Below are 452,391 nucleotides of genomic sequence, written 5' to 3'. Positions count from 1 at the left end.
GATGTTCGGGGAAATCCTGGACGGCTCGTTCCAGTCACTCCGGCGCAACGCCAAGGCGATGCTCGGCGCGGGCCTCCTGGCACAATCCCTGTCAGCCATCCTCGCCGCGGTGCTCACTGGACTGCTCGCAACGTCGTCCGGGTCCATTGAGGCCTGGGCGGAAAGGGCCAGCAGCCGCGACGTCGCGTCGTTGGGGATTGGGCTGATGGTGACCTTTGCCGTGCTGTCCATCCTTTCCGTGTTCATGTCAGTGGTCCTCCAGGGTGCCATGGTGGTCCCTGTGGCCCGGTCCGTCCTGAACCGTCCCACCGGCTTCAGGCGCATGCTGTCGCTGGTGCGTCCGCGGATTGGAGCATTGGCCAGGCTCGCGGCGGTCCTGGTGGCGGCGGCGCTGGCTGCCACGGCGTTGTTCTTCGCCATCATCGTTCTCCTGTTCTCGAACGTCCGGGGTGCGGCGGCCCTGCTGGTCATCCCGCTGATGTTCGGTTTCGGCGCGGTGTTCCTCTGGGTGGCGATCAAGCTCATGGTGGCCCCTGCCGCCGTCGTCATCGAAGAAATCGGGGCCCTTGACGGTCTTAGGCGCTCGTGGGCCCTCACCCGGGCAAACTGGTGGCGCATCCTGGGCATCACCCTGGTGGTGGGCATCCTGGTCGCTGTCATCACCCAGGTAGTGCTGATCCCGGCAAGCCTGCTGCCCACCGTGCTGTCCGGCGTGGTCTCGCCCCATGGCGGCAACGGACAGGACGCAACGCTGACCGTAGCCGTCAGCATCATTACCACGGTGGTCGGTGCGTTGGTGGGCGCGGTGGGTTATGCGTTCCAGACGTCCGTGATGGCATTGCTCTACATGGACCTGCGCATGCGCAAGGACGGGTTGGATATCGCGCTGCTGCAGGACATGGAGACCGGCGCCGATCCTGACGGCATCCCGGGCCGGAAGGCCGTCGGCGCTGACCCCTACCCCTACCCCGGATACGGAACGGCGCCGGGGGCATGGCCCTATGGCCGCTGAACCGCCGGTGCTGCCCGGTGCCGACGAGGCACGGCGGTGGGCGGCAGAAGAATTGGCCAAACCTGAATACCGTGAGGCTGCCCCGTCCTGGCTGGACAGCCTCTGGCGGAACTTCCTGGACTGGCTGCAGTCCCTGGACGGCTCCCCGGGCGACGCTGCTCCGGTACCCAGCCCGGTCATTGCCCTCGTCATTGCCGCGATTATCGCAGCTGCGGTCATCCTTGCCCGTCCCCGGTTGAACGCCCGGGTCCGGCAGGCCAGGGACGTCTTCGAAAGGGAAACCGTTTTGACCGCCGCGGACTACCGGAACCGCGCTGAAACCGCAGCCGCAGCCGGACGGTGGGGGGACGCCGTCGTCGACCGTTTCCGGGCGGTGGTCCGCAGCGCCGAGAACCGGACCATTCTTGATACGCAGCCTGGCAGGACCGCCGATGAGGCCGCGAACGCCTTGTCAGTGCCGTTCGCCGGTGAAGCCGGGCGCCTTGCCCGGGCGGCGGCTACTTTCGATGGCATCCGTTACGGGAGCCGCGCAGCGGACAGCGCCGACTACCAGGACATGGTGGCTCTCGATGGCGCACTGGACGCCGCGAAGCCCGTCGCGGGCATGGTGCCGCTGCAGTGAGCGGGCCGACGACCACCGGAGCCGGGCCGGCGCAGGAAACACAGCAGTCCCCCGGCACTCCCACGGGGGACGGAAGCCTCCGCGCCGGAAGGTTCCTGGCCTGGCTGCGGCGGCACCGGGCCATCGCCGCAGCCGCGGCCATTGTGGCAGTTGCGCTCGCCCTGATCATCGGCACGCAGCTCGCCCCCAAGGGTGACACGCTCCGCCTCTCCGTCCACAACGCAGGGCCGGAAGGCGCCAGGGCACTGGGCGAAATCCTGGGACGGCACGGAGTCTCGGTCCATACCCCCGCCCGGTTCGACGCCGCGCTGGATGACCTGCGCTCCAGTTCCTCCGCCACCCTCCTCCTTTACGACCGGTATGGCGTCCTGGACGCACAGCAGCTGGCCGGCCTGGTGGCCGCTGCCGGCCGCGTGGTGGTGGTGGCCCCCAGGCTGGAAACCCTTTCCGCCCTCGACAGCGGCATCCACCAGGCCGGCGTCGTCCCCGATGCCTCTCCAGTCCTCGACCCCGGCTGCGCCCAGCCTGACGCCGAGGCAGCGGGACAGGTGACAGGCCGGGGAGGATTTGTCTACGACGGCGGCACCACCTGTTACCGCGCCGCAGGCACCGCCGGGATGCTTGCCGTCAGCGCGGATGGACGGTTGGCCGTCCTGGGCAGCACGGCTGTCCTGGGGAACGACAAACTGGACGAGCTGGGAAACGCCGCGCTGGCGGTCCGGACACTCGGCGCCTCGCGGGACCTCGTCTGGTACCTGCCGTCGATCGAAGACGCAACGGCGGACGGAGCCGGGAAAACCCTCGACGACCTCGCACCGGGCTGGGCCCGTTTCCTGGGACCCTGGCTGCTGGTGGTGGCGCTCGCCGCCATCATGTGGCGGGGACGCCGGCATGGTCCGCTTGTGTTCGAGCCGTTGCCGGTGGTGGTCAAGGCTGTTGAGACGGCAGAGGGACGGGCACGGCTCTACCAGGACTCGCGTGCGGTCGGGCAGGCCCGGGACAACCTGCGGGCCGGCCTGCTGGTGCGGCTCGCCGGGAAACTGCGCCTTGGCCCGGGCGCCACGGCCGAGGAAACGATTGCGGCGGCGGCCCGGCTGCTTGGCACGGATCCCGCCGGCGTCCGCACGTTGATTAACGAACACCCCACAACTGAAGCCCGGCTGGTGGCCTGGTCCCAGGCCCTGGACAAACTGGAGAAAGAGGTCATGACCCGATGAGTGAACAAAGCAGTGGCCCGGGAATCCTCAACCCCGTGGGCCCCAACAGCCCTGCGGACGACGACGGCGCCCGGCAGGCGTTGCTTGCTGTCCGGCGCGAGGTGGCAAAGGCAGTGGTGGGACAGGATGCCACCGTCACTGGCCTGCTGATTGCCCTGCTTTCGCAGGGCCACGTGCTGCTTGAGGGGGTACCGGGTGTAGCCAAGACCCTGCTGGTCCGGGCCCTTTCCTCCGCCTTAAGCCTGGATACCAAGCGGGTGCAGTTCACACCCGACCTCATGCCGGGCGACGTCACCGGCTCGCTGGTTTACGACTCCCACACGTCCGACTTCAGCTTCCGGGAAGGACCGGTCTTCACCAACCTCCTGCTGGCGGACGAGATCAACAGGACACCGCCAAAGACCCAGGCTTCGCTCCTGGAAGCCATGGAAGAGCGGCAGGTCTCCGTGGACGGGCTGTCCAGGCGGCTGCCGGCACCGTTCCTGGTGGCAGCCACACAGAACCCGGTGGAATACGAGGGCACCTATCCCCTCCCCGAGGCACAGCTGGACCGGTTCCTGCTGAAACTCACCATGCCCCTGCCCGGGCGCGGTGAGGAGATCGAGGTAATCCGACGCCATGCCGCCGGATTCGATCCCCGGGACCTGGCAGCAGCCGGCGTCCGGGCGGTGGCGGGCGTGGAAGACCTGGACCGGGCACGGGATGCAGTGGCCCGGGTAGCGGTGGAGCCGGAAATCATCGGCTACATCGTGGACCTGGTGCGTGCCACCAGGGCCGCCCCCTCCTTCCAGCTTGGGGTCTCACCGCGCGGCGCCACTGCCCTGCTTAACACTTCCAGGTCCTGGGCCTGGCTCTCGGGCCGTCCGTTCGTCACCCCGGACGACGTCAAGGCGCTGGCCCTGCCCTGCCTGCGGCACCGGGTGGCCTTACAGCCCGAAGCCCAGATGGACGGAGTCAGGGTGGACGACGTCCTGGGCAGCATCCTGGCCTCCGTCCCCGTTCCCCGCTGATGGCCGTCTCGGGGCGCTTCGTGGCGGTGGTGCTGCTGGGGCTGGTGCCGGTGCTGCTGTTCCCGGGATGGCCGGCCATTCTCACCACGACCGCCGTGCTCGTTGCCATGCTGGGTACCGACCTGCTGTTTGCCGGGTCCCCCGGGCGGGTGGCTGCGGTACGTGCGGAGCCGCAGAACGTCACCCTCAACAACGCGGTGGAGGCCGCCCTCACGCTCCACAACGGAGGTACCCGCCGGCTCCGGGGCTCGTTAAAGGACGGGTGGCAACCTTCCGCCGGGGCGCAGGACCCGGTCCAGGACATCGACGTCCCGGCCGGCGAAAGCAGGCGGTTCGCTGTCAGGCTCCGCCCGGCCCGGCGCGGAGACCTCAAGGCACCACACGTGACAATACGGTCCTATGGTCCGCTCGGCCTGGCAGCCCGACAGCTGACCATCGACTGCCCCGGCTCGGTGCGGGTACTGCCGCCCTTCCATTCGCGCCGGCACCTGCCCTCGAAGCTGCGGAAGCTCCGCGAACTCGATGGAAAGGCCGCCGTCCAGATCCGCGGAGCCGGCACCGAGTTCGACTCCCTGCGCGACTACGTCCGTGGCGATGACGTGCGGTCCATCGACTGGCGGGCCACGGCACGGCGTTCCTCCGTGGTGGTCCGCACGTGGCGTCCGGAACGGGACCGGCGGGTGGTCATGGTCCTGGATACGTCCCGCACGTCCGCGGCGAGGATCGCCGACGAAACGCGGCTGGACACCGGGATCGAGGCTGCGCTCCTCCTGGGCGTCCTTGCCGAACGTGGCGGCGACCGGGTGGATTTCCTGGCCTTTGACCGCAGGGCCCGGGCGCGTGCCGGTTCTGCGGGCCAGGGCAACATCCTGGGCCCGCTGGTCCAGGCCATGGCGCCCCTGGAAGCCGAGTTGATCGAGATGGACTGGCCGGCGGTGCCGGCGCAGGTCCGCGCCGTCTCCGCGCACCGGTCCCTGGTGGTACTGCTGACCTCGCTGGACAGCGGAGCACCCGAAGAAGGGCTTCTGCCTGTGGCGGAGCGGCTGGCGGGCCGGCACGCAGTGGTGGTGGCTGCCGTCCGCGACCCCCAGCTGGGGACCATGCTCCGGGAACGCAGCGACGCCACCGGTGTGTTCCGGGCGGCTGCCGCCGAGCGCGCACTCCTGCAGCGCGCGGCGGTTACCGCGGAACTGCGCCGCTACGGCGTCGAGGTGGTGGATGCGGAGCCCCATGACCTGCCGTCCCAGCTTGCGGACATGTACATCCGGCTCAAGGCTGCCGGTAGATTGTGAAACCGGAGGCAGACAGCGCCACCGCAGGCAACAGGAGGTCCACGTCATGAGCGTCCCCATTTACCGGCAGGCCCTGGGTCCGGAGTTTTCCCGGCTGCAGCCCGAGCTGCAGGAGTACTTCTCGCTGGCCCCGGGTTCCGGGCAGTACGGGGTAGGGGAAGGAACGTTCGAAGTCGTGGGGTGCCGCCAGCGGTGGCTTCGCCCTTTGCTGGGGCTGGCTGGGGGCGAGGAAGCCTTTTTCCCTGAATATGGTGAGAACATCCCGTTCCGGATCGAAAACCACGCCCACCAGGATCCGTTCGGCCGGTCCAGCCTCACAGCGCGCCGCGAAATCCGGTTTCCGGGTCGCACCAGGCTTTTCCAGGACACGACAAGCGTCACCAACCGGGGCGGCAGCCCCCAGCTGGTGGACTACGTGGGACGCTACCGGCGGCTAGTTACGGACCTGAACCTGAGCGTCACGGCCGGAGGCAGGCTGCGTGGCGTCTCGGAGGCGTCGAGGTTGTTCGCAGGCCCGCTTCGGGTGCCGCTTCCGGCTGCGCTGGACGCAAAGGCCTACGCCGAGCAGTGGTGGGATCCGGCCGAGGGCAGTAACGGGCGGCACCGCATCCAGGTAAAGGTCATCCAGCCGCAGATCGGCTTGGTCCTGGTGTACGCCGGGGCCTTCGACTACCGTCTGCGACCCTATGCCGGCGGCAGCTCCGCCCAAAGCTTCCTCCCCCGCTACGCCCAGCCGGACCGCTGGGAGAACAGGATCTAGCTACCCCAGCGCCCGCTGGTTCAGGCCGTCCGCCACCTGGGTGAGCCTGCCCAGGACGGCAGTGGCTTGTGCAGGTGTCTTTGCGGCCAGCCCTGCCGAAGGCGTTACCCGGACTGCGGCCAGCAGTGACGGTGGCAGTCCCAGCTGCCGCCACGGTCGCCAGATGGCCTCCACGACATCGCCAACCTTGGGCAGCGCCCCGACAGCGGGCACATCCAGGGCGCCGGCCCAGAATTGCTTGCCGGCTTCAACCGCTCCTGCCACCTGTTCCCACTGGCGGTTGGTCAGGGCCTTCAGCGGCAACGCGACGCCGTCGGCCCCGGATGTGAGCGCCAGCTCGATCGGAGCTTCGATTTCAGGGAACGACACCACAACTCCAGTGGCGCCTGCCGCGCGCAGCGCGTCCAGGACAAGGCGCCATGACTCACGTACTTCCGATGCTGCAACTGCCCGGAGGGTACGGTAACCGCTGGCCGTGGGGATTGTGCCGGCCAGCACGGCGGCAATGGCAGGTTCGTCCACCTGCACCACCAGCCGGGCGCCGGGAACGGCCGCTGCCACACGGGTGAGGTAACTGCCGACTCCGGCTGCCAGCGACGCTGCCAGATCCCGGCGGGCGCCGTAGTCCAGCAGTGCGCGTTCGCCGTTGTGCAGGTACAGGCCGGCGGCAAGGCTCAGCGGTCCCACCAGCTGAACCTTCAGTTCCTCCGGCGATACGTCTTCGGCGCCGGCGACGTCGGCCAGGACGTTCAGGTCGGTGGACAATGCCGATGCTGCCCGGCGCATGTCCTTGCCCGGGCGGTCCACGAGCCGCCAGCCGTGCGGCTGGACATCCACAGCGAGTTCTTCCAAGAGGGAGGCTGTGCGGCCCAGGGCGTCGGACCCGACACCGCGGTCCGGCAGTTCGGCCAGGAAGGGAAGGTGCGGGCTGCCAAGCTCGCCGCGGATGATGCGGGCGGCTTCGAGCGGGTCGTCACCCGGCCACGGGCCCAGGCCGGTGGCGGTGACTTCCCTGGCAGTAGCTTCTTCCTGAAGGGGCGCGGCCGGACCCCGGCTGCCCCCTGGTTCGTGCTGTTCCCGGCTCACGCCAGCGCGGAGGTCTGCGGCCGCTGGCCGGACGAGGCCTGATGGTCCTCTGCGATCGCCTCGTGGTGGCGGATCACCTCACCGATGATGAAGTTGAGGAACTTCTCCGCGAACGCCGGGTCAAGGTGGGCGTCCTCGGCAAGCCGGCGCAACCGGGCAATCTGGGCCGCTTCACGTCCGGGGTCACCGGCGGGGAGTCGGTGGGTCGCTTTCAGGAAGCCCACCTTTTGCGTGGCCTTGAAGCGCTCCGCGAGAAGGTAGACCAAGGTGGCATCAATGTTGTCAATGCTGGAGCGGATGGACAGCAGTTCAGCCATCACCGATTCGTCCACGTGGCCTGCAAGCGAGCTGGCGGAGGGATCAAAATCGTCGGCGCCAGGAGAGCTGGGGGTGTGCTGCGTCATGGCTCCAGTCTATGGGAGTGGAGGGAGCCGCCGCGGGTGTGAAGCGCCGGTGCCGGCCGTCAGCCGGTACCGGCGCTTCATGCTGTGGCAGACCCGGGGTCAGATGCCCAGGAGTGCCCGGTGTTCCTCGCGCCGTTTGGCCTGTTCAGCCGGGTCAGGCACGGGCAGGGAGGCGATCAGCCGCCGCGTGTAGTCATGTTGCGGGTTGCCCATGACCTGGCTGCCGATCCCCTGTTCCACCAGCTTGCCCTTGTACAGGACGCCGACCCAGGATGACAGGATGTCCACCACTGCCAGGTCGTGGCTGATGAACAGGCAGCCAAAGCCAAACTCCTCCTGGATGTCCCGGAACAGCTCCAGGACCTTCGCCTGGACCGATACGTCCAGGGCCGACGTCGGCTCATCAGCGATCAGCAGGCGCGGGTTCAGGCTCAGGGCACGCGCCAGCGATGCCCGCTGCCGCTGGCCGCCGGAGAGTTCGTGGGGGTAGCGTCCCGCGTACGACGCCGGCAACTGGACAGATTCCAGCAACTCACCGACGCGCTTGCGCGCCTGGGCCTCGCTAGGCCTCGTGTGGATGAGCATGGGCTCAGCGATGCAGTCCCCGATGGTCAGTTGGGGGTTGAAGGAAGCCGCCGGGTCCTGGAATACGAAACCGATATCCTTGCGCAGCGGCTTGAACGTGCGCTCCCGGAGGTTCAGCATCTCGTAGCCGAGCACCTTGAGGCTTCCGCCGGTGGTCCGGTTGAGCCCGGCGATGGCACGGCCGATCGTCGTCTTCCCGGACCCCGATTCCCCGACCAAGCCAAAGACCTCACCCCTGGACAGGGTGAAGCTGACGCCGTCCACGGCTTTGAAGGCCGGCGTCCCGAGCCGCCCGGGATACTCGATCACCAGGTTGTCGGCAGCAACCAACACTTCCTCATCCTGGTAGCGCCGCTCGGTGAGGCCTTCCGACGCCGAATTCCGGCCCAGGTGCGGCACTGCGGCAAGGAGGTTCCGGGTGTAGTCCTGCTTTGGTTCAGCAAAAAGCGTCTTCGCGGTGGCTTCCTCCACGATGTCGCCCTGGTACATCACCACCACGCGGTCCGCCAGGTCCGCCACCACGCCCATGTTGTGCGTGATCAGCACGATGGATGTGCCGTACTTGTCCCGCAGGTCCCGGAGGAGTTCCAGGATTTCCGCCTGCACGGTGACATCCAGGGCGGTGGTGGGTTCATCGGCCACAATGAGCCCCGGGTTCAAAGCCAGGGCTGCGGCGATCACCACGCGTTGCTTCTGGCCACCGGAAAACTGGTGCGGGTAGTAATTGACGCGGTGCCCGGGGTCCGGGATACCGACTTTGCCCAACGCCTCAATGGCACGGGCCTTGGCTTCCTTCGCCGATACCCGTCCCCCGCCGTTGGCGTTGGCGTGGGCGCGGATGCCCTCGGCGATCTGCCATCCCACGGTGAACACGGGGTTCAGGGCGGTGGATGGTTCCTGGAACACCATGGCTACGTCCCGGCCGCGGATCTGGCGCAGCCGGCCGGGGCTGAGGCTGATGACGTTGGCGCCGTTGATCAGCACCGCGCCGGAGCTCACCGCCGTTTCCGGAAGCAGGCCCAGGATGGTCTTGGCGGTGACGGTCTTTCCGGAACCGGATTCCCCCACGATGGCAACGACCTCGCCCGCTTTGACGTCGAGGCTGACATCCTTGACGGCGTATACATCGCCGCCGTCCGTAGCGAACGTGACCTTCAGGTGATCGATATCGAGGACTGTCTTCCGTTCCGGGTCCTGCCGGCCCGGCAAGGGATCACTGTTGACGGTCATTGTGCTCTCACTTCCAGTTCAATTGCCGCCTGCGCAGCGGAGGGACCACCGTCATCCTTGCGGCCTGACCGCTTGCGGCCGCGGAGCCGCGGATCGTTGAGGTCGTTGATGCTTTCGCCCACCAGTGTCAGCCCGAGGACTGTCCAGACGATGGCCAGGCCTGGGAACAGCCCTGTCCACCAGATGCCGGACGTAGTGTCGGCGAGCGCCTTGTTCAGGTCGAAGCCCCATTCCGCTGCCGAGCTGGGTTCGATGCCGAAGCCCAGGAAGCCCAGCCCGGCCAGGGTCAGGATGGCTTCGGAGGCGTTGAGGGTGAAGATCAGCGGCAGCGTACGGGTGGCGTTGCGGTAGATGTGGCGCGTCATGATGCGGACATTCGATGCGCCCACCACCTTGGCGGATTCGACGAAGGGTTCAGCCTTGAGCCGGATGGTCTCGGCGCGGATCACCCTGAAGTACTGCGGGATGAACACCACCGTGATGGAGATGGCGGCAGCCAGGATGCCGCCGAACAGGCTGGACTGCCCACCGCTGATGACGATGGCCATGACGATGGCAACCAGCAGTGACGGGAAGGCATAGATGGCGTCCGCCACGACCACCAGGACGCGGTCAAGCCATCCCCCGATGTAACCGCTCACCAGGCCAAGGATGACACCGGCGAAAATGGAGAGCACAACAGCCACGATGATGACCAGGAGAGCCGTCTGGGTTCCCCAGATGACCCGCGACAGGACGTCGTAGCCGCCCACCGTGGTACCCAGGAGGTGCTTGCCGCCGGGAGCCTGTTGGGTGGGGAAGCTGCCGTCGGCGTCCGACAGCTGCGCGAATCCGTAGGGTGCCAGCAGGGGCGCAGCCAGCGCGGTAACCAGGAAGATGCCGGTGAGGACGAGGCCCACCACCAGCATGAAGCGTTGGAGCCCGACGCTTTTGTTGAAGTGCGAAACAACCGGCAGCCGCCGGAACAGGCTCGCCCGCGGGTTGGTGACGGGTTCGAGAGTTGTGTTGGTGGACATTCCTAGTACCTCACGCGGGGGTCGATCAGCGCGGCGATGATGTCCACGATGAAGTTGGTGACGGCAACGATGACGGCCAGCAGCACCACAATGCCCTGGACGGCGACAAAGTCGCGCGCCGTGAGGTAGTTGGCCAGCTGGAAACCAAGGCCTTTCCATTCGAAGGTGGTCTCCGTCAGCACTGCTCCGCCGAGGAGGACAGCGATCTGCAGGCCCATGACCGTGATAATCGGGATGAGGGCGGGCTTGTAGGCGTGCTTGGTGACCAGCCGGAACTCGCTGACGCCGCGTGAGCGGCCGGCTTCCACGTAGTCCTTCCCGAGCGTGCCGATGACGTTGGTCCGGACCAGGCGCAGGAAGACCCCGGCGGTCAGGAATCCCAGTGCTACCGCCGGGAGGACCGCGTGGGACATGACGTCACCGAACGCGGCCATGTTGCCGCTGCGGAGGGCGTCCAGCCAGTAGATCCCGGTGGGGGCCCCGAGCGCGGTGAGGGACAGCTCGGTCCTGGTACCGGCGCGGCCGGCGACCGGAAGCCAGCCCAGCCACACGGAAAACACGAGCTTGAGCAGCATGCCGGCGAAGAAGACGGGGGTGGCGTAGAACAGGATAGCCAGGATCCGGAGCACCGCGTCCGGCAATTTGTCACGGCGGGAAGCCGCAACCATGCCCAGCGGGATGCCAACCAGCAGCGCCACGATGAGGGCGTTGATGGCCAGCTCAAGAGTTGCCGAGCCGTAGGTGGTCAGCATCTCGGTCACTTTACGGTTGTCCGAGAGGGTGGTGCCGAAGTTCCCGGTGACCAGTTGGCCCAGGTACTCAAAGTACTGCACCAGCAGGGGCCGGTCGTAGCCGGCGGCATGGATGCGTTCCTGCAGTTGGTCCGGAGGGAGCCGGCCGCCCATGGCGGCCGTGATGGGGTCGCCGGTGATCCGCATGAGGAAGAACACCATGGTGACGAGAATGAGGATGGTGGGGAAGATCAGCAGGAAGCGGACCAGGATGTACTGGCCCAGTCCACCGCCTGACTGCTTTTTCTTGGATGGAAGGAGAGCGTCGGCGTCACTGGGTGGCGCGTCAATCAAAGTTGTCATCGGTACCTGGATTCGTGGTGACCGGGAGCCAGCATTCCCCTCGGTGCTGGCTGGTGACGGGCGAAAGGCGGGACGCCGTTGCGGCGTCCCGCCTCTGGGCCGTCAGAGCCCGATGGGGGTGGAGTGCTTACTTGGACAGGACGCCAAGGCGGGTCTTGAAGGACGGATCAAGCGTCTTCTCGACACCCTTGACGTCCTTCCCTGCCACCAGCAGCTGCGAGCCCTGGAGCAGCGGCAACGTCGAGAGGTCCTTGGCAACAGCCGTCTGGACGTCACCAATCAGCTTCTGCCGTTCAGTCTTGTCCGGTGTGGTGAGCTGCTTCTGCACGAGGTCCGTGACAGTGGGGTTCTCGTAGTGGTTCTTCAGGAAGTTGCCCGGGATGAAGAACGGCGTGAGGTAGTTGTCCGCATCCGAGTAGTCCGGGAACCAGCCCAGCTGGTACACGGGGTAGGCGTCAGCGGTCCGGGCCTTGGAGTAGGTCACCCATTCGGTTGACTGCAGGTCGACCGTGAACAGGCCCGACTTCTCCAGCTGTTCCTTGACCATGGCGTACTCGTCACCGGAGGACTTGCCGTAGTGGTCCGGGTTGTACTGCAGCTTGATGTTCACCGGGCCGGTAACACCGGCATCGGACAGGGCCTTCTTGGCCTTGTCCAGGCTGGGCTTGCCGCTGCCGTCGCCGTACAGGTCCTTCATCGGCTGGGTTGCGCCTGGCAGGCCATCGGGGACAACGGAGTACGCCGGGACATAGGTGCCCTTGTAGACCTGGTCGGAGATGGCCTGGCGGTCCACAATGTCAGCCATGGCCTGGCGGACGGCGAGTGCCTTCGCCGGGTTGGCTTCGGGAGTCTTGGCTCCGAAAGGCATGGTGTCGAAGTTGAAGACGATGTAGCGCAATTCGCCGCCCGGGCCCTTGTAGACCTTGACCTTGGAATCCTTGTCCAGGTCTGCCGCGTCCGTTGCCGTCAGGCTGCGGCCGGCAACGTCGATGTTGCCGCCCTGGACATCCAGCTTGAGGTTGTTGGAGTCGGCGTAGTACTTGATGACCGCACTGTCATTGGCCGGCTTGCCCAGCAATCCGCTGTAATCCGCGTTCGCCTTGAGGCTGACCAGTTCGTTCTTCTTGTACGAATCAATGGTGTAGGGCCCGGCGAAGGGCTTGGCAGCAACGATGTCCTCGTCGCTCATCACCTTGTCGGCCGGGAAGACTTCCTCGTCGATGATGGGCCCGGTGTTGGTGCCCAGGACGCTCGGGAACACCTGGTCGTTGCCCGCCTTGAGGTTGAAGACCACCGTGGTGTCATCCTTGGCGTCAACAGACTTGAGGTTGGAGAGCAGTGACGCGGGCCCGTTGGGATCATTGATCTTGAGTACCCGGTCGTAGGAGAACTTCACGTCCGAGGCGGTCAGCGCGTGGCCGTTGGCAAACTTCAGGTTGGGCTTGAGCTTCACCGTGAATTCGGTGGGCGCGGTGAAGGACGCCGACTCCGCAATGTCCGGGCTGACCTCGGCAGAACCGGGCTTGGAGTTCATCAGGAACGGGTAGACCTGGTTCATGACCAGGAAGGAGCCTGCGTCGTAGGAACCGGCGGGGTCGAGGGTGACGACCTTGTCCGTCGTTCCGAAGGTGATGGCACCGCCGCCGCTGCCGCCGCTGGCCGTGCCACCGCCGCCGCCGCCCGATGGCCCGGTGCAGGCTGTCAGGGCCAGGGCGGAGATACCTGCCAGCGCGATGGCGCGGTGCAGGGCCGTTGTGCTCTTGATCATCTGTGAACTTCTTTCCGATGAGTACGCGCACGCCCGCGGTCACAGGTTGGTAGCCCCAGACGCCGGCGTGCAGTGCTGATTCCTAGATTGAATCAGAGAGTCAGCCCTCAGGACTGCCGTTTCTGTGAGTTCCAACACAAAATTTTCTTAAAAGTTACCCGGCAGGGTGCAACAGGCCCCGGCGAGACAGGAAACCCGGGCATGACAAAGCACCACCCCGGTCGGCTCGGGTGGTGCTGAAAAGGGTTGGGTTAGGGCGTTGCCCGCTGCAGGGACCGGGCGGCGTCGATGGTGGCCTGGCCCAGCACACGGCTGCCCTGGTACAGCACTACCGTCTGGCCCGGCGCCACGCCGCGCAGCGGGGTCACCAACCGGACAACCAGCTGGGTGCCGGCCTCGCCGGCCGCATTGGGTTCCATCCAAGCCGTGGCCGGGACCGGATCCCCATGTGCCCGCACCTGCGCGTAGCAGTCGAATTCGGCTCCGGACTCCACCTCGGCGATGGGAAGCCCGGCCCAGGAAACCTTGATGCCGCGGATCTCATCGATGGCCAGCAACGCCTCCGGACCCACCACCACTTTGTTTTCCTTGGGCCGGATTTCCAGGACGAAGCGGGGCTTGCCGTCTGCAGCCGGGGTTCCGAGCTTGAGCCCGCGCCGCTGGCCGACAGTGAAGGCGTTGGCCCCGGGGTGCTCCCCCACCTTGGCGCCGGTCTCATCCACAATGTCGCCGGTGGTCATCTCGATCTTTTCGGCAAGCCAGCCGGCGGTGTCGCCGTCGGGAATGAAACAGATATCGTGGCTGTCCGGCTTGTTGGCAACGGAGAGGCCCCGCCGCTCCGCCTCTGCCCGCACCTCGGCCTTCGACGGGGTGTCCGCCAGCGGGAACATGGAGTGCTTGAGCTGTTCGTGCGTCAGTACTCCCAGGACATAACTCTGGTCCTTGGCCCAGTCGGCCGCACGGTGCAGTTCCCGGTTGCCCTGGGCGTCCTCGATGACCTTGGCGTAGTGGCCGGTGCAGACGGCGTCGAACCCCAGGGCAATGGCCTTCTCCAGCAGGGCGGCGAACTTAATCCGTTCATTGCAGCGCATGCAGGGGTTCGGGGTCCGGCCGGCGGCGTATTCGTCAATGAAGTCCTGAACGACGTCTTCCTTGAAGCGCTCGGAGAAGTCCCATACGTAGTAGGGAATGCCCAGCACATCGCAGGCCCGCCAGGCATCCCGGGAGTCCTCGATGGTGCAGCAGCCGCGGCTGCCCGTGCGCAGGGTGCCCGGCATTCGCGAAAGGGCCAGGTGGACGCCGACGACGTCGTGCCCGGCTTCCACCGCGCGGGCGGCGGCAACAGCGGAGTCCACTCCGCCGCTCATGGCTGCTAGTACTCGCATGCTGGCTTTCTGTCGGGGGATGCTTGCTGTCCGGGGCCGTGCTGGACGCATCGGCGGCGGAAACGATCTTCGCCTATCCATTCTACGGCGGCAGGCAAATCAGCTGGTGGCGGCGTTCGCAGCCACGGGCCTTCAGGCGCCGCGGAGGGCCTGCCGCGCCTGGGTTCCCGCGGTCTGGATCGAGGATTCATGCCCGGCCATACCGGCCTGGCGTGCCCGTGCGTATGCTTCCGGGAGCGCTGCAAGGAGGGCGTCGACGTCGGCCTCCGTGGAAGCGTGACCGAGGCTGAACCGCTGGGCACCGCGGGCCGTCTCCTCGTCCAGGCCCATGGCCAGCAGCACATGCGACGGGCGGGGCACCCCGGCCGTGCAGGCCGAGCCCGTGGACGATTCGATGCCGGCCAGGTCGAGGAGGAACAGCAGCGAGTCCCCTTCGCAGCCCGGGAAGGTGAAGTGCGCATTGCCCGGAAGCCGATGGTCGCCGGAGGCCCCGCGAAGAACCGCCTCCGGGACCTGTTCGCGGACACCGTCGACCAGCCGGTCACGCAGGGCAGCGATCCGCGTCGCTTCAGCGGGCAACGCGGCTGCGACGGCTTCCGCGGCGGCAGCGAAAGCGGCGATGGAAGCGGTGTCGAGCGTGCCGGAGCGGACGTCGCGCTCCTGGCCGCCGCCGTGCTGCACCGGTGTCAGTTTGACGGCCCGCCCCAGCAGGAGCGCGCCGACCCCCACCGGACCGCCGATCTTGTGCCCGGAAATGGACATGGCATCCAGGCCCGAAGCCCTGAAGTTAAGCGGCACCGAACCGAACGCCTGGACCGCATCGGAATGAACCGGCACGCCGGCGGCGTGCGCCAGTTCCACGATGCGCCCGATCGGCTGGATGGTGCCCACCTCGTTGTTGGCCCACATGACGGTCGCCAGCGCCACGGTGCCGGGATCGCGGGACAGCTCGGCTTCGAGGACCTTGAGGTCCACAACGCCCTCCCCGTCCACGGGAAGCCACGCCACCTCGGCGCCTTCGTGGCGTTCCAGCCATTCCACGGTGTCCAGCACTGCATGGTGTTCGACGGCGGAGCAGAGGATGCGCCGGCGCTTCGGGTCTTCTGCCACCCGGGACCAGTACATGCCCTTCACGGCGAGGTTGTCCGCTTCGGTGCCTCCGGAGGTGAAGATGACCTCCGAGGGATGGGCACCTGCCGCTGCGGCGATGGCTTCCCGCGCGTCCTCGACGGCACGGCGCGCCCGGCGTCCGGAGCCGTGCAGCGACGACGGGTTGCCGGTCCGCGCCAGCTCACGCGTCAAAGCGGCGAGCGCGGCCGCCGAAAGGGGCGTGGTTGCGGCGTGGTCGAGGTAGGCGGGCATCCTCCGATTCTATCGCGGCCGATTGGGGTTCCTCCGGCGTGGAGCGGTCAGCCCGCGCCGGTGATCCGCGCGCAGCAGTGCCCTGCCACTGGGACAACACGCTCCTCGGTACCCCCGCAGCCCACCGCCGCACCGCGCAGGAAGGCGCCGTTCATGTCGCATACCACTGCCGCGTGGGCCCGTGAGAGCCGGTGGAAGGGGCAGTTCGGCAGCAGGTATCCTCCCTCCCCGTCCGGCTCGGGCTGGTAGCCCGCTTCCGCCAGGAACTCCTCCAGGCCGGTGGAACCTTCTGCCAGTTCCCGGCCTTTCCGGAACGCGACGGCGCGCAACGACTCCCCCACCGCCAGGCCTTGTGCCTGCGCACCCTCAATGGCTGCAGCCATCAACTCCCCGGCAAGGTCGTAGTTCCGGTCCGGCACAGAGGCTCCCACTTCACTTCCAACCGGCCGGTACATCTTGGCGGGACGTCCCGAACCCGGTCCCGTCCTGCCCGCGGGCTTGTGGAATTCCACGGCCAACAGGCCGTCCTGGACCAGCCTGTCCAGATGGAAGGAGACGGTGCTGCGCGCCATGCCCGCAGCTTCAGCCACTTCGTCGCGCCCCACAGGACGCGGCGAAGCGGCGACCAGCTCGAAAAGCTGCAGCCTCTTGGCATCGGTCAGCGACGCAACGGCCGCAATCCTGTCTGCCCAGGGAAGCCGGTACATGGCACCTCCAATTCCAAAGTCAAGATCTCTTGATTATAGACCTGAGAGTTTCTAAAATTGGCATACCTACTTTTAGAAGGAGAGCACCATGAAATCAGCATCCGCAATGCGGGCCCAGCATGCGCCAGCGACAATGCCGCCGGCACGGCAGGCGTTCCTGCTGCTGCGAACCGTGTTCACCGTCGCGCCGATCCTCTTCGGCCTGGACAAATTCACCAACATCCTCACGCACTGGACCATGTACCTGGCACCCCAGGCCACGGCCATCGTTCCGCTGCAGCCGCAGGCCTTCATGTACATCGTGGGAGTAGTGGAAGTCATCGCAGGCGTGGCAGTGGCGGTGCGCCCCAAGTACGGCTCGTTGATCGTGGCCGCATGGCTGGCCGGAATCATCGTCAACCTGCTCCTGCTGGGAAGTTTCTACGACGTTGCCCTGCGGGATTTTGGCTTGCTGGTCGGCGCCCTGGCTTTGAACCGGCTGTCAGTGGGGGCGGTCCGGACCGCCGCGTGATTCCGGCAGCATCGCCAGGCGAGCGGACACCGCAGCCCCATGGAACCGCCGCCGGCAGCTGAGCCCTCCAGCCGCCGGCGGTTTTCTGTTTCAGGACCTGGCGCGGCTCACGCGGCCGGAGGAACCAACGGCAGGTAGCGGACAACGTCCTGGCGGGCAGCGTCGAGGGTTGCCGCGTCCGGACAGGATACGGATAAGTAGGCCGATGAACCGGCAGTACCAAATAGGCGTGCCAGCACCTCCGTGGAGCGTCCGCCGGGAACGGCCTGCTCCAGCGCCAGTACTTCCACGCTCCGGCCGGGAGCCTCCGGCGTGCCGCCCCACTTCAAGGTTGACGTCTTGAGGTAGGAAGGCTGGATGCCCGCATCGAGGTACTGGAACAGGGCAACGGTGGACTCCCTGTCATCTCCACGGACCAGCGCGGCCTGGCCTGTGCTGGTCCGGGCGGCAACCATGCAGCCATCGGCCTTGGCGTATTGGCTGCCGCCGGCCACGTTGTCCTTCACCATCCTCCACCCGGGTGCGCCTTTGAGGTCATCGGAAATCCCCACGGCCGTCCCGGGAGCCAGGTCGCCGCCGGCAGCGAAAGGCATGTCGCGTGCTGCCACCGCGGCGGCATCATGGCCCGGTGTGATGGTGGGAGTGGCCAGGACGGGGGTACTGGCCGGAGCTGGGGTGACGGAGGGATCCCGGACATCCACGCTGCACCCGCCCAAAAGCAAGGCCCCCACGCAGCCAACGGCAAGGGGCACTCCCCCACGCCATCCCCTGCCGGCCCGCTCCGCCGTCGTCGGCATGTCCATCTCCACTCCGTTACATCCCCTGCGGCCCGTGTTCGCACCGCGCAGGCACGAGTCTAGACTCAGCCCTCCCGGGAACCCGCACGCCCGGCCTGTTCGTTGTCACCGCAGGCGGACCGTCCACGCTGGCTAGACTGGGCGGGCACTCCGCTTTCCGGCCGGGAATCGGAAAGCCGGGCACCAAGAGAAGGAAGATTGCTTGACTGAGAGCAGCAGCTCCCACTACCAGGTCCTTCGGGTGGCCGTCACCGCCACCGAGAAGGAGATCAAGGTGGCCTACCGGCGCGCGGCCAGGACGGCGCACCCGGACCACGGGGGTGATGCCGCAACCTTCCGCCGTGTAACCGCTGCCTATGAGACCCTGATCGATCCGCAGCGCAGGAAGGCCTACGACCGTTCCTATGGCGCGGGCACGGCGCGCGAGGGCTCGTCCGATGCCGGCGCCCACTTTGATGCGCCGGCGGCCGGCAGCCGGGCGTCCGCCACGGTCCGCAGGCCGGACAATGGCCGGAATACGGCGGGAGACCCGCCCGTCTACGTTCCGCCCTACGAAGGAAGCGACGTTCCACTCATCCCCCTGGCCCAGGCGCGGCAGCAGGTGCACGGGATGCCCCGGAAGCGGGGAATCTTCGGCGCGGAGGCCCGTATCCAGAGGGAAATGCGCACCGTGCAGCTGCTGACACGGCAGGTGCTTCCGGCCATCCCTGCGGCACGGCTGATCAACGGGCTGCAGTCACCGGCGGACAACAGCCACATCGACCATGCCATCCTTGCCGGCTACCGGCTGGCCCTGGTGAACTCGATGCTCCTGCCCAGGGGCGCCTACGCCTGGGACGGCCGGACCCTCAACGACGGTGGCCGCGCGGTCGCACCCCCGCAGCTTGCCCGGGTGGTCTGGGCCATGCAGGACATTTTTCCCGAGCTCAACGTCACTGGCTGGACGGTAGTGCACAGCCCCGACGGCAACCTCCACGAACCGGTTATCGACCATCACCGCCGCCCCGGCGGAGCGCTGGAGACCGTCCAGATCGTCAACGCGGCAGGCATGGTGCGCGGCCTGAAGGAATTCCTGGCGTCCGGGCCGGCCCCCAATACCGTGAACATCCCGGTCCTGGCCAGGCTGCTGCGCGGCATGCACTGAGGCCGGGTGGCTAGGATAGGGAGGTGTTCCGCATCCTTTTCCATGAACCAGAAATCCCCGGCAATACCGGCAATGCCATCCGTCTGGCCGCCATTACCGGCGCCGAACTGCACCTGGTGGAACCCTTGGGTTTTGACTTCTCCGACGCCAAGCTGCGCCGGGCCGGCCTCGACTACCATGACCTCGCCGTCGTCACCGTCCACAAGGGCATCGAGGACGCGTGGCAGCACCTGCAGCCCGAACGCGTCTACGCGTTCACGTCGGACGGCACCACCAGCTACACGGAAATTGCCTACCGTCCGGGAGATGTCCTGATGTTCGGGCGCGAATCGGTGGGCCTGCCGGCGGAGCTGAAAACGGATCCGCACGTAACCGCCACGGTGCGACTGCCCATGCTGCCGGCCCTCCGCTCCCTCAACCTCGCCAATGCCGCGTCGATTGCGGTGTACGAGGCCTGGCGCCAGCAGGGCTTCGCGGGCGCTAAAATCTAGGACTCCGTTCGGGGCCGGAGTCCCACGGCCGGGCTGGAATGAAAAACTCACCGGCCGCCCCATCCACCCTCCATGCGGCGCCGAATGACTTTTGAAGACATTCGAGCGGACCAAGGAGCGGCAGGTGACCCTACTGGAGGCACGTTCCAGGCCGAACAACCGTATCCGGCACGGCACTGCTGATGATCCGTCGCCCGGAGACTTATGCTTGGACGTAATGGAAACTCCCAACGCGCCGAACTCCGAAGGCTCCGCCGCGGTGACCGACCCACCGGCAGACCTCAGCCAACGCCTCTCGGCCCTTTTGGCAGGAATTGCCCGCGGGGAGCAGGCGGCTTTCGCCGAGTTCTACCAGCTCACGTCCCGCAGGGTCTTCGGCATGGCGCGCCGCGTCCTGATCGATCCTGAGCTGAGTGAAGACACTACCCAGGAGGTATTCCTGCAGGTCTGGCAAAACGCTGCGAAGTTCGATCCCCAGGCGGGGAGCCCCCTGTCCTGGCTGATGACCATCTCGCACCGCCGGGCCGTGGACAAGGTCAGGTCGTCGCAGTCCGCCACGGACAGGGAAGCCAGGTACGGTGCCAGCACGCAGGAAATCGACCACGACACCGTGTCCGACGAAGTGGGCAGCCGGCTGGAGGCCGAGGCCGTGGTCCGCTGCCTGGGAACGCTGACCGAAACACAGCAGGAGTCGGTGCGCCTGGCGTACTATGGCGGCCTCACCTACCGGGAAGTCGCCGAACGGCTCAATGCCGCAGTTCCCACCATCAAGTCCCGCATCCGCGATGGACTGATCCGTTTGAAGACCTGTCTGGGGGTGAGTTGAGTTGAGTGGAATGGATGAAACCCGTGATGGCCGTTCGCGTGCCTTCGGTGACACCGTGGCCATGGATCTTGCGTCCGGGCGCGCAGTGGACCTCGCTGAGCTCTATGCCCTCGATGCGGTGACGGAGCAGGAACGCCAGGCCATAGACAGCTATATCGCCACCGCCCCGGAGACCGAACGCCGGGACTTCCTTGAGCGTGTCCGGCAGTCCCGTGAGGCACTGGTCCGCACTTTCCGTGCGGAGGAGGACCCGCCGTCGGACCTCTTCCAGCGGATCATCGCCCAGCTCCCGGCCCAATCGCCGGGCCAGGACGGACTCTCCGGCGGAGACGCGCAGGCGCCGGCCGCAGGCGCGGCCCCGGCTCCGCAGCAGCGGCCGCTCGATGAGCTGGCGCAGGCCCGGAAGCGCCGGGAGCAACGCCGGGGCGGGTCCGGCACGCGCCGGTGGCTGGTGGGCGTGGCAGCGGCCGCAGCCATCGCCCTGGGCGGCGTAGGCGTGGGCGCGTACATGGCCGACCAGAACGATCCCGTCAACCAGGTGGCCAGGGCCAACGACCTGCGGGAGGCCTCCGTGAACGTGGTGGGCGGCGGCAAGGCAACCCTCCTGATCTCAGCGTCCGAAGACGCAGCAGTGGTGAAGATGAGCGGTGTACCCGCTCCTCCGGCCGGCAAGGTCTACCAGATGTGGCTGATACCCAAGGACGGCTCCGCTCCGGTGTCGCAGGGCCTGATGGACGAGCAGGCGCTGTCCAAGCCTGCCGTGGTCCAGGGCATTCACTCGGCGGCATCACTGGGCATCACTGTCGAGCCTGCAGGCGGATCCAAGGCACCGACACTGCCCACGGTGGCGGCGGCCCCGCTGGGCGCGTAGCGCCTTCATCAACGCAAAAGTGCCCCGCTCCTTTTCATCAAAGGAGCGGGGCACTTTTCGTGTGGTTTAGAAGCCCGCGATGGTGCCGGGCCCGTTGATTGCCACCACATGGAACGCCTCCGCGCTGCGCCCTTCTGGAAAGCCGGCCCTCGCGGCGTTCAGGTGCATGCCCCTGCGGACGGTGGCCTCCATGGCCTCCACGTCCGGGTGCTGGCTGACATGGACGTGGATGGCGGCGAGCTTGGCTTCCACCTGGCCGGTGACGTCGACGAAGTGGTTTTCCCGTTCCCCGGGGCCGGCGTAGAGCCACAGCCACGGCAGCTTGTACGCTTCCAGGCCTGCTTCTGCCAGTTCAGGGTAGGCAAAGGGGTTTTCGAGGGCAGGGTACACCGCGCGGGTTACCGCCTCCCCCACGGCCAGGTGGTCAGGATGGCTTTTTTGGATCCGTTCCCAGTTCCGTTCCGGGTGCATGGCAAGGACGACGTCGGGACGGATTTCGCGGATCAGCTGCACCACCCCTTTCATCACCTCGTGCGACGGTTCGAGGTACCCGTCCCGCTGGTGGAGGTAGTGGATGTCGGTGACGCCCACCAGTTCCGCGGCCCGACGCTGCTCGGCGTCGCGCATGGCGATGATGTCCGCGCGGTGGGCCGGATCGAAGCCGCCGGCGTCGCCGTCGGTCATGATGCAGTAGCTCACCTGCACGCCGGCCGCCGTCCACGCGGCGACGGTACCCGCAGCGCCGAAGTCGATGTCGTCAGGGTGGGCCGCAAAACAGAGCACCCGCCCAACCCGGTGGATATCCGGGTTGAACGGGCTCTGTGCCTGCTCGGAGGAGGCAGTCAACGATTTAGCCTTTTCGCTTCTTGATCTCGGCGGTGGCCTGCGGGAGGACATCGAACACGTCGCCGATGATCCCGAAATCGGCGATCTCGAAGACCGGGGATTCTGCATCCTTGTTAATCGCAACGATGACCTTGGAGGTCTGCATGCCGGCCTTCTGCTGGATGGCACCGGAGATGCCTGCCGAGATGTACAGCTGCGGGGAGACGGTCTTGCCGGTCTGTCCCACCTGGGCGTCGTGGCTGATCCAGCCGGCATCCGTGGCCGCACGCGATGCACCCACCGCAGCTCCCAAGGCATCAGCCAGTTCCTCGACGGGACCGAAGTCGCCGTCCATGCCGCGCCCGCCGGCCACCACGATGCGGGCATCGGTCAGGTCGGGACGGCCGCTGGCCACTTTCTGCTCGCGGGCGGTGATGCGGGCGGCAGCGGCTACTGCCGGGACCTCCACGGTTGCGGTTTCCGGGCTGGTGGCTGCGGGAGCCGGTTCCGGGGTGACGTTGTTGGCTTTGAGGGTCAGCACGGACACGGGCGTCGTGGCCTTGCAGGCGGTGGTGTAGGAGCCGGCCAGGACCGACTTGTGTGCGGTGCCGTCCGGGTCCACGGCGACGACGTCGGTGATGACGCCGGCGTTCAGGCGGATGCCCAGCCGTGCCGCAATCTCCTTGCCTTCCGGTGAGTTGTCAAGCAGCACAATGCCGGCGCCGGTGCTTTCGGCCGCGGCGGCCAGGTAGGCGGCTTTGGGCGCCACCAGGAAGTCGTCCAGGTTGTCCGTTGCCGGGCGCAGGATAGCCTCCACCCCGTACTCGGCGAACGTGGCGGCGGCGCCCTCGGACAGGTCTCCGTTGAGCGCCACGGTGCTCCCGCCCAGGGAACGAGCCAGGGTCAGCAGTTCGAGGCTGCTCTTCTTGAGCGAGGCGCCGGGGTGGTCGATGAATACAAGTACATTTGCCATGTCGTTGTCCCTCTTAGAGCAGCTTCTGGGCGGCCAGGAAGTCAACCAGCTTGATGCCGGCGTCGCCTTCGTCGGTGATGATGGTGCCCGCGGTCCTGGGCGGCCGCTGTTCCGCGCTGGCCACGGTGGTCCAGGAACCGGCGAAGCCCACCTGGGCGGGGTCCACGCCGATGTCGGCCAGGGACAGCGTGCTGATGCTCTTGCGCTTGGCGGCGATAATGCCCTTGAAGTTGGGGTACCGGGGTTCGTTGATCTGGTCCGTGACGGATACGACGGCGGGCAGCGGCGCCTCCACCGTTTCCGATGTGGTGTCTGCATCGCGGCGGGCAACCAGCCGGCCGCCGTCGACCTCCAGCGTGGAAGCGAACGTCACCTGCGGAAGCCCCAGCCGCTCGGCCAGCTGCGCCGGCACCAGCGAGGTCTCCCCGTCGGTGGAGGCCATGCCGGTGAGGACCAGGTCCACCCCGCCCAGGTGGCGGACGGCGGCGGCGAGCGCCAGCGAGGTGGCTGCGGCATCCGAGCCGGCCAGGGCATCGTCCGTGAGGTGCACGCCCTCGGTGGCACCCATCTGCAGGGACTTCTTGACCGCGTTGACAGCTCCGGCAGGGCCCATGCTGAGGGCGATGACCTGGTTGCCCGCCTTGCTTCCGCCCCGCGCTTCGGTGAGCTGGAGTGCGGCCTCGAGCGCGTACTCGTCAAGCTCGGAAAGAATGCTTTCGTCGCGGTCCGCGGTGTTCCCCTCCCCGTTGAGGTGGCGGTCGAACTGGGCGTCCGGTACATGTTTGACCAGGACTACGATCTTCAATGTCTCTTCCACTGTTTCTGCAGCAGCCTTCCATGCTTGTGGACAGCCAGCCGGGTGGGACTTGGCCGCGATATGCCCGGCAGGCGGGTAAACCCTAGCTAACCATATCGGCGGCTTCCCGCGCCCCCTTCCGTTAACGCCTGTGTCAGGCATTCTGCATGGGTGCAGGAACGACGGCGGCGCCCCCTTTGGTGGGGACGCCGCCGTCGTCATGGCTTGCGTTGGTGTTGACCTGCCTTAGCTGGCGGCCGCACCCAGCGTGACATCGAAGGTCTGCTCGCTTCCGCCGCGCTGCACGGTGATCTTCACCTTGGATCCCGCCGGCTGTTCGCGGACGGCCGCGGTCAGCTGGTTGGGCTCGCCGATGGTGAGGTCGTTGAACTTGGTGATCACGTCACCGGCTTTGATGCCGGCCTTCCCGGCCGGTGAGCTGCCGTCCACTGTGGCGACGTCGGCCCCCACCGAGAACTCGGAGTTTGCGCCGGAGGACGACTTGGCCTTGACGCTGACGCCCAGCTGGCCGTGGGAGGCCTTGCCCGTGTCAATGATTTCCTGGGCCACCCGCTTGGCGTTGTTGATGGGGATGCTGAACCCGACGCCGATATTGCCGCTTTGGGACGCTGACGTGCCGGACCCTGCGGAGGCGATGGCCACGTTCACGCCGATGATCTCGCCCTTGCTGTTCACCAGCGCGCCGCCGGAGTTACCGGGGTTGATGGCCGCATCAGTCTGGATCACGTTGATGGCGATGGATCCCTGGCCGGAGCTTTGCTGGCTCTGGCCGCCGCCCGGAGGGGCAAACTGGAAGCCCTGGTCACCGCCCTGGCTGTTGTCGCCGCCCTGCGGGGCCGCCGACGAAGCGACGCTGATGGTGCGGTTCAGGGTGGAGACGATGCCGTCCGTGACCGTACCTGTCAGGCCCAGCGGGGACCCGATGGCGATGGCCGTATCACCCACGTTGAGCTTGGAGGAGTCACCCAGGGTGGCTGGGGTGAGGCCTGAGGTGTCGTCCACCTTGATCACGGCGAGGTCGGACAGCGGGTCGGTGCCCACCAGCTTCGCGGGCAGGACCTTCCCGTCGCTGGTACGGATTTCCAGGGTGGCGTTCGCGGTCTGGCCGTCGAGGGTCACCACGTGCGTGTTGGTCAGGATGTGCCCCTGGTCGTCCAGGACAATGCCCGAACCGGTGCCCCCTGAGCTGCCGCTCGTGGCGCTGATGGTGACGACGCTGGGTGAGGCCTTCACGGCAGCTGCCGTAATGGCGTTCACGTCGTCCTTGTTGTTGACGATGACCGTACCGGGCTGGTTGCTGCTGCCCACGGTTGAGGCGCTGGAGCCGGTGTGTCCGAACAGTTCACCGGAGCCCACCGTTGCCACGCCGCCACCCACGAGGCCCGCTGCGAGGATGCTTGCCACGAGGGTACCTACGCCAAAGCTGGCCTTCCGGCGCGGCGCATCCTGGGGGTTGGGCGCCAGGCCGACGCTTCCGTTCTGCGTGCCATGGCCCGCCGCATGCATCGGCTGGCCGTTCTGGTGCTGCTGCTGGCCGTACTGTCCGGACTGGCCGTAGAAAGGCTGCCGCTGTGGGTAGACGGGCCGTGGGGCTCCGGGCAGCTCCTGGGTATGGTTGCCGTGCGCCTCCGGACGGTCGAGCCGTTCCGTGTTGTCCTGGGGTGCGGCGTTGTTCCGGGGTGCCGCGCCGTTGGGCCCGGCCGCCTGGCCGTACTGCTGGTCACCGGCGCCGTAGCCGCGGTCCTGGCCGTCGCGGGCAGCGCCGTTGCTCCCATACTGAGTGTTGGCCGGGCGGTTTCCGGGCTGCTGCGGGACCTGCTGCTGCCAAGGGGCCCGGCTGTTCCCCTGGTTGTCCTCCGGGACCGGTCCTGGGGTTTGATTCTCAGTCATGGGACTTCCTTTCATCCTCGTCTGCCATTAACTATGACCCGTCCCGCTGGAACAAGCTCGGATGTTTGCTGAGAGCTTCCTGAACGCCGGGCGGGCCCCCGCACTGTTTCGCTGGCGGCATATTCGGCCGCATGGACGGGCTGTGGGGTGCACCATAGAATCAAGATGAATTGCCACAGCGACCTGCGGCTTCACACCAAGCGTGGGGGCGCTGCTGGATTCGACGACTGATTCGTCCCGAATCGGTGTCAGGCGTGCTGAAGGGTTGCACATGCGGTCAAAGTTCAAACGTTTCCTTGCCGTGATCGGCCTTGCCGGGCTGCTGGCGGTTCCCGCCGGTGCTGCCTGGGCCGAAGACCCGGTAACCATTCCATCCGGAACCAACATCGTTGACAATGCCAATGTGCTCGGCAGCCGGAAGGGTGAGGTCCAGGATGCCATCCAGAAGCTGCTGAAGGACCACAAGTACAACCTTTACGTTGTCACGGTGAAGTCGTTCGAGAACCCTTCTGACCCCACGGCCTGGAGCCAGGCTGTGGCCACTGCCAAGGGCATGGGCAAGGCGGACGTCATCCTTGCCATCGCGACCGACCAGGGCAAGTACTATTTCTCCCCCAACTCCGCCAGCGCCATCTACTCCAAGCGCAGCAATATCACCCAGAATGCAGTGGTGGCCAACCTCGCCGGAGGCAAGAGGGACTTCGCCCAGGCTGCCATTGACACCGCTTCCGCCGTTGGCGACGCCGCCGGCGGGGGCAGCGGCAGTGTCTCCTCGGGCAGTGGTGCCGGCGCCGGCATCCTGGTGGGTGCAGGCGTGGTGGTCGCCGGTGGCGGCGCCTACCTGTACTACCGCAACCGCCGGAAGAAGGCCGCAGGCCAGGCGGCATCCAGCGGAAGCTACGGCCCGCAGGGCGCCGAGCTGGACCCGCTGGCATCGCTCAGCGTCGAGGAGCTGCGCCGCAAGAGCGGTTCCCTGCTGATCGAAGCGGATGACGCCATCAAGTCCAGCGAGCAGGAACTCGGCTTTGCCCAGGCGCAGTACGGGGATTCCGCCGTCGGAAACTTCACCAAGGCGTTGGACGAAGCCAAAGCCCACATGACGGAGTCCTTCAAGCTGCAGCAGCAGCTCGATGACCACATTCCGGATACGGAGGAGCAGCAACGGACCTGGCTGGGCGAGATCATCCGCCGCTCCGAGGCCGCCCTCGAATCCCTGCAGGAGCAGAAGGCCGACTTCGATTCCCTGCGCGAGCTGGAGAAGAACGCGCCCCAGGCACTTGCAGCCGTCAACGCCGGGGCCCGTGAGGCCGACGGCAGGATCTCCAGCGCCGAGAACTCCCTGCAGGAAATGCGCGCCAAGTATGCCGACAGCGCGCTGGCCCAGGTTTCGGACAACATCGTGCAGGCCAAGGAACGGCTGGCCTTCGTGCAGAACGCTTCCGAAACCGCCCAGCAGAAGCTCGGTGAAGGCGAAGGAAGCCTGGCCGCAGTGGCCGTCCGCGCGGCCGAGGAAAGCCTGCACCAAACCAACGTCCTGGTGGAAGCGATCTCCAAAGTGGCCGCCAACCTTGATGAAGCACGGAACGGAATCGAAGCGGCCGTCGTGGACACGTCCCAGGACCTGGCCCAGGCAAAGGCCATCATCCAGTCCGGAGCCCATCCGGAGCTGGCGGGTCCGGTAGCCGCGGTGGAGGCCGCACTGGCCCAGGTGAAGACCGAGATCCAGGGCGGACGGATCGACCCCATCGCAACCCTGCAGCGGGTCGAAACCGCCCACCAGTCCCTGGACCAGGCCCTTACGGGGATCCGCGACCAGCAGGACCAGGCGCGGCGTGCGCAGGCATCCCTTCAGCAGACCATCATGTCGGCACAGGCCCAGATCAGCGCCACCTCCGACTACATCACCGCCCGGCGCGGCGGCGTGGGCACCGAGGCGCGCACCCGGCTGGCCGAGTCCCAGCGGAACCTCGACTACGCGCTGTCCATCTCCCGCACCGATCCGGTGACCGCACTGACCTACGCGCAGCAGGCGCATGCCCTGGCAGCGCAGGCCGCACAGCTGGCGCAGGCCGATGTGGACCACTTCGACGGGTACGCCAACCAGGGCTTCGGCCGCGGCGGCATGTTCGGCGGCGGAGGCGGGGGCGGACTGGGAGGTGCCATCCTGGGCGGCATCCTGATCAACTCCATCCTCAACGGGGGCCACGGAGGCTGGGGCGGCGGCGGAGGCGGCGGCTGGGGTGACGGCGGCGGCGGTGGCGGCTGGGGCGGAGACTCCGGTGGATTCGGCGGCGGCGACTTCGGCGGCGGCGACTCCGGCAGTTTCTAGAGACTTCCGCCGGTCACGCCGGAAGATCCCGGCGGGCGGACAGACGCAGGACACCACTGTGCACCGGTTCCAGTGGTCAACACAGAGCAGGACGAAAGGCAAACACCATGGTTAAGCAGTCCATTTTCGGCCGGATCGCGCAGCTGGCAAAGGCGAACATCAACTCCTTGCTGGACAACGCCGAAGATCCGCAGAAGATGCTGGACCAGATGGTCCGCGACTACACCAACAACATCGCGGAAGCCGAGTCCGCCGTGGCGCAGACCATCGGCAACCTCCGGATGCTGGAAGACGACTACAACGAGGACGTCAAGAACGCCCACGACTGGGGAAACAAGGCACTTGCCGCCTCGCGCAAGGCAGACGAATTCCGTGCGGCCGGCGACGTCGCCGACGCCGAGAAGTTCGACAACCTGGCCAAGGTTGCGCTGCAGCGCCAGATGGCGGCCGAAAGCGAAGCCAAGGGTGCCGAGCCCAGCATCGCCTCCCAGCGGGAGGTGGTGGACAAGCTGAAGACCGGCCTTGAGCAGATGAAGAACAAGCTCAACCAGCTGACCAGCAAGCGCAACGAGCTCGTTGCCAGGTCCAAGACTGCAGCGGCGCAGTCCCAGGTCCATGACGCCATTAAGAGCATCGACATCATGGATCCCACCAGCGAGGTTGGCCGCTTCGAAGAAAAGATCCGCCGCGAGGAAGCCAAGGTCCGCGGGCAGCAGGAGCTGGCAGCCTCCAGCCTGGACGCCCAGTTCAACCAGCTTGAGGACCTGGGCGAGCAGACGGAAATCGAAGCCCGGCTGGCGGCCCTTAAGGCCGGAAACTCCAAGGGGGCCCTTGGCGCCGGGAGCCCCGCCTCGTCCGAATCCACCGTCGACGAGGCCGACTTCGACAAGCTTTAAGGTTCGGAGCAGGGCTGCGGCCGGATAGCACCAATGGCCGGGACGTAGTCCCGGCCATTGGTGCGTCCGCGGTGTGTAGCGTGGTGCCATGACTTCTTCCGATGGCACATCCCTGGTCTGGCTGCGCGACGACCTGCGGCTGGACGACAACCCGGCCTTGGCAGAGGCCGCCCGCCGGGGTGCACCGCTGACGGTGGCCTACATCCTTGACGAGGAATCCGACGGCGTGCGGCCCCTTGGCGGGGCTGCCCGCTGGTGGCTGCACCACTCCCTGGCCGCACTGGCCGCCGATCTGGAAAGCAAGGGATCCCGGCTGGTCCTCCGACGGGGTCCGGCCGCGGACGTCGTCAAGGACCTTGCCGCCCGGACGAAGGCAAGCCACCTCTTCTGGAACCGCCGTTACGGACAACCCGAACGGACTGTCGACGCCGGGCTCAAGGACTGGGCGGCCGGGAACGGGATCGAGGCCGCCAGCTACCAGGCGAACCTCCTCTTCGAGCCCTGGACAGTGAAGACGGGGGCGGGCGGGCCGTACAAGGTCTATTCGCCCTTCTGGCGGGCGTGCCTGGCATCCCAGGACATCCGTGACCCCTACGAGGCGCCGGATGCGCTGCCCGGCCCCGCGCCTGCCGGGAAGGGACTGCCCGGCAGTGACACGCTCAGCAGCTGGCAGCTCCTGCCCTCCAAACCCGACTGGAGCGCCGGGCTGGCCGCCACGTGGGTGCCCGGCGAAAAAGGGGCCCAGGAGCGGCTTGAGGACTTCCTTGACGGTCCCATCGAGGAATACGGCACAGGCCGGAACCTGCCCGGCACCGAGGGCACCAGCCGGCTCTCACCACATTTGCGCTTCGGTGAGGTGAGCCCGTTCCGCGTGTGGCGCGAGATTCGCCGCCGGCATCCCCGCAAGGTTCCTTCCGACGTCGGCACCTACCGGGCCGAACTGGGCTGGCGGGAATTCAACTGGCACCTGCTGTACCACAACCCCGACCTGGCGACCCGGAACTTCCGGCCCGCCTTCGACAACTTCCAGTGGGCCTCCCCCAGCCGGCAGGAGCTCGCCGCGTGGCAGCAGGGAAACACCGGCTACCCGCTGGTGGACGCCGGAATGCGGCAGCTGTGGCAGACAGGCTGGATGCACAACCGGGTGCGCATGGCCGCCGCGTCATTCCTGGTCAAGAACCTCCTGACCGACTGGAGGGTCGGGGAGGAATGGTTCTGGGACACCCTGGTGGATGCCGATGCCGCGAACAACCCCGCCAACTGGCAGTGGGTGGCCGGCTCGGGGGCGGATGCCTCGCCCTACTACCGGATCTTCAACCCGGTGACCCAAAGTAAGAAGTTCGACGCCGACGGCCGCTACCTGAGGGCGTTCATCCCCGAACTCCGGGAGCTCAAAGGCAAGCAGATCCACGAACCGTGGGCGGCGGACACCGATGGATACCCCCAGCCGCTCGTGGACCTGCCCGAGTCGCGGGAACGGGCCCTGGACGCCTACCAGAAGCTCAAGGACGCCTGACGCCGCCCTGGTGGCGCCGCTCCGTCAGCGGCTGACCTTGCCCATCAGGGACGCGATGGGCCTCAGGAAGACCGGCCGGGCCAGGAACCAGGCCGCCACCATGACCGCCACGGAGGCGAGGAATACCCAGAAGCCAAACCAGCCGTCGTCGTCGCGGACCCCGTACATGTGGTTCAGGTTCCGCAGTGCGCCCGTGGCGAGCACCAGGAAGACGTGGACCACGATGAAGGCAACAAAATAGATCATGACCGGGAAGTGGACGGCACGGGCCCATTCAATGGGGAACGCCTTGTTGAGGCCGGCTGCCTTCTTCGGCCAGGCTCCGGACATCCGCAGGCCCGTGATGAACGACAGCGGCGCTGCGATGAAGACGGTCACGAAGTATGCCAGCAGCTGCAGGGCGTTGTAGTTGATCCAGCCGTCCTCGGTGGGCCAATCCAGCGACGCGTACTGCAGCGCGGCTGACAGCGCGTTGGGGAAGACGTCCCAGCTGGTGGGGACGATGCGCATCCACTGGCCGCTGGCGAACAGCAGGACGGCGAACACGAGTCCGTTAAGGATCCAGAGCGCATCCAGGGTGAGGTGGAACCACAGCTCCAAGGTGATCTTGGTCGGAGCGTTCCTGGTGCGGATCAGGCCCTTGTTGTTCCGGGTCCAGTGACCGCTGGGGCGTGTGGTGGTCCGCACCTGCCACCCGGTACGGATGATCAGGAGCAGGAAGAACGCGTTGAGGAAGTGCTGCCACGCCAGCCAGGCCGGGAAGCCTACGGGCGCGTTGTCCGGCAGCTGGGATTGGCCCGGGTAGTCGGCGAGGAAGGATGCCACCGCCGGCAGCCCCACGATCAGCCTGGCGGCCAGGACCACCAGGACCAGCGCCACGAGGACGGCGGGAACCATCCAGTAAAGCCGGGACCGCTTACCCGTCGCGGAGCCGGGCTTCTTCGTGGGTGTGGCCATCGAACAACATACCTCTCAGGAATGACTGGGGGCTGCCCGCAGATCGCGGGACCCTTCGAAAGAGAATACTAGGAACTGGCCGTTTCCAAGGAAAAGGAAAGGCCCCGGCCGGCGTAACTGCCGGCTGGGGCCTTCATAAGTTGCGGGGACAGGATTTGAACCTGTGACCTCTGGGTTATGAGCCCAGCGAGCTACCGAACTGCTCCACCCCGCGTCGCATGATCAACACTACCCTACTTTGGCGGCGGCTCCGACCACAGTCCCGCAAACCACAGCCCCGCCGACCGTAGTCAGTGGAACACCCCTGCAACGGGAAAGCAAAAGGCCCGGACATTGTTTCCAATGTCCGGGCCTTTCCTCAGTTGCGGGGACAGGATTTGAACCTGTGACCTCTGGGTTATGAGCCCAGCGAGCTACCGAACTGCTCCACCCCGCGTCGCAGAATCTACTTTACCGGGAGGTGAACCGCAGGCCAAATCGTGGCGGCGTGACGTCCAACACGCCAACACGGCACCCGGTCCTTCAAGGACCGGGTGCCGTGGGGCCGTCGTCGTACTACTGCCCTGCCGACGGGGACGGCGAAGCAGAAGGCGACCCGGAGGGCGAGGGAGCCGGGCTGGCCTCCGGAGCGGTGGCCGGGATCTTGGCCTCGGCATCCATGGCCTTCTTCAGCGCAGCCGAAACCTTCTTCTGCGCGTCGCCGTATGCGGCGAAGTCACCCGCGGCCAGTGCCGTCTGGCCCGCCTGGATAGCGGAGTTTGCCTCGTCCAGCGCCGCCTTCAGCTGGGCCTTGGCATCCGCCTCCGCAGGGGTTGCAGGGGCTGACGGGCCGGCCGGTGTTTGCCCGTTGTTGGCGGAGTCTCCCGCGGCTGCTCCCGAATCACCGCCGAAGAGCTGCTTGAGGGCCGCGTCGAGGGTCGGCGCAAAGCCCACCTTGTCACCGAAGGCCACCAGCACGCGCTGCAGGGTGGGGTATGACGTCTCACCGGTCGACTTGAGGTAGACCGGCTGGACGTAGAGGATGCCGCCGCCCACCGGCAGGGTGAGCAGGTTGCCGTTCAGCACGTCGGACGCACCCTGCCGCAGCAGGTTAAGGGCCTGGGAAACGGTGGGGTCGGAGTTGAACTTGTTTTGCGCCTGTCCCGGGCCGGGCACCTGTGTTTCCGGCGGGATCTGGAGCAGCCGCAGCTTTCCATAGCCGTCAGCCTTCACGCCGGCCTGGTTGCCGGCATCCGAATCCGCGGCGAGGAACCCGTACAGGACGTTGCGGGCATTACCGTTCACGATCTGCGGGATGAAGGACGACGTCAGCTGGAACGCCGGCTTTTGTTGGTCCGGCATCTGCAGCGACATGTAGAACGGCGGCTGCTTGACGTCGGTGGACACGGTGGGGTCAGCCGGCGTGCTCCAGACGTCGTTGTTCTTGTAGAAGCTGGTGGGATCCGTGACGTGGTATTGCCCCAGCAGCTCCCGCTGGACCTTGAACAGGTCCTCCGGGTAGCGGACGTGGCTCATCAGCGCGCCGGACATCTCCGAGTACGGCTTCAGCGACGACGGGAAGACCTTCTGCCAAGCCTTGAGGACCGGGTCCGTGTCGTCCCAGGCGTAGAGGGTGACCGAGCCGTCGTAGGCGTCCACAGTGGCCTTGACCGAGTTGCGGATGTAGTTCACCGTGCTGTTGGGCAGGGCCACGGCGCGGCCGGAGCTGGTCTGCGAATCGGCGGTGGCATCCGACAACTGCTTCTGCTGCGAGTAGGGGAAGTACTGGCTGGTGGTGTAGCCGTCGACGATCCACTTCACCCGGCCGTCCACCAGCGCCGGGTAGGCGCCCCCGTCAACTGTCAGGTACGGGGCCACCTTCTGGACCCGCTCCCGCGGGCTCCGGTCGTAGAGGATCTGCGAATCCGCGTTCACGCCATCGGAGAGCAGCAGGTCCGAAGACTGGAACTTGATGGCGTAAAGGACCTTGTTGAAGAACGAGCCAACGTTCGGGCCGCCGTTGCCCTTGAACGTGTACTGGGTCTCGCCCTCCCCTTCCTTGCCGGAGGGGCGGTCCTGCTCGCGCGGCGTGGCGCCGTCGGGCGCGCCCACGATTGAATACTCGGGAGACGACTCGCCGAAGTAGATCCGCGGTTCATAGGTGGTGTCGTTGCCCAGCACGCCCGTGGAGGGAATGCCGGACTGGAGGAATTCGGGTTTGCCGTCAACGGTGAACTTGTTGCCCTTGGCCGCCACTACCCCGTACCCGTGGGTGTAGACCACGTGCTGGTTCAGCCAGCCCTGCTGGTTGGTGGCCACGTTCGTGGGGTTCAGTTCCCGCACCGCGATCACGGTGTCCTGGATCTTCCCGTCCACCTCGTAGCGGTCCACGTTCAGGGCCTTGGGGAACTGGTAGTACGGGCGGTACTGTTCCAGCTGCGCGAACGCATCGGAGATCAGGTTCGGGTCCAGGAGCCGGATGTTGGCCGTGGTCTGCGCGTCCGGCGCGAGCGCACCCGTGTTGGCGGTGTTGGTGGCGTCGTACCGGGTTTCCTGGATGCTGTCCAGGCCGTAGGCCTTGCGGGTGTTATCGATGTTGCGCTGGATGTACTGACTTTCCAGCGTCTGCTCTGAAGGCCGGACCTGGAACTGCTGGATGACCCACGGATAGACACCGCCGGCCAGGATGGAGGTGATGATCAGCATGGCCGTACCGATCACCGGCAGGCGCCAGCGGCCGATGACGGCGGCAACGATGAAGAGGATGGCTACCAGGGCGGCCGCGACGGCGAGGATGGCCTTGGTGGGGATGACTGCGTTGACATCGGTGTAGAGGGCGCCGGCCCAGCGGCCGCCGTTGCTCTGCACGGAAGAATAGCGGTCCAGCCAGAAGTTGACGCCGAGGAGCACCAGGAACGCGGCACCGGTAACAGCGATGTGGATCTGGGCCGCGCGGCTGGTGAACACGCCGCGCTCCATCAGCCGGATGCTGCCGTAGAGGTAGTGCGTGAGGATTCCGGCGATGCCTGCGATCACCACCACGCTGATCAGGAACCCGGTGACGAAGCCGAGGAAGGGCAGGGTCATCAGGTAAAAGCTGATGTCCATTTTGAACTGCGGATCGGTCTGGCCGAAGCCGACCTGGTTGAAGAAGAGCAGGACCTTCTGCCATTGGCTGGCGGCTGCGCTGCCCGCAAAGAGTCCGAAGAGGACCGGCAGGCCCACCATTACGATCCTGCGGACCGGCTCCAGCTGGGCCTGGTACCGGTTGAGGTTGTCCCGGACCTCAGAGTCCGGGGCGTAGACGGGCCGGGCGTTGTAGGCGATGCGGATGGAGAAGAACACCGCGGCGAACATGATGGCGAAGCCGGCCACAAAGGCGGCGATCTTGGCGAGGTTTTCGGTGATGAAAACCTGGATGAAGCCCAGTTGCCGGTACCAGAGGACGTCGGTCCAGACGTTGGCGAAGAAAATGAAGCCCACTACCACCAGGGCGACGACGATCAGGGTGGGCGTCAGGGCTCCCCGTCGCGATGGGGGCCTTCCTGTGGACGTGGTGCTGGCGGGACGGGACAAACTGGGTACCTCATAGCTGGTCGTCGAGACATTCGAAGCGTGCGAGCGACGTACGGTACCGGTCAAACGGCTGGTTTCGTCCGTCATCAGTGCCACGAGTGGCGGTAAAGCTTAGTTCCTGTCGAAACTGTTTGGGCCCAGTCTATGCATGGCGCAGGCGGGCTATTTGCCCGTGCATGCCGGGAGGGCGGATGTGTCCTGCCCGCTCGCGGCCACTTCCACGGCGTGCCGCGCCTCCCCGAGGTTCTCCACGCGCACCACCTGGAGGCCGGCCGGGATGTGGCCGGCGACCTCATCGCAGTTGCTGGCGGGCGCCAGGAACAGGGTGGCACCGGAGGACCGCGCACCCCGCATCTTTTGCCCGATGCCGCCAATGGGGCCTACCGTTCCGTCCGGCGAGATGGTGCCGGTGCCGGCGATGTGCTTCCCGCCGGTGAGGTCGCCCGGCGTAACCGTATCGATGATCCCCAGCGAGAACATCATGCCGGCGCTGGGGCCTCCCACCTTGTCCAGCGAGATCTGCACCTGGAACGGGAAGCTGAACAAGTACTTCAGCAAGACGCCGAGAATGAAGCGGCCCTGGCCGTTGTCCTTGGGCGTCACCTCGAGGGCGACAGGCTGGCCGGCGCGTTCCACCGTCACCGCGGCGGGGGCTCCCTTGCCCGCAGCCAGTTCATCCTGGATGACGGCGAGGGAGGTGATGTCCTTGCCGTTGATGGACTTGAGGATGTCCCCTTGCTGGATCTTTCCCGCTGATGCGGAGTCCTTGGACAGCCCGGCGGCCTGCAGCTGCTGGCCGAAGGGAATCTTGAGTTCGTTCAGGGCGGAGGCCACGGCGTTCTCCTGGGACGTGGCCATGGCCACGGCGCTCTGCTCCTGTGCCTCCTCCTTGGTGGTTCCCGTGGGATAGATCAGTTCCACCGGGTAGACGGCTTTGGAACTGTCCAGCCATGCGGAAAAAGCGTTGAGGATGCTTACCGAGCCGGTGGGGCCACCATCGACATACACCGTTGTCAGGTCCAGGTTCCCGGCTGCGGGATACGTTTCGTGACCGCTGATGTTGATCACGGGGCGCCCCTGGCTTTGCCCCAGCGTGTTGTAGGTGGGCCCGGGCGATTCGATGACGTACGGCACCGGAAGCGTGCCCACCGCTATTCCCAGCCCCAACGCAGCCAGCCCGGCAACCATCATGTTGGACAGCCGCCTGCGGGGCCGGCCGCCGTCGTCCTCCCCGGGGCCGTGCCCTGCACCTGCTGTGCCGTCGCTGGAGAACGGGGAAAGGTCTGGAACGTGGTCCTCGGAGGGGTGGCCGCCACGGGTTGTAGTCACCCACCAACAGTACGCGGTGAAGGCACGCCGGGGGTGCTTTGCCTAGAGCGAACGACGGCGGCGGGCGGCAGACAGCGGACCCCCACCGGGGTACCGTGAAGGTTGATCAACAGTCACACCATCGATCGGCGGGACCATGACCTCCAACCCACTCAATCCGTCCAACGGCGACGACACCCCCAAGGATCCGTTGACCGAAATGCTGCAGAACCTGATGGGCGGCAAGGGGATGGAAAACTTCGACCCCTCCGAGCTGGCCAAGGCTGCCGGCCTGCCGGACGACCCCAACCTTCTGGCCCAGATGTTCTCCCAGGTGCAGGCCATGATGAGCGCTCCCTCAGAGGGCCCCGTGAACTGGACGCTGGCCCACGACAACGCCCGGCGCGTGGCGGCCGGGAGCTCCGATCCGTCGGTTTCGGCGCAGCAGTCCCGGGAGGTGGACGAGGCCCTGCGCCTTGCCGAACTCTGGCTGGACCCGGTCACCGACCTGCCCGCCACCGGCCTGATCGGCAAAGCCTGGTCGCGTGCGGAGTGGGTGGAGGCCACCCTTGGCACCTGGAAACGGCTGACCGAACCCGTGGCCAACAGCATCGCCAACGCGCTCTCCTCCGCCATGACGGAGCAGATGCCAGAGGAGATGAAGTCCATGATGGGCGGCGCCTCCTCGATGCTGCAGAACATGGGCGGCGCGATCTTCGGCATGCAGCTGGGCCAGGCCATCGGCGCCCTGTCCAAGGACGTGGTCAGCTCCACCGATATCGGTGTCCCGCTGGCGGACTTGGAGATGGCGCTGCTGCCGGCAAACGTTGCGGCCTTCGGGGAGGGCCTGTCCCTGCCGGAGAACGACATCCGGCTGTTCCTGGCTGTCCGGGAAGCCGCCCACGCCCGGCTCTTCGTGCAGGTGCCCTGGCTGCGCGGACACCTGCTGGGCGCCATCGAGGCTTACGCCCGCGGCATCCACATCGACACCTCACGCATCGAGGAGCTGGCCCGCGACCTTGATCCAAGCAACCCCGAGGGCATCCAGGAAGCCCTCTCCCAGGGTGTCTTCATGCCCCAGCGGACCCCCGCGCAGGAACAGGCCCTGGAGAAACTTGAGACAGCGCTGGCCCTGGTGGAGGGCTGGGTGGACGAACTGACTGCGGCGGCCACCGAAAAGGTGCTGCCGTCGGCCGGTGCGCTGCGTGAAACCGTGCGGCGCCGCCGGGCAACCGGTGGCCCGGCGGAGCACGCCTTCGCTTCCCTGGTGGGGCTGGAGCTGCGGCCAAGGAGGCTGCGCGATGCCGCCACCTTGTGGGCCACGCTGAAGGACGAACGCGGCATCGAGGGCCGGGACGCCATCTGGCACCACCCCGACCTGCTGCCCACGGCCGAAGACCTGGACGATCCGAAGGGCTTCAGCTCACGCCGCAAGCTCGCCGAGGCCAGCGACAGCGAAGTCGATGACGCCCTGCAGAAACTGCTCAGTGGCGGGTTTGACGGTACCTCCGCCGAAGAAGGGGGCGGCCCGGACACCGCGGACGCTGCCAAGGATGCCGGGGATGCCGGCGGGACGGACGACGACGGCGAACCCGGCCACCCCAAAGCTGATACGTAACAGCAGATGAGCGCCCCGGGCGGGCCAGGATGTCCTGGCCCGCCCGGGCGTTTCCATGTCCGGTGTTGACCGGGATGGAGGCTAGTCGGCGTCCCCGCTGCCGGCTGTCCCGTCCTTGTCCAGGCCCCGGGCCGTGGCAAACGAAACACCCTCCAGGAACGCTTTGGCCCGGCCGGTTTCGGAGTATGCCTCCAGCAGCTTCCAGAATGCGGCATTGTGGGAGGCCACCAGGAGGTGCGCCAGTTCGTGCAGCAGCACGTAGTCGATGACCCACTGTGGCATGGGCCGCAGTTTGTCCGACAGCCGGATGGTTCCGTCAGCCGGCGTGGCGGAGCCCCACCGGGAGTTCTGGTTGCTGACCCAGCGCACGGAGGTGGGAACCGGCCGGCCGGCGAGGTACTGTGCCGACAGCCGTGCGGCGTGGGCGGCAAGAGCGTCGTCGCCCGCGGGCCGGCGGCGTCCGGCAGCAGCGCGCCGCTCCCCCTGCCTGTGCAGCTTCGCGAGCATGCGCTGCACCCACTCCCGCTCCTGGGCAGCTGTGAAGCGGGCCGGGATGGCGACTACCGCCGTTCCGTCCTCCCAAAAGGCTGCAACGGTCCGCGTCCGCCTGGCGGAGCGCCGTACCTCGACGGGGGAACCGTCGGAGGTGGTCAGCGGGGTACCCTGGCGTGTTCCGGGACCGGCTGCAGCACTCACAGGACAGAACTTTCGGCGAGGACCCGGAGGACGTCTTCCCCGTACTTTTCCAGCTTGGACGGCCCGACGCCTGCCAGGCCGGCCAGTTCCTCCAGGGAAGCTGGCCGGGCCTCGGCAATCGCCGTGAGGGTGGCATCGGTGAAGACGACGAACGCGGGGACGTCTGCGGATTGGGCGACGTCGCGGCGCCAGTTCCGCAGGGCGTCGAAGGTCTGTTCTTCATAGCTGGGCGGACACGCATTGCAGCGGCCCACCTTGCGCTCGGCCCCGGTGGCGAGCATGGTGCCGCATACCCGGCACACAGCGGGTGCGGCAGCCTTCCGGCGGGGCGGGGCACCTTTTCCGCGGACGCTTGAACTGGCCACCGAGTCAGGCCGCAGTCCGTCCAGGAACCGGGACGGCTTCCGGTTGGCGCGGCCGCCGGGAGTCCTTGCCGTGCTCCAGGAGAGGTAGAGGTGCTCCCGGGCGCGGGTGATGCCGACATAGAGCAGACGCCGTTCCTCATCCACGGATTCGGGTGAATCGGCAAAGGAAATCGGCATCAGGCCTTCGCTGAGCCCCACCAGGAAGACCGCGTCCCATTCCAGGCCCTTGGCTGCGTGGAGGGAGGCAAGGGTAACGCCCTGGACTGTCGGCGCGTGCTGGGCCAGGGAGCGTTCCTGGAGTTCGTTGACGAAGTCCGCCAGGCCGAACTGGGGCCCGCGGTTTTGGACGAGTTCGTCGGCGAGCGCCACCAGGGCCGCGAGGGATTCCCACCGCTCGCGCAGGGCCCCGCCACTGTGCGGAGCGGAATCCGTGTAGCCCAGGGAAGAGACGATGTCACGGACCAGCTGGCCCAGGGGTTCCGGCGCGTCGGTTTCAGAAACAGCCCGGGTGGCTGCGCGGAGCTGGAGGATGGCATCCCGGACCTCCTTGCGGGCGAAAAAGCGTTCGCCGCCCCGGAGCTGGTAGCCGATTCCTGCCGCCGCCAGCGCCTGTTCGTAGGCCTCGGACTGTCCGTTGGTGCGGAAAAGGACAGCTACCTCGCTCGCCGGGGTCCCGGCGTCGAGCAGTGCCTTGATCTTCTGGGCCACCGTGGCGGCCTCTGCCTCGTCATCCGTGCATTCGGTGAACTGGGGCACCGGGCCGGCCGGGCGCTGCGCCACGAGCTGAAGGGGGGCTGCCCAGGCGGCGTCGGCGGCGGGCCCGCCACTGCGACGTCCGGCCAGCAGGTCGTTGGCCAGTTTCACCACCTGCGGGGTGGAACGGTAGTCCCGGACGAGCTTGACCACGTTGGCCTGCGGATAACGTGCTTTGAAGTCCAACAGGTGCCTGGGCGATGCGCCGGTGAAGGAGTAGATGGTCTGGCTCGCATCGCCCACCACGCACAGTTCGTCACGGCCGCCCAGCCAGAGCTCCAGGAGCCGCTGCTGGAGCGGGGAAACGTCCTGGTACTCATCCACCACGAAGTGGCGGTACTGTTCCCGGACCGTGGCGGCGACCTTCTCGTCCTCCTGCAGGATGCCCACCGTGATCAGCAGGACGTCCTCGAAGTCGATCACGTTGCGGTCCGTCTTGACGTCCTCATACGACTGGAAAACGCGGGCCACGGCGGTGAGGTCGAATCCTCCGGGTGCGCCCCTCCCCTGGGCGTTTTCGAGGTAATTGGCCGGGGTCAACATGGAGACTTTGGCCCATTCGATCTCGGAGGCAAGATCCCGGATTGAAGCCCGGTCCGTGCTGAGCCGGAGCCGCCGGGCGGCCTCGGCAAGCAGCTGGGCTTTGTGGTCCAGCAAGTTCGGCAGGGTGCCGCCGACGGCCTGGGGCCAGAAGAACTGCAGCTGCCGCAGCGCCGCGGCGTGGAAGGTGCGGGCCTGCACGTTTCCGGCACCGAGATCGCGCAGGCGGCTGCGCATCTCCGCCGCCGCCCGGGCGGTGAACGTCACTGCGAGCAGGCGCTGCGGGCTGTACACGCCGGAATGCACGCCATAGGCAATGCGGTGGGTGATGGCACGGGTCTTTCCGGTCCCCGCGCCGGCCAGCACGCACAACGGGCCGCTCAGCGTACTGGCCACCTCACGCTGTTCCGCATCAAGCCCGTCAAGGATCCGGTCCTCCAGGGAGGCTGCTCCGTCAAAATGTTCTGTAGTCACTTCTGCTGCTTTATTTCTCGACTACCGCGTGCTGGAGTCTGGTGGATGGAATAACTTAGGCGCCGGCCAGGTCCTGGATCCGGCCGCCGTACCAGTGCTCAATCAGCGAGCGGGCAATGGAAAGCCTGCTGGAAATCGTGATCTCGCCACTAAGCACCGCTTCCTGAAGCTCCTCGCGGCTGAACCAGCGGGCCCTGGTGACCTCCACGCCGTCGGGCGTTGCCTGGGCGTCCTCGGTGACGGCGGTAAATCCAAGCATAAGGGAGGCCGGGAACGGCCACGACTGGGAGCCAAGATACTGGCAGCCCGTGACCCGGACGCCTACCTCTTCCTGGATCTCGCGGACCACGGCTTCCTCCAGGGACTCCCCCGGCTCCACGAACCCGGCCAGCGTGGAGTAGTTCCTTGCATCCACGGGCCCGCCGCCGCCAAGCAGCAGCCTGCCGTCCGGGCCGACGACGGTGACGATGATGGCGGGATCAGTGCGGGGATAGTGTTCAGAATTATCCGCCGGGCACCGGCGTACCCAGCCGCCGGCTTCAACATCCGTGGGCGTACCGCAGCGGGGACAATGCGTATGGGCTGCGTGCCAGTTGGCAATGGCGCTGGCTTCGACGAACAAGGCTGTGGAAGTGGTGGTCAGCCCCCCGGCGACCTCCCTGAATCCTGCCCAGGAGGCATCCGCGGGAATGCCGGCGGTGCCGGGCTCCGGAGGTGCAGGCAGGACGAACAGCAGCAGTTCGGTCCCGGCCGGGATGTCCGCGGCAGGCAGGGCGGATCCGAGGTACACCACCAGTTCCGGCGCTGATCCTGCCTCCTGGAGCCGGTCGAGGAGTTCCCTGGCCTTGACCAGGACCAGGTTGCTGCCACGCACCAATCCCTGGCGCCCTGAAAGTACTGCTGCCACCGCGTCCGTCCCCGCCAGCAGGTCATCGATCATCCCGGGCCTGATGCGTGCGGCAGACCCACGGTCCACCAGTGCCGGCCTCACCGGGAGCAGGGTGTCCACGAGGTGGTTCGCCGGCAGCGGTGCCGGCACAGCCTGGTGGACGGGTAGGGCGGACTCCGTGTGGCTCATGCTTCCACCGTACTGACTGCCACCGACATTTCACATTCAGGGCGGGGCGCCTTCGAACTGCGGGTCCCCCCTAATTCCAGCTATCTGGAGACTCGCCGCGGCCGGACCGCCGTCTGGGACGGCGCGCAATCTACCGTGGAACGGTGAGAAGAAAACCGATTGAACTGGCGGCGATTGCAACCGCGGCAGTCCCTGGACTGACCCCGACAGCTGTTAGCTCCGCGCCGGATGACCCCGCGGACTTCGACTCGGCCCTGCTCCTTGATTCGGAAGGCAAGCGCTGGCGGGTCCGGTCGCCGCGGCATGCCGAAGCCAGCGCACGGCTGGAAACGGAGTTCCTGGTGCTGCGCGCCTTCGCCCCCGCCGTCCGGGCGGAACTGCCGTTCCTGATGCCCACCGTGGCCGGCAGCGTCCGGCTGGGAAGCCTCACCACCTTCGTATACTCACACCTGTCCGGGAGCACACGAAGCGTCGAGGAACTGACGTCCGGACCGGCCGGCCTCGCCCGCGAAATCGGTTCCGCGCTGGCTGCGGTCCACGACCTCCCCCGGTCCCTGGTCAGCAACGCCGACCTGCCCAGCTACACCCCCAACGAGTTCCGCCAACGGAGGCTGAACGAACTGGACCAGGCAGCAACCACGGGCAAGATCCCGGCCGCACTGCTGCGCCGCTGGGAACATGCCATGGAAGACGTGTCCCTGTGGCGGTTCAACCCGTGCGTGGTCCACGGCGACCTGCACGAAGACAACCTGCTGGTCGAGTCGGGACGGGTTACCGCAGTAACCGGCTGGACCGACCTTCGCATCGGCGACCCGGCAGACGACTTCGCGTGGCTGGTGGCCTCCAACGAACAGGACTTCGTTGACGCTGTCCTGAAGTCCTACACGTCCAGCCGCCGCGACGTCCCCGACCAGCATCTGCTGCGCCGGGCCGCCCTGTCCGCCGAGTTTGCCCTGGCACAGTACTTGGTCAAGGGCCTGGCCGCCGGGGACCAGGACATGGTCCGCGAAGCCGAAGATATGCTGGAGAGCCTTGCCGGCGACATCGCCGAATTCGGCGGCCAGCCGATCAGCGTCGAACCGCTCCCCGCCAAGGACATCCCCGCCGGGAGCGCCGTGCCCGCACCGGCGCAGCCAGGAACCGGGGCAACCGCCCCCGCATCCCCCGGCGGCAGCTCTGCTGTCAGCCCTGCGGTGACCGTCGCCGCGGTACCCGCCGAACCTGCATCAAAGGACAAACCCGGTCCGCAGACGCCGCCTGCCATGGTGGCACAGCCCGCCGTGCTCGTGACCCCCATCCCCGTGGAGCCACCCCCGGCGGCGGTCGGCGGCGAGGAATCCCGGCCAGGCGAAATCAAGGATCCGGACGACACGTCCACGGCCGCCATCTCGGTCATCAACGCCAACCGGCGCTGACCGGAGCGGCCGGCCACGCCGGCACCACCAGGGTGCCCGCGCGGCCGGCCTCACGGTTTGGCAAGCGCAGCGGCGACGATACCTTCCAGCTCGGCCGCCGTCCCAAGGTCGTGCGGGCGCACCACGGCGTTGTCGGCGACGTAGAAGAATGCGGCCCGCACTTCTTCCAGCGGGACATCCTTGAGGCGTGCCCACGCGAGCCGGTAGACCGCCAGCTGTACCGACCGGATTTTCAGCTGCGCTGCGGACGGCCGGCGTCCGGTCTTCCAGTCCACCAGGTCCCAGCACCCGTCAGCGTCCTGGAACACGGCGTCAACCCGGCCGCGCACCACCACTTCCCCCACCCTGGTTTCCACGGGGACCTCCACGAAGGCCGGTGCCCGGTCAGCCCAGGGGGAAGCCTTGAAGGTGGCCACCATCTGGTCGAGATCGTAGGCAGCGTCGATGTGGTCGTCCGAGCCCGGCGCTTCACCGAGATCCAGCATCCCGGCCCGGCCGAAGTATTCCTCTACCCAGGCGTGGAAAGCCGTGCCCTTCCGGGCCGACATGCCGGGTTCGCGTGGTACCGGACGGCGCAGCCTGCCCAGGACCGCCTGGGGGTCGTCTCCGAGGTCAACCAATGTGGAAGCTGAGATGTGGGTGGGCAGGTGCACGTCATGGCCGCGCGACCTCCTTGCCCTGCGCTCGAGCAGCAGCGCAGCTTCGCGGGCCCAACCCGCCGCTGGCCCGGTAAGTCCGGGCATAGGACTGCCGTCCGTCCCTGGTCTGTTTCCCTGTGCTGTCCCCCCGCTCGGGTCGGCCGGAATATCATCGGTGCCGAGTATTCCGAGCACCCGCTGGGCCGCCGCTTCCGTGGCTGTCCTGCGCCCGCGGGCCAACCGCAGGCGCTCACCGGTCCGTGGGTCCACGGGTCCCTCCAGGGGATCGTAGGGCCAGCTGGCTTCTTCAGTTTCCAGCGTCAGCGGGCTCTGGAGCGGCAAAGCGGCCTCGTCGAGCGACAGCTTGTGAACCACTGCGCTTGATGGGCCGCCATCAGCCGGTTGCGCCAGGGCTTCGAGCTCCGCGAGGAACGGAGACATTTCGGCGCGTCCGGCCCGCGATCCGACCCATGCGGCACTCGACACCCACAGGACATGCTTGGCCCTGGTGTAGGCAACGTAAGCCAGCCGGCGTTCCTCGGATTCCCCGTGGGCCTGGACGCCGGCCTTATACTCCTTCTCGGCATCCAGCCAGCCTTTCTGGTCCGGCTGGTCGAGGTCCCACTGCGGCAGGTCCGCCCGGTCGCCGCGGAGGGGCCACGGCAGCGCGGCAGATCCGCTGCTCCAGCGCGAGTCCCGGTCGCTGGGAAACGCCCCCGCGTTCATGCCCGGGACAAACACAACGTCCCACTCAAGACCTTTGGAAGCGTGCACCGTCAGCAACTGGACCGCTTCGCGGTTTACGTCGCTGGCCGGTGCCTCCAGCCCGTTTTCTTCCGCCGACGCCGCCTCGAGCCAGGACAGGAAGGCCAGGATGTCCACCCGCTGGGAGGTGCGGAGGAAGCCGGCGGCCGCATCCTGGAAAGCATCGAGGTTGCGGCGCGCCTGGTGGATGCTGATTCCGGGCCGCGCCGCCACTTCGATATCCAGCAGCATGGCCCGTTCCACCTCCCCCAGGAGCGTCGTGAGGTCGTCCCCAAGGTAGCCGCGGAGTTGCCTCAACTCGAGCGACAATTTCGCCAGCCTGCTGCGGGCCCCCGCGCTGAGGGTGCGGCCATTCGATGAGGTCCACCCTTCCCGCGGCAGGAAATCAAGTGCCTCCACCAGGCTGGCGGCGTCGGTCAGGTCCCCTTCGAGGACCGGGGCATCCGCTTCGTCGGCGCCCTCGTCCTGGCCATCGGCTTCGAACCCCGGGGCCCTTCCCCGGCTCCGTGCGAGCTGGCTCGACCAGTCGCGCAAGGCCATGAGGTCGGCCGGGCCGATGCGCCACCGGGCTCCTGCTATCAGCCGCATGAGGGCATCGGAGCGGCCGGGATCGGCAAGGACGCGCAGGGTGGCGACCAGGTCCACGATCTCCGGGGTGTCCAGGAGCCCCCCGAGGCCCACGATTTCGTAGGGGATCCCCCTGGCTTCGAACTGGCGCCGGACCGGCTCCATCTGGGCGCGCCTGCGGCACAGCACGGCAAGCGCCGGGGGTTCGGCCGTGCCATCGGGATTCAGCTCGAAGTCAGTCCGCCGGTACCTCAGGACGTCGTCCGCCAGCGCAGCAGCTTCTTCAACATCGCTGGCGAAACGCCCCAGCACCACAGTTCCGTCCACTGCATGGGGACTCGGACGCAGTGGAGGAACTTCGGCAGCGGGTGTCCTGCTCCCGGCCGGTCCGCTGGAGGCCGCCGCCCGGCCCAATGACTGGGACATGACGTTGGCTGCTGCAAGGATGGAACGGCCATTACGCCAGGCCGTGGTCAGGTATGAAGTTGGGGCGGGCGCCCAGCCGCCTTCTTCCTCCGCCGCTCCGGTGCGCATCGGGAACTCGCGAACGAAGTGGAACAACTGCCCTGCCGAGGCACCCCGAAACCCGTAAATGGACTGGTTGGGGTCTCCGACCGCCGTCACGGCGTGGCCACCGCCGAACAGCCGGGAAAAGAGCACCAGCTGGGCATACGACGTGTCCTGGAACTCGTCGAGGAGAACCACCTTGTACCGTTGACGCTCCATCTGGGCCGCCAGCGGCACATCCTGCGCCACCTTGGCGGCAAGTGCCACCAGGTCGCCGAAATCGAGCGCCCCGCGCGCCCGTTTGGCCGCAGCGTATCGGCCCACCATGTCGGCAACGCTTGCCCTGGTCCGCAGCATTCCGCCAAGGTCGAGTGCTGCCTTTGGCGTGTTCTTCTTCTTATCGGCCAGGTAGGGCAGGGATTCGAACTCGGACAGGCGTGCCATCAGCCACGCCTCCACATTTTCGGGTTCCTGGAGGTGCTCTGCGCATTCCCCGGCCAGCTGGATCACGGCCTTCACCAGGGTGGATTTAGCGGCCCGGAAGTGCTGGTATTCGCCGTCGTACGCTTCAACCACTTCGCTGGCCAGCTGCCAGGCCTGCGCACCGCCGAGCAGCACAACGTCCCGCTCGACGCCAAGCCGCAGCCCGTAGTCGGACACGACGCCGCTGGCAAAGGAGTGGTAGGTGGACACCTTTGGCTCCAGGGCCTCGCTGCTGAGCAGGCCCGCCGGAAAGATTTCATGGGCGCTGTCCCTGGCAGCAATGCGTTGCAGCGCCAGGAGCTTTGACCGGATCCGGCTGGCGAGTTCCCCGGCTGCCTTGCGGGTGAAGGTCACGCCCAGGACTTCCTCGGGGGTGACCCAGCCGTTGGCCACAAGCCACACCACCCGGTCCGCCATGGTGGCGGTTTTCCCGGAGCCGGCGCCGGCAATGACCAGCCGCGGCGCCAAGGGGGACGAAATGATGGCGGATTGCTCAGGCGTGGGGGTGTTCTTCTCACCCAGCAGCGAGGAGAGTTCCTCGGGGCTGAAGCGCACGGCCGGAGCGGCGAGCGCGGCAGCCGCCCCCCCGCTCATTCGGTCACCTGCCGTCCCCGCACGCACAGCGGGCAAACCTCGGGGAGCCGGCAGCCGTGGCCGCCGTGACTGCCTTTGGCGGGGTCGTGGCGCGCGATGAATTCACTTCCGCCCATGACGGCGGCGGCCTCCTTGACCACGTCCATGGCCCAGTTCTCCTCAGGGTTGAGTGGTTCCTGCTGCTGGATGGCGGGGTTCTTCGCCCCGGTCCCAAGCTGCGCCAGCACGGCGCCGCCGGACAGTCCCTGCCCGCCCCCGGAGGCAGCGAACCCGCCGGCAAGGACAGCTGCCTGGTAGGCGCCCAGCTGCGGGTGGTGGGACAGTTCGTCCTTGCCGGGCTGCCTTTTTCCGGTCTTGAGGTCAACCACCACCAGCCGTCCTTCGCCATCGATTTCCAACCGGTCCACCTGGCCCCGCAGTACCGCTTCCCGCGGTGCAGCGTCATCCACCGCCACGGCGCCCAGGGCCACTTCAAAGTCCTGTTCGACGCCCAGCAGGCTGCGGCCCTCGCCCCTCATGGAGAGCACATAGTGGGCCAACTTCCGCACCATGGCTTCGGCGCGCTGGAAGTCCAGGCGCCCCTCCCAGTTGTCCTTCATGCCGAGCGCCGGCCACCGCCGCACCAGTTCAGCGACGTACTCGGATCCGGCGGCGTCCGGCATGTCCTGGGCGATTGCGTGCACCAGGGTCCCCAGGCTCCGGGCGAAGTCGGTGGCAGCCTCCCCTCCGGCTGCCTGGACGAACCAGTCCAACGGCGACTTCTGCACCGTCTCAACCTTTGACGGGGATACGGACACTGTTCCCCCGGGCGGGACCACCGCCTCCGCGGAGGTCAGCGGGGCGAGGCCCCACCAGCTGTCGGGGTGCGCTCCGGCCACGGGGGGTTCAGCCGCGGCGAGCTGGGCCAGGACCCTCGCCGCTTCCGCGGCCTGCGGCGTCCCGGCGTCGAGCTGGGCATGCTGCCGGAGCTCGGCAACCAGGGCCCGCAGCGTCATGGGCCGTTCCACTTGGGTGAAAGCCCGGCCGCCTTCGTCCGGTCCCAGCGGTGCAACAAAGTCCAGGAATGACGACGGCTGGTGGTCCTCTGACGAGACCGCGGTGCAGACCAGCAGTTCGCGTGCCCTGGACACGGCCGTGGAAAAACTGCGCAACTCGTCATAGCGGATATCCCGCAAACGGCTCAGGGGGTCACGCTGAAGGGCATACTCCGGGCTGTGCTCAACAGCATCCGCATACAGTGTGCTGCCGAGCAGCTCACCGCGGAGCCTCGTGTTGGGCCACACCCCTTCCTGCAGGCCCGCAATGATCACCACGGGCCATTCCCGGCCCGCCGCACTGGCCGGCGTCATCAGCTCCACAGCGTCCTCAAGCTGCGCGCGGGCGGCGAGGGTATCCATGGGAAGCTCCTGGTTCAGGAGGTACTCGAGGAACTGTTCGGGGCCGGCGCCGGGCATCTGGTCCACGTAGCGTTCGGCCGTATGGAAAAGAGCCATCATGGCGTCGAGGTCGCGGTCAGCCCGTGCCCCGTGCGGACCACCCGACAAGGCCGTCTGTGTCCAGGCAGCCGAAAGCCCGGTCGAGTCCCAAAGAGCCCACAGTACCGACTCGGCGTTGGCACCCGGCAGTCCGGCCGCCTCCCGCCCCGCGTGGATCATCCGCGCCGTGCGCCGTGCAGCGCGCCCTTCGATTCCCAACGCGCCCAGCGCGCCCGGCTCAAGCAGGGCCTGGACCAGCAGCGCATCACTGGCGCGGCCCCCGCCGCCCAGCAGTTCCTCGCGCCGCAGTGATTGCCGGAGCCTGCGCAGTTCGATGGAGGTTGCGCCGCCGATCCGTGATGTAAGCAGGGCTACTGCCGCTTCGGGTGTCAGGAGCTCCGGGTCCAGCGCAATGGCAAAGGCGTCCAGGAGCGGGCGTACGGCTACTTCGTCGCGGACCGCGGATTCCGCCACGGGCACCCGGACGGGAATCCCCTGGCCGGACAGGTAGCGCTGCAGTTCGCTGACCTGGCCGCCATTGCGCACAATGACAGCCATGTCTGCCAGGTCACGGTTGCGGTTTATGTGCTGGTCCAGGATCCGCTGGGCGACGTACCGCAGCTCGTGCACCGGTGTAGGAACCAGGTGGGCTTCCACGCTGCCGGGGTGGCCGGCCGGTGCGGGCTGCGTGAGCCGGCGCGCCAGCTGGCCCCCGGCCCGCTGCGAAATGCGGCCGGCGACGCTGCGCCAGGCCTCCGCCACCGCGGGCGAAAGTCCGTGCGCGTACCCCAGCGGACGCTCAAGGATGGTGTCCTGCGTGGCCAGCAGCCGGGGCAGTTCAGCCACAAGATCCGGCCGGGCTCCCCTGAATCCCTGGACCACCGTGTCCGGCGACGCCGTCACGTAGCAGTCCTTGCCTGCCGCAATATCGGCCAGCAACTCGAAGATGGCGGGGTTTGCTTCCTGGACATCGTCCACCAGGACCACCTGCAGCCTGGCGCGTTCGGCAGCCAGGAATTCCGGCGCGTCCTGGAAGATCTGCCGGGCTGCTGTGATGATTCCGGCGGGGTCGAAGGCCTCCGGCATCCGCAGGTCAAGAACGTCCCGGTATTCGGCATAAAGTGCGGCCGCGGCTTTCCAGTCCGGCCGGCCGCAGGCATCCGCCAACTGAGCAAGGTCTTCAGCCGTGCGGCCAGACTCGATAATGCGGTCAAAGAGTTGCCGCACCTCTTGGCGGAAGCCCCTGGTATCAAGGGCACCGTCAAGATCGCTGGGCCACGGCAGTTCCAGGCCCGGCAGCCGGTGGCCCTCGAGGAGTTCCTTGATGATGAGGTCCTGCTCCGGACCTGACAGCAGGCGGGGCGGCCTGGGCAGGGGTATGACGCCTTCAGCCTTGGCACGGCGGATCAGGTCGAATGCGTACGAGGCCCAGGTCCGGGCCGGCGTGGTGCTCAGGCTCCGGTCCAGCCGGGCAGTGAAACTGTCCCGCAGGAAATCGGCAGCAAGGCGGGTGGGCGCCAGGATCAGCATGCGTTCGGGGTCGACCCCGTCGCGGAAGACCCGCTGTACAGCGGCTTCAACGAGCACGGTGGTCTTACCCGTGCCCGGCGCGCCCGGAACCAGGACCGGTCCGGATCCCTGGGTAACGTCGACCGCTGCCTGCTGGTCCGGTGTAAGCCGAAGCAACCCGGACTGCATCCGCCGTGGCGGCAGAAGCCGAAGCGCGGGAGAGGCCGGCAGGGCCCCTCCGTCGGTGCTTCCAGGAGCGGGGAACCCAGGCTCCCGGCCTGCCTCCGGCTCCTGCCGGTGCGGGTCCCAGGGTCCGGTCAAAGGGATTGTTACGGTCACAAAACCATTCCATCATCAGGTACCGACAACCTGTGGAGCCGACGCTCCAGGTCCTCTGCAACTGCATCGATATTGTCAAAATCACTGTCGGTCGGTGCCCAGCGGGCGGCGGCCAGGTCCACCCGCCACCGCCCCTCGCCGGTTCGGAGGAAGGAATCATGGTCGCCCACCAGTGGAGTGCCTTCTTCGAGGTAGAGGAGCAAGGCCTCGGCTTCGTGCCCCGGGGGCGCGTGGCCGCTGGCCTTCAGGACCCGCCACCACGGGGCACCACCGCCGTGATGGCTCATCACGGACCCGACCTGGCGCGGTCCGCCCGAGCCCAGGAGCTCGGCAACGTCACCGTAGGATACGGCCGCCCCTGCCGGCACCAGCCTCACGACGGCCAGGACAGCTTGGACGTACTCATTCCGCATTGATCCAATCTAGCCGCAGTGGCGCTCCACGGAATTGTCGGTGGGCCCCCTTAGCGTTGAAGCATGAGTTCCTGGAACAACCTCCCCCGCGCAGCCTTCGATCTGGAAACCACGGGCCGTAATTCCCGCGCAGCGAGAATCGTCACGGCATCGATCACCGTGGTGGACCACCAGGGCGAGGTCATCAAGGAGCATGAGTGGCTGGCCGATCCGGGGGTAGAGATTCCGGCAGAGGCAAGTGACGTCCATGGGATCACCACCGAACAGGCCAGGCGTGAAGGGCGCCCCGCCCATGAGGTCACACGGGAGGTCGCTGCAGTGCTGCAGGAGCTGTTCGACTCCGGGACTCCGGTCATCGCTTTCAACGCCAGCTACGACTTCACGGTCCTTGCTGCCGAGTCCGCACGGTACGGGATCCCCCAGCTGTCCCGCTTCCCGGTCCTGGATCCGTACATCATGAACAAGCAGGTTGACCGCTACCGGAAGGGCAAGCGGACATTGACGGCATTGTGCGAGGAGTACGGTGTGGTCCTGGACAATGCCCACACCTCCGCGGCCGATGCCCTGGCTACCCTCAGGGTGCTGGACGCGATGGCGGGCAAGTTCCCCAAGCTGATGATGCCGGCCAGCCAGCTGCACCAGCTGCAGGTGGATTGGGCGGTGAGCCAGGCGGCCGACTTCCAGGAGTACCTCCGCAAGACGAAGCCGGCCGCCGTCATTGAGGGGGACTGGCCGGTGCTTCCTCCGCAGGACGCCATCACGGGTGGCTTCTAGACTGACACCCGTGCTCTTTTTTGGGAGGCATGTCACAGTCACGGCGGGTTAACAAACGCGGGGACACTGCAGGGGCATCCTTCGCCCACGGACCCGAAGTACCCTCCAGCTGGTTGCCACTGCGCTCCTTGCGCGGAATCATCTTCGGAAAAGCTGGCTAAATGCCCCGCGTTCTTCATCCAACTTGCGGTATTCACCCAGGTGAGACAATAAAGTTTTGCGGTCACCCCTGCCCCGGACTGCTGGACCAGCGCCGGGCAGGTGCCAGGCGCCACAGCGCTGCCTTGCGGCCCGGTCGACGTATGCCTCATATGAAAGTGACAACCTGATGAAAATCAAAGCGATGAAGTGGCTCACTACCGCTCCCGTTGCACTGGCCCTCGCGGTTTCCCTCGCAGCCTGCGGTGGCGGATCTTCCCAGCCCAGCGGCACCCCCACCGACGCCCTGAAGGGCAGCGACCAGCAGACGCTGGACAAGTACACCACGGCAGACGTCACGCCGATCGACAAGATCGACAAGACCAAGCTGGGCCTCATCACCGAAGGCACCCTGCGCGTGGGCACCCTCTCCGATGCCCCGCCCAACATCTTCATCGATCCCTCCGGCAAGTTCACCGGCTACGACAACGAACTGCTGCGCGCCATCGGCGACAAGCTGGGCCTCAAGGTTGAGTTCGCCTCCACCGACTTCTCCGCCCTGCTCTCCCAGGTGGCCAACAAGCAGTTCGACGTCGGGTCCTCCTCCATCTCCACCACGGACAAGCGCCGTGAGACGGTAGGTTTCACCAACGGCTACGACTTCGGCTACATGGCCGTCGTCACCAAGACCGATTCCAAGGTCAACGGCTTCGCCGACCTCAAGGACGGCGTGCGCATCGGCGTGGTCCAGGGCACCGTGCAGGACGACTACGTCACCAACACCCTCGGCCTCGAGCCGGTCCGGTTCCCGGATTACAACACGGTGTACGCCAACGTGAAGTCCGGCCAGGTGGACGCTTGGGTGGCACCCTCTCAGCAGGCCACCGGCCAGGTCAAGGACGGCGACAACACCAAGATCGCCGAAAAGGTTGTGAACACCCAGAACTTCACCGCGTATGCAGTGAACAAGGACAACAAGCCGCTGATTGATGCCCTGAACGCGGGCCTGGATGCCGTTATTGCTGACGGTACCTGGACCAAGCTCACCGCCCAGTGGTACACGGACCGGCCCACCGCCAAGGAGCAGACCCCGCAGGGCTGGAAGCCGGGCAGCAAAGCCGTCCAGGTTCCCGCGAAGTAACCCGGACGTTCCATGGATATCCTCAAACTGCTCTCCGATACGTTCCTTGACTGGAAGGCAATCGGCGCCGTCCTGCCCAAAATGTTCGCCGTCGGGCTTCCGAATACGCTCGTTTTGGCTGTTTCGTCCGGCGTCATCGGAACAGTACTTGGCATGCTGCTTGCCCTGATGGGGATCTCCCGGAACGCCGGGGCCCGCTGGGTCGCCCGCATCTACACCGATGTGCTCCGCGGTCTGCCGCCTATCCTCACCATCCTGGTGATTGGACTCGGGTTCGGGCCGATTGTCCGGCAGTGGACCGGATCCACCAGCCCGTACCCCATGGCAATTGCCGCGCTGTCCCTGATGTCGGCCGCCTACATCGGCGAGATCTTCCGCTCCGGCATCCAGAGCGTGGACAAGGGCCAACTCGAGGCCACCCGTGCCCTGGGCTTCGGTTACGGCCCGGCCATGCGCCTGGTAGTCGTACCCCAGGGCGTCCGGCGGGTGCTTCCGGCCTTGGTCAACCAGTTCATCGCCCTGATCAAGGAGTCCTCCCTGGTCTTCATGCTCGGGCTGCTGGCCAGCGAACGCGAGATCTTCCAGATCGGCAAGGACGCGGCGTCCACCAGCGGCAACTTGTCGCCCTACGTCGCTGCAGCGGTGTTCTACCTCGCCTTGACCGTTCCGCTGACCCACTTCGTGAACTGGATCGACCGGCGCCTGCGCACCGGCCGGCCCGAAAAGAAAGAACCGGACGAGGCCGCAGCCGTCGTCGGAAAGGGAGCCCAGGCATGAGCGAGTTCGCATCCGGAACACTGAGCGCCAAGAACATCCACCTTTCCTTCGGCAGCAACCACGTCCTGCGGGGCATCGACCTGCACGTTCCCCAGGGCACCACGGCGTCGGTCATTGGTCCGTCAGGTTCAGGCAAGTCCACCCTGCTGCGGGTCATGAACCGGCTGATCGAACCCGACCAGGGGGACATCCTGCTGGACGGCCGTTCAGTGCTGAAGGACAATCCCGATGAGCTCCGCCGGCGGATCGGCATGGTGTTCCAACAGTTCAACCTGTTCCCGCACAAGACCGTGGTGGAAAACGTCTCGCTGGCCCTGCAGAAGCTGCGCAAGCTGCCCAAGGACCAGGCCCGCGCCGAAGCCTTGGAGCAACTGGACCTGGTGGGCCTGAAGCACAAGGCGGAGTCCCGCCCGGCCAACCTCTCCGGCGGCCAGCAGCAGCGGGTGGCAATCGCCCGTGCGCTGGCCATGAAACCCGAGGTGATGTTCTTCGACGAGGCCACGTCCGCGCTGGACCCTGAACTGGTCAAGGGCGTGCTTGCACTGATGACGGACCTCGCCAAGGGCGGGATGACCATGGTGGTGGTCACCCACGAGATGGGTTTCTCCCGCAACGTCTCGGACGTGGTGACGTTCATGGACGCCGGCGTTGTCGTGGAGTCCGGGCCGCCCGAGCAGCTGTTCACCGAACCACGGACCGACCGGCTCAAGGGCTTCCTCTCGGACGTCCTGTAACGCCCATGGCAACAAAGAAATCCCCGGCTGCAGGCTGCGGCCGGGGATTTCTTTGTTAAGGGACGACGGCGGCGCTAGCCCTGGGCGGCCGCGGCTGCCTTCGCCGCGGCAGGCAGTGCGTCGTAGATCCGGTTCATGGCGTCGTCGTCGTGCGCGGCGGACAGGAACCAGGCCTCGAAGACCGACGGCGGCAGGTAGACCCCGGACTCCAGCATGGAGTGGAAGAACGGCGCATAGCGGAAGGCTTCCTGCGCCTGCGCGTCGGCGTAGTTGTGGACGCCGTTGGCCGAGGTTCCGAAGGCCACCGAGAAGAGGTTCCCGGCGAACTGGATGGAGTGGTCCACCCCTGCGCCGTCCAGCGCGTTGGAGAGGGCGGAGGACAGTTCCAGGGACCGGACGTCAATGAAGGAGTAGACGTCGCGGGTCGCGTGGGTCAGGGTCGCCACGCCGGCAGCCATAGCCACCGGGTTCCCGGACAGCGTGCCGGCCTGGTACACGGGGCCGGTGGGCGCCAGGTAGTCCATGACGTCGGCACGTCCGCCGAGGGCCGCCGTCGGCATCCCGCCGCCGATGACCTTGCCAAAGGTGAGCAGGTCAGGAGTCCATGGATCCTCGGCATCCGGCGCACCGCCGGTAAGGCCCCAGTAGCCGGAGTAGCCGGTGCGGAATCCGGTCAGGACCTCATCGACGATGAGGAGCGCGCCGTGTTCCCGCGTGATCTGCGAAAGTCCGCGGTTGAATCCCTCGCCGGGGGTCACGACGCCCATGTTCGCCGGCGCCGCTTCGGTGATGACGGCGGCGATGTTGGGGCCGTGGAGGGCGAAGGCTTCCTTGACGGCGGCGAGGTCGTTGTAGGGCAGCACCAGCGTCTCCGCCGCGGTTGCTTCCGTGACACCGGCGGAACCGGGCAGGGCAAGGGTTGCCAGCCCGGAGCCCGCCGCGGCCAGGAGCCCGTCGAGGTGGCCGTGGTAGCAGCCGGCGAACTTGATGATCAGGTTGCGGCCGGTGAACCCGCGGGCCAGCCGGACAGCGGTCATGGTGGCTTCGGTTCCGGTGGACACCATGCGGAGGCGTTCGACGGCGGGGACGCGCTCCTGGACGATCTCCGCCAGGTTTGCCTCGTCCGGCGTGGAGGCGCCAAAGGAGAGTCCCCGGTCAACGGCCGCATGTACGGCGTCCAGCACGGCCGGGTGGGCGTGTCCGAGCAGGGCAGGTCCCCAGGAGCAGACCAGGTCCACGTATTCCTTGCCGTCGGCATCCGTCAGGTACGGTCCCTTGGCGGAGACCATGAAGCGCGGGGTCCCGCCCACGGAGCCAAAGGCCCGCACCGGCGAGTTGACGCCGCCCGGCATCAGCTGGCGGGCGCGGTCGAAGAGTGCCTCATTGCGAGGATTGCTGGAAGTCATGGTTCCTATTCTCTCAGTAAGCCGGAAAGCTCAAGTAAGCCGCAGGGGCCGGGTTGGCAGGTCAGCCGGCGAGCAGCTCTGCCACGCGGGGCGCCACCGCCGTGCCCATCAGTTCGATCGAGCGCATCATGGCTGCGTGCGGCAGCGGGCCGTTGCTGTATTTGAGGTCAAAGCGGTCAACCCCCAGGTTCCGCTTCAGCCGGACGATTTTTTGGGCCACCGTCTCCGGTGATCCGACATAGAGCGCGCCTTCTGTGGAACAGAGTGCATCAAACTCACCGCGGCCGGCCGGACCCCAGCCGCGCTCGGCACCGAGCCTGTTCCGCAGTGCCAGCCAGTGGGGATAGAGCTCTTCCCGGGCCTGTTCGTCCGTGTCGGCAACATGGCCGGGCGAGTGGGTGGCCATCTGCTGCATCGGGTGCCCGTACTTGCCCATCGCCTCGCGGTAGAGGTCGGCCAGAGGCCGGAAGCCCCGCGGCTGGCCGCCGATGATCGCGAAGATGATGGGATACCCGTATTGGGCACACCGGAGGACTGATTCCGGGGTACCGCCCACACCGATCCAGGTGGGCAGCAGGTGGTGCTCCAGGGGCGGGTAGACGCTCAGTCCATGCAGGGCGGGACGCGTCCGGCCCTCCCAGTGCACGGGCTGCTGCGCCCGGACTTTGTCGAACAGCTCGAGTTTCTCCTCGAACAGGACTTCATAATCCGCCAGGTCCAGCCCGAACAGCGGGAAGGACTCGATGAACGATCCGCGCCCGAGCATCACTTCGGCCCGGCCGTTGGAGATGGCGTCCACGGTGGCAAAGCGCTGGAACACCCTGATGGGATCGTCCGAGCTCAGCACCGTCACCGCGGAACCCAGCCGGATGCGGGACGTGCGCGCCGCAGCGGCGGCCAGGAAGACCTCCGGCGCGGACACGGCGTAGTCCTTGCGGTGGTGCTCCCCCACGCCGAAGGCATGGAGGCCGACGGCGTCCGCCAGTTCCGCCTGTTCCAGCAGCTGGCGCAGGACCTGGGCATGCGGCTGCGGATTGCCGGCCGGGTCCGCGCCGATGTCGCCGAAGGTGTTCAGGCCAAGGAGGATGCGGTCCTCCCCCACGGGCGCGGTGGGAGCGGCGGACAGGTCGGTCACCGGGTTTCCTTCAGCCAGCCGGCAAGTTCGGTGGCCCAGTATGTGAGCACGGTGTGGGCTCCTGCGCGCCGGATGCCCAGTACGGATTCGGTGATGGCGGCACGGCGATCGATCCACCCGTTGGCAGCGGCGGCCTCGATCATCGCGTACTCGCCGGAAATCTGGTAGGCGGACACGGGCACCGGGCTCATGGCGGCAACATCGGCCACGATGTCCAGGTAGCTCATGGCCGGCTTGACCATGATGATGTCGGCGCCCTCGTCCAGGTCCAGCTCCACCTCGCGCAGCGCTTCGGTGCGGTTCCCGGCATCCATCTGGTAGGTTCGCCGGTCACCCTTGAGCTGGGAGTCCACCGCTTCGCGGAACGGGCCATAGAACGCGGATGCATACTTCGCGGCGTAGGCGATGACGGACGTGTTGACGTGGCCGGCCTCGTCCAGTGCTGCGCGGATGGCGGCGATCTGGCCGTCCATCATCCCGGAGGGGCCCAGCATGTGGGCGCCGGCTTCTGCCTGCGCCACTGCCATCCTGGCGTAGATCTCCACGGTGCGGTCGTTGTCCACGTATCCGTCGGCGTCGAGCACCCCGCAGTGGCCATGGTCGGTGAATTCGTCCAGGCAGACATCACTCATGATCACCAGGTCATCGCCTACTTCAGCGCGCACGTCGCGGATGGCCTTGTTGAGCACGCCGTCCGGATCAAGCCCTGCCGAGCCTTCGGGGTCGCGTGTTTCCGGGATGCCGAAGAGCATGATTCCGCCCAGTCCAAGTTCAACGGCCTCGGCGGCAGCCCGCTTCAGCGTGTCGGTGGTGTGCTGGACCACGCCCGGCATCGACGTGATGGGGTTGGGCTCAGTGAGTCCTTCCCTGATGAAGGCCGGAAGGATGAGTTCGGCCGGCGAAAGGCGCGTTTCGGCGGTCATCCGGCGCATGGCGGGGGTGGTGCGCAGGCGGCGGGGGCGTTGGGTGGGGAAAGTCATGGGTCCTGTCCTTCGCATTGGTTGTGAAGCTTTGGGGGGAAGCGTGCCTGCCACTGTCAGGGCGGGCCGAGTGAGTTGGCCACCGCCACTACCAGGCCGTCCGGGGTGGGCTCAGCCGCCACCGCCGCAACGTCCAGGCCCAGGGCAGAGGCCTGTTCCGCCGTCGACCGTCCTATGGCCACCAGCCGGCAGCCGCCCAGCGGTCCCAGCGCGGCGATCCGGCGCACGGCGCTCGGGGACGCCGCGATCACAGCGTGAAGGCGTCCTGCGGCGATGTCAGCGGCGGCGGTTTGCGGTGTCAGGAGGGAGTACGACGACGGCCGGGGACCGGCGCCGCCGTCCTCCGCCTGCATGGCAAGCCGCCGTTCCGCTGCCGCTGGATAGTCGACAGTGCGGTAGGCAGTCACGGCGGTAACAGTGCCGCCCGCAGCTGCCAGGCCCTCAGACAGGGTGCCGGCGGCGATGTCCGCCTGGGGCAGCAGGATCCTGCCCCCTCCCGGCCAGACGGCGAGCAGCCCGGCGGCCGATTGTTCTCCGGGCGGGGTCAGTTCCACTGTGAGGCCGCCGGCTTCGAGGAGCCGCCGCGTTGCGGGACCGACGGCCGCTATCCGTGTCCCTCGCGGCACCAGCTGGCCCAGGCGCAGGCCACGCTCCGCCGCTTTTTCCATCAGGACGTGGACGGTGGTGGCGCTGCTGACCACCAGCCAGTCAAAGGCCGCAGCTGCGAGGGCGTCACAGGCGACGTCCAGCGCGTGCTGGTCAGGTGCCCGTTCGAAGTCGATGAGCGGCAGCAGCACCGGTTCCGCACCGGCTCCTGCCAGCGCCTCCACCAGGGCAGCCGAACGTTCCGGGCTGCGGGTCACCAGGACCCGGACGCCGCCGAGCGGAGTCCGGGGCGCGGTGCCGCTGGAAGGCTGCGTCATCGCCAGGTCAGGACGCCTGCAGGTCGGCGATGTCGGCGGCGCCTGCGGCAAGGAGAAGCTCAGCCAGTTCGATGCCCAGCAGGGTTGCCCCCACTTCCGTCAGCCCGTCGGTGGCCCGCTTGTCCCGCACGGTGGCGGTGCCGTCCACGGCACACACCACCGCTTCCAGGTGCAGCAAGCTGCCCTTGCGGTAGGCGTAGGCCCCAACGGGCGCTGCGCAGCCAGCTTCGAGCCGGGCCAGCAGGGCCCGTTCGGCGGTGACTGCGAGGCGGGTGTCAGGATCATCCAGCGCGGCCAAGGCCTGGGCCAGGACTCCGCCCGGGCCTGTTTTCGCAGGGGCGTCCGCCGTCCGGCATTCGATGGCCAGCGATCCCTGCCCCGCTGCGGGCAGCATCACGTCGGTTTCCAAAAATTCGGATACCACGTCCAGCCGGCCGATCCGCTCCAGGCCGGCTGCCGCGAGCACCACGGCATCCAGGTCGCACGATTTTCCGGGCACCACCTGGTCGGTGGAGTTGCCGGGCAGCCCGGGCACCCGGCCCAGTCGGGTGTCGACGTTTCCGCGGATGTCCACGATGTCCAGGTCAGCGCGGGCGGCCCGCAACTGGGCTGCGCGCCGGGGCGAACCGGTGCCGATGCGGGCCCCGGCGGGCAGGTCTGCCAGCTTGAGGCCGTCGCGGGCGCACAGGACGTCGCGGACGTCCACGCGCCGCGGGGTGGCGGCAAGGCTAAGCCCTACCGCGGCCCCGGTTGGCAGGTCCTTGAGGGAGTGCACGGCAACATCGCACTCATCGCGCAGCAGTGCATCGCGCAGGGCAGCAACAAACACGCCAGTGCCGCCCATCTGGGACAGCGATCCCGTCAGGACATCGCCATCCGTGCGGACGTGCACCAGTTCCACCGGGAAACCTCCGACGGCGGCCAACTGGTCGGCGGTTTGCTGGGTCTGGGTAAGCGCCAGCTTGCTGGCGCGGGTTCCAATCCGGACCGTCACGGCTGGGCCGTTTCCCCGGAGGCGCCGGACGGGTACGGGTCGTGGCCGGTACCCACAGTCGTGTCAGCCCCTGCGATGGTGGGCTTTTCGCCGCGGAAGTTGGCGCAGCATCCGGGACGGCAGACGTCGTACCAGGGCCCAAGATCCGTCAGGGCGGGGCGGTCGCTGATGTTGTTGGCCACCGTCCGTTCGCAGATCAGGTCCACCAGGCCGTCGACGAACTTGCGGTGTGTCCCGGGGGTGGGGACGCGGGTGGCGGCCAGGCCCAGGTTGGCGCAGGTTTCCATCGCTTCGGTGTCCAGGTCCCAGACAACTTCCATGTGGTCGCTGACGAAGCCGAGGGGAACGATGACGATGCCCTTGACGCCCTGGCCGGCCAGTTCCTCGATGGCATCGTTGATGTCCGGTTCAAGCCACGGCACGTGCGGGGCCCCGGAACGGGACTGGTACACCAGGGACCACGGCGCGGTCAGCCCGGACCCGCCCTGGACCCGCTCGATGACGGCGGCGGCGTTGGCCAGGTGCTGGGCAACGTACGCGGAGCCTTCCTCGAACGCGCGCGGCTCCCCCTCGGACCGGCCCGCAGCCTCGGCGTCCCGGGTGGGGATGGAGTGGGTGGCGAACAGGATGTGGATGGGTGCATCCGGGGTGCCGGCTTCGGCAAGCTTGGCGCGGACCTCCGCCAGGCCGGCGGCGGTTCCTTCGACGAACGGCTCGACGAAACCGGGGTGGTCGAAGTACTGGCGGACCTTGTCCACTTCGAGTTTGCCGTCCAGGCCGGTTTCGGTCAGCGCCATGCCGATGTCCTCGCGGTACTGGCGGCAGCTGGAGTAGCAGGAGTAGGCACTTGTGGTGAGCATCAGCACGCGGCGGTGCCCGGCGTCGTACGCCTCCTGCAGGGTCTGCGGGATGTACGGGGCCCAGTTGCGGTTGCCCCACAGCACGGGAAGCTCGATGCCGCGGGCAGCCAGCTCGGCTTCCAGCGCAGCCTTCAGCTCGCGGTTCTGCTGGTTGATGGGGCTGATGCCGCCGTTGGCGCGGTAGTGGTGCGAGACTTCCTCGAGCCGCTCGTCCGGGATCCCCCGGCCACGGGTGACGTTGCGGAGGAACGGGATGACGTCCTCCTGGCCTTCCGGGCCGCCGAAGGAGGCCAGCAGCACGGCGTCATAGCTCTTGGGGGCCATGCGTCCGGCCTCGGTCACGGGGTTGACTGCTGTGGCGGCCTGCTGCTCCGGGCTCATGCGAGGACCTCGGCAACCTCGTCCGCGGAGATGCGGCGTCCGGTGTAGAACGGCACTTCCTCCCGCACATGGTTGCGCGCCTCGGTGGCGCGGAGGTGCCGCATCAGGTCCACGAGGTCCACCAGTTCCGGCGCTTCCAGGCCCAGGATCCACTCCCAGTCGCCCAGGGCGAAGGAGGACACCGTGTTGGAAATGACCTGCGGGAAGTCACGTCCCAGCAGTCCGTGGTCGCGGAGCATCTTGCCGCGCTCGGCGTCCGGCAGGATGTACCACTCGTAGGACCGGACGAACGGGTAGACGCACAGCCATTCCGCCGGTGCGACGCCGCGGGAGTAGGCGGGGGTGTGGTTCTTGGCGAATTCGGCTTCGCGGTGGACACCCATGGCAGACCAGACGATCTCCGTGCCGGCGAAGAGGGTGCTGCGGCGGATGTCGCGGATGGCCTGCTGCAGCGCCTCCGGCTTGGGTCCGTGGAGCCACACCATGACGTCGGCGTCGGCGCGCATGGCCGAGACGTCGTAGCTGCCCCGGTGCGTGACACCGGCGGCGGCGAGACGCTCCAGCAGCGCTTCGAAGTCGGCGGCGGCATCCGCACTGCGGACCACTGACTCCGACCGCTTGAATACCGTCCAGAGGGTAAAGAACTGCTCGGCTGATTCTTCGGTTTTAGTGACAGATTCGGCAGAAGTGTGGCTCATGGATACAAGTTTGCCCCTTCCCTGCCCCCAAGGCGAAACCGAAGAGTTCTACAACTCGTAGAAGTGATCAAAGTCACCTTCCGGAGCCCGGCAGGCCGGCGCCCACGCCGACCTAGGGGCGGCGCATACGCAGGAATACCAGCCCGGCCGCGGCACCCACGCCAACCAGTCCGGCACCCAGCCATACCATGGCATCGGGCACGCCGGGCAGTGGCCCGGTCGAAGATACTGCCTGTCCCGGTCCTTCCGGTGCTCCAGCGGCCTGCGGCGCCCGCGTGGGCTGGGACTGGCGCGCGTTGATGGACAGCGACGTTGGCAGGGCGGGCCCCGGCGTGGAAACCGGGGCGGCGGCCGGCCCGTTGTCCCCCACGCCTGCAGTGTCCCCGGTCCCGGTGGCGTCGGTCCCCACACCGCCGCCGGCGGACGCTCCGCCGGCCCCCGGCACGGTAGCCTGCGTCGCGGACAATGCGGAAGGCCCCTCCCCTGCTCCGGGCGCCGCTGCAGCGGACGTGGCAACGGCCGCCGGAGTGGAGGCTCCTGCCGCTGCCAAAGGACCGGTTCCCGGGGCGGCCGCCGGCCCGGACGCTGCGGGAGACCCGGCCCGTCCCGAACCCGGGGAAGCGGTCGGCGTGGATGCGGCTGTTGTCTGCGGTCCGGGTGCCAGGGGCGTCCCGGAGGCCGTCGGGGCCGGCGAGGGAGTGGAGGTCGAGCCTGCCGACAGGGAAGCGGAAATCGTGGGAAGCAGCGAACCGGGCAACGGGAGCAGCGTCGAAGTGGTCCGGGGTGCCGGGGTTGCCGTTGCGGCCTGTTCTCCGCTGCCCTGTCCTCCGTGCCAGGCCGCGCCTTGTGCCGCCGGCTTTGGCGGAGGCGGGACCGCGTCGTCGGCCAAGGACGCCTGGACGCCGGTGGAAAGAACCAGTACCGCTCCGACGGCCGCTGCTGCGGTGCCGCGCCGGAGTCCCCCATGGATACCGGTCCGGGACATTGAAAGCTCGGACCTGTGTTGAACCATAGTCATCGACCCTAACCAGAAGGCTTGGCCGATTGGAAACTGGACGTGACTCCGTGCGGGGTGCCGTGCGGGTGCCGCGGGGCTGGGTTCGGCCGGCTGACCAGCAGGAATGCTCAGGTGGCGGTGAGTTGGGCGATTTGCGTGCGTGTGTCGGCCACCACAGCGGCCAGGCCGTTCCCGGCTACCCATCCGCCCACGACGGCCATCCCGCCGGCAGCGCTGCAGGCCTGCCGGATTCCGGCGGCCCGGGCACGGTGCCCCACGGCGGCAAAAGGCAGGGCTCCGCGCCACCGCACCACGTCCCAGCCCCGTATGTCCTCCCCCGCGACGTGGACGTTCAACAGCTCGGAAGCGTCGCGCAGGGCTGCGGTGAGCAGCTCATCATCCGTTTGCGGGCCGGAGGCCTGCCCGGACGCTCCATCCACGCGGCCATAGGAAAGGCGCACGACGTGGCGTCCCGGCCCGGCGGCAGCAGCCAGCCAATCCCACTTTCCAGTAGCATGCGTGAGCGCCTTCGCTTCTATCCCCGGCGTCTGCGGGGCAACCAGGATCCCGGTTCCGCGCGGCCGCGCGTCCAGCTCCGGTTTGTCCAGGACCAGGGTGACCAGCTTGACGTCGGGCCCGGAGGCTGGCTTTTTTCCAGAGATTGCCGGGACGGCCTGTTCCAGCAGTTCGACGGCGGCCGGTCCCTCCACGGCCATGACCAGCAGTGCGGCATCGTAGGCCGCCCCGGCGGCGTCGACCCGCCAGCCCCCGGGGGTGCGGGAGACGGCCGTCGCGGCAGTGCCCGGCACAAGGACCACACCGCGGCGCAGGAGATCGGCCACCAGGGCGTCCACCAGGGTGTGCATGCCGCCTTCGAGCCCGGCGACGGCGGACCCGGCTTTTGCGGGCTGGCCGGGCTGCTGCGGCTGCCCGGGTGTGCCCGTACGGCGCCGCTGCGCCGAGACTGCGGCAGCGAGGGATCCGTGTTGCCGCAGCCCGGCGCGGAGGCCGGGAGCCACCATGTCGACGTCGAGCAGGCCGGGATCGGCGGAGTGGACGCCGCCCACTACCGGGGAGACCAGGCGTTCCAGCACCCGCGATCCCATTCGGGCCCGTACCAGCGCAGCGACGCTGGTGACGCCCGCGCCGGCCCCGACAGAGGCGGGCAGGAGCCGGTCCACGGAGGCGCGCAGCGAGCCGAGGATGCCCAGGGTGCGCCGCACCTCGGGGTCCCAGGGATTGGCGGGAATGCCCAGGACGCCGGTCCTGGGCAGCTCCCGTGGCCCGTCCGGAAGCTGCACCCAGGCGCCTCCGGGGCGCGGGGGAACGATCTTCCCGCCGAGCCCGAGTTCCGCGCAGAGCCGGGCGACGGCGTCGGACCTGGTGGCGAAGGACTCGGCGCCGCTGTCAAGGATGAGCCCGGCCACCGTGTGGCTGCCCACGCAGCCGCCCCATGCCGTCCCGGACTCCAGGACGGTCACCTCATGGCCGGCTGCTGAGAGTTCCCGGGCGGAGAGCAGCCCGGAGATCCCGCCGCCCACCACCAGCGCCTTGCCGGGTGTTGCCGGGGTGCCGCCCACGGTTTAGGCCGGAGAGATGGAGTGGATGAGCTCCACTACCCGGGTGAGGACGTCAGGGTCCGTCTCGGGCGGTACGCCATGCCCCAGGTTCAGGACGTGGCCGGGGGCTGCGGAGCCGGCGGCGATGACCTCGCGGACGTGCGCTTCAAGGATGTCCCAGGGAGCTGCAAGCAGCGCGGGGTCGATGTTTCCCTGCAGGGGTACTGTCCCGCCGAGGCGGCGGTTTGCTTCATCCAGCGGCAGCCGGTAGTCAACGCCCACCACGTCCACTCCCACGTCCCGCATGGCCACGAGGAGTTCGGACGTGCCGGTGCCGAAGTGGATGAGCGGGGCGCCCAGGTGGCGGACATGGTCCAGGGCACGGGCCGACGCCGGGGCAACGAATTTGGTGTAGTCGGCCAGTCCCAGGGAGCCCGCCCAGGAGTCGAAGAGCTGCGCGGCGGAGGCTCCGGCCTCCAGCTGCGCCTGGAGGAACATGCCCGAGGCGTCGGCGGCCCAGTTGGCCAGCGCGTTCCACGTCTCCGGGTCGGCGTGCATCATGGTCCGTGGGCCCAGGTGGTCGCGGGAAGGCTTTCCTTCCACCATGTAGGCGGCCAGGGTGAACGGTGCCCCGGCGAAACCGATCAGGGGTGTCTTGCCCAGTTCGGCCACCGTGAGGCGGACTGCTTCGCGGATGGGTTCCAGGGCCTCCCACGTCAGCTGCGGCAGGGCCGCGACATCGGCCGCAGTGCGCACGGGCTTATCAAGGACCGGCCCCACCCCGGGCACAATGTCCACGCCCACGCCGGCAAGCTTCAACGGGATGACAATGTCCGAAAAGAAGATCCCGGCGTCCACGTCATGCCGGCGGACGGGCTGGAGCGTGATCTCGGAGGCCAACTCCGGCCGGAGGCAGGAATCCAGCATGGCGATTCCCTCGCGCACCTTCAGGTATTCCGGCAGCGAGCGGCCGGCCTGCCGCATGAACCAAACGGGACGGCGGGACGGCTTGCCGCCGCGGTAGGCCGTGATCAGCGGGGAGTCTGCTGTGCGGCCGTCCATCAGTGGATGGTCTGCGGCGAGGGCGCCGGCAGCGGAGACGGCAGGGCTAGGAGTCATGCCTTTGATTGTGCCCAAAAAGAGCCGCAAAAGATAACGACAACCTGTCGCTGGAGTCCCGGAATTCCGGGAGGTGGCGGGGATCACGCAGCACTGTGGCGACTATCCTTTGCGATGGTTGTTCTACCCGGCAACGAAAAAGCTATGATTGGTCTGCTGTGGTTCTTTTCTCATTGGTGGCTACACACGCCGACATCGATCTTGAAACCGTTGCTCAGTTGAGCAACGGTTCCTCCGGGATTGCCGCTTCCGCTCTCACCGAATCACCCGCCGTCGCCGGCGCGGTGGTCCTGGCGACGTGCAACCGTTATGAGATCTACGGCGAGGCCGCGAATCCGAACGATGTTGAAGCAGCCCGGGCAGCCCTCGTCTCGCGGATCAGCGAGGCCAGCGGGCTGGCAGAACCCCTCGTGTCCCGCTCCTTCAGCACCCGCACCGGGCCCGAGGTGACCCAGCACCTTTTTGCCGTCAGCGCGGGGCTGGACTCCGCCGTCGTCGGTGAGCGCGAGATCGCCGGGCAGGTCCGCCGCGCCCTCATCACCGCACAGCACGACGGTACTGCCAGCGCCGGACTCGTCCGGCTGTTCCAGGCCGCGTCCAAAACCGCCAAGGACGTGGGCGCGCAGACTGCTTTGGGTTCGCGGGGCCTGTCCATCGTTTCGGTGGCCCTGGACCTGGCCACCGACCTTTCCGAAGACCCGGACTGGTCAACCAAGAAGGTTGTCCTGTTCGGAACCGGCGCGTACGCCGGCGCCACCATGGCCCTGCTGCGGGAGCGCGGCTGCACGGACATCTCCGTTTTCTCCTCCTCCGGCCGGGCCGAAGGGTTCGTGGCTTCCCGCGGCGGTTCGGCCCTGGACGTGGAGTCTCTGCGCCCGGCGGTGGCTGCCGCCGACGTCATGATCGGCTGCAGCGGCTCGGACACCCGGGTCGAGGCCGATGAACTGGCCCAGGTCCGCGCGGAGTCGCCGCAGCCGCTGATCGCCATCGACCTGGCGCTCACCCACGACTTCGATCCCGCCGTCGGCGAACTGGACGGCGTTGAACTGCTGACCCTGGAATCGGTGCGCCTGGCTGCCCCGCAGGAGCAGGCGGAATCCCTGACCCAGGCCAGCGGCATCGTCAAGGGCGCGGCCAAGGCCTTCGAACAGGAGCGCGAAGCCCGCTCCGTGGACTCCGCCATCGTGGCCCTGCGGCGCCACACCATGAACGTGCTGGACGCGGAGATGGAAAAGGTCCGTGCCCGCCACGGATGCACGGCCGCCGCTGAAGAAGTCGAGTTCGCGCTGCGCCGCATGGTCAAGCAGTTGCTGCACGTGCCCACCGTCCGCGCCCGCGAACTCGCGGCGAACGGCCAGCAGGACGACTACGTGGCGGCCCTGGAGGCACTGTACGGCATCACCGTCGAGCAGCCCGGCACCGCCCCTGCAGCGGCCGAGGCCGAGTGCCCCGTGGACCACAAGGGCCGCGAGACTGCCTGAGGTTCTCCCTCCCCGACGCCCCATCACCATTTGCCCCTAAATCGGAAACGCCCCATCACTTTCTTCAGGGAAGTGATGGGGCGTTTCTTAAAAAGCCGCCAAAGGTGATGGGGCGTCCGGGTCAGTAGACCGGCTTCTGGGGTTCGACGTCGCGCACCCAGGCCAGGATCCCGCCGTCGAGATGGCTGACCCGCTGGTAGCCGGCTTCCCGGGCGGCCGCCAGCACGTTCGCGGACCGTGTACCGGCCTTGCAGTGGAACACGATGTCCCGGTCCTGCGGAAGTTCCTCCCAGGCCTCGCCGGCCAGGATGCGTCCCTGCGGAATCAGTTTGGCTCCGTCGATCCGGACGATGTCGTACTCCCCCGATTCCCTGACGTCCACCAGTTCGAAGTCCTTGAGCCCGGCCTTGCGCGAGGCCAGCATGGTGGCGAGTTGGGTGGCGGTGACCGTGTGTTCGGTGTCCGACGCGGCGGCCGGGGCGATGCCGCAGAAGGCCTCGTAGTCGGTGAGTTCGGTAATGGGGTCGGCGGCCGGGTCCTTCGACACTCGGATTTCACGCCAACTGCCGCCCAGCGCGTCAAACAAGGCCACGCGGCCCAGCAAGGAGCGCCCGACGCCGGTGATCAGCTTCACCGCTTCGGTCACCATGAGCGATCCCACGGCGGCGCACAACATGCCAAAGACCCCGCCCTCGCCACAGGACGGGACGGAACCGGCAGGCGGGGCCTCCGGGTACAGGTCCCGGTAGGTGGGTCCGTGCTTCTCCCAGAACACGCTGACCTGGCCGTCGAAACGGAAGATGGAGCCCCACACGTAGGGCTTGCCCAGGATGGCGGCGGCATCGTTCACCAGGTAACGGGTGGCGAAGTTGTCGGCTCCGTCAAGAATGAGGTCGTACCCGCTGAACAGCTCCAGGGCATTGGATGAGTCCAGGCGCACATTGTGCAGCCGGACGTCCACCAGCGGATTCAGCTCGGCAATGGCATCGCGCGCCGATTCGATCTTGGGGCGGCCCACGTCGCTGACGCCGTGAATCACCTGGCGCTGCAGGTTGCTCAGGTCCACGACGTCGTCGTCGATGATTCCGATCGTTCCCACACCGGCCGCGGCGAGGTAGAGCAGCGCGGGTGCCCCCAGTCCGCCGGCGCCGATCACCAGCACCTTGGCGTTCTTGAGCCGCCGCTGCCCGAGGGCGCCGATCTCGGGAATGATCAGGTGCCGGGAGTATCGTTCGACCTCGGCGGGTGTCAGGTCGGCGGCCGGTTCCACCAGGGGATCCAGGGAGGGTGACGCAACATTTGCGGTGAAAGACGAAGCCATACTTCAATGTATGCCCCGGGATACCGCCGGGTCATATTACCCCGCAGTAAAGTGAAGGGTAACTGCAATGGAAAGAAGGACAACTGTGGTCCCTGAAGCACGGGCTGACCGTCCGACCTCCGCCGCACCCCAAACTCCCTCCCGCCCCGCAGGCCAGCGGTCCGCCCGGCTGCCCCGGGATGAGCGCCGCGCACAACTCCTCGCTGCGGCCCAGGAGGTGTTCGTAGCCAACGGCTACCACGGCGCTGCGATGGATGAGATTGCAGAAACCGCCCATGTGAGCAAACCGGTGTTGTACCAGCACTTTCCTTCCAAGCGCGACCTCTACCTCGCCCTGCTGGAAAGCCACTTGGCCTCACTGACCGAACTGATGCTGGGCGCCCTGAACTCCACCACGGACAACGATGAACGCGTCCAGGCAGTCATGCGCGCCTATTTCCACTTCATCGCCAATGACGACCAGGCCCACCGCCTGGTGTTCGAGTCCGACCTGATTAACGACCCCGATGTCAGTTCGCGGCTGGAAACGTTCAACCGGACCTTCGCCGACGCCATTGCCCGGGTCATTGGGGAGGACACCAAGCTGCCCCATCTGGAAGCGCAGCTCCTGGGCCGGGGCCTGGCCGGAATGGCGCAGGTCAGCGCCCGGTACTGGCTGGAAACGGACGGCAACCTGGACCTCGATGTGGCCAGCGACCTCATCTACCGTTTAGCTTGGCGCGGAATCTCTCGCTTCCCCAAAGAGTCCTAGACTACAAATAAGACAACACCTCGTAGAGAAACACGAGAACTTTCACAGGCTGGGAGGCCCCCTTGGAGATTAAGATCGGCGTTCAGAACGTTGGCCGCGAAATCGTGCTGGAATCAACCCAGGATGCGGAGACTGTGGCCAAGGTTGTTGGCGAAGCCATTAACGAGGGCAGCGAGCTGCGCCTGAAGGATGACAAGGGACGCCTGATCATTGTTCCGGGCAACGCGCTTGCCTACGTGGAAATCGGTGCCGAAGAGGTCCGCCGCGTAGGTTTCGGCCAGTTCTAGTCGCGGCCTGCTGCAGGCCTGCCGTTCTTCAAGGAGATCCATGCTTTCGCTGACCATCGTGGTGCTGGCAACCGTCGCGGCAGGCTTCGTCGTCTGGGCCAATGACAAGCGGCACTCCAAATACGGCGCGGCGTTGCCGGCCGGTGTTGCCGTGGGCGTCGCGGCGTTGGCCTGGATCATCCTGATGACCGCGGGCTTCGGCTACCTGCCGGGAACCACCTGGCTTCCCTGGGTCCTGCCGATGGTCCTGGGCGTCGCCGCGGCCATCGCCGCCGTCGTCTACCTGGGCCGCACCCGTGCCCGGCGCGATACGGAACGCCTGACTGTCATCCTGCGGCGCTGACCACCTGCAGGGCAGGACATACGCGTGTGGCCACCACCCGGCAGGGTGGTGGCCACACGCGTATGTCCCGGTGTCAAAGGAACTCCGCCCGGCCTTCCATCGCGGACGAGGCCAGGGCATGCTCCCGTCGCGGGATGCGCCCGGCTGCCCGGGCCATCCTGCCGGCGAGCACTGCATGCTTGAACGCCTCCCCCATGAGTGCGGGGTTCTGCGCCCGCGTCACGGCCGTGGCGAGCAGGACGGCGTCGCAGCCCAGCTCCATGGCCAGGGCCGCGTCCGATGCCGTGCCGATGCCGGCGTCCAGCACCACCGGCACCGAGGCACGGGACACGATGAGCTCGATGTTGTGCGGGTTCAGGATTCCCAGGCCGGTGCCGATCGGGGCTCCGAGCGGCATGACGGCGGTGGCGCCCAGGTTCTCCAGCCGCAGGGCAAGTACGGGGTCGTCGTTGGTGTAGGCGAAGACCTTGAACCCCCGGTTGACCAGCTGCTCCGTGGCGTCCACCAGTTCCACGGCATCGGGCAGCAGGGTCTGCTCATCGGCAATGACTTCCAGCTTCACCCAGTCGGTCTCCAGCGCCTCCCGGGCAAGCTCCGCCGTGAGGACGGCATCCCTGGCCGTGAAGCAGCCTGCAGTGTTGGGCAGCACGCGGATCCCGTGGTCCACCAACAGCTGGAACAGCGAGCCGGTTTCCGCGGTGGAGTACCGGCGCATGGCCACGGTGGTCAGGGCGGTGCCGGAGGCCAGGAGTGCAGCGCCCAGGCCGTCCAGGCTGGGTGCCCCGCCGGTGCCCATGATCAGCCGGGATCCGAGGGCGACGCCGTCAATCACCAGGGCGTCGGCGGCGCCGGGATTCCCGGCCGGGTTGATGGTGCTGGTTTCGGTCATGGTGTCAGCCTCCCTGTACTGCCGTGACAAGTTCAATGTCGTCGCCCTCGGCGAGCGCCGTGGCGAACCATTGGCTCCGCGGCACCACCTGGGCATTATGGGCGACGGCGACCCCCAGCTTCCCGCCGTCCGTCGCCTGGCCGTTGGGTGCCAGCGGGCGTCCGGTGACCTGGCTGACGAGCGTGGTGATGGAGGTGCCGTCCGCCACCGTGTGGGTGTTTCCGTTCAGGGTGATGTTCACGCTGTCTCCTTGATGTGGTGGTTTGTGCCGGCGGCGGCCGGACGCGAGAAGCGCTCCGGGCTGAAAGGCGCCCAGCGCGGGTCGGCATGCCCCTCCAGCAACCCGGCGCAGATGGCCGCGGCCGCGGGAGTGAGCAGCACCCCGTGCCGGAAGAACCCGGTGGCGATGATGAGTCCCGGGACGTGCCCGGCCTGATTGCCGGCGGATCCGTCGGCCGCCGGCACACGGCCCAGCAGCGGTGCATTGTCGGGGGTTCCGGGCCGGGCCCGGGCGGTGCACTCGAGCAGTTCCAGTTCGGCGACGGCGGGAACCAGCGCCTGGGCATCGCGCAGCAGCTGGTAGACGCCTCCGGCGCTCACGGCATCGGACAGGGCGTCCTCGCGCTGGGTGGCTCCGATGACCACGGTTCCGTCCTGCCGGGGAACGATGTAGACGGGGACGCCGTGCACCAGCCCGCGCACGGTGGACGTCACCAGGGGCTGGAGGTGAGGCGGAACGGCGAGGCGGAGGATGTCGCCGTGTACCGGGCGCAGGGGCAGGTCGAGGCCGCCGGGCAGGCCGCCAAGGTCCCCTGCCTGCAGGCCGTTGGCCACAATGGTCTCCGTTGCCAGGACGGTGCCGCCACCGGCAAGGGAGGTGCCGACGACGCTTCCGCCCTCCCACAGCAGTCCGCCAGCCCGGTCCGGCACGGCATACCCATCCACCGCCCCTGCCGCGGCCAGGCCAGGCTTCCCGCGGACGGCGCCGGCGAGGGCCCGCCGCAGGGCAGCCACCAGGCGGCGCGGATCTACCTGGTGGTCCGCGGGAGTGTCCAGGGCGCAGGCGATGGCGGGGCTGAGGAGCGGCTCGCGTTGGCGGGCTTCCCTCACCGTCAGGGGTTCCACGGCAAGTCCGTTGGCCTGCTGTACGGCGCGGAGGTCCATCAGGGCGCGGCGGTCCGCGGCGTCGGCACCCACGGCGAGTGTCGGCGTCGTCAGGTATCCGGAATCCGCGCCGGTGGCTCCTGCGATGCCTGCGGCGAAACCGGGCCAGCGGGAGGACGCGTCAAGCATCAGTTCCAGGAGGTCCTCCTCCTGGTAGTGCAGTTCGCTGACGGGGGCCAGCATCCCTGCGGCGGCCCAGCTTGCGCCGCTTCCGGGTGCGTCATCGATCAGGGCCACGGAGCGGCCGGAGCACTGCGCCTCCCAGGCGATGCCATGGCCCACCACCCCGCCGCCGATGACGGCGACGTCTGCGTGGACCGTGGAACGGGGAGCACCGGGCGGCCCGGCGCGATGGTCAACGGGGGTGCTCATATGGTTCCTTCCCTACGCCGGCATTAACCGGATCAGGTCAAGCGGTCGGCTCTGACGCCCTCTCAGCCCGGCGCTTTGTGACAGCTGCCGCGGGCTCCCGCAGTACCAGCCCAGTTTAGAGGAACTAGGCTTGCAGGCATGAATGTGTCCGCTTCCTCCCTGCCCCCGGGCCCCCACGCTCCAGCAATCCCGGCCGGCACGGCCGAAGTTGCCAACGCGGGCCACAACGATGCCCTGAAGGCAGCCCGCCTGTACCTGTGCACCGATGCGCGCGCTGCGCGCGGCGACTTTGCGGAGTTCGTGGACGCCGCGTTTGCCGGGGGCGTGGACATCATCCAGCTGCGCGACAAGACCATCGAGGCCGCCGAGGAACTGGACCTCCTGGCGGCCTTGAAGGAGACGGCGGTGCGGCACGGGAAACTCTGGGCCGTCAATGACCGCGCCGATATCGCCGTGCTGTCCGGGGCACCGGTGTTCCACATCGGCCAAAAGGACCTTCCGCTGGCTGCGGCGCGCACCCTGGTCAACGGCAACGCCGCCATCGGCCTCTCCAGCCACACCACGGGCCAGGTCGACGCGGCCCTCGCGGCAACCGGCGGCCCGTCCGGTCTGGACTATTTCTGCGTGGGGCCGGTGTGGGCCACACCCACCAAACCCGGCAGGGCCGCCGTCGGGCCTGAACTGGTGCAGTACGCCGCCGGCGCCTCCGGGCAGGCCGGGGATCCCGTCCCGTGGTTTGCCATCGGCGGCATCGACCACGGAAACGTCCGCGAGGTGGTGGAGGCCGGTGCCCGCCGCATCGTGGTGGTGCGCGCCATCACAGAGGCCCCCGACCCCGCAGCAGCCGCAGCCTCGCTCCTCGGCGCGCTGGACGGCTGAGCCTGCATAATCCCGGGACTTGGGGCTACGCTGAATTTTGTGTCACATCATCGGTTGGCCCCCAACGTCCATGACCACAGGAACGCCCTGGAAGAGGCGTTGGGCCTGCTGCGGACCGAGCTTGAGCTGCCGGGCCCGTACCCTGCCGACGCTGTGGAAGACGCCCGGGCCGCCGTCGCGGCGTTGAAGCTGCCTTCCTACGACCTGACCGCCGTCGAATTCGTCACCATCGATCCGGCATCCTCCACGGACCTGGACCAGGCAGTCTTCATCGAACCCGACGGCAACGGCTACCGCGTCCTGTACGCCATCGCCGACGTCCCTGCATTCGTTGCACCGGGTGGCCCGCTGGACGCCGAAACCCGGCGCCGCGGCCAGACGTTCTACGCCCCGGACGGGCGGATCCCGCTGCATCCGGAGGTGATCAGCGAGGGGGCCGGGAGCCTGCTCCCGGGCCAGGAGTGTTCGGCTTTCGTCTGGGACTTCACGCTCGACGGCGACGCGACGGTGCTGAGCGTGGGTGTCCGGCGGGCGCGGATCCGCAGCCGCGACAAGCTCAGCTACAAGGGCGCCCAGGCCGACCTCGACGCCGGGACCGCCCCTCCCGTCCTTCGGCTGCTCCGCGAGGTGGGACTGAAGCGGGTGGCACTGGAACGGGCGCGTGAAGGCGCCAGCCTGAACATGCCCGAGCAGGAAATCGTCCAGCTGCCGGACGGCGGCTACCGGATCGACGCCGTTCCGCAGCTTCCTGTCGAGGACTGGAACGCCCAGATTTCGTTGATGACCGGAATGGCCGCCGCGCAGCTCATGCTGGAGGGCAAAGTGGGCATCCTGCGCACCATGCCCGCCCCTGACGAACGGTCGCTGCGGCACTTCCGGCTGCAGACCGAGGTGCTCGGCAGGCCTTGGGACGGGCAGGTCAGCTACGGCGAATACCTGCGGTCGCTCGATCCCACCGACCCGCGCCAGTTGGCCATCATGCATTCGGCCGGGATGCTGTTCCGCGGCGCGTCCTACACCGCCTTCGATGGCACCGTCCCCGAGGACGGCATCCAGTCCGCCATCGGCGCCGCCTATGCCCACACCACAGCGCCGCTGCGCCGCCTGGTGGACCGGTTCGTGCTGGTCATCTGCGAGGCCCTGAGCAACGGCGGCGATGTTCCCGGCTGGGCGCGCGAAGCCCTGCCCCTGCTTCCGGGCATCATGGCGGGATCGGACCAGCTGGCGTCAAGGATGGAGCGCCTGGCCCTGGATACCGTGGAAGCGGCACTGCTGCTGAACCACATCGGGCAGGAGTTCGATGCGATCGTCATTTCCGGGTCGAAGCCGCAGAACGGGAACGGCAACGGGAATGGCAAGAACGGCAATGGAAACGGCAGTTCGGGAATTATCCAGGTTGCCGAACCGGCCGTGACCGCACGGTGCGCCGGCGAGCTGGAGTCCGGCACCAAGGTCCGGGTACGGCTGGTTTCCTCCGATATCACCACCCGGCAGATCCACTTCGAGCTCGTTTCCTGAGCGGCAGGCGGCTCCCAAGGCGGGCCGAAACCGTGTTTTTGAGCCCTTACGGCTAGACTGGAGGGGTAGAACTGGATGCCCGGTCGTTGATTTCCTTGATTTGAAACCAACAAGCCCGCCCCTACGCGATCTTGAGAAGTACCCGTTGGTCACCAGTGCCAACATTAGATAGCCCGCGATCGGCTTCCACTGGAATCGCTTGCGCGCCTGAGCGTGCTCCGGAGCGGCCAGCCTTGGCCGGCCCGTTGAGCAGGCAGCGCCATTGCCCAAATGAATAAGGAAACTCCCCTGTGAGTGAATTGCATACCCACCAGCTCCTCAGCGATGTGTCCGGCACGGAAACCATCGAGCCGGAAGAAACCATCATCTCGGACGAAAAGCCGCACGAGATCGCGGAGAAGTCCTTCGCCGACTACAACGTCCGCGCCGACATCGTCGAGTCCCTGGCCGACGCCGGCATTACCCACCCCTTCCCCATCCAGGCCATGACCCTGCCGGTGGCACTGGGCGGCCATGACATCATTGGCCAGGCCAAGACCGGTACCGGCAAGACCCTGGGCTTCGGCATTCCGGCGCTGCAGCGCGTGATCGGACAGGATGACCCGGGTTACGCCAAGCTGGCTGTGCCGGGGGCACCGCAGGCCCTGGTGATCGTCCCCACCCGCGAACTGGCCGTGCAAGTGGCCAGTGACCTGCAGACGGCGTCCCGCAAACGCAACGCCAGGATCACCACCATTTACGGTGGCCGGGCGTACGAGCCGCAGGTCGAGGCGCTCAAGCAGGGTGTTGAGGTAGTGGTTGGCACTCCCGGGCGCCTGATCGACCTGTACAAGCAAAAGCACCTGAGCCTGAAGAACGTCAAGCTCGTGGTCCTCGACGAGGCCGACGAAATGCTGGACCTCGGCTTCCTGCCGGACGTTGAGACCCTCATTGCCGGCACGCCTGCCGTCCGCCAGACCCTCCTGTTCTCGGCCACTATGCCCGGCCCCGTCATTGCCATGGCCCGCCGCTACATGACCCAGCCGACCCATATCCGTGCGGCGGATCCGGAGGACGAGGGCCTGACCAAGCGGGACATCCGCCAGCTCATTTACCGGGCACACAGCATGGACAAGACCGAGGTGGTGGCCCGCATCCTGCAGGCCCGTGGCCGCGGACGCACCATCATCTTCACCAAGACCAAGCGCACTGCTGCCAAGGTGGCCGAGGAACTGGTGGACCGCGGCTTCGCGGCCGCCGCCATCCACGGTGACCTGGGCCAGGGCGCCCGCGAGCAGGCATTGCGCGCGTTCCGCAACAACAAGGTTGACGTCCTGGTGGCCACGGACGTGGCTGCCCGCGGCATCGACGTCGATGACGTGACCCACGTGATCAATTACCAGTGCGTGGAAGACGAAAAGATCTACCTGCACCGGGTGGGCCGTACCGGCCGCGCCGGCAACAAGGGCACCGCCGTCACTTTCGTTGACTGGGACGACATGCCGCGCTGGGCACTGATCAACAAGGCCCTCGGCCTGAGCGTCCCGGAGCCCGTGGAAACCTACTCGTCCTCGCCGCACCTGTACATCGATCTTGATATTCCCGAGGGCACCAAGGGCCGCCTTCCCCGCGACAAGAGGACCCTTGCCGGTGTCGACGCCGAGGTACTCGAAGACCTGGGCGAAACCGGCAAGAAGAACAGCCGTGGCGGCCGCGACTCAGACCGGTCACGCGACCGTGACGGGCGGGGCCGCGGAAGGGCCGACTCCGGCAAGGGCGGCAGCCGCGAAGGCGGCCGCAGCAGCGACTCGGCTGGCCGCTCAGGCGAGCGCCGTCGTCGTACCTCGACTCCGGAGACCGCGCCTGCCGGCGAGGCCGCCGCACCCGCAGCCGACGGCGAAAAGCCGAACCGTGCCCGCCGTACCCGCACCCGCACCCGCCGCCGCAACGGCGAAGTGGTGGCCGGCGCGGACAACAGCAGCCAGCCCGGCACCTCCGAGGCCTAACCGCCCTGATGAGTGACACTGATTGGGCGCCGGACGGCGGCAGCCTGGTGGTGCACGCGGACAACGCGGCGTACCTCCCGACGCTGCCGGACGGCGCCTTCACGCTGATCTACGTGGACCCGCCCTTCAACACGGGCCGGCCGCAGCAGCGCCAGGAAACCCGGATGGTGGTGAACGCCGGCGGCAGCGGGGACCGGGTCGGCTTCAAGGGCCGTTCCTACGACACCATCAAGGGCGCCCTGCACCGCTACGATGACGCGTTCAGCGACTACTGGTCCTTCCTGGAACCCCGGCTCGTGGAGGCGTGGCGGCTGCTGGCCGACGACGGCACCCTGTACCTGCACCTGGATTACCGCGAGGTGCACTATGCCAAGGTGATGCTGGACGCCATCTTCGGCCGGGAATGCTTCCTGAATGAGATCATCTGGGCCTACGACTATGGCGCCAGGGCGAAGAACCGGTGGCCCACCAAGCACGACAACATCCTGGTGTACGTGAAGAACCCGGCGAAGTACCACTTCGACAGCGCCGAGGTGGACCGTGAACCCTACATGGCGCCGGGCCTGGTGACACCTGCCAAGCGGGAACTGGGCAAGCTGCCCACCGACGTCTGGTGGCACACCATCGTCTCTCCCACCGGCAAGGAGAAGACCGGCTACCCGACGCAGAAGCCGGAGGGCCTGGTCCGGCGCGTCGTCGCCGCTTCGTCCCGGCCCGGTGACTGGTGCCTGGACTTTTTTGCCGGCTCCGGCACCCTTGGCGCAGTTGCCGCCAAGCTCGGCCGGAAGTTCGTGTGCGTGGACCAGAACCAGCCGGCCATCGACATTATGGCCAAGCGGCTGGGTGCGCACGCCACGCTGACCTCATTCCTGCCGGCCGGCTAGCTGTCTTGCCCTAGGGCCGGACGACGGCAGCTCCCGTGCCCTGTTCCTCGATCCGCGCCAGCATGTCCGGGGCCGTGAGGTTTTCGCCGAGCAGGTTGGGCTTGCCGGTGCCGTGGTAGTCGGAGGAACCTGTGACCAAAAGGCCATGCCTGGCAGCGAGCCTGCGCAGGAAGTCCCGGCCCTCTTCCGGATTGTCCCGGTGGTCGATCTCCAGGCCGGCCAGGCCTGCGTCGATCATCTCCCGATAGGTCCGCTCCCCCACGATCCGCCCCCGGGCTGAGGCCACGGGATGGGCAAAGACGGGCACGCCGCCGGCGGCGCGGACAAGTTCGACGGCGGTGGCCGGGTCCGGTGCGTAGTGCGGGATGAAGTAGCGGGACCGGGAGGTGAGGATGGAGGCGAACGCCTCGGAACGGTCCTCGACCACGCCCGCGGCGACGAGGGCGTCGGCGATGTGCGGCCGGCCGAGGGTGGCGCCGGGCGCGACGTGGTGGATTACGTCGTCCCAGGTGAGCGGGTAGTCCTCGGCGAGGATGGTGACCATGCGTTCGGCGCGGGTCAGGCGGGAGTCCTTCGCCTTGGTGATTTCCTCGAGGAGCCCGGGATGGGTGGGGTCGTGCAGGTAGCACAGGAGGTGGACACTGATGCCTTCCTCGGTCCGGCAGGAGACTTCCATGCCCGGTACCAGGGCCACTCCGTACGTAGCCGCGGCGGCGGTGGCTTCCGCCCAGCCCGCGGTTGAATCATGGTCCGTCAGGGCCACCACGTCCAGTCCCGCGCGGGCAGCAGAGGCCATGACATCGGCCGGGGTCTCGGTGCCGTCGGAGACGTTGGAGTGGGCATGCAGGTCAATCCTCACTTATCCAGCGTAGTGGACTGGGGACAGGAGCCCGGGGAAGCCTGTTCGCTTAGCCGGGATGCTGGTGAGACGATGGTGCCGTGAACGATGCCGAAAACACCCAAAACTCTGCTTCCCAGCCGCTGCAGGACCGCGTCAACAACCGCTCCCAGCGGCCCAGTTCCAACGCCTTCAAAGCCTTTATGGCCAGCAACTGGGCGCCCTCCACCCCGGAACTCCCCCAGCGCGATGCCGTCGCCGCCTACGCCGCAACCCGGCGCAAGGCGATCTCGGCCCAGTTCAAGGGCGAACGGCTGGTCATCCCCGCGGGGCCGCTCAAGGTCCGCTCCAACGACTGCGACTACCGCTTCCGCCCGCACTCGGGCTTCGCGCACCTGACGGGACTCGGCCTGGACCACGAACCGGATGCAGTCCTGATCCTGGAACCGGTGGACGAAGGAACGGGCGACGACGGCACCCACCACCGCGCCACCCTGTACTTCCGGCCGCTGGCCGGCCGGGATACGGAACAGTTCTACGCGGACTCCCGCTCCGGCGAGTTCTGGATTGGGGCCCGCCCCACCCTCGAAGAGTTCGAGGCCAGGCTGGGTCTGGCCACCGCGCACATCGACCAGCTGGAAACGGCAATCACCAAGGATGTGGGCGCCCCGGAGATCGGCGGGATCTCCATCCGCCTGGTCCGCAAGGTTGACGAAAACATCGATGCACTGGTGGACACCGCCCGGTACAACACGGCCAAGGACCCCGAGAACCTGGACCTTGAGGTACTCGACGCCCTGGACGAGAAACTCAGCGAAGCCCTCTCCGAGTTGCGCCTGCTCAAGGACGAGTGGGAAATCGAGCAGATGAAGATCGCGGTGTCCGCCACGGTCGAAGGTTTCGAAGAGGTGGTCAAGGCCCTGCCCCGGGCCCTCACGCATGCCCGCGGCGAACGTGTGGTGGAGGGGGCCTTCTTCGCCCGCGCCCGCGAGGTGGGCAACGAACTGGGCTACGACACCATCGCGGCGTCCGGCAACAACGCCACCGTGCTGCACTGGACCCGCAACACGGGCCGGGTCCACGCCGGCGAGCTCCTGCTCCTGGACGCCGGCGTCGAGGCCGACTCGCTTTACACGGCGGACATCACCCGGACGCTCCCGGCCAGCGGCACCTTCAGCGACATCCAGCGCAAGGTCTACCAGGCGGTCCTCGACGCTGCCGATGCCGGATTCGCAGCCGCGCAGCCCGGGACAAAGTTCCGCGACATCCATACAGCGGCCACCACGGTCCTGGCTGAGCGCCTGTCCGAATGGGGGATCCTGCCTGTCAGCGTGGAGGAGGCAATCAGCCCCGAGGGCCAGCAGCACCGCCGCTGGATGCCGCACGGCACCAGCCACCACCTGGGGCTCGACGTCCACGACTGCGCCCAAGCCAAGCGTGAACTGTACCTCGACGGCGTCCTCACCGAGGGCATGGTGTTCACCATCGAGCCCGGCCTGTACTTCAAGAAGGAAGACCTTGCCCTCCCCGCGGAATACCGCGGCATCGGTGTCAGGATCGAGGACGACATCCTCATGACCGCCGACGGCCCCGTCAACCTCAGCGCCGCCCTGCCGCGGAATGCGGAGGATGTGGAGGACTGGATGGCCGGGATCTACCGCACCGAAGAAGCCTAGGAAGCTCCCAACAAAGAGCGGGGCCGCCGGATTCATTCCAGCGGCCCCGCTCTTTTCATCGGTTCCGATTTCCGTGCGGCGCCCGGACCAGTGGACCGGGACGCACCGGCGCGGCTATTGGCGGTGGTCACCCCGGTGCTGCTCGCCGTCCGCACCATAGGCGGCATCAGCCGGATGGTCGGTGCCGTCCTGCGGGTGGTCTCCTGCCCGGTGTTCTGTGGCGCCGCCCATCCCCGGCTGCCCGGCGGCCGGGTCCTGCGTAACGCGGACGCCGTACTGCGGGCGGCCGTCGGGCAGGTCCGGGTAGCGGACCGCGGAACGGGCCGGCTGCTGGGGGGCGTGCTGCGGGTCGCCGTACTGCTGGCCGCCGTCGAAGTGCTGCGCCGGCTGCTGGCCGCCGTGCTGCTGGCCGCTGTGCTGTTGGCTGCCGTCCTCCGGGTACCCGTGGCCTTCCTGTGTTGGTCCATTCTGGCCCGGGGACCTCTGGCCGTAAGGATCGTTCCAGCCTGCGGGGCGGGCCGGGCCCTGTCCCTGCTGCTGCCCCGGCTGCTGGTGCTGCTGCTGGTTGTAGTAGTCATGCTGGGCGTACGGGCCGTGGCCCGACGCCGCGTCCGAACGCGACATGGGCAGCTGCTGCAGGAGGCGCCGGGCCTCGTGGGCTGCCTCGGGGGCCACGATCACGTCATAGTTGGTGGCCACCACCTGGCTGGTGGAGGTGAAGTCCCGCTTACCGCGCTGCATGGCGTAGGTGACGATGCCGAAAAGCATGAAGAACGCCGCGCCCATCAGCACCGAGGTCATGATGGAGAAGTATCCGGGCGACGGCGCGAAGAAGGAGAGCATGACGCCGACGAAGAGGCCGAACCACATGCCGCTCAGGGCACCGGAGAGCGCCACCCGCGGATAGCTCAGGCGCCCCGTGACACGCTCCACCATCTTCAGTTCATTGCCCACGATGGACACCATCTGGACCGGGAACTGCTGGTCCGCCAGGTAGTCGACCGCCTTCTGGGCGTCGAGGTAAGAAGTGTAGGAGCCAACGGTGTCGCCGGTGGGAACAGCCCGGGCATCATCCGGTCCATTCGCGGCGCCGGGCTTGGGACCACCAAAAATGTTCGACATAATCCCATTCTTGCCCATGAAGGTGGGTGCCGCCTGTAAATTCAGCTAAAAGAGAGCAGACTCGGTAGCCTGTAGTGGTGAGCACAACACCTACCCGCGTCTTCGTGGCACGCCTCCTGGGCCTCGACGTCTTCGACCCGCTGGGCGACCGGCTGGGCCGGCTGCGCGACGTTGTTGTGCTGTCCCGGGGAACCCAGGGAGCCCCGCACGTGGTGGGCATTGTGGTGGAAGTTCCAGGCAAGAAGCGTGTCTTCGTGCCCATGACCCGCATCACCTCGATCGACCAGACGCAGATCATTTGCACGGGCCTGGTCAACCTGCGCCGGTTTGAACAGCGTGGGGCGGAAACCCTGGTGGTGGCCGAGATGTTCGACCGCCGGGTCACCCTCCGCGACGGCAGCGGCGACGCCACCATCGAAGACATCGCCATAGACCAGCACCGCTCCCGCGACTGGTTCGTCAGCAAGCTCTTTGTCCGGCGCGGCCACTCCCTGTCCCCCTTGAGCAGGCTGCGCCGCAACGAAACGCTGATCATCGACTGGGCGGATGCCCAGCAGGGGCCTCGCACCGAACCGCAGGCAGCCACCCAGTTCGTGGCCAACCACGAGGACCTCAAGCCCGCGGACTTCGCCGAGGCCCTGCAGGAAATGAGCGACAAGCGCCGCTTCGAGGTTGCCAGCGAACTGCAGGACGAACGGCTGGCCGACGTCCTCCAGGAACTTCCGGAGGACGACCAGGTGGAGATCCTCTCCGCCCTGGATGTCCAGCGCGCCGCGGACGTCCTGGAGGAGATGGACCCTGACGACGCCGCCGACCTCCTCGGTGAACTCCCTTCCGCCCAGGCCGAGGAACTGCTCCAGCTCATGGAGCCTGAAGGCGCCGAAGACGTCCGCCGCCTGCTTGAGTACGACGAGGACACCGCCGGCGGCCTGATGACCCCGGTGCCCGTCATCCTGCCGCCGGAGGCCACCGTCGCCGAAGCCCTGGCCCACGTCCGGCGCGAGGAGCTCTCCCCCGCCCTGGCGTCGTCGATCTTCATTGCCCGGCCGCCACTGGAAACGCCCACGGGCCGCTTCCTGGGCGTGGTGCACATCCAGCAGCTGCTGCGTTTCCCGCCGTTCGAGGCACTGGGAAACCTGGTGGACAAGAACCTCGAGCCGTTGTCCGACCAGGCCCACATCAGCGAAGTGGCGCGGACCTTGGCCACCTACAACCTCAACTCCCTCCCGGTGGTCAATGACTCCGGCCGGCTTGTGGGGGCGGTGACTGTTGATGACGTATTGGATCATTTGTTGCCGGACGACTGGCGCGCCCATGATGGCGAAGCCCCGATAAGAAAGCTCGGTGGCCGCATTGGCTGATAACAGCGCTCCGAAGAACACCAACCAGCGGAACCTGGCCAATGCAGAATCAAAAGGCAGTCTCGACACACCTTTGAGCGCCCGTCAGCGGATCCTGCCCAAGTTCTCCCCGGACCCGGACGCCTTCGGCCACGCCACCGAGGGCTTCGCCCGGTTCATGGGCACGCCGCAGTTCCTGGTCTACATGACCATCTTCTGCATCTTTTGGCTCGGCTGGAACACGTGGGCCCCCGCCGAATGGCAGTTCGACTCAAGGGACCTTGGCTTCACCCTGCTGACCCTGATGTTGTCGCTGCAGGCCTCCTACGCTGCACCACTGCTGCTGCTGGCGCAGAACCGGCAGGATGACCGTGACCGCGTCTCGCTGCAGCAGGACCGCCAGCGCGCCGAGCGGAACCTTTCCGATACGGAATACCTGACCCGGGAGCTGGCCTCCCTGCGGATCGCGCTGCGCGAGGTAGCCACCCGCGACTACGTCCGGGCCGAACTGCGTTCCCTCCTCGAAGACCTCCTTGAGGCACAGGAGGAACTGCGGACCCACGAGGACTCCGGGCCCGGCTCCCACGAATCCCCGCGGGACAAGGTCAAGGACAAACTGCGCGAACAGCGTGACCGGCAGCGCAACCCGCGCACGCAGCAGATCCCCCGGGTCAAACCGGGCCACTCTGCCCAATGACCACCAGGCCGCCCGCCACACGCCGACCCACCGCTGCCACCGCACGAAAGCCGAGGCTCCTGCCATGACCGCCCCCACCGACCCCGCAGCCGCCGGCCCCTCACCGCTGGTCCGGGCCGTCAACGACGCCCTGGCAACGGTCATCGATCCGGAACTCCGGCGCCCCATCACCGAACTGGGCATGGTGGACTCCGTCCAGGTGTCCGACGACGGCAGGGTCACCGTGGCAGTCCTGCTCACCATCGCGGGCTGCCCGCTGCGGGACACCATCACCGCGGACTCACAAAATGCCCTTTCCTCCGTACCCGGAGTGACCGCCGTCGACGTCCAGCTCAAGGTGATGGACCAGGCGCAACGGGACGCCCTCAAGGAAAAGCTGCGTGGCCCGGGCGGGCAGCGCAGGATTCCCTTCAACGAGCCGGATTCGTTGACCAAGGTCTATGCCGTGGCCAGCGGCAAGGGCGGCGTGGGCAAGTCCTCGGTAACGGTCAACCTGGCCACCGCCCTCGCCGCCCGGGGCCTGCGGGTGGGCATCGTGGACGCCGACGTCTATGGCTTCTCCGTTCCCGCCCTTCTGGGCATCACGCAGAAACCCACCCAGGTGGACGACATGATCCTTCCGCCCGTTGCCTACGGGGTCAAGGTCATCTCCATCGGCATGTTCGTCACCGGCAACCAGCCGGTGGCATGGCGCGGACCCATGCTGCACCGGGCCTTGGAGCAGTTCCTCACGGACGTCTACTTCGGAGACCTGGACGCCCTGTTCCTGGACCTCCCGCCGGGTACCGGCGACATCGCCATCTCCGTGGCCCAGTTGCTCCCAAAGGCCGAAATCCTGGTGGTCACCACGCCCCAGGTGGCCGCGGCCGACGTCGCTGAACGGGCGGGTGCCATCGCCACCCAGACGGGGCAGAAGATTGCCGGCGTCATCGAGAACATGTCCTACCTGGAGATGCCCGACGGCGGCCGGATGGAGCTCTTCGGAAGCGGCGGCGGGACGGTACTCACGGAACGGCTCAGCGCCTCCGTGGGGGCGGACGTTCCCCTGCTGGGACAGATTCCCCTGGACATTCAATTGCGCGAGGGCGGGGATGCAGGGGTTCCGATTGTTCTCGGCAGGCCCGGGGCTGCAGCGGCTTCCGCCTTGGCGGGGATCGCCGGCCGGCTTGCCGCCGCACCGCGCGGGCTTGCCGGGATGAAGCTGGGCCTGCAGCCGCGCTGACCTGCCTAGGTGGCTTCGGTGTCGAACGGCGCGGCCTCGCCGGGGGCCAGCCTCTGCACTACCCTTTCGGGGCGCTTGGGTGCCTCGGCTGCGGCGCCGGCAACGGCAGCCACCGCGGCGGGAGCGCCTGCGCTGACCGGTTTGGTGTCGTCGTCGAGCAGTGCTTCCTTGATGATGCGGCGGGGATCGTACTGGCGGGGATCGTATTTCTTCCAGTCGACATCGTCGATGTCGATGCCCACTTCTTCCTTGATTTGCTCCCGGGCACCGTTGGCCATCCGACGGACTTCCTTGACCAGGTTGGCCAGCTTCTGCGTATATTCCGGCAGCCGCTTGGGGCCGATCACCAGCACACCGATGATCAGCAGAAGAATGAACTCCGGGCCGTTGATTCCAAACACTTTAGGAAGATTACCCTCTCCGGGCTGCGAGTGACGATTCCCACCCGGCGGACGGATGAACAGTCCGTGTCATTGGGTGAACAGGGCGGCGATCTTGTTGATTCCGCGCTCCAGGCGTGCATCCAGGGGTTCCGCGGCCTGGCCTTCGGGCCGCTCCGGGACGGATGCCGCGACCCCCTCTACGGCGGAATCGGCAAGCCGTCCGAGGATCGGCATGGCGTCGTCGGCCTGGTCGGCGGGCAGGTCGGAGCGGTAGGTGATGGTCAGGCCGGCGGCCCGGTAGGTGGCGGACGCCGGGGACGTGGTCCACGCATGCGCTGGACCGGCATCCTGGCTGGTGGGGTGCTGTTCCGTGACCGTGGCGTGATGGGCCCCGTCAGTAAGCTGCAGTTCCACTGCAGGCTCCCCGTCCACCACCAGTGCCCGCGCGGCTTCCAGGTGGAAGCCGATGGCCTGGAGTTCCGGACAGGCCCATCCCTCGGAACGCAGGGTGGCCAACTGGGCGGCACTCAACGTCCTGCCGTCAGCGGGAGTCTGGGACGAAACGTGCGAGAAAGCAGCCTCGGGTCCGGCCTGTTCGCTGGGCGCGGGGTCCCCCGCTGCCGTGAACGCCCCCACGGCCAGCACGCCGGCGGCCGCCATGGTGCCACCCGCGGTCAGGGCCAGCGCCCGCGCGGCGAGGCGGGAGGTGCCGCTTTGGGGCGCCGGCGCAGGCGGCTGGGCGGCCAGTTCATGGGTGCGGGCCAGCAGCCGGGCCGTCAGGTCCTGGCTGGCGGGCGGAATGGGAGCATCGCGGAGGCGCTCCAGGTACTGCCGTTCCCGGCGTACGGTGGCGGCACACTCCTGGCAGGCCTCGAGGTGGCTGCCGGTGCGCTGATGCCTGCCGCCAAAAGGAAACTGGGACCTCATGTGCCGATCAGAGGATGCCGGCGATGCGCGGCATCGAAAGCTTGCGGCGGGACTGCTGCGGACGTGGATCGCGGTGGGCCAGCTTCTCGCGGAGCATGGTCCTGCCCCGGTGGATGCGCGACCGGACGGTGCCCAGCTTGACGCCCAGCGCTTCGGCAACCTCGTCGTAGGAGAGCCCCTCGAGGTCGCACAGGACCACGGCGGCGCGGAAGTCCGGCGGCAGCTCTTCCAGGGCAGCCTGCACGTCAAGGTCGAGGTTGTTCAGCTCGAAGCTTTGCTCCGGTCCGGGCTCACGGCCGGGCAGGCGGGACTCTGCGTCTTCTGCCAGGGCGTCAAAACGGATGCGGGTCTTGCGCCGGGCCTGGTCAAGGAACAGGTTGGTGGTGATGCGGTGCAGCCATCCGTCGAGGGTTCCGGGCTTGAAGTTCTCCAGCGAACGGAACACGCGGACAAAGACCTCCTGGGTGAGGTCCTCGGCGTCGTATTTGTTTCCGGTCAGGCGGTAGGCCAGCCGGTATACCTTCGCGGAGTGGTTGGTGACCACTTCTTCCCAGGTGGGACGGACCCACTCATCGTCGGGATTGTTTACTGCAGGGACAGGTGCCACTACTGAAGATGACATCGTCCACTCCCCTCGTGGAATGCTAACGCCCGGATACTGTTGACATCTCTGATTCGGCGCCGGTCACCTTTTGGATGAGCGGATATCAATCATGTCAAACTTGGCTGGGAATTTCCTGATTACCTGGAAACTTCAGCGTTCGGCGCAACGGCTGCTATCCATCCCGGCCGGGCCGGACACAGTAGGCTTGGGGAGACATTTCCCTTTACGCCCAGAAAGCGATTATTCATGAGCGCCGACAAGTCCAGCAGCTGGTCCTATGCAGAAGATCTGCCCGCTGAGGATGAGGTAATGCTTCGGGCGCGGGAACGTTCTTTTGAATTGGGGGTCAGCGCCATCAGCCCCGGCGTGGGCGCTGTCCTCACGGTACTGGCCGCCGCCTCCAAAGCCCAGACCGTCGTGGAGATCGGCACCGGCGCCGGCGTCTCGGGCGTCTGCCTGCTCCGCGGCCTCGGCGCGCATGCCGTCCTGACCACCATCGACGTGGACGTGGAGCACCTGCGGGCTGCCCGCGAAGCCTTCGCGGAGGCCGGCAGCCCCGCGAACCGGACCCGCACCATTTCCGGCCGTGCGGGCGACGTCCTGCCGCGGCTTACGGACGGCGCCTACGACCTTGTCTTCATCGATGCGGACAAGCCCGGCCTGCCGGGCTATGTGGAACAGGCCATCCGGCTGCTGAAGCGCTCCGGGTTGCTGGTGATCAACGATGCACTGGACAAGGACAAGGTAGCCAACCCTGCCGGCCGCGAGCCCAACACGGTGACACTGCGGCAGGTGGGCAAGGCAATCCGCGACGACGACAGGCTGGCGTCCGCCATGCTCCCCACCGGGGATGGCCTGCTGGTGGCGGTCAAAAAGTAGTTGCCGCATAAAGGTCAGGGTGCGCAGCCCGCGGGCTGCGCACCCTGACCGGCACGACTATTCGGTAACGCCTACCAGGCATTCCTTGAGGTTGGCTGCTTCGGCAGCGTTCAGTTCGACCACCAGGCGCCCGCCGCCTTCGAGCGGGACCCGCATGATCAGGCTGCGGCCCTCCTTGGTGACTTCCATTGGGCCGTCGCCGGTGCGTGGTTTCATAGCCGCCATGAGGAATTCCCCTCCATTTTGTCCCAGGACTAATCAGCCCGGGCGGGCTGTGTCCGCATGTCGATCAAGCCGCTATGGCGGGGTGGTTGCCACCACCGCCAATGCTGCGCGTTTTCTGAATGCTTTTGTCCTTGCTTACCTATCATTATCGCGGAATTACCCGCACGTAGCTAATCGATGGACATTTCCGTCAACGTGTCATTCACGCTCTGACCTGCATTAAAGCCCGTTTTGCTAGGGCGGATAATCCCCTCCGCCGGGCAGTTGCGCCCAGGCCCACAACCACACGATCCAGACGATCTGCAGCAGGAGGAACATGGCCACTACCGTCCCCCGGTATGCCCTGGACCGGGACAGGAACACCGCGCCCAGGGCCAGCGGAAACAGTGGCAGCAACATCCGGAAAGTGCTGGTCTGTGGGTGCAGGAACGCCAGCAGGTAGCCCATGTAGCAGGCGCACCAGAGCCGGAGTTCGACGCCGAGCCGCACCACCGGGGGCAGGTACAGCATCACGGCGAACAGCGCCACGAAGACCAGTGGGGCAACGACGCCCAGGACGGGACCGAAAAGTTCGGCGCCGGTGTCGAACCAGGGCTTGAACGGCACCAGGTCCTGGCCCCGCCACACGGTTTCCGTCTTGGTATAGGCCTGCACATCGCCGGTCGCCAGCCAGGCCGCGGCGGGCCAGGCAAAAGCGGACAAGCCTGCGACGGCGGTCAGTCCGGTAAGTGCCGCCAGGTCCCGGGCGGAGTGTGCGCCGCCGGGGCCGTCATGCCGCCGCCCGCGGACGTACGCGGCCGCCCGGAAGACCAGGAGCAGCCCCACCATGGCGGCGAAAGGAACGCCGACCGGCCGTGACAGCCCCAGCAGGAACACCGCCGGAATGGCCCACAGGTACTGGCGGCGCACCACCAGCAGGAGGGCCCACGCGAGCAGCAGGATGGACAGCGGCTCCGCGTAAGGGACCTGCAGGACGGCGGAGACGGGAAAGACCGAAAAGAACGCAACGCCCCACATCGCCGGGGCATGGGTGGCTTTCTGCCGGAAGAGTGCGTACACCACAAGGGCGGCCGCCCATCCGGCCAGCATGGCAATCAAGGTGAGCGAGGCGGCGGGGTCCATCCCGGTGAGGCGGCTGAGTCCGCCCGCCAATGAAGGAAAGAGCGGGTAGAACGCCCACGTGTTTTCCTGGACGTTGCCGGCTGCGTCCGTGGGAAGGATCGACGGGTAGCCGTTGGCGATGACCTGGCCGTACCAGCGGGCATCCCAAATATTGATGAAGTTCCAGTAGTCGGGTTTGGGCGGGAACCACGGGTTGGGCCCCTGATGGAGCGCAGCGGCCATGAAGATGCAGGCGGAGGCCAGCCGGGAGCCGCCGTACAGAGCGGTAACCTGGAGCCACCAAGGCCAGCTGCGGACGGCGGCGGCAGCGCGTTGGGTTACCGTGCCGGCGGACGCCAGCGGGTTGCGGCGGGCCACGGTGCTCACTGGCCGCCCTTCACCGGGGCAGCGTCCTCCTGGGCTGCCCGGTTCCCGTCCCCTCCGGTACCCCGCTCTTCCGGTGCCGCGGCTGGAACCGGGGCACCGTCGTCGGCCTGCCCTGGATGCTGTGCGCCCGCGTCCAGCCGCCCGCGCAGTTCCGCCAGTTCGGCATCCCGTGCCGCCAGCTGGTCGCGCAGCTCGTCAAGGACCTGGTCCACCTGGTCCATCCGGTACCCGCGTAGGCCCAGGGAAAACCGAAGCCGGGTCACATCCTCCGGAACTGCGCGCTCCGGCAGCAGCACCGGCGGAAGGTTCGCCGGCGGCTCGTCGAATCCGTTCAGCAGGGCCGGCAGCGCCGCAGCACCCGTCTTGCGGGAGCGCCGGCCCAGGCCGGCCCAAAGAACCGCGGCAACGAGCACGACGGCGAGGAAGACCAGAAAGAAGCTCACGGTCCCATCGTGCCAGACCCGTGCGGCCACGCGGCGCCGGCGGCTACTCCGGCCGCTGTTCGCCGTTCAATGACGGGGTCACGGCCACATGGAGTACCCGGTCCACGGCCTCGGCGGGGTCATCAACCAGCTGGATAAGGTCCAGGTCCTTTTCGGAGACCATTCCTTCAGCCACCAGGGTGCCCCTGATCCAGTCGATCATCGGCCCCCAGAAGTCGACGCCGAGGAGGACGATGGGGAAGGACGTCACCTTCCGGGTCTGGACCAGGACCATGGCCTCGAACAGCTCATCCAGTGTGCCCAGCCCACCGGGCAGGACGATGAACCCCTGTGCATATTTGACGAACATGGTTTTGCGGGCGAAAAAGTAGCGGAAGTTGATGCCCAGGTCCACCCACTGGTTCAGGCCCTGTTCGAACGGCAGCTCAATGCCAAGGCCCACGGACACGCCGTTGCCCTCCACCGTTCCCCGGTTGGCCGCCTCCATGGAACCCGGGCCACCGCCGGTGATCACGGCTACCCCGGCTTCGGCGAGCTTGCGCCCCACTTGCACGCCCATTTCGTAGTACAGGCTCCCCGGCTTGGTGCGGGCAGAGCCGAAGACGCTGACGGCTTTTCCAATGTCTGCCAGCGCGCCGAAGCCTTCCACGAACTCGCTCTGGATCCGCAGGACCCGCCATGGGTCGGTATGGACGAACTGGCCGGGGCCCTTCGTATCGAGCAGGTGCTGGTCCGACATTTCCACGGCCGCCTGCTTGCGCCGCAGCTCGAGGGGCCCCTTACGGCGCGGCTGGGAATTCTTGGCCGGATCTGCATTGATGCTCATTCCCCTAGGCTAACCTCCAACTTGAGGTATCTCTTGAATCACGATCAGCAGGAACTTGGGGTGATTGGCGTCATAACCCACGGTTGTTCGCTAGATTCTTTCTATGACTACTCATGTGCCCGGCGATGCTCTCGTCTCCCTGAACGCCGTAAATAAGCATTACGGCCAGCTGCACGTTTTGAAGGACATCAACCTCCAGGTCCGCAAGGGCGAGGTTGTTGTGGTCATCGGGCCCTCAGGCTCCGGTAAGTCCACCCTCTGCCGGGCCATCAACCGCCTGGAAACAATCGATGACGGCTCCATCACCATCGACGGCAAGGAGCTTCCCGCCGAAGGCAAGGCCCTGGCCAAGCTGCGGGCCGACGTGGGGATGGTGTTTCAGTCGTTCAACCTGTTTGCGCACAAGACCATCCTGGAAAACGTCACCCTCGGACCGATCAAGGTCAAGGGCGTTTCCAAGGCTGAGGCCGAAAAAGACGCCATGGCGCTGCTGGAGCGCGTGGGCGTCGGGCAGCAGGCACCGAAGCTCCCCGCCCAGCTCTCCGGCGGTCAGCAGCAGCGCGTCGCCATCGCGCGTGCACTGGCCATGAAGCCGAAGGTCATGCTCTTCGACGAGCCGACCTCCGCACTGGACCCCGAGATGATCAACGAGGTCCTCGATGTCATGGTCCAGCTGGCCAAGGAAGGCATGACCATGATCGTCGTCACCCACGAGATGGGCTTTGCCCGCAAGGCAGCCGACCGCGTGGTGTTCATGGCCGACGGGCAGATCGTGGAGGACGAGACGCCGGAGGAGTTCTTCACCAACCCGAAGAGCAGCCGCGCCAAGGACTTCCTGTCCAAGCTCCTGACCCACTAAGCACACCGCACCGGCTGCCCCAGCGCGGCCGCTCAATGAAAGGTATCCCCATGAAAAATTTCTTTACCCGGAAGAAGCCGCTGCTGGTCGCGGCAACTGCGGCGCTGGCTCTTTCCCTCAGCGCCTGCGGCGGCTCCGGCGGCGGTGGAACTGCTTCCTCCGGCACGGACGAGGCTCCCTACAAGGTTGCTGACAACGTCACGCTCACCGGCAGCCCGACCTACGACGCCATCAAGTCCAGCGGCAAGGTCCGTATCGGCGTCAAGCAGGACCAGCCGGGCCTTGGCTTCAAAGATGCAGCCACCGGTGAATACACGGGCTTCGACATCGAGATCGCCAAGTGGGTTGCAGCCTCGCTGGGCATGAGCAAGGACAAGATTGAGTTCAAGCCCATCCCGTCCGCCAACCGCGAGTCCGCCATCACGAACGGCGACATCGACTACTACGTGGGCACCTACTCCATCACGGACAAGCGCAAGCAGCTGATCGACTTCGCCGGACCCTACTTCGTCACGGGCCAGGGCCTGCTGGTGAAGAAGGACAACTCCAGCATCAACAGCGAGAAGGACCTCTCGGGCAAGAACGTCTGCTCGGCCACGGGTTCCACGCCGATCCAGAACATCAAGGCAAACTTCCCGGACACCAAGACCACCGAGTTTGACACCTACTCGCAGTGCGTCGAGGCGCTCAAGAGCGGCCAGGTTGACGCTGTCACCACCGACCAGGCCATCCTGCTCGGCTACGCTGCCCAGGAACCGGACAGCCTGAAGGTCGTTGGCCAGCCGTTCACAACCGAAAAGTACGGAGTCGGCCTGAAGAAGGGCGATACCGCGCTTCGCCAGTTCATGAACAAGACGTTCACCGACGGTAACTCCGTGTGGCAGAAGATCTACGACCAGACGCTGGGCCAGTCGGGCACCAAGGTCGAACAGCCCCCGGTAGAGAACTACTAAACCAAAGTTGAGGGGGCGGCCATGCAGCCGCCCCCTCTTCCACTGTCGAAAGCGACGATTCTGTGAATACGCTGCTGAACAATTCGGACCTCTTCATCACGGGCTTCCGGAACACACTCATACTTTTCTTCTTCTCGGCGATCTTCGCCCTGGTCCTCGGTACCGTTGTTGCCACGCTTCGTGTCTCCCCGGTTCCGGCCATGCGTGCCACCGCAACGCTTTACGTCAACGTGGTGCGCAATACCCCGCTGACGCTGGTCCTCTTCTTCTTCGCCCTCGGCTACCCAAAGCTGGGCCTGGTGCCGATCGACTTTACGACCGCCGCCATCATCGGCCTGAGCCTGTACACCGCCACCTACGTGGCGGAGGCTGTCCGTTCCGGCATCAACACCGTCCCGGTCGGACAGGCCGAAGCAGCCCGCGCCATCGGACTCCCCTTCACCCAGACCCTGACGCTCGTGATCCTGCCGCAGGCCTTCCGCGCTGTCATCCCGCCGATGTTCAGCGTGTTCATCGCCCTGCTCAAGAACACCACCGTCGCCGCCGGCTTCTCCGTCTTTGAAGCCGGCGCCATCCGGGCGAACCTCTCCGAACGCGGCGAGCCGGCCATGACCGGCCTCCTGTGGGTGGCGCTCGTGTTCATCATCCTTGTCTTCATCCTTTCCGCGCTGCAGCGAAAGCTTGAACAGAAGTGGAAGGTTGCACGATGAGTTCAATCCTTTTTGACGCCCCCGGTCCCAAGGCACGCGCCCGGTACCGGATCCTCGGCGTCGTCACTGCCCTCGTGATCCTGCTGATCGTCGGGTTCATCCTGCTCCGCTTCGCCGAAAGCGGGCAGTTCGAGGCCAAGAAGTGGCAGCTGTTCACTTTTCCGCTGGTGCAGCAGACCATTGCCCAGTCCGTAGGTGCCACGTTGTCCGCCTTCGGCACTGCGGCAGTTCTCAGCCTGGCCCTCGGCATCCTCCTGGCGTTTGGCCGCTTGTCGGACCGCCGCTGGATCAGCGCTCCGTGCTACGGCTTCACCGAACTGTTCCGCGCGGTTCCGCTGCTGATCCTCATGATGATCTTCTACTACGGCCTGCCAACCATCGGCGTCCAGGGAATCACTCCCTTCACGGCCGTGGTGGCAGGTCTGGTGCTGTACAACGGGTCCGTCCTCGCCGAGGTGTTCCGTGCCGGCATCGAGTCCCTGCCGCGGGGCCAAAGCGAGGCCGGTTATGCGATTGGGCTGCCCAAGAGCAAGGTCATGACCAGCATCCTGCTGCCGCAGGCCATCCGGTCCATGCTTCCGGTCATCATCTCGCAGCTGGTGGTCATCCTGAAGGACACCGCCCTGGGGTTCATCGTCACGTACAACGAGATCCTCTTCCAGGCGAAGTACTTCGGCAGCCAGATCCAATACGGGTCCCCGATTATCCCGGCAGCCATCGTGGCCGCCGTGCTCTACGTGGGCATGTGCCTGATCCTGGCCGCCATCGCCAAATGGCTGGAGCGCCGGCTCTCCCGCAAGCCCGGGGCAGCAGTCATACCTGCGGCCGCAGTTCCCGCAGAGGTCTAGCCACCCCGCCGGCATTGCCAGCCCAAAAGGGGCCCGGAACCGACAGGTTCCGGGCCCCTTCCGTAGCCGCGCCCTTCGGCGCGGCCGGCCCTCCTACCCGGCGAGCCAGTCCTGCAGGGCGCGCAGGCAAGTCCGGATGGCCTCGGCGGAAACGTGCTCGTTGTCCTTGTGCGCCAACAGGGGGTCCCCCGGGCCGAAGTTCACCGCCGGGATCCCCAGTTCGCTGAAGCGCGCGACGTCGGTCCAGCCGTACTTGGGTTTGGGCTCGGCTCCCACGGCGGCAACGAAGGAGGCGGCAGCCGGGTGCTGCAGGCCGGGGCGTGCGCCGGCGGCCGCATCGGTGCGCACCACGTCGAAGCCTTCCAGCAATTCCCTGACATGCGCTTCGGCCTGGTCCGGGGTCTTGTCCGGGGCGAACCGGTAGTTGATCTCCACCACGCAGCGGTCCGGAATCACATTGCCGGCCGTGCCGCCGTTGATCTTCACCGCATTGAGGCTTTCCCGGTAATCCAGCCCGTCAACGTTGATGGTCCGTGGCTCGTAGGCGGCCAGGCGCGCCAGGATGGGGGCAGCGGCGTGGATGGCGTTGCTGCCCATCCACGCCCGCGCAGAGTGGGCGGCCTCCCCGGCAGTGCTGGCCTCGAACCGGCTGGTCCCGTTGCAGCCGCCCTCCACCGTGCCGTCCGTTGGCTCCAGCAGGATGGCGAAGTCCCCCTGGAGCAGGTCGCCGTGGTTCCGGACCAGGCGTCCCAGTCCGCTCTTCACAGCCTCAACTTCCTCATGGTCGTAGAACACAAAGGTGACATCCCGCTTTGGCTGCGCACCGTCGTCGAACATTCCCGCTGCCAGCGCCAGCTGGACCGCCACGCCGCCCTTCATGTCGGTGGCTCCGCGCCCATAGAGGGTCCCCTCGCCCGGAACGCCGGACTCCCAGCTGGACGGGACGGTGCCCCTGGAACCTTCCGTCAGGGGCAACGGAACCGTATCCAGGTGACCGGCGAGAATGACCCGTTCGCTGCGGCCCAGTTCGGTGCGGGCAACAATGGCGTCGCCGTCCCGGACAACGGCCAGCTGGGGAATCTCCCGCACGGCGGCTTCGACGGCGTCCGCGAGCCGCTTCTCGTTGCCCGACACGCTGTTGATGTCCATAAGTGCCGCGGTCAGCAACGCCACATCCTGGTGCAGGTCAAGGGTGGACACGGAAGATTCGGGCGCGGTTTCAGCAGTCACGAAGACAGTCTAGTTCGAACCGCCGGGCCCGCCCTCGATAGACTGGAGCACATGACTGAGACTGCTTCCTCCGCCGTGCCCGAAACCCTGACCTCCAACGCTGATGACCGTTCCGCCTATGGCTTTGGTGTGGCCACCATCGCCGCCGCCGGCAGCGACACCACGGTCCTGGACGTCTGGTTCCCGGCACCGGCACTCGGTGTTGCGGCCGAGGACCTCCGCTCGGTGGAAAACGCCGACGACGCCCTGACCGCCATCGCTGAGGACGGCGCAGACAAGGACCGCGGCACGGAGCAGAAGGTGGTCTTTGTCCAGATCAACCTCGACGAAGCCCCCGCGGACACCGCGGACGCCTACCTCCGGCTGCACCTTCTCTCGCACCGCCTGGTCCAGCCCAACACCATTAACCTGGACGGCATCTTCGCCAAGCTCCCCAACGTCGTGTGGACCAACTTCGGCCCCGCCGCCGTCGAGGGCTTTGAACTGACGCGCGCCCGGCTGCGCCGGCGTGGCGCCGTCACCGTCTACGGCATCGACAAGTTCCCGCGCATGGTGGACTACGTGGTGCCCACCGGCGTCAGGATTGCCGACGCCGACAGGGTCCGCCTGGGTGCGCACCTTGCCGCGGGCACCACCGTCATGCACGAGGGCTTCGTAAACTTCAACGCCGGAACCCTGGGCACCTCCATGGTCGAAGGGCGCATTTCCGCGGGCGTCGTGACCGGGGACGGCAGCGACGTCGGCGGCGGCGCCTCCATCATGGGCACCCTGTCCGGCGGCGGCAAGGAAAAGATCACCATCGGTGAGCGGGTCCTGCTCGGGGCAAACTCCGGCGTCGGCATCAGCATCGGTGATGATTCCGTGGTCGAGGCAGGCCTCTACGTCACGGCAGGCACCCGTGTCCGCGTGCCCGGCCCCAAGGACGAGGTGGGCGAGGACACCACCCGGATCGTCAAGGCCGCCGAACTCTCCGGTGTCCCCAACCTGCTGTTCCGCCGCAACTCCACCACGGGCGCGGTGGAGGCCCTCCCCCGCAAGGGCCAGACCGTGGAACTGAACGACGCCCTGCACGCCAACTAGTCCCCTCGTGGCACCCATGTCTGTGGCGCGCAGGCGCGGCCTGCGCCGCCTGGCGGTGCTGCTCCTCACCCTGGCGCTGGCTGCGGGAGGCATCTACACGGCGGTGTACTTCGTGCAGCGTTCCGAGACCCTCGTCTCGGAACGCTGCACTGCCACGGCCGGCGACCGGACGGGGGAACTGGCGCCGGACCAGGCGGCCAACGCCGCCCTGATCACAGCGGCAGCCGTCCGCCGGGGCCTCCCGGCGCGCGCCGCCACCATCGCCCTGGCCACTGCCATGCAGGAATCCAAGCTGCGCAACATCGGCCACGGCGACCAGGCCGGGCCGGACTCGCGCGGACTCTTCCAGCAGCGGCCGTCCCAGGGCTGGGGCACGGAAGCCCAGATCATGGACCCCTACTACGCAGTCAACGCCTTCTACGACGCACTGGTGAAGATCCCTGGCTACGAGACGCTGGACATCACCGACGCTGCCCAGCAGGTCCAGCGGTCCGCCTACCCCAAGGCCTATGCCCAACACGAAGAGATGGGCCGGGCGTTCGCTTCCGGACTAACCGGCCAGACCCCGGCGGGCGTGCAGTGCACGCTTCGCTCCCCCACAGCCGGTGGCAACTCTGCCACTGTGGTGACGGACCTGGACCAAGCCTACGGCGGCGTCGAGGCGCAGGTGGACGGCGACACCCTGGTGGTGGACGCCGGAGGGGCCCTGGGGTGGTCGGTTGCCCAATGGGCAGTTGCCAACGCCAAGGACCTGGCTGTGACCAGGGTGGAAGTAGCCGGCCGCACCTGGGACCGGCCAGGCGGCGACGGCTGGCAGGCAGCGGGTGTCCAGGACGGGCAGGTGCGCATCACTGTACGGAAGGACGACGCCGGCACGTGAGGGCCGCCGTCGTCCCGCCGGCGGGTCAGACCAGGATCTCCAGCACCGGCTGGACGTAGCTGCGGAACAGCTCAGGCTGGCCCATCAGCTCGTGGCTCATGATGATCTTGTCCGGTTCCAGGTACCACGCCCGCTGCTCATCCAGCGGCAGCTCGATGATGGTCAAGGTGAAGTCCCGTGAGTCCCGGCCCACTTCCATCAGCCTGTCGTCCACCATGTCCCCGATCAGCTGGTCGGTTCCGCTGGCCACCCGCTGCGCTTCGAGCTCGGCATACTCGCTCCTCCGCTCCCGGGCCCAGGTGAGGGCAGAGCCAAAATGGGCCTGCAGGACCCGCTGGAGGGCCGGGGAGTTCCCGAAGGCTTCGAAGTCTGGCGGCGAAAGTTCCGGGGAGGTGTGCGGGTGGGCCTTGAGCAGTTGCTCCCACCAGGCCTCCCATTCGGTCTTCAGCGCGCCGAGGCCGCCAACATCCACGGTCAGGTGGCTGTGGTCCGCGGAACGGACTTTGGGTGCCGCGTGGGACAGCATGGGGCGCCCCACTCCGTTCAGGCCGGCCGCGTCCCGGACGTACAGAGCAATCATCATCGGTCCGGATGTGTCGGTGGTGATCTGCCACCCTGAACCGCCTGCGTGCTGCATCCAAAGTCCTTTCCTGGCCTCCCGGTACCGGGCGTCATTTCCGGCCCGGCCTACCCGGACTCAGTCTATTCCCGCTGCCAGTTCGCGGTAGTGCCGGACGGGCTTTTGATCGCTCAGCGTGCCAGCCCGTCCAGGTGGCGCTCGAGCACGTCGCGGAACATCTGCGCCGTCATCCAGCCGGGTTGCAGGAGCGCGTGCATGCACAGCCCATCCAGCGTGGCCAGGAGCCGCTCCGCCTCCAGGACGAGGTTCTCCTGCGGTTCATCGTCCGGGAGCAGGCCAGCCACCAATGCACCCACAATGGCGGCCACTTCGCGGTGGCTGCGATCCGCTTCCACCGCCAGGAAGGGCCGGATGCGTGCGGCGTTCTTGAAGGCCATCCATGCGCAGGTTTCCACGGCTGTTTCCTCATCCAGCGGAAGCATCCCACCCAGGAGGGTTAAAACGGCTTCCCGCTGGCCCGGGCCCGCGTGGGCAGCCCCGAGCGCGGTCGGCAGCAGGTCGACGAGCCTGCCGACGACCCGGTCCACCACCGTGCCGAAGGCGAACGCCAGGAGCTCCTCACTGCCCTCGAAGTAGTGCCGCACGGACCCGACGGCCAGTCCAGCTTCGTCCGCCACTTCGCGCAGCGACGCACGTTCAAGCCCGTCCACGGCGATGATGCGGAGAACCGCCTGGACAACGTCCTGCCGCCGGGCACCGGCGTCTACAATTTTGGGCACCATCCTTATTAGCACACTTGTGCTTTTTCTGCCCGGTCACAGGCCGCCCGCCATCCGGGACACGGCGGCGGGCAACGCTGCGCGTGGGATAGCGTTGAGGCATGAAAATCTTGGTCACAGGGGGCACCGGCTACATCGGTTCCCACACTGTTCTGTCCCTGCAGGAAGCCGGCCACGACGTGGTCGTCATCGACAACCTGGTCAATTCCAGCGAGGAGTCGCTGCGCCGAGTAGCCGAACTCAGCGGCAAGACCGCGGAGTTCCACAACGTTGACCTGGTGGACGAGGCCGCCGTCGACAGGGTCTTCGCCGGCAGCGGCATTGAAGCAGTCATCCACTTCGCGGGCCTCAAGGCCGTGGGTGAGTCCGTGCAGGAGCCGCTGAAGTACTACTACAACAACCTGGTGGGCACGCTGAACCTGGTCCGCGTCATGGACAGGCACAATGTCCGGTCCATCGTCTTCAGCTCGTCCGCCACCGTCTATGGGGAACACAACCCCATTCCATACGTGGAAAAAATGGAGATCGGCGCGAACAATCCCTACGGGCGCACCAAGGAACAGATCGAGGACATCCTCTCGGACCTCGGCGCCGCTGACTCCCGCTGGCACATAGCACTGCTGCGCTACTTCAACCCGGTTGGCGCACACCCCTCGGGCCGCATCGGCGAAGACCCACAGGGCATTCCCAACAACCTTGTCCCCTTCATTGCCCAGGTAGCCGTGGGCCGGCGGGAGAAGCTCATGGTCTTCGGCGGCGACTACGACACCCCGGACGGCACCTGCCTGCGCGACTACATCCACGTGGTGGACCTCGCCGAAGGACACGTGGCGGCGCTGAACCACATCGCGGACCGCACCGGCGTCTTCCGCTGGAACCTGGGCTCCGGCAAGGGCTCTTCGGTCCTGGAGGTCCTGCGCTCCTTCGAGAAGGCAGTGGGCCAGCCCATCCCCTACGAGATCACCGGCCGCCGCGCAGGAGACCTTCCGGCGTTCTGGGCCGATGCCACCTCGGCCCTGGCGGACCTGAGCTGGTCCACCACCAAGACCGTGGACCAGATGTGCGAGGACCACTGGCGCTGGCAGAAGAACAACCCCCAGGGCTACGCCTCCTGACCCCGCACCCCCATCGATTGCTCCGTAACTGCCCTTTTGGGCCCCCAAAAGGGCAGTTGCTCAGCAATGGATGGTGGTTAACGCGTAACGGCCGCCCACCTGTGGAAGGTGGGCGGCCGTCGTCGTCAGTGCTGTTGCTGTCCCCGACGGGCAGGGAATCAGCGGGCGGGGTAGTCGCGCTCCGGCTCGCCGATGTACAGCTGGCGCGGGCGGCCGATCTTGGTGTTCGGGTCGCTGATCATTTCGCGCCACTGGGCAATCCAGCCCGGCAGGCGGCCGATGGCGAACAGGACGGTGAACATCTTCTCGGGGAAGCCCATGGCCTTGTAGATCAGGCCGGTGTAGAAGTCCACGTTCGGGTAGAGCTTGCGCTGGATGAAGTAATCATCGCTGAGCGCCTTCTCTTCCAGGCGCATGGCGATGTCCAGCAGTTCGTCGTTGCCGCCGAGCTTGCTGAGGATCTCGTGGGCCGTGGCCTTGACGATCTTGGCACGCGGGTCGTAGTTCTTGTAGACGCGGTGTCCGAAGCCCATGAGGCGGACACCGTCCTCCTTGTTCTTGACCTTCTCCATGTAGTCCTCGGGCTTGAGGCCCTCGGCCTGGATCTGGCGGAGCATCTTCAGCACGGCCTCGTTGGCGCCGCCGTGGGCAGGACCGAAGAGGGCGTTGATGCCGGCCGAAACGGAGGCGAAGAGGTTGGCGTTGGAGGAGCCCACCAGGCGCACGGTGGAGGTGGAGCAGTTCTGCTCGTGGTCCGCGTGCAGGATGAGGAGCAGGTCCAGTGCCTTGACGATGACCGGGTCCAGCTCGTACTGCTCGGCGGGGAGGCCGAAGCTGAGGCGCAGGAAGTTCTCCACCAGGTTCATGGAGTTGTCCGGGTACAGCATGGGCTGTCCGATGGACTTCTTGTGCGCGTACGCGGCGATGACCGGCAGCTTGGCCATCAGGCGGATGGTGGAAACCTCCACCTGCTCGGCGTTGAACGGGTCCAGGGAGTCCTGGTAGAAGGTGGACAGCGCGGACACGGCCGAGGACAGCACCGGCATGGGGTGCGCGTCGCGGGGGAAGCCGCCGAAGAAGCCCTTGAGCTCCTCGTGCAGCAGGGTGTGGCGGCGGATCTTCTGGTCGAACTCGTCCAGCTCAGTGGGCGTAGGCAGGTTGCCGTAGATCAGCAGGTAGGACACCTCGAGGAAGCTGGAGTGCTGCGCCAGCTGCTCGATGGGGTATCCGCGGTAGCGCAGGATGCCCGCATCGCCATCGATGTAGGTGATGGCGGAAGTGGTTGCTGCGGTGTTCATGAAGCCGGGGTCAAAGGTCACGGCACCGGTCTGCTTCAGCAGCTTGGAGACGTCGTAACCTTCGTTCCCTTCAACAACCTGGATGCGCGGGAGCTTCAGCTCGCCACCTGCGTGGAGCAGGGTCGCAGCATTGTTGGTCTCAGTCATGGAGTCCCCTTCATGAGGCGTCTTCGGCCTCTGTCGAAAGCTTGATCCAACATCAGGTGAGCCGCGCACTTGAGCCTGAGAAGACAGGTTCCAACACCCGGGCTGCCTTCTTGTAGAAAGCCACCATTGATCGTCAACTTAAAAAGTACCGCTCCTTGGCGGGTGTCACTAATCCGCAGGCTTCCCATCCGGCCTAAAATGCACCGGATGTGGGGCGAGTCACACGATTATTACGTGTCCCCGGGGGCCGGATCAGGCCAACCGTGCAACAGCGGCGTCGATCCGCTCGTCGGATCCGGTCAGGGCTACGCGGACATAGCCGTTGCCCGCCTCCCCGTAGAAGACTCCCGGGCCCACCACGATGCCGCGGTCGGCCAGGCGGGCCACCGTGGCCCACGTGTCCTCTCCTGCCGTCGACCACAGGTATAGTCCGGCGTCGGACTCCTTGATCTCCAGGCCGAAGTCCAGCAGCGCGGGCACCAGGCGTTCGCGCCGTCCCCGATAGAGGTCCTTCTGGTCCTCGACATGCGTGTCATCCCCCAGAGCCACCCGCATGGCCTCCTGGACGGGGTAGGGAACGATCATGCCCGCATGCTTGCGGCTGTTGACCAGGTTGGGCATCAGGTCCGGATCACCGGCAACGAAGGCGGCGCGGTAGCCCGCCAGGTTGGACTGCTTGCTTAGCGAGTACACGGCGAGCAGGCCCTGGTGCGAGGCGCCTGCAACGTGGGGATCCAGGATGCTGGGGACGCGCCGGCCGCCGCGCTGGACGTCCCAGTCGCCCCAGCCGAGCTCTGCGTAGCATTCGTCCGATGCCACCACGGCGCCGATTTCACGGGCCTGGACCACCAGGGCCTTCAGCGACTCCGCGTCGCGGACGCTGCCTGTGGGGTTGCCAGGTGAGTTGACCCAGATGAGGCGCACGCGTGCACGCGTGGCGTCGTCAAGCTCGTCCAGGTTGTCCGTGGCCACCGAGGTGGCCCCGGCAAGGGTGGCGCCGATATCGTACGTGGGGTAGGCGACCTTGGGGCGTACGACGACGTCTCCGGGCTTCAGGCCCAGCAGCAGCGGGAGCCACGCAACGAGTTCCTTGGAGCCCACCGTCGGCATGATGTTTTTGGGGTCCAGGCCAGCCACTCCGCGCCGGCGTTCGAACCAGCCCGCGATGGCTTCCCGCAGTGCCGGCGTGCCGTGGACAGTGGGATATCCGGGGGCGTTGGCGGCGGCCTTCAGGGCGTCCTGGACCAGTTGCGGGGTGGGATCCACGGGCGTGCCGATGGAGAGGTTGACTGCCCCGCCCGGGTGTTCCGAGGCCTTGGCCACGTAGGGGGCCATGGCCTCCCACGGGTAGTCGGGCAGGTTCAGGCCAAACGAATTCACTGCTGCGGTCACGCTTCCCGTCCGCGTCAGTGGTCTTGGTTCTGCGGCGGCAGGGCGGCGATCATCGGGTGGTCCTTGCCCGTGTTGCCGATCTTGGCCGCGCCACCCGGAGACCCAAGGTCATCGAAGAATTCAACGTTGGCCTTGTAGTAGTCGGCCCATTCCTCGGGAGTGTCATCCTCGTAGTAGATGGCCTCCACCGGGCACACCGGCTCGCATGCGCCGCAGTCGACGCACTCGTCCGGATGGATGTACAGCGAACGCTCGCCTTCATAGATGCAATCGACCGGGCACTCCTCAATGCATGCCTTGTCCTTAACATCCACACACGGCTGCGCGATTACGTACGTCACGTCCCTGGCCTCTCCACGTTGGGTTCCGGCTTACCCGCCGGCTCTAGCATCCGGCAGCACGGCCGGACTATTGACATCTGAGCCTATTATCTCCCAGCCCTTTCCCGCTAACCTAGCCGGCGGGCCTAGTATGAACTGGTGAGTCTGCCAGCGTCCGCCCCCGTCCGCTTCCTTGCCGCGGCTGAGCCCGGAACCCGGGTAGTGGTGCGCTACCGGATTGAAGGCGGCCTGACGGATGCGCTGGGCAACCTGCTGGCGTGCGACGCCGGTTCCTGCACCGTCCGCACCCGCCGGACCGACGTCGTCATTCCCCTGGAGCTTGTGGTGGCCGCGAAGGAAGTGCCGCCCGCTCCCCCGCGCCGCAGCCCGGCCGCGCACTGACGGCAGCTCCCACGGCGCAGTGACTGCCCCTGCGTCTCGGGCCGCCGGTTGGCTGCACCCTCCGGCCCTTAACGCAGAACGCCACCGGTAAATACCGGTGGCGTTCTGGGGACCTGCAGAGTTACTAGGCCTTGGCGCGGGCGCGGTTGGCCTTGGCGCGCTCGTTGGTGTCCAGGATGACCTTGCGGATGCGGATGGCATCCGGGGTCACCTCGACGCACTCGTCCTCGCGGGCGAACTCGAGCGACTCTTCGAGGGTGAGTTCCCGCGGCGGGGTCAGGTTCTCGAAGGTGTCGGAGGAAGCGGCACGCATGTTGGTGAGCTTCTTTTCCTTGGTGATATTGACGTCCATGTCGTCGGCGCGGGAGTTCTCGCCCACGATCATGCCTTCGTAGACCTCGGACGTGGGCTTCACGAAGAAGGAGCCGCGTTCCTGCAGGTTGATCATGGCGAACGGGGTAACAACCCCGGCGCGGTCGGCAATCATGGAACCGTTGGTGCGGTACTCGATGGGGCCGGCCCACGGCTCGTAGCCTTCGGAGATGGAAGCCGCGATGCCTGCGCCACGGGTGTCGGTGAGGAACCGGGTGCGGAAACCGATCAGGCCACGGGCCGGAACGATGAACTCCATGCGGCACCAGCCGGTGCCGTGGTTGGCCATGTTGGTCATGCGGCCCTTGCGGGCTGCCATGAGCTGGGTGACGGCGCCCAGGTATTCCTCGGGCACGTCGATGGTCATGTGTTCCATCGGCTCGTGGATCTTGCCATCAACGGTCTTGGTGACAACCTGCGGCTTGCCGACGGTCAGCTCGAAGCCTTCGCGGCGCATCTGCTCCACCAGGATGGCGAGGGCGAGCTCGCCGCGGCCCTGGACTTCCCAGGCGTCGGGACGCTCGGTGGGAAGGACCTTGATGGAGACGTTACCGATCAGTTCCTTGTCAAGACGGTCCTTGACCTGGCGGGCAGTAACCTTGGCGCCCTTGACCTTGCCGGCCAGCGGCGAGGTGTTGATACCGATGGTCATGGAGATCGCGGGATCGTCCACGGTGATCAGCGGCAGCGGCTGGGGGTTCTCGGCGTCGGTCAGGGTTTCACCGATGGTGATCTCCTCGATGCCGGCGACGGCGACGATCTCGCCGGGGCCTGCGGACTCGGCCGGCACGCGCTCCAGCGCCTTGGTGGCGAGCAGCTCGGTGATCTTGACGTTCTTCAGCTCACCGTTGGCGCGGGCCCAGGCCACGGTCTGGCCCTTGCGCAGCGTGCCGTTGTAAATACGCAGCAGGGCCAGGCGGCCAAGGAACGGGGAGGCGTCGAGGTTGGTGACGTGCGCCTGGAGCACACCCTCCGGGTTGTACGTCGGAGCCGGGATGTGCTCGATGATGGTCTTGAACAGCGGCTCAAGATCCTCGTTCTCCGGAGCGGTGCCGTCAGCGGGCTGCTCCAGGGAGGCGCGGCCGACCTTCGCGGCGGCGTAAACCACGGGGACCTCGAGGATCTTGTCCAGGTCGAGGTCGGGGACCTCGTCGGCCAGGTCGGAGGCGAGGCCGAGGAGCAGGTCCATGGACTCGTGCACGACCTCTTCGATCCGCGCGTCGGGGCGGTCGGTCTTGTTGACCAGCAGGATCACGGGCAGGTGCGCGGCGAGGGCCTTGCGCAGCACGAAGCGGGTCTGGGGCAGCGGGCCCTCAGAGGCATCGACGAGGAGGACGACGCCGTCGACCATGGACAGGCCGCGCTCGACCTCGCCGCCGAAGTCGGCGTGGCCGGGGGTGTCGATCACGTTGATGGTGATGGTCTCGCCGTTCGAGGACGGACCGTTGTAGGCGACAGTGGTGTTCTTCGCCAGGATGGTGATGCCCTTTTCGCGCTCCAGGTCGCCGGAGTCCATGACGCGGTCTTCTACGTGGTTGTGCTCGGCAAAGGAATGGGTCTGCTTGAGCATGGCGTCGACCAGGGTGGTCTTGCCGTGGTCAACGTGGGCCACGATCGCGACGTTGCGGAGGTCACTGCGCGATGCAGTGGCTACCGCGGTGTTGGTGGTGGTTTCAGACATGCGTAAAGGCTCGATTCAGTGGAGTCAGCTGTTGTATCGCGACATTTCCAACTGGAACGCACGACGGACAAGGCCCTTGGCACAGGGCGCCTTCCTCTATTCTAGCCGCTGAGTTATTTGTTGGCCTAAATTCCGGGCGGACCGACCGCCGCCGCCGGAGCCAATATCAGCCACCGTTCCGCAATGGATGTGACCAAGTTCACTTCCACATCCCCGCGCATGGCATGATGTCTGTGACACAGCCCATCCATTGAGCACGCCGGAGACAACGATGCCCCCTGCAAAGGCCAGCACCCCGCGTGGTGTCGCCTGGGCTGCCGCCGCCGCGGTCTCCGCGCTCGTGGCGGTGTCGGCGATTATTGGCAACACCGGGGACGGCGGACTCCCTGGGACAGCGATGGCACGGGCAGCCGCAGGCCAGGCGGCAGGTGGGCAGGCTGGCAGTGCCAATCCTGCCGTGGCAGCCACATCCCGGGTCCTGAATGCCGGCAACGGACGGATGGAAGCGGTTGTACCGGACGTCGCCGGCACCGTCCTGCTGATCGGGGATTCGCAGTCGGAACCCGTTGACGGCTGGCCCCGCCTGGGCCTGGCTGCCGCCGGGTACAACGTGTACTTTTGCGGCCGTGGCGGCACGGGTTACGTCGCCGCGAACGGTGCCACAGGAAACTACCTGGACGCCCTGCAGCGCGGCGACTGGCTCCTCCCCTCCGGCACTCCCGCCTTGATTGTGGTCGAGGGTGGCGGAAACGATGCCGCCGGCGGCGCCAGCAACGCGCAGATCGCCGGGAATGCCGAACGGCTGATCACGGAACTGCGGACCCGCTATCCCGGCACACGGCTGGCGATGATCGGCACGTTGGCGCGCGGAGCGAGCGACGGCGGCGGCCGCCGGAGCGAGGTTGACGCCGTGCTGGGTGCCGTGGCGGGAGCCAACGGACTGCCCTTTATCTCCACAGGCGACTGGCTCACCAGGTACGGGCTGGCGAAGGACCTCGCCGATGCGGTGCACATGAACTCTGATGGCCGCCGGGCCCTCGGCGGAATCCTTGCAGGCAGGCTCCGGGAACTTGGCCTTGGCCGCAATCCTGCGGCGGGCCAAGGCGCCCTCGCTGCCGTGCCCGCAGCAGGCAGCGCCTTCCAGGACTGACAGCCGCCGCGGTTCCGCCTTCCGCGCACATGGGAAGAGCCGGGACCCGAAGGTCCCGGCTCCAGCCATTCTGAAGGAAGGCTCCAGCTATGCCACTTCGGGGGGCAGCATCAGCTTGGCACCCGGGATGGCGTTGAGCAGGGCCTTCGTGTACTCCTGCTTGGGCGATTCGAAGACCTCGTCCGTGGATCCGGTCTCCACAAGGCGGCCCTTTTCCATGACGCACACGTGGTCAGCGATCTGCCGCACCACGGCAAGGTCGTGCGTGATGAACAGGTACGTCAGGCCCAGGTTGGCCTGCAGGTCGGCGAGCAGGTTCAGCACCTGTGCCTGTACCAGCACGTCCAGCGCGGAGACTGCCTCGTCACAGATGATGACCTCGGGGTCGAGGGCCAGGGCACGTGCAATGGCGACACGCTGCCGCTGGCCGCCGGACAGCTCGTTGGGGTACCGCTGCATGGCTGACTGGGGCAGCGCCACCTGGTCCAGGAGGGTCCGGACCTTCTTTTCCCGGCTCGCCTGGTCCCCGATCTTGTGCACCCGCAGCGGTTCCTCGATGGTGCGGTAGATGTTGTACATCGGATCGAGGGAGCCATACGGGTCCTGGAAGATCGGCTGGACGCGCCGGCGGAACTTGAACAGTTCGGCAGGCTTGAGGGCCGAAGTGTCGACGCCGTCGAAGAGAATCCTGCCATCCGTAGGCTTCTCAAGCTGGAGGACCATCTTGGCCACCGTGGACTTGCCGGAACCTGACTCCCCCACGATCGCCGTCGTGGTTCCCCGCCGGACGTCGAAGCTTACGCCGTCCACGGCCGCGAAGTCAGTCGCCTTGCCCAGCCCTGAGCGGAGCTTGTAGACCTTCCGCAGGTCCTGGATCTGCAGGAAGGTGTCCGGCTTCACCGTTTCAGCAGCAGGTGCCAGCAGGTCCGCCGTCTCCACGCCCTGTTCCTTGGCCACCTGGATGCGGCGGCTGGCAAGGGATGGCGCGGACTCGACGAGCCGCTTGGTGTAGGGGTGCTGGGGATTGCGCAACAGTTCCAGCGACGGGCCCGCTTCAACGACGCGGCCCTGGTACATGACCACGACTTTGTCGGCACGCTCGGCGGCCAGGCCAAGATCGTGGGTGATCAGCAGCACCGAGGTGCCCAGGTCCTTGGTCATGGTCTCCAGGTGGTCCAGGATCTGCCGCTGGACGGTGACGTCGAGGGCCGACGTCGGCTCGTCCGCGATCAGCAGGCGGGGCTGGCAGGAGAGGCCAATGGCGATCAGGGCACGCTGGCGCATACCGCCGGAGAACTCGTGCGGGTACTGGCCGGCCCGGCGCTTCGCGTCCGGAAGTCCCGCTTGGGACAGCACCTTGGCGATGTCGTCCGGACCGCTGGGCCTGCCGTTCGCCTTCAGTGTTTCCCGGACCTGGTAACCGATCTTCCACACGGGATTCAAGTTGGACATGGGATCCTGCGGAACCATGCCGATGGTGTTGCCGCGCAGCTCGATCATGCGCTGCTCGCTGGCATGGGCGATGTCCTCGCCGTCCAGCAGGATCTGGCCGCCGGACACCTTGCCGTTGTTGGGCAGCAGGCCGATGGCGGCCAGTGCGGTGGTGGACTTGCCGGAGCCCGACTCACCCACGATGGCTACGGTTTCGCCGGGCATGATGGTCAGGTGAGCATCACGCACTGCCTTGACTTCGCCACCGCCGGTCTTGAAGGTGATGGCAAGGTCGCGGATTTCGAGCAGCGGCCTTACACCGGTGGCTCCGGATTCATCAATACGGACGTCTGGACTGGTCATCTTGTTATCTCTCATCGCTGACGGCTCTTCGGGTCCAGGGCGTCACGCACGGCGTCACCCAGCATGATGAAGCTCAACACCGTAATGGACAGCGCCGCGGCCGGGTAAAGCATGATTTCCGGCCGGGTCCTGATCGATGCCTGCGCGCCTGCAATGTCATTACCCCAGGACATGATGCTTTGGGGCAAACCGATACCCAGGAAGGACAGGGTGGCTTCGGCCACGATGAACACGCCCAGCTCCAGCGTCGCCAGGACAATGATCGGAGCCAAAGCGTTGGGCAGGACGTGGCGGACCAGTGCCCCGAACTTCGAGACACCGAGCGCGCGGGCAGCGGTGACGAAGTCCGCGTTGCGTACTTCGATGACGGCGCCGCGGGTGATGCGGGCCATCTGCGGCCACGCCAGGAGCGAGATAACGAACACCACGGTCCACACGCTCTTGTTCTCCCGGAACAGGGGCAGCTGCGTGATCACCAGTGCACCCAGGACCAGCGGCAGGGCGAAGAAGATGTCACCCAGGCGTGCGAGCACGGCGTCGATCCAGCCACCGTAGTAGCCGGCGAGGGCGCCGAGTGTCACACCGATCACCAGGACGCAAAGGACGGAAAGCAAGCCCACGGAAAGCGAGGCCTGCGTGCCGTGGATAACCCTGGAGTAGACGTCGCAGCCCTGGAAAGTGAAGCCGAACGGGTGCCCGGCCGAGGGGGCGCCTTCGGAATTGGCGAGCTCACAGCCTTCGTTGGGGGGCGTCGAGGTGAACAGGCCCGGGAACAGCGCAATCACAATCAGGGCAAGGATGAGCAGTGCCGAGATGATGAACAGCGGACGACGCCGGAGCTTGCGCCAGGCATCGGCCCACAGGCTGAGCGGGGCTTGGTCCGCCTTCACGGCGTCAGTGGCCTGCAGCGGGGTTTCGTCAATGGGGGCCACGAAGTGGCTGTTATTACTGGTCATAGCGGATCCTCGGGTCAAGCCAGGCGTACAGGAGATCGACAAGCAGGTTGGCCACCACGAACACCAGCACCAGCACGCTGACAATGGAGACGATGGTGGGACCTTCACTGCGGAGGACAGCCTGGTAGAGCTTGTTGCCGACTCCGGGGACGTTGAAAATGCCTTCAGTAACAATGGCACCGCCCATGAGGCCGCCAAGGTTCGCCCCCAGGTAGGTCACTACCGGGATCAGCGAGTTACGCAGGATGTGCGCCAGAACCACCCGGGGCCGGGAAAGCCCCTTGGCGGTGGCAGTCCGCACGTAGTCGGCGTTCATGTTCTCGCTGACCGATGCACGGGTCAGGCGGAGGACATAGGCGAAGGACACGAGTCCAAGGACCACCGCCGGCAACAGCAGGGTGACCCAGTTGGCATTGGCGCCCACGGTGGGTTTTGCCCAGCCAAGCTGCACACCGAACACGAGCTGGAAAACGAAGCCCAGGACGAAGGTGGGGACTGCGATGACCACCAGCGAGGCAACCAGGACCGTGGAGTCGAACCAGCCCCCGCGGCGCAGGCCTGCGAAGACGCCGAACGCAACGCCGAAGATGGCCTGGATGGCAAGCGCCTCGATGGCGAGCATAGCCGTCACCGGGAAGACGCGGGCGAGGCTGGCTGCAATCGGCTGCCCCGTGAAGTCATTACCCAGGTTGAACGTGAAGAGGTTCTTGAGGAACAGGCCGTACTGGACCCAGAAGGGTTGGTCCAGGTTGTACTGAGTGCGCAGGGTGTCGATGACGGCCTGCGGGGGCTGGCGGTCGCCGAACAGCGCCGCGATGGGATCGCCCGGCAAAGCGAACACCATGTAGTACACCAAAAGGGTCGTGCCGAGGAATACAGGGATCACCTGGAGGAGTCGGCGCAGAATGAACCGGATCACAGGATTACCTGCCTTCCGGTAAAGGGGAAAACGCGTTCATGAATGCCTTCCTGCCGTCTGCAAGCCAATGGGGGCCCGGACGTGACCGGAACCCCCATCAGCTTTTACGGCAAGTTAGATCTGGGCCTACTTGGCGGTGATGCCGTAGTAGAGAATTTCACCATTCCAGCCGGTCTCGGCCTTCGTGATGTTGTTGCTCCACACGATCGGACGTGCCTGGTCCCACAGCGGCAGGCCGGGCAGGTCCTGGAACAGGATCTCCTGTGCCTGGTTGAACTTGGCGTTTGCCTCGTCGGTGGTCTTGCTGGCAAGGCCTTCCTTGAGGAGCTTGTCGAACTCGGGGTTCGAGTACTTCTCGTAGTTCGACGGAGCGTCCGTGGCCCAAACCGGACCCAGGAAGTTGTAGAGCGACGGGTAGTCACCCTGCCAACCGGAGCGGGTCAGACCCGGAAGCTGCTGGGACTTGCGCAGGTTCAGGACTTCGGCGAACTTGGCGAAGGGCTGGATTTCAGCCTGGATGCCGAGGTTGTTCTTGAAGCCGTTGGTCACGGCGTCGATCCATTCCTTGTTGCCGCCGTCGGTGTTGGAGGCGATCTGGAGCGGCTTGGAATCGTCGTACGGCTTGATCTTGTTGGCCTGGTCCCACAGGTCCTTTGCCTTGGCGGCGTCGAACTTCAGGACTTCGCTGCCCTTGAGGCCTTCCTTGAAGCCATCGATGACCGGCGGCGCGAACGCCTTGGCCGGGGTACGGGTGCCGTTGAAGACCACCTTGGCGATTTCCTCGCGGTTGATGGCATAGGACAGTGCCTGGCGGCGCAGCTTGCCGGCTTCACCCTGGAAGTTCGGGTTGTAACCCGGGATGTTCAGCGTGGAGTCGGTGGCAACAGCCTTGGTGGCGTTGCGGTCCGGGAAGTCGTTGACGTAGGTCTTCAGGGCGTTGGACGGCAGGACGTCAGTGATGTCCAGGTTGTCCGACTGCAGGTCCGTGTATGCGGGGCCCGGATCGGTGTAGAACTTGAAGGTCACGCCACCGTTCTTGGCGGGTCGGGTGCCGTTGTAGTCGGCGTTCTTCACCAGGGAGATGGACTGATCGTGGACCCAGGCGCCCTGCTTCTCGAACTTGTAGGGACCGTTGCCCACGGGGTTCTCGCCGTAGGTCTTGGGGTCTGCCAGTGCTGCCGAGGGCATGGGGTAGAAGGCGGAGTAACCAAGGCGCAGGGACCAGTCGGCCTCCGGCTGGGCGAGCTTGACCGTGATGGTCGAGTCATCCGTCGCCTTCAGGCCCGACATGGTGTCGGCCGTAGGCGCGGGAGTCGTGGTCTTCTTGCCGTCCGCACCTGTCGATGACGTTACCGCGGATACTTCCGGGTAGCCCTCGATGGACTCAAAGAAGAAGCCATTCTGCTGCAGGTTCTTCGAGTTGGCGGCGAAGTTCCAGGAGTCGACGAAGGTCTTGGCCGTGATGGCCTCACCGTTGGTGAACTTCTGGCCCTGCTTGACCTTGATGGTCCAGTTCTGCGCGTCGGGCGACTCGATGGATTCGGCCAGCGCGTTGACCGCCTTGCCGTTCGCGTCGTAGCTGCGGAGACCTTCGAAGAGCAGGTTGACGACGCGGCCGCCATAAACCTCTCCGGTGTTTGCCGGCAGCAACGGGTTTTGTGGCTCGTTGCTGTAGGCGGTGATGACCTTGTTCGGATCGCCAGCTGCACTGCTGGATCCGTCGGTGCTGCCGCCGCCGCCGGCGCCGCACCCGGTCAGGGCAAGCGCGGCGATTGCCACGATGCCCAGTGCTTTGGAAGTGCGCGTAAAACGCATTCCGCCTCCTATGAGTTGTGGGAGAGATATAGGGGAATCTTGTGCTTCCCCGCAGGCCGAAGCAGCTCACCGCTGTGACGGAACCTACACAATACGAGTTAGCCTAACCGCACGCAGTCCAGATATTGGTACTCCGTTGCCAAACCGTGACCGGCGCAGTGCAATGCCCCCGTCAGGTGTGGATAGTTAGGCACGTCACATGCTACTCGGCGGTAGGCTGGACGGCGAATCGACGCCGCAAGTGCCAAAGGACCCCACACCAGGCGGGGCTGCGCCTAGGACAGCCGCCACTCCCACACGTTCCACCAGACGCCCAGCGGACCAGGGCTGGTCTTCACGCCGGCGACCCTGGAGCTGAAGGCCGTGGTACCCAGGGTTTGGTAGAGCGGCAGCCCGTAGGCGTCCTCCCACACGTGCTTATCAATCTCGGCCAGGAGTTCGTCCTGCTTGCCCAGGTCCGTCGTGGCGGAGAGCTGCTCCATGATCTTGTCCGCGTCGCCGTCGGAATAGCCCGTGAAGTTGCTGCCCGCCCCGGCGCGGAAGATCTGCGGCACCCTGCTGACGCCTACCTCGGTCCCGATCCACCCTGAGATGGCTGCCTCATAGCCACCCCGGCTCAACGCCGCGGCCCACTCGGTGCTTGCCAGCCCGCCGTCGACCACCCTGAATCCTGCCAGCGCGGCTGAATCGCGGATCAAACCGTAGGCCTTGGCCCGGTTCGGATTGTCGCGGTTGTAGAGGATGCGGACGCTGGGAGTTGCGCCATTCAGGAGCTTCTTTGCCCCATCGATGTCCACCTTGGCGTAGTCGGCAGACCCGTTGTTCTTCACGGTGTCGTCGTACTTGGGCTGCCCGGAGAGGAACACCTGGGAATCGAGCGGCTTGGTGTCCTGGGTTCCCACCACGGCATCAACGATCGCCTGCCGGGGCACGGTCTTCAGGAAGGCCTCCCTGACATCCTTGTCGGAGAACACCCCGGTGAAGTTCAGGTCAAGGTGGTCATAGCCGGACTGCTTGTAGCGCTGAACGGTGATGCCCTGGCTGGAGAGGCCGCTGAGGAGGCTGTCAGTTGATGCTGAGGGCTGGGGCGAGATGATGTCTGCCTGGCCGCTGCGCAGGGCTTCGACTGCTGCCGGCACGGCCCCTGTGAACCTGACGTTGATCTCATCGAGCCAGGGTTCGGCGCCCCACACGTAGTCCTTGTTCCGGACCAGTTTCATGGAGACACCCGGAACGATGTCGCGGACAATGTAGGGGCCGCTGGAGAGGTAGAGCGCGGGGTCGTCGGGAACGGATTTCGTGTCAAACCCGGTGTTCCAGAAGTCACTGACCCTTTTGAGGGCGGGGTGGGACGCGGGCTTTTCCGGGTTGCCCCGCGGCGTGTCCTTGAGGAGCTTGACCAGGTCTTCTTCGTCGTTGAGTCCACTTTTTGCAGCGACGACGTGGGCCGGGAGTCCGACGTCGAACGCCACTTCCCAGTCAGCGTAGGGCGCGGCGTACTCAATAGTGATGGACCGGCCGTCCGAACCGATCTCGGGGAACAGCGTGCCCGCCAGGCCTGTGGTGTCCGAGGCGACGGAAAAGTATTTGGTGCCCTTACCGGCGGCGGGATCGACGTCGTCGAAATACCCCGATCCTGCAGCCCAGGCCAGCAGGAGGTCTGCCGCGCCGATCGGGGCCCCGTCTGACCACTTCACGCCCTCGTTGACCGTGTATTTCACTTTCAGGGGCTGGTCAGAGACCTTCTCGAAGTGCCCGAACTTATCATTGCGGACCACTTTGGAGCTGTCGTCCAGATAGTAGAAGCCGGAGTGCGTGATGGCACCGATCTTGGAATTGATGTCGGTATTGCCCGCGGCGCTGTAGGGGTTGAATGAGGAGAACGCATTGACTTCGGCCACGGTGACGCTGCCGCCGCGCTTCGCCTCCCCCACCACCACGGACGGGGCGCTGCCTCCCGAACATCCGGACAGGACCATGGCTGCCGCCAAAGCGGCGGTGACCAACTGCATCAGACGCCTGACCGGCATGCCGTCTCCTTGTGGTTTTTCCCTCTCCGGAGGGGACTGGGGCCGCTGCGATCGCGCCCTGCATACTCAGGATACTTGGTGCTGTGGCCCGGTAGCCTGATCCGCACCCCCTCCGGTTGCAGGAGGGGGCCCCTGCAGCAACCTGTCCGCACCGGGCCGGGTGAGCAGCGCGCGGGCCCTTCGCCGGTGGCCTTCCCGCACGCCGGGCTCCATCCGGTCAAGGAGGGAAACGATCATCCGCGAGCGCGGGTTCCGCTCAAAAACCGGGCGGTGGTCCTGTACGTAGGTCCAGTACAGCGCATCCCAGTCAGGCATCCACTCCCCCGGCGGCAGATCGGACATTTTCCGCAGGTAGTTGCTGCCCGACACATAGGGCTTTGTGGTGATGTCCGCCCCGGCGGCAAATTGGCTCATGGCGTAGACGTTGGGCACCATCACCCAGTCGTAGGCATCGATGAACATTTCCATGAACCACTCATAGACGTCATCAGGATGGATCCGGAGCAGGGACATGGCGTTGCCCAGCACCATGAGCCGTTCGATGTGGTGCGCATACCCCGTGGCCAGTACGCGGGATATCACCAGGTCCACAGGCGGCAACCCCGTACTTGCGTCCCACCAACCGGATCCCAGCTGGTTCCGGTGGTTGAGCAGGTTGGCTGTGCGCATCCGGCGTCCGCGCAGCCGATACGTTGCGCGCATGTACTCCCGCCAGCCGATGACCTGGCGCACAAAGCCCTCAAGGGAGGCCAGCGGAGTATTCTCATCCGCTCCGGCCAGGACTGCCTGCAGGATATCGCCCGGGTTCAGAAGGCCGATGTTGAGCCCGGGGGTCAGCAGTCCGTGGTTGACGAATGGATGCGCGGCGGAAATCGCATCCTCGTAGGGGCCGAAGCCCGCGAGGCGTTCTGCGACAAACTCCTGCAGGTGCCTTTGAGCCTCTTCCGCGGTGGTCGGCCAGGCGAAAAGGTGGGGGTCTCCAGGGGCATCCGGAAACTCCGTGGCGACCCAGGCGATGGCGGTTTCGACGTCGCCCGCGGCCTCGCAGCCGGGCTCCTTTCCCTGCCCGCCGCCCGGCAATGACAGCGCATCCAGGTTGAACGTCCCTTCCTCCTGGAGCAGGGGGTGGCCCCGGAACCTGCCGACAACGGGAGGGGTGTAGCCACGGGGAAGCTTCCTGCGGTTGTCCGTGTCGAATGACCACTTCCCGCCGATGGGGGCGCCGTTGTCCACCAGGATGTCCAACCGCCGTCGCTGCCAGACGTGGAAGTCATGCATCCGGGCCGGATTGCCGGCGAACCAGTCATCCAGCTGCGCCCGCGACGTGAGGAAGTTCGGTGTCTCAAGCACGTCCTGGCTGCGCATCTTGTAGCCGCCATCGTTGAGCCCGGCTTCGAGGTCCTTCTCAAGCCAGTCATCGACGACGTCAAACCAGGTCACGGCCCGGGGGCGGCGCTGCCGGATGACGTCAGCCAGCTGGACACGTGACGTCCTCGCCGGGTCGCTGTGGAGGACAACCACGTCGTGCCCGAGGGCACGCAGGCGGCGGGCAAAACCAGCCATCGAGGCCCGGTGCAGGACCAGCTTGTGCGAATGGAACCGGTACTGGCGGAAGTAGAGGTCGTGCTCGATGAGCACAAAGACCGTGTCCTGGTCTGCACCGGCCCGCTGCTGCTCAAAGAGCTGGTGGGGCAGGACGAGGCGCACGAGCGGGCCGGCAGTCATACCGCAACCCAATGGCAGGTCCCACCGGCAGGCCCGGACGAGGGGGCGGCCGATTTGAAAGTTGTCCGTCTTGCTGACATTCTGTCAGGAAGATGCTGACGCCATGTCAGTATCATCCCCTACCTAGGACAAACACAATGTTTCTTGCACTCCGCGAACTGACCTTCGCGCGTGGCCGCTTCAGCCTGATGGGCGGTGTCATAGCGCTCATCGCCGTCCTGATGGTGATGCTCTCCGGCCTGTCCTCGGGGCTCGTCAACGATGGCGTGTCCGGCCTCAAATCGATGCCGGTGACAGCCTTCGCCTTCGACCAGGGCACCAAAACCGACAATGCGTTCTCCCGCTCCGTGGTCGATGACCGGCAGCCCAACTCCTGGCGCGGCGCAGAGGGCGTAGCCGCGGCCGAAAAGATGGGCGTCGGCATGGCCAATGCCACCACCGATTCCGGCAAGCAGGTCGACCTCACGCTTTTCGGCATCGAGCCGGGCTCGTTCCTGGAACCTTCCCGCTCCGCAGGAATCGGCCTCGGCGAGCCCGACGGCATTGTCGTCTCCTCGACGGCAAAGGCTGAAGGCATCGACCTCGGTACGGTCGTGACGCTGGACCGGATCGGCACGAAGCTCAGGGTGGTTGGCTTCACCGAAGGACAGTCCACGTTCGGCCACGTCGACGTGGCCTACCTGCCGCTGAAGACCTGGCAGCTGATCGCCTCAGGCCAGGCGGCCCCGGGCAGTCCGAATGCGGCACAGTTGTCCGCACTGGCCTTTGATACCGCCAGCGTGGTCGCCGTCGAGGCGAAACCCGGCACCAAACTGGACCTGGCCGCCGGCGACACGGCCGCCGGCACCTCCAGCAAATCCCTGTCCGCCGCCTTCAATGCATCTCCGGGCTACGAGGCCGAGACCATGACCCTGAGCATGATCCAGGTCTTCCTCTACGCAATCTGCGCCCTGGTTGTCGGTGCGTTCTTCACCGTGTGGACCATTCAGCGCAAGCACGAAATCGCGGTCCTGCGGGCCATCGGCGCCTCCACCGGCTACCTGCTTCGGGATGGCCTGGCCCAGGCCGCCGTCCTGCTGGTGGGATTCACCGTCCTCGGCGTAGCCGCGGGCCTGGGACTGGGCGCAGCAATGCCCGACGCCATGCCTTTCGCCCTTGAGGCCGCGCCGATCGCCATCGCCACTGCCCTCACCATTGGCCTTGGCCTGATCGGTGCAGCCGTGGCTGTGATCCGAATTTCCCGCATCGACCCGCTCAACGCCCTTGGAGGACAGCGATGACCAACCCCAGCTTCACCCGTGCCGCAGCCGGCCCCGCCGCCGCGCCCCGAACCACCGGTTTGTCCATCCGCAATGCGGTGATGGAACTCGGCGACGGCGACACCAAGGTGACAGCCCTGGATGACGTCAGCCTCGATGTGGCGCCGGGGGAACTCCTCGCGATCGTCGGTCCGTCCGGTTCCGGCAAGTCCTCCCTGCTTGCCGTTGCAGGCGCCCTCGCCTCACCGGATTCGGGAACGGTCAGCGTCCAGGGACAGGACCTTTCCCAACTAAGCAAAGGCAAACTTGCTGCGTTCCGGCTCGCAAACATTGGCTTCGTTTTCCAGTCCGGCAACCTCATCCCGGCCTTGACCGCTGCGGACCATCTCCGGCTGGTCAACCGCCTCGCAGGCGGGCCAAAAAAGTTCGACCCGGTCCAGCTGCTGGACTCGGTCGGCATGGCCCACCGCGCCGGCAACCGGCCCGCCCAGCTCTCCGGGGGCGAGCGCCAGCGCATCGGCATCGCGCGCGCGTTGGTCTCCGGGGCGAAGCTCCTCCTGGTGGATGAACCCACGGCTTCCCTGGACCGGGCAAGGAGCCGTGAGGTGGTGGAATTGCTTGCCCGGCAAAGCCACGACCACGGTGTCGCCACCATCATGGTGACCCACGACCACGACGTCATCGGCTATTGCGACAGCGTGGCCGAGATGGTGGATGGCCGGCTGGGGGCCCCTGCTCCGGCCCGCTAGCATCGGCTACTCCGGGCATGGCGACGGCGGCCTGCTAAACCAGGCCGCCCGTCGTCGTACCCTTGATGCGTAGGCCAGCCAGTGTCAAAGGATCCCGTCATGCCCAGAATCAGTGCCGCCACCGTCGCGGAACACCGCGCCGCGCAGGAGCGCGCACTGCTGGATGCCGCCCATGAACTCCTGCAGGAAACCTCCGAAGCGCCAACCATGGCAGAGGTAGCCTCGCGGGCAGGACTCTCGAGGCCCAGCGTCTACCAGTACTTCGACTCGCGGCAGGACCTGCTCCAGGCACTGGTCCGCGACATTTTTCCGCGCTGGACCGAGCGGGTCACCGGCGCCATGGCCGATGCCCCAACCCAGGCGGACCGGGTCCTGGCCTACGCGACGGCCAATGTGGACCTCGTTGCTGAAGGAGCGCACGCGGTGGGGGCGGCGCTGGCCGCCCTGGCCCCCGGTGCCGAACTCGACGAGCAGGCCAGCCGGATGCACCGGCAGCTCCAGGAACCGCTGATCGAAACGCTCACCGCGCTTGGCGTTGCCGGTCCGGAGTCGGTCGCGGAGATGATCAACGCCGTGGTCCATGCCGGCACCCGCATGCTCGAATCAGGCCAAACACTGGCTGAGGTCCACACCCATCTCAGGACGCTGCTCGGGCCGTTCGCGGCCGAGCGCCAAGCGGCCGGACGCTAGGCTCCTCCGCTGCGGCGGCGCGGAGCCCCGCAACAGCGATGGCCGCCAGGAACATCTGTTCCAGGCGGCCATCGCTGACTGTCAGGGGGCAGCTCTATACGTTAAAGCGGAACTCCACCACGTCGCCGTCGGCCATGACGTATTCCTTGCCTTCGATCCGGACCTTGCCGCGGGATTTCGCCTCGGCCATGGATCCGGCGTCCACAAGGTCGTCGAAGGAGACGACTTCGGCCTTGATGAAGCCGCGCTGGAAGTCGGAGTGGATGACGCCGGCTGCCTGCGGAGCCGTGTCCCCCTGGCGGATGGTCCAGGCGCGTGCTTCCTTGGGGCCTGCGGTGAGGTAGGTCTGCAGGCCCAGGGTGTGGAAGCCGACGCGTGCCAGCTGGTCCAGGCCTGATTCGTCCTGGCCGTTCATCTCGAGCATCTCGCGGGCTTCTTCCTCGTCCAGCTCCACGAGGTCGGCTTCGAGCTTGGCGTCCAGGAAGATGCAGTCTGCCGGGGCCACCATGGCGCGCAGCTCTTCCTGCTTTTCCGGGCTGCCCAGGATGCCTTCGTCGGCATTGAACACGTAGATGAAGGGCTTGGCAGTCAGCAGGCCCAGCTCCTTCAGGTGCTCCATCTCCAGTTTGTCGCTCTTGACCGAGGAAAAAATCGTGTCACCACGCTCGAGGACGGTCTGCGCGGCCTTGATGGCGGCGAGCTCGGCGGCTTCCCGCTTCTTGATCTTGACTTCTTTCTCGATGCGCGGGATGGCTTTTTCGATGGTCTGCAGGTCGGCAAGGATCAGCTCGGTGTTGATGGTCTCCATGTCGGAGCGGGGATCCACCTTGCCGTCAACGTGGATGACGTCGGGGTCGTCGAAGACGCGAACAACCTGTGCGATGGCTTCAGCCTCGCGGATATTGGCCAGGAACTGATTGCCCAGCCCCTCCCCCTCGGACGCGCCCTTTACGATGCCGGCGATGTCGACAAAGGAAACGGCGGCGGGCAGGACGCGCTGCGAGCCGAAGATCCCGGCGAGCTGCTGCAGCCTGGGGTCCGGGAGGTTCACGACGCCGACATTGGGTTCGATGGTGGCGAACGGGTAGTTCGCGGCCAGGACCTGGTTGCGGGTGAGCGCGTTGAAGAGGGTTGATTTGCCGACGTTGGGCAGTCCGACGATGCCAATAGTAAGAGCCACGAGCATTGATTCTACCCGCCGGACCCCGCGGGCCAGTACGCGGGGATGTCACTGCCCGTGATTGTCAGAGCCCCGTGCAACAGTGAAGCCATGGATGCTTTTGCCTTGATTTTGGCCCTCTTCATGCTGCTGCTGGGTGCGCTTGCCGGCGCTGCGGCCACCTACTTCTCCTTGCGCCGGAACTCGCACGCACTGGAGGCGGACTTTGACCAGGTCTCGTCCCGGCTTTCGGAGGTCACAGCACAGCTGGCAGCGGCCGACGCCGAGCGGCGGCTTTTGGCGGCACAGAACCGCGAGCTGGGCGAGGCCAGGACCCAGGACGGGAGTGTGCTGCGCGCCTTGGCGCCCGTGGCGGAGAAGCTGTCCGCCGTCCAGCAGCAGGTCGCGTTGCTGGAGCGGGACCGGGTGGAGCAGTACGGCCAACTGGCCCAGCAGCTCCAGGAGGCCCGGCTTTCCGATGAACAGCTCATCCGCTCCACCCATGCCCTGGAATCGGCGCTGCGTTCCAACAGCGCCAGGGGCCAGTGGGGCGAGGTGCAGCTCCGGCGGGTGGTGGAAGCCGCCGGGATGCTCCGTCACGTCGACTTCGTGGAGCAGGTCCACAGTGCAGGCCACGACTCAGCGGTGCGGCCGGACCTGGTGGTGCAGCTCCCGGGCGAAAAGCAGCTGGTGGTGGACGCCAAGGTGCCGTTGTCGTCCTACCTTGAAGCGCAGGAACTGGGCGCGGTGGACCCCCGCCTGGGCCCCGCCGGACCGCAGTCCGCCAATGACGGCCGCAACAGGCAGGCCCTCCTGGCGGCACACGCCAAGGCCCTCAGGGCGCACGTGGATGCGCTGGGTACCAAAAAGTACTGGGACATCCCCGGGAACTCCCCGGAACTGGTGGTCTGCTTCATCCCGGCCGAGTCCATCCTGGCGGCCGCGCTGACAGCTGACGCCGGGCTCCTGGACCACGCGTTGTCCCGCAACGTCGTCCTCGCCTCGCCGAGCACCCTGCTGGCCGTACTGAAGTCCGTGGCGTTCACCTGGCGCCAGGACGTCCTGACGGATAGTGCGCGCGAACTCTTCGAACTCGCGCGGCAGCTGTACGACCGGATGGGCACGCTGGGAGAGAACGTCACCAAGCTCGGATCCTCGCTGAAAACGTCCGTGGACCGCTACAACGCCATGGTGGGAACGCTGGAAGCCAGGGTCCTGCCCACCGCGCGGAAACTCAACAGCCTGGAGGAAACAGGCTTGGTAGCACCCCCCTTGGTGGAGGTGCAACCGCGGGCGCTCGTGGCACCCGAGCTGCAGGGCGACGGGGAAGCAGCCTGACACGGCAGCAAAAATGCAGAATGGGCCGGGCAGCCTGGTGGCTGCCCGGCCCATTCCGTTGGAATTGTGGTGCCGGTTCTAGCTGCGGGACCGTCGTCCGCCCAGGGCCCGGCTGACATCTCCGGCTTCCTTGAGGGTGGCCCGGAGCTCCTTGGGCAGCGAAAAGAGGAGGTCTTCCTCAGCCGTGACAACTTCCTCCACGGCGCCGTACCCGTAGTCGGCGAGCAGCCGCAGCACGTCCTGCACCAGGACCTCGGGAACGGACGCCCCGGAGGTAACGCCCACGGTGGCAACGCCTTCGAACCAGGCTTCGTCCACCTCGTTGGCGAAGTCCACCCGGTAGGACGCCTTGGCGCCGTATTCAAGTGCGACCTCCACCAGCCGGACGGAGTTGGACGAGTTGGCCGAACCCACCACGATCACCAGGTCGGCCTTGGGCGCGATCTTCTTGATGGCCACTTGGCGGTTGGTGGTGGCGTAGCAGATGTCGTCGCTGGGTGGATCCTGCAGGGTGGGGAACCGTTCCTTGAGCAGCCGGACGGTCTCCATGGTCTCGTCCACGCTCAGCGTGGTCTGCGAGAGCCAGATGACCTTCTCAGGGTCCCGGACAGTGACCTGGTCCACTTCGTGCGGGCCGTTGATGATCTGGATGTGCTCCGGCGCTTCCCCTGAGGTGCCTTCCACTTCTTCGTGCCCGTCGTGGCCGATCAGGAGGATATCGAAATCGTCTTTGGCGAAGCGGACGGCTTCCTTGTGCACTTTGGTGACCAGGGGGCAGGTGGCATCAATGGTGCGCAGGCCCCGGGTTTCGGCGGATTCGACCACTGCCGGGGAAACGCCGTGGGCCGAGAAGATCACCAGGGCGCCCTCGGGCACCTCATCGGTTTCGTCCACGAAGATGGCGCCCTTTTCCTCCAGCGAGCTGACCACGTGGACGTTGTGGACGATTTGCTTGCGGACGTATACGGGCGGACCGTAGTGTTCCAGCGCCTTTTCGACGGCGATCACGGCACGGTCCACACCGGCGCAGTAACCGCGCGGAGCAGCCAGCAGTACCTTCTTGGTGCCGTTCACGGGGGCCGCAGCTGCTACTTCCTCCGGGGAGCGGCGCCTGCGCGGAATGGATGGCATCGAAAGGGATACAGCCGAGGTGGTCATGCCTCCATGCTACCGGCTGGCCCCAACCCGTTTCCGGGATGCGAACAACGTCACAATGCCGGCTGCCACCAGGACGCCGCCGGCGACGGCGGTCGCCGTGATCCATGTTTGGAAGTCTGCACCGGCGGCGGCAAGGAACTCGTCGCGGAACATGTTGGCTATCGCGTTGCCGGTGTCGGCGGCCTGGGCACGGGCCGAGCCCAGCTGCAAGCCAAGCCCCCACAGTCCTGCGACCGCCAGCCCGCCGAGCCCTGCGGCCAGCAGCACGGTCCAGCGGCGGCGTGCCGCTACGAGGGCCAGCAGGAATGCCACCGCCGAGCCGACGGCCAGGACGTAGCCCATGGGCGCATAGGTGGCCAGCCGCTCGGTCCATTCCCGTTGCGCGGGTTGGCCCACGTTAATCAGCGTCTGTTCCGGCGGGTTGAGGGGAAGCCGCGTGGCTCGGCTGATCTCCTCTGAGCCGAGGGCTACCAAGGGGGCGACGTCGAGGGTCAGCGACGAGGCCGAGGCGCCATCCTGTGCCGCGGCGGGGTCGGCGAAGCTGAGGCGGTGGCTCCGGCGAAGGGTCTCCTCCCAGGCTGCCGGATAGCCGGGGAGGCCTGCCAGCGATTCCGCCGCTTTCTCGAGCATCGGTTCCACCAGTCCCGAGAGGAAACCGGGAACAGATCCGGTATCGATCGTCCCCACCGCCGCCGCGGCCAGCTTCCGTTGGAATTCCGGGTCCTTGCCGAGCGGAGCAGCAAGCCGGACAAATCCATCCTCCTGGACGATGTTGCGGTCCACCCAGATGGCGGGAACGGCTACGGCAGCCAGGAGGATACCCAGCACGGTGGCGAGGGCAGAAACAAAAGTGCGCACAACAGGTCCTTCGGGGTTGGGGGCCTCAACCCATCCTAGGCAGGGTGGCGGCGCTGTTCCTGTCAGCCCCCGGTGCTACACCTTATGGATAAGGTTGATTGACCGCTCCCGACAGATAAAAGGACCGCATGCCCGCAGCACCAGCCTCCCAACGGCGTCCGCATGTCTGACCAGGCCTCCCTTCCAGGCACTGCACCCACTACCTTGCCTGCCACCGCAGCAGAAACCAGTCCGGACAACCCGTGGCCGCTGCAGCTCCTCTCTCAGAAGCTGAAAGCCCACATCGACCGGACCCCGTCGGCGTGGGTGGAAGGGCAGGTCATTGAGCTGAACCGGCGCGGCACCAACGCCTACATCACGCTTCGCGATGTGGATGCCGAGGTGTCCCTTCCCGCTTCGGTCTGGACCAAGGTCCTGGAGCGCCAGAACCTTCCACTGGAGCGGGGTTCGCGGGTCGTGGCGCTGCTGAAGCCGGAATTTTGGCTGAAAACCGGCCGGCTGAACATGCAGGTCCGGGACATCCGGCCGGTCGGCCTGGGTGACCTGCTGGCCCGGATTGAGCGGCTGCGCCAGGCACTGGCGGCGGAGGGTCTGTTCGCGGACTCCCGCAAGAAGCGGCTGCCCCTGCTGCCACACCGCATCGGCCTGATTACGGGACGGGACTCAGACGCCAAGAAGGACATCCTCCGCAACGCGGCACTGCGGTGGCCGGCGGTGGAGTTCGAGATCCGTGAGGTTGCCGTCCAGGGCAACACGGCAGTGGCCCAGGTGGTCCGCGCCCTGCGGGAACTGGATGCCCGGCCAGAGGTCGACGTCATCGTCATCGCGCGCGGAGGCGGGGCACTCGAAGACCTCCTGCCCTTCAACAGCGAGGACCTCATCCGCGCGGTGGCAGCGGCCGAAACACCGGTGGTGAGCGCTATTGGCCACGAGGCCGACCGCCCGCTGCTGGACTACGTTGCCGATCTCCGCGCCTCAACGCCCACGGATGCCGCCAAGCGGATCGTTCCTGAGGTGTCCGAGGAGCTCGCCGGCGTGCGCCAGGCGCGGGAACAGCTGCGGCGCTCCATGGAACGGATGATAGACCGGGAGCGGGACCGGCTGGCGGCACTGCATTCACGGCCAGTCATGGCGGCGCCTGAGGGCATGGTCTCCGTCCGGGCGGAGGAAATCGAGCGCCTGCTGCGGCGTTCCTCCGCCGCCGTGAACTCAACCGTGGTGCGGGCAGCAGACCAGCTCCAGCACCTGAAGGCCCAGGTGCGCGCGCTCTCACCGCAGAAGACCCTCGACCGGGGGTACGCCGTCGTCGAACTCGCCGGGGACCAGGCCGCCCGGATCGCCGAAGCCGGCCACGCCGTGGTCCGCAGGCCCGCCGAAGCGCCGGCGGGCACCCCCCTGTCCATCCGCGTGGCGGAGGGCCGCTTCGGCGCCACCTCCGACGGGCCCGCGCAGCCCACCGGTGCACTGCACCCGGGAGACCCAGACCAGCACCAGGAAGTGGAAGAGAACGCATGACTGAACAGAAGCCCGAACCAGAAGTTGCAGCGCTGAGCTACGAGGACGCCAGGGAGCAGCTCATCGCCGTGGTGGGCAGGCTTGAAGCGGGCGGAGCAAGCCTGGAGGAATCCCTGGCGCTGTGGGAGCGCGGCGAGGCATTGGCCGCGCGGTGCGAGGAGTGGCTCGAGGGCGCAAGGAAGCGGTTGGCCGCTGCCCGCGACCAGCCGCTCTAGGCTGGCTGCAGAACCTGGCATACTGTTCCGGCCCCAGGGCCCGGGTCACGAACGGGCGACGAGTTCCTTTTCAATGTCGACGTCGAATTCGGCTTTGGGCCACTCCAGGCGGAAATCGGACAGCGCCGACATCACCAGTTGCTGCACGGCGATGCGGGCGAACCATTTTTTGTTGGCCGGAACCACGTACCACGGGGCAATCCCTGAGCTGGTCTCGTCGAAGGCGGCCTGGTAGGCGGCCATGTAGTCATCCCAGAAGGCGCGTTCCTTCAAGTCGCCGCTGCTGTATTTCCAGTGCTTGGCAGGGTTGTCCAGGCGGGCCAGCAGCCGGGATTTCTGCTCATCCTTGCTGATGTTGAGCATCACTTTGATGATCTTGGTACCGGCGTCGGTCTGGCGGGCCTCGAATTCATTGATGGCCCGGTAGCGCCGGCTGATTTCTTCCGGGGTGGCCCAGTTGTGCACGCGGTGGATGAGGACGTCCTCGTAATGGGAGCGGTCGAAAATCCCCACCATGCCGGCGGCGGGGACCTCCTTCTCGATGCGCCACAGGAAGTCGTAGGACTTCTCCTGCTCGGTGGGAGCCTTGAAGGCCTTGAACTGGACGCCCTGGGGGTCCATGGTGGCCATGACGTGGTTGACGATTCCGCCTTTGCCCGCCGTGTCCATCGCCTGCAGGACCAGGAGGATCCGTTTCTTTCCGCCGGCCCGTGATTCGGCGAACAGCTGTTCCTGCATCCCGGAGAGCTTTCCGTCCATCTCAAGCAGCAAGGCTTCGCCGTCAGCCTTGTTGCCGCTATAGCCCGGGGTGGCATCCGGATCCACCGAGGCCAGGGAGAATCCCTTGTCAACGCGCAGCGTGTCAGTGGGATGCTGGTCGAAGCCAACGACGCGGGCCATGGGGTTCCTCTCCGCAGGGGATACACGGGCCCGGTGGCCCGTGAGCACAGGCTAGTTCCCCTGGTACCTGCTTAGGAAGTCCCCCATGCGCCCAATGGCTTCTTCAATGTCCTTCACGTTGGGCAGCGTCACCATGCGGAAGTGGTCCGGGCGCACCCAGTTGAAGGCCCGGCCGTGGGATACCAGGATCTTCTGTTCCCTCAGGAGGTCGAGGACAAACTTCTCATCGTCCCGGATGTGGTAAACCTCAGGGTCCAGCCGGGGGAAGAGGTACAGGGCGCCTTTCGCCTGCTGCGTGCTGACGCCGGGAATGGCATTGAGCATGTCGTAGGCCTTATTGCGCTGCTCCAGCAGCCGGCCGCCCGGGAGAATGAGGTCATTGATGCTCTGGTAGCCGCCGAGCGCGGTTTGGATGGCGTGCTGGGCCGGGACATTGGCGCACAGGCGCATGTTGGCCAGCAGGTTGATGCCTTCAAGGTAGTCGGCGGCGTCCTTCTTGGGTCCTGAAATGGCCATCCAGCCTGCCCGGTAGCCGCAGACCCGGTAGGCCTTGGACAACCCGCTGAAAGTCAGGCACAGGACGTGGTCGCCGGTGAGCCCGGCGAGGTTTATGTGGACAGCGTCCTCGTAAAGGATCTTTTCGTAGATCTCGTCGGCGAAGATCACGAGGCCGTGCTTCTCGGCGAGGGCCACGATGCGCTTCAGGGTCTTTTCGGGGTAGACGGCGCCGGTGGGGTTGTTGGGGTTGATGACCACGATGCCCTTGGTGCGGGGCGTGATCTTCGCTTCCATATCCTCCAGGTCGGGCTGCCAGCCGGACTCTTCATCGCAGAGGTAGTGCACCGGCTTGCCGCCGGCGAGCGCCACGGATGCCGTCCAGAGCGGGTAATCCGGTGTGGGGATGAGCACTTCGTCGCCTGAATCGAGCAGCGCCATCAGGGACATGGTGATGAGCTCGCTGACGCCGTTGCCCAGATAGATGTCGTCAACGTGGATGTTCTGGATACCGCGGGTCTGGTAGTACTGCGAGACGGCGGTGCGGGCAGAAAAGATGCCGCGGGAATCGCTGTAGCCCTGGGCGTGGGGCAGGTGGCGGATCATGTCCACCAGGATGGCGTCCGGCGCCTCGAACCCGAACGGCGCGGGGTTGCCGATGTTCAGCTTGAGGATCCGGTGGCCCTCCGCCTCCATCTGCTGGGCGGCTTCGAGGATTGGTCCACGGATGTCGTAAAGGACGTTATTGAGCTTCGTGGACTGCCTGAATTCTGCCATCCCTCAAATATGCCACAGGAAGGATGAATGGCTGTTGAGACTTCCGCCACACGGCCGACGGCGGCTGCCAGACCTTCGAAAGTCCGGCAGCCGCCGTCGTTGTCACCCGTCTGTTCCTGTCCGGCGGGACAGGAAACGCGGTCCTACTTGACGATGCCCTTGTCCTTCAGCCAGGCGGCTGCTGCCGTCTTGGCGTCCTGCTTCTGGCTGCCGCTGACAGCCCGGTTGAGGTTGATCAGGTCATCGGTGGTGAGGATGCTGGACACCGAGTTCAGTACCTGCTTGGCCTTGTCCGTCATCTTGGCCTTGCTGTACAGCGGCAGGACCTGCTGGGCGATGAAGTTGTTCTTCGGATCCTCCAGCACCACGAGGTCGTTGTCCGCGATGGACGGCGTGGTGGTGTAGATATCGGCCACCTGCACCTGGTCCTCCAGGAGGGCCTTGAGCGTTACCGGGCCGCCGCCGTCGCTGAAGGGCTCCAGCTTCTTGGGCTCGCAGTTGTAGTTCTTCTTCAGCCCGGGCAGGCCGTAGGCGCGCTCGGCGAAGGTGGCCGGGGCGCCGACGACGATCTGGCTGCAGACCTTGGCCAGGTCTTCAATGGACTTCAGCTGGTACTTCTCGGCCGTTGCCTTGGTGACCACCATGGCGTCCTTGTCTTCGGCCTTTGACGCGTCCAGGACGCCAAGGCCATCCGGCAGCTTGCCCGGCAGCGCCTTGGCGATGTCACCGGCGGAGACTTCCGTGGCTTCCTTGTTCACGTAGAGCAACAGGTTGCCGCTGTAATCCGGCACCACATCCACCGAACCGTCCTGGACGGCCTTGAAGTAGACCTCCCGGGAGCCGATGTTCGGCTTGGTGGTGGCGGTGATTCCGTTGGCGTTCAGGGCGCCGGCGTACAGCTCGGCGATGATCTGGCTCTCCGGGAAATCGGCGGAACCCACCACCAGGGAGGTGGCTCCCCCGGAAGCGCCGGCGCTGGAGGCCGGCGCGTTCTTCAACGGATCCGACGAACCGCCGCAGGCGGACAACGCCACGGCCAGGCCAAGCCCGGCGGCCAGGCCGCTGAACGCCCGCCTGCCGAGGCGCTGGGGACGGCTATCTTTCATGACTTACCTCCTTGTACAACAGTCTCCGCAACTACGGGGTCTGTGAGTTCGACCGCGGCCTCCTGGCTGCGGTAGGACAGTTTTGAGGCCCCTCGGGTGAGGAACAGCCTCTGGAACAGGGACAGGACGAGGTCGACGGCGATGGCGAGCACGGCGATGAGGAGTGACCCTCCCAGCATCTGCGGGAAGTCGCTGAGGACGAGTCCGTCAAAGAGGTAGCGGCCCAGGCCGCCGAGGTTGATGTAGGCGACCACGGAGACTGTGGCGATCACCTGCAGCACGCCGGTGCGGAAACCGCCGAACATGACGGTGAGGGCATTGGGCAGTTCGGCGCGGAACAGGACCTGCAGTTCGGTCATGCCCATGGCCCTGGCAGCGTCCACAACGTTCCGGTCCACGCTGGAGATGCCGGCGTAGGTTCCGGCCAGGAGCGGAGGGACCGTGAGGATCACCAGGGCCCAGACGGGTGGCATGAGTCCGATGCCGGCCAGCAGCACGAATAGGATCAGCAGGCCCAGGGTGGGCAGGGCACGCAGGGCTCCCGCGAGCGCGACGACGGCCACCCGGCCCTTCCCGGTGTGGCCGACGAACATCCCGACGGGTACTGCAATGGCGGTGGCAATCAGCATGACGAGTCCGGTGTACTGGAGGTGCTCCCCCACCCGGGCGGGAATGCCCATGCTCCCGGACCAGTGCAGCGGGTCTGCGAGCCAGGCGAAGGTATCGGCGAAGACGTTGCTCATGCTGCTTCACCCACTGTGGAAGCAGCCCCCTCGGCTTCGAGTGCTCGGGCGGCGATGCCGTGTGCCCCCTGGCTCTGTGGCTTCCCTGCCCGCTCCCATGGTGTGAGGATGCGTTCCAGGAGGACCAGGACGGCGTCCATTAGCAGAGCGAGGACCAGGATGGCGATGATGCCCACCACCACCTCGGTGACGAAGTCCCGCTGGAGCCCGTCCGTGAAGAGCATGCCCAGGTTCCCGACGCCCAGGAGGGCCGCAACGCTGACCAGCGAGATGTTGCTGACGGATACCACCCGGAGGCCGGCGAACATGACGGGCAGCGAGAGCGGGAGGTCCACCTGCAGGAACCGGGCCAGCGGTTTGAAGCCCATGGCCTGCGCGGCCTGGCTGATGTCCGCGTCCACGGAGTCGAAGGCGTCAAGGGCCGCGCGAACCAGCAGCGCAACGGCATAGATGGTCAGTGCCACCACCACGTTGAGGGGATCCAGGATCCGGGTCCCCAGGATGGTGGGAAGGATGATGAACAGCGCCAGTGACGGAATGGTGTACAGCAGGGAGGACGCCGTCAGCACCACGGAGCGGAGGGCATTGTTCCGCCGCGCCAACTGCGCAAGCGGGATGGAAATGATCAGCCCCAGGACCATGGGAACGAGTGCCAGCACCAGGTGCTGTCCGCCGCGCTCGAGGATCATGCCGGTGTTGGCCAGGAACCATTCCATCAGAGGGCAGCCTGCCGCACCTGGCGTGCTTCTTCGATGAGTGCCAGGACCTCGCCGCCGCGGACCACGCCCAGCGCCACGCCGTCGGCATCCACGGCAACACCAAGGCCGGACGGCGAGGAGAGGGCGGAGTCCAGGGCGCGGCGGAGGCTCTCTCCGGGGCGGAACAGCGAACCGCCGGGAACGAGTTCGGTTTCGGTCCCGGGCGCCGACCAGCCCAGCGGGCGCTTGTCAGCGTCAACCACCAGCTGCCATCCGCCGGCAGCGCTGGAATCCGACTCATACCCTCCGGGGGCCCTGATGATCGTGGGCACGGGGTGGATGGCCACACCGTCGGACGGGGAAAAGCCGAGGTGGCGGAAGCCGCGGTCGCGCCCCACGAAGGACGCCACGAACTGGTTTGCCGGCGCACGCAGGATTTCCTCCGGCGAGGCGTACTGGGCCAGTTTGCCGCCGGTGGCGAAGACAGCCACCTTGTCGCCCAGGATGGTGGCTTCGTCAATATCGTGCGTTACGAAGACGATGGTCTTGGCCAGGTCCTTTTGCAGCCGCAGCAGTTCCTGCTGGAGTTCGTCGCGGACCACGGGGTCCACCGCGCTGAACGGCTCGTCCATAAGGAGCACTGGTGGATCTGCGGCGAGGGCGCGCGCCACTCCGACGCGCTGCTGCTGGCCGCCGGAAAGCTGCGACGGGTAACGCCCGCCCAGGGACGCCGCAAGGCCAACCACGTCCAGGAGTTCCCGGGCGCGCTTGCGGGCATCCGCTTTTGAGACCCCGTTGAGCCGCGGGACGGTAGCAATGTTGTCCAGGACGGAGCGGTGCGGCAGCAATCCGGCGGACTGCATCACGTACCCCATCGACCGGCGAAGTTCCGCAGCCGGTACGGAGGTGACATCGCGGCCATCCACGGTGATGGTCCCTGACGTGGGCTCCACCATCCGGTTGATCATCCTGAGCGACGTTGTTTTGCCGCAGCCCGATGGGCCCACGAAAACGGTGACGGACCCTTTGGCGATGGACATGGACAGCCCGTCCACGGCAGGCTGGCCGCCCGGATATTGCTTGGTAACGCTCTGGAACTCGATCATCGCCTGGTCCATGGTGCGGACTTACCTGTTCTCTTGGACGGGCTGTTCCCAGCACCGCGACACTGCCATAAGCACGCTGATAGTTACGGTAACCCAAACCGGGTCAGGCTTCAGCAGCTGGGGCCCTAATCCGTACAAAGGAATCCCTACTGTAACCATTCGGAACCCCGGCCGGGATGGATGGGATTCCCTGGATCCGCCCCTGCAGCGGCTCCTGTCACGGGCGCCGCGGCCGGGCCTACAGTGGAGGCGTGACCAACTTGGAAGTTTCGCCGCAGCAGGAAGTTTGCCCACCCGCCCCCGAAGGAGGGATGTCCGGCCCCTGCCTGCAGCTGTGGCCGGAACGTGAAGTACCCCTGGGCGGCGTCCGCGCCATGAACGTCAGGCGCACGTTGCCCCAGCGCGGCCTTCCCACGATCGGGGCCTGGTGCTTCCTGGACAGCTTCGGCCCGGACCGGACCGCGATGTCCGTCCTTCCCCACCCCCACATCGGGCTGCAAACGGTCACCTGGCCGCTGGCGGGGCACATCCGCCACCGGGACAGCGTGGGCAGCGACGTGGTGGTGCGCCCCGGAGAGCTGAACATCATGACAGCCGGCCACGGCGTCTCGCATTCCGAGTTCGCTGTGCTTCCTGCCGACGGCGGGGAGTTGCCGCTGCAACGGGGCCTGCAGCTGTGGGTAGCCCTTCCCGACGGAGACCGGCACCGGGAACCGGCATTCGAACAGCACCGCGAGCTGCCACGCGCTGCCGGGCCGGGCTTCACGGCGACGGTCATGGTGGGCGAGCTTGCAGGGGTGGCCTCCCCCGCAACAGTGTTTTCGCCGATCGTCGGCGCGGATGTTTCCTGCGAGGGCGCGGCGGTGCTGCCGTTGGACCCCGGCTTTGAGCACGGCATCCTGGTGCTCGACGGCGGCCTGGCGGTGGACGGGCAGGCCCTGCCGGCGGGGCCGCTGGGCTACCTGGGCACCGGCCGCAGCGAACTCAGGGTGGAGGCTCTCCCCGGTACGAGGTTCCTGCTGATCGGCGGTGAGCCGTTCGCCGAGGAACTGCTGATGTGGTGGAACTTTGTGGGCCGCACCCATGACGAAGTGGAAAAGGCCAGGGACGACTGGGAGGCGCAGGCCGGCCTGGCGGACGCCGAAACAGCAGCAGCCCGCTACGGCCTGGTCCATGGACATGGTCCGGATGCCGGGGCGGAAGCCGGCCGCATCCCGGCTCCCCCGCTCCCAGGCGTCCGGCTGACGCCGCGGAAGCGTTCCGTGGGCTAGGCGGGTTCCGCCACCAACTGCAGCACGCCGAACACCGGTTCCTGGTCCAGCACCCTGACGTCGGTCACGCCGGTTTCGGCGAGGTTCCGTCGGAAGGACTCCTGCAGGGGTGCCACATTCATGCCCAGCCCGCCGCCGAGGATCACCGGGCCCTCGATTTTCAAAAGTCCCAGCACCTGGCCGGCCAGGGCAGCGAGGTCCTGCCCGGCCTGCTCCAGCAACATTGCGCTGTCCCGGTGCCCGGCGGCCGCGGCTTCCACGACGTGCCTGGCCTGCTGCGCCCAGAAGCGCCTCCCGGTGTCCGGTGAGTGGAACAAGGCGATGAGCTTGTTGGGATGGTCCAGCCCGCAGGATGCCAGGAGGGCCGCCGTGAGCTGGTCGACGGGCAGGCCCTGGTTCATCCTGCGGAGGCTGTGCCGCACCGCTTCCCTGCCCAGCCAGTAGCCGCTGCCTTCATCCCCCAGCAGGTACCCCCATCCGCCGGCCCTGGCCTCAGCGCCGTCGGTATTGCGTCCCCACGCGGCAGATCCGGTGCCCGCGATGACCGCTACTCCGGTGGCGGCGCGGCCCGCGGCCAGCAGGAGGCGGGAGTCATGGACAACGGTGACGCGTGCTTCGGGAGCCAGGGGCTGGATCAGCGCAGCCAGCGCGGCGGCGTCTTCATCGGTATCGATTCCGCCGGATCCCGCGTACACCCGGTCCACGTGACCTCCGCCGATCCTGGCGAACAGGTCCGCAAGGTTGCGTGCCGCCTGCTCGCGGCTGACATTCTGGACGTTGGAGCTTCCGGCCGACTCGTCGGCCACGGGGTGGCCGTCCTCGAAACGGATGCCGTGGGTCTTGGTGCCCCCGATATCCAGCCCGATCGTGATGCCGTGCAAAGGACTGGCCGGGGAGCCTGCCGCCTGGTCAAAAGGAGTGGCAGAAGGGTTCTGGGTGTTTGTCACGTCACAAGGGTACTTGCCCCATGGAGTTTGGCACCCCGCCGCCCCGGCACCGGTAGCCAGCCGCCGCCGTCGGACATTTCCCCGGCTCAGCGGCCTGCCCTGGTGACCAGCCCGGCCAGCATCGCGGGCCCCTGCCCCACCACCAGCTCGCGGAAAAGCCTGGCCGGAACCGGCTCGCTTTCCGGTTTCCTCCGCCGCCAGCTGACGCCGACTTCCCGGAAGGCGAGTGCCGAGTCCAGCGGAACCTCCACCCACCCCAGGTCCCCGGTTTCGGGACGCGGAGTCCGGCCGGGAGCGTCGCCGCCCGGCGGCAGGATGCTGACGCCGAGGCCGGCAGAGACCAGGCCGCGGACGGTGTGGGAATCCTGGCTTTCGAAGGCGATCCGCGGACGGTACCCGGCCTCGCGGAAGAGCGCGTCGGTGAGGGAGCGCAGCCCATAGCCGGGCCCGAGCACTACGACAGGCTCCGTCCGGATGTCGGCCAGCCGGGCCATCCGCTGCCGGGCGAGCGGATGGGCGTGATGCACCACCAGGCGCAGCGGCTCGCGGTACAGCGGCGCCGAGTCGAGGTTCTTGCCCGGCGGCGCCACGGGTGCCGTGAGGGCGAGGTCCGCCTCCCCCGCTGACAACTCATCCAGGCAGGTATCCCGGGCGCCTTGGCTAAGGCGGAAGCCGGTCCCGGGATGTCGTGCCCGGAAGGCACTGATCAGCAGCGGCAGGGTGGCCTCGCCGAAGGTGTGCTGGAAGGACACCGATACTGTGCCGCTGACCACCTGGGACTCGTTCCGCACCAGGTCCAGTCCGGCCTGGAACTCTGCGAGCGCTTGCTCGACGTACGGCAGCAACGTGCGGGCAGCGGGAGTCAGGCGGACTCCGCGGCCGTCCCTGACCAGGAGTTCGGTGCCGACGGCGGCACTGGCCCTCGCCAGCGCCCGGCTCACCGTTGACTGGGGTACTCCGAGCAGTTCCGCCGTCTCCGTCACGTGCTCCGTCCGGCCCAGCTCTGCGAGCACCGGCAGCAGCGGCAACAACTGCGCAAGTTGTTTCCGGTCAGGCTCCATGGGCAGTTCCTTCCACGCGAAAACAATCCATAATTGCTATCACTTTGGCATAAAGCATGCATTGGAAGCATTCATCAGCCGGGACTACGCTGGCTGGATGCCTCAGAACGCAAGCGCCGGAACTGACGCACCTTCCAGCTGGACCGGACACGCCAAGGGATCCAGGGCGTACGGGCGGATCCTTGCGGGCCTGTCCTGCGCCGGCGTGGCCACCTTCGCCCAGCTCTACTCCACCCAGGCGGTCCTTCCCCTCCTGGCGGCCGACCTGCGCATCACTGCTGCCGAGGCCGCCCTCACTATCTCCCTCGCCACCGTAGGCCTCGCCGCCACGGTAATCCCCTGGTCCTTCCTGGCGGACAGGATCGGCCGGGTCAAGGCCATGATGTGGGGCATCACCGCGGCCACCGTGCTTGGACTGCTGGTACCGATGGCTACCAGTTTCCCTATGCTGCTGGGCCTGCGGCTGCTGGAGGGGATGGCCCTGGGCGGCATTCCCGCCATCGCCATCGCCTACCTCAATGAGGAGGTCAGCAAAGCCCACGCGGCCCTTGCGGCGGGAAGCTACGTTGCCGGCACCACGCTGGGAGGACTGTCCGGGCGGCTGGTCGCGGGGCCGGTTGGGGAGCTCTGGGGATGGCGGTCAGCGGCGCTGGCCGTTTCACTGCTGGCGACCGTTGCCGCCGTCGCGTTCCTTGTCCTGGTGCCCCGGGCCCGGGGGTTCGCCCCGGCCCGGGCCGCCGGCTTCCGCAGTGCGGTCCGGATACTCGGCGGCCACTTGCGCAACGTCAGGCTGCTGGCCCTGTACGCCCAGGCGTTCCTGATGATGGGCGGATTCGTGGCCGTCTACAACTACCTGGGCTTCCGGTTGTCCGGTTCGCCGTTCGGGCTTCCTGCCACGGTCATCAGCCTGATCTTCCTGGCTTACCTGTCCGGAACCTTCTCCTCCCGCTGGGCCGCGGGAATGACCACCCGGTATGGCCGCCGGAACGTGCTGCTGGGAGGACTTGGCCTTGCCCTGGCCGGACTGGCACTGACCCTCACCCAGTCCCTGGTCCTGATCCTGGCCGGGCTGGTGGTATTCACCGGAGGCTTCTTTGCCGCCCACAGCATCGGCTCGGGCTGGACAGGGGCGATCGCAAGGACAGGGCGCGCGCAGGCTGCGTCACTGTACAACCTCGCCTACTACCTCGGTTCCAGCCTGCTGGGCTGGGCCGGGGGGCTGCTCTTCCAGGCCTGGGGCTGGAGCGCCCTTGCGGGAGCCGTCATGGTCCTGGCCTGCCTGACCGCCGCAACTGTCGCCGTCGTCCATCCCGGGACAGAACACACACCCTGACGCCCTAACCGGCTGACGAATTAACCGGCTCCAAGCAGCCATCAGGGTGTCAGGATGTTCGGCAGGGCGTGGGCCCGCCGCGCAGGATGCGGCGATTCTGCGGTCTAGGATGAACCAGAACCGTGTGGAAGGAACCGCTGTGAGTACGAATGCCCGGAACCCCAGGCCAGGGGCGCACCTGGAGCCGCTGGATGCCATTGACGAACGCCTCCTTGCGGCCCTGGTGGCCGACGCCAGGATCTCCAACAAGCAGCTCGCGGAAATGGTGGGCATTGCCCCGTCCACAGCCCTGATGCGGACCCGGGCCCTCTCGGAGCGTGGCATCGTCCAGGGCTACGAGGCGAAGCTGAGCCTGTCAGCCATCGGCAGGTCCGTACAGGCACTGGTTGCCGTGCGGCTCCGCGCCCACGACAGGGACCAGATCGACCGTTTCACCGCCCGCGTGCCGCACCTGCCGGCAGTGCTTTCCACGTTCCACACCTCGGGTTCGGTCGACTACCTGCTGCACATCGCCGTCGGGAGTACCGAAGACCTGCGGGACTGGGTCCTGGACAACCTGGCCACCGACCCCGTGGTGGGACACACCGAAACCACCCTCGTTTTCGAGCACATCCAGGGCAACCACGGACCGCTTCCGGACTAGCAGCCCGGAGTAGTTGGTGCCGCTCAGGAAACCTGTCGCCGCGCCGATTGCACCAGCGTCGCGGCGGCAAGTACCAGGGCCGCCGCGCCGCAGAGCAGAACGAAGCCTTGCACTGCCGCTGCCATCCCAAACGCCGCGCTGGCCCAGCCCAGCCCGAGGACCGGCACCGCGCTTCCCAGGTAGGTGATGACATAGACGGTGCTGATGATCTGCGCGTGGCGGGCCGGTTCCACCCTGGCCGCAACATCGTTGAAGACAGTCCGGAACGCCAGTCCCTGCCCCACCCCGGCGGCGATGGCGGCGCTGACCAGCATCAGTGGACTGTGCCAGGCACCTGCGGCACCCAGCAGGATGACAGAGACGCCCAGGACCGCCAGGCCTGCCGGTACAGTCCGCCGTCCGCGCACGGTCACCAGCTGGCTGAGGGCCGACGCACCGAGCGGCAGGCCGGCGAGGACGCCGATCAGCGGCCGGGAGTCGGTGCCCAGGACCTGTGCGAAATAGCCCGGGGCGAGTGAGAGCGAAAAGCCGAACACGGCAAAGCTGAGGAAGCCGACGCCGGATGCCAGCCAGAAAGGGCCCCTCGCCTGGCGTGACACGGAGGGCCGGCGGGGCGCCAGGGCATGCAGCGGCCGGGACACCGCGGGAACCATGATGGCCGGGCGGGCACGGATCAGGTACAGCGGCACCAGCAACCCGGCCAGCAGCAGGGAATGGACTGCATAGGGAGCCGTGGTGGCGCCGGGAAGCAGCGACAGCAGGCCGCCGATCACCGGGCCTGCCGCCACTCCCCCGGACGATGCCAGCAGCGTAAAGCGCGACGCCCACTCCGGCCGGGACGGAAGCAGCTCCCGCAGGGCGGCCGCGCTGGCTCCGGTGGCAAGAGCAACCGCCGCCCCCTGAAGTGCCCGGCCGGCGCACAGGCCGGCCAGCGATTGCGCCTCGGCAAAGATCCAGCCGCCCGCCAGTCCCGCCAGCACGGCGACCAGCAGGGCCGCCCGGCGGCCGATGTGGTCCGACCAGTGCCCGGCAAGGAGCAGCGTTCCCACCAGCGCCAGGACATAGCTGGCGAACGCCGCAGTCACGTCCAGGCTGGACAGTCCCAGGTTGGCCTGCAGAAGCGGGTACAGCGGAGTGGCAAGGTTGGCGCCCACCAGGAGCATGAAGATCACCGCCCCGGAGATCACCAGCCGCGCAGTGGTGGAGGCATTCCATCCGCTGGGCATGGCCGTCGCCGGACGCATGCGCAATTCGCTGAAGACCGTCATTGTGCCGCCTTAAGGGGTCCGCCGCGGCGGGTGGTCCTTGTGGGAGCCCGGCGCGGATACAACTGTGTTGGTTCAAGGGTGCGGCAGGGCTGACTTATTTCTCCAAATCAAGGTGGATAATTGAGCAAAATAATCAATATATGCATCCCGGCATGATGGAGAGTGACGATCTTGAACAAGTTGGACCCCACGGACCTGAAGATCCTCCTGGCCCTCATCAGGGATCCCCGGATCCAGATCGGAGAGCTCAGCGATTCCCTGGGCATCGCCCGCAACACTGCGCAGTCGCGCGTGCGGCGTCTCCTCCGCGCCGGCGTGCTGCGGCCAGGCGGCCGCGAGGTTGACCTCGAGGCGGTGGGTTACGACGTCGTGGCGTTCGTGACCATCGAAGTCTCACACCGCGAGCTCGACGGCGTCGTGGCAGCGCTGCGCCTCATTCCGCAGGTCCTGGAAGTCCACGAAATTTCCGGCCGCGGGGACGTCTGGTGCCGGGTGGTAGCGACCGACACCCACAACCTGCAGTCATCCCTGCGGCAGGTCCTGAGGATCAAGGGGGTCATCCGGACAGAAACCGTCCTGGCCCTGCACACCCACATCCCGTACCGGACGGAGCCCCTCATCAGCGGTCTCAGCACCGCCGCCGCCCCGGCTAGGATTTCCTGAATGACCATTATCGATAACGCCGTCTACGTCAACGGCGTCCGCCACGCCGAGCCCGAAAGCCTTGAACAGACCTTCGAGACCCTCGCCAGGCACGGAGGCATGGCCTGGATCGGGCTGTACCGGCCCACCGCGGAAGAGATGACTGCCGTCGCCAACGAATTCGGCCTCCACGCCCTCGCAGTGGAAGACGCAGTTTCGGCCCACCAGCGCCCCAAGCTTGAACGGTACGACGACAACCTCTTCACCGTCCTGCGGCCCGCGAGGTACCTGGACGTGGATGAAACGGTGGAGTTCGGCGAGCTGCACGTCTTCACCGGGAAGAACTTCGTCGTGACCGTCCGGCACGCGGAAACGGCAGGCGTGGCCCGGGTCCGGCAACGGCTGGAGGCACGGCCGGACCTGCTCCAGCACGGGCCGGAAGCGGTTCTGTACGCCCTGTTGGACCGTGTGGTGGATGACTACGCTCCGGTGGTGGCCGGACTGGAGAATGACATTGACGAGATCGAGGACCAGCTGTTCAGCGGCGATTCGTCGGTATCGCGCCGGATCTACGAACTGGCGCGGGAAGTGATCCAGTTCCAGCGCGCCATCCATCCTTTGCCGGAGATGCTGGACCAACTGAAAAAAGGGTTCGAGAAGTACGAGGTGGAAACCGAACTGCGGCACAACCTGCGCGACGTGGAGGACCACGTGGAGCGGGTGATCTCCCGGGCCGACTCATTCCGGGACCTGCTGCAGAACGCCCTGACCCTGGACGGGACCCTGACCGCCAACCGGCAGAACGAGGCCAGCGCCGAGCAGAACGAACAGGTCAAGAAGATCTCATCCTGGGCAGCAATCCTGTTCGCGCCGTCCTTCGTCGCCGGCATCTACGGAATGAACTTCGACAACATGCCCGAACTCCACTGGGCCGCCGGCTATCCCTACGCCTTGATCCTCATGGTTGCGGCCGGGGCCCTCATGTACGGAATCTTCAAGAAGAAGGGCTGGATCTAGGTGTAATTCCCGCGGACGTTGTGAACAGCGTGGCGTGATGTAAAGGGCGAGGGCCTCCGGTATCGATTTGGGTTACCACACTCATATCGACGCCAGGAGGCCCTCGTGTCCTACGTTACCCATGCCAACGCCGACCTGACACCTAAGGCCAGGGGTAAGCTCGCCCGTTTAGTCATCGAGCAGGGCTGGACGTTGCGCCGAGCCGCAGAGCGTTTCCAGTGCTCGCCCGCCACCGCAAAGAAGTGGGTAGACCGGTACCTCGCCTGTGGTGAGGACGGTATGGCTGATCTGTCCTCACGGCCGCGGCGGAGCCCGAACCGCACACCGGTACGCGCCGAACGGCGGATCGTCGCGTTACGTTTCACCCGGCAGTGGGGACCGCACCGGATTGCGGCCCATCTCGGTCTTGCCCGCTCAACCGTAGGCAAAGTGGGAATTACATCTAGGGCGGGTGTCCCGGTGCCGGAAACTCCGGCCGGGCTTTAGCCGGCGCCGCTCAGGCGGCCACTCCGGAGGCCCCCTGGACGCTCTTTGACCGGGCCGGCCTGCCCGCGGCCAGCGCCACCCGGGCGTTGCCCGCCGCGTGGACGAGGGCCGAAACAACCAGGAACGCAACCAGCACCTGTGCGGTGGAAACAAACACCGTGGCCCAGCCGCCGTCGAGCGTTGGATCCAGGAAATCGTAGACGTACCACCCGTCGAGGCCACCGCGGATCCAGGAGAACACCAGGAAAGCCACTGGGTAGCCCAACCACGCGAGGGGCCGCCACCACGTCCCGCGGACGGTCCTGGTCACCAGGAGCCAGTCAAGCGCGGTAACCAGCGGAGCGAGGCGGTGGTGGACCATCTGGGGCCAATAAAGGGCCCAGCTCCACCAGGGCTCCCCCGGCGGAGCCACCAACACGACGTAGATAATCCCGGTCATCACCAGATACAGGACCAGCGCGCCGAAAAGGTGGTCCCACCACAGGGGCAGCCGACTCCGTGGCCGGACTGCCGAGAGTATCAAAACGAGCCCTAAGGCAAGGTTCCCCTGCACGGTGAACTCGGAGAACAGCTGGGCAATATCCACATCGTTCCCGGGAAGGGTGGCATCAAAGGTCTTCTGGACCAGCGCTGCGAGCACCAAAATCCCGACGGCGATCCGAACGGCCCGGATCCAGGGGCGGTCAGGGTGCAGGGCACGGTTGGCGGCAATATTCCTGCGGACGGGGGGAAGAACCGTCACACGACCGGCTGCTGGCTCTCTGCGGCTCATGGGAAAAGCATGGGACGGCCTGCCTCCGTGGGGCTAGGGTCTTTTGGCCGTCCGGGTCATCCGACTGCCGGACCGAAAGTTCCTGGTCCGGCAGGCGGATGTTGGTCAGGCGTTCGTTTTGCGCTTTAGCCAGCCCCAGACGCCGGTGGCGACGAACAGGACCAGGCCGATGATGGCGAGCCAGATGAGGCCCTTGACGACGAAGCCGACGATGGACAGGATGAGCCAGATGACCAGAAGGCCGATGATGATTCCCATGGACCCACTCTAGGCCGCCAAATTTCCGGCGGTCCTCATCAGGCGCCGTGTTTTGTGCACAAGGTTGCCTGCGTTCACGGGCCGTTCGCCTCTCGACAAGGTCCAGCCGCGGGCTTAATGTGGCCTCGCCAAATTCCCACAACAATGACAGAGGTGTGTGAAATGGGAGCACAGGAAGACGTCGCATTGGTGCGGCGCGGCTATGAAGCATTCATCGCGGGCGACATGGAAACGCTCAAGGAGCTGTTCACCGATGACGCCGTCTGGCATACCAGTGGAACCGGCGGCCTGTCCGGAGACAAGAAGGGCGTCGGGGAAATCCTGGCCTACTTCGGTGAGCTGTTCTCGCGGTCCCAGGGCTCGCTCAAACTAACCCTGGAGGATGTTGCCGCCGGCGACAGATACACGGTCGGAGTGCAGTCCAACCACGCCGAGCGTGATGGCAGGTCGCTGGACCAGCGGTCGGTCATTGTGTTCACCATCTCCGGCGGCAAGGTGGCTGGAGCCTTGGAAATCGCAGAGGACACTGCCCAGGCGTCCGAATTCTGGTCCTGAGACCCTGGACGGCAGTTACGGCGATGGCCTGGCTTTCGCCGGCCGGGATACCGCTGCGGTCCATGACCGCTGAAGAAAAGTGGAGCTAAGGAGATTCGAACTCCTGACCTCTTCGATGCGAACTCTGGATAACAGGGGTTCACGCCCGCTCATGATTTCACCGCAGCCCCCGGAATTACAGGGATCAGGTTCACCTGCTCTCACGATGAGTCACTCGGCTTTCACTCTGGTTCACGGTCAAAGTGTTATCCAAAGTGTTATTTCGACCGCGCAGGTAAGGCCGCGCCGCCGTCGCCACCCATCGTGCATAGAGATCTGCATGACCACTGACAACGTAACCACCAGCCAGATCCCCGGGATCCCCTCAAGGTTCCTGACCCGCAGCGAAGCTGCCCAATACTTGCGGCGCTCCACCGGCACGCTCGCAAACTGGGCAGCGAAGCGGAAAGGCCCCGTCTACTACCGCCAGGAGGATGGCGCCGTTGTCTATGCCATCGAAGACCTGGCGGCATGGATGTCAGCACAGCGAGTCCTCCCGAGGGCCGCGTAATGGGCAACATCGCGACGCCTCCCGGCTCCTGGGGCAAAATACCAGCGGCAAAGCAGGGGCCTGACGGCCGATGGACGGCGAACGGCCGCTACAAGACACTGGACGGCAAATCGCTCCAGCGCTTTCGTTCCGGCACAACAGCCCGTAAGGCAGAGACTGCACTTCTAGAGCTCTTTCAGAACATGGCTGCCGAGGACTTGGCGCAAACAGAGGCGGCCCAACGGGACCAGAAGAAGAAGAAGAAGCTCCGCAAAAAGAAGGAGCGCGGCCAAAAAGCAGACCGGAAGTTCGCAGATGCCGTGGAAGAGTGGATTTCTTACATTGAAATGGGCGGCAAGGACCTGAGAGCTAGCACCGCCTACGAGTATGCACGAATGGCTCGAAATGACATCGTCCCATCACTCGGAAACCTCAGGTTGCGGAAGATCGACGTCGAGGTCTGCGCGAATTTTCTTCACGGAATCATCAAGGACGGACGCTATTTCGCCAAGGCAGAACACAACCGCGCAGTCCTGTCCAACATTCTGGAATGGTGCGCAGGGAGGGGTATGACGCCGGGCAATCCGGTGAAGCAAGTCGCGTCCCTTCCCAAACCGCGCAAGCAGCCTGTCCAGATTATCGAAAAGGAGGACATGGCAACCGTCCTAGCAGCTGTTCGCAAATTCGCAGAGGAAAAGCTGCAGATGAAGCGCCCAGGCCCACCACCGAACATGGACATTCCGGATGGCGTTGAAATGCTGCTGGCAACCGGTATGAGAATTTCGGAGCTTCTTGCGCTGAGGTGGGAGGACACATGGATTGACTCAATGGATGACGGCTCCTACTGGGTGGAAATCAACGGAAAGGTCGGATGGGAACAGGGCCGCTCGATGTTGCGCCACGACTACGGCAAAACGGACGACAAGATCCTTGACCTACGGATCAGCCCCGAGGTCGCCGCCATGCTGCGAACGCGAAGGGCCAACCAAAAGAAATTCAACCCTAATCACGCCATCTTTCCAGCGCGGGGAGGTTCATGGATGCATCAGGGCAATTTCCGTCGTAGGTGGCGCGAGGTTCGAAAGGAGCTGAATATCTCCTATGACTTCCCTGATGACGATGAGGTGCGAGGCAGGAAGCAGGAGCGTCGTCAGTCCTGCGCGCCGGACACCATCACGCCCCATACTTTCAGGCGCTCTGTCGGCACCTTCATCGGCGAGACTGTATCCATCGATCAGGCCGCCCAGCAGCTCGGCCACAAGAGAACCGCCGTCACCATTCGTTCCTATCTCCGTGAGCGGCAGGAGGCCCCTGATAGCAGCGGCTACCTTGCGAACGTCATGTATAGGACGGACGGGCCTGACTAAGCACTCACACCTCCGGGCACTGCGAAAGTCCGAGACTCTCGAGCCCCATCCCCTATCCAGTCTATTTTCTGGCCGCGCGGGAGGCCGCGCCGCAGGAAGGACGGGGGCTGGGACGGAGCTTTCATTGCCAATCTTGAGCCCGGGGAACCGGAAGGTGGGTGTGCCACGGGATGCACTGCGACATTAATCAACGGAAGTTTGCAACGGATACGTGGCTCATATACTCTGGTGACTGTCAACGGATACGTTGCGCACCTTGGTTCATCACTCGCTCTGAAAGGCATCATGACCACCTCCACCCTCACCAACCCCGTCAAGTCCCGCATCAAGGCCAACACCAAGAAGGTGCTGGCCTCCGCGGTCGTCCTCGGCGCCACTGCAGCCGTTGTCGGCCTGGGTACCTACGGCACCTTTACCGGCAGCACCAGCGCCAGCCAGAAGGTGGCCAGCGGCAGTGCCGGGCTTGAGATGCCCTACAGCGACTTCAACAAGCCGATCGCAGGTATGCTGCCCGGTGACACTGTGGAGCGCATTGCGACGATCACCAACCCGGGCGACTCGGCTCTGAAGAGCGTGCTGATGGGCATCGATGTCACCCAGTCCAGCGCCCTGGTCACGGACCCGGTCAACGGCCTGAAGATCGAAATCCAGGGATGTGCTGTGCCGTGGACGGTGAACGCCGCCGGCCCCGACACCTGCGGCAGCGCGCAGTGGACTGTCCTGCCTAACGGCCCCCTTGTGGCAACCGCCCCGACCTCGGTGAACACCGCCTCGGTGAATGCCAAGAGCACGGATTACCTCCGGGCCCTCATCTCGCTCCCCGACACGGCGGACGCCTCGTTCCAGAGCCTGTCGGCGGATGTGAATTTCACCTTCAGCGGCACCCAGCGCGATGGCCAGTTCCTGAACGACTAACCACCCCCACCTAGACCCCGTTAGGCTGCACAGCGATGAGCATCACCCATCTCCACGAAGAAGCTGTCGCTGTGCAGCCCGCGGCAGGGGAAAGCCGATTCAGGATCACGATGCGCAAAGCATCGAGTGCGACCGCCACGACACTCGTTGTCCTCGTGGTGGCCGCACTGCTGGTTCTGGCCATCGGCCCGCGGATCCTGGGCTACCAGACCCACACCATGCTGACGGGGTCAATGGCCCCGATGATCAACCCCGGCGACGTCGCCGTTACCCTCGCGATTTCCGTGGATGACATCAGGGTCGGGGACGTCGTCACCTATGACATCCCGGTCGAGGACCGCAGGACAGTCACCCACCGTGTGGTTGAGATCCTGACTGACGACAACGGCGCCACCGCCATCCGAACGAAGGGCGATGCAAACCCCGGCCCGGACTACTGGACCGCGGTCCTCGACGGCCCCAAGGTCGACCGGTACGCCTTCACCATCCCTTATATGGGCACTGCCATCCGGACACTCCGCGAGCCGGCCGTCCTCAATGTACTTCTGTACGGTGTACCGGCCGGCTTGGCCCCGTGGATGCTGATCTCGATCTGGCGGCGGAAACCGGCGGGCGAAGGATCCGAAGAAGCCCGTCCTACCGAGGCCTAGTCCCAGCCCCCAAAACCCCGCTGCAGTTGCTGCGGGGTTTTTTCATGCCTCAGCCCGAACTGTTTAGAATATACGGCCCTACGTGTTATCGTTTATTCATACTAGGAACACAGCAGCGATAGCGGTCGGAAGGTGAAGCCATGCAGATTCAGAACGTCATCCCGATGTTGCAGGGGCGTAAGGAGAAAGGGGCCGCGTGCCGACTGACCTTCGAGCCCGTCAAGCACGTCTACAAACTCGACGGGAAGCGGGCCACCTCGGTGACCACGATCCTGAGCGGCGGCATCCCCAAGGGCGCCCTGGTTCCCTGGGCGGCAAAGACCGCGGCCCAGTACGCCATCGACAACCCGGGGGCCACCCTGGAGGAAATCCAGGGAGCACCCGACCGTGACCGGGATGAGGCAGCCCGCCGCGGAACCCTGGTCCACGACACGATCGAGATGATCCTCCGCGGGGAAGACCCGGAGATCCCCGACGAAATTGCCGCGCACATCACGGGCTTTGAGGCCTTCGTTGCCGACTGGCAGATCAGCGCTGTTTACCAGGAATGCATAGTGGCTCACGGTGACCTCCGCTACGCGGGCAAATTCGACCTGATCGGCCGCAGTCCGCTGATCAACCGCGGCAAGCCTTTCATCCTGGACTGGAAGACCTCCCGCTCCGTCCACGACGAGGCTGCCCTGCAGATGAGCGCCTATGCCATGGCCGAATTCATGATCGACCCGGTCACCGGCGCAGAGATTCCCGTCCCGCACGTCTCCGCATCGTTCGTCGCCCACGTCACCTCTGAGGGGACCGACCTGTACCCCTGCGCCGAAAGCCGCCTGGAACTTCGCCGCCACCACAGGCTTTTTCGGGCAGCCCTGGACGTGTACCGCGGAGCGACGCCACGCCGGCACGCACTGAAGAAGCCCCTGCCCAATCCTGCAGCCCTGGCCGCATAGCGACCCAAGCAAATCTCTCGGAACGAAAAGGAAACACCATGAAACCCCAGCCACTGATCGCCCTGTCCGCCTTCGCCCTCTGCCTGCTGGCCGGCTGCGCCGCGCCCCAGGCAGCCTCCCTGCCCACGCCGTCCGCACCGCCGACAACCAGCCAGGATGCGCCGAAGTCCATCACCATCGACCTCGCCGGCCAGACAATGACCATCCCCGACACCCAATTCGGTACGACCACAATCCCCATCCTGGCCCTTGGGGATGTACTCGGAGGAACCTCAGTAATTACGGCGGAGCCGAGCGGCATGATCCCGTTCGTGCACTGCCAAGACCGGACAGTGGCCTGGGGCGCCGAGCCTAACACCCAAGGTGCCGGCGCTTGGGCCCGTCCTCTGCAGATCCTCACCTTCGACCCGGCCTGCACGGACATTGCCTCAATCAGCGGACATCCCATTGTGGTCCCGCGGGTCGTCAGCGAGAACGAAGGGGCCTACGGCGTCGTAGACCAGTGGCTCAGTGAGGGCAGGGAGGTCATTGTTGTTGGGAAGTCCCCCCACCCGGATCCCAACATTGCGCCGGCGCCCAACGTGGAGTGGCCCGACAAGCGGCCGGTATTCCTGAGGAGCTCGGATCCCAAAAGCTAAAAACACCCACTGTCCATGCGAAAAAGCTGATAGACTCAAAGCATGCAACGGATCCGTGGCATGCAACACCGAGAGGGAAGAATGAAGAACACAGTTACCCGCAGCATCCTGGCCGGAACCTTCGCAGCCGGCCAGCTTCTTGCTGCGCCGATGGCTGCAAGTGCGGCGGAGCCTGCGCACGTTTCATTCAGTGCTCTCTTCGAAGGTGCACAGATCCCCTCGTCCGCAGCGGAGCTGAAGCGGACCGCAGCAGTTGGGGCTAACGTCCCCGTGTACAGCGAGCCGAGCAGTGGCGGTGACAGCCTGCAGCGCCGTCTTCCCGGCATTACTGCCGGCGGCGCGGGCAGCAGCCGTGCCCGGGTCTCTGAAGCTTTCACGGTCCGCGGGGAACAGTGGGTTGCTGTCCAGGTCCCCGAATCGGCGCACGGCACGGACGCCGCCAAGAGCAACCTCGCAGACCCGGGCGTGGCCTATATGCGAGCTGCCAGTGCACGGGACATCCAGGGGCTCGGAGATGCCAAGGTTGAAAGCTACCCCCACAGCAAGTCCGATCTGGTGACCATTACTCAGTTGGGCGGCCCCATGGAGATGTACAAGGAGCCCATCGCTTCTACGGAGTACTCGCTCAACTCGCCCACGGACAAGTGGGGGACCTCCCTGAGGTCCTCTACTGTCTTCACCTACAAAGGGCAGCCGTGGGTGGCCGTAGAGGCCAAGGAAGGCCTGGTTCCCGGCGGGATCGCCTACATCTCGGCTGACCCCAAGTTCGCCATAGTAGGAGGTGCACCGGCCAAGGCCTCGGCCCCTGCTACTACTGCCACGACCACCAGCGAGACCACCCCGGCTGCGATTATGCCGAGCGCAGATCCCTCGCCCTCGGTTACAGCCAAAGCAAGCCCCTCACGTATTGCCGCGGGGGAGCCCGATGTGTTCGCTGCGACGGTTAGCAAGCTGCCGGCAGTCCTCTTCGCAGTCATTGTCATGGGCTTCACCTTGCTCATCCTGAACCGGCGCCCCGCCTAAGCAGAGAAAGACCTAGCCATGCACACTTCACGCCAGAACATCGCCCCCGGTACCCGCAAGCAACACAGGGCTATCCAGGCCGTGGTCTCCACCCTCGTGTTCATCGCTATCATCCTGCCGCTGGGTTTCATCCTGGACCGTCCGACGGCCGTGTCTGCGGAGCGGGACGAGGGCGTTCTCGCTTCACGAAACCAGTGGATCTCCGCAGCATTCCACACACTCCTGCCACTGTTCGTGCTGACCAATTTCGGAGTCTGGGGCTTCGCCTTGATCCCCCTCATGGTCCTCGTCGTGGCCAGGCGTCTGTCCGCTTCCCGTGCAGGCATCCCCTACGTCCTGGGTCACCTGTACGCCAACGTCACAGACCAACTGCATGCCGGCGCCAAAGTCCGGAACGTCATCCTTTACGGGACCGCCGTGACATTGCTCCTGCAGATGGCCACATTGTTCGGTGCCCCCACATCCTTCCTGGCCACCGTGGCTGCCACAGTTGTCTGGGGTGGCTGGCTGTTCCTGGCAGTCCAGGCCGCAAAGCTCAACGTCGCTGCCGCCGCTGAAGAGTACGCAGTCCGGGAAAAGTACATCGCAGTCCTCAGCAAGGCTTTCGGGACTCCGGTCGGCGACTGGGAAAACTCCGTCCTCAGCGACGAGGGGCTGCGGCTCACGGTCACTCCCCCACCTGTTGCGGCCCGCCTGCACTATGCGCAGGCTGACAGCATCCTGGCTCAGGCCGCCCCTGAGTGGGAAATGAACCACGAAGAGTCGAACCATGAAGTCCTGGTCCTGAACGCTGCGTCCGAAGAAACCATCCAGCGCCGCGCAGAAGAAGCCCAGTCGGGCGGACTCATCGGAGGCAAGATCACCGGCGCTCCAACCCCGTCCGCAGCCCCAGTATCGGCCGACTTCAGCATCAGCGCTGACGAGCTCGTCTAGAAAGGAGACCGACAAACCATGTTGAGCTTTCTCAAGCCACGCACGAAAAATGGCCACCCTGCCGGGAACATCTACACCGACGCCGAGATCGCCGCCGCACGAGAGGCAGTTCGTGCACCGGAAGGCGAAGATGTTGAGATTAGCCTGGCGAAAGCCGGACTCACTCGCGCAGACGTCCTTCCTGCGGTTGAACAATGGGCTGCTGCCGCCCAAAGCGTCGGTATAGAAGAATGCACCATCGACGAGGGGCCAGCGGCCTCAGCTAGGCCAGCTGGCTCATCAACTGCGGCCGTGGAGCGTGCCGGGGTGGACGTTCCGGCCGGTTACGAGGACTCCGTCGAGGAGCGCGCAAAGCTGATCGCAGCGGTGTGGCGCAAGCATGGCGACGGTTGGCAGGTTGAGGCTTTCGACGCAGAGCAGTCCAAGGTTTACATCGTCCGCGGTGAACGCCCCAGCATGCGTCCGGGCGCCGCCGTTTACGAGGCAGGTACCAAGGCCACTGCCAGCAACGGTGACGCCATTGCCGCAAGCCACGCGGCGCACGGCCGCACCATGCTCGGCTACGACCCCTACAGGGGCCATGTGGAGACTGCGGTCCTGCCGCCGGCAACCATCGAGCTGCGCAACCGGCTCCTCCGGAAGGACCCAAAGCAGAAGAGCTGGGAGCTTGAGCTGCTGCCCCTGTTCTCAGTCACTGATGGTGTCGGCCACCTGGACCGCGTCATCATTGAGCGAGTCAACCCGGCCGCTCAGGATCGAATCAAAGAGGTTGCCATCTGGCTGGGAATCGCCCGGACTGTCATCGGGCATGAAGGCTGGCGGGTAGAAGTTGATGCCAAGACCGGGCGGGTCGAAATGATCCATGGGGTTCGCCCCGAGCTGCCACGTCTGGTCCGGGCCGCCGCCGTGATTCCCCAGGAGATCGACACGGAGAACTGGTCAAACTTTGTGATCGGCCTCAACTCCCGGAACGAGAAAGTTTCCATTGACCTCGAGGCCGGACCCCACTCGCTGGTAGTTGGCGGTACAGGCTCGGGTAAGAGTGTCGCCCTCCGGGTCATCATTCTGAATGCACTGGCGCGCGGATTCGAGGTCGTCATCATCGATCCGACAAAGCAGGCCGCCGGCCTCCGCGGAATCGAACCGTGGACAAAGGGCATCTTCATCAAAGATCTGGAAGAGGCTGCCAGCGCTCTGAACGCGGTCTACAAGGAAGTACGCCGGCGGGTTGACCTGATCAGCGCAGTCCGCGGAGAAAACTGGCGGGACCTCCCCAAAGGGTCTGTCCGCCCCATCCTGGTTCTTGTCGATGAGTTCTCCGGCGTGGCTACCGCTGAAAAGAGGCCAGTGGGCCTGGGCAACGATCATCCACTCATGATCGAGTGGGTAGCCGAGGCGACTGCCATTGCGCAGATCCAAAGCAAAATCGGCAAGATCGCCAGGGAAGCCAGAAGCGCTGGGGTCCACCTCGTGATCTCTACACAGCGGCCTGACGCCAGCGACATCGGCGGCCAGGTTCGAGAAAACCTGGGCACCATCCTGCAGATGGTAGTCCCCGCCCGGCCACCGTCACCACAGGCTCTGGGGATGGTATTCCCGTCCGACTACACCTCCCTTGCTGTGGAAGAAATTGATCTGCTCAACGATGGCCATTCGAAGGGCTTCGCGCTCTCATACATCGAAGGAGGCGGCCTTCAGGGGTTCCGCGTCGGATTCGTCGACAAGGACGATATGGAGGAATACGCGGAACGCCTCGGACTCCCGCTCGGCGACTCGTTGGTGCTCGGCGACCGGGAGCCGCAGGCCTTCGAAACGGTGGACCAGGAGGAATGGCACTTTGAGGAGCTGCCCCCGCCGACCCCAACGGAGGTGGACCTGGGGGAAATCGAATTCACCATGGACGATCTGACGGGCGACGCTCCGGCCGAACCGTCAGACGAGCCTGACCTGGACTGGGGCGACTCCTTCACCCGGAGCTCCGTTGCTCCTTCGGCAAAGGAAGTACAGCCGGAGGGTGATGAGGATCCCTCCTCAGGGCCGCCGGTCAGAACGAAGCCCAAACCTGTAGTGGAGGAATTCGATTGGTAGCCGCGGTAGTCCACGCAAAACGAACACAGACCTAAGAGAAAGCAGCACGATGGAAACCACGCATCGCACACGCACCGCACCCCGTCCCGGGTCGGCAGCCACTGCCGCGACTAAGTCCACCCAGTTGTCCCTCCCCGAGCCCTTCAACCCTTACGTCCTGCCGACAGCCGGCACCGCCCGGGACTGGGGCCGCTGGGGCGTGCAGGCACTCGTCCTTTCGGCCATCGCGACCCTCATCTGGGACCGCGGTGCGTCGATCCGGCCAGAGGTCAAGGGCCAGGTGAAGCCCTTCGCCGCTCCGGCACAGTGGGTCTCCGCCCTGGTCCTGGGACTGGGGCTGTTCGCCGTTGCAGCGGCCCTCGGCCTTCCGTGGGGTGTGATTCCGCTGTTCGCCGGCGCCGTAGTGCTGACCCGGCGGGTACTGGCCGCCCTGGGTGTTGAGCTGACCCTGGAGAACGGGATGCACCAGCTGATTCGAAAAGGGCTCTTGGTTGCTGCAGGCTTGGCGGCCTGGGGTGCATCGCTCGTTCTCTCCGGCTGGCTGCGGGGCATTACGGCAAGTCTGGCATCGAACCCGATCACCAAGATGGCTGCCGGGGCCGAGGCCGCCTCCGGCATTACGGCACAGACCAGCAGCATCGCCGGCACGATCCTGTCCACCGGAACGGTCGTGGGCTGGGCGTTGGTCCTGACCGCAACCACCTGGTGGTCGGTGTCGACCTATCTGGAAGTGACTAGGGACCGCTTTCCCGAAGCGGCCATCCTGACGGTCCCCTGACCGGCGTCCCCAAAGGCGGCGGAGAGCACGTGTCCGCCGCCTTTTGTCATGCCGCGTTGCACGGATACGTTGCATTTCGCACCATTTTCGTATAACGTCAAGAATAATTTACAACCTGTGCTTAAGCGTGCATCCTTTGAAAGGGGAGCAGACATGATCACCACACCCATTTGCACCACTATCGTGGGGGTACTGGTGGCCACATCTCTCGCTACGGGCGGCGCTGTGCTCACCCAGGAGCTCATCGACCGGGGGACCGAAGCCGGTCACATCCAGAACCTCACGTCGGATTTGAAGCTCTGCCAGGCAGACCTGGCCTATGAGGCAGGCTTTACGCGCGGCCGCTTCACTCAGGCCGCAGCGGCCGCAACCGTGGACCGGTGCGATGTAACTGAGGGCACCGTTCTCACGGTCAAAGTCAGTCCAGACGGCCGCAATTTCACCCTCACTGCATCCAGCGAGGCAGCACCCAACTATGACGTTGTTGCTGACTCGTCCGCCGGCGGTGGCGCAAACGTCGTCTCCAAGGAGGTCTGATTGCGGTACCGTCTCAGCGCACCGTTCCGCGCTGCCGTCCTGACAGTCGCGGCCATACTCATCCTTTCGGGCTGCGCACAGAGCCCGAGCGTATCCTCGCCTGCCAGCGCTCCGGCTCCGGTCCCTAGCGAGACCGCACCGCAGGAGGGCCCTACGGTCAGCAGTCCCGCGTCCGCACTTCCGACGCTGGGCTACTCCGCCATCGTTATGACCCCCGTCGTGGACGGAAGCGCGGCCCCGACCGGCGAAGTAGCTCAGCCACGCGCTCCCCAGGCTGTTGTCTACAACAAAGCCAACGGGGCGCCTCTGGCTCTTCTGCCGTCCATTGAGTCGGTTCCTGTCGTGGGCCGCGTTCCCGGCTGGGTGCGTGTCTTGCTCCCATCACGTCGTATGCTCCCCAGCCAGTCTCGTCCCACCGGGGGCGTCACGGCCCCGCGCGGTACCTTGGGAGGCATGGTCAACCGTGGAACCGGATGGATTAAAGTGGCCGACCTGACCATCACCACCGGCCTGCCGCGGGTCTTCGTGAACAAGGCGCAACATCGGGTAGATGTAGTCGCTGCCGACAACACGAGCCTGGTGGCGTTTGCCGCCAATATCGGGGCGGGTGTCCCCGAAGGACCGACCTTCATTGGGCCTGGAACGGGCGTCGCCTCCGGCTGTGGCGATGCGGCACCAATCATGCTTTCAGCCCAATCCGAGACAGAGGACGGGTACCGCGGGCAGTCCATTTCGCCGATTTTCATTGCCGGCAACACCCCAGCCTGCAGCTACTCACCGGCCGACTTCGCTGACATGACTCCGCGGATGGTCCAGATGTCCGCGTCGGACGTCGAGCACCTGGCACCGTTCCTGCGACCCGACATTCAAGTCGACATCGTGTCCGGTGCAGAGCCACCTTTGGTGACGGCGTGATGGGCTCCGAAAAGACCGTGGGCGAGCCCCTGCGGCGGCTGATCGCACAGGTCAGCTCCGAGACGGGCATGTCGACCTTGGCCGCAATCACCTTGATAGGGGACGAACTGTCCCAGATAGGGCGGGATGCTGTGGAGGCGGCCCGCCGCGAAGGAGTGACCTGGCAGAAGATCGCCGAGGATCTCAATGAGTCATCCCGGCAGTGGGCCCAGGCGAAGTTCGGCGATGAGGTGAAATCGGGGCTGCCCGGCATGTCAGCTGCTGCCATGGCCCGGAGGATCGGTATTCATCAGCAGACGGTAGCGGCTCACCCTGAGAGGCACGGCATCATCGTCAAGACCTACGCTGCTGCGGCCGGAAGTAGGGGCCGCAAGCGCTACTTCCTGCCGGGAGATGAGGATGCAGGCCCGGCGCCACGGTGACTGTAGACCCTCAAGAAAGTAAGCGGAGCCCCCTATGGCTCCGCCTTCTTCCTGTTACCCACCTGGCTAACGTTTACTTCTATGCGGCGATCTCGGTGACGGGCGAAACGCCGACCGCCGGCCGGCCGGTGGTCAGCAAGGTTTCCTGGGTCTTCTTGGCCTCGGCCAGTGCGGTGCGGGCCGCCTCGCACCTGGCCTCCGCAGCTGCTAGGGCTTCGATAGCGTCCTCATGAGTGGGGGTCCGGTCGAAGCATTCCTTCATCCGAGCCTCGTGCCGGATCGAGAACTCGAAGCGCTTCTTTGCGGCCTGCCACTTCTCCTTGGCTTTGGTCGGGCCGCCGGTCTTCGGATCGGGTCGGTCATCCGCCGCCCCGAGCTGCGCTTCGGCGTCCTGGAGCTGCTTCTCACATTCGGCCCGCTCCGAGATGGCGTCCAACCACAGGTCCCCAGCCATACCCTTCGGCGTCGGCCAGTCCTCGTGGACGCGGGTCCGCACCTCATCGTCCTGAGCCATGCGCAGGGCGTCGATGGCAGCCTCCGACTCGGTGATCCGTCGTTCGACTTCGGCCACGGCCGCTGCGGCCTTCTCGCGGCGCTCCTCACTCCGGACGGCCGCCAGACGTTCGGCTGCATGCTCGGCGCGTACGACCCGCAGGGCCTGGCGCTTAGCGGTAAGCACCTCAGCTGCCTCGGTTGCTGCCTTCATGAGCTTGTGCAGCATCGCACGCCAGATTGAGTACGGCGGCGCCTCCTTCTCGCCGGCCGAAGTCTTTTTGCTCAGCTGTTCAAGGTAGTCCTTCACCTTCTCGGTGGCACGGGTCATTGCATCCTCGGAGCGTCCCGCTGACCGGGCTTCGGGGTTGTGGGCCAGGCATCGCCGGCCACCATTGCACCAAGCAGCCCTACACATGGGCATCTCCTGTCGACGGGTCGAGAGCTGGGGCGCCCACGGTGCGGGGCTGGCGGCTGGGTTGATTCCGGTTAGGGGACATAGAATCAGTATATCTCCCTTTCGGTAGTTCCGAAAGGGAAGCAAGGGCGGCCGCCTCTTTCGGAAGTCCCGAATTCCTCTATGCTGTCAAAATGACCCTCCGTGAAGACGAAGCCCGTGAAGGCCTCCTGGGCCTGATTGATCAACTGACGACCGACGAAGAGAGCCCCACGGCCCAGCTGGTGACGGCCGGCGCCCTGCAGGATCTACTCCCACGAGTGCTGCAGGACCTGGTGGATGCGGCACGAGGCCGCGGAGCGTCATGGCAGGACGTCGCCACGGCCCGGGGGCTGAAGACCGCCTCGAGCGCGCACTGGCATTACGGCCGCGGGCGACCCGCCGGCGAAGATGCCCCGCCGGCAACCAAGAAGGACCGGCTCCAGGACGCCCGAGTCCGAGCCGCCGACAACAGGAAGCCCACCCCTCCGCTCCCCGACCTCCCGGGACTGAGCCGCCAGGACGCCGCCGCCCAGCTCGGCTGTGACCCAAAGACGCTGGTGCGACGCGCAGGGAAGCGGGACGGGGTGCGGGTCGAGGAGTTCGCCTTAAGCGGAAGAAAGCCCGTCCGCCGGTACTTCCTTCTCTAGGGCTGGTCAAAGCAGTCTTGGGCGGTTAATGTTGGCCTCTTCTCTTTCGGAACTACCGAAAAGGGAAATCGAACCGCTACCAGAAAGACATCATGACCACCTCTACCACCACGACACGCTTCACCCTCCCCGACCGCGTCTCAGGACTCCCGTTGCTCCCGGCCGAGTACTCACCGGCTGACTGGGCCAAACTCCCCATCGGCCGCAGCCACGGGAAGAAGGAAATCGCCCAGGGCCACGGCTTGGGCCGGAAGGTCTACAACCTCGACCTCGACGCCGGCCCGCACACACTCGTCCTCGGCCCATGCTCGTCCGGGAAGAGTATGCTTCAGCGTCAGATCATTGCCGCCGCACTGACCCGCGGCCACGACATCTACGCAATCGATGGTGCAAAACGCGGCATCGACTTCCGGTGGGCCGGCTCCAGGCTCAACCGCACAGCCACCGACCGGGCGGGTTCGGCCAATCTCCTGGAAGACGTCCTGACCGAGGCAGCCCGACGAAGCGGCCTAATGGCTGCCCATGAGGTCGGGGGCTGGGCGCTCCTGCCCGAGAGCGTTCTGGCCGACAAAGGCATCAGACCCATCACCGTGATCATCGACGAGTACGCCAACCTGGTCCAGGAAGAGCGCACGCCTCAAGGCGCGGAACCCTTGGACCCAGAGATGGTGCGAGAGATCGATGAGCACAATGCCACCGTCGCCAGGAACAAGAAAGCCATGTCGGCAATCCTTCGTCGCGCCCGGTCGGTCGGAATTCATCTGGCGATCCACACACAGCGCAACGATGCTCTGAGCCTGAACGCGTCAATGATGGCGGACATCGACAACCTGATCTACATGATCAGACCGACCCGCCAAGACGCTCAGCATGTGGCCATGGCACTCCACAGTAAGGCGTCCCCGGAAGCACTGGATGCAGCCTTCGACCGGGTCGGCGACCTCTCCCTGAGGGGTACAGCCATCGCCGTCGATGCTACCGGCACCGTCAGCGCGGTACGGGTGGCCTACACGGACTCCGCACAGCTCGCTAAGAGCCTAAACGAGTACCTCCCAGCCCACCGCCCAGAAGCTCCGAAGGAGCTCTAAACGCCCAACAGCATCGCTGCTATGACCCGCCCGAGAGCATGTTCACGGGCCGAGTCATAGGCCGTTATTAGACTGGGCACACATGAACCAAGAGCTGCACAACGACGACAAAGGCCGCTACATCATCACCACCGCCACAGGCAGCCACTACTGCCTGGACCTGGACAGCCGCACAATGGTCCGGGAGATGGCAGCCACTGCCCCACTCGTGGACTTCCTGGATGTGGGCTTTTCGCAGCTCCGTCGCGATGGCGAGAGCATCCAACTGCTAATGGTCGAACACTGCAAGGTGGGCGAGCCCGCCCGCTTATGGATCCAGGTCCGCGACGGTGCCGTGACTCTCCGGACGACCTCTCCGGTTGTGCGCATCGAACGCGTAGGGGCCGACCACGGATAATGGCTGGGGCCTCAGGCGAGTGGGCGCTGGCTCAGCTAAGACCGCCCCTCAGGTCGCATTCACTTCGGGCCAAGGGTACAGCGTTGTCAGGTGCGTAAAGGACTTGGGGTTTCCGTGTTCGTCGAACGTCATGCCGGAGTGCTCGTGGCTGCCGCCTGCGTGGGCGACAGCGGCCAGCAGGAGCTCGAGGTTCGCCCGGTCCAGCCCCGGAATGACATCCCCGAGGACGTCGGGGACATCCTCAGCCAGCGAAGCGGCCAGCATCAAGAACCGGCGCTCACCGCCCGAGAGCGACCCCGCCCCGTCCTGGATGGCCGCAAAGTCAATCCAGGCGCGCACTTTTTCGCCCAGGCGCGGAGGTCGTCTGCATGTGTCACAGTGTGTGGTCCTTTGCTGATGGACCGGTAGCAGCCAGCCGGTTGCAAACTGGTGCTCGAGGTGAAACTGGTGAAACTAGAGCTACTGGAATTTTGGGTGAATATGGTGAATATGGCCGGGTGAACTTGGTGAATATGGCCGAGCTTAGTCTGACGAATCAGCCTGGGTGTGACCGTGCACGGGATCCAACTGCAGCTTCAGGAAATAGAATCTCCCAGTGATACTCACTGGCACCATCATCAACCCCGACGGAAGCCAAGCGCACATTGAAGCCGATGGAGCGACTTACGACGAGGCGCGAGAGAACCTCTATGCACTCCTAGAGGAGGGCCAAAGACTCATCGTCATCCGCACTGACCGCTACTAGTCCGTCGCGTCAGGCAGAATGGGGCCCATGTGCGGCAGATACGTGATGTCCAAGGCCACCGGGGATCTCCTGTCCTCTTTTGAGGCTAAGGAGGTGGAGGGCACTCCGCCGTCGCCGAGTTGGAACGTGGCGCCCACCCAGAATGTCCCCATCGTGGCCGAGCGGCTGGACGAGGGCAGTGTGGAGCGGCACCTGCTGATCGCCCGGTGGGGCCTGGTCCCGTCCTGGGCAAAGGACATCAAGTTCGGGTCCAGGATGATCAACGCCCGCAGCGAATCCATCCTGGATAAGCCCTCGTTCCGGAAGGCTGCGGTGAAGCGCAGGGCGCTCGTGCCGGCCGAGGGGTACTACGAGTGGCAGAAGACCGAGGACGGTAAGAAGATCCCCAACTACCTCTACTCCGAGCAGGAGCCGCTGCTGGGCTTCGCCGGCCTGTACGAGTGGTGGGCGGACCCGGCCCTGGCCGAGGATGACCCGGGCAAGTGGCTACTGTCCTTCACCGTGCTGACCACCACCGCCCAGGACACCCTGGGGCACGTGCACGACCGCTCCCCGGTCATCATCCCTCGCGACCGGTTCGCCGAGTGGCTCGACCCGGACCTCACCGACAAGGGGGACGTCCAACACCTGCTCGACTCATTGCCGGAGCCGACCCTGGTCCCACGCGTGGTCAGCACCAGGGTCAACAGCGTCCGCAACAACGGGCCTGAGCTGATTGAGCCGGCAGAGGCGCCCACGGCCTAGGCTGTCCTCCGTGGGGGTTTACTTCTCCGCCAGCCGGCGGAGCTCGGTGACCATCGCTCCGGAGGGCGCATAGCCGCCTGATCGCTGGATCAGAAAGTCTCTGGCCACAATCATCCGGTCGCTGGCATGCTTGGCCATTAGCCAATGCCGGGACAGGCGGAGCTCGGCGGCGAGCTGGTCCATCTGTCCGAGCAGCTTGGAGATCTCCACCCGGGCGTTGTTCCGGACCATGCTGCCGGCCTCCTTGAGGACCATGAAGGACACCACCCTTCCCTCGTTGGACTGGAGCATAGGCTCCAGGAGGGCCTTGCCGATGGCGGGGCGGGTCTGGTTGTTGCCGGCCCGGTACTCCGGTGCCCGCTCGATCTGCTCTGCCAGGTGGGTGACCCGGATCTGATGGGCCCTGCTGAGGTCCAGACGCTGCGCGTCCAGCTCTTCTGACCAGTTGTCCCGGAGCGCCTCCAGCTCCTGCTTCCACGCCGGCACGGCCAGGTACAGGTACACGGCGCCGCTGGCGATCCACTGCAGGGCCACCATGTCGATCTCCCCGGCCCGTTCCTGCCACCGTGCCAGAAGCTCGGCAGGCGGTGCCTGGTCAACGTCCTCGTCCTCCGGATCCCAGCTCTCCAGCAGGTCTGAGGCGTCCAGGCGGCCAACAGACAGCGACAGAAAGGGCGCGAAGGTGTGCTGTGCGATGTCCAGAACGTCGTCGGGTCCGATGGTGCCGTGGTGAAAGATAACGGCTGGGTCGCCGGGGAAGCTGGCCTCCAGGAACCGCAGCCCCCGTCGCTCCGCCCCTGCCTTGAGCTCCCCCACCAATTCCTCGAAGTCATCCATGCTCAGCACCCTATAGGGCGGCCGGCCCGGTCAGCGCGAGACCCGGTATTCCGGCGGTGTACACCCTCCTCGCCTTCGCCGCATTAGCCCCACCAGGCCACAGCAACAACGGGAAAGTGCGGCTGTGGATAACCGATACGGTAATTTGGAAGCGTGCCGAAGCTCGACCGCGACATTCGTGCCGAAATTGACCCCTTGCGGATCGTCGGCCGTTTGAAGCAGGGAGTCAGGCAGTTGGCTTAAATGCATGAAGCCCGCGCCAACGGGCCTCAGCAATCCTGAGCCAGCCGGAACAAGAGCCGTCTACACTCAGGCGTTGTATTGAGCAATACACACCTAGGGTATGCCCTGATGCTGGCGACTGCCAGTTCAAGGGCGACGGCTCTTTCCACCAACGGAAAGGAAAGCCGGATATGACAAGGTCAAAACGACGACACAAGCCATGGGCGTTTATGAGTTTCCTCGTGAACCTCACGGTGGGCATCACGCGCATCATTGTGCTCCTGGCTCAGGACTACGACCGGCCGTAACGCCATCGGCGGCAGCTGCCGGGTCACCGGTCCGGCAGCTGCACGTCCGCCACGGCCAGTTCGGGCCTCGGCCGCAGGTATCGCACCGCGTGCCGGAAGGAGTTTCCCGTCCAGGCAGTGTCCGCCGAGATTTCGATAACGATCGGCTCAACCAGCGTCAGCGCCACCGGCCCCTTGTCCTTGCTAAACCGATTGAGCATGGTCTCGGTGATCACCGCCGGCCATGGGTGCTCTCCGGCTGGTGACCTTATATACAGTGCCAACTCCCGTGAGGCCTTGGCGCTCAGCGGCGCTGACCGTCCAACGATACGCAGCCGGCCCTCGACCGGCAGGCCGGCTACCACATATTGCGGTCGGTCGATAGGGCCGACGACGGCTCCGCAGACCACGTCGACGACTTCTCGCCGCTTGACCTTAGTCCACTGCCGAACGGACCCCTGGTAAGGCTGGGCGGCGCCCTTGACGACAAGGCCTTCCAGTCCGGCATGATGCAGCTCATCGAACCACTTCAGGGCTTCGTCGCGGTCCCGGGTAACGGGTGAGAGGTTCAGCGGAGGCTCCCAGCCGGCGGCCAGTTGCTCCAGTAGTTCCCGGCGCTCGGCCAGGGACGTGCTTCTGATGTCGTGCCCCGCTACAGCCAGCAGATCGAAGGCAGCGAAGGAGGCCGGATGCTGCTTGGCGGCGGCGGCCAGGGCGCTCTTGGATGTGACCAGGCGGCGCTGCAGCGCGTCGAAGTCGAGCCGGTCTCCCGTCCAGATCACCGCCTCGCCATCCAGGACGCAGCCTGGCGGGATCAGCGCGGCCGCGGCCTCCAGCAGCTCCGGAAAGTAGCGTGAGAGATCTCGCCCCTGGCGGCTCCACAACGAGACGCCGTCGGCGCCGGCGACAATTGCTAACCGGAAGCCATCCCACTTGGGCTCATACATGCAGCCGCCGGGCAATGCTCCCGCCGGCGGGACTGATTCGGCACTCTTTGCCAGCGCCAGGGACACCGGCGGGCGCAGTGAAGAGGGAACGTCTTCTCTCATGCCGCCACCGTACGTCAGTCCTCGCTGATCGACTCCAGCAGCCACTGCTCGGAGAGGGGTTCGCGGCGCAGCTCAAACGTCGTCAACGGGGACATAGAATCAGTGCGCACCTGCAGCCGCCAGTGCTCGATGTCCACAACATTGCCGATGCCGACCGGGACGCTCCTGCGGGTCTCCCACCAGGAATCCCGCGTGAACCAGTGGACGGGCTCTGCTGCCACGGCCCACAGCTTTTCGTCGTACCGGACCGCCAGCGGAACGCCGGCGGTTGTGAAGCGGACCGGCACGGGAACGTTCAGGGCGGGTGCTTCGGGGATGGCTGTCATTACGGGTCACTCTTTCAGTGCGGTTAGGCGGCTTTGACGAGAGGGAGCTCGTCCCAGTGGGTGGTGTAGCGGGGTGAGAGCATGTCGCGTTTCATGGTCCAGTCGGGCCCTCCCCTGATGCCACCGTGGCCCAGGCCGATCGAGCCACGGCCGTACCTGCGGGCGACGTCCTCGAGGAGGGAGCCGATGTGCCGCTCCTCGTGCGGGTTCTCGAAGAGGGACAGCGGCGCCTGGTTGCCGGTTGGGCGCAGGTCGGTGACCATGATGCCGGCCCTGGCGTAGCGGATGCCTTCGACGATCCGCGGCAGGAGCGCGTGGGCAGCCTTGGTCAGGAGCACAGGGTCGGCGGTGGGCATCGGCAGCGGGACGCATACCGAGGGGTAGGACGTGTCTTTCGGGTTGAAGTGCGAGGTGCCGGCGAACGCGGTGAGGACCTTGGCCTGCAGCCCGTGCTTCGCCAGCCGCGCCGAGGCCTGCTGCCCGTAAACGCTCATCACCTGTCGGATGCCGGCAGCGGTGGTGATGGGCTTGGCGAAGGAGCGGGAGAAGATCAGCTGATCGCGCCCGATCCGCTCCTCCTCCATCGGGATGCACGGGGTGCCCTGCAGCTCCAGGACGGTGCGCATCATGACGATCGAGAAACGGTCGCGGATCACGACCGGGTCGGCGCGGACAAGATCGAGGATCGTGAAGATCCCCATGCCGTTCAGTCGCCTCGTCAGCCGGCCCGCGATGCCCCAGACCTCCTCTACGGAGAGCCGCTCCAGCAGTGTTTCCCGTACCGGCGCCGGGACGGACTCCCAGTGGCACACTCCCCCGAATGCCGGGTTGTTCTTGGCCCACTTGTTGCAGAGCTTCGCCAGGGTCTTCGTGGGCGCGATCCCGACGCAGACGGGCACGCCTACGTGCCGCCGCACCGCGGCCTTCATGGACCTGCCGAGGTCGAGCAGCTGCTCGGGTTCACCTTTGACGCCCAGGAACGCCTCGTCGATGCTGTACACCTCGAGCCACGCCGAGTACCGGCCCAGCAGTTCCATCACCCTGGCGCTGATGTCACCGTAGAGCTCGTAGTTGCTGGACAGGGCCACGAGCCCCCACTCCTTGGCCCTGGGGGCGAGCTTGAACCACGGATCGCCCATCGCGATGCCAAGCTTCTTGGCCTCCGGCGACCGCGTGACGGCGCAGCCGTCATTGTTGGACAGCACGATCACCGGTTTGCCCTCCAGAGAGGGGGCGAACGCCCGCTCCGCGGAGGCATAGAAGCAGTTGACGTCCACGTGGGCAATCTGCGGCATCCGCCGCATCACAGCCGGCTTAGACATGACCCGGTCCGCATCTGATGCGAAAGCGCGCGCTACACATGGTGAAGACACCTGGTGGCAACGCCCCAGATCGTCAGGTCGGAAAGGGACGGCACGGGGATGTCAGGGTAGGCGGGGTTCTCGGCCTGCAGCACGACGCCGCTGGCCGTGATCCGCAGCCTTTTGATGGTCAGCTCCCCGTCCAGGACCGCCACGACCACGCACCCGTCGTGCGGTTCGAGCGACCGGTTCACGATTAGTTCGTCCCCATCGATGATCCCCGCACCCCCCATCGATGATCCGGACACACGCACGATATAGGTGCTCGTGACGTCCTTGATCAAGTGTTCGTTCAGGTCGATCCGGCCCTCGAAGTAGTCCTGGGCAGGTGATGGGTAACCGGCCGCGACCGGCACCGGCGAGGCCAGGACCAGCAGCTTAGACATCCCCGCATCTACCACGCAGGGGCCAACAATTACACGCACAACACACCTTTTATTCGAACATACTTTCGACAACAAGTGTACGCGTGACCCCGGACAAAAGAGCCTGCCCGAACGCAATGCAGGGGTTGCACTGGCGAGGGGTAGCATTCGCGGAATGGACGATGAGCTCACGGCTCGCCTGGTGCGTCAGGCGAAGCAAGCACCGGCGGAGGGAGAGACAGCAGACGGGCCGACCGGAGGCTGTGCTGTCACTAAGGGCCGTCGGCCTGTCCGTTGAGGCCATCGCTCAAGAACTCGACTGCAGCATCTGCGTGGTTCAGGCTGCCCTGGATGCCGCCGTCGCCCGGCGCCCGCGCGGATTGGGGCGTGAAGAGCGCTTCCCGTACGAGCTGCACGTCCTTCTCGCTGCCAAGCTCCGCGATCACCCGGAGCTGCGCGACCTGGCCAGAGCGAACATCCGGCGCATGCGCGAAACGCCCAGAGCCCCAATGGCTGAAGGCGGGGTGGACCGGTGGGAGGAGATTCTGGACCTGCCGGTGGATGCGGCGGAGCTTGAGATGCTGCGAGGTGATGAGCTTGGCAGCGACCTCCGGCAAATGAGCCCCTTCGCCGGCGCCCTCGGCAAGGACGAACGCGAAATTGCGTTGAAGAAGGCGCAGCTAACGAGCGGACCGTAGCCAGACCAGGGATCAAGTGTCAGCCGGGTTCACCTTAGTGCTCCTCGCGGTTGCTTCTTACAGCGCAGCGAGGTTCGAGGGATAGCTCAGAGCAGGCTAATCCCTACCCCTCAGCCGTCAGTCCCAGCCCGGGAAGTTCGTCCACGATCCGGTTGGTTTCAAGACTGAGCCTGACAATCCTGCCAATAAGGTCGATGATGTAGCGCGGCTCCTTGTGCTCCCGAGACCAGTCATTCGGGTCGTTGACGATGCCGGATGCCTTGTCCGTCTTGACCTGGTAACGCTCCAGGATCCAGTCCAGGGCCGACCTCGAACCGAGCTTGTAGCGGTGGACCTCTTCAGGGATGCCTTCCAAGGTTATGCGCGAGTTGTAGATGATCCGGGTTTTGTCCCAAGATCCGGCCTTCCCTGCGTACCTGATCTTCGTGACGGCGTATTTGGCGAAGTCGTCCTGGCTAACGGCAAGGGCGGTCGTGGCCTCCTCTATAGGGTAAGGTTCCAGCGATTCGTAGCCGATGTGAAGATCAGACAGGGCCTGACCGGCGTTCACGAAGGCGCGGAACCGCTCTGGGCCAGGAACCTGCGGGATGCGCGGCAGCGTCTTCTTCAGGTCCGCGGCGAATGTTGTTCGGTACTCCACGGAGTGCAGGAGCCCGTAAACGTAGTGGAAGATGTCATCCTTTGTGACGCTCTCGCCGTAGGCGGCGCGATAGGCAGCGAGGGCGCTGTCCGTGATGTTGTCGGTCCGCTGCATCTGACCGTCACCGGTATCAAATAAGGTTCCGGCAACCGCTGGGGAATAGATGTATCGAGGAAAGAACTGCCCTGCGTCCATGAAATAACCGACATCGGGTAGGGCGTCCACTGCCATCAAGGAGAATGGGGTCCGAGGCGTGCCCGAAACGACGTAGAGACCAAAGTTTTCCGTCGTGGGCATGGGGTAAACCGACTGCAACTGGTACACCATGTCATTGAGTTGACGAGAGAAATGTACGCGCTGCCGGTTGAAAGGTCGATAGGAGGCATCTCGGTATCCGTCGAGTTTGGCCGAGTAGGTGATGCCTCGCTGGAGTTGAGACTTGTCTGCCCGGTTCCAGCTCAGCTTCGTTGGATCCGTATTGATAAAGCTATCCACGGGCTGACCTGCACCGTCCTTGGCGTAGCGCTCAACCTCGGAGTTGTAGAAGGCGACCATTGACTCCACATTTCTGCGAAGCTTCTCCTCCGACGCGTTGTAGACCCAAGCATCACGGTTAGTTTTGAGTCCACCCGTGTGCAAGGCGAAGATGCCTTGGCCACCTTCATGTTTGGCACTAATAGGCGGGAAGGTTTCAAAGTTCGCGCTCCGCTGGTTTATCCAGTCTCCGTTAGACGCAGGCGTTAGAACTTCCCAGGGGATGCTGTCCATGCTGGCCGCTTCCACGATTGAAAGCTTTTCAGAGCGGCTCAGGTAGTCCCCAATATCTCTGTAGCGCAGATTGCAGGTGTTTACGGCGCCAGGCTTCTTCACCAACAGGAGAATGGCGGCGGTGGTTTTGCTCCCCACACCGAAAACGTTGTCCTTCTCTTTCCGGCGTTGCTCGCCTGAAAGCCCTGCGTTACCACGGAGGTTGTAGACATAGATGCAGTGAAACTCTGAACTGAGCGTTTTTCGCAGCCCGTCGGCGGTGTTCCCGTCGATATAGCCCCCGTTTGTAATGAAGCACAGGACTCCGCCGTCTGCGGAGTTGAGGATGCGGTTGGAACCCCATCGAATTGCCCGAATATAGGAGTCGTAAAGAGAGTTCTTGTTCGTTGCCGTAGAGCGCTCCGCGTAGGTGTTTCGGATCGACTCGTCCAGGGTGGGATATTTGAGGTTTGCGTTATTGTCGTTGCCGCTGGACTGGCCCACGGAGTAAGGCGGGTTTCCGATAATGACACGAATGTCGAGGGCGTTCTGGGCCACAACACGCGAGTTGTTGGTCGTGAAGACGAAGTCGTCTAGGGTGTCGCCGGCTTCGGTCATCTGAAAGGTGTCAGTCAGGACGATTCCGTCGAATGGCAGATATGGCACCTCATCTGGCTCTTTACCTTGTTCGGTCGCCTGTTGCTCCATGAGGCCGTGAAGGGTGGCTTCGATGTTGATCGCGGCGATGTAGTACGCCATGAGCAGCAGTTCGTTGGCGTGCAGCTCCGAGGTGTACTTGCGCAGAAGGTCCGCTGGCTTGATCCTGCCGGACTGTAGTAGCCGGACGATGAAGGTTCCAGTGCCGGTGAAAGGGTCCAGGACGTGGACACCCTCATCGCTGATGGAGGCACCGAAATGCTCTCCTAGGATGTCATCGACCGCGCGGATGATGAAGTCCACCACCTCCACCGGGGTGTAAACGATACCCAGGGATTCCGCGGTGCGGGGGAAGGCAAGTTTGAAGAACTTCTCATAGAGCTCGGTGACGATCTTCTGCTTACCTTCAGCATTGGTAATGCCTTCGGCTCGGACCCGGACGGACCGGTAGAACGATTCCAGGCTCGCGACCTCTGAGTCCAAGTTGTACTTCTCAAGGATGTCGACCATGGAGTCCATAACCTGGGAAACCGGGTTGTTGGCCGCGAAAGAATAGCCCTCAAAGAGGGCCTCGAACACCGGCTTGGTAATCAGGTGCTGGGAGAGCATGTCGATGGCGTCCGACTCGGAGATGGAGTCATTCAGGTTCCCGCGCAGACCCTGCAGGAAGACACTGAATTCCTCCCGCGGCCGCTGGTCCTCACCGTCCAATATGGATTTGATCCGGAGCACGTGCCGGTCAGCGATCTCCTTGACGTCCTTGGCCCAGGATTCCCAGTAGCGGCGGTCACCGACTTTCCGGACCATGCGGGCGAAGATGGCGTTTCGCCACTGGTCCGCGGCGGCCATGTGGAACAGAGCTTGTGTGCCGGTTCCGTTGTTGTCGGCATCACCGGGTCCAACAGGTCCGCCCCCGAACGGGTCTGCCACCGTGATGACGTCGATCTTGTTGTTGATGTTCCGGTTGAGTTCAAGCTTGTTGATCATCGCGTCAAACCGGTCATCGTGCGCGCGGAGGGCCTGCAGGACGTCCCAAACAACCTTGTACTTCTTGTTGTCGTTGAGTGCTGTCTCGGGGTCCTGGCTGGCAGGCACCGCGATGGGCAAAATGATGTAGCCGTGCTCTTTGTTTGTCTCGGTCGACGTGCGCATGACTCGGCCGACGGACTGGACGACGTCGACCTGGGAGTTCCGCGGGTTTAGAAACAGGACTGCGTCCAGGGACGGGACATCGACGCCCTCGGACAGGCACCGGGCGTTGGTCAGAATCCGGCATGTGTCGATGCCGTCGGCCGCGACAGTGTCGCCGGCCTTGAGCCAGTCCAGCTTGGCAGACCGCTCCAGGACGTTGAACGTACCGTCCACGTGCTCGGCTTCCAGCATCAAGCTGGGGGCGGCCTCCTTCTCGGCCCGGTTGACCAGCAACTGCCGTCCAACCAGTTCGAAGTCAGCAGCCAGCTTCTTGGACTCTTTGATGTTCCGGGCGAAGGCGACGGCGCGGCGCATCGGCGAGGGGTCGGTGATGTCCAGGCGTTCGCCGTTGACACCGCGTTTTGCGAGTCCGTTCCAGCAGCCGACGATCCGGGCGGCGTCGTCCAGGTTCAAGTCGCCGTTCTCCTCAAACAGGCCCTGGAAGGACTTGCTAACTGCTTCCTCATCAACCGCCAGGACAAGGACCTTGTAGTCGGCAAGGTGGCCCATCTCCACGGCCTTGCCGAACCCCAGGTGGTGGAACTCGGGGCCATAGACGGCTTCGTCGTCCATGGAGTACATCTTGACGTCGTCCTGGCCGGCCTTTGCCTTGGCTTCCTGAACGTAGATCCGTGGAGTGGCCGTCATGTAGAGCCGCTTGCCGGATTCGATGTAGGTGTTGTCGTGGACCCGGACGAACGCGGAGTCGTTATGGTCTGACTCGGTGATACCGGTGGTGCGGTGAGCCTCGTCGCAGACGATGAGGTCGAATTCCGGCAAGCCGGCCTTCTGGGCCTGGTGGATCACGTTGATGGACTGGTAGGTGGAGAACACCACCGTGATGGCTTCCTGCCCGGTGCTGATCCTTGCCCGGTTCAGGAGCTTTGCCGGGTCCGTGGTGGCCGGGAACGCCAGATCGTGGACGCTGACATCCTCGTGCTCTTTCCGGCCCACCTTGGTGTCGGAGCAGACCGCCAGCGGACGCAGCGGAACAGAGGCCTGGGCGGTCCATTCGTTCAGAGTCTGCTGTAGCAGTGCGATGGAGGGGACCAGGAAAAGGACGGAGCCGCCGATGGGGACGATCTCCTCGACCATCTTCAGCGAGGTGTAGGTCTTGCCGGTGCCGCAGGCCATGATGAGCCGGCCGCGGTCACTTTCGGTGAAGCCCTTCTTCACATCCTCAATGGCTTCGCGCTGATATTTGCGCGGCTCCTTGCCACCGAGCTGCTTCATCTGCTCGGGAGCATCAATACTGAACTCAGACCAGTCAATCGTGGAATCCGCCAGGTCAGCGAACCGGAGCCGTGTCATCGGCTTGGACTGGCCCTCTAGCGCGTCTTCCGCGTGCTTTGACCATTTGTCGGTAGTGGAAACCACCATGCCATATGAAAACTCGGCCTTGCCGACGGCCGTAAAAAACGAATCGATCTGCTTCTTGTCCAGCGTCCGGGCAGGATCGTAGAACTTGCACTGGATCCCGGTCAGCTCGCCCGTGTAGCGGTCCTTAGCGACCAGGTCGATGCCGGTGTCCACGTGCCCGTTCCGGCCCGGCCACTCACTCCAGAGCCAGACGTCCGAGAACTGGTCGGCGTACTTGGGCTCCACCTCCAGGTACCGCTTCATCAGGTGCTCGAACTTCGTGCCCTTGTCGTGCTGGTCAGTGGCGGAGAAATACAACCGGTCGAGGACATCTTCGAAGCTTGCGGAACCCATAGGAAGTATCTTGCCTTACCGTTGGCGATGGGCAGCAAACGACCCAGTCCGCAATCAGAATCTGATATGTGAGGATCCGAGTGATTTCGCCGCAAGATACTTCTGGACGACTTCTTAATGCGGGCGCGTGGGGGTTAGAAGCGAATTCCGATGGCAACTATGGTGACCAAAGTGCCTGTTTACTTAGCAAAGGCTAGGGCTGGGCCGGCTGCTTGAACGCGACCGCATTCCACGCCGCCGTACTCACCGCGCACGTAATAGGAGATATACGTGTCGGCCGCTACTCGCCACATAGAGGTGCCGTTCTGGTTGTTGTAGACGGCCGCTTCCTTAAGGGTGAAGGGCAAGACCCCGCGGGCCGGCACCTGACCATACGGCGTCTCAGTGAGTGGTGAGTCCGTCTCTGGGGTCGGAACCTCCCCGGTGTAAGCGAGCATAAGGGCGCGGCTCAGTGTTACGGGCACTTCGCCTCGGTTCTCAAATACACCGAAAAAGATCACCCCGACGCCGTCCATGATGCTGCTGAAGTGCGTAGGCTCGCGGGTTGCCGAGGTTAGCCTCATGGTCACAAGGCCTTCGGGAGGGCATGAGTCGAACGTCGGGCCCGGCGTCGGCGTCGGCGTTGTGCGGGTTGGCGCAGCTCCGCCAGGAGCAGGACTCGAAGCCGTCGGGGCGGGAGCCTGAGCAGTGGGAATACTGGGCGGCACTGAGGCCTTAATTGCTGCTGGTGTGCCCACTGGCTTTGAAGGAGTCGGCGACTCCTGCGTTGGAGATGGTGCGACCTTAATCGTGGGTGCAGCGTGAACTGTCGGAGTCGCTGATGGTGCGGGGCGATAGGCGGATGTCTTTTCTGGAAGGACAATGGGTACAACGAAAACGCCAGCCGCAACGATCGCCATCGCGAAGAGCGCGGCGATCAGCCAGTCGGCGCGCGGCTACCACAAACCCCTCATGCACGGATCATATGTTGACCCGCAGGAGATGCCCCGGTTGTTACATGGGCGCGAGGGGAACCGTGTTCGCGGCGAGGCGATCAAAGCCTCACCGACCCACCACGCCGCTCTTATTTATAGGAAGCCAGGTACTGCTGGACGACGTCCTCTTTGATGCGGCCGCGCGGGTTCACCTCAACACCGTTCGAAGCTGCCCAGGCTCGGACGGCCTTAGTGTCGGCGGCCGGCGGAAGATGGCGAACGGTAGCCGCCTTCCCGGCCTTCTCCTTGCGCGCCGCCTGCGCATAGCGGGTCAGCACGCCTCGAAGTGCGGCGGCGTTCTGACCTGCCAAGTCAATCTCGTAGTCGGTGCCATCCAATGCAAAGCGGAGTGTCTCGGTCGCCTCGGATCCATCGAGGTCGTCAATCAGTTCAATCACGGTGCGTGTAGCCATCCGAAGATCGTAACGAGAACGCGCCCTCACAAAATGGTGCAACGCGGGCGAAGGCGTCTGTGATCTAGGCCACCGATAGTGCCGCTTTTGAGGTCTTTCAAAACCGATCCGTTCCGCGAGCCTGTTCCACCTACCCCTGTGTCATTTTCCATACTCGCGTGCACAGCGGGCAGCCTGCTTTCGAGGTTGTGCAGGCGGGTGTTGAGCACTGGTTTTTCCGTACTCCTCTGCACTAGGGTCGTTTTTGCTTACTACTCCTCTGCACGCCGAGGGAGGTGTCGGAGTGGATGCGGAATCGGCGCCGATTCGTGAGCCGGGAACGTTGACGATGCCGGATGTTCTCTGGGATCGGACGAAGTCGGTTTCGGCCGTGATCGGGCCCTTGGCTGCGCGCACGGTTGTTGGCAGGGCAGCGGTTGATGCTGCGGCCGCGGCGTTGGGCGTATCGCGACGCCAGGTGTACCTGCTGATCAGACGCCATCGCGGTGGTTCTGGGTTGCTGACGGATTTGACTCCTGGCCGTTCCTCCGGAGGGAAAGGAACTCCTCGGCTGTCGGAGGAGGTCGAGGAGCTTGTCCGGGTGATGGTGCGGAAGCAGTTCCTGACTCGGCAGAAGCGGACTTTGGCGGCGGTGTATCGGGATATTGCTGCGGCGTGCCGCGCACGGCAGCTTCCTGTTCCGGCCCGAAACACGGTGGAACGGCGCATCCGGGCGTTGAATCCAGTTGAGGTAGGTCGGCGCAGGGGAGGGCCCGATGCGGTGCGGCCGTTGCAGGCTGCTGGGGACGAGGTGCCGGTCGTCGGCACCATTTTGGAGCGGGTGCAGGTCGACCACACGGTCATCGACGTGATCGTGGTGGACGAGCGGGAGCGGCGACCGATTGGTAGGCCGTATTTGACTGTAGCGATTGATGTTTACAGTCGGTGCATCATCGGCATGGTTGTGACGCTGGAGGCGCCTTCGGCGGTGTCGGTCGGGCTGTGCCTGGCGCATGCCGGGACTGACAAAAGGCCATGGCTTGAAAGTTTGGGTAGTGAGGCGGGGTGGCCTATGAGCGGGAAGCCGAGACTGCTTTACCTGGATAATGCCAGCGAATTCAAGAGCGAGGCGCTCCGGCGAGGATGCGATCAGCACGGTATCGAACTGGCCTACCGTCCGATGGGCCGGCCTCATTATGGCGGGATCGTGGAACGCCTGATCGGCACCGCGATGAAGCAGATTCACGAACTTCCCGGGACCACCTTTTCCAACCCCAGGGAACGGGGCCGTTATGACTCGGACCGGAAGGCGGCGTTGACCCTGCGTGAGCTGGAGAAATGGATGACCCTTGCCGTCACCAACTACCACGGCACCATTCACAGCACGCTGGGGCAGACGCCGGCTGGACGATGGGCAGAAGGGGTGGAGGCGACGCGGCGGCCGCCGGTTGCCACGAACCCGACAGCGTTCCTGGTCGATTTCCTTCCCGTCGTGCGACGTACCCTGACGAGGACGGGTTTCGTCATCGACCATGTCCACTATTTCTCCAATGCGCTGAAACCGTGGATCAGCCGGCGCGAGACGCTCGGGCCATTCCTCATCCGCCGGGATCCCAGGGACATCAGCAGAATCTGGGTGTTGGAACCGGAGGGGGCTCACTATGTGGAGGTTCCTTACAGGACGATGGCTAACCCGTCGGTGAGCCTGTGGGAGCACCGGCACGCCGTGGCGCGGCTACACGAGCGCGGCGTAGCGCAAGTGGATGAGGCGGCATTGTTCCGCACCATCGAGCAAATGCGGGAGATCGCAAGAACTGCCTCGAAGACTACCAAGCGCATGCGTCGCGACGCCGAGCGCCGCAATGCAGCGACGACGCGGCGTTCGAAGACACCGTCCCCATTGCTCCCGCCGGAAGCCCTTGCTGAGCAGGCACCGGACACGGCCATCGATGCGGCCCGGGTGCCGCTATTCGATCAGATCGAACAGTGGTGACGATGCCCGAGTACGAGGCACCGGAGTTGTCTCACCTCCACCCGAGTGTGCGGGACACGGCACGGTTGCCTGCGAACGAGCGGGTTGAACTGATCCGGGCCGACCGGTGGATCGGCTACCCGCGCGCGGTGGAAGCGGTGGCCCGCCTGGAGTCCCTGCTGTCCTGGCCGGACAAACAGCGGATGCCGAACCTGTTGCTGATCGGGCCGACAAACAACGGCAAATCGATGATCGTGGAAAAGTTCCGCCGGGGACACCAGCCAGTGGCCGAGGCAGAGCGGGAAAACATTCCGGTGCTGTGCGTGCAGATGCCTTCTGAGCCTTCCGTGCTGCGCTTCTACATCGCGCTCCTGGCGGCGCTTGGGGCACCGCTTCAACCACGGCGGCGCCTGGCTGACGTGGAGCAGATTTCGCTGAAACTGCTGCGCTTAACGGGAGTGCGCATGCTCGTCATCGACGAGCTGCACAATGTCCTCGCAGGGCAAGGCAACAGCCGCCGGGAGTTCCTCAATCTCCTGCGGTTCCTGGGCAACGAGCTGCGCATCCCGATCGTCGGCGTCGGAACCCGGGAGGCATATCTTGCGGTTCGTTCCGATGATCAGCTGGAGAACCGGTTTGAACCCATCGTCCTTCCCTTGTGGAACACGGGTGCGGACACTCTGTCGTTGTTGGCCAGCTTCACGGCCGCCCTGCTCCTGCAGCGCCCCTCGGACATCGCTACCGCCGATATGGCGCAGTATTTGCTCGCCCGAAGTGAGGGAACCATTGGCGAACTCGCCCGGCTCCTGACGACCGCAGCGATCGCCGCCGTGGAAAGCGGTGAAGAGCGCATCAATCGGCGCACCCTGGTCATGGCTGACTATGCAGGACCCGCAGAACGGCGCCGCTTGTTCGAACGCGAACTGATGTGAGGCCGCCGGAGCGCTGGCCCCTTCATCCGGCACCTGCAGCAACGGAATCTTTGTCCTCCTGGCTGCGGCGGACGGCGAGCAGCTATGGCATGTACTCCCACCAGTTGCTCGAACACGGACTCGGTCACCGGGAACTCAGCGACGCTGAGCTGGATCTGAACCCGCCATCGCACCTGCTCGACGAGCTCGCCAAACGTACGGGCCTTGAGCAGCGCCGCGTGAGCGCCATGACCATGGCCGGCTGGGTGCCATGGCTCTTCGACTCCCTCACCCCTGCACCCGACACCTACGAAACTTACGTGCACCAGCTCTCGGTACTCCTGCCAGCGGCGCGGCGCCAAATCTACACACCGCGGAAGTGGCAGCCATGGCTCGCGGAAACCCGGGTGCTGCGGGGATGCCGCGAATGCCTGGAGTCCGGCCCGACGATACTGCTCTTCTGGCAATTGCCGCTCATGGCAAGCTGCCCGGCACACCGGCGCCGGCTCGAAACCTATGAGGGACACCCTGCCGACTACATCAGATGGGCAGCACCCGCCCATGACCAGCGCGAGCTCCCGAAGTCATCGGCCCTGATGGACCGGCGCACCTGGCAGGCCATAACAACAGGATCCGTGGACCTACCCCGCCGCTCGGTTCACGCCGGAGTCTGGTTCCGGCTGCTGAGGACCCTGCTGGATGAACTCAGCACGCCCCAGGGACGGTACGGCCGGCAGCTGGAGGACGTGCGCCGGGTCTGGGAGCACTGCGGCCACCCGTTCCGAGCCGGGCTGCACTCATGGCAACCGTTCGAGACCCTCCACTGGGCCAGGCAGCAGCAACTTCTGGAAGCAGCAGCCGCCGCGATGGAAATGATCGAGGACGGCACTCTGACCGCCATCGGTACCTCCGCGCACCTCCTGCTCCCCGAGCCGAAGGCACGGATCAGCGATGGAACTCCGCCGCGATCATTGACAGGCGCCGCAGGCGTGCAGAAGCAGCCGACAATGGACGAGCTCTGGAACCAGGTGACGGCTACTCGGGACGCGTGCATCGCAGCAGCCAGAACGGATCCCGTGGTCGCGAGGCACCTCTTCGACTTCGCACGCTACGGGTGCCGCAGTGAAGAATCCGCCCGCGGTCTTCGGGACACCTTCGCCGAGCTTCAGATACCCCTCGGCTTTTTGTCACAAACAGAAGGGGATAGACCCTTTGCCTGACGTAGAATAAGTAACGCGTTAAGTGACATATTTCGACTTCGAACGGGATTTAGATCCTGCTGTCACTTAAACGAACGTATAAGTGACCGGGGGAGTGGGCCATGCTGGTTGGGTACATACGGGTCTCGAAGGCGGACGGCTCCCAGACCACCGACCTGCAGCGCGACGCTCTCCTGGCCGCCGACATCGACGCCGGCTCGCTCTACGAAGACCTAGCCTCCGGAAAGACAGACGACCGGCCCCAGCTCGCGGCATGCCTCAAAGCATTGCGGCACGGGGACACACTCGTTGTCTGGAAGCTCGACCGGCTCGGACGGGACCTGCGGCACCTGGTCAACATCGTCCACGACCTGACCGAACGCGGCATCGGACTCAAGGTCCTCACCGGGCAGGGCGCCGCCATCGACACCACCACAGCCTCCGGAAAACTCGTCTTCGGAATCTTCGCGGCCCTCGCAGAATTCGAACGCGAACTTATCTCCGAACGAACCCTTGCCGGCCTGGCCTCAGCCCGGGCCCGTGGCCGCAACGGTGGCCGACCCTACAAAATGAGCCCTGCGAAGCTCCGTCTGGCCATGGCATCCATGGGCAAGCCCGGAACCAAAGTCAGCGAACTTTGTACCGAGCTCGGCATCACCCGCCAGACCCTTTACAGACATGTCTCACCCACAGGAGAACTGCGCCCCGCCGGTGAAAAGCTACTTAAATCGAAGTGACCGCCGGGCGGTGCCTTTATGCGTGGACACCAATCAGACCGGACTCGTCTGATGCAGATGGTTGCAGTAGTCCCCCCGTCAGCGTGCAAATCACCGTGCGGGCCTTGCGTACATAGCCCAAACCAGTAACCACGCGAACATGATGGATGCCTTTGTCAGCACGGCGATCGACCGGCTTGCGGGCCACTGGCGCGTTCTCTTTCGGGGGCATCGTTGGTCCTGCTCCACGGCGATGTGGCTAAGGGACGAGGTGATTGCCCGGGCGCCCGGAACAGGCTGAGGCTTTGACCCATAAAGTTGGCTTCCGGCCAGCTCACCTCAGACGTGTCCTCTTTAACGGGGCCTTTCGTCTTCGGCGTCGTTGCGTTCGCTGACACGGTTCGAGCGAAGGAAGTACACCCCCAAGGCTGCAGCAAAGATCGCAAACGCGATCTTTAAACCGCCCAGGACGAAATTGGATTGTGAGATGTCAAAAATTCCATATATGAGACTTGCCAAGGCCATGATTAGACTTGCGACTGCAAAAAACCTGTTCGTGGGTAGCATCTAAGACTCCTTGCAGCCGCGCAGCCGATCGCTATTTGAACCTAACCGCTGCTTCCTATTGAAAGCATCAGTCGTCGTTGCCCCGAGCATACGTTGGAGAGCGCCCAACCGTCGACGGTCAAATAGGGACGAGTGTAGTCGAGCAGGCGCGCCCATTAAACAGTGGCGCACCCGTCCTGCACGGCGTCCGTTGAACGATCCTCAATGGGACGAACCTGACAACCTCTCAGTCGGCCCCGCTGTAAGGAGAGAACGTCGGTGTGTAGAAGCCGCGTCCCCTTGGTGTCGGAAAGTACGCCTTCCCCTTCTCGATCAAATAAGACCAGGTGTCACCGTCCACGAACGACGGAGCAGCGGGGAGGAACGGAGGGCGATTGTCTGGACCCAATGCGTGTGGATCCTTCTCGGGGAAGTCAGACTCCGGAAAGAGGTAGTTCTGCATCGGACATTCGATCCCGGCTTCCGTGATTGCCCACTCTTCATTGACTAATTGATAGAGGGCCCCCTTCAATGTTCCTCCGGTTGAGTCTGACCGACTTGAGGCAAGAGCCAGCTTAAGGCCGCGAGTGAACTCCTTTAGTGCAAGAGCAAAATTAAGGGCGTTCGAGAATTCCCAGTATCCCGCAGCTTTCAGTTTTTGCCTCAGTTCAGCGTCAACATCTTCAGCTGACTTATCCGCATTCCAGTCACACACGATGACTGGAGTACCTATATCGCCTGGGCGCTTCTCGACTGGGACAGAAACTTCGAGGGCGACTTCGCCTTCTCGCCGGCCCGGCCACCGACCATCGTTGTACTGAACGTATTGGAACTTCACGAACGGGCCCTGCAACGTGGGCGCGGCCCGGACCACGATCCCGCCACCCACTGCCCCGACGCGGTTCGCCTCGGCTAACGCTTGGCTGATGGTCCTGTGTGAGACGTCGTCCTCGACTGCGTCCACCACCGCTTCCTGTAGTGAGGCTTCGTCTTTCTTCCTCTTCATGAGTATCGACTCAAGGTCATCAAGCCTGTGGGCGAGGTCCCCGGTGCTTTCCTCGACTGCCGCACGGACCTGGTCAGAGACCCCCTGCCCAGCAGCTTCTACAACCCTTCTGGTGAAGCGAGGTTCGGCAAGGAACAACACAGCGGCGAGCAGCATGGATGTTCCGACATTGACGAGGATCGACTGCCAAACCGACGTCCACCCCCAATCCAGCGCTTCCGCAAAGATTGCCAACAAAAGCATGGCCGACCCACCGAGAAGGAAAGAAGAAAGGTAGCCCCAATGAGGGCGGCGGTGATGTTCATTAGACGCTGACACTGCCCAAATATATCTGGTGCTTGAAAATGACAACGAAAAAGCAAAGGCCTCGTTGATTCCGTGGTCTCACCATTAGTAAGTAAGGCCACACCCGCACCGTGAGCACCGGTGGGCCAAGAGACCACCGGATACGATGTGTCCCAATAGCCATCGGCTTATGGGAAAAGATGCACCGTTTCATTGATTGGTGCCCCTGGTTCAGATGTGGTGGCCAGTAACCGGAGGCCGGCGGCCGCGGGGCTGCCCGCGTCCGCCGTGTACATCAGGATCCGGTGCCCGGACTCGTCCGGCTGGGCCAGGACCTCGAAGTTCAGCTCCAGGGTGCCCACTTCGGGGTGGTGCATCATTTTCATTCCGGACATGCAGTTCTGCACGGGGTGCTTGGCCCAAAGCTTCGCAAACTCCGGGCTTTTCAGTGTCAATTCCCCGACCAGGGCTGTCAGCTCCTGGTCGTTGGGTGCGGCTCCTGCCAGCAGCCGGAGAGAGGACACTGCCCGGGCGGCTTCTTCCGGCCAGTTCAGATAAAGGGCCCGGGTGTGCTCATCCAGGAACAACAACTTCGTCAGGTTGGGCCGCTCCGCCGGGTCGTGAGGGGTATCAAAGGCCAGATGCCCGGCGACCAGCTTGTGCCCGAGGCTGTTCCAGGCCAGCACCTCACTTCGCCGGCCCAGGACGACGGCCGGGGTCGTTCCCATCGAGTCGATCAGCCGTACCGTCCCGGACCGGGCACGATCAGGCCGTGAGACAGCGCGGCGCTTGCTCTTGGCGACCGGCCTGGCCAGGTTGAACAGGTGGCGCCGTTCATCCGTATTCAGGTTCAGCGCCCGGGCAATCGCGTCAATCACCCCCTCGGAAGCGTTGGTGCTCAGACCCTGCTCGAGGCGGGTGTAGTAGGTGTTGCTGACCCCGGCAAGCATCGCCAGCTCTTCGCGGCGCAGCCCGGGGACCCGGCGGACACCGTAATTCCGCAGCCCCACGTCCTCGGGCTGCAGCGACGCCCGCCGGACACGCAGAAATTCCCCCAGCTCACTTCCATCGCTCATCCCCCCAGTCTGCCCGGGCGGACACGTAATTGTCCTGTCCCTGCCAGTGCTACCCACAAGGTGGTGTGGCTGACTTCCCCCAACCCACGCAAGCTGAAACCGACAACCTCTCTCTTTAGACCACATCACCCTTGAAGGAATACGCGTGACAACATCGAATGACGTGGACCGCCCCCAGACGGAGGTCCTGGCCCCGGCCGTGCCGGGCATGACCGGCAGGCAACGGCTGACCCTTATCATCCTGCTCACCGCCAGCTTCACCCTGGCCGTTGACTTCTCCATTCTGAACGTCGCCCTGCCCACCATTGGTGCGGACGTTGGATTCAGCCTCGAACACCTGCAATGGATCGCCACGTCCTTCGCCCTGTGCGCGGCCGGGCTCACGCTGCTCTTCGGCCGGGTCGCTGACCTGGCTGGCCGACGACGCATGTTCATCATCGGCATGGCCCTGCTCGGCTCCGGTTCCCTCCTCGGCGGTATCGCCTCCGAACCGATCCTTTTGATCATTGCCCGTGTCGCCCAGGGCGTAGCCACCGCCATCGTCGTACCGGCAGCCCTGTCACTGCTGTTCTCATCCTTCCCGGAAGGGAAGCTCCGGGAAAAAGCACTGGGCCTGAACGGCGCACTCATGGCCGCAGGTTTCACCACCGGCGCGATCCTCGGCGGACTGCTCACCGACCTGCTCAGCTGGCGATGGGCGTTCCTGATCAACGTCCCCGTCGCGGCCGCCGTGCTGGTCCTCGCCCCGATCGTTCTCGCCGAAAGCCGGCCGGCCGAAAAGACCCGGCTGGATGTTCCCGGGGCCGTCACGGTCACCCTGGGCCTGCTCGCCCTCGTCTTCGGACTCACCCACGCGGCCGAATCCTCCTGGACCGATCCCACCACCTTGGGAGCCTTCACCGCCGCCGCCATCCTGCTGGCCGCGTTCGTCGCCGTCGAGCGCCGTGCGGCCGCTCCCTTGGTGCCGCTGGCTATCCTCAAACGCTCCACCGTGGCGTGGGGCAACATCGCCGGGATCCTTGCGTTCGTTACCGAAACCTCCCTGGTCTTCCTGCTCACCCTGTACCTGCAGCAGGTCCTCGACTACACACCCCTCGGCGCCGGGCTCGCCTTCGCTGTCCTGGGCCTGGGCACCGTCCTTGGCGGCATCCTCGGGCCGAAGGTCATCGGCGCTGTCGGCAACAAACGCGCCATCGTGTATGGGTTCATCTTCCAGGCCATCGCCACCGCTTCGCTCGTCCTGCTCAGTAACGACCCGGCAGCCATCATCCTGCTGCTGATCGCCACGTTCATTGGCGGCGTCGCGAACCTCGTCGTCATTGTCGGGTTCATGGTCACCGCCACCACAGGGCTGCCCGATGAAGAGGCCGGGCTCGCCACCGGTCTGGCGACCATGAGCCAGCAAATCGGGATCACCATGGGCATCCCGGTCATGAGCGCCATCTTCACCGCCCAGCTCGTGGCTCTCGGATCAACCGACGCCCCTGCAGTCCTCACCGGAGTCACCCTAGCTATCTGGGTCAACGCTGCACTCTGCCTGACAACAGCCCTGACCGTGGCCTTCTTCCTGCATTCAACAACAACAGAGAATGCTTCAGCCCCCTAATCGGCCACCTTCATAAGGGCCCAGGGGCATGCCGCTTCAAAATGAGCGGCATGCCCCCTTCTGATTACCTGTCCCCCCGCACTGTGCGCCCGAGCCCGGTAGAGGATCCTTCACCGGGCCGCGCCTTGGCCCTGTCCACGGTCCGGCGCCGATGAGGGTTTCGTGGGCTGCTTGCTGGCCTGCCTTGCGTCATAGGCTGTGGGAATGAGTGTCAGCGCAGCGCATGCAACTGTCTTCTACGAAGAGATCCTCAAGAACGGTGAGGTGTGGGCGATCCGCGATGCAGGTGGCCTCCCGGCCCCGCTCAACGGGGATGGTGATCGCAGCATGCCTTTCTGGTCCCTTCGGAGCAGAGCAGAGCGCGTTATCGCGAATGTCCCCGACTACAGGGACTTCGAACCGATGGCCATCCGCTTGGACGCGTGGCGCACCCGCTGGATCGACGGCCTCGAGGGTGACGGGATTCTCGTGGGCCTCAATTGGACCGGTGCTCGGGCGACAGGTTATGACTTCAGACCAGCGGAAGTGCGCACCCGACTTGGCGCTATCGAGAACAAGGAATGAACGTGGACAACGAGCCGAGGCACCGGGTGGACCCTGCCGGCCGTTCTCCACTCCACTACGCTGCGCTGGAAGACGATGCCGAGGCAATAGCACGGTTGCTAGCCGCGGGATCGTCGCCTGAAGTTGTGGACCGCCAGGGCTTCACGCCGCTTCATCTCGCAGCGCAGGAATTCGCCCCTGCGGCGGCTGCCTCTCTGATCGATGCAGGAGCAAAGGTCGACGCGGAGAACGTCTTCGGCAACACATCACTTTGGATCGCCGTATTTAATTCCAAAGGTCGGGGTGAGCTGATCGGACTGCTCCGTGCCCACGGCGCTGACCCGCTGCACGTCAACGCAAGCGGGCAGACGCCGGTCGGCCTAGCAAGGCTCATTGGCAACTACGACGTAGCGCAGTACTTCCAGGACATACCCGGATAGCAGCCTGGCGGCATTCCTGACAGCCCCTCCTCATTGGCACGCTGACGGATCGGCCTACGGGCACACGACCGCACTACTCCTCGCTGACGCCAGACCGCTGACGGTTTGGTTCACTACCTTCCCGGCTATTGGAACTTGACCTGAGCAAGCGTCGAAAATTGCCTGTCGATATTTCAGCTTCAGGGTTAGCCTTAGCCGTGGCTCGCGTCGATCCATATCGAAGCGCAACCAAGCGCATAAAAAGACTAGGTGACGGCCGGAAACTGTTCCTTTTCATGGGACTATAGACGGATCGGGGGGATCGTTGACGTGACGGGAAGACCGAGGAAACTCACGACCAGCAGGACCACGTGGCAGGCCATGTACTCGATGTTCGGGCCGATGGCCATCGCTAACTTCACGATGCTCCTCGTCCTCATCGTTTACGTGATCTTCCAGCCCAAGGCCAGCGATCCGAGCACATACTGGGCTATCGGGCTGATGGCAGTTCTCATGCTGCTGGCCGGCGTCCTGATGCTGAAGGGACTGTTCCGGTTCAGGCTGGTCCATAGGTCGCACAAAGAAGACCGGCAGCGCATTGCTGCGGGACTTCCGTTGGAACCAGAACGAGACGACGACTAAACGTGTTCCGTGCCTTTCTACTCTCGACCAGGCTCACGTGCCGATGACGGCGCCATGCAATCAGAGCATGCGCGGAAGACGATCCCTAAAGGCACGGCCCCGCGTTTCTTCACCGAGTCCATGCCCGGATAATTGAGGCATGCAACGTGCGAGGGTTCATGTCATGGGGGCAAGCGGTAGCGGAACGACCACGCTCGGTCGGGCTCTGGCTGATTATTGGTCCGTTCCTCACGCCGACGCCGATGACTATTTCTGGTTGCCCACCGTACCGCCGTACGTCGAGAAGCGTCCCGAGAACGCCCGGCTGGCCCTGATGCGCGAAGTCTTCGTTCCTCGGGAGAGCTGGGTCCTGTCCGGCTCCGTGATGGGCTGGGGAGAGAGCGTCGTGGCCGAGTGCGATGCTGTGGTTTTCTTGACGCTTGATGCCCGGGAGCGGCTGGGACGCCTCGAAGCCCGCGAGGAGCAGCGCCGGGCCGGCCGAGACTTCGACCAGGCGGCGTGGTCCGAATTCTTGATTTGGGCAAAAGGCTACGACGACCCGGCATTCGGTGGCAGAAGCCGTGCAGCTCATGAAGCGTGGCTTGTTCAACTAGACGTGCCCGTTCTGCGCCTCAGCAGCGCCATGTCGGTAGTGGAACTCCGCGATTCCGTCCTGAATTGGGATCCTTCGTAGATACAGGAAGACTCGGCCGCCGCATGCCGATCCCTCACCGGACGCTGCTCCCTCCAAAAGAGAAAGGCTAAGCAAATTCAACATCAAACCCCTCGAACAGCAGCGCGTCTCGAATAAAATCTCGCAGCTGATCTGACTCATGCGCCTTCCCAGCTGCCTTCGCAGCCGCGCTGCCCCGAAAATAGATGACTATGCTCATGGTAGGAGCAAGCATCTCTGAATCAATCTCATACTGACGGCCCCGAAAAATCACAGATAGACCCACGCGAGCAATACGAAGTTCACCGTCTTTAGACGCAACTACATTTGGTCCTCTTGCCTCAAAATCAGTACTCATCTAGAACCTCAAACGTACTCATGCGGAAACATCACGCTATTTCTCCAAGGATGGGATTCCGAGGTGCGCGCAGATCTCGGGTCCGCCAGGGATGACGGCAACGCTGTTGTCGACGACGCACGCTGTCAGCTGCGGGACGTAGTGGCCGATCAGTTTGTTCCGCCCGGCGGCCCCTCCGAGTGGATTGCCGTACTTATCGCTCGGAATTCCGTTGGCGCGTGACTTTTTTGGGTCGGCCGTGGGCGCGGTTTGGACGAAACCGGGCGGGATGAGATCGTCAGTGATCCCCTGGGGGTTCATCGATCCCATGTCCCAGAGCCGGCCACATTGGTTAATGGGGTCCGTGATCTGTTGCATTCCTGCGTTCGGGTCATCGGGGTTCGGGTTATTCTTCGCGTCAAAGCCTGCCATCATGATCCCCGTGCCGAGGTACGGGGGCATGACCACTTTAGGGTTTGCTTTGACGGGGTAGGTGGTGGTGATGTCGGCGCGGTAATAGCAGCGGATGTCGCGTTTGTCGTTGACCGGGGCAATAGCCGTGTAGACCCCGGCGGCGGTGGTCCCGGCCAAAGCTGTGCCGGCAACAGCAATCACCACGGGAAGGGCAAGCCACTTGCGTGACCGCTTCGGTTTGCGGCGGGCTTCCTGGACCAGCAGGTTCCGGACGTGCTCTTTGGTTTCTCTCGGGTACGTGACCTCGGTCAGGTTCATGACAGCCTCGCTTCAACGATCGTGGTGTCCAAGTGGTCGACGGGCACTGTGGTTTGGTTCATCTGGGCCAGCTTGGCCCTTGCACGGTGCAGCCTGGATTTCACTGTCCCGGCCCGTACACCGAGGGTCTTGGCTGCGTCGTCCTGGTTGATCCCGTTCATCAGGCACAGGATCACGACGTCCCGTTCCCCGTCGTGCAATCCCGCGGTTGTGTCGAGCAGCGCGCGGACTTCACGTTCCGCGTCCACCCTGGATGTCACTGCTTCGGCATGGTCTGCCTCATGTTCGCCATGCCGGGGGTCCGAATGCGGCAGCCTGGTCAGGAAATCGGCATACCGCCCCGATGCTCTTGCCCGGTTGCGGTCTGCGTTCGTCGCAACCCCGAGCAGCCACGGGAGGAGGCTGTCCCTCTGCGGTTTGAGCTTGTGGCGTTGCCGCCACGCCTCCAGGAAGGTGATCGAGACGAGTTCTTCGGCGTCATGCCAGGACCCGCAGCGGGAGAGTACGTAACGGAAGACCGCATCGGCATGCCTGTTGAACAGGACACCGAAAGCGTCAGCGTCGCCAACGGCGCACGCATGCCACAGGTCTTCATCGGTCTCCTCCATATGCCTCATACCTTGTAGTGTCCGCAGGACCGGAAAAGGTTCCAGGCCCATCAAACAATTTCCACCTCGATGGATGGCTCGGAGATCCGTCAGCAGCTAAACCGAGGAATCAACTCCGCTGTCCAGCCTCCGTTGATAGATCCGCCGGCGTGTACCGGCTTAGACGGTGTCTCGTATTGAAGTCATGGTCAGATGCTGTCATGGATTGCGCCTTGCAGGACCGTCCCGGCAAGGGAACCCCAAAGGGAACACCTTCGCTGGGAATTAGCTGGCACGGAGCTACCAGCTCTCCAAAATAATGCGAGCATCGGCGAGCAGGTCACACTGAATCTTGTCGCGTTGTTCGGGGAGTTCTTCCCAAAAATCTCTGTCGGCAAGTAGGGGATTCAGTATCGTGGGCTGGCCAAGGGCGAACCAAGCGAGGCCGAGGATGAGAGTGGCCCCAGTGTATGGATCAAGGGTTCCGTCAACGATTCGTTGTAGCCAGTGTCGGACCAACACGCGGCGGGCAAGGCTGTCATCCTCAAGAGGTTTGCCCAATTCGTCTCGCACCTGGAACCACAAATCGTGGAGTCCGCGTGGATCGTTCCGGGGGTATCCGGCCAATTCGCGGAGCGCCGGAGAATCGTAACCGTCCACAAGTAAATCTGCCGCAATGCCGGGATATTGTTCACAGGCAACCAAACCAACCTGGTCGCGAAGAAACAGCAGACGTACACTCTCGATTTCCTCGCCACTCATAGGTAGACCATAGTTGCCTTCCCGCCCAGCGCTTCACCCGACAGTGGCGTCCCGGTCACCGATCCTTGAACGGGAACTGCTGGTCTTCCGTTCGGATATTGGCATTACGCCGGCGGACGGCCCTTGATTTCTGGGATCAAGTCTTGGTGGCCGTGACGGTCAAGGTAGCTCTTCAGGTATCGAATGTGTGACTGCAGGACGGGACGGTGGACATATTCAATCAGTACTCGACGCTCTCGCTCGTCGTCTCCCCGGGCCCGGCAGAGATCTGCGATGTCGAGTGACCCGGCTGGGCCGAGGCCCAATGGGAGCGGACCGACCTCGTCAAAGCTGTCCAGGATGCTGAGCGCGTCGGGAAAGGAATCAAGCCACGGTAGCCCGACCTGGAGCAGCGCAGTGTCGGCATTCCCTGACGCCTTGGGGTCGTCGAGCTTCCACCAGCTATCACGCGCATCCTGCCCGCTGATCAGTTGACCGATGGTCCACCTTAGATGGCAGTCGTAGTCATTGATCCACGGACTTCGAGGTGTGTGAGTACGGGTCATTTCCGGCACATGCACCCCGAAGTCGAGCCGGAACGACCCATAGAGACGCTCGCGCAAGCCGGGGACCTCCGTCCATGCGGGTGGTTCCTTTGGCGCCATCCAGAAGTAGACCACATGAACGAGACCATCGCTGGCGAGACGGTTGAAGCAGTGCCGACGCTTCTTGAACCCGGCCGCCTTCAAAAGCGGAGCTTGGTTGTCAACGATTGCGCGCATTCGCTGAGATTCAGGAGTCAAATCCGTCACCGGCCAAATCTATCGCCAGTCCACGCCCAGACCTGCCCGCGGAAAGCTGTTGAGCGTGTCCTTTTGAGGATCCTTGACCGGACGCAGCGGCGACCCCTGAGTGGCCGGCCATGGGGCGATGTGCTCTGCGTTCACGGAGTCAAGTGCCCCGATTGCGAGCAGGAGGCGATTCTGTTGCGCCTGTCATGCAGCCGCCGGAGCGAGTTACTGCTCGTGGTCCTGATCTGTTGGTTGTTCGAGGGTGGACTCCCGCTTGCGCCGCCGGATTTCCTTCACTGCCAGACCGGACTGGGCAAACCAGCCGACGCCCAAGAGGATGGCTAAAATACCCGACCACCGTCCCGACCAACCGAACAGACCTATAGCAAGCCAGCCTATTCCGAATGCAATCCAGAAGTTCTTTATCGACCTGAGATCTCCGGTTGAGCGCTTCGGAAAGCGCACTGACGTCCTTATCCTGGCAAGCAGCCTCTCCCACATGGGGCATCCTTCGGTCCATGGGTCTTTATGCACATTCTGTTCGTGAGCATACGACGCGCGAAGACTCTTGTCGTTAGTTCAACGCCCGATCAGCACTGGAGTACGTTTGTGCGGTGCCCCGTTGTGGATCCTCTACAGGGCGCCGGCGAGGATATTCTCCCGCTAGGGCTGGACCTTCACACCGTCGTTGAGCCGGGGACGGTGGGAGCGGCGGGTAAGACCACGTGCCCATAACGCGATCATTAGTCCGACGGTGGCGCCCCCGCCAGCAAGGGACCAGGGTGAGGACCATGACCCTTCCGGTGTGGGAATCGCGAAAGCCGCCGCAATGGTGGCGATACCCACGAGAACTTCCACGGCGATTTGCAGCGGCCTGACTGGATGCTCGGGGTAGGCGAGGCGGATGAAGGGAATAACCGGGAGCAGGAACAGGCCCAGGCTGGGGAACGGGTAAATCACATTGAAAGTGAAGATCGCGACACCGAGCACGAGAAGGCCCAAAAACTTGAGAACCTGGAGCACCCGGAGTGGGTTCTCCGGCGTCCATTGACTTAGCAGCAGCCCCCAAGCTGGCAGGCCAAGCAGCCAGCCGCCGGCCCAGAAACCCAGGTTCAGCACTGCTAAGACGGCGAGCAGGGCTCCGGGGAGCAGGAACGCCACGGTCTGTCGCGGCGATGGAAGCGTTCTGAGCGGGCCGAAGATGCAGGCTCCGATGAGCAGGTAAGCAGTGGTGTACCCGGGAAGCAGCTGGATCGGGGGCACCTGCGATAGGCCTAACAGGAGTAGTCCTATCGCGACGACCATGACGCACACTGCGACGAACGTCCAGGGGCGGCGGGCAGGAGTGGGTTTTACATCCCCCAATGTCATGAAACGCACTCTACCGCCTTCGACGGCACCCGGGAGTCGGTCGCTTATCGGATGCAATGGCGCCCGCTGAAGGATCCCTGAGCGGACACATTTTGCCTTCTCATTGCAACCCGCTAGAGGTCCCTTAGCGATTCGTGGCCTATGCTGGCAAAACTGTCGAACTTTGGCTGGGGGCAGATGTGAAGAAGCGATGTCGACTTTTCCGCGTGGCCGCAAGCGTCACCTGCCTGCGTTGCCCGATGTCTGTGATTCGTGAAGAGTGCTGTCGTTGACCAGGGTTCTGATCGTTTCCTATATCGTCATCGTGACTTATGCCGTCGGCTATTCAGGGCAATTCAGACTTCCCATGATCGTTCGTCCGGGTACGCCCATTCACAGATTCTTGGGGAAGGTGAACCTTGTCCTCCACGGATGCGCTATAGCGATAGCACTCGCCTTTCCGCCTCTAACGGACTTCCAGGGCCTAGCAATCCTGTCGTACCTTTCCGCGCTTTTCGTGGCGGCTTCACTTGCTGTCTACCGCTGGCGCCCCCTTAGCCTCTACGTGATCGTGCTTCGCCCCCAAGGGAAACGAGGGAAGCCAAAGGCGGAACAGTCACGCACCCCCTGGCCGTACGTATGGCTATGCTGCGCAGGCTACATCCTGATGCTGATCTACATCCAGACCATCTTCGGACGCTACTGGTAAATGTAAAAGCTAGGTCTTTCCAGGGCGAAACAGCCACGATAAGGGATCCCTCAGCGGGCGCCTGAAGGGCAGCCCTTCATTCTGGCCCTGCGACCAGGCGTTGGCCCAGATGTTCATTCAGGTTGAGCAGCTCCTGGAAGGGCACAGCCTTTCTTGCCGCCTTCGCTATGTTGCGACCTTCCGCCGTAAAGAGGAACGGGTACACGCTGATACCTTCATCGAGGGACAGTGCAGAGACTTCCGCTTCCCATCCTGGCCAGCGAAACTCTTGGTAGAAATCCGCGATTCCGTTGTTCAGCAGCCACTCGATGAATGCCGTGTGGCCGACTCCCAGGGGCATCCACTCCAACGTGTCGGGACCCCAGTAGCAAACTTCGCCGACTTCGGCGGAAAGATCATCGTGGTTGATGGCGAACACTCCACCCAGGACGTCATACCCGACGACGAGGTGACCCGGGGGTGCTGCGCGATGGTCGGGGTCACCGAGAGCGTTCACGGTCGCGAGATCCTCGATTCCCTCAGCGCCGGCGCCAAGTATGCGTACCCATCCGTGGTCGAGGACGAGAGCCCCGCAGTTCGATGCGATGGCACCAAGCGTCGACGCTGCCGTCACCTGTAGGCGGTAGAGCACATTCCTTCTGGCGGTGTCATCCGCTGGCAGCACTCTGACCTCGACGGCCGCCTCGGACAAGAGCGCCCTCAGCCGCGGCCACGCGGGGGCGTCGACGTGGAGAAGCTCATCCGCAGATCGTATTGAAGTCATGGTCAGATGCTGTCATGGATTGCGCCTGGCAGGACGGGCCGGCAAGGGATCGGTCTACGGGCACCCGAGGACGCCTGCTTTCAGGACGTCACTGCTGAGCCTGTCGGCCTCTTGTTATCAGGACTTTCCCTGACTAGCGATTTGACTGAGGGTCCTTGGTCCGCATAAACAGCAGTACCAAGCAGAGGATGAGCGGAAGGGCCGGCGCGTAAATAAGCTCAAAGCGTCCTGTGATTAGCACGAGGATGAGCACGACGAGACTGGCCGCAGCAACCAAAGTTGCGGCGATGCGAAGAGGCTTGGATTTCATTAGAAGCATCCATTCGTTATTGAGTCCGCTCCGGCGCGGGCGATTCTGCACCCTTTTATCGCCAAGGCAGTCCCGTCCGCCACCAAATGTTATCGGGGGCGACCATATTCCGATGCCGAATTTTATACCGCCTTCGATTACGTGCAACCAACGAGAAAGCAACGCCGGCCATCCAAACAGGGCAAGACCCCACGCACTAGGTGTACAAGTCACTTCCATGATGGGTTGCGGTGCCCCGTTGGCGGATCCTTCACCGGGCGCTACTCCACCTTGGACGAGTCTTCACTTCGCCCGGCCGGTTCCTCTTCGTGACAGAGCAATCAATCGATAGGCATGCCCGCCCAATTATGCGGTGTCCATTCCACTGGGTAACCGAACTCTTCCATTGCGAGGAGAATCGATCCGGCATCTTCTGAAGGCCAGAAGACCCACCACACGGTGGGGTCCGTAGTGACGATCTCGATTTCCCGAAAGATCCCAAACGGGTTCTTTCGCTTGGCGAAAACCTCTTTAACCTCGTGACGCGGTATTGTCCACGGACCTAGCCGAAACAACCGCATGAGTCCGCGGCCGTGAAACTCCAGTTGCTCGGGAGTGACCACAAAACGAATCCAGGGAGGACCCGCCTTGACCCGATAGTTGCTGTATGCGCCGCCAGCGAACTCGCGCCGTAGCGTCGGAATAAAGTTGCTGCCATCGGTGTCCTCCACGAGTGTCAGCCTAGGGCCCAAGACAGACGGGAGATAGCTAGGCACTTCTGATGTTTGGAAATATCCACTTGGCGTCGGGCCACGGCCAGCCGGGGAGCCGCCGCTTGCACGCGTCCGGTGAGGGATCCTTGTCGAACACGGAAGGGCCGTTGGCCGCACCAAGGAAACCCGGACGCTCAGTTTGGTGTGTGATCCGAAAGGACTGCAGATCTTTCAGGATCCTCTGCCGATGGCTCTAATGTGGCTGCGTCGTGGGCAGCTTCGGAACGCCTGCGCCTTCTGCCGACCAGGATCAGCGCGGCGGCCCCTACGAGGATGGCCGCCGCCACGGTGCCGACGATGACGGGAAGGTCGGACATGATGCCGTTCCCCGTGGTGTCTGAGCTGGCCTGAGCCGAGGGCTCTGTTGCTTTTGCCTCAGCCTCAGCCTGAGCAGCTTGGGCCTTGACAGCCGCCAGCGCGGGGATGCCCAGGTCCTGGGCCGGGAAGACCGTCACGGACATATCGGCGGTGTTGGTGACCAGGACGGACCCGTTGGGAGCGACGGCGAGATGCCCGGGGTTCCGGGCCGTCGGCTGGCTGCGGCGGACACTTGTTTCACCTGGTGCGATGACGTTGAGGCTGCTGGCCTCGGAAAGAACATAGGCAGTGCTGTCCGGGCCGACAGCGATTTCCTTTGGTCCGCCCGGGACGGGGACCCGGTAGGAGACGGCTGAGTCTCCGGGCTTGATCACTGCGACGTCGTTTGAGGTGATGTTGGTGACGTAGACGGCGCCGTCCGGGCCTACCGCGATCCCGTGCGGAGCGCCGGCGCTGTCAGGTGTCTTCCTGACATCAATAGTGCGTGAAACCGTCCCGGCGCCCGGGGCGATGACCGAGACGGTCCCGCTGCCCTGGTTGGTCACGTAGGCGGTGCCGTCCTGGGCTACGGCTACTTCTTTGGGGTTGTTGCCGACGGTGACCTCGCGGGCCGGTGCGTCGGCTCCCGGCGGGATGATTGACACTGTCCCCAGTTCCGGGTTGGGAACAAAAACAGTGCCGTCGGCCGCGGCGGATATGAGGTGGGCGCCGGGACTGAGCGGAATGGTGCGCGCCACGGCAGAGGAGCCCTTGGGTATGACCGTCAGTTTTTCCTGCGGCAGGTCGCCCAAGGTCGGTCCCTCTACAAACAGGGTGCCGTCCGCAGACAATGCCATTCCCTTCGGGTTGACGCCTGTCATGAGCGGCTTGGTCGACGTGCTCGCGCCCGCGGGAAGAACGTGAACTCCTCCGGTATCGCCAATGTAAGCAGTGCCCTCGGCGTCGACGACAACGCCGAGAGGGAATTGGCCAACATAAACCAAATCCCCGGATGCCATCGACGGGGCAGCACCAATCAACAGGATGCTGCCAGCGACAGCCACAGATATGCCCGCGGTGAACCGCATGCACCTACCCCCAAACCTTGCAAGAAAAAGACCTTCGAAGAGCATACTGCCGTCGATCTATCCCCGAAGGCGAAAGATCGCCTTGTCAGTTGGTCCATTCGGCAGCTGCGGGATAAGCAGCGACCTCTTTCATCCGCATGACGGTAACGCATCGGGAGATGATGAGCGCGTTCAGCCCGAGCGCGCTGATCTCGACTCCACTGGACGACTTTGTCGTCATATAGAGGACGATCAGGATGGATGCCGCGGCCGTCAGGACGATGGCGGCGATCAGAGGTGCCCTGGCCGTGGAGAGCCGGGCAATGATGTTCCAGATCCCTACTCCGACGTAGGCGAGGGCAAGCACGCAGAAGACAGCGATGATCGCGACGGCACGGCTCATGGCATCGCCGGGGATGTAGCCCCCGGACCTGGCGACGGTATCCATCACCCGGATGAGCGCGGAGATGTTGGTATAGGCGTAGAAGCCGGACATGAGGCCCAGGAACACGGAACTGCACCCTAGGACGAGCCGCCACCTCCGCGACTTCTCAGCGTCGAGCGGGGAGAGGATTTCTACCTCGGGACCTGGTTCAGAAAGCCACGGCCGCCGGTGGGAAGACTGCTGGTCATAGCTCATACGGGCGCGCGCTCCTTCTAGCATGCAGGAGCGCTCCTTGACGGCCCCCAAACAAGCAGAGCTTATACGGCACCGAACCAACTCGGGACATCAGTGAAGCTGGGCCTTGTCCTCCGCAAGGAAAACCTCTTTGCGGGAGGCTGTGCAGACGACTTTGGACCTTCTGTGCAGCCGACTTCGGTGACTGACAAAGGGGTCCGCTTACGAACACACAGTCGCAGTGCAGATGACTTCTGACATTCAGTGCAGACGACTTCTGAAAATGACACCCTGTCAGACCCCCCAAGTACTCTCAGAACAGTCTCAGAATCTGACCCTCATTTGGGGTTGTGTTTTGCGAGACGCATCTCAAACAGAACCAGCTGGGCGAACTGAGAGAGGCAGATACGTATGGTGACCATTGGCTACGCGAGAGTCAGCACGGCGAGTCAGTCGCTGCAGGCGCAGGAATCCCATCTACGTGCCTCCGGTTGCGAGGTAATCTACGCGGACGTCATGACCGGATCGGCCGCGTCGAGGCCTGAGTGGGACGCCTGCAGAAAAGCGCTCCGGCCCGGCGATACCCTGGCCATCACCCGATTGGACCGAATGGGGCGCAGCATCAAGCACCTGCTTGAAGTGGCCGAGTCCCTGCAGGAAAAGGGCGTTACGCTGCGAGTCCTCGAGCAAGCGATCGACACGTCAACGCCGCAAGGCACGCTCACACTTCACCTGCTTAGTGCCCTGGCACAATTCGAGCTGAGCCAGGTATCGGAGCGGACCCGGAGCGCCCTTGCCGGGCGGGCCCGCGGACGGAACGGCGGTCGGCCTAAGGCCCTATCCCCCAAGGCCTTGCAAAGGGCTCAGGAACTGTACGATTCCAAGCAAATGACGGTCAAAGAGGTGGCTAGGGCTGTCGGCGTCAGCGAGGCCACCATCTACCGGTCCATAACGACGGAGGCCGAGCGTCGAAAGGCAGTGGCTCCCACTCGACATTAGTTCCGGCCGCGGCGCCTACGGAGCCACTTCCCAGAATCCCCTAGAGTCATAAAGTTTTCGGTAGCAATAATCATGACCAGTTCCAAGAAGGACAAGCCGATGACGGTCCCCGTCAATCCTGCCACCAGCTTTTGGTGGGCATTCCAATCCAAGAACTTTCGGCAGGTATTTCCCGACGGGACCTTGTGGGCACCCCTTAGAGGCGCCCAGGGCCAGCGCGTCGCCTCTTGGGAGACGCTCCACGATGTAAGGCCAGGAGACATCGTCCTGAATTTCAAGAGCCCGGCAGTTCAGGGCGTCAGCCTCGTGGCCACCCTTCCGACGCCTTCATATCCGCCTGTTCGCGGGTACAGGGAGCCAGCCGACACGAACGGCATCCTGATACTCACCGATCCCCTCTCCGAAGTTTGGATACCGCGGGAGGACGCCTATACGATCCTGCCACCAGGCGAAGGCCCGGTGACAGTGAAAGGAGGCTCCAACAACGGCTACCTATACCCGATTGACCGTTACGCCGCCCTGAAACTGCTGACTCAGGCAGGGCTGGAAATCGACGATGGCGGGGACATGCAGCTGGACGGGGCGTGGCCTCCGGCGCCATACCTCGGCGGTCCAAGCGACAAGTTGACCCTCTCCGCCGTCCGGACCGAGCAGCGCTATCTGCGGAACCAACAACTACAGCTCCGGGGCAGCTCGTGCTCTCTCTGCGGGCACTCCTATCCGGACGAGTTCTTGGTCGCCGCACATATCAAACCCCGTTCGAAGTGCTCCGAGAGGGAGCGCATGGACACTCGCAACGTGTGCATGCTGGCTTGTCTCTTCGGTTGCGATGCGCTTTTCGAGCACGGCTACCTCACCGTCCGTGCAAACGGAACCATCGGGACCGGCAAAACGGTGGAACACGGACAGGTTCGGCACTACCTCGGAAACCTCCTCGGACGCATCTGCCTCGCTCATGACGAACGTTCGCGGGACTACTTCGCCTGGCATCGGGGATACCACCTGGACGGCGTGGCTGACCAGCTCTAATCACGTGTTGGCAGTCCGGGTTACCTCGAAGGAACTTGAGACAACAATTTGAACCGGGTTGCTGAGACAACTTTGACCGCAAGAGCGGGAGACAGAAGGCGCAAGGATCCTGGCGTTATTACCTATAGTTCGTGAGACATTTCAGGTGTCGTTTTTGAAGCCGACTGCACCGGATGTCATTAAGTCGCCTACACAGCCCCTGACCTTTAGACGAAGCTCGCAGTAGCCGGTGGTCCGGGATACCCCGTGCAGTTCAGCCAATTCAGTCTGCGAATGACCCTGACGTTACTGCAGCGCTTTACCAACCTTCCCCCTCCGCAAGACTGAGACTCCCCTCGGACTTCGTGCGGGTTATCCTGACCGACTAGCAGACCGGGCAGCGGGTGCCTTTCAGTTCGCCGCCCTCGTCCGGCCTGTCAGTGCGGCAGGGGGAACCTTGCGCGGGGGCGGCCCGTTCATTTATCTCGTGATGGCCAACGCCGCTTCCATGCTCAGGACCACGAATCACCGGAATTGAGCCGAAACCGTAAGCTAACGTCATGACCGCGTGGAGCTTTCTTGTCCAGGACCGATCTTGGCGAACAATAGTGATCCCCTGGGGCACAAACTTCAACTCACGTTTGCGAAGTGTCGTCGCGGACGCGCCCCCTGAAATAGCTAATCCGGCAATCCCTTCGGAACTTGATAGATACCGGATCACGAACGATGGTTCGCTTAGCCTCCTGGACTCGCGTCAGGTCGAGTCGAACGGTCTGTTGCCCTTCCACATCTGCGCCACGGCGTTCCGAAGTTGGGCTCCCGCCGAGGAGGAACTCCTCGACTACCAGCGGCAGTGGATAACGCATCCCGAGGACACCTTGGAATTTCGGCTAGTCGATAATTACCTTTACGCTCTCATCTGCGTTTACCAATTCAATCTGGCGAACCTCTCTCTGGTTGACGAGTCGAGCGACTTCTTATTGCTTCAAGGTGCCCAGTCGAGCCTTCAGAGGGTCCGTGGCCTACTCCAGCAGGCGATCCCATTCGAGGCGTCCCTAAGGGATGACCTCAACGGCTTTCCTTGCCCGACCGAGCAGGTTCGAAACGCCGTCGAGCGTGCCACCGCCACCCACGCCGCAAAGATACCAATATCGCCCTTATCGCCCTTTGCTCGACTGCATCAACCTGCATATCCTCTGCATCGACCTGCATCTCCTCTGGATGATTAAGTCCTATTCGGTGCAGTGGTCGTAGGCCGTCAGGGAGCGTTCTTGGAGGTTCGCTGGAGCCCATGTGTGAGGGACGCCAGGCGCATCTACCCATCATGTAGTCCGGTAAGGTGCCAAGGAAACGAATCATTGGGGGAATGATGGAACTGATCCGACGTGTGCTGTTCGCTGGGGTCCTCGTTGTGGCACTCACCGGCTGTACCTACACAGACCAGGTGGAAACCCAGGAGAGCCGGCCGGTGGAAGCGTCTACGGCCGCCACTACTCCCCCGGCGGTGTCCTCCGCGATGCAAGGCGAGTTCCAGCCCCTGGCTGCCGCTACCACTGGCACGGCCGTACTGGAGGTCAACGAGTCCGGAGCAGTTCTGCAGCTCGACGACATGGCAACCGAACCCGGCAAGGACCTTCGAGTCATGCTGAGCCCAGGGACTCTTACCGACAGCGCAGGAGGGCCGGAATTGTCATCGACAAGAATGATTGAGATTGGCCCGTTCCGAACCGGCGCCACCCAGCGTTTCGTGATGGATTCCCCAATGTGGTCTGCCATTAAGGAGCCAGTGCGGAGCGTTCTCATCTACGACTACGCCGCCAAGTCCGCACGCGGAGTCGCAGTCCTCTGTGACCGGAAGTGAAGGCTCCGGCTGGTGCCGCGGCGAACCCTGCTCAGAGGCGGCGCCCGTGGACAGTGGCCGCGGTCTGCGTCGTGGTCAATGCCATAGCCTTCCTATTGTTCGGATTGCGGCCCGCGTCACTGATCGAGTTGCTGCCCGGCTATGTGACGGCATACCTGCTGGTCGGTGTCTGCATCTTCGTTCCGCTGGGGAAGCTGCCGTCGCTGCGGCAGTCCATGGCGTTCCTGCTGCCCGGCGCCGTGCTCGCTCCCTTGGCATTACTGAACCTGGGCTTCTGGGCCGGAGGCTGGTTGCTTGGCCTGCCGGCGTGGGGGCTGCTGCTGAGCCGGTGGACGCCTGAGAAACCCCTCCAGCGCGTCCAGCTGCTGAAGTTCCTGGGCCTGCTCGTGTTGGGCCTGGTGATCTTCACGTTCAACGCCATCTACCCGTTCCCGAGCCTGGGTCTCTTCCTGTTGCCGGTCATTCCCCTCGTCCGGCTCGCCTACCCTGGACGCCGACTGCAGGCGGCAGCGGAGCTTCTCGTGGCCATAGCCACTGTCTGGATTGCCTTCGCCATTCCAACCCCTGAAGGCACTTGGTCCTCGCCCTGGACGTACGCCGGCGGGGCCGCGACAGTGGGTTTGATGATCTCGTATTGGGCCCGCGGAGTCGCCAAGCCGTCACCAAAGCCGCAGTTTGGTAACGGGGCTGTCGTCTAGGCCCTGAGCTCTTGTCGCCCTGATGCGCCGGGCGGAAACTTGCCCTACCGAGTTATGAAGTCAGCTCAACGGTAGTCACCCAGAGCCGGGGCACCATGACCAACGCTGACCTTAACCCAGCTTCCAATCTTCCGCTGGTGCGTCCGGCCTTTCTTCAGGCAGTCCCGTCATGAGCACGGCCCAGACGGTGGCGCTGATCTTCGTTGTTGCCTTCGTGTGGGTCGGCCTGACCCTGATTGTTCTCCTGACGCTGCGCCGGCGAAGAAAAGGGTCGTCAGTTGTTGCCACGGCTCCCCCGTCCCCGGAGCTCACCAGCTACCGGCCGCACAGGCCGCAGCGGACTATCCCGCCCGTAACAGGTCAAAACCCGGCGCCCCGCCGGCGGCTGAGGCTGCAGAGAATCCCCCGTCCGCACCAGCATTAGGAAGCAATCATGGATACCGGGACGATCCTCAGCTACACGCCCGGCTACATTGCCGCAATGGGCGGAGTCTTCGTCCTCTACTTGCCGGTCATTGTTTCACTCATCGCCCTGCTCATCGCCGTCGGCGTTCTGCAGTTGGTGCTTCTGCCGTTCATCGCGCTGGTCAAGAGGCTCCGACACCGGCCCGCGCAGGACATGGACGCCTCCTGGTTCCTTGACCGCGGGAGGTAGCCGACCCCTTCCGGGGACCGCTGAGCCCGACCTGCGGCCCGTGCAATTCAGGCGCATACCAGGGGCATTTACCGGTACACAGGCGGCACCGGTTGTGGAATCATGCGGGCATGGGACTTCCCGAGGACCAGGACAGACCGTTGGAGCGTCACTGTGCCCTGGCGCAGGACCCCGATGAGGTGGAACGGCAACAGGCATACAGACGCCGGCTGATTGAGTTCGTCCAGACCGCCCAGGCCCGCGGCATCCATCCCCTGCCCCTGGAGACTTACAGCGGCCACCGGAGGTACCGCACTTCGGTCTTCGGCTGGGTCCTGTTTCCCGACACAGGTCTTGCCGTCGCTACGGACGCCGAACTGTACCGGCTGCATTTGGAGGGCGGATTGACCAGGAGTAAAGCGCCTGTTCGTGAGGAGTGGATCCGCAGCTCCTACTGGCTCGGCTGGTCCTCCAGATGGGTCACGCTCAACGAGATGCTTGTCGACGCCGTCGCCAGGGGCACAAGCCAACGCCTGCCCTAGACACGGGATGACGAAATGGCGGCGGTTCCGCTATGAATACGCACATAGGCTTGCGCACACATTGCTAAGCATGCTTATGATGGGGCCAGTCGGATGGGGATCCGGTGCGAAGGGGAATCGAAAAGGGTGCGCTCAGCGAACGGGGCGCACCCTTTCCCGTGTCCGGGGACCGAACCTGGGCTCGGCACGCTGAGGGCCCGTAGGGCTGCTCCTCTTTACTCGCACGTCGCCTGGGGACCATACCTTCGGCGAACGACAAGCAACGGACGGGACGAGCGATGAACACCGATGAGATGACCGATAGGACCGTGGACGGCACTGCCCTGTGGCAGGGCCAAGAGGTCCGGGTCTATGCCGGGGGCCGAGACCTGGGCACCGGCGTCGTCGATGATTTGACCGTTGACGGATCCATCGTCTGGGTTGTCTTCGGTGGAGCCGAGCCGCGGCGCATGTTCCTTGAGGAGGACGCGGCCCGGTACGCCGTCCTCCCGCCCACGTCGATTCGCTAGGACAGCCGGCAGCGGACAAGAGGGGCTTTGAGCGCCCGCTAGGCCGGTGACTCCTCCGCGTCCTCAAGCAGCCACGCCATAGCCTTGTCCTCGGACGTGAAGTACCGAATGGGAAATCCGGCCGGCACCAGGGGCAGGCGGAACATGGCGATCACACGGTCGACGGGAGAGGAACCCAACAGCGCCATCCGCGACATGTTCGACGGATCGGGAAAGACCTTTCGGGCCGCCGCGGAGTGGGTCACACCACCGATCTCGACCAACATGGGCAGCCGATTGCCCTGGCCAAGAGTGGAGATGGCGGCGAGGGCGGCGTTGGCTACGTCGATGCCGATGTTCGCCCCCCGCTTCCAGTGCAGGCGAAGGACCCCGCCGGACAACTCCATCGTGCCTTTGCCTTTGATGTCCACCTTGTCCATGCCGTCCCTGTCTATCGAGCCAATCCAGCCTCGACCGTAGCCCATTGGGTTCAACCGGCAGGGCAAAAGCCCTAGCGTAGCCTAGGGTCCAACGACTATTTGGGGGTAGCAGTGTTCAGTCTCAGTCCAGCCTTTGGCATTCTCGGCATCCTGTACGCAGTCTTCACGATCGCGCTGGCGGTGATGGCGGTGTACGCGCTGGTGCTGGTCATCATCTTCCTGCGGCTGCGGATAGCCGAACTGAAGCGGACCGCAAAGACAGAAGGGCCGCAGCCATGAGCAGGGCCTGCGCCTGAATGGCCCAGATCAAGCGGCCGGCCCCGAACCCGGAGTGGGTGTTGATGTACCGCAAGGGCATCCCCGCGCCGAAGATTGCCGCCGGCGCCGGCGTCGCTGAATCCGTGGTCCGCTACCACCTGGCCATCGCAGCCAAGCAGGACAGTGGCCTGCGTCAGGAGCACACGGCGGCCCTGCCAGCGCCGCCGCCGCGGGTGACCGATGCGGGCCGCCGGAACCTGGCGGACGTCCTGGCGTTCTACGAGGCCGAGGGCCGGCTGCCGGTCAATGGCCGGTCACCGCAGGAGTCAGCCCTGGCGGGGTGGCTGGCCCGCCGGCGGCAGGAGCCCACGGAAGGCAGCCTAGCCCCCGTCTATGCCCAGGCCCTGGACGCCATCCCAGGTTGGCGGGACTACCCCACGAAGCGGGACGCGGACGCGGCACGCTGGCAGCAGCGCCTGGCCGAGGTCGCCGCCTGGCTGGCCGCCGGGCACGACTGGCCCCGGCACAACAAGACTGACGACCAGGAGGAGCGCACTCTGGGCGTGTGGCTGCACACCCAGCGCATCGACGCCCGGGCCCGGAAGCTCACCGCGGCCAAGGAGAAGCAGCTGAACGAGGTCTCAGCCCGGCTGAGCAAGCTTTCTACGCCCATCTTGACGAACTCAAGTCCGAGATCGAAGCCGATTGCGACCGCTACTGGCGAGGTAGCGGCGTGAACTGGCGTCCGCTCAAGCCTGTGGCCAAGGCTGTCATCCGGCGCACCGAAGAAACAGGCTCATAGCCGAGGCGCAAAGTAGTGCTCGTGGGGCTTCCTTGATGAGAGTTACGCCGCACACATTGAGGGGACAGGTTCAAAAACACCTTACGGCACGACGACAAGAGAGACAGTATGAGCATTGCAATAACCCAAGGATCGGACTACACCCGGCTCTGCTTCCACGCCATCACCGAATGGCACCTGCCGATGGACGCCTGCATCACCTGCTGGACCGAGGTGGTCCTCATGCTTAGCGAGATAGCCACTCCCGCTGAGATCCTGGCCACACCGCACATATGCACCGGAGCCTGGGATTGCGCCCAGATCCTAGCCAACGAGCTCAGTTTGCACCCCGAGAAGTGGTGAATCCCGGGCACGGGTGGGGGAAGCGGGCACCCCCTACTCGGCTGATGCGGCGGCCTAATCCGGGAGCAAATTGCGCGTGATCGGAGCGCCCTTGACCGATGTGACCGTCGTCGTCTCGATCTCTCCCCGAAGCGCTTTCTGCTTCACGGTGCGCCTGTCGATGCCCAGACGGCGGCCGACCTCTATAGCAGACAGTCCCAGCAGTGGTTCAGGGCGAGGTCGGCCGCTGCGGTATGCGGCGATTCTTGTGCGCTGCGCGGCCAGCTTCTCCTCGCGACTTTCCTCGGGCGCGAGGCCGCTCTTCGGGCCGTATAGATAGTGGGCTGATGAGGCGTTGGCCAAACCCAGGGCGAAGGCAATGTGAGCCCAGGAGGCACCCTCGGCGCGCGCCTCTTCGACCAACGGGCGGAGGAGATGCGTTGCTTCCTGCGCCACGGCCATCGCTGACTGGATGGCGGTCGTTGCCGTCCGGGGCAGGAGCTCGGGATGGGTATCCGGGGATTCAGTGAATTTCTCGGACTCAATAGCTTTTATCAGCTCGAGCACCCGGCCGCCGCTGTCCATGTTGGGTACCATATGCCAGAGTGTACGAGGTTGAGGCGGGGCCTCTAGCAGGCCAGCAGTCGGTCACGTCTCTATTTGCTTGAAGAGCGAGAACTTGCTCCGCATAGGCGCCAAGGGATGGTTCAGTTGCTTCGCAAGCTGGTCCCAGACCACCAATACGTCGTCGGCGATGGCTCTCAGCGCCTCGTGGCTTGTGTCGACTGCGACCGGGGGGACGCCTTCTTGTTTCACGCGGTTACGTGAAAAATGCATCAGTTGGCTGCTTGCAATTTTCCAGTAGCCTAGGAGCTTTTCCTTCGACACCTGTTCGGTTTGCGGTTTCCATGAGACCAGAACGTCCGATGCCGAAAAGTCCCGTTTCGGGCCTGCTGCCTTGATTTGCAGAAACTCAAGGAGCCCTCGTACATGGACAAAAAAGGATTCCAAGCATGCCTGTTGGACAAGCGCCGACAAGTCTCCAGCGTAGATGGCGTCAAGTAACGCATCCACCATGGCAGCCACGCGACCGGCCTCAAGTATCCTCGCCGTACGCTCCGAGGGCAAGGAAACCGCGGCAAGAAATTGCCCCTGCTCCTCCATGAGCAAAATGCTAGCCGCAGTATTAGACCGCGACTACATCACGTCGTCTCGTCCCACGAAGAGTTTATTATTCGTTTGTCTCCAAATCGTGTAGGCGGACCGAAGTTTCGTCCCGCAGGCGGAGTATTTCAGCCGTGAGGAGATACGTCTGGGTGAAACATGCGCGAGCCTCATCCACAGTGATCGAACCGTGAACACCTTTTGAGGCAAGCGCGTTGACTGCTGTCAGCCGCCGGCCCAAAGCATCCAGTCCATGTTGAAACACGTCACTAGTTGTCTTGGAATTCGTGCGATCCATTGCGTACTGCAGGAGACGGTTGACGTATTGGTCATCTCCGAGACGGCGTTTCGTCCCGTCAATGCCTTCCATGGCATCTTCGCGGGCTGGGTAGACAGAGTCCGCCAGCGTCTTGAGTACGCGCCGGCATGACACCAACGCCTGCGAAAGGGCTGCGGGAGTGGCTTCAAAAAGTCGCTGTTCGCTGGCCCGGAATTCCTCGGCTGCCTCTGGGGACATGTCCATTAGCGAGTCCTGCACATAGCGCATGGTTTGCTCAAAGACGTTTGCGTAAGATTGACCTCGCTCGAGCTCAGTCTCCGCGGTCAGTAAATAGTCGAATAGGAATGATTTTGTCCGCTCGAGAATATAGATGCGGGCTAGCCGCGTTTCTTCGAGCATTAGCCGAATCTCTTCGTTGCCCTCCCGCGGGGAAGATTCTAGGGCTTTGATCTTTCGCTCAATATCCGAAACGGAGTGTTCGAGGCCAGCAATAGATCCGCCCCAGATTTGATCCACTCTGATAGATCTCCTGGCTATCTTGGCCTCGGCGGCCTGTTCGAGTTTTGCATGGGCCTCTTCGTACGGAAGCACAGCGCTAAGCGTTTGCACTCGTTCGGGGAACAGCGTTCGCCCAGCTTTCGGGACTTGTAGGTCCTCGGTTTCCATCTGCAGCACAGCGAGGCCGAGAGCATCTTCGCGCAGACTTGCAACTCGCAGACAGAATCGAAGTAGAGAGTTTACGGTTATCCCCTGTTGATCAAACCTGTCGAGGGCCCGTCTCGTGTATTTCAGTGCACGATCTCTAGTCGTCATGGAAGGAGTCTATTGAGACCAGCGCATCACCACGGCAATAGCCCCGGCTCAATCGTCGTAGAGCGGCGAACCTTCCAGCGGACTGGGGCAGTCCATCCAGGTACAACCTTGTGCCCCTGCGGCGGAGACGGCCGGTGCTCGCTAGCTCGACCTGGCCGATGGACCTAAAACGGTGGAGTGCAGAAGCCACTACCCGGGCATAAGGGGTTGCCAAACAGTTAGGCCGCGGTGGCAGCCAGGACTGCCGGAATGGTTGAGGCAGCGGCGGCGAGCCACCCTGCCAGGATGGGCACGGCAAATAGCCCCAGCCATATGGGAGAGGGGATACCCGTGGAACGGAAGAGGCTGTGGGCATCCGATGATTCCAGGTCTTCTGGTCGCTTCGTGTGCACGCTGACCACCTTCGCCCAGTCGCGGACAGCCCCGACAAGCAACGCCAGGCCCAGGCCCACGATGGTCAGTCCCAGTACGTCGGTCGGGGCGAAGTAGACGAGGAGCGCGGCCACCGCCGATGCTCCCAGCGTGATGGCCAGGCCGGCCCAGTTCCTGATGGCCAGCACAGTCAGGAGCAGGACAATGGAGCCCAGCGAGAATGCCGCCGGGGCCCAGCCGGACAGTCCTGCCCAGACCAGGACGCCGCCGACAATGCCGGGAACCGGGTACCCCCAGAAGGTGCACCACACCTCTCCCCGCCTGCCATAACTGCTCGTGACGCCGCTATGGTCGAAGCTCAGTTTGATGCCTGTGACGAACCGGCCGGCCATGATGCCAGCGCAGGCGTGGCCCAGCTCGTGGACCAGGGTGACGAACAGTGCGAAGTACCGCCACACCACGGGCAGGACCGACACCGCCGTTGCCGACAGGAGGACGAGGGTGAACCCCAGGATTCCAAGCTGCGGGGATTCGGCCTGGGTGAAGCCCCCTGCGACTTTGCCCCAGAACGCTCCCAAGGCTGCTTCCACTTACGCGACCATCGCAAGTTCAGCCCGGGGCTCGGTCGTGCCGGCTTTGACCATGCCGTTGTAGGCCTCCCGGAAGAAGTCGAGCCCGGGCTCGTCATCCTCAAAACGCTGTTCGATCGAGGCCTCGATTGAGGGGTAATCCTTCAGAAGGCGCTCCGTCATTTTGTAGAGCCCATCCCACTCGTCGTCATCGTTAATGGAACCAGCGTGGCCAACGCAGTCCCGCAGCAGCGCCATGGCGTTGTGGGGCGACAAGGTGGCTGTCAGCGGCGTATCGGCGAGCATCACGCCATGCTCGGTGTGCAGCGGGTAGCTTGCGGCTTCGACTGCGGGGACCAGGACACGGTGGGCCTCTGCGACGTGGTTGAAGTCTTCGGCGAGGCTGTCCACGCCGGCGTTATATTCGACCGCCGCCTCGGGGAACACGGCCATGAGGGCTTCGATGGTGTCGATCACGCCTTCGATGAGGGGTTCGGGCAGGCCGTCCAGGCTGCGGAAGGAGCCGATGGCCTTCAGGGCGGCGGGGATGGACAGGGAGAGGAAGGTAAGGCTGGGCTGGATCATTTTGAGTTCTCTTTTCGGTGGGTAGTGCGCTGCGTGTTTTCTGTACGGAGTTAATGAGTGCGGCGGCGCGGACTTCTCTCCGCGCGGAGACCAAAAGTGGGCGAAAAATGGTCCTAAATGTGGCGAGTCTCACTCGACTGGGAAGGTTTGGGCTGAGTCACGCGGCAGCCGAGAGGTAGTCCGCGCGCGCATCCAAGGCGGCCTCGCCGGCACTGAGGATGGCAGCGACGCTGTCGCGGGTACCGCGGCCTGCAGGCATCTCGTCAATGTCAGGGGCCAGCTCAGGAAGCTTGACGCTTAGAGCTGCGAGTAGAGCAAGCATCGCGCCCTCCGGCAGCTCCGCTTCTTCGTAGGTGGCGTCCCGTCGAAGGTCGGCGAGGCGGTCCAGAATGTCCCTGGCTCCAAGACGGGTGAAGATTGATGCCAGCCCTGCGTCCATGGCTTGCTCCTTTTTATGCGCTCCTTTGTGGTCCTCTTAGATTAACAATAATCCGTATCGCCGTCTACCCCAAAAAGGAAGTATGCCCTTAGGCGAACGCGGCTCGCAACAGATCCGTGACGTATGCGCGTAAACTGCAAATGTGACCATAGACTTCTCACCACTAGGCAGGGCCGTGGATTCCGGCAGGATCCAAGCCGCCCTGGGGTTCAACCGCGCCAGGCTCAACAAGCTGGTTTCCCACAGCTACGACCGAGGCCTGGGTGCTGCATTGCCGAGGCCGGCGGGGGTGTTGGGCGGATCCCTGGTCTGGGACGTACGAGAGCTGGAACAGGCAGTGCCCGCGATCCTCGCCGCGCAGTCTTCAAGAGACCGGTTCCCGCCACGGATCGAGCGTGAACCGATGAACTTCGATGAGCTGGCGCGACACCGAGAGGACTTTGAAGGCCTCCCCCACATCCTCGGCTTCATGGATGCGGCAATGATCGCCGAGGCTTTCGGTCTGGGCGAGGACGGAGCCCGGTACCCCGGCGAGTGGGCAGCCAGGGGCAAGTTGCTTCCACCCCCAGCCGGGGTCATCGGATCTCGCCGGGTCTGGGATGTCCATGAGGTCAAGGCGCATGAGCCGGCCATCAACCGACACCTGGAACGTCGCCGGGCCCTGGCTGAGAGCAAATAACTAGCCGCGGACGACGAGCAATGATCCTACAAACGTATCCGTGGCACTTCAGGCGCTAGCAGCAGACGTTCCGGACACCGCCTAGACTTCAGCGTGTGAACAAGGTCGCAGTCGATGACCCCGAGGAAATGCGATACAGCCAGTGGATCCTCAGCCTCTTTGACCAGGCTGCCGTGGTGGACAACGCGCTGATGCCGCTGATGAATCCTGAAGTCGGCTCACGCCTGCATGCGGACGACGCCAGCGTGCCCAACTACGACGTCTCCGGATACGCGGTCGGACAACTCTCCGCTGCCACGGGCTGCATCGCGTCCCTGAAGATGATGGTGATCCAGGAATCGGACGGAAAGTCCGAAATGGTCGCCGGCCCTTTCGGCGCCTACGCCCTGGTGCGTAATGCGCTGGACGCCGCAGCCGTAGCACTTTGGCTTCTTGACCCGGTCAACGGGAAATTGCGGGTGAAAAGACGGCTCCAACTCGCCGTGGACGAGGTCGACAAATCGGCAGCATTCCGACAGGCCATGGGCCTCCGAACAACTAAGGCCAAACTCCGAGCCCGCCTCAAGGAGGTAGCCGTTCAAGCCGGACTCGAGGACTGGAACCCGCTCAGGAACGAACTCCCAAGCACGACCAAGATCCTGAAAGACATCGAGAGGCTTCATTCACAGTCGATCCTCCCCTGGCTTGCAGCCTGGCAACTGGCAAGTGGGCATGCGCACGGGAAACAGTGGGCCTATGTCGCCTCCCATGAGTTGGAAAAAGTGAAAGGCACCGAGACCGAAGTGGGCGCCCACTTCCAAATGACCATCCACTACGGGATGCTTGCAGCTCTACTTTTTGAAACCGTCCGACTGCTGGAGACGGCGGCCACCCGCTACAGCGAACTGGCCAAGGCTACCCCTCCCCCGGACAGCCGGACCCGGAAGAAGCCCGCCGCCTGGTTGTGAGGCAACGGGCTTCTTCGGGTGGACTGGTCCTATGCTGCCAGCGCCGGCAGTAGCGAGGACTTGTACTCCTCCAGCTTGTCGGGCCGGAACCCGGACCAGTGGGCCAAGGTTTCCCCATCGGCGTTCTTGACGAGGATGATCGGGGCCTGCAGGTAACCAAGCTTGTGGGCTTCGGCGCGGAGTATCTGGCCGCCTTCGGCTAGATCCGCCTCATTGCTCATATCGAGGGAGCGGTAAGGGATCTTCTTCTTGGCCAGGCCACGGTAGGTCATATTGCACTGAACGCAGTCAGGCCGGGACAGGACGATGAGTTGATTTTGCAAGGTGGCTCCTTCTTCAGTGGTTTTGGCCGCTGCCCTCGGCCGATTGGGTTGGCAGGTTGCTGGTCAGAACAGATCTTCGAGGGCTGCCGGTAGGGCGACGTCACGCAGCCGGCCGTAGAAGTCCTCCTGGCGGGTCAGGCTATCGAGCACCGAAAGGTAAAGGATCCTAGCGGCGGCTTCCGTTTTCATACGGGTCCCGCCGGGGGCGCAAGCGGCGTGAAGCACAGTCTTCGACGTAAGCGGGCGGCCCACCAATGAGCTTCTGCGGGCGTACCTTTCAGCCGCAATGCCGGCTTCGAGCTCCCGCATGCAGTCGAGCACACGGGCCAGCCCGTCCGTTGTGAGCACGTGCAGGAAGAGGCTTTCGCCAATGCTCGGGTCATTCAGGAACACGCGACCGGTCGGCCCGTGCATAAACATTTCGCAGCACATATCGGCCAGGCGTTGCGCAATCCCCCAGGTGCTGACGTCGTACTCCACCCATTCAGCGGCCACAGATGCATCAACGGGTACTTCCCCAATTGCTGCGGCGATCATCTCGATCTTCTGGTAGTCCGCGGTGGGTGACGAGGTCAAGGGCTTCCGATCTGTAGGACTTGTCCCGGACACTGCTGGCTGCGAACGGCTTGTTACAGGGGCCACGTTTATGTTCCTGACTCTGGTGGAATTGGCGGTTTGGGGCTCTTGGGTGGGCCTTTCAAGGGCTTCCACGCACCGGGCGAAAAGGAGCGAAAGCCCCGCTGGGCAGGAACGCTTGAATTGCTAGTGTTCTCATTTCCGGGCACCACCCCGGAAGCTTGTGAGTCTAGAAGACGTCAGTGAGCTCGTCACCAATCTGGTCTCGGTAGCCGGGGGTTTTAATCAGCCGGCGGACGATGGCCACATACGCGTCCTGGACGTCCCGAACAGGGCATCCACGGGGGATGCGCCTGAGCTCCGGGCAGAGCCCCCCGGCCTGCCCCTGGAAGTGGCGCTCAGCTGCCATCGCCGACTCAGCGTTGATCGTCTCGGCGACGATCCGGTCCAGGGCGACGGTCTGCAGCGCCTGGCGGACAAGGTGCGGGGGGATGGATGGGTCAGCCAGGAAGACCAAGTGCAGGTCGTCCGTCGCCGTGTACCGCGTGTCATACAGCTCCCCATTCCCGAAGGCTGCCTGGACACGGAAGGCCAGTCCGTTGGGCGTCAGGGGCTGGTTGGCCACACGGGTGAGGTAGTGCGGGTGGAATTCCAGGTCGGCGATGGCCCGGTTCATGGTGTCGATCTGCTGGGCTTCGAGGCTGGAGGTAAGGGTCTGGGCCGTCATGGTTTGGTTCCTTTTCTGGTGATGGTGGTGATAGTGGTCAGGCGGGCTGGCGGGTTGAGGACCAGGCGGCCCGGGTGTCGTATCGGGTGTCGTACCCGGTTACCGCTCCGCGGGGGACCCTGCACTCCCCGTCTTTCACGTAGACGGAGGTGCCAGATTTCATGACCCTGTCCAGCGCCTCCTGGGGGCTACACCGGAGCCGCTTGGCTACGTATTTCAGGGAGTAGGCCAGCGGGGTGACGTTGGATGCGGTGGTGCCGGCCATTCGGATTCTCCTTGGATCAGTGGATGGTTTTGATGCAGTTCATTCAGGCTATAGAGAAAAGGCCCAGTTTGCAACATATCCGTTGCATATTTCGATTTTTCGCCCCATCTTTTTTGAGGATGAATCATCTAACCAGGAGCGAGCGTGGAGGGCGGCCAGTGGTCAGCGCTGGCCGCCTTTTGTCTGGATCAGACCAGCGCGACGGTAACGTCAGCGCCGGCAGCATTCAACGCAGTCACCGCCTTGTCCAGCTGCTCGGGATCGCGCAACTCACAGGCACCTTCCTCCGATGCCAGGACCTGGACACCAGCCAAAGCCAGATGGCCGGCCATGGTGATGTCAAAGCGATGCTGCCCGCACTCAGGGGAGGCGATCATCCGCCCGTTATCCATGAAGATAACGATGTGCGCGAAGGAGCGCGGGTCCGGGATGACGCTAGGGTCGTAGCATTCCTCGCAGAGTTCGTCCCAGGGGCGGCGGGTTGCTGAGCGGGAGATAGCGGGCATCTTCGGGGTGATGATGGCGGTGGACATAGTCTTTTCTCTTCTCTTTGATCTTGTCGTGATGGGGCGTCGGTTGACTCTCTGAACTAGCCGCCAGACCACATAAGGTGGGGCAGCCCGTTCAGAGAATCAGTTCCCATCAGAACTCGTCTTCGATGGCCAGGTTGTCGTATTCGTCCGGGAGGAAATTCCCTTCCGATACCGCGACCGCGGGGGACTGTTGGGCTTGCTCGAACTTGGACTTGAGGTAGCCGTAGCGGCACTGCACGCCGCCGCGGTCGAAGGTGGTGCCGACACCAACGACGTTCTCTACGGTCGTCTTTCCGTTCTTCTTGACGACGGTCACGGGGCCTTCGACCACCATGGATGCGGGGCCGACCACTCGCCACTCTCCCTTGGGGCTTTTGCTGTACCTGGGGGCTGAGACGTCAAAAGTGGCGGTCGTGGGGCGTTCGGTGGTTGCGGTGCTCATGGGCTTCTCATTTCTTTGGGGTGGTTGTGGTTCTGACTTCTTGTGACCGCGAGTGAGTCTTGTGAGTTTCGTATTAGGCAGCCATGGCCGGCTGCCACTCCTGGGCGATCTTCTTCACTCGGCGGGTCGGCATGGCATCCAAGGCGCGCACCGCATTTTCGAGTTCCACGGGGATCTCCCGGGGGCGGTCCTTGCCTGCCGCGAAGAGGCGAAGGGCCTCAACAGGCAGCTGGCCTGGGACAAGTTTGATGGTGGCTGTGCGACGCCCATCAGCGTCGTGTCCGATGTCTGCCTGGTCGATGATCCTGAGAACTTCCCCGCGTTCCATGTGGCGGCGGTCCTTGTAGATGGCCACCGTGCAGCGGTAATTGCCCGGAGTATTCCGGCAGGCCTCGATCAGATCGACGACCCAGGCCGTGGTAACAACGCCGCCGGGAGCCCTGCCAGTGATGTCAGCGGAGTTGATGATCCAGACGGTGCCCATGATGCCGGCGGCCTGGTGGGCTGCGTGGCGGGCAAGAATCGTGCTGGCGGCAATCGGCGAGTGCTGAACTTCGATGGCCACATGCTTCCTCGAGCCGATCCGCTGCACGATCGCATCTGCGCGGGCGCCCGGTACGGAGAACTCGTGGGCGAAGGCACCGCCCAGGACATCGAACTGGAGGTAGTTGTGAAAATCCCCGGGACCCCTACCGGCGGTAGCGGCGCATTCAACGGCGGTTCCTGGGGCATGCGCCCAGTGCGGGCGCCCCGGCCCCTGGCGGTAGAAGATCTTCGCTGCACAATGCGGGTCTTCGCAGCGCAGCAGTCCCTGCTCGGCCATTTCCCGTGCTTCAGTGCCTGTCAGCCAGCGCTGAACGGGACCAGTCACAGCTGCTCCACAGATAGCCGCCCGAACGGCACTGCCCGCCACGAGAACCGTAATCACAGGCGACCTGCCCGGCCGGCCCGATTGATCAGCGCGCTCACAGTTCGATGCCCTTCTCGGCGCAGAACTGCCGCACCACGTCGCTGGAAACCCGATGCATGCCGTTTTCTACCACCTGGAAGGTTGGCACACCGAGTCGCTTCTTACTGATGGCCTCCGTGGTCTCGGCCGGACTCATGCCCAGCAGCGCTCCGAAGTCCCTGGCGTAGATAGCAACCTGGGTGTTCAGGCGCTGCCTGATCTCTTCCAGGCCGGTGGCGCCGTCAGGGCCGGAGGTGGCCTTCGACTGCTTGAGCATGATGCACCTTTCTGTCGGTCTTTATCAAAGTATATAGGATAAACCAGCAGATACATGCATTATTTGCAGGTCTTTTTGTCTTTTCTTGACGCTTCAGTCAGCGCCGGGGAGGATTACGCCCCGGCGCTGTGGTCCCCTCTAGTAGTTGCACAGGGACCAACGGTTCGATGCCGTCGAGCCCAAGTGGCGGATCCCCTGCCGGAACTTCCCGGAGGCGATCACCCGGCTCTGGCCATTTCCCGTGTAGCGGACCTCCGTCGGGTTCCTAAGGGGCAGGAAGCCACGGGCCGTGAGTCGCTCGCCGAAGTGCCGGAGTGTGAGCGGAGACTTGACGTTGTGCCGCTTGGCCCAGTTCGTGTACTCCTCATGCCACTCGGAGGTTTTGAGGGGGACATACTCGAGTGCTCGGGGGTCGGTCCCCTCATCCACTTCAATGACGTTCTCTTCCCACCACAGGTCGAGCGGGTCCGCCTGCTTCAGGTAGTTCTGCGAGGCGTCAGCCATCTTCTCTGTCATGTGCAGCGCATCTTTGCTGGAGCCTTCGGAGAGCCATTCGTAGGCGCCCTCAACGGCCCAAGCCAGGATGGCCTCCAAGGCATCCTTCTGCTTGATCCGGTCCTGCAGGTGCTCGTCCCGTTCGTCTCCTGTCAGCTGGTGGGTCAGCTCACAGGCGATAAGCCGCCGCACGATGCCCGGGTCATTGTCGGGAAGGCCCATCCACTCATTGCCCGCGAACAGGAGCTTGGACTCGGCCGACCAGCTGACGTTCTTTGCGTACAGATCCCGGGTCGCCATCGTTCCGCCGGAAGACATCTTCTTCACGATCTCTGCGCTCATGAAGCCGCGCTCAGCTTCGTCCATGAAGATGTACCTGATCCCGCGCATCCCATGCAGGGTGGAGCTCGGCTTATCACCGGAGTCGTTCTTGGAGACCGCGAAGACAGCCGGGGAGATGATACGGCCATACCCCGAACCGTTCCGGTCTCCGAGGGCTTCAGCGAATGCTTCGAACAACGTCGACTTGCCGGCGTCTGCGGCGCCCTTGATGTACACGAAGACCTTGCTGGTGCTAAGCCCGGTCAAGGCGCTCCCCAGGTAGCGGCGGATGAACCCCGAGATGCCCGGACCGGACTTGTCGAGCGTTGCCAGAATCCGTTCCAGGTCCTCGTGCTTTGCGTCGGGTTTGTAATCGACGGCAGCGACCTTGGTGATGAAGTGGTCCGGGTTGTGCTTGAGCAGCTCGCGCTTGCCGATGACGCGCAAGTCCAGCGTCCCATTCTGGAAGTTGAACAGGTAAGGCTCGCGGTCGAACTGCCCGTCGCCGACCGACAATGGCTTCCTGGCCGCGTTCACGGCGGTCCGGATGTGGCTCTCGCCGTTCTCGCATTTTTCGCTGAAGGCTTGCCGGGCCCAGGCTGCGGCAGCTTCTGCCTTGGCCAGCTCGGCCTTGGCCTTCTCGACAGTTTCAGGGGTGAGGCCGATCGCCGTCGCCTGGTCCAGGGCTGACTGCTTCTCGGCAACGATCGGGTCGTTGTCCTTGGCCCATTCGGCCTCTTCGGACCCAATGGAGCCGATGACCGTCCGGGTGAACGCCTGGATTTCGACTTCCCCGTCGTCAAGCTCCCAGTGGGTGCCGGTGTAGCGGTACCAGTCGCCGCCGGCACCGTTTACCCGGAAGCAGAACCGGCCCTTGCCGTGGATGGCGACACGTGCGCCCAGCCCCATGTCCGTGAGGTTCATGCGCGCTGCCTCGCCCAGCCGGGACGTGTCGGGCAGCTTGCCGTAGAAGTTCTTGGTGGTGTCATCCTGCTGGACCGGGGAGGGAGCTGTGGTTATGGTGGTCACGGAGTAAGTTCCTTTCGACGGGAGACAGCGGCCAGGCTGTCTCCCGTTTTTTTATTCCTAGACGGCGGCTGCGGTATCGCGGGATTCGAGAGCTGTGACCAGGTTTTCAACCAGGTCGTCTGACGGTTTTGTGAAAGCTTCGGCGATGAACCGGGCCATCGACAGGTCGCCGCCCAAGATCGTCAGCAGCAGGTCCCAGGAGGTCAGCGACTGACGGAAGCTGTCGACGCCCCATTCGTCCTGGATCCGGCCGCCGTAGGCGACGACATACTCCACGCCCCTCTCAGAGGTGAAGGTCTTGGCGTGCCTGTCGGTTCCCGAGGAGGTTCCGTCCTCCCGCGGATACACCCACCGGCGGTACTCCGAGTCTTCGTCGTCCCCGGTGGTCATGCCCCACACTTCCTCCATCAGGAAGGACACGGGGACCTTTGCCGACCACTTGTTGCTCGTGCGTCCGTCGGTAGGGCGGGGCGTGTTCGCTACGGTCTTCTTGACGGTGACCTTGGGGATCTGCGGCAGGATCGCATCCAGCTGCTCGACCGTATAGATCACATCGCTCTTGCTCAGGATGGTGACCGGCTTCGGATCGCCCTCGCGCTTGAAGTTGCGGGAGCCGGCGACCCGAAGGATCCTGGCGGTATCGGAGGCAATCCCCGTATCCACACCGAAGCCGCGCTTCCGGGCTTCGGCCTTCCAGAAGTACTCGAACCTGGCCAGCAGGAGTGCCGTCGAGTGAGAAGTGCCGATGGGCTGCTCTGCCGGCTGCTCGAGTTCCCAGTAGGGGTGAGCGCCGCCTCCTGAGCCGATGATCATCGAAGCGGGGAGGACTTCCTCGATCATCTCAAGCATCTGGCTGGTGGTCGGGTGGGGAAATCCTTTGAACTCGCCGCGGAACGGCTTGTGCACGCCGTCTTCGGTGTCGCCGTCATTCCAGAAGCAGGGGAGGCTGACGTTGCGCTCAGCACCGGCGCGCTCGTCAGAGCGGTAGGTGCCGGCCTGCAGCGGGGCGACCCGGAAGTAGATGTCCTTGCTCTGCTTGTCCAGCTTTGTCAGAAGCGCCTCGATGGCGTCGGTGTCCTGGAGCTTCAGCTTGTAGCCGGCCCAGTTGCCGGGGGTGGAGATGCCGATGAGTGCGCCGTCATAGTGTCCAGCCCGCAGGTGGCGCCCATACAGGGTTTCGTATTGGAGCCGCCAGGCGTCCAAGTCCATGGAGTCCTCTTTCTCGTGATGCGCTGCTGGTCGTTTTGATAATCCTTTACGACTACAAGCAACACAATATCAGAAAGACAGACAGAAACCTACATTTCAAACAAGGAATCTTGATGAACCGACACGAATACCGGCAGCGGAGCCTACCTTCCCTACCCTGCCTACGCAGGCTCCGGGACGAAGAGTAGGGTCATTCATGCCCCGGGATCCCAGTAACGGCGCGGATTTTGCCTGAGCGCGGCCGCCCGCCCTACCTTCCCTACCTTTCTCCGGGAAACTCTCTCCCATAAGGGGCAAGTGAGTGTTCTGGGATTCTCCAAGGTGTTTTCTCAAAAAAGGGTAGGGAAGGTAGGATCACACCTCCCAAGACCCCAAAAACCCCTAGAATCCGGGGAATTTGCCCTTCGGATCTGCCTACTTTCGAAAGTAGGCCAAGGTAGGGAAGGTAGGCAGAACGGTAGGCAGAAGCCTCAAGCCTCAGGGTGTTTGACCCGGAACAGGTCCCGGACCCTGCCGTCCTTGCCCGGCGGTCGCTTCTGGGTCTCCAGTTCGCCGCGCGCCGCCATCTCGCGGATGGTCCGCGGGTCCTTACCAAGATCTCGACCGAGCGCCGCTGCAGTCTTCCAGCGCACCTCCACCGGGGCAGCCTTTGGCCCGTCGGTTGTGTGCGGGACAAGCATGCTGAGGGGCACGGCCGTCGGCCTCCAAGGGGTATTTTCCATCCAGGGAGCATTTGCTTCATTCACGTTCTCCGCGAACGCATCGACGAGCTCTTTGCTCTTGCCCCTGCCCCACTTGTAGTAAGCCGCCTGTCCCGACTTGAGCCCGGCGGCTTCGGCAATCTGATTCCAGGTATACCCGTCCGCACTGGCCGCCTGGGCATAGACATGGACAAGGACCTCGGCCGTCTCCGCGACCCAGACAGCAGCCTGAAGCTGTGTCAATGGGGAAGCGTAGCTCTGGTAACCACCCTCGGGGTCGGGCTCAATGGCGCCTGCGAAGAACTGGACCTTGCCCTCGTCGATGATGTTCTCGATCAGGTCCTTGGCCTCCTGCGGGCTGATGTTGCGCTGGGCAAGCTTATTCAAGACATCGGTCAGCCAGTCCGTCACCTCCTCCCGGAGCTCTTCGGGAACGCTGGGGGGATCGCCCTTGATTTGTTCTTCGTCATGATTTTCCATGATGCAAACTTACATCGAACGGACATCCATGGACGTGGGGCCGGTCAGGAGCACAAGTCCCCCCGGTCGCCGCCCTAACCACATTGAAGTGGTCCACACCCCTTCTGCTGCAGGTCGGTTCGCCATGCGATGCGAGGTTCGGAGCAGGCACCTAGACGATAAAAAGGAAGGCCGGCAGGATAATCCGCCGGCCTTCCTTCTTGGGCCCGCTCCCTGCCAGGAGAAAAGGCCCGTGTGTTCGCCTGGTACCACTACCAGTTACCAGTACGTACGGGACTTTACCGCAGAGGAGACTGACCACCACTTCCGCGGCTTACGACCGCCCAGCAGTGGCCAAGGTCCCCAGGATAAAGTTCCTCATCTCCGGATCGGCATCGTGCGCGTTCACCCCGATCAGTCCGCCATGAGTTCCGGCGAACAGCGATTCCATGCCCATGGAGAGGATCTCGGTATGCCCGTGGTCATAGTGCTTCCCCATGTACGCGGAGGCAAAGTGGTCCGGCCGTGCCAGTTCGTTTGTGCCTGCGTACAACCGGACGAGCTTCTCCCGCTCGGTGGCGCCCGTTTGCGGGTCGACCACAATGGATGTCCGGCGGGTCAGGAACTCATTTTCCAGGACCGTAACCCCTGGCACAGCAGACTCACACCGGTGGCTGAATTCGCGGGCTGCCGTTTCGAAGGTTCCGCTCCGGCCAGTAATTTGCGGAGCGGAATCTGAAACGAGGATCTGCTCCTGATATACGATGATACGTGCTAGACTTATTGCAAGTTAGGAACATACCCGGCAGAGGCAGGCTCAGACCTGCATAGATCAGCGTCACCGACCGACCCGGAAAGAGCAGCCATGACTGTCCTGAACTTCCCTGCCTCAACTCTCGGCACCGGGTCGGCCGGCCACACCAAGACCTTGCTAGCACTCTCGGACCCCGGAGCCCCGGCGCGTATCGCAGCATCGGGCACAACCGATCTCCTGCGGGAGGCCTAAGCGGAGTAGTGGGCGGACGGACAGGCACAGGCGGGGCCAGCCGCATCGCTGACCGCCTTCGCCGGCGGTCTCGGGGAGCTTCCAGAGGGCCGAAGGGCCTACTGGCTGCAGTTAGTCCAATATGCCGTGCAGATCGAGATGAAACATTGGGCGGACGAGCTGTACATCCTGCACGCCGATGAGCCCCATGAGGTCCTGGTCGACGTCACGGACTATGCCTCCTCCGATGACGCCCAGGCCGAAGTCACCCGAAGCAACCGAGAACGCTGGGCTGACCTGGCGGACACGGCCACCTACTACGCGATCTCTGAGGGCGCCTCCACGCTCCCCCTGGTCGCCTGACCTCAAGGAAAGAAGAACCTATGCGCAACGCCCAATCCCCTTTCGGCCGGTTCCACTCACTGACCGAAGAAGAGAAGACCGTCCATATCCAGCGACACCCTATGGTCGCGGAATCGTACAACGAGCTCTTCGAACTGCTCACCGGATACAGAGTCCACCTCATCCCCGACAAGGTCTGGGGCCCCGTCCTCTTCTACACCGCACGCTACCGGTGGATGAAGCACAGCTTCGCCGTCGACCGCAGCTACTGCATCGCTGCCCAGCTTGCAGTCATGGAGCGCGGCCTCAAGACCCTTCAGCAGAAATTCGAGGACGCGCAGGTGGAAGACGAATTCCTCAAGATCACCAAAAAATACAGCAGCACTGAGGCAAAGAGGGCACGACCATGAGTACCCAGACCACACCCGACCTAATCCCCCTTGCCGCGGCAGCCGTCGCCTTGGGCTACTCGCCAGGCTCCGCCGGGGTCTTGGCATCCAAGGGGCGTTTTCCCGTACCCATTCATAAGCAGGGGCGCTACAACGTGGTGGCCCGCGCGGACGTCATCGCAGAACTGCGGCGCCGTCCCCATCTGACGCAGAAGCAGTACGAGGCGGTCGTGAAGGCCCACCGAGAGGGGGTGCCGGAGGTTTCCGTGTCCCCTACGGGATCGGGCGAGTGCGCTGTGGAAGTTCTCTCCGGCGGCCGATGGGTCAGCACTGCCCAGGTTGCCCGAATCCTGGGGGTTGCCCCGGCCGTGGTGAACGCCCGCCACGCTGCCGGCACTTTGCCCTTCGGACTGGAGCCGGACCCCGAGTCCAAGCGGGGCGGACGTCGGGCCAAGTCACTGGAAGTCGCTGATTACTTAGCGGCACAGGAACCTTCCTGGCCGCCAGCGGATGCCTTCTCGGCCATCCCTTCGCTGAGCCTGGCCGAGGTCAAGCGAGCCCTCGGCGATGATTCTCCCGCCGGCGCGGGGGACCCTGTAACGGAGGCGTTCCTGGAATCCAGGGAGACCATTTCGTTGGCCGATTTCGCCCTGATGATGGGGCTTGCACCGGATACCTTGAAGCGCCGTGTCCAACGCGGCCTGGTCGAGACAGTCGAGGACCAGGCCGCCTCAGAGCGCAGGGCCCGTTCGGGCCAGAGCGCGTCGGGGAAGGAACGCAAGCTAAGGCGGGTGCGCTCCGGCTACGCCATCTCCCAGCTGGAGAAGGCGCTTCCAAGCGGCTAGACCACCACCATTCAATGAGGATGTCTATGCCGCTCTCCTGGCCTCCCCCGCGGCCGAGAGCCCGGCCCTGATGAGCATGCTGCAGAACGGTGTCCCCTATCCGGTAATCCGGGAGTCTGCCCGTGCCGTGCGGGTTGCAATGGTCCGCGCCACGATCGAGGCCATCAAGGCAGACCCTAAGGTGTATGAACTGGACGGTGACGACGAGCACCCCGGAGTTGCCCGCGCTGTAACAATCGCCCTGGCCCTGGACCGGCACGACCTAGTGAATGATCTCGTTGCCACCGGCTGCACGGGATCCTTCACTGCCGAGTACCTCTTGGCGGCCTAGACGGGTATGAGTGTCCCTTCCACGCCTGGCAACCACGTTCACATTTTGGGTAGACGTGCAGAGAGGGCCGGCAGGACGTCCTGCCGGCCCTCTCCTGGACGCTCCCGCCGGACCACCGGCATGCCACTGGTCCGGCCGCAACAGGAACGCCCGGGTTGTTCACCTGTTTCTCACAACCGGGGTAACTCTACTGGACACCTGGGCCTTAATCTGATGGCATGCCCCTCTACAACGGACTGGATCGAATCGACGTGGTGGTCCACTCGGACCCCACCGAGTGGTGGCAGATCGCTGCTGCCCTGGCGACGTTGGCGCTGCCTCTGATCGTCACTGCCTTTGCTGTCTGGTATCTGATTGAGTCCAGGGAGCACGAGCCTTGGGGTCGTATCCAGCGGGGCTTGGATATGGCTCTGGACGATCGTCCGGACAGGCGTGACGTCGGCTTCGCGTTGCTGGATCAGCTCCGCACCAGCCGTGGACTGCGCAAGGTCGATGCTGACATCATCGCCGAAGCCAGAAAAACCCTAGGAAAGCCTCAGTGCTAGTCCATGCGTTGTGAGCTGGCACTGGCATTTGTCGGACGCCGGCCTAAGAAGGGGATCCTTCAGTTTAAGGCACCTTCATTTCGTGTCCACTCAATACGTCTTTGGTCCATCCACTGCCATTCCACACCAGACGGCACTCAAACATGTAGGCCTTTGAGAAACCTGCAACACCGATCGTTGCTTTGTAGGTATCCCCCATCAGAACACTCCCCTGGACCGAGGTTGTACCACTTCCCCCACTTTGGTGGGAGACCAATTCCTTACATGTGTCCAGGCCGTTCGCCTCGGTTTTTTGAGGGTGACTCTGTGCGGAAAAGAATGACGACACCCACGTTATTAGCGCGATGATCACACCCAGTCCAATGAGAACTAGCAGGCACCCCATACCTGGGCCTATCTGCAGCCGTTTTTTGGGCGCAGGTGGCAGTGCGTGAGGGCCCGAGGCTGGACCTCCCGTCGTGGGGTCGATAGTGATGGCCGTACCGGGACCGAATTCACTCCGGGGCACGGGCTTAGACCACGATTCACCGGACCAGTGATATGCGAGGTTGCTGCGGGGACTTGCGGCGTACCAACCAGGCTCACGACCTTCGTTTGTAATTTTTCCCCCAAATTCGAAACTGTGACGCGCCTGAACGCTATCTAAGCGCCAAGAATAGGCGGTTCGAACCCCTTAGGACAGTAAGAGGGATGCAATTCCTCATGAGGCATCCGACGACCATTCCAAGCCTTGGCCAGGAGGTGCCTCGCAGCAGGAGTGGTGTCCCCTAAGCCGGACCTTCATTGCACGGTTATCAGCTTGGGCTCAAACGGCCGAAACCTACGGGCCCGGGGTCCCCTTGGCCATTGCTTGGTGCACGCTGTCCTGGAGGTACTGGGGCACGCTGCCCGTGTACTTCCCAACGGTCCTTTTGTAGCTAACGGGGTTCTCCGCCTGGGGGTCCGTGGTGACTAGCAGCTCGATTTCGCTGAACCCAGTGACGGTATCGCTGTTGAAGAAATCGACCGCGTTCCGGTTGCAACGGCTGAACCGCCCAGTCGAATCGTAGAGCGAAGCGATGGCTTCCCGGGGAGTGAAGCGTCCGCCCATGCCGTCCCCTCCGCGGATCTCCCGGATGCGCCCTTCGGACCACCGGATAAAGGCCTGTTCCAAGGCGGTCGCGCAGTCAACTTCTACGTCGACGATCTTCACAGTCTCGTAATCGTTGAGTTCAAGGAGACGGGAATACTTTCGCGGCAGCCCCTCCCAGGAGAGTGTTCCTTCGATGACGACATTCTCGTGATACCCCAGGGATCTTCCAATGAGTTCATCCGCCAAGAGGACCGATTCGTTGTGCACCAGCGACGAAAGCTCGTTGGGCATGATCCGGTGGCCGTCCGCCAGTGTCCGGGCCAAGACGTGCTCGAATATGCCGTCCTGTACCGCGGCATGGAGCAACCGGAGCTTGATGTCGTCAGCGTCAATGACACGCCAGCCCTCGCCGGCGAGATTGAGGTTCTTGACCAGTGTGGATTTGCCGGCACCTGGCGGGCCTGCAGTTACCAAGGCTGCAAGCCCGTCGGTTCCAATGTCCCCCCTGCCCTCATCGAATAGTTCGTCGAGAAGGCGCCTCTGGAAGCGCATACGTTCCGTACTGATAGCGGCCCCTGGAAGGTATGTCGCCAGAGCCGAGTTTCGGTGCAGCTCGGCACCCGTTGCGGTCAGAGCATTCAGCTCAGCTTCGACTCGGCGCAGCGTAGGTTCATCCATCTACGCGGCCGTTGGATGCACGCGGTGGAGCAACTCCTCGTAGTCGGCCATGTCGATCAGGTCGCGATGGACGGCGTCGACAATCTGATCCCAGTCTCCGCCGGTCAGTGCGCCCTCTGGGTTTCCTGGTTCGGCATCTTCCGAAAGTGTGTAGCGCCAGTCGATGAGCTCTTTCATCATGGCCTCGTGGCTTAGCCGTTCAGCATGAAAATCCAGAATGACTTCTCGCGGGGTTCGGTTCAGTAGGTCAGGGAAGTTTTTGATCTTCTTGAGGATGCGGCTGACTTCCGGCTGAGAGATGGCCAGTCGGCGGGCTATCTCCTGCTGGGAAAGGCCCTCGTCGTTGGCCCTTGCGCAGGCGCGCAGGAGGTCGATCCGATTCAGCTCCCGATTGGCGAAGGCCTGGGCCAGCTGGTCGTTGATTGTCTGCATTAAGTACCCCTCCTTAGTCACTTATACATTTTGTATAGCCCTACGGTACCCCTGTGACTCGAGCCACAGAAGCCCCTGGGCCTGTGAAATCCATGACACCTGCAGCCGCCGGGATGGCTCAATCGCGTCGTTTCTACGTCCCCCCAAGGGTGTCACGCGGGCTGTCCGCAACCGCGTGTCAGAACAACGCTGTCTGCCCCTCGGAGACCCCTTTCCAATGGGCCGGCCGGTCCCGTGCGACCCAGGCGCAGTCGATGGAGCAGAATTTCCGGCCGCGGGCCCATTTTTGGTCTGGGACCACAAACGTCTTGCCGCAGAGCACGTTCAAGCAGGTCTTCTCCAGGGTTTTTGCTTCCCTGGCAGCTATGGCGCACTCGCGTGAACAGAACTTTTGTGTGCGAGCCACATGCGCACGGACCAGGGAGGTTTCCCCGCATTGAGGGCATGTCCACGGGCGCCGCGGTTCGCGAGGAGTTACCTCGTCCCCTGCCCACCCATCTCTAGGGGCGTGATGGGTGAAATTGGCTCGCAGCTTGGCGGATGCCAGCGGCCAGGCGGCGCCTTTGGAGTTGTTGCACGACTTGCAGATCGGCCGGAGGTTTGAAAGGCAGTGGGACCCTCCCCTGGAGATTGGCTTGACGTGGTCATCCTCCGTGGCTCCGGCGATGCCGCACATCCAGCAGCGGCCACCCCACATCGCGAACCTCGCCGCCTTCTGAGCCGGGGTGAACTCGACCAAGATGCCTCCGGGAGACGCCTGGTAACCGTAGCGTCGGCGCCGGTAGGCGTCTTTGTTCTGCTCGTAGTAGCTGCGGCTGCACGCCTTGCACTCATTGGAGAGCCCGTTGCGGTTCTTCCGTTCCCGGGTGAACTGCTCCTCAGGCAGGATGCGCCGGCAAACCCGGCACGGGGCCAGCGACTCACCTGTCTTGTCCTTGAGCTCCTCGAGCTGACGGGTGAGAGAACAACGGTCTGAACAGAACGGGTCGGCGACTGCCCGCCGTTCTTCGGGGCGGATCTTCGAACATACGGCGCAGCCCCAGGCCGCGAACATGCACCTTCGGCTGCAGAAGTGTCGGTCCGTTGCCAGGTTGGCCTTCAGATTGAAGGTGGTTCCGCAGTTTTCGCAGACAACGTCACGTCGGCCGGCGGCGGTACGGCACGCTACCGAACAAAAACGGGCCAGCTTCTGCCGCGCAACCGTCTGCTTGCCTTTCATAGTGAAGGTTTCGCCGCATTGCTCGCATGGCTTGTAGATGCGCTGATGTGCCACTGAATCCCCCTCGGTCCGCTGGCTGAACTTATCAGGTGGTGTCCCTTTTATGTCCAGGCCCAAGCCACTGCCGGGCGCCGGGCTGAGGTGGCCAGTAGCATCAACGAATCAACATCGATCGCAGGGGGCACGGCATGACCGACTTGGAACAGAGCGAAACCTACCCTTACGCGGACCTCCCCTTAACACCGAAGGTCATTGCAGAACTCGCTCCAACAGTGATGCCCAAGCCCATGTTCCGTCGATCTGAGCTAGTCGCAGCGGTCCAGGAATATCACCGCACAAACGGGGGAATTGACGGGAACGCGGACCCTACCGCGGCAGCCAAAAAAGCCCTTTCCAATATGGCCCGGGACGGCTTGATCGAGGCTACCCGCGCTTATGGGATTTGGCGCTGGCTCGTTGTTCCGGAGCCACTGGCCGAGGCGTCTATTGAGCTGGGCCCTGAGGACGACTCGGAGGAGCTGAAGGTTTCTGCGGACGCCATCGTCGAGGGGGAAGGCAGCGGTAGTGTCTACGCCTACTATTTCCCGTGCTACAAGGAGCTGGCTGATCTGAAGGGTGATGAGAGGTGGCCGATCAAGATCGGAATGACCTCTCTCGGCCGCGCATCAATCCGCATCTCTGACCAGCAGGGGACGGTCATGCCCGAGGAACCGGTGGTCGCTTACATCCGGAGAACAGACACTCCGCTCAAGCTGGAACGTCTCATGCAGTCAGTTCTCTTTTACCGGGGGCAGCAAATTGAGGACGCCCCGGGCACCGAGTGGTTCAGGACCAATCCCAGTGAGGTAAGGGCGATCGTGGATTGGATCTTCCAGTCGTCCGCGATGGTGTCCCCTTAGGCTGCTGCCTGGAGGATGACACGCGTCAGCTGGGCTGCCTTCTCCTTCTCGAAGCCGCGGCGCTTCAGTTTGGCGGTCAACTCCTTGCCCGCGGCGGCCCGTACCTCAGCTGCCATCGGCCGACCGTCCAGCTTCTGCACCATGCTCCGGAGCCATTCCTGTTTGGTGGCCGGATCTTCGGAGGCTGCAGGGATCGACTCATCGGAGCCGATCAGGGAACCGGCAGCGCCAAGGACAATCCCGGCCAGCTTAGTTACAGTGTCCCCTTCGTATCCGCGGGCTTTGAACCTGCGGACGAGCTCCTTTTCCATGGACTTGGCCTGGGCGTCGGAGAGCAACTTCCGGCTCATGATCTCGGTCGCACCCCTAAGCCAGGCGTTCGTCCGATCCCGCGCCGACCCCGCCTTCGGGATGTTCGTCGCCGGACCAAGGGAGGCCTCGACATCGACCTTGGCCTGGTCCCGGATGGCACGGGTCGTTGCCAGCTCATCGGTTCGCTCCGCGGCGCGCTCTTCGTAGGCATCCTTGGCCTGGGCTGCGGCATCAAATGAACCTGTCTTTTGAGCCCATTCCCTGAGCCGGTCCGCAAATGCGGTGGTGTCCCCTATCGCAGGCTTGACCAGGGAGTCCAAACCGGCCAGGGTCAGGGCCCTTCTGGACGGGGCCATGGACCGGGTCTGAACCCCCAACTGAACCGGGTCAACGCCGCCAGAATGCGCCAGGGCCACGAGCCAGTTCCTGAACCCAATAGGGTCATCCCCGTAGGACCATGCCGGGTGGGTCACTGACCGGGTCAGGACCGCGGTTTGAGCCGGTTCATCGGTGAGCCCAGCAAGTGACCCGATAGCCGTGTAAAGGTGCGGGTTCGAGACCACCTGACCCTGCTCACGGGTGAGCCGGCCGCTGATCTTGAACCGTCCGGCCGAGTCCGGCCGATGGCCTCCGACCTTATGAATCCAGCCCAAGTCCAACAGGTCACCGAGGGCCGCTTTCGCCGTGGGCCAAGAGGCGCCCATCCGCAGCGCCAGCCACGGATAGGAAACCATGACGGTGTTCCAACCTTTCTCGCCCTGAATGGATTTCAGCTGCTCCACGCAGAGAATCGCCAGGGTCGCCCTGGCCCGGATCTGCCTCGCCGGCGTCAGCATGGGAACCAACTTTGACTCGGGCGCCTCCCCATCCGATGCAGCCTCCTGCCACACCTCGACCATCTGCGTCGGGGAGAGGATCCGGCCAAGAGTAAGCCGGGCCGTCTTGAGGCTGTTGTCGGCCGCCGCCGCAGGAGAAGAAGAACGGGCCGCTGCGCGGCAGGACGAAACGATGCGACGGTACGCGGAGCGATTTGCCAGCAGTTCGGAGAGACCGGGATGGGAAGCGGTTTGCTTCTTCAGAAAGAGCCACAGTTCGTTTTCGGTCAGTCCCAGCGTGAAGGCACGCACTGCGACGGCCTTGACGAACTCCGAAGGGGTGGCCCGGGTGGAGGGGTAGCTGGAGGCGCTCTTGACCAAGGCTTCGATTAGAGCGGGATCCGACGATAGAAACGTACTCATAACAATTAGTTTATACCCTCTATGCCGCTGGAGCGTAGCGACTAAGCGGCATATGTAAGGCTAAAGAAACACACGTGTTGCTTTGGAGGACGGCCCTCTAGGGGTCGGATGGACCGCGATGGGTGTGAAGGAGCCGTCGGGAGAAGGGAAAGCCGCAATGGCGGACCGTGTCCGTCACGGAGGCAGGACGCACTGCGCGGAGGTCATCGGATAGACGGCGGGTGCTCTTGACGCCCTCGTTCTTCGCCTGGTCTTCTCCTTGCCGGCTCTACGTTTTACGGGGCGTTGTTCTGCCAGGTTCGCGTTACGCTGCCACCTTCACTTCGGGCTTCGCCCTCCGTTGCGGCTGGCAGGGGTTCGTGACGTGGAACGGAGCGTAAGCGTTGAGTGGACCTAGCAGTGCGGAAGGCTTCGTGATGACCGTTTAGTTATCTTCTTGTTTCTCCTTAAGGTTCCTGGTCGGTTACCTCCATGGTTCACTTCTCGTTCTTCCTTCACGTTTGTCTCTTAGCTCCTGGCTCGCACCGTCCGGGCCTGGTCTTCCTCCCAGGCGGGCACATCCGCACTCGGGCTGCCCCTTCCTCGATAAGGTGGCCGGCCGATCCATAGCAGTGGCGTTTGACCCCTGAGCGGGGTTGAACGAATACCGGGTCATCCTTCCCGTGGGTGCCCCGCGTGGTCGACCCGGCTCAGAACGCTTCGTGACCCGGCGTGCAGCAAGGTAGCCTCGGCCACGCCAGGCCCATCACACATGCAGGTTGAGCTGGCTCAGGCGCACCCTCGACCCGGTTCAATTGGCGGCGACGAACCGGTTCATGGCCGTTGCCTGTGACCCAGTTCAGGACAGCTCATTCGGAGTGATCTGACCCGGCAGGAAGGGCGGTCCGGTGAACCGGTCCAGGCAGCGAGGATGGCGGGCCCGGGAGCGCCCAGTGGACCGGGTCGGGGGCGGGTCACGCGGGCCACCACCAGGACAGCAGGTGACCCCGCGTGAGGGGTCGCCATAAAGGACCGTTCACGGGGTCAACAGATGCCGTTCCAGGTGAGCCAGGAGGGTTAGCCCCGGTCGGTCACGTAAGGCGCTAGGAGCCCCTCTGCGGACCCCGGACATGTTCAGACGCCCCAGGGGTGCCGCCGGGTCACGGGGAGGCCCTCAGGGGCTTCTGGCGCACCTATTGCGGGCTTTGGCGGACCCCCTGGGGGCAGGTGTGGCTGCGCGACCGTGCCACCCGACCGCGGCGCTCGGGGCGTTCCGATCGGTGGCGACTGGCCGTCCGCAGCCGCCTCCAGCACCCCGGCACGGCCTACCGGAGGGGCAAGGTATGAAATGCAAAAAGGGGACACCGCATCCACGGACGATTCGCCCCGCCAATCGCTTCGCCCGGGCGTGACGGCTGTGGGATCCAATCCCCCGATGCAGCCTGGGAACAAAGAAAACCCCCGGTCCAGAGTGAACTGGTTCCGGGGGTCCGTGGGCGGGTGGATGGATCAGTGGGGCACGCTGGCTGCGACGAACTGCCTGACTTCCACTCCGTTCCAAACCCAAGCGCCGGCTATTTTTCCGAGCGGGGCGGGGAATGAGGGGCTGCTCTTCCCGAGGGTTGAGCGGTGAATCCTGGAGCGTGTCGTCGCCGGGCTGATCTTCATAACCGCGGAGACCTCGGCGTTGGTCATGATCTGGGGGTGTTCGGTGGGCTTATCCATGCTCAGACTCTACACTTCGCAACGTATCCGATGCATCTTTCCTTTCCCTCTTTCCCATCCTGGGTTCCTTGTCGAAGACCTCCTTGAAGGTGAGGATCTCCTGCTCGTCCCAGAGGGCTGTTCCACCCAACCTCTGCTCGAGCGGGGCCGGGAATTTCTGATGCACTCCCGGAACCCCATCCGACTTCCGCTTCGCCCAGGATCTTATAGTCGCCTGCGGTACCCCCAGGTACGCAGCCACGCGCTGCGCGTCAAGTAGCCCACGTACTGATTCGAGGTGATTCGGCTTGGTTTCCATCCATCCACGATGCCATCAACACATCCGTGGCACAAGGCGGGCGCTTAGGCTCCGGTCGAATGCCGCCAGTTGGGATTGCCCCTATTCGACGCATGCGCCTCCAGCCTGGTACGGAAGCGCACTACATCCCCCAGGTCGTACACCGGGGCAGCGTTGAACAGGAAGGCCGACTCGGGGCTCTGCGGGTCCCGGACGGGGTCGGGGAAGAGGGTGTAGACGGCACTTGAGGCGGGGCGGCCGCGGGCCACCCAGTCCTGTTGCCGCTTCCGCCATACCCGAAGCGTGGCCTCAGAGGCGCCAATGAAGTCCGCGAGGTCTTTTGTCTGGACCAACCCTCTCAGGTTTCTCGGCTCGTCACTCTTCACGCTGTCCAGTCTCACGGGCCGGGAGGCATTCTTGCAACGCTTGCGGTTCAGCGCGTACTCTGTTTGAAACGTATACGTTGCACAATCATCTCTAGGGAGCACATTACGAAATGACTCAGCCGAAAGCCGCACGGATAAGTCCCGACAGCGGAGCGGTGGCCTATGGCGCCGCCGGACTGGCAGGCGCCATTTACCTCGGAGCCTTTGCCGCTTCTTTCTTTGGACAGGCCTCCCTGGCCTCCTACATGTTGATCCCCCAGCAGCTGCAGTATGTCGTTCCGGCAGTCGTGGACCTGGCTCTGATCCTCTTCACCATAGCCACCCTGATCCGGAGGTCCCGCGGTGAGTCAACGCTGATTACCAACCTCGCCACGGCTTTCTGGACGCTGGTGTCGATTGCGGCAAACGTCCTCCACGTCCTCGTTCCGGCAGGCCCACAGTCAACCTGGACGGCAGGGACACTCACCGGCGCGGCATTGTCGGCACTAATGCCCCTTGCGACCCTGGGTGCCAGCCTGGTCCTCGAGAATGTCCTGATTGCCCCGCCTAAGGCTGACGTACAGCCCGAAACGAAGGCGGAGACTGCGCCCCCCGTAGTCGCCGTGTCCGCGCCGAAGATCAAGACCGAGGACCAGGCCGTACGGGTCACAGTCCCTGCAGCTGCTCTCACTGCGGTCTCCGAGCCCACCCCTCACACCCCTAACCCCGGTGCAGCACCCGTTGCCGCAGCGCCGGCACCTAGGAAGCCGGCTGTGAGCAAGACGGGTCCGGTTCAGAAGGAAGTGTGGAGCGACCTTTCGGAGGACGAGAAGGTGGATCTAGTCCGGAGGATGAGGAACGACAGGGGAATGTCCATCCCCGCGGTCGCCAAAGAACTCGGAGTGTCGCCCTCGACCATCAAGCGGCTGCCGGTGAGGGAACTTCAGCCGGCATAGGTCCAAATGAAGAAGGCCCGCCGAGGCGGGCCTTCCATAGGTTATTCAGCTCAACACCCCATTGCTTGCCGGCTACCGGGTGAAGAGTCAGTCAAGAAGCTCTCTCACGAGGGCTTCCCCGTAACAAGTGACCCAGGAGGTCCTTTGTTATGCCCCCAGTCTACACACGGCCAGCTTATTTCTTGTCGGCGACACGACTTCTCGTGTTCCTTACTTGAGTTATTGATACTATAGGGTATAGAAACGCGTACATTTCAATCGACCCCCGGCTTAAGACACAAGGACCCAACACCGATGAACATCTCCATCGCACCTCTCGTGGCGGTCGCCCTCGCAATGACATCGGCCACGGCAATAGTCACTCTCAATCACGAGTCCGCTGAAACGCACCGAGTCGGCCCGGCTCAGGTCTTAACCGCCGGTGACGAGACAACATCCTCCGAGGACACGCACACCTACAGGTTCGACTTCACCGACGTAAGCCCGTCCGATGGCGCCGACATGATCAATGAGATCGCCCTGCTGGATGCCGCCGGCGCCACAGTATTCCTCCGCTGATCACCTCCGCCAACAGGAAGCCAGACCATCATGAGCGCAAAGCATACATCCAGAGGATTTGCTGCAGTCCTTGCTCGCTGCCTCCTAGTCACGATCTGCGGACTCATCGCGACCAGTCTGCTCGGTCTTGACGCCCCAACCGCCATCCTGTTTCAAATCGGAACGGAAGCCGCATCGAACGTTTGGCACGTCTACACCCTGCTGGTGCCGGCCTAGCAAGAAAGCCTCTGCGGGGGCGGTGGCGGGCTACTAGACCGCTAGGGGCGCACCCTTGGGATCTCTAGAGAAGTGCAAATCCCCGCCCAAGCTGCTCAACAAGCGAATCATTTCGGCCCAAAGTGGAAATTGGGGAGGGCCGCCTGCACGGCAGCCTACCTTCACCTTCCCTACCCTGCCTACTCAGGCACCTGGACGAAAAGTAGGCCCATCCATGCCCCGGGATCCCAGTAACGGCGCGGATTTGGCCTGAGCGCGGCCACCCGCCCTACCTTCCCTACCTTTCTCCGGGAAACTCTCTCCCATAAGGGGCAAGTGAGTGTTCTGGGATTCTCCAAGGTGTTTTCTCAAAAAAGGGTAGGGAGGGTAGGCTCACACCTCCCAAACCCCCAAAAACCCCTAGATTCCGCGGAATTTGCCCTTCGGATCTGCCTACTTTCGAAAGTAGGCCAGCGTAGGGAAGGTAGGCCGAACGGTAGGCAGAAGCCTCAAGCCCCCTGGTATTTTGACCCGGTACAGGTCCCGGACCCCCAGATTCACCTGGTCGGCACGGTGCAGACACCCGCCCCCTCACGTATCACATAAGCCCCGGGGCGACGGATCTACGCAGATTCGTGCGCCAGCTTCGGCTAAGGACTTACCCGTGCCATCGCCAGGGCAGCCCGCACGGCCGATGTCACGTCATAGGTCAGTGCTGATACTAAGGACGTCAGTGGTCGTCCTGGGGACGTCTCAAGCCCGTCGCCGCTTAGCTTCAGTAGGAACCTGGCGGGCTTGCCTATCTCCAGGGGCGCCATGAAAGTAAAAGGGATGGACTCCCCGTCCCTGCGCAACGAGGCCACCGAAGCAGGCAGGTCGTGCGCAATACCCGGAACGTCGACCGGGGCGCCCCCCGAGGATCCGTTTGAGCGTCATGGCACCCAGGTCCAGGGGATAGTACGCCGTTTCGTCTCAACGATCATTTTGGGTTGGCTCCGATCAGCGTCATGGTGAGTGAGCGACAGCGGAGACTATCCAACTGGCTCTTTGATCAAGCCATACTTGCATGTACTGAACTGGTACGTGCTGTACCTATGACTTGGAGTTGCTGTCACTTCTATTACTGCCGCCCGTCGTGGGTCTTGTGACCGCTTGTGAGTCTGTGAGTCTCCGGATTGTGGATGCGACCCAGTAGATAGTTCGTTACGAGGAAAGGAGCAGCATGGAAGAGCCCAGGCTGGTTTTCATCGGCGACACACATGGCGACACGAGCTGGATGAGGACCGTGCTTCGCTCCGCAGCCAGGGCGGGCGTCCGCTCGTTGATCCACGTTGGTGATGACGCTTTCGACTGGCCGGGGCGCAACAGGCCCAAGCACGCCAACAGAGTGAACCACATGCTGGAGGACCACGGGCAGAAGCTCTTCTACAGCCTCGGGAACCACGATAATTGGGACACGGGATTGAAGCTCAAAATAGAACCGGATGGCCTGGCCACTTGGCGGCCAAACATCCGAGTGTTCCCTCGCGGCGGCCGAGCAGTCATAGAGGGGCTGACAGTCGGCTCCATCGGTGGGGCCTACAGTATCGATGCCAGTCACCGCACTCCGGGGATGTCCTGGTGGGACTCGGAGGAGCCGACACGGGAGGACGCGCAGCGGCTCATTGACGGCGGCCCGGTTGATGTCCTCGTGACGCATGACGTTCCGCTGGCCGTGCCGATGGTTGGAGACTTCAAGCTACCGCCGGGCGTAGTCGACCGAGCGAACGTGACCAGGCGGCTTCTCCAGGACGTCGTGGACGAGCTCCGGCCGCCCCACGTGTTCTGCGGGCACTGGCACCAACGGAAAACCCACGAGCTCGTGCACCCGGACGACAGTGTCACCGTAGTGGAAGTTCTCGCAAATGAGTACAACCGCCGGACCAACGCCGTCCTGGTCACACAGGGCGAACAAGGCCTCGTCGTGGAGCCGCTGGACCTCTCCGGCAACTGATCAACGCCGGAACAAAGGACGGAACCTCCCAGTAGTGGCTGCCTGCGACTAGTGAATGCACCGCGAAATAGCCTCTGGCTCGCAGTGGCCCGGTCGGGTGGCCCCTAGTGGCACCAGCGGCTGGCTGAAACAAGGTTTGGGTGGCACTAGGCCGGTCGATGCAGCGTCGGCAGAGGTATCTTATCTCCAGAAAAGGGCAGGCTATCTCTCGCCGGTCGGGATAGCAGGAGAGCCAGTGACAAGCCGATCTTCACGGCGCGAGTGCGCTGTCACCTCGCCGCTCGACTCCAGAGCCCTTTCTGGTTCGGCCGCGCGGCGCCTGCAACGCCAGCGTGCCAGGAACCTAAGATCATTCCCATGACTCTTCATCCCAGAACCGATAACGCCCCCGTTCGGGGTCCAAAGTGTTATGAAAGTGTTTATTTTGAAGCCGGGGTACTCGAAAATCCCCTACAAATGGTGGAGCTAAGGAGATTCGAACTCCTGACCTCTTCGATGCGAACGAAGCGCTCTACCAACTGAGCTATAGCCCCGGGCGTATCCGCGTCCTGCGGGTTTGTTGCCCGCCGGTTCGGAACCGGTGTCCCTAGGCTACAAATTTTCGCAGCCCAACGCCAATTGACGCGCAGGGGCGCCGGGGGGCACCCCATAACCCTATGCGCGGCGGCGCTGCAGGACGTCGTCGAGGTTGCTGAGGGCGCTTTGGGCTTTGGACAGCTGCTGCGCTTCCGTTGCGGCCGCTGCCTCAGCAGCCGGGGTGGAAGTGGCGCCCTGTTTCAGCGAGGGCTTCCCCATTGCCTTTGGTGCTTCCGGCAGCTCGAGCGGCTTCGGTTCGGGACGCTCGGCCTTGGGAGCCTCCACATAGACAGGCTTGGGGACCTCTACGGGCTCCCACGGGGTGCTCACGGGAGCGGCAGGTGCGGATGTGGCCGCGCTGGTGTCGCCGGCCGCGATGGCGACGGCGAGGGCTGCTTCCCGCAGCTCCACTGCGGTCAGGGGCTTGGCCTTCGGCTCCCCGGCCTCGGCGTCGAAAAGCGGGCTGTCACGCCGTGTGGGGGCACTTTCGGGCTTCGTCGGAATTGCCTCGACGGTGTCCGGACGGCGCACCGGGGCGCTCATTGCGGAGCGGAAGGCGGCGTCCACCTTCGCCTTACGGTCACGGATGGCGAGCCAACGCAGCAGTGCCACGGATGCAACCGTCAGCAGGGTGCAGGTGAGCGGAAGGGCGGCCGAACCGAACCCGAAAGGAAGCATCACGCCGAAGATAAAGGCGGTGACGAGTGACAGCAGCCCCACCAGGGCCAAGGAAGTCCGTCCGTAGCGGATGCGGAACGGCGCCGCAGGTGGGGTGCTTGCAGTGCCGGCACCGGATGCGGCACTCTTCCTGGGTTCCATGGCTTTCTCCTGCTGGGCGGCGACGTTTAAGACCAGGCCGGACTGGGGGTCCGGCCTCTCATCGGCGGGGGCGTCTGCCAGGAAATCGACGGCGGGCTGGAACTGGTGCCGGCGGTTCCGGAGGACGTAAGGGGCAACCCATACAATCCAGAGCGCGACGGCAACCACAAGGATCACTGAGCTGCTAAGGGGGAAGTCCACACTCAAAACCGTATGAGCATCATGCCTGCTCAGGCCGCATTAGCTACGGTGTGTCGTGTCCGCGTGGGCAATCCGTTGGATTTATGACCGGTGCGATGCCAGCCATGGGCCAAGCAGGCCCTCCGGGACCTCTTCGGAGGTGAGCGCAAACGAACGGTGGTCAGCCCATTTGCCGTTGATGTGCAGGAAGCGGGGCCGGTAGCCCTCGTCCCTGAACCCCAGCTTCTCCACCACCCGCAGGCTCGGGCCGTTCTCGGGCCGGATATTGATTTCCATCCGGTGCAGGCCGAGTGCCCGGAAGCAATGGTCGGTTACCAGCGCCACGGATGTGGGGGCTATCCCCCGTCCCGCCCGGGAGTGGTCCACCCAATACCCCAACGTGGCCATCATGGCTGAACCCCAGACGATCGAAGACACTGTCAGCTGGCCCACGATGGCCGGGTTCCGCAGGCCCGGCCTCCACTCGGTGATGAGGAAGGGAAGCGCGGTGGCCTGGGCGGCCTGGATATTGAGGGACCGGACCATGTGCCGGTAGTCAGGGAGTCCACCGCCCGGGTCCGGGTTGGAAGCCTCCCACGGCGCCAGCCACTCGCTGTTCCGGTACCGCACTTCGCTCCACTCTTTCTTGTCGCGGTAGCGGATGGGCCGCAGGACCAGGTCGCCGCACTCGAGGGTGACCGGCCAGATGGGTCCAGTGCGCACGGCGCTACTGGGAAAGGCTGGCGGTGAAGCCCGGCAGCCATTCCCGCAGGCCCGGGCCCAGGTCCTCGCTGTCGATGGCCAGCTGGACGCAGGCCTTGAGGTAGCTCAGCTTGTCGCCGGTGTCGTAGCGGCGTCCGCGGAACACCACGCCATACACTCCGTGACCCTCGCCGTCACCGGACGCCAGTTCCTGCAGGGCATCCGTCAGCTGGATTTCGCCGCCACGGCCCGGCTTTGTGTGCTCAAGGACCTCGAACACCGCAGGGTGCAGGACGTAGCGGCCGATCAGCGCAAGGTTGGACGGCGCTTCCTCTGGCGAGGGCTTCTCCACCAACCGGTTGACCCGGACGTAGTCTTCGCCGTCGATCTCCTGGACGTCCGCGCATCCGTAGGCGCTGATCTGGGAGGGTTCCACTTCGATGAGGGCGACGACGGAGCCGCCCGTTTGGGCCTGCACTTCAATCATGGTGCTGAGGAGTTCGTCACGGGCATCGATGAGGTCATCGCCCAGCAGGACGGCAAAGGCTTCATTGCCTACATGCTGCTTTGCCCGGAGCACGGCGTGCCCCAGTCCGTGCGGATCGCCCTGCCGCACGTAGTGGATATCACCGAGCTGGCTGGCTGCCTGGATGGACGCGAGCTTTTCGGTATCGCCCTTGTCCTGGAGGGCCGATTCGAGGGACGGCACCCTGTCGAAGTGGTCTTCGAGGGCCCGTTTGTTGCGGCCGGTGATCATCAGCACGTCACTAAGGCCCACGTGGACGGCTTCCTCCACGACGTACTGGATGGCAGGCTTGTCCACGACGGGAAGCATTTCCTTGGGCATCGCCTTGGTGGCAGGCAGGAACCTGGTGCCCAGGCCCGCTGCGGGAATGACGGCTTTGCGGACTCTGGGATTACTGGTGTTCACCGGACTAATCTAACGTCAGCGTCAAGTATTTAAGTAACCACCGGCTATTTCAGTAACCACCGGCGCGACAGGCCGGCACCCGGACTGCCCTGGCTGCAGGCTGCGGACCACCGGGCAACGCAGGAAGGACAGCATGCTGCAGGAGACGAACGCCATCAAGGACGGGATCCGGGCCAGTCATCGCCGCAGGCGGGCAGGCCTTGCGCCGGCGCAGCTTGAAGCGGCGGGCCTGGCACTGGCCACCCATGGCGACGCGTGGGCGGGATCGGTGACTGACGGTCTCCCCGGCATCGCGTGCGTCTACCTTGGCGTCGGCCAGGAGCCACCCACCCTGCCGCTGATCAACGCCCTGCACCGCAGCGGGCACAAGGTCCTGCTGCCGGTATGCGAACCCGCACGGGAGCTGAGCTGGGTGTTCTGGAAGCCGGACACCGGCTTCGAACGCAGCAGGTATGCCCCTATTTTGGAGCCCACCGGGCAACGCCACGGACCCGAAACCGCGGGGGAAGCGTCCGTGCTTTTCATTCCGGCCACAGCCGTGGACCTTGCCGGCAACAGGATTGGCCAAGGCGGCGGGTACTACGACAAATTCCTGGGGCACCTGGCCACGGCCGGGAAGGAAATCCCGTTGTCCGCTGTTATTTACGACGATGAATTACTGCCCGCCGGCACCATTCCGGCAGAGGAGTTCGACCGCCCTGTTCCGGCCGTTCTTTCGCCTGCCGGGCACCGGACCCTGTTGGGGGCGGCCTGAGCACAGGGCTGGCGGCGCAGTGATAGAATTAGCACTCAGGCCCTGCGACTGCTAATGGTTTACCACGCGGCAGCACGGGACCTCTCGTTTGCCCAAGAGGAGGAGCACCAGTGCCAACATATGCTTACGCCTGCAAGGACTGCGGCCACGCCTTCGACATCGTCCAGTCGTTCTCGGACAGCAGCCTGACGTCCTGCCCTGAATGCCAGGGCACGTTGCGCAAGAAGTTCAACAGCGTTGGCGTGGTCTTCAAGGGTTCGGGCTTCTACCGCACGGACTCCCGCGATTCCAAGGGCAGCTCCGTCTCCCCCGCTCCGGCTGCGGCTCCGTCCGCACCCGCCACCACCCCCGCCGCTGCGGCGCCGGCAGCTGCCGCGAGCTAAACGGACATAGTCTTCACGACGGCGGCCGGCGCGTTCCAGCGCCGGCCGCTTTTGTCCACATAGCCGCCGTCCCGGGTCCCTGTCGCGTACGCCCCCAGTTAGCGTGGGCGCATGCCCATCCTTCCCCGTCGTGGCCGCGCCGGCCTCAGGTATCCCACGAACGCCGGCGGCCGCAGCCCCAGGAAACGTCCGCCTGCAGCCCGGCTCGCCGCCTGGCTGAGCCGCAACCGCAGGCTTGCCGCTGCCCTGCTGCTGTCCGCAGCCGCCGCGATCGCCGTCCAGCAGCTCACTCCCGCTCCGCTCGCCACAGCCACTGCCCTGGCCGCTGCCCGAGATCTGCCTGCGGGGACAGCGGTGACCGAAGCGGATGTGGCGCGGGTCCAGGTGCCCCCGGGCATGGTCGCCGACGGCTTCCTCCAGGATGAGGCCTCCGCCAAGGGCAAGCAGCTGGCCGCCCCGATGCGCAAGGGCCAACTTTTATCCGATGCCCAACTGGTAGGCCCTGGCCTCCTGGCAGGGACGCCGCCGGGATCTGCCGCGGTGCCACTGCGAATGGCCGACGCCTCGTCCATCCAACTTGTCTCCCCCGGCCAGCTGGTCAACGTGGTGCTTACATCAGCCAACGGGTTCGACCAGCAGGGCCCCTCCGAAGTATTGGCGTCCGCCGTCCCGGTGCTGTGGACCTCCAACAAGGGCGGCCAGAGCGGACAATGGCTGGGCACCACGGAGACAGACGGCCTCATCGTGGTGGCAGCCACGGCAGAACAGTCATCCCGCCTGGCCGGAGCCTCCACCCAAGGCAGACTGTTCTTTGTTTTGGTCGGCCCTCAGTGACCCGGCGGCGGTCAGCCCCAGTGCGGCGGCTTCTGTTCCTTCAGCCACGCGTCGTGGTCATCATCGCGGTCACCCCAGCTGCGGGCGTCGTCCTCCGCGGCCTTGGTGGGCAGGACTGCTCCGGTACCGGCCGGAGCCGTCCGGGACACCGGGGTGCCTTCAGCCGGGCCGGCAGGGACGTCTCCATCAGCTGCTGTTACCTGCTGTCCGTTCACGTTCTCGTCCTGGCGCATGTCTTCCTCGCGGCCGTTGTCTTCAGGCCTGCCGTCGGCAGGCTTCTGTTCCTTAGTCATGGGGTCCGTCTCCTGGCGTCCACCGTCGCCGTCACGTGCTCCACCGGAATCCCGGGGCAGATAGGAAACTCCCGCCGCCGGCGCAGCGTCAATTCCATTGAGCGCCTGGTCAACGTCATCGTCAAGGAACCCCACGGACTGGCTGGCACGGCCCGGCAGCACCATCTTTTCCAGGCCCAGGTAGCCGGCAATGCGGTCCGCGCAGGACGAGGGGTCCGTGAACACCTCGATGGTCCACAGCGGCATGTACCGCCAGCCGAGGCGTTCCAGCAGCTGCGGGCGCAGCCTGCTGCGCTCACGCACGCTCATGGTGCGGTACTGCGCAGTTCCGTCGGACTCGATGGCCACGGGCCGCGGAATGTCGGCATCATCCTGGCCCATCGTGTTCAGGGGGTCCGCGGCGGCAACCACGTCAATGGCACCGTCGTATTGGTGCCAGACCCTGGCGCCACGCGCACGCAGCCGGTCGCCCAGATCCGCCACCAACGGGTCCGCGCCAAGTGCCTGTTCACTGGCGGCAGCACGGGATGCCGGGGTACCAAGGTCCGTGTTGCCGGAGATTTCCCGGTCCAGGAGCGCGTACAGGTCCACCGCGCCGTGGGTGAGCCGGGTGTGGTCCAGGTCTTCAGGCCGGAAGCAGGTCAGCACGTGCAGGGAACGGCGGGCCCGGGTCATGGCCAGGGCGAACTTCTCCCGGCCACCTTCAGCGGACAGCGGCCCAAAGTTGTGGAGCGCACGTCCGTGCGGGGTCCGCCCGAATCCGGGCGAGAAGATGACGTGGTCGCGGACCAGGCCCTGGGCGCGTTCCAGGTCCACCACGCGGAAGGATTCCGGGCCCGCGCCGAAGAATCCCGCAAGCCCCGGCTGGTTGGACAGCTGCAGCCTGATGGACTCGCCAATCCTGGCGGCGTGCCGCAGGCTGGCAGTAACAACCGCCAGGGAGGTCCGCGGGCGCAGGCGGGCGTGCTCGAACACCAGCTCCACTACCCTGTTGACCTCCGCCACCACGGACTCCACGCCCTCGTGGTCGGCGCTGGGAAGGCCGGTACCGTCCGGCAGGTACTCCACCAGCAGCGACCGGTCCAGGCCCGTGGCCGACTGGCCTTCGGGCAGCCGGCGCAGGCCGCCGTCGTAAAAGTTCTTGCTGAGCTGCAGGACCAGGTCCTCGTCCACTGCGCGGTACACCACGTTGAGCCGCCACACCGGCAGCACTGCGGAGAGCGCGGTGAAGGCGCTCTCGACGCGGTGGTGGGCGGACTCTCCGGCGGCCAGCCGCTCCACCCCTACGGTGAACGTCCGCGGCGTAGCAATGCGGGGATCGCCGAACGCAATCACCTGCCGCGCCCGGGCAATGGACGGCAGGACAGCCTGCAGGGAAGTTGCTTCAGCGTCAAGAATGACGACGGCGTCAAAATGCTGTTCGGCCGGCAGCAGTCCGGTCATCAGGTAAGGGCTGACCGACCAGACCGGGACCAGGGTGCCGATCAGCTCCGGTGCCTGGGCCGTCAGGGACGGCAGGGAGACCCGGCCGTCCTTGAGCAGGCTGCGCAGGAGGTCTGCCTGGCGCGGCTGGGCAGCGATCGCCGTGCGCCACCGTTCCGCCAGGTCCCACCGCAACCGGGCGGCACCACTGGCAATGTGCGCGTTGTCTGCCAGCCGGTATTCTGCCTCGAGCTGGCGCAGTGCGTCGCCGTCGGACATGGCCAGGTAGTCGTCGCCGCTGATCATCGCCTCCAGGGCGGACTGCCACCAGGCCAGCTCCAGCTCCGCGGCAACGGATCGTTCCGGAACTTCGCGTTCCGCGAGGTCGGCCAGGAGTTCTCCCAGGCCGTGTTCGCGCATGTTCTCGATGAGGAGCGTGCGCTCGGGCAGGGTCTTCAGCGTGTCGGTGTCCGCTACCAGGCGTTCCAGGCGCTCCATCAGCTGCCCGTAGGGAACGGTGGAAAGTGCCCCGCCGTCCTCCGTATGCCGCAGCGCCTCCCCCAGCTGCGCCAGCTCCTGGTCAAGGGACCGGTACATGGAAATCATCTCGGCCAGGCCGGACGGGACAGCGGGGTGGCGCTGGGTGGTGGCGTAGCCCGCCCAGAGGGCACGCTGCTCCTGGACCAGCACCAGGGACGAGTGCAGGTCGGCGATGTGGACGCCCGGACGCACGTACTCCTTGGCCACCCGGCGCAGCCTGGAGCGCTGCATCGCGGTCAGCTCGATGCCGCGCTCACGCCGCCAGGCCGACGGCGCCGTGGCGGAGATGAGGTCCGTCACCGGCCGGTCGAAGATGTCAGGGGTGAACTTGTCCAGGCTGCCGCGGACGGCCACCAGCAGTTCAAGCTGTTCGCCCCACTCGGCGAAGGATTCGCCCAGTCGGATTTCCGCATGCTCCGCAACAGCGTCCATACGGTCTCGCAGGGCGGGAAGGCTCTTGGCGACGGAGCGGACCAGGTCCTGGGCTTCCTCGGTCTCCTTGCGGGTCAGCAGCCGGGCACCGTGCCACGGGCTAGTGGTGGCGGCCTTGCTGAAGCTGCCCAGTTCGGCGGCGCGGCGGAGGCGTCCGGCCAGTTCCTCACGGTCCCGGATGCTGTCCAGGACGCTGCGCTTGAGCCGGACGGTGGTGGCTGGAGCGGGGTGGATGGAGGTGAGCTCGGCAAGTGACTGCATGGCCTGGTACGGCGAGCAGCCCCACCGCTCGCGAACGTTGTGCAGCGATGCGACGTGATCCATCAGGGCATGGCGGTGTTCGGTCAGGGTGGTGTGGAGGTTCCCAAGCTGCGGTTCCAACGACTTTTCGTTGCGGACGATTGCCCGGACCAGCTGGCCCTTCAGCTGTTGGGCGGTGACGTTCCCGGTCAGTTGGAAGAGGATTGACTCCAATCCCAACGTCTCCAGGTGCCCGGAAACCTCGTTCAGGCTGGCGCGGCGGTCGCCCACCACCAGCACCGTCTTGCCGGCATCCACCAGGGCGCCGATCGTGTTGATGGCTGTCTGGGTCTGGCCGGTTCCCGGCGGGGTGCTGACTACCAGGGAGTCGCCCGCCCGGGCGGCGTCGACCACGTACTGCTGGTCCGTATCGGCGTCCAGCAGCAGCAGCTCGTCTTTGGGGTGCCTGTTGTCCAGGTGCGGGAAGCGGGACGGATCCGGCTGCACGACATCCACTACTTCACCGCCGGCGGCAGTGGCCAGAGCGGAGACGATGGGGTTGGAATCGTTGATCCAGGGGTCGTCCAGGTTCCCGGACAGGTCGGCAAAGGTGGAGACCAGCAGGTTGTGCTGGGTTTCGGCGCCGTGGATGGGCCGGATCAGGGTGGCCAGCCGGTCCAGGACGGGCTGGGGGTCGAACCGGGCGGTGCTGTAGGCCAGGCGGGTCACTGCATTGACGTCGAACACGATCCCGTGGATGTTTTTCAAGTGCCGCACGAGGGCGGGATTGATCTGGGCCTGTTCGGTGAGCTGCAGTTCGAAGTCATCCTCTCCCGGCCGGACCGTGAGGGAGATGGCGGTCAGCATGACCGGAGCGGAGACGCGCTGGGGTTTGCCGCCGACGGCGGACGTCCACACCACGGTGCCGGCGGACAGGTACCCGGCGTCGATGCCGCGGTCGTTGGCGAGTTCGAAGATCTTGGACCGGATGTTGCGTGACGCCCTTGCCGCCACCACATACTGCTGGCGGTCACGGATCAGGGTGGACAGGCGTGTGCGGCGCCCGGCCATGAGCTGGGCGAGGCCTGAGGGGTGCGCCGAAGTGAGGTCGATGGAACCTTCCGGCGTCTTGGTGAAGCGCAGCATCGTGTCCGCGCCGGTGACGGGTTTGAGCCCGGACAGCCATTTACGAAGCTCTTCCGAGCCTTCCGGGTGGCCTTGACCAACTGACACTTCTGCCTTCTTTTCTGCGTTTGCACGTGACGCCCTGGACCATACCGGCATAGATTCGAGAGTAGCCGCTCCGGCGCCGGACTTGAGAGACCGCAACACTGGGGCACGGGAAATTGCGGAGGAATTCGCTGGGAAAAAGCAGTGGCCGGCCCCCGCTGACGGAGGCCGGCCACTAGGATGCTATTCCCACTCGATGGTTCCCGGCGGCTTGCTGGTGACGTCCAGCACCACCCGGTTGACGCCGTCAACCTCGTTGGTGATCCGGTTGGAGATGCGTGCCAGCAGGTCGTACGGCAGGCGTGACCAGTCGGCGGTCATCGCGTCCTCGGAGGACACCGGGCGGAGCACGATGGGGTGGCCGTAGGTGCGGCCGTCGCCCATGACGCCCACGCTGCGGACGTCCGCGAGCAGGACCACGGGCATCTGCCATACTTCGTTGTCCAGGCCTGCGGCGGTCAGCTCGGCGCGGGCGATGGCGTCGGCCTTGCGGAGCAGGTCCAGCCGCTCCTTGGTGATGTCGCCGACGATCCGGATGCCGAGGCCTGGGCCGGGGAACGGCTGGCGGCCGACGATTTCCTGCGGCAAGCCGAGCTGGGCGCCCACGGCGCGGACCTCATCCTTGAACAGTGCGCGCAGCGGCTCAACGAGCTCGAACTGCAGGTCCTCGGGGAGGCCGCCCACATTGTGGTGGCTCTTGATGTTGGCTGCACCTTCGCCGCCGCCGGATTCGACGACGTCCGGGTAAAGCGTGCCCTGGACCAGGAACTTGATCTTCTCGCCGTGGGCTGCGGCCTCGGCGATGATGGCAAGTTCTGCTTCTTCGAAGGCGCGGATGAACTCCCGGCCAATGATCTTGCGCTTGGTTTCGGGGTCGCTGACGCCGGCCAGGGCCGAGAGGAAGCGTTCCTGTTCGTTGGCGACGTACAGCTTCACGCCGGTGGCGGCTACGAAGTCGCGTTCAACCTGTTCCGCTTCGCCTTCGCGCAGCAGTCCGTGGTCCACGAACACGCAGGTGAGCTGGTCGCCCACGGCGCGCTGGACCAGGGCTGCCGCCACGGCGGAATCCACGCCGCCGGAGAGGCCGCAGATAACGCGGGCGTCCCCGACCTGCTCGCGGATGCGCTCCACCTGTTCTTCCAGGATGTTGCCGGTGGTCCAGTTGGGCTCCAGTTTGGCGCCCTTGAACAGGAAGTTCTCCAGCACCTGCTGGCCATAGGCGGAGTGCTTGACCTCCGGGTGCCACTGCACGCCGAAGAGGCCCTTTTCCTCGTTGGCAAATGCTGCAACTTCAGCGCCTGCCGTCGTGGCCAGGACGTCGAATCCTGCCGGTGCTTCGTGCACGGAGTCGCCGTGGCTCATCCAGGTCTTCTGGTGCTGGGGCATTCCCTCGAGCACAGAGCGGCCATCACCCAGAATGGTGGTCTCCGTGGATCCGTACTCCCGCAGCCCGGTCCTGTCCACCTTGCCGCCCAGGGCGTTGGCCATGGCCTGGAAGCCGTAGCAGATGCCAAAGACGGGGACGCCGGCTTCGAAGAGGTCCGCGCCCACGCTGGGCGCGCCGTCGGCATAGACGCTGGAAGGGCCGCCGGAGAGGATGATGGCGGCAGGATTCTTGGCCAGGAGCTGCTCGGTGGACCAGGTATGCGGAACCACTTCCGAATACACGTTCGCTTCCCTGACGCGGCGGGCAATCAGCTGCGCGTACTGGGCACCGTAATCAACAACCAGCACCGGCTTCTGGGAAGTCTGGGATGCAGTGGGAGTAGTCACCGTAATAGCCTACTTTGCGCCCTTGCACCGGCGCACCTTGAGAGGCCCGGCTGTGACGGAGCAGACGTCCGACGGCGGGTGGCCCGGTGCGCTGAAGGCCCGTGTCAGTAGCGCTGCGGAGCCTGCGGGTTGGCGGCCAGCTCGGCCTCCACCTCGGCGTGGAACTTCTTTTCAACGATGAAGGACAGGAACGGCACGACGCCGCCCAGTGCCAGCAGGACCAGCTTCAGGAACGGCCAGCGCATGAGGGACCAGAGCCGGAAATTGGAGATCAGGTACACCACGTACATCCAGCCGTGCACGATCAGCACGGTGACGGAGACGTTCATGCCATTGAGCACACCCGCCGGCTCGGCGTCGGCGAATCCGAAGCCGAACGGTTGCCCGGTCACCGCGTTGGTCCCGCCGGCGAACAGGTACTGGCCAAAGCCGTAGCGAGCCACCAGTTCGGCGCACAGCAGCAGCAGCATGGTGCCGGTGAGGTAGGCCATGACCTTGTAGAACTTCAGGGCGGACCGGATCTGGGCCTCGGTGCCGCCGAAACGGCGCTTCTTTCCGGCAGTCTTGCCGGATGCCTGCGACGAGGGGGTGGCCGGTTTCGGATCAATCATGGCTGTACCTTCTGCTGGTGCTGGTCAGGCTGCTGGTGTTGTTCGTCCTGCTGTGGGAGCTGGTGTTCTTCGTCGTGCCCGTCGTCGTCGCCGGCGTCGTCAAAAGCCTCCTCGAGGTCCCGGTGGTAGTCGTCCTTGACCAGGCGCCACCAGATGAAGAGGGCGAAGCCGGCGAAGACAACCCACTCGATGGAGTAGAAGAGGTTGAGCCAGTTGATGTGCTGGGCGGGTGGCTGGGGGCCGATGTCCAGCGGAAGGAGGTTCCCGGGTACGGAGGCGGCACTCACATCCTGGCCGCCCACCACCTCTGCGGTGGCGGAGACGAAGCCGGGATAGCTGCTTACTTCCCAGTAGTTGATGAGCTCCGCCACGGAGACGGCGGAGGCCTCCCCCGCTTTGGGTGCCTTCCCGGCCACCGGCGCTTCGGACGGCAGCAGCCGCCCGGTCAGTTCAACAAGGCCCGACGGCGGTGCTGCCGCGTCCCCGGGTTCCGCGACCCACCCGCGTGCCACGGGGATCCAGGTCTGCGGTGAGGCACCTGCTCCGGTCAGGGCCGGGGCATCTTTGACGGCGAAGGCCGAAACGACCCAGTATCCGGTCTTGCCATCGTGGAGCCGGCCGGGAACAAGGACCTGCTTGTCCGGGCTGTATGTCCCCTGTGCCGTGACCATTTGGTCGGCTACGCTGCCGTGGAAGAATTCGCCGGGCTGCAGGGTGCTGGTGAGTGGCTGGACCTGTTCGGTGGCGGGGTTGACCGGAACCTCGGGCTGGGTGGAGCGGCCGAACTGCCACTGGCTCAGCAGCACGAAGACCCCGGAGAGAGCAATCGCGAAGATAAAGCCTGCGATCCATCGGGGCTTAAGGGCTGTTTTCCACACGTCTTAACCGTACTTCGTACTTCTGTAGAACAACTAAACGCCAAGGGCGTCCGGGTCCGGAGGCGGGCCCGGGGGATGCGCCTAGTGGTCGAAGAACACCAGGCTGGAGTTGATGAGCTCGGCGATTACTTCTGCGTCGTACGCACGCCGCAGCGATTCGCGGAACGATTCCTTGGAGAGTGACCTGGCCAGGGTGGCCAGGACTTCCAGGTGGTCGGAGAACGAGCTGGCTGGGGTGGCGATCAGCAGGATGACCGTGGCGGGGCCATCGGCGGCTCCGAAGTCCAGCGCGTGGCCGTACTTGGTGATGCCCACAGCGATGGAGGTCTGCGACACGAATTCGCTGCGGGCGTGCGGCAGGCCTACGCCGCCCGGGAGCCCCGTGGCGAGCTGGTGCTCCCGGGCGTTGACGTTCTTCAGGAACCCGTCAAGATCCGAGATCCGCCCGGCGGCGTAGAGCCGCTCTGCCAGTTGGTTGGTGGCGTCGGTTTTGTCCTTCGCCTCCATTTCCAGGATCACCATGTCAGCGGTGGTCAGGTGGGCGTCATACGGGTCCAGTGGTTCCGCCAAGGCGTATCCCTTCGGTCAGCAGTGGGGCGAACGGCCCCTCAACGCAAGGGCACGATATCTTCCGCGCCCAGGCGGGCGGCGTCTGCGGATTCGTCGTCCGGCTGTTGCTGGCTAAGGCGTTCGGCCTCCACGCGGGCAAGGTAGTGGCGGACTTCGTTTTCACGCTGCGTGTCACTCCAGCCAAGGACGTCACCCATCAGTTTAGCGACAACAGGGGCGGCCGACACTCCGCGGTCCCAGGATTCGATGGAGATCCGTGTGCGGCGGGTGAGGACGTCCTGGACATGGCGGGCACCTTCATGGCTTGCGGCGTAGACCGCTTCTGCCCGCAGGTAGTCGTCGGCGCCGGGGAGCGGCTCCGCCAGCTCCGGGTTCTGCTCGATAATCGCCAGGACTTCGGGCGTCATGGAGCCGTAACGGTTGAGCAGGTGCTCGATCCGCGCCACGTGGACACCCGATTCCTCTGCCGTGCGGTTCCGGCGGTTCCAGGCCGCCCGGAAACCGCTGGCGCCCAGCAGCGGGATGGTCTCGGTGCAGCTCGGGGGAACCCGCTCATCCATGGTGCGGGTGGCCTCGTCCACGGCATCTTTGGCCATGACCCGGTAGGTGGTCCATTTTCCGCCGGCCACTACCACCAGGCCCGGCACGGGGTGCGCCACGACGTGTTCGCGGGAGAGCTTGGCCGTGGAGTCGTTTTCGCCTGCCAGCAGCGGCCGCAGCCCTGCGTAGACTCCTTCGACGTCTTCCCTGGTCAGGGGCCGCTTCAGCACCTGGTTGACGTGTTCCAGGACGTAGTCGATGTCCTTGCTGGAAGCGGCAGGGTGGGCCTTGTCCAGGTGCCAGTCCGTGTCAGTTGTGCCGATGATCCAGTGCCGTCCCCACGGGATGACGAACAGGACCGATTTCTCGGTGCGCAGGATCAGGCCCACCGTGGACTGGAAGCGGTCGCGGGGCACCACCAGGTGGATGCCCTTGGAGGCCCGGACCTTTAGCTGGCCGCGGTCGGTGACCATGGCCTGGGTTTCGTCGGTCCATACGCCGGTGGCATTGATGACCTGCTTGGCGCGGATGCTGAACTGGGTTCCGTCTTCGCGGTTTTCCACCTTGGCACCGACTACCCGCTCGCCTTCGCGCAGGAAGTCCACTACCTTCATCTGGTTCACGGCGTGGGCGCCGTAGTAGGCAGCGGTGCGGACCAGGTTGGCGCAGTATTTGGCGTCATCCACCTGCCCGTCGTAGTAGCGGATGGACCCCACGAAGGCGTCGTCCTTCAGGCTGGGCGCGGCGCGCAGGGTGCCGCGCCTGCTCAGGTGCTTGTGGAACGGGACGCCGCGGCTGTGGCCGGCGGAGACTGACATGGCGTCATAGAGGGCGATGCCGGCACCCACATAGGGCCGCTCGATGAAGGGTTTGGTCAGCGGATACAGGAACGGCACCGGCCGGGCCAGGTGGGGTGCAATCTCAGAGAGGAGCAGCCCGCGTTCCTGCAGGGCCTCTTTGACCAGGGCAAAATCCAGCATTTCCAGGTAGCGCAAGCCACCGTGGATAAGTTTTGAAGACCGGGAGGACGTCCCCGCAGCCCAGTCGCTTGCCTCGACGATGCCGACGCTCAACCCCCGGGTCACGGCGTCAAGTGCGGCTCCCGTGCCGACGATGCCGCCACCCACAATCAGGATGTCCAGTTCCTGGCCGGGTTCCGTGGTGGCGCGCAGCCGCTGGATGGATGCTGCCCTGGCTTCGGGGCCAAGGACCCCGCCGTTTACAGGAACACTCTTCATTGAACGCCTCCAGTGCCTCTAGTGCCGGTAGTAAACCCACACTACTTGCTAGTGGCGTGCTTGGGCAGGGCGGGCCAGCGGCCCGCCCTGCCCCGGTGCCTTAGTTCCCGGCGTAAGGCGACACCACGACGTCGACCCGCTGGAATTCCTTCAGGTCGGAATAGCCGGTGGTGGCCATGGAGCGCCGCAGGGCGCCGATGAGGTTGGACGTGCCGTTGGTGTGGTGGCCGGGCCCAAAGAGGACCTCCTCAAGGGGGCCAACGGTGCCCACGTTGGCGCGGTCTCCGCGGGGCAGTTCGGTGTGGTGCGCTTCCTGGCCCCAGTGCCATCCCTTGCCCGGCGCTTCTTCCGCCCGGGCCAAGGCACTGCCCAGCATGACGGCGTCGGCGCCCATGGCGATTGCCTTGACGATGTCGCCCGAGGTGCCCATGCCGCCGTCGGCAATGACATGGACGTAGCGGCCGCCGGACTCGTCCATGTAGTCGCGGCGGGCGGCTGCGACATCGGAGATGGCGGAGGCCATGGGCGAGTGGATGCCCAGGGCGCGGCGGGTGGTGGTGGTGGCGCCGCCGCCGAAGCCGACCAGGACGCCTGCGGCGCCGGTGCGCATGAGGTGCAGCGCCGGGGTATAGCCCGCTGCGCCGCCCACGATCACCGGGACGTCGAGTTCGTAGATGAACTGCTTGAGGTTCAGCGGCTCGTGGTCCTTGGAGACGTGCTCGGCGGAGACAGTGGTGCCGCGGATGACGAAGATATCGACGCCGGCCGCCAGGACGGTCTTGTAGTGTTCCTGGGTGCGCTGCGGGGTCAGGGACCCGGCAACGGTGACGCCGGCCTCGCGGATCTCAGCCAGGCGGGACGTGATGAGTTCGGGCTGGATGGGGGCCTGGTACAGCTCCTGCATGCGTCCGGTCACCGCGGGGCTGTTGGTCTCGTCCTCCAGCGCCGCAATCTCATCGAGGATGGACTGCGGATCCTCGTACCGGGTCCAGAGGCCTTCCAGGTCCAGCACGCCAAGGCCGCCCAGCTTGCCGAGGGCGATGGCGGTGGCCGGGGACATGGCCGAGTCCATCGGCGCGGCGATTACCGGCATCTCGAACTGGTAGGCGTCGATCTGCCAGGAGACGGAGACGTCCTTGGGGTCGCGGGTGCGACGGTTGGGGACGATTGCAATGTCATCCAGGGAGTAGGCACGACGCCCACGCTTGCCACGGCCGATCTCGATCTCATAAGTCACTGCTCTAGGTTATCCCAGCGGGTTCGGTGAACGGGCCCGGGCGCTTCCCTGTGGGGAGCGCTGCCCATGGCGACTGCGCCGAGCAAACACGTAGCCTTGGCAGGGGGCTTCGGTGGATGCTCCCGCGATAGCCTCCACGATTGGGCCTCCTTCCGATATGACGCACTCCATTCCTTTTCCCGCCGACAGGCCCGTCCATCCGCTCGACCATTGGCTCTCCCCCGAACTGGCCCGGGTCAGCCCACCGGACGCCCCGTCCCGGCTGCGCCAACTGGCGGATGTCCAGGGCACCTTGGCGGCCGCTTGGAGCGGCGCGATCGCCGGCGGACCGGTCCTGGCCCTTGCGGGTGCGTTCTTCTCCGTCATGTCGGGAAACCCCGCGACAGCGCTCGTCCTGCTCCCGCTGGGAGCCGTCCTGATGCTGTTGGGCCTCTTCGGATGGAAACGGGTCCGATCCGCCCTGCCCCGGACCGACAAGGTCCTGATCAACCGTGGTCCCGGATCTGCCCGCGGCGGCATCGGCATGGTGTCGTTTCTGGCGGCCATTATCGGCGCGTTCATTTTTCCGACCCTGCCCTCTGCCACGGCGAAGGGCGGCGCCACGGCCGCAACGCTGGTGGGCGTCTACGTCCTCCTCCTGGCACTCCTGGTCGCATGCATCGTTGTCCCATCCACCGTCATGGGCCGGGCAAGGGAATCATTCAGGCGGCGTATCCGCATCGATCCTGCTCTTCGCGAGGCTCTTGAGGAGGACCTGGCCGTCTGGCGCGATCCCTACGGCAACGCGGCCTACGGGCCTCTGTGATGCGCACCCTTCCCGCTACAGTGGCGTGATGGGCAGCCGCTGGACATTCGACGGGCACATCGCCGGGATTGGGACTACTTCCGGGCTGCGCGCCGTCGTCGGGATCTGGCAGGACTCCGCCTTTGGGTCGTTCGCGGACGTCATGGTGCAACAGCCTTCGGGACACCGGCTGCTGCTGGCCCCGACACCCGAGGTGGCCGGCTTCATTGCCGCCACCTACACCTTTGATGAAGTGCGGGTACTGGACGTTGCTGCCTCGCTCGCCGATCACACGTTGACGGTCGACGCCGGCCCGCTGGAAGTTCGGGCCGTCACCGGTGCGAGGACCCTGCTGGGAACAGCGCTGCGGGCAGTACCCCGGCGCCTTGCCGTCCATCCCCGCTGGCTCGCCGCGGTCAATCCGTTCGCCGCCCTTGCGGCACCTGGCGCCCGCACCTACGGTACTGCGGGCAGCGGAAGGACTGAGTTCTATGGGGTGACGGACCTGCACCACGTGACGTCCGCCGTTGTCCGCTGGAATGGTGCCGATGCCGGAGCGCTGGCCCCCATCCGGCCCGCCGTCACGTTCGGCTTCAGCAGCGTCCCTCCCCGCCCGGGCATCGCCCGCGTGCGCACCACCGTGGTGGACGCGTGATGGGCGGCCGATTCACACTTCTTCAGCTTCATCAACCGTCAGTTGCGATTCGAACATCCTGAAGTAGCGGCCGCGCAGGGCCACTAACTCCTTGTGCGTGCCCTGCTCCACCACTTGTCCGTCCTCCAGCATGTACACGACGTCCGCCTTCTCGATGGTGGCGAGCCGGTGGCTGATGGCGATGATGGTGCTGCTGCGGTCCGCGAAGAGACGCGTGAAGATCCGATGCTCAGCGAGGGCATCGATGGCGGAGGTGGGTTCGTCCATCACCATGAACGACGCGTCCCGGTAGAAGTTCCTGGCCATGGCAAGGCGCTGCCACTGGCCTCCCGAAAGGCCGCTCCCCTTCCGGCCGCGTGGGTCCTCCATCCAGTTGCTGACGTGGTTGTCCAGGCCGTTGGGCAGCTTGTTGATGAATTCCAGGGCTTCGGCGTCGGAGGCGGCCCTGCGGATGCGTTCATCATCCCGTGCAGAGTCGACGTCCCCGAAGTAGATGTTCTCCGCCGCCGTGGCGAACTCGTACTTGAGGAACTCCTGGCTGAGCACGGCCAGGTGCCGGTGCCAGGAGGTAACGTCGACGGCGGCGAGGTCCACGCCGTCGAGCAGGACCTGGCCGGAGTCGGGCCGGTAGAGCCCGGCGAGGATGCGGATCAGCGTCGACTTCCCGGCGCCGTTCTCCCCCACGATGGCTATGTGCTGGCCCCGGCGGATGGTGAGGCTGATGCCCCGGATGACCTCGATGTCGCTTCCGGTGTAGGTGAAACGGATGTCCTTCAGCTCGACTTCCCGCGGGGCTTCCAGCAGCGGAGGGGCGTGTTCGGAGTGCATGGGCATCGCCATGAACAGCTCGTAGTCCTTCAGGTTGGCGAGGTCCTCGTCGATGGAGCTTAGCGAGGACACCAGGTTGTTGGCCGTGGACAATGCACGGCTGACGATCTGCTGCACGTAGAGGAACTGGCCCACCGGGGCGGCGCGGGCAATGATCTGCCCCACGACCCAAATCAGTGATACCACCTCGGCACCGTACTGCAGCGCGTCCGCGGCCAGCTGCCGTGGAATGTAGCGGCGCTGGTAGTCCAGCCGGCGGCGCTCGTCCGCATCGCGAAGGCGCGAACGAAGGTCCATGAGGAAACTGACGATGCCATAAAGCCGCATTTCGGCAATGTGCTGCGGCCGGAGGAGGTTGGTCTCGATCATTCGGCGCTGGCGGCGTGAGTCCACCTGCGTGTTCCAGTGCGCGATCTGCTCCCGGGACAGCTTGAACTGCAGGTACACGCTGGGAACGATGGCCACCAGGACGATGACGGCGATCCACCAGCTGACAAGCAACAGGGCGCCGATGGCCAGGATGACCGAAACCAGCTGCGTGAAGATGGCAGCTATACGGTCCAGAACCCGGGCGTACGAATCCGAAAACCGTTTGGCACGGTCGTAGAGGTCCACTGTCTCCTTGTCGTCGTACCGCCAGAACTCGAGGGCAAGGAAGCGCTCGTACATCTGGTCACCGACGATGGCCCCCACCTTGAAGCTCATCAACTGCTGGATATATCGGTCAATGCTGTTGAAGGCGCCCCAGAAGAGACCCAGCGCGGCAGTGACAACGACGTAGACGATCGCAAGGCGCCCCGCCGCGCCGTCGCCCGCGTAAGCGGCCGCCAATGCCGTGGTGGTCAGGGACGCAAAGAATGTGGTCACGAGCGGCAGCACAGCCGAGATGAGGGAGCCAAGCACCTTCATGACCACCGCGCCCGGGGATGCACGGAAACTCACCCGGAGAACCTGGGCCACGGCCTTGGCATAGGGACGCAGTGCCAGCCGCTTTTGCGGGTCGCGTTTAGGGGTCAGTTCCGCCGGGTGGCGCGGTTGGGACATGGAATCAGCCTAGTGCCGGGCGGTCCGTCATCATGTGGAATGGAGACATCGCAGCAGCGCATCCTCGCCTGGTGAGAGTGCCAGGTAGTGGAAGTCCGCTCGTCCACCAGCCAACCGACGTGCTCGCCCGCTGTGAAACGCCTCGATCATCCGGGCCGGGCCCACCCATTCTGGCCAGTGGGTTGGTTCGGGGTCCTGGCGTTCGGGGTTGTAGTGGCGTCCGGTGGGTGAGGTCCACCCGGGTGGTCCGTTGTTGGTGGCAGGGTCGGGTGTCCATTGGCTGTGGTGTTTGAGTCGGTGGTGTTTGGGGCAGAGCTGTGCGAGGTTGTTGACGTTGGTGGTGCCGCCGTGTTCCCACGCTTGTAGGTGGTCTGTTTCGTTGTCGGGGGTCTTGTTGGTGCAGCCGGGGAAGGTGCATTTGGTGTCGCGCATGCGGATCCAGTGTTTGATGGCCCCGGTGAGCCGGTAGTTTTTCCGGCCGATCTCCAAGGGTGCCCCGTCCCGCGGGTCGACAAGGACCCGGTAGAACGAGTCAGCCCCGTCAGTGACCAGCTTGCGTGCCATCGATGCCGGGATCGGCCCGAAACCATCCAGCACGGCTGGTTCGTCGGTGAGGCCGAGGAGTGAGAACACCGGCACGGTGACCAGCACATCGGCCCGCAGGGCAGGGACCTTCCCGATCCCTGTGAGACCTTGGGTGCCCGGGGCGGTGTCGGCGGAACCCTCACCCGCTACCTGCACGGCGCCGAGGAGGAGGCTGGCGGCGATGTCGGGGCGGAGCTGGGTAAGCGTGCGGGGTTCGTCGGGGCCCTGGAGTCCGCGGGCGGTGGCGGTGGTGCGGTTCCAGATGGCACACGCGGTATCGCCGGGGAGGTAGAGGGAGACCCAGGCCATGCCGTCCTTGTCAGGGGTGTATTCCATCCGCCGGTCAGCGATCCCCTTTGCATGGCGTTTCTCGATCGATTCCGGATGATGGCGCTCCCGCCAACCCCGCACCTTGGCCCGGAACCGGGACGGAACGAGCTCACCGGGAGCGGCACCCCGGGCGGGGTGGGGTGCGTCGGGGTCGAAGAAGTGTGCCACCAAAGACGCCGCGCCCTCAGGGGTAAGGCCTTCAGTCTCGTCCGCGACAATCCGTGCGTGCTGCCACGACATCGCGCCCGCAGCCAGGGCCTGGAACACCAGCGGCAGGGAACAGATCCGGCGTGACTGCTCCACCAACGCCCCCGCTGCCGCGGAACTGACGGTCAGCACCCCGGCGATCTCCTCCACCACGGACATCTGCGCATAGCTGCGGTCCTGGACGGTGGCGTCCGGCGGCGTCGTCGCTTCCTGGAACCCGGCGGCGTCGGCAGCGTCCTGTGCTTTCACCGCGGCGAGCTGCGCCTCCAGCCGGGCTAACAGCTCCAAGCCTTCCAGCCGGATCTCATACCGACGCTGCAACACATCAACGTCAACACCAACGGCGTCGCCGGAAGCCAGGGAAGCGTCCTCCCGCTCCAGCGCATCCAGGGCAGCCACAGAGGCGCGAACACCCTCCAGGACCACCCCAACACCACCGCCGATTTTCATATGCAAATCATGCAGCAGGGGCCCGACATTCAGGCCGACAGCGACCTCCGAGCCCAACAACAAGACCGAACCCAACAACAAGAGGAGGCGGGAAAATCCCGCCTCCTCTTTCACTCGCCTCAGCGTGAATAAAACCCTTCGACGTTACCGTGAGCCGTAGTTCGGCGCCTCAACGGTCATCTGGATATCGTGCGGGTGCGATTCCTTCAGCCCGGCGGAGGTGATCCGTACGAACTTGCCCCGGACTTTCAGCTCGGGGACGGTCGGTGCGCCCGTGTAGAACATGGTCTGGCGCAGGCCGCCCACCAGCTGGTAAGCCACGGAGGACAGCGGGCCACGGTACGCCACCCGGCCTTCGATGCCTTCCGGGATCAGCTTGTCGTCACCGGAGACGTCGGCCTGGAAGTACCGGTCCTTGGAGTAGGACGTGTTCTTGCCGCGCGACTGCATGGCGCCCAGGGAGCCCATGCCGCGGTAGGACTTGAACTGCTTGCCGTTGACGAAGATCAGGTCGCCCGGGGACTCGTCGCAGCCTGCCAGGAGCGAGCCCAGCATCACGGTGTCCGCACCGGCCACCAGGGCTTTGCCGATGTCGCCGGAGTACTGCAGGCCGCCGTCGGCGATTAGCGGAACGCCGGCCGGAATGGCGGCCTTGGCGGATTCGTAGATGGCCGTGATCTGCGGGACGCCGACGCCGGCCACCACGCGGGTGGTGCAGATGGACCCGGGACCAACGCCTACCTTGATGCCGTCGGCACCGGCGTCGATCAGGGCCTGGGCGCCTTCGCGGGTCGCGGCCTGGCCGCCGATGATGTCCACGTGCGCGGCGACGGGATCGGACTTCAGCCTGCGGATCATGTCCAGGACACCCTGGGAGTGGCCGTTGGCGGTGTCCACGAACAGGGCGTCCACGCCGGCGTCCACGAGGGTCATGGCCCGCTCCCAGCCGTCACCGAAGAAGCCGATGGCGGCACCCACGCGGAGGCGGCCCTCATCGTCCTTGGTGGCGAGGGGGTACTGCTCGGCCTTGGTGAAGTCCTTCGTGGTGATCAGGCCCTTGAGCCGGCCCTGCTCGTCCACGAGCGGCAGCTTCTCGATCTTGTTGGTAGCCAGCTTGTGGGAGGCTTCCTCGCGGCTGATGCCTACGTGCCCGGTGACCAGGGGCATCTTGGTCATGACGTCGCTGACCAGCCGCAGCGGGAAGTCGGACTCCGGCACAAAACGGGTGTCGCGGTTGGTGACGATGCCCAGCAGGCGGTTGTCCTCATCCACCACAGGCAGGCCCGACACACGGTAGTGGGCGCAGAGATCATCGAGCTCGCGCAGGGTCGCCTCGGGGCGGATGGTCAGCGGGTTGGTGATCATCCCGGACTCGCTCCGCTTGACCCGGTCCACCTGGTCCGCCTGGTCGGCGATGGACAGGTTGCGGTGCACCACGCCCAAGCCGCCCTGGCGGGCCATGGCGATGGCCATCCGGGATTCGGTGACGGTGTCCATGGCAGCGGAGAGCAGCGGCGTCTGGACCGTGATCCGCTTGGAGATCCGCGAGGATGTGTCGGCCTCGGACGGGATGACGTCGGTGTGCCCCGGCAGGAGCAGGACGTCGTCGTAGGTCAGGCCAATAAAGCCAAAGGGGTTGTGTTCGGGCTCGGTCATGAGTGCGCCTCTTACCTTGGTTGCTGGGTCACGGGTAGGGGTTGCAGCCGATGACCAGCCCGTGATTACGGAACTGGCCTGTGCAGACGATCCTGCGGGAGCACCGTGCAGGACGGCGTTCCGGGGGCAGAAAGTGTTGAGTAAATATTAGAACCTCGGCGCCGATCCCCCTATTCCACGCCGCCAATGTGAGCAACCCCACCCACGGCCCGGCGGCCGGGAGAGCTCAGCTCCAGCCGGTGGCGGCCAGCAGCCGCTGCTCGAACATGGTAATCATGGACTCGACGTAGGTCCTGGTGAGGTGGTTGTCGTCCTTGTAGACGTACACATTCCCCACCACGGCCGGGCAGACGCCGCGCGCACAGATGAAGTCGCTCATGTCCATCAGGTGGAGCCCCGGAAGCTTGCCGCGGTAGTTTTCCAGCGGCGACGGCTCCACCAGGGACTCAGCCAGCGGCGGGTTGCACGCCGGGGCGCCGGCCCCGTTCCGCTGGGCGCACTGCGGCATATTGAAGGTGAACCGCGGGTTGTCCCGGATGCCCACAATCTCGATCCCCAGGTCCGCGAACGGCTTCACGCCGTCGAGGTATCCCGGGACCTCGGTTTCGAACGGGGCGTCCTCGTGGGTCAGCGACGCCACGGTGAACACGGCATCCGGCAGGTGTTCCAGGACGTAGGCGGAGCTGGCACGGTTGTAGGCGTTGCATTCAGCGTTCCGGGTTTCCGATTCGGCACCGAAGCGGCAGGCGGGCATCAGCAGCGTGACGATCTCCCAGCCTCGGGCGGCCGCCACCGGCGCGAGGGCGGCAAGGTACTGCTGGGCGTGGGAGTCGCCCAGCACCACGATGCGTTTGGTGGCGGGCTCCTCCGGAAGCTCCTGCCTGCAGCCGTCCAGGATGGGGTCGTCCGTGGCGTTGGCACCGGTGCAGGGCGAGTCGATGCCGGCCCAGTCGTTGTCCAGCGCGGTGGGCCCGGGGATGGTGCGGGCCCTCGGGGCAGGCGAGTTTTCGTTCTCCGGGGTGAGCGCCAACGCCCCTGGCGTGAGTTCCCTCGGCTGTGCCGCCGTCGCGCTTTCCTCAGCGGTGAGTGAGGTCTGCCAGACTGCAACGGGCCCGGCCAGGAGAGCGCCGCAGGCAACAACCACGACGGCGGTCCGCCACGTCCGGAGCTTGGGCCAGTGCCAGTCCCGCAGCGGCTTTTCCACGAAGCGCGTGGTCAGGACGGCGAGCACGATGGCGGCTCCGACGATGCCGAGGCCCTGCGTGAGGTTCGGCGCTTCAACGCCGGTGGCCGCGAGCGTCAGCACCAGGACGGGCCAGTGCCACAGATACAGGGCGTAGGAGTTGTCGCCCAGGGCCACGGCGGCCCTGCTGCTGAGGAGTCGGTCAACGCCGAACCGGCTGCCGGTCTGCCCAGCAACGATGATCGCGGCGGCAGCCAGCGTGGGCCACAGTGCCACGTACCCAGGGAAGGACCGGTCAACGGTCAGGACCAGCCCGCAGGAAATCATCGCGGCCAGTCCCGCCCAGCCCAGGGCAATGCGCACCACGCGTCCGGGCCGCAGGTACGGCAGCGCCAGCGCAAGCAGGGAGCCCAGCGCAAATTCCCAGAGCCGGGCTCGGGTGTCGAAATAGGCGTAGGCCTGGTTGGTGGCTGTCTGGTCAACCGAGTAGGCCAGTGACACCGCGAACACGGCCCCGAAAACTACTGCCAGCAGGCCGCGGTACGTCACCCAGTTCAGGCGGGGAACGCGGCGGAGCCCTGCCAGCACGGAAGCGGCGGCGGCAAAGACCAGCGGCCACAGGATGAAGACCTGCCCCTGGATAGACAGGGACCAGAAGTGCTGCAGCGGGCTGGCACCGGCATGGTCCTGCGCGTAATAGTCCACCGACAACTCCGCAAGGAGCCAGTTCTGGTTGTACAGCAGGGACGCCCAGGCCTGGTCCAGTACCTGCGGCCAGCGGCCCTGCGGCAGGATCAGCCAGGTGCCGGCCAGCACCCCGAGGATCACCACGACGGCGGCGGGCAGCAGCCGCTTGAACAGGTGCAGCCAGTGCGCCAGCAGCTGGAAGGGTTTGCCTGACTCGGCTTTCCGGACGAACGACAACGTGAGCAGGAAGGCCGAGATGAGCAGGAAGATGTCTACGCCGCCGGACACACGGCCCAGCCAGACGTGGTAGGCCACGACCATTAGGACAGCCAGCGCCCGGAGCCCCTGGACTTCGGGCCGGAAGGTGGGCTTCCGTCGGCGGACAGCCGGGCCGGATTCAGGTGCCTTCGGGGCTTCCGATACCGACACTAGAAACCCCTCACAACACCCGCCAGCCAAAGCATCAAGCCTAGCCAACGGCGCCCACATCGGCGAATCAACGCTGGTGTTCCGGCTAAGCTGGCCCCAAACGGCGAAGGGAGCAGGTGTGGTTGTCCAGCTGCGGATCTGCGTGCCCGGGGAGCTGTCCGCCGTCACCGTGCAGACCTGCCGCGACCACCGGGGAACGGCGGAAGTAGCGCTGCTCCAGGGTGCGGCCGTAGTACCGGATGGCGATGTCATCGAGGTGCTGGTTGCCCGGGAGTCCGTGGAGGAACTGCTCGAAAAGCTCGAAGTCCTGAAGATCCAGGACGTGGGTTCGATTTCCATGGCCACCCCTGAACTCGTGCTGTCCAAAAGCGCTGACCGGGCTGAGCGCGCCGCTCCCGGGGACGGCGCAGACGCAGTGATTTGGGATGACGTCACCCGGCAAACCGGTGAAGATTCACGCCTGACCTGGAACTTCCTTGCCTTCCTGGTGCTGGCAACCCAACTGGCCGGCATCGGCATCGTGACGGACTCCCCCATAGCCATTGTCGGTGCCATGGCGGTGGGGCCCGAGTTCGGACCACTGGCCGCCCTTGCCGTCTCGCTGGCCACCAGGCAGTGGAAACTGGGGCGCCGCGCCGCCGTCGCCCTGGCTGTCGGTTTCCCCGTTGCCATGCTGCTGGCGGCACTCACGGCATGGCTTTCGGTTCCCCTCGGTCTCTTCCCACGCGATGCCCTGGACAAAGGCTCGGCAGTGGAGTTCATCTACCACCCCGGGCCGTATTCATTGATCGTGGCCGTGCTGGCGGGGATCGCCGGCATGCTGTCCATCATCGGACGCCGCTCGGCCGCACTGATCGGCGTCTTCATCTCCGTGACCACCGTGCCGGCGGCCGGCTACGTGGCGGTGGCCCTGGTGCTGGGTGAATACCAGAAGGCCGCAGGCTCCGCGCTGCAACTGCTGCTCAACCTCGTGGGCATCGTTGTGGCAGCCGTCGCGGTCCTCCTCTTCTACCGGAGAATCACCCGTCGGCTGCCGGACGGCGTGGCACGCAGCCTGAAACGCCAGCGCAACGGGTCCCGGCGCCAGGCCTGATCCGGAAGTCTGTCGCTATGGCCGCAGCAAAGCCCGCAGTGCCTGGATGGTGTCCGCTTCAGCCGGGGCCTTGTCCTCCCGGTAGCGCTTGACCCGGGCAAACCTCAGCGCGATCCCGCCGGGGTAGCGCGGTGACTGCTGCACCCCGTCGATGGCTATTTCGACGACGGTGACCGGCTCAACCCATACGGTGCCGGCGGTGCGCCGCACCTCAAGCTCCTGGAACCGTCCGGTCTGCCAGCGCAGCAATTCATCGGTAAGGCCTTTGAACGTCTTGCCCACCATCACGTAGCCGCCCGGTTCGCCGAACTCCCCGGCAGGGTCAAGGGCACCAAGGTGCAGGTTGGACAGCATCCCTGTCCGGCGTCCAGAGCCCCATTCGCAGGCAAGCACCACCAGGTCATAGGTGTGGACCGGTTTCACCTTCACCCAGTTGGATCCGCGCCGGCCGGCAGCATAAGCCGAGCCGATGGCTTTCACCACCACGCCCTCGTGGCCCGCGGCCAGGGCATCCTGCGAAACCCGCTCAGCGACCTCGGGGTCGGCGGTGACCTCCCCCGGGATCCGGTGTGCGGGGGCCACCCGCTCCAGGATGTCGATGCGGGTGGCCAGAGGTTCGTCCAGCAGGTCACGGCCGTCGATGTGCAGCACGTCGAAGAACCAGGGGTGCAGCAAGGTTTCCCTGACTGCGTCGGCACCAAAGCGGGACATGGTTTCCTGGAAGGGCCGCGGCGCACCCTCCTCATCCAGGGCGAGGGTTTCGCCATCGAGGATCACGTCCTGCACCGGCAGCCCGCGGACCAGGTCCACCACCTCGGGCAGGCGGTGCGTGACCTCCGCAAGGTTGCGGGTGAAGATCCGTACCTCGCTGCCGGACCGGTGCACCTGGATGCGGGCGCCGTCGAGCTTGAATTCCACCGAGGCCTCCCCCGTCGCTTCCAGGGCGGCAGCCGCGCTGCCGGCGGTGGCCGCGAGCATGGGCTGCACCGGGCGGCCCACCACCAGGCCGACGGCGTCAAGCTCGGCCGGGGTGCCGGTCAGCGCAAGGAGCGCCGTCCCGCCGAGGTCGCCGGACAGCATGGCCGCACGCCGCACGGCGTCGAGGGGCCGGTCGGAGGCGCGGGCGACGGCGTCCGTCAGCACTCCTTCCAGGGCACCGGTGCGCAATTCTCCAAGCAGGACGCCGGCGATGAACAACTGTTCCGGTTCGGTGGCGGCCGCCATGAGCGTCCCGAGGATGGCGGCCCGTTCCGCACCCGACCCGCTGCCCGATGTAGCCAGGAGACGGTCCAGAGCGGCATCGAAGTCCGACACGGTGAGGCGTGGCTCCGCTGCCGGTTCTTCCTTGGCCGCCGCCACCGCGCTCCAGCCCACCCCTACCCGGCCCTGGCGGGGCTTGGCACTGAGCAAGCCCACCGCCGTCGGGATCTCCGCCGGTTCCAGCCGGCGCAGCAGGTGGGCCAGGGCATCCACCTTTGCCAGCCGGGAACGGGTTGATGCGACGGCCTTAGTGGTGTCCACAAGCTCGAGGAGCAGCATGGCACCATCCTGCCACGGGCACTGGACCGGGACACTGGACAGCGGGCGGGCGCGGGTCCACAATGTGCGCGTGGGGATCATCGTGGCGAACCTGTTCATCACCCTCGACGGCGTCTACCAGGCGCCCGGCGGCCGTGAAGAAGACCCCGAGGGCGAATTCTCCTTCGGCGGCTGGCAGGCCCCCGTGTCCGACGACGAATCCGGTGCCTCGATAGCAGCCGAGATCGGCCGGATGGATGCCCTGCTGCTCGGCCGGAGGACCTATGACATCTTTGCCTCCTACTGGCCGCACCAGTCCGGTGACATCGCCGATGCCCTGAACCGCGTGCCCAAGTACGTTGTCTCCGCCACGCTGGCGGACCCGGACTGGGCCGGCACCACAGTCCTGCCGGATGCCGCGGCGGCGGGCCGGCTCCGGGAGGAGCACCGGGAAACCCATATGTTCGGCAGCGGCGTCCTGATCCGGTCCCTCCTGGCTGCCAATGTGCTGGACCGCCTGCACCTCTGGCTGTACCCCGTGGTCCTGGGCCAGGGAAAGCGCCTTTTCGACGCCGGAACGGTTCCCTCCACTTTCACGCTGGCCGAGCAGGCCCGCAGCTTCCCCAAGGGTGCGGTGTCTCTGGTGTACGAGCGTGCCGGAGAAGTTGAGACGCGGGAGATGGACGCCGGCTAGTCCCCACCGCCCCCTAACCTCGCTTCGCTCGGCCAGGGAACCTTGGCGGCGTGGGCCCACCCACCGCCCCCTAACCTCGCTTCGCTCGGCCAGGGAACCTTGGCGGCGTGGGCCCAGCCACCGTCCAGGACAACAACGCAAAAGGCTGGCCCGGCAGATGCCGGACCAGCCTTTTCAGCGGTAAGCCGCCAGGGCGCAGCGTTAGTGGCTGTGGCCTGCGTGCTCGTCCTCTTCGGCAGGCTTCTCCACGACCAGGGTCTCGGTGGTGAGAACCAGGGCGGCGATGGAGGCCGCGTTGCGGAGGGCTGCACGGGTGACCTTGACCGGGTCGATGACGCCCGCGGCGATCAGGTCCTCGTACTCGCCGGACTTGGCGTTGAAGCCGTTGTTGGTCTCAAGGTCGGCAACCTTGGAGGTGACAACGTAGCCATCGAAGCCGGCGTTCTGGGCAATCCAGCGCAGCGGCTGCACCAGTGCGCGGCGGACGATGCCCACGGCTGCGGCGGCGTCGCCTTCGAGGGCCTTGACGGAAGCATCCTCATCCAGTGCCTTGAGGGCGTGGATCAGGGCGGAGCCGCCGCCGGCAACGATCCCTTCTTCGAGGGCAGCGCGGGTGGAGGACACGGCGTCCTCGATGCGGTGCTTCTTTTCCTTCAGCTCAACCTCGGTGGCAGCGCCGACCTTGATGACGCCGATACCGCCGGCCAGCTTGGCCAGGCGTTCCTGGAGCTTCTCGCGGTCCCAGTCGGAATCGGTGCGGGTCAGCTCGGCGCGCAGCTGGGCTACGCGTGCAGCTACGTCCTCGGCCGAACCGGCGCCGTCCACGATGGTGGTGTTGTCCTTGGTGACGGTGATGCGGCGGGCGGTACCCAGCACCTCCAGGCCCACGGAGTCCAGGCTGAGGCCCAGTTCCGGGGAGACAACCTGCGCACCGGTGAGGGTGGCGATGTCCTGCAGCATGGCCTTGCGGCGGTCGCCGAAGCCGGGAGCCTTGACGGCCACGACGTTCAGGGTGCCGCGGATGCGGTTGACGATCAGCGTGGACAGGGCCTCGCCCTCAACGTCCTCGGCGATGATGAACAGCGGCTTGGAACTCTGCAGCGCCTTTTCGAGCAGCGGCAGGAATTCCTGGATCGAGGAGATCTTGCCCTGGTTGATCAGGATGAGTGCGTCCTCGAGGACTGCTTCCTGGCGCTCCGCGTCGGTGACGAAGTACGGGGACAGGTAGCCCTTGTCGAACTGCATGCCCTCGGTGAGGACCAGTTCGGTCTGGGTGGTGGAGGACTCTTCGATGGTGATGACACCATCCTTGCCCACCTTGCCGAAGGCCTCGGCGAGCAGTTCGCCGATTTCGTCGCTCTGCGCCGAGATGGCGGCAACGTTGGCTACCTGGGTGCCTTCGACCGGGCGGGCGTTCTCCAGCAGGCGGGCGGCCACGGCCTCAACCGCAACCTCGATGCCGCGCTTGATCTGGCCGGGGGCAGCGCCGGCTGCAACGTTGCGCAGGCCTTCCTTGACCAGCGCCTGTGCCAGGACCGTGGCGGTGGTGGTGCCGTCGCCGGCAACATCGTTGGTCTTGGTGGCTACTTCCTTGGCCAGCTGTGCGCCAAGGTTCTCGTAGGGGTCGTCCAGCTCGACTTCGCGGGCGATGGTGACGCCGTCGTTCGTGATGGTGGGGGCACCCCACTTCTTGTCCAGGACGACGTTGCGGCCGCGGGGGCCGAGCGTCACCTTGACGGTGTTCGCGAGCTTGTCGATGCCGGCCTCAAGGGACCGGCGGGCAGCGTCGTTAAACGCAAGCTGCTTTGCCATGGTTTTGTCCTTTCAAAGACAGAAACCCCGCGCTGCCGGCCAGCGTGAGCATGGCCGGCAGCACGGGGATCCGGAAGAGTTACTTGACGACGATTGCCAGGACGTCGCGGGCGGACAGCACGAGGTACTCGGTGCCGCCGGTCTTGACTTCGGTTCCGCCGTACTTGGAGTAGATGACGACGTCGCCAACGGCTACGTCAACGGGAACGCGGTTGCCATCTTCGAAGCGGCCGGGGCCTACGGCGACAACTTCGCCTTCCTGCGGCTTCTCCTGTGCGGAGTCCGGGATGACCAGGCCGGAAGCCGTGGTCTGCTCGGCTTCGAGCGGGCGGACAACAATACGATCCTCAAGAGGCTTAATAGAGACCGACACTCGGACCTCTCCTTTTCGTCAGCAAATTCGTGGACTGGAAAGCTTTCCGCCGTAGCTGGCAAACCGTCGTCGCGGTGCCGGCAGCAGCCTGGCTGGCAGCTCTTCATGTGTTAGCACCCTCCTAGGGAGAGTGCTAATGAAGACTCTATGTATGAGTTAGCACTCGGTCAAGGTGAGTGCCAACGTTTCGTCATGGGCGTACAGCCCGGGGCGGACGACGGCAGGTGGCCGGGGACGCGAAATGGCGCCCTGTCCCTACCGGCCCAGGTCGTCGAAGTCCACGTCCTCGCCGCCCTCCGTGTCGCTGCCGCCCTGCTTCCGTCCCCGGAAGAGCACCCAGCCGGACACCGCTGCGGCGAGCAGCGCAGCAACGAGGAAGAAGATGCTTCCGGCCCGCGCGCCGTCGTACAGCCCGCGGATGTCCCTGGCCTCCTGGGTGTTGTCCTGGACGTCGTTGCCGCCTACCGAGTAAACGGTGGCGTTGAACGTATCGAGCAGGAAGATGATCACCAGCAGCGCGATGCAGACCACGGCCACGACGGCCGCGGCAATCAGGACCGGCCGGGCGAACCTGGCCGGGCCGCGGTCACGCGATTCGTGGTCATCGGGCTCGCGGGTGGCTGCGCTCTCATCCATGGTTTCAACAGTATCCGCATCCCGCCCACCCGCTCCTCCACTAGGCTGGAACCCATGGCTCACGCTCCCCAGGACCAGATGGCACAGGACCAAATCGCACCGTTGCTGACCCCCGAGGGCTGGGAGTTGCTGGCATCCCTGGGCCCGTACCGGGATGAGGACTCGTTCGAGCTCAACACAGCACTCCGGAAGGCCGGGCACCCTGCAGGGCTTGTCTCGGCCGTCCTGACTCAATCGCGGCTGCGCACCAAGGCGGAGTCAAAATTCGGCGAGTTCGCCCGCCAGATGCTCTTCACGCAGGCCGGTCTGGAACAGGCAACGCGCCTGAATGTGGCCGCCCACCACGCCCAGCGGTTCGCCGCCGCCGGCATCAGCCATGTGGCGGACCTGGGCTGCGGCCTGGGCGCCGATTCCCTGGCCCTGGCGTCCCTGGACATCAACGTCACCGCCGTCGAAATGGACGAGACCACCGCGGCCTGCGCCACCGTGAACCTCATCCCTTTCCCCAACGCCACAGTGGTCCATGCTGACGCCGCGTCCGTCCCCCTCGACGGGATGGACGGCGTCTGGCTGGACCCCGCCCGGCGGGTCACCTCCACCTCGGGCACCAAGCGGATCTGGGACCCCGAAGCCTTCTCCCCGCCGTTGTCCTTCGTGGAATCGCTGGCTGCCCAAGGCAAGGCAGTAGGCGTGAAGATGGGCCCGGGCATGCCGCACGAATCCGTGCCGGCGGCCTGCGAGGCGCAGTGGGTGTCGGTGGCCGGTGACGTCACGGAGGTGACCCTGTGGTTCAACGCCGTGCGCCGCCCTGGAGTCCGGCGCGCCGCGTTGGTCCTGGGACCGCAGGCACCTGCGGAGCTGACCAGCGCCGAGGACTTCGGCGCGGGCCCGGCCGCACCGGTGGGCCCGGTGGAGGGGTACCTGTACGAACCGGACGGCGCCGTAATCCGCGCCGGACTGGTGGCGGATGTGGCGCTGCAGCTCGGCGGCCACCTGGTGGACGAGCACATCGCCTACATCTGCGCTCCCGGACTCCTGGCCACCCCGTTCGCCCGGGCCTACAAGGTTTTGGAGGTCATGCCGTACAACGTCAAGGCGCTGAAGGCCTGGGTAAAGCAGGAGGGCATCACCGTGCTGGACATCAAGAAGCGCGGCACGGCGGTCACCCCGGAAGAGCTGCGGAAGCAGCTGCTGCCCGGCGGAAAGAACGCGAAGAAGGGCGGCAAGTCGGCCACCCTGGTCCTGACGCGCATCGGTGAGGACCGGGTGGCCATCGTGGTGGAACCCGCCTAGCTGCCCCTACTGGGCGCGCATGAACTCCTCGGCTGCCCGCACCTGGTCCGGGGTGGGCCGGACGCCCGTGTACAGGACGAACTGCTCCAGCGCCTGGATAGTGGCCACTTCGGCCCCGTTGATCACCGGCTTGCCGGCCGCGCGGGCGGCCTTGATGAGGGGGGTTTCGGCGGGCAGCGCCACCACATCGAACACCAGGCGGGCCGCGTTGATGGCTTCCGGCGGGAAAGCCACGGTGTCCGCTTCCGCCCCGCCGGCCATCCCCAGCGGGGTGACGTTGATGATCAGGTCGGCCGTCCCGCCGTCGAGCGCTGCCCGCCACTGGAAGCCGTACTGGTCCGCCAGTGCACGCCCCGCGGCCTCGTTGCGGGCGATGACGGTGACGTCCGTGAATCCGGCGTCCCGGAGGGCTGCAACGGTGGCCTTGGCCATGCCGCCGGCGCCCTGCACCAGCACGGAATAGTCCGTGGGGACCGCGTTGGTGGCGAGGAGCTGTTCGATCGCGGTGTAGTCCGTGTTGTAGGCCTTGAGGTGGCCGTCCGTGTTCACGATGGTGTTTACGGAGTCGATGGCCTTGGCGGAGGGGTCCATCTCGTCCACCAGCGCGATGACGTCTTCCTTGTAAGGCATGGAGATGGCGCAGCCCCGGATGCCCAGCCCGCGGACACCGGCGATGGCCTGTTCGAGGTTGGTGGGCGCGAAGGCCTTGTAGATCCAGTTCAGGTCCAGCTGCCCGTAGAGGTGGTTGTGGAACCTGGTCCCGTTGTTGCTGGGACGGGCCGAGAGCGAGATGCAGAGGGTCATGTCTTTATTCAGTATGGGCACCACTCCATTAAAGCGTTCCCGCGGGCGTGGGCGGCCGGGGAATCAGGGGCAGCCGGTTTCGGCCGGGAAGGGCCCGACGGCGGCGGGCAGCTTTCCCGGCGCCGGGGCCTTCCCTGCCAGCACGGCGACCAGGGCGTCGAAGGCGGCGTCGGTGCGGCCGTACAGTGCCAGCTTCACCGGGGCGGTGGACTCCTGGAGCGGCCAGGGAGCGTCAAGGGACACGGCGATGTCCCCGCCGGCCGGTCTGCCGCCGAATCCGATGAGGTTGACCAGGGGTCCCGATCCGATCTTGACGCCGGCTCGTGCGGCGGCGGCTTCGAAGCGCTCCCGGTCCCCCGGTCCCCCGCCGGCTACCCGCACGGAACCGGGAACCAGGGGTCCGCTGCAGGGACCGGAGACCACTGTGACAGCCGAGGCCGAAACCTGGGCCGACAGCGCCGCCCCGCTTCCTGCCGGAGCACCCGCGCCCGCGGTTCCGGCAGGCGCGGTGGTGCGGGCATGCCAGATCATCATGGTGGCCACGCGCTGAGCTGCTTCATCCAGGCGTGCGGCGGGAAGGGTGCCGGCGGCCAGGGCCTGGACGATGGCGGCGTGCGCCTGCTCCACGTCCGCAGGCATCAGCAGCAGGTCGGCGCCGGCGGCCAGTGCTTTCACGGCAGCGGCGCCGGCCGGGTATTGGTTCTCGACGGCGCCCATGTTGAGGGCATCCGTCACGGCCACCCCTTTGAAGCCCAGGCCCCTGAGTGTCGCGTAGCTGGGGGCAGAGAGCGACGCCGGCACGCCCGGTTCGAGCGCGGGGACGGCAATGTGTCCGGTCATGATGATGGGAAGGCCCGCAGCGACAGCGGCCTCGAAGGGTTTCCAATCGCGGCCCCGCAGCACGTCGAGGCCGGCGGGCTGGACGGGGAGGCTGAGGTGGGAATCCGCCGTTACCGAGCCGTGCCCGGGAAAGTGCTTGACGGTGGGGAGCACGCCTGCATCCAGCATGCCTTGGGAGAAGGCGGTTCCCTGGGCGGCTGCCGCAGCCGGGTCCGCGGACATGGAGCGGGCGCCGATGGTCGGGTCTGCAGGACCGACGGTCACATCCGTGTCCGGTGCGAAGTCCAGGTCGAAGCCCAGCGGCACCAACTCGCTTGCCAGGCCTTTGCCGGCCTTGCGCGTCAGGTCCAGGTTGCCGGCGGCCCCGTAGCTCATGGGAGCGGGCCACTCGGTGAGGGGCTGGCCCAGGCGTGCCACCGCCCCTCCTTCCTGGTCCACGCTCATGATCCCCGGCCAGCGCCGGCCGTCCGCCGCAACAGCCTGCTGCAGCCGCTGGTTTACTGCGCCCATAGCGGCCAGGTCCACCTGGCCCTGCGGGTCGCGCGGGACGTTGTCGCCCATGATGATGGAGCCTGCGAGGTGGAGTCGCTGGATGAGCGCGGCGTGGGCCTCCACCTGGTTGCCCTTGAAGAACGGGAGCAGGACCTGCCCGGCCTTCTGTTCCGGCGACATGGCCGCGACGGCCGCCGCCGCGGCGTCCTGGTCCCGCTGCTCAGGTCCCCACCCCAGAGGCCGGGAACCCGGATCGGGTGACGGGGAAGCCAAAGGAGCGGCCGGCGTCGTGCTGGCTGATGCGGACGGGGACGTCCCGGCGGGTGGCGCGGAGGACGACGGCGGCGCGCTGCCCGGAGGCGCGGAACAGGATGCCAGCGCCATTGCGGACAGGGCCAGGAGGAGGGGGAAGGATTTGGCAGGACTGTGACGCAGGGGGAACGGTGCCATCAGTACGATGCTACCCCTGCACTAGACTTGAACCATCCGTTCGCCTGCCGGCTGCAGCCTGTGAGCGGCATCAGCCAGCGGCAAACCGGACAGTAAGGAAACGTGTGAAGATCGACTTCGCGTCATCGAGGCAGTCAACCCTCGGTGTTGAGTGGGAGCTTGCACTGGTGGACGGTAAGACGGGCGAGCTCGCTTCCGTGGCCAACCAGGTGCTCCGCGGCGTGGCTTCCCGCCACCCCGAACTCAACGAAGACGACGAACATCCGCACATTAAGCAGGAACTGCTGCTCAATACCGTGGAACTGGTCACCGGCATCTGCGAAACGGCCGCCGAGGCCAAGGAGGACCTCAACAGGTCCGTCGCTGCCGTCCGTGAAATCACCGACCCTATGGGCGTGGAGTTGTTCTGCGCCGGCAGCCACCCGTTCAGCCCGCCGCAGCTGCAGCCGGTCACCGACAAGGAACGCTACGCCAAACTCATCGACCGGACCCAGTGGTGGGGCCGGCAGATGGTCATCTACGGCGTCCACGTCCATGTGGGCCTGGACCGCCGGGACAAAGCCCTCCCCGTCCTGGACGGCCTGGTCAACTACTTCCCGCATTTCCAGGCGCTCTCGGCGTCCAGCCCGTTCTGGGGCGGCGAGGACACCGGCTACGCCTCGCAGCGGGCCCTGATGTTCCAGCAGCTGCCCACCGCGGGGCTGCCGTTCCAGTTCACGTCCTGGGCGGAGTACGAGTCCTATGTGCAGGACATGTTCACCACGGGCGTCATCGACACCATCTCGGAGATCCGGTGGGACATCCGGCCCGTCCCTGCCCTCGGCACCATCGAGATGCGCATCTGCGACGGCCTGGCCACCCTGGAGGAAGTGGGGGCCATTGCGGCGCTGACCCAGTGCCTGGTGGATGAGTTCTCCACCACGCTGGACAACGGCGGCACCATCCCCACCATGCCGCCGTGGCACGTCCAGGAGAACAAGTGGCGGGCCGCCCGCTACGGCCTGGACGCCATCATCATCCTCGACGCCGCGGGCAAGGAGCAGCTGGTCACCGACCACCTGCTGGAAACCCTGAACCGGCTGGAACCGGTCGCGGCCAAGCTGCGCTGCTCCGACGAGCTGGCCGACGTCGAGAAGATCATTCGCCGCGGCGCCGGGTACCAGCGCCAGCGCCGGGTGGCTGCCGAGAACGGCGGTAACCTGCAGGCCGTGGTGCTGGACCTGGTCAAGCAGATGCGCAACGGCCCTACCGCCTGACCCCCTTGCTTGCTTTATCAGATATGGCTCCTAAACCGTCGGTTTAGGAGCCATATCTGATGGAGCATCGTGGGGTTTTCCGGGTGTCAGGCCGGGAGCGACACCGAGGTGACGGGCATCGACGAATCCGGGGCGAAGCCGATGCCGCTGGGTTCGGCGCCGGCCATCACCAGCTGCGCGCCGAGGGCGGCCACCATGGCGCCGTTGTCCGTGCACAGGTCCAGGGGCGGAACGTGCAGGCGGATGCCGGCGGAGGCGCAGCGCTGCCCGGTCAGCTCCCGCAGGCGGGAGTTTGCCGCCACTCCCCCGCCCAGCAGGACATCCTTGATGCCTTGCTCCCGGCAGGCCAGGACCGCCTTGGAGGAAATCACGTCCACCACGGCTTCCTGGAACGCCGCGGCAATGTCGGCCACGCGGATCTCTTCGCCGCGGGCCTCGAACTGCTCGACGCACCGGGCCACGGCCGTTTTCAGTCCGCTGAAGGACCAGTCGTACCGGTGCGGGCCGGGTTCATCTGCCGTGCCCATGTATTTGGGCTGGCTGAGGCCGCGGGGGAAGCGGATGGCCTTGGGGTTGCCGGTGCGGGCCATTTTGTCGATGGCGGGTCCGCCGGGGTAGCCGAGTCCGAGGATGCGGGCCACTTTGTCGTAGGCCTCGCCCGCGGCGTCGTCGATGGTGGAACCCAGGAGCTCCACGTCGCTGGTGATGCTGTTGATCCGCAGGATTTCGGTGTGGCCGCCGGAGACCAGCAGGGCGCCGAGGTTCTCCGGCAGCTCCTGCCTGCGGCCGGTGGCACGGTCGTCGAGGAGTCCGACGCCCACATGCGCCACCAGGTGGTTGATGGCGAACAGGGGTTTTCCGGTGGCCACGGCGAGCGCCTTGGCAGCGCACACCCCGACCATGAGCGCGCCGGCAAGCCCGGGTCCGGAGGTGACGGCGATCGCGTCCACCTCGTCCAGGGTGGCCCCTGCATCCGCGAGGGCCTGCTCGAGGGTGGGAACAAAGGCGTCCAGGTGGGCCCGGGAGGCGATTTCCGGGATGACGCCGCCGAAGCGGACGTGCTCGTCCATGGAGGACGAGACCGTGTTGGTCAGCAGGGTGGTGCCACGGACGAGGCCAACGCCGGTTTCGTCGCAGGATGATTCGATGCCCAGTACCAGGGGTTGCGTACGGTTCATGCCTGGCCTGCTTCCGTTGCTTCGTGTCCGTCGGGGTGTGCCGCGGGCAGTTGGAGCCGCATGATGAGGGCGTCCACGCCGTCGCGGTAGTAGCGGGGGCGGATGTGGATCTGTTCGAATCCAAACCGCACATAGAGCTGTTGTGCCCTCGGGTTGTCGGCGCGGACCTCAAGCAGGACGTCAGCGGCGCCGCGGTGCCGGGCCTCCTCGATCAGTTGCGTGAGCAGGGTGCTGCCAATGCCCCGCCCCTCGTGCTCAGGGACGACGGCGATGGTCTGGACGTCCGCGATGGGCTCGATGCACATCAGGCCGGCGTAGCCCACGATGCCTCCGCTGGTCTCCGCCACCAGGTAGCGGCGGGTCTCCGGCTGGGAGAGTTCGTCCAGGAACATCTGGACTGGCCACGCGTCAATGGGGAAGAGCTTGTGCTCCAGTGCGCCGACGGCGGGCACATCGTCCAGCGTCATGTCGCGGACGGTGACGTCTGCCGCGCGCGGGTCGGGGGTGCTGCTCACAATGCCCGCTTCCGTGGTCCGGGGACCTGCGCGTCGGATTCCCGCAGGTACAGGGGGGTGGAGTCCAGCAGGGTGTCTCCTGCCGCCAGCCGGGCCAGGGCGAACTGGCCAAGGTACAGGGCGTCCGGCTGCTCCGCGGCGAAATCCGGGTGGGCCTGGAGAACGTCGGCGTAGAGGCCCGCGCCAGCGCCGAACGCAGGGAGGTCCCGGAGGTCAGATGCGAACCCGACGTGGGGGCCGTCCGCCAGCACGGGCAGCTGGCCATCGTCCAGGGTGTACCGGGCCCAGTAGACCTCTTTGCGGCGGGCGTCCGTCACCACCAGGAACTCGGCGACGGCGGCGGTGGACTCGGCGACTTCCAGGGCCATCGCGTCCAGGCTCACCATGCCGTGCAGCGGCTTGCCCCATACAAAGGCCAGGGTGCGGGCTGTGGCGATGCCGGAGCGGAGCCCGGTGAACGGGCCGGGGCCAACCCCCACCACCAGGGCGTCCACGTCCTGCCCGGTCACGCCCGCGTTCGCCAGGATGGCGTGGATTCCGGGCGCGAGCACCTCAGCGTGGCTGCGGGTGTCCTCCGTGGCGAAGCTGGCCAGCACGCTCTCGGGGGCGTCATCAGTGACCAGCGCTGCGCTGGCCACGGCGGACGTGTCGATGGCGAGGATCAGCATGCCGCTCCCCCGTCGGGTCCAGCCAGTTCGGGGAAGGTCGCCCAGCGGGGACCGTACCCACGCATGACGATGGTCCGGGGCTCGTCGGTGTCCTCGGCGTCGAAGTCCAGGCCGCCTGGGGTGCCCGCCGGGGTGGCCCCGAGCCCGATGGCACGCTGCAGGTCGATCTCCAGCCGGCTGTCGCTCAGGTGCTCCACGCGCTCATGTCCCCACTCCACCACCGTCACCGCTGAGTCCATGGTGTTTTCGAGGTCGATGTCATCAATCTCCGCCGCCGAGCCAAGCCGGTAGGCGTCCACGTGCACCAGGTCGGGGCCGCCCGGGCGGGCGCCGTCCGGCAGGTTGGGGTGGATCCGGACCAGGACGAACGTCGGCGAGATGATGCCCGGGCGAACGCCCAGGCCTTCGCCCAGGCCTTGGGTGAAGGTGGTTTTCCCGGCACCCAGTTCGCCGGACAGCACCAGCAGGTCTCCTGCCTGCAGCACCCCTGCCAAACGGGCGCCGAACGCATGGGTCTGTTCCGCCGTCGTCGCCGTGAAGGTCTTTTCCCAGTTGGCGGGCAGTTCCTCCGGTGCGCTCATGCCGCTCCCTTGCCGGGGACGCCCACCAGGTTATTGCCGGCATCCGCGCGCTCGTCCTCGTTGATGAAGCGGCGGGGAACGCGCGGACTGATCCTGGTCACCACCTCGTAGTTGATGGTCCCCGCGGCGTGTGCCCACTCGTCCACCGTTGGCCCGCCGTCGGCCCCGTTGCCGAACAGCTCCGCCTCCGCGCCCTGCAGCGCCGCGCCGGATGCCTCCGGACCGAGGTCGATGACCATCTGGTCCATGGCGATCCGCCCCACAACGGGGTAGGTCTTCCCCGCCACGCGGACTGGCCCGCCGGTGGCGACGCGCGGGACGCCGTCGGCATAGCCCAGCGGAATCAGCGCCAGGGTGCTCGCCTCCCTGGTGCGGTAGTGCAGGCCGTAGGAGACCCCCTGCCCCGCGGGTACCTCCTTGCACTGCGACACCAGTGTCCGGAGCGTCATGGCGGGGCGGAGGCCGAGTTCGGCGGAAGTCGTCCCGTCGAACGGGGAAAGCCCGTAAATGCCCAGGCCCACGCGAACCATGTCGAAGTGGGTGTCCGGGCGGGAAAGGGTGGCGGGGGTGTTGGCAAGGTGGCGGACCTCCGGGTCCACGCCCGCGTCCTCGGCGATGGCCAGGGCTTCCCTGAATGCGGCCACCTGCTGGTCCGTTTCGGGCCGCTCCGGCTCATCAGCCACGGCCAGGTGCGAGAAGATGCCCACCACACGCAGCAGTCCCTGGTCCTGGTACTCCACGGCCTCGCCCACCAGGCGGTCCCAGGCCTCCGGCGTTGCACCGTTGCGGCCAAGCCCGGTGTCCACCTTGAGGTGGATCCGTGCGGGGCGTTCCTGTTCGCGGGCGGCAGCGACGATGCGTTCCAGCTCCCAGCCGGAGCAACCGATGTCGACGCCGGCAGCCACGGCGGCGCCAAAGTTGCTGTCGGCGGTGTGCAGCCAGGCGAGGAGGGGCGCGTCGATGCCGGCGGCGCGGAGCGCGAGGGCCTCGGAAATGTGCGCCACACCCAGCCAGGACGCGCCTGCCTGCAGCGCCGCCCGGGCGACGGGAACGGCGCCGTGTCCGTACGCATCGGCCTTGACCACGGCCATGACTTTCGCGGGGGAAGCAGCGCTGGCGAGCCGACGAACGTTGTGCCGGATGGCCTCCAGGTCGATCACGGCGGACCGCTCATTGCGGGGGTCCGGCCCGGGGGCAGCGCTGAATTCACCGGTTGTTGCGGGGTAGGTCACCTAACTGATTCTAGTGCGGGCACTTCGCGCCGAATAATCGGGGCGTGTGGCGCTCCTCAGGCATCGGACAGATGCGCGATGGTGGCCGCCGCCCGGCGCTGGGCCGCCAGCGGCACGTCCTCGATGATGTCCGCGAGGAATCCAAAGCGCCGCAGCCACTGGCTCGTCTGCCGTTCCGGGCGGGCATTGGCGCGCTTCCACCAGTCGGCGATGTCCCCCCAGCCAGGGGCGGCCAGGGACCCGCCCACCTCCTGCACGGCCAGGGAGGCGCACAGGTTGGCGAACCGCAGCCTGTCCCCCAGCGGCCAGCCGGCCAGGGTACCCACGATGAACGCCGCGTCGAAGCAGTCACCGGCTCCGGTGGGATCGTGTGCCTTGACCGGAAGCGACGGGACCCACTCCTCCTCCCCGGTTTCCGAGTCCACGGCCATGGCCCCCTGCGCTCCCAGGGTCACCACCGCCACCGGCACGCGGTCCGCCAGAGCGTAGAGGGCGCTCCATGGATTGTCTTTGCCGGTGAAGGCCATGGCCTCGCGCTGGTTGGGCAGGAAGGCGTAAAAGTACTGCAGGTTTTCCAGCCGCACGGGTGCCCATTCCCCGCTGGGATCCCAGCCCACGTCCCCGAACAGGCGGACTCCTGCGCCGTGGGCCGCCCGGGCCCACGGTTCAATTTCCATGCCGACCTCCGCGATGCCGGCGAGCGCCTGGGGCGGGCTTCCGATCAGCTCCGAGTTGGTCACCGGTGCCGAGTGGCCGTGGGTGACCATGGAACGGTCCTGGTCCACGCAGAGGGAAACGGTGACTGGCGAGTGCCAGCCCGGGACGCGGCGGGAGAGGCTGAGGTCCACGTGTTCCTGGCTGGAGAGGATCTTCCAGTTGAAGTCACCGTAGCCGTCGTCCCCGAAAGCCGCCGCCAGCCCGGTGCGCAGCCCCAGCCGCGCGGCGGCGATGGCCTGGTTGGCCACCCCGCCGGGGCAGCTGCCCATGCCGTCGCTCCAGATTTCCGTGCCGGGTTCGGGCCCATGCGGCAGGCCGGTGAAGATGATGTCCTGGAAGACGGTCCCGGCCAGCAGGAGGTCGAATCCAGGTTCCCCCGGCGAGCGGACAGCGGCCAGCGGATCGAAGGGGCGGGCTGGCATCGCGTCCATGGTGGGAACACTACGCCGCGGGGAAGGGCTCCGGTAGGGGCTTTGGCAACAGTCTGGACAGGCTGTCGGCGGCTGGTCCTAGACTGCATGCATGCGGCTTCTGATTGCCGGCGGCGGGGGTTTCCGGGTGCCGCTTATCTACCGGGCGTTGCTGTCCGGGCCCTTCTCCGGGCTGGTCACGGAGTTGGTGCTGCACGACGTCGATCCCGCACGCCTTGACGCCGTTACCGCCGTGCTGCGCAGCATGCCGGCAGGCCGGGGTGCGCACCTTCCGGTGCATGCCGCCACGGATCTTTCCGCTGCCCTGTCAGGCACCGCCATGGTCTTCGCCGCGATCCGGCCCGGCGGCACGGCAGGCCGAGTGGCGGATGAGAAAGTGGCGCAGGACCTCGGGCTGCTGGGGCAGGAAACGACCGGAGCCGGCGGAATTTCCTACGCCTTGCGGACAATCCCGCACATGGTGGGCCTTGCCCGGCTGATGCGTGAGCGCTGCCCGGACGCGTGGCTGGTCAACTTCACCAATCCGGCCGGGATGGTCACCGAGGCGCTGCGCCCTGTCCTGGGGAACCGGGTCATTGGGATCTGCGACTCTGCGGGCGGCCTGGTGCAGCGGGCGGCGGGTGCTGCCGGTGTGCCCTTGCCGGCGGGACGGCTCGACGGCGTGGGCTACTACGGGCTGAACCACCTGGGCTGGCTGTACCGGCTGGAGTCCGGCGGAAGGGACATGCTGCCGGGCCTGCTGGCGGACGCCGCGGCGCTGCGGTCCTTCGAGGAAGGCCGGTTGTTCCCGCAGCCGTTCCTTGCCGGGCTGGGCCTGCTTCCCAACGAGTACCTGTATTACTACTACCAGGGCGAGGCCGCCCGGCAGGCAATGCAGGCCATGGCGCGCACCCGCGGGGAGGCCATCCATAGCCAGCAGCGGGAGCTGTACCCGCAGCTGGCTGCCGCGGGCCCGGACGCGTACCGGCTGTGGGAGGAGGCGCGGCGCTCCCGCGAAGAGGGTTACCTGGCCGAAGCCCGGCACGACGGTGAACCCCGGAACGAGGAAGACCTGGCCGGCGGTGGCTACGAACGGGTGGCGCTGGCGGCCATGCAGGCGCTGGCGGGCCGCGGCGATACCCAATTGGTCCTCAACACCGTGAACGCATTGCCGGCAGCCCCGGCACCCGGGCCCGCCGGCGCTGACCCGGCCCCTCCCCAACCCGCCATCCCCGGCCTGCCGGCGGACGCCGTCGTCGAGGTCCCCTGCACTGTCACTCCCGCCGGCGCCGTCCCGCTGCCCCAACAGGTCCCGGCGGAACCGCAGTTGGGCCTGCTCCGGCGGGTCAAGGAGGTGGAGCGGCTCGTTGTCGTGGCGGCGGCCACCGGCAACCGGGAAGTTGCCGTCGAGGCCTTCGCCCGGCACCCGCTCGTGGATTCGGCAGGCCTGGCCGTGAAGCTGATGGCCGGCTACGAGCACGTGTTTCCGGACCTGGGGAAGATGTGGGAGGGCGGCGGGCGTTAGGGGAAGGAGTAATGTTTTATCGGATGCGCACTGAGCCGGCACCCCTGACACGCGCCGGCGGCCGGAAGGAGGTCCCGTGGCACTGATCCGCAGGGTCGCTTTGCTTTCCCTCCACACCTCCCCCATGGAACAGCCCGGCTCCGGTGATGCCGGCGGAATGAACGTCTACATCCGCGAGCTGGCCTCGGCGCTGGCCGAGGCAGGCGTGGAGGTGGAGATCTTCACGCGCGCCACCTCAGCCGACCAGCCCGCCGTCGAGCATCCCGACCCCGGCGTGTGCGTCCACAACGTCCTGGCCGGCCCGCCGCGGAAGATCCCCAAGGAGGAGCTGCCCGGGCTGCTTCATGCCATGGTGGCGGAAATCGAGCAGATCCGCCGCCGCCAGCCGCACGGCCGGTACGACGTCATCCACTCCCACTACTGGGTGTCCGGGATCGCCGGGCTGGAGCTGTCCGAGCTGTGGGGCGTGCCTCTGGTGCACACCATGCACACCATGGCCAAGGTCAAGAACCTGCTGCTGGAATCCGGTGAGCAGCCCGAGCCCCGGCGCCGCGAACTGGGCGAGCACCGCATCGTGGACGGCGCGGCCAGGCTCATCGCCAACACCAGCGCCGAGGCCGCCGAACTCGTATCCCACTACGGCGCCACCTACGACCGCATCGACATCGCCCCGCCCGGCGTGGACCTCGCCACGTTCACCCCCGCGTTCCGTGCACGGTCCAGGGCCGAGCACGGCGTCAGCCCCGACACGTTCCACCTGGTTTTCGCCGGCCGCATCCAGCGCCTGAAAGGCCCCCAGGTCCTGGTCAAGGCCGCGGCGTTGCTGCGGAAACGCCGCCCGGATATCGACATGCGCGTCACCATCCTGGGCGCTTTGAGCGGCAACAAGGAATTCAACCTTCGCTGCCTGGTGGCAGAGGCGGGAATGGACGACGTCGTCACGCAGCTTCCACCGGTGAAGGCCCCCGAGCTGGCGTCCTGGTTCCGTGCGGCCGACGTTGTGGTGATGCCTTCCTTCAGCGAATCCTTCGGGCTCGTGGCACTCGAGGCCCAGGCCTGCGGAACGCCAGTAGTGGCCACCCGGGTTGGCGGGCTGTCCCGCGCCATCTTCCACGGCCGGACCGGGCTCCTGGTGGACGGCCACCACGCGGCCGATTGGGCCGACGCCCTCGAGGCCCTGTACGACGACCCCGCCACCCGCGAGGACCTGGGCCGCGCTGCCGCCATCCGGGCCCAGAACTCCGGCTGGCAACGCACTGCCGCCATCACGCTCGAAAGCTACCATGCCGCCGTCGACAACTTCGTGGTCCGCCGCCTGGCCCCGGCGGTTCCCGCGTCCTGACATCCCGCTTTTACCTGGTGGCGCCGGAACCGCGTGCCGTTGGGCGTGCGTGCTGTTAGCTTAGGGGCAGGTATCCGGCGCCGGCCGGTGCAGGAAAGGACAAGGATGTCTGCTCTCCCTTCTGATCTCGAGATAGCCCGCGCTGCGCGGATCCGGCCCATCGCGGAGATCGCGGCTGCCGCAGGAATCAACCCTGACGCACTGGAACAGTACGGCCGCTACAAGGGGAAGATCGATCCCACCCGCCTCGATGCGCCGCCGCCGGCCGGGAAGGTGGTGCTGGTCTCGGCCATGTCTCCCACCCCCGCCGGCGAGGGAAAGTCCACCACCACTGTTGGGCTGGCAGATTCGCTGGCCCGTGCCGGCCACAAGGTAATGATCGCGCTGCGGGAACCGTCCCTGGGCCCCGTGCTGGGCATGAAGGGTGGTGCCACCGGCGGCGGCTACTCCCAGGTGCTGCCCATGGATGAGATCAACCTGCACTTCACGGGCGACTTCCACGCGATCACGTCGGCCAACAACGCCCTGATGGCGTTGGTGGACAACCACATCTACCAGGGCAACGCGTTGAACATCGATCCGCGCAGGATGACCTTCAAGCGGGTGCTGGACATGAACGACCGTGCCCTGCGCGAGGTAGTGATCGGCCTGGGCGGCCCCTCCCAGGGCGTGCCGCGGCAGGACGGGTTCGATATCACCGTGGCGTCAGAAATCATGGCCGTCTTTTGCCTGGCGACGGACATTGCCGACCTTCGGGAGCGCCTGGGCAGGATCACCTTCGGGTACACGTATGACCGCACCCCCGTCACGGTGGCCGATTTGGGTGTCCAGGGCGCCCTGACCCTGCTGCTGAAGGAAGCCATTAAGCCGAACCTCGTGCAGACCATTGCCGGTACCCCAGCGCTGGTGCACGGCGGTCCGTTCGCCAACATCGCCCACGGCTGCAATTCGCTCATTGCCACGCAGACCGCCCGCCGGCTGGCGGACATCGTGGTGACCGAGGCGGGCTTCGGCGCAGACCTCGGGGCAGAGAAGTTCATGGACATCAAGGCCCGGATCGGCGGCCTGGCACCCTCCGCCGTCGTGGTGGTAGCCACGGTCCGCGCCTTGAAGATGCAGGGCGGCGTGGCCAAGGCCCAGCTGACCCAGCCGGACCTGGCCGCACTGGAAGCCGGTGTGGTGAACCTCCGACGACACATCCACAACGTGGAGAAGTTCGGCGTCACGCCCGTGGTTGCCATCAACCGGTTCTCGTCCGATTCGGCCGAGGAGCTTGACTGGCTGCTCGCCTGGTGCGCGGCTGAAGGCGTCCCGGCGGCCGTCGCAGACGTGTGGGGACGAGGCGGTGGGGGGGACGGTGGTGATGAACTGGCTGCCCTGGTTGCCGGGGCAGTGGCCGGCCCCAACAGCTTCCGGCACCTCTACTCGCTGGGGCTGTCGGTTGAGGACAAGATCAGGACCATCGTCCAGGAAATCTACGGCGCCGACGGCGTGGACTTCTCCGTGCCCGCGTTGAAGCGGCTTGCCGACATCGAGCGGAACGGCTGGAGTTCGCTGCCCGTGTGCATGGCCAAGACCCAGTACTCGTTCACTGACGATGCCTCCCGCCTGGGCGCCCCCAAGGGGTTCACCATCCACGTCCGCGACCTGTTGCCCAAGACCGGCGCGGGCTTCATCGTCGCCCTTACCGGAGCCGTCATGACCATGCCCGGCCTCCCGGCCGTCCCGGCTGCGCTGCGCATGGATGTCGACGGGGACGGGAACCCCGTGGGCCTCACCTAACCCCACGCCCCATCACATCCTGCCTACTTTCCACCAACGCCCGATCACCTCCCACCCCCAAATCACCAACGCCCGATCACCTCCCACCCCCAAATCACCAACGCCCGATCACCTCCCGCCCCCAAATCACCAACGCCCGATCACCTTGGAACCGTGCAGGTCTATTCCTGTGGATAACTCCTGCAGTGGTCTAGCCTTCTACGCCAGAATGCCAGCATGCATAAGCGCGCTGACCTACCGTCGACCTTGGCAAGCTCCCCGTTCACATACGACTCGGCGGTGACTGCCGGTGTGTCAGCGAAGCGGCTGCGGAAGGATGATGTAGTCCACGTCAGCAGGCGGTTGTACCGCCCGTCGACTTGGAGCTTCGAGTTGGAGGCCGCGGCACGGGTCCTCTCCGAAGTTTCGCCGGGCGCGTGGATTTCACACGTCACCGCTGCACGTTTGCACTGTCAACTGCTCCCCGCGTGGCTGTCGGATTCAACTGAACTGCATATGAGCAAACCGAAGCATTTACCGCAGGTGCGCCGGAAAGGTGTGGTTGCCCATAAGGTCATAGCCGGTGCTGACGAAATTGAAACTGTCGACGGTATCCGCATCAGTACCCGTTCCCGAACCTGGCTCGACTTGGCCCGGCGGCTGTCGCTGGCTGAACTGGTCTGCCTTGGAGACCAAATCATTCGCATCCCTCGAGCGGAGTTTGAGGCCAGGTCGCAGCCCTTCGACACATTGCAGGGTCTCAGCGCTTTAGTCAGGCGGCACCCTAATCTTCAGGGGGTCGTGCGTGCCCGGGAAGCTTTGGAGCTGATGCGGGTCGGCGCTGATTCGGCACCGGAATCGATGCTGCGGCTGGCCATGCTTGATGCGAACCTGCCAGAACCTGACCTGCAAATCGCACTTCGCCCAAATGATGCAGCTTCCCCTACTGCCGACCTGGGCTACCGTCACCGGCGCCTTGCAGTCCAGTACGACGGCGGTCACCATCTTCTTGAGGCTCAGCGACTGAGTGATCGACGGCGCGACAAAGCCTTCGAAGCAGCCGGGTGGACGGTTCTCGTATTCACCAGGGACGATGCCACGGACGGTTTTCAACGAGCTATAGCGGCAATCAAACGGCACCTTCGCACGGCGTGGTTTGACCATTCCTACTCGGCCGGTTTTGCCGGAAACGGGTAACAAAACACCACCACCGCCTCCGAAAACGAGGCCGCCGGGTTTACGCTCCTCAGGGGACGGTAAGTGATGGCGCGTCCCGGAAAAGCCGGCAAAAGGTGATGACGCGTCCCGAAAAAGCCGGCAAAAGGTGATGACGCGTCCCGAAAAAGCCGGCAAAAGGTGATGACGCGTCCCGAAAAAGCCGGCAAAAGGTGATGACGCGTCCCGAAAAAGCCGGCAAAAGGTGATGGCGCGTCCCGAAAAAGCCGGCAAAAGGTGATGGGGCGTCTCGGAAAAGCCGGCCGGAAGTGATGGGGCGTGTCAACGCAGGACGCTCCCCCACCCGGTGAGGGTGAGGGAGCGTCAGGGCACCGGGAAAAATACGGGTTAGCGGTCCAGGTCGCCGCGGATGAAGGCTTCGACCTTCTCGCGGGCGAGGTCGTCATTGAACTGCTCCGGCGGGGACTTCATGAAGTAGCTGGAGGCGGACAGCAGCGGGCCGCCGATGCCACGGTCCAGGCCGACCTTCGCGGCACGGATCGCGTCGATGATCACGCCGGCGGAGTTGGGGGAATCCCAGACCTCCAGCTTGTACTCCAGGGACACCGGGGCGTCGCCGAAGTTCCGGCCCTCGAGGCGCACGAAGGCCCACTTGCGGTCGTCGAGCCACTGGACGTAGTCGGACGGGCCGATGTGCACGTCCTTGGCAGCCAGCTCGGCTTCCACGTTGGAGGTCACGGCCTGGGTCTTGGAGATCTTCTTGGACTCCAGGCGGTCACGCTCCAGCATGTTCTTGAAGTCCATGTTGCCGCCGACGTTCAGCTGGTAGGTCCGGTCCAGGGTGACGCCCCGGTCCTCGAACAGCTTGGCCATCACGCGGTGGGTGATGGTGGCGCCGATCTGGCTCTTGATGTCGTCGCCGACGATCGGGACACCGGCGGCGGTGAACTTGTCAGCCCACTCCTTGGTGCCGGCAATGAACACGGGCAGGGCGTTGACGAACGCCACCCCGGCGTCGATCGCAGCCTGGGCGTAGAACTCGGCAGCCTGCTGGGAACCGACGGGCAGGTAGCAGACCAGGACGTCAGCCTTGGCGTCCTTCAGGGCCTGGACCACATCGACGGGCTCTTCGGTGGACTGCTCGATGGTCTCAAGGTAGTACTTGCCCAGCCCGTCCAGGGTGTGGCCGCGCTGGACCGTGACGCCCGTCGGGGGAACGTCGGCAATCTTGATGGTGTTGTTCTCGCTGGCCAGGATGGCATCGGAAAGGTCAACGCCGACCTTCTTGCCGTCCACGTCGAACGCGGCGACGAACTCAACGTCACCCACGTGGTACTGGCCGAACTCAACGTGCATCAGGCCCGGGATGGTCTCTGCCGGGTCGGCATCCTTGTAGTAGTGGACGCCCTGCACCAGCGAGGCGGCGCAGTTTCCCACGCCAACGATTGCAACACGAATGGGATGTGAAGACACAGAACTCCTTTGGGGACAAACGTCAGCCGGCCTGGTTGGCCTCCGAGGAATGGACGACGGCGGCCGGCTGGCTTGGCGCCGCGCGGCGCCATTTCATACTACCCAACACAGCGGGACCGGCCGTTGTTCCGCCGGTCCCGCCGTGTAATGAAAACAGGTGCCTTAGGCGCCCTGTTTCCAGAGGTTGATATCGGACTCAACCGCGAACTCGTCAATGGCAGTCAGTTCATCGCCGGAGAAGTCGAGGTTGTTGATGGCGGACAGGGTGTCCTCCAACTGCCGGACGCTCGAGGCGCCCACCAGTGCCGAGGTGACCGGTGAACCCTTGGGCTGGTCGCGCAGGATCCAGGCGATGGCCATCTGCGCGAGCGACTGCCCGCGGCCCTCGGCGATCTTCCGCAGTCCCCGGACCCGGTCCAGTTTCTCCTCCGTAATGGAGTCCTCGGAGAGGAACCGTGCCTTGGCCGCCCGGGAGTCCTCGGGGATCCCGTGAAGGTAGCGGTCCGTGAGCATCCCCTGTGCCAGGGGCGAGAAGGCGATGGACCCGGCGCCCACCTGGTCCAGTACCTCGTAAAGGTTGGGCGAACCGTCCTCGGTCCAGCGGTTCAACATGGAGTAGCTGGGCTGGTGGATCAGGAGGGGCGTACCGAGTTCCTTGAGGATGCGGGCGGCCTCCAGGGTCTGTTCGGGGGTGTACGAGGAAATCCCGGCGTACAGTGCCTTGCCGGACCGGACGGCGTAGTCAAGGGCGCCCATGGTTTCCTCCATGGGCGTCTCGGGGTCCGGGCGGTGGCTGTAGAAGATGTCCACGTAGTCCAGGCCCATCCGCTGCAGCGACTGGTCCAGGCTGGAGATCAGGTACTTGCGCGAACCCCATTCGCCGTAGGGGCCGGGCCACATGTAGTAGCCGGCCTTGGTGGAGATGACCAGTTCGTCGCGGTAGGGCTTGAAGTCGTCCCGCAGGTGCCGGCCGAAGTTCGTTTCCGCGGACCCGTCCGGCGGCCCGTAATTGTTGGCGAGGTCGAAGTGGTTGACGCCCAGGTCGAAGGCGCGGCGGAGGATGTCCCGCTGCTCCTCGAAGCGTTTGTCGTCGCCGAAGTTGTGCCAGAGGCCAAGGGAGATGGCCGGGAGTTTGAGCCCGCTTCGGCCCACCCGGCGGTAGGGCATGGTTTCGTAGCGGTTGTCCGCTGCTGCATAGGTCATGCGTTCTGTCCGTCCTGTTGGGTTGCGATGATCGCGGCACTCCAGGGCGCCAGGGCCAGTGCCCCGCCGTCCAGCCCGGTTCCGTTGTCCGTAGCCAGCAGGACGCTGCCGGAACCGTCCAGCCGGACCTTGGCGTCGGAGAAGTTCACCAGCACCTCAACGGAACCGCGCCGGAACCGCAGCCACCCAGCGTCGTCGTCGAACGAAACGTCGGTGCCGTCAAAGCCAAGCCCGGCCACATCCGGATGGGAACGGCGCAGCGCCGTCAGGGACCGGTACAGCTCCAGGAGCCGCGCGTGGTCACCCGTGCCAGCCTCGGCCCAGTCCAGCTTGGAGCGGCGGAAGGTTTCGGGGTCCTGGGGATCGGGCACGACGGCGGGATCCCACCCCATGCGCTCGAACTCCCTGATGCGCCCTTCCGCGGTGGCCTTGCCGAGCTCGGGTTCGGGGTGCGAGGTGAAGAACTGCCACGGTGTGGAGGCCCCGTACTCCTCGCCCATGAACAGCATGGGCGTGAACGGCGAGGTCAGCGTGAGCACCGCGGCCACGGCCAGCTGCCCGTAGGACAGCGACTGGGAGAGCCTGTCTCCCGTGGCCCGGTTGCCGATCTGGTCGTGGTTCTGGTTGCAGACCACCAGCGCCGCCGGGTGCACCAGCGAGGCGTTGATGGGGCGTCCGTGATGCCGGCCGCGGAAGCTGGAGTAGCTGCCGTCGTGGAGGAACCCGTCCTTGAGGACCTTGGCCAGCACGGCCAGGGAGTCGAAGTCCGAGTAGTAGCCGGTGGTTTCGCCGCTGACGTTGACGTGGACCGCGTGGTGGAAGTCATCGCTCCACTGGCCGGCCAGGCCGTACCCGTTGGCGTCACGGGGGTAGATCAGGCGCGGGTTGTTCAGGTCCGATTCCGCGATGAGGGTCTTGGGCAGCCCGGTTTCGGCCGAAATGGCGTCGCCCAGGGCCCCGAGGTCCTCGAGGATGTGCACGGCCCGCTCGTCCCGCAGCGCGTGCACGGCATCCAGGCGGAGCCCGTCCACGTGGTAGTCACGCAGCCACAGGGCGGCGTTGTCCAGGATGTATTCGCGCACCACGTCCGAGCCGGGGCCGTCCAGGTTCACGGAATCGCCCCAGGTGTTCGCGTCGCCCTGCTTCAGGTACGGGCCGAACTTGGGGAGGTAGTTGCCGCTGGGTCCCAGGTGGTTGTACACCACGTCCTGGATGACCCCGACTCCTGCCGCGTGGGCGGCATCGACGAACCGCTGGTAGGCAGCAGGGCCGCCGTAGCCTTCGTGCACGGCGTACCACTGGACGCCGTCGTAGCCCCAGTTGTGGGTGCCGTTGAAGCCGTTGACCGGCAGCAGTTCCACGAAGTCGATGCCCAGGTCCGCCAGGTAGTCCAGCTTCTCCGCGGCAGCATCAAGGGTGCCGTCAGGCGTGAAGGTGCCCACGTGCAGTTCGTAGATCACGGAGCCCTGCAGGTCCTTGCCGCCCCAGCCGGAGTCCTGCCAGGCGTAGGCGGCGGGATCGTAGGTCCGGGACTGTTCGTGCACGCCGGCGGGGAGCCGGCGCGACCGGGGATCCGGGATGGGGGTGCTGTCCCCGTCCAGGAGGTAGCCGTAGTCCACGTCGCCGTCGGCCGGGGCGTCGGGTGCGGTCCACCACCCCTCCGAGCCGGGCGAAGTCTCCTTCTTCCGCATGGGGTACTGCCGGCCGTCGGCCAGCAGGACCACCGAGGCAGCTTCCGGCGCCCACACATCGAAGCGTTCGGTTCCTGCGTTGACCAGGGTCATGCCTTTTCTCCATCCACGGGTACCAGCAGGGCCACGGGGTAGGTCCCCAGCACCTCGGACACCGAAACCGGCCCCGGACCGTAGCTGGTACCGGTGAGTTCGTCGCGCATGGCAACGGAAAGCTCGACGGCGGTGTCCCGCCATCCGCCGGCGGCTTCCAGGCCGGCGGGAAGCCGGGTAGCCAGGGTCACCGCGCCGGACGACGCCGCCGACGTGCCACGGGAAAACGCGAGCAGGTGCCCGGCCGCCGCGCCAGTGGCGCCGAGCGGGGTGTAGCCCTGGAACAGCTCAGGCCTGTCCCGGCGAAGGCGCAGTGCCCGCGAGGTGACCAGCAGCTTGCTTGCTTCTGTGCCCGCGTCCGGCAACTCGCCGGCGTCGAGCTTTGCCAGCTCTGCCTGCCGTGCAGCGAAGTCCACGGGCCGGCGGTTGTCCGGGTCCGTCAGCGACCGTTCCCAGAACTCGCTGCCCTGGTACACGTCCGGCACGCCCGGCATGGTCAGCTGGACCAGCTTGGCGGCCACCGAATTCGCGGCCGAGTAGGCGTCGATGCGGGCCACGAAGTCCCCAACCACCTTGGCCACCTTGGCGTCGTCGAAGACCGCATCCACGGCAGCCTTGACCTTGGCCTCGAAATCCTCGTTGGGCTCGGTCCACTTGGTGGAATTGCCGGCCTCCCTGGCCGCCTTTTCCGCATAGCCCTGCAGCCGCTCCCGGCTGGCCGGCCACGCACCAACGATTGCCTGCCACAGCAGGTTCTCGTACGGTCCGTCCGGAATCGGCGCCAGTCCGCGGAGCGTCTCCAGCGTTTCCGCCCACTCCTGCGGCAGTTCGGCGATGACCGAGATCCGCGCCCGGGCATCCTCGCTGCGCTTGGTGTCATGGGTGGACAGGGTGGTCATGGACAGCGGCAGTTCCTGCTGGCGCCGCTGCATGCGCAGGTGGAATTCCTCCGGCGCCACCGCGAACTCGGTGGGCTCGGCGCCCACCTCGGTCAGGGTGCCCAGGCGGGTGTAGCGGTAGAACGCCGTATCCTCCACGCCCTTGGCCATGACCATGCCGGAGGTCTGCTGGAAGCGGACGGCGATGCGATTGGCGGGGTCTAGCAGCAACGGCAGGAGGGTTCCCACTGCTACTTCCAGGTCCGGCCGGTGCGCCGCGGCGGACTCGCAGGCTTCCTTGAGGACGTCGGCTCCCACCGGCAGGTAGGACCGGTAGACCGGGAAGGACGCGATGATCTCGGCAATGGCGTCGGCCGCCTGGTCCACGGTGACGCCGTAGGACTCGGGGACCAGCCGGGCCAGGCGCAGCACCTCGGAGCGCAGGATGCCGTCGGCGATCATGCGCTTGGTGCCGCGGATCATCTCCGCGTAATCGGCGGGCTTGGACGATCCCCGCAGGGAAGCGTCCAGGGCGTCCAGGGCCTGCTGCCCGGCAGGGTCAACAAACACCCGGTCCACGTCCGCCAGTGCGTCGTAGCCGGTGGTGCCTTCGCAGGCGAAGTCCTGGGGCAGGACTTCGCCCGGCTCCAGGATCTTCTCCACCAGGACGTACGCACCGCCGCTGAGGTCCTTGAGCCAGCGGAGGTAGCCTGCGGGGTCAGCCAGACCATCCGGGTGGTCCACGCGGAGCCCATCCACCAGGCCATCGGTGAACCAGCGGCCCACCTCGGCATGGGCCTTCTCGAAAACTGACGGCTCTTCCACCCGGATGCCGGCCAAGGTGGTGACCGCAAAGAAACGCCGGTAGTTCAGCTCGGCATCGGCACGGCGCCAGTCCATGAGCTGGTAGTGCTGGCGGCTGTGGACGTCCTGCGGGGAGTCACCCTCGCTGTACGTGCCCTCGGCCAGCGGGAACCGGTGGTCGTAGTAGCGGAGCTCGCCGTCCTTGACCTCGAGCTTGTCCAGGTCGGCGTCCGAGCCGAGCATCGGCAGCCGGACCTTTCCGCCGCCCAGGTCCCAGTCGACGTCGAACGCTTCGGCGTACGGCGACCCGCGGCCTTCCTTGAGCAGGGACCACCACCACGGGTTTTGCACCGGAGTGGCAACGCCCACGTGGTTGGGCACAATGTCCACCAGGACGCCCATGCCGTGTTCGCGGGCAGCCTTGGAGAGGGCCAGCAGGCCTTCCGGGCCGCCGCGGTCCGGGTCCACCGCGGAGGGGTCGGTCACGTCATAGCCGTGGTCCGAGCCCTTCTCCGCGGTGAGGATGGGCGAGAGGTACACCCAGTCCACGCCGAGGTCCTTCAGGTACGGGACTTTCTCGGCCGCGTCGAACAGGGTGAAGCTGCTGCGGATCTGCAGACGGTAAGTGGAGACCGGAGTCCTCATGCCTTGGCGTCCTCGTCGGCGCCCGTTGCCCTTGCCTCGCTCGCCTCCGCGGCCTTGGTCTGGGCCTCCACCATTTCCTCCTGGGCTTCCTCGTGCTCGGCCATGGAGGCCAGGGACGCGGCTGCCGAGGTGTCCACTTCGGCTTCGGGGCCGGAGTAGGCGCGCAGGACCACCATGGACTTCGCATCCAGCGTCAGGTTGGCCCCGGCCTTGAGCGGCTCGTAGGCGTCGGCCTGCGCGGCGGTGTCGATCAGGACCTCCCAGTACTGCGAGTACTCGTCGGACGGGACGCAGAAGTCCACCGCTTCGTCATGGGCGTTGAAGGCCATGAGGAAGCTGTCATCGGTGATCCTGCGGCCGCGCGAGTCCTGTTCCTGGATGCCGTCACCGTTGTAGAACACGCCGATGGTCCGGCCGAAGCCGCTCCCCCAGTCCTCCGGCAGCATTTCGGTGCCGTCGGTCTTGAGCCAGACGATGTCCGGCAGCTTCTCGCCTTCGCCACGGCGTACGGGGCGGCCGTCGAAGAAGCGGCTGCGGCGGAAGGTCGGGTGGTCGTGGCGGAGCTTGTTCACGAAGGCCGTGAACTCCACCAGCGGCTGGTCCATGGCTTCCCAGTGCACCCAGCTGAGCTCGGAGTCCTGGCAGTAGGTGTTGTTGTTGCCCTGCTGCGTCCGGCCCAGCTCGTCGCCGTGGAGCAGCATGGGGACGCCCTGGGAGAGCAGCAGCGTGGCGATGAAGTTCCGTTGCTGCCGGGCACGCAGGGTCAGCACCTTCTCGTCGTCGGTGTCCCCCTCCACGCCGCAGTTCCAGGAACGGTTGTGGGATTCGCCGTCGTTGTTGCCTTCGCCGTTGGCCTCGTTGTGCTTCTCGTTGTAGGAGACCAGGTCCCGCATGGTGAAGCCGTCGTGGGCGGTGACGAAGTTGATGGAGGCCACCGGGCGCCGGGCGGAGCTTTCGTACAGGTCCGCGGAGCCGGTCAGGCGGGACGCGAACTCGCCCAGGGTGGAGGGTTCGCCGCGCCAGAAGTCACGGACGGTGTCGCGGTACTTGCCGTTCCACTCCGTCCACTGCGGCGGGAAGTTGCCCACCTGGTAGCCGCCGGGCCCAACGTCCCACGGCTCGGCGATCAGCTTGACCTGGGAGACCACCGGGTCCTGCTGGATCAGTTCGAAGAAGGTGGAGAGCTTGTCCACGTCGTAGAACTCGCGGGCCAGGGTGGAGGCGAGGTCGAAGCGGAACCCGTCCACGTGCATCTCGGTGACCCAGTAGCGCAGGGAATCCATCAGCAGCTGCAGGGAGTGCGGGTGGCGCACGTTCAGCGAGTTACCCGTGCCGGTGTAGTCCATGTAGTGCTTGAGGTCGTTGTCCACCAGGCGGTAGTAGGCCTGGTTGTCGATGCCCTTGAATGACAGCGTGGGGCCCAGGTGGTTGCCTTCGGCCGTGTGGTTGTAGACGACGTCGAGGATCACTTCGATGCCGGCGCGGTGCAGGTCGCGGACCATGGCCTTGAATTCCTGGACCTGGTGCCCCACATCGCCCGTGGAGCTGTAGGTGTTCTGCGGCGCGAAGAAGCCGATGGTGTTGTAGCCCCAGTAGTTGTTGAGGCCCTTCTCTTCCAGGGTGCCGTCGTTGACGAACTGGTGCACTGGCATGAGCTCGATCGCGGTGACGCCGAGCTTCTTCATGTGGTCGATGACCGCGGGGTGCGAAACGCCGGCGTAGGTGCCGCGCTGCTCTTCGGGGATCTCAGGGTGCAGCTCGGTGAGGCCCTTGACGTGGGCTTCGTAGATCACCGATTCGTGGTACGGGATCTTCAGCTGGCGGTCGCCGTCCCATTCGAAGAACGGGTTGATGACCACACCGTGCATGGTGTGCGGTGCCGAGTCGGCGTCATTTTGCGAATCGGGGTCGCCGAATTCGTAGGAGAACAGCGCGGGATCCCAGTCGATCTGGCCCTGGATGGCCTTGGCGTACGGGTCCATCAGCAGCTTGTTCGGGTTGAAGCGGTTGCCGCCGGCGGGGTCGTACGGCCCGTGCACCCGGTAGCCGTACTTCTGGCCGGGCTGGATGTGGGGCAGGTAGCAGTGCCACACGTAGCCGTCCACCTCGGTCAGCTCGATCCGGGTCTCGGTCAAGTCATCGGCCAGGAGGCAGAGTTCGACCCGCTCCGCCCGTTCGCTGAACAGGGCGAAATTGGTGCCGGTGCCGTCAAAGGTAGCTCCCAGCGGGTAGGCAGTTCCAGGCCAGACTTCCATCGTGCTCCTCATTTATTGGTCAGCAGCAGACGGCATTGGAACGCCCCTGCTGCTGGTGCGAACTAATGCCTACCGTAGTGGTTGGCTGTGACTATTACGTTTCCAGGCTTCATAGTTACTAAGCATGCTGACTTTACCCCAGGTTTCGGGTAGGGCATCTGCAATTCCGCCAGCGGCGATCGGCCCGCCGGACGCCGCCTCCGATGCCGCCCTCCCGGCCCGGCCATGCAACGCGGCACCCAGCGCGGCGATGGCAGCCCACCGGCCGTCCCCTTCGATGCCCAGATCCAGGAAGGGCCCGACGTCGTCCCCTGCCTGGGCGAGCAGCGCACCGATGACGCCGGCCAGCACATCCCCGCTGCCGGCGGTGGCGAGCCAGGGCGTGCCGTCCGCCTGGCTGAAGGTGGCGCCCCGCGGTGCAGCCACGAGCGTGGTGGCGCCCTTGAGCAGGACGGTAGCCCCGGTGCGCTCTGCCGCGTTGCGCACGGCTGCCAGCGTTCCGGCCTCCACCGCCTCCCGGTCCTCCGGGTGGCGCAGCCGCTGGAACAACGACGCGAGTTCCCCGGCGTGCGGGGTCAGCACCACGTGCGGGGGCAGGATCGCGGGGAGCGCGGGCAGCGCACCGGCATCGGCCACCACCGGAAGATCGGACGCGATCGCGTCCCGCGCCCGGGTCAGTTGATCATGGTCGCCCGGACCCAGGCCGGAGCCCACCAGCCAGGCCTGCACGCGGTTTTCAGCCACGGTCCCGGTGCTGCAGACAACTTCCGGGCACGACTGGCGGACCAGGTCGGCCACCGACGGCGGCCCGAGGTATCTGACCATGCCCACACCCGCGGCCAGGGCTCCCCGGCAGGCGAGGACCGCAGCGCCGGGGTAGTCCTCGGAGCCGGCCACGACACCCAGCACGCCGCGGGAGTACTTCTGGGCCCGCCGGGACGGGTGCGGCAGGAGGCGTGCCATGTCAGCGTCCTCGAGCCGGCGCAGGGAGGGTGCCGGCAGGTGCTCACCGATCCCGATGGGCACCACCAGCACCCGGCCGGCGAAGTCAGCGCCGGGGTCCGCCAGCAGGCCGTTCTTAGCTCCCCCGAACGTGACCGTCAGGTCGGCCGGCAGGACCGGCTCGGTGGCCTCGCCGGTGTCCGCGTCCACGCCGCTGGGAAGGTCGCAGGCCACCACAAGTCCGCGGCGGTGTGCGCCGGCCAGAGCCTGGACCAGGTCCGCGTCGCTCCCCCGCAGCCCGCCCTTGGCGCCGGTTCCCAGCACGGCATCAATCACGACGTCGGCCCGGGCGGCTTCTTCCGCCAGCCCCGGAAGTTCCGCGTCGGTGAGGCGCCGCACCCGGCCGCCGGCGCGCTCAAATGCGGCCAGGCCTTCCGGATGGGCCGCGTCTCCGGTGAGCACCGCCGTCGTACGCATTCCCCGGGCGGCCAGGAAGGCGCCGGCAAACAGGCCGTCACCGCCGTTGTTGCCCTTGCCTGCCAGCACCACCACGCGGGCGCCGTTCAGGCGGCTGCCGCGTGCCTTGAGTTCATTGACGACGGCGTTGGCCAGGCCGTGCGAGGCGCGCCGCATGAGCACGTCCCCCAGCCCGGCGGCCAGGAGCGGCTCCTCGGCGGCCCGGACCTGCGTTCCGGTGTAGGCGCTGATCATGCGTCGGGGGCCTGGTCAGCCTTCGGCCAGGACCGTGGCTGTGGCGATGCCGCCGTCGTGGCTGATGGAGAGGTGCCAGCGCTTGACGCCCTTGGCCTCGGCAACGGCAAGGACGGTTCCCTTGACCTGGACGGTGGGCCCGTTGCTGTCGAGGCCGATCCAGCAGTCCTGCCAGTTCATGCCGGCGGGCGCACCGAGGACCTTGGCCACCGCTTCCTTGGCGGCGAACCGGGCGGCCAGGGACCGGGTGTTCAGTTCCCGTTCCGCGGGCACGAACAGGCGGTCCCTCAGGCCCGGCGTCCGTTCCAGTTGCCGCCCGAACCGCTCGATGTCTACTACGTCTACCCCGATGCCAACGATCATGGGTGCCATTCTACGGTGGCGGTGGCGGCCGGAAGGCTGGTGCGCGCCGGTCATTGGGGCTGTCCGCCATCAGCGGAAAAGCGTGACTTTCAGGCTGGTTGCGCGGAGCGCACCCTGGCACCAAAGGGCTTCCGTGGCCGGGGCGGGCCAAAAGTTACGCAAACCCGTTCGACCCCAGGGGTTAACGCTGAAGCCCCGGGCCGTACGGCCCGGGGCTTCAGCTGTCCTGCAGTGTGCCGGTTATTCGACGGTGACGCTCTTGGCGAGGTTGCGGGGCTGGTCCACGTCGTAGCCCTTGGCTGCTGCGAGTTCCGCGGCGAAGATCTGCAGCGGGACGGTGGTCAGCAGGGGCATCAGGAGGGTGGGGGTCTCCGGGACGTAGAAGACGTACTCGGCGTAGGCCTTCACGGCCTCGTCGCCTTCCTCGGCGATGACCAGGGTCCGGGCGCCGCGGGCGCGGACTTCCTGGATGTTGGAGACCACCTTGGCGTGCAGCGAGTCACGCCCGCGCGGGGACGGGACGACGACGAACACGGGCTGGCCTTCATCGATCAGGGCGATGGGGCCGTGCTTGAGTTCACCGGCGGCGAAGCCTTCGGCGTGGATGTACGCGATCTCCTTGAGCTTCAGGGCGCCTTCGAGGGCCACGGGGTAGCCCACGTGCCGGCCCAGGAACAGCACGGACTTCTCGTCCGCCATGGACCGGGCCAGTTCACGCAGCGGGCCGGCGTTGTCCAGGATGGTCTGGATCTTGGCGGGGATCTTGTTCAGGTCCGCCAGGACGTCCTTGATCTGGCCCGAGAAGATGTTCCCGCGCAACTGCGCCAGGTACAGGCCCAGCAGGTACGCGGCCGTGATCTGGGCCAGGAACGCCTTGGTGGAGGCCACCGCGATCTCCGGGCCGGCGTGCGTGTAGAGCACCGCGTCGGATTCGCGCGGGATGGTGGAGCCGTTGGTGTTGCAGATCGAGATGGTCTTCGCACCCTGTTCCCGGGCGTACCGGACAGCCATCAGCGTGTCCATGGTCTCCCCGGACTGGGAGATGGAGACCACCAGGGTCTTCTCGTCCAGGATCGGATCCCGGTAACGGAACTCATGCGCGAGCTCCACCTCGGTAGGGATCCGGCACCAGTTCTCAATCGCGTACTTCGCCACCATGCCCGCATACGCGGCGGTGCCGCAGGCCAGCACGATGATCTTGTTGACCTGCTTCAGCAGCTCCGGATCGATCCGCAGCTCATCCAGGGTCAGCTTGCCCTTGATGTCCGAGCGGCCCAGCAGGGTCTGCGCCACGGCGTCGGGCTGGTCATGGATTTCCTTCTCCATGAACGAGGAGAACCCGCCCTTTTCCGCCGAGGCCGGATCCCAGTCCACGTGGTATTCCTTGCCGGAGGCCGGGTTGCCATAGAAATCAGTGATCTCCACGGAATCGGCAGTGATCGTGACGATCTGGTCCTGGCCCAGTTCCACCGCCCGGCGGGTGTAGTCGATGAACCCGGACACGTCCGAGCCCAGGAAGTTCTCCCCCTCGCCCAGGCCCACCACCAGCGGTGAGTTACGGCGGGCGGCCACGACGACGTCGGGCTGGTAAGCGTGCACGGCCAGCAGGGTGAAAGCGCCCTCGAGGCGCTGGCAGGCGAGCTCCATGGCCTTGGTCAGGCCACCGTGGGCGGTGTCCCCGCCCAACTGGTTGCGGAGGATGTCGGCCAGCAGCGCGGCAGCGACCTCGGTGTCCGTCTCGGACAGGAACGTCACACCCTTCTCCAGCAGCTCCAGCTTGAGCTCGGCGAAGTTTTCGATGATGCCGTTGTGGATCACGGCCAGCTTGCCGCCGTCAGCCAGGTGCGGGTGCGCGTTGCGGTCCGTCGGGCCGCCGTGCGTCGCCCACCGCGTGTGGCCGATACCGGTCAGGGTCTCTGGCAAGGGCCGGGCCTCCAGCTCACCAATCAGGTTGCTCAGCTTCCCGGACTTCTTCCGCGACTCGATGGCCCCCTGGGACACCACAGCCACACCGGCAGAGTCATAACCGCGGTACTCCAGGCGCCGCAGCCCCTCAAGGACAACATCCAAGGCACTGTGGCCATTAATTGCACCGTCAACCGAACGGCCTACGTAACCCACGATTCCACACATAGGCACAAGACTATCGGGCGCGTGCCACTTGCTCTAAACCGGAGGGCCGCGGTGCGGCGCCTCCGTGACGGGTGCCGCCGCGCTGAGCAGGGGCGTCATTTCGCGATGGGCCCGGCGCGGGGCAGAATCTTTAGGTGACTTCGCAACGCAATGAAGCGAACGGGGAGGGTGCCTCGCCGTTCGTGGAGCTGGACCGGCATACCTGGTCCCGGCTCGCAGCCCAGATGGAACAGCCCCTCAATGAAGAGGACGTGCTGCGCCTCCGCGGGCTCGGCGACCCCTTGGACATCAAGGAGGTCAGTGACGTCTACCTGCCGCTGTCACGGCTCCTGCACCTGTACGTGGAAGCTGCCGGGCAACTCCACGCGGCCACCACCACGTTCCTGGGCGAGCAGACCCAGCGCACCCCCTTCGTGATCGGTGTGGCCGGCTCGGTCGCAGTGGGCAAGTCCACCATCGCCCGTGTGCTGCGGGAAATGCTGCGCCGCTGGCCCGGCACCCCCAACGTTGAGCTGATTACCACCGACGGATTCCTCTACCCGCTGGCCGAGCTTAAGCGCCGGCAACTGCTGGACCGGAAGGGCTTCCCGGAGTCCTATGACCGGCGGGCGCTGCTGCGCTTCGTGAGCGAGATCAAGGGCGGCGCCGAGGAAGTGCGGGCACCCTGGTATTCGCACGTCACGTACGACATTGTTCCCGGCAAGGAAGTGGTGGTCCGCCGCCCGGACGTGCTCATCGTGGAGGGCCTGAACGTGCTGGCCCCGGCCCGCCCCCGGCATGACGGCCGGCAGGGCCTGGCATTGAGTGACTTCTTTGACTTCTCCATCTACGTGGACGCCAAGACCTCCTACATCGAGGAGTGGTACGTGGACCGGTTCCGGAAGCTGCGGAGCACCGCGTTCGCGCAGCCGGAATCCTACTTCCACCGCTACGCCACGCTCTCCGACGACGAGGCGGAGGAGACCGCCCGGGACATTTGGAAGCGGATCAACGAGCCCAACCTGGAGGAGAACGTGCTGCCTACCCGCGGCCGGGCGCAGCTGGTGCTGACTAAAGAGGCGGACCATTCCATCCGCCGGATGCTGCTCCGGAAGGTTTAGCACAGGTGTGCTACGAATGTGGGTCATACAGCCGGCGCAGCTTCACGCGCTTCCTCGCTGCGGGGGCCGGGCTGACTGTCCTGTCCGCCTGCACGCCGGAGGCACCCAAGGCGGCGCCGTCGTCGTCCGCGGCTGCCTCACCGTCCCCCTCCCCTGCCGCCGCCACCGCAACAGCGGGCACGACGGCGGACGCGGCCACGGTGGGCCAGCCGTCCGGGACGCCGTCCCCCACACCGTCGCCCTCGGCAACGCTGGCACGGCAATTTTCGCTTGATGATCCGGCCAGCCCCTGGGTCATCGTGAACAAGCACCGGGCACTGAAGCCCGCCGACTATGTGCCGGCCGACTTGGTGCGTCCCGCCGTCGCCATCTCCGCCGCGGGTGAGGCTGCGCTGCTCAACAGCACCACCGCCGCAGCGGCGGAGGCGATGTTCGCTGCGGCCGCAAGGGATGGCGTGGCGATTGTCCTGGCCAGCGGCTACCGCTCGTACAGCACTCAGGTGACCACCTACAACGGGTACGTCGCGGCGCGGGGACAGGCCGACGCCGACACCGCCAGTGCGCGGCCCGGCCACTCGGAGCACCAGACGGGATGGGCGTTCGACATCGGGGACGGTGGGGGTGCGTGCAGCTTCCAGCCGTGCTTCGCGGAGCAGCCTGCCGCCACGTGGGCGAAAGCGAACGGGCACCGGTTCGGATTCGTGGTGCGCTACCCGTGGATGCTGCACCCCATCACGGGGTACTACTACGAGCCGTGGCACCTGCGGTACGTAGGCGTGGAGGCGGCCACGGACATGCTGAACCGCGGCATCGGAACGCTGGAGGAATACTTCGGGCTGGAAGCGGCACCGGGATACCCCTAAACGTCCAAGACGCCAGTCCAGTTCCCATGACGCGCCAAAAATTTACCGCCGCGTTATCTGAAGCACTCCCTCCGTGGGCTAGCGTGGGTCCCATGCTGACTGGATTCAAGAATTTCATTATGAAGGGCAACGTTGTTGACCTTGCCGTCGCCGTCGTGATGGGTGCCGCGTTCGGTGCTGTTGTCACATCAATCGTGGAGGGCCTGCTCACCCCGCTGATCGGCCTGCTCTTCCAGGCCAAGGGCATCGAGGAAATGCAGTGGAACGGCTTCCTTTACGGCCGGGTCATCTCTTCCATCATTTCCTTCGTCCTGATCGCTGCCGCCATCTACTTCGTTGTGGTCCTTCCGATGAACCACATGATCGAGCGGCGCAACCGCCGGCTCGGGATCGACCCTGATGTCAAGGAAGAATCTGCCGAGGACCCGCAGATCGCCCTGCTGACCGAAATCCGTGACTCCCTCCAGAGCCGGAATATCTGACCCGTATCCGCCCCACAACTGTGGCCCGTCTCCTTTGGGAGGCGGGCCACAATTGGTTTGCAGAGGTTCGCGGCTAGTTGGGTCCCGCGTTGTCGTGACTACCTGCGGGTCTTGCTCAGGATCGGGGCAATTTATGGGAAATTTACGCCATTAGGTCCCCTTGTCCTATTAGGCTCAGTGCACCGCAGCCTCATTGGGGAGGCCGCGGAACCGTGGCTGCAGATGTTGGATCTGCAACTCTCTGGAAGGTTTTGATGAAACATCGCCAGCAGTCAACGTCAATTGACATTGAACGGGTAATTCTCGTCCCGATCATGGCGCTCTTGTTATTGTGGGCGGTCTCCGCGCTGTTTTCGGGCTCGAAGGCTGCTTCTCCCTCGGCTCTGGTCGGCGCATTGCAGCTCTCCTACCAAGTATTGATGACTGTCTTTTACCTGTTGGCGGTCTACTTCCTCTTGACCAGGAATTCCGCAAGTGCCCGGACCGGACGCATCGCTCCCACAGTCGCGGCCTACGTTGGGACCTTCCTGCCGTTCCTGTTCGCGTTTGCCGGCGGGACGGAAGTATCTGAAGGTCTGGCACTTTTTTCGGTGGCGCTCATGACCCTGGGAATGGTCTTTACTGTCTGGTCCCTGATGACGCTTGGCAAGAGTTTCGGCGTGGAGCCCCAGGTAAGAACGCTCGTACAGCACGGCCCCTACCGGCTGATCCGCAACCCTCTTTACGTTGGAGAGCTGATCACCCTGACCGGGGCTGTGTGCTTCAGCCCCACTCTGCTGAAGACGGCAATCCTTGTGGCACTGGCAGCCGTTCAGGCATACCGGGCAATTCAGGAGGAACAGCTGCTGGCCGAAAACGTGCCCGAATATGCCGCATACAAGCTGCGGACTGCGCGGTTCGTGCCCGGCCTGTTCTGACCCTGCTGATGGTCCCGGAAACCGCTTGGCAGGTCCGCCAGCGAAATGTGGCCCGCTTCCCTTTCGGGAGGCGGGCCACATTTCCTTTGACTTCTAGTTTGAGGCGAGCTCCAGGGCGAGCTCCGTCCGGACCACCCGGGCAAGGTGTTCAGCGATGGACTGGGCGGTTTCCTCGTCCGCCGCCTCCACCATCACACGGACCACGGGTTCGGTGCCGGAGGGACGGAGCAGGACCCGGCCGGTGTCACCCAGGGCGGCTTCCGCTGCCGCCACGGCCTGGGCCAGGACGCCGTTGCTGCTGACCCGGCTGCGGTCGACGCCCTTGACGTTGATGAGTACCTGCGGGAGCTTCGTCATGACCGTGGCGAGCTCCTTGAGCGGTTTCCCGGTCAGGGCCACCTGCGCGGCGAGCTGCAGGCCGGTAAGGAGGCCGTCACCGGTGGTCGCATGGTCGGAGAAAATGACGTGGCCGGACTGCTCGCCGCCGAGGTTGTAGCCGCCGTCGCGCATGCCCTCGAGGACGTAGCGGTCCCCCACTGCTGTTTCCAGAATGGTGATGCCCGCGTCGCGCAGGGCAATTTTGAGGCCCAGGTTGCTCATGACGGTGGCCACTAGGACATCGTCCTTGAGCTTGCCGGCCTTCTTGAGCGCGACGGCAAGGATGGCCATGATCTGGTCGCCGTCCACCTCGCTGCCTTCATGGTCCACGGCCAAGCAGCGGTCAGCGTCGCCGTCGTGAGCGATGCCCAGGTTGGCACCGTACTTGATCACTGCGTCCTTGAGCGGCCCCAAGTGGGTGGAGCCCACGCCGTCGTTGATGTTCAGTCCGTCCGGATCCGCGCCGATGACGATGACGTGGGCTCCTGCGTCCTTGAAAAGCTGGGGCGAGCAGCCGCTGGCGGCACCGTTGGCGCAGTCCAGTACAACGGTGAGGCCGTCCAGGCGGTGCGGCAGGGTGCGGAGCAGGTGGACGATGTAGCGGTCTTCGGCATCGGAGAAGCGCTGGATGCGGCCGACGTCGGGGCCGGTGGGGCGGACGGCTTCCTTGCTCATCTGGGCCTCGATGGCGTCCTCCACCTCGTCGGGCAGCTTTTGGCCGCCGCGGGCGAAGAACTTGATGCCGTTGTCCGGCGCCGGGTTGTGGGAGGCGGAGATCATGACGCCGAAGTCGGCGTCCAGGTCCGCGACCAGGTAGGCGGCTGCGGGGGTGGGCAGGACGCCGGCGTCGTAGACGTCGATGCCCGAGCTGGAGAGGCCGGCTTCCACGGCGGCGGCGATGAATTCACCGCTGGCTCGCGGGTCACGGGCCAGCACGGCGCGGGGCCGGGAGCCGTTGGAGTTGCGGTCGTGGCCGAGCACGACAGCGGCCGCCTGGGCCAACTGCAGGGCAAGCTCTGCTGTCAGCAGGCCGTTGGCCAGCCCCCGGACACCATCAGTTCCAAATAATCTAGACACCGGTCAAGTCTAGAGGATGGGGTTGCCGCAGCTTTAAACGGCTGGTCAAACACACCCGCGCCGTGCCCGCCGCCCAACGGGGACCTGAAACTTCTTCCAGGCGCCGGTAATTTTCTTCGATGTCAGGTGCCACCCGTTACACGGTGAGCAAGGATACACGCTTGCCGGTACTTTCCGGCCCTGACCAGCTCTTTCGACGATCCTCTGCAGCACGTACTGGGCGCGCTTGCGGTTTGGATGAGTCACCTTGGTGCAGTCTGTCATCGGGCGAAATCCTGGTTAGGATGCGCGCGAGACTTATGTCCACACTTGGCCGCCCGCTTACTACGAACGCGCCCGGTCCCACTCGAAGTCGCTGGTCAGACGCCAATCTAGCCGATTCCTTGGGCTCCGGCAATGATGATGCGCCCTACTGGTTGATGTGCCACAGACTTAACGGCAAAAGCCCGCCACACCAACCGGTGGGACGGGCTTTTGTACAAGCGGATTTAGCGCTTGGAGTACTGCTGGGCCTTGCGGGCCTTCTTGAGACCGGCCTTCTTACGCTCGATGACACGGGCGTCGCGGGACAGGTAACCGGCCTTCTTCAGCGTCGGGCGGTTGTTCTCGACGTCGATCTCGTTCAACGAACGGGCGATTCCGAGGCGCAGGGCACCGGCCTGGCCGGAGATGCCGCCGCCGTGGATGCGGGCGATAACGTCGTAGGCGCCTTCAAGATCAAGGATCTTGAAGGGCTCGTTGACGTCCTGCTGGTGCAGCTTGTTCGGGAAGTAGTTCGCCAGCTCGCGGCCGTTGATGGTCCACTTGCCGGAGCCGGGCACGACGCGAACGCGTGCAACAGCTTCCTTGCGGCGGCCAACAGCTGCGCCGGCAACGGTCAGGGCCGGACGCTCCTTCTTGGGAGCAGCTTCAGCAGCTGAGCTCTCAGAGGTGTAGCTGGTCAGGTTTTCCTCGGCCTCGACGACCTCGGTGGTCTCTTCGTTCTGAGCCACGATTCTCCTTGTATAGATAAGTTGTTTGGTGGCCAGGACTACTGGGCGACCTGGGTGATTTCGAAAGTCTTGGGCTGCTGGGCAGCGTGCGGGTGCTCAGCACCGCGGTACACCTTCAGCTTGCCCAGCTGCTGGGCAGCGAGGGAGTTCTTGGGGAGCATGCCCTTGATGGCCTTCTCAACGGCGCGGACCGGGTTTGATTCCAGCAGTTCCGCGTAGTTGACGGAGGTCAGGCCGCCCGGGTAGCCGGAGTGGCGGTATGCGCGCTTCTGCTCCAGCTTGGCGCCGGTCAGGGCTACCTTTTCGGCGTTGATGATGATGACAAAGTCGCCCATGTCCATGTGGGATGCGAAAGTGGCCTTGTGCTTGCCGCGCAGCAGGATTGCGGTCTGGCTTGCAAGACGACCAAGGACAACGTCGGTGGCGTCAATGACGTGCCACTGGCGGTTGATATCGCCGGGCTTCGGGGTGTACGTACGCACGGTGTTTGCCTCGTTCTTGTTCTGGCGTTCTTGTTTAGGTGTCGCTAGCGCGCGCACCTACTGTCTGCGCGCTACCGGAACAGAGGTGAGGGCTCCATGTAACCAGTCATCCTGAAGTTCCGAATGTGCACGTTGAGTAGCTATCCTGCAACCGGATCCTCAAGCGGGCACGCACCATCGGAATAGGACACGCACAACGACTACCAAGATTAGCGCGTCAGGTGGTTCGGGGTCAAAATGAGGTAGCCGGAGGCCGCTGGAGCCGTGCCGGCCCGATCCAACGCAGGGGGATGCAGTGTTGTCAGCGGGGATCTGGGACCCTAACGCAGTGCTCTTTATAGTAGGCGCCGCGCTTTTGGGAGCCGCCATCTCCCCCATCGCCGAGCAGGTGATCGCCAGGCTGCTTCCCAGGCTCGGGGAAGTGCCGCGCCCGCAGGCAAGAATTACGACGGCGGCAGTAACCGCCGTCGCGTGTGCCGCCTTTGCTGCCCGTTTCGGCAGCGCGCTGAGCCTGCTGGCCTTCCTTTTACTTGCCGTCCTGGGTGTCCAGCTGGCAAGGATCGACGTAGCACTCCACTTGCTGCCCAATCCCCTCGTGTTGATGCTGCTGGCCGGGGGCCTTCTATTGCTTTTGCTGCCGGGGATATTCGATAAGCAATCTGATGATTTCCTCCGCGCAGTCCTGGGAGCCGTCATCTTGTTTGCCGGCTACCTTGTTTTGGGACTTATCTCGCCCGGCGGCATTGGGATGGGCGATGTGAAGCTCGCAGCGCCCGTCGGCCTTTACCTGGGGTACCTAGGTTGGAGCCACGTACTGTACGGAGGGCTCATCAGCTTCGTCTTGAATGGCATCGTCACGGTGTTTGTCCTCGGCAGGAAAGGCCGGAATAAAGCCACCGAAGTTGCCCACGGGCCCTCCATGCTGGGTGCCCTAATGGCCGTGACTTTGTTCATGGCCTAAGCCCAGATCGGTGCTCGTGCCAAACCAAATGGTCCGCCAAGCCAAGACTCCAAGTAGTCATCGGGTGCGGCCATGCGGCGCCTGAGTACTTTGCCGCATATTCGAGTACATTTTCTTATCGCACTCCTAAGAAACGAGTACCACTACGCCTTGTTGCCGATGATCCCCAGTGACAATCTCTTCTTAGCGAAGCCCAGCCGCTAAAGAGTTTATGGGGGGCAGCTGGAAATTCGTTGAAATCAAAAGTAATCCAATTTCACCGAATTAAGGAAAATATAATGACTTCTCTCATGGTCTTAATGACTGCTTTCATCGCAGGCGTCAAGGATCGCTTCAGCCGGGAAGAAAGGGGTGCCACGATGGTTGAGTATGGCATCATGGTCGCCCTCATCGCAGTGGTGGTCATCGTCGCCGTCGGACCTCTCGGCACCGCCATCCGAACACTGTTTGAAGGTGTCACGGCCGGATTGTAGCCCAACCTGAGTGTTGGCCGATCCGGACGTTGGCCCGGCTCATTTGCTAGGGCTGCGCGCGGGGTCCTGGAGGCACTCTATCCCTCCATAATTCACCCGCGCGGCTCTCCGAGGCCGCCAAAGCTCTATCCCTTGACGGATTCAGCGCCCAAGGCATGTTTGTTCTCGTCCATTTCTCCGGTTCACCATTTCACCGGAAGTACGAGGCCGCGCCTTGGGCGCTTTCGTCGTTGGTTAGCCCGCACTATACGGCGGGTTAGCATCCTGCAGCTCACCCGGAGACTTCGTGAGAAAATGCCAAAGTCCACGACGAAGACGTAAGCAAGGCGTCGTGCCTGAAGCTGCTCGATCATTTGAACCAACCGATCTCCAGCATCCCCCGAGCGCCCTCGCGGCCACATTCAGCGTCACTCTCGGCTCAATTTGAGGCGTCCTGAGCGCGCTTGGCCACCTTTTCGCAGGACCGGAACAGCCACTTCCCCCGCGGATTATGCCCATAAGTAGTGCCGCCGGTTCGGTGAGGCGGGCATGGGTGCCTTCCCTCATGCCACTGAATTGCTGGCCAGAAGATCGACTCCCCTGCGACAAAGGAGTCGTTGTATCGAATTTTCAAAATCGATATCGACATCGACGCGACCGGCTGGGGTCCGGTGCGTCTGCGTCTGCGCGAACGAGGGGGCGCCACAGCTATCAGCAATCCGGCAACGGCATCTGCACCAAGACCACTTGTGCCCACAGGCGTCGTACGCCCGTTGCGCTTAGCGATAAATACGCCTCCCACAAAGCTGTCCAGGGCACGCCCTGGACACGCGCCCGATCTCGCTTTGGGGCCCCCTCATGACCGTCTCTCTGCGGTGCCCCTGCATGCTCTGGGGTTCCCTATGTCAAGTACTCGGGCGGGTGCATGCAGACGGCGCCTGAGTACCAGCACCCATTTTCGAGTACATATTTTTGCCCCTCCCCAAAAAAGTCGAGTACTACTACGCATTGTTGCTTTACACCTCCAGTGACAATCTCTTATTAGCGAAGTCCAGCCGCTAAAGAGTTCACGGGGGCAGCTGGAGATTCGTTGAAATCAAATAATCCAATTTCACCGAATTAAAGGAAATTACAATGACTTCTCTCATGGTCTCAATGACTGCTTACATCGCCGGCGTCAAGGATCGTTTCACCCGCGAAGAGAAAGGAGCAACCATGGTTGAGTACGGCATCATGGTTGCCCTCATCGCCGTTGTGGTGATTGTTGCGGTTGGCCCTCTCGGCACTGCAATCCAGCAGATGTTCGCAGGTGTCACTCCTCGCCTGGCACCTCCGGCTGCAGGCTAGGCCCCTGCTGGCTGGCTCCGCAAGTGGAAACTCGCTTCGGAGCCGGCCAGCTCATTTAACAGGCACCACTCCACATACCCGAACCGTATTTTGCCCTGGGAGACGGTCTTGAAACCGACACGGAAAGAACGAGGCGCAGTCGCCGTTGAGATGGCTTTGCTATTGCCGCTTCTGTTGCTGATCTTGACGGGAACAATCGAATTTGGTCGCGTGCTCAACGTCCAAATCTCGATGACCCAAGCAGCGCGCGAGGGAGCGCGTTACGCCGCAATTCATTACAAGGAAGCCGGACTTGATGTAAGCGGCGCCACGCTTGCCGGGGCACCCGCATTGTCTGGTTTACCAGTGACGGTCACAAGCAACGCTACAAGCTGCGCGGCTGATCGCAACGTCACTGTCACAACCACCGTCTCATTACGGTCACTGACGGGTTTCTTGGACGCCGGCTTCTTCGGCGCCCCGGGCATTTTTCCAATGAATCTCAATGGGGTGGGAGTGATGAGATGCGGCGGGTAGCCAGCGGGCCAGCGAACGGCCGCCAAGGCCGAAAGGCAACGGAAGAACGGGAACGGGGTGCAGCTAGCGTAATCGTGGCCATCTTCTTGGTGGTCCTTCTCGGCTTCGCTGCCCTAGCTGTGGATGTAGGCGCTATGTACGCCGAAAAGGCACAGCTGCAGAACGGCGCAGACTCGGCCGCACTGGCCATCGCAAATCAGTGCGCCAAGGGAACCTGCGGGAATTCGACAAACACCGCGGCAGAGTTTGCCAACAGCAATGCCAACGACGGCACGAGCGGTTCCACCGTAACTTTCCCGGAAACAACAACGGTGCGTGTCGTGACAACGGCACGCGCTGCGGGTTCCACGACGGACGGATTCGGGCTCTTCTTCGCACGGGTAATGGGCATAGAAAGTGCCCAGATAGGCGCCACCGCCGAGGCATCGTGGGGCGCTGTATCCGAGGCTACAACCCTCCCCTGGACCATTAGTGACTGCGTCTTCAAGAAGAACCTCACTGCGTCGCAGTTGGCGGAATTCAACTCCACTGGGACCTTCACCGGCGATCCAGTTCCAAACCACCTAACTCTTCGGTATGACGAAAACACCCCTACATACCCCGGATGTGCAGCGCAAAATGGCTATGCGCCTGGCGGTTTTGGATGGCTTGATGCCGGCACAAATTGCTCCGCCACGATCGATGCGAACACGGCGATTGTTGGCAGTAAGCCGGGCAACGCATTGCCAAATGTTTGCTCAACCATGCCGTCAACCATCAAGGGCACAACCGTTCTCGTCCCTGTGTTCTCTTCTGCGGTATCGCTCAACAACGGCAACAACACCAAGTACACGATCCTTGGGTTCCTGGCTTTCCGAGTCACCGGCTACAAGTTCAGCGGAAGTGTAGAAGATCTCGACCCGCTTTCGCCGTCCTGCAATGGCAACTGCCGGGCACTGCAGGGATATTTTACCCGATTCGTATCCCTCGCCGAGGGCCTGACAACGAGCAACGTCCCTAACTACGGCGGCTCAGAGGTCTTCCTCAAGAACTAGCAGGGTATCCCGTTCAGACGAACAACCGTTCAAAGGAGTAACTACAGTGAAATCACGCCTACTGGGAGGCATTGCAGCACTGGTGCTGGCAATCATTGGAACCGCCCTTCTGGTCGTTTACGTTCAAGGCGCCGACAGCCGGGCAGCGCAAGGGCTGAATCCGGTCAAGGTGCTCGTGGTCAATGAATCCATACCTGCAGGAACAAAGGTGGAGGACCTGGCAGGCAAGTTGAAACTGGAGGATTTGCCTCAATCGGCTGTACCGGCAGCTGCCCTGGCAAGTCTTGAAGAACAGGGCGGCAAGGTTACGGCCTCAGCTCTTCAACCGGGCGAACAGCTCCTGGCTGCAAAACTGGTTAGCCCAAAAGAACTAGTTCCCGGTACCGTGCCTGTTCCCGACGGCATGGAAGAGGTTACCTTTCTGCTCGCACCCGAACGAATTCTTGGGGGCCGGCTCGAAGCCGGCGACCTGGTTACAGTCTTCAGCTCTTTCAAGACAGATGACAAAGGCAATACGGGACTGCTGTTCCACGATGTACTGGTCACTGCAGTCCAAAAAGCCGAGCCTGACAGCAGCAAGACTTCATCGAGCCCCTCCGATTCCGCAGTAGCAATGCCAAACGGATCGGCTTTCGTCACTGTCGCCCGGAGCGACGCCGAAGCGGCCAAGATGGTATTTAGCGCAGAGTTCGGAACGCTCTGGCTCTCGAAGCAGACAGACAAGACCAACAAGACCCAGCCTCCGGTAATGACCCAAGGCGGGCTGTACCAATGAGCCGCTTCGTAGCCATAACCGGGGTGCGGGACTTCGAGGCCCGGGTGCGGGAGGCGGTGTCAACTGCCCTCCATGGGGATCTGGAAACACTCAGCCCGGCCATTCTGTCGGGAGGGCCCGAGGACGTGTTCCGGCAGCTGACGGGAGCGCCGCCTGAAGTTCTTATCCTGGGGCCAGGCGTCAGCGAAGAGGATGCACTGAAACTGGCGACCGTCTTTGACCTCCAGTATCCGGAGATCAGCCTGCTCCTGGTCGCTGAGCCCTCCCCCGAGCTGGTACTCCGGGCCATGCACTCAGGTATCCGGGACGTGTTGAAACCAGACATCGAGGTGAACGACCTGCGGGTCCTGCTCGAACGGGCCTGCCTGGCATCTGCCAGCCGGCGGCGGGGAATGTCGTTGCCCACGGACCCGGGGCAGGAACGGGGCCGGGTCATCGCCGTCATGTCGCCGAAGGGCGGAGTTGGCAAGACGACCGTCGCCACCAACCTCGCGGTGGGATTGGGCAAAGTAGCGCCGATGAGCGTTGTCCTTGTGGATCTGGACCTCCAGTTCGGAGATGTTGCATCCGGCCTGTTGCTCGAGCCCGAGCACTCCATCACCGACGCCGTTCATGGCATTGCCTCCCAGGACTCCATGGTCCTCAAAGCATTCCTCACCGTTCACCCGGCCGGGATTTACGCGCTCTGCGCTCCCCGGACTCCGGCCGAAGCCGATTACATCACTGGCGAGCATGTTGGCCGGTTGCTCGAGCAACTGGCCAGTGAATTCAAATATGTGGTGGTGGATACCGCTCCGGGCCTGGGCGAGCACGTGCTCGCCACGTTGGAGCAGGCCACCGACGGAGTTTGGGTCTGCGGGATGGATGTTCCGAGTGTCCGCGGGTTGCGAAAGTGCTTCGGAGTACTGAAAGAGCTGCAACTGATGCCCCAGGGCCGGCACACCATCCTCAATTTCGCGGACCGCAAAAGCGGACTGTCGGTCCAGGACGTGGAAGCCACCGTTGGCGTCCCTGTCGACGCTGTCATCCCACGCTCTCGGACGCTTCCGTTTTCAACGAACCGCGGCATACCGGTTCTCCAGGCATCTACGAGGGATGCGGCGGCCAAAGGGCTGAAGAAGCTCGTAGACCGGTTTGATCCCGAATGGGTATCCTCCCCACGCACCAAGCTGCACCGAAGGGTGGTTGTGTCATGAAACTCTCAGATAGGCTCGCTGGTTCTCAAGGCAATTCCGACGGCTCGAACACCACACCGCTCAACGGCCGTACGCGGTCTGAAATGTCCAAAACAGGCACTCAACCCGAAAGCACATCCTTTCCCCCGGTTGGTGCCCCGCCTGCAGGTTCGTCGTTGGGAGGCAATCTCGCTTCTCCGCCTGTTGATGCGCTTGCCGGGCTCAAACAAAGGGCTGCCCTGGCACTGTTTGATCGCCTCGGTACGCGCTTCGGCGACACATCGTCATCGGACGAGGAATTGCGGACCATAGCCGTCGATGAACTCTCGGCAGTCATAGACGACGAGCAGGTGCCACTATCGCCCGAAGAGCGCCGGAGGCTCATACGCGAAATTGCAGACGAAGTGATGGGGTACGGTCCCCTGCAGAAGCTGCTGGAAGACCCGTCCGTAACGGAAATTATGGTCAACAAGTACGACCAGATCTACATCGAGCGCAATGGCCACCTGAGCCTGACCGGATCACAATTCAGCTCTGACGACCACCTCCGAAAAGTGATAGACCGCATCGTTTCCAGGGTGGGCCGGCGCATCGATGAATCATCGCCGCTGGTGGACGCCCGGCTTGAAGACGGTTCGCGCGTCAACGCGATTATTCCTCCACTGGCGGTCAACGGGCCTTCGTTGACCATCAGGAAGTTCAGCCATATACCCCTCACAGTCCGGAACCTCATCGACTGGGGCTCCTTGACCCCGGAGATGGCTGAATTGCTCAGTGCGTGTGTCCAGGCCCGGCTGAACATCATCGTTTCCGGCGGAACTGGCACGGGCAAAACCACCCTGCTCAACGTACTGTCATCCTTCATCCCGGAAGATGACCGCATCGTCACCATCGAGGACGCAGTGGAGCTCCAGTTGCAGCAGGAGCACGTTGTCCGCCTGGAAAGCCGGCCGCCGAACATTGAAGGAAAAGGTGCTGTAGGAATCCGGGAACTCGTACGTAACTCCCTTCGCATGCGTCCCGACCGCATCATCGTGGGCGAGGTCCGGGGCGGCGAGTCACTGGACATGCTACAGGCCATGAACACAGGCCACGACGGATCGCTCTCTACGGTCCACGCGAATTCACCCCGGGACGCCATTGCCCGTTTGGAAACCCTCGTGCTTATGGCCGGAATGGACCTGCCCCTGAGGGCTATCCGCGAACAGGTTTCGTCGGCAGTCGACCTCATCATCCAGGTCACTCGCCTTCGTGATGGCAGTCGCAGGGTCACGCACGTCACGGAAGTCCAAGGAATGGAAGGTGACATCGTCACCCTCCAGGACGCATTCCTCTTCGACTACTCAGCCGGAGTTGACCAGCACGGGAGGTTCCTGGGCAAGCCAATCCCCACGGGCATCCGCCCCAGGTTCCTTGACCGGTTCTCCGAGCTCGGCATCAGTGTCTCCCCAGCTGTATTCGGGGCCGCAGTTCCGGCCGGCAGGAGGTAGGCCGATGGACTCTCCCTTGGTTTTCGCCGGTGCCATCAGTCTGTGCTTCGGCGCCCTGCTGGTCCTGGTGATAGTGGTCCTCAGGCCTCGGTACGCTGCCATTCCAATCCAACGCCGCAGGCCCGACGGACAGCCGGACCCGTCCACACTGTCAAGATTCTCGGAATCAGCGGCCAACGCAATGGGTGGCCTGATCGGGAAATCCGGCGGCCCCTACAGCCGCGAACTTCTCTACAACGCCGGCGTGAAAATGACGCCTGCGGAATTCAGCGCCTTTGTGGCCGCGGTGACCGTAGCTGTTGGCCTGCTGTCCAGCCTCGCCACCAACCTCGGCTTCGGAATCCTATTGGCACTGGCGACGCCGTTTGTGGCCAGGTTGGTGCTCACAGTTCGACGGGACAAGCGGCGGAGTAAATTCGATAATCAACTGATAGGCACCATTCAAATGCTGATAGGCGGGTTGCGTGCCGGCCACAGCGTGATGCGGGCAATCGAAGCCGCAGCGAACGAGTCCGAGGCGCCCACTTCAGAGGAACTCACCAGGATCGTCAACGAGACACGAATCGGCAAAGATGCCCGGGAGGCTATCGACGACTCCGCCAGCCGGATGGACAGCGAAGACTTTCGGTGGATTGGGCAGGCTATCCAGATTAATCGCGAAGTCGGCGGTGACCTCGCGGAGGTCCTTGACCAAGTCGCCGGCACGATCAGGGAGCGCAGCGAAATCAAGGGCCACGTTCGGTCACTAAGCGCTGAAGGAAAAATGTCTGCCTACATTCTCATGGCGTTGCCCGTAGGTGTTGCGTTCTTCGTGGGTATGGTCAATCCCGGCTACTTGGACGTCTTTGTCCAGAAACCGATCGGCTGGTTCATGTTGGGCCTCAGCGCATTAATGTTCATCATCGGCGGCTTCTGGATGAGTCGCATTATCAAGATCAAGTTCTAAGGATCGAACATGACTCCAATCGCTTGGATGATAATCGCCACGGTCATCCTTCCACTCACCTATTTCGTGTGGTCATGGGCCACATTGGACCGAAAAGGGACCCTCGCCATCCGGGGAAACCTTGCCCGCGGCTTCAACATTGGGGGGCGCGACACTGGACAGCAGGCACCAATGCTTCTGGGCATATCAAGACGCCTTACACCGGGTAGCTACGAGTCGAAACTGGACCGCTGGCTCTCATTGGCCGGACGCCCAGCCTCTATGCCGCTTGAAAAGTTGATCGTCTCGAAACCCTTGCTGTCCCTCGCAGCTGCGCTCGCAGGAATCCTCCTACTCGTCAATTCGTTTACTTCAACCAACCTCGCAGTGGCTATTTTTGCGACCGTATTCTGCTACTTTGTCCCGGATCTGCTGATCTACAACAAGGCGATTAAACGGCAGGAAGAGATCGAACTGGAACTACCCAACACCTTGGACCAAATGCTGATTTCTGTGGAAGCCGGGCTCGGCTTTGAATCGGCAATGGCCCGGGCAGGCTCCTATGGCGGGGGGCCTCTGGCCCAGGAACTGGTACGCACGTTGCAAGACATTCAGGTTGGCCGACCGCGACAGGAAGCTTACGAAGCAATGGCGGCAAGGACCTCAGTGCCGGACCTAAGGGGCTTCGTCAGGGCCGTCGTTCAGGCCGATAAATATGGGATCGGTATCGCCAAAGTCTTACGTGCACAGGCCAAAGATGCGCGAGTTAAACGTCGGCAGCGGGCAGAAGAAAAAGCGATGAAACTCCCGGTAAAGGTTTTGTTCCCCTTGATCTTCTTCATCTTTCCAGTGCTGTTCATTGTTCTACTGGGCCCTGCTGCAGTGAGCATTATCGAAGCCTTCAGTCGCACCTAGAAAAACTGTAACGCGCCTATCGGCGCCTCAATGACCGGACCCCCTCGGCACCCAGAACCGAGGGGGTCCTTTTGTGTGCCACAGCTCGGGAAAACCCAGCCTTGGCACAGGGAAGACACAGCAACAGCGCAGGAAACGTGCATTCAGAAAAGGGTTTCCTCAGGATGTTGCAAGATCGGGTCAATGTCGGATCAAGCGTTGCTAATTTCGTTGAAGCGCTGGTACTGGGCCAGCCAATCCGTCTCGCTCAGGAGTCAAAATGCTTTCTCTTTACACGAACCTCTCTGTCCGCCTTCGCAGCGAAAAGGGAGCCACCGCCGTTGAATACGGCATCATGGTCGCACTTATCGCAGTCGTGATCATCGCTGCTGTCACTCTTCTGGGTGGAACTCTGAGTGACACGTTCCACAACATCCAGTGCAACGTGTCCGGAGCCGGCCACTGGGATACAGCAACCACTGCTTGCGTCAAGCCTTAATGAACTCAACCTGCGTCCGTGAGAGTAATGGCTTTGGCACTGCTCTCACGGACACAGGTCACGGTCATCGGGTGAAAGGCGTCTTCATGTCCCGGGCATCGGAACGCGGCGCTGCCGCTGTCGAGTTCGCGATCGTGGTGCCGGTCCTGGTCAGTTTGCTGCTTGGAATCATGGAATTTAGCCGGGCCTATAACTCCCAGGCCGAACTTTCTGCCGCGGCCCGCGAAGCGGCACGTGTTATGGCGATGGCTGATCGGACAGCTGCGGCCCAGGCTACTGCTCAAGTAAACGCTCGAACTGCAGCCAAGAACACGGCGGTTTCTTTGCAGCCCGGTTTGCAGGACGGCGCTGTTCAATTTGGTACCCCGTGCCCTTCAACGATTCCCTCCGGAACAAGTCCGCAAACCACGGTAACCATCACCTACACCCTATCGACGCTGACAGGGATTGCCGGCCCATTCACAATGACAGCCAAAGGAGCCATGCTGTGCGGCGGCTGATTCAGCGAAAACCAGCAGACACCCCGGAACGCGGAACAGTCAGCGTAATCGTCGCGATAATGCTTGTTGTACTCCTCGGTTTCGCGGCCGTTGCAGTGGATGTCAGCATGATGTACGCGGAACGCTCCCAACTTCGGAACGGCGCGGATGCAGCTGCGCTCGCGATTGCCCAAAAATGCGCAAAAAATGCCAAGGATTCAAACTGCTCCACTTCGGCGCCGTTGGCTTCAACCCTTGCCAACGGGAACGCAAATGATGGCATCAGCAACATTAAGTCCATAGCCTTAGGATCATCGAATGGACCCGTGACAGTGACGGTTGGCGCCCAGGAGGCTGGCCGTGCCCCCAACCAGGTTTCATTGTTCTTCGCCAAGATTTTCGGCATCAAGTCGGCTGAGGTGAACGCCACCTCGACCGCGGCATGGGGGACGCCTTCTAAAGGTCCGGCCATCCTGCCTTTGGCGGTCGCCTATTGCAAGCTCAACATTCCACTTGATGGTTCAGTGGGTGCCGAACAGGTACTGGATCAACAGGCGAGAAGCTGTGGTGACACTCTTCCTGGCGGATTTGGCTGGCTTCCGACAGACCCCAAAACCTGTGCCGTCACAGCCACAGCCGGGACATCCACCATGTCAGGTATCTGGTTCCCGGTTGACCCGGGAGCCAGCGCTCCCACTGGATGCCAAACTGCCGATTTCACCAAGGTGCAAGACCAGACCGTTCTTTTGCCTGTGTATGACGCTGCGACCGGGACCGGTTCAACTGGCCAGTATTACGTGAAGGGTTTTGCGGCTTTTCACATCACCGGTTATCACTTTTCAAATTTCAGCTGGTCCACCGGCGGCAATGTCCAAAACAAGACGCTCCGCGGCTACTTCGTGAAGTTCGTGACCTTGTCCCAGGCCTTCGAACTTGGCAACGTCCCAAACTTCGGGGCTTCCATCGTGCGCCTCACCCCCTAGCAAGAACCAAGATCCAGGAGCAGTCAGTGAAGTCTCGTATGTTGGCCGGTGTAGCAGCAGTAGTGCTGGCCATCATCGGAGCGATCCTCATCGTCACCTACGCCCAAGGCGCTGACCAGAGAGCGGTGGCTGACATGAATCCAACAAGTGTCCTGGTGGTAACCAAGGCCGTTCCCGCCGGATCATCACTTGAAATCGTCAGGGCATCTGTGTACCAGCAGCAACTACCGGGCACTGCTGTTGCCAAAACGGCCCTCAAAAACCTCGATGACTCCGCCGGCAAGGTGGCCGCCGTGGACCTGGTGCCAGGCGAACAGCTCCTCAACGAACGTCTGGTAGCCCCCGGTGACGTCAAGGCCCAGGGCGCAGTCCAGATCCCGGCAGGCCTCCAGGAAGTCACCTTCGAACTGGAGCCCAAACGCGTGGTCGGCGGACGGCTCAACGCCGGTGACCACGTGGGCATTGCCCTGATCTTCGCGGCGGGGGCAGACAAGGCCAAATCAGGCGACCCCACCACCCAGCTCACTATCCGCAAGGCACTGGTCACCGCCGTCCAGCGCGCTCCGCAGGCAACACCAAGCACCAAGCCCACGGACGGTACCAATCCGCAGGACACCACCCTTCCTGAAGGTTCACTCATGGTCACAGTGGCCGTCAGCGACGTCGACGCCAACAAGATCATTTTTGCCTCTATCAATGGCGAGCTCTGGCTGACCAAGGAGCCCCTCGACGCAGCAGACAGCGGCCCCGCCATCGCCAGGAAGGACAACGTGTACAAATGAGCCGCTTCGTCCTCCTCTCCCCCAACGCCGACTTCGACCAGAAGCTGCGCGCCGCCGTCGCCAACGGCCTGCGCGGCACCGTCCAGACCATTGCGAGCGACATCCTCCCGGCCGGCCCGGCGGAACTGTTCGCGCTCCTCAACCAGGAGCAGCCGGAAGTGCTGATCATCGGCCCGGACGTTCCATACGAGGAAGCGCTGCGGTTCGCCAAGGTCTTCGACGTCCAGCTCCCCGGCCTCAGCCTGGTCCTGGTCAGCGACGTGGACCCCGACTACCTCCTCTATGCCATGCGCGCCGGCATCCGCGACATCCTCAGCCCGCAGGCCGACGCCGCGGAAATCAGGGTACTGCTGGAACGCGCCTGCCAGTCCTTCGCCACCCGCCACCGCGGCCCGGAGGCACAGCAGGCGGAGAGCGGCAGCGGCCTGGTCATCGGCGTGTTCTCCCCCAAGGGCGGCGTGGGCAAGACCACTTTGGCCACCAACATCGCCATCGGCCTGGGCCAGATCGCGCCCATGAGCGTGGTCATCGTGGACCTGGACCTGCAGTTCGGGGACGTCGCCTCCGGCCTCTACCTCAACCCGCAGCACACGGTCACGGACGCCGTTACCCCTGCCGCCGCCCAAGACTCCCTGGTCCTCAAGGCCTTCCTCACGGTCCACCCGGCGGGCATCTACGCGCTCTGCGCCCCGCCTAATCCCGTGGACGCGGACCATATCACCCCGGAACAGATCGGCCACCTGCTGGAACAGCTGGCCCAGGAATTCCAGTACGTGGTCATCGATACGGCCCCCGGCATGCCGGAAATTGGCCTCGCCGCCATGGAACAGTGCACGGACGTGGTCTGGGTCAGCGCCATGGACATCCCCAGCCTGCGCGGCCTCCGCTCCGGCCTTGAGGTCCTGCGCCAGCTGGACATCATGCCCGAATCGCGGCACGTGGTCCTCAACATGGCCGACGCCAAATCCGGCCTGAACGTCCGCGACGTCGAATCCACCATCGGCGCCCCCGTGGACGTCAGCGTCCCCCGCTCCCGCGCCGTGGCCCTGTCCACCAACCGCGGCATCCCCGTCCTCCAGGAATCCAAAAAGGACCCCGCCGTCAAGAGCCTCCGCCAGCTCGTGGAACGCTTCAACCCGGCATGGCGCACGCAGGCCCAGCGGAAACTTCACCGAAGGGTGGTCATCTGATGAAACTCTCCGACCGCATCAACGCCGTCCAGTCGCGCAACCAGGCGGCCGGGACTGCGCTGCTGGAGCCGCCCCGCCCGGCCCCCGCGCCCTCGCCCTCCCCGGCGGAAAGCACGGAGCGGCACCAGCCGGCGCATGCCGCCGTCGCGCATTCAACGCACGACGCCAGCACCCCCTTGGTGCCCGCGGCACCGAGGGTGGACGTCTTCGCAGCCATGAAGGACAGGGCGGCCACCGCCCTGTTCGAACGGATGGGGACGCGCTTCAACGACGCCGCCGTAAGTGAACGGGAGCTGCGGAGCACTGCCAAGGAAGAACTCACCCGCATCGTCGACGCCGAGCAAGTGCCGCTGACCCCCGAGGAACGCACCCGCCTGGTCCAGGACGTTGCCGACGACGTCCTGGGCTACGGCCCCCTCCAGCGCCTCCTGGACGATCCCGCCGTCACCGAAATCATGGTCAACCGTATGGACCAGATCTATGTGGAACGCAAAGGCAAGCTGACGCTCACCGAGTCGCGCTTCAGCTCCGAGGAGCACCTGCGCAAGGTCATCGAACGGATCGTTTCCAAGGTGGGCCGCCGCATCGACGAGTCCTCCCCGCTGGTGGATGCCCGCCTGGAGGACGGTTCCCGTGTGAACGCGGTCATTCCGCCGCTGGCCGTCGGCGGCTCCTCGCTGACCATCCGTAAATTCAGCAAAACCCCGCTGACCGTCCGGAACCTCATCGACTTCGGCACCCTCACGCCCGAAATGGCCGAGCTCCTGAACGCCTGCGTCAAGGCCAAGCTGAACATCATCGTCTCCGGCGGTACCGGCACGGGCAAGACCACGCTGCTGAACGTCCTGTCCTCCTTCCTTCCCCACGACGAACGGATCGTCACCATCGAGGACGCGGTGGAACTGCAGATCCAGCAGGAGCACGTGGTCCGGCTGGAAAGCCGCCCGCCCAACACCGAGGGCAAAGGCGAGGTCACCATTCGCGAACTCCTCCGCAATTCCCTCCGTATGCGCCCGGACCGGATCGTGGTGGGCGAGGTCCGCGGCGGCGAATCGCTGGACATGCTCCAAGCCATGAACACCGGCCACGACGGCTCCCTCTCCACCGTGCACTCCAACTCGCCCCGCGATGCCGTGGCCCGCCTGGAAACCCTGGTGCTCATGGCCGGGATGGACCTGCCGCTGCGCGCCATCCGGGAACAGATCGCCTCCGCCGTGAACCTCATCGTCCAGATCTCCCGGCTCCGCGACGGTTCCCGGCGCATCACCCACGTCACGGAGGTCCAGGGCATGGAAGGCGACATCGTCACCCTCCAGGACGCCTTCGTCTTCGACTACTCCGCAGGCGTGGACGCGCAGGGCCGGTTCATGGGCCGGCCGGTCGCCACCGGCATCCGGCCCCGCTTCATTGACCGGTTCGAGGACCTGGGCATCCACGTGTCCCCCGCGGTGTTTGCCACGCCGCTGGGCCCGGGCGCGAAGTAGGGACGCGGCCATGAACATCGTCATCGGAAGCGTCATCCTCCTCGCAGCCATCTGCCTGCTGGGCGTGGCCGTGCTCCTGCCGGGCGCCCCCTCAGTGCCGCTGGACCGCCGTCGCCCGTTCGAACCGCAGCCGCCGTCCTCACTGACCCGCCTGGCGCTCTCCGGCGTCAGGTCCTTCGAACGCCTCCTCGCAGGCCGCAAAGTGAAGCTCTTCGCCCGTGCGGAACTGGAGAACGCAGGCCTGCGGCTCAGCCAGGCCGAGTTCTTCCTGCTGGTGGGGATCGGGGCGTGCGTCGGCATGCTGGTGGGCCTGGTCACGGTTGGCCCCGTCATGGGACTGCTGCTCGCCCTGCTGTCGCCCTTCGTGGGCAAATTGTTCCTCGGATTCCTGGCCGGAAAGCGCCGCACCGCCTTCGACAGCCAACTGGGCGACACCCTGCAGCTGCTCTCCGGCGGCCTGCGCGCAGGACACAGCATCCTGCGCGCCATCGACGCCGCGGCAACCGAATCGCAGAAGCCCACCTCCGAGGAGATGCGGCGCGTGATCACCGAGACCAGCCTTGGCCGCGACCTGCTCGCCGCCCTCAACGACACCGCCGACCGGATGAAGAACGAGGACTTCGTGTGGATTTCACAGGCCATCCAGATCAACCGCGAGGTGGGCGGCAACCTGGCCGAAGTGCTGGACCAGGTCAACGAAACCATCCGCGAGCGCGCGGAGATCAAGGGCCACATCAAGGCCTTGGCCGCGGAAGGCAAGTTCTCCGCCTACATCCTGATCGCCATGCCGTTCGGGATCGTGGCCATGCTGCTGGCCGTGAGCCCGAGTTACATGAATTCGATGTTCACCCATCCGCTGGGCTGGGTGATGATCGGTGCCTCATTTGTCCTGATGACCATCGGTGCGCTGTGGATGCGCAAGATCATCGACCTGAAGTTCTGAGGACCACATGAACCTCATCGTCCTGCTCTCCGTCCTGCTGGTCTGCATCCCCCTGGGGGCGGTGGCCTGGTCCGTCCTCACCGTGGACAAGCAGGGCCGCGTCGCGGTTACCGACCTGCTTGCCCGCGGCGCCCCTCCCGCCGCAGTTGCACCCGCCTCCAAGCGGGGGCTGCTCGAAGCCCTGGGCCGGCGGCTCACTCCCCCGGCCTATGTGGCATTCCTGGACCGGCTCCTGTCCCTGGCCGGCCGGCCGGCCACCATGCCGCTGGGAAAGGTGCTGGGGTCCAAACTTGGGCTCGGCGTGGCAGGTGCGGCGGTTGGCCTCTACCTGACCTCCATCGGCAGCTCGCCGATTATGAAGCTTGCCGGGATCTTCGTGATGGTCCTTGGCTACTTCATCCCGGACCTGCTCCTGTACAGCAAGGGACAGGAGCGGCAGAAGGCCATGCAGCTTGAACTGGCCAACACGCTGGACCAGATGCTGATCTCCGTGGAGGCAGGGCTCGGCTTCGAAGGTGCCATGGCCCGGGCGGGCGAGAACGGCAAGGGCCCGCTGGCCGAGGAACTGGTCCGTACCCTGCAGGACATGCAGGTGGGCCGCAGCCGCCGGGAGTCCTACATCGCCCTGGCGGAACGGACCAGCATCCCGGAGCTGCGCAGCTTCGTGCAGGCTGTGGTCCAGGCTGACACGTACGGAATTGCCATCAGCCGGGTCCTGCGTGTGCAGGCGAAGGTGATGCGGGTCAAGCGGCGCCAGCGGGCAGAAGAAAAAGCCATGAAACTGCCGGTTATGATCCTTTTTCCGCTGCTTTTCTTCATCTTCCCGGTCCTCTTCATCGCCATCCTGGGACCGGCCGTCATCAATACAGTGATGACGTTCAGCGCACAATAATCGATACGCAGGGCGACGGCAAGGTTGCCTCAAGGTTTACACAGAATGATAAGAAATTGGACGCCGAAGGATTTCCAGGAAGTAGCCTTGAACAATGCAGAGTCAAGATCCCGGTTCCAGCGGAAAGAGCCCCGCTGTGGACTCCCCGCTGGCCGGGGTCTCGTTGCCTGCCGCACCCGGGCCGGCGGCGCGCACGGCCCTCTCACTCGAAGCGGCTGCGCTCTTGCCGTTGATTGACGCGGCCGTGCTGGCCGAACTCGAGGACGAACTGGCCGGATCAGGGCTGGCCCGGCAGTTCGCGCGCGACTATGCCGCCATGTGGGACCTGCGCCTGGCCCGGCTGGGAACAGCCGTGGACACCGAGGACGAGGCCTCCGCCCTGGATGCCGTCATCAGCCTGAAGATCAGCTCCGCCATGGTGGGCGGTGTCCGGCTGGCCAGGCTCGCCGAGGTCCTCGAAAGCCTGATCCGGAAGGGCGACTTTGTCCAGGGCCAGGCCATGATGGCCGGGGTGGCGCAGGACGGTGCCCGGACGGTGTCCGAGCTCGAATCCACCTACATCATGGAGAAGGGCTGACGCTCAGGCGTCATCGGGCCTGCGCGGTGCGAGCCGGTAGCCCACCCCGCGGACAGTCTGCAGCCAGCGAGGCGACAACTGGTCCTCCTGGAGCTTGCGCCGCAGGTTTCCCACATGTACCTCCACAGCCCGCTCATCCGCCTCGCTGATGTACGTGTCGTGGTCATAGAAGTCGCCCCGCACGGCGCGGACCAGGTCAGCCCTGGTGCACACGGCACCGCCGCCCTTGAGCAGGACGTGCAGCAGGTCAAATTCACTGCGGGTCAGTCCCAGCGGCTCACCCTTGACCTCCACCGTGCGCGTGCGGTGGTTCAGGAGGAGCCCGTTGTGCCGCAGCACCCCCGGGTCGGCGTTGACGGCAGGAGCCGCGGCCTGTCCCCACTGCGGCGCGGACGGCTGCTCCCCCGCAACCTCGTGCCGGGGCCTGCGCATCATTGCCGCCACCCTGGCCCGGAGTTCCCGCGGCCTGAAGGGCTTGGCAATGTAATCGTCCGCCCCGGCATTCAGTGCCGACAGGAGGTCCGGTTCCTCCGTCCGTCCCGTCAGCATCACCACGTACGCATTACTGAAATTCCGGATTCGCCGCAAAACCTCGAAGCCGTCAATATCCGGCAGGCCAATATCAAGCGTGACAACGTTGGCCTGCTTGCTGCGGACCACCTCAACCCCGGCCCGCCCATCAACAGCTGTATGCACTTCGAAGCCCGCTTGTGTCAGGACGCCTTCCAGGAGGTTCCGCACGTCCGCGTCATCTTCGATTACTACAGCTACACCAAGATCGTCCATTGCTATCCCTGCGCCAGGCGGAGATGGCCCCCCATTGGCCCAGCGCCAATGCCATTCCCGCTCCAACCATTTATACGCTACTAGTAAGCCTTCCTGATCACATCTGTATTCGCCCCGAAAATTGAAAAGTCAATTATTATGACAAGACGTGTGCAGTATGGAGGGGAAAGGGTAAGCAGCGGGGTAGGGAAAGCAAATCAAAGACCCCGCGGGGCCTGCAATCCAATTGTGAAGGGGTACGAGTCAGAAACATGGCTGAGCCATTGTTCCACCGCGGGCCCGGCCGCATCTTCCGCCGGCTGGGACCACGCGCCCAAGTGGTGCTGTGCCAGCTCCCCCTGACCGTCGTGGTGGCCGTCATCGCACTGATCACGCCCTCCGCGTGGCCATCGCTCCTGGGCAGTCCGTGGTACGGGGCCGGCGTGGCCCTGCACGGAGTCCTGTTCCTGGCCTGCTTCCTGGTTCCCTGGGAACGCCTGCCGCACAGGCCTTACCTGCTGATCCCGGTCCTGGACTTCGTGGCCATCGGTCTCATGCGCAACGGTGCGGCACCGCTCCTGCCGGGGCTGGCCGTCCTGGTGGTCTTCCCGGTCATCTGGCTCTCCGCATCCGGAATGCTGGCCCGCAGCAGCCTGGTGCTCAGCTTCCTGGGTCCGTTCTTCATCATGGCACCCTCAGCCATCGGCCATCTGCCCACCGTCGCCGCGTCGGACCTCACCACCGTGGTTCTCTTCCCCGTCATGATGCTCGCCGTTTCCCTTGCCATCCGCTTCGCGAGCGTGAACCTGCGCCTTCAGCAGCGCGAACTGGCGGAGAAGGACCGCGAGCTCCGGGACCTGCTGGCAGCAAGCCGGGAACGGGAGAAGCTGCTCGAAACCGTCATGGACGCCACCGACGTCGGAATTGCCGCCGTCGACCGTTCCGGCCACTTCCTGGTGTCCAACAGCCGCCAGCGTAACTTCCGCCGCGCCACGGGCGCTGATGAAGCCATCCCTGGCCAGGGGCACCAGCTCATCTTCGGCCAGGACCGGCGCACGCTGCTTCCGCCTGACCGCCGACCCATCAGCCGCGCCATGGCAGGGGAATCCTTCGCCGACTACCTGGTGTGGGCCGGCGAAGGCCCGGATCAGCGCGCCCTGTCCACGGCTGCCCGTCCACTGGTCAGCGAGGACGGCAGGCTCACCGGAGCCGTTGTGGTCTACACCGACGTCACGGGCTGGGTGGAATCCCTGGCCGCCAACCAGGACCTGATCTCCAACGTCTCGCATGAGTTCAAGAACCCGCTGAACTCGATCATTGGCAACGTGGACCTGGTGCTGGAGGAAGCGGACAGCATGCCTCCGCACCTGGTCCAGCGGCTGCTGGTGGTCCAGCGGAACGCGGAACGGCTCCTGGAGCTGGTGGCCGACCTCACCGCTTCCACCGCCCTGAACGTCCACCCCAAGCGGACCGACCTCGCCAGCCTGGTGGAGACCAGCCTCAGTTCAGCCCTGGCCTCGGCTCAGCGGTCCCACGTGGAGATCGCCGCCGACGTCCCGTCGCCCCTGTGGGCCTACGCGGACCCGCTGAGGATCGGGCAGGTGCTGGACAACCTGGTCTCGAACGCCATCAAATACTCACCGGACGGCGGAAGGATCAGCATCAGTGCGACGGCGGACAGGCAGTGGGTGCGGCTAAGCGTCACCGATACCGGGATGGGCATGTCCCACGACGACGCCGCCAAGGTCTTCAACCGTTTCTTCCGGACCGAGTCGGCGCAAAGGGCAGCCATCCCGGGTGCAGGCCTGGGCCTCTCCATCACCCGGATGATCGTGGAGCGCCACGGCGGCAGCATTATGTGCGAGAGCGGTGAAGGCCAGGGCAGCACGTTCACGGTGACACTCCCCGCAGAGGGTCCGCCGCCGTCGTTCTAGCAACGCGACAAAGGATCAGTGCTCGCGGACGGCCCTGGTCTGTTCGGCGCGCGCCAGCATTTCGCCGTCCGAGGGGTAGGCCACTTCCTCCAGCACCAGAGGATGGGGAGCGGCGAGGACCGATTTGGCGTCCCGCTTCTGCAGCAGCAGACGCTCGTGCAGCCAGCCCGGTTCTTCAATGCCTTCCCCCACATACAGCGCCGAGCCGATGAGGGCCCGCACCATGTTGTGGCAGAACGCGTCCGCCTGGACGGTGGCCACAACGACGCCGTCCTCGCCGCGCCGGAACTCAAAACGCTGCAGTTCCCTGATGGTGGTGGCTCCTTCGCGGGGCTTACAGAAAGACAGGAAATTCTGCAGGCCCAGCAGCTGTGATGCACCCTGGTTCAACAGGTCCACGTCCAGCGGGTTCCTGTGCCACAGCGTGAAATACCGCTCCAGCGGGTCCCAGAGTTCGGGCCCGTCGGCGATCCGGTAGCTGTAGCGGCGCCACAGGGCCGAAAAGCGTGCGTCGAAGCCCGCGGGCGCCGGCGAGATCTTGTGGACCTCCACCGCTCCGTGCAGGTCACCCAGGGACCGGTTCAGGGCGCCGCGGAGGCGCCGCAGCATGGCGACGGCGGGGTCCAGTTCGTGCCCGCGCGGCATTCCCAGCCACTCGGCCCCGGTAAGGTCCAGGTGCACCACCTGGCCGCGGGCGTGCACGCCGGCGTCGGTCCGGCCCGCAACGGTGACCCGCACCTGGCGCCGGACCAGCAGCTCGATGGCTTCCTCCAGGACCCCCTGGACAGTCCGCCGGCCGGGCTGCAGCGCCCACCCGCTGAACGGGCCGCCGTCGTACGAAAGATCAAGCCGGATACGCAAAAACCCGCCGCCCCCTGAAACGGGGGCCGCGGGTTTTTGGTGGTTCACAGACCTAAGTCTATGCGAAGTGAATCAGCGAATTACTTCGCTTCCTTCTCTTCAGCAGCCGGAGCCTCGGCAGCTTCCTCAGCGGCCGGAGCCTCTTCGGTTGCAGCTTCTTCGGCAGCAGGTGCCTCTTCGGTTGCAGCAGCTTCCTCAGCGGCCGGAGCCTCTTCAGCGGGAGCTTCCTCGGCGGCCGGAGCAGCCTTGGCAGCAGCCTGGGTAGCCTCAGCAACTACGGCCTGCTTCGCGGAAACCGGCTCGAGGACCAGTTCGATGACAGCCATGGGAGCGTTGTCGCCCTTGCGGTTGCCGATCTTGGTGATGCGGGTGTAGCCGCCGTCGCGGTTCTCCACAGCCTGGGCGATATCGGTGAACAGCTCGTGGACGACGCCCTTGTTGCTGATCAGGCCGAGCACGCGGCGGCGGGAAGCGAGGTCGCCACGCTTGGCGAAGGTCACCAGTCGCTCTGCGTACGGCTTCAGGCGCTTGGCCTTGGTCACCGTGGTGGTGATCCGCTTGTGCTCGAACAGGGATGAGGCCAGGTTCGCGAGCATGAGACGCTCGTGAGCCGGGCCGCCGCCGAGGCGCGGACCCTTAGTGGGGGTAGGCATAATTGTTTCTCCTCATGTGGAAGCCGTGGGCGGCACACCATGGTGCTGCCCGCCGGCCAAGGTCTGGTTTAGAGTTCGTCGTCGCCGAAGGCGGCGTCGTCCTCTTCGATTGCTGCGGCGCGTGCTGCGAGGTCAAAACCGGGAGGCGAGTCCTTGAGGGACAGGCCCAGTTCAACCAGCTTTGCCTTGACCTCGTCAATGGACTTGGCACCGAAGTTGCGGATGTCCATCAAGTCAGCCTCGGAGCGGGCAACGAGTTCACCCACGGTGTGGATGCCCTCACGCTTGAGGCAGTTGTAGGAACGGACGGTGAGGTCCAGATCCTCGATCGGCAGTGCCATGTCGGCTGCCAGGGCAGCGTCGGTGGGCGACGGGCCGATCTCGATACCTTCAGCTGCGGTGTTCAGCTCACGGGCCAGACCGAACAGTTCCACCAGGGTGGTGCCTGCGGAAGCAACGGCATCGCGCGGGGCGATGGCCTGCTTGGTCTCGACGTCAACAATCAGCTTGTCGAAGTCGGTGCGCTGCTCAACACGGGTTGCTTCCACGCGGAAAGTAACCTTCAGCACCGGCGAGTAGATGGAGTCGACCGGGATACGGCCGATCTCTGCGTCGCCGGACTTGTTCTGAGCTGCCGAAACGTAGCCGCGGCCGCGCTCGATGGTCAGTTCGAGTTCGAACTTGCCCTTCGAGTTCAGCGTGGCAATGTGCAGATCCGGGTTGTGGAATTCGACGCCGGCCGGCGGAGCGATGTCCGCGGCGGTGACGACTCCGGGGCCCTGCTTGCGCAGGTAAGCCACGACAGGCTCGTCGTGCTCGGAGGAAACCGAGAGGCTCTTGATGTTAAGGATGATCTCGGTGACATCTTCCTTGACACCCGGAACCGTGGTGAACTCGTGCAGCACACCATCGATCCGGATGCTGGTTACGGCAGCACCGGGGATGGAGGAGAGCAGGGTACGGCGGAGGGAGTTTCCGAGGGTGTAGCCGAAGCCCGGTTCCAGCGGTTCAATGATGAAACGCGAACGGTTTTCGGAGACGACCTCTTCGGAGAGGGTGGGGCGCTGTGCAATGAGCACTTAGGTTTCCTTTCGGCGAGCATCCGCTATATGACGCAACACAGGTGGTGGAAATTCGGTCTGAAGACTTAACGCGCTGGGCTTGCCCGGACCATCGCTGGTCCGGGCAAGCTCCTGCTGCGGAAAAGAATTAGACGCGGCGGCGCTTCGGCGGGCGGCAGCCGTTGTGCGCTGCGGGGGTGACATCCTGGATGGAGCCAACCTCGAGGCCTGCGGCCTGCAGCGAACGGATGGCGGTCTCGCGTCCGGAACCCGGTCCCTTGACGAAGACGTCTACCTTGCGCATGCCGTGCTCCTGCGCACGCTTGGCAGCGGCTTCGGCAGCCATCTGGGCAGCGAACGGGGTGGACTTGCGCGAGCCCTTGAAGCCAACCTCACCGGAGGAAGCCCAGGAAATAACGGCGCCGGTCGGATCCGTGATGGAAACGATGGTGTTGTTAAAGGTGCTCTTGATGTGCGCCTGGCCAAGCGCGATATTCTTCTTGTCCTTCTTACGCGGCTTGCGAACCGCGCCACGAGTCTTCGGGGGCATTTTTTCTCCTACAGAAAGTTATTGGGGAAAGTCCGTAAATCCCGGGCGGGATTTTAACGGGCCTTCTTCTTGCCGGCGACGGTACGCTTCGGGCCCTTGCGGGTACGTGCGTTGGTCTTCGTACGCTGACCGCGTACGGGCAGGCCCTTGCGGTGGCGCAGGCCTTCGTAGCTGCCGATCTCAACCTTGCGGCGGATATCTGCTGCTACTTCGCGGCGAAGGTCACCCTCAACCTTGTAGTTGCCTTCAATGTAGTCACGCAGCTCAACCAGCTGGGCATCAGTCAGGTCCTTGACGCGGACGTCAGCGCTGATGCCAGTGGCAGCCAGGGTTTCGTGTGCACGGGTCTTGCCCACGCCGTAGATGTAAGTAAGCGCAATTTCCAGCCGCTTTTCGCGGGGAATGTCTACGCCAGCGAGACGAGCCATAGTGGCAGTACTCCTTGATAAACCGGAGGTCGTAGGCAGTACACCCGCACGTTCCGTGCGGCCCCAGCCTCCGACCGGGGGTTAGCTGTCCGGACTCTTTCGAGCTCAATGTTCCAGATCAGCTTGTGCTGCCTTTATTTACTTGCGTGGGTTAGCAACCCAGGATTTCCTTCAGGGAAGGAAATTAGCCCTGGCGCTGCTTGTGGCGCGGGTTCTCGCAGATCACCATGACCCGGCCATTACGGCGGATCACTTTGCACTTTTCGCAGATCTGCTTGACGCTCGGCTTGACCTTCATGGCATTCCTTTGCGTGTAGCAGTTTGGTCAACTGGAGCAACGGTCAGCTTGCACTGCCGCCGCCCAGCAATTTACTTGTAGCGGTAGACGATACGACCACGGGTGAGGTCGTACGGGCTCAGCTCCACCACTACGCGGTCCTCAGGGAGGATTCGGATGTAGTGCTGACGCATCTTTCCAGAGATGTGTGCCAGAACGATGTGCTTGTTGGTGAGCTCAACGCGAAACATCGCGTTAGGCAGCGCCTCGGTCACAACGCCTTCGATCTCAATGACCCCGTCCTTCTTGGCCATACCCTCCGCTAACTGTTGTTGCCGCAGCCCCGCCGGATAGCACCGGGCATGACCACGAACGTTTTTGTTGGATCGATTGCCGTCTCCAGGCCCAAAAGGGCGTGGCAGTCCAGACAACCAACAAGCAACACTACCCTGTTGGCCGGTAAAAGTTAAATCGGCCATAGTAGCCTACGCGATGCGGTACGCACCATATTCACCGGCCGGGGTGCTGACGGGATCAGCTGCGGCCACCCCGTCGAGGATGGCCAAACGGACGACGTCGGCTGCTGCGGTTTGGAGCGTGATGAGGCTGACCTGCCGGGCAGCTTCGTCGGAGCGGTCGAGTGCCACAGCACCGGTTGCCAGGCAGAAAACAGTATCCCCGTCAGCCAGGGTGTGGCTAGGATTCAAGGCCCGGGCAATCCCGGCATGGGATGCAGAGGCAGTCCTTTTGCACTCAGCCACGTCGAGGACGGCGTTGGTAGCGACGACGACAAGAGTGGTGTTGAGGGGCTGCTGGGGAGCGGAATCCCCTTGGGTTTCAACGGACTCAACCACCGGGCCAACCGGGAGCCCGAGTGCGTTGACTATGGCCAGCGCGCCGACTACCACCCCGTTGTCCAGCGTGATGGAGGCCGTGCCTACGCCGCCCTTGAACTGTCCCCTGCCGATGAGTGCGCCGGCGCCGGCCCCCACGTTGCCGCGGCCGACGTCGTGCCCTTCCTTTTGTGCCGCAGCGGCGGCCGTTGCCGCGTAGCCCATCTCCGGCGTCGGCCGTGCGGAGAAGCTGCCGCCCCTGCCCAGGTCGAAGATGGCGGCGGCCGGGACGATGGGCACCACTCCCCCGGGGACGGAAAAACCCCGCCCGTTTTCCTCGCACCAGCGCTGGGCGCCGGCGGCGGACGCCAGGCCATAGGCACTGCCGCCGGTGAGGACGACGGCATCCACGGTGCGGACCAGGGTGGTGGGGTCAAGCGCATCCGTTTCGTGCGTGGCCGGCCCGCCGCCCCGGACGTCCACCGAGCCCACCGTGCCCGGAGGTGGCAGGACCACCGTCACTCCGGTCAGCCAGCCGTCGGCCGCCCTCTCAACGTGGCCCACCCGGACGCCCGGGACATCGCTAAGGGTTCCCATACCCCTATTCTCCCCTCTGCAGGCGCGCCCCTGCCGCATCGGCAAACTTTATGCGAGACTGCAATCAACACAGCGTTAACGGGCGACGAAGCCTTGGATAACAGTCCTCCCACAAGGGCATATGCGGGTTTCAGCCCCCTGACGGTCTGGTGTAGTAGTCCCTAGATCCAGCCAGGGCCCGCCACAAGCAGGCTCCCAACCCGGGAGAGACACGCATGACCCGTCAACTCGCCCCGCATCCCTCCGCCAAGCCAGGCAGGCCACCGGGGCGCTCAGCGAAAGTTCCACGACGGCGATGGACAGCACGCAGCCGCCGCGACTTCCTGGTTTTCCTCGCCATGGCGCTGCCCAACCTCGTGTTGATCGCCGTCTTCACGTACCGGCCGCTGTTCAGCAACATGTACTACTCCACGCTGGACTGGACGCTGGGTTCCCCCTCGGCCACCGTGGTGGGCCTGGGCAACTACGTCACCTTCTTCACCAGTAACGACGCCCCGAAAGTCCTGGGCACCACGGCAGTGTTCACCCTGGTCACCGTGGGCGGGTCGATGATCCTGGGACTGCTGGTGGCCCTGGCCCTGAACGCTAGGGTCCGCGGCACCACGTTCGCCCGGTCCGCGGTCTTTGCCCCCTACGTCCTCTCCGGCGTCGGCGTGGGCCTGGTGTGGCTGTTCATTTTCGATCCCGGCTACGGCGTCCTCGCCTGGCTGCTCCGCGGCATCGGCCAGCAGAGCCCTCAGTGGATCAACGATCCCCAGCTGTCCCTGGTCATGGTGATCCTGGTGTACGTCTGGAAAAACCTGGGCTACTGCGCGGTGGTGTACCTCGCCGGGCTGCAGTCCCTGCCCCAGGAAGTCATGGAAGCGGCGTCCCTCGACGGCGCCAATGGGTTCCGGCGCTTTGTCAGCATCTCGCTGCCGCTGCTGTCCCCCACCACATTCTTCCTCCTGATCACCACCATGCTCAGCTCGCTGCAGGCCTTCGACCTCATCAGGATCATGACGCCGCTGGGCACCGGCACCAGCACCCTGATCTACGAGGCATACCTCCAGGCCTTCGGCGCCTACAACAGGGCCGGCTACTCGGCGGCCATCTCGGTGGTCCTGTTTGCCATCCTGCTGGTGATCACCGTGCTCCAGCTGCGGTTCGTGGAACGAAAGGTTCATTACTCGTGACGTCCCTCTCACCGGTGAGCCCGGACCCCACCGCCCCCGCCGTCTCCGCTCCGGATCCCGGCCTACGCCGCGACCGGCCGTTCTCCCGCCGGAACCTGGTCCAGACCGTGGTGGGCGGCTACCTGCCCCTGGTCATAGCCACTTTGGTGGTGTTCCTGCCCCTGCTGTGGATGGTGCTGAGCTCCTTCAAGCAGTCCGGCGAGATTGTCACCACGGACCTGAAGATCCTCCCGGAAAGCCTGAACCTGGAGAACTACCGGACTGCCATGACCACGGTTCCGTTCGGGCAGTTCTTCCTGAACAGCACCATCGTCACGTTGGCAGGGGCCACCATCAAGGTGCTGTTGGCAATCCTGACGGCGTACGCCCTGGTCTTTGTCCGCTTCCCGTTCCGGAACTTCATCTTCCTGCTGATCCTGGTGGCCCTCATGGTGCCCCCGCAGGTGTCCATCCTGCCCAACTTCATCCTCATAGCGGGGATCGGCGGCAAGAACACGCTGTGGGGCATCATCCTCCCCGGCCTGGGCACCGCGTTCGGCACCTTCCTGCTGCGCCAACACTTCCGGACCCTCCCGGCCTCGATCCTGGAATCGGCGGAGATGGACGGCGCTGGCCACTGGCGCCGGCTCTGGCAGATCGTGGTCCCCGTGTCCGTTCCTTCCATCGCCACGGTGGCGCTGGTAACCATCGTGACCGAATGGAATGACTACATCTGGCCACTCATCATCACGGACCGGCCGGAAACCATGACCCTGCCGGTGGGCCTGACCCTGCTGCAGAACAACGAAAGCAACGCTGCGGGCTGGGGCGTGCTGATGGCCGGCGCTGTCCTTGTCATCGTTCCCATCCTGATCGTCTTTGCGGCTCTGCAGCGCTACATCGTTGCTGGCCTCACCCAGGGCAGCGTGACCGGCTAAGCCGCCGGCCGCCGTCGTACTTTCCAACCTTTTAGTACTCCAACCCTTCCGCAGGCAACAACCGAAAGGAACTGTCATGACACTTCACCTGGACCGGAGGCACTTCCTGGGCCTGGCAGGGGTCACCGCCTCTGCCGCTGCCCTGGCCGCATGCGGTGGACCCTCGACAACCGGCGGTGGCCAATCCACATCCCAGGCAGCCGACATCGACTTCAGCGGCGTGAAGCCGGCGGCAAAGATCGACTTCTGGTCCAGCCACCCCGGCCAGTCACAGGACGTTGAGAAGAGCCTGATCGAGAAGTTCCAGGCCAAGAACCCGGGCATCACCGTCAACCTGGTCACCGCAGGGGCCAATTACGAGGAAATTGCCCAGAAGTTCCAGACCGCGCAGGCCGCCAAGTCCGGCCTCCCCGGCGTGGTTGTCCTCTCCGACGTGTGGTGGTTCCGGTACTACACCAACGGCAGCATCATTCCCGTTGACAGCCTCACCAAGCAGCTGAACATGAAGATGGACGACTTCCAGCAGTCGCTGATCAACGACTACAAGTACGACGGGAAGCAGTGGGCCCTCCCCTACGGCCGGTCCACTCCGCTGTTCTACTACAACAAGGACCACTTCGCCGCGGCCGGGCTGCCGGACCGTGCACCCAAGACCTGGCAGGAATTCGCTGAGTGGGCCCCCAAGCTGAAGGCAAGCTCCGGCGCCCAGTACGCCTACATCTACCCCGCGCTTGCCGGCTACGCGGGCTGGACGCTGCAGAACATGCTCTGGGGCTGGGGCGGTGGCTGGTCCAAGGATTGGGACATCACCTGCGACTCCAGTGACTCCGTGGCCGCTTTGCAGTGGGCCCAGGACTCGATCTACAAGGACAAGTGGGCAGGCGTCTCCTCCAAGGAAGCGGCGGACGACTTCTCCGCCGGACTGACCTCGACCACCATTTCCTCCACCGGTTCGCTGCTGGGAATCCTGAAATCGGCAAAGTTCAACGTTGGCGTTGGCTTCCTGCCCGGCGGCCCGAAAGCGGAGACCAACGTCTGCCCCACGGGCGGCGCAGGCCTGGGCATCCCGAGCGGCATCACCAAGGAGGAACAGCTCGCGGCCGGCATGTTCCTGGACTTCGTCACGCAGCCGGAGAGCACCGCTGAGTTCTCCGCCGCCACCGGGTACATGCCCACCCGCAAGTCAGCTGACATGACGGCGGTCCTGGCCAAGACACCGCAGATCAAGACGGCCATGGACCAGCTCGCGGTGACCAAGGTGCAGGACAACGCCAGGGTGTTCCTGCCGGGCGCCGACCAGGAAATGGCGAAGTCCGCCGCGAAGATCCTCACGCAGCAGGGAGACGTCAAGTCCACCATGACGGACCTGAAGACCACGCTGCAGGGCATCTACGACAAGGACGTCAAGCCGAAGCTGAAGTCCTAGCGGTTTCTGACCCGTAAAAGCGCTGGCGATACGCAAAATCCCTGTCGACCCTATTTTTTGGGGGTCGACAGGGATTTTCTGCGTCGCAGGCAGATGTGCGTGTCCCTTACGGGATGGGTACCGGGGTGACGCCGAGGGGCACCAGCTGCTCCGCACCGCCGTCGGGCGCTGAAAGCACCCAGATGCCCTTCTCATGTACCGCCACCGAGTGCTCCCACTGGCAGGAGCGCTTGCCGTCCGTGGTCACAACGGTCCAGTCGTCCTCCAGGACGGCGGTGTCAATGCTGCCCCGGACCAGCATGGGCTCAATGGCAAGGCACAGCCCCGGCTTGATCTTGGGGCCTCGGTGGCTGGTCCGGTAGTTCAGGACGTCCGGGGCCATGTGCATCTCGGAGCCGATGCCGTGCCCCACGTAATCCTCCAGGATGCCCAGCGGCTTGCCGGGAACCGAGGAGACGTAGTCGTCGATGGCGGCACCGATGTCACCCACATGCGACCCGCTGGCCAGGGCAGCGATCCCATGCCACATCGCGGCCTGGGTCACGTCGGAGAGCCGCTGGTCCTCCGGATCCGCCGTTCCCACGATCACCGTGCGTGCGGAATCCGAGTGCCAGCCATTGACAATCGCGCCGCCGTCGATGGAGATGATGTCGCCGTCCTGCAGCAGGCGGCTGCCGGGAATCCCGTGCACCACTTCCTCGTTCACGGACGTGCAGATGGTGGCCGGGAAGCCGTGGTAGCCCAGGAAGTTGGACTTGGCACCTGCCTCGTTGAGGACGGCGGCGAAGACATCGTCAAGGTGCTTCGTGGTGACCCCCGGCACCGCGGCGGCAACGGCGGCATCCAAGGCGCGGCTGAGGACCAGGCCGGCCTCGTGCATGGTGCGCATTTGGGCGTTGTTCTTGAATTCGATGCGGGGCTGGCCGAAGGCCATGATGTGTCCTTTCAAATGGCTGAGGCTCCTCCCGGATGCCGGGAGGAGCCTCGATAAAACCGGGCGCCTTGGGTCAGGCTGCCTGAGCGGCCTTGATGGCCTGCATCACGCGGTTGGTGACTTCGTCGATGGGACCGATCCCGTCAACCTTGGTGAGGATGCCGCGGTCTGCGTACTTCGCCACCACAGCTTCGGTCTGCTCGTGGTACAGGTCCAGGCGGTGGCGGATGACGGCTTCGTTGTCGTCGCTCCGGCCCGTTTCCTTGGCACGGCCCAGGAGGCGGTGTACCAGTTCTTCGTCGTCGGCAGTCAGCTGCAGGACCACGTCGAGCTTCTCGTCGCCGTCGGCGAGGATCTCGTCAAGGTAGTCAACCTGCGCGGTGGTGCGCGGGTAGCCATCCAGCAGGAAGCCGTTTTCGACGTCGGACTCGTTCAGCCGGTCGCGGACCATCTTGTTGGTCACGCTGTCCGGAACGAAGTCGCCGTTGTCCATGTACTTCTTGGCCTCGAGGCCCAAGGGGGTTTCACCCTTCACGTTGGCCCGGAAGATGTCGCCGGTGGAGATGGCCACAACGCCGAGGCGTTCTGAAATCCGCTCCGCCTGCGTTCCTTTTCCGGAACCGGGAGGTCCAATAATCAGCATTCTCGTCATCGCAAAAGCCCTTCGTAGTGACGTTGTTGTAGCTGCGCATCAATCTGCTTTACGGTCTCCAAGCCAACGCCCACCATGATCAGGATCGAGGTGCCACCGAACGGGAAGTTCTGGTTTGCGTTGATCAGCACGAGCGCGACCAGCGGAATCAGTGCCACGAAGCCCAGGTAGAGGGCGCCGGGCAGCGTGATCCGTGAGAGCACGTACTGCAGGTAATCAGCGGTCGGCCTGCCGGCGCGGATACCTGGAATGAAGCCGCCGTACTTCTTCATATTGTCTGAGACTTCTTCAGGGTTGAAGGTAATCGCGACATAGAAGTAGGTGAAGAACACGATCAGGAGGAAATAAACCGCCATGTAGATCGGGTGGTCTCCGCGGGTGAGGTTGTTGTTGATCCACTCAACCCACGGTTGCATGGACTCGCCGTTCCGGGGCTGGTTGAACTGCGCGATCAGCCCGGGAATGTAGAGCATGGAAGAAGCGAAGATCACCGGAATGACACCGGCCATGTTCACTTTGATGGGAATGTAGGTGCTGGTGCCGCCCACGGTGCGCCGCCCGATCATCCGCTTGGCGTACTGCACGGGAATGCGCCGCTGTGACTGCTCGACGAAAACCACCAGGGCGACGGTCAAGAGGCCGACGGCCAGCACCAGGAAGAAGGTTCCCGGTCCCTGCGAAGTCCAGATGGCTCCCAGCGAAGTGGGGAACTGGGCCGCGATGGAGGTGAAGATGAGCAGCGACATGCCGTTGCCCACGCCCTTCTCCGTGACGAGCTCGCCCATCCACATGATCAGGCCGGTACCGGCCGTGAGTGTGATGATGATCAGGATGGTGGTGATGATGCTGGTGTCGGGGATCACCGGCAGCTGGCAGCCGGGAAGCAGCTGCCCGGAGCGGGCCAGGGACACCAAGGTGGTGGCGTTGAGCAGGCCCAGCGCGATGGTGAGGTAGCGGGTGTACTGGGTCAGCTTGGACTGTCCCGACGCGCCTTCATCGTAGAGCTGCTGGAACCGGGGAATGACCACCCGGAGCAGCTGCACGATGATGCTGGCCGTGATGTAAGGCATGATGCCCAGGGCGAAGATGGACACCTGGAGCAACGCGCCGCCGCTGAAGAGGTTAACGAGCTGGTACAGCCCGCCGGCAGTCTGACCGTTATGCAAGCATTGCTGGACATTCTGGTAGTTCACACCTGGCGAGGGAATGAAAGCACCCAAGCGGAAGATGGTGATGATTGCCAGCGTGAACAACAACTTGCGTCGCAGATCAGGCGTGCGAAAGGCCCGGCCAAATGCGCTAAGCAAGCGTCCTCCTGTGGTGTCAATAAGGGTGGGGTGAAGGAATTTGATAAATCCCGACATCCGAGTCTAACGGTTCAATGCGCTGCGCGAACAATCCGGCCCGGCGTGCATGCGCCGGATGGCAGGGATTGTTCGCCCGGCGGATATGGAAAACTCCCGGCATCCGGGGCCAAAGCCCTCGGATACCGGGAGTTCAACAGCTGGCGCCGTCCCTTACAGGGCGGTGGTGCTTCCGCCTGCTGCAGCAATCTTTTCAGCGGCGCTGGCCGAGAATGCGTGGGCGGTGACGTCAACCTTGACGGTGATGTCGCCGGTGCCCAGCACCTTGACGGGCTGGTTCTTGCGAACGGCACCCTTTTCGACCAGGTTCTCCACGGTGACTGCGCCACCTTCCGGGAACAGCTCGTTGAGCTTGTCCAGGTTTACTACCTGGAACTCAACCCGGAACGGGTTCTTGAAGCCACGCAGCTTCGGCAGGCGCATGTGCAGCGGCAGCTGGCCGCCGGCAAAGCCAGCCTTCACCTGGTAGCGGGCAGCCGTACCCTTGGTACCACGGCCGGCAGTCTTACCCTTGGATGCCTCACCACGACCAACACGGGTCTTGGCGGTCTTGGCACCCGGTGCGGGACGCAGGTGGTGAACCTTCAGGGCGTTCTGCTTCTCAGCAGCCTGCGCCTTGTCAGCAGTGTTCTCTGCCATTTACTTCGCCTCCTCTACCTTTACCAGGTGCGGAACCGTGTTGATCATTCCGACGGTCACGGCGTCGGCGGTGCGGACAACGGTGTGTCCGATCCGCTTCAGGCCGAGGGACCGCAGGGTGTCGCGCTGGTTCTGCTTGCCGCCAATGGCGGACTTGATCTGAGTGATTTCCAACTGAGCGTCCGAGGGGACCAGGTTCTTAGCCAAGACTAAACACCTGCCTTCGGAGCCAGGAGGGCCTTCACCAACGCTGCCGGAGCGATCTCGTCCAGCGGCAGGCCGCGGCGTGCTGCCACTGCCGCCGGCTCTTCGAGGCGCTTCAGGGCATCAACGGTCGCGTGAACGATGTTGATGGCGTTGGAGGAACCGAGCGACTTGGAGAGGATGTCGTGGATGCCCACGCACTCCAGTACTGCACGGACCGGACCACCGGCGATAACACCGGTACCGGCGGAAGCCGGACGCAGCATTACGACGCCGGCAGCGGCTTCACCCTGAACGCGGTGCGGGATGGTGTTGCCAACGCGGGGAACGCGGAAGAAGGACTTCTTGGCCTCTTCAACGCCCTTGGCGATAGCAGCGGGAACTTCCTTGGCCTTGCCGTAGCCCACGCCGACCATGCCGTTACCGTCACCAACGACGACCAGTGCGGTGAAGCTGAAGCGACGACCACCCTTGACCACCTTGGAAACGCGGTTGATGGTGACAACGCGCTCTACGAACTGGTTCTTTTCGGCTTCACGGCCACCGTCGCGGCCGCCACGGCCACCGCGGTCGCCGCGGCCCTGGCCACGGTCGCCACGCTCGCCGCGACGGGCGCCACCACGGCGGTCGTCGGCAGCGGGGGCAGTGGTCTCAGCAGCTGCGGCTTCGGGGGCCTTCTGATCTGCAGACACAGTGTCCTTTTCCTTGTTTGCTTCGGTCACAGTGACAGCCCACCTTCGCGTGCACCGTCAGCGACGGCGGCAATCCGGCCGTGGTACTTGTTACCACCACGGTCGAACACAACAGCCTCGACGCCGGCAGCCTTGGCACGTTCGGCAACGAGCTCGCCAACGCGCTTGGCCTTGGCAGTCTTGTCACCGTCGAATGCACGAAGGTCGGCTTCCAGGGTGGACGCGCTTGCTACGGTCTGGCCAATGGTGTCGTCGACAACCTGGACAAATACGTGGCGTGCGGAGCGGTTGACCACCAGGCGGGGGCGGACAGCCGTACCGGAAATGCGCTTGCGGATACGAAGCTGGCGGCGGCTGCGACCAGCAGCCTTGCTCTTGTTCGTACGCTTCTTGTTAATGGAGATGGCCATGGTTACTTACCAGCCTTTCCGACCTTGCGGCGGATGACTTCGCCGGCGTAACGGATGCCCTTGCCCTTGTACGGGTCAGGCTTCCGCAGCTTGCGAATGTTGGCAGCAACCTCGCCGACCTGCTGCTTGTTGATACCTGAGACAGAGAGCTTGGTCGGTCCCTCTACTGCAAAGGTGATGCCGGCCGGAGCCGAAACGTTGACCGGGTGGCTGTAGCCCAGAGCGAACTCAAGGTCAGATCCCTTGGCCTGAACGCGGTAACCGGTACCGACGATTTCAAGCTTCTTCTCGTAGCCTGCGGTGACGCCCTGGATCATGTTGGCGATCAGGGTGCGGGTCAGGCCGTGGAGCGAACGGGAGGCGCGCTCGTCGTTCGGGCGGCTGACGGTCAGGGTGTTGTCATCCAGGGCAACCTCGATGGGGCTGGCCACAGTGTGGGTCAGCTCCCCCTTGGAACCCTTGACGCTGACGACAGAGCCGTCAACCTTGACCTCAACGCCGGCAGGAACGGTGATGGGGAGACGTCCAATACGTGACATTATTCTCTTCCTTTCCCGTTACCAGACGTACGCGAGGACTTCGCCGCCCACGCCCTTCTTGCCGGCCTGCTTGTCAGTCAGGAGGCCGGAAGAGGTGGACAGGATAGCGATACCCAGGCCACCGAGCACGTGCGGGAGGTTGGTGGACTTCGCGTAAACGCGGAGGCCCGGCTTGGAGATGCGGCGTACACCGGCGATGGAACGCTCGCGGTTCGGACCGAACTTGAGGTCCAGGGTCAGCTTCTTGCCAACCTCGGCGTCCTCTTCCTTCCAGCCGGCGATGAAACCTTCGGCCTTGAGGATGTCGGCAACGCGTGCCTTGAGCTTGCTGTAAGGCATAGACACGGAGTCGTGGTATGCCGAGTTTGCGTTACGCAGGCGCGTAAGCATATCTGCGACAGGATCTGTCATTGTCATGTGGGCTCATGCCCTTCCTCATAACGGTTTCCGCCGTTCCATTCCCTGGGGAGCGGAGCAGCCGGACCTTTTACGTAGTTAATTAAGCTTCGGTTTTGAACGGGAAACCAAGCGCCTTGAGCAGCGCGCGGCCTTCGTCATCGGTCTTGGCAGTGGTGACAACCGTGATGTCCATACCGCGGACACGGTCGATCTTGTCCTGGTCGATTTCGTGGAACATAACCTGCTCGGTCAGACCGAAGGTGTAGTTGCCGTTGCCATCGAACTGCTTGCCGCTCAGGCCGCGGAAGTCGCGGATACGGGGCAGTGCCAGGGTGACCAGGCGGTCCACGAATTCCCACATGCGGTCGCCACGCAGGGTTGCGTGTGCACCGATGGGCATGCCTTCGCGCAGCTTGAACTGTGCGATCGACTTGCGGGCCTTGGTAACCTGCGGCTTCTGGCCGGTGATCTGGGTGAGGTCGCGGACAGCGCCGTCGATCAGCTTGGAGTCCTTGGCGGCATCTCCAACACCCATGTTCACAACAACCTTCACCAGGCGGGGTACCTGGTTCACGTTCTCGTACTTGAATTCATCCTGGAGCGTTGCCTTGATGGATTCGGCGTACTTGGTCTTCAGACGAGGAACGATCTTCGTTGCCGGAGTCTCGAGAGTCTCAGTCATTAGATGTCCTTCCCGGAGCTCTTGGACACGCGGATACGGACGGTCTTCTTGACACCGTTCTTCTCCACAGTGTCGAGGCGGAAGCCCACGCGGGTCGGCTTCTTGGTCGACGGGTCAACCAGGGCCACGTTTGAAATGTGGATCGGGGCCTCTACGACCTCGATGCCGCCAGTCTTGGTGCCGCGCTGCGACTGTCCAACACGGGTGTGCTTGGTGACGCGGTTGATACCCTCAACCAGCACGCGGTTGGTGTCGGTGAAGACGCGCAGAACCTTGCCCTGCTTGCCGCGGTCGCCGCCACGCTCAGCCTTGGCGCCAGTGATGACCTGAACCAGGTCACCCTTCTTGATCTTTGCAGCCATGGACTAGAGCACCTCCGGAGCCAGAGAAACGATCTTCATGAACTTCTTGTCACGCAGTTCACGACCAACCGGTCCGAAGATACGGGTACCGCGGGGGTCACCGTCGTTCTTCAGGATCACAGCTGCGTTCTCGTCAAACTTGATGTAGGAACCATCCGCACGGCGGCGTTCCTTCTTGGTACGGACGATGACGGCCTTGACCACATCGCCCTTCTTTACGTTGCCGCCCGGGATTGCATCCTTGACGGTGGCGACGATGACGTCACCGATGCCTGCGTAGCGACGGCCGGATCCACCGAGAACGCGAATGGTAAGGATTTCCTTAGCACCCGTGTTGTCGGCGACCTTGAGTCGCGACTCCTGCTGAATCACTATTTACTCCTTGCGTCGCGCCGGTTCTCAGGCCGTGGTCTTGCTACGGAATGAGCCTTGCGGAACGGTTGATCGGGGTGTCTCTTGACCTGCCTGGATTTTGCCAGACCAGGCCTAAACGCCCGTGCCAGAAGCAGTTGCTCCCACCCGGTCCGGGACAAATCCCGGGCGCACAGGGGCACTATGCTGTGGCACGCTTGTTTACGAGGTTGATGATGGCGCACGAAAGGCGCCATACAAACTCAATATCCTAGCACGTTTTCCGCTGGTCCCCATATCACCACCGTCGCCTGCCCCGCAAGACGGACGACGGCGTCACCCACGCCCGCCTTCCGGCCCACCCAGGTGCCATGCCACGACGCGCCATCACCTCCCGCAAGAATATGGCCCACGCCCCATCAGCAACTGCCATCCTTCCGCAGCACGTGATGGCGCGTTCGCGAAAAAGGGGTAGGAGATGATGGGGCGTCGCAGAAAAGCCGGCGGGAAGTGATGGGGCGTCCGGGTGGGGCGGACGACGGCGGCACGCACGGCAGCCTTCCGGCCCACCCAGGTGCCACTCCCCCGCCAATCCTGGTCCCGCCGTCGTCCGCTGTCCTCAACGCGCCATCACCTCCCGCATGAATGTTGCCGACGCCCCATCACCTAACGCAGGAAATTTCCCAACGCCCGTTCAGAATCCACCATCCTTCCGCAGCACGTGATGGTGCGTTCGCGAAAAAGGGGCAGGAGATGATGGGGCGTCGCAGAAAAGCCGGCGGGAAGTGATGGGGCGTCCGGGTGGGGCGGAACCCTCGCAGGAGTAGGGCATGGGGTTTAAACGAGGAAGCCCCCGCTCCCGGAAAGGGGGCGGAGGCTTCCAGCAAAGCAGCAGGTGCTACTTGGCCTTTTCGAGGATTTCCACGAGCCGCCAGTTCTTGGTGGCGGACAGCGGACGGGTCTCGGCGATGACTACGAGGTCGCCAACACCTGCGGTGTTCGCTTCGTCGTGTGCCTTGACCTTGGACGTACGGCGGATGACCTTGCCGTACAGTGCGTGCTTCACGCGGTCCTCAACCTCGACAACGATGGTCTTTTCCATCTTGTCGGAGACCACGTAGCCGCGAAGGGTCTTGCGGTAACCGCGCTGCCCAGCCTTGGCTTCGGTAGCAGTTTCGGTCACGTTCTGGTCCTTTTCACTCACTTGGCGTCCTCCTCGGTCTCAGCCTTTTCAGCCTTGTCGGCCTTCTTGGTTGCAGCCTTCTTGGACTTCTTCTCTTCCTTGGCTTCCACAACCGGTGCGGCAACCTCGGCACGAATGCCCAGCTCGCGTTCGCGGAGAACGGTGTAGATGCGTGCAATGTCCTTCTTTACTGCACGCAGGCGGCCGTGGTTCTCCAGCTGTCCGGTGGCGGACTGGAAACGCAGGTTGAACAGCTCTTCCTTGGCCTTGCGGAGTTCTTCAACGAGACGCTCGTTGTCGAAACCGTCCAGCTGTGCGGGAGCCAGATCCTTGGATCCTACTGCCATTTCTATTCACCACCCTCGCGACGCACAATGCGTGCCTTCAACGGCAGCTTGTGGATTGCCAGGCGCAGAGCCTCGCGAGCTACCTCTTCATTGACACCGGAGAGTTCGAAGAGAACCCGGCCCGGCTTTACGTTTGAAACCCACCATTCCGGCGAACCCTTACCGGAACCCATACGGGTTTCGGCAGGCTTCTTGGTCAGGGGGCGGTCCGGGTAGATGTTGATCCAGACCTTGCCGCCACGCTTGATGTGGCGGGTCATCGCGATACGGGCAGATTCGATCTGGCGGTTGGTGACGTATGCCGGGCTCAGCGCCTGGATACCCCACTCGCCGAACGAGACCTCGGTGCCGCCCGTGGCAGCGCCGGAACGACCCGGGTGGTGCTGCTTACGGTGCTTTACTCGACGTGGGATAAGCATTTAAGCCTGTCCTCCTTCTGCAGCAGCAGGTGCTGCTTCAACTGCCGGTGCTTCGGCAGCAGGAGCTGCGTCGGCGGCCGGACGGTCGTTGCGACGGCGGCGGTCACCACGGTCAGCGCCACCCGGACGGCCGGGACGCTCGCCACGGCCACCGCGGGACGGGGCAGCAGCGGCTTGTGCGGCCAGTTCCTTGGCGGTGACGTCACCCTTGTAGATCCAGACCTTCACGCCGATGCGGCCGAAGGTGGTCTTGGCTTCGTAGAAGCCGTAGTCGATGTTCGCGCGGAGGGTGTGCAGGGGCACACGGCCTTCGCGGTAGAACTCCGAGCGGGACATTTCAGCGCCACCCAGGCGGCCCGAGCAGGCGATACGGATGCCCTTGGCACCTGCACGCTGTGCGGACTGCATGGCCTTCTTCATCGCACGGCGGAATGCCACGCGGGAAGTCAGCTGCTCTGCAACGCCCTGGGCCACGAGCTGGGCTTCCATTTCGGGGTTCTTGACCTCGAGGATGTTCAGCTGGACCTGCTTGCCGGTGAGCTTTTCGAGCTCGCCGCGGATGCGGTCTGCTTCTGCTCCACGGCGGCCGATGACGATACCCGGGCGGGCCGTGTGGATGTCCACGCGGACACGGTCACGGGTGCGCTCGATCTCGACCTTGGCGATGCCGGCGCGCTCCATGCCCGTGGACATGAGCTGGCGGATGCGGATGTCTTCGCGAACGAAGTCCTTGTACCGCTGGCCGGCCTTGGTGCTGTCAGCGAACCAGTGCGATACGTGATCGGTGGTGATGCCGAGTCGGAACCCGTGCGGGTTTACTTTCTGTCCCACTTAGCGAGCCTCCTCTTTCTCCGGGGTAGCGACTACCACGGTGATGTGGCTGGTGCGCTTCTTGATCTGAAATGCACGACCCTGGGCACGCGGCTGGAACCGCTTCATGGTCGGGCCTTCATCAACAAACGCTTCGCTGATGATGAGGTCGCCTTCGTCAAACGCCACGCCGTCGCGGTCCGCGAGGACCCGGGCGTTGGAGATTGCTGACTGAACTACCTTGAATACCGGCTCCGAAGCTGCCTGCGGGGCAAACTTCAGAATTGCCAGAGCCTCATTCGCTTGCAATCCACGAACAAGGTTGACGACGCGCCGGGCCTTCATAGGCGTTACGCGGATGTGGCGCGCAATTGCCTTGGCTTCCATTGCTTTCCTTCTCTCGTCTTTGACGTAAACGCAGGCGCCTAGCGGCGCTTGCCCTTACGGTCGTCCTTGACATGGCCGCGGAATGTCCGCGTGGGAGCGAATTCGCCGAGCTTGTGCCCGACCATCGACTCAGTGACAAACACCGGGATGTGCTTGCGTCCGTCGTGTACGGCGATCGTGTGTCCGAGCATGTCGGGGATGATCATCGAACGGCGGGACCAGGTCTTGATGACGTTCTTGGTGCCCTTTTCGTTTTCCCTGGCTACCTTCACAAAGAGGTGCTGGTCAACGAAAGGACCTTTTTTCAGGCTGCGTGGCATGTTTCCAGGCTCCTATCGCTTGTTCTTGCCAGTACGACGGCGACGCACAATAAGCTTGTCGCTCTCTTTGTTGGGGCGGCGGGTGCGGCCTTCCCGCTTACCGTTCGGGTTGACGGGGTTACGTCCACCGGACGTCTTACCCTCACCACCACCGTGCGGGTGGTCAACCGGGTTCATGGCGACACCACGGACGGTCGGGCGAACGCCCTTCCACCGCATACGGCCGGCCTTGCCCCAGTTGATGTTCGACTGCTCGGCGTTGCCGACCTCGCCGACGGTTGCCCGGCAGCGCACGTCAACGTTGCGGATTTCGCCGGAAGGCAGACGCAGCTGGGCGAAGCGGCCTTCCTTGGCAACAAGCTGGATGGATGCGCCGGCGGAGCGGCCCATCTTGGCGCCGCCACCCGGGCGCAGTTCAACTGCGTGGATGACAGTACCCACCGGGATGTTGAGCAGCGGCAGGTTGTTACCGGGCTTGATGTCAGCACCGGCACCTGCCTCAACAACGTCACCCTGGGCGAGCTTGTTGGGGGCGATGATGTAACGCTTGGTGCCATCAACGTAGTGCAGGAGGGCGATGCGAGCCGTGCGGTTCGGATCGTACTCGATTTCGGCAACGCGGGCGTTGACGCCGTCCTTGTCGTGGCGACGGAAGTCGATCAGACGGTACTGGCGCTTGTGTCCGCCACCCTTGTGACGGGTGGTGATCTTACCGGAGTTGTTACGGCCGCCCTTTTTGGGCAGCGGACGTACCAACGACTTTTCCGGCGTCGACCGCGTAATTTCGGTGAAGTCCGCTACGCTCGAGCCACGACGGCCCGGGGTAGTCGGCTTGTACTTACGGATTCCCATAATTTATTTCCTCGTTAAAGTGGTCTCCGCTACGCGAGCGGACCGCCGAAGATGTCGATGGTGCCTTCTTTGAGGGTGACAATCGCACGCTTGGTGTTCTTGCGGGTACCCCATCCGAATTTGGTGCGCTTGCGCTTACCGGCACGGTTGATGGTGTTGATCGATTCGACCTTGACGGAGAAGATCTTCTCCACGGCCAGCTTGATCTCGGTCTTGTTCGAACGGGGGTCCACCAGGAAGGTGTACTTGCCCTCGTCGATCAGGCCGTAGCTCTTTTCCGACACGACGGGTGCAAGCACGACGTCGCGGGGATCCTTGATGGTGGCTGCACTCACTTGGCATCCTCCTCGTTCTTAGCTGCCTTGGCGGCAACGAATGCGTCGTAGGCAGCCTTGGTGAAGACAACGTCATCGGAGACGAGAACGTCGTAGGTGTTCAGCTGGTCTGCGTACAGAACGTGAACGCCGGCGAGGTTGCGCACGGACAGTGCGGCAACGTCGTTATCGCGCTCGATGACGACCAGCAGGTTCTTGCGGTCGGAAACACCGCGGAGCGTTGCAAGTGCGGTCTTGGCGGACGGCTTGGTGCCTTCAACCAGTTCTGCGACAACGTGGATGCGACCGTTGCGGGCCCGGTCAGAGAGTGCGCCGCGCAGTGCAGCAGCAATCATCTTCTTGGGGGTGCGCTGGCTGTAGTCACGCGGGGTGGGACCGTGGACGATGCCACCGCCGGTCATGTGGGGAGCACGGATGGAACCCTGACGGGCGCGGCCGGTGCCCTTCTGCTTGAACGGCTTGCGTCCTGCACCGGAAACTTCAGCGCGGGTCTTGGTCTTGTGGGTTCCCTGGCGGGCAGCAGCGAGCTGGGCAACGACGACCTGGTGCAGCAGCGGCACGTTGGTCTGAACGTCGAAGATCTCTGCAGGCAGGTCAACCTGGACAGTGTTAGCCATTGAACTAGGCTCCCTTCACGGCGGTACGTACGAAGACGACCTGGCCGCGGGCGCCGGGGACGGCACCCTTGATCAGGAGCAGCGACTTCTCGACGTCAACCGCGTGGACCGTGAGGTTCAGCGTGGTGTGACGAACGGCGCCCATGCGGCCGGCCATTTTCATGCCCTTGAAGACGCGGCTCGGGGTGGATGCGCCACCGATTGAACCGGGCTTACGGTGGTTCTTGTGGGCACCGTGGGAAGCTCCAACGCCGTGGAAGCCGTGACGCTTCATAACACCGGCGAAGCCCTTACCCTTGGTGGTCCCGACGACGTCGATCTTCTGGCCGGCTTCGAAGAGCTCTACGGAGAGCTCCTGGCCCAGCTCGTACTCGGCAGCATCTGCGGTACGAAGTTCGACGACGTGGCGGCGAGGCGTGACGCCTGCCTTTTCAAAGTGACCAGCCAGCGGCTTGGTGACCTTGCGGGGATCGATCTGGCCGTAGCCGATCTGAACGGCGACGTAGCCATCAACTTCTGCGTTGCGCAGCTGGGTGATGACGTTCGAGTCTGCCTGGACCACAGTGACGGGGATGAGCTTGTTGTTCTCGTCCCAGACCTGGGTCATGCCGAGCTTCGTGCCCAGCAGGCCCTTTACGTTACGGGTTGCGGTCATAGTCTCTCAGCACCTCCCTACAGCTTGATTTCGATGTTCACGTCAGCCGGCAGGTCGAGACGCATGAGCGAGTCAACAGCCTTCGGCGTGGGATCGATGATGTCGATAAGACGCTTGTGCGTGCGCATTTCAAAGTGCTCGCGGCTGTCCTTGTACTTGTGCGGAGAGCGGATAACGCAGTAAACGTTCTTCTCCGTAGGCAGCGGCACGGGGCCAACTACCGTTGCGCCTGCGCGCGTGACCGTCTCAACGATCTTCCGTGCTGAAACGTCAATGACCTCGTGGTCGTATGACTTCAGCCGGATGCGGATTTTTTGTCCCGCCATGTCGCCTGACTCTCTTTCAGTCTGTGCTTCCCCGGTTTAGGGCTGCCCTGTTCACTTACTCGTTGTATGGCTGCCGAAGCATTTGAGGTCGTAACCACCATCCGCCGCACAAACTGAATCCGGATAAATCCGGGTTCCTCACCTTGCCGGCGTAACCGACCCCCGCGGTCGGGCGTGTCGCGCTGGGCGCGCATATGAATCCGCCGTTCCTTGGGGGTGGGTTATGTTTGGTCTTCAGCTTGGACCCTGCACCCGGCATTATCCGGATCGGGACACGAAGAAGCGCTTGAACAACTCATCTAGTATGCCGGAAAAGGCCGGCAGATGCGAATTGGCCTCCAACCCGTCCCCTGAGGTGCCATTGCAGTCGCATGAAACCGGCTGGATGATAGGTGCATGACCCTGGAAGGCACTGAATCGGTGACGGAACTGGCTGGGCGCGTGCCGCCGTCGTTCACCCTGGGCGTCGCCGCCGCGGCGTTCCAGATCGAAGGCGCGCTGACGGCAGGAGGCCGTGGGCCCTCGGGGTGGGACGCCTTCGCGGAGAAACCCGGCTCCATCCTGGACGGCCACTCCCCCGCAGTGGCGTGCGACCACTACAACCGGCTGCCGGAAGATGTTGGACTGCTCAAGGAGCTGGGCGTTGACTCCTACCGGTTCTCCCTCTCCTGGCCGCGCATCCAGCCTGACGGCCAGGGCAAGTTCAATGCTGAGGGCCTGGACTTTTACGACCGCCTGATCAACCAGCTCCTTGAGGCCGGCATCTCCCCCATGGCCACCCTGTACCACTGGGACACCCCCCTGCCGCTGGAACACCGCGGCGGCTGGCTGAACCGGGAAACCGCTGAAAGGTTCGGCGAGTACGCGCGCGCCGCCGGTGAGCGGTTTGGCGACCGCGTTGACCAGTGGGTGACACTCAATGAGCCCGTATCGGTGACCCTCAATGGATACGCACTGGGAGTCCACGCGCCGGGACGCCGCCTGATGTTCGACGCCCTCCCCGCCATCCACCACCAACTCCTGGCGCATGGACTTGGCGTGCAGGCGCTGCGGGCAGCCGGCGTAGCGGGCGGCATCGGCCTGACCAACCTGCACTCCCCCGTCAGGCCTGCGTCCCGGAAGATCGGCGACCGGCTCGTGGCGCATCTTTACGACCTGCTGATGAACAGGCTCTACGCCGATCCAGTCCTGCTGGGGCGCTACCCGTCCCTGCCCTTGTATGCAAGGCCGTGGCTGCGCTCCATCGGCAGGATTTCCGATGCCGACCTCAAGACCATCCACCAGCCGCTGGACTTCTACGGCCTCAACTACTACTTCCCGGTCAAGGTGGCCTTGGGGCCCGGCATCACCCCCCTACCTGCGGACATGCACCAGGAGTTGGCGAAACTGCCGTTCCACGAGGCAGGTTACCCGGAGTACGGCAGCACCGGCTTCGGCTGGCCCGTGGCGCCCGAGCATCTGGGTGTCCTGCTGCAGGAAATGCGGGACCGGTACGGGCAGTCCCTCCCGCCGGTGTACATCACCGAAGGCGGCGCAAGCTTCCCGGAACCGGACCGCGTTTCGGAGACCCTGGAGGACACGGACCGGGTGGAGTACCTCGCATCCCACCTGGGGGCAGCCCTCGAGGCCACCTCTCCCGGCGGCGTTGCCGAAGGTGTCGACCTGCGGGGCTACTACGTTTGGACGCTGATGGACAACTTCGAGTGGGCCGCCGGATACTCGCAGCGCTTTGGTCTGGTGCACGTGGACTTCGACTCGCTGGAACGGACGCCCAAGCGTTCCTTCTACTGGTACCAGGCGTTGTCCCGGGCCCGGGGTAGCCGGCAGGACCCGCCGGGCCGTCCCTGAAGGATCACTGGCGGCCCAGCAGCGTCAGGACGATCAACACGCAGTTCAGGCCCACGATCAGCGTGGCACTGGTCCAGCCTGCGATCCGGAGCGCTGCCGAGTCCGCATGGATGCCCATCACTTTTCGGCTCCCGGTGAGGCGGATCAGCGGGATGAGCGCGAACGGGATACCGAAACTCAGGAGGACCTGGCTGAGGACCAGGGCCAGGGTGGGTTCAATGCCGGCCCCCAGGACCAGCAGCGCCGGGATCAGGGTGACAGTGCGCCGGACCAGCAGCGGAATCCGCACTTTCAACAGGCCGCCCATGATCGTCGCGCCTGCGTAGCACCCTACCGAGGTGGACGCCAGGCCGGAGGCAAGGAGACCCACCGCAAACACGACGCCGATAATCGGCCCCAGTGCCGACGTCACGGCCGCGTGCGCCCCGGCGATGGTGTCCGTCCCTTCCACCCCGCGGAGGCTCGTGGCGGCCAGCAGCAGCATGGCAATATTGACGATGCCGGCCAGCAGCAGCGCCCCGGCGACGTCCACCCGGGTGGCCCTGATCAGGCGCGTCCTGATCGCGGGATCTTCGGAGAAGCCGTGACGGTCCCGGGCCAAGGCTGAGTGCAGGTAGATCGCGTGCGGCATGACGGTGGCCCCGAGCATGCTGGCGGCGAGCAGGACGGTGTCGGTTCCCTCAAACCGTGGCACGAGGCCGGCGAGGGCCCCGCCCGCGTCCGGTGGGGCAACGAAGAGCCCTGACACGAAGCCGACGGCGATCACGCCCAGCAGGGTCAGGATGGCGAGTTCGAAGGACTTCTGGCTCCGGTGCGACTGAAGTCCCAGCAGCAGCATGGACGCCAGCCCAATGATCACTCCGCCCGAGAGCAGCGGAAGGCCGAACAGCAGGTTGAGGGCAACCGCTCCGCCAATGACCTCTGCCATGTCCGTAGCACCGGCAACGATTTCCGCCTGCACCCAATAGGCACGCCGCTGCCCGGTTCCCAGTCGCTTGCCGAGGATCTCCGGCAGGCTCATGCCGGTGGCAAGGCCAAGTTTGGCAGATTGGTACTGGATCAGCACGGCCATGGCATTCGCAACTACCAGCACCCAGACAAGCAGGTAACCGAAGTTTGCCCCGGCCGTCAGGTTCGCCGCAACGTTCCCGGGATCGACATACGCAATGGCCGCCACGAAGGCCGGCCCGAGCAGCAGGAGGCGCGACCAGCCCTTGGTGGAAGCGGATTCAGCCGCCAAAGTTGAAACAGCCATCACATGTCCTCGTCGTTGGGGCGTCAATACGACGAGGATACCGCGAATTTAGGTGTACCGAAAAGTAGGACTAAGGCATACCTGTGAATCTTTGGCGTCTGCCGTCATTACTGGTTCTTGTTTGCCCTGTTGATCCGCTTTGCCCGGTCAATTTCGTGCCGGAAGTTCCGCTTGACCCAGAACACCCCCGCCACTACGGCGACCGCGATGACCAGGAAGATAAGCCAGCCCATGATGGCCTCCTTTCAGTGCTGCAACAGTATCAGGGGGCCGTTAACGAAAAAGGACAGCCCCGCTGCTTTTGCAGCGGGGCTGTCCTTCAGTTCAGCAAGTATTACTTGATGATCTTGGTAACGCGTCCCGAACCAACGGTGCGGCCGCCTTCGCGGATAGCGAAGCCAAGGCCCTCTTCCATGGCGATGGGCTGGATGAGCGCAACGGTCATCTCAGTGTTGTCGCCAGGCATAACCATTTCCGTGCCCTCGGGCAGGGTGATAACGCCGGTTACGTCCGTGGTACGGAAGTAGAACTGCGGGCGGTAGTTGGAGTAGAACGGGTTGTGACGTCCGCCTTCGTCCTTGGAGAGGATGTAGACGTTGGCCTCGAAGTCGGTGTGCGGGGTGATGGAACCCGGCTTGACGACAACCTGGCCACGCTCGACATCGTCGCGCTTCAGACCGCGGAGCAGCAGGCCACAGTTCTCGCCAGCCCATGCTTCGTCGAGCTGCTTGTGGAACATCTCGATACCGGTAACCGTGGTCTTCTGGACCGGGCGGATGCCGACGATCTCGACCTCGGAGTTGATGGCGAGGGTTCCACGCTCGGCGCGGCCCGTAACAACGGTGCCACGACCGGTGATGGTGAAGACGTCTTCGATCGGCATCAGGAACGGCTTGTCGCGGTCACGTACGGGGTCCGGAACGGACTCGTCGACAGCAGCCATCAGGTCCTCAACGGACTTGACCCACTCGGGGTCGCCTTCCAGTGCCTTCAGGCCTGAAACGCGGACAACCGGAGCGTTGTCGCCATCGAAGCCCTGCGAGCTCAGGAGCTCACGAACTTCCATTTCGACCAGGTCGAGCAGTTCTTCGTCGTCGACCATGTCAGCCTTGTTCAGGGCGACCAGCAGGTAGGGAACACCAACCTGGCGGGCCAGCAGAACGTGCTCGCGGGTCTGAGCCATCGGGCCGTCGGTAGCGGCAACCACGAGGATTGCGCCGTCCATCTGGGCAGCACCGGTGATCATGTTCTTGATGTAGTCAGCGTGGCCGGGGGCGTCAACGTGTGCGTAGTGACGCTTCTCGGTCTGGTACTCCACGTGGGAGATGTTGATGGTAATACCGCGCTGACGCTCTTCGGGTGCAGAGTCGATCGACGCGAAGTCACGCTTCTCGTTGAGATCCGGGTACTTGTCGTACAGCACCTTGGAAATGGCGGCCGTCAGCGTCGTCTTACCGTGGTCAACGTGACCAATGGTGCCGATGTTGACGTGCGGCTTAGTCCGCTCGAACTTTGCCTTTGCCACAGGTTCCTCCTAGAACGTTTTCAAATAGCTTGCCCTCCAGCCGCGCTTATCGCGGTAGAACTCAGGCAAGTCTACTTGGGGGGCTTTGGATTGGTGAAATTGCAGATTCAGGAACTAATACTAATCCCCTGAGCCTGTTCGTGCAGGGGATGAACCAGCCGGACGAATCCGGCTGGCCGACCGCCTGCACCGGCCGCACTGTCCAAGGGCGGACAGCGCAACCGAGGTTTTCGCTGCGAGAGTCCGGAGGGACTATTCGCCGCGGGACTTCTGGATGATCTCGTCGGCAACTGCCTTCGGGACCTCGGCGTAGCTGTTGAACGTCATGGAGTACACAGCACGGCCCTGGGTCTTGGAGCGCAGGTCACCGATGTAGCCGAACATGCCGGACAGCGGAACGTGCGCACGGATGACCTTGACGCCCTGTGCATCTTCCATGGACTGCATCTGGCCACGCCGCGAGTTGATGTCACCGATAACTTCACCCATGTATTCCTCAGGGGTGCGGACCTCGACATCCATCAGCGGTTCAAGCAGGACAGGGTTCGCCTTGCGGGCAGCTTCCTTGAAAGCCATACGTCCGGCGATCTTGAACGCCATTTCCGAGGAGTCAACATCGTGGTACGCGCCATCGATCAGCGTGGCCTTGATGCCGACAACCGGGTAGCCGGCCAGGACGCCGTCGTTCAGCGCGTCCTGGATGCCCGCGTCAACAGACGGGATGTACTCGCGGGGAACGCGGCCACCGGTGACCTTGTTCTCGAACTCGTACAGCTCGCCTTCGGCGGTGTCCAGAGGCTCGATGGCAATCTGGATCTTTGCGAACTGACCCGAACCACCGGTCTGCTTCTTGTGCGTGTAGTCGTGGCGTTCGACGGCGCGCTTGATGGTTTCGCGGTAAGCGACCTGCGGCTTGCCAACGTTGGCTTCAACCTTGAATTCGCGGCGCATGCGGTCCACCAGGATGTCCAGGTGGAGCTCGCCCATGCCGGCGATGATGGTCTGGCCGGTGTCTTCGTTGAGGGACACCTGGAAGGTGGGGTCCTCAGCGGAGAGCTTCTGGATGGCCGTGGAGAGCTTCTCCTGGTCACCCTTGGTGTTCGGCTCGATGGCAACCGAGATCACGGGCTCCGGGAAGCTCATGGACTCAAGCACGATCTGGTTGTTGGCATCGCACAGGGTGTCACCGGTGGTGGTGTCCTTCAGGCCGATGGCTGCATAGATGTGGCCGGCGGTAGCGCCCTCAACGGGCATTTCCTTGTTGGCGTGCATCTGGAACAGCTTGCCGATGCGCTCCTTCTTGCCCTTGGTGGAGTTGACCACCTGGGCGCCTGCTTCCACGTGACCGGAGTACACGCGGATGAAGGTGAGCTGGCCGAAGAAGGGGTGGGCCGCAATCTTGAACGCAAGGGCCGAGAACGGCTCTTCAGCGGAAGGCTTGCGGGTCAGTTCCTTCTCTTCGTCGCGAGGGTCGTGGCCGACCATCGGGGGGACGTCGAGCGGGTTCGGCAGGTAGTCAACGACCGCGTCGAGCATGGGCTGAACGCCGCGGTTCTTGAAAGCGGAGCCGCAGAAGATCGGGTAGAGCTCGGAAGCGATGGTCATCTTGCGGATGCCGGCCTTGAGCTCGTCGATCGAGATCTCTTCACCCTCGAGGTACTTCTCCATGAGTTCCTCGGAGGACTCAGCGACCGTCTCAACGAGGTTCGCGCGGTACTCCTCAGCCTTTTCCTGGAGGTCAGCGGGGATCTCGCGAATCTCGTACTTGGCACCCATGGTCACGTCGCCCTTGGCGTCGCCCGGCCAAACCAGGGCACGCATGTAAAGCAGGTCGACGACGCCGATGAAGTCGTTCTCGGCACCGATGGGCAGCTGCATGACCAGCGGCTTGGCACCGAGGCGGCTGATGATGGTGTCTACGGTGAAGTAGAAGTCAGCACCGAGCTTGTCCATCTTGTTGACGAAGCAGATACGCGGAACGTTGTACTTGTCAGCCTGGCGCCACACGGTCTCGGACTGCGGCTCAACGCCTTCCTTGCCATCGAAGACGGCGACTGCACCGTCGAGGACGCGCAGGGAGCGCTCAACCTCAACCGTGAAGTCCACGTGGCCGGGGGTGTCGATGATGTTGATCTGGTTGTTTTCCCAGAAGCAGGTCACGGCGGCAGACGTGATGGTGATGCCGCGTTCCTTTTCCTGTTCCATCCAGTCGGTGGTCGAAGCGCCGTCGTGCGTTTCGCCGATCTTGTGGTTCACACCCGTGTAGAACAGGATGCGCTCGGTGGTGGTGGTCTTGCCGGCATCGATGTGGGCCATGATGCCGATGTTGCGGACCTTACTAAGGTCGGTAAGCACGTCCTGTGCCACGGGGTCTCCTTTTGGGATGGACTACACGTTCGCCGCCGGCTCGGTTGAGCCGGCGGCGCCCGGGGAGTATTACCAGCGGTAGTGTGCGAAGGCCTTGTTGGACTCGGCCATCTTGTGGGTGTCTTCGCGACGCTTCACAGCGGCACCGAGACCGTTGGACGCATCCAGGATTTCGTTCTGGAGGCGCTCGGTCATCGTCTTCTCGCGGCGGGCCTTGGAGTAGCCAACCAGCCACCGCAGGGCGAGTGCGGTGGAGCGGCCCGGCTTAACCTCAACCGGAACCTGGTAGGTGGCGCCACCGACACGGCGGGAGCGGACCTCGAGGGAAGGCTTGACGTTGTCCATGGCCTTCTTCAGGGCTGCAACGGGGTCGCCGCCGGACTTGGCGCGTGCGCCTTCGAGTGCACCATAGACAATGCGCTCTGCCGTGGACTTCTTGCCGTCAACGAGCACCTTGTTGATGAGCTGGGTTACCAGCGGGGAACCGTATACCGGATCCGAAACGAGCGGCCGCTTGGGGGCCGGACCCTTGCGAGGCATATTACTTCTTCTCCATCTTTGCGCCGTAGCGGCTGCGGGCCTGCTTACGGTTCTTCACACCCTGGGTATCGAGGGCGCCACGGACGATCTTGTAGCGGACACCCGGGAGGTCCTTAACACGACCACCGCGAACGAGCACAATGGAGTGCTCCTGCAGGTTGTGGCCAACACCGGGGATGTAGGCGGTAACTTCCACGCCGCCGTTGAGGCGCACACGTGCCACCTTACGCAGAGCCGAGTTCGGCTTCTTCGGGGTGGTGGTGTAGACGCGGGTGCAAACACCGCGGCGCATGGGGCTGCCCTTAAGCGCGGGAGCCTTGGTCTTTGAGACCTTAGGCGTGCGGCCCTTACGGACCAGCTGGTTAATCGTAGGCACTCTCGTGTTCTCCGTTTTATCCGGAGTGGCTGTTTCCGGCCACTCTCTTGTTGCGTTGCCCCGCCGCCCGGGCCCTGAAGGAATCTCCATGGCGGCGAAGGCGAAGCCTTAATAGTCGGATCGCAGGCCGGGGCGAAACATACATTCCTGCAGTTCCCTAGGCATGCAAAAATGTGGCATACGTTGCACAAGAACCCTGCAAACCGGAAACGTCGCTCTGGTTCAGCTTTTCAGCTGATACCGGCGCACTCATCCACTGCCACAATAACAATTGGTAACAAGTCTAGCATGGACGGGCCCCATGCCTTAATCGACGGGTTAAACGGGGATGGTCCCCCACCTTGCGGTGCGGGACCATCCGTCGTCAGGCTTCCGGATTACCGGAAGTCGTTGCCCAGGTCGTAGTCATCCAGCGGGATGGCGTGGAACTCGGGAGCTCCGTCACCGCCCAGGGTGTCGTACGAGAAGTCACTGAACGCGCTGGGGCCGGTGAACAGGTTGGCCTTTGCTTCCTCAGTGGGCTCCACGGTGACCTCGGTGTAGCGCGGGAGGCCCGTGCCGGCCGGGATCAGCTTACCGATGATGACGTTTTCCTTCAGGCCGAGCAGCGGATCGCTCTTGCCTTCCATGGCCGCCTGCGTCAGGACGCGGGTGGTCTCCTGGAAGGAAGCTGCGGACAGCCAGGACTCGGTGGCCAGCGATGCCTTGGTGATGCCCATGAGTTCAGGACGTCCGGAAGCCGGAGTCTTGCCCTCGGACACAACGCGGCGGTTGGCGTCCTCGAAGCGGCTGCGCTCGGCGAGTTCGCCGGGCAGCAGGTCCGATTCGCCGGACTCGATGACCGTGACGCGGCGCAGCATCTGGCGGACGATAACCTCGACGTGCTTGTCGTGGATACCGATGCCCTGGCTGCGGTAAACGCCCTGCACTTCGTCCACGAGGAACTTCTGTGCCGCACGCGGGCCCATGATGCGCAGGACCTGCTTGGGGTCGACCGGGCCGTTGATCAGCTTCTGGCCAACGGAGACGTGGTCGCCGTCTTCGATCAGCAGGCGTGAACGGCGGAGGACCGGGTAGGCGATCTCTTCCGTTCCGTCATCCGGGGTGATGACCAGGCGCATCTGGCGCTCGGACTCTTCGATGGCGATGCGGCCGGCTGCTTCAGCAATCGGGGCAACACCCTTCGGAGTACGGGCTTCGAAGAGCTCCTGGATACGGGGCAGACCCTGGGTGATGTCGTCGCCACCGCCGGCGGAAACAGCACCACCGGTGTGGAACGTACGCATGGTCAGCTGGGTACCGGGCTCACCGATGGACTGTGCGGCGATGATGCCCACGGCCTCGCCGATGTCCACGGTCTTGCCGGTGGCCAGCGAGCGGCCGTAGCACAGGGCGCAGGTGCCGACGCTGGACTCACAGGTGAGTACAGAGCGGACCTTGACCTCGGTGATGCCTGCCTTGAAGAGCTCGTCGATCACAACGTCGCCGCAGTCGGTGCCGGCGGCTGCGAGGACGTTGCCCTCGGAGTCCACGACGTCGACGGCCAGCGTACGTGCGTAGGCGCTGTTCTCGACGTTCTCGTCCAGGACCAGCTCACCGTTGGAATCGGCGACGGCGATGGGCGTGACCAGGCCACGCTCGGTGCCGCAGTCCTCTTCGCGGACGATGACATCCTGCGAGACGTCCACCAGGCGACGGGTCAGGTAACCCGAGTTGGCGGTACGCAGTGCGGTATCGGCCAGGCCCTTACGGGCACCGTGCGTGGCGATGAAGTATTCCAGCACCGACAGGCCCTCGCGGTAGGAGGACTTGATGGGGCGCGGGATGATCTCACCCTTCGGGTTGGCCACCAGGCCACGGATACCCGCGATCTGGCGGACCTGCATCCAGTTACCACGTGCACCGGAGGACACCATGCGGTTGATGGTGTTCATCGGGGACAGGCTCTCACGCATCACGGAGGCGATGTCGTTTGTTGCCTTGTTCCAGATCTCGATCAGTTCCTGGCGGCGCTCGTCGTCGTCGATCAGGCCCTTGTCGTACTGGCCCTGGATCTTGGCGGCGCGTTCCTCGTACCCGGCAAGGATTTCCGGCTTGGCAGCAGGAACCTCAATGTCGGAGATGGCGACAGTGACGCCCGAACGGGTGGCCCAGTAGAAACCGGCATCCTTCAGGTTGTCCAGCGTTGCCGCGGTGACGACCTTGGGGTAGCGCTCGGCGAGGTCGTTGACGATCCGGGACAGTTCGCCCTTGTCGGCAACGGCTTCAACCCACGGGTAGTCCTCGGGCAGGGTCTGGTTGAACACAACCTGGCCCAGGGAGGTCTGGACGAGCGCCGGCTGACCGGGCTCCCAGCCTTCCGGGGCTTCCCAGCCGGCGTACGGGACGAATCCTTCGAGCCGGATCTTGACCTGCGAGTTGAGGTGCAGCTCGCGTGCATCGAAGGCCATGATGGCTTCCGATACGGAGGAGAAGATCCTGCCTTCGCCGGCCGAGCCCTTGCGCTTGGTGGTCAGGTGGTACAGGCCGATGATCATATCCTGCGAAGGCAGGGTGACCGGGCGTCCGTCAGAGGGCTTCAGGATGTTGTTCGAGGACAGCATCAGGATGCGGGCCTCAGCCTGCGCCTCGGGGCTCAGCGGCAGGTGGACTGCCATCTGGTCGCCGTCGAAGTCGGCGTTGAACGCGCCACAAACCAGCGGGTGCAGCTGGATTGCCTTGCCTTCAACAAGCTGCGGCTCGAACGCCTGGATGCCCAGGCGGTGCAGGGTAGGTGCACGGTTGAGCAGCACCGGGTGTTCGGTGATGATCTCTTCGAGCACGTCCCAGACCTGCGGGCGGTAGCGCTCCACCATCCGCTTTGCCGACTTGATGTTCTGGGCGTGGTTGAGGTCAACCAGGCGCTTCATCACGAACGGCTTGAAGAGCTCCAGGGCCATCTGCTTGGGCAGGCCGCACTGGTGCAGCTTCAGCTGCGGACCGACGACGATGACCGAACGACCCGAGTAGTCGACGCGCTTGCCGAGGAGGTTCTGGCGGAAACGGCCCTGCTTGCCCTTGAGCATGTCGCTCAGGGACTTCAGCGGACGGTTGCCAGGTCCGGTGACCGGGCGACCGCGGCGGCCGTTGTCGAAGAGGCTGTCAACAGCTTCCTGAAGCATGCGCTTCTCGTTGTTGACGATGATCTCCGGAGCACCCAGGTCAAGCAGGCGCTTGAGGCGGTTGTTGCGGTTGATCACGCGGCGGTACAGGTCGTTGAGGTCGGAGGTCGCGAAGCGGCCACCGTCCAGCTGGACCATGGGGCGCAGTTCCGGCGGGATCACCGGCACGGCGTCGAGGACCATGCCGAGCGGGCTGTTGTTGGTGGTCAGGAATGCGTTGACCACCTTGAGCCGCTTGAGGGCGCGGGTCTTGCGCTGGCCCTTGCCGTTGGCGATGACGTCGCGCAGCAGGTCGGACTCGGCCTGCATGTCGAAGTTCTCGAGGCGCTTCTTGATCGCCTCGGCACCCATGGAGCCTTCGAAGTACATGCCGTAGCGGTCCCGCAGTTCGCGGTACAGGCCTTCGTCACCTTCGAGGTCGGCGACCTTCAGGTTCTTGAAGCGGTCCCAGACCTGCTCGAGGCGCTCGATGTCGGCGTCGGCACGCTTGCGCACGTTGGCCATCTGGCGGTCGGCGGAGTCGCGGGCCTTCTTCTTGTCGGCAGCCTTGGCGCCTTCGCCCTCAAGGCGTGCAATTTCGCCTTCAAGGTCGCGGGCGATCGCGGCGATGTCGGCGTCGCGGTTGTCGATCAGCTGCTTCTTCTCGATGTCGTGCTCAACCTGCAGGTTGGGCAGTTCCTCGTGGCGGGCAGCCTCGTCGACGCTGGTGATCATGTAGGCAGCGAAGTAGATGACCTTTTCGAGGTCCTTCGGCGCCAGGTCAAGGAGGTAGCCCAGGCGGGAGGGAACACCCTTGAAGTACCAGATGTGGGTAACGGGGGCGGCCAGTTCGATGTGGCCCATGCGCTCACGGCGGACCTTGGCGCGGGTGACTTCAACGCCACAGCGCTCACAGATGATGCCCTTGAAGCGCACGCGCTTGTACTTGCCGCAGTAGCATTCCCAGTCCCGGGACGGGCCGAAGATCTTCTCGCAGAAGAGGCCGTCCTTCTCGGGCTTGAGCGTGCGGTAGTTGATGGTTTCCGGCTTCTTAACCTCGCCGTACGACCAGCCGCGGATGTCTTCCGCGGTGGCGAGGCCGATCTGCATGAGGCCGAAGGAGGATTCGCTGGACATATGGTCCCTGTTCTCTCTTGTTCTCTAAATTCTGAAGTCTTGACGGTCCCGGGGTTTCGACAGGCTCAACCACCGGGCGCCCTGGTGCGGGATGAGGGAGGTGGGGTACGACGGCGGGTGGTCACCCGTCGTCGTACGCCCGCCTGCTAAACCTCTTCTACGGAGCTGGGCTCTGCGCGAGACAGATCGATGCCCAGTTCTTCCGCAGCCGTGAAGACTGCGTCATCAGAGTCACGCATTTCAATTGTGGTTCCGTCCGTGGAAAGGACTTCCACGTTCAGGCACAGCGACTGCATTTCCTTGATCAAGACCTTGAAGGATTCGGGAACGCCCGGCTCGGGAATGTTCTCGCCCTTGACGATCGCCTCGTAGACCTTCACGCGACCGTGAATGTCATCCGACTTGATCGTGAGGAGTTCCTGGAGCGTGTAGGCGGCGCCGTAAGCTTCGAGCGCCCACACTTCCATTTCACCGAAGCGCTGGCCACCGAACTGTGCCTTACCACCCAGCGGCTGCTGCGTGATCATGGAGTACGGGCCGGTGGAGCGGGCGTGGATCTTGTCGTCCACCAGGTGGTGGAGCTTCAGGATGTACATGTAGCCGACCGAGATCGGATCCGGGAACGGCTCGCCGGAGCGGCCGTCAAACAGGCGGGTCTTGCCCGAAGAGTTGATCAGGCGGTCACCGTCGCGGGTCACGTTGGTGGAATCGAGCAGGCCCGTGATTTCCTCTTCGCGGGCACCGTCGAACACCGGCGTGGCAACAGTGGTGGGACCACTCTCGCGCGGCAGGTTCGGCAGCTGCTTGACCCACTCGGGCTCGCCTTCGATCTTCCAACCGGTCTTGGCAACCCAGCCGAGGTGCGTTTCGAGCACCTGGCCCACGTTCATACGGCCCGGAACACCCAGCGGGTTCAGGACGATGTCAACGGGGGTGCCGTCGGCAAGGAAGGGCATGTCCTCGATCGGAAGGATCTTGGAGATAACACCCTTGTTGCCGTGGCGGCCGGCGAGCTTGTCGCCGTCGGTGATTTTGCGCTTGGCGGCCACGTAGACGCGGACCAGCTGGTTCACGCCCGGGGGCAGCTCGTCGTCGTTGTCGCGGTCAAAAACGCGCACGCCGATGACGGTTCCGGATTCGCCGTGGGGAACCTTCAGGGAGGTGTCGCGGACTTCGCGGGACTTCTCACCGAAGATGGCGCGCAGCAGGCGCTCTTCCGGGGTCAGTTCGGTTTCACCCTTCGGGGTGACCTTTCCGACCAGGATGTCCCCTGCTTCAACCTCGGCACCGATGTGGATGATGCCGCGCTCGTCCAGGCCGGCCAGGACTTCCTCGGACACGTTGGGGATGTCACGGGTGATTTCCTCGGCACCAAGCTTGGTGTCGCGGGCATCGATCTCGTGCTCCTCGATGTGGATGGAGGAAAGGACGTCCTCGGCAACGATGCGCTGCGAGAGGATGATGGCGTCCTCGAAGTTGTGGCCTTCCCATGACATGAATGCCACGAGCAGGTTCTTGCCCAGTGCGAGCTCACCCTGGTCCGTTGCCGGGCCGTCGGCGATGATGCCGCCAACTTCCAGGCGCTGGCCTTCGTTGACCAGGACGCGGTGGTTGTAGCAGTTGCCCTGGTTGGAACGGGCGAACTTGTTGATGCGGTAGTTGGTCTCGGTGCCGTCGTCGTTGAGCATGATGACGAGCTCGGCGGAAACCTCGGTGACCACACCGGCCTTCTTGGCGATGACAACGTCACCGGCGTCGACGGCGGCGGCGCGCTCCATGCCGGTGCCCACGACGGGAGCCTCGGAACGGACCAGCGGCACAGCCTGGCGCTGCATGTTGGCACCCATGAGTGCACGGTTGGCGTCGTCGTGCTCCAGGAACGGGATCAGGGCGGTAGCCACGGACACCATCTGGCGCGGGGAGACGTCCATGAACTCGACGTCGGCGGCGGGAACCAGCACGGGCTCGCCTCCACCACCGCGGGCACGGACCAGGACGGTCTCTTCGGCGAACTTCTTGTTCTCGTCGAGCGGGGCGTTGGCCTGGGCGATCAGGACCTCGGCCTCGTCGTCGGCCGTCAGGTACTGGACGTCGTCGGAGACGACGCCGTCCTTGACCAGGCGGTACGGGGTCTCGATGAAACCGAACGGGTTGATGCGGCCGTAGGAAGCCAGCGAACCGATCAGGCCAATGTTCGGGCCTTCAGGGGTTTCGATGGGGCACATACGTCCGTAGTGGGACGGGTGCACGTCACGGACTTCCATGCCGGCGCGGTCACGGGACAGACCACCGGGGCCAAGGGCCGACAGGCGGCGCTTGTGGGTCAGGCCCGAGAGCGGGTTGTTCTGGTCCATGAACTGCGACAGCTGGGAGGTTCCGAAGAACTCCTTGATGGCTGCAACCACGGGGCGGATGTTGATCAGGGTCTGCGGCGTGATGGCCTCGACGTCCTGGGTGGTCATACGCTCGCGGACAACGCGCTCCATGCGGGACAGGCCGGTGCGCACCTGGTTCTCGATGAGCTCGCCGACGGCGCGGATGCGGCGGTTGCCGAAGTGGTCGATGTCGTCGATCTCGACGCGCAGGTCCACTTCCTGGCCATCGCGGGTGCCCTTGATGGTCTTCTCGCCGGCGTGCAGCGCGACGAGGAACTTGATCATGGCGACGATGTCTTCAACGTGCAGGACAGAGGCTTCCTTGTCACCAAGGGAGCGGTCGATGCCAAGCTTGCGGTTGATCTTGTAGCGGCCAACCTTGGCCAGATCGTAGCGCTTGGAGTTGAAGTACAGGTTGTCCAGCAGGGACTGGGCAGCCTCGACGGTGGGCGGCTCGCCCGGACGCAGCTTGCGGTAGATGTCCAGCAGGGCGTCTTCGCGGGTTTCGGTGGCGTCCTTCTCCAGGGTTGCCCGCATGGAGTCGTACTGACCGAACTCTTCGAGGATCTGGCCTTCGGTCCAGCCGAGGGCCTTCAGCAGGACGGTGACGGACTGCTTGCGCTTGCGGTCGAGGCGGACACCGACCTGGTCGCGCTTGTCGATCTCGAGCTCGAACCATGCACCGCGGGACGGGATGATCTTGGCGGTGAAGATGTCCTTGTCGCTGGTCTTGTCGGCGGCGCGCTCGAAGTAGGCGCCCGGCGAACGGACCAGCTGGGAGACGACGACACGCTCGGTGCCGTTGACGACGAAGGTGCCCTTCTCGGTCATCAGCGGGAAGTCACCCATGAACACGGTCTGCTGCTTGATTTCGCCCGTGTTGTTGTTCATGAATTCGGCCTTGACGTACAGCGGAGCCGAGTACGTTGCGTCCCGGTCCTTGCACTCAGCCATGGTGTACTTGGGGTCAGCGAACTCCGGATCGGAGAAGCTCAGGGACATGGTGCCCTGGAAGTCCTCGATCGGGGAGATCTCTTCGAAGATGTCCGACAGGCCGGACGTGGTGGCGACGCTGAGATCGTTTTCTTCGACAGCCTTTGCCACGCGTGCCTGCCAGCGCTCATTTCCGACCAGCCAGTCAAAGCTGTCCGTCTGCAGGGCAAGCAGATTCGGAACATCAAGGGGTTCGTGAATCTTTGCGAATGAGAGCCGGCGAGTGGCACCATCAGTGCTGTCGGCAGTGTTAGCGGTTTCGTTATTAGAGGTGCTCGAGGCGACCAAGAGGGATCCTTCCACAGACCTTCAGGCGTTTTCAGATCTCCCCCGCTGTGCACCCTGCGAAGTGACTCCGCAGCGCTACCATCCGGTTCCGCTATATGACCCGGGGCCCGGACTGACTATGCTGTGACCGTTGTTACGGCACGTTGATTGCCAGCTGCCAGGCAAAGCCCACCGCTATATGAAGGCTGAAGGTAAACAGGGAAGACGCAAATATCTACGATACGGCAAAACAACCTACGTGTCTACCCCACTTCCTGCCGGAATGCAAGCACCTTGTTCCTCTGCTCCGTACGGTGGGGTCCGGAACAGCCTAGAGGCGCAGCGTCACGCCCTCCGCCGTGCAGGTTCCGGCGTTCGCGAAGACGGCATCCCGTACGGCGTCCTCCGATTCCTTGGCGGGCTTGCCCCCGGACTCCGCGGCCGATGAGTGGTCGATGGCCAGCAGGCTCAGCGAGGTGAAGAGTCCCCTCAGGTCCCCCGAAACGGTGTCCTTGGCGTCCTGGGCTTTCGAGTAGACGTCCTCGTAACCCTGGGAATCGGTGGGGGGAACCGCGGCATAGTCCGCCACCAACTTGTTGAAGAGCTCGCAGGCCGCTTTGGTTCCCCCGGCCGCGGATGCGGAGCTTCCAGCGCCGGTGGAGGCGGCAGGGCTGCTGCCCTCCGTGCTGCTGTCAGGGCTCGACGCAGACGCTGTGGGGCGGGTGGATTCGGCCGGCGCGGGCGTGGATACCGAGCAGCCGGCCAGGGTGCCGCCAGTCAGGACCACCACGGCGATGGCCGCCGCCGTCAAAGGATTCTTCACGATGTCGCTCCGTCCGTCCCGGCTCCGGACCTGGTGTCCCCATGCAAAGCGCGTCCCCTGCAAAGCCTCGCCGTCCACCCTACGCAAGCGTCCGCCGTCGTGCATAACCCCGCCGATGGGGACCTCTCCCCTGCCCTTCCCTGCCGCATGCCCGGAATGCACATAGCGCCCTTGGCGTTTGAATAGTTGGGTGACCAGGCTCACGATAGCCTTGGTGGCTTAGATCAAAACCGGACGGAAAGTGGTAACCATGGGCAACTCTCCCGACAACAGTGACGTTGTCATCCTCGGGGCGGCACGGACTCCGCAGGGCCGGATCAACGGCCAGCTGTCGAGCCTCACCGCAGTGGATCTTGGTGCGCACGCCATCAAGGCCGCACTGGAACAAAGCGGTGTCGCCACGGCCGACGTGGAAGCCGTCATCATGGGCCAGGTCCTGCAGGCAGGAGCCGGCCAGAACCCCGCGCGGCAAAGCGCCATCGGCGCCGGCATCGGGTGGAACGTCCCCGCGGTGACCGTCAACAAAGTCTGCCTTTCCGGCCTGACCGCGGTGATTGATGCCGCCCGGATGATCCGGGCCGGCGAGGCCGCCGTGGTGGTTGCCGGCGGCCAGGAGTCGATGAGCCGCGCACCGCACCTGCTTCCGGGATCACGCCAGGGCTGGACCTACGGCTCCATCCAGGCGCTGGACGCAGCCGCCCATGACGGGCTGACCGATGCCTTCGACGGCGAATCGATGGGCCTGTCCACGGAGACGCGGAACCTCTCGCTGGGGATCGACCGCACCTCGCAGGACAACGTCGCCGCCCAATCGCACCAGCGGGCTGCCCTTGCGGCGAAGAACGGAACGTTCGACGGCGAAATCGCGCCCATCAGCGTGAAGCAGCGCAAGGGCGAGCCCCTGGTGGTGGACACTGACGAAGGGGTCCGCCCCAACACCTCGATCGAGTCGCTGGCAGGCCTGCGGGCTGCGTTCGTCACCGACGGCACCATCACCGCAGGCAATTCCTCTCCCCTCTCCGATGGCGCCGCCGCCCTGGTGCTCACCTCCCGCGGCTACGCGGAGGAGCACGGGCTGGAATACCTGGCGGTGGTCGGGAAGCCGGGCCAGGTGGCAGGCCCGGACAATTCCCTTCATTCACAGCCCTCCAACGCCATCATGAACGCCCTCGGCAAAGCGGGCTGGAGCACCGCCGATCTCGACTTCATCGAGATCAACGAAGCCTTCGGGTCGGTAGCCGTGCAGTCCCTCAAGGACCTGGACTACCCGCTGGAGAAGTGCAATATCCATGGCGGCGCCATCGCCCTGGGCCACCCGATCGGTGCCTCCGGCGCCCGGCTGGCGGCACATGCCGCACACGAACTGAAGCGGCGTGGCACCGGCAGGGCTGCGGTGTCCCTCTGCGGCGGGGGCGGGCAGGGCGAGGCCCTCCTGCTGTACCGCGACTGATGGCGGGCTCATCCGGAAACGGAGCGGACGGCGTCGGACGGGAACGGTTCCTGGCCGACGCCGCAGCCCGTGGCCTGGAAGTCGACGTGGTGGAGCGGCCCGCAGCGAAGAGCCTCGAAGAGGCCGCAGGCATCCTGGGCATCACACCGGCGGACATCGTCAAATCGCTGGTGGTGAAGCACAAGGACGGGACGTTCCTCTTCGCGCTGATCCCCGGTGACCGGCAGATTTCGTGGCCCAAGCTCCGCGCCCTGGTGGGCGTGAACAAGCTGTCCCTGCCGCCCGCGGACACGGCTTTGGAGGCCACCGGCTACGAGCGGGGCACCATCACCCCGCTTGGCAGCACCACGGCATGGCCTGTCTATGCCGACGCCACCATCACCGGGCGGCGCATCTCCATGGGTGCCGGTGCGCACGGGTACAGCGCCTTCGTCGACGCGGACGCGCTGACCGCCGCCCTGGACGCCGTGGTGGCGGACATCAGCGATCCCGGCTAAGCGGGGCCGGAAATTATCGAGGGCGTTAAAGCAGGAAACCCCGCCCACCGGAGTGGACGGGGTTTCCGTAGGAAAAGGCGTTGTTACTTGAGGGTAACGGTGGCGCCTGCAGCCTCGAGCTGCTCCTTGGCCTTCTCGGCAGCTTCCTTGTTGGCGCCTTCGAGAACAGCCTTGGGGGCGCTGTCAACCAGGTCCTTGGCTTCCTTGAGGCCGAGGGAGGTGATGGCGCGAACTTCCTTGATGACTGCGATCTTCTTGTCACCGGCAGATTCGAGGATGACGTCGAAGTCGGTCTTCTCTTCAACCTCTTCAGCGGCGCCGCCACCGGCGGGGCCGGCAACAGCTACAGCAGCAGCGGTAACTTCGAAGGTCTCTTCGAAGAGCTTGACGAACTCGGAGAGCTCGATGATGGTCAGTTCCTTGAAAGCTTCAATGAGCTCTTCGTTGCTGAGCTTCGCCATGGTAGGCGTCCTTCCTGTTGTGGTGACCGGGCGGCGCTGGGCCGGACGGACACCGGAGTCTGGTGGGGGTAAGAGAACTAGTTCTCTTCGGCAGCGGGAGCTTCGGCGGCAGCGTCAGCTTCAGCGGCAGGGGCTTCTTCAGCGGCGGGCGCTTCGGCAGCTGCCGGTGCACCGTTCTCTTCTTCAAGCTTGAGGCGCAGTGCGTCGATGATGCGTGCAGCTGCGGCGGCAGGTGCCTTGAGGACGCCTGCAACCTTGGCGAGCTGCAGCTCGCGGGACTCAAGGGCAGCCAGTGCGGCGACCTCGGTGGCGTCCAGCGCCTTGCCCTCGAAGTAACCGGTCTTGATGACCAGCTGCTTGTTGGCCTTGGCAAAATCCGTCAGGCTCTTGGCAGCGGCAACTGCGTCACCCTTGATGAACGCGATTGCAGTGGGGCCGGCAAGCTGGCCGTCGAATGCTTCGACGCCGGCTTCCTTGGCTGCAATGGCGGTCAGGGTGTTCTTGACGACCGCGAACTTGGTGTCCTGGCCGAGAGAAACACGCAGCTGCTTGAGCTGTGCAACGGTGAGCCCGCGGTATTCGGTCAGGACAGCGGCGTTCGATTCCTTGAAATCGTTAGTGATCTCAGCTACTGCTGAAACCTTGGTAGGCGTTGCCATAACCCTCCTTCCGGGGATAGTGCCGGTATTCGACGGTCCCCGCTCAAGAGAGCTAAAACTAAAAACGCCCCGCGCAGATGCACGGGGCTTGGCTCAACACGTTGCCGTGGAGCTTTGCTTCGTTCACCTGCGCCGGCCGCCCTGCGTTGAGGGTCCTTCGTCCGGAAAGCCACTGTGGTCCCCAGCGCACAACTGCAGAGTTGAGCCATGTTCAGGAGAGTGGATTTCCAACAACCGACGGTCTTTGGTACTCCCAGCTTACGCGAGGCGTTGCCGGTCCGCCAAATCGGGACTCAGCTGGTGCTGGTGTGCAGCGTCGGAAGCTCCTTCTGCCAGATGCCGGTGACCCCGGCTGTCTGGAATCCCAGTTGCTTGTTGACCGTCAGGAGGTACCGGTTCTCCGGCGCGTTCCACGTGTAGATAATGCGGGCGTCCGGGAACTGCTCGCTGAGCCGCTCCATGTTGGCCACCTTGATCAGCAGCCCGAGCTTGTTGCCCCTGTGCTCCTGCAGGACCAGGGTATCGTCCTGGAACACCACGTCAGCCCGGTGCGCCAGGACCGTGATGGTGGTCAGGCCCACCAGGGCCCCGGTGGCGATGTGCTCGACGGCGGTGACCACCGTTCTCCTGCCCTGCGCGATGGCGACGTCCTCCGCCTCACGCAGGATGCCGCCGTCGAACACCATGTCCTGTTCAACCGGCATGTCCAGTGATGGGTCCACGTCCGCGCCCGCCTGGTTTTCCAGCGCCGCAACGGCCTCCAGCCAGCGGTCGGGGCAGCGGTCCGTCCAGTGGTGCAGCCGGTACCTGCCGTTGTTCGCCTCCTCGGCCTCAGCCTGGAGGTCGGCCACCAGCTTGGTGTCCAGGGGCAGGAGGCAGGAGCTGAACTGCTCGATGTGCTGCAGCGTGTAGCCGGTCTTCTGCGCGAACTCCACCTCGCGGCTCTCCAGTGGCACGAAGCCCAGCCCGGAGCCGGGAACCAGCTGGGCCCGTTCAAACTCATGCAGGGATGCCCCAGGATGGTTGGTGTCCACCAGGATCATGGTGCGGCCCTCCCCCCGGGCCAGCTGTTCGGCAGCTTCCAGCAGCCGGCGGCCCACTCCCTGCCGCTGGAACTCTGGCAGGATGTCCAGGGTGAGCTCGGCAAGGTCCAGGTGATCGGTCAGGGGCAGCGCAATATCAACCGTTCCCACGATCGCGCCGTCCACCCTGGCAACGAGGATCAACTGGCGCTCATACGGGTCCGCGAACTCAAGCAGCTTTTCCTCGGGACCATACGCAAGATCGTCACTGCCCCACGTCTGCATGCGCACCTTGCGGCCCACTTCCACCGCGGCGAGGAAATCCGCAGCATCCGGGGTGTCCAGTGAATCGGGAATCCAGAGCTGCTCGATCTTCACGTCTATTGCCATTCGGGCATCATCCCAGCCGTTTCTGCCACTCACCTTCATAGCCAGCGGGCCTGAATCCAAGGGCGGTATTTATCGCCAGCATATGCTGGTTTTCGCTGGCATTCCACGTCAGGACGGAGCGCGCCTGCGGCCATTTTTCCCGGGCTCGCCGCAGGTTGGCGGCCTTGGTCAGCATCCCCAACCGATGGCCGCGGTGCTCCGCCGCAACCAGGGTGTCCTGCTGGATCAGCGACTCCGGCACCTGCGGCCGCCAGGTGAGGACGGTGTACGCCACCAGTTCGCCGGTTTGCCGGTGCAGGGCTGCGGCCACCGAGGCCTGCACACCGCTGCGGACCTGGACCTCTTCGTCCCGCCGCACACGCTGGACGTCCCAGTCCTCCTGTTCCCAGTCCATGCCGGCGGCGGGCGCGTCCGTGCTCATCCGTACCCGCAATCCGGCATAACCTGCCACGAACTCCTCCGGACAGCGGTCGTCCCAGACGGCCGGCACGTAGTCCCCGGAGCGGGCTGCGGCGTCCTCTTCCAGCTTTGACAACAGGTCCGCGGCGACGGGCAGATCAAGCCTGCTGGAGCGTTCCACCTGTTCCAGCTGATACCCCGACGCCAGGGCGAAGGCCGTTGCAGGGTCTTCCGCCGGCAGGTGGCCTGCCCCGGATTTCGCGGTGACCATGCGTGAACCCTGGCGCATTTTGTCCAAGGGAACTTCATGGAAGCCCTCCAGGGTTGACCTGCTGCGGGCGCGGGCCACGGCTTCGGCATGTTCCAGCAGGCGGCGCCCCACTCCCCTGCGGCGCCGGCCGGGAACCACCAGGACGTCGATACCCGCCGTGGCAAGGTTCTCGCGCAGGGGCAGCGTTACGGAGCACAGCCCCACCGGCTCCCCGCCGTCCCGGGCAAGGAACAGCCGCCGTTCCTCGTACTCGGTCCCGCGCCAATACTCCAGCGCTTCGTCCAGGGTGGGGCAGCGCTCCAAGCTTCCCCAGAGCTCGAAGGCGTGGGCCTCCTTCATGGCCTGGCATGCCAGGAGGTCCGCCGGCGGTGCAGCGTGGCGGCCTTGTCCGCGTGGAGGGATGACGACGGCGGCAATTGCCAAGGATGGGGTCGACGGCGACAGTGTGGGGCCGGTTCGTTCAACGTGGTCCATGCGGCCAGCTTAGGCAGCATCGGCGCGCGTGGGAGCCGGTACAAAAAGACCGTCCCGGCGCCTTGGCGCCGGGACGGTCTCTGGTTGCTCCGGAATCAATCCGGAAGCAGGAACTTCAGTGAGGACTATGCCTCGGTGAGCACCTTGGTGACGTTGGGGTCCACGGAGATGCCCGGGCCGAACGTGGTGGCAACGGTGGCCTTCTGGATGTAGCGGCCCTTCGCGGCAGACGGCTTGAGGCGAAGAACCTCTTCCAGTGCAGCTGCGTAGTTCTCGGCCAGCTTGATGGCGTCGAAGGAAACCTTGCCGATGATGAAGTGCAGGTTGGAGTGCTTGTCGACGCGGAAGTCGATCTTTCCACCCTTGATGTCGTTGACGGCCTTGGTGACGTCGGGGGTCACGGTGCCCGTCTTCGGGTTCGGCATGAGGTTACGCGGGCCCAGGACCTTACCGAGGCGGCCAACCTTGCCCATGAGGTCAGGGGTGGCTACGGCGGCGTCGAAGTCGGTCCAGCCGGCGGCGATCTTTTCGATCAGGTCGTCGGAACCAACGAAGTCGGCGCCGGCTGCGATTGCGGCCTCAGCCTTGTCGCCCGTTGCGAAGACCAGGACGCGGGCAGTCTTACCGGTGCCGTGGGGCAGGTTGACGGTGCCGCGGACCATCTGGTCAGCCTTGCGGGGGTCAACGCCGAGGCGGAAAGCGACCTCAACCGTGGCGTCGAACTTGGACGGGTTGGTGTCCTTGGCCAGCGTTACTGCCTCGAACGGTGCGTAGTGCTTCTCCGCGTCGATCTTGGCGGCTGCTGCCTCATATGCTTTGCTGCGCTTTGCCATGCTGCTTATTTCTCCTTGTGCAGTTGTGGTCTGCGGACCGCGCTGGGCCCTGCCACAGTCGGTGATCCGGTTCGTTATCCGGCCCGGATGGCCAACATTTCAATTTTTTTGGTGCCGGTGTTCCGGCGGTGCCGCCCGTCGTCGTCATTCAACCCGACGCTGGGCAGCGGTAAGGGCTGTTAGCCCTCGACGGTGATGCCCATGGAGCGGGCGGTGCCGGCGATGATCTTCGCTGCGCCTTCGAGGCTGGTGGCGTTGAGGTCTTCCATCTTGGTGGAGGCGATCTCGTTGACCTGGGCCTGGGTCAGCTTGGCAACCTTGACGGTGTGCGGGGTGGATGAACCCTTGGCAACGCCTGCAGCCTTCTTGATGAGCTCTGCAGCCGGCGGGGTCTTGGTGATGAACGTGAAGGAACGGTCCTCGTAAACCGTGATTTCCACGGGGATGACGTTGCCGCGCTGGGCTTCCGTTGCAGCGTTGTACGCCTTGCAGAATTCCATGATGTTGACACCGTGCTGGCCAAGCGCAGGACCGATCGGCGGGGCCGGGTTGGCGGCACCTGCCTGGATCTGCAGCTTGATGAGGCCGGTGACCTTCTTCTTGGGAGCCAATGTAGGGTCCTTCTCTCAATAACGTCCTGGGGCACAGGAGCGTGCCTCAGGTTTTTGGCCGCCATGGCGAGGCGGCCGGCCGTTCCGTGCCGCTAAGCGGGCGGCGCCGGGACGAATTCTAGGATTTTCAGATCTTGGTGACCTGGTTGAACGCCAGGGTGACCGGCGTTTCGCGCTCGAAGATGGAGACCAGTACCACCAGGGTCTGGGACTCGGGCTTGATCTCGGAGATCGTGGCGGGGAGGGTCTCGAACGGACCTTCCTTGACGATGACGGACTCGCCAACTTCGAAGTCCACGGCCACGGGTGCCTGGTTCTGCTTGTTGACCGGCTTGCCCTTCTCGGCCTGTTCCTCTTCGAAGACAGGGGCGAGCATGGAGAAGACCTCATCCAGGCGCAGCGGGACCGGGTTGTGGGCGTTGCCCACGAAGCCGGTGACGCCGGGGGTGTGGCGGACGGCGCCCCAGGAAGCGTCCGTGAGGTCCATGCGGACCAGGACGTAGCCGGGGATGCGGACGCGGTTGATCACCTTGCGCTGGGCGTTCTTGATCTCCACGACTTCTTCCATGGGGACCTGGATTTCGAAGATGTAATCTTCCATGTCCAGGGTCTGGATGCGGGTTTCAAGGTTGGCCTTCACGCGGTTCTCATAGCCGGCGTAGGAGTGGATGACGTACCAGTCACCTTCCTGGCGGCGCAGCTTGGCCTTGAACTCCTCAGCCGGATCAGCGGCGGCGGTGGCGGCCGCAGCGGCGAGGGCGTCTGCAGGCTCATCTTCGCCGTCGGCGTCGGAAGCGTCGGCTTCGTCAGCAACTGCTGCGTCGGAGGCGGCGTCGTCGGATTCGGGCGCGGAAGACTCAACCTCGGACTCTTCACCGGCTTCTGCCGTGATGTCCGGGGATTCTTCCAGCCCGGTCTCGGTTACCTCGAGCTCCTGCTCAGACACTTGGTCTCCTGCTTCCTCATTGCCTAACATGCCTATTTAAATGGCTCAATTCCGCACGCCGGCGCTTCCTTCCGGTTACCCCGGGTGAAGCACGCAGCCTGCGGACCGTTCAGCCTTAGCTGTCCTTGGGGCCGGTGCCGCCGAAGATCCAGCTGACAGCGGTTCCGAAACCAATGTCCAGCAGGCTGACGATGACCATCATGATGGCCACGAACACCAGCACCACGAGCGTGTAGTTGATCAGTTCCTTGCGGGTGGGGGCAACAACCTTCTTCAGTTCGCCGATGATCTGGCGGACAAAGAGTGCAATGCGGGCGAAGAAGTTTGCCTTGGCTTCCTTCTTAGCTGGGCGGCCCTTGGAGCTGCTGGCAGCTGTTTCGGTCACCTGGTCCTCGCTCATCTTTGCAATGGTGGATTACCCGGCCCTGATCAGAACCATGGTTGCTGCGCCTGCTCCGGGCTTTCGCCCGGAGCAGCTTGCGCAGGGCAGACAGGACTCGAACCTGCAACCTGCGGTTTTGGAGACCGCTGCGCTACCAATTGCGCCACTACCCTATGGAGTGAATTGCACTCTTTGATGGCCAACCACCAGCTTGAGCTGGGGCGCACGCCATCATCCGTGTTTCAACACCGGTGAACCAGTCTACGCAAGAACTTCGCGTAGGTAAAACCAGCCCGTTTCCGGCCCATCCGCTGGCCGGCCCGGATCATGCTGCGCTGGGCAGTCATAAATCAAAACCGGCACCCCGGAGGGTCCGGTGAACAGCATAGAGTAGAACTCGTCGAATCCCACATTCCAGCCCCCGGGCTGCAAGCGAAGAACGGACCTGCCAATGCCTTCCGCCCGCGTTTCCCAACGCATTTCCGCAATTGCCGAATCCGCAACCCTGGCGGTCGATGCCAAGGCCAAGGCGCTGAAGGCAGCTGGCCGGCCGGTTATTGGCTTCGGTGCGGGCGAGCCCGACTTCCCGACCCCGGACTACATTGTCCAGGCGGCCATTGAGGCGGCGTCCCAGCCCAGGTTCCACCGCTACTCCCCTGCAGGCGGGCTGCCCGAGCTGAAGAAGGCCATCGCGGAGAAGACCCTGCGCGACTCGGGCTACACCGTGGATCCTTCCCAGGTGCTGGTCACCAACGGTGGCAAGCAGGCTGTCTACAACACCTTCGCCACGCTCGTGGACCCGGGCGACGAGGTCATCGTGCCCTCCCCGTTCTGGACCACCTACCCCGAAGCCATCCGGCTGGCCGGCGGCGTCCCCGTGGAGGTTTTTGCCGGGCCCGAACAGGACTACCTGGTGACGGTAGACCAGCTCGAGGCAGCCGTGTCGGACCGGACCAAGATCCTGCTGTTCGTCTCGCCGTCGAACCCCACGGGCGCCGTGTACTCCCCCGAGCAGGTGGCGGAGATCGGCAAGTGGGCCGCGGCCAAGGGCCTCTGGGTGGTTACGGACGAAATCTACGAGCACCTGACCTACGACGGCGTGCCCTTCACGTCCATCGCCACCGCGGCCCCCGAGCTCGGCGACAAGGTGGTCATCCTCAACGGTGTTGCCAAGACCTACGCCATGACCGGCTGGCGCGTGGGCTGGATGATCGGACCCGCGGACGTCATCAAGGCGGCCACGAACCTGCAGTCGCATGCTACGTCCAATGTGTCCAACATCATGCAGATTGCAGCCCTCGCCGCCGTGTCCGGTCCCCTGACTGCCGTCGACGAGATGAAGGTGGCCTTCGACCGCCGCCGGAAGGCCATCGTTGCGGGGCTTAATGCCATTGACGGCGTGGAATGCCCGACGCCGAAGGGCGCCTTCTACGTGTACGCGGACGTCCGTGCGCTGCTGGGCAAGGAGTTCCCCACCGCGTCCGGCACCGCCACGCCGCAGACGTCCGCCGAGCTGGCTGCGCTGATCCTGGACGAGGTTGAGGTGGCAGTGGTTCCGGGTGAGGCGTTTGGCCCGTCCGGCTTCCTGCGCCTTTCCTACGCCCTGGGCGACGATGACCTCGCCACGGGCGTGCAGCGCCTGCAGGACTTCCTCGGCAAGGCCCAGTAACGCCCCATCACCTTTCGCAGGAAAAACCAGAACGCCCCATCACCAAGTGATGGGGCGTTCTGGTTTAAGGCCCGAAAGGTGATGGGGCGTTGCCGATTTACGGGCAGGAGGTGACGGGGCGTTTAGAGGAGGCGGCGCTCCGCGGCCCACTTGGTCAGTTCGTGGCGGCTGGAGAGCTGGAGCTTCCGCAGCACCGCCGAGACATGGGTTTCCACGGTCTTGATGCTGATGAAGAGCTCCTTGGCCACCTCTTTGTAGCTGTAGCCCCTGGCGATGAGCCGCATGACCTCAAGCTCACGGGCTGAGAGCTTGTCGAGTTCGTCGTCGGCAATGTCCGCGGGGGCAGTGCCGAAGGCGTCCAGGACAAAACCGGCAAGCCGGGGCGAGAAGACCGCATCGCCGCCGGCAACCCGGAATACGGCGTCGGTGATCTCGGCGCCGGAGATGGTCTTGGTGACATAGCCGCGGGCGCCGGCGCGTATCACTGCGACCACATCCTCCGCGGCGTCGGACACACTCAGGGCCAGGAACCGGGTGCTGGCCAGGAGCGCGGCGGAGCCGGCGATGACTTCCCGGCCGCCGCCGCCCAGTCCGCCGGGGAGGTGGACATCCAAAAGGACGACGTCGGGCCGCTGCTGGGCAATCACGGCGATGGCCTGCTCCACGGTGGCAGCCTCACCCACCACCTGGATGCTGGGGTCGAGGTCCGCTTTAAGGCCGGACCGGAAGATGGCATGGTCGTCCACGATGACCACCCGTGCGGAGTTGGCGAGCCGGGCATTTCCGCCACCGGCTCCCTGGGTCATGTTCATGCTTTTCCTTCCGCGTGTTCTGCTGCAGCCGGCAGCCGCAGCCGGACCTCTGTGCCGTCGCCGGTACTGAGGATGGCAGCCGAGCCGCCGTGCCGTTTCATCCTGCCGATGATCGATTCCCGGATGCCGAGCCGGTCCGCCGGCACGTCCCCCAGCTCAAAGCCCGGGCCCCTGTCCTTGATGAAGATCTCGGCCAGCCCATCCGATGCCTCAAGGTAGACCGAGACCGTCCCGCCACCATGGCGTGAGGCATTGAGCATGGCTTCCCGGCTGGCCTGGACCAAGGCGTCGTACGCTTCGGTCATGGGGGCGTCACCAACGGTGACCACCTCGACGGCGTTGCCGAGCAGGTCCTCAACCTCGCCGGCCACGGCCTTGATCCGGTCTGAAAGCTGCCCGCTTTCGCGGCCGGGGTCCTGGAAAAGCCAGCCGCGCAGCTCGCGTTCCTGGGCACGGGCCAGGCGGACGACGTCGTGCTCGTTGCCCGCGCGCCGCTGGATCAAGGCGAGGGTCTGCAGCACGGAGTCGTGGAGGTGGGCGGCGATCTCGGCACGTTCCGTCTCCCGGATCCGGCCGGCGCGTTCGGCTTCAAGGTCACGCCAAAACTTCAGCGCCCACGGCAGCAGGACCAGCACCACCCCGCCCAGGACGGCCACCGAGGCAAGCAGCGCGAGCCACGTTTGCTCCCACGAGCCCGAGCCGGACACCATCACCAGGACCCCGGCCACCACCAGCGCAAGGCCTGCAGCGAGGCGGCCCCAGCCGCCGGCCTGGTCCGCCTTGGTCTTGTCCACCAGCCCTGCGCGCCGGGTCTCATCCAGCTGCATCCATGCGATCGAAGCGCCGCCCAGGACCGCGGCAGCCGGGATCAGCGTTCCCAGGGACACGTCCACACCCAGCAGCTGGGCGATCATGATGCCGGCGACGAGCAGCAGTCCGCAGCCCAGCAGGATTTCCTTGCCGTACCGCATTCCGCGCGCCCGGAACCAGGGGGCGCCCTGCGGGCCGCCCTCGCCGTCCGGAACGGGACCCGGGGCACCCGCAGGGGATCCGGCGTCGGCAGCGGCCCCCTGGGCGGGCTGGCTCACCGCCGGGGCAATGGGCGACGCCGGGCGGCGGGCATTGCGGCGGGCGGCCTCGTCCGCAGTGGGCACCATGATCCAGAGCCATGCGTAGAAGACCAGGCCGGCGCCGCCTGCGAAGGACGCCAGGACCATGCCCAGGCGGACGTTCCGCACCGGCCACCCCAGGTGCGCCGCCAGGCCGGAGCACACCCCGGCGATGACACGGTCGCTGCTCCGTGCCAGGGGCGGCCGCACCGGAAGGGTTGTCATGGGTCAATCCAAACATGGATCAGGGTTGCCCGGACCGTATTCGGCCGCTTCCCGGGGACAGCTCAGGGACGGTTCAGGGTTTCCCCCAGTAGAGCGCTGCCGGACATGGACGGGAGGATCGAGGTATGAACTCGCAGACCCCCTCCCCCGACGACGAACACCCTGCCGAGCCCCTTCCCAAGGAGCAGCCCGGCACGGACAGTGGGCAGCCTACCGAGCCGCTGCCATCCCCCGGCCCAACGCCTCCCGACCCCGCCAGTGCCCCGCAGGCTGACCCCTCGCCCAACTATGCGTACCAGGGCAGCCCGGCACCCGCTCCGTCCACCGACTTCTTTGGCTGGATCCGCAGCAACGGCATCCACCGGGGCAACGACCGGTGGGTCGGCGGCGTCTGCAGCGGTATTGCGCACAGGCTGGGCGTTGACCCCATCATCATCCGGGGCGCCTTCATTGTCCTGACCCTCCTGGCCGGCATCGGCGTCCTGCTGTACGGCCTGGCCTGGGCCCTCCTCCCGGAACCTGACGGCAGGATCCATGTCCAGGAAGCCGGCGCCGGCCGCTGGTCCAGCGGCATGACAGGCTCCCTTATCGCCACCATCCTGGGCCTCACCGGGCTGGGCGGAGGCTTCTGGGGCTGGAGCCACAACGGCCTCAGCGGACTGCTGTGGACCCTCTTCTGGGTGGGCGGCGCCATCTACCTGATCTACTACCTCTCCCAGCGCAACAAGGCCCACCCCACCGTGGCCGGCCACGGGACGGCCGCGCCAGGCGGGACCTATCCGATGGGGAGTTCCGGCACCGCCCACACCGCGACGTTCTCCGCCGGCACCGCGTCCGGACCAACCGCGGCTGCAGCGCCGCCGTATGGCACCAGCTCCGCAGGCGCGGCGGATACCGGCAGCGCGACAGGGGGCCCTTACGGCCAGGGCGGCTACAGCCCGGCCGGAAGTGTGCCGCCTGTTCCCGGCTCCGGCGGCGTTGGGGGCACGTCTCCCGGCGGTCCCGGCAGCGGTGCCCCCGGTGGCGGCAGCTACCCCACCCCGTGGGTTCCGCCGCGGCCGCCCAAGCCCCGGCCGTCCGGTCCAGGCGCCCCCGGTGTGGCCATCGCAACGGGTTCCGCCCTGGTGGTGGGCGGTGGACTGAAGGCCCTCGACGCCGCGAACGTCATCAGCCTGGGCGGCTCCGCCAACGCCATCGTGTGGGCCAGCGCGGCAGCGGTCCTGGGCCTGGGCATCCTGGTGGCGGGCTTCCGCGGCCGGACCTCCGGCATCCTGAGCCTCTTCGCCGTGGTTGCACTCATCACCGGGGGTATCTACAACACCCTGGACGATGGCCGGATGCGGTTCCAGCAGGTGGACTGGAACCCCGCCAGCATCGAGGAAGCACGCGGCGGGATCGACATCACGGCCGGACGAGGAACCGTGGACCTCACGGGCCTGTCCCCAACGGCCCCCCTGACGTCCGACGTCGTGGTTCCCCTGGACATCACCGCAAGCAACGTCACCGTGGTGATTCCGCAGAACGTGCCGGTGGACATCAAGGCGGACATGACCATGGGCAACCTGAATGAGGGCGGAGGCCAGCGCGGAGGCACCACCACCCGCCAAAGCAGCTACAACACCGACCGGCCCGGCAACCACCTGGTGGTCCAGATCGACGGCACCTTCAGCAACGTCACGATCCAGGAAGGCAACTGACATGGACAACAGCAACATTCCGACGACGGCGGGCCACGACACGGCCGGACCGGCACCGGCAAGGGTGGGAACGGTGGTGTGGGGACTGATCGTCCTGGCGCTGGCCGCGCTGATCATCGTGGCCCAACTGGGGATCGTCGCCCTCAATGGCACCTACGTCCTGATCGGCCTCATGATCGGCGCCGGAGTGGCCCTGGTGGTGGGCGGCCTGCTCTCAGCCCGGAAACGTGACAACCAACCAACTACAGGGAAGTCTTGAACCATGGATAAGTTCTTCAGCATTGTCAGGGGCTTCGGCCTGAAGCGCGGACCGCAGCGCTGGGTTGGTGGAGTACTCGGAGGAATCGCGGCGCAGCTCAACGTCGACGTGGCCTACGTCCGCATCGCTTTCCTCCTGTTGTGCCTGCTCCCCGGACCTGCAGTGGTCTTCTACCTCCTGGCCTGGATCATCATCCCGGACCAGCGCAATGAAATCCTGCTGCAGACCTTCCTGGACCGGCGGTCGCTCAACCGTCCTTGACCGCCGCACTTTCAGGCCCCGGCCCTGGGGAATCATCCTCCGGGGCCGGGGCCTTGCCGTGTCCCCGGCGGCCGGGCCCAATGTAACCGGTTTGTGTCGTACCCCACACACCCCACTACACTTCTAGGTGAGCTCAGCGTGGCGCTCTGCCTGTAAACCTTCTTCCCAGGATTTGAGCCGAACATGAAAATTGGAATCCTCACCAGCGGTGGCGACTGCCCCGGATTGAATGCCGTGATCCGCGGCGCGGTACTTAAGGGCATCGCCGTCCATGGCCAGGAATTCGTCGGATTCCGGGATGGCTGGCGGGGCGTGGTGGAGGGCGACATCATCGACATCCCCCGCACCATGGTCCGCGGCATCGCCAAGCAGGGCGGAACCATCCTGGGCACCTCCCGCACCAACCCGTTCGAAAACGGCGGCGGCCCTGAGGCCATCAAAGCCCACATGGACCGGCTGGGCATCGATGCCATCATCGCCATCGGCGGTGAGGGAACGCTGGCAGCTGCCAAGCGCCTGACCGACGCCGGACTGAAGATCGTCGGTGTCCCCAAGACCGTTGACAACGACCTCGACGCCACCGACTACACCTTCGGTTTCGACACGGCCGTCCAGATCGCCACCGAGGCCATCGACCGGCTCCGAACCACGGGTGAATCCCACCACCGCTGCATGATCGCCGAGGTCATGGGCCGCCACGTGGGCTGGATCGCCCTGCACGCCGGCATGGCTGCGGGCGCGCACGCCATCCTCATCCCGGAGCAAAAGGTCAGCATCGAGCAGATCACCGAATGGGTCAATGAAGCCCACGCCCGCGGCCGCGCGCCCCTCGTGGTGGTGGCCGAAGGCTTCGTTCCCGAACACATGGAGAGCCCGCACTCCGAGCGCGGCCTGGACACCTTCGGCCGTCCGCGCCTGGGCGGCATCGCCGACCAGCTTGCGCCCGAACTCGAGGCCCGCACCGGCATCGAAACCCGCGCCACCATCCTGGGGCACATCCAGCGCGGCGGCGTCCCCTCAGCCTTCGACCGGGTCCTGGCTACCCGGCTGGGCATGGCCGCCATCGACTCCGTGGTGGAAGGCTACTGGGGCACCATGGTGGCGCTGAAGGGTACCGACATCCAGCATGTCGCCTTCGAGGAGGCCCTGGGCCAGCTCAAGACCGTCCCGCAAAACCGCTACGACGAGGCCGCGGTCCTGTTCGGCTAAGTCACTGGGCCGCCCTAGGCTGGGACCATGACACTCGATCCCGGCTCAGCGGCCATCATCCAGTTGGCGTGGGCGCGCCGGCTGGGCCTTGAAGACGACGCATTCGGTGACGCGCTGGCGTCCGGGGAACGGATTGTCCGGGCCGACGAATCGGCCCGGACTGTCGAATTTGTGCGGCTGTTCGGAAGCTCGGCTTTGGTGGGACCACGGAGCGTCATCGACGCCGCGGCGGAAATCCCCGACGAGGAAATGGCCCAGCACGTCACCCTCCTGAAACTGACCAGCGACCAGGGTGGCCACGGGCTGGGCGCCGCGGCCCTGTTTTTTGCCGACGACCTGCCGCTCCAGCAGCCCTCGGAGGAACTGACGGTGTCGCATGGAAACCCGGAAGCGATCGAACTGGAGGGCAGGTGCCCGCCGGATGACGTGAATGAAGTGGGCCTGTCCGACCTCGAGAACCGCTACACCATCGTCCATGAACTGGACGGCAGGCGCGTGCCCCTGGCCTGCGGGGCCTACGGCGAGTGGGAGGGCCTGCTGGCCAACATGGGAGTCCTGGTGGACCCGGGCTGGCGCCGCCGCGGCTTGGGCGCGCTGGCGGGTTCCATCGCCGCCCACGAGGCCCTGGCCGCCGGGCTGACCCTGCAGTGGCGGGCCGACGTCAGCAACACCGGCTGCCTCGCACTTGCCAGGAAGCTGGGCCTGTCAGCCGGCGGAATCCAGACCAGCGTCCACCTTCGCTGACGCCTGGCTGCCCGCGGCGCCCCAGTCCTGGACCGGCTTGGGCTTGGCGAAGAACAGGGCCACAGCCGCACCCGCGAGCACCACGGCGGCGGGCAGCAGGATCGACTGGGCCATCGCCGTCGAGAACCCCGCTTGCAGGAACCCGGGCAGGGTACCGCCCATGGCCATCCCCTCACCGGCTGATGCCGCCGGCCCGCCTGACGGGAGTTCGGCGGCGAGCCGCGACTGGATAAGGACGGCGATGGCCGCACTGCCCAGCACCGCTCCGAACTGCCGGGTGGTGTTGTACACGCCGGAGCCTGCGCCGGCCTGGCGCGGCGGCAGGTTGCGGGTGGCGGTGGTGCTCAACGGCGCCCAGATGCCGGCATTGGCAAAGCCCAGGACTGCGCTGGGAAGCAGGAACAGCAGGATGGGTGTGTCCGGCTGCATCAGCAGGCCGTTCCAGACCAGGGCGACAGCCATCAACGTCAGGCCGCCGGCGGCCAGGTATTTCGGGTTGACCCGGTCCACGATCTTGCCCACCACCGGTGCCATACCGCCCGAGATCAGCGCCATGGGCACCATCAGGAGTGCCGACTGGGTGGGCGTCAGGCCGCGGACCAACTGGTAGTAGAAGATCAGCGGCAGGCTGAAGGACGTGACGGTGAACCCCACCATGGTGATGCCAAGATTGGCCAGGGAAAAGTTCCGGTCCCGGAAAAGGCCCAGCGGCAGGAGCGGTTCGCCCTTGTTGAAGCGCTGCCACGCCACGAAGGCGGCCAGGACTATAAGGCCGGCAATAATGAGTCCCCAGACGCTGATGGGTCCGGTGATGGTGCCCCAGTTGTACGTCTCGCCTTCCTGGATGCCGAAGACCAGCAGGAAGAGCCCGACGGCGCTCAGCAGGACACCGGGGATATCGAACCGGTGCGGGTGGGTGCTCAGTGCCGGGACGTTGCGCATCGCCAGGATGAAGCCCACGACGCCGATGGGCACGTTGATGAAGAAGATCCACTCCCAGCCCAGGCCATCTACCAGGACACCGCCCAGGATGGGCCCCACCAGGGTTGCCATGCCGGCCGTGGCACCCCAGATGGCCATGGCGGAACCGCGGCGGTCAGGGGGAAAGATGCGGGTGATGACAGCCATGGTCTGGGGCGTCATGACTGCTGCTCCGAGCCCCTGCACTACGCGGGCGGCGATAAGGGTTTCCACGTTTTGGGCCAGGCCGCACCAGAGCGAGGCCAGGGTGAACACCACCAGGCCCAGCAGGTACAGCCGCCTGGGGCCGAACCTGTCACCGAGGCGGCCCGTGATGAGCAGCGGGACGGCGTAGGCCAGCAGGTAGGCACTGGTCACCCAGATCACCGAGTTGATGTCGGCGTGCAGTCCCTCCATGATCCGGGGATTCGCCACGGAGACGATGGTGCTGTCGATCAGGATCATGAAGAACCCGATCACCAGGGACCACAGCGCCGGCCACGGCTTTTCTACGTTTTCCACTCGGTCATCCTTCTGGAGTTTAGTTTTGGTGTCCGGGCGGAAACCCGGGAAGATCAGCCCAGCAGGTCCAGGATCTCCGTGCGGGCAAACATTTGCGCGGCGGCCCGGGCCGACGGCGCACCCGCGTCCGGATCCGCTCCGGCGCCCAGCAGGACCCGGGCCACGTCCGTGTAGCCCTTGAATGCCGCTCCGGCGAGGGGGGTCTGGCCCCGGTCGTTGGCGGTGTCGGCGTCGGCGCCGTGCTGCAGCAGCAGCTCCACGGTTTCGGCGTGGCCATGATACGCGGCGAGCATCAGCAGGGAGTCGCCGGCAGCGTTCGTCATGGTGGCGGGCAGGCCGGCCTCAAGGTAGGGGCCAAGCAGCGCAGCGTTCCCTTCACGGGCAGCCTGGAAGAGGGTCTGCGCCAAAGCCAGCGCGTCGTCGTCGTGCCCTTCTGCTGCCTCTGCCCCGGCGTGGACGGGCGTGGTGTTCTCGGTCATCAGCGTGGCCCCCTCAGGAATCCGGTCTGGCGTCCCACAACCTGGCCGGCGTCAGGAGCGACGATGAGTTCCTGGGCGGCCGGATACGGCTCATCGCCGTCCAGGACCGTCAGTATGTCATCCGGGGCCACGGAACGTTTTATGACCGCCAGCGCCACGGGGCCCATCTCGTAGTGCTGCGCCACCGAGGTCACGGTCCCCACTTTCCGCTCCCCGGCCATGACGGGGCTGCCGGCAGCGGGCAGGGTGTGTTGCGATCCGTCCAACTGGAGGAACACCAGCCGGCGCGGCGGGTGCCCGAGGTTGTGGACGCGGGCGATGGTTTCCTGGCCCTTGTAGCAGCCCTTGGCCAGGTGCACGGCGGTGCGCAGCAGGTCCAGTTCATGGGGGATGGTCTTGTCATCCGTTTCGGCGCCGATCCGGGGGCGCCAGGCGGCCACCCGGAGGGCCTCGGCGGCGTGCACGCCGGCCAAGGGCCGGCCGGCAACGGCGTCCTCGAGCCCTGCGGCGGGGATGAGGTACTCGAACCAGGGACGTTCAAGGCCGGGGTGGTTCTCCTCGGAAACGGTGGCGTAGGAGTATCCGCCCGCGGAAACGTGCGGCCACGGGTCCTGCCACGCGAGGTGCCCGGCCCAGTCCGGTACGGTCCGCGTGCTGCCCACCACGGCCCAGTCCGCGGAGGCGTCGGCGATCTCCACCCGCAGCATGAACTTCATGCGGTTGAGGTACTCGGCCAGCGGGGCGGCCTCTGCTGCCTCGACGATCAGCCAGGTGGTTTCCCCGTCATCGACCACCCGGGCATCAAAGTCGATCCGGCCCTGGACGCTGAGGAGCAGCAGTTCGCTGGACTCCCCCGGCTTCAGGGCTGCCACCTGCTGGGACGACAGGGTGTTGAGCCAGCTGAGCCTGTCCGGCCCGGTAACGGTGACCACGCCGCGGTGGGAAAGGTCGACGACGGCAGTTCCGGCGGCAAGGGCGCGCTGCTCGCGCAGCGGCTCGCCATAGTGGGCGGCGACTCCGGCGTCGGGGCCGGTGGCCTCGACGGCACCGGGGCGCGACAACAGAGGGCTTGGCGTAGTCATATGAAGTAGAAGTCCTTGGAGGTCAGCGGTATTCCGGATTTTCGAAATCGAACCTTGTCCCGGCAGCCCATTCGCCGGGCAGGTTTCCGTAGGCGGGATAGCCGCCCGCGTCCTTGAGGGTCCGGGCCAGGTGCAGGAGGTTCCAGGTCATGAACGTCGTGTTCCGGTTGGTGAAGTCAGTTTCCGGACCACCGGAGCCTTCATCGAGGTAGCTCGGACCAGGGCCAACGGGCCCGATCCACCCGGCGTCGGCCTGGGGCGGAATGCTGAAGCCGATGTGCTGCAGGCTGTAGAGGACGTTCATGGCGCAATGCTTGATCCCGTCCTCGTTTCCGGTAATCAGGCAGCCGCCGACCTTGGGATAGAACGCCCATTGGCCTTTGCTGTTGAGTTCACCGGAGTGGGCGTAGAGGCGTTCGATCAGCTTCTTGGTCTGGGACGAGTTGTCCCCCAGCCAGATGGGCCCGGCCACCACCACGATGTCGGCTTCCTTGACCGCCGGGTACAGCTGCGGCCACTCGTCGGTGGCCCAGCCGTGCTGGGTCATGTCTGGGTAGACACCGCTGGCGACGTCGTGGTCCACCGTACGGATCACGGTGGTGCTGACGCCGTGTTTTTCCATGATCCGGCGGCTGATGCGGATCAGCCCGTCCGTATTGGACGTCTGGGGCGTCTTCTTCAGCGTGCCGTTGAAGAAGACAGCTTTCAGGTCGCTGTAATCAGCCGGCGATCCTGCTGCTTCGACGGTGCTCTCTTGCACGGTGCCGCTCCCCTCTTTTGGATCCGGAGGATCCTAACTGGTCATGAGACCCGGTGCAGGAACGCGGAGGCGTGTGCCTCCAGCCCTTTTCCTGCGTCACCCCCGGTGGCAACGTCCCAGCGCCACAACAGGTTGCCGTCCACCAGTCCGAAGATCCGGGTGGCTGCACTGTAGTCCTTGGAGTGGCTTCCGCGCATCACCATGTCAGTAGTCAGCTGGATCTGCGGCCCTTTGATCTGGCCGTAGTACAGCTCCGAGATTCCGCCGGGGTGCGAAATGGACACGGAGATGTCGAAGCCGCCGTCCTTGTTGCGCAGCGCTTCGACCTCGTCGGCGCTCTTCAGCACCGGGACGATGTCTGCCGGCACCAGCCCGGGGCCGCCGTCGGCGTCGAGCTGCTTGCGCTCCAGCGCCCAGAAGCCCGTCTCGACGGTGAGCGGACGCAGGCGCGTGCCGTCGTCGTCGGTCAACCAGCTTTCGGCACGGTACTGCAGGTACGGCAGGCCGTTGTGGGTGAAGGAGACGTGCTGCAGGAAGTGCTCGGAATCTTCGTCGCCGCTGCCCAGCCGCCCCCGGCCCTCCCACTCACCAATGAGCCAGGAGAGGGGGACGAGCTCGGGGGTCAGGTCTGTAGGAATCTCAATGGGCATTGGTATTACCTCCAGCTACGGCCGGTCCCGTGAAAGGGGTGGCTACTGCTGGCCCTTGAAGAGGCGGTAGACCACGAAGCCGGCGAACCAGGCCATGGACAGGCTCGCGATGCCGAGCAGGACAAGGAAGAAGATTTCAAAAGCAAGTACGGACATGGTGCCATCCTAACCCGTTAGTAGATGAGTAGTTTGTCTATGAAGTACGCCAGGGATCCAACAGCCGAGACCGGGGCCAGTCCCATGCCCAGGGCGGCGAGGATGTTCAGCGGAGCGCCGCGGAGGGTGGCCAGCCGCCGGAAGCTCGCCAGCACCGCACCCACAACCACTCCGAAGATGGCTGCCGGCAGGACGGCGATGTCCGACAGGACCAGCCCTGCCAACGGACCGGCCAGGCCGGCGAGCACCACTCCGAGCGGGGCAACAATGCTGTCCGGCCAGCGGATGAGCCCGGCCAGCAGGGCCACTGCCGCGCTGATCGCCGCCACCAGGAGCATCTCGCGGACACCGTTGAAGCGGGAGCCGGCAATCCAGCCTGCCCCCAGGCAGGACAGCAGGACACCGGCGCAGCACCCCAGGGTGGATTCCAGCCGTTGCGCCTGCCCTGTTCCGCGGATGAGCTGCACCACGAACACCGCCATCATTCCCAGGGCCACGAAGCCCGGCGTCCAGTCCAGGTATCCGGGGGCCGGCACCAGCCCGGCGGCGACCGCGGCGCCCGCACCAGGCAGGGCGATGACGGCGGCGAGGGTCTTCTTGGCGGGGATGCGGAGGAAGTGCGGCCAACCGATGCCCACCGCCACGGCGATCACGATCCCCACCACCACCAGTGCCTCCGGCGAGGCGTAGACCCCGGCGATGATGGCGATGAGGCCGGCGATCCCGACGACGCCGACGGTCCAGGAGCCGAGTGAACGCGCGGGGGCCTGCAGTTCCGCCGTCATGCGTGGCCCGGCCTGTGCTTCGTCGGTGCACTCACTGCGCTGTTTTCCCATCCTGGCGGTCGGCCGGAAGGCAGGTCTGCCCCCTCATGGCAGGGCGGGTGCGCCCTGGTCCAATCCTGCCTTATGTGAACTGGATATGTCGCAAAACGTGCCTGTCCACGTCCCGAATCTGTGGTCAGGGAGGGGCTGCCGGGTATACTCAAAGCTCAGCTACGCTCCCTGCTGAGGTGGCTGGCCGGCGGCGTGCTGACGGTCCAAAACCTTCCGCAGGAGCCAGTACCGGCCGGTGGGAATCCGGTTCAGTCGCCCAACGATGCGCGGACAGCCCTTGGAGGAACAATGTCGCACATCCTGTTACTGACCAACAGCACCGGTTCTTCGGTGGACATCCTGCCTGCCCTCGAGCTGCTGAACCACAGGGTCCATATCCTCCCCGCCGAGCCGACGGCCCTCCTCGAAACAGACCCCTGCGACATTGTCCTGCTGGACGCCCGCAAGGACCTGGTGGGCGCCCGCTCCCTCACCCAGCTCCTGAAAGCCACTGGCCTCAGCGCCCCGCTCGTGCTGATCCTCACTGAGGGCGGCATGGCAGCGGTGTCCTCCGCCTGGGCCGTTGACGACATCGTCCTCGATTCCGCCGGCCCCGCTGAGGTGGAGGCCCGCATCCGGCTGTCCGTCGCCCGGGCCGTGCCCGAGCAGGAAGACACCCCGAGCGAAATCCGTGCCGCCGGCGTCGTCATCGATGAGGCAAGCTACACGGCCCGCGTCAACGGGGCGCCCCTGAACCTGACCTTCAAGGAGTTCGAACTCCTGAAGTACCTGGCGCAGCACCCCGGCCGCGTCTTCACCCGGCAGCAGCTGCTTACCGAGGTGTGGGGTTACGACTACTACGGCGGCACGCGCACCGTGGATGTCCACGTCCGGCGGCTGCGGGCCAAGCTCGGCGCGGACCACGAGAACCTGATCAGCACCGTCAGGAACGTGGGCTACCGCCTGACCCTGGTCCGGCAGCAGGAAGATGAACTCACCGAGGCCTGAGCCTGGACCGCCGCCGGCGTATAGCCTTGGCTCATGACTCCAGCGCATCCGCAGAAGTGGCCCGTCCATGTCGTCCGGGGCGGAGTTGACCAGCAACTGCTGAAAGACTGCCGCGACCTTTTGGCCGCGGCTGAGGAATCGGACGGCAATCCTTCCATTTCCGAGCAAACCCTGGTGACCATGCGCGCCGGGGATTCGGCGGAGCACACACTGCTTACACTGGCCCTCTACGCGCCGGACGAGGACTCCGACCCGGTGACCGGCCAGGATCTGGCGGGCTTCGCCGTCGTTGTTGAAGAGCAGGACGGAACCGGCATCCTGGAAATAGCCGTCCATCCCTCGTACCGGAACCAGGGTGTGGCGGACCGGCTGGTGGGCGCGCTGAAGGAGGTCCGTGGCTTTGACGGGCTGAAGGCGTGGTCCCACGGCAACCACGAGGCCGCGGCAGACCTTGCCGCCCGCTACGGGTACGCGCCGGTGCGCGAGTTGTGGAAGATGCGGATGACGACGGCGGGAGCGGACCTGCCCGACGCCGCCCTTCCGGACGGCGTGGCTATCCGTGCCTTCGTGCCCGGCAAGGATGAGGAGGCGTGGCTGGCCGCCAACCGGGCGGCGTTCGCCCACCACCCCGAGCAGGGCGGCCTCACCAGGGCCGACCTCGACGCGCGCATGGCGGAGGACTGGTTCGACCCGGCCGGCTTCCTCCTGGCGGAGGGCCGGGACGGCCGCCTGCTCGGGTACCACTGGACCAAGGTCCACCCCCGCCACGGTGAGCACCCTGCGATCGGCGAGGTTTACGTCGTGGGCGTGACGCCGGAGGCGCAGGGCATGGGCCTGGGCAAGGCTTTGACCATTGCCGGCATCAAACACCTTCGCGACGCGGGATTGAACGGCGTGATGCTTTACGTGGATGTGGACAATGCCCCGGCCGTTGCCCTGTACCGCCGGCTCGGCTTCACCCGCTGGGACATGGACGTCATGTACGGCCCCGCCGGCGGGTAGGCAGGCCGCGAACCAATCCCCGGCGCCGCGTAAAACAAAGGCCGTGGGGCCGGTGAATGCTTGTAAGGTTGAAATGGAGCCGCGCGGGGCGGAAGCGCCGGCACTGGAGCGCCAGCTAAAGGAGAAGCCATGAACCCGGAACCGTCCGGAACAGCCACGTCCCAGGATGTTGCGGTGCCTGTCCGGGCCCGCTTCGGCTCCTCCGAAGTACCGGCATCACGGGCCACCCAGGACCGGATCGACATCCCTGAGTTCGCACCGAACCTGCAGCCGGAAGGCGACATCCGCCCTGACCGGTTCCTGGACCGCGAACTGAGCTGGCTTGCCTTCAATTCCCGGGTGCTGGAACTGGCGGAAGACCCCACCCTCCACCTGCTGGAACGGGTCAGCTTCCTGTCCATCTTCGCCTCCAACCTGGACGAGTTCTTCATGGTCCGCGTGGCAGGCCTCAAGCGCCGCATTGCGACCGGACTCGCCGTCCCCTCCCCTGCCGGCCTGAGCCCGGTTGAGGTGCTGGAGCGGATCAGCGAGGAAGCCCACCGGCTCCAGCAGCGGCACGCACAGGTCTTCGCCGAGCAGATCCGGCCAGCCCTTGCCTACGAGCACATCCACGTCATGCAATGGGGTGAACTGGACGACGCCGCCCAGCAGCAGCTCAGCGTCATGTTCGCGGAAAAGGTCTTCCCCATCCTCACGCCGCTGGCCGTGGATCCGGCGCACCCCTTCCCCTACATCTCGGGCCTGTCACTGAACCTTGCCGTGGTGGTCCGGAACCCGGTCAGCGACAAGGAGCTCTTCGCCCGCGTCAAAGTCCCGGACCAGCTCCCGCGACTGATCTCCATCGACGGCCCCCGCGCCGGTGCCGTGCCGGGCCGGGTGGCGCGGTTCATCGCGCTTGAAGAAGTCATCGCCGTCCACCTGGACAAGCTCTTCCCCGGCATGGAGGTCCTGGAGCACCACACCTTCCGCGTCACGCGCAATGAAGACGTGGAGGTTGAGGAAGACGACGCCGAGAACCTCCTGCAGGCACTGGAGAAGGAACTCCTCCGCCGCCGATTCGGCCCGCCGGTCAGGCTGGAAGTCACCAACGACATCAACCCCAACATCCGGGCGCTGCTGATCCGTGAGCTGGGGGTTGAAGAGTCCGAGGTGTACTCGGTACCGGCGCCGCTGGACATGCGCGGCCTGTCCGTCATAGCCGGCATCGACCGGGCGGACCTGCACTACCCCAAGCGCGTCCCGCACACCTCCCGGTACCTGAACGAGTCCGAAACGTCCAAGGCCGCCAATGTGTTTGCTGCCATGCGGCGCCGGGACATCCTGCTGCACCATCCCTACGATTCGTTCTCCACCTCCGTGCAGGCGTTCCTGGAGCAGGCCGCGGCAGACCCGAAAGTCCAGGCCATCAAGCAGACCCTGTACCGGACCTCCGGGGACTCCCCCATTGTGGATGCCCTGATCGACGCCGCGGAGGCCGGCAAGCAGGTGCTGGCACTGGTGGAAATCAAGGCCAGGTTTGATGAGCAGGCCAACATCTCGTGGGCCCGCAAACTGGAGCAGGCCGGCGTCCATGTGGTGTACGGCATCGTGGGCCTGAAAACGCACTGCAAGCTGTCCCTGGTGGTCCGGCAGGAAGTGGACGGGCTGCGCCGCTACTGCCACATCGGCACCGGCAACTACCACCCGCGCACCGCCCGGTACTATGAGGACCTGGGCCTGCTGACCGCCGACGAACAGGTAGGCCAGGATCTTTCCAAGCTGTTCAACCAGCTTTCCGGCTACGCGCCCAAATCGACGTTCAAGCGCCTCCTGGTGGCACCCCGTTCCGTGCGGTCCGGTCTCATCGACCGGATCGAAACGGAGATCCGCAATGCCCGCGCCGGAATTCCCGGGCACGTGCAGATCAAGGTGAACTCGATGGTGGACGAAGCCATCATCGACTCGTTGTACCGCGCGTCCCAGGCGGGCGTGAAGGTGGACGTGGTGGTCCGGGGCATCTGTTCGCTGCGGCCCGGCGTTCCTGGCCTCAGCGAGCACATCACCGTCCGCTCCATCCTGGGCCGGTTCCTGGAGCACTCACGGGTATTCGCCTTCGCCAACGGCGGGGACCCCGTGGTGTACATCGGGTCCGCTGACATGATGCACCGCAACCTTGACCGCCGGGTGGAGGCCCTGGTCCAGTTGGCCAGCGCGGATGACATCACCTACGTCCTTGACCTCCTGCGGCGCTACATGGACCCGGAAACCTCCAGCTGGCACCTCGACAACGAGGGCCGCTGGATCCGGCACCACCTCTCCGAGGACGGGAAGCCGCTTGAAGACGTCCAGTCCTGGCTGCTGGCATCCCGGCCGCGGCAACGCAGCCTGAGCCGGCGATAAGGGCCGCCGCGTTGTCGAGCGATGCACTCGTAGCTGACCAGACTGACCACCCGGGGGAACCCATAGCTGTAACTGCTGCGGGCGCCATTCCCTGGCGCGCCGGCAGGGACGGCCTGGAGGTCCTGCTGATCCACCGGCCCCGCTATGACGACTGGTCATGGCCCAAGGGAAAAATCGACGCCGGCGAGACAATCCCCGAATGCGCCGTCCGTGAGGTGTGGGAGGAGATCGGCCTCAAGGCGCCCCTGGGCATACCGCTGCCGCCCATCCACTACCACGTGGCGTCGGGCCTCAAGGTCGTCCACTACTGGGCGGTCAGGGTCAACGGTGACAGCCTGGTTCCGGACGGCAAGGAGGTGGACAGCGTGATGTGGTGCGCCCCCGAAAAGGCCGCCCGCCTGCTGTCCAACCCGTCCGACGTCGGCCCGCTTGAATACCTGCGCGACGCGCACGAACGCGGGGAGCTGGACACCTGGCCCTTGCTGGTGCTCCGCCATGCCAAGGCCAAGCCGCGCTCGTCCTGGAGCAAGGCCGAGGGCGAACGCCCGCTGGCGGCCACCGGATCCCGGCAGGCCCAGGCCGTGGGCCGGCTCCTGCAGGCCTGGAAGCCGATGCGGGTGGTCAGCAGCCCCTGGCTGCGCTGCGTCGCCACCGTTGCCCCCTACGCTCGCGCGACTGGGGCCAAGGTGAAGCTGGCAGAAGGGCTGACCGAGCATAAACACCAGCGCAGCCCGAAGAAGACGGCTGCCGTCATCGAGTCCCTGGTGGACAAGCAACGGCCCGTGGTGGTCTGCACCCACCGGCCCGCCCTGCCCACGGTGCTGAAGCAACTGGCCGCCCACATGCCATCACACCTCGCTAAGCTGCTGCCGGCCCACGAGCCATACCTCTCGCCCGGCGAGCTCGTGGTGTGCCATGTGGCCAACGGCGGGAAGAAACGCGTTGTAGCGGTGGAGCAGTTCAAGCCCTTTGACGACTAGCCCGGCTCGGGCCGCTTGACCCAGGACTGGTATCCCCCTTGACTTAGGGGAACTATGCACAGTTCTGGGGGGATAACGTGCCGGCTGCCACCACCACTTTTGCTTTTGATGTTCCACCGGCAACTGTCCTGTGGCCGCTCCTGCTTATTGGCGGAGTGTACGTCCTGCTCCGTTTCCTGATCCGCCGGGGCCGGGACATGTCCGCCGCAGCGTCCCGGCATGCGTTGTGCACCGGCGTCATCGGATGGATGGCGAGCTCCTTGCTTCCCGCGGCGAATGCGGGCATCCTGCCACTGCCCGGGGCATCACCGGGGCCCGTGGACATCGCCCCGGCCCTCGCCTGGCCTGTATTCGGCTGCCTGGCCGCATATGCGCTGGGGCAGGCAACCTACCCCAAGGCACGCGCCCAGCCGGTGGCGCGGGGCGGAAGGCCGCCCGGGCTCCGGGCGCTGGTATCGCGTCCCCTGGCCTGGACGGTGGCGGTGATCCTCCTGTCCGCCGCCCAGATCGTGTGGACGTCCACGCTGCCGGGCTTCGACGCCCGCCCTTACAGCTCACGTCCGGATGGTGACGGCGGTTATGCCACGTTCGGAGGGGAAGGCCGCATAGCCGGCATGGATCTGGCGATGTACCTGGGCGGGGCGTTGGTCGTCCTGGCCGGCGGCACCCTCGCCGTGCTGGTGCTGACCAGCCGCCGGGCGCCGGTCAACGGACTGGCGCCCCGAGCGGACAGACTCCTGCGGGCCATCACCACAAACCGCCTGCTCCGAACGGTGGCGACAATTGCGTCCGGGCTGGCGGCCATCGCGGGAACCACGCAGCCCGCCCCGCTCCGGCCGTTGGGCCTGCGAATTGGTTCAACCCGGCCGGCGCATTGAACCTGGCGGTGCTGCTGCTGATGCTGCTGTGGGCACCGCCCAGCCTTGCCGGACGGCCCGCATCCCGCCGGGACGCCGGCGCGCAGGCCCAGCCGGCCACCCGGTTGTTGGTGTCCATCGGTGCCGCGATGGGGCTGGCAGCATTCGTGCCCATACCCGCGGCAATCTTCGTCCCGGGAACCGTCACGGGCCATCCCGCGCTGTTCGTAGCTGTTTCCTCGGCCGCCGTCCTGGCCGTAGTGTCGCTCGGCGAACTGCTGGTGCACCGGAATTACGGGACCGCGGACGAGCCCCTGCAGTGGCCCCGCCAACCGGTCCCACCCGCCCTGGCCTGCACCCTGGCTGCCGCTGCGACCGTTCTCCTGGCTGTCCTGTTCCTTGTTGCAGGGCGGCAGGCTGAACTGGGCGCACAGCAGTCGTGGCCGGTGACGGCCTGGAGCAGCGCCCCGGTTGTGGTCGCGTCAGGGGTCCCCCTCGTGCTCGCCCGCCGTCGTCACAGCATCCCTGGGTTGGTCCCCGGACTCGACGCCGCACTCCGTGCCATCACGGTGCACCGGGTGGTCCGGACGCAGGCCGCGTACCTGGCCGGCCAGGCCGGGGTGCTTCTGATGAGCGCCGGACCAAAGCTGCACCCGGCGTCGCCTCTCGGTCCGGAACGGTGGGACGTCGTCTGGCAGGCTGCCCCCGCCGTCGGGGCTCTCCTCGCAGCCGCGGCAGTGGGGATCGCGGTAATCCCTGTCGGCGGAACAGACCAGCGCGGTACCTCCGGACCTCCGCCGGCCCAAGATCTTCAGCCAGTAGACTTGAGGCGTGAGCATCCCAACGCCTTATGAAGACCTCCTGCGCGATGTCCTGGCCACCGGCACCCATAAATCGGACCGCACGGGCACCGGAACCACCAGCGTTTTCGGGCGCCAGATCCGCTTTGACCTCTCCAAGAGTTTCCCGCTGATCACCACCAAGCGGGTCCACTTCAAGTCAGTGGCGGTGGAGCTCCTGTGGTTCCTGCGCGGCGAGACCAACATCAAGTGGATGACGGACCAGGGCGTCACCATCTGGAACGAATGGGCGGATGAGGACGGCGACCTCGGCCCGGTCTACGGCGTGCAGTGGCGCAGCTGGCCCACCCCGGACGGCGGCCATATCGACCAGATCGCTGAACTCATCGAGAACTTGAAGTCGAATCCGGACTCCCGCCGGCACATCGTGTCCGCGTGGAACGTCTCCGAGCTCAATGACATGGCGCTCCCGCCCTGCCACGCGTTCTTCCAGTTCTACGTGGCCAACGGCAAACTCTCCTGCCAGCTCTACCAGCGCTCCGCTGACATGTTCCTGGGCGTCCCCTTCAACATCGCCTCCTACGCGCTGCTGACCTGCATGGTCGCCCAGCAGGTGGGCCTGGAACCGGGCGAATTCGTGTGGACCGGCGGTGACGTGCACATCTACGAGAACCACATGGACCAGGTCCTCAAGCAGCTGGAACGCGAGCCCTACGAGTACCCGCAGCTGAAAATCACCCGCAAGCCGGCCTCGATCTTCGACTACACGCTCGAGGACTTTGAAGTGCTGGGCTACCAGCACCACCCCACCATCAAGGCACCGATTGCCGTATGAGCACCGAAAACTTCACTGACCCCCAGTCCTTCACGGAGGAACTGGCCGCATCCATCACCGGCGTGGGGCTGGTGTGGGCCCAGACCTCCGACGGCGTCATCGGCAAGGACGGGGACATGCCCTGGAACCTGCCCGAGGACCTCAAGCACTTCACCCGGCTCACCACCGGCCACCCGGTCATCATGGGCCGGAAGACCTGGCTGTCGTTCCCGGACAAGTACCGTCCGCTGCCCGGACGCACCAACATCGTCATCACCCGGCAGAAAAGCTGGGCCAACACGCCCGAGGCGGAGGGCGCCGTCGTTGTTCCCTCCCTGGATGACGCGCTCCTTGAGTCGCAGTTTGTCGACGGCGGCGAGACCGTCTGGATCCTGGGCGGCGGGGACGTCTTCCGCCAGTCCACGGACCTCGCCAACGTTGCGGTGGTCACCACCATCGATGTGAAGGCCGACGGCGACACTTTCGCCCCGGAGCTTGGCACCAGTTGGGAGGCCACCGCCTCCGTCCCGCCGGACGGGTGGCTGACGGCCGCTAACGGCACACGCTACCGATTCACCAAATGGTCACGGACCGAGGGCTAGGAACATGCTGAAGAAACCGGAAACCCTGTTCGTCCTGGGCTACATGCTGCTGCCCCTGCTTGCACTGCTGTCCGCGATCGTGGGGCTCACCATGATCCTGGGCGGGAACAAGATCGCCGGGGCCATCGTGCTGGTGGTGGTCACCCAGGTGTTCACCTTCGGGGCGTTCTTCGCGCTCCGCGCGCGGAAGGCAGCCGTGCTGGAGCAGTCAGACCAGGGCTAGCGCTTACAGCAGCGCATGGGGAGACCACCCCATCGCGGCCGGCCCGCTCCTGGCCTAGGCTGGGGCACGCAGCACTCTGGGGGCTGCTGGATGAATATTTGGGGGGAATCCTGGTGGCAGGAACTTTGTGGGGCGCCGACGTCGAGCAACTGCGGGCCCTCGCGCAGCAGTTCAACCAGACGGCGGATTTGCTGCAGCAGCAGTCGACGCAGCTGAGCAGCCAGATCAACAACAACCCGGCCTGGAAGGGCGCGGACGCCCAGCGGTTCCGGTCTGACTGGAACAGCAACCACCGGACGCTCCTTCAGCAAACTGTCTCGCGCTTGAAGCAGGAGTCGAAAGTCCTGCTTCAGAATGCTAATGAGCAGGAGAAGGCCAGCACCACCGGCTCCGGCTCCAGTGGTGGACCCGGCGAAGGTTCGCCGGCCGGCACCGACGGCCCCCGCCGTCCAATCCCGGGGCAGGGCAGCAACGATCCCTGGGGACCGGACTGGCCCACTGATCCCAACTCCCCTTTCCGCAGCGGCTGGGATATCTACAACCTGACCAAAGCGTTGCCGAACCTCCGGGCGGGACTGTTCGATCTTCCCCATTTCATCAGCAAGGCAGATAACCTCGGCGAGTTCCTGTTCTCCCGGGATTTCCAGAGCGTGGCAAAAGCGTTCCAAAACACAAATATGCTGAGCCAGTATTTCAACACTTCATCGGAACTGTTCGATGGCAGGTGGGATACCGCCTTGCGTCTCGCCGAGGGTGGCAAGGCGGCCGAGTTCTTCAAATTTGGTGGCAGGGCCCTAGGCGGAATCGGAGTAGGTCTTGACGTCTTGGACACCGTCAACAACGCCAAGGAGGGCGACGTAGGAGCCGCCTTCTACTCTGGAATCAAGGCTGGTCTGGGAGTGGTGAGTTTCGCTCCCCCGCCTGTCGGAACGGCAGCAATGGTTGCATCCGGAGCGTTGGCCATCTATGACAACGTTCCGATAGTCAAAGAAACCGTCAATGCCATCGGCGGTTCCATCGCTGACGGTGCAAAGGAAGTCTGGGAAGGCGCTGGAGACGCCGCTGAAAAAGTCGGCGACTTCTTTGGATTCTGAGCCCACAACGAGAGGTGTCTACGATGACTGAGATAACGACGGAAGCCGACACCATCCCCGATGCGATCGGATATGGCTTTGCCGAGATGGTTACCCTTGCAAGCCTCCAGCGCGGGGACGCCTCTGTCCACAGCGCTGAAGCACTGAGGGTGGACGGCTATCTGAACAATACGGACATGGTGAGCGCGGGCGCGTCGTCACTGGTGGCACGAGGCCTGGCCAAAGCCGAAAATGACGGGCTCCTGTCCGTATCAGGCCCCACTGCCGCCGTCGCTGCCCTGCTCTCCTCCGCCATCCGTCGCATTGAGATCTCGCTACTGACGGCCGAAGGGGGCGACAGCGTGGTCTTCATGGAAAATGATGACATCCATCTGCTGTTCCAGCCTCGCGCCTACTTCACGTGGTGGGCAATGGCTCAGCGACCGGACGTTACCGCAGCCGAGGCCAACCTCATGGTCATCAAGCAACACCTGGAAAGAAACCCCGAGGGCGGCGCCACTATTCGCCGCCGGGAGGATCCCACCGGCCAAACCCTCTACGTAAAAAATGGCGGCGGCGGACTATGGACCACTGGTATCTCCACACCCACGGAGCAGGACATTGCTGAAACCAGGGGCGTGGACGACGCCGGCCTCCTTCACCGCATCCGCACCGTCCGACAGGACTGACTGTGACATTCGACCGAGACCGTGAGCGGCGCAACGATGCCGTCCACGCCGAGCATAAGGCGGCGCTTGCACGGGGTGAAAAACGGGTGCTGCGAACTACCGACACGGGCGAACTGCACAGCTACCCCGCCGATGAAATTGGGTTTTCTCCAGGCCGTGGCCACGTGCAGGTCCAAACCTGGTGGGGTATGGGAATCCTGACAGGCGTCATGGCGCTCCTGGCCCTTCTCTCGCTGGTAATACTGCTCAGGCCCCTACCTGACGGCGGCCAGCCGTTCTGGGGCGCCCTGGTCCTCACCGCATTCGGCATTTTCGGCGCCTGGTATACCTTCCGCATGGCAAGGGACGAATACCGGGCCAAAAAATTGCGGAAAAAACGGCATGCACCGGAACCCGGAACCGGACCTTTCAATGAATGATCCAACTAGAACTTGGGCTGTCGCCTTCTCCCGATGATCGCGTCTCACTAATGGCAATGGATCCTGCCTTACAGAAGCTACTTGTGGACCGACCGTACTTCTACGCAACCGCCATGGGACCCACGGTCTACGCCTACACAAAGGACGAATGGGGAATCGGTGGTTCCCAGCCGTCGGGAAATTACTCAGTCCACACGGCAACCGGGCTCGTTGTGGTGACAGCCCTCATGACCATTCCGGCTTTTGGCGCACCTCTGATGCTCATCATTGCCCTGGCCACCCTGAATGTCGTTGTGGTCGTTTTCGGACTGCTGGGCACTGTCCTTTTCACTGGAGGCTGGCTCCTGGGAATCCGCAGCCTTCGCCGGGAGATGCGAGCTGCCAAGCTGCGCCGGCTGAACGGGCTGCCGAAACCGCGGTTTGCCCTTACCGACGACCAGGCACGCGCCTGGTTCGAATCAAACCCGTCGCCCATAGCCATCAACCGCAAAAACTTCCCTGACAGCACCCGGCCGTTTCCCGGAGACGCACCGTCGGCCTAACCGCCGCTGACGGCACCGGTACGTGCCGGCGTCGCACGTCAGTCCCAACTGCGGCGTGACGTAACCGACTGCGTCCTTCCGGATGCGAAGTCTAAACTGGACCAATGACTACAGCAGCTACCCCTTCCGTCGGCCTGGTCGGATGGCGCGGCATGGTCGGTTCCGTCCTGATGCAGCGCATGCAGGACGAGGGCGACTTCGCCAACATCAACCCGGTGTTCTTCTCCACCTCCAACGCGGGAGGTGCCGCGCCGTCCTTCGCTGATGGCGCCGGCAAGCTCGAGAACGCGTTCGACCTCGACACCCTGGCGAAGCTGCCCATTATTGTCACCGCCCAGGGCGGGGACTACACCAAGCAGGTCCATGGCGAACTGCGCAGCCGCGGCTGGGACGGCCTCTGGATCGATGCCGCCTCCACGCTGCGCATGAACGACGACTCGATCCTCGTCCTGGACCCCATTAACCGCGATGTCATCGACAAGGGCCTGGTCAACGGCACCAAGGACTTCATCGGCGGCAACTGCACCGTCTCCTGCATGCTCATGGGCCTCGGCGGCCTGTTCAAGAACGGCCTGGTCGAGTGGGGCACCTCCATGACCTACCAGGCAGCCTCCGGCGGCGGTGCCCGGCACATGCGCGAGCTCCTCAGCCAGTTCGGCACGCTCAACGCCGAGGTCAGCACGGAACTGGACGACCCGGCGTCGGCCATCCTGGACATCGACCGCAAGGTCCTGGCCCACCAGCGCACCGACATCGACGCGACTCAGTTCGGTGTCCCCCTGGCCGGCTCCCTGATCCCCTGGATCGACGCGGACCTGGGCAACGGGCAGTCCAAGGAAGAGTGGAAGGCCGGGGTGGAGACCAACAAGATCCTGGGCACCTCCGAGGAAAACCATGTGATCATGGACGGCCTCTGTGTCCGGATCGGCGCCATGCGGTCCCACTCGCAAGCCCTGACCCTGAAGCTTCGCGAGGATCTCTCCGTCGCCGAGATCGAGAAGCTGCTGGACGCAGACAACGAGTGGGCCACCGTGGTGCCCAACACCAAGGAAGCATCCATGGCTGACCTGACCCCCGTGGCGGCGTCCGGCACACTGAACATCCCGGTGGGGCGGATCCGCAAGCTGGAGATGGGCCCCGAATACATCAGCGCCTTCACCGTGGGCGACCAGCTCCTCTGGGGCGCCGCCGAGCCGCTGCGCCGCATGCTCAACATCGCCACCGGCACCCTTTAACCTTCAGCTGCCCCACGAGCGGCCCTGGCCCGCATAACCGTTGCTGCCCTGCACCGGTTATGCGGGGCGGGGCCGCTTTTGCATTCCGGCGTGGCGCGCGAGGAATGCGTACAGCCGCTGCCGCAGCTCTCCCGGCCGGTCCAGTTGCTTCCAGTTGATGCGGAAAACCGCCCAACCAAGCTCCTGCAGCGCGTTCTCCCGGCGCCGCTCCGCGAGCAGCACATCGGCCGTTGGCCTGTACTCCGTGTACTTGGCGGCACCGTCGAACTCGATGATCACCAAGGCATCTTGATCCGCGAAATCAGCCCGGAACAGGCCCTCGCGGGTGGTGATGCCCACCTGCGGTTCGAACATGCTTAGGCCAAAAGACCGCAGCAGCAGTCTGGTCCGTGTCTCCCCCGGGGATTCTGACCGCGCATCCAGGACCTCCAGCAGGTCCCAGGCCCGCCTGCCGCCGCGGACCACTGGACTGTCGTTCAGCAACTGCCGCATGTCCTCGATGGACGCACCCTTGCGCAGCGCGTGGTCACCGATCACAGCGGCTTTGTCCAAGGGCAGGATACGTGCGCAGTCCAGCACGGTCCGCTCGGCACTTGTGGTCAGGATTTCCCGCCCGTCGGGCGTCCGCAGTGAAGCCTTCTCAGCTTCCGCGAGCGGCTGCCTGTGGGTCCGGACGTCCCTCCCCGCGCTGGCCTTCGAGTTGGAGTACTGGGTTGTCACGTGCACCGCGGAGCCTCCGCCCCAGACAAAAAGACCCCGCAACAAGGCCGCGCTCACGTGGCTGTACCGGGACCGGCTGTGGGTAAATTCGAGATGCGCCATCAGGCGGACCTGGTCCCGGTCCCACGGCGCGAGCGTATTCCAGTAGCCGCTCCGGACGTAGGCTCCCCGCCGCACCCGGAGCACGGCGCCGCTCTTCACGGCCGCAGTCAGCACGCGGTCGTCCAGCCCGGCGGCCGCCAATTGGTGCGTTGACGCAACCACCTGCGCGGGCCAGCGATGGTCGACGAGGGCCTGCAGAGCATCGAACTTCATTGTCCAAGGGTCGGCGGCGGACACCGGCAGCGGAAGCACAGGACGCCGCTATGTGAATGGCCGGCGGTACGAGCGGCCCTTGCCCGCGGAACCGTTGCCGCCCAGCACCGGTTATGCGGGGCAGGGCCGGTTATGCGGGGCTGGAAGCCGCTCAGGTGGCCAGGAACCTCGTGTAGCGCCGGCCGGCCTTGGCCAGGGCTGCCTGCGCCGCCGGGCCAAGCGGCCGGGCTTCGTCGAAGAGTTTGGGTACGACGGCGGCACCCGGCCCCGTGCCCTGCAGCGCCCAGGTGCCAACCACCTTCCCAGCGGCGACCACCGTCTTCTTGAAGACACCGTTGCCGCCGGGCACGATCAGATCGAAATGCTCGGGTGCCAGGACAAGGCTGCGGTCCGTATAGCCCAGGACAAACTCATCAAAACCGGGCAGCAGGTGGACCGACCGGCCGCCTGGTACACCGGATTCCAGGAGGGCCGCCACCTCCGGGGACAGCCAGTAGCTGGTCCCCCCGAATTCCAGCTCCACCAACTCGCGCCGGACGAGTTCAAACGCCGTGCGCACCTCGGTCAGCGGCAGCTGCGTCCACCAGGCGAAGTCGCGGAGGGTGGCCGGCCCATGGCTGCGGAAGTATCGGAGCAGGAACTCTGCCAGGGCCGCCTCGCGTTCCAGGCTCCTCGATACCGGTATCCATTCGTGGAACGCGGCGATCAGCTGCTGGTTTCCGGCCAGGGGCCCCAGGACCAGCCAGCCGTGCCGGCAGAGCGAACCCAGGAGATGGATCCCGCGCTGGCCCTGGGTCGGCTGGCCTCCGTCGTCGAACACCTTGAACAGTGCGGCGCGGCTGATGGGGCCGTCCGCCAGGATACGGTCCAGCGCCAGATCGCGGGCCTTCTCCACGTCCGCCCACGTAATCTCCAGCTGCCGGTGACGGCCCGCGACGCTCCTGGTGAGCCGTTCGGCCGTGAGGTCCAGCATCCAGCGCAGGTCTTCGGGGGCAACCAAATGCAGTGTCCCGCGCATGGGCCAGGACCGGACAATAGCTCCGGAATCGATGGCGGCACGCACCTGGGAAAGCCCTGCTCCCGGCACCCGGGCCCCGACCGCCCACAGTGCCGCCGGCAGGTCCTGCGCCTGCATGGCGGTCATCCACCGGACCAGCTCCGGCACGGAGGTACCCTCTATCCCGGCGAGCCGCTGGGACACCAGCCGGAGCCTGCCGACCATCCTGCCGTCGCGCAGGGCACCAGATGCAGCCATGCGCCCATCCTAGGCCGGGCGCGGCCCTGAGGGGACGGCTAGAGTTCGAGGCCGATGAGCAGCGGCTCCGGATGCAGCGAAATGCCGAAGTGGCGTTCGACGCCGGCCCGCACCTCCCGTGCGACAGCCACCATATCGGCGGCGCTGGCGGAGCCGCGGTTGGTGATGGCCAGGGTGTGCTTGGTGGACAGCGACGCGCGGCCTCCAGCCACGCCGTCGTCTTCCAGGCCGAAGCCCTTCCCGAAGCCTGCCTGGTCAATCAGCCATGCTGCGGAGAGCTTCACCATCCCGTCCTGCCCGGCAGGGTATCGCGGAGCGTTTTCCGGCAGTTTGTCCGCGACGTCGGCCGCCACAATGGGGTTGGTGAAGAAGGACCCGGTGGAGTAGGTGTCACGGTCAGCGGCGTCCCACACCATTCCCTTGGAGGCACGAAGGCGGAGTACTTCGCGGCGGACGTCGTTCGCGTAGGCGCGCTGGCCCACTTCCACACCCAGGGCCCGGGCCAGCTCGGCATAACGGATGGGCGCGCTCATCCGGCCCAGCGGCAGCTGGAACTCGACGGTGAGGACCACATACCGGGGCGAGCCATTGACGGTGGTCTGCTTGAGGATGGAGTCCCGGTAGCCGAACTTCAACTCCGAGTTGGTGAAGGTCTGCACGGCGTTCCGCTCGCGGTCCCAGGTACGGACGGCGGCGATGGTCTGGGAAACGTCGGCACCGTAGGCACCCACGTTCTGGACCGGCGTGGCCCCCGTTGAGCCGGGGATCCCGGACAACGCCTCGATACCGGACCAGGCGTGCAGCACCGCGTGCTCCACCAGCTTGTCCCAGTTGTGCCCGGCCTGCACCACCACTGCCACTCCCCCGCAGGAGTCCTCGGCGTTGACCGTGAACCCCTCGGAGGCGATCCTGATGACCGTCCCGGGGAACCCGTCGTCGGAGACCAGGAGGTTGGACCCGCCGCTGACGATCAGGACCTGTTCCGCGGCGGCATCCGCCGAGCGGACCGCGTCGATAATCTCAGCCTCGGTGCGGGCCTCGATGTACTTGCCGGCAGGGCCTCCGACGGCGGAGGTGGTCAGGGAGGAAAGGAGCGTGGAAGTCACCTGTCCACGTTACTTGAAGATACTGTGCAAGCGCAGTGACGCACAGTACCTTCAGGCCAGCTTCCGGGCCACCGGAGAAAGGGCGAAGCTCACCGCAAGCATCACCATCACGGCCAGCAGAGAATGCAGGATGCCCACATGCTCGGCCAGCAGCCCCAGCAGCGGCGGCCCGCACAGAAACGCGGCATAGCCGATGGTGGACACCACGGAAACCCGGGCGGCAGCCTTTGCGGGATCATCGGCAGCGGCGGACATGCCCACCGGGAAGCCCAGCGACGCGCCCAGGCCCCACAGCGCGAGTCCTCCATACGCAAGCCACGGCATCGGTGCGAAGACGAAGATGCCCAGCCCCAGCACAGCCATGGCAGCGCACGACCGCATCACGGGGACCCTGCCAAACTTGTCCAGCAGCACCGTCCCGGCAAAGCGCCCGATGGTCATGAACGTGACAAAGAGGCCGTAACCGGCAGCACCGGCAGCGTCGCTTTGCCCATGTCCGTCGGCCAGTGCCAGCGCCACCCAGTCGCCTGCCGCGCCTTCGGCCAGGGCCAGGCCGAGGACCAGGACGCCAAGGAGCAGGGTCCGCCGGTCCCGCCACGCCTGGGCGATCTTCCGCTTGTTATCCAGCGGCGCGTCTCCGGAGGCGGCCGCGGGAGCTATTACCGGGATTGGCCCGGTGCTGGGATCCTCGAAGGTGTCCGGTGAGTAACTGCGCTCCCCCGCCACCGGAGTGATGTCGGCCCGGAACCAGGACGCCGCCGTCGCCACCGAAACCGCCACCACGGCCCCGGCCACCGCGAGGTGCCAGAACACGGGCAGGGACACTGCGGCGGCGAGGGCACCCAGCCCGGCGCCTGCCACCGTCCCCAGGCTGAAGGCGCCGTGGAGCCGCGGCATGATGTGCCTGCCCACCGCGCGCTCGACTGCGGCGCCTTCAACGTTGGATGCCGTGTTCCAGCTGCCGGTGCCCAGCCCGATGATGGCCAGGCCAATGGCGGTTGCCACGGGGCTTGCCAGCACGGTTGTGCCAAAACCCGCGGTCAGCAGCCCTGCACCCACCAGGATGCTGCCGGTCCGGATGGTCCGCTTGGAGCCCAGCCGCAGCACGATCAGCCCGGAGGCGGAGACGGAGGCAAAGGACCCCAGCGTCATGCACAGCAGGATGACGCCGATGTTGCCCGGGGTAAGGTCCAGCGCGTCCCGGATGGCAGGCAGCCGGGACACCCAGGAGGCAAAGGCAAGGCCACTGGCGCCGTAAGCCACCACGACGGCGTTGCGCCACGACGAGACCTGGGCGGCAGTCGCTGCGGGAGTGGTCAAAAGTTGCAGCTCAAGACAACTTGACGACGGCCTGGGCCTTCATCAGGACCTTTTGCCCGGCGGAGACCACGGTGAGGTCGACGCGCGCGGTGCCGGCGTCGGCGTCGAGCTTTCCGATGGTTCCGCTAACTTCGATGGTGGCGCCAGGCTCATCAGTCCCGGTGGTGTCCGTGACCAGCACAGGTTTGGTGAAGCGGGTCTGGAAATCGACGACGGCGGCCGGGTCGCCCGCCCAGTCGGTTACCAGCTGGACGGCCGAGCCCATGGTGAACATGCCGTGGGCGATAACACCGGGCAGTTCCACGCCGGTGGCGAAGGCTTCGTTCCAGTGGATGGGGTTGAAGTCGCCGGAGGCGCCTGCGTACTTGACCAGGTCGGTGCGTGTGACCTCGATGGTGCGGCTGCCGATTTCCTGGCCGGTGCTGAGTTCGTTGAAGCTGGGGCTCATGGTTACTGTCCCTCTCCGCGGACCAGGATGGATGACGTGGTGGTGGTGACGGGTTCCCGTGCATCGCCGCTACCGAGGGCGAAGATCTCGGAGCGGGTGGTGATCATGGCACCGCCGCCCATGGCCCGGATGCCGTCCACATGCAGTTCGGCCATGAGCCGGTCGCCGGCAACGATGGGGCGGTGGTGGGTGAAGCGCTGGTCTGCGTGGACCACGCGGGAGAAGTCGATGCCGGCGTCCGGATCCTCGATCAGCTGGGCGTCGGCGCGCTGGGCGATGATGATGGCGAAAGTGGGCGGCGCCACCAGGTCTGGGTGGCCGAGGGCCTTGGCTGCATCCACGTCGAAGTGCGCAGGATGGCTTGCCTTGACGGCCCGGGCGAACTCGCGGATTTTCTCGCGGCCGACGTCGTACACCTCTGCGGCAGGGTAGCTGCGGCCCTGCAGGTCCGGATTGATAGTCATGGATTCCAGCCTATCGTTGCCACGCCCTTCAAAAGGGCCGCACCGCACTGATATGATGAATTCATCATTCCATCAATCCGCTGTCCGGGCTCTGACCGGCCGGCCATCGCGCACAGGAGCGCCACCCCGATGCTGTCTTCCGCCCAAGCACCTCTCTATGAGATCAAAGCGAACCTGTTCAAAGGCCTGGCCCACCCCGCGAGGATCCGGATCCTTGAGCTGCTGGCCGCAGCGCCGCAGGAGTCTGCTCCCGTGAGCTACCTCCTCGCAGAGACCGGGCTGGAAGCCTCCCACCTCTCCCAGCACCTGGCCACCCTGCGGAAGCACAAAGTGGTGACCTCCGTACGCACCGCCAACGCGGTAACGTACCAACTCGCCCACCCGGGCGTCTCACAGCTGCTGGCCATCGCCAGGACGTTCCTCCTGGACAGCTTGGCCGATTCCAACGAACAGCTCCGGCTCGCACAGCAGCTGCCGGCGGACCACCTGGCCGGCGGGCAAGCCTCGTGAGCGCGAACCCGGCTACAGCCCCCGGCACGGCCAGCAGGAGCATCACTCGGTTCCTCCCGTCGCGAAAGGACTACGCCGGAATTGCCGGCACGTGGCGCACCGACCTGCTGGCAGGGATCACCGTGGGCATTGTGGCTTTGCCGCTGGCCCTCGCGTTCGGCGTCAGCTCCGGGGTGGGCGCCGAAGCAGGACTCATCACGGCGATCGTGGCCGGGCTGGTGGCGGCTGTCATGGGCGGCTCCCCGGTCCAGGTATCCGGCCCCACGGGCGCCATGGTGGTGGTACTGGCCCCCGTGGTGGCGGTCCACGGCATCGGCAGCGTCGCCCTCTTGTCCTTGATGGCTGGTCTGCTGGTCTGCGCTTTGGGACTCAGTGGCCTGGGCCGGGCCGTGGCCTTCATACCGTGGCCGGTGGTCGAGGGCTTTACGCTGGGCATTGCCGCCATCATCTTCCTGCAGCAGGTTCCGCTGGCCACCGGCACGTCCGGAACTCCGGGGCACAATACCCTCCTGGCCGCGGTGGAGGCGGCAGCTGGGGCAGCGTCCCCGACGGTCCTGTTCACGCTCGCGCTGGTGGCGGGAGTCGCCGTCGTGATGGTCCTGGTGCAGAAGCTGTTCCGCGCCATCCCTGCCAGCCTGCTCGCAGTCCTCCTGGCAACGGCCGCTGCCGAATTCCTGCAGCTGGATGTCCCGCGGATCGGTGCCCTGCCGCATTCCCTTCCGGCGCCGGCCCTCCCCGCCCTGGATCCGGCCGCCCTGGGCAGCCTGGCGATGCCTGCCGTCGCTGTCGCCGTCCTGGCCGCCATTGAATCCCTGCTCTCGGCGCGGGTGGCCGCCGGGATGGCCGGACCGGACGGCAGGCCAACCGGCGCCTACAGTCCCGACCGCGAGCTGATGGGACAAGGCCTGGCTTCCATCGCGGCCGGCCTGTTCGGCGGGATGCCCGCCACCGGCGCGATTGCGCGGACGGCGGTGAACGTGCGGTCCGGAGCCAGGACCCGGCTGGCGGCAGCCGTGCACGCGGTGGTGCTGCTGGGCATCACGTACCTGGCGTCCGGAATGGTCAGCCGCATCCCGCTGGCGGCACTGGGCGGGGTCCTGATGGTCACGGCCGTGCGGATGGTTTCCCGGCGCACTGTCACCGCCATCCTGCGTTCCACCCGGGCAGATGCCGCCGTTTTCGTACTCACGGCCGTCATTACCGTGGCCTTTGACCTCATCGTTGCCATCCAGATTGGACTGGCCGCGGCAGCCCTCTTCGCCCTGCGGACCTTTGCCTCGCTGAGCGGTGTCCAGCGCGAGGAGATTCCTGGCCCTCCGGCGGAAGGGGACGGCCACATCGCGCTCTTCCGGCTGGATGGGGCCATGTTCTTTGGCGCTGCCGAACGCATTCTCCAGGAAATCAGCCAGGTCAAGGACGTGCAGGTGGCCATCATCAGGTTGTCCCAGTTGCGGATGCTCGACGCCACCGGCGCCCACGCCCTGGTGGAGGTCATTTCCGCATTGGAGCTGCGCGGCATCACCGTCCTGCTCAAAGGTGTCCGGCCGGACCATCTTGACCTGGTGACCAACGTGGGCGTGATCCGTTCACTGCGGCACCACAAGCACCTGTTTGAGGAGCTGCCGGATGCCGTGGAGCACGCCCGCAGCCACGTCCTGCGGAACGCGGCGGCAGCTAGCGCCTGAGGTTCTTGCGGATCGCCTGGCCGCGGACCACGATGCCTACGACGTGGAGGACCAGCCCCAGCCCGATGAGGGGAAGGGAAGCCATGGCCAGTGCCTGGTTGCCGCTGGTGTTGCCCACCAGATTAAGGATGATCCCGACGGCGATCAGTCCCATCGCGCTGAAGACCAGGACTTTGTAGCGGGTGGGCGCAGTAGCCCAGAATTCGTTCAGCACCGTTCAAGTCTACCGAGTCCGCAGCACCCCCGGCGGCCCGGGCGCGGGAACCCTGGACGTCAGAACAACGGTTCCTGCACCGCCGGCACCTCCGAAGCGTACTCCCCCAGCAGGACGGTCCGGGCGGCCAGCTGCGCAAGGTTGACCACGAATTGCGAGTCCGTGCCGTCCAGCCGCGCCAGCACGTTGGCCCCGCTGATGGCCGCGACATCGAAGCCGTGCCGCCCCTCGTCGAGGGTGTGCGGATAGGCGTGCCGGGGCCCGCTTCCATACAGGGCGTCGGCATGCCCGGGTCTGAGCCACCGTTCCTCCACGGACTGGAAACCGTCGACGGCGGTGCCCGCCAGCAGGGCCCGCACGTCACCGGCGGCCCGGGCATTGAGAGCGTCCAGCGCCTCGGCCGGGAGCGGCTGCAGCAGCGCCTCCGCCTTCGCGGCGGACCGCACCTGCTGGGTCAGGCCGACGCCGGCCGTCACCAGGTCTTCGAGAATCCGCACCACACGGCCGTCCTGCGCCCTGGCGACATACCTGGCCACTGCGGCCCCCTGCTCGGCCAGGCGGTTCCATTTCCGCGGCCCGGACGCCGTTCCCACCTTGGTGGCGCCTCCCGCGAACGTCGCCACGTAGAGCCAGTGTTCCTGGATCAGGTAGTCCCGCAGCCCAGGGGTGACCCTGCCACCGCGGTGGAAGTCGTGCATGAGGCGCGACTCGTCGCGGACGAAGCACCTCTCGCACTGTTTGCCCCGCACGGCCGGCGCGGCGGAGCCGCACAGGATGTGGCGCCGGGAGCCGGCCGACTGGACCTGGACGTGGCCGAGGCAGTACCTGACGGGCTCCACCACGTGGAAGCCCAGCCGGCTGCCCGGCCTGAGGCTGTGCTCCCGGAAGTCCCCCTCAGGTGATTGGAGGCGCAGGACCGGGCCGCCGCCGTCGTCAGCCGGGGTTGAAACAGGCGGGCCATCCCAAAAGACCCCGTGGACCAGATAGCGGGTATCGGTCACGGGGTCTCCTGAAGTGATGGGTGGCGCTACAGCGCGGGCTGCACCCCAAAGGCTACCGCGAGCTTCATGATCTTCTCGGCGCGGCCCAGGCGGGGCAGGTCGGAGCCGTCACGGATGACGCGGCCGTTGGCTTCGAAGTCGTTCATGAAGTCGGTTGCCCAGGCGACGTCCGACGGTGTGGGGCTGATGACCTCGTTGATCACGGGGGTCTGGTCGATGGCCAGGCACAGCTTGCCGGTCATGCCCATCATCACCGTGATGCCGGTCTGCTCGCGCAGGATGGGGTGGTTGGTGCCCACGGTGGGGCCGTCGATGGGGCCGGGCAGGTTGCCCACGCGGCTGGCAACGACGAGCTTGGCGCGCGGGTAGGCCATGGCCTCCGGGGTGGCGGCCATGCCGGTGTCGCGGCGGAAGTCACCGGAGCCAAAGGCCAGGCGGAACGCGCCCTGGGCCTTGGCGATGTGGTTTGCTTCCTCGATGCCGAGCGCGGATTCCACCAGCGGAATGACGGGCGTCTTGCCGTCCATGCGGTGGTAGCTCTCGGTGACCTGGTCCGCGGATTCGGTCTTGGCGAGCATGACGCCCAGCAGCCCCGGGGTTCCGCGCAGGCCGGCGAGGTCATCGGCCCAGAACGGGCTGGTGGCGTCGTTGATCCGGACCCAGGCCTTGCCGCCGGCGGTCAGCCAGTCGATGACGTTGTTCCGGGCCTGGTCCTTTTGCGACGGGTCCACTGCATCTTCAATATCCAGGATGATCGAATCAGCCCGGGACACGGCCGACTGGTCGAAGAGCTCGGGCTTCATGGCATTGACCAGCAGCCAGGAGCGTGCGATCTCGGCGGGGATATTCCGTTCCGGCCTAACGGTTTCGGCGGCGATGGTAGACGTCATGCTTTCTACAGTATCCGGCCCGCACGCGGCACGGCGAAGAAAACGGCCCGCTTGTGAGGATCAATACGAACTAAACGCGTTGTGACCGGCCCAGGGGAAAGCAGCCGGCAGCAGTTGTCGTTCTAGGGCTTGGAAACGACAACTGCTGCCAGCCGGTTGGCAGCGGTCAGGGGATGTTGCTGCCCCGCGCAGTGACCCAGAGTTTGTACCAGTCTGCGCGGGTGAGGGCCCGGGCCACGCGGGCGGCGTCCGCGCAGGCCCTGATCCGGTCCGGGTTGACCGTCCCGATGACCGGCGCGATGCCGGCCGGATGCTTCATCAGCCAGCCCAGGAGGACGGCTTCGCCCGAGGTGCCGTAGGCCCCCGCCAGTCCTGCCACAAGTTCCGCGGTGGCCGCTTCAGCTGACGTGGGGCTTTCCGCTTCAGCGCCGGTGTAGATGCCGCGGGCCAGCGATCCATACGCCTGCAGGGTGACGCTGTTGCGCGTGCAGTACTCGAGCGTGCCGTGCGGAAAGCTGTAGTCCAGGTGTTCCGGATGGTTGACCAGGACCTGGCTTTCCAGCCATGCACGCTTCAGCAGGCTCATCTCCAGCTGGTTGGCCACCACCGGAGTCTCCAGCCGGTCCTGCAGCACCTCGATCTGCGCAGCGGACATGTTGGACACACCCAGCTGCCGGACCTTGCCCTCGGACATGAGCTGGCCGACGGCGGCAGCCACCTCCGCCGGGTCTGCCAGCGGATCCGGGCGGTGCAGCAGGAGGACGTCCACGTAGTCGGTCCGGAGCCGTTGAAAGCTCCCGTTGACCCGCTCCAGGATCGCCTCCCGGCTCAGGTCGTAGTGGGTTTGCAGGCCGCGCTCGTTCAGCCGGATGCCGCACTTGGTCTGCAGACGGATCCGCTCCCGGAGGCCCGGAGTGGCGGCCAGCACCTCGCCGAATACGGCCTCGGACTTTCCGCTGCGGTAGATGTCGGCGTGGTCGAACAGGGTGATGCCCGCGTCCAGTGCGGCCTGGACGGCAGCATCGGCCTGGTCCACATGGTCAATGCCATGTGGCTCGTCGGACCAGCTGCCGCCCAGCCCCATGCATCCGTAGATGACTTCCTGCATCAGGCCGTTGCCCGCATCAGGACGGCCGGCTTCCGGCCCTGCCGCATCAGCGCAGCCATGCGGTGGTGTTCGCCGGCAGCTTGCCGTCCTCCAGTGGGCCGCTGCAGACCAGGACCGTGCCGGCGGGAAGATCGACGGCGGTGTTCCCGAAGTTGGTGACGGACTGCCACCCGCTGGGGCGCTTGAAGTGCAGGACGTCCGGGTTGGCGTTCCCCACCCATTCGAGGTCCTCATCGGTCAGCAGTTCACGGCGCAGCTTCAGGGCCTTGCGGTAAAGCTCCAGCGTGGAGCCCTCCGTCCCGTCCTGGGCCTCGACGGCATACTTGCTGAACCAGTCCGGCTGCGGCAGGTGGGACCCGCCGTCGCCGAAGCCGAAGGACGTGCCCTCCACCTTCCAGGGCAGCGGGACGCGGCAGCCGTCACGGCCAATTTCCACGCCCTTGTTGCGGAAGAAGGACGGGTCCTGGCGTTCCGACTCTGGAATCTCGGCCACTTCCTGCAGGCCCAGTTCCTCACCCTGGTACAGGTACGCGGAGCCGGGGACAGCCAGCATCAGCAAGGTGGCGGCGCGGGCGCGGCGCTCACCCAGTTCAACGTCCAACTGGTCCTTGGGGCCACCGGCGAGCAGCCAGTCCTTGCCGTCCTGGCCCTTGGCGCCGGCTTTTGCCTTGGCAACCTGGGGCAGGCCGTAGCGGGTGGCGTGCCGGACGACGTCGTGGTTTGAGAACACCCAGGTGGAGGAAGCACCGGTGGCAGCAGCCTCGGCGAGGTTGCGGGTGATGATCTCCTTGTATTCGGCGGCGTCGAAGTCGGCCTGCAGGAGGTCGAAGTTGAACGCCTGGCCCAGGCCCTGCGGGCTGGCGTAGCGGGCCCGGCGGGTGGCGTGCACCCAGGCTTCGGCGACGGCGGTGCGCGGCGGGTTGTACTCGTTGAATACCTCGCGCCATTCGGCGTAGATCTCGTGCACTTCGTCACGGTCCCAGAACGGGTGCGTTCCGTCGTCGAATCCGTCCACGCCGGTGTTGGCGGCGCTCAGTTCGAGCTTGGACAGCAGCGGCTCGGTGAGGTCCTTCGTGAGTGCGTGCGCCACGTCAACACGGAAGCCGTCCACGCCGCGGTCGGACCAGAAGCGCAGCGTCTTGAGGAAATCGTCACGGATTTCCCGGTTGGACCAGTTCAGGTCCGGCTGCTCCTTGGCGAAGATGTGCATGTACCACTGGCCGGGGGTGCCGTCGGGTTCGGTGATGCGCTCCCAGGCCGGTCCGCCGAACACGGAGTCCCAGTCCGACGGCGGGAACTCGCCGTTGGGGCCCTTGCCGTCACGGAAGATGTAGCGGTCACGGGCCGGGGAACCCTTGGGAGCAGCCAGGGCCTCCTGGAACCACTTGTGGCGGTTGGAGGAGTGGTTGGGGACGATGTCGGCGATCAGCTTGATGCCGGCTTCGTGCAGGGCCTTGGCCATTTCATCGAAGTCGGCCAGGGTGCCCAGCTTGGGGTCGACGTCGCGGTAGTCATCGACGTCGTAGCCGCCGTCGGCGAGCGCTGACGGGTAGAACGGGCTGAGCCACACGGCATCGATCCCCAGCGTCTTCAGGTAGGGGACCTTGGCGGTGATGCCTTTCAGGTCGCCGATGCCGTCGCCGTTCGAATCGGCGAAGCTGCGGGGGTAGATCTGGTAAACGGAGGCCTGGCGCCACCAGTTGGGATCGGCCAGACGGTCAGAGTCGGACAGGGTTGCCAGAGTGGCGGTGGTGGACAAGGACTGACCCTTTTCTTCAGTACGGCTATATTTATATTGAGTCTAAATTTACTTCCTCAAGTATTATCTGTTGCTTTGGACAGGAAGGTCAACAGCATGCCTGAACCGGTTCCGGCCACCCCCCAGTTGCTGCGGCGCGTGAGTGCCGGCGCGGTCCTGGAGTTCATGCGCGCCTCGGGGGCCGTCACGGTCACCGACATCATGGCAGCGACCGGCCTGACGCGGGCCACCACCATCGCCGTGTGCGAGGACCTTGCAGGGCGGGGCTGGATCCTGGAACGGGAGAACCAGCGTGAATTCGGCGGGTACCGGAAGGGCCGCCCGGCCCGGCGTTTCGAGCTCAATGAGCGGGCCGGCGTGGTGCTGGGCATGGACATCGGCTATTCCAAGGTCACCGTGGTGGTGTCCGACCTGCGCGGCACCACCCTGGGACGGTCCAGCCGTCCTTTCCAGGCCGGTGAAGTTGGTTCACAGGAACGGATCGCTTTCATTGACGGCGTTGCCATGGCAGCCCTGCGTTCGGCCGGAACGGAACCGGAACGGGTGCTGGCAGCCTGCGCCGGGGTTGCCGCGCCCGTGGACCGCCACGGCGAGGTGGTGGCCACGCAGGAGTTCTGGGGACTGTTCGACCTGGGCCTGCGGCCGGCACTCAAGGCAGCCCGCGGGTGGACCGTCCTGCTGGAGAACGACGCGAACCTCGCGGCCCTCGGCGACCGGTGGCAAGGCGCGGCCGCCGGCGTCGACGACGTCGTGGTGATCCTGGCCAGTGAACGGCTGGGGTCCGGCATCGTGGAGGGCGGGCGGCTGGTCCATGGCACCCGTGGGAGTGCCGGCGAACTCGCCTACCTGAATCTGGTGGAAGGCGTGGGCGATACCTACGGCATCGCCCACCTGGCGCGAAGCTGGGCCGCGGAAGCACTGGCCACCACCGCCCCTACCGCCCTCCGGGCGTTCCAGCCCGGACGGGTGGAAGCGGAACAGGTCTTCGCCGCCGCCGGCCAGGGCGACGCCGTGGCGCTGGACATCCTCGACCGGCTCGCGGACAGGATGGCACGCGTGGTGGGGACCGTGGCCACCATGCTGAACCCGGAACTGGTGGTGCTCGGCGGCGGGGTGGCGGATTCCGCGCACGTGCTCCTCGCCCCCATCAGCGGAAGGCTGGCCCGGTTCACTGCCACCCCCGCGCGGGTCGCGGTATCCCCGCTGGGCGATTCGATCGTCACGGTGGGCGCGGTGCGCTGCGCCCTGGACTACGTGGAGAAGAACTCGCTGGACCTGGTGCTCGCAGGGGGCGCCGCCCCGGCCTGAGGTGTTCCTACTCCGGCATGACCATGGTGCGCAGGTCCAGCTGCCGGAGCACCCGGTCCGCCACCTCGGGATCCATGTCCGGCTCGTTGCGGGCGGCCACCACTTCCTGCCGGGCGGCGTCCAGCGCGATGGTCTGAACCGCGATGGCCAGCTCGCGTCCGCGCCGGCGCTTTTCCGCCAGTGGCTCGTTCCGCAGGCTGCCGTCCGTCAGTTCCGCGCGCAGGCGCTGCATCCGTTCCTTGACCAGCGCCACCTTTTCCGGCGGCAGGTCCGTCATCAGGTCATGCTGCTTCAGGGCTGCGACGGCGGCCGCCTGGGCGCGGGCGGCAAGCAGCCGGACAGCGTCGCGTTCCTCTGTTCCATCCTCGGAGGCCTTGAGGACACGCATCAGCCAGGGCAGGGTCAGGCCCGGAAGGACCAGCGTGGCAAGCAGCACCGCGCAGGCGATGACCAGGAGGTAGTCCCGGCCCGGGAACGGCGTGCCGTCCGCCAGGGTCAGCGGCAGTGCCAGGGCCAGCGCCAGGGTGGCCAGGCCCCGCATGCCGCACCAGGTGAGGATCAGGACCTCCTTCAGGGACGTTGGCTGCAGGAGGTTCTTCCGTTTCCGGGCACCCAGCGCCAGGGCGGCCATCCACAGTAACCGGACGGCGAAGACCAGCACGCAGACCAGCGCGGACACCCCGATCATGCCGAAGATTTCGCTTCCCTCATCGCGGATGACACGGCGGATCTCCAGGCCCACCAGGCCGAACGCGAGACCGGTCACCAGCAGCTCCACCACGTCCCAGAAGGCGTTGCGGGTTACGCGCTCCGCGGCGTCCTGGGGGCGGGCGTGGCGCTGCATTTCGAGGGCGGTGACCACCACGGCGATCACGCCGGAGGCGTGCACCTCCTCGGCGAGGATGTAGGCGGCGAAGGGGACCACCAGGGTCACCGCGCTGCGGGCCACCATGGAAGTGACCAGCCGGGTGACCAAGGCGATCAGCCAGCCCATGGCGACGCCCACCAGGACGGCGAGCGCGGCGCCCATCAGGAACTGGAGGACGACGTCGGGCCCCACCCTGGTGCCTCCCACGGCGGCGGCCACGGCTGCCTGGAAGATGACGATGGCGGCGGCGTCGTTGAAGAGCCCCTCGCTTTGGAGGACGGAGATGAGGCGGCGGGGCATGTGCACGCGGCCCGCCACCGAGTCCACCGCCACCGGATCCGGGGGCGCCACCATGGCGCCGAGCGCGATGGCGGCAGGCACTCCGATGCCGGGAATCATCAGCCACGCCGCGCCGGCCACTACGGCGGTGCTGATCACCACGAGTGCCACGGCCAGCATGATCAAGGTCCGCCATCTGACTCGGAACACCGCCCACGAACTTCGCTGGGCGGTGGCGAACAACAGCGGTGGCAGGAAGATGGGCAGGATCAGCCCGGGTTCAATCTCCAGGTCGGGGAAGCCCGGGATGAACGTCAGCGCCGCGGCCAGGAGGAGCATCAGGACCGGGTAAGGCAACCGGAGCCTGTCCCCCAGGCCCACGGCCACCACCGTGGCCAGCAGCAGTCCGACAATGAGTGCGAGCTGGTCCATAAGCCTCGTCCCCGCCGGCTATGCGCGGGGTTCCAGGGCTGCTGACACGGGCAGGGTGCCGTCACAGAATCCGATGGTCCGGCCCGCCGTCTGGGGAAGGTCCAGCACCGCTGCCGCCACGATCGCCGTATTGGCGCGGGAGGTGTCCCGGCTCCCTTCCGGTGACGGGTCGATGTCGATCAGCCCGGTCCCGGGCTTTTCCGTCAGGGTCCCGGGACCGAGGATGGTCCATGCCAGGCCGGTGCCGCGCAGGTACTCGTCCGCCGCCGCCTTGGCTTCCGCGTAGGCAAAGAAGCTGTTGTCCTCGGGCACCCCGTGGTCCTTGCCGGCCCCGAAGTAGGAGACCATGATGTACCGGTCCACACCGGCCTGGGCTGCGGCATCCATGGAACGGATGGCGGCGTCCCGGTCCACGGCGTAGGTGCGTTCGGGGCTGCCGCCGCCCGCGCCTGCGGACCAGACCACGGCGTCATGCCCGGCGAGGGCCTCGGCGATGGCCGGGGTCGTGGAATTCTCCACGTCCAGGACGGACGGCGTGGCACCGGTGGCAGTAACGTCGCCGGCATGTTCCGGGTTTCTGATGAACGAGGTCACGGAGTGTCCCTCGCCGGTGAGGAGTTCGGACAGGAGGAGGGCCACTTTCCCGTGGCCGCCGATAATGGCGATGCGTGTCATGCACCCATTCTGCCCGCACCGCGGCTGACTGCAGAAGCCATTTGCCCCTGAACAGGGCCTTTGGGCCCTGTTCGGGCTTTCCGGCGCCCACCTAGCTTGGGGGCATGGCTGCCGGACCCCATGCGGGGTTAGATGGACCCGCATCAGAAGCAATGTTGAAGCTGGGCCGATTCTTCACGAGGTGGGACCAGACGGACGACGGCAGGGCGGTGTTCAGGGAGGGCGGCCGCAAGGGCGACATCTTCTACCGGGACCGCTGGAGCCACGACAAAGTGGTCCGCTCCACCCACGGGGTGAACTGCACCGGCTCCTGTTCCTGGAAGGTGTACGTCAAGGACGGCATCATCACCTGGGAATCGCAGCAGACGGACTACCCCTCCGTCGGGGCCGACAGCCCGGAGTACGAACCAAGAGGCTGCCCCCGTGGGGCGGCCTTTTCCTGGTATACCTACTCCCCCACCCGGGTGCGGTTTCCGTACGCCAGGGGCGTCCTGGTGGAGATGTACCGGGAAGCCAAGGCCCGGCTGGGCGACCCCGTCCTCGCCTTCGCGGAGATCGCAGCGGACCCGGAAAAGCGCCGCCGCTACCAGCAGGCCCGCGGCAAGGGTGGACTGGTGCGGGTGTCCTGGCAGGAAGCCATCGAGATCGCCGCCGCAGGGCACGTGAACACCATCAAGACGTATGGCCCTGACCGTTGCGCGGGCTTTTCGCCCATCCCGGCCATGTCCATGGTGTCCCACGCTGTGGGGACGCGCTTCATCCAGCTCATCGGCGGGGTGATGACGTCCTTTTACGACTGGTACGCCGATTTGCCCGTGGCCAGCCCGCAGGTGTTCGGTGACCAGACCGACGTCCCCGAATCCGGGGACTGGTGGGATGCCCGCTACCTCATGATGTGGGGCTCCAATGTTCCGGTGACGCGCACGCCTGATGCGCACTGGATGACCGAGGTCCGTTACCGCGGCACCAAGGTGGTCACGGTCAGCCCGGATTACGCGGACAACACCAAGTTCGCCGACGAATGGCTGCCGGCGCAGGCCGGCACGGATGCCGCCCTGGCCATGGCCATGGGGCACGTCATGCTCAAGGAATTCTTCGTGGACAGGGATGTGCCGTTCTTCACCGACTACGTGAAGCGGTACACGGACCTTCCCTTCCTGGTCAGGCTGGAAAGGACAGACGACGGCGCCCTCACGCCGTCGAAATTCCTCACCGCCCTTGACGTCCCCGGTGAGTCCGGGGCCGAGGATGCGGCGTTCCGCACCGTCCTGTTCGACCGGGCCGCCGGCCGCCCCGCAGTCCCCAACGGGTCGATGGGCTTCCGCTACTCCGGCAGCGGGGAAGGCAAGTGGAACCTGGACCTCGAGGGGATCAAACCGGCGTTGTCCCTCCGGGAAGTGTCCGGGGAAAGCGCCGAAATCCTGCTCCCCTGCTTCGAGGACGCCGGCGGGGAGGGCAGCATCCTGCGCAGGGGCGTGCCGGTGATGGAGGTGGGCGGCCACCTGGTGACCACCGTGTTCGACCTGATGCTGGCCCAGTACGGCGTGGGAAGGGACGGTCTGCCCGGCCGGTGGGCGGCAGGCTACGACGACGCCGCTACCCCCTACACGCCGGCGTGGCAGGAGGAAATCACCAGCGTCCCCGCACAGGCCTGCATCCGGGTGGCGCGCGAGTTCGCCCGCAATGCCGAGCAGTCCAAAGGCCGCTCCATGATCATCATGGGGGCAGGCATCTGCCAGTGGTTCCACGGCGACACCACCTACCGGGCGGTGCTGGCACTGGTGATGCTCACCGGCTGCATGGGCCGCAATGGAGGGGGCTGGGCGCATTACGTGGGCCAGGAAAAGACCCGGCCCATCACCGGCTGGGTCTCCCTGGCCAACGCCCTGGACTGGTCGCGGCCGCCGCGGACCATGACCGGGACCAGCTACTGGTACATGCACACGGACCAGTGGCGGCAGGACGGGTACTCCGCCGACGCCCTCAAGTCCCCCCTGTCCACCGGCAAGCTGGACGGGATGCACACGGCGGACGCGATCGCCCAGTCCGCCCGGCTGGGCTGGATGCCGTTCTACCCGCAGTTCGACCGCAATCCCCTGGATATAGCTGACGAGGCGGAGGCCGCCGTGGCCGCCGGGACCGCCGCGGACACACCCGCCTACATCGCCGAATCGCTGAAAAACCGCTCCCTCAACCCTGCCATCGAGGACGTGGACGCTCCGGCCAACTGGCCGCGGACCCTGGTGCTGTGGCGGTCCAACCTGTTCGGCTCCTCGGCCAAGGGCAACGAATATTTCCTCCGCAACCTGCTGGGAACCCACAACAACGTCCTGGGCGCGGACAGCGCAGAGGAACTCAAACCCCGGGACGTGGCCTGGCACCCGGAGGCGCCGGAAGGAAAGCTGGACCTCCTGGTCTCCGCCGACTTCCGGATGACGTCCACCACGCTGCTGTCCGACGTCGTGTTCCCGGCCGCCACCTGGTATGAAAAGCACGACCTTTCCTCCACGGACATGCACCCGTTCGTGCACGCCTTCAGCCCCGCGATCGATCCTCCCTGGGAAACCAAAACTGACTTCGACACCTTCCACCTGCTGGCCCGGGAATTCTCCCGGCAGGCAAAGACCCACCTGGGCGTCCGCCGCGACCTCGTCAGCGTCCCGCTGCAGCACGACACCCCTGGGCAGCTCGCCCAGCCAGGCGGCCGGGTCCGCGACTGGCGGGACCCGGACATCCCTGCCGTGCCGGGGCAGAACATGCCCGTCTTTTCGGTCGTGGAGCGGGACTACACGGCCATCGCGGACAAACTCGCCGCCGTCGGCCCGCTGGCCGACAAGCTGGGCTTCACCGTCAAGAACGTCACCTACAAAATGGCCGGACCGCTGGCCCGGCTCAGCCACGCCAACGGTGTGATGCTGGGCGGGGCTGGGGACGGCCGGCCGGCCATGGATACCGATGCGAAGATGGCCGAGGCAATCCTGGCATTCTCCGGGACCACCAACGGCGCCCTGTCCGTCCAGGGCTTCAAGGACCTCGAGGTCCGCACCGGGCAGAAGCTGGCGGACCTGGCGGAGGGTTCCGAGGAAAAGTTCATCACCTTCGCCCAGACCCAGGCAGGTCCGGTCCCGGTCATCACCTCACCGGAATGGTCCGGCTCCGAAACCGGTGGCCGGCGGTACGCCCCATTCACCATCAACATCGAACGGCTCAAACCGTTCCACACCCTTACCGGCCGGATGCACTTCTTCCTGGACCACGACTGGATGACGGACATCGGCGAGGCCCTGCCCATCTACCGGCCGCCGCTGGACATGCACCGGCTGTTCGGCGAACCGCGGCTCGGTTCCGACGGCGCCATGGAGGTGACGGTCCGGTACCTGACGCCGCACTCAAAGTGGTCCATCCACTCCGAGTACCAGGACAACCTGCTGATGCTCTCCCTGTCCCGCGGCGGCCCGACCGTCTGGATGAGCCCGGCCGACGCCGACGCGATCCAGGTCCGGGACAACGACTGGGTTGAGTGCACCAACGTCAACGGCGTGCTGGTGGCCCGCGCGATCGTCAGCCACCGCATGCCGGCCGGCGTGGTCTACGTCCACCACGCCCAGGAACGCACCATCGACGTCCCGAAATCGGAGGCCACCGGGCGCCGCGGCGGAATCCACAATTCGGTGACCCGGCTGCTGGTGAAACCCTCGCACCTGGCAGGCGGCTACGCCCAGCTGGCCTACGCGTTCAACTATCTTGGCCCCACCGGAAACCAGCGCGACATGGTGGCCACAGTGCGCCGCCGCTCGCAGGAGGTGCAGTACTGATGCGTGTGATGGCCCAGATGGGCATGGTGATGAACCTGGACAAGTGCATCGGCTGCCACACCTGCTCCGTGACGTGCAAGCAGGCCTGGACCAACCGTGCCGGCATGGAGTACGTGTGGTTCAACAACGTGGAGACCCGGCCCGGTCAGGGCTACCCCCGCCGCTATGAGGACCAGGACCGCTGGTACGGCGGCTGGACCCTGAACCGGCGCGGCAGGCTGGTGCTGAAGGCCGGGGGCAGGGTGAAGAAGCTGTTCGGAATCTTCGCCAGCCCCGTGCAGCCCGAGCTCAAGGACTACTACGAGCCGTGGACCTACGACTACAAAACCCTGGTGGACGCTCCCCTGGGCGACGACTTCCCCGTGGCCCGGCCCAAGTCGCTGATCACCGGGGAAGACACCAAGATCACCTGGTCCGCCAACTGGGACGATGACCTGGGCGGTTCCACCGAGCACGGGCACCTGGATCCGGTCGTGGAGAAGATCCGGCGCGATTCCGAGGACAAGATCAAGTTCGCCTACGAGCAGACGTTCATGTTCTACCTGCCGCGGATTTGCGAGCACTGCCTGAACCCGTCGTGCATGGCGTCCTGCCCGTCCGGCGCGATCTACAAGCGGGTGGAGGACGGGATTGTGCTGGTGGACCAGGACCGGTGCCGCGGATGGCGCCAGTGCGTCACCGGCTGCCCGTACAAGAAGATCTACTTCAACCACAAGACCGGCAAGGCCGAGAAGTGCACGTTCTGCTACCCCCGCGTGGAGGTTGGCCTGCCCACCGTCTGCTCCGAGACGTGCGTGGGGCGGCTGCGCTACCTGGGGCTGTTTTTGTACGACGCCGATGCCGTCACCGCCGCAGCATCGGTCACCGATCCGCAGGACCTCTACGACGCCCAGATGGACGTGCTGCTGGACCCCCACGATCCCCGCGTCCAGGCGGAGGCGCGGGCGCAGGGCATCCCGGAGGACTGGCTGGACGCGGCCCGCCGGTCCCCCGTCTACGCGCTGGCCAAGGTGTACAAGGTGGCTTTGCCGCTGCACCCGGAGTACCGCACCATGCCCATGGTCTGGTACGTCCCGCCGCTCTCCCCAGTGGTGGACCTGCTGCGCGACCAGGGCCACGACGGCGAGGACACCGGCAACCTGTTCGGTGCCATCGACGCCCTGCGGATCCCCGTGGAGTACCTCGCCGAGCTCTTCACTGCCGGGGACACGGAACGGGTCACTGCCGTGCTGCGGAAGCTCGCGGCCATGCGGTCCTTCATGCGCGGCATCAGCATGGGCGGGGACCCGGACGAGGCCATCCCAGCGTCCGTGGGCATGGACGGGCAAAGCATGTACGACATGTACCGGCTGATGGCCATCGCCAAATACAGCGAGCGCTACGTCATTCCCACAGCGCACCTGGAGCAGGCACACGACCTTGAGGAGCTGGGCTGTTCGCTGGATTTCGACGGCGGACCGGGCATGCAGGATTCGGCGCCTTTCGGGGAGGCGAGCGGCAGGCCCGTCCCGGTGGCCGTGGACACGTTCAACGCCCTCCGGGACCGGCAGAGTTCGGACACCATCGCCGAGGGGACGAGCCTGCGCGGCAGGGTGAACCTGCTGAACTGGGATGGCCGCGGCGCGCCGCCCGGACTGTTCCCGGAGAGACCTTCCCTGGACAGGAGCCCGGCCCCGGATACGCTGGCCGCCGCCGAGGACGAGTCATGATGCGGCCAACCACGAACGCGCCGGCCGTCAGCCGCCGCAACCAGGTGGTCTACCTTGCCGCGGCCTGGTGCCTCTCCTATCCGGACGGGGAACTGGTGGAGCGGGTCCCCCTGGTCCGGGCGGCGCTGTCCGAATTCCCCGGGGCGCTGCCCGGGTTCGCGCCCGTACTGGACCTCCTGGAAGGCACCGCGCCGATGGACCTGCAGGCCCAGTACGTCCGCGAATTCGATCTCGGCAGGCGGCACGCCCTGCACCTGAGCTACTGGACGGACGGGGACACCCGCCGCCGCGGCGAAGTACTGGGCTACTTCAAGGAGGCCTACCGGCACAGCGGCGTCCTGGTGGACCTGGACGGGGAACTCCCCGACTACCTGCCCATGGTGCTCGAGTTCGCCGCCCGGGTGGATGGAGCCGCCGGCCGCGACCTGCTGCAGCGCTACCGGGCCAGCCTGGAAATGCTCCGGCTCGGGCTGCTGCGGGACAACCTGCCGCACGCCCGGATCCTGGCGGCCATCTGTGCCACGCTGCCGGGCAAGTCACCCCAGGACGAGCAGGAAGTGATGCGCATGGCCGGATATGGTCCACCCACCGAAAGCGTGGGGCTCGATCCCTATGACCCGCGGCTCCTGCCCGTCAGGAGGGGCTGACCATGCGGGCACCCGGGGCGGTGCTGGAGACGGGGCCGGGAGCCGCCGTCGTGGTTAACACCTGGGACACCGTCCTGTGGGGCGTGCTGCCGTACGTCATGGCGGTGGTGCTGGTGGGCGGGCTGGTGTGGCGCTACCGGTACGACCAGTTCGGCTGGACCACCAGGTCCTCCCAGCTGTACGAATCCAGGCTCCTGCGGATCGCTTCACCCCTGTTCCACTTCGGGCTGCTGGCCGTGATCGCCGGGCACTTCTTCGGGCTGGTCATTCCCATGGCCTGGACCGCGGCGGTGGGCATGAGCCAGGAGTTCTACCATTTCAATGCCCTCCTGGTAGGCGGGATTGCCGGGGTGGGAACCTTGGGCGGGATCGCGCTGCTGATCTACCGGCGGCGCACCACGGGGCCGGTGTTCATGGCCACCACCAAGAATGACAAGACCATGTACGTGGTGCTGACCGCCGCCATCGTGTTCGGCCTGTGGACTACGCTGGCCAGCGTTTTCGAGGGCGAACACGGGCACAACTACCGGGAAACCGTAGCGCCCTGGTTCCGGTCGCTGTTTATCTTCCAGCCGGACATCGCAGCGATGGCGGCCGCCCCGTTCTCGTTCCACCTGCACACGCTGGTGGGGATGGCGCTGTTCGTCATCTGGCCGTTCACGCGGCTGGTGCACGCCTTTACCGCGCCCCTGCACTACCTGTTCCGCCCGTACATCGTCTACCGGTCCCGGGACAGGGAGAGCAAGGGCCGTGGCTGGTCCGCCGTGGGCACGCCGGACAGGGACACCCGCAACCGCTGACCGGCGGTGCGTTTTCGATGATGTGGTGAGGAGCAAGCAGTGGCCGGAACAACCTCTACGCCAGCCACCGGCAGGGCGCTGAACCTGACGCTGGCGACCGTAGCCTCCGTGGCGGGCTTCTGGGCGTGGAACTCGGTGGCCACCCTCGGCGCCTTTTATACCCAGAACCTGTCCCTGACGCCCGCGACCACCGGGATCCTGGTGGCCATGCCGGTGTTCGTCGGATCGCTGGGCCGGATCGTGGTGGGCACGCTGACTGACAAGTACGGCGGCCGGGCCATGTTCACGTTTGTCCTGCTGGCGGCCATCCCTCCCCTCCTCCTGGTGTCCGTGGGCGGCCTGCTCAGTTCCTTCTCCCTGGTGCTGGGCGCCGGGCTGCTGCTCGGCGTGGCCGGGACCGTGTTCGCCGTCGGGATCCCGTTCGTCAGCGCCTGGTACGAGCCGGCCCGCAGGGGCTTCGCCACCGGTGTCTTCGGCGCGGGCATGGGCGGGACGGCGCTGGCCGCCTTCCTGAATCCCCGGCTGGTTGCCGGGATCGGATACTTCCCCACGCACCTGCTGATCGCCGTTGTCCTGGTGGTGATGGCCGGGTTGGTCTGGTTCCTCATGAAGGAAGCACCGGGCTGGGCCCCCAACCATGTGCCGGTGCTGCCCAAGCTCATGGACGCGGCCAGGACGGCGGTCACGTGGAAGATGTGCTTCCTTTACGCGGTGGTCTTCGGCGGCTTCGTTTCGTTCGCCACCTACCTGCCCACCTACCTCCGGGACGTGTACAGCTTTGATCCCGCCGGCGCCGGAGCACGGACGGCAGGCTTTGCCCTGGCCGCCGTGCTGGCCCGGCCCGTCGGCGGGGTGCTGGCGGACAGGCTCGGCCCCAAGCCCGTGGTGCTCATGGCGCTGGCCGCCGTCGCCGTCCTGGGCTGGGTGGTCAACCTCAGGCCCGACGGCGAGGTGCCCGCGGGTGCCACCTTCGTTGCCATGGCTGCGGCGCTGGGGCTGGGGACGGGCGGGGTGTTCGCCTGGGTTGGTGTCCTGTCCCCGGCCGGAAAGGTGGGAAGCATCAGCGGCATCGTCAGCGCCGCGGGTGGCCTGGGCGGGTACTTTCCGCCGCTGGTGATGGGCGCAACCTACGATGCCGCCACGCGCAGCTATTCGATCGGGCTGCTCCTGCTGGTTGGCACGGCCCTGGTGGCGCTGGTGTTCACCCTGTTCGCGGTCCAGCGAAGGGCCGGGACGGCAGCGGTTCAGCGGGCGCGGTAGCGCAGGTAGGCCACCCCGTTGCCGAACCGCCGCTGGTCCACCAACTCCAGCTGTGCCTTCAGCCCGTCAGGCAGGAAGCGCAGGCCGCCGCCGACGGCCACCGGGTTGATGAACAGCTGGCATTCGTCCACCAGCCCGGCTTTGAGGGCGTGTGCTGCGAGGGTGGGGCCGCCGATGCTGATGTCCCGGTCGCTGTCCTCTTTGAGGTCCCGCACGGCTTCCGGGAGGAACTGCCGCTCCAGGCGGGTTTTCGGGGTGCTGGGGGTGTCCAGCGTGGTTGAGTAGACCACCTTGTCAGCACCCTGCCAGATTCGGGCATAGTCCTGGATGACCGGCGGCTCATCCCGCGTGTCCATGGTTTCCCAGACGGACATCACCTCATACATCCGGCGGCCCAGGAGGTAGGTGCCCACATCCCGCTCCAGGTCGTTGACGAAAGCGTGGATTTCCTCGTCCGGCGCGGACCAGTTGAAGTTGCCGTCCGTGTCTGCGGTGTAACCGTCGAGGGACATGATTGCGGAGTAGATCAGCTTCGCCATGGGCCCATTCTGCCGGGTGAATCCCGCGGGGAACAGGGGCGCGCGCCAGGGTTTGGCGGCCGGCGCGGGTCACAGCAGGTTGGCCGCCAGGGTCCGGGCGATGAAGGTGCCATAGCGTTCGGGTGACCACTCCCGCTTGATCACCAGGGTTTCGTAGAGTTCGGCGGCGGTGGAGGTGAACATCACGTCGGCAGCCTCGGCCGTGGTGAGGCCGGGCCTGAGGAGCCCCCTGCCCACCAGCTGCCGCGCGTTGTGCAGCATCCGGCGGTAACGGGCCTCGTCCACATCCCGCAGCAGTGCGGCCATGGAGGCGTCCCCGGTGGCCGCTGCGTCCCTGATGAGAAGGTAGACCGGGGCGCCGATGGGACTGATCTCCGTGGTGAACCGGCCGAACCGCTCCATCAGGCGTACGGGATCCGTCTCCGTCACCTGGGCGAGATCGGACCTCTGCTCGGCCGGCGGACCGCCGGCACCAAGGAGGCTCTCCTCGTAGATGGCTCGGACCAGCCCCGCCTTGCTGCCAAAGTTCTTGTACACCGACTCGGCGGATACGTCCGCAGCGCGGGCAATCTGCGCAATCGTCGTCGCCCCGAATCCCTGGCTGAGGAACAGCTCCCTGGCGTGTGTCCGGACGCTGTGCAGGGATTCCGCGGCCAGCTGACGGCGCCGCCGTCCGTCATAACTCCGCTTGGCGGGGCGTTTCCCGGAGGCATTGACGGGGCTCTTCATGCGGTCTTAAACTCCAATCAATACAGCTAACTGTATTGAAATCAATCTAACAGGTCACAGCCTCGCCCCGCGAGGCACCAAGGAGCATTTCCATGGACACGCCAAACGGCGTGGACCGCCTCCCCGACGGCCCTGTGCGCCGAATGTTTTCCGCAACACAGCGGCGCGACCTCGATGCCATGCTGGCCGAGTTCGCAGACGACTACGTCAACATCACCCCCAACCACCCGGCCCGCAGCTTCACCGGCAGCGCCCAGGTGCGGAAGAACTGGTCCGCACTCTTCGCAGGGATCCCCGACATGACCGTGACGGTGCTGGACTCGACAACCGGCCCCGGCGGCAACGTGTGGGTCGAATGGGGATCGGGCGGCACCCGCCTGGACGGCACCGCCGTCGAGCAGGCCGGCGTGGCCATCTTCAGCATCCGCGGCGACCGGATTGCCGCGGTCAGGTTCTACCTGGAGCCTGTCGAAAGGGACACCGCGGATGTGAATGCCGCGGTCCAGGCCGTCGCCGGAGCCGGAACGGAAGGAGCACGGCCATGATCCTCCTGGTCGGGGCAACGGGTGACCTGGGCGGCCGGGTGGCCCGGCTGCTACGTGAATCCGGGCAGGGCGTCCGCTGCCTGGTCCGGGCCGCCACTGACGATTCACCGCTCCGGGCGATCGGAGCCGGGATTGTCCGCGGCGATCTCACCGAACCTGCCACGCTTCCGCCTGCGTGCCAGGGCGTCGAAACCGTGATTGCAACGGCAACAGCGATAGGCCGCCGGTTCGCGGGGACCAGTCAGGCCACCATCCGGGACGTTGACGAAGTGGGCATGGGCCATCTTGTCGATGCCGCCGAAGCCGCCGGCGTGCGGCGCTTTGTCTATCTCTCCTTCCCGATCGGCAGCGCCAGCCTCCGGACCCCGCTGGAACAGGCCAAGCTCACCATTGAGCGGCGCCTGGGGACCTCCCCCATGCGGACCGTGGTGGTCCGCTCCGACGGCCTGCAGGAAGTCCAGCTCAGCCCCGCCGCACGGTTCGACCTCGCCGCAGGAAAGGCCGCCGTCATTGGCAGGGGCGACAACCGGCGCCGGCTGGTCTCCACCGGGGACATTGCCGCCCTCCTCGCCACCGTGGCACTGGAGCCCGATCCGCCCGCGCACATCGACGTGGGCGGACCCGAGCCACTGACCAAGAAGGAGATCATCGGGCTGGCAGGGGAATTGGTGCACCATCCCCTGAAGGTGCAGCACATGCCGCGCCCCGTGGCGCGGCTGCTCACGCTCATGTTGAAACGCAGAAACGACGCCATGGCTTCCGCGCTGGGCGTCGGGTTGTCTTCGGATATCGAGGAGGCCACCTGGGATGACAAGCCCCTCCGCCAGCGCGGGATCAACCCGAAGTCGGTCAGCGAGTTCCTGGCGGAGCAGTCGCAGGCGTTGGCTGGCCACTGACCACCCCTATGGCCTGCGCGACACCAGCACCTGCTGGGCCAGCGTCCAGAGATTGGAGACCGTCCAGTAGACCAGGACGCCGATGGGGAAGAAGATCCCGCCCACACCGAAAACGAACGGGAGCACGTACAGGAGAATCCGCTGCTGGCGCATCAACGGACTATCCGCGTCCTGCCCCGCCAGGTTTCGTGACGCCACGAGTTTCTGGGTGAGGAACTGGCAGGTAATCATCACCAGGATCATGGCGACGGCGAGGACGGCCACCGCGGTGGGGTCACCGCCTCCATGCAGGAAGGAAGCGGAGAGCGGCGCCCCAAAAATGCCGGCGGACGCGAACTGGACCACCTGCCCCTGGTCAAGGGCTCCGATGCCTTCGCCCCGCGGCGAGGCGCTGGAGAGTCCGGAAAGCACCTGGAAGAGCGCCAGGAAGAACGGCGCCTGGATCAGCAGGGGCAGGCAGGCGGAGAAGGGGTTGGTGCCGTGCTTCTTGTACAGGGCCATTTGCTCCTGCGCCATGGCCTGCCGCGACGCAGGGTCCGTCCTGCCCTTGAACCGCTCCTGGAGCTCCTGCAGTTCCGGCTGCAGCAGCCGCATCCGCCGCTGGGCCCTGACCTGCGCCAGGAACACGGGGATCAATGCCGCCCGGATCACCAGCACCAGCCCGATGATGGACAACGTCCAGGTCCAGCCGTCGCCCGGCGGCATCCCGGCCGTAGCCAGCCAGTCGTGGAACCCCGCCATAATGACAGAAACGAGCCACCGGAACGGCTCCATGACCGCCGCGAAAACGTCCACCGAATCCCCCATCCGCAGTTGCTGCCAAGCTACTGCGGATGCCCCCGCTTGTCACGGTCCAGAAAACCGGGGACGGCGGCCCCGGCTTGCTGAACTATAAGGTTCCGGTGTCCGCCAGCTACTTCTTCACCAGCGCGTTGCCATAGCCGGCATCGCATTTGCCGTCGTGGATGACTCCAGCGCCCGGCGCCACGGCATAGTCGCTGGCCGGATTGAAGACGGCGGTGTTGACGTCGGTTACCCGGCTGGCGCAGTCATCGGCGGCTCGGGCGCTGGAGCCCTGGCCACCGATCCACATGTCGATCCAGATGGTGGAGTTGGTTCCGTTCGCGTTGGCGCCCTGGTGGCACGGGCCGCCCTCGGGCTCATTGCCATCGCCGCAGGTGTCTTCCACGATGAAGTAGCGGCGGACGTCCGGGAGGTAGATGCGGGTGCCCGCCGGGAAGTCGAGGACGTCGTGCCCGGAGGCCAAGGAATGTCCCACAGCGATGGTGATGGGGTCCTCGAAGGTGCCGGTGTCTCCGGCAGACTTGTGCAGCACCGGGTGGCTGATGGTTGCCGACCCGGCAGGGGTGTTGTCGAACCAGGTGTACGCGGTCGTATATGTGGTGGTGACAGTGCGCTCGGCGGTCGGCTGTGCCACGGGTGCTGGGGCGGCGGCGTGCTGTGGCAGGGCCGGAGGGGCGGCGCCGGGCGCAGGAGCCGCGGCCTGGGCCTGGACTGGCGCACCGGCTGCGGCAGGAGCATCCACTTTGGCTTTGGCCGCATTTTCCGCGGCGGCTGCCTTTGCGGCTGCCCCAGCAGCAGCGGCGTCTTGGGCCTTCTTGGCGTCAGCGGCTTCCCGCTCGGCCTGGGCTGCCGCAGCCCTTTCGGCGGCCATCCGCTGGGAGGCGCCCACCTCATCGGATGACTTGGCGCCGGGGGTGCCGGCGCTGGCTTCGAGTCCAGCGGAGGCGGAGCCTGGAGACGCGGCGGATGGATTGGCAGTGCCGCTGGCGGCGCCACATGCCGTTGTTGCCAACAGCGCCGACAGCGTGAGGGCAGTGAGCAGACTGTTTCTGCGCATGGAAAAAAGCCTCTTCGTGGGAGTGCGGTGGACAGGGACATCGGAAGGCCCCCGCCGGAACAGGATCGCGGTCTGCGTGAATGCAAGGCCTAAAGGCCTGGGACTTAGCACACGCAGGAGCATTCGGCATGCTCCACCACGCGTGTGTGCCAACCAGCGACCTAAACGTTACCTTTTATGGAACCCGCCGTGCCAATCAATGGCGGAGTCGTCAGGAGTTGGATCAGGTGGCGGGCCTTTGGCACGGCTTGGGAAATGTTAAACAGAAAAGCCCCCTGGACCATTACGATCCAGGGGGCTTGGCCTGTAGCGGTGGGGAGGCTCGATCTCCCGACCTCACGATTATGAGTCGTGCGCTCTAACCAACTGAGCTACACCGCCACGAATGAGAAAAACCTGCGCCAAGCCGGTCAAAACCGCCTTGACGCAGGCCCTCATTCAGAGCCCCCCACCGGAATCGATCCGGTGACCTCGTTCTTACCAAGAACGCGCTCTACCACTGAGCTAGGGGGGCAACGAGTAAATACTCTACCGGAAGATTTCCGCACCAACAAATCGGCGTCCAGCCGCTCCTCGGCCTGGGGATTGCACCTGTCACCGGCACCACGCACCCCGCATTTTCCGCGGAATACCGGGGCTGGAGGGGCATGGACAGCGGAGCGGCCGACGCCGGGAAGCGCCTTTCAGAGGCACGTTGAGTACATTCCGCGGCGGGAATGTGTCCAGCCCCACATTCGGCTTTAGCTTAAACGCCGATGGGCCGGCTCGAAAGCCGGCCCATCGCCGTCGTCAATCCCTCAACGCGCGGAAGTGTTTACCACTTGCCCTTGCGGTTGAACTCGCGGTGGCCGCTGTCGCCGCCGCTGCGGGGCTTGCGGGAGCCGTCGCCGTGGCCGGCGAAGCGGGAATCACCGCGGTCGCTGAAGGACCGCTCTGAACGCTCGCTGTACGAACGGCCGCCGCGGTCAGCGGAGGTCCGCTCGCCGTCGTTTTTGCGGAATTCCTTCTTGAACCCACCGTTGCCCTTGAAGTTGCCACCGCGGTCACCGCCGCGGTTTCCCTGGTAGGCGCCGCGGTCGCCGGAGGGCTTGCGGCCGTTGTCCAGCTCGAGGTGGATCAGCTCGCCGCCAATCCGGGTGCGGGACAGGGCGCGCAGCTGGTCCTGGCTTAGGTCCGCGGGCAGTTCCACCAGGGAGTGGTCCGAACGGATGTCGATGCCGCCGATCTGTGCGGAGGAGATGCCGCCCTCGTTGGCGATGGCGCCCACGATCGAGCCCGGCATGACACGCTGGCGGCGTCCCACGGCAATCCGGTAGGTGGCGTTGCCTTCGGTCAGCGTCCGGGTCGGGCCACGGGAGCCGAAGCCGTCCTTGGACCGCTCACGCTTCTGGAACTCGGGAGCGGCAGGCAGTTCCTTCACCAGGAGCGGCTGGCCGCCCTGCGCCATGACAGCCAGGGCTGCGGCAATCTCGGCAGCGGGAACGTTGTGCTCTTCTTCGTAGGAAGCGATGAGGTCACGGAACGCGGCAACGTCCTCGGACGCAAGGGTCTCCGTGATGCGCTCGGCGAACTTGCCGAGGCGCAGTGTGTTGACGGTCTCGGCGGTGGGCAGGTGCATCTGCTCCACCGGCTGGCGCGTGGCCTTCTCGATGGAACGCAGCAGGTACTTCTCCCGCGGCGTCATGAAGAGGATGGCTTCACCGGAACGACCGGCACGGCCCGTACGGCCGATGCGGTGCACGTACGACTCCGTGTCGTGCGGGATGTCGTAGTTGATGACGTGACTGATGCGCTCCACGTCGAGCCCGCGGGCTGCGACGTCGGTGGCCACCAGGATGTCGATCCGGCCTTCCTTCAGGGCGTCGACGGTGCGCTCGCGCTGCTGCTGCGGGATGTCGCCGTTGATGGCGGCAGCCTGGAAACCGCGGGCGCGCAGCTTGTCAGCCAGGTCCTCGGTGGCCATCTTGGTGCGGACGAAGGCGATGACGCCGTCGAACTCTTCCACCTCGAGGATGCGGGTCATGGCGTCCAGCTTGTGCGGGCCCATGACCTGCAGGTAGCGCTGGCGGGTGTTGGCGCCGGTGGTGGTCTTGGACTTGACCTGCACCTCGGCCGGGTTGTTCAGGTACTGCTTGGACATGCGGCGGATCTGGCCGGGCATGGTGGCGGAGAACAACGCAACCTGGCGGCCCTCAGGGGTCTGCTGGAAGATCTGTTCCACGTCATCGGCGAAGCCCATGCGCAGCATCTCGTCAGCCTCGTCCAGCACCAGGTACTGGAGTTCGGACAGGTCCAGGGAACCCTTGGCGATGTGGTCGATCACGCGGCCGGGGGTACCCACGACCACCTGGGCGCCGCGGCGCAGGCCGGCGAGCTGGGGGCCGTAGGCGGAGCCGCCGTAGACGGGCAGGACGGTGAAGTCGTCGATGTGCTTGGCGTAGGAGGTGAAGGCCTCGGCAACCTGGAGGGCCAGCTCGCGGGTGGGGGCCAGGACCAGGGCCTGGGTCTTGCGGGAGGGGCCGTTGAGGTCGTGGAGTTCGGCCAGGCGGGACAGCGCCGGCACTGCGAATGCTGCAGTCTTGCCGGTACCGGTCTGCGCCAGGCCCACCACGTCGCGGCCTTCGAGCAGCAGCGGGATGGTGGCCGCCTGGATGGGGGACGGCTTTTCGTACCCGACATCCTGCAGGGCGGCCAGGACGCGGGCGTCGATGCCGAGGTCAACGAACTTGACGGTGTTTTCGTCATCATCCGCGGCCTTGGCAGCGGGAGCAACGTCGGCCGTTGCGGCAGCTTCGGTGGCAGTGGACTCGGCTGCGGGTGCAGCTGCCTCAGTGAATTCGACGGTAGCGGTTTCAGCGGTTGCCGCTGCGGTGGTTTCGTTCTGATTTTCGGGCATAGAGAGATATTCCTCATCCATAGGGGGCCAGGCGGCACTACCCGAGGTGAGCGGAGCCGCAGTACACGTGCCGATGATGCCGGGCAAACGTTGACCGGCCGGTCACAGAAGTCCGGCGCTTTCGCAATCCCGTGGCAGGACTTCGCGCTGCATCTCTTGGCTGCTATCCCAGCAGTCTGTACAGCGTTTTCTTTAGCCGGCTCTCCCTATGAAAATGCCCGCATCGCTTGCGCGGGCCCCAACACTTGCCAGTCCTGCCTCAAGAATTGGGCAGGAAAAAGGGATTTCCGGAGTGGGGGATGTTTCAAGTGTAGGGCACGGACGCCGCGGACCGGAAATTGAACGGCCGACGACGGCGGGTGAGCTTGCGCACACAGCCCGCCGCATGGCCGTGGGACCGCGCGGTGCTACCGTCCCAGCCGCCGCAGCAGTACCTCAAACTTGGTGTGGTACTCGTCCTGGAGCCGGATCTCGCCGTCGGTCTCCGCTCCGCGAAGAGCCGCAATGAGGTCCGCGTCCGGCTCACTGAACCACCTGCCAATGGTCACGCCATGGCGCGGGACGAACGTGCGCTCGATGGTGTCGCCGGCCTGGATGCTGCCGGTGCGGAGGACGCGCAGGTAGGTCCCCACCCGTCCTTCGTCGGTGAAGCGCTTCACCCACTGTGGTTCCTTCATGCGCCGCTGGAACGTGGCGCAGGGCGTGCGCGGGGAGGTGACTTCCAGTTCGACGCCGGAGCCCACCATCCAGCGCTCTCCGATGACCGCGTGGGTGGCCTCGATGCCGGACACCCGCAAATTCTCGCCGAAGAAGCCTGGGGGTACCTCCCGCCCCAGGGCCTCGGCCCAGTAGTCGGCGTCGGCCTGGGAATAGGCGTAGACGGCCTGGTCCTCCCCGCCGTGGTGGGCCCTGTTGGCCTGGATATCCCCGCGCAGGCCCAGCGTGTGCACCTTGACCGGACCATTCGCCGGGCGCTTGTCGATGGCCGTGACGCCCACGCTGCCCGCATCCCCCAGGAGTTGGTGGACGCGGCAGACGGCAAGGACAGAACCTGATTCCATGGCATCAGTCTAGGGTTTTCCTGCACCCGGGCCCCCGCGCCCGCAATGGGCAGGCCTCCCCCACGATCGCAGGTAATTCTGCTCTCAGGCGGTTCCTTCAGGGACTACGCTGATTCGAGACTTGCATTTGGGGGTGCGGTGCTGCGCCCAAATCGCGCGACCAATTGAGGGGGACGCCGTGGACTCGAACCAGAAAGACCCAAAAGAGGAACCGGAGAACGGGCCGGCGGACAACGGCAGCAGTGGCACCGGCGGCAGCGCCAAGCCACCACCTTGGCAGGTGCCCAGGCCGGACCTGCGTCCCGAGCTCCTCAACGAACCCGTCACCCCGGTGGATCCGTTTGCGCGCGAGCGGGAGAAGCAGCTCAACCAAGCGGCAGCCCGCAAGAAGCGCTCCCAGCGGCGCACTGTGGTGGTGGGCCTGGGCGTGACCGCGTTGCTGGCCGGCACCATCACGGCGGTGGTTGCCAGCAACGAGGACGACCCCGATTACGCCCAGGTCTGCTTCAACGAAGAAACCGGCGAGCGCGTGGCGGACAACAGCTGTGAGAGTTCCGCGGGCCGCAGCGGCGGCCTCTACGCCTGGTACTTCTACTCCCGCGGGGCCAGCGTTCCGGCCGTCGGGCAAAACAGGTCCACCGCCCCCGGCTACTCGAGCACCATTCCCAGCGGCGCCAAGGCGTCCACGGGCTACAGCAGCAAGGGCGGCACGGTGAGCCGCGGCGGGTTCGGTTCAAGCGCAAAGAGCGGCTCAAGCGGCGGCGGAAAGGTCTCGGGAGGCTGACGTGAAGAGACTGGCAAGCGAGCCCCGGCAGGGCTGGAAGCAGAAGATCGAAGAGCAGGGCCTGGTCTTTTCCACCACCACCATGGATGACGGGCGCCGGATCGAATACTGGAACGAGTCGGCCTACTACGAGTTCACCATGGATGAGGTGGAAACCCTGGAACTCGCCGCCGAGGACATGCACCGGATGTGCCTGGAGGCGGCCAAATTCCTTGCCACTGGGGCCATGGGCAGCATCGGCATCGGTCCGCAGGCCCTGGAACTGGCAGCTGAATCCCTGCAGGCCGGCGACGTGGACGTGTACGGCCGGTTCGACTTCATCTACGACGGCCGGGGCGGCCCCGCCAAGATGCTCGAATACAACGCGGACACGCCCACGGGGCTGATCGAAGCCGCCGTGGCCCAATGGTTTTGGCTGCAGGATGTCCACCCGGGAAAGGATCAGTGGAACGGTATCCACGAGGCCCTGATCCGGCAGTGGAAGAAATTCCAGTACCGCACCGGGATGAGCACCCTGCACGTGGCCCATTCCGAGGTGGAGGAGTCCGGGGAGGACTGGATGACCGCCGCCTACATGCGCGACGTCGCCAGCCAGGCCGGCTGGACCACCATCGGCATCAATATGTCCGATATCGGGTGGGATCCCAACCTGAACCGGTTCGTGGACCTGGACAACTTCATGATCAGCACCATCTTCAAGCTCTACCCCTGGGAGCTGATGATGAAGGAGGAGTTCGGTCCCCGCCTGCTGGAGCGCGCCCACAACCCGCGGTGGGTGGAACCGGCCTGGAAGATGCTGCTCTCCAACAAGGCCCTGCTCGCGGCCTTGTGGCACCTCTACCCCGGCCACCCCAACCTGCTGCCGGCCTACCTCACGGACCCGGGGCCGCTGAAGGAGTGGGTGGCCAAGCCCCTGCATGGCCGCGAAGGCGATAACATCCGTATCCACGCCGGGGGCCTGACGCTGGAGCAGCCCGGCGGGTACGGCCGGGAGGGCTGGTGCTACCAGCAGTACCACCCGCTCCCGGACTTCGACGGCAACCGTCCGGTCCTGGGCCTGTGGGTGGTGGACGGCGAATCCGTGGGCTGCGGCATCCGGGAATCGGACGGCCCGGTCACGGACTATTTCTGCCGCTTCGTCCCCAACACCATTGACGCGCCGGCTCCGCTTTCCGCGGTGGCCGGCTCCACCAAGGCAGGTATTACCTTATGAGCACGGACATGACGACGGCGGGAGGCCACGGCGGCGGGAGCGGCACCCCGGTCCCGGCCAAGGGGCTGCGGGCCGGGATCCTGGACCTGGGCGATTCGGTGATGCTCGGGCTGGCCTCCACCGCCCCGGTGTACTCACTGGCCGCCACCCTGGGCCTCATTGTTGCCGTCAACGGCAACTACACGCCCCTGATCCTCCTGCTCGGCTTCGTTCCGGTCCTGTTCATTGCCTACGCCTTCAGGGAGCTCAACAGTGCCATCCCTGACTGCGGCACCACGTTCACCTGGTCCCGGCAGGCCTTCGGCCCCTGGGCGGGCTGGCTGGGCGGCTGGGGCGTGGCACTGGCCGGGATCGTGGTCCTGGCCAACCTGGCGCAGGTGGCGGGGCAGTACCTGTGGCTGCTGGTGAGTGACGGATCCCTCGCACAGAACAAGCTGCTGGTCACCGGGACCGGCCTGCTGTTCATCGTATTGATGACCCTGGTGAACTACCGCGGGATCCGGCTGGGCGAGCACGTCCAGCGTGTCCTGACCTACATCCAGTACATCGCGCTGGGCATCTTTGCCTTGGCCATCGTCGTGCGGATCGTGGGCGGGGCGCCCGAGGGACAGGCCTTCGACTTCGAATGGTTCAATCCGGTGGGCGCCTTCGCCGATCCCGGCGCGGTGATGCACGGGGCCCTCCTGGCCCTGTTCATTTACTGGGGCTGGGACACCTGCCTGGCCGTCAACGAAGAGACCGAGGACCCGTCCACGACTCCCGGCCGGGGCGCCGTGATCTCAGCTTTCGTGCTGGTGGCCATCTATGTTTCGGTGGCGCTGCTGGTGATGATGTACGCCACGGTGGGCTCCGAGGGCATCGGCCTGGGCAACGACGCCAACAAGGACGACGTGTTCCTGGCCATGAAGGACGTGGTGCTCGGGCCCTGGGGCTGGCTGATCGTCGTCGCCGTGCTGGCTTCGGTGCTGTCCTCCACGCAGACCACCATCCTGCCCACCGCCCGCGGCACCCTGTCCATGGGCGTCCACGGTGCGCTGCCGGCCAAATTCGCAGAGGTGCACCCGCGCAACCAGACCCCCGGGTTCTCCACCCAGGTGATGGGCGGTGCGGCCGCAGCCTATTACGTGGCCATGAGCTTCCTCAGCGAGAACCTCCTGGCCGACTCCATCAGCGCCATCAGCCTGTTCATCGCGTTCTACTACGCCCTCACCGGCTTCGCCTGCTTCTGGTACTTCCGCGGAACGCTCCGGGGCTCGGCCCGCAACCTTTGGTTCCGCGGCATCCTTCCCCTGGCGGGCGCACTGCTGCTGACGGCCGCGTTCTTCATCTCGGCAGTCCAGATGTGGGACCCGGCCTACGGCGACACCCAGATCTTCGGCGTCGGCGGCGCCTTCGTCAGCGGCGTGGTGCTGCTGGCCCTCGGCGCCGTCCTGGCCGCCGCCTGCCGGTTCCTGCCCGCCACCCGCGCCTACTTTGAGGTGAAGCCATGACCGCCGCGCCATCAGACATCCTGGACCTCGATTCCCTGCTGTCAGCGGAGGAACTGGAGCTCCGGCAAAAGGTCCGCGACTTCACCCGGCAACGCATCAAGCCGGACATCGCCCGCTGGTATGAGGACGCCGTTTTTCCCCTGGAGCTGGCGACGGAACTGGGCGAGCTCGGCGTCCTGGGCATGCACCTGGAGGGCTATGGCTGCCCGGGCCGGTCCGCCGTCGAATACGGCCTCGCGGCCATGGAACTGGAGGCCGGCGATTCCGGCATCCGTACCTTCGTGTCCGTACAGGGTTCGCTGGCCATGACCGCCATCCACGCCTGGGGGTCGGAGGAGCAGAAGCAGGAGTGGCTGCCCCGGATGGCCGCGGGCGAGGTCATCGGCTGCTTCGCGCTGACCGAGCCAACTGCTGGCTCGGACCCTGCTTCCATGGCCACCTACGCCACAAAGGATGGCACCGGGGATGATGCCGGCTGGGTGCTCAACGGCACCAAGCGCTGGATCGGGCTGGCCACCGTGGCCGGCGTCATGGTGGTGTGGGCCATAACGGACGACGGCGTGCACGGCTTCCTGGTGCCGGCCGGAACCCCGGGCGTCACAGCCACGCCCATTAAGCAGAAACTGTCCATGCGCGCCTCCATCCAGTGCGACGTGGTGTTCGACGACGTCCGGCTGGGTCCGGAGGCCCTGCTGCCGGGTGCACGGGGGCTGCGCGGCCCGTTCACCTGCCTGAACGAGGCCCGGTATGGGATCGCCTGGGGTGCCATGGGCGCCGCCCGGGATTCCTACGAGGCAGCACTGGACTACTCGCTGGAGCGGTTGCAGTTCGGCAGGCCCCTGGCGGGCTACCAGCTCACGCAGCAGAAACTGGTGGACATGCTGCTCGAGATCCAGAAGGGCACACTGCTGGCCCTGCACCTGGGCCGGCTCAAGGACGCGGGGACCATCCGGCCCGAACAGATCTCGCTGGGAAAGCTCAACAACGTCCGCGAGGCCATCAGGATCGCCCGTGAAGCACGGACCATTTTGGGCGGCAACGGCATTACCACGGACTACTCGCCGCTGCGGCACGCCGCGAACCTGGAATCGGTCCGGACCTATGAGGGTACCGACGAGGTGCACACCCTGGTCCTGGGCCGGCACATCACGGGGCTCGGCGCCTTCCACTGACCTCGTGGTGGCGGGGCGGAAGGGGCTACGCGGAGAAGCCGCCGTCCGCTTTGATCAGCTGCCCGGACACCCACCGTCCGGCCGGTGAGAGCAGGAAGGCCACGGTTCCGGCAACGTCCGCAGGTGTGCCAAGGCGGCCGCCCGGCTGCTGCGCCGTGAGCTCGCCGCGGATCTCCGGGGTCATCCAGCCGGTATCCACGGGCCCCGGGTTGAGGACGTTCGCGGAAATCCCCTGCGGGCCCAACTCCCGGGCAGCGGCGATCACAATCCGGTCCAGTGCCCCCTTCGAGGCGCCGTAGGGAAGGTTGAACGCTGTGTGGTCACTGGTCAGCGCGACGATCGCGCCGCCGTCGTCCGTTGCCTGCCGCGCGAAAGCGGCAATCAGCTGCCAGCTGGCGCGGGTGTTCACGGCAAAGTGCCGGTCGAAGGATTCCACCGTGGTGTCCAGCACGCCTGAGTCAACGGATTCCGCGTGGCTGAGCACCAGGCCCTGCAAAGGACCTGCCAGCTGGGCGGCCTCGGCCATGAGCCGGTCCGGGACCCCGGGATCCTGGAGGTCGGCGGACAGGACGTGGACCTTGGCGCCAATCGCCTCCAGCTCCGCGGTCAGGCGGACCACGTCTTCGGGTTCGCTCCCCCACGGCATGCGGGCGTCGTAGTCGGCCCAGTAGGACAGGACCAGGTCCCAGCCGTCAGCCGCGAGCTGGCGGGAAATACCGGCACCGATGCCGGCCAGCCGGCCCACCCCGGTGACCAGGGCAACGGGACGGGCAGGGACGGGTGCAAGGGGCTCCATCCGACCAGCCTAGCCGCGCCAGGTGTCAGGCCGCCGCGGGCTCAGCTTCCCGCGGACTGTTGTGCCGGCGGATGGTGGCGCTGATGACGGCGGCGATGGTGCACATGGCGGCGGCGCCAAACCAGGCGTAGGTGTAATGCCCGGTGGAATCACGGAGCGCCCCGGCGGCGATGGCGGCCGCGGCCGCCCCGAGTTGGTGGGCTGCAAAGACCCACCCGAAGACTACGCTGCCGTCCGCTCCAAACGTTTCACGGCAGATGGCCGCCGTGGGCGGGACGGTGGCCACCCAGTCCAGGCCGTAGATCACCACGAACACGATCATGCTGGGCTGGACCTCGGCATTCAGCAGCAGCGGAAGCACCAGCAGGCCAATGCCGCGGAACTGGTAGTAGACGGCCAGCAGGACGCGGGGGTTGAAGCGGTCCGTCAGCCAGCCTGAGGCGATGGTGCCGATGATGTCGAAGATCCCGACGACGGCCAGCAGGCCCGCGGCGGTGGTCTCAGGCATACCGTGGTCGTGCGCGGAGGGGATGAAGTGGGTGCCGATCAGGCCGTTGGTGGTGGCGCCGCAGATGGCGAAACCTGCCGCGAGGGCCCAGAAGGTCCTGACCTTGCTGGCGCGCCGCAGCACCTGGAGGGCGCGGACGGCGGCGTTGGTGCGGGGTCCGCTGTCCTGGACCGGTGCGGCCTCCTGAGCTTCGACGTCCACCGGCCCGGCACCATACGGCAGCACCCCGACGTCGGCCGGCGAGTTCTTGAGGAACTTCAGCACCAGCGGGACCACGGCCAGGGCGCCTGCGGCGATCAGCAGCGAGGCCTGCCGCCAGCCGGGGTCCTGGGCAAGCATGGCGATGAAGGGGAGGAAGACCAGCTGTCCGGCGGCGCTGCCGGCGGTGAGGATGCCAATCACCAGTCCGCGGCTTTTGGTGAACCAGGTATTGGCGATGGTGGCGGCGAAGACCAGGGCCATGGAGCCGGTTCCGAGACCGATCAGCAGGCCCCAGGTCAGCAGGATCTGCCAGGACTGGTTCACCAGGACGGTCAGGGCGCTGCCCATGCCGATCAGGACCAGGGCGGTTGCCGTCACGGCCCGGATGCCGAAGCGTTCCATCAGGGCTGCGGCGAACGGGGCGGTCAGGCCGAAGAGCACCAGGTTGATGCTGACCGCAGATGACAGGACCGTGGTGGACCAGCCAAACTCCTGCTGGAGCGGGACCATGAGCACGCCGGGGGCAGCCCGGAAACCTGCCGCGCCCACCAGCGCCAGGAAGGCGACGGCAGCGACGATCCAGGCGGGATGCAGGCGGCGGAGCGGTCCGCGCCGGGTGTGGAACGTTGCCGTGTCCGCGGCTTTCCCGGGCAGGGCGCTCACGCGGCCGTTCCGTTCCCTGCGGCGGTGGACAGCCGGATGGGCTGTTCGGACCGGGAGCGGCTGTGCCAGCTGGTGTTCGCCGCGGTAAGCCGTTCCCCGCATTCGGTGCAGGTATCGGCCGAACTGGTGGCTTTGCCGCAGCCTGAATGGATGACATACAGGTGCGCCTGGTCGGACGGTGCGGGCAGGTGCTTTTCCGCCCAGAGAGTGACCGCATTCAGGACCGGGAGGGCGTCTTCACCTTTGGGGGTGAGGACGTACTCCTGGCGGGTGCGGCCGCCGTCGTCGTACGCCGTCTTTTCCAGCAGTCCGGACTCCACCAAGCCTGCCAAGCGTTTGGTGAGGACGGAGTCCGCCACTTCCAGCCGGCTCTTCATGGCGTCGAAGCGCCCGTTGCCGAAGAAGACCTCGCGCAGGACCAGGATGGACCAGGGGTCACCCAGGATGTCCAGGCCGCGGGCCATGCTGCAGTTGCGTTGGGACCAGTCGGAGCGAAGGGGCATACCGGAAACGCTAGTTGACTTTCTTCAAGAAAGCCATAGGTCTGTGTATCGTTACGGGATATTCGAGAAGGCCTGGTCCAGGTCCGCGATCAGGTCTTCCTTGTCCTCGATGCCGCAGGAAAGGCGCAGCAGGTTCACGGGGACGGCCAGTTCCGTGCCCTTGACCGAGGCGTGGGTCATCTCGGACGGGTAGTTCATCAGTGACTCGATGCCGCCGAGGGACTCCGCCAGGGTGAACACGGAGGTGGACTCGGCCACCTTGCGGGCAGCGGCTTCACCGCCTTTGAACTGGACGGAGACCATGCCGCCGAACTTGCGCATCTGCTTTTTGGCGAGCTCGTGGCCCGGGTGGTCCGGCAGGCCCGGGTACAGGACGGCCTCAACCTCGGGGCGCTCCAGCAGCCACTCGGCCACGGCCTGGCCGTTTTCGCTGTGCCGGTCCATCCGGACGCCCAGGGTCTTCAGGCCGCGGGTGGTCAGGAAGGCATCCATGGGTCCGGACACGGCTCCGACAGCGAACTGCACGAAACCGATCTTCTCCGCCAGTTCCGCGTCCTTGACCACGACGGCGCCGCCCACCACGTCGGAGTGGCCGCCGATGTACTTGGTGGTGGAGTGGACCACTACGTCGGCACCCAGGGCGAGCGGGTTCTGGAGGTAGGGGGACGCGAAGGTGTTGTCGACCACCAAGAGGGCCCCGGCGTCGTGCGCAATGTCGGCGAGCGCCACGATGTCGGTGATCTTCATCAGCGGGTTGGACGGCGTTTCCACCCAGACGAACCGGGTCTTGTGCGCAGCCACCGCATGGCGGACCCGGTCCAGGTTGGCCATGTCCACGGGGGTGTTGCCGATCCCCCAGTCCCCCAGCACCCGGCTGATCAGCCGGTAGGTGCCGCCGTAGGCATCGTTGCCCAGGACGATGTGGTCGCCGGGGCGGGTGAGCGCGCGGATAAGGGCGTCCTCCGCGGCGAGCCCGGAGCTGAAGCTGTAGGCATGGGTGCCCAGTTCCAGCGCCGCCAGCTGTTCCTGGAGCGCGTCCCGGGTGGGGTTGCCGCCGCGGCCGTACTCGTAGCCGCTGCGCAGGCCGCCGATGCCGTCCTGGGCGTAGGTGGAGCTGAAGTGCAGCGGCGGGACCACGGCGCCGGTGCGCGGTTCGAAGGCCTGGCCGGCGTGGACGGCGCGGGTGTTGAAACCTTGGTTTCCAGAGACAGTCATGATGCTCCTTCCAAAGGGTGGGTGGGCTTGTCGAAACCGGGGTTTCGGCAAGCCCAACCACCGGATATTAGTTGCTGAGGTAGGCCAGCAGGTCGTGCCGGGTGAGGATGCCCACGGGCGCGCCCACGAACGTGACCATCAGGGTGTCCGCGTCGGAGAGCAGTTCCCTGGCCGCGGAGATGGTTTCCAGTGAGCCGATCACGGGAAGCTTGGGCCCCATGTGTTCGGAGATCTTGTCCGTCAGCTTGGCTTCGCCGCGGAACAGTTTGGCGGTCAGGGTGCGCTCGTCCACGGCGCCCAGGACCTCGCCCATGACCACTGGTGGTTCCTGTGAGAGGACCGGGATGTGGCTGACGCCGAACTCGTTCATGATGTTGATGACGTCGCGCACCGACTCGTTGGGGTGGATGTGCACCAGGTCCGGCAGCTCGCCGTTCTTGGATTTGATGACTTCCCCCACGGAGGTTTCCTCGCCGCCGGAGAGGAACCCATAGGAGCGCATCCACTGGTCGTTGAAGATTTTGGCCAGGTAGCCGCGGCCGGAGTCGGGCAGGATGACCACGACGACGGCGCTTTCCGGCAGGTCCTTGGCCGCCTGCAGTGCGGCTACTACGGCCATGCCGGAGGAACCGCCCACCAGCAGGCCCTCCTCCCGCGCCAGGCGCCGGGTCATGGCAAAGGAGTCTGCATCGGAGACGGCGATGACGTCGTCCGGAATGGTCTTGTCGTAGTTCGCCGGCCACATGTCCTCCCCGACGCCCTCCACGAAGTACGGGCGCCCGGTGCCGCCTGAGTAGACCGAGCCTTCCGGGTCCGCGCCGATGATCCGGACCACCCCGCCGTCGGACTCCGGCCTGTCAGCCGAAACCTCCTTGAGGTAGCGGCCGGTGCCGGTGATGGTGCCGCCGGTGCCGGCGCCGATGACGCAGTGGGTGACCTTGCCGTCGGTGTCGCGCCAGATCTCCGGGCCGGTGGTCTTGTAGTGGCTGCCGGGCGCGGCAGGGTTGGAGAACTGGTCCGGCTTGAAGGCACCCGGGGTCTCGCGGGTGATCCGGTCCGAGACGCCGTAGTAGCTTTGCGGGCTGTCCGGCGGAACGGAGGTGGGCGTGACCACCACTTCGGCGCCATAGGCCTGCAGCACGGCACGCTTGTCCTCGCCCACCTTGTCCGGGACCACGAAGACGCACTTGTAGCCCTTTTGCTGCGCCACGAGCGCCAGGCCAACCCCGGTGTTGCCTGACGTGGGCTCCACGATGGTGCCGCCGGGCTTCAGCTTGCCCTCGCGTTCGGCGTCCTCGATCATCTGCGCCGCGATGCGGTCCTTGATGGACCCTCCGGGGTTCAGGTACTCCAGTTTGACCAGGACGGTGGCCTTGATGCCTTCGGTCACGTGGTTGAGTTTGATGAGCGGGGTATTGCCGATGAGGTCCAGGATGGACTGGGCGTACTTCATAGGTACAAAGCTACCGCTTCCTGCACGCCGATCCCTGCCTCGGATGGGAGGATAGCCCGGTGAAGCAGTTCGCATGGCTGAAAGCCGTCCGCAGCTACCTGCTGCCCGGCGCAACCCTGGCCGCCGGCCTGGCCACCCTGGCATTTGGCGTACTCCCCCTGCCCGCGTTCGGGGACCTGGCCACCCGGACCATTCCCATCCTGGCCTTCGTGCTGGCCATGTCCCTGGTCACCGAACTGGTGGACGAGGCAGGGCTGTTCCGGGTGGTGACCGACCGCCTGGCCGCACTGGGCCGGGGCCGGGTCTTCCTGCTGTGGCTCCTGGTGGTGGCGGTGGCCACGGTGTCCACGGTGTTCCTGTCCCTGGATACGACCGCCGTGCTGGTGACGCCCGTGGTGGTCCTGCTGGCCGTCCATGCGCGGATCCCGCCGCTGCCGTTCGCGCTGACCAGCATCTGGCTGGCCAATACCGCTTCCCTGCTGCTGCCGGTGTCCAACCTGACCAACCTGCTGGCGCAGGACCGGCTGGGACTGAGCCCGTGGCGCTTCGCCGGGCTGGTGTGGGCTCCGGCCCTGGTTGGCCTGCTGGTCCCGCTCGGCCTGCTGTGGCTGGCGTTCCGGCGGGACCTGCGCGGAACTTACGGGCCCCAGCCTGCCCGTCCTGTCCGCGACCGGACCCTGCTGAAAGCCGCTGGGATCACGCTGGTGGTCCTGCTGCCCGCGCTGGTGTCCGGACTGCCGGTCCAGTACCCGGCACTCGCGGCCGCCGCCGTCCTGGTGGCGGTCTTCCTCCGGCGCCACCCCTCGGCCCTGCGGTGGTCCATGGTCCCGTGGCGGCCGCTGATGCTGACGGTAGGGCTGTTCATGCTGATGGAGGCCCTGCACGCGCACGGCCTCACCACCCTGCTGGCGGGTGTGGCCGGGACCGGGGACAGCCTGCCCGCCCTCCTGCAGCTGGCCGGGCTGGGCGCCGGGGCGGCCAACCTGGCGAACAACCTTCCCGCCTATCTGGCCCTGGAACCGGTGGCAGGCTCGCCTGCCAGGCTCGCCGCCCTGCTGATCGGGGTGAACTTGGGACCGCTGGTGACGCCGTGGGCTTCGCTGGCCACGCTGCTGTGGCATGAGCGGCTCCGGGTACTGAATGTCCCCATCAAATGGGGCGGTTTCGCCGCCGCGGGCCTTGTGGCGGTGGTGCTGACCGTGCCGCTGGCCGTCCTGGCTCTGTGGGCCGTGTCCGGGATGCCCTGAGCCGGCGGAATCAGCTGCCCGGGATCAGCTTCCGGCGGCCTGGCCGCCACCCTCGCCTCCGGGAAGGTTCTCCCAGAGGCCCATCACGTTGCCCTCGGGATCCTTGAAGTAGGCCGTGAAGCCCATGCCGGGGATCTCGTTCTTTGGCATGACCACCGAGCCGCCCAACGCCTCCACGCTCTTGAGCGTGGCGTCAATGTCCGGCACGTCTACGGTGATGACCGGGGCGGTGATCTGCCCTTCCCTGGCCATCATCCCGCCGTTGATGGCGCCCGCGGCCGCCGGCGGGCCGTCGTCGTCCATGTCCGTGGTGATGACCATGCTGTAATCCATGCCCGGCACCGGTTCGATCCGCCAGCCCAAGGCCTCCTGGTAGAACTTCCTGGCCCGCTTCTGGTCGTCCGCGGGAATCTCGAAATGCACTACTCCGCCCATGGTTGCCTTCCGTGTTCCTGTGCTTCCCTGTTGGTTGGGTGCCTGGTGCGCCGGATGCCCGGCTGCCCGGGTGCCGCACGCGGTGATCCTATTCCGGTGCCGGGAAGCGCAGAAGGGCCGATGGTCCCGCCACTGTCGGCGGTCCGTGGGACGATGGAAGGCATGACGATCGCAGAGGCACCTCCCCGGCTGGCCGCCGAGGCGGACGTGTCCCTGCGGTGGTATCCGGATGGTCCTTACAGCCTTTCCCGGACCCTCGGCCCGCTCCTGCGCGGCAACAGCGATCCGTCCTTCTGCGTCCAGGGGGACGTCATCTGGAACGCGTTTACGACGCCGGAGGGCCCGGCCACCATGCGGCTCGCCCCCGCAGGCGGCGGCGAAGCGGGCGCCCCGCTGGTGGACATCCAGGCATGGGGGCCCGGCGCCGCCGCGGCCGTGAAGGCCGCGCCCCGGCTGCTGGGTGCCGACGACGACTGGCAGGGTTTCGACGAACCGGCCTTCCACTCGACCCTGCCGCGCACGGTGCGGGAGGCCCGCCGCCGCGCCCTTGCAGTTCGGCTGCCGTCAAGCGGGCGGATGGTGGACCAGCTGGTGCCGATCATCCTCGAACAAAAAGTAACGGTCATCGAGGCGCGGCGCGGCTACCGCTACCTGGTGCACCGCTACGGAACCCCGGCACCGCGGGCCGGTGTGTCTACGCCGGCCGGCCTGGTGGTGGCGCCGACGGCGGCGCAGTGGCTGCAGGTTCCGAGCTGGGAGTGGCACAAGGCAGGCGTGGGTCCCCAGCGTTCGGCGACTGTCATGCGTGCGCTGCGCTCCGCCGTCGCGCTTGAACGCCTCGCGGCGCTGCCTGCGCTGGAGGCCGGGGAAAAGATGCAGGTCATTCCGGGGATTGGGGTGTGGACTGCCGCCGAGGTGGTCCAGCGCACCCATGGCTGTCCGGACTCGATCTCGGTGGGCGACTACCACCTGGCGGCCTACGTGGGGGCGGCCCTCACCGGACGCAGGACCGACGACGCCGGGATGCTCCGCCTGCTGGAGCCCTGGCGGGGGCACCGGCAGCGCGTGGTCCGGATGATCCAGGCCACCGGCTTCCGCAAGCCCACCTTTGGCCCGCGGATGACCATCCAGGACCACCGGGGGCACTGACCTGCACGGCACTTCCGGCCGCCTGGAACCGCTTGATCTCCGCGCCAGAGGGTACGGAGCCCGTATAGGGTGCCACACCCGTCCGGCTGGACGGCACCAGGCTGGCAGGCAACGTCGACCGAAAGGATCCCATGAGCTCCGCAACAGGCAGCAACAACCCCAACTCCGAGGACGTGCCCGGGACATCCCAGGATCCCGCCGTCCTGGATCCGGACGACCAGGACCCGGACGCAGAGCAGAAGCTGAAGCTGCAGCTGGCCATCTTCGACGTGTCACGCGACGCCGGAGGCAGGAGCCTGGAGGAAATCCGGGACATGCTGCTCGCAGCCTTCGCCGCGCGGGGAGTTGCGGCACCCCCCGCGACCTGGGTGGAGTCCGTGGCGTCGTCGGCGTTTTACGGTGAGCCGTACATCATCGACTACCCCACGGCCGTCGCCGCGGACAACCTGGAACCGGCCCCGAATCCGGAGGTCCGCGAGCGGCTCGCCGCCCGGCGGGACCTGCGTGAGGTGCAGCTCCCACCCGGAATCTTTCCCTCCCGGGAGGAGTGGAACATCCCTGCCAACGAGGTCACTGGCGCGGGCAGCACCCGCACACTCTCGCCGGCGGGTTGGGAAGGCAGGGCAGCACTGGCCGTGGCAGCGCTGGCAGCGGTGGCCATCGCCGCAGTAGTGGCCGTTCGGGCCGGCGCGGGCCGCCGCCGGAGCTCCTAGAGGCCCAGCCGGACCACCGCTTCCTCGCGCATCTGGACTTTGCGGATCTTCCCCGAGACCGTCATGGGGAAGTCTTCGCGGACCTCCACGTAGCGCGGGATCTTGTAGTGCGCCAACCGCCCGCGGCAGAACTCTGCGATGGCCCCGGCGTCGAGGGGCCCGGCACCCGGCTTGAGGATGATGCACGCCATCAGCTCCTCGCCGTACCGGGTGTCCGGGACCCCGATGACCTGGACGTCCTGGATGTCCGGGTGGGTGTAGAGGAATTCCTCGATCTCGCGGGGGTAGATGTTCTCGCCACCCCGGATCACCATGTCCTTGATCCGGCCTTCCACCACCACATAGCCGTCGTCGTCCATGCGGGCCAGGTCCCCGGTGTGCATCCAGCCCTCCGCGTCGATGGCCTCGGCGGTCTTGTCCGGCTGGTTCCAGTATCCGGCCATGACGGCGTAGCCGCGGGTGCAGAGTTCGCCGATCTGCCCGCGTTCCAGGTCTTCCCCGGTGGCAGGATCCACAATCTTGCTCTCCAGCTGCGGCATGGTGCGGCCTACCGTCTCGGTCCGCTGCTGCATCGTGTCCCCTTTGCGCGTCATGGTGGACACCGGCGAGGTCTCGGTCATGCCGTAGCAGATGGCCACGTCCACCATGTTCATCTCCGCAATGACCCGGTTCATCACCTCGATGGGACACAGCGAACCCGCCATGACGCCGGTGCGGAGCGTCGAGAGATCGTACGAATCGAAATCGGGCAGCGCGAGCTCGGCGATGAACATGGTGGGCACGCCGTACAGGGAGGTGCCGTGGAAGTCCTGGACCGCTTCCAGGGCGGCGGCGGGCGAGAAGCCACGCCCCGGGATGATGGTCGCGGCGCCATGGCTGAGCGCGTTCAGGTTGCCGATCACCATCCCGAAGCAGTGGTAGAAGGGCACCGGAATGACCACCCGGTCATGCTCCGTGTAGCCCAGCAGCTCGCCGATCGCGAAGCCGTTGTTCAGGATGTTGTGGTGGGTCAGCGTGGCGCCCTTGGGGAAGCCGGTGGTGCCGGAGGTGTACTGCAGGTTGATGGGATCGTGCGGGCTGAGTTCGGCCATGCGGGCCTTCAGGACGGCGTGCCCGACGGCGTCAGCGCGCTTGAGCAGCTCAGCATAGGTCAGCTCCGCGTCGCCTTCGGGGCTGCCGGCTTTCAGAGCGTCCAGGCCGTGGTCCGGAAGGAAGACGAGCTCCTGCAGGTCCGGGCAGGTGAGGAGGGCCTGGCGGCCCATGGCCACGTAATCGCTGTTGGCGTCCGACGGCGCCGTGACCAGCATGCGCATGCCGTTCTGTTTGACCACGAATTCAAGTTCATGGCTGCGGTAGGCCGGGTTGACGTTGACCAGGATGGCGCCGATCTTGGCGGTGGCGTACTGCAGCAGCGTCCATTCGGCGCAGTTGGGGCTCCAGATGCCTACCCTCTCCCCCTTGGCGACACCCAGGGCGAGGAGCGCGCGGGCCAGCCGGTCGACGTCGTCGTTCATCTTGGTATAGCTCCAGCGGCGGGCGTCAGCGCCCGGCACAGGTGCGGCCTCGATGAGGGCATCGTGGAGCGGAAACTGTGCGGCGACGCGCTCAAAGTTCGCGCCAATGGTTTCCTCCAGGAGCGGGACGTCAGTGTCCCCGGCTGTATAAGCACGCATGATGGCACGCTACCAACAGGATCCCGGCAGGAGAAGCATGCCGGCACCGCAACACTGCCGGTTCATTCCCGGGCGCCCGGTATTGTGAAATCCATGAGTGCACCCATTGACCTGATAGCAACGTTCATCCCCAACGACGGCGAGTTCCACCGCGTCAAGCTGGCCCTGGAAATCGCCATCGACGAGGTGGTGAAGGAGCCAGGCTGCATCCAGTACGAACTGACCGAAGCCACCGAGGAGAAGCTGGTCCTGACGGAGCAGTGGGCCTCCCAGGAAGACCTCGACAGGCACTCCAAGGGCATCGCCGTGCAGGACCTGAACGAATCGCTGAGCGCGCTGCTGGCCGAACCGGTCAAGGTGGAACGCGTCTAGCGCAGCCGTCAAAAAGCAGGATGCGGGACCTCCGGAGGGAGGTCCCGCATCCTGCTTTTAACCGGGTCTTAGAAATCGGGGATCTGCGTGCCATCCTGCGGTCCGCCCTGGCCGGCAGGCTTGGCCGCTGCGGCTGCCGCTTCCTCGCGCTGCTTGGCCACATGGGCGTGGACTTCTTCCATGTCAAGTGCCTTCACGGCGTCCACCACCTGTTCCAGCTGCTGGGCGTTCAGCGCGCCCGGCTGGGAAAACACCAGCACCTTTTCGCGGAAGGCCATCAGTGTGGGGATGGAAGTGATGTTGGCCTCCGCCGCGAGCTGCTGCTCCGCTTCGGTGTCCACCTTGGTGAAGAGGACGTCCGGGTGCTTCTCGGAGACGGTGGAGTAGGTGGGCCCGAACTGCTTGCAGGGACCGCACCATTCTGCCCAGAAATCGACCAGGACAATGTCGTTTCCTTCAATCGTCGATGCGAACTGTTCACCTGTGATGTCAAGGGTAGCCATGTGTCCACGGTACGCGCCCGGCCCGGGACTGTCGCGGTTGTTCGCTCCCCGCGTCATTGGGAATACCGGGAGGGACGACGGCGGCCGGCGGCGTCAGGCGGTGGCATCCCAGAGGTGCGGGGCCGGTGTGCGGCTGCCGGGGAGGGCACTGGAGGAGCGCCATGCGTGGATCCATTCGGGGAGGACCAGGTCCTCCGGCGGGGTGCCGAACTCCGCGAGGATGTCGTCCTGGCCGACCGGACCACCCTTGGTGACCAGCCGGGTGGCGATGTAGGCACGGGCGTAGATTTCGCCGTCGGCCACCATCCGCTGCTCGAAGAAGATCGCCTTGGTGTCCAGCCCGATGATGCGGGTCTCGATGGCGTACTCCTGCCACAGCTGCAGCGACTTGCGGAAGGAGATGGTTTCCGCCGACACCACCGGGCTCCAGCCGCGGCGGCGCATCCGCTTCCAGACACCACTGCGCACCATGAGGTCGAACCGGCCCAGGTCCATCAGGGACAGGTACATGCCGTTGTTGACGTGCATGGCAATGTCAATGTCGGTCGGCAGGACGCGCAAGGACAGGGACACCGGGTCCCACACCCCTGACTGCGGACGGCGGCCGGAGCGGAAGAGCAGGAGGAGGGTTCTCAGGAGCAGGTGCATGCCCCAATGTTACCCGCGGGTAACATTTTCCGGCAGGGCCTTCGCCGGCCCATCCGCCGTAGGATTTCGTGCATGCGCTACCGGGCCCTGGCGGAGTGGCCCCTCATGGCGACCGCGCTGGTGTTCCTGGCCGCGTACGCCTGGCAGGTCATCGGCCGGATCGAGGGGGCCGGAGCCGAGTGGCTCGAGGGCGTGATGTGGGTGACGTGGTGCGTCTTCGTCCTGGACTACGTGGCGAACCTGTGCCTGGCGGAAAACCGCCGGCAGTGGTTCGTGAGGAACCTGCACGAACTGGTGATTGTTGCGCTGCCGTTCTTCCGGCCCCTCCGCCTGCTGCGCCTGGTGACCTTGCTGTCAGTGCTGCACCGGACCGTGGGCGAGACGCTGCGCGGCCGGGTAGTGACGTATGTGGCGGCATCCGCGGCTTTGCTGGTGTTCGTGGGGGCCTTGGCAGCCTTGGACGTGGAGCAGTGGGCGCCCGGCGCCAGGATCACCACGTTCGGCGACGCCCTGTGGTGGGCCACCGCCACCATCACCACCGTGGGTTACGGGGACATGTACCCTGTCACGACCATCGGCCGGCTGGTGGCCGCAGCCCTCATGATGAGCGGCATCGCGGTCCTCGGTGTGGTGACGGCGTCCATCGCGTCATGGCTGGTCCAGCGGGTGGAGGACACGGCCGAATCAGTGGCGGAGGCTGTAGAGGAACCGGTACGGATTGAAGTGGCCGAACTGGTCAAGGAGATCGCCCTGCTGCGGCGCGAGATCGCGGAACTGCGGGAACGCCGGCCGCTGTAGCGGCAAGTATCCAGGCAACCGGCGTCGAGTAGCAGTCCCGCTCCGGGCGAGTAGCGGGCCCTGAAAGTCGGGTAATCCCTACTGGTGCCCGGCCCCGGCATGCTTCCTAGACTCGGGATTCCTAGGACCAAACATGCACGGGCAGGTCCACCGGGTGGCTTCCGGACGTTCCTGCCTTCACGCGGAGCTCCGCATTTTCTGGGTATGCGGATGACTCCATACTGCGCCGCCATTGGCTCCGGCTCGCTGCCGGGGCCGGCGGCGCAATGGCATCTCGATCCGTCCGGCGCCCTGGCGTGCACCGCACCTCCACGGCTTGGACCGAAACCTGATGGGCAACCCATGAAACAGCCAACAATCCCCTCCCCCGACGGCGCGAGCAGAAGCTTCGCCACCGACGAACCGCGGACCGACCTCACCACCGCCCGCCCGGTCATCAGCAACAAACTATGGGCCGGCATGGCCACCGCCGCGGTGGTGGCCGCGGTAGGCGTCGGCGCACTTGCAGCACCACCGGCGTCCCTTGACGGGAGCGCAATGGTGGCGACCCAGGTGACGGAGGCGGCCGCACCGCCACCGCCACCGCCCAGCGCCGCAGCCGAGCCAGGTGACGCGGCCGGGCCTGCTGCTGCAGCAGTGCCCGCCGCCGCGGCACAGCCGGAGGCGCCCCCCGCGCCACCAGTGGAGCCTGCTCCCGCGCCGGCTCCGGCACCTGAGCCGGCACCCGCCCCCGCACCTGCCGGCGACCCCAACCTGTACACGGTGGTCCCGGGAGACACCGTGGGAGCGATCGCAGCCGCCCATGGCGTGGACATGAACGCGATGCTGGCCGCCAACGGGCTGAGCGCCTACAGCATCATCTACCCGGGCGGGACGCTTCTGTTGACAGGCCCGCCCGTCGCCGTCGCCGAGCCCGCACCTGCTCCGGCTCCCGCGGCCGCCCCCGCCGCCGCGGCACCGGCGGCTGCCCCGGCACCCGCCCCGGCTCCCGCCGTCGTGCCGGCTGCTCCTGCCGTCCGGACCATCTATGTGGCGGGTTCGGGCGGCCAGTCCATGGTGGACGCGTGCATCGGACCGATCCACTACACACCCAATGACGGCTTCTCGCTGTTCATCACCGAGCACGATTTCTGCGGTGGGTGGGCAAGGTTCTCGGGCATCGGCGTGGGTGAGACGGTGAGCATCCCGGGTTATGGAACGTACACGGTGACCGGGCGAGGCACGGTCCCGAATCCCGGAACCACCAATGACGTCATCGCGGTCTTCGGCGGCTTCCCCCGGGCTATCCTGCAGACCTGCATTCCGGGAACCAGCACGATGCTCCTGATCGCGCTGAACTGACAGCTGACGCGGCGCTGCTGCCCAGGAATTCCACGGCGTGTCCGCGGATCCGAACCTTCAAGGCCCGGATCCGCGGACAAGGGCATGATGCGCTACACGGTATGGCGTTCTGAGATGTGTTCGACCAGTTCGCCCACGCGCTGTTCGGAGTAGTTGCGGGCAATATCGCCCTGGCTGATGATGCCCACCAGTTTATGGTCCGAGATCACCGGGAGCCTGCGGATCCGGTGCTCCTCCATCATGCCGATGGCCTCATCGATGTTGGCATCGGCATCAACGCAGTACGGCTTGCCGGAGGCCAGGTCGCGGGCCATCATCTGTCCGGGGTCGCGGCCGGCGGCGACGCATTTGAGCACAATGTCGCGGTCGGTGATCATGCCCTTCAACTTGCCGTCGTCACCGCAGATGGGGAGCGCCCCGCAGTCGAGGTCCATCATCATGCGGGCCGCGTCCACAAGGGACTCGTTTTCCCTGATACATCGCGCATCAGTGGTCATGAATTCACGTACGGCACTCACTGAATCCTCCTTCATCGATGGGAATATCGACGCAGGGCATCGGGGCACATGCGCCGATGCTGCCAGATTACGCCCGCACCACCATGGTGTCGACGGCGGATAGAGCCTGCTTGGCGTCCCTCTAAACGCCCCGTCACCTTTGGCCGCTTTCCCACCAGCGCCCCACCACCTAAGGGAAGCACGACGGCGTCCTGCCGCGGCCAAAGTGCACCGCGGTCAGCGGGCCACGCCGGAGTGATGGCGGGTTGGCAGATTCCCTGCAGGAAGTGATGGGGCGTTCCCGGAGTTGGGGCGGGAAGTGATGGGGCGTCCGATGCGGCAACGAAAAAGCCTCCGGAACCTGGTGGTTCCGGAGGCTTTTCCTTGGGTGGCAGATGAGGGATTCGAACCCCCGTAGGCGTTGCCAGCTGATTTACAGTCAGCCCCCTTTGGCCGCTCGGGTAATCTGCCGAACTTCAAAAGAAGTACCCGCCGATGCAGTGTTCGGAAGGAACGTTTCCGGTCCTTTCCGCTTCAGTAACCGCGGGCAAGACAACTTTACAGAACTTCCGGCGAAGAATCGAATCGGGGGCGCCACGGCCACAAAACCAGCAGAACGGCGCGGAATTTCGGCTCTCAGGCCTCCCCCAGGATCCGTCCCGCCAGCTTGGCTTCGAAGCTCAGGGCCTGCTCCTCGGTGATCTGGTTCAGCTGCACGGCACGCTGCAGGTCTGCACGCACGCCATCCATCCGGGACGAGGCGTCGGCCACAGGGCTGAAGACAATCGAGGCCGCCACGGCAGCGGCGGCCACCGATGACGCCGCCGTTGCCACCACCCCTGCTGCTGTCGTAGTGCGGGTAACGTAACGGGCGGCTTTGCGGTGCATGGTGTTCCCTTCAACTGCGGTCCATCTGCTCCAACTCTCGCCACCCCTCCTTCGTTCCCCCGGTGCGTCCGCTGAGAGGGAACTGTGAATGGGCCGCCCCCACCGGCCCTGGCATCCGTATTAGGCTGGATGCCAGTGATCCACGCCCTGTATCCGCACGGGGCTCCCATCAACAAAGGAGAGTCATGGCAGGCGAGTCAACGTTCGACGTCGTAAGCAAAGTGGACAAGCAGGAAGTGGCCAACGCGCTCAACCAGTCCCAGAAGGAAATCGCCCAGCGCTATGACTTCAAGGGCGTTGGCGCGGAAATCGACTTCAGCGGCGAGAAGATCCTCATGAAGGCCAACTCGGAAGAGCGCGTCAAGGCCGTCCTGGATGTTTTCCAGTCCAAGCTGATCAAGCGTGGCATCTCGCTGAAGTCGCTGGACGAGGGGGAACCCTACGCCTCGGGCAAGGAGTACCGCTTGGAAGCCTCCATCAAGGAAGGCATTGCCCAGGACCTGGCCAAGAAGATCAACAAGCTCATCCGCGACGAAGGACCCAAGTCGGTCAAGTCGCAGATCCAGGGCGACGAACTGCGCGTGTCCTCCAAGTCCCGCGACGACCTGCAGGCCACCATGGCCCTACTGAAGGACTTCGAGGAAGCGGACCTGCAGTTTGTGAACTTCCGCAGCTAGTCCTCCCCCGCCGTCGTTCTCGACGCGCATAAAGCTGGACGACACGCATGAAGGCTGGCGCACCTCGACTTCGGGGTGCGCCAGCCTTTTTGCGCGTCACGGGTGAAGATGCGCGTCGGCAGGGCAGGTGCGTGCCGCCGGACGGACTGTCCGACGGCGGGGTCCCGGCTACGGCTGCCGGCCCGCCATCCGTTCCAGCCGGGCGATCCGGTCCCGCATGGGCGGGTGGGTGGCGAACAGCTTGTTAATGGCACCGCCGCGGAACGGGTTGGCGATCATCAGGTGGGAGGCGTTGACCAGCCGCTGGTCCTGCGGCAGCGGGGCAATGCTGACGCCGCGCTCGATCTTGGCCAGGGCTGAGGCGAGTGCCAGCGGATCCCCCGTGAGCTGCGAACCGTCCTCGTCGGCGTCGTACTCCCTGGTGCGGGAGATGGCCATCTGGATCAGCGACGCCGCGAAGGGCGCCAGCAAAGCCATGGCGATCATGGCCAGCGGGTTGGCGTTGCGCCGGTCGCCGCCGCCGAAGAACAGCAGCATCTGCCCCACCGAAGTGATCACGCCGGCGACGGCGGCGGCCACGGATGAGGTGAGGATGTCGCGGTTGTACACGTGCATCAGCTCGTGGCCCAGGACGCCGCGGAGTTCGCGGGCATCGAGGAGCTGAAGGATGCCCTCGGTGCAGCAGACGGCGGCATTTTGCGGGTTGCGGCCGGTGGCGAAGGCGTTGGGGTTCATGGTGGGCGAGACGTAGATCCGCGGCATGGGCTGGTTGGCACGCGTGGAGAGCTCGCGGACAATCTGGTACAGCTGCGGCGCCTGGGCTTCGGTCACCGGGAAGGCCTGCATGGAGCGGATGGCAATCTTGTCGCTGTTCCAATACCCGTAGAACGTGGTGCCGACGCCGACCAGCGCCATGATCCAGATGGGCGCGGAACTGCGGGTCCCCACACCGATCAGTCCGCCCAGGCCCAGCAGCACCGCCCACAGCACGCCGAACAGTGCCGCGGTCTTCAGGCCGTTGTGATGGTTGTGCACGTTTCCTCCTTGCTTAAGGAACGGCTTGCTAGGGCACCGGGTTCCGGGCATCGTACTTCCGGAAACCGGGCTGCAGTTTCGCCGCCAGCCATGCCCCCGCGATGCACAGCGCACCGCCAACCAGCAGGACCCAGCCCTCACTCAAAAGCTTAGTCGCGCCGCCGGCCAGCAGGTCACCGATCCGGGGCCCGCCGGCCACCACCACAATGAACACGCCCTGCAGCCGTCCGCGCAGGTGGTCCGGGGCGGCGGCCTGAAGGATGGTGTTGCGGAAGACGCTGCTGATGGAGTCGGCAATCCCGGCCAGCGCGCAGCAGGCGGCGGCAGGCAGCAGCCACAGGGTCACCGCACCATCCGGCGCCGGCCCCGCGAGGAGCACCACCAGGCCGAACGCGCCAATGGACGCACCCCAGCCCATGACGGAAACCACGACGGCGGTCCCCTGGCGGCGCACGCTGCCCAGCGGCCCGGAGAACAGGCCGGCCAGGAAGGCCCCGACGGCGGTGCAGGCCAGCAGGATGCCCACGGTGGCCTCACCGCCGCCGATCATCAGGGCGGCAATGGCGGGAAGAAGGGCCCGCGGCTGGGCAAGGATCATGGCCACGAGGTCGATGATGAAGGTCATCCGGAGGTTGGGCCGCGTTCCCAGGAAGCGGAAACCTTCAACCACGGAACGGATGCCCACCTTGCTGCGGGTGCCGGCCGGCGGCATCGGCGGCAGCCGGTACACAGCCCACAGGACGAACGCGAAGCTCGCAAAATCGATGGTGTACGTCCAGCCGAACCCTACCCAGGCCACCAGGACTCCGGCCAGCAGTGGACCGGCGGTCATCGCAAGGCCCAGGGACAGCATGCTCAGCGCGTTGGCCGCGGGCAGGAGTTCCTTCCGGATCAGCATGGGGATAATGGCACTGCGGGCCGGCTGGTTGATGGCCTGGGCACCGCTTTGCAGTGCCACCAGAAGATACAGCACCCACACGTTGCCCAACTGGACCCAGGCCTGCAGCGCGATCAGCCCAGTGGTCAGCCAGAGGATGGTGGAGGCCAGCAGGGCGATGCGGCGACGGTCGTGCGCGTCCGCGATGGACCCACCCATCAGGCCGCCAATTACCAGGGGCACCAGGGCAAAGATCCCCAGCAGGCCCACATAGAAGCTGTCCTGGGTCAGCCGGTACACCTCCAGGCTCACCGCCACCAGGGTCAGCTGGCTGCCGACGGCGGACACCGCCGATCCCAGCCACAGCCGGCGGAATGCGGGGCTTTCCTTGAGCGGCGTGACATCGGCAAGTATTTTCCCCACCCCGCAACACTAGCGGGCAGCGAGGAAAGGTAAGCCGAGCCTTATTGTGAGTTATTAATAATAAGTGTTTCAATGGAGCCATGACGGAGCACTTTGACGGCCAGGACACGTGGGCTGCAGCCCTGCGCGCCCACGGCCGCAGGGTGACCAAGCAGCGGCTCGCTGTACTCGCCGCCGTCGAACGCCACCCCCATTCCCCTGCCGAAAGCATCCTCGCCGCCGCCCGCACGGAACTGCCCGAACTCACGGCCCAGTCCGTTTACGTGGTCCTGGGCGACCTGACAGACCTGCACATGCTGCGCCGGTTCGAGCCGCCGCACTCCCCCGCACTGTATGAAACGCGGGTGGGCGACAACCACCATCACGCCATCTGCATCAGCTGCGGCCGCGTGGAGGACGTGGACTGCGCCGTCGGCCACGCCCCCTGCCTCACGCCGCACTGGAACCCGGACGCCAAGCCGATGACCATCCAGATCGCCGACGTCATGTACCAGGGCATCTGCCAGGAATGCCAGCAGGCCCAACAGCTTCCTCCCCACAGTCCCTCGCAAGTAAAAGAGAAATAGGAGAACAATGACTGCCGTTTCCACAACCCAGTCAGGTGCACCGGTTACGTCCGACGCACACTCGAAGTCAGTTGGTGCCGATGGTGCCATCATCCTGACTGACCACTACCTGGTGGAAAAGCTCGCCCAGTTCAACCGTGAGCGTGTTCCGGAGCGCGTAGTGCACGCCAAGGGCGGCGGCGCATTCGGCACGTTCAAGGCCACCGAGGACATTTCCAAGTACACCAAGGCAGCGTTCCTGCAGCCCGGTGTTGAGACCGAAATGCTGATCCGCTTCTCCTCCGTTGCCGGCGAGAACGGTTCCCCGGACACCTGGCGCGACCCCCGCGGTTTCGCCGTGAAGTTCTACACCACGGAGGGCAACTACGACCTCGTGGGCAACAACACCCCCGTCTTCTTCATCCGCGACGGCATCAAGTTCCCGGACTTCATCCACTCCCAGAAGCGCCTGCCGGGCACCCACCTGCGCGACGCCGACATGCAGTGGGACTTCTGGACCCTGTCCCCCGAGTCCGCCCACCAGGTCACCTGGCTGATGGGTGACCGCGGCCTCCCCGCCTCCTGGCGCGAAATGCAGGGCTACGGCTCGCACACCTACCAGTGGATCAACGCCGAAGGCGAGCGCTTCTGGGTCAAGTACCACTTCAAGTCCAACCAGGGCGTGAACTCGATGAGCTCCGAGCAGGCCGAACAGCTTGCCGGCTCGGACGCGGACTTCTACATCCGCGACCTGTCCGAAAACATCGAAGCCGGCAACTTCCCGTCCTGGGACCTGCACGTCCAGGTCATGCCGTACGAGGACGCCAAGACTTACCGCTTCAACCCGTTCGACCTGACCAAGGTGTGGCCGCACAGCGACTACCCGCTGATCAAGGTGGGCACCATGGAGCTGAACAAGAACCCGGAGAACTACTTCGCGCAGATCGAGCAGGCCACCTTTGCGCCGTCGAACTTCGTGCCCGGCATCGCCGCCTCCCCGGACAAGATGCTGCAGGCCCGCATCTTCTCCTACGCGGACGCACACCGCTACCGCGTGGGCACCAACCACGCCCAGATCCCGGTGAACCAGCCCAAGAACCAGGTCAACAACTACAGCCAGGACGGACAGGGCCGCTTCCTGTTCAACGCCCCCTCGGTTCCGGTCTACGCCCCCAACACCTTTGGCGGCCCGGCTGCCGTTGAGCCGCAGAACGCTGCGGGCGGCTGGGAGAACGACGGCGAGCTGACCCTCGCCGCGCACTCCCTCCACGCCGAGGACGGCGACTTCGTCCAGGCCGGCGCGCTGTACCGCGAGGTCTACAACGAAGGTGAAAAGGCCCGCTTCCTGGAGACGATCACTGGCGCCGTGGGCGGCGTGAAGCGCTCCGACATCAAGGAACGTGCCATCCAGTACTGGACCAACGTCGACGCCGAGCTGGGCGCCAAGCTCCGCGCCAACCTTGGCACGGTGGCTGCCCCGTCAGCGCCCGCCTCGGATGCTGAGTCCGCCAACAAGATCGGCTGACCAGGCTTCCCGCCGGCTGAACTGAAGAACACCCCGCCACGGACCTACGTGGCGGGGTGTTCTGCTGTCCGGTCCCGGTTGTGCACAGATGGCGCCGGGGATTGTGCACATATGGCACCGGGGATCTGGCCGGTTGCGCGCGGCGGTCCTAGGCTCCGTACATGAACACTTTCGCAGGCATTCCCCCGGAAGCCTTCCGCTTCTACGCGCAGCTGGAGGACAACAACAACCGCGACTGGTGGCTGGAACACAAGGCAACGTATGACGCATCGGTCAAGGAGCCGCTCACCCTCCTGCTCTCCGAGCTGGAGCCCGAGTTCGGACCTGCCAAGCTCTTCCGCCCCAACCGGGACATCCGCTTTTCGCTGGACAAGTCACCGTACAAGACCGCCCAGGGAGCCTTCGCCGCGCGCCAGGAGGGCGTGGGTTTCTATCTCCAGGTCAACGCCGATGGTCTGTTGATCGGCGGCGGCTACCACTCCCATACTCCCGCCCAGCTGGCACGGTTCCGCGCGGCCGCCGATGCTTCCGCCAGCGGCGCTGCCCTGCAGGAGATTGTGGGAGCCGTAGCAGGTGCCGGTTTTGCCATTGAGGGCGAGAAGCTGAAGACCGTCCCGCGCGGTTTCGATAAAGACCATCCCCGCGCCGAGCTGCTCAAGCACAAATCGCTGTCCGCGGGTGTCGAGGTGGGCCAGCCGGAGTGGGTGTCAACGCCCGCCGCGAAGGACCAGATCGCGGAACGGTGGCGGCAGCTGCGGCCGCTCGTGGAATGGGTGGGCCGGTACGCGGCGCCGTAACCGGAACACCGCAGCAGCCGCGCCGGGTGGCAAACGATGAAGGTCCGTAAACGCAACTGCCCGCCCGGCAAAGGCCGGGCGGGCAGTTCAGCAGCTGGTGCGGCCGGCCGTCAGGTCCGGCTCAGCTCATCCTCGTCGTCGGGCTCCACGGCTTTGCCGGGAGCGGAACCGGGGGTGCCGTTGACCGACGCGTTCGCCTCCGCGAAGCGCTCGTTGAGCCGCGAGTGGCGCTGGCCGTAGGCGAAGTAGATGGCCAGGCCCAGCACCAGCCAGAAACCGAAGAAGATCCAGGTTTCCACGGCGAGGTTGGTCATCAGGTACAGGCACAGCACGGCAGACACGATGGGGACCACCTTGCCGAACGGGACACGGAACGCTGGCTTCAGGTCCGGGCGCTTCTTGCGGAGCACCAGGATGCCCAGGCTGACCACAACAAACGCCGACAGGGTGCCGATGTTGATCATTTCCTCGAGCAGGTCCACATTGGTCAGGCCGGCCACCAGCGCAACCGCTGCGCCGCATATGATCTGGAGGCGGACCGGAGTGGAACGCTTGTCACTGGTCTTGGAGAGCGCCCTGGGCAGCAGTCCGTCGCGGCTCATGGCCAGCACCACGCGGGACAGGCCCATGAGGAGCACCATGATCACGGTGGTCAGGCCCACCAGGGAACCGAAGGCGATAACTTTGGCGGCCGAGGTGTCGCCCACGGCTTCGAAGGCGGTGGTGAGGGTGGGGCTCTTGGCTTCAGCCAGCTGGGTGTAGGACACCATGCCGGTCAGGGCCAGGGACACGAGGATGTAGAGCAACGTCACCAAAGCCAGGCCGCCGAAGATGCCGCGGGGCAGGGTCTTCTGCGGGTTCTTCACTTCCTCGGCGGACGTGGCCACCACGTCGAATCCGATGAAGGCGAAGAACACCAGGGCGGCACCGGCGAAGATGCCCATGGTGCCGTACTGGGCAGGGGCGGCGCCGGTCAGGAAGCCGAAGAAGGACTGCTTCAGGACGTCCGCGGCGCCATTGCCGGCCGTGGGCTCAGCTGCCGGAACGAACGGCGTGTAGTTTTCGAACTTCACGTAGGTGAAGCCCACCACGATCACGAACAGCACCACGGCGATCTTGATCAGGGTGAAGATGTTTCCCACGCGGGCGGAGAGCTTGGTGCCCAGCACCAGCAGCACCGTGAAGATGGCCACGATCAGGAACGCGCCCCAGTAGAGGTCCACGCCGCCCAGCGAGATGGCCGGCGGCACGTCCAGGCCGGTGAGCGCAAAGACCTTGCTGAGGTAGATGCCCCAGTATTTGGCGATCACTGCAGCGGCCGTGAACAGTTCGAGGATCAGGTTCCAGCCGATGATCCAGGCAAGGAGTTCGCCCATGGTGGCGTAGGTGAAGACGTAGGCGGAGCCGGCCACGGGGATGGCCGTGGCGAATTCGGCGTAGCACATGATGGCCAGCGCACAGGTGACCGCGGCGATGGCGAAGGAGAGCGTCACGGCGGGACCTGCGAAGTTGGCGGCGGCCTTGGCGCCGACCGAGAAGATACCGGCGCCGACAGCAACGGCGACGCCCATGATCATGAGGTCCCAGGTGCTGAGGGAACGCTTGAGCTTGCGTCCGGGTTCATCGGCGTCGGCGATCGACTGCTCGATGGATTTTGTCCGCAGAAGGTTCATTAGGGGGTCACAATCCTGGTTTGTGAGGGAAACAGACCTATCAACGATACTGTCCATCCACTGGACGGTCCCAATCGTCCCGAATAGTGAGACGCCCTTATGGCCGAACATTCTTCTGCGAACGCCCTCGGGGCCCTCCGATTGGAGAGCCCCGAGGGGTTATTGGTCGAACTTCCTAGGACGGCCAGTCCATCAGCGTTGACCGGATCAGGAAGCGTTTACCCTCAGGCGCTTCAACGGAAAAGCCGCTGCCCCGGCCCGGTACGACGTCGACGGTCAGGTGGGTGTGGCTCCAGTAGCTGAACTGCTCCCGGGACATCCAGAATTCCAGTGGCCGGGGCTGCAGCCCATCCGCCAGGTCGAACAGCCCCAGCAGCACGTCCGCATCACCCGTGATGAAGTCCCCGGCCGGATAGCACATGGGTGAGGACCCGTCGCAGCAGCCGCCGGACTGGTGGAACATGAGCGGTCCATGCTTGTCCCACAGCATCCGGAGCAGGTCCACGGCAGCCGGCGTGAGCGCCACCCGGGAAAAGTCTTCCCCGGGCAGCGTCACGGCGGCAGCCAACGCTTCAGCGGGCATCAGAACCTCAGCACCACGCGGCCGTCGATCTTGGCGTGCTTCATCTCATCGAACACTGCGTTGACCTCGGACAACTCCCGCACGGAGACCGTGGGGTGGATCTTTCCCCGGGCATAGAAGTCCAGAGCCTCCTCAAGATCCTGCCGGGTGCCCACGATGGAACCGCGGACGGTCAGGCCCTTGAGCACAATCTCGAAGATCGGAGCAGGGAAGTCCCCCGGGGGCAGTCCGTTGAACACGATGGTTCCGCCGCGCCGGGCCATGCCAATGGCCTGGCCGAACGCCGACGGGTGCACCGCCGTAACCAGCACTCCATGGCAGCCTCCTGTTTCCCGCTGGATCACTTCTGCCGGGTCCTCGTGCAGCGCGTTGACCGTAAGTTCGGCGCCGTGGGCCTTGGCCAGGGCCAGTTTGTCGTCGGCAATGTCCACGGCGGCGACACGAAGCCCCATGGCCACGGCGTACTGCACGGCAATATGCCCAAGGCCACCGATACCCGAAATGGTGACCCACTGCCCGGGCCGGGTCTCGGTCATCTTCAGGCCCTTGTAGACGGTGACGCCGGCGCACAGCACCGGCGCCACCTCGACGGGGTCGGATCCCGCCGGTATGCGGGCCGCGAACCGGGTGTCCACCAGCATGTATTCGCCGAAGGAGCCGTCCACGCTGTAGCCGCCGTTCTGCTGCGCCTCGCAGAGTGTTTCCCACCCGGTGCGGCAGTACTGGCAGTCGCCGCAGGCTGACCACAGCCAGGCGTTGCCCACCAGGTCACCGATCGCGAGGTCTGAGACCCCGTCGCCCAGGGCCACCACTTCACCCACGCCCTCATGACCGGGCACGAACGGCGGGGATGGTTTGACCGGCCAGTCGCCTTCCGCGGCGTGGAGGTCGGTGTGGCAGACGCCGGTGGTCAGGACCTTGACCAGGGCCTGTCCGGGCCCCGGCTGGGGAATGGCGATGTCCTTGACCTTGAGGTCGGTGCCGAATTCGGTTACTACTGCTGCCTGCATTGTCGTCGTCATTGGCGAAATCCTTGCGTCATTGTAGTGGTACGTGCTGGCCTAGAAGAAGCCCAGCTTGTTTTCGTCGTAGCTCACCAGCAGGTTCTTGGTCTGCTGGTAGTGGTCCAGCATCATGGCGTGGTTCTCACGTCCGATGCCCGAGGACTTGTAGCCGCCGAAGGCGGCACCTGCCGGGTAAGCGTGGTAGTTGTTGACCCAGACGCGGCCGGCCTGGATTTCGCGGCCGGCGCGGTAGGCTACGTTGCCGCTGCGGGACCAGACGCCGGCGCCCAGTCCGTATAGGGTGTCGTTGGCGATGCCCATGGCGTCGTTGTAATCGCTGAACCGGGTCACGGCCACCACGGGGCCGAAGATTTCCTCCTGGAAGATGCGCATCCGGTTGTGGCCTTCGAACACGGTGGGCTGGACGTAGAATCCACCGGAGAGGTCGCCGGGGAGTTCGGCCCGCGCGCCGCCGGTGAGCACCTTGGCACCTTCCTGCTTTCCGATGTCGATGTAGGACAGGATCTTCTCGAGCTGGTCGTTGGAGGCCTGGGCGCCGACCTGCGTGTCGGTGTCCAGCGGGTTGCCCTGGATCATCTTTTCCACCCGTGCCACGGCATCGGCCATGAAGGAGTCGTAGATGTCTTCCTGGATCAGGGCCCGCGAGGGGCAGGTGCACACTTCGCCCTGGTTGAAGGCGAACAGGGCGAAGCCCTCCTGGGCCTTGTCGTAGAAGGCGTCGTTTTCCTGGGCAACATCGTTGAAGAAGATGTTCGGGCTCTTGCCGCCCAGTTCCAGGGTGACGGGGATGAGGTTCTGGCTGGCGTACTGGCTGATGAGCCGGCCGGTGGTGGTTTCACCGGTGAAGGCGATCTTCCGGATCCGGGAGCTGGAGGCCAGCGGCTTGCCGGCCTCGACGCCGAAGCCGTTGACCACGTTGATCACGCCGGCGGGCAGCAGGTCCCCGATGAGTTCCATCAGCACCAGGATCGATGACGGCGTCTGCTCGGCGGGCTTGAGCACCACGGTGTTGCCGGCGGCGAGCGCGGGAGCAAGCTTCCAGACTGCCATCAGGATGGGGAAGTTCCAGGGGATGATCTGGCCCACCACGCCGAGCGGTTCGTGGAAGTGGTACGCGGTGGTGTTGTCATCGAGCTGGGACAGGCTGCCCTCCTGGGCGCGGACCGCGGAGGCGAAGTAGCGGAAGTGGTCCGAGGCCAGCGGCAGGTCGGCGTTGAGGGTTTCCCGGACGGGCTTGCCGTTGTCCCAGGTTTCGGCCACGGCGAGCATCTCGAGGTTCTCATCGATGCGGTCGGCGATCTTGTTCAGGATGGCGGCGCGTTCCGCCACGGAGGTTTTGCCCCAGGATGGTGCGGCCTTGTGTGCCGCGTCCAGGGCGAGCTCGATGTCCTCGGCGGTGCCTCGGGCCACCTGGCAGAACGCCTTGCCCGTCACCGGGGTGATGTTCTCGAAGTACTGGCCCTTCACCGGGGCCACCCATTCGCCGCCAATCCAGTTCTCGTAGCGGTCCTTGAAGGTGACCTTCGAACCGTCGGTTCCCGGCTGTGCGTAAACGGTCATGTGCTTAGCTCCTTTGCTGTGCAGAAGGCTGGCCCGTAGGGGCGTTCGCCGATGAAGCCAGCGTAGGAGCGGGGAGGTTGCAGCAAGGTTGCAACGATGCGACGCAGGTCACATCGGGTGCAGGCGGGGCCGGGTTTCAGGCGCGGAGTTCGGCTTCCAGCCGTTCCAGGTCGGCGACGACGGCGGCCCGCTTGGGTGAGCGCGGCGGCAGGAGGCGGAGCGCGGCGCGGCGGATGACGACGTCGTCCCTTGCCTCCGGGAGCGCAGCGTACTTGAGCAGGGACTCGGCGCTGCCGTCCGTGAGGACCGCTTCCCGGAGCAGGGAGGACACCCTGCTCCTGAGGTCGAGGATGCCTGGCGCTTCCGAGCGCGGAAGCACCTCGCCGCGGTAGATCTCCAGGGCGATGCGGTGCGCACCGCGCTGCAGGCAGCTGAGCACCTGGCCGGTATCCGGCACCAGGTCCAGTGGGAGCCTGTACGGGCGGGAGCCGGGGACAGCGTCGGGACTCAGCTGCTGGATGACCTTGCGCAGCCGGACCATCTCGGCCCGGAGCGTGATGGTGGAGCCCTCCCCCGGGTACAACAGCAAGCCCAGTTCCTCGGCGCTGAGCCCTTCCGGATGCGCGCTCAGCAGGGCCAGGATCTCGCTGTGCCGCGCGGACAGGGAAACGGTCCTGCCGCCCAGGCTCAGCAAGGCCTGGTCGCGCCCCAGCAACTGCAGGCTGTTCCGGTAGAGGCTGCCTTCGACGCCGCCCGGGCCTTGCCTGGCGGCGGCGGCCGGGGACCGTCGTCGTACAGGTTTCCTGGCGAGCTCCGCCGCAAGCTGCAGGCGCTCCACGCGCAGCTGCGCCTGGGCGGCAGCAACGGTGGCCTCCACCAGCGACAGCGTGTGAGGCGCCACCGCGGTGGCCGTCCCGGTGATGTCCACGACGCCGAGCACGGCACCTGAGTCGGGGTCATGGAAGGGGACGGCGGTGCAGCTCCAGGGGTGGACTGCCCGCTGGTAGTGCTCGGCGCCGGCGATCTGGATGCCCCTGCCCAGGGCAAGGGCGGTGCCCGGAGCGCTGGTGCCGACGCTGGCCTCGGACCAGTCGGCGCCGGGGACGAACATCATGCCTTCGGCCCGGCGTTGGAGGGTAGGGTCGCCATCCACCCACAGCAGCCTGCCCACCTCGTCACCCACCGCAACCAGGAGCCCGCTGTCATGGCTGGGCTGGACCAGGAGTTTGTTGATGACCGGCATGATCGCGGCCAGGGGATGCTGCCGCCGGTAGTCCTCCAGCTGGTCCCAGTCGAGGGCCAGCGGCGCGGCCGCATTGTCAGGGTTGGCCTTAAAGCCCGCCGAGCGCTGCCAGGACTCCCTGATGAGGTTGCGCAGCCCGGGGATCTCGGGGGTGAGGTTGCCGGGGTCCGAGCCGAGGCGCTCGTGGCCGGCCAGCGCGGCACGCTGGCGCGGTTCAGGGTGGAGCAGGTTCGTCATTGAACTCCCGTTCCGGAGTCTTGTCCGGCGAGGCAGGGCTGGAAGGTAGCCCAGCCAGCATAGCTGGACAGCACCCCCGTGTCACCGGCGCACCCGGACCAGTTCCTCCAGCGCATCCGCCCCGGCCGCCGCTCCCCCGGCCGCGGCGTACCCGGCGGCGACACGTCCCGCGCCCGGCGCCTTGCCCAGGGCCCGGTGGACGGCTGCCCGGAGCCGCTCCGGGGTGAGGTTTTTCCGGCTCAGCCGCACCCCGGCGTCGGCTGCTGCCACCCGCGCTGCCACCTCGTGCTGGTCGCGGCCGAACGGAACCACCACCACGGGCACTCCCTGTGCCATCGCCTTCTGCGTGGCCCCCATGCCGCCGTGGGTGATGGCGACCGCTGCCCGCTCGAGGACAGGCCCGTGCGGGACGAAATGCTCCAGCCGCGCATTGGCCGGCAGTGGCCCGAACTGGTCCGTGCCGGCGGCTTTGGCGGCGCCTGCCGAGCCCGCCTGGGCTGCAGGGAGGGTGGCGACGACGGTGAAGGGCTCCCCGGCAAGTCCGGCCAGGGCGGTCCGGACAATGGCTTCGTCCGCCTGGTACTCGGAGGACGTGGTCACCAGGACCACGGGGTGGGTGGCCTCGCCGAGCCATGCCGGAGGTTCGGCCGGCGGCTCCCATGCGAGTGCGCCGATCATCCGCACGTCAGGGGCCCAGTCCGGATGGGGATACTCGAACGGCTCGGCAGTGGCCACCAGCATCAGGGGCGCCGTGCGGAACATGGAGTCGGCGCCGCTCACCGGGGGAAGCATGCCGCCGGAGACCTCGGCCCGGAGGGCGTTGATCCGCGGCAGCATCAGCTTTTCGACCGCGCCGATGACCAGGCGCCGCGCCACTGCGTCCCGGGCGACGCCCAGCGGG

The 452,391-nt window shown here is 65.3% G+C and carries 444 protein-coding genes, 7 tRNA genes, 1 pseudogene and 1 riboswitch (1 of these 453 only partly in view); of the genes and pseudogenes, 192 read left to right on the top strand and 260 right to left on the bottom strand.

What is annotated here, in order from left to right:
* Position 1: 1 nt before the first annotated feature.
* The 6 genes from AC1DIP_RS03655 to AC1DIP_RS03630 are packed head-to-tail and all read left to right on the top strand — an operon-like array spanning position 2 to position 5,913.
* Positions 2–1,012, top strand: a complete 1,011-nt coding sequence (locus tag AC1DIP_RS03655; RefSeq protein WP_477732871.1) for a DUF7847 domain-containing protein — start codon at positions 2–4, stop codon at positions 1,010–1,012.
* Positions 1,002–1,634: a DUF4129 domain-containing protein gene (locus tag AC1DIP_RS03650; protein ID WP_477732870.1), complete on the top strand. Its 633-nt coding sequence runs from the start codon at positions 1,002–1,004 to the stop codon at positions 1,632–1,634. The genes AC1DIP_RS03655 and AC1DIP_RS03650 overlap by 11 nt, the downstream gene beginning before the upstream one ends.
* Positions 1,631–2,851 carry a DUF4350 domain-containing protein gene (locus tag AC1DIP_RS03645; protein WP_477732869.1) on the top strand — a complete coding sequence of 407 codons (1,221 nt, stop codon included), beginning with the start codon at positions 1,631–1,633 and terminating at the stop codon, positions 2,849–2,851. The genes AC1DIP_RS03650 and AC1DIP_RS03645 overlap by 4 nt, the downstream gene beginning before the upstream one ends.
* The gene (locus AC1DIP_RS03640; protein ID WP_477732868.1) at positions 2,848–3,861 is read left to right on the top strand and encodes an AAA family ATPase; all 1,014 of its coding nucleotides are present in this window, start codon (positions 2,848–2,850) and stop codon (positions 3,859–3,861) included. Before AC1DIP_RS03645 ends, AC1DIP_RS03640 begins: the two co-directional genes overlap by 4 nt.
* A complete protein-coding gene (locus AC1DIP_RS03635) occupies positions 3,861–5,153 on the top strand; it encodes a DUF58 domain-containing protein (protein WP_477732867.1) in 1,293 nt (430 codons plus the stop codon). Before AC1DIP_RS03640 ends, AC1DIP_RS03635 begins: the two co-directional genes overlap by 1 nt.
* A 46-nt stretch (positions 5,154–5,199) precedes the next feature.
* Positions 5,200–5,913 (top strand): DUF4166 domain-containing protein, encoded by a 714-nt coding sequence (locus AC1DIP_RS03630; RefSeq protein WP_477732866.1) that lies wholly within the window; start codon positions 5,200–5,202, stop codon positions 5,911–5,913.
* On the opposite strand, the gene AC1DIP_RS03625 is transcribed toward AC1DIP_RS03630, so the two are convergent.
* The 9 genes from AC1DIP_RS03625 to AC1DIP_RS03585 form a co-directional block, all read right to left on the bottom strand.
* Entirely contained in the window at positions 5,914–6,906 is a 993-nt protein-coding gene (locus AC1DIP_RS03625; RefSeq protein WP_477732945.1) for a uroporphyrinogen decarboxylase/cobalamine-independent methonine synthase family protein, read from the bottom strand. It lies immediately after the preceding gene.
* 89 nt (positions 6,907–6,995) lie between these two features.
* A complete protein-coding gene (locus tag AC1DIP_RS03620; RefSeq protein WP_476211747.1) occupies positions 6,996–7,403 on the bottom strand; it encodes a chorismate mutase in 408 nt (135 codons plus the stop codon).
* A gap of 99 nt (positions 7,404–7,502) precedes the next feature.
* A complete protein-coding gene (locus AC1DIP_RS03615; protein WP_476211748.1) occupies positions 7,503–9,218 on the bottom strand; it encodes a dipeptide ABC transporter ATP-binding protein in 1,716 nt (571 codons plus the stop codon).
* Positions 9,215–10,234 (bottom strand): ABC transporter permease, encoded by a 1,020-nt coding sequence (locus tag AC1DIP_RS03610; RefSeq protein WP_477732865.1) that lies wholly within the window; start codon positions 10,232–10,234, stop codon positions 9,215–9,217. The genes AC1DIP_RS03615 and AC1DIP_RS03610 overlap by 4 nt, the downstream gene beginning before the upstream one ends.
* Positions 10,235–10,236: 2 nt before the next feature.
* On the bottom strand, positions 10,237–11,328 hold the full coding sequence (locus tag AC1DIP_RS03605; RefSeq protein WP_477732864.1) for an ABC transporter permease: 1,092 nt from the start codon (positions 11,326–11,328) through the stop codon (positions 10,237–10,239).
* A gap of 127 nt (positions 11,329–11,455) precedes the next feature.
* The gene (locus AC1DIP_RS03600) at positions 11,456–13,096 is read right to left on the bottom strand and encodes an ABC transporter substrate-binding protein (protein ID WP_476211751.1); all 1,641 of its coding nucleotides are present in this window, start codon (positions 13,094–13,096) and stop codon (positions 11,456–11,458) included.
* A 251-nt stretch (positions 13,097–13,347) separates the two neighbouring features.
* Entirely contained in the window at positions 13,348–14,481 is a 1,134-nt protein-coding gene (mnmA, locus tag AC1DIP_RS03595) for a tRNA 2-thiouridine(34) synthase MnmA (RefSeq protein ID WP_477732863.1), read from the bottom strand.
* A 132-nt stretch (positions 14,482–14,613) separates the two neighbouring features.
* Positions 14,614–15,843, bottom strand: a complete 1,230-nt coding sequence (locus AC1DIP_RS03590; protein WP_477732862.1) for a cysteine desulfurase family protein — start codon at positions 15,841–15,843, stop codon at positions 14,614–14,616.
* Positions 15,844–15,890: 47 nt separating this feature from the next.
* A complete protein-coding gene (locus tag AC1DIP_RS03585; protein ID WP_476211754.1) occupies positions 15,891–16,550 on the bottom strand; it encodes a helix-turn-helix domain-containing protein in 660 nt (219 codons plus the stop codon).
* Between the two features lie 88 nt (positions 16,551–16,638).
* Here AC1DIP_RS03585 and AC1DIP_RS03580 point away from each other — a divergent pair, with 88 nt between their 5' ends.
* The gene (locus AC1DIP_RS03580) at positions 16,639–17,061 is read left to right on the top strand and encodes a hypothetical protein (protein WP_476211755.1); all 423 of its coding nucleotides are present in this window, start codon (positions 16,639–16,641) and stop codon (positions 17,059–17,061) included.
* Between the two features lie 107 nt (positions 17,062–17,168).
* On the opposite strand, the gene AC1DIP_RS03575 is transcribed toward AC1DIP_RS03580, so the two are convergent.
* A complete protein-coding gene (locus tag AC1DIP_RS03575) occupies positions 17,169–17,864 on the bottom strand; it encodes a hypothetical protein (protein ID WP_477732861.1) in 696 nt (231 codons plus the stop codon).
* 196 nt (positions 17,865–18,060) lie between these two features.
* Between AC1DIP_RS03575 and AC1DIP_RS03570 the strand changes: the two genes are divergently transcribed.
* The 4 genes from AC1DIP_RS03570 to AC1DIP_RS03555 all read left to right on the top strand — a co-directional run bounded on the left by AC1DIP_RS03570 (position 18,061) and on the right by AC1DIP_RS03555 (position 21,190).
* Entirely contained in the window at positions 18,061–19,002 is a 942-nt protein-coding gene (locus AC1DIP_RS03570; protein WP_477732860.1) for a J domain-containing protein, read from the top strand.
* Positions 19,003–19,025: 23 nt separating this feature from the next.
* On the top strand, positions 19,026–19,493 hold the full coding sequence (locus AC1DIP_RS03565) for a tRNA (cytidine(34)-2'-O)-methyltransferase (protein WP_477732859.1): 468 nt from the start codon (positions 19,026–19,028) through the stop codon (positions 19,491–19,493).
* Between the two features lie 217 nt (positions 19,494–19,710).
* Positions 19,711–20,319: a sigma-70 family RNA polymerase sigma factor gene (locus AC1DIP_RS03560; RefSeq protein WP_477732858.1), complete on the top strand. Its 609-nt coding sequence runs from the start codon at positions 19,711–19,713 to the stop codon at positions 20,317–20,319.
* 10 nt (positions 20,320–20,329) lie between these two features.
* A complete protein-coding gene (locus AC1DIP_RS03555) occupies positions 20,330–21,190 on the top strand; it encodes an anti-sigma factor (protein WP_477732857.1) in 861 nt (286 codons plus the stop codon).
* 66 nt (positions 21,191–21,256) lie between these two features.
* On the opposite strand, the gene AC1DIP_RS03550 is transcribed toward AC1DIP_RS03555, so the two are convergent.
* The 4 genes from AC1DIP_RS03550 to AC1DIP_RS03535 form a co-directional block, all read right to left on the bottom strand.
* Complete coding sequence (locus tag AC1DIP_RS03550) at positions 21,257–22,036, bottom strand: PIG-L deacetylase family protein (protein ID WP_477732856.1); 780 nt, start codon at positions 22,034–22,036, stop codon at positions 21,257–21,259.
* A 4-nt stretch (positions 22,037–22,040) separates the two neighbouring features.
* Positions 22,041–22,988, bottom strand: coding sequence for an FAD-binding protein (locus AC1DIP_RS03545; RefSeq protein WP_476211761.1), 948 nt, complete (start codon positions 22,986–22,988; stop codon positions 22,041–22,043).
* 13 nt (positions 22,989–23,001) lie between these two features.
* A complete protein-coding gene (locus AC1DIP_RS03540) occupies positions 23,002–23,793 on the bottom strand; it encodes an electron transfer flavoprotein subunit beta/FixA family protein (protein WP_476211762.1) in 792 nt (263 codons plus the stop codon).
* 237 nt (positions 23,794–24,030) lie between these two features.
* Positions 24,031–25,695 carry a S1C family serine protease gene (locus AC1DIP_RS03535; RefSeq protein WP_477732855.1) on the bottom strand — a complete coding sequence of 555 codons (1,665 nt, stop codon included), beginning with the start codon at positions 25,693–25,695 and terminating at the stop codon, positions 24,031–24,033.
* 271 nt (positions 25,696–25,966) lie between these two features.
* Here AC1DIP_RS03535 and AC1DIP_RS03530 point away from each other — a divergent pair, with 271 nt between their 5' ends.
* From AC1DIP_RS03530 to AC1DIP_RS03520, 3 genes are all read left to right on the top strand, one after another.
* Complete coding sequence (locus AC1DIP_RS03530; protein WP_477732854.1) at positions 25,967–28,024, top strand: TPM domain-containing protein; 2,058 nt, start codon at positions 25,967–25,969, stop codon at positions 28,022–28,024.
* A 107-nt stretch (positions 28,025–28,131) separates the two neighbouring features.
* Positions 28,132–28,920 (top strand): PspA/IM30 family protein, encoded by a 789-nt coding sequence (locus AC1DIP_RS03525; protein ID WP_476211765.1) that lies wholly within the window; start codon positions 28,132–28,134, stop codon positions 28,918–28,920.
* An 88-nt stretch (positions 28,921–29,008) separates the two neighbouring features.
* A complete protein-coding gene (locus AC1DIP_RS03520; protein ID WP_477732853.1) occupies positions 29,009–30,436 on the top strand; it encodes a cryptochrome/photolyase family protein in 1,428 nt (475 codons plus the stop codon).
* A 24-nt stretch (positions 30,437–30,460) separates the two neighbouring features.
* Here AC1DIP_RS03520 and AC1DIP_RS03515 read toward each other — a convergent pair whose 3' ends face one another.
* The 5 genes from AC1DIP_RS03515 to AC1DIP_RS03495 all read right to left on the bottom strand — a co-directional run bounded on the left by AC1DIP_RS03515 (position 30,461) and on the right by AC1DIP_RS03495 (position 36,277).
* Complete coding sequence (locus AC1DIP_RS03515) at positions 30,461–31,393, bottom strand: cytochrome b/b6 domain-containing protein (protein ID WP_477732852.1); 933 nt, start codon at positions 31,391–31,393, stop codon at positions 30,461–30,463.
* 140 nt (positions 31,394–31,533) lie between these two features.
* A tRNA-Met gene (locus AC1DIP_RS03510) sits at positions 31,534–31,607 on the bottom strand.
* Between the two features lie 148 nt (positions 31,608–31,755).
* A tRNA-Met gene (locus tag AC1DIP_RS03505) sits at positions 31,756–31,829 on the bottom strand.
* A gap of 119 nt (positions 31,830–31,948) precedes the next feature.
* Positions 31,949–34,948, bottom strand: coding sequence for a UPF0182 family membrane protein (locus AC1DIP_RS03500; protein WP_477732851.1), 3,000 nt, complete (start codon positions 34,946–34,948; stop codon positions 31,949–31,951).
* Between the two features lie 162 nt (positions 34,949–35,110).
* Positions 35,111–36,277, bottom strand: coding sequence for a YlbL family protein (locus AC1DIP_RS03495; RefSeq protein WP_477732850.1), 1,167 nt, complete (start codon positions 36,275–36,277; stop codon positions 35,111–35,113).
* 136 nt (positions 36,278–36,413) lie between these two features.
* On the opposite strand from AC1DIP_RS03495, the gene AC1DIP_RS03490 reads away from it, so the two are divergent.
* Positions 36,414–37,874: a zinc-dependent metalloprotease gene (locus tag AC1DIP_RS03490; protein WP_477732849.1), complete on the top strand. Its 1,461-nt coding sequence runs from the start codon at positions 36,414–36,416 to the stop codon at positions 37,872–37,874.
* A gap of 81 nt (positions 37,875–37,955) precedes the next feature.
* Here the strand turns inward: AC1DIP_RS03490 and AC1DIP_RS03485 are convergent, their stop codons facing one another.
* The 3 genes from AC1DIP_RS03485 to nudC are packed head-to-tail and all read right to left on the bottom strand — an operon-like array spanning position 37,956 to position 41,780.
* Positions 37,956–38,570: a YgjP-like metallopeptidase domain-containing protein gene (locus AC1DIP_RS03485; protein ID WP_477732848.1), complete on the bottom strand. Its 615-nt coding sequence runs from the start codon at positions 38,568–38,570 to the stop codon at positions 37,956–37,958.
* On the bottom strand, positions 38,567–40,702 hold the full coding sequence (locus AC1DIP_RS03480; RefSeq protein WP_477732847.1) for an ATP-dependent helicase: 2,136 nt from the start codon (positions 40,700–40,702) through the stop codon (positions 38,567–38,569). Before AC1DIP_RS03480 ends, AC1DIP_RS03485 begins: the two co-directional genes overlap by 4 nt.
* 55 nt (positions 40,703–40,757) lie before the next feature.
* A complete protein-coding gene (gene nudC, locus AC1DIP_RS03475; RefSeq protein ID WP_476211773.1) occupies positions 40,758–41,780 on the bottom strand; it encodes an NAD(+) diphosphatase in 1,023 nt (340 codons plus the stop codon).
* A gap of 143 nt (positions 41,781–41,923) precedes the next feature.
* Between nudC and AC1DIP_RS03470 the strand changes: the two genes are divergently transcribed.
* Positions 41,924–43,195 (top strand): phosphotransferase, encoded by a 1,272-nt coding sequence (locus tag AC1DIP_RS03470; protein WP_476211774.1) that lies wholly within the window; start codon positions 41,924–41,926, stop codon positions 43,193–43,195.
* A gap of 50 nt (positions 43,196–43,245) precedes the next feature.
* On the opposite strand, the gene AC1DIP_RS03465 is transcribed toward AC1DIP_RS03470, so the two are convergent.
* From AC1DIP_RS03465 to AC1DIP_RS03455, 3 genes are read right to left on the bottom strand one after another with little or no spacing between them, the layout of a single operon-like run.
* A complete protein-coding gene (locus tag AC1DIP_RS03465; protein WP_477732846.1) occupies positions 43,246–46,749 on the bottom strand; it encodes a UvrD-helicase domain-containing protein in 3,504 nt (1,167 codons plus the stop codon).
* Positions 46,746–50,072, bottom strand: coding sequence for a PD-(D/E)XK nuclease family protein (locus AC1DIP_RS03460; RefSeq protein ID WP_476211776.1), 3,327 nt, complete (start codon positions 50,070–50,072; stop codon positions 46,746–46,748). Before AC1DIP_RS03460 ends, AC1DIP_RS03465 begins: the two co-directional genes overlap by 4 nt.
* Positions 50,069–50,485: an MGMT family protein gene (locus tag AC1DIP_RS03455; RefSeq protein WP_476211777.1), complete on the bottom strand. Its 417-nt coding sequence runs from the start codon at positions 50,483–50,485 to the stop codon at positions 50,069–50,071. The genes AC1DIP_RS03460 and AC1DIP_RS03455 overlap by 4 nt, the downstream gene beginning before the upstream one ends.
* A 63-nt stretch (positions 50,486–50,548) precedes the next feature.
* Here AC1DIP_RS03455 and AC1DIP_RS03450 point away from each other — a divergent pair, with 63 nt between their 5' ends.
* The 4 genes from AC1DIP_RS03450 (at position 50,549) to AC1DIP_RS03435 (ending at position 54,049) form a co-directional block, all read left to right on the top strand.
* A complete protein-coding gene (locus tag AC1DIP_RS03450) occupies positions 50,549–51,259 on the top strand; it encodes an exonuclease domain-containing protein (RefSeq protein WP_476211778.1) in 711 nt (236 codons plus the stop codon).
* 328 nt (positions 51,260–51,587) lie between these two features.
* Positions 51,588–52,538, top strand: a complete 951-nt coding sequence (locus AC1DIP_RS03445) for a transporter substrate-binding domain-containing protein (protein WP_476211779.1) — start codon at positions 51,588–51,590, stop codon at positions 52,536–52,538.
* A 12-nt stretch (positions 52,539–52,550) separates the two neighbouring features.
* Complete coding sequence (locus tag AC1DIP_RS03440; RefSeq protein WP_141159927.1) at positions 52,551–53,315, top strand: amino acid ABC transporter permease; 765 nt, start codon at positions 52,551–52,553, stop codon at positions 53,313–53,315.
* Entirely contained in the window at positions 53,312–54,049 is a 738-nt protein-coding gene (locus AC1DIP_RS03435) for an ATP-binding cassette domain-containing protein (RefSeq protein ID WP_476211780.1), read from the top strand. Before AC1DIP_RS03440 ends, AC1DIP_RS03435 begins: the two co-directional genes overlap by 4 nt.
* Positions 54,050–54,123: 74 nt before the next feature.
* Here AC1DIP_RS03435 and hemL read toward each other — a convergent pair whose 3' ends face one another.
* The 10 genes from hemL to hemE all read right to left on the bottom strand — a co-directional run bounded on the left by hemL (position 54,124) and on the right by hemE (position 65,101).
* Entirely contained in the window at positions 54,124–55,455 is a 1,332-nt protein-coding gene (gene hemL / locus AC1DIP_RS03430) for a glutamate-1-semialdehyde 2,1-aminomutase (RefSeq protein ID WP_477732845.1), read from the bottom strand.
* 61 nt (positions 55,456–55,516) lie between these two features.
* The gene (locus AC1DIP_RS03425; protein WP_476211782.1) at positions 55,517–56,590 is read right to left on the bottom strand and encodes an Atu2307/SP_0267 family LLM class monooxygenase; all 1,074 of its coding nucleotides are present in this window, start codon (positions 56,588–56,590) and stop codon (positions 55,517–55,519) included.
* Positions 56,587–57,570 (bottom strand): porphobilinogen synthase, encoded by a 984-nt coding sequence (gene hemB, locus AC1DIP_RS03420; protein WP_477732844.1) that lies wholly within the window; start codon positions 57,568–57,570, stop codon positions 56,587–56,589. The genes AC1DIP_RS03425 and hemB overlap by 4 nt, the downstream gene beginning before the upstream one ends.
* Before the next feature lie 56 nt (positions 57,571–57,626).
* A complete protein-coding gene (locus AC1DIP_RS03415) occupies positions 57,627–58,493 on the bottom strand; it encodes a uroporphyrinogen-III synthase (protein ID WP_477732843.1) in 867 nt (288 codons plus the stop codon).
* A gap of 7 nt (positions 58,494–58,500) precedes the next feature.
* Positions 58,501–59,487, bottom strand: a complete 987-nt coding sequence (gene hemC, locus AC1DIP_RS03410) for a hydroxymethylbilane synthase (RefSeq protein WP_476206158.1) — start codon at positions 59,485–59,487, stop codon at positions 58,501–58,503.
* Positions 59,484–60,728: a ferrochelatase gene (locus AC1DIP_RS03405; protein WP_476206159.1), complete on the bottom strand. Its 1,245-nt coding sequence runs from the start codon at positions 60,726–60,728 to the stop codon at positions 59,484–59,486. Before AC1DIP_RS03405 ends, hemC begins: the two co-directional genes overlap by 4 nt.
* The gene (hemQ, locus tag AC1DIP_RS03400; protein ID WP_476206161.1) at positions 60,725–61,426 is read right to left on the bottom strand and encodes a hydrogen peroxide-dependent heme synthase; all 702 of its coding nucleotides are present in this window, start codon (positions 61,424–61,426) and stop codon (positions 60,725–60,727) included. Before hemQ ends, AC1DIP_RS03405 begins: the two co-directional genes overlap by 4 nt.
* Positions 61,427–61,538: 112 nt before the next feature.
* The gene (locus AC1DIP_RS03395; RefSeq protein ID WP_477732842.1) at positions 61,539–62,411 is read right to left on the bottom strand and encodes a hypothetical protein; all 873 of its coding nucleotides are present in this window, start codon (positions 62,409–62,411) and stop codon (positions 61,539–61,541) included.
* Positions 62,412–62,551: 140 nt separating this feature from the next.
* Positions 62,552–64,003 carry a protoporphyrinogen oxidase gene (hemG, locus tag AC1DIP_RS03390; protein WP_477732841.1) on the bottom strand — a complete coding sequence of 484 codons (1,452 nt, stop codon included), beginning with the start codon at positions 64,001–64,003 and terminating at the stop codon, positions 62,552–62,554.
* Positions 64,004–64,006: 3 nt separating this feature from the next.
* Positions 64,007–65,101, bottom strand: a complete 1,095-nt coding sequence (hemE, locus tag AC1DIP_RS03385) for a uroporphyrinogen decarboxylase (protein WP_476206167.1) — start codon at positions 65,099–65,101, stop codon at positions 64,007–64,009.
* 158 nt (positions 65,102–65,259) lie between these two features.
* On the opposite strand from hemE, the gene AC1DIP_RS03380 reads away from it, so the two are divergent.
* Positions 65,260–66,582, top strand: coding sequence for a glutamyl-tRNA reductase (locus AC1DIP_RS03380; protein ID WP_477732840.1), 1,323 nt, complete (start codon positions 65,260–65,262; stop codon positions 66,580–66,582).
* A gap of 121 nt (positions 66,583–66,703) precedes the next feature.
* On the opposite strand, the gene moeB is transcribed toward AC1DIP_RS03380, so the two are convergent.
* Complete coding sequence (gene moeB / locus AC1DIP_RS03375) at positions 66,704–67,903, bottom strand: molybdopterin-synthase adenylyltransferase MoeB (protein ID WP_477732839.1); 1,200 nt, start codon at positions 67,901–67,903, stop codon at positions 66,704–66,706.
* 85 nt (positions 67,904–67,988) lie between these two features.
* On the opposite strand from moeB, the gene AC1DIP_RS03370 reads away from it, so the two are divergent.
* From AC1DIP_RS03370 to AC1DIP_RS03360, 3 genes are all read left to right on the top strand, one after another.
* Positions 67,989–68,654, top strand: a complete 666-nt coding sequence (locus tag AC1DIP_RS03370; protein WP_477732838.1) for a TetR/AcrR family transcriptional regulator — start codon at positions 67,989–67,991, stop codon at positions 68,652–68,654.
* Between the two features lie 62 nt (positions 68,655–68,716).
* The gene (locus tag AC1DIP_RS03365; RefSeq protein ID WP_159631504.1) at positions 68,717–68,941 is read left to right on the top strand and encodes a DUF3107 domain-containing protein; all 225 of its coding nucleotides are present in this window, start codon (positions 68,717–68,719) and stop codon (positions 68,939–68,941) included.
* Between the two features lie 40 nt (positions 68,942–68,981).
* Positions 68,982–69,284 carry a hypothetical protein gene (locus AC1DIP_RS03360; protein ID WP_141159911.1) on the top strand — a complete coding sequence of 101 codons (303 nt, stop codon included), beginning with the start codon at positions 68,982–68,984 and terminating at the stop codon, positions 69,282–69,284.
* Between the two features lie 73 nt (positions 69,285–69,357).
* Here AC1DIP_RS03360 and AC1DIP_RS03355 read toward each other — a convergent pair whose 3' ends face one another.
* The 3 genes from AC1DIP_RS03355 to AC1DIP_RS03345 form a co-directional block, all read right to left on the bottom strand.
* Positions 69,358–70,173 carry a thiazole synthase gene (locus AC1DIP_RS03355; RefSeq protein WP_477732837.1) on the bottom strand — a complete coding sequence of 272 codons (816 nt, stop codon included), beginning with the start codon at positions 70,171–70,173 and terminating at the stop codon, positions 69,358–69,360.
* Positions 70,174–70,177: 4 nt separating this feature from the next.
* A complete protein-coding gene (thiS, locus tag AC1DIP_RS03350) occupies positions 70,178–70,414 on the bottom strand; it encodes a sulfur carrier protein ThiS (RefSeq protein WP_141159909.1) in 237 nt (78 codons plus the stop codon).
* The gene (locus AC1DIP_RS03345; protein WP_477732836.1) at positions 70,411–71,709 is read right to left on the bottom strand and encodes an FAD-dependent oxidoreductase; all 1,299 of its coding nucleotides are present in this window, start codon (positions 71,707–71,709) and stop codon (positions 70,411–70,413) included. The genes thiS and AC1DIP_RS03345 overlap by 4 nt, the downstream gene beginning before the upstream one ends.
* A riboswitch (TPP riboswitch) is annotated at positions 71,702–71,820 on the bottom strand. It overlaps the preceding gene by 8 nt.
* A gap of 27 nt (positions 71,821–71,847) precedes the next feature.
* Here AC1DIP_RS03345 and thiE point away from each other — a divergent pair.
* From thiE to AC1DIP_RS03325, 4 genes are all read left to right on the top strand, one after another.
* A complete protein-coding gene (thiE, locus tag AC1DIP_RS03340; RefSeq protein WP_476206177.1) occupies positions 71,848–72,588 on the top strand; it encodes a thiamine phosphate synthase in 741 nt (246 codons plus the stop codon).
* Between the two features lie 39 nt (positions 72,589–72,627).
* The gene (locus AC1DIP_RS03335; protein ID WP_476206179.1) at positions 72,628–74,106 is read left to right on the top strand and encodes an RNB domain-containing ribonuclease; all 1,479 of its coding nucleotides are present in this window, start codon (positions 72,628–72,630) and stop codon (positions 74,104–74,106) included.
* A gap of 290 nt (positions 74,107–74,396) precedes the next feature.
* Positions 74,397–76,091 (top strand): DEAD/DEAH box helicase, encoded by a 1,695-nt coding sequence (locus AC1DIP_RS03330; RefSeq protein WP_477732835.1) that lies wholly within the window; start codon positions 74,397–74,399, stop codon positions 76,089–76,091.
* A gap of 8 nt (positions 76,092–76,099) precedes the next feature.
* Entirely contained in the window at positions 76,100–76,975 is an 876-nt protein-coding gene (locus AC1DIP_RS03325; protein ID WP_477732834.1) for a DNA-methyltransferase, read from the top strand.
* Between the two features lie 10 nt (positions 76,976–76,985).
* Here AC1DIP_RS03325 and AC1DIP_RS03320 read toward each other — a convergent pair whose 3' ends face one another.
* Positions 76,986–77,834, bottom strand: a complete 849-nt coding sequence (locus tag AC1DIP_RS03320) for a PHP domain-containing protein (RefSeq protein ID WP_477732833.1) — start codon at positions 77,832–77,834, stop codon at positions 76,986–76,988.
* Between the two features lie 80 nt (positions 77,835–77,914).
* On the opposite strand from AC1DIP_RS03320, the gene AC1DIP_RS03315 reads away from it, so the two are divergent.
* Positions 77,915–79,489, top strand: a complete 1,575-nt coding sequence (locus AC1DIP_RS03315) for an aminopeptidase P family protein (protein WP_477732832.1) — start codon at positions 77,915–77,917, stop codon at positions 79,487–79,489.
* A gap of 114 nt (positions 79,490–79,603) precedes the next feature.
* On the opposite strand, the gene AC1DIP_RS03310 is transcribed toward AC1DIP_RS03315, so the two are convergent.
* Complete coding sequence (locus tag AC1DIP_RS03310; RefSeq protein WP_477732831.1) at positions 79,604–80,611, bottom strand: YflT domain-containing protein; 1,008 nt, start codon at positions 80,609–80,611, stop codon at positions 79,604–79,606.
* Positions 80,612–80,688: 77 nt separating this feature from the next.
* Here AC1DIP_RS03310 and AC1DIP_RS03305 point away from each other — a divergent pair, with 77 nt between their 5' ends.
* The 3 genes from AC1DIP_RS03305 to AC1DIP_RS03295 all read left to right on the top strand — a co-directional run bounded on the left by AC1DIP_RS03305 (position 80,689) and on the right by AC1DIP_RS03295 (position 83,870).
* Entirely contained in the window at positions 80,689–81,972 is a 1,284-nt protein-coding gene (locus AC1DIP_RS03305) for a magnesium transporter MgtE N-terminal domain-containing protein (protein ID WP_476206188.1), read from the top strand.
* Entirely contained in the window at positions 81,956–82,648 is a 693-nt protein-coding gene (locus AC1DIP_RS03300; protein WP_476206190.1) for a DUF1003 domain-containing protein, read from the top strand. The genes AC1DIP_RS03305 and AC1DIP_RS03300 overlap by 17 nt, the downstream gene beginning before the upstream one ends.
* A gap of 64 nt (positions 82,649–82,712) precedes the next feature.
* Positions 82,713–83,870, top strand: coding sequence for an Mrp/NBP35 family ATP-binding protein (locus AC1DIP_RS03295; protein WP_477732830.1), 1,158 nt, complete (start codon positions 82,713–82,715; stop codon positions 83,868–83,870).
* A 5-nt stretch (positions 83,871–83,875) separates the two neighbouring features.
* Here AC1DIP_RS03295 and AC1DIP_RS03290 read toward each other — a convergent pair whose 3' ends face one another.
* The 3 genes from AC1DIP_RS03290 to sigE form a co-directional block, all read right to left on the bottom strand.
* The gene (locus AC1DIP_RS03290; protein ID WP_476206194.1) at positions 83,876–84,271 is read right to left on the bottom strand and encodes a twin-arginine translocase TatA/TatE family subunit; all 396 of its coding nucleotides are present in this window, start codon (positions 84,269–84,271) and stop codon (positions 83,876–83,878) included.
* 69 nt (positions 84,272–84,340) lie between these two features.
* Complete coding sequence (locus tag AC1DIP_RS03285; RefSeq protein ID WP_476206196.1) at positions 84,341–85,180, bottom strand: anti-sigma factor; 840 nt, start codon at positions 85,178–85,180, stop codon at positions 84,341–84,343.
* Between the two features lie 7 nt (positions 85,181–85,187).
* A complete protein-coding gene (gene sigE / locus AC1DIP_RS03280; RefSeq protein WP_387557177.1) occupies positions 85,188–85,802 on the bottom strand; it encodes an RNA polymerase sigma factor SigE in 615 nt (204 codons plus the stop codon).
* A gap of 228 nt (positions 85,803–86,030) precedes the next feature.
* Between sigE and AC1DIP_RS03275 the strand changes: the two genes are divergently transcribed.
* Complete coding sequence (locus tag AC1DIP_RS03275; protein ID WP_141159894.1) at positions 86,031–86,663, top strand: O-methyltransferase; 633 nt, start codon at positions 86,031–86,033, stop codon at positions 86,661–86,663.
* A 57-nt stretch (positions 86,664–86,720) separates the two neighbouring features.
* On the opposite strand, the gene AC1DIP_RS03270 is transcribed toward AC1DIP_RS03275, so the two are convergent.
* The 4 genes from AC1DIP_RS03270 to AC1DIP_RS03255 all read right to left on the bottom strand — a co-directional run bounded on the left by AC1DIP_RS03270 (position 86,721) and on the right by AC1DIP_RS03255 (position 89,645).
* Positions 86,721–86,888 carry a DUF3117 domain-containing protein gene (locus AC1DIP_RS03270; protein ID WP_009357720.1) on the bottom strand — a complete coding sequence of 56 codons (168 nt, stop codon included), beginning with the start codon at positions 86,886–86,888 and terminating at the stop codon, positions 86,721–86,723.
* A gap of 234 nt (positions 86,889–87,122) precedes the next feature.
* A complete protein-coding gene (locus tag AC1DIP_RS03265; RefSeq protein WP_477732829.1) occupies positions 87,123–88,376 on the bottom strand; it encodes a hypothetical protein in 1,254 nt (417 codons plus the stop codon).
* A complete protein-coding gene (locus AC1DIP_RS03260; protein WP_477732828.1) occupies positions 88,373–88,819 on the bottom strand; it encodes a DivIVA domain-containing protein in 447 nt (148 codons plus the stop codon). Before AC1DIP_RS03260 ends, AC1DIP_RS03265 begins: the two co-directional genes overlap by 4 nt.
* Before the next feature lie 43 nt (positions 88,820–88,862).
* Complete coding sequence (locus AC1DIP_RS03255) at positions 88,863–89,645, bottom strand: LOG family protein (RefSeq protein ID WP_387557186.1); 783 nt, start codon at positions 89,643–89,645, stop codon at positions 88,863–88,865.
* Between the two features lie 103 nt (positions 89,646–89,748).
* Here AC1DIP_RS03255 and AC1DIP_RS03250 point away from each other — a divergent pair, with 103 nt between their 5' ends.
* The 4 genes from AC1DIP_RS03250 to AC1DIP_RS03235 all read left to right on the top strand — a co-directional run bounded on the left by AC1DIP_RS03250 (position 89,749) and on the right by AC1DIP_RS03235 (position 93,015).
* Positions 89,749–90,504 carry an amino acid ABC transporter ATP-binding protein gene (locus AC1DIP_RS03250; RefSeq protein ID WP_477732827.1) on the top strand — a complete coding sequence of 252 codons (756 nt, stop codon included), beginning with the start codon at positions 89,749–89,751 and terminating at the stop codon, positions 90,502–90,504.
* A gap of 50 nt (positions 90,505–90,554) precedes the next feature.
* Entirely contained in the window at positions 90,555–91,457 is a 903-nt protein-coding gene (locus AC1DIP_RS03245) for a transporter substrate-binding domain-containing protein (RefSeq protein ID WP_476206206.1), read from the top strand.
* Positions 91,458–91,519: 62 nt separating this feature from the next.
* A complete protein-coding gene (locus tag AC1DIP_RS03240) occupies positions 91,520–92,167 on the top strand; it encodes an amino acid ABC transporter permease (RefSeq protein ID WP_477732826.1) in 648 nt (215 codons plus the stop codon).
* Complete coding sequence (locus AC1DIP_RS03235) at positions 92,164–93,015, top strand: amino acid ABC transporter permease (protein ID WP_477732825.1); 852 nt, start codon at positions 92,164–92,166, stop codon at positions 93,013–93,015. Before AC1DIP_RS03240 ends, AC1DIP_RS03235 begins: the two co-directional genes overlap by 4 nt.
* Positions 93,016–93,108: 93 nt before the next feature.
* On the opposite strand, the gene dapE is transcribed toward AC1DIP_RS03235, so the two are convergent.
* Positions 93,109–94,245 carry a succinyl-diaminopimelate desuccinylase gene (gene dapE / locus AC1DIP_RS03230; protein ID WP_477732824.1) on the bottom strand — a complete coding sequence of 379 codons (1,137 nt, stop codon included), beginning with the start codon at positions 94,243–94,245 and terminating at the stop codon, positions 93,109–93,111.
* A 51-nt stretch (positions 94,246–94,296) separates the two neighbouring features.
* Here dapE and dapD point away from each other — a divergent pair, with 51 nt between their 5' ends.
* Positions 94,297–95,325: a 2,3,4,5-tetrahydropyridine-2,6-dicarboxylate N-succinyltransferase gene (dapD, locus tag AC1DIP_RS03225; protein ID WP_477732823.1), complete on the top strand. Its 1,029-nt coding sequence runs from the start codon at positions 94,297–94,299 to the stop codon at positions 95,323–95,325.
* 22 nt (positions 95,326–95,347) lie between these two features.
* The gene (locus AC1DIP_RS03220) at positions 95,348–96,205 is read left to right on the top strand and encodes a transglycosylase SLT domain-containing protein (protein WP_476211783.1); all 858 of its coding nucleotides are present in this window, start codon (positions 95,348–95,350) and stop codon (positions 96,203–96,205) included.
* A 25-nt stretch (positions 96,206–96,230) separates the two neighbouring features.
* Here AC1DIP_RS03220 and AC1DIP_RS03215 read toward each other — a convergent pair whose 3' ends face one another.
* Complete coding sequence (locus AC1DIP_RS03215) at positions 96,231–96,842, bottom strand: hypothetical protein (protein ID WP_477732822.1); 612 nt, start codon at positions 96,840–96,842, stop codon at positions 96,231–96,233.
* Positions 96,843–96,955: 113 nt separating this feature from the next.
* Positions 96,956–97,564, bottom strand: coding sequence for a TetR/AcrR family transcriptional regulator (locus AC1DIP_RS03210; protein ID WP_477732821.1), 609 nt, complete (start codon positions 97,562–97,564; stop codon positions 96,956–96,958).
* 101 nt (positions 97,565–97,665) lie between these two features.
* Between AC1DIP_RS03210 and galE the strand changes: the two genes are divergently transcribed.
* Positions 97,666–98,679 (top strand): UDP-glucose 4-epimerase GalE, encoded by a 1,014-nt coding sequence (gene galE, locus AC1DIP_RS03205; RefSeq protein ID WP_477732820.1) that lies wholly within the window; start codon positions 97,666–97,668, stop codon positions 98,677–98,679.
* A 158-nt stretch (positions 98,680–98,837) separates the two neighbouring features.
* Here the strand turns inward: galE and AC1DIP_RS03200 are convergent, their stop codons facing one another.
* The 3 genes from AC1DIP_RS03200 to fdxA form a co-directional block, all read right to left on the bottom strand.
* Positions 98,838–100,124, bottom strand: a complete 1,287-nt coding sequence (locus AC1DIP_RS03200) for a citrate synthase (RefSeq protein WP_056334606.1) — start codon at positions 100,122–100,124, stop codon at positions 98,838–98,840.
* Positions 100,125–100,376: 252 nt separating this feature from the next.
* On the bottom strand, positions 100,377–101,516 hold the full coding sequence (dapC, locus tag AC1DIP_RS03195) for a succinyldiaminopimelate transaminase (protein ID WP_477732819.1): 1,140 nt from the start codon (positions 101,514–101,516) through the stop codon (positions 100,377–100,379).
* 14 nt (positions 101,517–101,530) lie between these two features.
* Positions 101,531–101,857 carry a ferredoxin gene (fdxA, locus tag AC1DIP_RS03190; RefSeq protein ID WP_013601705.1) on the bottom strand — a complete coding sequence of 109 codons (327 nt, stop codon included), beginning with the start codon at positions 101,855–101,857 and terminating at the stop codon, positions 101,531–101,533.
* A gap of 138 nt (positions 101,858–101,995) precedes the next feature.
* Between fdxA and AC1DIP_RS03185 the strand changes: the two genes are divergently transcribed.
* On the top strand, positions 101,996–102,238 hold the full coding sequence (locus AC1DIP_RS03185) for a putative acetyltransferase (RefSeq protein WP_477732818.1): 243 nt from the start codon (positions 101,996–101,998) through the stop codon (positions 102,236–102,238).
* Positions 102,239–102,362: 124 nt separating this feature from the next.
* On the opposite strand, the gene typA is transcribed toward AC1DIP_RS03185, so the two are convergent.
* Complete coding sequence (typA, locus tag AC1DIP_RS03180; RefSeq protein WP_477732817.1) at positions 102,363–104,291, bottom strand: translational GTPase TypA; 1,929 nt, start codon at positions 104,289–104,291, stop codon at positions 102,363–102,365.
* A 271-nt stretch (positions 104,292–104,562) separates the two neighbouring features.
* Between typA and AC1DIP_RS03175 the strand changes: the two genes are divergently transcribed.
* Positions 104,563–105,441, top strand: coding sequence for an SGNH/GDSL hydrolase family protein (locus AC1DIP_RS03175; RefSeq protein WP_477732816.1), 879 nt, complete (start codon positions 104,563–104,565; stop codon positions 105,439–105,441).
* 87 nt (positions 105,442–105,528) lie between these two features.
* Here the strand turns inward: AC1DIP_RS03175 and AC1DIP_RS03170 are convergent, their stop codons facing one another.
* The 6 genes from AC1DIP_RS03170 to AC1DIP_RS03145 all read right to left on the bottom strand — a co-directional run bounded on the left by AC1DIP_RS03170 (position 105,529) and on the right by AC1DIP_RS03145 (position 114,680).
* Positions 105,529–107,235 (bottom strand): dipeptide ABC transporter ATP-binding protein, encoded by a 1,707-nt coding sequence (locus AC1DIP_RS03170; protein WP_476206229.1) that lies wholly within the window; start codon positions 107,233–107,235, stop codon positions 105,529–105,531.
* Between the two features lie 11 nt (positions 107,236–107,246).
* On the bottom strand, positions 107,247–108,191 hold the full coding sequence (locus tag AC1DIP_RS03165) for an ABC transporter permease (protein ID WP_477732815.1): 945 nt from the start codon (positions 108,189–108,191) through the stop codon (positions 107,247–107,249).
* The gene (locus tag AC1DIP_RS03160) at positions 108,181–109,110 is read right to left on the bottom strand and encodes an ABC transporter permease (RefSeq protein ID WP_477732814.1); all 930 of its coding nucleotides are present in this window, start codon (positions 109,108–109,110) and stop codon (positions 108,181–108,183) included. Before AC1DIP_RS03160 ends, AC1DIP_RS03165 begins: the two co-directional genes overlap by 11 nt.
* A gap of 126 nt (positions 109,111–109,236) precedes the next feature.
* Positions 109,237–110,925 carry a peptide ABC transporter substrate-binding protein gene (locus AC1DIP_RS03155; protein ID WP_477732813.1) on the bottom strand — a complete coding sequence of 563 codons (1,689 nt, stop codon included), beginning with the start codon at positions 110,923–110,925 and terminating at the stop codon, positions 109,237–109,239.
* A 275-nt stretch (positions 110,926–111,200) separates the two neighbouring features.
* A complete protein-coding gene (locus AC1DIP_RS03150; protein WP_477732812.1) occupies positions 111,201–112,955 on the bottom strand; it encodes an ABC transporter family substrate-binding protein in 1,755 nt (584 codons plus the stop codon).
* A gap of 66 nt (positions 112,956–113,021) precedes the next feature.
* Positions 113,022–114,680, bottom strand: coding sequence for a cryptochrome/photolyase family protein (locus AC1DIP_RS03145; protein ID WP_477732811.1), 1,659 nt, complete (start codon positions 114,678–114,680; stop codon positions 113,022–113,024).
* A gap of 137 nt (positions 114,681–114,817) precedes the next feature.
* On the opposite strand from AC1DIP_RS03145, the gene AC1DIP_RS03140 reads away from it, so the two are divergent.
* The 3 genes from AC1DIP_RS03140 to AC1DIP_RS03130 all read left to right on the top strand — a co-directional run bounded on the left by AC1DIP_RS03140 (position 114,818) and on the right by AC1DIP_RS03130 (position 117,378).
* A complete protein-coding gene (locus AC1DIP_RS03140) occupies positions 114,818–115,960 on the top strand; it encodes an ABC transporter permease (protein WP_477732810.1) in 1,143 nt (380 codons plus the stop codon).
* Positions 115,957–116,688 carry an ABC transporter ATP-binding protein gene (locus AC1DIP_RS03135; RefSeq protein WP_477732809.1) on the top strand — a complete coding sequence of 244 codons (732 nt, stop codon included), beginning with the start codon at positions 115,957–115,959 and terminating at the stop codon, positions 116,686–116,688. The genes AC1DIP_RS03140 and AC1DIP_RS03135 overlap by 4 nt, the downstream gene beginning before the upstream one ends.
* A gap of 99 nt (positions 116,689–116,787) precedes the next feature.
* Complete coding sequence (locus tag AC1DIP_RS03130; RefSeq protein WP_477732808.1) at positions 116,788–117,378, top strand: TetR/AcrR family transcriptional regulator; 591 nt, start codon at positions 116,788–116,790, stop codon at positions 117,376–117,378.
* Positions 117,379–117,472: 94 nt separating this feature from the next.
* On the opposite strand, the gene ychF is transcribed toward AC1DIP_RS03130, so the two are convergent.
* Entirely contained in the window at positions 117,473–118,558 is a 1,086-nt protein-coding gene (ychF, locus tag AC1DIP_RS03125; RefSeq protein ID WP_476206244.1) for a redox-regulated ATPase YchF, read from the bottom strand.
* Positions 118,559–118,648: 90 nt separating this feature from the next.
* On the opposite strand from ychF, the gene AC1DIP_RS03120 reads away from it, so the two are divergent.
* On the top strand, positions 118,649–119,875 hold the full coding sequence (locus tag AC1DIP_RS03120) for a DNA recombination protein RmuC (RefSeq protein WP_477732807.1): 1,227 nt from the start codon (positions 118,649–118,651) through the stop codon (positions 119,873–119,875).
* A gap of 78 nt (positions 119,876–119,953) precedes the next feature.
* On the opposite strand, the gene AC1DIP_RS03115 is transcribed toward AC1DIP_RS03120, so the two are convergent.
* Positions 119,954–121,033, bottom strand: a complete 1,080-nt coding sequence (locus AC1DIP_RS03115; RefSeq protein ID WP_477732806.1) for a 4-hydroxy-3-methylbut-2-enyl diphosphate reductase — start codon at positions 121,031–121,033, stop codon at positions 119,954–119,956.
* Positions 121,034–121,042: 9 nt separating this feature from the next.
* Positions 121,043–121,891 carry a hypothetical protein gene (locus AC1DIP_RS03110; RefSeq protein ID WP_477732805.1) on the bottom strand — a complete coding sequence of 283 codons (849 nt, stop codon included), beginning with the start codon at positions 121,889–121,891 and terminating at the stop codon, positions 121,043–121,045.
* A 162-nt stretch (positions 121,892–122,053) separates the two neighbouring features.
* Here AC1DIP_RS03110 and xseA point away from each other — a divergent pair, with 162 nt between their 5' ends.
* Together xseA and AC1DIP_RS03100 are read left to right on the top strand one after the other, a co-directional pair.
* Positions 122,054–123,406, top strand: a complete 1,353-nt coding sequence (xseA, locus tag AC1DIP_RS03105) for an exodeoxyribonuclease VII large subunit (RefSeq protein WP_477732804.1) — start codon at positions 122,054–122,056, stop codon at positions 123,404–123,406.
* A complete protein-coding gene (locus AC1DIP_RS03100) occupies positions 123,403–123,621 on the top strand; it encodes an exodeoxyribonuclease VII small subunit (RefSeq protein WP_477732803.1) in 219 nt (72 codons plus the stop codon). Before xseA ends, AC1DIP_RS03100 begins: the two co-directional genes overlap by 4 nt.
* 45 nt (positions 123,622–123,666) lie before the next feature.
* Here AC1DIP_RS03100 and AC1DIP_RS03095 read toward each other — a convergent pair whose 3' ends face one another.
* The 6 genes from AC1DIP_RS03095 to AC1DIP_RS03070 form a co-directional block, all read right to left on the bottom strand.
* Positions 123,667–124,521, bottom strand: a complete 855-nt coding sequence (locus AC1DIP_RS03095) for a PPK2 family polyphosphate kinase (RefSeq protein WP_477732802.1) — start codon at positions 124,519–124,521, stop codon at positions 123,667–123,669.
* 51 nt (positions 124,522–124,572) lie between these two features.
* Entirely contained in the window at positions 124,573–125,793 is a 1,221-nt protein-coding gene (locus AC1DIP_RS03090; RefSeq protein ID WP_477732801.1) for a pyridoxal phosphate-dependent aminotransferase, read from the bottom strand.
* A gap of 143 nt (positions 125,794–125,936) precedes the next feature.
* Complete coding sequence (locus AC1DIP_RS03085; protein WP_477732800.1) at positions 125,937–126,899, bottom strand: ABC transporter substrate-binding protein; 963 nt, start codon at positions 126,897–126,899, stop codon at positions 125,937–125,939.
* Positions 126,896–127,642 carry an ABC transporter permease gene (locus tag AC1DIP_RS03080; protein WP_477732799.1) on the bottom strand — a complete coding sequence of 249 codons (747 nt, stop codon included), beginning with the start codon at positions 127,640–127,642 and terminating at the stop codon, positions 126,896–126,898. The genes AC1DIP_RS03085 and AC1DIP_RS03080 overlap by 4 nt, the downstream gene beginning before the upstream one ends.
* Complete coding sequence (locus AC1DIP_RS03075; RefSeq protein ID WP_476206258.1) at positions 127,639–128,358, bottom strand: ABC transporter permease subunit; 720 nt, start codon at positions 128,356–128,358, stop codon at positions 127,639–127,641. Before AC1DIP_RS03075 ends, AC1DIP_RS03080 begins: the two co-directional genes overlap by 4 nt.
* On the bottom strand, positions 128,358–129,458 hold the full coding sequence (locus tag AC1DIP_RS03070) for an ABC transporter ATP-binding protein (RefSeq protein WP_477732798.1): 1,101 nt from the start codon (positions 129,456–129,458) through the stop codon (positions 128,358–128,360). The genes AC1DIP_RS03075 and AC1DIP_RS03070 overlap by 1 nt, the downstream gene beginning before the upstream one ends.
* 239 nt (positions 129,459–129,697) lie before the next feature.
* Between AC1DIP_RS03070 and AC1DIP_RS03065 the strand changes: the two genes are divergently transcribed.
* Positions 129,698–130,717, top strand: a complete 1,020-nt coding sequence (locus tag AC1DIP_RS03065; protein WP_477732797.1) for a pirin family protein — start codon at positions 129,698–129,700, stop codon at positions 130,715–130,717.
* Here the strand turns inward: AC1DIP_RS03065 and AC1DIP_RS03060 are convergent.
* Positions 130,714–131,664, bottom strand: coding sequence for a BadF/BadG/BcrA/BcrD ATPase family protein (locus tag AC1DIP_RS03060; protein ID WP_476206263.1), 951 nt, complete (start codon positions 131,662–131,664; stop codon positions 130,714–130,716). The genes AC1DIP_RS03065 and AC1DIP_RS03060 overlap by 4 nt on opposite strands.
* An 86-nt stretch (positions 131,665–131,750) precedes the next feature.
* Entirely contained in the window at positions 131,751–132,725 is a 975-nt protein-coding gene (locus AC1DIP_RS03055) for a LysR family transcriptional regulator (RefSeq protein ID WP_477732796.1), read from the bottom strand.
* A gap of 97 nt (positions 132,726–132,822) precedes the next feature.
* Here AC1DIP_RS03055 and AC1DIP_RS03050 point away from each other — a divergent pair, with 97 nt between their 5' ends.
* Together AC1DIP_RS03050 and AC1DIP_RS03045 are read left to right on the top strand one after the other, a co-directional pair.
* A complete protein-coding gene (locus tag AC1DIP_RS03050) occupies positions 132,823–134,058 on the top strand; it encodes an MFS transporter (protein ID WP_476206266.1) in 1,236 nt (411 codons plus the stop codon).
* A 139-nt stretch (positions 134,059–134,197) separates the two neighbouring features.
* A complete protein-coding gene (locus AC1DIP_RS03045; protein ID WP_476206268.1) occupies positions 134,198–134,701 on the top strand; it encodes an AsnC family transcriptional regulator in 504 nt (167 codons plus the stop codon).
* 23 nt (positions 134,702–134,724) lie between these two features.
* On the opposite strand, the gene AC1DIP_RS03040 is transcribed toward AC1DIP_RS03045, so the two are convergent.
* Positions 134,725–135,969, bottom strand: a complete 1,245-nt coding sequence (locus AC1DIP_RS03040) for an MFS transporter (RefSeq protein ID WP_476206270.1) — start codon at positions 135,967–135,969, stop codon at positions 134,725–134,727.
* Between the two features lie 171 nt (positions 135,970–136,140).
* On the opposite strand from AC1DIP_RS03040, the gene AC1DIP_RS03035 reads away from it, so the two are divergent.
* The 3 genes and pseudogenes from AC1DIP_RS03035 to AC1DIP_RS03025 form a co-directional block, all read left to right on the top strand.
* Positions 136,141–136,632: an Lrp/AsnC ligand binding domain-containing protein gene (locus AC1DIP_RS03035; protein WP_476211784.1), complete on the top strand. Its 492-nt coding sequence runs from the start codon at positions 136,141–136,143 to the stop codon at positions 136,630–136,632.
* Positions 136,633–137,628 carry a magnesium/cobalt transporter CorA gene (gene corA / locus AC1DIP_RS03030; protein ID WP_387557299.1) on the top strand — a complete coding sequence of 332 codons (996 nt, stop codon included), beginning with the start codon at positions 136,633–136,635 and terminating at the stop codon, positions 137,626–137,628. It abuts the gene before it with no gap.
* Between the two features lie 105 nt (positions 137,629–137,733).
* Positions 137,734–138,060: pseudogene (locus AC1DIP_RS03025) on the top strand (helix-turn-helix domain-containing protein); the annotation flags it as partial.
* A gap of 64 nt (positions 138,061–138,124) precedes the next feature.
* Here AC1DIP_RS03025 and AC1DIP_RS03020 read toward each other — a convergent pair.
* Complete coding sequence (locus AC1DIP_RS03020) at positions 138,125–138,856, bottom strand: Pr6Pr family membrane protein (RefSeq protein ID WP_477732795.1); 732 nt, start codon at positions 138,854–138,856, stop codon at positions 138,125–138,127.
* 135 nt (positions 138,857–138,991) lie between these two features.
* Complete coding sequence (locus AC1DIP_RS03015; RefSeq protein ID WP_141159851.1) at positions 138,992–139,144, bottom strand: LPXTG cell wall anchor domain-containing protein; 153 nt, start codon at positions 139,142–139,144, stop codon at positions 138,992–138,994.
* A 162-nt stretch (positions 139,145–139,306) separates the two neighbouring features.
* Here AC1DIP_RS03015 and AC1DIP_RS03010 point away from each other — a divergent pair, with 162 nt between their 5' ends.
* From AC1DIP_RS03010 to AC1DIP_RS02945, 14 genes are all read left to right on the top strand, one after another.
* On the top strand, positions 139,307–139,699 hold the full coding sequence (locus tag AC1DIP_RS03010; protein ID WP_477732794.1) for a nuclear transport factor 2 family protein: 393 nt from the start codon (positions 139,307–139,309) through the stop codon (positions 139,697–139,699).
* A 319-nt stretch (positions 139,700–140,018) separates the two neighbouring features.
* Entirely contained in the window at positions 140,019–140,249 is a 231-nt protein-coding gene (locus AC1DIP_RS03005) for a helix-turn-helix domain-containing protein (RefSeq protein WP_477732793.1), read from the top strand.
* On the top strand, positions 140,249–141,595 hold the full coding sequence (locus tag AC1DIP_RS03000; protein WP_477732792.1) for a tyrosine-type recombinase/integrase: 1,347 nt from the start codon (positions 140,249–140,251) through the stop codon (positions 141,593–141,595). Before AC1DIP_RS03005 ends, AC1DIP_RS03000 begins: the two co-directional genes overlap by 1 nt.
* Positions 141,596–141,880: 285 nt before the next feature.
* Positions 141,881–142,510, top strand: a complete 630-nt coding sequence (locus AC1DIP_RS02995; protein ID WP_477732791.1) for a TasA family protein — start codon at positions 141,881–141,883, stop codon at positions 142,508–142,510.
* 35 nt (positions 142,511–142,545) lie between these two features.
* A complete protein-coding gene (locus AC1DIP_RS02990; RefSeq protein WP_477732790.1) occupies positions 142,546–143,160 on the top strand; it encodes a signal peptidase I in 615 nt (204 codons plus the stop codon).
* Positions 143,161–143,300: 140 nt separating this feature from the next.
* The gene (locus tag AC1DIP_RS02985; RefSeq protein ID WP_477732789.1) at positions 143,301–144,104 is read left to right on the top strand and encodes a PD-(D/E)XK nuclease family protein; all 804 of its coding nucleotides are present in this window, start codon (positions 143,301–143,303) and stop codon (positions 144,102–144,104) included.
* Between the two features lie 38 nt (positions 144,105–144,142).
* Entirely contained in the window at positions 144,143–144,742 is a 600-nt protein-coding gene (locus AC1DIP_RS02980) for a YajG family lipoprotein (protein WP_477732788.1), read from the top strand.
* Positions 144,743–144,823: 81 nt separating this feature from the next.
* Positions 144,824–145,765 (top strand): hypothetical protein, encoded by a 942-nt coding sequence (locus AC1DIP_RS02975; RefSeq protein WP_477732787.1) that lies wholly within the window; start codon positions 144,824–144,826, stop codon positions 145,763–145,765.
* 18 nt (positions 145,766–145,783) lie between these two features.
* Positions 145,784–146,698 (top strand): hypothetical protein, encoded by a 915-nt coding sequence (locus tag AC1DIP_RS02970; RefSeq protein ID WP_477732786.1) that lies wholly within the window; start codon positions 145,784–145,786, stop codon positions 146,696–146,698.
* A gap of 18 nt (positions 146,699–146,716) precedes the next feature.
* The gene (locus AC1DIP_RS02965; RefSeq protein WP_477732785.1) at positions 146,717–148,786 is read left to right on the top strand and encodes an FtsK/SpoIIIE domain-containing protein; all 2,070 of its coding nucleotides are present in this window, start codon (positions 146,717–146,719) and stop codon (positions 148,784–148,786) included.
* Between the two features lie 49 nt (positions 148,787–148,835).
* Positions 148,836–149,564, top strand: a complete 729-nt coding sequence (locus AC1DIP_RS02960; RefSeq protein WP_477732784.1) for a hypothetical protein — start codon at positions 148,836–148,838, stop codon at positions 149,562–149,564.
* Between the two features lie 153 nt (positions 149,565–149,717).
* A complete protein-coding gene (locus tag AC1DIP_RS02955) occupies positions 149,718–150,101 on the top strand; it encodes a hypothetical protein (RefSeq protein ID WP_477732783.1) in 384 nt (127 codons plus the stop codon).
* A gap of 453 nt (positions 150,102–150,554) precedes the next feature.
* Entirely contained in the window at positions 150,555–151,016 is a 462-nt protein-coding gene (locus AC1DIP_RS02950) for a hypothetical protein (RefSeq protein ID WP_477732782.1), read from the top strand.
* On the top strand, positions 151,016–151,438 hold the full coding sequence (locus tag AC1DIP_RS02945) for a hypothetical protein (RefSeq protein ID WP_477732781.1): 423 nt from the start codon (positions 151,016–151,018) through the stop codon (positions 151,436–151,438). The genes AC1DIP_RS02950 and AC1DIP_RS02945 overlap by 1 nt, the downstream gene beginning before the upstream one ends.
* Before the next feature lie 79 nt (positions 151,439–151,517).
* Here the strand turns inward: AC1DIP_RS02945 and AC1DIP_RS02940 are convergent, their stop codons facing one another.
* On the bottom strand, positions 151,518–152,261 hold the full coding sequence (locus AC1DIP_RS02940; RefSeq protein ID WP_477732780.1) for a hypothetical protein: 744 nt from the start codon (positions 152,259–152,261) through the stop codon (positions 151,518–151,520).
* A gap of 260 nt (positions 152,262–152,521) precedes the next feature.
* On the opposite strand from AC1DIP_RS02940, the gene AC1DIP_RS02935 reads away from it, so the two are divergent.
* The 3 genes from AC1DIP_RS02935 (at position 152,522) to AC1DIP_RS02925 (ending at position 154,501) form a co-directional block, all read left to right on the top strand.
* Entirely contained in the window at positions 152,522–153,016 is a 495-nt protein-coding gene (locus AC1DIP_RS02935; protein WP_477732779.1) for a hypothetical protein, read from the top strand.
* Positions 153,017–153,108: 92 nt separating this feature from the next.
* Positions 153,109–154,104, top strand: a complete 996-nt coding sequence (locus AC1DIP_RS02930; protein WP_477732778.1) for an FtsK/SpoIIIE domain-containing protein — start codon at positions 153,109–153,111, stop codon at positions 154,102–154,104.
* 82 nt (positions 154,105–154,186) lie between these two features.
* Complete coding sequence (locus AC1DIP_RS02925) at positions 154,187–154,501, top strand: hypothetical protein (protein ID WP_477732777.1); 315 nt, start codon at positions 154,187–154,189, stop codon at positions 154,499–154,501.
* Positions 154,502–154,549: 48 nt separating this feature from the next.
* Here AC1DIP_RS02925 and AC1DIP_RS02920 read toward each other — a convergent pair whose 3' ends face one another.
* Positions 154,550–154,840: a hypothetical protein gene (locus AC1DIP_RS02920; protein ID WP_477732776.1), complete on the bottom strand. Its 291-nt coding sequence runs from the start codon at positions 154,838–154,840 to the stop codon at positions 154,550–154,552.
* 256 nt (positions 154,841–155,096) lie between these two features.
* Between AC1DIP_RS02920 and AC1DIP_RS02915 the strand changes: the two genes are divergently transcribed.
* Together AC1DIP_RS02915 and AC1DIP_RS02910 are read left to right on the top strand one after the other, a co-directional pair.
* Positions 155,097–155,246 carry a hypothetical protein gene (locus AC1DIP_RS02915; protein ID WP_477732775.1) on the top strand — a complete coding sequence of 50 codons (150 nt, stop codon included), beginning with the start codon at positions 155,097–155,099 and terminating at the stop codon, positions 155,244–155,246.
* Between the two features lie 27 nt (positions 155,247–155,273).
* The gene (locus tag AC1DIP_RS02910) at positions 155,274–155,990 is read left to right on the top strand and encodes an SOS response-associated peptidase (protein ID WP_477732774.1); all 717 of its coding nucleotides are present in this window, start codon (positions 155,274–155,276) and stop codon (positions 155,988–155,990) included.
* Between the two features lie 18 nt (positions 155,991–156,008).
* Here AC1DIP_RS02910 and AC1DIP_RS02905 read toward each other — a convergent pair whose 3' ends face one another.
* The 5 genes from AC1DIP_RS02905 to AC1DIP_RS02885 form a co-directional block, all read right to left on the bottom strand.
* The gene (locus AC1DIP_RS02905) at positions 156,009–156,827 is read right to left on the bottom strand and encodes a hypothetical protein (protein ID WP_477732773.1); all 819 of its coding nucleotides are present in this window, start codon (positions 156,825–156,827) and stop codon (positions 156,009–156,011) included.
* Between the two features lie 553 nt (positions 156,828–157,380).
* Positions 157,381–158,385 carry an ATP-dependent DNA ligase gene (locus AC1DIP_RS02900; RefSeq protein ID WP_477732772.1) on the bottom strand — a complete coding sequence of 335 codons (1,005 nt, stop codon included), beginning with the start codon at positions 158,383–158,385 and terminating at the stop codon, positions 157,381–157,383.
* 14 nt (positions 158,386–158,399) lie between these two features.
* Positions 158,400–158,711 carry a hypothetical protein gene (locus AC1DIP_RS02895; RefSeq protein WP_477732771.1) on the bottom strand — a complete coding sequence of 104 codons (312 nt, stop codon included), beginning with the start codon at positions 158,709–158,711 and terminating at the stop codon, positions 158,400–158,402.
* 23 nt (positions 158,712–158,734) lie between these two features.
* The gene (locus tag AC1DIP_RS02890; RefSeq protein ID WP_477732770.1) at positions 158,735–160,033 is read right to left on the bottom strand and encodes a Y-family DNA polymerase; all 1,299 of its coding nucleotides are present in this window, start codon (positions 160,031–160,033) and stop codon (positions 158,735–158,737) included.
* A 32-nt stretch (positions 160,034–160,065) separates the two neighbouring features.
* Positions 160,066–160,497, bottom strand: a complete 432-nt coding sequence (locus AC1DIP_RS02885) for a LexA family protein (RefSeq protein WP_477732769.1) — start codon at positions 160,495–160,497, stop codon at positions 160,066–160,068.
* Between the two features lie 203 nt (positions 160,498–160,700).
* Between AC1DIP_RS02885 and AC1DIP_RS02880 the strand changes: the two genes are divergently transcribed.
* Entirely contained in the window at positions 160,701–161,135 is a 435-nt protein-coding gene (locus AC1DIP_RS02880) for a hypothetical protein (protein WP_477732768.1), read from the top strand.
* 103 nt (positions 161,136–161,238) lie between these two features.
* Here the strand turns inward: AC1DIP_RS02880 and AC1DIP_RS02875 are convergent, their stop codons facing one another.
* The 3 genes from AC1DIP_RS02875 to AC1DIP_RS02865 all read right to left on the bottom strand — a co-directional run bounded on the left by AC1DIP_RS02875 (position 161,239) and on the right by AC1DIP_RS02865 (position 167,470).
* Positions 161,239–166,083 carry a DEAD/DEAH box helicase gene (locus AC1DIP_RS02875; protein ID WP_477732767.1) on the bottom strand — a complete coding sequence of 1,615 codons (4,845 nt, stop codon included), beginning with the start codon at positions 166,081–166,083 and terminating at the stop codon, positions 161,239–161,241.
* A 179-nt stretch (positions 166,084–166,262) separates the two neighbouring features.
* Positions 166,263–166,646: a hypothetical protein gene (locus tag AC1DIP_RS02870; protein ID WP_477732766.1), complete on the bottom strand. Its 384-nt coding sequence runs from the start codon at positions 166,644–166,646 to the stop codon at positions 166,263–166,265.
* Between the two features lie 500 nt (positions 166,647–167,146).
* On the bottom strand, positions 167,147–167,470 hold the full coding sequence (locus tag AC1DIP_RS02865; RefSeq protein WP_477732765.1) for a histone-like nucleoid-structuring protein Lsr2: 324 nt from the start codon (positions 167,468–167,470) through the stop codon (positions 167,147–167,149).
* Positions 167,471–167,753: 283 nt separating this feature from the next.
* Here AC1DIP_RS02865 and AC1DIP_RS02860 point away from each other — a divergent pair, with 283 nt between their 5' ends.
* The 4 genes from AC1DIP_RS02860 (at position 167,754) to AC1DIP_RS02845 (ending at position 172,268) form a co-directional block, all read left to right on the top strand.
* Positions 167,754–169,442 (top strand): Mu transposase C-terminal domain-containing protein, encoded by a 1,689-nt coding sequence (locus AC1DIP_RS02860; RefSeq protein ID WP_477732764.1) that lies wholly within the window; start codon positions 167,754–167,756, stop codon positions 169,440–169,442.
* Positions 169,443–169,444: 2 nt separating this feature from the next.
* The gene (locus tag AC1DIP_RS02855; RefSeq protein ID WP_477732763.1) at positions 169,445–170,353 is read left to right on the top strand and encodes a TniB family NTP-binding protein; all 909 of its coding nucleotides are present in this window, start codon (positions 169,445–169,447) and stop codon (positions 170,351–170,353) included.
* Positions 170,350–171,552, top strand: coding sequence for a TniQ family protein (locus AC1DIP_RS02850; protein WP_477732762.1), 1,203 nt, complete (start codon positions 170,350–170,352; stop codon positions 171,550–171,552). Before AC1DIP_RS02855 ends, AC1DIP_RS02850 begins: the two co-directional genes overlap by 4 nt.
* Positions 171,553–171,653: 101 nt before the next feature.
* A complete protein-coding gene (locus tag AC1DIP_RS02845) occupies positions 171,654–172,268 on the top strand; it encodes a recombinase family protein (protein ID WP_477732761.1) in 615 nt (204 codons plus the stop codon).
* A gap of 772 nt (positions 172,269–173,040) precedes the next feature.
* On the opposite strand, the gene AC1DIP_RS02840 is transcribed toward AC1DIP_RS02845, so the two are convergent.
* On the bottom strand, positions 173,041–174,042 hold the full coding sequence (locus AC1DIP_RS02840) for a hypothetical protein (RefSeq protein ID WP_477732760.1): 1,002 nt from the start codon (positions 174,040–174,042) through the stop codon (positions 173,041–173,043).
* 230 nt (positions 174,043–174,272) lie between these two features.
* Positions 174,273–175,160 carry a helix-turn-helix domain-containing protein gene (locus tag AC1DIP_RS02835; RefSeq protein ID WP_477732759.1) on the bottom strand — a complete coding sequence of 296 codons (888 nt, stop codon included), beginning with the start codon at positions 175,158–175,160 and terminating at the stop codon, positions 174,273–174,275.
* Positions 175,161–175,368: 208 nt separating this feature from the next.
* Here AC1DIP_RS02835 and AC1DIP_RS02830 point away from each other — a divergent pair, with 208 nt between their 5' ends.
* From AC1DIP_RS02830 to AC1DIP_RS02810, 5 genes are all read left to right on the top strand, one after another.
* Complete coding sequence (locus AC1DIP_RS02830) at positions 175,369–176,766, top strand: MFS transporter (protein ID WP_477732944.1); 1,398 nt, start codon at positions 175,369–175,371, stop codon at positions 176,764–176,766.
* Between the two features lie 204 nt (positions 176,767–176,970).
* Positions 176,971–177,330 (top strand): DUF2750 domain-containing protein, encoded by a 360-nt coding sequence (locus tag AC1DIP_RS02825; protein ID WP_091718511.1) that lies wholly within the window; start codon positions 176,971–176,973, stop codon positions 177,328–177,330.
* Positions 177,331–177,332: 2 nt separating this feature from the next.
* Positions 177,333–177,749 (top strand): ankyrin repeat domain-containing protein, encoded by a 417-nt coding sequence (locus AC1DIP_RS02820; protein WP_477732758.1) that lies wholly within the window; start codon positions 177,333–177,335, stop codon positions 177,747–177,749.
* 309 nt (positions 177,750–178,058) lie between these two features.
* On the top strand, positions 178,059–178,370 hold the full coding sequence (locus AC1DIP_RS02815) for a hypothetical protein (protein WP_477732757.1): 312 nt from the start codon (positions 178,059–178,061) through the stop codon (positions 178,368–178,370).
* 256 nt (positions 178,371–178,626) lie between these two features.
* Entirely contained in the window at positions 178,627–179,043 is a 417-nt protein-coding gene (locus AC1DIP_RS02810; protein WP_477732756.1) for a P-loop NTPase family protein, read from the top strand.
* Between the two features lie 67 nt (positions 179,044–179,110).
* On the opposite strand, the gene AC1DIP_RS02805 is transcribed toward AC1DIP_RS02810, so the two are convergent.
* The 11 genes from AC1DIP_RS02805 to AC1DIP_RS02755 all read right to left on the bottom strand — a co-directional run bounded on the left by AC1DIP_RS02805 (position 179,111) and on the right by AC1DIP_RS02755 (position 188,098).
* A complete protein-coding gene (locus tag AC1DIP_RS02805) occupies positions 179,111–179,380 on the bottom strand; it encodes a hypothetical protein (protein WP_477732755.1) in 270 nt (89 codons plus the stop codon).
* A gap of 36 nt (positions 179,381–179,416) precedes the next feature.
* A complete protein-coding gene (locus AC1DIP_RS02800) occupies positions 179,417–180,091 on the bottom strand; it encodes a hypothetical protein (RefSeq protein ID WP_477732754.1) in 675 nt (224 codons plus the stop codon).
* Positions 180,088–180,699, bottom strand: a complete 612-nt coding sequence (locus tag AC1DIP_RS02795; protein ID WP_477732753.1) for an RNA polymerase sigma factor — start codon at positions 180,697–180,699, stop codon at positions 180,088–180,090. The genes AC1DIP_RS02800 and AC1DIP_RS02795 overlap by 4 nt, the downstream gene beginning before the upstream one ends.
* 279 nt (positions 180,700–180,978) lie before the next feature.
* On the bottom strand, positions 180,979–181,440 hold the full coding sequence (locus AC1DIP_RS02790; RefSeq protein WP_477732752.1) for a hypothetical protein: 462 nt from the start codon (positions 181,438–181,440) through the stop codon (positions 180,979–180,981).
* A gap of 104 nt (positions 181,441–181,544) precedes the next feature.
* The gene (locus AC1DIP_RS02785) at positions 181,545–182,231 is read right to left on the bottom strand and encodes a DUF4304 domain-containing protein (RefSeq protein WP_477732751.1); all 687 of its coding nucleotides are present in this window, start codon (positions 182,229–182,231) and stop codon (positions 181,545–181,547) included.
* Positions 182,232–182,435: 204 nt separating this feature from the next.
* Positions 182,436–182,711: a hypothetical protein gene (locus AC1DIP_RS02780; protein WP_477732750.1), complete on the bottom strand. Its 276-nt coding sequence runs from the start codon at positions 182,709–182,711 to the stop codon at positions 182,436–182,438.
* Positions 182,712–182,873: 162 nt separating this feature from the next.
* Positions 182,874–183,590, bottom strand: a complete 717-nt coding sequence (locus AC1DIP_RS02775; RefSeq protein ID WP_477732749.1) for a hypothetical protein — start codon at positions 183,588–183,590, stop codon at positions 182,874–182,876.
* A gap of 755 nt (positions 183,591–184,345) precedes the next feature.
* Positions 184,346–185,032: a DUF2625 family protein gene (locus AC1DIP_RS02770; protein WP_477732748.1), complete on the bottom strand. Its 687-nt coding sequence runs from the start codon at positions 185,030–185,032 to the stop codon at positions 184,346–184,348.
* A gap of 630 nt (positions 185,033–185,662) precedes the next feature.
* The gene (locus AC1DIP_RS02765; RefSeq protein ID WP_477732747.1) at positions 185,663–186,052 is read right to left on the bottom strand and encodes a hypothetical protein; all 390 of its coding nucleotides are present in this window, start codon (positions 186,050–186,052) and stop codon (positions 185,663–185,665) included.
* 176 nt (positions 186,053–186,228) lie between these two features.
* Positions 186,229–187,272 carry a Vgb family protein gene (locus tag AC1DIP_RS02760; RefSeq protein WP_477732746.1) on the bottom strand — a complete coding sequence of 348 codons (1,044 nt, stop codon included), beginning with the start codon at positions 187,270–187,272 and terminating at the stop codon, positions 186,229–186,231.
* 292 nt (positions 187,273–187,564) lie between these two features.
* Complete coding sequence (locus AC1DIP_RS02755; RefSeq protein ID WP_477732745.1) at positions 187,565–188,098, bottom strand: hypothetical protein; 534 nt, start codon at positions 188,096–188,098, stop codon at positions 187,565–187,567.
* 390 nt (positions 188,099–188,488) lie between these two features.
* On the opposite strand from AC1DIP_RS02755, the gene AC1DIP_RS02750 reads away from it, so the two are divergent.
* The 8 genes from AC1DIP_RS02750 to AC1DIP_RS02715 all read left to right on the top strand — a co-directional run bounded on the left by AC1DIP_RS02750 (position 188,489) and on the right by AC1DIP_RS02715 (position 194,328).
* The gene (locus tag AC1DIP_RS02750; RefSeq protein WP_477732744.1) at positions 188,489–189,076 is read left to right on the top strand and encodes a recombinase family protein; all 588 of its coding nucleotides are present in this window, start codon (positions 188,489–188,491) and stop codon (positions 189,074–189,076) included.
* 72 nt (positions 189,077–189,148) lie between these two features.
* The gene (locus tag AC1DIP_RS02745; protein ID WP_477732743.1) at positions 189,149–190,105 is read left to right on the top strand and encodes an HNH endonuclease; all 957 of its coding nucleotides are present in this window, start codon (positions 189,149–189,151) and stop codon (positions 190,103–190,105) included.
* 1,345 nt (positions 190,106–191,450) lie between these two features.
* The gene (locus AC1DIP_RS02740) at positions 191,451–191,945 is read left to right on the top strand and encodes a DM13 domain-containing protein (RefSeq protein ID WP_477732742.1); all 495 of its coding nucleotides are present in this window, start codon (positions 191,451–191,453) and stop codon (positions 191,943–191,945) included.
* Positions 191,946–192,040: 95 nt separating this feature from the next.
* A complete protein-coding gene (locus tag AC1DIP_RS02735) occupies positions 192,041–192,643 on the top strand; it encodes a hypothetical protein (RefSeq protein WP_477732741.1) in 603 nt (200 codons plus the stop codon).
* Positions 192,644–192,812: 169 nt separating this feature from the next.
* Positions 192,813–193,067, top strand: coding sequence for a hypothetical protein (locus AC1DIP_RS02730; RefSeq protein ID WP_477732740.1), 255 nt, complete (start codon positions 192,813–192,815; stop codon positions 193,065–193,067).
* 9 nt (positions 193,068–193,076) lie between these two features.
* Positions 193,077–193,298: a hypothetical protein gene (locus tag AC1DIP_RS02725; RefSeq protein ID WP_477732739.1), complete on the top strand. Its 222-nt coding sequence runs from the start codon at positions 193,077–193,079 to the stop codon at positions 193,296–193,298.
* A gap of 110 nt (positions 193,299–193,408) precedes the next feature.
* A complete protein-coding gene (locus AC1DIP_RS02720; RefSeq protein ID WP_477732738.1) occupies positions 193,409–193,819 on the top strand; it encodes a hypothetical protein in 411 nt (136 codons plus the stop codon).
* Positions 193,820–194,112: 293 nt separating this feature from the next.
* Complete coding sequence (locus AC1DIP_RS02715; protein WP_477732737.1) at positions 194,113–194,328, top strand: hypothetical protein; 216 nt, start codon at positions 194,113–194,115, stop codon at positions 194,326–194,328.
* 38 nt (positions 194,329–194,366) lie between these two features.
* On the opposite strand, the gene AC1DIP_RS02710 is transcribed toward AC1DIP_RS02715, so the two are convergent.
* Positions 194,367–194,747: a SpoIIAA family protein gene (locus tag AC1DIP_RS02710; protein WP_477732736.1), complete on the bottom strand. Its 381-nt coding sequence runs from the start codon at positions 194,745–194,747 to the stop codon at positions 194,367–194,369.
* Positions 194,748–194,858: 111 nt separating this feature from the next.
* Between AC1DIP_RS02710 and AC1DIP_RS02705 the strand changes: the two genes are divergently transcribed.
* From AC1DIP_RS02705 to AC1DIP_RS02695, 3 genes are all read left to right on the top strand, one after another.
* Positions 194,859–195,026: a hypothetical protein gene (locus tag AC1DIP_RS02705; RefSeq protein ID WP_477732735.1), complete on the top strand. Its 168-nt coding sequence runs from the start codon at positions 194,859–194,861 to the stop codon at positions 195,024–195,026.
* 17 nt (positions 195,027–195,043) lie between these two features.
* On the top strand, positions 195,044–195,742 hold the full coding sequence (locus AC1DIP_RS02700; protein ID WP_477732734.1) for a helicase associated domain-containing protein: 699 nt from the start codon (positions 195,044–195,046) through the stop codon (positions 195,740–195,742).
* A 173-nt stretch (positions 195,743–195,915) separates the two neighbouring features.
* Positions 195,916–196,149 carry a hypothetical protein gene (locus AC1DIP_RS02695; RefSeq protein ID WP_477732733.1) on the top strand — a complete coding sequence of 78 codons (234 nt, stop codon included), beginning with the start codon at positions 195,916–195,918 and terminating at the stop codon, positions 196,147–196,149.
* A gap of 54 nt (positions 196,150–196,203) precedes the next feature.
* Here the strand turns inward: AC1DIP_RS02695 and AC1DIP_RS02690 are convergent, their stop codons facing one another.
* The 6 genes from AC1DIP_RS02690 to AC1DIP_RS02665 all read right to left on the bottom strand — a co-directional run bounded on the left by AC1DIP_RS02690 (position 196,204) and on the right by AC1DIP_RS02665 (position 200,350).
* Entirely contained in the window at positions 196,204–196,725 is a 522-nt protein-coding gene (locus AC1DIP_RS02690; RefSeq protein WP_477732732.1) for a hypothetical protein, read from the bottom strand.
* Between the two features lie 51 nt (positions 196,726–196,776).
* On the bottom strand, positions 196,777–197,292 hold the full coding sequence (locus AC1DIP_RS02685) for a hypothetical protein (protein ID WP_477732731.1): 516 nt from the start codon (positions 197,290–197,292) through the stop codon (positions 196,777–196,779).
* Between the two features lie 67 nt (positions 197,293–197,359).
* Positions 197,360–198,385 carry a hypothetical protein gene (locus AC1DIP_RS02680; protein ID WP_477732730.1) on the bottom strand — a complete coding sequence of 342 codons (1,026 nt, stop codon included), beginning with the start codon at positions 198,383–198,385 and terminating at the stop codon, positions 197,360–197,362.
* A gap of 218 nt (positions 198,386–198,603) precedes the next feature.
* Positions 198,604–199,347: a M50 family metallopeptidase gene (locus AC1DIP_RS02675; protein WP_477732729.1), complete on the bottom strand. Its 744-nt coding sequence runs from the start codon at positions 199,345–199,347 to the stop codon at positions 198,604–198,606.
* Positions 199,348–199,911: a hypothetical protein gene (locus AC1DIP_RS02670; RefSeq protein WP_477732728.1), complete on the bottom strand. Its 564-nt coding sequence runs from the start codon at positions 199,909–199,911 to the stop codon at positions 199,348–199,350.
* Positions 199,912–200,068: 157 nt separating this feature from the next.
* A complete protein-coding gene (locus AC1DIP_RS02665; protein WP_477732727.1) occupies positions 200,069–200,350 on the bottom strand; it encodes a hypothetical protein in 282 nt (93 codons plus the stop codon).
* A gap of 142 nt (positions 200,351–200,492) precedes the next feature.
* On the opposite strand from AC1DIP_RS02665, the gene AC1DIP_RS02660 reads away from it, so the two are divergent.
* Together AC1DIP_RS02660 and AC1DIP_RS02655 are read left to right on the top strand one after the other, a co-directional pair.
* The gene (locus tag AC1DIP_RS02660) at positions 200,493–201,029 is read left to right on the top strand and encodes a hypothetical protein (RefSeq protein ID WP_477732726.1); all 537 of its coding nucleotides are present in this window, start codon (positions 200,493–200,495) and stop codon (positions 201,027–201,029) included.
* A 95-nt stretch (positions 201,030–201,124) separates the two neighbouring features.
* On the top strand, positions 201,125–201,976 hold the full coding sequence (locus tag AC1DIP_RS02655; protein WP_477732725.1) for a hypothetical protein: 852 nt from the start codon (positions 201,125–201,127) through the stop codon (positions 201,974–201,976).
* Between the two features lie 29 nt (positions 201,977–202,005).
* Here the strand turns inward: AC1DIP_RS02655 and AC1DIP_RS02650 are convergent, their stop codons facing one another.
* From AC1DIP_RS02650 to AC1DIP_RS02595, 12 genes are all read right to left on the bottom strand, one after another.
* Positions 202,006–202,248: a thioredoxin domain-containing protein gene (locus tag AC1DIP_RS02650; RefSeq protein WP_477732943.1), complete on the bottom strand. Its 243-nt coding sequence runs from the start codon at positions 202,246–202,248 to the stop codon at positions 202,006–202,008.
* Positions 202,249–202,362: 114 nt separating this feature from the next.
* The gene (locus tag AC1DIP_RS02645) at positions 202,363–202,875 is read right to left on the bottom strand and encodes a hypothetical protein (protein ID WP_477732724.1); all 513 of its coding nucleotides are present in this window, start codon (positions 202,873–202,875) and stop codon (positions 202,363–202,365) included.
* 229 nt (positions 202,876–203,104) lie between these two features.
* Complete coding sequence (locus AC1DIP_RS02640) at positions 203,105–203,602, bottom strand: hypothetical protein (RefSeq protein WP_477732723.1); 498 nt, start codon at positions 203,600–203,602, stop codon at positions 203,105–203,107.
* A 37-nt stretch (positions 203,603–203,639) separates the two neighbouring features.
* Positions 203,640–203,867, bottom strand: a complete 228-nt coding sequence (locus tag AC1DIP_RS02635) for a hypothetical protein (RefSeq protein ID WP_477732722.1) — start codon at positions 203,865–203,867, stop codon at positions 203,640–203,642.
* Between the two features lie 188 nt (positions 203,868–204,055).
* On the bottom strand, positions 204,056–204,400 hold the full coding sequence (locus tag AC1DIP_RS02630) for a hypothetical protein (RefSeq protein WP_477732721.1): 345 nt from the start codon (positions 204,398–204,400) through the stop codon (positions 204,056–204,058).
* A gap of 109 nt (positions 204,401–204,509) precedes the next feature.
* Positions 204,510–204,842, bottom strand: a complete 333-nt coding sequence (locus AC1DIP_RS02625) for a hypothetical protein (protein ID WP_477732720.1) — start codon at positions 204,840–204,842, stop codon at positions 204,510–204,512.
* A gap of 73 nt (positions 204,843–204,915) precedes the next feature.
* Positions 204,916–205,713 carry a competence protein CoiA family protein gene (locus AC1DIP_RS02620; protein ID WP_477732719.1) on the bottom strand — a complete coding sequence of 266 codons (798 nt, stop codon included), beginning with the start codon at positions 205,711–205,713 and terminating at the stop codon, positions 204,916–204,918.
* 94 nt (positions 205,714–205,807) lie between these two features.
* Positions 205,808–206,068: a hypothetical protein gene (locus AC1DIP_RS02615; protein ID WP_477732718.1), complete on the bottom strand. Its 261-nt coding sequence runs from the start codon at positions 206,066–206,068 to the stop codon at positions 205,808–205,810.
* Between the two features lie 138 nt (positions 206,069–206,206).
* A complete protein-coding gene (locus AC1DIP_RS02610; protein WP_477732717.1) occupies positions 206,207–207,913 on the bottom strand; it encodes a DNA primase family protein in 1,707 nt (568 codons plus the stop codon).
* Between the two features lie 57 nt (positions 207,914–207,970).
* Positions 207,971–209,122: a hypothetical protein gene (locus tag AC1DIP_RS02605; RefSeq protein ID WP_477732716.1), complete on the bottom strand. Its 1,152-nt coding sequence runs from the start codon at positions 209,120–209,122 to the stop codon at positions 207,971–207,973.
* A 470-nt stretch (positions 209,123–209,592) separates the two neighbouring features.
* Positions 209,593–210,303, bottom strand: a complete 711-nt coding sequence (locus AC1DIP_RS02600) for a hypothetical protein (protein WP_477732715.1) — start codon at positions 210,301–210,303, stop codon at positions 209,593–209,595.
* Between the two features lie 313 nt (positions 210,304–210,616).
* A complete protein-coding gene (locus tag AC1DIP_RS02595; protein ID WP_477732714.1) occupies positions 210,617–210,937 on the bottom strand; it encodes a hypothetical protein in 321 nt (106 codons plus the stop codon).
* 477 nt (positions 210,938–211,414) lie between these two features.
* Here AC1DIP_RS02595 and AC1DIP_RS02590 point away from each other — a divergent pair, with 477 nt between their 5' ends.
* The 5 genes from AC1DIP_RS02590 to AC1DIP_RS02570 all read left to right on the top strand — a co-directional run bounded on the left by AC1DIP_RS02590 (position 211,415) and on the right by AC1DIP_RS02570 (position 213,719).
* Positions 211,415–211,630 (top strand): hypothetical protein, encoded by a 216-nt coding sequence (locus AC1DIP_RS02590; RefSeq protein ID WP_477732713.1) that lies wholly within the window; start codon positions 211,415–211,417, stop codon positions 211,628–211,630.
* 20 nt (positions 211,631–211,650) lie between these two features.
* Positions 211,651–212,019 carry a hypothetical protein gene (locus tag AC1DIP_RS02585; RefSeq protein WP_477732712.1) on the top strand — a complete coding sequence of 123 codons (369 nt, stop codon included), beginning with the start codon at positions 211,651–211,653 and terminating at the stop codon, positions 212,017–212,019.
* Entirely contained in the window at positions 212,016–212,843 is an 828-nt protein-coding gene (locus AC1DIP_RS02580) for a hypothetical protein (protein WP_477732711.1), read from the top strand. Before AC1DIP_RS02585 ends, AC1DIP_RS02580 begins: the two co-directional genes overlap by 4 nt.
* 70 nt (positions 212,844–212,913) lie before the next feature.
* The gene (locus AC1DIP_RS02575; RefSeq protein ID WP_477732710.1) at positions 212,914–213,174 is read left to right on the top strand and encodes a hypothetical protein; all 261 of its coding nucleotides are present in this window, start codon (positions 212,914–212,916) and stop codon (positions 213,172–213,174) included.
* Positions 213,175–213,392: 218 nt separating this feature from the next.
* The gene (locus tag AC1DIP_RS02570) at positions 213,393–213,719 is read left to right on the top strand and encodes a hypothetical protein (protein ID WP_477732709.1); all 327 of its coding nucleotides are present in this window, start codon (positions 213,393–213,395) and stop codon (positions 213,717–213,719) included.
* 820 nt (positions 213,720–214,539) lie between these two features.
* On the opposite strand, the gene AC1DIP_RS02565 is transcribed toward AC1DIP_RS02570, so the two are convergent.
* The 3 genes from AC1DIP_RS02565 to AC1DIP_RS02555 form a co-directional block, all read right to left on the bottom strand.
* Complete coding sequence (locus AC1DIP_RS02565) at positions 214,540–215,343, bottom strand: zeta toxin family protein (protein WP_477732708.1); 804 nt, start codon at positions 215,341–215,343, stop codon at positions 214,540–214,542.
* Positions 215,344–215,469: 126 nt separating this feature from the next.
* Positions 215,470–215,901, bottom strand: a complete 432-nt coding sequence (locus AC1DIP_RS02560; protein WP_477732707.1) for a MarR family transcriptional regulator — start codon at positions 215,899–215,901, stop codon at positions 215,470–215,472.
* 178 nt (positions 215,902–216,079) lie between these two features.
* Positions 216,080–217,174, bottom strand: coding sequence for an HNH endonuclease (locus AC1DIP_RS02555; protein ID WP_477732706.1), 1,095 nt, complete (start codon positions 217,172–217,174; stop codon positions 216,080–216,082).
* A 134-nt stretch (positions 217,175–217,308) separates the two neighbouring features.
* On the opposite strand from AC1DIP_RS02555, the gene AC1DIP_RS02550 reads away from it, so the two are divergent.
* On the top strand, positions 217,309–218,019 hold the full coding sequence (locus AC1DIP_RS02550) for a GIY-YIG nuclease family protein (protein ID WP_477732705.1): 711 nt from the start codon (positions 217,309–217,311) through the stop codon (positions 218,017–218,019).
* Here the strand turns inward: AC1DIP_RS02550 and AC1DIP_RS02545 are convergent.
* The 3 genes from AC1DIP_RS02545 to AC1DIP_RS02535 form a co-directional block, all read right to left on the bottom strand.
* Entirely contained in the window at positions 218,016–219,569 is a 1,554-nt protein-coding gene (locus AC1DIP_RS02545) for a hypothetical protein (RefSeq protein WP_477732704.1), read from the bottom strand. The genes AC1DIP_RS02550 and AC1DIP_RS02545 overlap by 4 nt on opposite strands.
* Before the next feature lie 1,488 nt (positions 219,570–221,057).
* Positions 221,058–221,273, bottom strand: a complete 216-nt coding sequence (locus tag AC1DIP_RS02540; protein WP_477732703.1) for a hypothetical protein — start codon at positions 221,271–221,273, stop codon at positions 221,058–221,060.
* 342 nt (positions 221,274–221,615) lie between these two features.
* Positions 221,616–221,903 (bottom strand): hypothetical protein, encoded by a 288-nt coding sequence (locus AC1DIP_RS02535; protein ID WP_477732702.1) that lies wholly within the window; start codon positions 221,901–221,903, stop codon positions 221,616–221,618.
* A gap of 143 nt (positions 221,904–222,046) precedes the next feature.
* Between AC1DIP_RS02535 and AC1DIP_RS02530 the strand changes: the two genes are divergently transcribed.
* The 3 genes from AC1DIP_RS02530 to AC1DIP_RS02520 all read left to right on the top strand — a co-directional run bounded on the left by AC1DIP_RS02530 (position 222,047) and on the right by AC1DIP_RS02520 (position 225,617).
* On the top strand, positions 222,047–222,871 hold the full coding sequence (locus AC1DIP_RS02530) for a DUF2637 domain-containing protein (protein ID WP_477732701.1): 825 nt from the start codon (positions 222,047–222,049) through the stop codon (positions 222,869–222,871).
* Positions 222,872–223,165: 294 nt separating this feature from the next.
* Positions 223,166–223,429, top strand: coding sequence for a hypothetical protein (locus AC1DIP_RS02525; RefSeq protein ID WP_477732700.1), 264 nt, complete (start codon positions 223,166–223,168; stop codon positions 223,427–223,429).
* 1,417 nt (positions 223,430–224,846) lie between these two features.
* Positions 224,847–225,617 (top strand): metallophosphoesterase family protein, encoded by a 771-nt coding sequence (locus AC1DIP_RS02520; RefSeq protein WP_477732699.1) that lies wholly within the window; start codon positions 224,847–224,849, stop codon positions 225,615–225,617.
* A gap of 457 nt (positions 225,618–226,074) precedes the next feature.
* On the opposite strand, the gene AC1DIP_RS02515 is transcribed toward AC1DIP_RS02520, so the two are convergent.
* The 4 genes from AC1DIP_RS02515 to galU all read right to left on the bottom strand — a co-directional run bounded on the left by AC1DIP_RS02515 (position 226,075) and on the right by galU (position 228,825).
* A tRNA-Ala gene (locus AC1DIP_RS02515) sits at positions 226,075–226,150 on the bottom strand.
* A gap of 121 nt (positions 226,151–226,271) precedes the next feature.
* Complete coding sequence (locus AC1DIP_RS02510) at positions 226,272–227,213, bottom strand: hypothetical protein (protein WP_477732698.1); 942 nt, start codon at positions 227,211–227,213, stop codon at positions 226,272–226,274.
* A gap of 81 nt (positions 227,214–227,294) precedes the next feature.
* The gene (locus AC1DIP_RS02505; protein WP_476206279.1) at positions 227,295–227,915 is read right to left on the bottom strand and encodes a GNAT family N-acetyltransferase; all 621 of its coding nucleotides are present in this window, start codon (positions 227,913–227,915) and stop codon (positions 227,295–227,297) included.
* Positions 227,916–227,919: 4 nt separating this feature from the next.
* Entirely contained in the window at positions 227,920–228,825 is a 906-nt protein-coding gene (gene galU / locus AC1DIP_RS02500) for a UTP--glucose-1-phosphate uridylyltransferase GalU (RefSeq protein ID WP_477732697.1), read from the bottom strand.
* A 133-nt stretch (positions 228,826–228,958) separates the two neighbouring features.
* Between galU and AC1DIP_RS02495 the strand changes: the two genes are divergently transcribed.
* The 3 genes from AC1DIP_RS02495 to AC1DIP_RS02485 all read left to right on the top strand — a co-directional run bounded on the left by AC1DIP_RS02495 (position 228,959) and on the right by AC1DIP_RS02485 (position 230,796).
* On the top strand, positions 228,959–229,579 hold the full coding sequence (locus AC1DIP_RS02495) for a 5-formyltetrahydrofolate cyclo-ligase (protein ID WP_477732696.1): 621 nt from the start codon (positions 228,959–228,961) through the stop codon (positions 229,577–229,579).
* 110 nt (positions 229,580–229,689) lie between these two features.
* The gene (locus tag AC1DIP_RS02490) at positions 229,690–229,962 is read left to right on the top strand and encodes an FmdB family zinc ribbon protein (protein ID WP_476206285.1); all 273 of its coding nucleotides are present in this window, start codon (positions 229,690–229,692) and stop codon (positions 229,960–229,962) included.
* A gap of 111 nt (positions 229,963–230,073) precedes the next feature.
* Positions 230,074–230,796 carry an RcpC/CpaB family pilus assembly protein gene (locus tag AC1DIP_RS02485; RefSeq protein ID WP_477732695.1) on the top strand — a complete coding sequence of 241 codons (723 nt, stop codon included), beginning with the start codon at positions 230,074–230,076 and terminating at the stop codon, positions 230,794–230,796.
* A gap of 11 nt (positions 230,797–230,807) precedes the next feature.
* On the opposite strand, the gene AC1DIP_RS02480 is transcribed toward AC1DIP_RS02485, so the two are convergent.
* From AC1DIP_RS02480 to AC1DIP_RS02450, 7 genes are all read right to left on the bottom strand, one after another.
* Positions 230,808–235,007, bottom strand: a complete 4,200-nt coding sequence (locus AC1DIP_RS02480; protein WP_477732694.1) for an AAA family ATPase — start codon at positions 235,005–235,007, stop codon at positions 230,808–230,810.
* Between the two features lie 129 nt (positions 235,008–235,136).
* Positions 235,137–236,726 (bottom strand): glutamine-hydrolyzing GMP synthase, encoded by a 1,590-nt coding sequence (gene guaA / locus AC1DIP_RS02475; RefSeq protein ID WP_477732693.1) that lies wholly within the window; start codon positions 236,724–236,726, stop codon positions 235,137–235,139.
* 104 nt (positions 236,727–236,830) lie between these two features.
* A complete protein-coding gene (locus tag AC1DIP_RS02470) occupies positions 236,831–237,337 on the bottom strand; it encodes a DUF3817 domain-containing protein (protein ID WP_476206292.1) in 507 nt (168 codons plus the stop codon).
* Positions 237,334–238,215: an SURF1 family cytochrome oxidase biogenesis protein gene (locus tag AC1DIP_RS02465; RefSeq protein ID WP_476206293.1), complete on the bottom strand. Its 882-nt coding sequence runs from the start codon at positions 238,213–238,215 to the stop codon at positions 237,334–237,336. The genes AC1DIP_RS02470 and AC1DIP_RS02465 overlap by 4 nt, the downstream gene beginning before the upstream one ends.
* An 81-nt stretch (positions 238,216–238,296) precedes the next feature.
* Positions 238,297–238,785 (bottom strand): PTS sugar transporter subunit IIA, encoded by a 489-nt coding sequence (locus AC1DIP_RS02460; protein ID WP_387557341.1) that lies wholly within the window; start codon positions 238,783–238,785, stop codon positions 238,297–238,299.
* A gap of 38 nt (positions 238,786–238,823) precedes the next feature.
* The gene (locus AC1DIP_RS02455) at positions 238,824–240,563 is read right to left on the bottom strand and encodes a glycerol-3-phosphate dehydrogenase/oxidase (protein WP_477732692.1); all 1,740 of its coding nucleotides are present in this window, start codon (positions 240,561–240,563) and stop codon (positions 238,824–238,826) included.
* A gap of 100 nt (positions 240,564–240,663) precedes the next feature.
* Entirely contained in the window at positions 240,664–241,800 is a 1,137-nt protein-coding gene (locus AC1DIP_RS02450; RefSeq protein ID WP_476206296.1) for a GuaB3 family IMP dehydrogenase-related protein, read from the bottom strand.
* Positions 241,801–241,957: 157 nt separating this feature from the next.
* Between AC1DIP_RS02450 and AC1DIP_RS02445 the strand changes: the two genes are divergently transcribed.
* The gene (locus AC1DIP_RS02445) at positions 241,958–242,605 is read left to right on the top strand and encodes a hypothetical protein (RefSeq protein WP_477732691.1); all 648 of its coding nucleotides are present in this window, start codon (positions 241,958–241,960) and stop codon (positions 242,603–242,605) included.
* Positions 242,606–242,633: 28 nt separating this feature from the next.
* A complete protein-coding gene (locus AC1DIP_RS02440; protein WP_477732690.1) occupies positions 242,634–243,239 on the top strand; it encodes a hypothetical protein in 606 nt (201 codons plus the stop codon).
* A 12-nt stretch (positions 243,240–243,251) separates the two neighbouring features.
* On the opposite strand, the gene AC1DIP_RS02435 is transcribed toward AC1DIP_RS02440, so the two are convergent.
* From AC1DIP_RS02435 to AC1DIP_RS02420, 4 genes are all read right to left on the bottom strand, one after another.
* On the bottom strand, positions 243,252–245,111 hold the full coding sequence (locus AC1DIP_RS02435) for an ATP-binding cassette domain-containing protein (protein ID WP_476206301.1): 1,860 nt from the start codon (positions 245,109–245,111) through the stop codon (positions 243,252–243,254).
* A gap of 30 nt (positions 245,112–245,141) precedes the next feature.
* Positions 245,142–246,683 (bottom strand): HNH endonuclease signature motif containing protein, encoded by a 1,542-nt coding sequence (locus tag AC1DIP_RS02430; RefSeq protein WP_477732689.1) that lies wholly within the window; start codon positions 246,681–246,683, stop codon positions 245,142–245,144.
* Between the two features lie 144 nt (positions 246,684–246,827).
* Positions 246,828–248,339, bottom strand: a complete 1,512-nt coding sequence (guaB, locus tag AC1DIP_RS02425; RefSeq protein ID WP_141159834.1) for an IMP dehydrogenase — start codon at positions 248,337–248,339, stop codon at positions 246,828–246,830.
* Between the two features lie 226 nt (positions 248,340–248,565).
* Entirely contained in the window at positions 248,566–250,698 is a 2,133-nt protein-coding gene (locus tag AC1DIP_RS02420) for an acyltransferase family protein (RefSeq protein ID WP_477732942.1), read from the bottom strand.
* 58 nt (positions 250,699–250,756) lie between these two features.
* Here AC1DIP_RS02420 and AC1DIP_RS02415 point away from each other — a divergent pair, with 58 nt between their 5' ends.
* Positions 250,757–251,731 carry a DUF389 domain-containing protein gene (locus AC1DIP_RS02415; protein ID WP_477732688.1) on the top strand — a complete coding sequence of 325 codons (975 nt, stop codon included), beginning with the start codon at positions 250,757–250,759 and terminating at the stop codon, positions 251,729–251,731.
* A 15-nt stretch (positions 251,732–251,746) separates the two neighbouring features.
* On the opposite strand, the gene AC1DIP_RS02410 is transcribed toward AC1DIP_RS02415, so the two are convergent.
* Positions 251,747–253,270, bottom strand: a complete 1,524-nt coding sequence (locus tag AC1DIP_RS02410) for an ATP-dependent DNA ligase (RefSeq protein WP_477732687.1) — start codon at positions 253,268–253,270, stop codon at positions 251,747–251,749.
* A 70-nt stretch (positions 253,271–253,340) separates the two neighbouring features.
* On the opposite strand from AC1DIP_RS02410, the gene AC1DIP_RS02405 reads away from it, so the two are divergent.
* On the top strand, positions 253,341–253,943 hold the full coding sequence (locus AC1DIP_RS02405) for a dihydrofolate reductase family protein (RefSeq protein ID WP_477732941.1): 603 nt from the start codon (positions 253,341–253,343) through the stop codon (positions 253,941–253,943).
* Between the two features lie 201 nt (positions 253,944–254,144).
* On the opposite strand, the gene groL is transcribed toward AC1DIP_RS02405, so the two are convergent.
* The 3 genes from groL to AC1DIP_RS02390 form a co-directional block, all read right to left on the bottom strand.
* Positions 254,145–255,755 carry a chaperonin GroEL gene (gene groL / locus AC1DIP_RS02400; protein WP_159631423.1) on the bottom strand — a complete coding sequence of 537 codons (1,611 nt, stop codon included), beginning with the start codon at positions 255,753–255,755 and terminating at the stop codon, positions 254,145–254,147.
* A 79-nt stretch (positions 255,756–255,834) separates the two neighbouring features.
* On the bottom strand, positions 255,835–256,128 hold the full coding sequence (gene groES / locus AC1DIP_RS02395; RefSeq protein WP_003805290.1) for a co-chaperone GroES: 294 nt from the start codon (positions 256,126–256,128) through the stop codon (positions 255,835–255,837).
* Between the two features lie 255 nt (positions 256,129–256,383).
* Positions 256,384–256,764 carry a hypothetical protein gene (locus AC1DIP_RS02390; protein WP_477732686.1) on the bottom strand — a complete coding sequence of 127 codons (381 nt, stop codon included), beginning with the start codon at positions 256,762–256,764 and terminating at the stop codon, positions 256,384–256,386.
* A 54-nt stretch (positions 256,765–256,818) separates the two neighbouring features.
* On the opposite strand from AC1DIP_RS02390, the gene AC1DIP_RS02385 reads away from it, so the two are divergent.
* Entirely contained in the window at positions 256,819–258,057 is a 1,239-nt protein-coding gene (locus AC1DIP_RS02385) for a THUMP-like domain-containing protein (protein WP_477732685.1), read from the top strand.
* Between the two features lie 6 nt (positions 258,058–258,063).
* On the opposite strand, the gene AC1DIP_RS02380 is transcribed toward AC1DIP_RS02385, so the two are convergent.
* Complete coding sequence (locus tag AC1DIP_RS02380; RefSeq protein WP_476206313.1) at positions 258,064–258,882, bottom strand: shikimate 5-dehydrogenase; 819 nt, start codon at positions 258,880–258,882, stop codon at positions 258,064–258,066.
* Positions 258,883–258,924: 42 nt separating this feature from the next.
* Positions 258,925–260,373, bottom strand: coding sequence for a glycoside hydrolase family 3 N-terminal domain-containing protein (locus tag AC1DIP_RS02375; RefSeq protein WP_476211787.1), 1,449 nt, complete (start codon positions 260,371–260,373; stop codon positions 258,925–258,927).
* Between the two features lie 374 nt (positions 260,374–260,747).
* On the opposite strand from AC1DIP_RS02375, the gene AC1DIP_RS02370 reads away from it, so the two are divergent.
* On the top strand, positions 260,748–261,899 hold the full coding sequence (locus tag AC1DIP_RS02370) for a glutamate--cysteine ligase (protein WP_347886895.1): 1,152 nt from the start codon (positions 260,748–260,750) through the stop codon (positions 261,897–261,899).
* 86 nt (positions 261,900–261,985) lie between these two features.
* Here AC1DIP_RS02370 and tsaD read toward each other — a convergent pair whose 3' ends face one another.
* From tsaD to AC1DIP_RS02340, 6 genes are read right to left on the bottom strand one after another with little or no spacing between them, the layout of a single operon-like run.
* The gene (tsaD, locus tag AC1DIP_RS02365) at positions 261,986–263,077 is read right to left on the bottom strand and encodes a tRNA (adenosine(37)-N6)-threonylcarbamoyltransferase complex transferase subunit TsaD (RefSeq protein WP_476206316.1); all 1,092 of its coding nucleotides are present in this window, start codon (positions 263,075–263,077) and stop codon (positions 261,986–261,988) included.
* Entirely contained in the window at positions 263,074–263,544 is a 471-nt protein-coding gene (rimI, locus tag AC1DIP_RS02360) for a ribosomal protein S18-alanine N-acetyltransferase (protein WP_476211788.1), read from the bottom strand. The genes tsaD and rimI overlap by 4 nt, the downstream gene beginning before the upstream one ends.
* Positions 263,545–263,588: 44 nt before the next feature.
* A complete protein-coding gene (gene tsaB / locus AC1DIP_RS02355) occupies positions 263,589–264,260 on the bottom strand; it encodes a tRNA (adenosine(37)-N6)-threonylcarbamoyltransferase complex dimerization subunit type 1 TsaB (RefSeq protein WP_477732684.1) in 672 nt (223 codons plus the stop codon).
* Entirely contained in the window at positions 264,254–264,841 is a 588-nt protein-coding gene (gene tsaE, locus AC1DIP_RS02350; protein WP_476206319.1) for a tRNA (adenosine(37)-N6)-threonylcarbamoyltransferase complex ATPase subunit type 1 TsaE, read from the bottom strand. Before tsaE ends, tsaB begins: the two co-directional genes overlap by 7 nt.
* A complete protein-coding gene (gene alr / locus AC1DIP_RS02345) occupies positions 264,838–266,073 on the bottom strand; it encodes an alanine racemase (protein ID WP_477732683.1) in 1,236 nt (411 codons plus the stop codon). The genes tsaE and alr overlap by 4 nt, the downstream gene beginning before the upstream one ends.
* Before the next feature lie 56 nt (positions 266,074–266,129).
* The gene (locus AC1DIP_RS02340) at positions 266,130–267,221 is read right to left on the bottom strand and encodes a carbohydrate kinase family protein (protein ID WP_477732682.1); all 1,092 of its coding nucleotides are present in this window, start codon (positions 267,219–267,221) and stop codon (positions 266,130–266,132) included.
* Between the two features lie 91 nt (positions 267,222–267,312).
* Between AC1DIP_RS02340 and AC1DIP_RS02335 the strand changes: the two genes are divergently transcribed.
* The 4 genes from AC1DIP_RS02335 (at position 267,313) to AC1DIP_RS02320 (ending at position 273,025) form a co-directional block, all read left to right on the top strand.
* Positions 267,313–268,725: a family 4 glycosyl hydrolase gene (locus AC1DIP_RS02335; protein WP_477732681.1), complete on the top strand. Its 1,413-nt coding sequence runs from the start codon at positions 267,313–267,315 to the stop codon at positions 268,723–268,725.
* Between the two features lie 76 nt (positions 268,726–268,801).
* Positions 268,802–270,067, top strand: coding sequence for a D-inositol-3-phosphate glycosyltransferase (gene mshA, locus AC1DIP_RS02330; protein WP_476206325.1), 1,266 nt, complete (start codon positions 268,802–268,804; stop codon positions 270,065–270,067).
* A 105-nt stretch (positions 270,068–270,172) separates the two neighbouring features.
* Entirely contained in the window at positions 270,173–271,849 is a 1,677-nt protein-coding gene (locus AC1DIP_RS02325; RefSeq protein ID WP_476206327.1) for a formate--tetrahydrofolate ligase, read from the top strand.
* 216 nt (positions 271,850–272,065) lie between these two features.
* Positions 272,066–273,025, top strand: a complete 960-nt coding sequence (locus AC1DIP_RS02320; RefSeq protein ID WP_476206328.1) for a DUF559 domain-containing protein — start codon at positions 272,066–272,068, stop codon at positions 273,023–273,025.
* A 366-nt stretch (positions 273,026–273,391) separates the two neighbouring features.
* On the opposite strand, the gene AC1DIP_RS02315 is transcribed toward AC1DIP_RS02320, so the two are convergent.
* The 8 genes from AC1DIP_RS02315 to glmS form a co-directional block, all read right to left on the bottom strand.
* Positions 273,392–274,477 (bottom strand): inositol-3-phosphate synthase, encoded by a 1,086-nt coding sequence (locus AC1DIP_RS02315; protein WP_477732680.1) that lies wholly within the window; start codon positions 274,475–274,477, stop codon positions 273,392–273,394.
* A 162-nt stretch (positions 274,478–274,639) separates the two neighbouring features.
* Positions 274,640–275,680, bottom strand: a complete 1,041-nt coding sequence (gene mgrA, locus AC1DIP_RS02310) for an L-glyceraldehyde 3-phosphate reductase (RefSeq protein WP_477732679.1) — start codon at positions 275,678–275,680, stop codon at positions 274,640–274,642.
* Positions 275,677–277,464, bottom strand: coding sequence for a malto-oligosyltrehalose trehalohydrolase (treZ, locus tag AC1DIP_RS02305; protein ID WP_477732678.1), 1,788 nt, complete (start codon positions 277,462–277,464; stop codon positions 275,677–275,679). The genes mgrA and treZ overlap by 4 nt, the downstream gene beginning before the upstream one ends.
* The gene (gene treY / locus AC1DIP_RS02300; RefSeq protein ID WP_477732677.1) at positions 277,461–279,791 is read right to left on the bottom strand and encodes a malto-oligosyltrehalose synthase; all 2,331 of its coding nucleotides are present in this window, start codon (positions 279,789–279,791) and stop codon (positions 277,461–277,463) included. The genes treZ and treY overlap by 4 nt, the downstream gene beginning before the upstream one ends.
* Positions 279,788–282,046 (bottom strand): glycogen debranching protein GlgX, encoded by a 2,259-nt coding sequence (gene glgX / locus AC1DIP_RS02295; RefSeq protein ID WP_476206337.1) that lies wholly within the window; start codon positions 282,044–282,046, stop codon positions 279,788–279,790. The genes treY and glgX overlap by 4 nt, the downstream gene beginning before the upstream one ends.
* Positions 282,047–282,115: 69 nt before the next feature.
* Entirely contained in the window at positions 282,116–283,699 is a 1,584-nt protein-coding gene (locus AC1DIP_RS02290) for an NAD(P)H-hydrate dehydratase (RefSeq protein WP_477732676.1), read from the bottom strand.
* A gap of 15 nt (positions 283,700–283,714) precedes the next feature.
* Complete coding sequence (locus tag AC1DIP_RS02285; RefSeq protein WP_141159808.1) at positions 283,715–284,062, bottom strand: holo-ACP synthase; 348 nt, start codon at positions 284,060–284,062, stop codon at positions 283,715–283,717.
* Between the two features lie 240 nt (positions 284,063–284,302).
* The gene (gene glmS, locus AC1DIP_RS02280; RefSeq protein WP_477732675.1) at positions 284,303–286,195 is read right to left on the bottom strand and encodes a glutamine--fructose-6-phosphate transaminase (isomerizing); all 1,893 of its coding nucleotides are present in this window, start codon (positions 286,193–286,195) and stop codon (positions 284,303–284,305) included.
* 134 nt (positions 286,196–286,329) lie between these two features.
* On the opposite strand from glmS, the gene coaA reads away from it, so the two are divergent.
* The 4 genes from coaA to AC1DIP_RS02260 all read left to right on the top strand — a co-directional run bounded on the left by coaA (position 286,330) and on the right by AC1DIP_RS02260 (position 289,557).
* A complete protein-coding gene (gene coaA, locus AC1DIP_RS02275) occupies positions 286,330–287,295 on the top strand; it encodes a type I pantothenate kinase (RefSeq protein ID WP_476206343.1) in 966 nt (321 codons plus the stop codon).
* Between the two features lie 5 nt (positions 287,296–287,300).
* Positions 287,301–288,158: a M15 family metallopeptidase gene (locus tag AC1DIP_RS02270; RefSeq protein ID WP_477732674.1), complete on the top strand. Its 858-nt coding sequence runs from the start codon at positions 287,301–287,303 to the stop codon at positions 288,156–288,158.
* A 92-nt stretch (positions 288,159–288,250) separates the two neighbouring features.
* Positions 288,251–288,640, top strand: a complete 390-nt coding sequence (mscL, locus tag AC1DIP_RS02265; protein WP_477732673.1) for a large conductance mechanosensitive channel protein MscL — start codon at positions 288,251–288,253, stop codon at positions 288,638–288,640.
* 212 nt (positions 288,641–288,852) lie between these two features.
* Entirely contained in the window at positions 288,853–289,557 is a 705-nt protein-coding gene (locus AC1DIP_RS02260; RefSeq protein WP_477732672.1) for a methyltransferase family protein, read from the top strand.
* Between the two features lie 93 nt (positions 289,558–289,650).
* On the opposite strand, the gene glmM is transcribed toward AC1DIP_RS02260, so the two are convergent.
* From glmM to rplM, 3 genes are all read right to left on the bottom strand, one after another.
* Positions 289,651–291,012 (bottom strand): phosphoglucosamine mutase, encoded by a 1,362-nt coding sequence (gene glmM, locus AC1DIP_RS02255; RefSeq protein WP_477732671.1) that lies wholly within the window; start codon positions 291,010–291,012, stop codon positions 289,651–289,653.
* Positions 291,013–291,500: 488 nt separating this feature from the next.
* On the bottom strand, positions 291,501–292,004 hold the full coding sequence (gene rpsI / locus AC1DIP_RS02250; protein WP_159631395.1) for a 30S ribosomal protein S9: 504 nt from the start codon (positions 292,002–292,004) through the stop codon (positions 291,501–291,503).
* Between the two features lie 38 nt (positions 292,005–292,042).
* Positions 292,043–292,486 carry a 50S ribosomal protein L13 gene (gene rplM, locus AC1DIP_RS02245; RefSeq protein ID WP_015937805.1) on the bottom strand — a complete coding sequence of 148 codons (444 nt, stop codon included), beginning with the start codon at positions 292,484–292,486 and terminating at the stop codon, positions 292,043–292,045.
* A gap of 328 nt (positions 292,487–292,814) precedes the next feature.
* On the opposite strand from rplM, the gene AC1DIP_RS02240 reads away from it, so the two are divergent.
* The 19 genes from AC1DIP_RS02240 (at position 292,815) to AC1DIP_RS02150 (ending at position 309,884) form a co-directional block, all read left to right on the top strand.
* Positions 292,815–293,447: a prepilin peptidase gene (locus AC1DIP_RS02240; RefSeq protein WP_477732670.1), complete on the top strand. Its 633-nt coding sequence runs from the start codon at positions 292,815–292,817 to the stop codon at positions 293,445–293,447.
* Positions 293,448–293,725: 278 nt separating this feature from the next.
* Positions 293,726–293,920: a Flp family type IVb pilin gene (locus AC1DIP_RS02235; protein WP_477732669.1), complete on the top strand. Its 195-nt coding sequence runs from the start codon at positions 293,726–293,728 to the stop codon at positions 293,918–293,920.
* Positions 293,921–295,033: 1,113 nt separating this feature from the next.
* Positions 295,034–295,246: a Flp family type IVb pilin gene (locus AC1DIP_RS02230; protein ID WP_246839645.1), complete on the top strand. Its 213-nt coding sequence runs from the start codon at positions 295,034–295,036 to the stop codon at positions 295,244–295,246.
* 108 nt (positions 295,247–295,354) lie between these two features.
* The gene (locus AC1DIP_RS02225; protein WP_477732668.1) at positions 295,355–295,762 is read left to right on the top strand and encodes a TadE/TadG family type IV pilus assembly protein; all 408 of its coding nucleotides are present in this window, start codon (positions 295,355–295,357) and stop codon (positions 295,760–295,762) included.
* Positions 295,750–296,796 carry a pilus assembly protein TadG-related protein gene (locus AC1DIP_RS02220; RefSeq protein ID WP_477732667.1) on the top strand — a complete coding sequence of 349 codons (1,047 nt, stop codon included), beginning with the start codon at positions 295,750–295,752 and terminating at the stop codon, positions 296,794–296,796. The genes AC1DIP_RS02225 and AC1DIP_RS02220 overlap by 13 nt, the downstream gene beginning before the upstream one ends.
* Before the next feature lie 46 nt (positions 296,797–296,842).
* Complete coding sequence (gene cpaB / locus AC1DIP_RS02215; RefSeq protein WP_141159797.1) at positions 296,843–297,571, top strand: Flp pilus assembly protein CpaB; 729 nt, start codon at positions 296,843–296,845, stop codon at positions 297,569–297,571.
* Positions 297,568–298,767: a CpaE/TadZ family protein gene (locus AC1DIP_RS02210; protein WP_141182110.1), complete on the top strand. Its 1,200-nt coding sequence runs from the start codon at positions 297,568–297,570 to the stop codon at positions 298,765–298,767. The genes cpaB (AC1DIP_RS02215) and AC1DIP_RS02210 overlap by 4 nt, the downstream gene beginning before the upstream one ends.
* A complete protein-coding gene (locus tag AC1DIP_RS02205) occupies positions 298,764–300,236 on the top strand; it encodes a TadA family conjugal transfer-associated ATPase (RefSeq protein WP_141159795.1) in 1,473 nt (490 codons plus the stop codon). The genes AC1DIP_RS02210 and AC1DIP_RS02205 overlap by 4 nt, the downstream gene beginning before the upstream one ends.
* Before the next feature lie 4 nt (positions 300,237–300,240).
* The gene (locus AC1DIP_RS02200; RefSeq protein ID WP_477732666.1) at positions 300,241–301,182 is read left to right on the top strand and encodes a type II secretion system F family protein; all 942 of its coding nucleotides are present in this window, start codon (positions 300,241–300,243) and stop codon (positions 301,180–301,182) included.
* A gap of 9 nt (positions 301,183–301,191) precedes the next feature.
* Positions 301,192–302,076, top strand: coding sequence for a type II secretion system F family protein (locus AC1DIP_RS02195; protein WP_477732665.1), 885 nt, complete (start codon positions 301,192–301,194; stop codon positions 302,074–302,076).
* 259 nt (positions 302,077–302,335) lie between these two features.
* The gene (locus AC1DIP_RS02190) at positions 302,336–302,554 is read left to right on the top strand and encodes a Flp family type IVb pilin (protein ID WP_477732664.1); all 219 of its coding nucleotides are present in this window, start codon (positions 302,336–302,338) and stop codon (positions 302,552–302,554) included.
* An 86-nt stretch (positions 302,555–302,640) separates the two neighbouring features.
* Positions 302,641–303,054 (top strand): TadE/TadG family type IV pilus assembly protein, encoded by a 414-nt coding sequence (locus AC1DIP_RS02185; RefSeq protein ID WP_477732940.1) that lies wholly within the window; start codon positions 302,641–302,643, stop codon positions 303,052–303,054.
* Positions 303,042–304,016, top strand: coding sequence for a pilus assembly protein TadG-related protein (locus tag AC1DIP_RS02180; RefSeq protein WP_477732663.1), 975 nt, complete (start codon positions 303,042–303,044; stop codon positions 304,014–304,016). The genes AC1DIP_RS02185 and AC1DIP_RS02180 overlap by 13 nt, the downstream gene beginning before the upstream one ends.
* A gap of 26 nt (positions 304,017–304,042) precedes the next feature.
* Positions 304,043–304,798 (top strand): Flp pilus assembly protein CpaB, encoded by a 756-nt coding sequence (gene cpaB, locus AC1DIP_RS02175; RefSeq protein WP_477732662.1) that lies wholly within the window; start codon positions 304,043–304,045, stop codon positions 304,796–304,798.
* Entirely contained in the window at positions 304,795–305,988 is a 1,194-nt protein-coding gene (locus AC1DIP_RS02170) for a CpaE/TadZ family protein (protein ID WP_477732661.1), read from the top strand. The genes cpaB (AC1DIP_RS02175) and AC1DIP_RS02170 overlap by 4 nt, the downstream gene beginning before the upstream one ends.
* A complete protein-coding gene (locus AC1DIP_RS02165; protein ID WP_477732660.1) occupies positions 305,988–307,472 on the top strand; it encodes a CpaF family protein in 1,485 nt (494 codons plus the stop codon). The genes AC1DIP_RS02170 and AC1DIP_RS02165 overlap by 1 nt, the downstream gene beginning before the upstream one ends.
* 10 nt (positions 307,473–307,482) lie before the next feature.
* Positions 307,483–308,415, top strand: a complete 933-nt coding sequence (locus AC1DIP_RS02160) for a type II secretion system F family protein (protein WP_477732659.1) — start codon at positions 307,483–307,485, stop codon at positions 308,413–308,415.
* A gap of 7 nt (positions 308,416–308,422) precedes the next feature.
* Complete coding sequence (locus AC1DIP_RS02155; RefSeq protein WP_477732658.1) at positions 308,423–309,307, top strand: type II secretion system F family protein; 885 nt, start codon at positions 308,423–308,425, stop codon at positions 309,305–309,307.
* 94 nt (positions 309,308–309,401) lie between these two features.
* A complete protein-coding gene (locus AC1DIP_RS02150) occupies positions 309,402–309,884 on the top strand; it encodes an Hpt domain-containing protein (protein WP_477732657.1) in 483 nt (160 codons plus the stop codon).
* 3 nt (positions 309,885–309,887) lie between these two features.
* Here AC1DIP_RS02150 and AC1DIP_RS02145 read toward each other — a convergent pair whose 3' ends face one another.
* Positions 309,888–310,670: a response regulator transcription factor gene (locus AC1DIP_RS02145; protein WP_477732656.1), complete on the bottom strand. Its 783-nt coding sequence runs from the start codon at positions 310,668–310,670 to the stop codon at positions 309,888–309,890.
* A gap of 251 nt (positions 310,671–310,921) precedes the next feature.
* On the opposite strand from AC1DIP_RS02145, the gene AC1DIP_RS02140 reads away from it, so the two are divergent.
* Positions 310,922–312,583, top strand: a complete 1,662-nt coding sequence (locus tag AC1DIP_RS02140; protein ID WP_477732655.1) for a sensor histidine kinase — start codon at positions 310,922–310,924, stop codon at positions 312,581–312,583.
* A gap of 15 nt (positions 312,584–312,598) precedes the next feature.
* On the opposite strand, the gene AC1DIP_RS02135 is transcribed toward AC1DIP_RS02140, so the two are convergent.
* From AC1DIP_RS02135 to AC1DIP_RS02100, 8 genes are all read right to left on the bottom strand, one after another.
* Complete coding sequence (locus AC1DIP_RS02135; protein WP_477732654.1) at positions 312,599–313,492, bottom strand: tRNA pseudouridine synthase A; 894 nt, start codon at positions 313,490–313,492, stop codon at positions 312,599–312,601.
* 32 nt (positions 313,493–313,524) lie between these two features.
* A complete protein-coding gene (rplQ, locus tag AC1DIP_RS02130) occupies positions 313,525–314,097 on the bottom strand; it encodes a 50S ribosomal protein L17 (protein ID WP_477732653.1) in 573 nt (190 codons plus the stop codon).
* Positions 314,098–314,165: 68 nt separating this feature from the next.
* Positions 314,166–315,176, bottom strand: a complete 1,011-nt coding sequence (locus tag AC1DIP_RS02125) for a DNA-directed RNA polymerase subunit alpha (protein ID WP_013601812.1) — start codon at positions 315,174–315,176, stop codon at positions 314,166–314,168.
* Positions 315,177–315,306: 130 nt separating this feature from the next.
* Positions 315,307–315,708: a 30S ribosomal protein S11 gene (gene rpsK / locus AC1DIP_RS02120; protein WP_009358720.1), complete on the bottom strand. Its 402-nt coding sequence runs from the start codon at positions 315,706–315,708 to the stop codon at positions 315,307–315,309.
* 53 nt (positions 315,709–315,761) lie between these two features.
* Positions 315,762–316,136: a 30S ribosomal protein S13 gene (rpsM, locus tag AC1DIP_RS02115; RefSeq protein ID WP_003803743.1), complete on the bottom strand. Its 375-nt coding sequence runs from the start codon at positions 316,134–316,136 to the stop codon at positions 315,762–315,764.
* Between the two features lie 184 nt (positions 316,137–316,320).
* The gene (gene rpmJ / locus AC1DIP_RS02110) at positions 316,321–316,434 is read right to left on the bottom strand and encodes a 50S ribosomal protein L36 (RefSeq protein WP_009358722.1); all 114 of its coding nucleotides are present in this window, start codon (positions 316,432–316,434) and stop codon (positions 316,321–316,323) included.
* Positions 316,435–316,505: 71 nt separating this feature from the next.
* Positions 316,506–316,727 (bottom strand): translation initiation factor IF-1, encoded by a 222-nt coding sequence (gene infA / locus AC1DIP_RS02105; RefSeq protein ID WP_009358723.1) that lies wholly within the window; start codon positions 316,725–316,727, stop codon positions 316,506–316,508.
* Positions 316,728–316,898: 171 nt separating this feature from the next.
* A complete protein-coding gene (locus AC1DIP_RS02100) occupies positions 316,899–317,843 on the bottom strand; it encodes a P1 family peptidase (protein WP_477732652.1) in 945 nt (314 codons plus the stop codon).
* A gap of 215 nt (positions 317,844–318,058) precedes the next feature.
* Here AC1DIP_RS02100 and AC1DIP_RS02095 point away from each other — a divergent pair, with 215 nt between their 5' ends.
* From AC1DIP_RS02095 to AC1DIP_RS02085, 3 genes are all read left to right on the top strand, one after another.
* Positions 318,059–319,018 (top strand): carbohydrate ABC transporter permease, encoded by a 960-nt coding sequence (locus tag AC1DIP_RS02095; RefSeq protein ID WP_477732651.1) that lies wholly within the window; start codon positions 318,059–318,061, stop codon positions 319,016–319,018.
* Positions 319,015–319,935 (top strand): ABC transporter permease subunit, encoded by a 921-nt coding sequence (locus AC1DIP_RS02090; RefSeq protein ID WP_476206395.1) that lies wholly within the window; start codon positions 319,015–319,017, stop codon positions 319,933–319,935. Before AC1DIP_RS02095 ends, AC1DIP_RS02090 begins: the two co-directional genes overlap by 4 nt.
* Before the next feature lie 76 nt (positions 319,936–320,011).
* Positions 320,012–321,361 carry an extracellular solute-binding protein gene (locus AC1DIP_RS02085; protein WP_476206397.1) on the top strand — a complete coding sequence of 450 codons (1,350 nt, stop codon included), beginning with the start codon at positions 320,012–320,014 and terminating at the stop codon, positions 321,359–321,361.
* 106 nt (positions 321,362–321,467) lie between these two features.
* Here AC1DIP_RS02085 and map read toward each other — a convergent pair whose 3' ends face one another.
* The 23 genes from map to rpsJ form a co-directional block, all read right to left on the bottom strand.
* Positions 321,468–322,295: a type I methionyl aminopeptidase gene (gene map / locus AC1DIP_RS02080; RefSeq protein ID WP_477732650.1), complete on the bottom strand. Its 828-nt coding sequence runs from the start codon at positions 322,293–322,295 to the stop codon at positions 321,468–321,470.
* A gap of 73 nt (positions 322,296–322,368) precedes the next feature.
* On the bottom strand, positions 322,369–322,938 hold the full coding sequence (locus tag AC1DIP_RS02075) for an adenylate kinase (protein WP_387558946.1): 570 nt from the start codon (positions 322,936–322,938) through the stop codon (positions 322,369–322,371).
* Between the two features lie 5 nt (positions 322,939–322,943).
* Positions 322,944–324,254 (bottom strand): preprotein translocase subunit SecY, encoded by a 1,311-nt coding sequence (gene secY / locus AC1DIP_RS02070; protein ID WP_477732649.1) that lies wholly within the window; start codon positions 324,252–324,254, stop codon positions 322,944–322,946.
* 210 nt (positions 324,255–324,464) lie between these two features.
* Positions 324,465–324,950 (bottom strand): 50S ribosomal protein L15, encoded by a 486-nt coding sequence (rplO, locus tag AC1DIP_RS02065; RefSeq protein WP_013601817.1) that lies wholly within the window; start codon positions 324,948–324,950, stop codon positions 324,465–324,467.
* On the bottom strand, positions 324,951–325,157 hold the full coding sequence (rpmD, locus tag AC1DIP_RS02060; RefSeq protein ID WP_018760444.1) for a 50S ribosomal protein L30: 207 nt from the start codon (positions 325,155–325,157) through the stop codon (positions 324,951–324,953).
* 2 nt (positions 325,158–325,159) lie between these two features.
* Complete coding sequence (gene rpsE, locus AC1DIP_RS02055) at positions 325,160–325,876, bottom strand: 30S ribosomal protein S5 (protein ID WP_255172842.1); 717 nt, start codon at positions 325,874–325,876, stop codon at positions 325,160–325,162.
* A complete protein-coding gene (gene rplR, locus AC1DIP_RS02050) occupies positions 325,873–326,256 on the bottom strand; it encodes a 50S ribosomal protein L18 (RefSeq protein ID WP_159631366.1) in 384 nt (127 codons plus the stop codon). The genes rpsE and rplR overlap by 4 nt, the downstream gene beginning before the upstream one ends.
* Positions 326,257–326,258: 2 nt before the next feature.
* The gene (gene rplF, locus AC1DIP_RS02045; protein WP_141159770.1) at positions 326,259–326,795 is read right to left on the bottom strand and encodes a 50S ribosomal protein L6; all 537 of its coding nucleotides are present in this window, start codon (positions 326,793–326,795) and stop codon (positions 326,259–326,261) included.
* Positions 326,796–326,813: 18 nt separating this feature from the next.
* Complete coding sequence (gene rpsH, locus AC1DIP_RS02040; protein ID WP_015937843.1) at positions 326,814–327,212, bottom strand: 30S ribosomal protein S8; 399 nt, start codon at positions 327,210–327,212, stop codon at positions 326,814–326,816.
* 82 nt (positions 327,213–327,294) lie between these two features.
* The gene (gene rplE, locus AC1DIP_RS02035; RefSeq protein WP_018769138.1) at positions 327,295–327,876 is read right to left on the bottom strand and encodes a 50S ribosomal protein L5; all 582 of its coding nucleotides are present in this window, start codon (positions 327,874–327,876) and stop codon (positions 327,295–327,297) included.
* Positions 327,876–328,238 carry a 50S ribosomal protein L24 gene (rplX, locus tag AC1DIP_RS02030; RefSeq protein WP_015937845.1) on the bottom strand — a complete coding sequence of 121 codons (363 nt, stop codon included), beginning with the start codon at positions 328,236–328,238 and terminating at the stop codon, positions 327,876–327,878. Before rplX ends, rplE begins: the two co-directional genes overlap by 1 nt.
* A 3-nt stretch (positions 328,239–328,241) precedes the next feature.
* On the bottom strand, positions 328,242–328,610 hold the full coding sequence (gene rplN, locus AC1DIP_RS02025; protein ID WP_003803789.1) for a 50S ribosomal protein L14: 369 nt from the start codon (positions 328,608–328,610) through the stop codon (positions 328,242–328,244).
* 877 nt (positions 328,611–329,487) lie between these two features.
* Positions 329,488–329,793, bottom strand: a complete 306-nt coding sequence (gene rpsQ, locus AC1DIP_RS02020; protein ID WP_387557553.1) for a 30S ribosomal protein S17 — start codon at positions 329,791–329,793, stop codon at positions 329,488–329,490.
* Positions 329,790–330,119, bottom strand: a complete 330-nt coding sequence (gene rpmC, locus AC1DIP_RS02015; protein WP_387557555.1) for a 50S ribosomal protein L29 — start codon at positions 330,117–330,119, stop codon at positions 329,790–329,792. The genes rpsQ and rpmC overlap by 4 nt, the downstream gene beginning before the upstream one ends.
* Before the next feature lie 2 nt (positions 330,120–330,121).
* Positions 330,122–330,538, bottom strand: a complete 417-nt coding sequence (rplP, locus tag AC1DIP_RS02010) for a 50S ribosomal protein L16 (RefSeq protein ID WP_056737809.1) — start codon at positions 330,536–330,538, stop codon at positions 330,122–330,124.
* Positions 330,539–331,369 (bottom strand): 30S ribosomal protein S3, encoded by an 831-nt coding sequence (gene rpsC / locus AC1DIP_RS02005; protein ID WP_043454600.1) that lies wholly within the window; start codon positions 331,367–331,369, stop codon positions 330,539–330,541.
* On the bottom strand, positions 331,370–331,735 hold the full coding sequence (gene rplV, locus AC1DIP_RS02000) for a 50S ribosomal protein L22 (RefSeq protein ID WP_009358304.1): 366 nt from the start codon (positions 331,733–331,735) through the stop codon (positions 331,370–331,372). It abuts the gene before it with no gap.
* Between the two features lie 38 nt (positions 331,736–331,773).
* The gene (gene rpsS, locus AC1DIP_RS01995) at positions 331,774–332,055 is read right to left on the bottom strand and encodes a 30S ribosomal protein S19 (protein ID WP_003803803.1); all 282 of its coding nucleotides are present in this window, start codon (positions 332,053–332,055) and stop codon (positions 331,774–331,776) included.
* Positions 332,056–332,067: 12 nt separating this feature from the next.
* Positions 332,068–332,907: a 50S ribosomal protein L2 gene (gene rplB / locus AC1DIP_RS01990; protein ID WP_141159767.1), complete on the bottom strand. Its 840-nt coding sequence runs from the start codon at positions 332,905–332,907 to the stop codon at positions 332,068–332,070.
* A 29-nt stretch (positions 332,908–332,936) separates the two neighbouring features.
* Positions 332,937–333,242: a 50S ribosomal protein L23 gene (rplW, locus tag AC1DIP_RS01985; RefSeq protein WP_011692807.1), complete on the bottom strand. Its 306-nt coding sequence runs from the start codon at positions 333,240–333,242 to the stop codon at positions 332,937–332,939.
* Entirely contained in the window at positions 333,239–333,859 is a 621-nt protein-coding gene (gene rplD / locus AC1DIP_RS01980) for a 50S ribosomal protein L4 (protein WP_141159766.1), read from the bottom strand. Before rplD ends, rplW begins: the two co-directional genes overlap by 4 nt.
* 4 nt (positions 333,860–333,863) lie before the next feature.
* Positions 333,864–334,514, bottom strand: coding sequence for a 50S ribosomal protein L3 (gene rplC / locus AC1DIP_RS01975; protein WP_307425018.1), 651 nt, complete (start codon positions 334,512–334,514; stop codon positions 333,864–333,866).
* Between the two features lie 17 nt (positions 334,515–334,531).
* Complete coding sequence (gene rpsJ, locus AC1DIP_RS01970; protein ID WP_003803825.1) at positions 334,532–334,840, bottom strand: 30S ribosomal protein S10; 309 nt, start codon at positions 334,838–334,840, stop codon at positions 334,532–334,534.
* A gap of 396 nt (positions 334,841–335,236) precedes the next feature.
* On the opposite strand from rpsJ, the gene AC1DIP_RS01965 reads away from it, so the two are divergent.
* Positions 335,237–336,688, top strand: a complete 1,452-nt coding sequence (locus AC1DIP_RS01965) for a GH1 family beta-glucosidase (protein WP_477732648.1) — start codon at positions 335,237–335,239, stop codon at positions 336,686–336,688.
* Positions 336,689–336,692: 4 nt separating this feature from the next.
* Here the strand turns inward: AC1DIP_RS01965 and AC1DIP_RS01960 are convergent, their stop codons facing one another.
* The 9 genes from AC1DIP_RS01960 to AC1DIP_RS01920 all read right to left on the bottom strand — a co-directional run bounded on the left by AC1DIP_RS01960 (position 336,693) and on the right by AC1DIP_RS01920 (position 351,486).
* On the bottom strand, positions 336,693–337,943 hold the full coding sequence (locus tag AC1DIP_RS01960; protein WP_477732647.1) for an Nramp family divalent metal transporter: 1,251 nt from the start codon (positions 337,941–337,943) through the stop codon (positions 336,693–336,695).
* Between the two features lie 107 nt (positions 337,944–338,050).
* Positions 338,051–338,176 (bottom strand): hypothetical protein, encoded by a 126-nt coding sequence (locus tag AC1DIP_RS01955; protein ID WP_477732646.1) that lies wholly within the window; start codon positions 338,174–338,176, stop codon positions 338,051–338,053.
* A gap of 101 nt (positions 338,177–338,277) precedes the next feature.
* Complete coding sequence (tuf, locus tag AC1DIP_RS01950) at positions 338,278–339,468, bottom strand: elongation factor Tu (protein WP_141159762.1); 1,191 nt, start codon at positions 339,466–339,468, stop codon at positions 338,278–338,280.
* A gap of 252 nt (positions 339,469–339,720) precedes the next feature.
* Positions 339,721–341,835, bottom strand: coding sequence for an elongation factor G (gene fusA / locus AC1DIP_RS01945; protein ID WP_141159761.1), 2,115 nt, complete (start codon positions 341,833–341,835; stop codon positions 339,721–339,723).
* 69 nt (positions 341,836–341,904) lie between these two features.
* On the bottom strand, positions 341,905–342,375 hold the full coding sequence (gene rpsG / locus AC1DIP_RS01940; protein ID WP_003803829.1) for a 30S ribosomal protein S7: 471 nt from the start codon (positions 342,373–342,375) through the stop codon (positions 341,905–341,907).
* 1 nt (position 342,376) lies between these two features.
* Positions 342,377–342,751: a 30S ribosomal protein S12 gene (rpsL, locus tag AC1DIP_RS01935; protein ID WP_009358312.1), complete on the bottom strand. Its 375-nt coding sequence runs from the start codon at positions 342,749–342,751 to the stop codon at positions 342,377–342,379.
* 377 nt (positions 342,752–343,128) lie between these two features.
* Positions 343,129–347,028: a DNA-directed RNA polymerase subunit beta' gene (locus AC1DIP_RS01930; RefSeq protein WP_476206421.1), complete on the bottom strand. Its 3,900-nt coding sequence runs from the start codon at positions 347,026–347,028 to the stop codon at positions 343,129–343,131.
* Between the two features lie 146 nt (positions 347,029–347,174).
* On the bottom strand, positions 347,175–350,684 hold the full coding sequence (rpoB, locus tag AC1DIP_RS01925) for a DNA-directed RNA polymerase subunit beta (RefSeq protein ID WP_159631357.1): 3,510 nt from the start codon (positions 350,682–350,684) through the stop codon (positions 347,175–347,177).
* Positions 350,685–350,994: 310 nt separating this feature from the next.
* Positions 350,995–351,486 (bottom strand): hypothetical protein, encoded by a 492-nt coding sequence (locus AC1DIP_RS01920; RefSeq protein ID WP_477732645.1) that lies wholly within the window; start codon positions 351,484–351,486, stop codon positions 350,995–350,997.
* Positions 351,487–351,736: 250 nt separating this feature from the next.
* On the opposite strand from AC1DIP_RS01920, the gene AC1DIP_RS01915 reads away from it, so the two are divergent.
* Positions 351,737–352,936 carry an acetyl-CoA C-acetyltransferase gene (locus AC1DIP_RS01915; protein ID WP_477732644.1) on the top strand — a complete coding sequence of 400 codons (1,200 nt, stop codon included), beginning with the start codon at positions 351,737–351,739 and terminating at the stop codon, positions 352,934–352,936.
* Positions 352,936–353,433, top strand: a complete 498-nt coding sequence (locus AC1DIP_RS01910; protein ID WP_476206427.1) for a YbaK/EbsC family protein — start codon at positions 352,936–352,938, stop codon at positions 353,431–353,433. Before AC1DIP_RS01915 ends, AC1DIP_RS01910 begins: the two co-directional genes overlap by 1 nt.
* 83 nt (positions 353,434–353,516) lie before the next feature.
* On the opposite strand, the gene rplL is transcribed toward AC1DIP_RS01910, so the two are convergent.
* The 9 genes from rplL to AC1DIP_RS01865 all read right to left on the bottom strand — a co-directional run bounded on the left by rplL (position 353,517) and on the right by AC1DIP_RS01865 (position 360,054).
* Entirely contained in the window at positions 353,517–353,894 is a 378-nt protein-coding gene (gene rplL, locus AC1DIP_RS01905) for a 50S ribosomal protein L7/L12 (RefSeq protein ID WP_018760467.1), read from the bottom strand.
* A 77-nt stretch (positions 353,895–353,971) separates the two neighbouring features.
* Positions 353,972–354,553 (bottom strand): 50S ribosomal protein L10, encoded by a 582-nt coding sequence (gene rplJ, locus AC1DIP_RS01900; RefSeq protein ID WP_347885426.1) that lies wholly within the window; start codon positions 354,551–354,553, stop codon positions 353,972–353,974.
* A gap of 293 nt (positions 354,554–354,846) precedes the next feature.
* A complete protein-coding gene (locus tag AC1DIP_RS01895) occupies positions 354,847–355,965 on the bottom strand; it encodes a GNAT family N-acetyltransferase (RefSeq protein ID WP_476206430.1) in 1,119 nt (372 codons plus the stop codon).
* Positions 355,966–355,972: 7 nt separating this feature from the next.
* Positions 355,973–357,109, bottom strand: coding sequence for a GNAT family N-acetyltransferase (locus tag AC1DIP_RS01890; protein WP_476206432.1), 1,137 nt, complete (start codon positions 357,107–357,109; stop codon positions 355,973–355,975).
* A 125-nt stretch (positions 357,110–357,234) separates the two neighbouring features.
* Positions 357,235–357,942, bottom strand: coding sequence for a 50S ribosomal protein L1 (gene rplA, locus AC1DIP_RS01885; protein WP_018760471.1), 708 nt, complete (start codon positions 357,940–357,942; stop codon positions 357,235–357,237).
* Between the two features lie 179 nt (positions 357,943–358,121).
* Positions 358,122–358,553: a 50S ribosomal protein L11 gene (gene rplK, locus AC1DIP_RS01880; RefSeq protein ID WP_018760472.1), complete on the bottom strand. Its 432-nt coding sequence runs from the start codon at positions 358,551–358,553 to the stop codon at positions 358,122–358,124.
* 127 nt (positions 358,554–358,680) lie between these two features.
* Positions 358,681–359,499: a transcription termination/antitermination protein NusG gene (nusG, locus tag AC1DIP_RS01875; protein ID WP_476206435.1), complete on the bottom strand. Its 819-nt coding sequence runs from the start codon at positions 359,497–359,499 to the stop codon at positions 358,681–358,683.
* A 115-nt stretch (positions 359,500–359,614) separates the two neighbouring features.
* The gene (gene secE, locus AC1DIP_RS01870; RefSeq protein WP_056388913.1) at positions 359,615–359,899 is read right to left on the bottom strand and encodes a preprotein translocase subunit SecE; all 285 of its coding nucleotides are present in this window, start codon (positions 359,897–359,899) and stop codon (positions 359,615–359,617) included.
* 82 nt (positions 359,900–359,981) lie between these two features.
* Positions 359,982–360,054: transfer RNA gene (locus AC1DIP_RS01865), tRNA-Trp, on the bottom strand.
* Positions 360,055–360,332: 278 nt separating this feature from the next.
* Here AC1DIP_RS01865 and AC1DIP_RS01860 point away from each other — a divergent pair.
* On the top strand, positions 360,333–361,550 hold the full coding sequence (locus tag AC1DIP_RS01860) for a pyridoxal phosphate-dependent aminotransferase (protein ID WP_477732643.1): 1,218 nt from the start codon (positions 360,333–360,335) through the stop codon (positions 361,548–361,550).
* Positions 361,551–361,672: 122 nt separating this feature from the next.
* On the opposite strand, the gene AC1DIP_RS01855 is transcribed toward AC1DIP_RS01860, so the two are convergent.
* Positions 361,673–362,362 (bottom strand): LuxR C-terminal-related transcriptional regulator, encoded by a 690-nt coding sequence (locus tag AC1DIP_RS01855; protein ID WP_477732642.1) that lies wholly within the window; start codon positions 362,360–362,362, stop codon positions 361,673–361,675.
* Complete coding sequence (locus AC1DIP_RS01850) at positions 362,359–363,696, bottom strand: ATP-binding protein (protein WP_477732641.1); 1,338 nt, start codon at positions 363,694–363,696, stop codon at positions 362,359–362,361. Before AC1DIP_RS01850 ends, AC1DIP_RS01855 begins: the two co-directional genes overlap by 4 nt.
* A gap of 125 nt (positions 363,697–363,821) precedes the next feature.
* Here AC1DIP_RS01850 and AC1DIP_RS01845 point away from each other — a divergent pair, with 125 nt between their 5' ends.
* The 5 genes from AC1DIP_RS01845 (at position 363,822) to AC1DIP_RS01825 (ending at position 367,866) form a co-directional block, all read left to right on the top strand.
* Positions 363,822–365,393: a PspC domain-containing protein gene (locus tag AC1DIP_RS01845; protein ID WP_477732640.1), complete on the top strand. Its 1,572-nt coding sequence runs from the start codon at positions 363,822–363,824 to the stop codon at positions 365,391–365,393.
* 1 nt (position 365,394) lies between these two features.
* Positions 365,395–365,652 carry a hypothetical protein gene (locus tag AC1DIP_RS01840; RefSeq protein ID WP_141159748.1) on the top strand — a complete coding sequence of 86 codons (258 nt, stop codon included), beginning with the start codon at positions 365,395–365,397 and terminating at the stop codon, positions 365,650–365,652.
* A 3-nt stretch (positions 365,653–365,655) separates the two neighbouring features.
* Complete coding sequence (locus AC1DIP_RS01835) at positions 365,656–365,913, top strand: PspC domain-containing protein (RefSeq protein WP_141159747.1); 258 nt, start codon at positions 365,656–365,658, stop codon at positions 365,911–365,913.
* Positions 365,914–366,096: 183 nt separating this feature from the next.
* Positions 366,097–367,122, top strand: a complete 1,026-nt coding sequence (locus AC1DIP_RS01830; RefSeq protein WP_159631345.1) for an ATP-dependent 6-phosphofructokinase — start codon at positions 366,097–366,099, stop codon at positions 367,120–367,122.
* A 27-nt stretch (positions 367,123–367,149) separates the two neighbouring features.
* On the top strand, positions 367,150–367,866 hold the full coding sequence (locus AC1DIP_RS01825) for a GNAT family N-acetyltransferase (RefSeq protein ID WP_477732639.1): 717 nt from the start codon (positions 367,150–367,152) through the stop codon (positions 367,864–367,866).
* On the opposite strand, the gene AC1DIP_RS01820 is transcribed toward AC1DIP_RS01825, so the two are convergent.
* From AC1DIP_RS01820 to AC1DIP_RS01795, 6 genes are all read right to left on the bottom strand, one after another.
* Positions 367,828–369,348 (bottom strand): DHA2 family efflux MFS transporter permease subunit, encoded by a 1,521-nt coding sequence (locus AC1DIP_RS01820; protein ID WP_477732638.1) that lies wholly within the window; start codon positions 369,346–369,348, stop codon positions 367,828–367,830. The two genes, AC1DIP_RS01825 and AC1DIP_RS01820, sit on opposite strands and share 39 nt — an antisense overlap.
* A 53-nt stretch (positions 369,349–369,401) precedes the next feature.
* Positions 369,402–369,827: an ankyrin repeat domain-containing protein gene (locus tag AC1DIP_RS01815; protein WP_477732637.1), complete on the bottom strand. Its 426-nt coding sequence runs from the start codon at positions 369,825–369,827 to the stop codon at positions 369,402–369,404.
* On the bottom strand, positions 369,827–370,909 hold the full coding sequence (gene ygfZ, locus AC1DIP_RS01810; protein WP_476206452.1) for a CAF17-like 4Fe-4S cluster assembly/insertion protein YgfZ: 1,083 nt from the start codon (positions 370,907–370,909) through the stop codon (positions 369,827–369,829). The genes AC1DIP_RS01815 and ygfZ overlap by 1 nt, the downstream gene beginning before the upstream one ends.
* Before the next feature lie 22 nt (positions 370,910–370,931).
* Entirely contained in the window at positions 370,932–371,669 is a 738-nt protein-coding gene (locus AC1DIP_RS01805) for a flavodoxin family protein (RefSeq protein WP_477732636.1), read from the bottom strand.
* A 41-nt stretch (positions 371,670–371,710) separates the two neighbouring features.
* On the bottom strand, positions 371,711–372,319 hold the full coding sequence (locus AC1DIP_RS01800) for a heme-binding beta-barrel domain-containing protein (protein WP_476206455.1): 609 nt from the start codon (positions 372,317–372,319) through the stop codon (positions 371,711–371,713).
* 173 nt (positions 372,320–372,492) lie between these two features.
* A complete protein-coding gene (locus AC1DIP_RS01795) occupies positions 372,493–373,260 on the bottom strand; it encodes a permease (RefSeq protein WP_476211789.1) in 768 nt (255 codons plus the stop codon).
* A gap of 339 nt (positions 373,261–373,599) precedes the next feature.
* Between AC1DIP_RS01795 and AC1DIP_RS01790 the strand changes: the two genes are divergently transcribed.
* The 14 genes from AC1DIP_RS01790 (at position 373,600) to asd (ending at position 385,913) form a co-directional block, all read left to right on the top strand.
* Positions 373,600–374,298: a winged helix-turn-helix transcriptional regulator gene (locus tag AC1DIP_RS01790; protein WP_159631339.1), complete on the top strand. Its 699-nt coding sequence runs from the start codon at positions 373,600–373,602 to the stop codon at positions 374,296–374,298.
* Between the two features lie 33 nt (positions 374,299–374,331).
* Positions 374,332–375,300, top strand: a complete 969-nt coding sequence (mshD, locus tag AC1DIP_RS01785; RefSeq protein WP_477732635.1) for a mycothiol synthase — start codon at positions 374,332–374,334, stop codon at positions 375,298–375,300.
* A 129-nt stretch (positions 375,301–375,429) separates the two neighbouring features.
* Entirely contained in the window at positions 375,430–377,679 is a 2,250-nt protein-coding gene (locus AC1DIP_RS01780; RefSeq protein WP_477732634.1) for an RNA degradosome polyphosphate kinase, read from the top strand.
* Positions 377,680–377,690: 11 nt separating this feature from the next.
* Positions 377,691–378,659, top strand: a complete 969-nt coding sequence (locus tag AC1DIP_RS01775; protein WP_477732633.1) for an NUDIX hydrolase — start codon at positions 377,691–377,693, stop codon at positions 378,657–378,659.
* A gap of 77 nt (positions 378,660–378,736) precedes the next feature.
* The gene (locus AC1DIP_RS01770) at positions 378,737–379,537 is read left to right on the top strand and encodes a hypothetical protein (RefSeq protein WP_477732632.1); all 801 of its coding nucleotides are present in this window, start codon (positions 378,737–378,739) and stop codon (positions 379,535–379,537) included.
* Positions 379,538–379,545: 8 nt separating this feature from the next.
* Positions 379,546–380,370 carry a hypothetical protein gene (locus AC1DIP_RS01765; protein WP_477732631.1) on the top strand — a complete coding sequence of 275 codons (825 nt, stop codon included), beginning with the start codon at positions 379,546–379,548 and terminating at the stop codon, positions 380,368–380,370.
* Positions 380,348–381,151, top strand: coding sequence for a thymidylate synthase (locus AC1DIP_RS01760; RefSeq protein ID WP_477732630.1), 804 nt, complete (start codon positions 380,348–380,350; stop codon positions 381,149–381,151). The genes AC1DIP_RS01765 and AC1DIP_RS01760 overlap by 23 nt, the downstream gene beginning before the upstream one ends.
* Entirely contained in the window at positions 381,148–381,732 is a 585-nt protein-coding gene (locus tag AC1DIP_RS01755) for a dihydrofolate reductase (protein ID WP_366366999.1), read from the top strand. The genes AC1DIP_RS01760 and AC1DIP_RS01755 overlap by 4 nt, the downstream gene beginning before the upstream one ends.
* Before the next feature lie 4 nt (positions 381,733–381,736).
* A complete protein-coding gene (locus AC1DIP_RS01750; protein ID WP_141159734.1) occupies positions 381,737–381,955 on the top strand; it encodes an NF038396 family protein in 219 nt (72 codons plus the stop codon).
* A gap of 113 nt (positions 381,956–382,068) precedes the next feature.
* A complete protein-coding gene (locus tag AC1DIP_RS01745; protein ID WP_477732629.1) occupies positions 382,069–383,049 on the top strand; it encodes a hypothetical protein in 981 nt (326 codons plus the stop codon).
* Between the two features lie 23 nt (positions 383,050–383,072).
* The gene (locus tag AC1DIP_RS01740; RefSeq protein WP_477732628.1) at positions 383,073–383,717 is read left to right on the top strand and encodes a hypothetical protein; all 645 of its coding nucleotides are present in this window, start codon (positions 383,073–383,075) and stop codon (positions 383,715–383,717) included.
* 2 nt (positions 383,718–383,719) lie between these two features.
* Complete coding sequence (locus AC1DIP_RS01735; protein ID WP_476206469.1) at positions 383,720–384,136, top strand: hypothetical protein; 417 nt, start codon at positions 383,720–383,722, stop codon at positions 384,134–384,136.
* 83 nt (positions 384,137–384,219) lie between these two features.
* Complete coding sequence (locus tag AC1DIP_RS01730; RefSeq protein ID WP_477732627.1) at positions 384,220–384,678, top strand: hypothetical protein; 459 nt, start codon at positions 384,220–384,222, stop codon at positions 384,676–384,678.
* A 104-nt stretch (positions 384,679–384,782) separates the two neighbouring features.
* Complete coding sequence (gene asd / locus AC1DIP_RS01725; protein WP_477732626.1) at positions 384,783–385,913, top strand: aspartate-semialdehyde dehydrogenase; 1,131 nt, start codon at positions 384,783–384,785, stop codon at positions 385,911–385,913.
* A gap of 57 nt (positions 385,914–385,970) precedes the next feature.
* Here the strand turns inward: asd and AC1DIP_RS01720 are convergent, their stop codons facing one another.
* From AC1DIP_RS01720 to AC1DIP_RS01695, 6 genes are all read right to left on the bottom strand, one after another.
* Entirely contained in the window at positions 385,971–386,948 is a 978-nt protein-coding gene (locus AC1DIP_RS01720) for a hypothetical protein (RefSeq protein ID WP_477732625.1), read from the bottom strand.
* 151 nt (positions 386,949–387,099) lie between these two features.
* The gene (locus tag AC1DIP_RS01715; RefSeq protein ID WP_476206477.1) at positions 387,100–388,203 is read right to left on the bottom strand and encodes a DNA glycosylase AlkZ-like family protein; all 1,104 of its coding nucleotides are present in this window, start codon (positions 388,201–388,203) and stop codon (positions 387,100–387,102) included.
* 38 nt (positions 388,204–388,241) lie between these two features.
* Positions 388,242–389,309, bottom strand: coding sequence for a UDP-N-acetylmuramate dehydrogenase (locus AC1DIP_RS01710; protein ID WP_476206479.1), 1,068 nt, complete (start codon positions 389,307–389,309; stop codon positions 388,242–388,244).
* Between the two features lie 51 nt (positions 389,310–389,360).
* A complete protein-coding gene (locus tag AC1DIP_RS01705) occupies positions 389,361–390,629 on the bottom strand; it encodes an MFS transporter (protein WP_476206480.1) in 1,269 nt (422 codons plus the stop codon).
* 10 nt (positions 390,630–390,639) lie between these two features.
* A complete protein-coding gene (locus AC1DIP_RS01700; RefSeq protein ID WP_476206482.1) occupies positions 390,640–391,077 on the bottom strand; it encodes a MaoC/PaaZ C-terminal domain-containing protein in 438 nt (145 codons plus the stop codon).
* A 2-nt stretch (positions 391,078–391,079) separates the two neighbouring features.
* Positions 391,080–391,541 (bottom strand): FAS1-like dehydratase domain-containing protein, encoded by a 462-nt coding sequence (locus AC1DIP_RS01695; protein ID WP_476206484.1) that lies wholly within the window; start codon positions 391,539–391,541, stop codon positions 391,080–391,082.
* Between the two features lie 129 nt (positions 391,542–391,670).
* On the opposite strand from AC1DIP_RS01695, the gene AC1DIP_RS01690 reads away from it, so the two are divergent.
* Positions 391,671–392,051 (top strand): ArsR/SmtB family transcription factor, encoded by a 381-nt coding sequence (locus tag AC1DIP_RS01690; protein ID WP_477732624.1) that lies wholly within the window; start codon positions 391,671–391,673, stop codon positions 392,049–392,051.
* Complete coding sequence (locus AC1DIP_RS01685; protein WP_476206488.1) at positions 392,048–393,736, top strand: SulP family inorganic anion transporter; 1,689 nt, start codon at positions 392,048–392,050, stop codon at positions 393,734–393,736. Before AC1DIP_RS01690 ends, AC1DIP_RS01685 begins: the two co-directional genes overlap by 4 nt.
* On the opposite strand, the gene AC1DIP_RS01680 is transcribed toward AC1DIP_RS01685, so the two are convergent.
* The 5 genes from AC1DIP_RS01680 to AC1DIP_RS01660 form a co-directional block, all read right to left on the bottom strand.
* Positions 393,726–393,950: a DUF3188 domain-containing protein gene (locus AC1DIP_RS01680; RefSeq protein WP_224026693.1), complete on the bottom strand. Its 225-nt coding sequence runs from the start codon at positions 393,948–393,950 to the stop codon at positions 393,726–393,728. The genes AC1DIP_RS01685 and AC1DIP_RS01680 overlap by 11 nt on opposite strands.
* A gap of 59 nt (positions 393,951–394,009) precedes the next feature.
* Entirely contained in the window at positions 394,010–394,951 is a 942-nt protein-coding gene (locus AC1DIP_RS01675; protein WP_477732623.1) for a DUF2797 domain-containing protein, read from the bottom strand.
* 26 nt (positions 394,952–394,977) lie between these two features.
* On the bottom strand, positions 394,978–395,841 hold the full coding sequence (locus tag AC1DIP_RS01670; protein ID WP_141942759.1) for an HpcH/HpaI aldolase/citrate lyase family protein: 864 nt from the start codon (positions 395,839–395,841) through the stop codon (positions 394,978–394,980).
* 166 nt (positions 395,842–396,007) lie between these two features.
* Complete coding sequence (locus AC1DIP_RS01665) at positions 396,008–396,949, bottom strand: aldo/keto reductase (protein ID WP_477732622.1); 942 nt, start codon at positions 396,947–396,949, stop codon at positions 396,008–396,010.
* A 46-nt stretch (positions 396,950–396,995) separates the two neighbouring features.
* Positions 396,996–398,708, bottom strand: coding sequence for a glycoside hydrolase family 13 protein (locus AC1DIP_RS01660; protein WP_477732621.1), 1,713 nt, complete (start codon positions 398,706–398,708; stop codon positions 396,996–396,998).
* Positions 398,709–398,804: 96 nt separating this feature from the next.
* Here AC1DIP_RS01660 and AC1DIP_RS01655 point away from each other — a divergent pair, with 96 nt between their 5' ends.
* Positions 398,805–400,016, top strand: coding sequence for an ROK family protein (locus tag AC1DIP_RS01655; protein ID WP_476206497.1), 1,212 nt, complete (start codon positions 398,805–398,807; stop codon positions 400,014–400,016).
* Between the two features lie 7 nt (positions 400,017–400,023).
* Here AC1DIP_RS01655 and AC1DIP_RS01650 read toward each other — a convergent pair whose 3' ends face one another.
* Positions 400,024–401,595, bottom strand: coding sequence for a Na+/H+ antiporter (locus AC1DIP_RS01650; protein ID WP_477732620.1), 1,572 nt, complete (start codon positions 401,593–401,595; stop codon positions 400,024–400,026).
* 18 nt (positions 401,596–401,613) lie between these two features.
* Positions 401,614–402,270, bottom strand: coding sequence for an SDR family oxidoreductase (locus tag AC1DIP_RS01645; protein ID WP_477732619.1), 657 nt, complete (start codon positions 402,268–402,270; stop codon positions 401,614–401,616).
* 104 nt (positions 402,271–402,374) lie between these two features.
* Here AC1DIP_RS01645 and AC1DIP_RS01640 point away from each other — a divergent pair, with 104 nt between their 5' ends.
* From AC1DIP_RS01640 to AC1DIP_RS01620, 5 genes are read left to right on the top strand one after another with little or no spacing between them, the layout of a single operon-like run.
* Positions 402,375–406,085 (top strand): nitrate reductase subunit alpha, encoded by a 3,711-nt coding sequence (locus AC1DIP_RS01640; protein WP_477732618.1) that lies wholly within the window; start codon positions 402,375–402,377, stop codon positions 406,083–406,085.
* Positions 406,085–407,794 carry a nitrate reductase subunit beta gene (gene narH, locus AC1DIP_RS01635; protein WP_477732617.1) on the top strand — a complete coding sequence of 570 codons (1,710 nt, stop codon included), beginning with the start codon at positions 406,085–406,087 and terminating at the stop codon, positions 407,792–407,794. Before AC1DIP_RS01640 ends, narH begins: the two co-directional genes overlap by 1 nt.
* On the top strand, positions 407,791–408,441 hold the full coding sequence (narJ, locus tag AC1DIP_RS01630; protein WP_477732616.1) for a nitrate reductase molybdenum cofactor assembly chaperone: 651 nt from the start codon (positions 407,791–407,793) through the stop codon (positions 408,439–408,441). Before narH ends, narJ begins: the two co-directional genes overlap by 4 nt.
* A 2-nt stretch (positions 408,442–408,443) precedes the next feature.
* Entirely contained in the window at positions 408,444–409,241 is a 798-nt protein-coding gene (gene narI / locus AC1DIP_RS01625; RefSeq protein ID WP_477732615.1) for a respiratory nitrate reductase subunit gamma, read from the top strand.
* 39 nt (positions 409,242–409,280) lie between these two features.
* The gene (locus AC1DIP_RS01620) at positions 409,281–410,501 is read left to right on the top strand and encodes an MFS transporter (protein WP_477732614.1); all 1,221 of its coding nucleotides are present in this window, start codon (positions 409,281–409,283) and stop codon (positions 410,499–410,501) included.
* On the opposite strand, the gene AC1DIP_RS01615 is transcribed toward AC1DIP_RS01620, so the two are convergent.
* Together AC1DIP_RS01615 and AC1DIP_RS01610 are read right to left on the bottom strand one after the other, a co-directional pair.
* Positions 410,486–411,040, bottom strand: coding sequence for a dihydrofolate reductase family protein (locus tag AC1DIP_RS01615; RefSeq protein ID WP_477732613.1), 555 nt, complete (start codon positions 411,038–411,040; stop codon positions 410,486–410,488). The genes AC1DIP_RS01620 and AC1DIP_RS01615 overlap by 16 nt on opposite strands.
* Positions 411,041–411,109: 69 nt before the next feature.
* Positions 411,110–411,769, bottom strand: a complete 660-nt coding sequence (locus tag AC1DIP_RS01610; RefSeq protein ID WP_477732612.1) for a TetR/AcrR family transcriptional regulator — start codon at positions 411,767–411,769, stop codon at positions 411,110–411,112.
* A gap of 92 nt (positions 411,770–411,861) precedes the next feature.
* Here AC1DIP_RS01610 and AC1DIP_RS01605 point away from each other — a divergent pair, with 92 nt between their 5' ends.
* Entirely contained in the window at positions 411,862–412,314 is a 453-nt protein-coding gene (locus AC1DIP_RS01605; RefSeq protein WP_477732611.1) for a nuclear transport factor 2 family protein, read from the top strand.
* Positions 412,311–413,210: an SDR family oxidoreductase gene (locus tag AC1DIP_RS01600; protein ID WP_477732610.1), complete on the top strand. Its 900-nt coding sequence runs from the start codon at positions 412,311–412,313 to the stop codon at positions 413,208–413,210. The genes AC1DIP_RS01605 and AC1DIP_RS01600 overlap by 4 nt, the downstream gene beginning before the upstream one ends.
* A 6-nt stretch (positions 413,211–413,216) precedes the next feature.
* Here the strand turns inward: AC1DIP_RS01600 and yidC are convergent, their stop codons facing one another.
* The 6 genes from yidC to AC1DIP_RS01570 form a co-directional block, all read right to left on the bottom strand.
* Positions 413,217–414,017, bottom strand: a complete 801-nt coding sequence (gene yidC / locus AC1DIP_RS01595; protein WP_477732609.1) for a membrane protein insertase YidC — start codon at positions 414,015–414,017, stop codon at positions 413,217–413,219.
* A 106-nt stretch (positions 414,018–414,123) separates the two neighbouring features.
* Positions 414,124–415,071, bottom strand: coding sequence for a hypothetical protein (locus AC1DIP_RS01590; protein WP_477732608.1), 948 nt, complete (start codon positions 415,069–415,071; stop codon positions 414,124–414,126).
* Positions 415,072–415,378: 307 nt separating this feature from the next.
* A tRNA-Met gene (locus AC1DIP_RS01585) sits at positions 415,379–415,452 on the bottom strand.
* A gap of 61 nt (positions 415,453–415,513) precedes the next feature.
* A tRNA-Thr gene (locus AC1DIP_RS01580) sits at positions 415,514–415,585 on the bottom strand.
* Between the two features lie 300 nt (positions 415,586–415,885).
* The gene (locus AC1DIP_RS01575; RefSeq protein ID WP_477732607.1) at positions 415,886–417,967 is read right to left on the bottom strand and encodes a DEAD/DEAH box helicase; all 2,082 of its coding nucleotides are present in this window, start codon (positions 417,965–417,967) and stop codon (positions 415,886–415,888) included.
* Positions 417,968–418,374: 407 nt separating this feature from the next.
* Entirely contained in the window at positions 418,375–419,028 is a 654-nt protein-coding gene (locus AC1DIP_RS01570; protein WP_477732606.1) for an MOSC domain-containing protein, read from the bottom strand.
* Positions 419,029–419,206: 178 nt separating this feature from the next.
* Here AC1DIP_RS01570 and AC1DIP_RS01565 point away from each other — a divergent pair, with 178 nt between their 5' ends.
* From AC1DIP_RS01565 to AC1DIP_RS01550, 4 genes are read left to right on the top strand one after another with little or no spacing between them, the layout of a single operon-like run.
* The gene (locus tag AC1DIP_RS01565; protein WP_477732605.1) at positions 419,207–419,812 is read left to right on the top strand and encodes a Tat pathway signal protein; all 606 of its coding nucleotides are present in this window, start codon (positions 419,207–419,209) and stop codon (positions 419,810–419,812) included.
* Position 419,813: 1 nt separating this feature from the next.
* Entirely contained in the window at positions 419,814–421,025 is a 1,212-nt protein-coding gene (locus AC1DIP_RS01560; protein ID WP_477732604.1) for a glutathionylspermidine synthase family protein, read from the top strand.
* Positions 421,022–422,515, top strand: coding sequence for an APC family permease (locus AC1DIP_RS01555; RefSeq protein WP_477732603.1), 1,494 nt, complete (start codon positions 421,022–421,024; stop codon positions 422,513–422,515). The genes AC1DIP_RS01560 and AC1DIP_RS01555 overlap by 4 nt, the downstream gene beginning before the upstream one ends.
* Positions 422,512–423,687, top strand: coding sequence for an acyl-CoA dehydrogenase family protein (locus tag AC1DIP_RS01550; protein ID WP_477732602.1), 1,176 nt, complete (start codon positions 422,512–422,514; stop codon positions 423,685–423,687). The genes AC1DIP_RS01555 and AC1DIP_RS01550 overlap by 4 nt, the downstream gene beginning before the upstream one ends.
* A 25-nt stretch (positions 423,688–423,712) precedes the next feature.
* On the opposite strand, the gene AC1DIP_RS01545 is transcribed toward AC1DIP_RS01550, so the two are convergent.
* The 5 genes from AC1DIP_RS01545 to AC1DIP_RS01525 all read right to left on the bottom strand — a co-directional run bounded on the left by AC1DIP_RS01545 (position 423,713) and on the right by AC1DIP_RS01525 (position 429,026).
* On the bottom strand, positions 423,713–424,483 hold the full coding sequence (locus AC1DIP_RS01545; RefSeq protein ID WP_477732601.1) for an SDR family oxidoreductase: 771 nt from the start codon (positions 424,481–424,483) through the stop codon (positions 423,713–423,715).
* A gap of 25 nt (positions 424,484–424,508) precedes the next feature.
* The gene (locus AC1DIP_RS01540; protein WP_477732600.1) at positions 424,509–425,855 is read right to left on the bottom strand and encodes an MFS transporter; all 1,347 of its coding nucleotides are present in this window, start codon (positions 425,853–425,855) and stop codon (positions 424,509–424,511) included.
* Positions 425,852–426,358, bottom strand: coding sequence for a winged helix-turn-helix transcriptional regulator (locus AC1DIP_RS01535; protein WP_477732599.1), 507 nt, complete (start codon positions 426,356–426,358; stop codon positions 425,852–425,854). Before AC1DIP_RS01535 ends, AC1DIP_RS01540 begins: the two co-directional genes overlap by 4 nt.
* Before the next feature lie 51 nt (positions 426,359–426,409).
* The gene (locus AC1DIP_RS01530; RefSeq protein WP_477732598.1) at positions 426,410–427,573 is read right to left on the bottom strand and encodes a cystathionine gamma-synthase; all 1,164 of its coding nucleotides are present in this window, start codon (positions 427,571–427,573) and stop codon (positions 426,410–426,412) included.
* Positions 427,574–427,640: 67 nt separating this feature from the next.
* Positions 427,641–429,026, bottom strand: a complete 1,386-nt coding sequence (locus tag AC1DIP_RS01525; protein ID WP_477732597.1) for a cystathionine beta-synthase — start codon at positions 429,024–429,026, stop codon at positions 427,641–427,643.
* A gap of 59 nt (positions 429,027–429,085) precedes the next feature.
* Between AC1DIP_RS01525 and AC1DIP_RS01520 the strand changes: the two genes are divergently transcribed.
* A complete protein-coding gene (locus AC1DIP_RS01520) occupies positions 429,086–430,273 on the top strand; it encodes an SLC13 family permease (protein ID WP_477732596.1) in 1,188 nt (395 codons plus the stop codon).
* A 24-nt stretch (positions 430,274–430,297) separates the two neighbouring features.
* Here the strand turns inward: AC1DIP_RS01520 and AC1DIP_RS01515 are convergent, their stop codons facing one another.
* Positions 430,298–430,708, bottom strand: a complete 411-nt coding sequence (locus AC1DIP_RS01515) for a VOC family protein (RefSeq protein ID WP_477732595.1) — start codon at positions 430,706–430,708, stop codon at positions 430,298–430,300.
* Between the two features lie 162 nt (positions 430,709–430,870).
* Between AC1DIP_RS01515 and AC1DIP_RS01510 the strand changes: the two genes are divergently transcribed.
* Positions 430,871–431,857, top strand: coding sequence for a DNA-3-methyladenine glycosylase family protein (locus AC1DIP_RS01510; RefSeq protein ID WP_477732594.1), 987 nt, complete (start codon positions 430,871–430,873; stop codon positions 431,855–431,857).
* A gap of 131 nt (positions 431,858–431,988) precedes the next feature.
* Positions 431,989–432,570 (top strand): hypothetical protein, encoded by a 582-nt coding sequence (locus tag AC1DIP_RS01505; RefSeq protein WP_477732593.1) that lies wholly within the window; start codon positions 431,989–431,991, stop codon positions 432,568–432,570.
* Here the strand turns inward: AC1DIP_RS01505 and AC1DIP_RS01500 are convergent.
* Complete coding sequence (locus AC1DIP_RS01500) at positions 432,567–434,243, bottom strand: AMP-binding protein (protein ID WP_477732592.1); 1,677 nt, start codon at positions 434,241–434,243, stop codon at positions 432,567–432,569. The genes AC1DIP_RS01505 and AC1DIP_RS01500 overlap by 4 nt on opposite strands.
* A gap of 93 nt (positions 434,244–434,336) precedes the next feature.
* On the opposite strand from AC1DIP_RS01500, the gene AC1DIP_RS01495 reads away from it, so the two are divergent.
* A complete protein-coding gene (locus AC1DIP_RS01495; protein WP_141182166.1) occupies positions 434,337–434,615 on the top strand; it encodes a putative quinol monooxygenase in 279 nt (92 codons plus the stop codon).
* A gap of 68 nt (positions 434,616–434,683) precedes the next feature.
* Here the strand turns inward: AC1DIP_RS01495 and AC1DIP_RS01490 are convergent, their stop codons facing one another.
* Together AC1DIP_RS01490 and AC1DIP_RS01485 are read right to left on the bottom strand one after the other, a co-directional pair.
* Positions 434,684–435,118 carry a thioredoxin domain-containing protein gene (locus tag AC1DIP_RS01490; protein WP_476206550.1) on the bottom strand — a complete coding sequence of 145 codons (435 nt, stop codon included), beginning with the start codon at positions 435,116–435,118 and terminating at the stop codon, positions 434,684–434,686.
* 93 nt (positions 435,119–435,211) lie between these two features.
* On the bottom strand, positions 435,212–435,766 hold the full coding sequence (locus AC1DIP_RS01485) for an acyl-CoA thioesterase (RefSeq protein WP_477732591.1): 555 nt from the start codon (positions 435,764–435,766) through the stop codon (positions 435,212–435,214).
* A gap of 63 nt (positions 435,767–435,829) precedes the next feature.
* Here AC1DIP_RS01485 and AC1DIP_RS01480 point away from each other — a divergent pair, with 63 nt between their 5' ends.
* Complete coding sequence (locus AC1DIP_RS01480) at positions 435,830–436,564, top strand: potassium channel family protein (protein ID WP_477732939.1); 735 nt, start codon at positions 435,830–435,832, stop codon at positions 436,562–436,564.
* Positions 436,565–436,906: 342 nt separating this feature from the next.
* The gene (locus AC1DIP_RS01475) at positions 436,907–437,905 is read left to right on the top strand and encodes a LysM peptidoglycan-binding domain-containing protein (protein WP_477732590.1); all 999 of its coding nucleotides are present in this window, start codon (positions 436,907–436,909) and stop codon (positions 437,903–437,905) included.
* Between the two features lie 92 nt (positions 437,906–437,997).
* On the opposite strand, the gene AC1DIP_RS01470 is transcribed toward AC1DIP_RS01475, so the two are convergent.
* From AC1DIP_RS01470 to AC1DIP_RS01460, 3 genes are all read right to left on the bottom strand, one after another.
* The gene (locus AC1DIP_RS01470; protein WP_387557796.1) at positions 437,998–438,423 is read right to left on the bottom strand and encodes a CBS domain-containing protein; all 426 of its coding nucleotides are present in this window, start codon (positions 438,421–438,423) and stop codon (positions 437,998–438,000) included.
* 368 nt (positions 438,424–438,791) lie between these two features.
* Positions 438,792–438,873, bottom strand: a tRNA-Tyr gene (locus AC1DIP_RS01465).
* 165 nt (positions 438,874–439,038) lie between these two features.
* Positions 439,039–439,290 (bottom strand): hypothetical protein, encoded by a 252-nt coding sequence (locus AC1DIP_RS01460; RefSeq protein ID WP_477732589.1) that lies wholly within the window; start codon positions 439,288–439,290, stop codon positions 439,039–439,041.
* Between the two features lie 185 nt (positions 439,291–439,475).
* Here AC1DIP_RS01460 and AC1DIP_RS01455 point away from each other — a divergent pair, with 185 nt between their 5' ends.
* On the top strand, positions 439,476–439,967 hold the full coding sequence (locus AC1DIP_RS01455) for a YajQ family cyclic di-GMP-binding protein (RefSeq protein WP_141159686.1): 492 nt from the start codon (positions 439,476–439,478) through the stop codon (positions 439,965–439,967).
* 168 nt (positions 439,968–440,135) lie between these two features.
* On the opposite strand, the gene htpX is transcribed toward AC1DIP_RS01455, so the two are convergent.
* The gene (gene htpX, locus AC1DIP_RS01450) at positions 440,136–441,002 is read right to left on the bottom strand and encodes a zinc metalloprotease HtpX (RefSeq protein WP_477732588.1); all 867 of its coding nucleotides are present in this window, start codon (positions 441,000–441,002) and stop codon (positions 440,136–440,138) included.
* 28 nt (positions 441,003–441,030) lie between these two features.
* The gene (locus AC1DIP_RS01445) at positions 441,031–442,302 is read right to left on the bottom strand and encodes an MFS transporter (RefSeq protein WP_477732587.1); all 1,272 of its coding nucleotides are present in this window, start codon (positions 442,300–442,302) and stop codon (positions 441,031–441,033) included.
* A gap of 80 nt (positions 442,303–442,382) precedes the next feature.
* Here AC1DIP_RS01445 and AC1DIP_RS01440 point away from each other — a divergent pair, with 80 nt between their 5' ends.
* The 3 genes from AC1DIP_RS01440 to AC1DIP_RS01430 all read left to right on the top strand — a co-directional run bounded on the left by AC1DIP_RS01440 (position 442,383) and on the right by AC1DIP_RS01430 (position 445,169).
* A complete protein-coding gene (locus tag AC1DIP_RS01440) occupies positions 442,383–442,868 on the top strand; it encodes a transcriptional repressor (RefSeq protein ID WP_476206563.1) in 486 nt (161 codons plus the stop codon).
* A gap of 7 nt (positions 442,869–442,875) precedes the next feature.
* Complete coding sequence (locus AC1DIP_RS01435; RefSeq protein WP_476206565.1) at positions 442,876–444,372, top strand: catalase; 1,497 nt, start codon at positions 442,876–442,878, stop codon at positions 444,370–444,372.
* Positions 444,373–444,533: 161 nt separating this feature from the next.
* A complete protein-coding gene (locus AC1DIP_RS01430) occupies positions 444,534–445,169 on the top strand; it encodes a DUF2461 domain-containing protein (RefSeq protein ID WP_477732586.1) in 636 nt (211 codons plus the stop codon).
* Between the two features lie 110 nt (positions 445,170–445,279).
* Here the strand turns inward: AC1DIP_RS01430 and AC1DIP_RS01425 are convergent, their stop codons facing one another.
* The 6 genes from AC1DIP_RS01425 to AC1DIP_RS01400 form a co-directional block, all read right to left on the bottom strand.
* Entirely contained in the window at positions 445,280–446,842 is a 1,563-nt protein-coding gene (locus AC1DIP_RS01425; RefSeq protein WP_476206569.1) for an amino acid permease, read from the bottom strand.
* Between the two features lie 175 nt (positions 446,843–447,017).
* A complete protein-coding gene (locus AC1DIP_RS01420; protein WP_476206571.1) occupies positions 447,018–447,425 on the bottom strand; it encodes a DUF779 domain-containing protein in 408 nt (135 codons plus the stop codon).
* Positions 447,425–448,447 (bottom strand): alcohol dehydrogenase AdhP, encoded by a 1,023-nt coding sequence (gene adhP, locus AC1DIP_RS01415; RefSeq protein ID WP_477732585.1) that lies wholly within the window; start codon positions 448,445–448,447, stop codon positions 447,425–447,427. The genes AC1DIP_RS01420 and adhP overlap by 1 nt, the downstream gene beginning before the upstream one ends.
* Before the next feature lie 39 nt (positions 448,448–448,486).
* Positions 448,487–450,010 (bottom strand): acetaldehyde dehydrogenase ExaC, encoded by a 1,524-nt coding sequence (exaC, locus tag AC1DIP_RS01410; protein WP_477732584.1) that lies wholly within the window; start codon positions 450,008–450,010, stop codon positions 448,487–448,489.
* A gap of 136 nt (positions 450,011–450,146) precedes the next feature.
* A complete protein-coding gene (locus tag AC1DIP_RS01405) occupies positions 450,147–451,490 on the bottom strand; it encodes a GAF domain-containing protein (RefSeq protein WP_476206577.1) in 1,344 nt (447 codons plus the stop codon).
* 81 nt (positions 451,491–451,571) lie between these two features.
* Positions 451,572–452,391 carry the 3' portion of a nucleotide disphospho-sugar-binding domain-containing protein gene (locus AC1DIP_RS01400; protein ID WP_476206579.1) on the bottom strand. Its footprint extends 455 nt past the window's final position, so only the last 820 of its 1,275 coding nucleotides appear in the window; its start codon lies off the right edge, out of view; its stop codon occupies positions 451,572–451,574.

It is taken from the genome of Pseudarthrobacter sp. 05T312, assembly GCF_056396685.1.
The sequence above is the reverse complement of the archived record's forward strand: the minus strand, read 5'-3'. Positions and strand labels throughout refer to the sequence as shown.

Bases quoted from the DNA above. Each gene is read 5' to 3' on its own strand.
- AC1DIP_RS03655 (WP_477732871.1), top strand. From the start codon at position 2: ATGTTCGGGGAAATCCTGGACGGCTCGTTCCAGTCACTCCGGCGCAAC.
- AC1DIP_RS03650 (WP_477732870.1), top strand. From the start codon at position 1,002: ATGGCCGCTGAACCGCCGGTGCTGCCCGGTGCCGACGAGGCACGGCGG.
- AC1DIP_RS03640 (WP_477732868.1), top strand. From the start codon at position 2,848: ATGAGTGAACAAAGCAGTGGCCCGGGAATCCTCAACCCCGTGGGCCCC.
- AC1DIP_RS03635 (WP_477732867.1), top strand. From the start codon at position 3,861: ATGGCCGTCTCGGGGCGCTTCGTGGCGGTGGTGCTGCTGGGGCTGGTG.
- AC1DIP_RS03630 (WP_477732866.1), top strand. From the start codon at position 5,200: ATGAGCGTCCCCATTTACCGGCAGGCCCTGGGTCCGGAGTTTTCCCGG.
- AC1DIP_RS03620 (WP_476211747.1), bottom strand. From the start codon at position 7,403: ATGACGCAGCACACCCCCAGCTCTCCTGGCGCCGACGATTTTGATCCC.
- AC1DIP_RS03615 (WP_476211748.1), bottom strand. From the start codon at position 9,218: ATGACCGTCAACAGTGATCCCTTGCCGGGCCGGCAGGACCCGGAACGG.
- AC1DIP_RS03610 (WP_477732865.1), bottom strand. From the start codon at position 10,234: ATGTCCACCAACACAACTCTCGAACCCGTCACCAACCCGCGGGCGAGC.
- AC1DIP_RS03605 (WP_477732864.1), bottom strand. From the start codon at position 11,328: ATGACAACTTTGATTGACGCGCCACCCAGTGACGCCGACGCTCTCCTT.
- AC1DIP_RS03600 (WP_476211751.1), bottom strand. From the start codon at position 13,096: ATGATCAAGAGCACAACGGCCCTGCACCGCGCCATCGCGCTGGCAGGT.
- mnmA (WP_477732863.1), bottom strand. From the start codon at position 14,481: ATGCGAGTACTAGCAGCCATGAGCGGCGGAGTGGACTCCGCTGTTGCC.
- AC1DIP_RS03590 (WP_477732862.1), bottom strand. From the start codon at position 15,843: ATGCCCGCCTACCTCGACCACGCCGCAACCACGCCCCTTTCGGCGGCC.
- AC1DIP_RS03585 (WP_476211754.1), bottom strand. From the start codon at position 16,550: ATGTACCGGCTTCCCTGGGCAGACAGGATTGCGGCCGTTGCGTCGCTG.
- AC1DIP_RS03580 (WP_476211755.1), top strand. From the start codon at position 16,639: ATGAAATCAGCATCCGCAATGCGGGCCCAGCATGCGCCAGCGACAATG.
- AC1DIP_RS03575 (WP_477732861.1), bottom strand. From the start codon at position 17,864: ATGGACATGCCGACGACGGCGGAGCGGGCCGGCAGGGGATGGCGTGGG.
- AC1DIP_RS03560 (WP_477732858.1), top strand. From the start codon at position 19,711: ATGGAAACTCCCAACGCGCCGAACTCCGAAGGCTCCGCCGCGGTGACC.
- AC1DIP_RS03555 (WP_477732857.1), top strand. From the start codon at position 20,330: ATGGATGAAACCCGTGATGGCCGTTCGCGTGCCTTCGGTGACACCGTG.
- AC1DIP_RS03545 (WP_476211761.1), bottom strand. From the start codon at position 22,988: ATGGCAAATGTACTTGTATTCATCGACCACCCCGGCGCCTCGCTCAAG.
- AC1DIP_RS03535 (WP_477732855.1), bottom strand. From the start codon at position 25,695: ATGACTGAGAATCAAACCCCAGGACCGGTCCCGGAGGACAACCAGGGG.
- AC1DIP_RS03530 (WP_477732854.1), top strand. From the start codon at position 25,967: ATGCGGTCAAAGTTCAAACGTTTCCTTGCCGTGATCGGCCTTGCCGGG.
- AC1DIP_RS03525 (WP_476211765.1), top strand. From the start codon at position 28,132: ATGGTTAAGCAGTCCATTTTCGGCCGGATCGCGCAGCTGGCAAAGGCG.
- AC1DIP_RS03520 (WP_477732853.1), top strand. From the start codon at position 29,009: ATGACTTCTTCCGATGGCACATCCCTGGTCTGGCTGCGCGACGACCTG.
- AC1DIP_RS03515 (WP_477732852.1), bottom strand. From the start codon at position 31,393: ATGGCCACACCCACGAAGAAGCCCGGCTCCGCGACGGGTAAGCGGTCC.
- AC1DIP_RS03490 (WP_477732849.1), top strand. From the start codon at position 36,414: ATGACCTCCAACCCACTCAATCCGTCCAACGGCGACGACACCCCCAAG.
- nudC (WP_476211773.1), bottom strand. From the start codon at position 41,780: ATGAGCCACACGGAGTCCGCCCTACCCGTCCACCAGGCTGTGCCGGCA.
- AC1DIP_RS03465 (WP_477732846.1), bottom strand. From the start codon at position 46,749: ATGAGCGGGGGGGCGGCTGCCGCGCTCGCCGCTCCGGCCGTGCGCTTC.
- AC1DIP_RS03455 (WP_476211777.1), bottom strand. From the start codon at position 50,485: ATGCGGAATGAGTACGTCCAAGCTGTCCTGGCCGTCGTGAGGCTGGTG.
- AC1DIP_RS03450 (WP_476211778.1), top strand. From the start codon at position 50,549: ATGAGTTCCTGGAACAACCTCCCCCGCGCAGCCTTCGATCTGGAAACC.
- AC1DIP_RS03445 (WP_476211779.1), top strand. From the start codon at position 51,588: ATGAAAATCAAAGCGATGAAGTGGCTCACTACCGCTCCCGTTGCACTG.
- AC1DIP_RS03440 (WP_141159927.1), top strand. From the start codon at position 52,551: ATGGATATCCTCAAACTGCTCTCCGATACGTTCCTTGACTGGAAGGCA.
- AC1DIP_RS03435 (WP_476211780.1), top strand. From the start codon at position 53,312: ATGAGCGAGTTCGCATCCGGAACACTGAGCGCCAAGAACATCCACCTT.
- hemL (WP_477732845.1), bottom strand. From the start codon at position 55,455: ATGACTTCCAGCAATCCTCGCAATGAGGCACTCTTCGACCGCGCCCGC.
- hemB (WP_477732844.1), bottom strand. From the start codon at position 57,570: ATGACTTTCCCCACCCAACGCCCCCGCCGCCTGCGCACCACCCCCGCC.
- AC1DIP_RS03415 (WP_477732843.1), bottom strand. From the start codon at position 58,493: ATGACGCAGCCTTCCAGCGGCACCGCGCCCCGGACTCCGCTCGGCGGC.
- AC1DIP_RS03405 (WP_476206159.1), bottom strand. From the start codon at position 60,728: ATGAGCCCGGAGCAGCAGGCCGCCACAGCAGTCAACCCCGTGACCGAG.
- hemQ (WP_476206161.1), bottom strand. From the start codon at position 61,426: ATGAGCCACACTTCTGCCGAATCTGTCACTAAAACCGAAGAATCAGCC.
- AC1DIP_RS03395 (WP_477732842.1), bottom strand. From the start codon at position 62,411: ATGTCCCGGACCGGTATCCATGGGGGACTCCGGCGCGGCACCGCAGCA.
- hemE (WP_476206167.1), bottom strand. From the start codon at position 65,101: ATGACTCCTAGCCCTGCCGTCTCCGCTGCCGGCGCCCTCGCCGCAGAC.
- moeB (WP_477732839.1), bottom strand. From the start codon at position 67,903: ATGGCTTCGTCTTTCACCGCAAATGTTGCGTCACCCTCCCTGGATCCC.
- AC1DIP_RS03360 (WP_141159911.1), top strand. From the start codon at position 68,982: ATGCTTTCGCTGACCATCGTGGTGCTGGCAACCGTCGCGGCAGGCTTC.
- AC1DIP_RS03355 (WP_477732837.1), bottom strand. From the start codon at position 70,173: ATGACCGAAACCAGCACCATCAACCCGGCCGGGAATCCCGGCGCCGCC.
- AC1DIP_RS03345 (WP_477732836.1), bottom strand. From the start codon at position 71,709: ATGAGCACCCCCGTTGACCATCGCGCCGGGCCGCCCGGTGCTCCCCGT.
- thiE (WP_476206177.1), top strand. From the start codon at position 71,848: ATGAATGTGTCCGCTTCCTCCCTGCCCCCGGGCCCCCACGCTCCAGCA.
- AC1DIP_RS03325 (WP_477732834.1), top strand. From the start codon at position 76,100: ATGAGTGACACTGATTGGGCGCCGGACGGCGGCAGCCTGGTGGTGCAC.
- AC1DIP_RS03310 (WP_477732831.1), bottom strand. From the start codon at position 80,611: ATGTCGAACATTTTTGGTGGTCCCAAGCCCGGCGCCGCGAATGGACCG.
- AC1DIP_RS03295 (WP_477732830.1), top strand. From the start codon at position 82,713: ATGACCGCCCCCACCGACCCCGCAGCCGCCGGCCCCTCACCGCTGGTC.
- AC1DIP_RS03285 (WP_476206196.1), bottom strand. From the start codon at position 85,180: ATGAGGTCCCAGTTTCCTTTTGGCGGCAGGCATCAGCGCACCGGCAGC.
- sigE (WP_387557177.1), bottom strand. From the start codon at position 85,802: ATGTCATCTTCAGTAGTGGCACCTGTCCCTGCAGTAAACAATCCCGAC.
- AC1DIP_RS03275 (WP_141159894.1), top strand. From the start codon at position 86,031: ATGAGCGCCGACAAGTCCAGCAGCTGGTCCTATGCAGAAGATCTGCCC.
- AC1DIP_RS03270 (WP_009357720.1), bottom strand. From the start codon at position 86,888: ATGGCGGCTATGAAACCACGCACCGGCGACGGCCCAATGGAAGTCACC.
- AC1DIP_RS03255 (WP_387557186.1), bottom strand. From the start codon at position 89,645: ATGAGCATCAATGCAGATCCGGCCAAGAATTCCCAGCCGCGCCGTAAG.
- AC1DIP_RS03250 (WP_477732827.1), top strand. From the start codon at position 89,749: ATGACTACTCATGTGCCCGGCGATGCTCTCGTCTCCCTGAACGCCGTA.
- AC1DIP_RS03245 (WP_476206206.1), top strand. From the start codon at position 90,555: ATGAAAAATTTCTTTACCCGGAAGAAGCCGCTGCTGGTCGCGGCAACT.
- AC1DIP_RS03235 (WP_477732825.1), top strand. From the start codon at position 92,164: ATGAGTTCAATCCTTTTTGACGCCCCCGGTCCCAAGGCACGCGCCCGG.
- dapD (WP_477732823.1), top strand. From the start codon at position 94,297: ATGACTGAGACTGCTTCCTCCGCCGTGCCCGAAACCCTGACCTCCAAC.
- AC1DIP_RS03215 (WP_477732822.1), bottom strand. From the start codon at position 96,842: ATGCAGCACGCAGGCGGTTCAGGGTGGCAGATCACCACCGACACATCC.
- galE (WP_477732820.1), top strand. From the start codon at position 97,666: ATGAAAATCTTGGTCACAGGGGGCACCGGCTACATCGGTTCCCACACT.
- AC1DIP_RS03200 (WP_056334606.1), bottom strand. From the start codon at position 100,124: ATGACTGAGACCAACAATGCTGCGACCCTGCTCCACGCAGGTGGCGAG.
- typA (WP_477732817.1), bottom strand. From the start codon at position 104,291: ATGTCTGAAACCACCACCAACACCGCGGTAGCCACTGCATCGCGCAGT.
- AC1DIP_RS03175 (WP_477732816.1), top strand. From the start codon at position 104,563: ATGCCCCCTGCAAAGGCCAGCACCCCGCGTGGTGTCGCCTGGGCTGCC.
- AC1DIP_RS03170 (WP_476206229.1), bottom strand. From the start codon at position 107,235: ATGACCAGTCCAGACGTCCGTATTGATGAATCCGGAGCCACCGGTGTA.
- AC1DIP_RS03165 (WP_477732815.1), bottom strand. From the start codon at position 108,191: ATGACCAGTAATAACAGCCACTTCGTGGCCCCCATTGACGAAACCCCG.
- AC1DIP_RS03155 (WP_477732813.1), bottom strand. From the start codon at position 110,925: ATGCGTTTTACGCGCACTTCCAAAGCACTGGGCATCGTGGCAATCGCC.
- AC1DIP_RS03150 (WP_477732812.1), bottom strand. From the start codon at position 112,955: ATGCCGGTCAGGCGTCTGATGCAGTTGGTCACCGCCGCTTTGGCGGCA.
- AC1DIP_RS03145 (WP_477732811.1), bottom strand. From the start codon at position 114,680: ATGACTGCCGGCCCGCTCGTGCGCCTCGTCCTGCCCCACCAGCTCTTT.
- AC1DIP_RS03140 (WP_477732810.1), top strand. From the start codon at position 114,818: ATGTTTCTTGCACTCCGCGAACTGACCTTCGCGCGTGGCCGCTTCAGC.
- AC1DIP_RS03135 (WP_477732809.1), top strand. From the start codon at position 115,957: ATGACCAACCCCAGCTTCACCCGTGCCGCAGCCGGCCCCGCCGCCGCG.
- AC1DIP_RS03130 (WP_477732808.1), top strand. From the start codon at position 116,788: ATGCCCAGAATCAGTGCCGCCACCGTCGCGGAACACCGCGCCGCGCAG.
- AC1DIP_RS03120 (WP_477732807.1), top strand. From the start codon at position 118,649: ATGGATGCTTTTGCCTTGATTTTGGCCCTCTTCATGCTGCTGCTGGGT.
- AC1DIP_RS03115 (WP_477732806.1), bottom strand. From the start codon at position 121,033: ATGACCACCTCGGCTGTATCCCTTTCGATGCCATCCATTCCGCGCAGG.
- xseA (WP_477732804.1), top strand. From the start codon at position 122,054: ATGTCTGACCAGGCCTCCCTTCCAGGCACTGCACCCACTACCTTGCCT.
- AC1DIP_RS03100 (WP_477732803.1), top strand. From the start codon at position 123,403: ATGACTGAACAGAAGCCCGAACCAGAAGTTGCAGCGCTGAGCTACGAG.
- AC1DIP_RS03095 (WP_477732802.1), bottom strand. From the start codon at position 124,521: ATGGCCCGCGTCGTTGGCTTCGACCAGCATCCCACTGACACGCTGCGC.
- AC1DIP_RS03090 (WP_477732801.1), bottom strand. From the start codon at position 125,793: ATGGCAGAATTCAGGCAGTCCACGAAGCTCAATAACGTCCTTTACGAC.
- AC1DIP_RS03085 (WP_477732800.1), bottom strand. From the start codon at position 126,899: ATGAAAGATAGCCGTCCCCAGCGCCTCGGCAGGCGGGCGTTCAGCGGC.
- AC1DIP_RS03080 (WP_477732799.1), bottom strand. From the start codon at position 127,642: ATGAGCAACGTCTTCGCCGATACCTTCGCCTGGCTCGCAGACCCGCTG.
- AC1DIP_RS03075 (WP_476206258.1), bottom strand. From the start codon at position 128,358: ATGGAATGGTTCCTGGCCAACACCGGCATGATCCTCGAGCGCGGCGGA.
- AC1DIP_RS03070 (WP_477732798.1), bottom strand. From the start codon at position 129,458: ATGGACCAGGCGATGATCGAGTTCCAGAGCGTTACCAAGCAATATCCG.
- AC1DIP_RS03055 (WP_477732796.1), bottom strand. From the start codon at position 132,725: ATGGAGCCTGACCGGAAACAACTTGCGCAGTTGTTGCCGCTGCTGCCG.
- AC1DIP_RS03050 (WP_476206266.1), top strand. From the start codon at position 132,823: ATGCCTCAGAACGCAAGCGCCGGAACTGACGCACCTTCCAGCTGGACC.
- AC1DIP_RS03040 (WP_476206270.1), bottom strand. From the start codon at position 135,969: ATGACGGTCTTCAGCGAATTGCGCATGCGTCCGGCGACGGCCATGCCC.
- corA (WP_387557299.1), top strand. From the start codon at position 136,633: ATGACCATTATCGATAACGCCGTCTACGTCAACGGCGTCCGCCACGCC.
- AC1DIP_RS03015 (WP_141159851.1), bottom strand. From the start codon at position 139,144: ATGGGAATCATCATCGGCCTTCTGGTCATCTGGCTCATCCTGTCCATC.
- AC1DIP_RS03010 (WP_477732794.1), top strand. From the start codon at position 139,307: ATGGGAGCACAGGAAGACGTCGCATTGGTGCGGCGCGGCTATGAAGCA.
- AC1DIP_RS03005 (WP_477732793.1), top strand. From the start codon at position 140,019: ATGACCACTGACAACGTAACCACCAGCCAGATCCCCGGGATCCCCTCA.
- AC1DIP_RS03000 (WP_477732792.1), top strand. From the start codon at position 140,249: ATGGGCAACATCGCGACGCCTCCCGGCTCCTGGGGCAAAATACCAGCG.
- AC1DIP_RS02995 (WP_477732791.1), top strand. From the start codon at position 141,881: ATGACCACCTCCACCCTCACCAACCCCGTCAAGTCCCGCATCAAGGCC.
- AC1DIP_RS02990 (WP_477732790.1), top strand. From the start codon at position 142,546: ATGAGCATCACCCATCTCCACGAAGAAGCTGTCGCTGTGCAGCCCGCG.
- AC1DIP_RS02985 (WP_477732789.1), top strand. From the start codon at position 143,301: ATGCAGATTCAGAACGTCATCCCGATGTTGCAGGGGCGTAAGGAGAAA.
- AC1DIP_RS02980 (WP_477732788.1), top strand. From the start codon at position 144,143: ATGAAACCCCAGCCACTGATCGCCCTGTCCGCCTTCGCCCTCTGCCTG.
- AC1DIP_RS02975 (WP_477732787.1), top strand. From the start codon at position 144,824: ATGAAGAACACAGTTACCCGCAGCATCCTGGCCGGAACCTTCGCAGCC.
- AC1DIP_RS02970 (WP_477732786.1), top strand. From the start codon at position 145,784: ATGCACACTTCACGCCAGAACATCGCCCCCGGTACCCGCAAGCAACAC.
- AC1DIP_RS02965 (WP_477732785.1), top strand. From the start codon at position 146,717: ATGTTGAGCTTTCTCAAGCCACGCACGAAAAATGGCCACCCTGCCGGG.
- AC1DIP_RS02960 (WP_477732784.1), top strand. From the start codon at position 148,836: ATGGAAACCACGCATCGCACACGCACCGCACCCCGTCCCGGGTCGGCA.
- AC1DIP_RS02955 (WP_477732783.1), top strand. From the start codon at position 149,718: ATGATCACCACACCCATTTGCACCACTATCGTGGGGGTACTGGTGGCC.
- AC1DIP_RS02950 (WP_477732782.1), top strand. From the start codon at position 150,555: ATGGTCAACCGTGGAACCGGATGGATTAAAGTGGCCGACCTGACCATC.
- AC1DIP_RS02945 (WP_477732781.1), top strand. From the start codon at position 151,016: ATGGGCTCCGAAAAGACCGTGGGCGAGCCCCTGCGGCGGCTGATCGCA.
- AC1DIP_RS02940 (WP_477732780.1), bottom strand. From the start codon at position 152,261: ATGACCCGTGCCACCGAGAAGGTGAAGGACTACCTTGAACAGCTGAGC.
- AC1DIP_RS02935 (WP_477732779.1), top strand. From the start codon at position 152,522: ATGACCCTCCGTGAAGACGAAGCCCGTGAAGGCCTCCTGGGCCTGATT.
- AC1DIP_RS02930 (WP_477732778.1), top strand. From the start codon at position 153,109: ATGACCACCTCTACCACCACGACACGCTTCACCCTCCCCGACCGCGTC.
- AC1DIP_RS02925 (WP_477732777.1), top strand. From the start codon at position 154,187: ATGAACCAAGAGCTGCACAACGACGACAAAGGCCGCTACATCATCACC.
- AC1DIP_RS02910 (WP_477732774.1), top strand. From the start codon at position 155,274: ATGTGCGGCAGATACGTGATGTCCAAGGCCACCGGGGATCTCCTGTCC.
- AC1DIP_RS02905 (WP_477732773.1), bottom strand. From the start codon at position 156,827: ATGGATGACTTCGAGGAATTGGTGGGGGAGCTCAAGGCAGGGGCGGAG.
- AC1DIP_RS02900 (WP_477732772.1), bottom strand. From the start codon at position 158,385: ATGAGAGAAGACGTTCCCTCTTCACTGCGCCCGCCGGTGTCCCTGGCG.
- AC1DIP_RS02895 (WP_477732771.1), bottom strand. From the start codon at position 158,711: ATGACAGCCATCCCCGAAGCACCCGCCCTGAACGTTCCCGTGCCGGTC.
- AC1DIP_RS02890 (WP_477732770.1), bottom strand. From the start codon at position 160,033: ATGTCTAAGCCGGCTGTGATGCGGCGGATGCCGCAGATTGCCCACGTG.
- AC1DIP_RS02875 (WP_477732767.1), bottom strand. From the start codon at position 166,083: ATGGGTTCCGCAAGCTTCGAAGATGTCCTCGACCGGTTGTATTTCTCC.
- AC1DIP_RS02870 (WP_477732766.1), bottom strand. From the start codon at position 166,646: ATGAGGCTAACCTCGGCAACCCGCGAGCCTACGCACTTCAGCAGCATC.
- AC1DIP_RS02865 (WP_477732765.1), bottom strand. From the start codon at position 167,470: ATGGCTACACGCACCGTGATTGAACTGATTGACGACCTCGATGGATCC.
- AC1DIP_RS02855 (WP_477732763.1), top strand. From the start codon at position 169,445: ATGCCCGAGTACGAGGCACCGGAGTTGTCTCACCTCCACCCGAGTGTG.
- AC1DIP_RS02845 (WP_477732761.1), top strand. From the start codon at position 171,654: ATGCTGGTTGGGTACATACGGGTCTCGAAGGCGGACGGCTCCCAGACC.
- AC1DIP_RS02840 (WP_477732760.1), bottom strand. From the start codon at position 174,042: ATGCTTTTGTTGGCAATCTTTGCGGAAGCGCTGGATTGGGGGTGGACG.
- AC1DIP_RS02835 (WP_477732759.1), bottom strand. From the start codon at position 175,160: ATGAGCGATGGAAGTGAGCTGGGGGAATTTCTGCGTGTCCGGCGGGCG.
- AC1DIP_RS02830 (WP_477732944.1), top strand. From the start codon at position 175,369: ATGACCGGCAGGCAACGGCTGACCCTTATCATCCTGCTCACCGCCAGC.
- AC1DIP_RS02825 (WP_091718511.1), top strand. From the start codon at position 176,971: ATGAGTGTCAGCGCAGCGCATGCAACTGTCTTCTACGAAGAGATCCTC.
- AC1DIP_RS02805 (WP_477732755.1), bottom strand. From the start codon at position 179,380: ATGAGTACTGATTTTGAGGCAAGAGGACCAAATGTAGTTGCGTCTAAA.
- AC1DIP_RS02800 (WP_477732754.1), bottom strand. From the start codon at position 180,091: ATGAACCTGACCGAGGTCACGTACCCGAGAGAAACCAAAGAGCACGTC.
- AC1DIP_RS02795 (WP_477732753.1), bottom strand. From the start codon at position 180,699: ATGGAGGAGACCGATGAAGACCTGTGGCATGCGTGCGCCGTTGGCGAC.
- AC1DIP_RS02790 (WP_477732752.1), bottom strand. From the start codon at position 181,440: ATGAGTGGCGAGGAAATCGAGAGTGTACGTCTGCTGTTTCTTCGCGAC.
- AC1DIP_RS02780 (WP_477732750.1), bottom strand. From the start codon at position 182,711: ATGTGGGAGAGGCTGCTTGCCAGGATAAGGACGTCAGTGCGCTTTCCG.
- AC1DIP_RS02770 (WP_477732748.1), bottom strand. From the start codon at position 185,032: ATGACTTCAATACGATCTGCGGATGAGCTTCTCCACGTCGACGCCCCC.
- AC1DIP_RS02760 (WP_477732746.1), bottom strand. From the start codon at position 187,272: ATGACAGGCGTCAACCCGAAGGGAATGGCATTGTCTGCGGACGGCACC.
- AC1DIP_RS02755 (WP_477732745.1), bottom strand. From the start codon at position 188,098: ATGAGCTATGACCAGCAGTCTTCCCACCGGCGGCCGTGGCTTTCTGAA.
- AC1DIP_RS02750 (WP_477732744.1), top strand. From the start codon at position 188,489: ATGGTGACCATTGGCTACGCGAGAGTCAGCACGGCGAGTCAGTCGCTG.
- AC1DIP_RS02745 (WP_477732743.1), top strand. From the start codon at position 189,149: ATGACCAGTTCCAAGAAGGACAAGCCGATGACGGTCCCCGTCAATCCT.
- AC1DIP_RS02740 (WP_477732742.1), top strand. From the start codon at position 191,451: ATGATGGAACTGATCCGACGTGTGCTGTTCGCTGGGGTCCTCGTTGTG.
- AC1DIP_RS02730 (WP_477732740.1), top strand. From the start codon at position 192,813: ATGAGCACGGCCCAGACGGTGGCGCTGATCTTCGTTGTTGCCTTCGTG.
- AC1DIP_RS02725 (WP_477732739.1), top strand. From the start codon at position 193,077: ATGGATACCGGGACGATCCTCAGCTACACGCCCGGCTACATTGCCGCA.
- AC1DIP_RS02720 (WP_477732738.1), top strand. From the start codon at position 193,409: ATGGGACTTCCCGAGGACCAGGACAGACCGTTGGAGCGTCACTGTGCC.
- AC1DIP_RS02715 (WP_477732737.1), top strand. From the start codon at position 194,113: ATGACCGATAGGACCGTGGACGGCACTGCCCTGTGGCAGGGCCAAGAG.
- AC1DIP_RS02710 (WP_477732736.1), bottom strand. From the start codon at position 194,747: ATGGACAAGGTGGACATCAAAGGCAAAGGCACGATGGAGTTGTCCGGC.
- AC1DIP_RS02700 (WP_477732734.1), top strand. From the start codon at position 195,044: ATGGCCCAGATCAAGCGGCCGGCCCCGAACCCGGAGTGGGTGTTGATG.
- AC1DIP_RS02695 (WP_477732733.1), top strand. From the start codon at position 195,916: ATGAGCATTGCAATAACCCAAGGATCGGACTACACCCGGCTCTGCTTC.
- AC1DIP_RS02690 (WP_477732732.1), bottom strand. From the start codon at position 196,725: ATGGTACCCAACATGGACAGCGGCGGCCGGGTGCTCGAGCTGATAAAA.
- AC1DIP_RS02685 (WP_477732731.1), bottom strand. From the start codon at position 197,292: ATGGAGGAGCAGGGGCAATTTCTTGCCGCGGTTTCCTTGCCCTCGGAG.
- AC1DIP_RS02680 (WP_477732730.1), bottom strand. From the start codon at position 198,385: ATGACGACTAGAGATCGTGCACTGAAATACACGAGACGGGCCCTCGAC.
- AC1DIP_RS02670 (WP_477732728.1), bottom strand. From the start codon at position 199,911: ATGATCCAGCCCAGCCTTACCTTCCTCTCCCTGTCCATCCCCGCCGCC.
- AC1DIP_RS02665 (WP_477732727.1), bottom strand. From the start codon at position 200,350: ATGGACGCAGGGCTGGCATCAATCTTCACCCGTCTTGGAGCCAGGGAC.
- AC1DIP_RS02650 (WP_477732943.1), bottom strand. From the start codon at position 202,248: ATGACCTACCGTGGCCTGGCCAAGAAGAAGATCCCTTACCGCTCCCTC.
- AC1DIP_RS02640 (WP_477732723.1), bottom strand. From the start codon at position 203,602: ATGACGGCCCAGACCCTTACCTCCAGCCTCGAAGCCCAGCAGATCGAC.
- AC1DIP_RS02635 (WP_477732722.1), bottom strand. From the start codon at position 203,867: ATGGCCGGCACCACCGCATCCAACGTCACCCCGCTGGCCTACTCCCTG.
- AC1DIP_RS02630 (WP_477732721.1), bottom strand. From the start codon at position 204,400: ATGTCCACCGCCATCATCACCCCGAAGATGCCCGCTATCTCCCGCTCA.
- AC1DIP_RS02625 (WP_477732720.1), bottom strand. From the start codon at position 204,842: ATGAGCACCGCAACCACCGAACGCCCCACGACCGCCACTTTTGACGTC.
- AC1DIP_RS02615 (WP_477732718.1), bottom strand. From the start codon at position 206,068: ATGCTCAAGCAGTCGAAGGCCACCTCCGGCCCTGACGGCGCCACCGGC.
- AC1DIP_RS02605 (WP_477732716.1), bottom strand. From the start codon at position 209,122: ATGGACTTGGACGCCTGGCGGCTCCAATACGAAACCCTGTATGGGCGC.
- AC1DIP_RS02600 (WP_477732715.1), bottom strand. From the start codon at position 210,303: ATGGAAAATCATGACGAAGAACAAATCAAGGGCGATCCCCCCAGCGTT.
- AC1DIP_RS02585 (WP_477732712.1), top strand. From the start codon at position 211,651: ATGCGCAACGCCCAATCCCCTTTCGGCCGGTTCCACTCACTGACCGAA.
- AC1DIP_RS02580 (WP_477732711.1), top strand. From the start codon at position 212,016: ATGAGTACCCAGACCACACCCGACCTAATCCCCCTTGCCGCGGCAGCC.
- AC1DIP_RS02575 (WP_477732710.1), top strand. From the start codon at position 212,914: ATGAGCATGCTGCAGAACGGTGTCCCCTATCCGGTAATCCGGGAGTCT.
- AC1DIP_RS02570 (WP_477732709.1), top strand. From the start codon at position 213,393: ATGCCCCTCTACAACGGACTGGATCGAATCGACGTGGTGGTCCACTCG.
- AC1DIP_RS02565 (WP_477732708.1), bottom strand. From the start codon at position 215,343: ATGCGCTTCCAGAGGCGCCTTCTCGACGAACTATTCGATGAGGGCAGG.
- AC1DIP_RS02560 (WP_477732707.1), bottom strand. From the start codon at position 215,901: ATGCAGACAATCAACGACCAGCTGGCCCAGGCCTTCGCCAATCGGGAG.
- AC1DIP_RS02550 (WP_477732705.1), top strand. From the start codon at position 217,309: ATGACCGACTTGGAACAGAGCGAAACCTACCCTTACGCGGACCTCCCC.
- AC1DIP_RS02545 (WP_477732704.1), bottom strand. From the start codon at position 219,569: ATGAGTACGTTTCTATCGTCGGATCCCGCTCTAATCGAAGCCTTGGTC.
- AC1DIP_RS02540 (WP_477732703.1), bottom strand. From the start codon at position 221,273: ATGGATAAGCCCACCGAACACCCCCAGATCATGACCAACGCCGAGGTC.
- AC1DIP_RS02530 (WP_477732701.1), top strand. From the start codon at position 222,047: ATGACTCAGCCGAAAGCCGCACGGATAAGTCCCGACAGCGGAGCGGTG.
- AC1DIP_RS02525 (WP_477732700.1), top strand. From the start codon at position 223,166: ATGAACATCTCCATCGCACCTCTCGTGGCGGTCGCCCTCGCAATGACA.
- AC1DIP_RS02520 (WP_477732699.1), top strand. From the start codon at position 224,847: ATGGAAGAGCCCAGGCTGGTTTTCATCGGCGACACACATGGCGACACG.
- AC1DIP_RS02495 (WP_477732696.1), top strand. From the start codon at position 228,959: ATGCTGCAGGAGACGAACGCCATCAAGGACGGGATCCGGGCCAGTCAT.
- AC1DIP_RS02485 (WP_477732695.1), top strand. From the start codon at position 230,074: ATGCCCATCCTTCCCCGTCGTGGCCGCGCCGGCCTCAGGTATCCCACG.
- AC1DIP_RS02480 (WP_477732694.1), bottom strand. From the start codon at position 235,007: ATGCCGGTATGGTCCAGGGCGTCACGTGCAAACGCAGAAAAGAAGGCA.
- AC1DIP_RS02470 (WP_476206292.1), bottom strand. From the start codon at position 237,337: ATGATTGATCCGAAACCGGCCACCCCCTCGTCGCAGGCATCCGGCAAG.
- AC1DIP_RS02455 (WP_477732692.1), bottom strand. From the start codon at position 240,563: ATGAAGAGTGTTCCTGTAAACGGCGGGGTCCTTGGCCCCGAAGCCAGG.
- AC1DIP_RS02445 (WP_477732691.1), top strand. From the start codon at position 241,958: ATGACGCACTCCATTCCTTTTCCCGCCGACAGGCCCGTCCATCCGCTC.
- AC1DIP_RS02440 (WP_477732690.1), top strand. From the start codon at position 242,634: ATGGGCAGCCGCTGGACATTCGACGGGCACATCGCCGGGATTGGGACT.
- AC1DIP_RS02435 (WP_476206301.1), bottom strand. From the start codon at position 245,111: ATGTCCCAACCGCGCCACCCGGCGGAACTGACCCCTAAACGCGACCCG.
- AC1DIP_RS02430 (WP_477732689.1), bottom strand. From the start codon at position 246,683: ATGAAAATCGGCGGTGGTGTTGGGGTGGTCCTGGAGGGTGTTCGCGCC.
- guaB (WP_141159834.1), bottom strand. From the start codon at position 248,339: ATGACCGAGCCCGAACACAACCCCTTTGGCTTTATTGGCCTGACCTAC.
- AC1DIP_RS02420 (WP_477732942.1), bottom strand. From the start codon at position 250,698: ATGTGGGCGCCGTTGGCTAGGCTTGATGCTTTGGCTGGCGGGTGTTGT.
- AC1DIP_RS02410 (WP_477732687.1), bottom strand. From the start codon at position 253,270: ATGCTGCTCCTCGAGCTTGTGGACACCACTAAGGCCGTCGCATCAACC.
- groL (WP_159631423.1), bottom strand. From the start codon at position 255,755: ATGGCAAAGCAGCTTGCGTTTAACGACGCTGCCCGCCGGTCCCTTGAG.
- AC1DIP_RS02390 (WP_477732686.1), bottom strand. From the start codon at position 256,764: ATGGATGAGAGCGCAGCCACCCGCGAGCCCGATGACCACGAATCGCGT.
- AC1DIP_RS02385 (WP_477732685.1), top strand. From the start codon at position 256,819: ATGGCTCACGCTCCCCAGGACCAGATGGCACAGGACCAAATCGCACCG.
- AC1DIP_RS02375 (WP_476211787.1), bottom strand. From the start codon at position 260,373: ATGTCGCCGGAACAGAAGGCCGGGCAGGTCCTGCTCCCGTTCTTCAAG.
- tsaD (WP_476206316.1), bottom strand. From the start codon at position 263,077: ATGAACCGTACGCAACCCCTGGTACTGGGCATCGAATCATCCTGCGAC.
- rimI (WP_476211788.1), bottom strand. From the start codon at position 263,544: ATGACGCTGGACGATGTGCCCGCCGTCGGCGCACTGGAGCACAAGCTC.
- tsaB (WP_477732684.1), bottom strand. From the start codon at position 264,260: ATGCTGATCCTCGCCATCGACACGTCCGCCGTGGCCAGCGCAGCGCTG.
- tsaE (WP_476206319.1), bottom strand. From the start codon at position 264,841: ATGAGCGCACCGGAGGAACTGCCCGCCAACTGGGAAAAGACCTTCACG.
- AC1DIP_RS02340 (WP_477732682.1), bottom strand. From the start codon at position 267,221: ATGGACGCGATGCCAGCCCGCCCCTTCGATCCGCTGGCCGCTGTCCGC.
- AC1DIP_RS02335 (WP_477732681.1), top strand. From the start codon at position 267,313: ATGCGGCTTCTGATTGCCGGCGGCGGGGGTTTCCGGGTGCCGCTTATC.
- AC1DIP_RS02325 (WP_476206327.1), top strand. From the start codon at position 270,173: ATGTCTGCTCTCCCTTCTGATCTCGAGATAGCCCGCGCTGCGCGGATC.
- AC1DIP_RS02320 (WP_476206328.1), top strand. From the start codon at position 272,066: ATGCATAAGCGCGCTGACCTACCGTCGACCTTGGCAAGCTCCCCGTTC.
- mgrA (WP_477732679.1), bottom strand. From the start codon at position 275,680: ATGACCTATGCAGCAGCGGACAACCGCTACGAAACCATGCCCTACCGC.
- treZ (WP_477732678.1), bottom strand. From the start codon at position 277,464: ATGACCCTGGTCAACGCAGGAACCGAACGCTTCGATGTGTGGGCGCCG.
- treY (WP_477732677.1), bottom strand. From the start codon at position 279,791: ATGAGGACTCCGGTCTCCACTTACCGTCTGCAGATCCGCAGCAGCTTC.
- glgX (WP_476206337.1), bottom strand. From the start codon at position 282,046: ATGGAAGTCTGGCCTGGAACTGCCTACCCGCTGGGAGCTACCTTTGAC.
- AC1DIP_RS02290 (WP_477732676.1), bottom strand. From the start codon at position 283,699: ATGATCAGCGCCTACACCGGAACGCAGGTCCGGGCCGCCGAGGAGCCG.
- AC1DIP_RS02285 (WP_141159808.1), bottom strand. From the start codon at position 284,062: ATGATCGTTGGCATCGGGGTAGACGTAGTAGACATCGAGCGGTTCGGG.
- glmS (WP_477732675.1), bottom strand. From the start codon at position 286,195: ATGTGTGGAATCGTGGGTTACGTAGGCCGTTCGGTTGACGGTGCAATT.
- mscL (WP_477732673.1), top strand. From the start codon at position 288,251: ATGCTGACTGGATTCAAGAATTTCATTATGAAGGGCAACGTTGTTGAC.
- AC1DIP_RS02235 (WP_477732669.1), top strand. From the start codon at position 293,726: ATGACTTCTCTCATGGTCTTAATGACTGCTTTCATCGCAGGCGTCAAG.
- AC1DIP_RS02230 (WP_246839645.1), top strand. From the start codon at position 295,034: ATGACTTCTCTCATGGTCTCAATGACTGCTTACATCGCCGGCGTCAAG.
- AC1DIP_RS02220 (WP_477732667.1), top strand. From the start codon at position 295,750: ATGCGGCGGGTAGCCAGCGGGCCAGCGAACGGCCGCCAAGGCCGAAAG.
- AC1DIP_RS02210 (WP_141182110.1), top strand. From the start codon at position 297,568: ATGAGCCGCTTCGTAGCCATAACCGGGGTGCGGGACTTCGAGGCCCGG.
- AC1DIP_RS02205 (WP_141159795.1), top strand. From the start codon at position 298,764: ATGAAACTCTCAGATAGGCTCGCTGGTTCTCAAGGCAATTCCGACGGC.
- AC1DIP_RS02200 (WP_477732666.1), top strand. From the start codon at position 300,241: ATGGACTCTCCCTTGGTTTTCGCCGGTGCCATCAGTCTGTGCTTCGGC.
- AC1DIP_RS02195 (WP_477732665.1), top strand. From the start codon at position 301,192: ATGACTCCAATCGCTTGGATGATAATCGCCACGGTCATCCTTCCACTC.
- AC1DIP_RS02190 (WP_477732664.1), top strand. From the start codon at position 302,336: ATGCTTTCTCTTTACACGAACCTCTCTGTCCGCCTTCGCAGCGAAAAG.
- AC1DIP_RS02185 (WP_477732940.1), top strand. From the start codon at position 302,641: ATGTCCCGGGCATCGGAACGCGGCGCTGCCGCTGTCGAGTTCGCGATC.
- AC1DIP_RS02170 (WP_477732661.1), top strand. From the start codon at position 304,795: ATGAGCCGCTTCGTCCTCCTCTCCCCCAACGCCGACTTCGACCAGAAG.
- AC1DIP_RS02165 (WP_477732660.1), top strand. From the start codon at position 305,988: ATGAAACTCTCCGACCGCATCAACGCCGTCCAGTCGCGCAACCAGGCG.
- AC1DIP_RS02160 (WP_477732659.1), top strand. From the start codon at position 307,483: ATGAACATCGTCATCGGAAGCGTCATCCTCCTCGCAGCCATCTGCCTG.
- AC1DIP_RS02155 (WP_477732658.1), top strand. From the start codon at position 308,423: ATGAACCTCATCGTCCTGCTCTCCGTCCTGCTGGTCTGCATCCCCCTG.
- AC1DIP_RS02150 (WP_477732657.1), top strand. From the start codon at position 309,402: ATGCAGAGTCAAGATCCCGGTTCCAGCGGAAAGAGCCCCGCTGTGGAC.
- AC1DIP_RS02145 (WP_477732656.1), bottom strand. From the start codon at position 310,670: ATGGACGATCTTGGTGTAGCTGTAGTAATCGAAGATGACGCGGACGTG.
- AC1DIP_RS02140 (WP_477732655.1), top strand. From the start codon at position 310,922: ATGGCTGAGCCATTGTTCCACCGCGGGCCCGGCCGCATCTTCCGCCGG.
- rplQ (WP_477732653.1), bottom strand. From the start codon at position 314,097: ATGCCTACCCCCACTAAGGGTCCGCGCCTCGGCGGCGGCCCGGCTCAC.
- rpsK (WP_009358720.1), bottom strand. From the start codon at position 315,708: ATGCCCCCGAAGACTCGTGGCGCGGTTCGCAAGCCGCGTAAGAAGGAC.
- rpsM (WP_003803743.1), bottom strand. From the start codon at position 316,136: ATGGCTCGTCTCGCTGGCGTAGACATTCCCCGCGAAAAGCGGCTGGAA.
- rpmJ (WP_009358722.1), bottom strand. From the start codon at position 316,434: ATGAAGGTCAAGCCGAGCGTCAAGCAGATCTGCGAAAAGTGCAAAGTG.
- infA (WP_009358723.1), bottom strand. From the start codon at position 316,727: ATGGCCAAGAAGGACGGGGTCATTGAGATCGAAGGCGTTGTGACCGAG.
- AC1DIP_RS02100 (WP_477732652.1), bottom strand. From the start codon at position 317,843: ATGGGAACCCTTAGCGATGTCCCGGGCGTCCGGGTGGGCCACGTTGAG.
- AC1DIP_RS02095 (WP_477732651.1), top strand. From the start codon at position 318,059: ATGACCCGTCAACTCGCCCCGCATCCCTCCGCCAAGCCAGGCAGGCCA.
- AC1DIP_RS02085 (WP_476206397.1), top strand. From the start codon at position 320,012: ATGACACTTCACCTGGACCGGAGGCACTTCCTGGGCCTGGCAGGGGTC.
- map (WP_477732650.1), bottom strand. From the start codon at position 322,295: ATGGCCTTCGGCCAGCCCCGCATCGAATTCAAGAACAACGCCCAAATG.
- AC1DIP_RS02075 (WP_387558946.1), bottom strand. From the start codon at position 322,938: ATGCTGATTATTGGACCTCCCGGTTCCGGAAAAGGAACGCAGGCGGAG.
- rplO (WP_013601817.1), bottom strand. From the start codon at position 324,950: ATGGCAGAGAACACTGCTGACAAGGCGCAGGCTGCTGAGAAGCAGAAC.
- rplR (WP_159631366.1), bottom strand. From the start codon at position 326,256: ATGGCCATCTCCATTAACAAGAAGCGTACGAACAAGAGCAAGGCTGCT.
- rplF (WP_141159770.1), bottom strand. From the start codon at position 326,795: ATGTCACGTATTGGACGTCTCCCCATCACCGTTCCTGCCGGCGTTGAG.
- rpsH (WP_015937843.1), bottom strand. From the start codon at position 327,212: ATGACAATGACAGATCCTGTCGCAGATATGCTTACGCGCCTGCGTAAC.
- rplE (WP_018769138.1), bottom strand. From the start codon at position 327,876: ATGACTGAGACTCTCGAGACTCCGGCAACGAAGATCGTTCCTCGTCTG.
- rplX (WP_015937845.1), bottom strand. From the start codon at position 328,238: ATGGCTGCAAAGATCAAGAAGGGTGACCTGGTTCAGGTCATCACTGGC.
- rpmC (WP_387557555.1), bottom strand. From the start codon at position 330,119: ATGGCAGTAGGATCCAAGGATCTGGCTCCCGCACAGCTGGACGGTTTC.
- rplP (WP_056737809.1), bottom strand. From the start codon at position 330,538: ATGCTTATCCCACGTCGAGTAAAGCACCGTAAGCAGCACCACCCGGGT.
- rplV (WP_009358304.1), bottom strand. From the start codon at position 331,735: ATGGAAGCCAAGGCAATTGCGCGCCACATCCGCGTAACGCCTATGAAG.
- rpsS (WP_003803803.1), bottom strand. From the start codon at position 332,055: ATGCCACGCAGCCTGAAAAAAGGTCCTTTCGTTGACCAGCACCTCTTT.
- rplB (WP_141159767.1), bottom strand. From the start codon at position 332,907: ATGGGAATCCGTAAGTACAAGCCGACTACCCCGGGCCGTCGTGGCTCG.
- rplD (WP_141159766.1), bottom strand. From the start codon at position 333,859: ATGGCTAACACTGTCCAGGTTGACCTGCCTGCAGAGATCTTCGACGTT.
- rplC (WP_307425018.1), bottom strand. From the start codon at position 334,514: ATGACCGCAACCCGTAACGTAAAGGGCCTGCTGGGCACGAAGCTCGGC.
- rpsJ (WP_003803825.1), bottom strand. From the start codon at position 334,840: ATGGCGGGACAAAAAATCCGCATCCGGCTGAAGTCATACGACCACGAG.
- AC1DIP_RS01965 (WP_477732648.1), top strand. From the start codon at position 335,237: ATGACCCTGGAAGGCACTGAATCGGTGACGGAACTGGCTGGGCGCGTG.
- AC1DIP_RS01960 (WP_477732647.1), bottom strand. From the start codon at position 337,943: ATGGCTGTTTCAACTTTGGCGGCTGAATCCGCTTCCACCAAGGGCTGG.
- AC1DIP_RS01955 (WP_477732646.1), bottom strand. From the start codon at position 338,176: ATGGGCTGGCTTATCTTCCTGGTCATCGCGGTCGCCGTAGTGGCGGGG.
- rpsG (WP_003803829.1), bottom strand. From the start codon at position 342,375: ATGCCTCGCAAGGGTCCGGCCCCCAAGCGGCCGCTCGTTTCGGATCCG.
- AC1DIP_RS01930 (WP_476206421.1), bottom strand. From the start codon at position 347,028: ATGTCCAGCGAATCCTCCTTCGGCCTCATGCAGATCGGCCTCGCCACC.
- AC1DIP_RS01915 (WP_477732644.1), top strand. From the start codon at position 351,737: ATGGGCAACTCTCCCGACAACAGTGACGTTGTCATCCTCGGGGCGGCA.
- AC1DIP_RS01910 (WP_476206427.1), top strand. From the start codon at position 352,936: ATGGCGGGCTCATCCGGAAACGGAGCGGACGGCGTCGGACGGGAACGG.
- rplL (WP_018760467.1), bottom strand. From the start codon at position 353,894: ATGGCGAAGCTCAGCAACGAAGAGCTCATTGAAGCTTTCAAGGAACTG.
- rplJ (WP_347885426.1), bottom strand. From the start codon at position 354,553: ATGGCAACGCCTACCAAGGTTTCAGCAGTAGCTGAGATCACTAACGAT.
- AC1DIP_RS01895 (WP_476206430.1), bottom strand. From the start codon at position 355,965: ATGGCAATAGACGTGAAGATCGAGCAGCTCTGGATTCCCGATTCACTG.
- AC1DIP_RS01890 (WP_476206432.1), bottom strand. From the start codon at position 357,109: ATGGACCACGTTGAACGAACCGGCCCCACACTGTCGCCGTCGACCCCA.
- rplA (WP_018760471.1), bottom strand. From the start codon at position 357,942: ATGGCAAAGCGCAGCAAAGCATATGAGGCAGCAGCCGCCAAGATCGAC.
- secE (WP_056388913.1), bottom strand. From the start codon at position 359,899: ATGAGCGAGGACCAGGTGACCGAAACAGCTGCCAGCAGCTCCAAGGGC.
- AC1DIP_RS01860 (WP_477732643.1), top strand. From the start codon at position 360,333: ATGCCTTCCGCCCGCGTTTCCCAACGCATTTCCGCAATTGCCGAATCC.
- AC1DIP_RS01855 (WP_477732642.1), bottom strand. From the start codon at position 362,362: ATGAACATGACCCAGGGAGCCGGTGGCGGAAATGCCCGGCTCGCCAAC.
- AC1DIP_RS01850 (WP_477732641.1), bottom strand. From the start codon at position 363,696: ATGACAACCCTTCCGGTGCGGCCGCCCCTGGCACGGAGCAGCGACCGT.
- AC1DIP_RS01845 (WP_477732640.1), top strand. From the start codon at position 363,822: ATGAACTCGCAGACCCCCTCCCCCGACGACGAACACCCTGCCGAGCCC.
- AC1DIP_RS01840 (WP_141159748.1), top strand. From the start codon at position 365,395: ATGGACAACAGCAACATTCCGACGACGGCGGGCCACGACACGGCCGGA.
- AC1DIP_RS01835 (WP_141159747.1), top strand. From the start codon at position 365,656: ATGGATAAGTTCTTCAGCATTGTCAGGGGCTTCGGCCTGAAGCGCGGA.
- AC1DIP_RS01830 (WP_159631345.1), top strand. From the start codon at position 366,097: ATGAAAATTGGAATCCTCACCAGCGGTGGCGACTGCCCCGGATTGAAT.
- AC1DIP_RS01825 (WP_477732639.1), top strand. From the start codon at position 367,150: ATGACACTCGATCCCGGCTCAGCGGCCATCATCCAGTTGGCGTGGGCG.
- AC1DIP_RS01815 (WP_477732637.1), bottom strand. From the start codon at position 369,827: ATGACCGAGAACACCACGCCCGTCCACGCCGGGGCAGAGGCAGCAGAA.
- ygfZ (WP_476206452.1), bottom strand. From the start codon at position 370,909: ATGACTACGCCAAGCCCTCTGTTGTCGCGCCCCGGTGCCGTCGAGGCC.
- AC1DIP_RS01800 (WP_476206455.1), bottom strand. From the start codon at position 372,319: ATGCCCATTGAGATTCCTACAGACCTGACCCCCGAGCTCGTCCCCCTC.
- AC1DIP_RS01795 (WP_476211789.1), bottom strand. From the start codon at position 373,260: ATGACGGCGGAACTGCAGGCCCCCGCGCGTTCACTCGGCTCCTGGACC.
- AC1DIP_RS01790 (WP_159631339.1), top strand. From the start codon at position 373,600: ATGTCGCACATCCTGTTACTGACCAACAGCACCGGTTCTTCGGTGGAC.
- mshD (WP_477732635.1), top strand. From the start codon at position 374,332: ATGACTCCAGCGCATCCGCAGAAGTGGCCCGTCCATGTCGTCCGGGGC.
- AC1DIP_RS01780 (WP_477732634.1), top strand. From the start codon at position 375,430: ATGAACCCGGAACCGTCCGGAACAGCCACGTCCCAGGATGTTGCGGTG.
- AC1DIP_RS01755 (WP_366366999.1), top strand. From the start codon at position 381,148: ATGAGCACCGAAAACTTCACTGACCCCCAGTCCTTCACGGAGGAACTG.
- AC1DIP_RS01750 (WP_141159734.1), top strand. From the start codon at position 381,737: ATGCTGAAGAAACCGGAAACCCTGTTCGTCCTGGGCTACATGCTGCTG.
- AC1DIP_RS01740 (WP_477732628.1), top strand. From the start codon at position 383,073: ATGACTGAGATAACGACGGAAGCCGACACCATCCCCGATGCGATCGGA.
- asd (WP_477732626.1), top strand. From the start codon at position 384,783: ATGACTACAGCAGCTACCCCTTCCGTCGGCCTGGTCGGATGGCGCGGC.
- AC1DIP_RS01720 (WP_477732625.1), bottom strand. From the start codon at position 386,948: ATGAAGTTCGATGCTCTGCAGGCCCTCGTCGACCATCGCTGGCCCGCG.
- AC1DIP_RS01715 (WP_476206477.1), bottom strand. From the start codon at position 388,203: ATGGCTGCATCTGGTGCCCTGCGCGACGGCAGGATGGTCGGCAGGCTC.
- AC1DIP_RS01700 (WP_476206482.1), bottom strand. From the start codon at position 391,077: ATGAGCCCCAGCTTCAACGAACTCAGCACCGGCCAGGAAATCGGCAGC.
- AC1DIP_RS01695 (WP_476206484.1), bottom strand. From the start codon at position 391,541: ATGACTATCAATCCGGACCTGCAGGGCCGCAGCTACCCTGCCGCAGAG.
- AC1DIP_RS01690 (WP_477732624.1), top strand. From the start codon at position 391,671: ATGCTGTCTTCCGCCCAAGCACCTCTCTATGAGATCAAAGCGAACCTG.
- AC1DIP_RS01670 (WP_141942759.1), bottom strand. From the start codon at position 395,841: ATGACGTCTACCATCGCCGCCGAAACCGTTAGGCCGGAACGGAATATC.
- AC1DIP_RS01665 (WP_477732622.1), bottom strand. From the start codon at position 396,949: ATGCAGGAAGTCATCTACGGATGCATGGGGCTGGGCGGCAGCTGGTCC.
- AC1DIP_RS01655 (WP_476206497.1), top strand. From the start codon at position 398,805: ATGCCTGAACCGGTTCCGGCCACCCCCCAGTTGCTGCGGCGCGTGAGT.
- AC1DIP_RS01650 (WP_477732620.1), bottom strand. From the start codon at position 401,595: ATGGACCAGCTCGCACTCATTGTCGGACTGCTGCTGGCCACGGTGGTG.
- AC1DIP_RS01645 (WP_477732619.1), bottom strand. From the start codon at position 402,270: ATGACACGCATCGCCATTATCGGCGGCCACGGGAAAGTGGCCCTCCTC.
- AC1DIP_RS01640 (WP_477732618.1), top strand. From the start codon at position 402,375: ATGGCTGCCGGACCCCATGCGGGGTTAGATGGACCCGCATCAGAAGCA.
- narH (WP_477732617.1), top strand. From the start codon at position 406,085: ATGCGTGTGATGGCCCAGATGGGCATGGTGATGAACCTGGACAAGTGC.
- narJ (WP_477732616.1), top strand. From the start codon at position 407,791: ATGATGCGGCCAACCACGAACGCGCCGGCCGTCAGCCGCCGCAACCAG.
- narI (WP_477732615.1), top strand. From the start codon at position 408,444: ATGCGGGCACCCGGGGCGGTGCTGGAGACGGGGCCGGGAGCCGCCGTC.
- AC1DIP_RS01615 (WP_477732613.1), bottom strand. From the start codon at position 411,040: ATGGCGAAGCTGATCTACTCCGCAATCATGTCCCTCGACGGTTACACC.
- AC1DIP_RS01610 (WP_477732612.1), bottom strand. From the start codon at position 411,769: ATGAAGAGCCCCGTCAATGCCTCCGGGAAACGCCCCGCCAAGCGGAGT.
- AC1DIP_RS01605 (WP_477732611.1), top strand. From the start codon at position 411,862: ATGGACACGCCAAACGGCGTGGACCGCCTCCCCGACGGCCCTGTGCGC.
- AC1DIP_RS01600 (WP_477732610.1), top strand. From the start codon at position 412,311: ATGATCCTCCTGGTCGGGGCAACGGGTGACCTGGGCGGCCGGGTGGCC.
- yidC (WP_477732609.1), bottom strand. From the start codon at position 414,017: ATGGGGGATTCGGTGGACGTTTTCGCGGCGGTCATGGAGCCGTTCCGG.
- AC1DIP_RS01590 (WP_477732608.1), bottom strand. From the start codon at position 415,071: ATGCGCAGAAACAGTCTGCTCACTGCCCTCACGCTGTCGGCGCTGTTG.
- AC1DIP_RS01575 (WP_477732607.1), bottom strand. From the start codon at position 417,967: ATGCCCGAAAATCAGAACGAAACCACCGCAGCGGCAACCGCTGAAACC.
- AC1DIP_RS01570 (WP_477732606.1), bottom strand. From the start codon at position 419,028: ATGGAATCAGGTTCTGTCCTTGCCGTCTGCCGCGTCCACCAACTCCTG.
- AC1DIP_RS01555 (WP_477732603.1), top strand. From the start codon at position 421,022: ATGAGCACGGACATGACGACGGCGGGAGGCCACGGCGGCGGGAGCGGC.
- AC1DIP_RS01550 (WP_477732602.1), top strand. From the start codon at position 422,512: ATGACCGCCGCGCCATCAGACATCCTGGACCTCGATTCCCTGCTGTCA.
- AC1DIP_RS01545 (WP_477732601.1), bottom strand. From the start codon at position 424,483: ATGGAGCCCCTTGCACCCGTCCCTGCCCGTCCCGTTGCCCTGGTCACC.
- AC1DIP_RS01535 (WP_477732599.1), bottom strand. From the start codon at position 426,358: ATGCCCCTTCGCTCCGACTGGTCCCAACGCAACTGCAGCATGGCCCGC.
- AC1DIP_RS01530 (WP_477732598.1), bottom strand. From the start codon at position 427,573: ATGACTGTCTCTGGAAACCAAGGTTTCAACACCCGCGCCGTCCACGCC.
- AC1DIP_RS01525 (WP_477732597.1), bottom strand. From the start codon at position 429,026: ATGAAGTACGCCCAGTCCATCCTGGACCTCATCGGCAATACCCCGCTC.
- AC1DIP_RS01515 (WP_477732595.1), bottom strand. From the start codon at position 430,708: ATGGGCGGAGTAGTGCATTTCGAGATTCCCGCGGACGACCAGAAGCGG.
- AC1DIP_RS01510 (WP_477732594.1), top strand. From the start codon at position 430,871: ATGACGATCGCAGAGGCACCTCCCCGGCTGGCCGCCGAGGCGGACGTG.
- AC1DIP_RS01505 (WP_477732593.1), top strand. From the start codon at position 431,989: ATGAGCTCCGCAACAGGCAGCAACAACCCCAACTCCGAGGACGTGCCC.
- AC1DIP_RS01500 (WP_477732592.1), bottom strand. From the start codon at position 434,243: ATGCGTGCTTATACAGCCGGGGACACTGACGTCCCGCTCCTGGAGGAA.
- AC1DIP_RS01495 (WP_141182166.1), top strand. From the start codon at position 434,337: ATGAGTGCACCCATTGACCTGATAGCAACGTTCATCCCCAACGACGGC.
- AC1DIP_RS01490 (WP_476206550.1), bottom strand. From the start codon at position 435,118: ATGGCTACCCTTGACATCACAGGTGAACAGTTCGCATCGACGATTGAA.
- AC1DIP_RS01485 (WP_477732591.1), bottom strand. From the start codon at position 435,766: ATGCACCTGCTCCTGAGAACCCTCCTCCTGCTCTTCCGCTCCGGCCGC.
- AC1DIP_RS01475 (WP_477732590.1), top strand. From the start codon at position 436,907: ATGAAACAGCCAACAATCCCCTCCCCCGACGGCGCGAGCAGAAGCTTC.
- AC1DIP_RS01460 (WP_477732589.1), bottom strand. From the start codon at position 439,290: ATGCACCGCAAAGCCGCCCGTTACGTTACCCGCACTACGACAGCAGCA.
- AC1DIP_RS01455 (WP_141159686.1), top strand. From the start codon at position 439,476: ATGGCAGGCGAGTCAACGTTCGACGTCGTAAGCAAAGTGGACAAGCAG.
- AC1DIP_RS01440 (WP_476206563.1), top strand. From the start codon at position 442,383: ATGACGGAGCACTTTGACGGCCAGGACACGTGGGCTGCAGCCCTGCGC.
- AC1DIP_RS01435 (WP_476206565.1), top strand. From the start codon at position 442,876: ATGACTGCCGTTTCCACAACCCAGTCAGGTGCACCGGTTACGTCCGAC.
- AC1DIP_RS01430 (WP_477732586.1), top strand. From the start codon at position 444,534: ATGAACACTTTCGCAGGCATTCCCCCGGAAGCCTTCCGCTTCTACGCG.
- AC1DIP_RS01425 (WP_476206569.1), bottom strand. From the start codon at position 446,842: ATGAACCTTCTGCGGACAAAATCCATCGAGCAGTCGATCGCCGACGCC.
- AC1DIP_RS01420 (WP_476206571.1), bottom strand. From the start codon at position 447,425: ATGCCCGCTGAAGCGTTGGCTGCCGCCGTGACGCTGCCCGGGGAAGAC.
- adhP (WP_477732585.1), bottom strand. From the start codon at position 448,447: ATGACGACGACAATGCAGGCAGCAGTAGTAACCGAATTCGGCACCGAC.
- exaC (WP_477732584.1), bottom strand. From the start codon at position 450,010: ATGACCGTTTACGCACAGCCGGGAACCGACGGTTCGAAGGTCACCTTC.
- AC1DIP_RS01405 (WP_476206577.1), bottom strand. From the start codon at position 451,490: ATGACGAACCTGCTCCACCCTGAACCGCGCCAGCGTGCCGCGCTGGCC.